Consider the following 446134-nt stretch of genomic DNA (forward strand, 5'->3'; position numbering starts at 1 on the left):
GCTCGCGCTGGACTACGGGCGCGTGGGCCTGTCGCTGCACGACCACCCGATGCGGCACCTGCGGCCGGCGCTGAAGCGGCGCCGCGGAGGCGCGCGCGTGCGGACCGCCGAGGAGATCAGGGCGGCGCGCAACGGAGAGAGCGTGCGCGTCGCCGGGATGGTCGTCGGTCGCCAGCGCCCGGCGACGGCGAGCGGCGTGACGTTCGTGACGCTCGAGGACGAGACCGGCGTGGTCAACGTCATCGTCCAGAAGCAGGTCTTCGCGGATCACTACCAGGTGGCGCGGCACGCCGCGCTCCTGCTCGTCGCCGGGCGGGTCGAGCGGCAGGGCGAGGTGATCCACGTGGTCGCGCGCGAGCTCGAGCGGCTGGAGCTGCCGAGCGGGCAGGACGTCGCGCTCCGATCGCGCGACTATCATTGATCGCGCCCGCCCTCGGCGGCGCAGGGCGCGGCGGACCTCGGCGGCCGAGGAGCGCGCGCGCCAGCGCGACGCGACGACCTGGCCGAGGAGCGCGCGCGCCAGCGCGACGCGACGACCTGGCCGAGGAGCGCGCGCGTCAGCGCGACGCGACGACCTCGTCGAGGAGCGCGCGCGTCAGCGCGACGCGACGACCTCGTCGAGGAGCGCGCGCGTCAGCGCGACGCGACGACCTCGTCGACAAGCGAGAGCAGCGTCGCCGCGTCGAACGGCTTCAGGAGCAGCCGGGCATCGACCTGCTGCAGGAACGCCTTGCTGCGCTCGGTGAAGGCGCCGCCGGTCAGGAACACGACCCGGCGCTGCTGCTCGGGCGCGAGCTCCGCGAGCGAGGCGTAAAAATCCATCCCTGTCATGTCGGGCATCATGAGATCGCACAGGATGGCGTCGTAGCGCTCGCCGGCGCGGATCCGGGCGAGCGCGTCGCGGGCGCTCGCGGTCGCGGTCGTCTGGTGCCGTGGCTCGAGCGTCCCAGCGATCGCCCGCGTGAGCAGCGGCTCGTCGTCGATGATGAGGATCCGCTGCCGCGGCGCCGCCTGCTGCTCGGTCGCGGCGAGCCCGCCGCCCTCGCGCGACCAGCGCGGCGCGCCGTCGCCGGGCGCCGCCGGGGCGCGCGCCTCGCCGGTCCTGGCGGCGGGGAGGACGGCGCGGAACGTGCTCCCCTCGCCGGGGCGGCTCTCCACCTCGATCTGCCCCCCGAGCGCCGTGACGATGGAGTGGCAGATCGCGAGCCCCAGCCCCAGCCCTTCGCCCTCTTCCTTGCTCGTGTAGAACGGGTCGAAGATGCGCCCGAGCGCCTCGGGCGCGATCCCGGCGCCCGTGTCGCGCACCCCGACGACGACCTGCCCCGCGGCGTCGCAGCGCGTCGAGAGCTCGATCTCGTTCTGCTCGGCGAGCCCCTCGGGGATGGCCTGCGCGGCGTTCACGATGAGGTTCAGGAAGACCTGCGCGAGCCGCGGCTCGTTCGCCTCGACCGGCGGCACCTCGTCGAAGCTCCGGACGACGCGGGCGCGGTGCCGGATCTCGTTCATCGCCATGTGGACGCAGGAGTCGAGCACCCGCCGGACATCGACAGGCCCGCGGCGGTCGTCCTCGGCGCGCGAGAAGGTGTGGAGGTCGCGCACGATGAGCCGCACGCGCTCCGCGCCCTCGCGCGCGTCCTCCAGGAGGCTCAGCACCTCGGAGAGCTCGCTCGACGGCGCGCGGCCGTCGCCGTGAGCGCGACCCCAGGGGCCGCTGCGCGAGGCGTTGCTCCGTCGATCGAGCGAGGCGATGCGCCGGATGGCCGCGTCGACGTTCGTGATGACGAAGGCGAGGGGGTTGTTGATCTCGTGGGCGACGCCTGCGGCCAGCGTGCCGACGCTCGCCATGCGGCCGGCGAGGACGAGGCGGGCCTGCGTCTGCGCGAGCGCGTGGCGCGCGGCGGCCTCGCGCGCGGCGCGCTCGCGCGCCACGCGGAGCCGCGCCCGGGCGCCGGCGCCGTCGCCCTCGCCGCCCACGAGCAGGACGTCGCTCGCGCCCGCCGCCAGGATGCCGTCGACGTCCGCGTCGCGCTCGGTGAGCGCGAGGACGATCACCGCCTCGCCGCCGGGCTGCGCCCGCACGCGGCCGCAGAGCGTCGCGGCGCCGGCCGGATCGATCCAGTCGACGGCGAGCACCGGCGGCGGCTCGCGCAGGCACTGCTCGAGCGCGCGCTCCGGGTCCGAGGTGACGCCCACGTCCGGCACATGGCGTCGGATGAGCGCCTCGAGTCGCTCGCTCGCCGCGGCGCGCCCGCGGAGGAGCAGGATAGCGGCCGATTCCGCGCAGCCCATCGACGTCCTCTCAACGTGGGTTCGCAGCCTCTTTACCGCATCTCCACCCCGGCGTGCAGGCAGGTGATCCGTTCCCCCGCGCCTCGCCGCGCCGCCGGCCTTTCCGAGCCGCTCGTCCGTCGCGCGGCTAGCGCGGGCTCGCCGTCGCGTCGTCGTCCGGATCGCCGTCGTCGGCGACCCTCGACGCGCCGTCCGTGAGCGGCGGGTACAGGCTCTCGACGAGCGCCGCGGAGACCCGCTCCTCGAGGCGCGCGTCCATCTGCGCCATCGCCTCGCGGAGCCGGTCGATCTCCGCCGACACGGCCTCCTTGAGCGGCCGGCGCTGCGTCTCCTCCATCCCGGCGAGCGCCGTCAGCGCCTCCCCGAGGCGTTCGCGCGCCGCCTCGGCCGCGCCGCCTGCGCCGTCCGCGTCGGCCTCCCGGACCAGGTGCTCCGCGACGCGCACGCGCCCGCGGTAGCGCACCCGCGTCCGCTCGAGGAAATCCCGGTACGGCTTCACCGCCCCGCTGAGCGCCTGCACGGACGCCGCGAGCGCGCCCGCCTCGCCCCGGAGCGCCTCGCGATCGGCGTCGGCGAGCGACGGGTTGTGCTCGACGTGCGCCTCGAGCGTGGCCAGCACCTCGCGGGCCCAGCGGAGGTGCCGCAACCCCGAGGCGCCGCGGGACAGACGCCGCCTGGCCGCCCGCTCCGCGCCCGATCCGGCGCTCACGCCACCGCCGCGGCCGGCGCCGCCTCGCGCTCCGGGCGCTTCGCCGTCTCGTTGATCCGCACGCTCACGAGCTTCGAGACGCCGGGCTCCTGCATCGTCACGCCGTAGAGCACGTCGACCGACTGCATCGTGCGCTTGATGTGCGTGATCAGGATGAACTGCGAGTGGCTCGTCATGCTCCGGATCGCCTCGTTGTAGCGGGCCACGTTCGCCTCATCGAGCGGCGCGTCGACCTCGTCGAGGATGCAGAACGGCGACGGCTTGAACTGGAAGATCGCGAAGATGAGCGACACGGCGGTGAGGGCCTTCTCGCCGCCGCTCATGAGCTCGATGTTCCCGAGCTTCTTGCCCGGCGGCTGCGCCAGGATCTCGATCCCCGTCTCCAGCATGTCGTCGGGGTTGGTCAGCCTGAGCTCCGCCTGACCGCCGCGGAACATCTTCGGGAAGAGCGTCTTGAAGCGCGCGTTGATGCCGTCGTACGTCGTCTTGAAGAGCCGCTTCGACTCGCGGTTCATCTGGGCGATCGCCTTCTCGAGGTCGTCGAGCGCCTTCTCGAGATCGGCCTTCTGGCTCGAGTAGTACGTGTACCGCTCCTCGGCCTCGGCGTGCTCGCGCACGGCGTCCAGGTTGACGGGGCCCATGCGGTCGAGCAGCTCCGTCAGCTCCTGGATGCGCGCGCGGTGCGAGGCGTCGACCGGCGGCCGCTTGTGGTAGTCGCCGACGACGCGGGCGAGCTCCAGCCCGCGGAAGCGCTCGCGCACCCCCTCGATGAGGTGGTTGTGCTCGACCCGCAGCCGCTCCAGCGCGAGCTCGTGCTTGCGGAGCTGCTCCGTCACCTCGCCGAGCTCCTGGCGCAGCCCGCGCAGATCGGCCTCGCGCCCCGCGTGCGCCTGCCGCGCCTCGTCCAGCGCGCGCCGCGCCTCGGTCAGCGTGGCCTGCGCCGCGTGCGCGTCGGCGACGGCGCGGACGAGCGCCTCGCGCGCGATCACGATCGTGGCCGCGGCCTTCCCGGCGCCGACCGCGCTCTCCGTCCGCTCCTGATCGAGCCGGGCGATGCGGCCGCGGAGCTCGTTGCACGACCGCGCGAGCCGCTCGACCGTGCCCCGCGCCGCCGCCGCGCGCTCGCGCACGCGCGCGAGCTTCACCTTGCGCTCGGTCACGACCGACTGCTGCCCGAGCACCCGCTCGCGCCACTCGGCCGCTACCTGCTCGGCGTGCTCGAGGCCCGCCGCCGCCGCCTCGCGCGCCGCGCGCCCGGCCGCGAGCTTGTCGCGCGCCGCCTGCTGCTCGCTCCCGCCGGCGTCGAGGTTGTCGGCGAGGTCCTCGAGCTCGGAGCGCACCACGCCCTCGCGCTTCTGCGCCGCGGCGAGCTGCTCCTCCGCGCGGCGCAGGTCCTTCTCGGCCGTCACGAGCGCGAGCTCCCCCTCGTGCGCCTCGCTGCGCGCCCGCTCCAGCGCCGTCCCCACCTCGGTGATCCGCAGGCGGAGCTTCTGCTGCGCGTCGAGCAGCGCCGTCACCTCCTCCGACTTGGCCGCGACGAACTCGTGCAGCGCGCGCATCTCGCGCTTCTGCTCGATCATGCCCGCCGCGACAGCGTCGCCCGAGCCGCCGCTCACCACGCCGTCCTCGCGGACGACGGTGCCGTCGAGCGCCACGAGCGTGCTCCCCGCGCCCTCCGCCGCGAGCCGCGCCGCGACCGCGGCCGACTCGACGACCACCGCGTCCCCCACGAGCGCCCGCGCCAGCGCCTCGTCCTCCGGCGCGAACACGAGCCGGTCGACGAGCGGCCCGAGCACGCCCTCGCCGCGCGGCGGCCGCCGCGCCGCGCCGGCCACGAACGCCGGCCGCGCCGCGATCACGCTGGCCCGCCCGCGGTTGTTCTTCGACAGATCCGCGAGCAGCGCGATCCCGCGCTCGGCGTCGCTCACCACCGCGCACTGCAGCCGATCCCCGAGCAGCCCCGCGAACGCCGCCGTCAGATCGGCCGGCGCCTCGATCCTGTCGGCCACGAGCCCGAGCAGCGCCGGGTCCTTCGTCTTGAGGAGGTTCTTCACCCCGGCGCCCACGCCCTCCAGCCGTGCGTGCAGCTCCTCGAGCGCGCGGAGCCGGTTGCGCCGCTGCCCGAGCTCGTTCTTCGCGTGCTCCACGGTGCGGTCGCTCGTGACCGCCTGCTCCCGCAGCGCCTTCATCTCGGCGTCGAGCCGCGACCGCTCCTCCGCGGAGATCCGCTTGCCGTCCGCGAGCTCCGCCACGTTCCGCGTCAGCGACGAGCGCCGCCGCTCGAGCTCCTCGGACTCGTACATGAGCCGCCCGACCTCGTCCTCCAGCTTCGCCCGCCGCTGGCTCATCTCGGTCATGCGCCGGTCGAACCCGGCGAGCGACGCCTCGGCGGCCGCGACCGCCGCGGTGGCCTCGCCGGCCCGCCGCCTCAGCGCCGCCACCTCGTGCTCGGCCGTGCGCTCGCCGTGGCGCAGCTCCTCGAGCCGCTCGTGCTGCTCGAGCGCGAGCTCGCTCTCCCGCGCCTCCTCTTCCTCGACGCCGGCGAGCTGCGCCTCGAGCTGCGCCTTCTCGGTCGTGAGCTCGTCGACCGTCTTCTCGAGCTCGCCCTGCTCCTTGGCCGCGGTGACGAGCCGCTCTTCCAGGTGCCGCAGGCGGTCGCGCGCCCGCGCGATCTCCGCCTCGTGGGTGCGCACCTGGTTGTCGGCAGCGAACGCCTCGTTCTGCGCCTTCTCGGCCCGCTCCTCGCAGGCGAGGGCCTCGAGCCGGGTGACCTCGATCTCGGCCTCGCGCGCGGCGAGCGCCGTCTGGGCCACCTGCGCGCGCTCGGCGTGCTCGGCCCTGCCGATCGACTCGCGCTGCGTGAGCACCGTGATCTCGAGGAGCTTGTGCGACGCCTCGTGGAGCACGAGGTCCTCCAGCTCCTTGCGGTAGTTCACGTACCGCTCGGCCTTCGCCGCCTGGCGCTTCAGGGACGCGAGGTTCCGCTGGATCTCGGAGACGATGTCCCCCACGCGGAGCAGGTTCTGCCGCGTCTGGTCCATCTTCTGCTCGGCCTGCTTCTTCCTGGCCTTGTACTTCGTGATGCCGGCGGCCTCCTCGATGAGCATCCGCCGGTCCTCCGGCCGCGCCGAGACGATGAGCCCGATCTTGCCCTGCTCGACGATCGAGTAGGCCTTCGTGCCGACGCCGGTGCCGAGGAACAGGTCGGTCACGTCCTTGAGCCGGACCTGGGTCTTGTTGATGAGGTACTCGCTCGTCCCGTCGCGGAAGAGCCGCCGCGTCACCGCGATCTCCGCGTAGTCCCGGTACTCGAGCGGGAGCTGCGACGCCGCCGTGGGCTCGCTGTTGTCGAAGGTGAGCGTCACCTCGGCCATCCCGTGCTGGGCGCGGGTGTCGGAGCCGTTGAAGATGACGTCCGACATCGACTTACCGCGGAGGTGCTTCGCGCTCTGCTCGCCGATGGCCCACCGGATCGCGTCGACGATGTTCGACTTGCCGCAGCCGTTCGGACCGACGATGCCCACCACGTCCGTGTCGAAATGGACCACCGTCCGGTCGACGAACGACTTGAACCCGCTGATCTCGAGCTTCCGAATGCGCATGACGTCCCCGGGACCGGCCAGGCGAGCTTAAACGTATCGTCACAGCACGCCACGTACCGTCACGACTGGCACCCCTGGGTTTACGTGCGCTGGCGTCGCGCGGCAAGACTGGAAACCCGTCTCCTCACGCGAGCATCGAGGACCAGGTCTTGCGTAGCGCGGCGGCGCGGTGGCGCGCCGCGATCGAGAACGAGCGATGTCCGTGGCCCAACGCGCGCTCCTGGCAGCCGTCTTGACAGGTGGCTAACGTGGCCATATCCCTCGCGTTGTTTCGAGGAGTAGAAACGCCATGCCCACTTACGAATACGCCTGCACATCCTGCGCGCATGAATGGGAGGCCGAGCAGTCCATCAAGGAGGCCCCGCTGACGGAGTGCCCGACGTGCCATAGCGCGACGGCCCGGCGGCAGATCTCCCGCGGAACGGGCTTCATCCTCAAGGGCGGCGGCTGGTACTCCGACCTCTACGCCTCCGGCTCGAACAAGCCGCCTGCGAAGTCGGACGGCGGGACGGGCAGCTCCTCCGGTTCGGAGGGGACGAGCTCCGACGCCGGCTCGAGCGGCTCCTCGTCCTCGAGCGGCTCCTCGTCGACGAGCAGCACCAAGAGCGACTCCGGCGGGTCGTCCGCCTCCGCGGCGGCCTGACGCCACGGAGGCGATCGGCGACGGCGGGTGTAGCCATCCCTGCGCGGCGCGGCGCCGTGCGGGGAGAGGCCTGCGCTCGCGCCGGGAGTGCTGCGTGTCCACCTGTGCCGGGGGCGGTGCTAGGGTGGCCGGGATGGATGAGAGAAAGCGACTTGAGGAGCTCCGCCGGCAGCTCACGGAGCTGGATCAAGAAATCCTGCGAAGCGTCGAGCGCCGCGCGCGCATCGCGCACGAGCTGGCCAAGCTGAGGACGGGCACGGCCCGGTTCGCCCCCACGGCCGACGCCGCCCACATGCAGGCGCTCGAGCGCGCCGTGACGCCGCCGTTCCCGCTCCGCGCCGTCCGGCCGATCTTCGTCGCCATCGACGCGGCCTCGCGCGCCTACGAGGTCGCTCCCCGGGTCGCGTACCTGGGCGCCGAGGGCGACTACGGCTGGACCGCGGCGCACGATCACTTCGGGGTCGGCGGCGAGTTCGTCCGCGCGGACAGCGCCGTCGCGGCCATCGAGGAGGTCGCGCGCTCGCGCGCGGACTTCGCCGTGGTCCCGTACGAGTCGTTCAAGGAAGGGCCGATCTTCCCGACGATCCAGGGGATCGGCGGCGCCGATCTCAAGGTGGTCGGCGAGCGCCAGCTCGCGCAGGCGCTCGACCTCGTGAACCGGAGCGGCAACCACGCCGACGTCGAGCGGGTCTACTGCTCGCCGCAGGACCACGTGGCCTGCGTGAACTACCTCGAGCTCCAGCACCCGCGCGCCCTGGTGCTCGACGTGCGGTGCCCGCAGGTCGCCTGGGATCTCGCGGCCGAGAACGAGGGCAGCGCCGCCATCGTCCCCCGCGGCTTCACCGGCGGGCAGGAGCTCCGCGTCGCCCGCGAGAACGTCGGCGACGAGGGGGAGCTCCGGATCCGCTACGCGGTGCTCTCGCGGCTCCCCGCGCCGCGCTCGGGCCACGACGTCACGGCGATCCTCTTCAGCGTCCACGACCGGCCCGGCGCGCTCCACGACATCCTCCAGCACTTCAAGGAGCGGAGCTGCAACCTCCGGCGCGTCCACTCCCGCCCTGTGCCCGGCGAGGGCTGGGACTACGTCTTCTACGTCGAGGTCAGCGGCCACACGACCGATCGCGCGCTCGTCGCCGCGCTCGAGGGCGTGAAGCGCGAGACCAAGATGCTGAAGATCATCGGCTCCTTCCCCCTGGAGCGCCCCGACCCGCCGCACGAGCGCGCTGGATGACGAGCGAGATGGTGCGGATGCTGCTTCATTCCCGGGGCGCTGTCGCCCTGCGCCGCGCGGCGGGCGCGATGGTGATCGCGGCGCTCGCTGGTACGTCGATGCTCGTCGGCTGCGGCGGCGCGGACGACAGCCTCGCGCTGGTGGGCGGAGAGAAGATCGACGCGACCGCGATCGATCGCGACCCGCTGGCTGTCCTGCCGAGCGGCGCGGTGATGCTCGGCTATCTCGACGCGGCGGCGCTGTTCGCCTCCGGCCTGGGGGCGGAGGTCAACCAGATCGTCGCGAGCCTGCTCCCGCTCGGTCCGGAGTCGAACTTTGTCCCCTCGCGCGACGTCGTGAAGGTCTACGGCGGCCTGTACGCGATGCAGGGCGCCGACTTCTGCGCGGTCATGCAGGGCAACTTCGACGTCGACGCGATCCGCCGCGCCGCCGATGCCCGGACCGTGACCGTCATCGGCGCGCCGCTCGTGAAGACGCGCTACGCCGACAACGACCTCTTCACGGCCGGCAACGTCGGCTTCGTCGTGCTCACGCCGCACACGATCCTCACGGGCAACGAGACCGGCATGCGCCGGGCCCTCGACCGGCTCCGCTTCAGCAAGCTGCAGCGCTCCGTGCCGTCGTGGATGGTCGAGCTCCTGAACACGAAGAACGCGTCGTTCGCCGTGGCCGGCGATCTCACGAGCCAGCCCGCTGTCGCGTCCGCGGCGGGGCAGCTCCCGTTCCTCTCGGGCCTCCAGTACGTGCGCGTCATCGGCAATTTCCAGCCGCCTGGCGTCAACTTCGCCGGCGCGCTCACGTACACGGACCCGCAGAGCGCCGCGAACGGCGCCGTCGCGCTCCGCAACCTCGAGCAGATCGCGCGGATCGCGACCCTGCTCTCGTCGTGGGGCTTCGGCTACGGCTCCGTCCCTCCGATGCAGGTCGCGCAGCGCGAGAGCGACGTCGCGTTCACGCTGCCGCTCGGCGAGGGGATCGTGCGCATGCTCCTCCGCACGGCCGCCGAGACGGCGAGGAGCGCGGCGCTCGTGCGCTGACTCAGCCCCTGCGGGGCGCCCCGCGCGTGGGCGGCGCGGCGCGGGCGGGATCGTCCGGCCACGCGTGCTTCGGGTAGCGGCGGCGGAGCTCCTTGGCGATCGCCGGGTAATGGCGCGCCCAGAACCCGGACAGGTCGGTCGTGACCTGCACGGGGCGCTGGTTCGGCGCGCACAGGTGCAGCACCACGGGCACCCGCCCGCCGGCGACGCGCGGCCCCTCCGCCATGCCGAAGAAGTCCTGCAGCCGGGACGCGAGCGACGGCGGCGCGTCCGCCGAGTACTCGAGGCGCGCCCGCCGGCCGCCGGGCAGGGCGATCGACTCGGGGGCGAGCTCGGCGAGCGCGCGCGCCTGCGCGGGGCTCAGCGAGCGATGCACGGCGCCCGCCAGGTCCGCGTCGCGGAGCTCGGCGAAGCTCTTCCGCCCGGCGCAGAGCGCATCGAGCGCGGAGAGCACCGCGTCCTCGCCGACGTCCGGCAGCCTGGCGTCCGGGCAGTGCGCGCGAACGAACGCGACCCGCAGGAGCCAGCTCTCGAGCGCGTCGCCCTTCACGAACGCCCGCCACCCCTTCGCCCTCGCCTGCGCGGCGAGCTCGCGCGCCGCCGCCTCCGACAGCGGACCGCCCGCGCCCGTGGTCGGCCGCGCCTCGTCGAGGACGAGGGCGTCGTACGAGAGCCGGCGCACGACATCGACGCGCTCCGCGGCGGCGTTCCACGTCGCCTCCGTCGTGTCGCGGATCGCGTCCGTGAAGAGGTCGAGCAGCCAGTCGGCCTCGATCGCGCTCGCCGCCCGGACGATCGCGCGCGCCGAGCGCCCCTCGCTGCGCTCCTCGATGTCGACGGCGACAACGAGGTCGACGTCCTCGATCACGCTCGCCTCGGAGAGCGCGGCCGTCCCGCCGGCGGCGAGCACGACCTCTCGCCCGCTCCGCCCCGAGGCGTTGGCCGGGCGGCGGAGGCGCCCCACCCGATCGGGGTAGCCGGCGAGGATCGCGATGCGCTGCGCGATCTCGCGCGCCTCCGCCGTCTCCGGAGCCGCCGCGCTCCGGTGGTCGGCGAGCCGCGAGAGCTGCTTGCGCGTCCGCTCCACCGCGAGCGCGCGCGCCGGGTCGATGCCGAGCCACCGCAGCCGGTCCGCCGCGAAGCGCGCGCGGTCCGCCTCGTCGAACGTCTGCAGCGCGGCGAGCAGATCGGAGCTGTGCCGCGCGTCGCGCCTCCGCCCGTGGCCGTCCCGCGGGCCCGCGGGCGCGCCGAGGTCGCGCTCCGCGACGAGCGCCGCGAGGGTGCACCCGTCCTCGGCGATGCCGCGCCGCTCGGCCTCGACGATCATCCGCGCCTGCCGCGGGTGCGCCGGGAAGCGCAGCATCCGTCGCCCCGTCGGCGTCACGCGCCGCCCCTCGTCGAGCGCGCCGAGCCGCACGAGCAGCGCCTCGGCCGCGGCGAGCGCAGCGGCGGGTGGCGCCTCCAGCCACCCGAAGCCCTCGAGGTCCGTGACGCCCGCGGCGCAGAGCTCGAGCGCCGTGTCCGCGAGGTCGAGCCGGCGGATCTCGGGCGCCTCGTGCTCCGGCCGCGCGGTGAGATCTCCGCGCGTGTAGAGCCGGAGGCAGCGGCCGGGTCGCGTGCGCCCGGCGCGCCCCGCGCGCTGCGCCGCGGCGGCGCGGGCGATCGGCGCGACGCGGAGCGTCGGCAAGCCCGACCAGGGCGCGTGCGCGGCCACGCGCGCGAGGCCGCTGTCGACGACCGCCACGACGCCGTCGATGGTGACGGAGGTCTCCGCCACGTTGGTCGAGAGGATGACCTTGCGCCGGTCGGCGGGGCGCACGGCGCGGTCCTGCTCCGCCGGCGACAGCGATCCGTGGAGCGGCAGGAGCAGCAGGCCCTCGCTCTTCGCGAGGGCCGCGCACGCCTCCATCGACCGCCGGATCTCCGCGGAGCCCGGCAGGAACACAAGCACGTCGCCGTCGAGCCCGTCCTCGATGAGCTGCCGCACCGACGAGGCGACGAGGCTCTCGAGCGTCCGGTCGCCCCAGTGCGCCGGCGCGCGGCGATCGCCGGCGGCGTGTGTCGACGCGCTCACCCGGGCCGGCGGCAGGTACTCGATCGCGACGTCGAACATCCGGCCCTCGGCGCGCAGGATCGGGGCCGGCGCGGCCTCGCTCGCCGGCTCGCCGTGCCCACCTCCGGCGGCCGCGGCGAGCTGCGCGGCCTGGCCGCCGAGGAACGCCGCGATCGGCCCGGCGTCGAGCGTGGCGGACATCACGACGAGGCGGAGATCGGGGCGCGCGCCGCGCTGCAGGCGCCGGAGCAGCGCGAGCGCGACGTCGCCCGCGAGGTGCCGCTCGTGGAACTCGTCGAGCACCACGGCGCTCACGCCCCGGAGCTCGCGATCGACCAGGAGCCGCCGCGTCAGGACGCCCTCGGTCACGAACCGGATCCGCGTGGCCGGGCCGGCGGCCTCCTCGAAGCGCATCGTGTAGCCCACGGTCTCGCCGACGCGCCCGCCGAGCTCTTCCGCCACGCGGCGCGCGGACAGGCGCGCCGCGAGCCGCCGCGGCTCGAGCACCAGGATCTCGCCGCGCTCGGCGAAGCCCGCGTCGAGCAGGGCGCGGGGTACGCGCGTCGTCTTGCCCGCGCCGGGCGGCGCCTCGAGCACAACGCTCGGGCGCGCGCGCAGGGTGGCGCAGAGATCGGGGAGGATCGGATCGATCGGCAGCGGCTGCATGGCTTCGGTGCTCTTCCGCGGAGGAGCGCGGCCCCGGAGCCTAGCAATCCTTCGCGCGCGCGGACCTGTGATACGCGTCGGATATCGTGAGCGCCTCCACCGATCCGACCCAGCTCTCCGCGACGGTGCTCTCCGCGCTCCTGGCCGCGCGCGCGATCAGCTCGGAGGAGCTGACGCGGGCGCACCTCGCGCGCATCGACGTGCTCGACCCGCGGCTCCACGCCTTCACCCAGGTGCTGCACGACGAGGCGCTCGCGGCTGCCCGCGGCCTCGACGACGAGCGCCGCCGCGGGGACGTCCGCGGGCCGCTCCACGGGCTCCCGGTCACCGTGAAGGAGTCGCTCGACATGGCCGGCATGGCCTCCACGCTGGGCGTCGCGTCCCGCAGGGACCATCGGGCGAAGGGCGACGCGGCCGTCACCGCGCTGCTCCGCCGCGCGGGGGCCGTGATCCTCGGGCGCACGAACGTCTCGCAGCTCCTCCTGTACAACGAGTCGCGCAATCCCCTGTTCGGCCAGACCGCGAACCCGTGGAGCCTCGACCATAGCCCGGGCGGCTCGTCCGGCGGCGAGGCCGCGGCCATCGCGGCGGGGATGTCGCCGCTCGGCATCGGCACGGACATCGGCGGCAGCATCCGCGTCCCCGCGCATTGCTGCGGGATCGCCGGCCTGAAGCCCACGCTCGACCGCTGGAGCAACCAGGGGAGCAACTCGGCGCTGCTCGGTCAGGAGGCGATCCGCGCGCAGGTCGGGCCGATGGCCAGGAGCGCCCGCGACCTCGCGCTCGTCGTCTCCGAGCTCGAGCCCGCGGCCATGGCCGAGCTCGACGTGCGCGTGCCGCCCTTCCCGATCGTCGAGCCCGCGAGCGTCGAGGTGGCCCGGCTGCGCGTCGGGTTCTACGGCGACGACGGCCTGGTCCCCTCATCGACGGCCGTCGTCCGCGCCGTCCTCAAGGCGGCGTCGGCGCTGCGCGCGCGGGGCGCGACCGTCGTGCCGTTCACGCCGCCTGGCATCGTCGACGCGGTCTACGGGTACTTCGCGGCGCTCTCGGCGGACGGCGGCGCGACGGCGCTTGCGCTCGCGGAGGGCGGCGAGGGGGCGGAGCTCGACGTCTCGCTCCGATCGCTCCGCACGATGGCCACGCTCCCGCCGTTCGCGCGGCGCGCGGCCGCGCGCGTCGCCGGGCTCGCGGGCGAGCGGCGGCTCCAGCGCCTGCTCGAGGTCACCGGGCCGAAGTCCGTCTCCGCGTTCTGGCGCGCCACGCACGCCCTGCGCGAGGCGCGCGCCGCGATCGCGTCGGCGATGCGCGCCGAGGCGCTCGACGTGCTGCTCTGCCCGCCGTACGCGACGCCGGCGCTGCCGCACACCGCGTCGCGCGACTTCGTGCTCGCGGGCAGCCCCGCGATGCTCTGGAACCTCACGCAGTTCCCGGCCGGCGTCGTCCCCGTGACCCGCGTGCGGGCCGAGGAGGCGCGCCGCGAGCGGCCGCGCGACCGGCTGGAGAAGCGGGCCGCCGAGGTCGATGCGAGGAGCGAGGGGCTGCCCGTCGGGGTGCAGGTCGTCGGCTTCCCTTACAGCGAGCACGTGGTGCTCGCCGCCATGATCGCCATCGAGGACGAGCTCGCCGGCGAGCCGGATCGGCCCACAACGCCGGTCGCACCGCCCTCGCTCGCCGGATGACGCGGTGATGGCCGGGCGCCGCGCGGCGTCCGGCGCGGGCAACACGGTGATGCCACGACACGGCCGCCGCGCCGTTTCCCGGCGCGACAACTGTCGACGACCACGGAAGCCCTACAAAGCCGAAAGGTCCGCCGGAGAATCTCTCCGCCGGACCAGTCGGGGCGAGTGGATTCGAACCACCGACCCCTTGACCCCCAGTCAAGTGCGCTAACCAGGCTGCGCTACGCCCCGAGCCACTCCGCCGCCTCGTTTCGGTGCGGAGCGAGGCGCACCGTAGTCGAAGCCCTGCCAATTGCAAGGGTTTCGCGTCGCGCATCGCAGACCCGCTCCGGACGGGGCGTTCCGCGTCGATCGGGGCACGCGAGCGCCGCGGATCGCTCCGCGAGGACGCGCCGTCCTCAGGGCAACGGCGCGGGCGCGCGATCCGAGCGGCGCGACGGGATGGCGCGGAGCGCGGCCGCGAGGCTCTCCGCGGTGCCCTCGGCGACGAGGATCCCGTCGTCGTCCCTGGCCCACGCGACCACATCGCCCGCGTCGCACGCGACGACGGGCACCCCGAGCGCGCGCGCCTCGCGGATCACCGTGGGGGCGGCCTCGTGCGACGAGGGGTGCAGCAGCACGTCCGCCGCGCCGATCCACGCGAGCGCCTCGCGCCGCGGCAGCGCGCCCGTGAAGCGCACCGCCGCGCCGCCCGCGCTGCTCACGCCGTCGGCGGGGCCGCCGCGCCCCGCGAGGCGCTCGAGCGCGGCGCGCTCCGGGCCGTCGCCGACAACGACGAGCCGCAACCCGGGGCCCGCCGCGCGCGCGGCCTCGATCGCGAGCTCGACCCGCTTCGTCGGGATCAGCCGGCATGCCACGACGGCGACGCGCTCGGCCGGGCCCTGCAAGATCTCGCGCCGGAGCGTGTCCGCGCGCTCGGCGACGGGCGGCAGGTCGAACGCGGGCGGCTCGACGCGCGAGGCGCCGAGCAGCGCGCGCGCCTGTTCCGACGCGAGCGCGCCCGCGAGCGCGTCGCGGAGCGCGCCCGCGGCGAAGACGAAGCGCGCTCCGCGACGGAGGAGCGCGCCGACGATCGACGACCGCGCCGCGCGCGGCGCGCGGAGGAGCAGCCGCACGTCGGCGCCGTGCGCGCGCACCTCGAGCGGCGCGCCGGGCGAGGCGAGCAGGAGCGGCCACGCGCAGGGGACGATCCAGTGCGCCACCGCGCGATCGACAGGCCCGATCTGGCGGAGCCGCGCGAGCACCGAGAGCGCGAACGGGCCCGCGGAGAGCAGCCGGAGCGGCGATTCGCGCGCGCGCGCCACAACGCCCGGCCACCCGAACAGCGCGCCGCCGCCCGCCCGATGGACGAACAGCTCGCCATCCCGCGATGGCGCGTCGAGGACCGAGCCCCCGGCGGCGATCACGTGGACCTCGGCCCCGCTCCGCGCGAGCTCCTGCGCGGAAGACCGCACGAAGTGGCCCGAAGGATCGTCGTCGCTGATCGGATAGGACGTCGTGACCACGACGGCGCGCATCGGGAACCTCGGAGGCCGGGGCGCATCGCGAGCGCCGCGCCCGCGTCGCTCGGACGCGCGGCCACGGACGCATCATGCCGCCGCGCGGCGGATCGAGCAGCTCGAACGGCGCGAACAAAATGACAAGACGCAGAGCACGCCGCGGACGCTTGATCCAGCGTCCGCGCGCGTCTTCTGCGTCTTGGCTGTCGCGCTCGGGAGAGGGACGTTCGTCCTAGGCGACCATGTCCATCTTGGACCGCTTCCGGCGGCGGCGCGCGGCCTCGGAGGCCTTCTTACGTCGCTTCACGGACGGCTTCATGTAATGCCGACGCCGCTTCAGCTCGCGGAGGATCCCCTCGGCAGCCATCTTCCTCTTGAGGTGTTTGATGGCGCGCTCGATGCCCTTGTCGCCCACGGCGACCTCGAGCGGTTTGCACTGAATGGCGTCTGTCGGCATGTCTCGAAACGTCCTCTTGCTCGGATAAAAACTTGCCCAGGTGGCGGGCGGAAATGCAAGCCGGCGGGGGGCCGGCAGCGCGGGGCGCGCACTATGGCAGAGGCCCCCCAGCCTCGCAAGAGTCATCCCCGCAGGAAGGAGCGGGGCGCCGCGGCCCGGGGCGCCGGTCGATCGGCCTGGTTTTGCCGGTCCGTCCGGTCTCAAGGCTCGATTATCAGGACTTGCAATTGAGAAACTTTCTAAGTATCTATCTCGCCGTGGCCGCCTCGCGAACACCTGCCGCGAAGGGTTCTGCGTCCCGTCATCCCCGGGGGCGTGCGGCCGGGCTCGGCGGCGAGGGGATGGCGGAGGACGCCAGGGTCGCGTCGATGCTCGCGTGCGTGAGGTCGTCGGGGCTCAAGCTGACGCCGCAGCGCCTGGCGATCGTGCGCGAGCTCGCGGCCGATCCGACCCATCCGACGGCGCAGGAGCTGTTCGAGCGGCTCCGGCCGGCGCTGCCGACGATGAGCTTCGCGACGGTCTACAACACGCTGGACGCGCTCGCGTCCGCGGGGCTCTGCGTCGCGCTGTCGCTGTCGCCCGGCGCGTCGCGCTTCGATCCGAACATGGCGGCGCACCACCACGCGGTCTGCGATCGCTGCGGGCTCGTCCGCGATGTGCCGTGCGAGCCGCGCGATACAGGCGCGCCGGGCGCGTCGTCGACCGAGCGCTCGGGAGAGAGCGTCCCCGCGCAGCTCGCGGCCGCGCCGGGCTTCGAGGTCCGCGCGGTCGAGCGGATCTACAGGGGAATCTGCGCTGCGTGCGCGAAGGGCAGCCAGGGAGACGCCGCCGCGCAGGCGAAGGCGCGAGACGCCGGGCGCGCCGACGCAACCAACCGACTCCGCCGTGCAGGGGCGCGCAGGGCGCGGCGCCCGGAACATGTCTAGCCGGACCGCCGCGCCGGCGCGCTGACAGGCGCGGGCATCAGGGATTCATCGTCCCAGTCGTTCAACCAAGGAGAGCGAACATCATGGCCAACAAGCAGCTCACGGGCACGAAGACTCACCAGAACCTGAAGGACGCGTTCGCCGGGGAGTCCCAGGCGAACCGCCGCTACCTGTACTTCGCAAAGGTCGCCGACGTGGAAGGTCGCCCCGACGTCGCGGGCCTCTTCAAGGACACGGCCGACGGCGAGACGGGCCACGCGCACGGCCACCTCGACTACCTGAAGCAGGCGGGCGACCCGGCGACCGGCCTGCCGATCGGCAACACGGAGAAGAACCTGAAGGCCGCCGTCGCCGGCGAGACCCACGAGTACGAGACGATGTACCCGGGGTTCGCCAAGGAGGCCCGCGAGGAGGGCTTCGAGGACATCGCCGAGTGGTTCGAGACGCTCGCCAAGGCCGAGAAGTCCCACGCGGGGCGCTTCCAGAAGGCGCTGCAGTCGCTCGATTTCTGATCTGGCCCGAGGAGATAGCGCGAGCGTCCCGGATCGCGCCGAGCCGCCGGCGGCTTGATCCGGGGCGCACGCGCCGTCGCCGTCAGGCGCCGGGCAGCGCGGTGAGCCGTCCGTTCGCCAACGAACCCCACGTGATGTTGAGAGGAACCGACCCGTGAGCGTCATCCGACGTGCACCAGACCGTCCACCGGCGACATCGCCGAACGACGAGCGATATCTCGACCCCCGCGACCTCGAGGCAGAGCTGCGGCGGACGTTCCAGATCTGCCACGAATGCCGCATGTGCGTCGGGTACTGCGGCTCGTTCCCCGAGCTCTTCGCCCGCGTCGACAGGGACATCGAGTCCGGCGTCGCCGAGGGGGCCGAGGCCCTCACCTACGAGGACTTCAAGGCGATCGGCGACGAGTGCTGGCAGTGCAAGATCTGTTACATCAAGTGCCCGTACACAGCGGACGAGCACGCTTACGAGCTCCTGGATTTCCCGCGCGTGCTCGCGCGCGAGCGCGCGGTGCGCGCCCAGCGGGAGGGCATCCCGCTGGTGGACAGGATCCTCGGCGAGCCGCAGCTCATCGGCGAGCTGGGCTCCGGCGCCGTCGCGCCGCTCTCGAACCTCGTGCAGGCGAGCCGCCTGCTGCGCAAGGTCCAGGAGAAGGTGACCGGGATCTCGTCGGAGTTCCCGCTGCCGGAGATGGCGCGCAAGCCGTTCTCGTCCTGGTTCGCCGAGCACAGCGCCGCGGCGGACGCCGGCAAGCAGGGTTCCGTGGTGCTCTTCGCGACCTGCTACGGCGAGTTCAACACGCCCGGCGTCCCCGAGGCGGCGGTCCGCGTGCTCGAGCACAACGGCTACGCGGTGCACGTGCCCGGCTGCCCCTCCGCAGAGGAGCCGGAGGACGCCCCCGACGGCGCGCTGACGTGCTGCGGGATGCCGAACCTCGACGGCGGCGATCTCGACGCCTTCATGGCCAAGGTGAAGCAGAACGTCGCGCTCCTGCACCCGCACGTGCGCATGGGGCGGAAGATCATCGTGATCGGCCCGACGTGCGGCTACACGATGAAGAAGGAGTGGCCCGAGTACCTGCAGACGACGGAGGCGCGCGAGGTCGCGGCCGCGACGCTCGACATGATGGAGTTCCTCGTCCTGCTCGGGCGCGAGAAGAAGCTGAACCGCGAGTTCAAGAAGGGCCTCGGCACGATCGCGTACCACGCCGCGTGCCACCTGCGCGCGCAGAAGATCGGCTTCCCCGGCGCCAGGGTGCTCGGCGTCGTCCCCGACACCGAGGTGCGCGTCGTCGAGCAGTGCTCGGCCGTGGACGGCACGTGGGGGATGAAGGCGGCCCACTACGAGACAGGCCGCAAGTACGCGTCGAAGCTCGTGCGCGGCGTCGCGGACGCGGACGTCATCGTCAGCGACTGCACCCTCGCGGGCCTCAGGATGGTGAAGGAGAACGGCGCCAAGGTGCTGCACCCGGTCGAGGCGCTCGCCCACGCGTACGGGCTCGGGCCGAACTCGACCATCGCGCCGAAGTCGTAACCGTCGCTGTCAAGGAGGAGAGCCGTCATGCGTCCCATCGATCGCAACGAGGTGCTCGGGATCGGCGAATACGAGGCGATCCGCGAGCGGTTCCGCAGCCGCATCATCGAGGAGAAGCGTCCACGCCGGGTGCGGATCGGCGACCACCTGACCGCCGTGTTCGAGAACCGGGACTCGGTGCTGTTCCAGATCCAGGAGATGCTCCGCACCGAGCGCATCACGAGCGAGAGCGGCATCCTCCACGAGATCGAGACGTACAACGATCTCATCCCGGCGCCGGGGCAGCTCAGCCTGACGCTCTTCGTCGAGATCCCCGAGCGGGCGCTGCGCGACAAGATGCTCGTCGATCTCGTCGGGCTCGAGGACACCGTGTCGCTCGAGGTCGACGGGGTGACCGCGCGGGCGACAGGCAAGCGCGACGGCTCGATGGAGGACCGCACGACGGCGGTGCACTACCTCAAGGTGGACCTCCCGGCCGAAGCGCAGGCCGCGATCAAGGCGCGGAAGGCGGCGTCGCTCGTCGTCGCGCACCCGCGCTACACGGTGAAGGCGCCGCTCGGGAGGGCGACCGTGGACAGGCTCGCCGAGGATCTCTCCTAGGCCGCAATGGTCTCCCTCGAGCGCCCGATCAAGTTCGAGGACGTCGACGCAGCGGGCATCGTCTTCTTCGCGCGATTCCTCAACTACGCGCACGAGGCGATGGAGCGGTTCTTCGCGCCGCTCGAGGGGGGCTACGCCGGGCTCATCCTCGGGCGGCGAATCGGGCTGCCCGCGGTGCGGGTCGAGGCTGACTACGCGGCGCCGGCGCGTTACGGCGAGGCGCTCCGGATCGAGACGTCGGTCGTCCACATCGGCCGGCGGAGCGCGACGCTCAGGTACCGCATGTTCCGCGCCCATGACGGCGTGCTGTCGGCCGAGCTACGCCACACCGTGGTGACCACCGATCTCGTGAAGATCGCGTCCGTCCCGATGCCGGAGGACGTCCGCGCCCTGCTCGGCGCCCACCTCGATCCCGAGCAGGCGCCTTCCAGCGCCGGTCGCCCGGTGTGAGCGCGCGGCCGCGGCCGCCGCCGCGCCAGCGCGCGCGTCCCACCGACGACCCAAAGCCGCGCTCCCAGCTCGCGCGGCGGGTCGATCTGACCCTCCTGCGCGACCGGGCGCACTACGACACGCTGGTGATGGGCGCCGTCGCGAACGCGCGCGTCTCCGTGTGGATCTCGACCGCCAACGTGAAGGAGCTGCGCGTCGAGGCGCCCGTCGGCTCGCGGGCGCGGGCGCGCGGCCGGTACATGTCGTTCCTCGATCTGCTCGACGCGCTCGCCGCCCGGGGGGTCGAGCTGCGCCTGCTGCACGCCGGCGTCCCGTCGCGCGCCTTCCGCGCCGAGCTCCGCCGCCGCCCCCGGCCGCCGATCGAGATGCGGCGCTGCCCGCGGGTCCACCTGAAGATGATCGCCGTCGACGGCGCGCTCCTGTACCTCGGCTCGGCGAACCTCACCGGCGCCGGGCTCGGGGCGAAGGGCGACGGGCGGCGCAACTTCGAGGCGGGCGTGCTCACCGACGACGACCTCCTGCTCGACGAGATGCAGGCGACGTTCGACGCCATCTGGACCGGCGCCGAATGCAAGGGCTGCCGGCTGCGGCCGCTTTGCCCGGGACCGCTCGATCAGATCGAAAAATCCCGTTGCGGTAGCGGCCGTGATGGCGGATGAGCTGCGCATGAGCACCGCGGCGCTGGACCCCGCTGATCTCGATCGTGTCGCCTTCGCTGCGCTCGCGCGCATCGACAACGGGATGTTGCTCGGGCTCGGCACCGGGCGCACGGCCGAGGCCTTCATCCGGCGGCTCGGGGAGCGCGTCCGCGGCGGGCTGCAGATCCGGGGCGTCGCCACGTCGGAGCGCTCCGCGGCGCTCGCCCGGCGCGAGAACATCCCGATCGTGCCGTTCGAGGAGGTCGAGCGCCTCGACGTCGCTGTCGACGGCGCCGACGAGGTGGCGCCTGATCTCGGCCTCATCAAGGGCCTCGGCGGCGCGCTCCTCCGCGAGCGCGTGGTGGCCTACGAGGCCGCGCGCTTCATCATCCTCGTGACCCCCGAGAAGCTCGTCGAGAAGCTCGGGTCGCGCGTGCCCATCCCGATCGAGGTGGTGCCGTTCGCGAGCTCGTCGGCCGCGCGTCACCTGGTCGCGCTCGGGGGCAAGCCGGAGATCCGCAAGAACGCGGACGGGTACCCGTTCCAGACCGACAACCACAACTGGATCCTTCACACCACGTTCGGCCCGCTCGACGCGCCGGCGGCGCTCGACGCGCGCATCCGCAAGATCCCCGGCGTGGTCGACACGGGTCTGTTCCTCGACATGGCGACCGACGTGCTGGTGGCCGAGGCGGGCGCGGTCCGCGAGCTCCGCCGGCAGCGCTAGCGCCCTGCGGGCCCCCTCGGTCGAGAGGGCAGGCCCGCGGCGCCAGCGCCCGCGCCGCGGCGTCAGCGCTCGTGCCGCTCCAGCCGACGGGCCAGGTCGTCCAGCGCGAGGTTGCCCGGCGCGCCGAGCGACACGCGGGCGCGGAGGCTCGCCGCGGCGTCGCCGGCGGGGAGCGCCGCGATCTCGGCCGCGACCTTGCGGTACGCCTCGCGGAACGGGAGGCCCTGCACGGCCAGCTCGACGGCGCGATCGGTCGCGAAGCACTCCGGCGTGATCGCCCGGGCCATGCGCTCGCGGTCGAACGCGAGCCCCTCGACGAGCCGCGGCAAGAGGCGCGACGTGGCGAGCGCCTCGTCGAGGCCGCGCATCGTGGGGCCCTTCGTGAGCTGGAGATCGCGGTGGTAGCCGGACGGGAGCGCCACGAGCGACTGCACCTCGGCGAGCGCCCCCTGGACGACGGAGCAGGCCGCGCGCATGAGCTCGACCACGTCGGGGTTGCGCTTCTGCGGCATGATCGAGGAGCCGGTGGTGAACGCCTCCGGGAGCCGGATGAACGCGAGCTCGCTCATCGCGAACAGGCTGAGATCCCACGCGAGCCGGCGGATCACCGCGACCACCTGCCACGCGGCCGCGAGGATCTGCGCCTCGATGATGCCGCGCGACGTCTGGGAGGCCAGCGGGTTCACGGCGACGCCGGCGAACCCGAGCTCGCGCGCGACGCCGACGCGATCGAGCGGCAGGTTCACGCCGAACCCGGCGGCGCCGCCGAGCGGGCACCGATCGACGAGCGCCCGCGTCGCCCGCACGACGTCGACCGCGTCGGTGAGCCCCTCGACGAACGACGCGGCCCAGTAGCCGACCGACGACGGAACCGCCCGCTGCAGGTGCGTGTAGCCGGGCATCGGCGTGTCCGCCTCGCGCCGGGCGAGCTCGAGCAACGCGCGGGCGCCGGCCGTCGCCTGCTCGGCGAGCTCGTCCAGGGCGTCGCGCTCGTAGAGGCGCATCGCGACGAGGACCTGGTCGTTGCGGCTCCGGCCCGTGTGCACCTTCTTGCCGGCGTCGCCGATGCGGGCGACCAGCGCTGCCTCGATCGCGCTGTGACCGTCCTCGTCGTCCTCGGTGAGCCGCAGCTCGCCGGCCTCGTTCTGCGCCGCGAGCACCTCGAGCTCGCGGACGAGCGCGTCGCGCTCCGCCTCGCTGAGCACGCCGATGCGCGCGAGCCCGCGGACGTGCGCGATCGTGGCCCGCAGGTCGTAGGCGAGCAGGCGCTGATCGAGCTGCCAGTCGTCGCGCGAGGTGTAACGGAGCATTTGGGCGTCGGTCGCGCCCCCTTTGTCCCAGAGTCGTACGCTCATTCAGTTCTCTCAGCTCTCTCAGCGCTCAAGGCTCTCGTCGACGAGAGCGCGGATCTCGGCAAGCTTCTTCGCCTTGCCCTCATCCAGGGATCGCGGCTTCGCCGCGTCGGCAGCGAGCGCTCGCTCGAGCTCTCGCAGTTCGTCCTCCGCCGTCCGCGCCGGCCGGCGCTTGCCGAGGCCGAGCGCGCGGGCCAGCCAGCTCCTCGACTCGCCGATCGCGTAGTCGTCCGCGGCGATCCGATCCGGCGCGGCCCGCAGCATGCGGACGAGCGCGATGTTGGAGCTGGCCCAGACGGCGGACTCGTCGAAGTGGGCGCGCGGCGTCACGTCGAGGTGCCGCGCGGCGGTCCGGTCCGGCACGTCGTGCAGCCGGCAGTAGACGGCGAGCGCGAGCGCGAGCTCGTCGACCGGCATCTTGGTCGCGGAGTGCACCTGCACGCCGCCGCACCCCTTCGCGTACAGGTACGAGCCGTTGGTCGTGAGGACGCCGAAGCCGAGCAGCACGGCGGTGAGGTCCACGGCGGGCTCGCGGTCCGGCGGCGCGAGCGCGTCGAAGACGTCCGCCTCGCTCAGGAACATGAACGACACAGCGCGCACGAACGCCGTCGTGAGCACCGTGGGGTTGCGGAGCTCGCCCGCGGAGACGGCGACCCGGTACCCGCCGTCGGGGCGCCGGGCGACCCGCTCGAGCTTCGTGTCCAGCGCCATCCCGCCGCACGCGCCGCTCGAGCAGCTCACGGTGCTGGCCTGCCCCTCCGGGGTGACCACCGCGAGCTCCACCGGAAGATCCTGGAGCCCGGCGTGCTCCTGCACCCGCACCATCAGGGCGGCCACCGTCTTCGGCGAGCCGTCGTACGGATCGGGGAAGAACTCGGCCGTCGGCTGCACCAGGCCGCGGACCGGCTCTGCGCCGTGCTGGAGGAGGGCGGCGGTCGTCCGAAGGATCCAGCGGATCTGGGGTTCGTCCGGGAGGTCCATGAGGCTACTTTATGCCACGGGCGCGGGCCGGTCGCGCAGTAGCTTCATCGGCGAGGGGCGCCTGGCGACGGGTTCCGCACCTCGTCGGCTCCTTACCAGCCCCTGGAGCGCACCTGGCCTCGACCTTTCGTTGCGTTTTTTCGTCCATGGCACTTCCTTTTCGACGGCGGTCAACGACCGCGTAAAGTTGTGCCCCCATGACGGAAGAGGCGAAGGACATCTCCGAGAGGAAAGCCGACCACATCGAGCTCTGCGCGACCGGTGACGTCGGATTCCGGGCCAAGACCACGCTTCTGGAGCAGGTCGAGCTGATCCACGACGCGCTGCCGGAGCTGTCCCTCGACGCCATCGACACCTCGGTGCTGCTGCTCGGCAAGCGGCTCCGCGCGCCGCTCCTGATCGCGGCCATGACCGGCGGGACAGAGCGCGCGCAGACGATCAACCGGGAGCTGTCGCAGATCGCCGAGGAGCGCGGGTACGGCTTCGGCCTGGGGAGCCAGCGGGCGATGCTGAACGGCGACGCCTCGGCCACGTACGAGGTCCGCGAGACCGCGCCGACCGCCCTGCTCCTCGGGAACATCGGCGCCGTGCAGGCGCGATCGCTCTCGACCGAGGCGGTCGCCGAGCTCGTCGCCCAGGTCGGCGCCGACGCGCTCTGCGTCCACCTGAACCCCGCGATGGAGCTGGTGCAACCAGGCGGCGATCGCGACTTCGCCGGCGCGCTGGAGGCGATCAGCCGGCTGGCGAACGGCCTCAGCGTGCCGGTCGTCGCGAAGGAGACCGGCTGCGGGATCGGTCCTGGGACGGCGTACCGGCTGGTCCGGGCGGGCGTCCGCAACCTCGACGTCTCCGGCGCCGGCGGCACGTCCTGGGTCGCGGTGGAGACGGCGCGCGCCGGCGGCGCCGCCCGCTCGCTCGGCGAGGCGCTGCGCGAGTGGGGGGTCCCGACAGCGGCCTCGGTGCTCATCGCCCGCACCATCCGTCCGCGCTTCAAGACCGTCATCGCGACAGGGGGGATCACGAGCGGCCTTGACATCGCCCGCGCGCTTGCGCTTGGCGCGCACGCGGCCGGGATCGCGCGGCCGGTGCTGCAGGCCTTCGTCTCGGGGGGGAGGGACGCCGCGGTGCGGTACCTCGAGAACATCGAGACGGAGCTCCGGGCGGTCATGCTCCTCGTCGGAGCGCGCGACGTCGCGTCGCTCCGGAAGACGCCGGTGCTGCTCGGCCGAGAGCTGCGCCAGTGGGCCAAGCTGCTGAAGCAGATGGAGAAGGCGTAAGCAGTGGAGAGGGGGGGAGGTGGGCCGGGGAGGCGGGGAGCCCGTCCCCGAGGTAGGGCCAGCGGGCCCAGCCCGACGTCTGTGACGGCCGCGGTGCGCCGGGCGCTCGCCCTTCCGGGCCCTTCCGGCGGGGAGTCCGGGCGCGGCTGGGGCCCGCGCTCGACGCTTCCGTCCGGTCAGCCCCGCATGATACGGTCCGAAGCTCTGGAGAACCCCGGGATAAAATGACGGAGAAAAAAGGGCGTCAGAGCGATCGTCCCCCCGAGGACCTGAAGAAGGAGCGCGATGCCTTCATTCAGCAGTTCTTCCGAAAGGGGGCGCAGCTGACCGAGGAGCTCCTCCGCGAGAACGAGCGCCTTCGCGACAAGATCACCGAGCTCGAGTCGGAGAACGGCAAGCTCCGCGCGCACCTCGCGAGCGACTCGGCCATCCGCGATCTGCTCCGCAAAATCGAGGAGCTCGAGCAGGAGAAGCGCGACCTCGTGACGCAGTCGGTGCGGATGGTGGCGGCTTCCGACCGCTTCAACAGCCGCTACTCGGAGGCGGAGGGGGAGCTCGCGAACCTCGCGAACCTGTACGTCGCGCTGTCGCAGCTCCACGCGGCACGCAACGTGCGCCACGTCCTGCGCAACCTGAAGGAGCTGCTCGCGCAGTTCCTCGGGGCGGGCGCCTTCTCCGTGTACCTGGCGTCTCCTGATGGTAAGGAGCTCGTCTCGATCGCGAGCGAAGGGGCCGCCGTGGACGAGATCGCGCGCATGCCGGTGACCGAAGGCGTGATCGGCCAGGCGTTCTCGAAGGGGGAGATCTTCTTCGACGAGGCCAAGGACGTCTCCAAGGGGAGCCTCGAGGACCCCGCTGCAGTGATCCCGCTCGACTTCAACGGGCGCACCGTGGGTGTCATCGCGATCTTCAGCACGCTCCCGCAAAAGACGGAGTTCGTGAACGTGGACACCGAGCTCTTCAAGCTCCTCGGGGCCCAGGCCGCCCCCGCCCTCATCAACGCGCGGCTCTTCACCGACGCCGGCCGGAAGGTGCCCGGCGTCCAGGCATTCCTGGACCTGGAGGACTGATCATGGCCGAGTACTCGTGTCTGATCGTTGAAGACTCGCCCATGATGCGGCAGCTCTTGGTCTTCGCGCTGGCGCGCGTGAAGAACCTCCGCGTCACCGAGGCGGATGATGGCGTCGACGGTCTCCGCAAGCTCGCCTCGACCAAGTACGACGTGATCATCACCGACATCAACATGCCGATCATGGACGGGCTCAAGCTCGTCAAGCGCGTGCGCACGGATCCGGTCCACAAGGACACCCCCATCATCATCATCACCACCGAGGGGTCTCAGGAGGATCGCCAGCGCGCGCTGCAGCTCGGCGCGAACGCGTACATCACGAAGCCCATCCAGGCGCCGCAGGTTATCGCCAAGGTGAAGGAGCTCCTCAAGATCGAGTGAGGCGCGCGCCGTCAGGCGCGCGCGCACCGGCCGCCCGAGCAGCGCCCGCGCGGCCTGCTCGGGTAGGCGTCGTGAGCGCGCCGTGGACGCGCGCCGCCCACCGTCGAGCTCCGCGCGATGCTCGCTGTGCTCCCGCGCGAGCCCCGGGCTCAGGTCTTCTGGCCGAACTTCAGGAGCACGCGGTTGCGGCCGGTGCGCTTCGCCTCGTAGAGCGCCTCGTCGGCCGCCGCGATGAGCTCCTGGCCGCTCTGCACCGGGATGTCGGGGTGCGCCGCGACGCCGACGCTGATCGTCGTCGGCACGCGGACGCCCTCGTGCTCGAAGACCGACCCCTCGACGAGGAGCCGCAGCCGCTCGGCGAGGATGCCCGCGTTCTCGAGCGCCACGCCGCGGCACAGGATGCCGAACTCCTCACCGCCGTAGCGCGCGAACACGTCCTCCGTCCGGACCGTGTTGCTCGCGATCTTGGCGATCCTCGCGAGGACGTAGTCGCCGGCGAGGTGCCCGAATGTGTCGTTGATCTTCTTGAAATGATCGACGTCGAACATGAGCAGCGACAGGTGCGCGCTGTGCCGCCGCGCATAGGAGACCTCGGTCTCGAGCCGATCCAGGAAGTACTTCTTGTTGAAGGCCTTCGTGAGGGCGTCGCGCAGCGCGGCATCGTACATCTGCTGCTGAAACGACTCGTCCAGGTAGTCGTGGTAGGTGAACTTGAGGACGGTCGTCGAACCCAGGCGGATCTTGTCGCCGTCTTGCAGGGCGGCGCGCGTCACGTGCTCGCCGTTCACCAGCGTCCCGTTGGAGCTGTTGAGATCCTCGATCAGCACCTGGCTGTCCTTCTGGAGGAGGCGGGCGTGGCGCCTCGAGATGCCGTCGTCGTTCAGCCGGATGGTCGCCCCGGACGCCCGGCCGATCACGATCTCGGCGCCCTCGACCCGGTACATCTCGCCGACGTTCGAGCCGGCGAGCACGATGAGGTAGGCGCGGTCCTTCGGCGAGCGCGCCGGGAGCTCCTTCTGGAGTTCCCCAACGTTGGCCACCCGCGTGGCCTCGAAGTCATCGTCGGGGTGGTAGCTGCCCATGCTCCCTGAGGATGATCCTCAATCCTTGAAACAGGTTCAAGCGCGAGGGCATGGCGCAGGCGATGTTCCGTGTCGGGTAGGATGCGCAACGTGCGTCTGCGCGCATCACGCGCGCCTCTCCCGCCCGCGCGCGCCTCCACGCGCAGGGGTGCCTTGCCGCGCACAGGGTGCCTTGCCGCGCACAGGGTGCCTTGCCGCGCGCAGGGTGCCTTGCCGCGCGCAGGGTGCCTTGCCGCGCGCAGGGTGCCTTGCCGCGCGCAGGCGCCTTCACGCCGCTCTGCCGAGCGGCACCACGACCTGCTCGACCCAGAGCTCGCCCGCCCGGATCTCGACGAACGTCGCGTCGGCGTGCCCCGTGCCAAAGGTGGAGACGGCCCCGCTGCGCACAAGCTCGCCCGAAGGGCGCGCGCCCACGCGCACGCGATCCACGTCCCGCACGTCGCCCCGCATCGAGCACGGCGCCTCGCCCACCGAGCCGACGTTGATGATGCGGACGCCGCCCACCATGCGGTCGAACGGGACATGCGAGCCGCCGCAGATCACGACGTCCGCCGGATCGTCGCCCAGCAGGGAGAGCACCTCCTCGTCCGTCATGTCATGGGAGATCGGCTCCAGCGGGTCCGCAGGGGAGCCGTGCACCAGGACGAGCTCGCCGCCGTCCTCGAGCGGCAGGCGGTACGTCGGGGCGAGCCGCGCCAGCCGGGCAAGGATCAGCTCGCCGAGCTCGGTGCGCGTCTGGGCCAGGCGATCGAGCCGCGCCCGTTCGTGCTCGCTCCGTGGCCTGACGTTGTGGATGTCCAGCGTCGCCAGGGCGCGATCGGATACGCCCTGTACGCACACCGCCTTGGCCTGGGTGAGCCGGCGCCATGTCTCGAGCGGCTTCGGGCCGGGAAAGCAGAGATCTCCGGCGACCAGGAGCTGGGTGTAGCCTCGGCGCTCGGCGGTGGCCAGGACCGCCGCGAGCGCGTCGGCGTGGCCGTGGATATCCGAGACGCAGAGCAATCGCACCCGGCGAGCATAGGATCCGGGAGCGGCTCCGCCAAGGCGCGAGGTGAGGTCGGGGCGCGATAAACTGGCGGTCGGGCGCTGCGGAACCGACGTTCGCGCCCCACGGTCTTGCTAGCCTCCGGCCATGCAACAGGTCTCGAGGCTCCTGGAGATCGCGAACGCGATCGATGAGCAACGCGTGAAGGAGCGCGCGGCGCGGCTGACGCCTCGCCTGCGCCCCGGGACGATGGCCTTCGCGATCGCGGCGCTCCTCACGGCCGCTTACCCCGCGATCGGCGCGGTCATCGAGGCAAATCCGGACATCGCGGAGCGGCTCGCGGCCGAGGGCCACCAGACCGCCCGCGACCGCGCCACGTACCTCGCGCGGCTCCGGGCCCGCGTCGGCGACGTCTCGGACGCCGACCGTGTCCGCCGCGAGCTCCGGCGCGGGGCGCGCGACGAGCGGATCCGCATCGCGCTGCGCGAGCTGCTCCCGCCCTCGGCGGGCGGCGCGGACGTCGACGACACCGCGCGCGAGCTCACCGCGCTCGCCGAGGCCACGATCGAGGTCGCGCTCGCGGAGGCCGTCTCGGCCGTGACCGCGCGGTTCGGGGAGCCGCGCACGGCGACGGGCGCGCGGTCGAAATTCGTCGTCCTCGGGATGGGCAAGCTCGGCGGCGACGAGCTCAACGCGGGGTCCGACGTGGACCTCATCTACCTCTACGACACCGACGAGGGGCAGGTCGGCCCCTCCGGCGATCGCGCCGTCTCGGTCACCCTGCACGACTTCTGGGCGCGCGTCGCGCGCCGCCTCACGTCGACGCTCGAGGAGGTCACGGAGGACGGCTTCGTCTGGCGCGTGGACCTCCGGCTGCGCCCCGAGGGCCGCAGCGGCCCGATCGTCAACTCGCTGGCCGCGGCCGAGCGCTACTACGAGTCGTTCGGCCGCCTCTGGGAGCGCGCCGCGCTGCTCCGCGCCCGCGAGATCGCGGGCGATCTCGACTTCGGCGCGGAGGCGCTCGGGGTGCTCGCCCCGTTCGTCTGGCGGCGCCGGGTCGACCCGCAGCTCGCGGTCGACATGATCGAGCTCGTCGAGCGCGCCCGCGTCGAGCTCTCGCACGACGCCTCGCGCGACCTGAAGCTCGGCCCGGGAGGCATCCGCGAGGCGGAGTTCTTCGTGCAGGCGCTGCAGCTCATCTGGGGAGGGCGCGAGCCACGGGCGCGCGCGCAGGGCATGCTCGACGGCCTGCGGCGCCTGCGCACGCTCGGGTACGTGACCGATCGCGAGGGGCGGGAGCTCGTGGAGGGCTACCTCGCGCTCCGCCGCGCGGAGCACGCCGTCCAGTCCGCGACCGGCGTGCAGACGCACCTGCTCCCCGACAGCGAGGCCGAGATGGAGCGCCTCGCCCGGACGTTGCGCTTCAAGGACGCCGCGGCGTTCCTCGCCGACACCGAGCAGCGCCGGAGCCGGATCAAGGCCCGGCTCCTGTCGCTCCTGCCGAAGGGGAGCTCCCGGCCGTCGCGGTGGATCGAGGCGATGGCCGCGCTCGACCGCGGCGATCGCGACGCCTTCGCCGAGGCGCTCGCGAAGCACGCGGTGCTCGTCCTCGGCGGCCCGGCGGGCGAGCCGGAGGCCGCCGTCAGCGCCGCGGCGGCCGAGGGCGCCGCGGCCGAGGGCGCCGCGCAGCCCGGCGCCGCGCCGCTCGAGCCGGGGGCGCACGCCTCGATGGTCGCGCGCTTCCGCGACGTCGCCGACGACCTCTTCGAGCTCTCGCGGCACCCGGACGGCCTGCTCGGCGCGCGCAGCCGCGAGGCGTCCTCGTCGCTCGCGGAGACGCTGCTCGCCGCGGTCGTGGACGCCGCCGATCCGGAGCAAGCGGCGCGCTTCCTCCGGCTGTGCTTCTCCCGCATCCGGCACTCGTCGGTCTACGCGCGCATGCTCGGCGACGAGCCGCGCGCGCTCCGCAGGCTCGTCGAGGCGCTCGGGTCGAGCGCGTTCATCGGCGACGCCATGGTCAGGTACCCCGAGCTCGTCGACGTCGTCCTGTTCGCGCGCGGCGCGCCGGGCGCCGACGTCATCAGACACACCATCGAGGAGAGCCTCAGCGAGGCCGCGCCGGACGACGATCCCGAGGAGGCGATCATCGCCGCGCTCCGGCGCGCCAAGGCGCGCGTCACGATCGAGGTCGGCCTCGCCGACCTCAGCGGCGAGGTCGGCACGCGCGAGGCGACGCTCGCGCTCTCGGATCTGGCCGACGCGTCGCTGGAGGCCGCGACGCGCTTCGCGCTGGGGACGCCGCCGGGGGAGCCGGTGCGGGGGCTCGCGGTGATCGCGATGGGCAAGCTCGGCGGCCGCGAGATCGGCTACGGGTCCGATCTGGACGTCTTCTTCCTGTTCGACCCGGCGCGCGCGTGGTCCGGCGATCACGGGCCCGGCTCGGATCCAGGCACGTACTACGCGCGGCGCGCCCGGCAGATCATCCGGCTCATCTCCATGTCGCACGCGGCCGGACCGGGCTACGAGCTCGACACGCGCCTGCGCCCGTCGGGCAGCCAGGGGCTGCTCGTCACGTCGATCGACTCGTTCGCGCGCTATCACGGCATCCGCCGCGCGGGCGCGGCGGCGTCGGCGTCCGCGGAGCCCGACTCGTCGCCCGGGGCGCGGCACATCGGCGCGGCGACCTGGGAGCGGCTCGCGTTGATCCGGGCGCGCGCGGCGGCGGGCGATCCCGAGCTCGGGGCGGAGGCGATCGCGATCGCGCACGAGGCCGCGTACCTCCAGGCGGGCGACTTCGATCGGATCGCCGAGGAGATCCACCGGCTGCGGCTCCGCATGGAGCGCGAGCTCTCGCACGAGCGCCGCGGCCGGCGCGACTTCAAGCTCGGGCGGGGCGGCCTCGCGGACATCGAGTTCTCGGTGCAGCTCCTGCAGATGCGCCACGGCGCCGACCCGCGCGTGAGGACCACCGAGACGCTCGCGGCGATCGACGCGCTCGCCTCGGCCGGGTACCTGTCGCCCAAGCACGCCGAGGTCTTCCGGGACGGCCACGCCTTCCTGCGCAAGCTGGAGCAGCGGATCCGCATCGTGCACGCGGACGCCTCGCAGCTCCTCGAGGAGAACGCGCCCGGGGTCCCGCTCCTCGCGCGGCGGACGGGCATCCGGGGCCGCACCGCGGCCGAGTCGGCGCGGGAGCTTCTCGCGCGCTATGGCGCCATCACCGGGCGCGTCCGCGCGGCGTACGAGGCCATCGTCGGGAGCGAGGCGGCGCCGGAGTCGAGCGCGTCCGGCGAGGCGCGCTGACGGTTGCCGTTGACCCTCGCGGGGCGCGGTGGAATGCCAGGCGCGAGACGATGACCACCCAGAGCGAGCATCACGCAGCGTCGGCGGTCGCGCGCCGTTGCAACATCCAGGCAACCTCCCTCGACAGCCTCGTCGGCGCGCACCCGGACGCGCTGCGGCAGCTCTACGAGGCGGGGAAGCCGGCCGATCCCGCGGAGCTCGGCGACGCGCCGCGAGGGCGCCTGCTCGCCCTGCACCCGACGGCCGGGGTTCACATGGCGACGCGCCCGCTGATCACGGCGCTCGCGTCGCGCTGGATGCCCTGGAAAGGCAATGAGTTCGACCACGGGGGCAACTCCGGCACGAACGTGGTCCTCGGGAGCAAGGTGTGGCGCTTCAAGGCGCAGCTCCTGCCCTCGGAGCTCGACGGCGCGCCGACGCTCGCGCTGACCTATGGCGAGAAGGCGTTCGGCAATCCATGGCCCGTGAGCGCCCTCAAGGACGAGCTGCGCGCCGCGGGGCCCGGGTTTGCGATCGGACCGATGCTGCTGAGATGGAACGAGAGCTGGCACGCCGTGCTCTGGTTCGGTCTGACGCGCGCGACCCCGCAGTAGTCAATCGCCCGGCGGCTCCGTTCCGGAAGGCCCAGGGCGCCGCCGCTCTCGCGCTCTCCCTCGCTCGCGACGTACGTGTGCGCTGCCGTCGCGTCCGCGCGCCGCGCGCCCGCGGCCCGTGCGCCGATCCCTCTGTCATCGTCGCTCACACCATGTCGCACGCGCGGAGATCCTCTATCCGACCGTCCGACCTTACGCTGCGCGCGTCCTGCGCGGAGGAGGTAGTTTGGGGTATCAGGGCTTACCCGAATCTACCATCGCTTCATTCCTGCTCCTCGCCGGACATACTTCCCGATTTCTAGGCAGTGGCCTACGATAGACACTGGGCGGCAGCAGGGCACGTTTGCCCGCAGCGCCCGGGAGGCTCGAAATGTTGACTTGGTCGGGCAAGGCGGGAGTCTTGATGGCTGCGATCGCTGTAGCGCCGGGCGTCATGGCTGGCTGCTCCTGCGGCGACACGGGGGGCACGGCGACCACGGCATCCGGCGGCGCGGGGCCTGGCGGCGGACATGGGGTTGGCGGCAACGACTTCGGTATCGGTGGTGGGGTCCTGGTGAACGTCGGGAGCAGCGGCACGGGCGGCGAAGGCCCGTGCGAGGGCCTCGAATGCCAGCAGGTCGACTGCGAGGGCGAGGCGAAGACCACCGTGAGCGGCACGGTCTACGATCCCTCGGGCAAATTGCCCCTTTATAACGTGATCGTCTACGTGCCCAATGCGCCGCTCGACCCGATCACCGACGGCGCGACCTGCGATCAGTGCAGCGCGACGCTCTCGGGCTCCCCGATCGTGACCGCGCTGACCGACACCAAGGGAAACTTCGTCCTGGAGGACGTGCCGGCCGGAGAGGACATCCCGCTCGTCGTCCAGGTGGGCAAGTGGCGGCGCGAGATCGTCCTCCCGGCGGTCGAGGGGTGCAAGGACACGCCGACCGACGCCGGGACCATCCGGCTGCCGCGCAATCAAGACGAGGGGCACATCCCGAAGATCGCCCTCACCACGGGCGGCGCCGATCCGCTCGAGTGCTTGCTGCGCAAGCTCGGGATCTCGGAGAGCGAGTTCACGCCCGAGACCGGGACCGGCCGGATCAACCTGTTTGCGGGCCGCGGCGACGCCGGGCACCCCGTGACCACGCGGTATGGGGACGGCCTGAATCAAGGCGTGGAGTTCACGCCGGCCACGAGCCTCTGGGGGACCGTGGACAGCCTGCGCCAGTACGACATGGTGATCCTCGCCTGCGAGGGCGATCCGTACGTCGCCGACAAGCCCGAGACCGCGCGCCAGGCCTTGTTTGATTACACGTCGCTCGGCGGGCGCGTGTTCGCGTCCCACTGGCACAACGTCTGGCTGAAGCGCGGGCCGGCGCCGTTCCCGGAGACGGCGGTCTGGGACAATTTCAACGAGGACCCGGAGAGCCCGCTCACGGCGCTCGTGGACACCACGCTCCCGAAGGGGCAAGCCCTGGCGGACTGGCTCGTCAACGTCGGGGCGTCGGACGTGCACGGCCAGATCGTGATCAACGGAGCTCAGCACACGGTGAACGACGTGAGCGACGACATCTCGACGCGGTGGATCTACTACGATCAGCCCGAGCCGGCGGGGGTCCAGTACTTCACGTTCAACACGCCCATCGGCGTCCCGGAAGACCAGCAGTGCGGTCGTCTCGTGTTCACCGACATCCACGTCTCCGCGGGCGACCTCACGGGCCCGCCCTTCCCGGAGGGCTGTTCCACGGAGGAGCTGACCCCGCAGGAGAAGGCGCTGCTCTTCATGCTGTTTGACCTGTCGGCGTGCATCGTGCCCGACGACGAGCCGCCGCCGGTCCCGGAGCCCATCCCGCGCTGACGCGCCCCGCGCGCGCCGTGAGCCCGGATCGCCGCCGCCGGTGCGCCAGCTCCGGCGCGGTGCCCCGCGGTTGCACGACGGCCGTCAGACCCCTTCTGATAACCATCGTCTCTTCCCGGAGTCCCCCTGGGAATGACGCTCGCGCGGCGGGCGGGAGCAGGCGCCGCCCCGCCGGCGCGGTGAGCGCCGGCCTCCATCAGGACATGCCTTAACATCGTTCCGGAAGATCCCGCCTCACGCGCGGCTCACGCGAGGCCAGCGCTCGCCATGATGCGCGCCGTGCTGTAGAACGACGCTGCCAGCGCAATTGACGCTCTGCTCCCGCGCACCTCGTTGCGATATCGATCGAGCAGAGGAAATGCACAAGATACACAGGGACACGACAGCTGAGACAAGAGGCTGTCGCGGTGGGAAGCACTACCCGGATACGGAATGTCATCCATGCGTGGCCGCGGGATCCTGCTAGGATGAATCTCGGCCGCAGTGCGGCGCCACATCTCGCGCCTGGGTCGTTGGCTCTCGGCTCGTCCGAAGGAGCATGCCTACGATGGTCCAGCATCCCCCTACGTCAGCGGCCGCATGTCGGGTCCTCGATGGCGGGACTGGCGAGGAGGGGCGTGCGCTCCGGTCGCGCGGAGCGTCGCAGGGCACCGGGCGCACGGAGGCGCTTCCGCTGCAGAGCAGGATGGGGGGGAAGCGCGGAGCGATGGAGGGCGATGAAGTTCAGGTCTTTCCTGCGTCACCGCCGCCGTCCTCGCGCCGGTACCTGATCGGTCGGCGCGGCGACGCGGGCTGCCCGCTCTGCGCGAGGCGCGCGCGAGCGAGATCGGCGACGGCGGGCCTCGGAGGGGCCTCGTATCACTTCCTCACCGCCACGTGGGTGATCCTCATGATCGACGAGCCATTGTCCTCGCCGGCGCCGTCGTGGCCCTGATCGAGCCCCGGCGCGGCGGCGCCCGCTGACGAGCGGCCGGATCGTCCTGGGATGAGAGATGGGAAAGGGGGCGGTGGGCGCTCCGCGACGCGCGGCGCGCCCGACGCTGCGGCTCAGCGGGCCGCCGACCGCCTTCCGGCGGTCGCGCGCTTCTGGCCCGCCCGCTGCGCGCCCGGCTGCGCTGCCCTCGTCCGCTGCGCCCCGCCGCGCCCGGCGGAGGTCCGCGGCTTCGTCGCGCCCGCGCGCTGCGCCGTCGCCCGCTTCGCGCCGGCCGCCTTGCGCGCCGTCTGCCGCGCGCCGCCGGCCGCCGGCCCCGCCGTGCTGCGCGCGCGCCCCGCCGCCCCGCCGGCGGCGTTCCGCTTCCTCGTCGCGGCCGCCTTCTTCGCGGCGGCGCTCCGCAGCCGGCCCGTCTGCCCGGCGCCCGCCTTCTTCGCCGTGCCCTCCGCCTTCTTCGCCGTCCCCGCGGCGCGCCGCGCCCCGCTCGGCCGCGCCCCGGCGCCTGCGCCGGCCTTGCGTGCTCCCTTCTTGGCCTGGGTTCCTCGCCGCGTCGGGCCCGCGGTCTTCCGCGTGCCCCCGGCAGCAGATCGCGTCCGCCGGCCCGACGCCGTCCGACCGGCCTCGCCCTCGGACGTCGCGGTCGAAGCCTGCTCCCGCTCGCCGCGCCCGACCCGCTTGCTCTGCTTGGACGTATCCTTCGCTGTCTCGCCTCTCGGCATTGAGCCCTCCCCCGAGCTCTCTCGACATGAGCTCGCTCGTGGACTCATGGTGCCACAGCGTTTCCTCTTTCCCGGTCGGAAAGTCGGCGGGAAGTACCGGAATCGAAATCAGGAGCCGCTGTAGCCCACCCGGGCGGAAGCGCCTATTGCGCGTCGGGCTCCCCGCACATCGCCTCTGAAGACCGCCGCGGCGCGCTCAGAAATCCCAGTCGAAGCCGACGCGAGCGCCTGTCTTGAGGTTCCACTGGGCGGGGCGCCGGTGGGTCCCCAGCACGTGCTCGACCGCGATCCCGAGGCCGGCCCACGGCATGATGCCGCGCACCCGCAGGGCCGAGACGCCGACCAGCGCGCCGAGCCGCATCCCCGGGCTCACGCGGAGGTCGTCCTGGGTGAAGTACGCGAGCGAGGCGAGCTCACCCTCGTAGTGCCACGTGCGGGCGTGATACCGCAGCACCATCGGCAGCGCGGCGGTGAAGCTGATGGGGAAGCGGGTCTTCGTCGCTGTCTGCTCGAACTGCGCCGTGCCGCCGAACTCGCCGCCGGCCAGGAACGTCCAGCGCTCGTCGAGCCCACGGCCGAGCAGCAGCCGCGCCGACCCGCCCGCGCCGAGCAGGACCCTGCCTTGCGCGGCCTCGAGCGCCCCGAGGCCGCCTCCCTCCAGGTTGAGCGTCGTCCGGTAGGCGTCGGTCTCGCGCCCCCGGAACGCCGGCGAGGGGCGGAGCCAGAACGGGCACTGGCTCGACGTCTCGCACGTCGCGCACGTCTCGCGCGCCTCGCGCGTGTCGCGGCCGTGACCCGCGCGGCGCATCGCCTCGTCGAGGAGCGCGCGCACCCGGGTCGCGAACAGGAGATCCGCGACCTCATCGAGGTCGCCCCCGCGGCGCCGGAACGCCTCCTCCACGGGCCCGCCGCGCTCGTGGATCTGCCGGTCGAGCGCGGCGAGCGCGGCGACGCGCGTCTCCGGGGTCGCCGAGCACACGCTCATCAGCGCGGGCGACATGATCTCGTCGAGCTCGTACCTGTCGATCGTCCAGCCGAGCGACTGCTGCACCTCGACCATCTTCTCGAGATCGACGAGCAGGCCGACCACCGCGAGATCGCGCGGCGGCGCCCCCTCGGCCGGCGTCCCCGGCGGCGCGGCCTGCGCGGACGGCGCCGCGGTCATCGCGACGAGCGCGGCGAGCGCGGCGCCCCGCGCCAGCGCGCAGCCGTATCCCATCGAGCCTCGCACGATCGCGCCTCGCATCGTCCGTCAGGAGCAGGTGCCGCCGCCGCCGTCGGCCGCGCCGCGCGCGTCCCCGTCCCGGCCGCTCCCGCCGCAGACCCGCCCGGCACACGGCCCGGCGCAGCGGTCGCCCGGGGCGGCGCACGGCGCCCCGTCCTGCGCGCGGCCGAGGAGCGGCGTCGCCGGGCTCACGGGTGTCTCGGGGGTGGGAGATCGACCGCTCGGAGAAGCACGTCCACGAGGCTACCACGGGCGCGGTCCGCGACGGGCGGGCGTGACGGTGGGACGGCGGACAGCGCGGGGACGCCGTGACCCGCCGAACGTGCGGACCGGAGACCGCTTCCGATGCTACACTCGCCAGCGTGTCGTTGAAGATCGACCAGGATCACGGGCGCTTCCGTCAGATCGTTCGCGGCCGCATCCGCGAGAACCTCCGCAAGTACATCTCGCAAGGCGAGCTCATCGGGCGGAAGGGGAAGGACCTCGTCTCGATTCCCATCCCCCAGATCGACATCCCGCGCTTCCGCTTCGGCGACAAGCAGCGCGGCGGCGTCGGGCAGGGCGACGGCAACCCCGGCGATCCCGTGGGGGGCTCGGACGACAAGCAGCCCGGGCAAGGGCAGGCGGGCAGCGGCGAGGGCGACCACCTCCTCGAGGTCGACGTCACGCTCGAGGAGCTCGCCAGCATCCTCGGCGAGGAGCTCGAGCTGCCCGACATCCAGGACAAGGGCAAGAGCAAGATCTCGAACGCCCACGACCGCTACTCGGGCATCCGCCGCGTCGGCCCGGAGTCGCTGCGCCACTTCAAGCGGACGTACCGCGAGGCGCTGAAGCGGATGATCTCGAGCGGGACGTTCCGCCCGACGGCGCCCGTCGTCGTCCCGATCCCGGACGACAAGCGGTACCGCTCGTGGAAGACGATCACCGAGCCCGTCGCGAACGCGGTCATCATCTACATGATGGACGTCTCCGGATCGATGGGCGACGAGCAGAAGGAGATCGTGCGCATCGAGTCGTTCTGGATCGACGCGTGGCTGACCCGCCAGTACAAGGGCCTCGAGTCGCGCTTCATCATCCACGACGCGATCGCCCGCGAGGTCGATCGGGACACGTTCTTCCACACGCGCGAGTCCGGCGGCACGATGATCTCGAGCGCCTACAAGCTCTGCTCGCAGATCATCGATAACGACTACCCGCCGGACGAGTGGAACATCTACCCGTTCCACTTCTCGGACGGCGACAACTGGTCGATGGACGACACGCTCTCCTGCGTGGACGTGCTGAAGACGCAGATCTTGCCGCGGGTCAACATGTTCGCCTACGGGCAGGTCGAGAGCCCTTACGGGTCGGGCCAGTTCATCAAGGACCTGAAAGAGCACTTCTCGCAGGACGACCGGGTCGTCGTGAGCGAGATCAGGGACAAGGACGCGATCGTGGGCAGCATCAAGGATTTCCTGGGGAAGGGGAAGTAGAGCGGTATGAGCAAGTTCGCGCTGAACACCGCGCTGCCCCGCTACCTGCGCACCGAAAAGGAGCGCATCGAGAAGATCGCCCGGGACTACGGGCTCGACTTCTTCCCGGTGATCTTCGAGATGCTGACGTACGACCAGATGAACGAGATCGCCGCGTACGGCGGCTTCCCGAGCCGCTACCCGCACTGGCGGTTCGGCATGGAGTACGAGCAGCTCTCGAAGAGCTACGAGTATGGCCTCTCCAAGATCTACGAGATGGTCATCAACAACAACCCCTCGTATGCCTACCTGCTCGAGGGCAACTCGCTCACCGATCAGAAGCTCGTGATGGCGCACGTGTACGCGCACGTCGACTTCTTCAAGAACAACTTCTGCTTCCGCTCCACCGATCTCGACCACCGCGGCCCGATCGTCGACCCCGTGCGGAAGACCGAGAACTACGATCCCGACCGCAAGTGGATCGACAAGATGGCGAACCACGGCGCGCGCGTGGCGCGCCACATCGAGCGCCACGGCATCAACAAGGTCGAGGCGTTCCTCGACCACTGCCTCTCGCTCGAGAACCTCATCGACCCGTGGGCCCCCTTCACCGGCCGCCCGGCGCCCAGGGAGGATGAGGAGCCCACCGAAGAGCCGATGGACACGTACAAGCTGCGGGCGAAGGAGTACATGGACTCCTTCATCAACCCGGAGGAGATCCTCGAGGCGCAGCGGAAGAAGCGGCAGGAGCAGAGGAAGCCCGAGCGCAGGGTCCCGGAGCGCCCCGAGCGGGACGTGCTCAAGTTCCTGCTCGACCACGCGCCGCTCGACCGGTGGGAGCGCGACGTGCTCGAGATCATCCGCGAGGAGACCTACTACTTCGTACCCCAGCGGCAGACGAAGATCATGAACGAGGGGTGGGCCTCGTACTGGCACTCGAAGATGATGACCGAGAAGGTCCTCGATGCCTCGGAGATCATCGATTACGCCGAGAACAACGCCGGCGTCATGGCGACGGCGCCGGGGCGCTTCAACCCGTACAAGGTCGGCGTGGAGCTCTATCGCTACATCGAGGACCGGTGGAACAAGGGCCGCTTCGGCCGCGAGTGGGAGGAGTGCACCGACCTCGACGCGAAGCGCACATGGGACATGCGCCTCGGGCTCGGCCGCGAGAAGATCTTCCAGGTGCGCGCGCTCTACAACGACGTGACCTTCATCGACGAGTTCCTGACGCCGGAGTTCGTGATCGACCAGAAGATGTACACGTTCGGCTTCTCCGGGCGGAACGACAGGTTCGAGATCGAGAGCCGCGAGTTCAAGGAGGTGAAGGAGAAGCTCCTCTTCCAGCTCACGAATTTCGGCGATCCCTACATCCGCGTGGTCGACGCCAACTACGGCAACCGCGGGGAGCTCCTGCTCGAGCACGTGCACGGCGGCTTCGATCTGCGCGCCGATTACGCGCGCGAGACGCTGGTCGCGCTGGTCCGGTGCTGGAAGCGGCCCGTCGGCGTCGCGACCAGGATGGATAACAAGCCTGTGCTGCTCCGGTACGATGGCAAGGAGCACGCGATGACGCCCTACAAATTGTGAGCTCCAACGGATCGATCGGCCGGCTCGCGGCGCTGCTCGCGCTCGCCGGCTGCGCCGCCGCGCCGCCGCCCGCGGAGGCGCCGGCGCGGTCCGCTCCGCTCGACCCGCCGCCGCCTGCGCTGGCGCCGGCGGCGCCCGTCGCGCCGGCGGGGAGCGCCGCCGCGCCGCCGGCGGGGAGCGGGGCGGCGGCGGGACCGCTGGCCGGCTCGGGCGTCCCGCTCGACGCGCCGTCGACCAGCGAGCCTGCCGCGGCGAGCCCGCCGCCGCGCGTCGCGCGCGGCACCGGGACGGCGGCGGACAGGAAGCTCGAGGAGGGCGACGCCGCCTACGCGACAGGCGATTTCGCCGCCGCGGAGAAGGCCTATCGCGCGGCGGCGCAGCTCGACAGGCGAGACGCTGCGGCGATCGTCGGCGCGCAGCGCGCGGCGATCGCCAGGGCGGGGGTGTCCGCGGAGTTCGGCGGCGCGCCGAACGACAGGACGCTGCTCGCCGCGGTTCCGGAGCTGAAGCGCGCGGTGAAGCTCGAGCCGGGCTACGCGCCGGCGCACCTCGAGCTCGGCCGCGCGTACCTCGTCCTCGGCCGCGCCGAGGCGGCGCTCGGCGCGCTCGCGCGGGCGGCGGAGCTCGCCCCGAGCGACGCCGAGGCGCGCTCGGCGCTCGGCGTCGCGCACCTCGCGCTCGGAAACCTGCAGGACGCCGTCCGCGAGCTCGCGCGCTCCGCCGAGCTCGCCCCCGGCGACGCCGAGCGGCAGGCGAACCTCGGGACAGCGCTGCTTGCCGCGGGCAAGACGGCCGACGCGATCCGCGCCTACGAGCGCGCAGCGCGGCTGTCGCCGGCGGACGCGCGCCTGCAAAACGATCTCGGGACGGCGCTCCTCGCCGCGAACGATCCCGCGCGCGCGATCCCGTACCTCGAGGCCGCCGTGGCGCGCGACCCGAGCCGCGCCACGTACCGATCGAACCTCGGGTATGCGCACCACCTCCGCGGCGACCTGCAGAAGGCGACGGCGCTCTACCGCGAGGCGCTGAAGCTGGATGACAAGCTCGGCAGCGCCTGGATCAACCTGGGCAACGCGCTGGCGCAGGCGGGGCAGCTCAGGGACGCGCGCGAAGCGTACGAGAAGGCGCGCGCCGCCGATCCCACGGATCCGCGGGTGAAGGCCGTGATGGAGGAGCTCGACGCGATCGAGCGGCGCGGCGCCGCGCCGCGGTGACGTGGAGGCGCCGGCTGCGCGAGCCGCCTCGGCGGCGCGTGCAGCGCGGGCGCGCGGTCAGGACACGAAGGGCGCTGCGCGCGGGCGGCCATGCGCAGACGCGCCCTGGCGCTGACTACACACGTGGTCTGCGTGGCTGATTGTCAAGCGCAATCGTCGCGGCGTCAGAGCTCGCGTACCACTTGGCCGCTCCCGCCGAAGGCGGGCTCGCCCCGCGATCGGGCGGCGACCAGCAGGAGGACGGTGGCTGCAGGACCATCGGTGTCGTGAGCGATCGCGGACGCGAGACGGCACCCGCCGCCCCAGCGGCGGGCGCTCGCGCGGCGCCGCGCTCGGCGCCGCGCCCCCGAGATGCCGACTCCCGCGCGGAAGGGCCGCATACCGAAACCCGCGTCCGAGAGACGCACTGGACTCCGGTGCGCGACCGGCAGGCGGGTAGGTCAGCGCACGCATCGCCCCGCACTCCCGCGGCGACGTTCGGTACCACACGATGCCTGAGCGCACCCTCGCCCCGCGGCCAGGGGTTGACAGCAGCGATGATCTTTCGATTACCTCTCTCCAGCCGTTCCAAACGACCTGAGGGTCAACCACCACGCGCTCGGCGAGAGTGAGTCGGGAGGATGTGTATTTCAAACCACAGATCGTCGCTGCTGCCGCCGGTGCTCTGTGGACAAAATGTCTGACCGTCGAGACGACTCATGGTGTCGCATCGAGGTAGAAGCTGAGCCCGTTTCGCCCGGATAAACGCGAAACGGTCGGGCGTCGCCGTTGGCTGGACGAGATCGCCTCACACCGGGATCGCTGATCATGCGACCAGTGTCCCCCGAGAAGTGCGATTCGTATTACAAAAATATCGAAGAAGGGTGGCATGCCTTGTGCAGCAGGCCGGGCGGTCGCTGACGTTTCTGCCGTCTGAACTCCCCGATGGCGCTCTCCGGAAACCGCGCGATGCACTCGACGTGGCACCCCGAACCCGGGTAACCTCGTTCGTGCCTCACTCGTCAACCAACCCCCGAGGCTTTGATGTCCGTTTCCAAGCAGGCCGACATAGCCCCGACGTTGCGACCGCCGCCGGCTCCACTGGTGGACGGTATGGTCATCTCTGCGAACTTCTCCGTGGGTGGTTTTAGCAAACGTTGGAACCACTGTCATCAGCTGGCCAACTTCCTTGCGCGATATGCCAGTGCAAACGAGGACGATCCCGAGCGCCATGCCACCCTGTTGTCAACGTTCTTCAATGAGCTGCTCGAAGCCGTCTATCGAAATCACGGGCCAAGCGGCGAAATACAGATACGGTTCCGGAAGAGTCAGAGTCATATCTTCGTCGAGGCCGAGGTTCCGGTAAACGAACAGAGCGCGCAGTTCTACAACCACGCCGTCCAGCTGGTGAATCAGCCCGATCCGATGTCCTGGTATCGAGAGCAGCTCGAAAACGATGTTCCGGACGACGATGCGCAGGCGCTTGGGCTGCTGGAACTCGCGGTTGTATACGGCTCCAAACTCAGCATCACCGAACCCGCGGGCGGGGGCCAGCTTCTGCTGGCCATTCAGTTCCCGTTCACTGAGGTAGACGAATTATGACTGCTTCGATCGGTCGCGAATCCGTCGTGCCGCCTTCCTCGTCGAGCGGCCTCCCATCGTGGCGCTCGCAGGTCACCTTCAGCATGCGCGTCGACCAGACGGATCAGGAGGTCGCGCTGTCAGGCATGCTGCGACCTTTTGGCGCCGATCAGATGAGGGCCATCCGCAGCACGCTGGAGACGGCAGCGAAGAGCGCGCGGGGCGAGCTGTGCTTGGACTTCAAGCGTCTCAAGTACATGAACAACGTCGCGTTCCTCGAGATCAACAGGTTCGTCCGCTGGGCGGTCGAGGCGCGGCCTAACCTCAAGATAAAGCTCATCATTTCGAGCGTCATCCCGTGGGCGATCCGCAAGTTTCAGGTGATCGCGGAGATCTACTCCAACGTCTCGGTTGAGATCTACGACATGGCGTTCTATCCGATCCAGCGGATGCTGGAGGACGCCGAGTTCATCGACGTGCTCCGGCTGCAGGAGCGGATCATCTGGGAGCACGAGCGGAAGATACTGCCGCACCACGGCCTCATGCCAGGGATGAGGATCGCGGACATCGCCTGCGGGCTAGGGTACTTCGCCGTGATGCTCCAGAAGGACTTCAAGCCGGAGTACCTGGTCGGCGTCGATCACTCCCGCCCATCGCTCCGCTACGCCCAGGAGATGGCGAAGCGTCTCGGGATGGAGGACGTGGAGTACCAGTACGGGGATGCCGCGACCCTCCTCCTGCCGGACAACTCGTTCGATTTCGTGGCCTGCCGCCTCGCGCTTCAGGTCTTTCACCAGCCCGAGATGATCATGCAGGAGCTCTATCGCATCTGCAAGCCGGGCGGTCGCATCTACATCACGAACGAGATGATGTCGTGCAACTACGGGTGGCCCGACCACGAGCTCATCCGCGCGACGTACCAGCGCATCCTCGAGCTCGGCAAGATGGTCGGCATGGATCTCGATATAGGGATGAAGACGCGGCAGGTGCTGACGGACGCCGGCCTTGAGGATCTCAAGATCAACCTCATCGACATCACCAACATGAACACCGACTGCTACGACTTCGCCCGGGTGGTGGAGAGCTGGATCAACGGGACGAGCCAGATGGCGGCTACGGCGGGCACCCTCCCGGAGTTTCATCAGGAGATCTCCGCTGGCCTCAAGGTCCACATGGCGACCATCACCAACCCGAAAGGACTGGCGTCGTGGCCCATCTACGCGGGCTCGGGGCGCAAGCCAGTGAAGATGATGTAGGGGGTTTCGTGAGAACCGCAGTCGTTTCGGTGGGAGATACTCATACGTGACCTCGCCTGCTCATGAGACAATGAAGGAGCCGCGGCGGCGTGGCTTCTTCATTGGGCTCAAAAAATTCAACACGAAGTTCATGTTGGTCACCGGGTTCAGCGTGCTGCTCGGTGCCCTCCTGAACGTCCTCGTCGCTCGGCAAGGTCTGCATGAGCTCAGCCAGAAGTCCGCCCGCGAGATAGAAGGCGGGCTGAACGAAGCGAACCGCGAGTACCTGACGAACCACCTCGGCGATACGGCGCAGCAGGTCAACCTGCGGCTGGGCCACGCCTACGCCGATCTCAGGATGCTGGCCGCCATCGTGCAGACGATGGTGGACCAGGGCGACCAGCTCGATGAGCTGCACGCGAAGGTCGCCAGCATGGAGCCGTTTCGCGACAAGCTCGTCCACAACGCGAAGAGCAACTGGTGGCAGAACGGCCCGGATGAGCCGACCGTGGTCGGCGTCTGGGGCTACCTCGGCAAGGACGGCAAGCTCCTTCCCGACGTGCAGCGAGCGGTGGACAGGACCGCGCTGTTCGACCTCTTCCTCCCGTCGTTCCAGAAGTACGGCGCCGACAAGCTCCAGGTCTATTACGCCGGCAGCGCGGAGCAGCCGTTTGTCCGGGTGGCGCCCTACCTCGATATGGGAGGCACGTTCGACAAGCTCTATCCGGGGCACAACGAGAAGAGGTGGTACGACTTCTTCTATCCCGGCCTCGTCGAGAGCTGGAGCGAGTGGCTGAAGGAGCCCAACGGGCTACAGAGCCGCCCCGTTCAGACGACGGTCACGGCGCCCTACGACGACGCGGGCGGCGGCGGCATGATCATGACCGCGTTCCATCCGATCTGGAGCAAGGAGCGCGACAAGTTCGCAGGCGCCCTCGGCCTGGACCTGACCCTCGCACAGCTCGTCGAGTCGATCAAGGACGTCCGGCTGGCGAGCGCCGGCTTCGCCTTCCTGACCCAGGCGGACGGCAACGTGCTCGCCGTGAACGATCTCGGCGTCGCGACGCTGCACCTCCGGGCCGAGGGCGGAGCGGGGCAGAGCGAGGGGGTGGGTGTCCTCCAGCGTCGTCTCAAGGACAGCAGCGACCCCGCCGTCGCGATGATCGCGCTGCCCAGCGACGACAACGTGGACTACCATGAACGGATGATCGCCGGCGAGGCGTACATCATCGCTCTCCAGCGGCTCGCCCCGGTGAACAGCTGGGCTGGTCCGGGCGCGCGGATCGAGTCGCAGCAGTGGACGCTCGGGTTCGTCGTGCCGAAGAAGGAGCTGTACGCCTCGCTCCTCGCCTCCCAGCGCGCCATCGAGGAGAGCCGGACCAGCATCGTCACGAAGCAGATCCTCGTCACGATAATTTCGATCCTCGTGCTGATGCTCGGCGTCTACCTCGTATCTCGCAAGATGACGGGCGCGCTCGTCGCGCTCTCGAGCGGCGCGACGCGGATGCGGGAGGGCGACTACGGCGTTCGCATCGACGTGAACTCGGCGGACGAGATCGGGCAGCTCGGCGTCGCCTTCAACGATATGGCGAGCGAGATCGAGGCCTACACGAACAACCTCGAGGAGCTCGTCGGCGAGCGGACGCGGGCGCTCGAGAAGGCGAACGCGGAGATCAGCGACCTGAACGCGAAGCTCGCGCAGGAGAACATCCGCCTCGGCGCCGAGCTGAACGTCGCGCGCCAGCTCCAGCTCATGGTGCTCCCGGCGCCGAGCGAGCTCCAGGAGATCCCGGGCCTCGACATCGCCGGCTACATGGCCCCGGCCGACGAGGTCGGCGGGGACTACTACGACGTGCTCCGGAGCGACGGGCTCGTCAAGATCGGCATCGGCGACGTCACCGGCCACGGCCTGGAGAGCGGCGTTCTGATGCTGATGGTCCAGACGGCCGTGCGGACCCTGCTCGCGGCCAACGAGCGGGATCCGAAGAAGTTCCTGAGCATCGTCAACAAGGTCATCTACCAGAACATCCAGCGCATCCGCTCGGACAAGAACCTGTCCCTTACCCTGCTCGACTACAGCGACGGCAAGCTCCAGCTCACGGGACAGCACGAGGATCTGATCATCGTCCGGAAGGACGGGACCCTCGATCGCGTCGAGACGATGGGGCTCGGGTTGCCGATCGGCATCGATCTGGATATCAGCGATTTCATCGGCAGCATCGAGGTGGCGCTGGAGGCTGGAGACGTCGTGACGCTCTTCAGCGACGGCATCACCGAGGCGGAGGACTCAGCAGAGGAGCAGTACGGCATCGACCGGCTGTGTCAGGTGATCTCGCGGAACCACGAGAGAAACTCCAAGGAGATCAAAGACGCTATCATCGAGGACGTCTTGGCGCACGTTGGCTACAACAAGATCCATGATGACATTACGGTACTTGTCATTAAGAGGGTATGAGCAAGGGGGAGACTGGGCATTACCATGAGCGAAATCATCGGCGTCTACTCTTTAGACGATTCGTTCAGCGAGCACATGTCGCTGACGTTGTACCCCGACTCGTTCGCGGTGAGATGGAGCCTCTGTAACCTGACGGCGAATTTCATGGCCGAGTACTTCGGCGAGCTCTTCCCGGAGATCGACGGGGAGGACAGGCTCATCAGCCGCGACGAAGTCTCAGGCGCCATAGGTTACGTCCTGAACGAGCTGGTCGAGAACGCCGTCAAGTTCAATCAGCACGGTGACATCACCGTGACGGTCGGCATCGGGCGTGAGGACCTGGTGTGCCTCGTCAGCAACCAGATCACGAACGCCGCTGTCCCCTCGTTGCGCGAGAAGCTCCTCGAGCTCACGCAGGAGGATCCCGGGGAGCTCCTGCGCAGGCAGGCCGAGGCGAACGCCGAGGACGCGGAGAACGCCGGATCGGGGCTCGGTTATCTCATCATCATGAATGATTACGGTGTCAGTCTTGGGTGGAAGCTGGACCCGATCTCAGTCAACAGCTTCAGCATCAAGACGATGGCCAGGATTCCTATTTTGAACGAAAGGTCGAGAATGGAAATCAAAGGTGGCAACTACCGGGTTTGGTACGATCCCTCTGAGGTGGTGGTGTACCTGGAAGGCATCCTTCGTCTTGGTGGCACCACGGAGTACGCCCCCATCGAGGAGCTGCTCGACAAGGTCCTGGCCACGAATCCGCCCACCATCACCCTCGACGTCAGGGCGCTGAACTTCCTGAACAGCTCGGGGATCAACGTCCTCTACAAGTTCGCGATCGCCACCCGGAAGAAGGGCGAGCTCCAGCTCATCGTCCGCGGGTCGAAGTCCATCCCGTGGCAGGGGAAGTCGCTGCCCAACCTCAAGAAGTTCAACCAGAACTTCGAGATGATACTCTGTGATTGAGATCGGATGGGATCTTCCGTCCAACCCGACTCGCGCCCAGGTCGATCCATGACTGCACCCAAGGACCTCAGCTCGATGCACTCCAGAGGCTTCATACAGAAGCAGAACAATCTGGATGCCATCAGGGCGATCGTGAAGGAGCGGCAAGCGTGGAACACACTGCTACGCGACGAGGGGAACTTCACAGACTTCATGGAGCGCTGCAGTGCACTCCTGGAGTACGTCGATAAGCTGAAGCTGGATTTCGACGACCTCTCCCTGGTGCACGAGGCGATCCTGGAGCACGCGACCAGCATCGAGAACGAGCTCGAAGGGTACAACCGGGCCATCGACGACGACCTCGCGGTGGCGCGGCAGGTACAGCGCGCGCTGCTGCCGGAGGCGAGCGGGGCCATCGCGTCGGCGTTCGACATGGCCATCTTCCACAAGCAGCTCGCGCAGGTGGGAGGGGACTACTACGACTTCTTCTATCTCCCCGGCGAGCGCCACGCGATCGGCGTTTACGATATATCAGGTCACGGAGTATCGTCGGCGCTCATCATGGCGTTTCTGAAGGCCCAGTTCGCACACGCCACCAAACGGCTCGACAGCCCGGGGGCGATCGTGGACTGGGTGAACCGGAGCGCCTACTCGTTCCTGCGGGAGGTTCGCCGGTACGCGACGGTGAACTTCGTCATGTTTACGGACCGATTCCTCCGCTACGTGTCGGGCGGAGGCTACGGACTCCTGGTTCGTCGAGGGACGCCTCGCTCGTTCAACCGGGTGAGCAACTTCATCGGTCTGCGCATCAAGCCGTTTCACGAGTTCGAGCTGCCGTTCGAGGAGGATGACGTCCTCGCCTTGTACACAGACGGGATGTTCGAGGCGCAGGACGCGAGCGGGGAGATATATTCCGTGCAACGTCTCAACGAAATCGTCGTCAAGCACAGCGAGGAGCCGGTGCAGGTGATCCTCGATCGGTGCATCGAGGACTACACGCGGTTCCGAGTGGCGGACGCCGACGACATCACACTGATCATCCTGCGAAGGTGCGCCTGATGAAGCCCGAGAAGAATCATTCGCAGACGTCGGTCGGTGCATCGATATACATATCTCCGATCGATCACATCACGGGCGACGTGGCCGGCCTGCTTGCGAACTTTTTGGACGCGCTTCTGGTGAGGTTCTATCCCAGACGGATATGCCAGAAGGTCAACGTGGTCGTCACCGAGCTGGTCACCAACGTGATCCAGCACGGGACCGAGCGCGAGAGCGAGGTGCGACTCGACCTGAGCATCGACCCGGACCGGCTGCTCATCAAGGTTTCCAACCGCGTCACGCCGGAGGAGTACCGAACCGTCAAGGCGGTATTCGACGAGATCTTCGCCGCGGAGGACCCGAGGGAGCTCTTCGCCAGGACGGTGCGCGAGCGGCGCAACGACCGGCGCAGGGGCGGCCTAGGCCTCATTCGGCTGACTGCTGAGAACAAATTCCATCTCTCGACGCAGTACGTCGATGGAATCCTCGTCGTCCAGGCTACTTTCCCTTGAAAAGGCTGCGTATGTTTTCCACGAAAGGTCGCGTATGAAGGCTCTCAGCTATGGAGAAATCACGGATGGCGGGCTGAGCGTCTTTCAGTCGGTCGCCCGGCTCGATGACGACAACCGCCTCGTCCTGACCTTCGAGGGCGCTATCCGGATCGACAACCCGTACCGGTACCTCTCCAGCTACCTCGACGAGCTGGCGCGGGTCCTCCCGCAGCATCCGATCACGTCCACGGTGATGGACTTCGTGAAGATGCGGTTCTGCAACTCGAACGGCTTCTACGTCATCATGGACATCGTGGACGCCGTGTACAACCTGGTGCCCGGGCGGGTGACCGTGCGTCGGATCCTCGACGACGACTGGCAGCACGAGACCCTGCCGATCCTGCTCAACCTGAACGAGGAGCACGTGGCCGCGCGGACGACGTTCGAGGACGTCAAAGAGCCGTGACGCCGTGACGGTGGCGTGGTGGCTGCATAAGGCGACCGGCGATGGAGGCACCTGCGAACCAAGCGGACGTGGAGAGGTTCTTCGCTGTCTGTCCCGATCCGCTCTGCGTTCTGCGGATCGACGGATCGTTCCTGCGCGTGAGCGGCGCCTGGGAGAGCACGCTCGGCCTGGGGGCCGAGGAGCTGATCGGCCGGAACCTCCTGGATCTCGTGCATCAGGACGACCTCACTGCGACCCGGGAGCAGCTGGATCGGCTCCGGCTGGGACCCGTGACGCTCGGGCTGGAGAACCGGTGCCGGAGCAGGAGCGGCATCTACGTCTGGCTATCGTGGTCGCTGCTCTCGGTGCCGGGCGAGGGGCTCATCTACGCCTGGGCGCGCAACGTGGGAAAGCAGAAGCGCCTCGAGCGGGCGCTGATGCAGCGGATCGAGACGAAGATGCTCGTCGCGTCGATCTCGGCCCACTTCATCAACGTGAAGCTCGCGGACATCGACCGCGGCTTCCAGTCGGCGCTCGCGGAGCTCGGCAGGACGCTGCGCGCCGACAGGACGAGCCTGTTCCTGCTCTCGGAGGACGGGCGGCGGTTCTTGAAGACGCACGAGTGGTGCGCTGACGGGGTGCCGTCGCTGCTCGCGGAGCGGGCCGCCGTCTCCAGGGACGAGTATCCGTGGCTGGTCGAGCGGCTGTTCCGCCTCGAGGTGTGCGACGTGCCGCGCGTGGCCGACCTGCCGAAGGAGGCCGCGAGCGAGAAGCGGGCGTTCACCGAGCTCGGGATCGCCTCGCTGGTGCGGATGCCGGCGGCGTACGCGGGCCGGCTCGTGGGCGTCGTGGGGATCGACGCGGTGCGGTCGATCCGGGCGTGGGACAAGGGCGTCCGGGCGCTGCTGCAGGTCGTCGGCGAGATGTTCGCGATCACGCTGGAGCGCATGCGCGCCGAGGAGTCGCTGCGCGACGTGGTCGAGCAGCAGGAGTCGCTGCGCGCGGTGATCGAGCGGCAGGAGTCCGCGATCGAGACGCTGTCGACCCCGATCATCCAGGTCTGGAACAGCGTGCTCGTGCTGCCGCTCGTGGGCAGCATCGATCGGCACCGGGCCTCCGAGATCACGGAGAAGCTGCTGCGCACGATCGTCGAGACGAAGTCGCGCTATGCCATCGTCGAGGTGACGGGGGTCGAGCAGGTCGACTCCACGACGGCGCAGCACCTCATCAGCATGCTGCAGACGATCGAGCTCCTGGGCGCGCAGGGGGTCGTGGCCGGAGTCCAGCCCCAGGTGGCGCAGACGGCGTCGTCGCTCGGGATCGATCTCTCGTCGGTCCAGGTGCACCGCGACCTCCAGGAGGCGCTGCGCTGGTGCATCCGGGAGATCCAGGCGGACGCGCGGCAGGGGAAGCGGCGGCGGCGGCGGTAAGGGCGCGGTCCCGAGGGGATCGGCCCCCGGGGGGAGGGGGCTCGCCGCGCGGCGCCGGGAGGGCTGAGCTCGCCTTGAACGATGTGTCTCCGGCGCGCGTGGTGCGCCGGAGACACATCGCTACTGGGGCTCAGACAACAGTCCTCCCGGCGCCGCGCGGCGAGCCCTCTCCCCGGGGGCTGCGGTCATGGGCGGTTGTGTCCGCTCGGTATGCCCGGGGGCGCTGGCGCTGGCGCTTGACGCGACCTTGCGGAGAGAATATTTCGTACACGAAGCATCGTGACAGCGACCCTGCCGACGCCGGAGAGGCCGGAGATCGACGCGATCGTGGAGATGATCATCTATCTCTACACGGAGTCGCGGCGGCTCACGAAAGGGATGGCGAGCGGATTCGGCCTCACCGGGCCGCAGCTCACCATCCTCAAGCTGCTCGAGTCGTTTCAGGATCTCTCGCTGTCGACGCTCTCGGAGCGGATCCGCGCGCAGAACAGCACGGTGACCGGGATCGTCGACCGGATGGAGCGGGAAGGGCTCGTCCGGCGCGAGCGCTCGAAGGCCGACCGGCGGGTCGTGCACATCCGGCTCAGCGACAAGGGGGCGCGGCTCGCCCGCGAGATCCAGGTCGAGCCGATGGAGATCTTCCGGAGCGCGCTGCTCAGCCTGAGCTCGACCGATCTGCGCGACCTGCTCCGGATCCTGACCAAGCTGCAGAAGCAGGTGGTCGCGCGGGTAGGGCAGGGCGGACAAAGGAAGAGCGACGGCGACGGGACGTGACAAGGGAGGCCGAGGCCATGAGAGAGAAGCCGACGTTCACCGGGGAACCGAGGAATCCGAACGAGCGAGACCCCGATATCTGCGTGGTGACCTGCGCGCTCTCAGGGGTGCTCGCCAGCCGCAAGCAGTGCCCCGCGATCCCGTACACGCCGGTCGAGATCGCCGAGGAGGCGCGGAGGGCCTACGAGGCAGGGGCGGCGGCGGTGCACATCCACGCGCGCAACGACGACGGCTCGCCGACGTTCTCGCCGGCCGTGTTCGCCAGCATCAAGGAAGAGGTGCGGCGGCGCTGTCCGGTCATCCTGAATTTTTCCACCGGCACCATCCTCGAGGACGTCAGCGAGCAGTGCGCGACCCTCCGCGAGAGCCGCCCGGAGATCGCGGCCCTCAACATGGGCACGATGAACTACTCGAAGTACTCGCGCGCCCGGAAGAGCTTCGACTTCGACATGGTGTTTCCCAACACGTACGCGAAGATCGGCAAGCTCCTGTCCGCGATGAACGAGGCCGGGGTGAAGCCGGAGCTCGAGTGCTTCGACACAGGGCACACGCAGGGCGTGTGGCCGCTCATCGACATGGGCCTCCTCAAGCCGCCGCTGCAGTTCTCGTTCATCGTCAACGTGCTGGGCGGCATCCCGGCGCACGTGGAGTCGCTCCAGCTCCAGACCAGGATCATGCCGGCCGGCTCGGAGTGGGAGGTGATCGGGATAAGCCACGGGCAGTGGCGGATGCTGGCGGCGGCGCTCGTGCTGGGCGGCAACGTGCGGTGCGGGCTCGAGGACCACCTCTACCTGCCGAGCGGCGAGATGGCGCGCAGCAACGGCGAGCTGTGCGAGGTCGCGGCGCGCATGGTGCGCGACGTGGGGCGCAGGCCGGCGACCGTCGAGGAAGCGCGGCAGATCCTGGGCCTGCGGGGGGACGACGCGCCGAGCGCGGCGGGAGGGACGGCGTCGTGACGGCGCGCGCGTACACGGTCGTCCAGGCGGCGTCCGCGGGGGGCGTCCTGCGGCTCACGCTGAACAACCCGTGGCGCAAGAACGCGATCGGGCCCGTGATGGTGAACGAGCTCCTCGACGCCCTCGAGGCCGGGATCGCGGACGAGGCGGTGCGCTGCGTGGTGCTGACCGGCGCGGGGGACGCGTTCTGCGCGGGCGGCGACTTCGCGCAGATGGCCGGCGCCGAGGGGGCGCCGCAGGTCGCGCCGAAGGGCGACTACGCGGATCTGCTGCTCGCCTTCGCGAACTCGAGCAAGCCGATCGTGGCGCGGGTGAACGGGCATGCGCTCGGCGGCGGGCTCGGGCTCGTCGCGGCGTCGCACTTCGCCATCGGGGCGCGCGGCGCGAAGCTCGGGACGCCCGAGATCAACGTCGGCCTGTTCCCGATGATGATCATGGCGGTGCTGCAGCGGCACGTGAGCCGCCGCAAGCTGCTGGAGATGATGCTCCTCGGGCAGCGCCTCGACGCCGACGAGGCCGCGGCGTGCGGCCTCCTCAACAGGGCGGTGGAGCCGGGCGCGCTCGACGCGGCGGTCGACGAGGTGACGTCCACGATCGCGGCGAAGAGCCCGATCGCTGTGCGGCTCGGCCTGGAGGCGTTCGCGGCGCAGGACGATCTCGATCTGGAGTCGGCGCTGCCGCTCCTGCGCGGGCGGCTCGCCGGGTGCCTGGCGACGGACGACGCGCGCGAGGGGCTGATGGCCTTCCTGGAGAAGCGGCAGCCCCGCTGGTCGGGCAAGTAGGCGCGCGCGGCGGCGAGGCGCGCAGGATGAGGTGGCCCGTGAACATGCGAGAGCTCGTGAAGGACCTCGAGGCCCGCCGGGAGCAGGTGCGGCGGATGGGCGGCGAGGAGCGGGTGGCGAGGCAGCACGCCCGCGGGAAGATGACGGCGCGGGAGCGGCTCGCGGCGTTCTTCGACGACGGCGTGCATTTCGAGGTCGGGATGCACGGCACGCAGATGGGGCTCGCGGCCGGGCCGGACGGGGGCGACCGGCCGCCGGCCGACGCGGTTGTGTGCGCGTTCGGCAAGGTCGACGGGCGGATGGTGTGCGCGGCGGCGTACGACTTCACCGTGAAGGGCGGCAGCATCGGGCAGACGGGCGAGGAGAAGGTGACCCGCCTGCGGCAGATGGCGCTGCGCGGCCGCTGGCCGATGGTGTGGTTCATCGACTCGGGCGGGGCGCGCATCGACCCCGGGTCGATGCACCCGGACAGCATCTCGCTGTTCGCGGGCTCGGGGCACCTGTTCCGCGAGCAGGTGCACATGAGCGGCGTGGTGCCGCAGGTCGCCGCGATGGTGGGGCCGGGCGCCGCGGGCACCGCGTACATCCCGGGGCTCGCGGACTTCGTGCCGATGGTCAAGGACGTGGGGTCGCTGGCGCTCGGCGGTCCCCCGCTCGTGCGCGCGATGACGGGCGAGGACATCTCCGAGCAGGAGCTCGGCGGCAGCAAGGTGCACACGACGAAGAGCGGCGTGGGCGACGCGGAGTACGCGACCGACGCGGAGTGCCTCGCGGCGGTGAAGCGGTACCTCTCGTTCTTCCCGTCGAGCTGCGACGAGGATCCGCCGCGCCTGGCGGTGACCGATCCGATCGAGCGGCGGGAGGAGTCGCTGCTCGATCTGCTGCCGGAGAACCCGCGGCGCGCCTACGACATGCTGAAGCTCATCGACGCCATCGTCGATCACGGCGAGCGGCTCGACATGAAGCCGCGGTGGGCGCGCTCGATCATCACCTGCCTCGCGCGGATCGGCGGCCAGCCGGTCGGCATCGTGGCGAACCAGCCGAGCCACATGGGCGGCATCCTCGACGTGGACGCGTCCGACAAGGCCGCGCGCTTCATGCAGATCTGCGACGCGTTCAACATCCCGCTCGTGTTCCTGCAGGACGTGCCGGGGTTCATGATCGGCTCGAAGGTCGAGCACGAGGGGATCATCCGCCACGGGGCGAAGATGCTGCACGTGATGGCCGCGGCCACGGTGCCCAAGATCACGGTGGTCGTGCGGAAGGCGTATGGCGCGGGGTATTACGTGATGTGCGGGCGCGCGTACGAGCCGGACCTCATCGTCGGCTGGCCGACCGCGGAGATCAGCGTGATGGGGCCGGAGGGGATGCTCGGGATCGCGGCGAAGAAGATGTTCGGGGATGCGCCGCCGCCCGCGGAGGTGAAGCAGGGCATCGTCGACATGATCCAGAAGAACATCGACGTGATGAAGGTCGCGGGGTGGGGGCTCATCGACGACGTGATCGATCCGCGGGACACACGCAGGGTCATCGCGTGGGGGCTCGAGCTCGCACGGAAGAAGCGCGTGGAGCGGCCGGAGAAGAAGCGGGGGATCCTCCCGGTGTAGGCGGTGCGCGGGGGCGGGCGGAGACGCGGAGAGGGAGAGAGGGAGCGCCGAGCCGCCCGGGCACCCTCCCCGGGGCCTGTCGTGCCGCCGCTGATGGACCAGAGCCGCTGTTTGCGACGGTCAGTCGGCGGCTGCGCCTTGCTCCGCGGGGTCGGGCCTGGGCGTCGGCACGGCACGCGGGGCGGCGGCGTAGAACGGCTCCGGCGCGCTCTTCACGCGGAGGAGCGTCGGAGACTCGGCGGCGACCGTGGCGGTGTAGGCGTCGATGCCGAGGCCCGTGCCAGGCTCGTTCGCGTGCAGCGTGGCCGTGACCTCGTAGAGGCCCTCGCGGGCGAACGTGTTGGCGGGGCAGACCTCCCGGAGGAGGAGCGAGACGTCGGCCGACGCGCCAGGCTTCAACGTCCTGTACAGGTCGCGCGGGATCGCTCCGGTCGGCGGGGACGCCCCGCACACGGTCGTGCCGTTCGGACCGGCGACGTGGAACTCGAGCATCCGCGGCCGGATGGCGACGGTCATGGGGCGCTTGCCGGCATTCCTCGCGCTCACCCGGACGACGATCGAACGAGGGCTCGCCGCGTCGGACCAGGGCTCGCTCTTGAGCTCCAGCCGAGGCGCGTTGGCGTCCACGATGGGCGCGGCCGACGAGCCGGCGCCGCCGGGGGGCTGAGCTGCCTTGTCTCCCGAGGGCTGAGCTGCCTTGTCTCCCGAGGGCTGAGCTGCCTTGTCTCCCGAGGGCTGAGCTGCCTTGTCTCCCGAGCTCGGGGGCGGCTCGGCGCCGTCCGGATGGTCTCCGGCGGCCTCTTTCTTCGCGGGATGGTCGTAGCTCAGCGCGATCGTCGGCGCGGCGAGCCCGGGCGCCGGGGCGAACGCCGGCGGAGCGTCCGTCGACTCCGCGGCGAACGGGGGCGCGGGCGCCTTTCTCGACCACTTAGGCGGCGGGCCCCAGCCGTACCAGGCCCTCACCACCGAGCCGCCGGCGAGCGCGGCTTCGTCCTTGCCGAAGCAGAGCAGGCGCGGATCGAAATGCTCGATGTACGACTGGCCGGGCGCCAGCAGGAGCGCGCGCCGCTCCGGGAAGCCGCTCGGCTTGAGCCCCGCGGGCGCAGCGCAGCGCACCGTCTTCTTCGTGCGCTTGTTCAGCGTGTCGATCTCCAGGCGGAGCAGACGGACGTCCGCCGGGATGCGCATCGGGCGCTCCCCTTCGTTGTCGATCCGCAGCGTCCACGGTCCCTGCGGCGACGGCGCGATGAGCCACACGCGCGCCGGCGCGGGCGGCAGGGGCGGCGGCTCGGGCGCCTTCTTCTTCGCGCCCGCCCTGGGCGCGCCCGCGCTCGGCCTGGGCGCAGCGACGCTGGCGCCCCCAGGCGGCGAAGCAGCGCCGGCCTTCGGCTTCCCCGGCGGCGCGGCGGTGCTCGGCTTCTCTGCCTGCTGCGCAGGGCCCGACCCCTGTTGCGCGAGCGCGGGGCGCGACGCGAGCCCCAGCGCGGCCGCTGCGATCGACGCGGTCGACGTGAACAGACTGGCGATCCGGACGAGACGTTTGCGCATGGAGGATCCGTTCGGGAGCGAACGCTTCCGCTTTCTTTCCGGGGGCGTCAACCTTAGCGTAGCCAGCGAGCCTGGCCCCCTCGGGGGCGCCCGGGCGCCCTCCCATCGCTCGAAGCGTGGTCATGCGCGGCCTGTACGCCATCGTCGACACCGACTCGCTCTCGCGCCGCGGGCTCGATCCGGCGGCGTTCGCCGAGGCCGTCCTCGACGCGCGGCCGGCGGCCATCCAGCTCCGCGACAAGCGGGGCGGGGCGGGGCGCACGCTCGCGCTCCTTCGCGCAATCCAGCCGCTCGCGGCGCGCGCGGGCGTGCCCCTGTTCGCGAACGACCGGGCCGATCTCGCGGTGCTCGCGCGCTGCGACGGCGTGCACGTCGGCCAGGACGATCTCCCCGTGCCGGCGGTGCGCAGGCTGGCGCAACGCGCCGGCGCGTCGCTCCGCGTCGGGCTCTCGACCCACACGCCCGCGCAGCTCGAGGCCGCGCTGCGGGGGCGGCGCGATGACCTCGACGACCTCGATTACGTCGCGGTCGGGCCGATCTTCGCGACCTCGAGCAAGGAGCGCCCGGACGCCGTTGTCGGCCTCGAGGGGCTCGCGTCGCTGCGCGACATGGTCGAGCGGACGCGGCCCGGGCTGCCGCTCGTGGCGATCGGCGGCATCTCGCTGGAGAGGGCGCGCGAGGTGGCCCCGCTCTGCTCCGCCGCGGCGATCATCGCCGCGCTGCTGCCCGAGGAAGGCGCGACAGCGTCGCGCGCCCTCGACGAGGTGAGCGCGCGGGCGCGGGCGCTCACGGAGGCCCTCGCGCAGGCCGGCGCGCCGGCGGCGCCGCCCGGAGAGGGCGCGCGATGAGCCTCACGCTGCTCGCGGCGGCCGCCGCGGCGGTGGCGGCGACGGTGGGCTACATGGCGGCGCGCCGCGAGCGCGAGGCGCAGGCAGGGAGGGGCGGCGAGGAGGAGCCCGGGGCGCCAGCGCGGTCGCCCGAGGACGCGCTCTGGGACGAGCTGCCGCTCGCGCTCGGCGACGTGGTGCTGGCCGGGAGCGAGGAGCGCTGGCTCTCGGGCGCGATCGTGGCGCGGGAGCGAGGCGAGCTCGTCGCCGTGGTGTTCCTCGCGCCCGAGGGGGCGGAGCAGCGGGCCGTGGCGGCGTTCCCCGCGCCGCGGCGCGAGATCCTGTGGCTCGCGCCCGCGGCGGTCGACTCGCCGGAGGAGCCGCCGGCGACGCTCGAGATCGCCGGCATGACCCTGCGGCGGCGGGCACGGCTGCCGGCGGCGCTCGCGCGGCTGGGGCGGGGCGCGCCTCGCGTGGGCGACGCAGGGATCATCGCGCTGTACGACGGGGGCGGGCACGACGCGGCCGTGGTGCTCGCGAGCGAGGGGCGCATCCACGCCTGGGCCGGGCGGCGCATCGAGGACGGCGGCTACGAGCGGCTGGGCGGCGGCGGCGACGGCTGACGCCGGCCCTCGCTGCCTCGCGGCGTGCGTCAGCCGATGACGCTGCGCAGCTCCGCGATCAGCGACGCCATCGCCAGGCTCGGGGAGGCGTTGCGCTCGAGGTGCGTCACGGCGCGGGAGACCGCGGCGTAGCGCTTGGCCGAGAGGCCCGCGCGGCGCGGATCGTCCGCGACAGCGGCGCGCGCCTCGCGCGCGAGCGCGGCGTTGAGCGCGCGCAGGTCGTCCTTGAGGGCGCCCTTGTCGCGATCCACCGACTCCGCGAACGCGACGGCGGGCCCGAGGTCCCGGGCGGCCGCGGCCGCGAGGACGCTCTTCACGAAGGCGTCGCGCGAGGCGGTCTGCTCCTCGTCCGCGAGCTCGAGCGCGGCGGAGGCGCTGCCCGCGGCGAGCTCCACCGCGAGGTCGTGCCGCTCCTCCGGAACGCCTTGAGCGCGGAGGATACCGCGCACGATCGGCTCGGAGAGCGGGGCGAAGCGAACGGGGAGGGTGCGCGAGCGGATCGTGTTGAGCAGCCGGTCGCCGCGCGAGGTGAGCAGGATGAAGTGGGTGCCGGGCCGCGGCTCCTCGAGCGTCTTGAGGAACGCGTTCGCGGCGCCGACGCTGAGGTCCTCGGCGTCGCGGACGATGAAGACACGCGCGCGCCCCTCGTGGGGCGGGTACGAGGCGTGGGCGAGCACGATCGATCGGACCTGGTCGACCGAGATCTCGGTCAGCTCGTCGCGGCTCCGGCCGATGACGGCCGCGGGGTAGAAGTTCTTCGCGACGATCTGCACGTCGGGGTGGAGCGGCGACGCGGGGCGCCCCGGGGAGCGCCCGGCCGCGCGCCGGCAGGCGTCGCACCGGCCGCAGCCGAGCGGGTCGCCCGCGGTGCACACGAGCGCCTGCGAGAGCGCGACGGCCGCGAGCTCCTTGCCGACGCCGGGCGGGCCCTCGAAGCGGTAGGCGTGGTGGACGCGGCCCGCCTGGAGCGCGCGTACGAGGGTGCCGACCGCTGTGTCCTGGCCGAGGATGTGGGAGAACGGCACGGCCCGCTATCTAGCACGACCGGGGCGCAACCTGGTCCCGGATCGCGCCGCGCGCGAGGCCGCTCGGCGCCGCGGGCGGCGCGATCCGCGCGCTCGCTGCGCTCATTGCGGGCGGCGGTGATAGGTTGCCGCGCATGCGCGTCCTCGTGCTCGGCGGCACCCGATTCATGGGTCATTTCCTGGTCTATCGCCTGCTCGCGGCGGGCCATCAGGTCACGCTCCTGAACCGCGGCGTGACGCCCGACGTGTTCGGCGATCGCGTCGCGCGGATCCGGTGCGACCGCACGACCGGCGGCGGCCTCGAGCAGGCGCTCGGGGGCCGCGAGTTCGACGCCGCGGTGGACTTCACCGCGTACACAGCCGCGGACGGCCGCGCGGCGGCGCTGGCGCTCGGCGGCGGGCGCGTCGGCCACTACGTCATGATCAGCACCGGCTCGGTGTACCTCGTCCGCGAGGGGTGCCCGCGGCCGTCGCGCGAGCGCGACGACGACGGCCCGCTGCTCCCGGAGCCCGCGGACGAGGAAGATCGCGCGGCGTGGGCTTACGGCATGAACAAGCGCGGCTGCGAGGAGGCGCTCGCGGCCGCGTGGCGGGGCGACGGCTTCCCCGCGACCGTGCTGCGCATCCCGATGGTGAACGGAGAGCGCGACCCCCACCGCCGCCTCGAGCGGTACATCGCGCGCGTGCTCGACGGCGGCCCGCTGCTCGTCCCGGACGGCGGCGAGCACCCCGTGCGGCACGTGTACAGCGGCGACGTCGTGAGGGCGATCGTGAAGCTCCTGCTCGTGCCCTCGACGTTCGGCCAGGCGTACAACCTCTGCATGGAGGAGACGCCGACGCTCGCGGAGCTGCTCGCGCTCGTCGCCGAGCTGCTCGGCGCGCCGGCGCGGCTCGCGCCGGTCGACCGGGCCGCGCTCCGGGCGCGCGGCATCGACCCGGTCGCGATGTCGCCGTTCAGCGACCCCTGGATGTCGATGCTGGATCCCGCGAAGGCGAGGGCGGAGCTCGGCTTCCAGCACACGCCGCTGCGGCGCTGGCTGGAGACGGTGATCACGTCGCTGCTCGCGAACCCGCCGTCCGATCCGCCGCCGGGCTACGAGCGGCGCGCCGAGGAGCGCGCGCTCGCGGCGGCGCTGCCAGGTGAGGCCAGGGCGGGGGACGCCGACCCGGCGTGAGGTAAGCTGGGCCCGCGGGAAGGCGGGAGGGCCGGGAGGTCGCGCGCCGTCTTCGCGCTTCGCCGTGAACGATCCGGAGGAGGGGAGATCTCGCGATGCAGGATGTAGAGCCCAGGCGGGTCCTGGCGGCCATCGACGCCTTCCTGAGCACGCCGCTCGACGCGGCGCTGTCGCGGCACCGCGAGGTGGATCCGGCGGCCGGCGCGCTCGCGCTGTTCCACGAGGTCGCGGCGACCGTCCCCGCGTACCGCCGCTTCCTCGACGAGCACGGCGTCGATCCGGCGGCTGTCAGGACCCCCGCGGACTTCGCGGCGCTCCCGGTGATCACGAAGCAGAACTACGTGCTCCGGCATCCGATCGCGGACCTGTGCCGCGGCGGGCGCGTCGAGTCCTGCGACATGGTCGCCGTCTCGTCGGGATCGACGGGCAAGCCGACGTTCTGGCCTCGCTCGGTCACGGACGAGCTCCCGGTCGCGCGGCGCTTCGAGCAGGTGTTCCACGACAGCTTCCAGGCCGACGCGCGCCGCACGCTCGCGGTCGTGTGCTTCGCGCTCGGCTCGTGGGTCGGCGGCATGTACACGGCCGCTTGCTGCCGTCACCTCGCGGCGAAGGGGTATCCGATCACGGTCGTCACGCCGGGCAACAACAAGGAGGAGATCTACCGTGTCGTCCTCGATCTGGGGCCGGCGTTCGATCAGGTCGTCCTGCTCGGCTATCCGCCCTTCCTGAAGGACGTGATCGACGCGGGCCGGGCGCGGGGGATCGACTGGGCGCCGCTGCGGATCAAGCTCGTGATGGCGGGGGAGGTGTTCAGCGAGGAGTGGCGGAGCCTGGTCGGCGAGCGCGTCGGGTCCACCTCGCCCTGCCACGACTCGGCATCTCTTTACGGGACGGCGGACGCCGGCGTGCTGGGCAACGAGACGCCGCTGAGCATCGCGATCCGCAGGTTCCTCGCGGGCAACCCGGATGCCGCGCGCGCCCTCTTCGGTCAGGACCGGCTGCCGACGCTTGTGCAGTACGACCCGGCGGTGCGGTTCTTCGAGCAGCGCGAGGGGATGCTCCTCTTCTCGGGCGAGAACGGCGTCCCGCTCATCCGCTATGCGATCCTCGACAGCGGGGGCGTCTACGCGCACGCGGACATGATGGCGGCGCTCGCGCGCTTCGGCTTCGACCCGCGGCGGGAGCTCGACGGGGAGCGCGGCGCCCGCGAGCTGCCGTTCGTCTATGTGTTCGGGCGCTCGGATTTCACTGTGTCGTATTTCGGCGCCAACATCTATCCGGAGAACGTTGTCGTGGGTATCGAGCAGCCCGGCGTGAAGGAGTGGGTGACCGGGAAGTTCGTGCTGGAGGTCCGCGAGGGGGCGGACAGGGATGCGTTCCTGTCGGTGGTGGTCGAGCTCGCGCCGGGAGAGGCGGAGAGCGAGGCGCGGCGCGAGGCGGCGGCGCTGTCGATCGAGGAGCACCTCGTCCGGCTGAACAGCGAGTTCAGGAGCTACGTGCCGGCGGGGAAGCGCGCGCCGCGGGTGACGCTGAGGGCGGCGGGGGATCCGGAGTACTTCCCGCTGGGGGTGAAGCACCGGTACACGCGCAAGCCGGGCGGGTGAGGGCGGCCGGGAGTCGACGAGCCTCGAGGGCGCCGTCATCAGCGAACAACCGGTCGGCCGGCGCATTCATCGACTCCGGGCGACCAGGCGCGCACGTCACGCGTGCGTACGACGCAAGTCATCTCGATACGCTCGCGGGCCTGACCGTGGTCAGTCGGCTTCGCTGAGGATTCACTGCAATGGTGACATCGATCCGCCCCCGCCCCCCGCCGCGCCCCCCAGCGCCTCGCAGAACGCCGCCACATCCGGGAACCGCTCCGACGCCTCGAACTCGATCGCCCGCTCCAGCACCTTCCGCACCGCGTCGCTGCACGGCAGCCGCTCGAGCACCCGCCCCGGATACCGCATCATGATCGGCGGCAGCTCCGCGCCGTGCAGGCAGAACACCGCCGTCATGCCGAGCCCGTACACGTCCGCGCGCGCGTCCGCGTCCTGCGGCCGGTGCATCAGCTCCGGCGCTGCGTACAGGAACGTCCCCAGCGCGCCGCTCCTCGTCCCTCCCGTCGTGTCGCGCGCCCAGACCAGGTCGAAATCCGTGATCCGCGGCAGCCCCTCGCCGTCGAGCAGGATGTTCGCCGGCTTCACGTCCCGGTGCACAAGCCCGCGCCCGTGCGCGAACGAGATCGCGTCGCCCGCGCGGAGGAGCATCGGAATCACCGCCTCCGCCGGCAGCCGCTTCCCGATGACCGCGCTGTACACGTCCTCGCCGTGGACGAGCTCCATCACGAAGTAGTGCCAGCCGCCGTCCTCGCCCTTCGGCTCCAGGATGCGCACCACGCCGGGATGGTCGAGCTCCGCCATCGCCCGCGCCCCCCGGAAGAACCGCTCTCGCCGGCCCTCGTCGCCCGCGAGGTTCGGGTGCAGCACCTTGAGCGCCACCGGCTGGTCGCCCCGCCCCGCGTCGAGCGCGCGCCACACGGTCGCGAACCCCCCGCGGCCGATCCGCTCCAGCAGCAGGTACCGGCCCTCGCTGAGCTCCTCGCCGACGTGGAGCTGGCCGCCTTCCCGGCGCTTGCGCCGGAGGTCGACGATCTCCTGGTCCACCTCCGCGGTGCCCGCGCCCGCGGCCTGCAGCCGCACCCGCCGCTTCTGCGCCGCGGCGATCTGCCTGTCGATCGCGCGGATCGCCTCCTCGGCCTCGCGCAGGGTCACCGCGAGCGCGCTCGCCGGCGCCGCCTTCGCGGGCCCCGCCTCCGGCCGCGCGCTCGCGGCGGCCTCCTCCACCACCGCGCGGATGCCCAGGACCACGTTCTTCCAGGCCTCATCCGGGTTGGCCCAGCTCGTCACCGCCCCGCCGCTCTGCGGCAGCGCCTGGAGCTCCGCCAGGGCGGTGCCCTCCCAGTCGCATGCGCGCACCAGGATCGGCACCACGCGCGCGGCGCCCCGGCGATGCCGCTCCAGCGCGGCGCCGAGCTCCCGCTCGTAGCAGCTGTCCGAGGCGAGGAACGCCTCGCTCACCAGCAGCACCACCACCTCGGCGGCGGAGAGCTCCGCCGCGATCGACCCGTCGCGCGCCGCGCCGGCGCCGACCCGGCCGCGGTGCCATGTGCTCACCAGGCCCTGCCGCTTGAGGGCGGCGAGGTGCGCCTCGAGCGCCTCGAGGTGCGCTCGGTCCACGGGGGCGTAGGAGATGAAGACGTTGACCGCCATGCGCTGAGGGCGTCGCTGCGGCGGCGAGCTCGCTGCGTCTCGGCCGCCCGCTCCGCGCCGACCAGGCTATCAGACGCGGCGCTCCTGCTGACCCTCCGCATGGTACAGAGGAGCCACCGCACGAGCGGAGCAGCGCGGTCGGCCTCGCTTGCCGCCCTCTCTTGCTGGCGCTTGCTGGTAGAAGAGCGCCAAGACCATGACCGATCGTCCTCCCCCGCTCGTCGTCCTCGGCTGCGGCTTCACCGGCGCGGTGGTCGCCGGCCTGCGGACGGCGTCCGGCGGCCGTGTCATCGCGACGACGCGCTCCTCCGAACGCGCGGCCGAGCTCGCGCAGGCGGGCATCGACGTGCGCGTCCTGCCGGAGCTCACGGCGGACGCCGTCGAACGGCTCGTGCCCGACGGCGCGGACGTGCTCGTCGCCTTCCCGCCCGACGGCGCCACGGACGCCGCGGTCGCGCCGTCGCTCGGCCGGGCGCGCGCCGTCGCGTACGTCTCGTCGACAGCCGTCTACGGCGGCGCGACCGGGCGCATCGACGAGGCGACGCCCACCTCGGCCGACGGTCCCCGCGCCGCGGCGCGCCTCGCGGCCGAGGCCGTGTACCGCGAGCGCGGGGCGGTGGTGCTGCGCGCGGCGGGCATCTATGGCCCCGGCCGCGGCCTGCACCAGCGGCTGCTGCGCGGCGACTTCCGCATGACGGGCGAGGGCGACCAGCAGGGAAGGAACGTCGTCTCGCGCATCCACGTCGAGGACCTCGCGCGCCTCGCGCTCGCGGCCCTGGAGCGCGCCGCTCCCGGCGAGGCCTTCCCGGTCGCGGACGACGCGCCCGTGCCGCAGATCGAGGTCGTCCGCTGGCTGTGCGCGCGGCTCGGCCTGGAGCTGCCGGCGGGCGCGCCGCGCGAGGACCTGCACGAGACGCTCCGCCACGACCGCGCCGTGGACAACGCGAAGATCAAGCGCGCCCTCGGCATGACGCTGCTCTATCCGAGCTACCGCGAGGGGTTCGAGGCGTGCCTGGCCGTCGAGGCCCAGGCGCCGTCCCCGGTCGAGGCGGCGCGCGCCCCGCGCGAGCGCGGCTGAGGCATGGGTGGGCTGCGCGCCGCCCGCGCAGCGCCCATCGCCGCCCTCGCTGCTACTCCCCGCGCTCGACGATGCCCTGCGGCGGCTCCTGCTCCTCGGTCGCGTCGAGCTGATCGATCTCGCGGAAGAGCGCGTCCAGATCGAGCGTCAGCCCGTCGCAGCCCGGCACCTCCCGGAGCAGACCCCCGTTCACGCCGAGGCGACGCGCGTAGACCCCGTCGCGCGTGAGCTCGAAGATCTCCAGGGTGCGGAGCTGCGGATCGAGCAGCCAGTACCAGCGCACCCCGAACGCCGCGTACTCTTCCAGCTTCTCGATGCGGTCGCGGCGGCCGTCCCGCGGCGAGGGCGAGACGATCTCGACCATGATGTCCGGCGGGATCGCCACGGCGCCGCGGGCCGGGGGCTTCCGGGAGGTCGGGAGGAACGCCGACACGTCGGATTTGCGCCCGCGCCGCGGCTTGAGCGCGTACTTCACCTCGGAGCCGAAGACGAAGCCGCCGCGCGGGAACAGCCATGCCCGCAGGGTGTGGATGAGCCAGGCGACGGCCAGCTCATGGACGCAATCGGGCATCTCTTCCTCGACGAGCCGGCCATCGATGAGCTCACCGGCCTCGTCTTCCGGCAGCGCTGCCCACTCCGCGACGGACAGGAGGCGGGCTGCCTGGGGCTCCGGGTACGGGCGCTGGCTCACGCCGGGAGGGTACCACCCCGGCGCGCGCTGCGCCTGCTCAGGAGAGAGGGCCCCGCGCTCCGGATGGATCGCGGCGGGGCGCATGCCTCCCGCCGCGCGCGACCCGGGCGACCGGCGCCCGGATGCCCGCCACGTCGCGCGCTACAGGACGCTGGCTCCACGTCGGGTGATCACGATGCCGACGTCCTCGCGTGTCGTGCCGCCGGCGGCGCGCGCGCCGTCCGCGTTGCCGTCGTCACCGACGCTGGACAGCGTGTAGCCCTCGCCGCTCGGGCTCCTGCGGTACACGAGAGGGCCTATCCCACAAATATCCTGCGCGAGCGACCGCAGCGCCTCCGGATAGACGCCGTCCGCATACGCCCGCTCTGCCTCGACGGTCGCGCGCGCCACGAGATACGACGTCCGCAAGGCGCAATCGCGCCCCGCGAGGTCCTGGAGAAGCTCGGCGCTCATCGTGGGGTTGAGCTCCGTGGCGTAAAAGGCGAGGGAGTCGAACGCGATCTCCTGAACCCGCGCGGACTGGGAGACATCACGCTGCGCCTGGCGCGCGATCTGCTCCGCGTCGCGCAGCCACGCGTCCATCCGGGGAAGGGCATGACCGACCAGAATGCTGTCCGAGAGCACCGTCCTGAGCGCAATCGCACCGATGGGTCGCCGCACCTCAGGAGGAAGCTGATCGGGGAGGGCGCCCGTGTCGATCAGGCTCATCACCGCTTTTCGGAGGCGCAGGCGCTCTTTCCGGAGCGCGTCGGCGAGGAGCGGCAGGTTGCGCCCTCGCTCCGCGAGCGCCTGATCCAGATCCGCGAGCTCCGCCGCGTGGAGCCGGGGCGCGCCGGCCACGAGCGCGGCGACGGCGCGGTAGGCGTGCGTCGCGTTTTGCATGCCGACCAGGCCAGCGATGAGCGACCCCGCGGACATGTCCGCGCCGACCTTGGCCACGGTGAGGTAGCGGTCCAGCGCGCCGCGCACATCCCCCCTGGCCGCGAGCTCGTGCCCCTCGATCAGGGCCAGTCGGCTCACGGACATGAACCGCCATTCCGGGCCGTACTCGACCCACGCGCTGTCCTCCGTCAGCTCGTAATGAGAGCACCTCGCCGCCTGCCGGAATGCGTCCATCTCCGGACGGTGCCGCTCGATGTCGGCGAGGAGATCGGGGGACAGCGGCGCGCCCGGTCCAGCCTCGATCGCCCGCTTTATCTTCTCGGGATGAGCCTGCATCTGGATACCCGACAGGCTCGCGTAGCTCGCCCCGCAATGCTGCTGCGCGCTGCCCTCGCCGGCGGGCCGCGAGCGCTCGCGGATCTGCGCGCGCTCCGCGTCCCATTCGGCCTGGGTGGCCTCCCGGTATTCCCGCAGCCGGGATTGACTCCATACCGACGCCCCGGTCCGGACGACCAGGATGAGCGCGGCTGTCGCCGCGAGCCCGACACTGAGACGTTTCAGCCTCCCGCGGAGGCGCCCCTCGCTGTCTGTCATCGAAAGCGAAATGCCCGAGCGCAACACGCCATTCCGCGCCGTTTTGTCAACCGGATCGCGCGGCGCTGCTGGGGCTTTCCTCCACGGCGCAGCGAGGGTGCGGGCCGCGCATCCCCGGGCCGATGTCACGGACGGCGCACGAAAGCGACGCTGCGGCGCCGGGTCGGCGCATGCGCGCGCGTCGGGCGTCGACGCGCGCAAGCGACACGACTACGGTCGCAGCTGGTAAAGGAGCATTGCATGAAGCTTGGTACTTGGACGTTGCTTGTGCTGGCGGCTGCCGCGGTGGGCGCGGGCTGCGGGGATGACGAGGGCGCCGGCGGCGGCGCTGGGACGGGCGGCTCGGGCGCTGCCGGCGCTGGCGGGCAAGGCGGCGGCGCGGGCGGAGGCGGGGCCGGGGCTGGCGGGGAAGGTGGCGCGGGCGAAGGCGGGGCCGGCGGGCAGGTCTCGACGCCGCCGTGCGAGCCGGCGGACCCCACGCTGGCCGACCGCGACGCGGACGAGCTGTACGCGGCGGACGAGATCCCGCGCTTCGACTTCCACCTTCCGGAAGAGCGCTGGGCGGAGCTCAAGGCGAACGCCCGCGACGAGGAGTACGTGGAGGCCGAGGCCTGCTACAAGGGCAAGAGCCTGGGCGTCGTGGGCCTGCGCTTCAAGGGCGGTTACGGCACCCTGGAGATGTGCTTCGACGAGCAGGGAAGGCTCACCTGCCCGAAGCTCAGCATGAAGGTGAAGTTCGACGAGTACGTCGACGGACAGCGCTTCTACGAGCAGAAGCGCCTGAACTTCCATTCCATGATCTGGGACCCCACCAGGCTCCACGAGCGGATCGCCTATGGCCTGTACCGGGAGATGGGCGTTCCGGCCCCGAGGAGCTCGTGGGCCACGTTGCACGTGAACGGCGAGTCGCAAGGGCTCTTCTCGATGGTCGAGGCCGTCGACGGCCCCTTCCTCAAGAGCAATTTCCCCGAGGGGTCGGAGGGCCAGCTCTACAAGGAAGCGTGGCCCGTCACGGACGACGCCAGCTACTACGCGGAGCGCCTCGAGACGAACAAGGACGAGGCGACGCACGAGCGCTTCGTGGCGTTCGCGAGCGACCTCGCGTCCGCCGAGGGCGCGGAGCGCCTCGACGCGCTGTCGCAGTGGGCGGACGTCGAGCAACTGCAGCGGTACATGGCCGTCGACGAGGCCATCATGAACTGGGATGGCGTCACGACCTTCTATGTCGACGACGCGGGCGCCGCGAACAACCACAACTTCTTCATCTACGACGATCCCTCCTCGGGCAAATTCCGCCTCATCCCGTGGGATCTCGACCAGACCCTCAGCCCCAGCACCTATTTCGGCCAGGTGCCGCGCTGGACGGCGGCGCCGTCGACCTGCCCCACGGACCTCCTTGTGTTCATGGGCACGGAGACGGTGCGTCAGCCGAGCTGCGACGGGCTGTTCAGCGCCCTGCTCCAGGACCCGGCGGGGTATCGGGCTGCGCTCCAGGAGCTGCTCGAGGGGCCGTTCAGCGAGGGGCGGATCGAGGAGCAGGTCGACAGGTACGCTGCGCTGATCCGCGCTGCCGTCGAGGAAGACCCGCTCGGGCCGGGCCTCGCCGCCTGGGAGCCGGCGGTCGAGCGGCTCAGGGCGGAGGTGCCGCTCCTGCGAGAGCGCCTGGCGCGCTTCGCCAGCGACACGCCTCTCGTGCCCTTCTCGTTCACCGCGACGGGGATCAACGACTTCGAGGCCGCGGACACGCTCGGGCTGTATGTCGGGACGCTGCTCGCCACCAACGAAGCGTCCGGCGCCGTGCAGTCGCTGACGCAGGAAGATCCGCTGAACGGCGCGCAGAGCCTGCTCCTCCGCTTCGACTTCCGCGACGAGGGGTACGCCTGGGGGCAGTACGTGTACTTCGCGGTGCCCCTCGTCGAGGGCCCCCTCGACGTGACGTCGCTCGAGGGCGTCCGCTTCCGGGCGCGCGCCGACGGGGCGCGCTGGCTGCGCTTCGACGTCGAGAGCCCCGCGCAGAGCGAGGGGATCTCCGGCGTCCGTCACGGGTGGGACGTGCTGCTCAGCGCCGAGCCCCAGCTCATCGAGCTGAAGTTCGCCGACATGGAGCTCCCCGGCTGGGCCATCGACGGCGGCCGCGACCCCGGCGACGACGTGAACGACGTGCTCAGGTCGATCATCGGCCTCTCCTTTGGCCCGGAGATGAACGGCGTCGGCGCGAACGGCTTCCTCGGCCGGGGCGAGGTCGACTCGGGCACCATCGAGATCGACGACGTCGAGCTCTTCGGCCCGACGTCCGTCGATCCGTGACCGGCTGACGCGAGCGCACGGGACGAGCGTCCCGAAGGACCGAGACGCTCAGCGCGTGAGCTTCTGCCTCCGCCCGGGCGACCTCACCGGCGCGCGCCCCCACGGCGGGTGTACAAGTACCGATACATCAAACCGCGCATCGAGCCCTCTCGATGTTCCACTCCTCGAACGCGGCCGTTCCAGAACGCCGCCTTGTGTCGCTCCAGGCATCGCGCACACTCCGGACGTCACGACGCGGAGATACGATGAACAAAAAAGCGCTTATCGATCATCAGTTGTGCCTCGCTGTCTGTGCCGGTGTTGCGTTCAGCCTCTCCACGGCCTGCTCGGGCGCCGACGAGCCGGACGAGCCGGTCGCATCGCACGCGTCCGAGATCGTCGGCGGCGAGCTCGCCGAGGCGAGCCCCTGGGCCGTCCAGGTCTTCGACGTGCGCGGGAGCACGGGCGACTTCTACCAGTGCACCGGCACCCTCGTCGCGGCGCGCTGGGTGCTCACGGCGCAGCACTGCATCGCGGACGAGGGCGAGACGTCGGCGGTTCGCTTCGGCAGCAACACGTACCTCGCGGGCCAGCGCGTCGCTGTCGACGCCGTCGAGGTGCCGTCGGCCGCAGCCGACATCGCGCTGCTCCACCTGACCGAGGACGCCGATGGCCCGTTCGTCCAGCTCGCCGCGGCGACGTCGACAGCGATCGGGAGCGACGCGACGGCCTACGGCTGGGGGAGCGAGGGCACGCCGCTCGTGATGGCGCCGTCGCTCAAGAAGGCGAGCCTCCACATCGACAGCCGGTACTCCGACGAGGAGCTCCTGGCGACCGGCGTGACGGGCTCGGGCTGGAGCGGCGACTCCGGCGGCCCGTGGTTCGTCGACGGGCTTCAGGTCGCCGTGTTCTCGGGCGTGAACGGGCAGGACGGCACGAACCTGCACGCGACGCACCTCGGCGTCGACGTCGCGCGCCACCGCGCGTGGATCGACGCGACGATCGCCGGCGGCCCCACCGTCCACCCGAGCAACCAGGTCGTGCTCCACGATCTCTCCAACTTCTCCGGCATCTCGCAGGGCTTCGGGCTCGGCCACCACAACCTCTGGAACTCGACGATCATCGGCGACAACCGCGCGAGCGCCATCAAGGTCCCCGCTGGGCTCCGGGTCACGGCCTTCATCCACCACGACTTCGGGGGTGAGGTGCGCATCTTCACCTCGGACACGGATCTCGTGGCCGCGGGCTTCAACGACGCGCTCTCGAGCATCGTCGTCTCGAACGCCTCCGACCCGCAGCTGGACGTCGTCACCTTCTACGAGCACGCCAACTTCTCGGGCGAATCGTTCCTGTACGGCGTCGGCTCCGCCGTCTTTCTCGGCGGCCCCTGGGCCAACTGGGACCAGAGAGTCAGCTCCGTCCGCGTCCCCCCCGGCTTCCAGGTGACGCTCTACGACTGGTTCTTGCAATACTCGACCGGGTCGCGCGTCCTCACGACAGACGCGAACCTCGCCGCCCAGAGCTTCGACGACAAGACCCGGAGCTTCCTGATCGAGCGCTTGTAGGGGCGAGCGCGCGCCGGCGCGCTCGCTCTCCCGCGCGCCCTGGCGGCTCCTCAGCGCATCTCACCACCGCCGGGCGCGCGGCGCTGCCCGCGAACCGGCCGGCGGCGCACCCCGCGGCGCAGCCCGAGGCCGGCGGCGAGGAGCAGCGCGGTGAGGCCGCCCGCGGAGGGCGTGTCGGCGCCGAGGCGGCAGCCGCAGCCCGACGACTCGCCGCTGCCCTCGCCACCGCCGCCCGCGCCGGACCCCGTGGCCGGCGCCCCGCCTGCGCCCGACGCGGAGCCCCCGCCCGACGCGGCGTTGCCCGCGCCGGACGACGTGACGGTGTCGAGCCCCGCTCCGACCGACGTGGCGGTGGTGGGCGGCGGCGGCTCGGCGACGCACGCGCCCGCCTCGCACCGCTCGCCCGCGGGGCACGCGACCCCATCGCAGGCGTCGACGCAGCTCCCGTCGCGGCAGTAGGTGCCCGCCTCGCACGCGACGCCCACGCACGCCGTCTCGACGCACCGGCCGGACTCCATGTCGCAGCCCTCGTTCGTGGGACACCCGCGGCAGTCGCACTGGATCACGCAGACGCCCCCCTCGCACACCTGGCCGTCGTTGCACTGGACGCCCTCGCACGGATCGAGGCAGCGCCCGCCGCGGCACACCTGATCGTGCGGGCACACAACGCCGTCGCACGCGCCGCGGCACTCGCCCTGATGGCACACCTCGCCCGCCTCGCACATCACGTCCACGCACGCCCTCTCGACGCACAGGCCCTCGACGCACACGAGCCCGTCCTCGCAGGGGAACTCCGCGGAGCCGCAGCGGTCCACGCAGCGGCCGCGGCTGCACACCTGGTTCTCCGGACAGGGCGCCTCCTCGTCGATCACGTCATCGCAGTCGTTGTCGAGGCCGTCGCACTGCTCTGCCTGGCTTCCGGGCTGCACGAACGGCGTGCAGATCACCGCGCCCTGCGCGTCGCAGTCGGAGATCCCGAGGCGGCAAGCGCCCACGTTCTCGTCGACCTCGCACGGCTGGCCGGCCTCGGGGCAGGTGATCCCCGAGAAGCGGAACAGGAAGTCCTCGTAGTCGAGATCGTTGCCGTTGACCCCCGCGGCGCCCGACGCGTTCCGGAAGTCGAGATCCTCGAACCCCAGGTAGAACGTGTTGAGCAGCTCATTCGACCGGTAGATGAGATCCGAGTACCAGGGTCCCGGGGTCGCGCACGCCGAGCACATCACGTTGAACCGGTGCTCGGTGTAGTGGTACTGCGTGGCATTCTCGTTGCCGGTGCCGTTCGGGTTGGGGATCAGCACGAAGCCGATCAGGCCGCCGGCGTATGCGGGGCTCTCCCGGATCGACACGGCCGTCAGCTCGCGCGTCTCGGCGGGCGGCAGAGCGGTTGAGAACGGAAAGAGGATCTGGATGTCGCTCCCCGGCGCCGCCGTGTTGATGTTGGCGCCGCTGTCCACGGAGATGTAGAGCGGCGGGTCGTCGCTGCTGCGGGTATCGTCGACGTTGTACCAGCCGACGGCGAAGTTGGCGCCGCCCCCCTTGGCGATGTACCTGCCGCTGAACTCGCAGAGCGGCGAGAACACCTGGGGCTCCACAGCGGCGTCGGCGACGACGTCGATCCCCTCGTCGATGTCGTCGTTGTTCTCCGATCCGTTGAGCAGGTCGCTCAACCGATCACGGACCACAGGGACGACGGTGCCGTTCGGTTGCACGACGTCGGCGCGCGCCGCCCCGCTGGCGCCGAGCACCGCCGAGAGGGCCAACGACCACGCAAGAGCAGACGGTTTGCTGAAGATCGACCAGCGCATCGGGGCTTCCTCTCCTGGCATGACGCGACAATCCGGAGTGAAAAGTGGACGCGAACTTCCCTCGCTTGTCCAGGCAGCGCGCGCGCTCGCTCGGCTGCAAAAGCAAAGGAGATGTGGGCGGTCAGCGTACGAGACAGGACTGTGTGTCCTGCCTCCACGTGGGGTGGGGAGGGGCCGATGTCGGATGGATATCTGGCCGATATCGTGGGGAATCGATGGACGAGGTCGATCGGTAGACCCGCGGCGAGGCCTTCAGGGACCTGGCGTCCCGGCGAGGCCTCCAGGCGCTCAGTCTTCGCGCTTGCGCACGATCGCCGCGAGCTCGTTGATCAGCTCGGTGACGCCCTCGCCCGTCGCGGCGCTGACCAGGTGGAGCTTCACCTTCGCCTTCGCGAACCGCGCCTTGAGCTTCGGGTAGGCCTCGCGCACGTCGGTCAGGTCGGCCTTCGTCAGCGCGACGATCTCGGGGCGCTCCGCGAGCGCCGGGCTGAACTTCTTGAGCTCCTTGCGGAGCGCCCGGTAGTCCGCGAGCGGCTCGCGGCCCTCGCCGGGATCGAGCGTCACGAGGTGGAGGAGCACGCGCGTCCGCTCCACGTGCCTCAGGAACTTCATGCCGAGCCCCACCCCCTCGCTCGCCCCCGGGATCAGCCCCGGGATGTCCGCGATCACGAAGCTCGACCCGCCCGACCGCACGCCGCCGCCGATCTCGACCATGCCCAGGATCGGGGTGAGGGTCGTGAACGGGTAGTCGCCGATCTTCGGCCGGGCCGCGGAGACGGCCGCGACGAACGTGCTCTTGCCGGCGTTGGGGAAGCCGAGCAGGCCGACGTCGGCGAGCACCTTCAGCTCGAGGCGCAGCTCGCGCGCCTCGCCGGGCTCCCCCGGCTCCGAGCGCCGGGGCGCCCGGTCGTGCGGCGACTTGAAGTGCAGGTTGCCCCGCCCCCCCTTGCCGCCGCGGGCGACAACGACCCGCTGGCCGTGCTCGGTCAGGTCGGCGAGCAGCTCGCCGCTCTCGGCGTCGAAGATCTGCGTCCCCACGGGGAGCTTCTCGACCCGGTCGCCGCCGGCGCGCCCGTGGCAGTCGCTCCCCATCCCGTGCTCGCCGCGCTCCGCCTCGAGCGTGCGCGCGTACGTGAAGTCGAGTAGCGTGGACAGGCCTTCGTCGCCCACGAAGACGACATCCCCGCCGCGGCCGCCGTCGCCGCCCGCGGGGCCGCCGAACGGGATGTACTTCTCGCGGCGGAATGCGATTGCTCCGTTGCCGCCATCCCCGGCAATGACCTTCAGACGGCACTGATCGACGAACCGCATGACGGCGGCTCATAGCATAAAATTCAGAAAAGACCCCACAGCGGAAGGCGACCCCTCGCGTCGGGTCGCCCGCTGGACCGCTCGACCAGGAGATCCCAGGTGCGCGCTCGAATCCTGATCGTGGACGACAACACGAGCCTGGCCGCAAATCTGCGCGAGGTCCTCGAGGGCGCGCGCGAGCTCGACGTCGAGGTCGCCCTCGCGCCCACGGGCAAGCAGGGGCTCGCGGCGGCCCGCCGCGACGGCTTCGACGTCGCTGTCGTCGACGTCAAGCTCCCGGACGCGAGCGGCCTCGAGCTGATCGCCCCCCTCCGCGCCGCCGCCCCCCACGGCGAGATCGTCCTCGTGACCGGCTTCGCCACGGTCGACACAGCGATGGCAGCGCTCCGCGCCGGCGCCTTCGCCTTCATCCTCAAGTCGTTCCGCCCGGAGGAGCTCATCTCCACGGTGGCCCAGGCGATCGAGAAGATCTCGCTGAAGCGGGAGCGCGAGGAGCTCGAGCGGCGCTACCGGGCGATCGTCGACGCGGCCGACGTGCTCATCCTCGGCCTGGACGCCGAGGGCCGCGTCGCCCTCTTCAACCCGCGCCTGTCCGCGCTGACAGGCGTGGGCGGCGACGCCGCGCTCGGCACGCCGTTCTGCGAGACGCTCGTCGACGAGTCCGAGCAGCGCCGGTTCAACCAGTCGTTCCTTGGCGTCGTCGAGGGCGACGCCGCCGCCGAGGTCGAGGTCGGCGTCCGGGACGCGGTGGGCGCGATCCGCCGGGTCCGCTGGCACCTCTCCGGCGTCCGCAGCGGCGGGCGCGGCGGCAAGACCGACCTCGTGTACGGCATCGGCATCGACGTGACCGAGCGCCGCGCGCTGGAGCGGCGCGCCGCCGACGCCGAGGCCCTCAACGCCATGGCCCCGCTCGCCCTGGGGCTCGCGCACGAGATCCGGAACCCCCTGAACGCCGCGGTCCTGGAGCTCCACCTGCTCAGCCGCGGCATCGACCGCCTCTCCGACGAGGCGATCCGCGAGCCCATGAAGCGGCGCGTCGGCATCGTCGAGGCCGAGATCGCCCGCCTGGGCCGCCTCCTCGGCGAGTTCCTCGAGCTCGCCCGGCCGCGCGCCCCCCACCGCGAGCCCGTCGACCTGGCGCGCGTCGTGCGCGACGTGCTCGACCTCGAGGAGGAGGCGTTCGCGAGCCGCCGCATCGAGGTCGTCCGCGACCTCGGGGACGACTGCTTCGCGCTCGGCGACGTGGAGAAGCTCAAGCAGGTGGTCCTGAACCTCGTCGTCAACGCGCTGGACGTCCTGCCCGACGGCGGGGTCCTGCGCGCGTGCGCGTCGGGGGACGCGACCGAGGTGTGGCTGTCGATCTCGGACACGGGCCCCGGGATCGATCCGACGATCCTCGCCGAGATCTTCGATCCGTTCTTCACCACGAAGGCGGCGGGCACCGGCCTCGGGCTCGCGATCGTCCGGAAGATCGTCGACCAGCACGCGGGCCGGGTGGAGGTGAGCACGCGCGCGGCCGAGGGCACCACGGTCCGCGTGCGGCTCCCCCGCTTCATCGCCGAGCCCGTCACCCGCCCCCCCACCGGCTCGGCCCCGCCCCGGGGCGCCGGCATCTGATGGGGCGGGTGAGCGCCGCTCAGCCGACGATGCGCATGGGGGGCTTGAGCGGCAGGGGGGGCTTGGAGCCGGGGGCGGAGGGGATGGCGGAGGGCGCGGGCTTCGGCGCCGCTTCGCCCTCGAGGGCGGCGAGCGCGACGAAGAGGCGGTCCATGCCGTAGTCGAGGGCCACCTCGCGCTGGAAGACGTGGGCGACCTTGATGAGGCGCAACGACGTCTGCTTGCCGAGATCGATCTCGCGCTCGAGGAACGCCTCGAACGAGCCGTACCCCTTCGCCTGATACAGCTCCTGCTGCTGGATCTCGGCGAGCACCACCCCGATATCGAAGAACCCCTTGTCGAGCCGCTTGCGCAGCGTGCGGATCTTCTGGGTCTGGTTGTGGAGCTCGGCGATCTTCGCCTTGATCTCCTCCGCGCCGCTCGGCACCCGGATGGTCGCGCGCGCGCTGCCGGGGGGCGCCGGCTCGGCGGCCCGAGCCCGCGCCTCGGCGGCGTGCTTCGCGGCGTGCCGGGCGGCCCACGGCGCGGCGCCGCGGAGGCCAAGCTTACGCTTGGAAGCACTTGACGAAGATTTCGAGTCTTCCTTAATTACCGGATTCACGGGTTTCGCAAGCTGAGCTTCTGCGCCCCCCTTGGCGCTCGAAGAGGACTTCTTCTTCGTGCCCGTCGCCTTGTCGGAGCTGCCCTGCTTTGTGATCTTCGGCATGTCGCTGCGTCCCCCGCTGGGTACGAGATCATCGCGGCCCTTCGCCACAAGCGCGCGCCGCCCGCGCGGGGGAAGACCCGCACGGCTGTCAAGTCCAATTGGATCGACAGGTCGTCGCCTTACCAAAAAATCGACCTCCCCGTCCACTAAGTTTCGGGGAGGCTTTTCGCTTTCCCGATGCCAGCATGACCCAAGATCGGCCCGAGAGCCAAAACCAGCGACCATCGCACGCTATGAGGTCTCTCGAAACGTGGGTCACCGGACGAGCGGTGCACGGAGCACGTTGGCCCACAGCACGGCCTCGGAGGGGCTGCCGCGGTGGGCCCGTGAGGGCCGCGTGCGACCCCGTCGGTCGCCGGGCAGTCGTCCCCGTCGTTCGCGACGTCCCATCGCCGGAGCCCCTCCCGCGCGGCCTCCAAGCGCAGGGGGCGGTCGTGGTAGATCGCGGTCCATGAGCTCTCCGCCCGCAGGTCGCGGCCCCGATGACGTCCCCCAGGCCGCGGCTGCTGATGCGCCGCGTCGTGCGAGCGAAGTCCCGCGGGGCCTCGCGAGCAGCCGGATTGCTGTGGTGGTGAACGGCAACGCCAAGAGCGTGACGGCGGAGGTGATCGAGACGCTCGACCAGATCCTCGACACGGGCGACCTGTTCGTGTCGCGGCGCGTGGAGGAGAGCGAGGGCATCGCGCGGATCCTTGTCGACAGGGGCTACGGCACGATCCTCACGGGCGGCGGCGACGGGACGTTCACGGTGGTGGTGACGGCGGTGGTGAACGAGGCGAAGCGGCGCGGGCTGCCGCTGCCGCGGTTCGGGCTGCTGCGCCTCGGGACGGGCAACTCGCTGGCGTGGGTGCTCGGCGCGTCGGGGGGCGCGGGCGCGAAGCCGGGGCTCGCGGTGGACCTCCAGCGGCTGCGCGCCGAGGCCGGCAGCCGGAACCTGCGGCTCGTGGAGGCCGAGGACATCCTGTCTCCGTTCTGCGGCTTCGGGATCGACGCGGTCATGCTGCGCGACTACAACGCGGTCAAGTCGGCGCTCGCGCGGGGCCCGCTGAAGCGGCTCGCGCCGGGGCCGGTGGCGTACGCTGTCGCGGCGACGACGCGGACGATCCCGAGCTACCTGGTGCGGCGCACGCCGCACTGCCGCATCATCAACGAGGGCAATGACGCGATCCGCGTCGGCGAGAAGGGGGCGATCCTCGGCGCGCCGATCAAGAAGGGCGGCGTCATCTACGAGGGGCCGGCGAAGATCGCGGCGCTGTCGACGATCCCCTATTACGGCTTCGGCTTCCGGATGTTCCCCTACGCGGACGACCGCCAGGACCGGATGCAGCTCCGCGTGTCGATGATCTCGCCGTTCACGTTCGTGCGGAACTTCTCGAGCATCTGGAACGGGGAGTTCGACGACCTGGAGACGGTGTTCGACTACTTCGTCGACGAGGTCACGATCGAGATGGACCCGGCGACGAGCTTCCAGATCGGCGGCGACGTCCGCGGGGAGCGCTCGCGCGTGCGGGTGCGGCTGACCGAGCCCATACGGATCGTGGATTTTTACGCGCCGCCGCGGGGGTAGCGGCGAGCTCGTCGCGGGGGGCGGCTCGCGGCGCCGATGGATGCCTGTTCGGGTGACGCCGGGTCATCGCGGTTGACGTGAGGGCGCGAGTCCAGGCTGGGCCAGGGGCCAGTGGCACGCTTTGGCGCTGATGAGACACGCTGGTCCGGGGGCTCGGTGCGATCGGCGCAGGGTGGCACGTTCTCCCGGGTGTGGGCGATCGGTGCACCTTGAAAACTGCTGTCTTTTCAATGACTTCGCAGCCGTCGAGAGGCTGGCGCGGGGCTTGCCAAAGTGATGTGCCATGAACACCGATTCCTTGATGGCTCATTCTGTTTCTGTGAGAGCTCTCTCCTTCTCGCTCCTCCTGGCGGCGGTGTCGTTCGGCGCCGGGTGCGTCGGAGAAGTGACCTCCGTGGAGGGCGAGGGGACCGATGGGAGCGCGCTCGAAGGCGAGGAGGGCGAGGGGAGCGAGGAGGGCGCGGTCGAAGGCGAGGAGGAGGCCGAGTCGGCGTGCAAGATCGGCGATAGCCGGGATTGCACCATGAACGGGGGGGGCGGCTTCGAGCTGTGCGAGGACGTCGAGGGGGTGCCGACCTGGACCGGGTGCCAGTCGAGCAGCAGCAGCACGCCGCTCGTTCTCTCGTTCGATCAGCGGCCGATCGAGTACCTGACAGCGATGACGGGCGCGTTCGATCTGACAGGGCTCGGGGCCACGATCGCCACCGACTGGCCCACCGCGGCGACGCCGTGGCTCGCGATCGATCGGGACGGCAATGGCGCGATCGACGGCGGTGAGGAGCTGTTCGGCTCGGCGACGGTGCTCTCGAGCGGCGCCCGCGCGGACAACGGGTTCACCGCGCTGCGCGAGCTCGACACCGACGGCGACGGCCGGATCACGGCGCGGGACGAGGCGTGGTCGCGGCTCGTGCTCTGGAGCGACAGCGACGCGAACCGCGCCTCGAGCGCGGGCGAGCTCGAGCCGATCGCGTCGCGCGGGCTCGTCGCCATCGAGCTCTCGTACGGGCGCGAGCGGCGCTGCGACGGGCGCGGCAACTGCGAGGTCGAGCGCGCCGCGTTCACATTCTCGGACGGCGCGGTGACGCGGACAGGCGCGGTCGTCGACGTGCACCTGCGGTGGCAGTGAGGCGGCCGCCCGGGGGAGGGCGCCGCCCCGCGATCAGTCGTAATACTCGTTGCCCAGGTGGGTGATGAGGTCCTCCCCCATGAGCCAGCGCATCGTGTTCTTGAGCTTCATCGACTGGATGAAGAGGTCGTGCTCCGGGTACAGCTCCGGCGCCGTCATCGGGCTCTTCCAGTAGAAGCTCAGCCACTCCTGCGTGCCGCGCAGCCCGGCGCGCTGCGCGAGATCCAGGAGGAGCGCCAGGTCGAGCACGATGGGCGCGGCGAGGATCGAGTCGCGGCAGAGGAAGTTGATCTTCATCTGCATCGGGTAGCCGAGCCAGCCGACGAGATCGATGTTGTCCCACCCCTCCTTGGCGTCGCCCCGAGGAGGGTAGTACTCGATACGCACCTTGTGAAAGAGCTTGCCATAGAGCTCGCCGTGCGCGTGCGGCTGGAGGATTTGCTCGAGCACCCCGAGCTTCGAGACCTCCTTGGACTTGAACGACTCGGGGTCGTCGAGCACCTCGCCGTCGCGGTTGCCGAGGATGTTCGTCGAGAACCACCCGGCGACGCCGAGCATCCTCGCCTTGAGCCCCGGGGCGATCACCGTCTTCATGAGCGTCTGGCCGGTCTTGAAGTCCTTGCCGGCGATCGGCACCTCCTGCTTCCGCGCGAGCTCCCAGGCGGCCGGGAAGTCGACCGTCAGGTTCGGGGCGCCGTTCGCGAACGGGATGCGCTCCTTGAGGCACGCCCAGGCGTAGATCTGGGAATTCGAGATCGCCGGGTGATCCTCGGCGAGGCCCGCCTCGAAGCGCGCGACCGAGGCGTGGACCTCGGCGGGCGCGATGTGCACCTCGGTCGAGCCGCACCAGACGGCGACGGCGCGCGCCGCGCCGCTGTCGCGGAGGAAGGCGCGGAGATCCTCCCGGACCTGCTCGACCATCTCGGCCTTGCTCGCGCCCTTCTTCACGTGGTTGCCGTGGAGCCGCCGCACGTAGTGCGGGTAGAACACCGCGGGCATCGGCCGGATCCGCTCGAGCTCGTCGCGGACGGCGTCGAGGTGGCGTCGCTCGAGCACGTCCGCGTGGCGCGCCGACTCGTAGGCGTTGTCGGGGAAGATGTCCCACGCGCCGAACACGAGCTGATCGAGCGTCGCGAGCGGCAGGAAATCCTTGATCCTGGGCGCGCGGTCGTCGGTCCGCCGGCCGAGCCGGATCGTGCCGAGCTGCGTGAGCGACCCGATCGGCGCCGCGAGGCCGCGACGCGCGAGCAGGGTGCCCGCGATTGTCGTCGTGGAGACGGCGCCCAGGCCCGGCAGCAGGACCCCGAGCTTGCCCTCCGCTTTCTTGATCTCTTTCGGCTGCTTCACGTGACGTGTTCCCCCCCGGTCGCGGTCGTGGGCGCTCCTCGGGCAAGGCGGCGCATCCGCCGGTGCCGTGCGCCCGGCGAGCGACGTCGGCCGCGGTCGCGCGGCGCTGCGACCGCCGGGAGCATGAGGCCAGGCGAGCGTGATCACCACGGCGCGACGAGCGCGCGAGGGCGTTTCCTGCGCGCGCCCTTCGCGCGCTTCCGGATTGCCCTTCAGCCCGGGCGCCTCGGACGGCGGCGGTAGGGCGCGAGGCGCGGCGCGCGGCAGGGTCGTCAGGGCGCGGCCGGCGGGTAGCCGGCGGCGGGGGTCATGGCCTCGATCCAGGCGCGGACAGCGGCGACGCCCGCCTCGTCGACGCGGCGGGTCGCGAGCGGCGGCATCTGCTCGGGCGGCGCGCCGGGCGCGTCGCGCCGGGCCATGGCGCGGAGCAAGGTGCTGCGATCCGGATCGAGGGGCCTTATCCGGTAATAGCGCGCCTCGGGCGGCGCCCCGGGCGGGCGGAGCTTCGATGGCTGGTTGATCGCCGTCTGGTAGACGCGCGCGCCGCGCACGTCGCCTACCCGGCCGGAAGCGTCGATGTTGAGGCGCATCTCGAAATGCGTCGCGACGCCGAGCGGGTGGTGGCACGACACGCCGCAGTTGGCGTGGAGCAGGCCGAGGGCGCGCCGCTCCGTCGCGCTCCCGGGCACGTCGAGCGCGCCCGGGCCGGGGAGCGCGCCGCCGGCGGCCGTCGAGAGCAGGCCGCGCTGGACGAGCTCGGCGTAGGTGAGGCCGGTGGCCTCCGGCGCGGCGAGCTGGATCGCCTCGAAGCCGACCGGGTTGTCGGTCTTGCCCGCGTGGCAGCGGATGCAGTCGACCTGCGCGGGGATCGCGTAGCCGTCGGTGCCGGGCACCTGAGGGACGCCGGCCTTCACCTGAAGCGCGCGCGCGCCGTCCTCCGACCAGGCGTAGGTGGCGCGCGTCCAGCGATCCTCCGCTGTCTTCCAGAGGAACCTCGTCTCGATCCGGCGGGGCGCGCCGGCGACGGGCAGCCGGAACTCCTTCCATAGCCGGGTGCCGACGGGGAAGCTCCAGTCGTTCATCCGGGAGACATCGATGGTCGAGCCGGGAGGGAGGTAGATCCAGCGCGTCTTCTCGGCGCCGTCGCTCCAGAGCTCGAAGGCTGGCTTGAACTCGCGGACGCCCGCCGCGATCGTGCGCGCGCCGAAGTCGCTGTACAGGCCGGTGCAGCGGAGATCGTGAGGATCTGTGTCGCCGTCCTTGCAGGGCGGCAGCGCCGGGGGGGCCTCGACCGGGCCGGCGCCGGGGTGATCGCCCGCGCGGGCGCCGCGCGCGGCCGCGGGCGCCTTCATGTCGAGCCTGTCGGGCGCGGGGAGGGGCTCGGTCCGGGGCGTCTCCTTCGCGCTGCAGCCGCCGCTCGCGAGGAGCAGCGACGCGATGGCGGCTTGCCAGAGCCGGCCGCTCATGATGAAGGAAGAGACGGAGGTGTCCGCTTGATCGAGAGACGGATCCCGCGGCGCGCCGTCGGGCGCGCTGCCTGCGTGACGAGAGCGTGCGCGTTCCATCGGACTGCCTGCTGCCTCCTGCTCGCGGGCAGTGTAGCCGCCTGCGAGCGGCGCGTGCAGGTCGCGGGGCCGCCCGACGCATCCCGCGAGGGCGTCGCCGGCCAGGTCGCGGCAGGGGGCGCGGCGGCGCCGGTCACGGCGGCGGGCGCCGGGACGACAGGCGCGGCGTCCGCGGCGCCGCCTGCTGCGCCGGAAGGCGATCCGGCGGCACCGGGCGGCGCGCCCGCGGCGCTGGCCGCGTCCGGCGCGGAGCTCGCTCGCCCGGCGAAGTGCGGCGGCGTTCCGCCGCTGAAGCTCACCCTTGTCGCGAGCGGGCTCGATCAGCCGACGTACGTGGCCGCGCCGCCCGGTGATCCGGCGCGCCTCCTGGTGCTCGAGAAGACGGGGATCATCCGGCTCCTCAAGGACGGCGCCGTCCAGCAGGCGCCGTTCCTCGACGCGCGATCGCGCGTGTTCTTCCCGGCGCCGAACGCCGAGGGCGGGCTGCTCGGGCTCGCGTTCCACCCGGATTACGCGAAGAACGGGCGCTTCTGGATCCACTACTCGTCGGCCCCTCGCGGCAACGTCGTGATCGAGGAGTGGAAGCGCGGGGCGCAGGGCGCCGACGCCGCCCATCCCGAGCCTGTCCGCTCCCTCGTCGACGTGAAGCACGGCGCCTGGAACCACGTCGGCGGCATGCTGGCCTTCGGCAAGGACGGCTTTCTCTACGCCGCGATCGGCGACTCCGCGCGATCGCCGAGCCCGGCGGCGGATCTCACCTCGAAGCTCGGCAAGATCCTCCGCATGGACGTCGATCAGCCCGGCAGGGCGCCGGCGGGCAACATGACGAGCGGCGATCCGATGATCTGGGATTACGGGCTCCGGAACCCGTGGCGCTTCAGCTTCGATCGGCTCACCGGGGACCTGTACATCGGTGATGTCGGCCAGAAGAGCTGGGAGGAGATCCTCGTGGAGCGCCCCGGCCAGGGGAGGAACGATTACGGCTGGGAGGCGATGGAGGGCAGCCATTGCTACCCTCCGGGCTCGGCGTGCAAGCCGCGCGGGGTCCCGCCCGCGGTCGAGCACCCGCGGAGCGAGGCGGGCTCGATCGTCGGCGGCTATGTCTATCGCGGCGCGAAGATCCCGTGCCTGCGCGGTCGCTATGTCTATGGCGATTACGTGACAGGCCGCTTCTTCTCCTTCGTATGGGACGGCAAGGCCGCGACCGATCGCGTCGAGCTCACCTCCGCCCTGAGCCCGAACGGACTCCCTTCCTCGTTCGGCGAGGACGCGGCCGGGGAGATCCATGTGGTGATGTTCAACTCGGGGCGGATCTACCGGATCGACCCGGGTTGAGGCCCCGCAGCGACGTATCGAGGAAATCGAGGACGTCTCGCTGGAGCTGGCGCTGAAACGCCTCGCGATCGAAGCCGGGAGGATCGGTGGCGGGCAGGAAGCCCGGGGTGCGCATGTGGGGAGGAAACGGGCTCAGGAAGGAGAAGTGTCCCGCGTTCTCGACGATCGTGTAGGTGACCTGAGCCCTGTCGGGGACGAGGTCGAGGACGAGCTGCCCTTGCCACCTCGGCGTGATGCGATCGTGCTCCGCCACGAGCAAGAGGATGGGCGCCCGGACGTCCTGCAAGGCGTCGTTGGGGATGAACCAGCTCGCCGCGGGGGTCATCAGGACCAGCGCCTTGACGCGCGGGTCCCTCGTGACCGCGACCCTCTGCCCTGGCCCTGTCCAGGGCTGCCCGCCCGCCACGGCGAGCGCTGTGTAGCCACCCATCGAGTGTCCGACGATCGCGACGTTGTCGCGCTCGAGGTGAGGCCCGATCTCCGCGTCGGAACAGAGGGCATCCATCGTCAGCCGGACGTGGCGAGGTCGATTCTCCAGGTTCTCGGCCGTCTCGGACAGGGATCGATCGTTGCGATTGTCCCCGGGGTGCTCCGGCATGGCGACGATGTACCCGCTCCGCGCGAGGTGGGACGCGAGCGTCCGGTAAGCGAGCGGCGTGCTCCCGCCGCCGTGCGAGATGACGACGAGGGGCGAAGGGCCACCGGGAAGGGGGGCGTCCGGAGCTACCTCGAGCGAGTAAGGCCCCATCGCGACGACCTCGGCGGGGACGTGCGTCGGGTACATCAGCAGGACAGGGAACGAGAGGTCCTTCGTCGCGTCTCGCACGACAAGGCTGCGGCTGCCCACGAATCGATTCATGCGCGTTTCTCCGGAGGTGACGGGGAGAGCAGGAAGATGGCTTCGAGCTCACTGGAGCGGGAGGAAGATGTCCGTGATGGCCTCGTGATCGGGCACCTCCGGGAAGAAGCGCACCCGCTGCAGAAAGAGCGGGAAATCCCGCAGCTCCTCGCCGCTCGCGGGGAGCCATGTCGCGTAGAGGTACTTCACCGCCGCGTAGAGCGCGTCTTCGCACCCGACGTGCCGCAGGACGGCGCAGCGGCCGCCGGGGATCGCCTTCTCGACGACGCCGAACGGGTTGCCTGACACGGGGCGCCGGATGCCCGCGCAGATGTCCGCGCGGTAGGCCTCCGGCGGGGTCTCGGCCGGGTCGTCGTACAGGACGTTGAACGTCGCGCTGGTCCGCGGCGGAAGCCCGTTGTCCTTGCGCCAGGCGATGAGCTGGCGCACCGATTCGAGGATCCGCTTCGGGTCGCCCCGGTGCTCGACGGCGGCGACGCGCGTCTCCTCGAACCGCAGGATCTTCACGTCCTCGGCGCGATGGACGGCCTGCAGGGGGAGGGTCCTTGTCTCTATCAGGCGCAGATGGGTCGCGTGCCAGGGATCCCACCGGGGCTGTTCCCGGAACTCGGAGGGCGTCTGACCGAAGGCCTTCTTGAAGGCGCGAGAGAACGCCTCGGGGCTCTCGTAACCGCTCGCCAGCGCGATGTCGATGATCCGGGCCTGTTCCCGCGCCGGTAAGGCGAGCCGGTACGACGCGCGTCGCAGGCGGACGAGCTTCACGTACTCGTGGACTCCGATCCCGAACAGATCGGAGAACTGCCGTTGAAAGTGGTACTTCGAGAACGCGGCGACGCCGCTCAGCCGCTCGAGCGTCAGGTCCTCGTCCAGGTGCGCGTCGATGTGCTCGAGCACCCTGCGGAACCTGACGATATAGGCGTTCTCGGCGGCTGCGATCAACGCGGGGTCCTCCTCGGCGACGGGCAAGGTAGCGAGGGGCTGTCCGTCATGCCTGACCGAAGTTGCTCAACTTCAGGGCAACGGGCCCGACGAACGCCAGAGGCGATCGAGCGCGGCGCGGGAGCGCGGCGGACCAGGCCGGCCGCGGTGAACCTCGCTTCGTGAAAAATTCGCACGGTACTGGAATCGGCGCCCGGACCGCCGGTGCAGGTCGCCACCGGCGAGACGCCTCAGCCGGCGCGCGCGAGGTCGTCGCGGGCCTGCGCCGTGAGCTCGAACGAGCGCACGCGCGCGGCGTGATCGAAGATCTGCGAGGTCACCATGAGCTCGTCGGCGCGGGTGCGGGCGATGAAGGCCTCCAGGCCGCGCCGCACCGTCTCCGGCGAGCCCACGACCGAGCAGGAGAGCGCCTGCTCGATGCCGGCGCGCTCCAGGGGGCTCAGCTCGCGCTCGAAGCCGTCGATCGGCGGCGGCAAGGGCCCCGGACGGCCGCGGCGCAGGTTGACGAAGGCCTGCAGAAGCGACGTCCACAAGAGGCGGGCCTCCTCGTCGGTGTCGGCCGCGAACACGTTGAACCCGAGCATGACGTACGGCTGCGCGAGCTGCTCCGACGGGCGGAACTCCCTGCGGTACAGCGCGATCGCCTGCATCATCTGGCCCGGCGCGAAGTGCGAGGCGAACGCGTAGGGGAGGCCCAGCGCCGCCGCGAGCTGCGCGCCGAAGAGGCTGGAGCCGAGGATCCAGATCGGCACGTCCAGGCCGGCCCCGGGCACGGCCCGCACGAGCTGATCCGGCTCCGCCGGGCGGAAGTAGCCCATCAGCTCGAGGACGTCCTGGGGGAAGCCGTCGACGTCGCCGGTCAGGGTGCGCCGCAGCGCGCGGGCGGTGACAGGATCGGAGCCTGGCGCGCGCCCGAGGCCGAGATCGATGCGCCCAGGGAAGAGCGACGCCAGCGTGCCAAATTGCTCGGCGATCACGAGCGGCGCGTGGTTCGGCAGCATGATGCCGCCCGCGCCGACGCGGATCGTCGAGGTGCCGCTGGCCACGTGCGCGATCACGATCGAGGTCGCCGCGCTGGCCACGCCGCCCATGTTGTGGTGCTCGGCCAGCCAGTAGCGGCGGTAGCCGAGCCGCTCGGCGCGCCGGGCAAGGTCGAGCGTGTTGCGGAAGGCCTGGGCGGCGTCTCCGCCCTGGACAATCGGAGAGAGGTCGAGAACGGAAAAGGGGATCATGTCGGGCACCTCGCTCGACTGTTGCACGACAAGGACGGTCGCGGGAGCGTCCGGCAACCGGCGCTTGTCGGGGCGTGGACGCCCCTCCGTCCAGCGCTCGCGTCCGTCCGGCGCCCCGCCCGCGGCGATCGAGCCGCCTGGAACGGTCATGACGCGGCCGCGCCCGCTGTACTACGCTCCTCGGGTGCGTCGTTCCGTCTCCTCGCTGCGCCGCCTCCCGCGGGTCCTCGTCGTCGTCGCCGCCTCGGCCGCCGCGCTCGCGCCGCCCGGCGACGCGGCCGCGTTCCTCTGGCCCAACGTGCCGGAGCAGATCGCGCGGGCGCTCACGTCCGGCGATGTGTCGGAGCGCCGGCTCGCCGCGACCCGCGTCGAGGAGCTCGCCCCGGAGACGGCGATCCGGCTCATCCAGAAGGGCATGAGCGACCCGGACGTCGAGGTGCGGCTGCACCTCGCCGGGGCGGCCGTTCGCTTCCGGATGCCCCGCGCGGGAGACCTCGTGATCGAGTGGCTCGGCGAGGGCGACGCGCGCCTGCGGCTCGCGGCCTGCGACGTGATCCGCGCGGCGCCCACGGACCGATCCGTCGTGGCGCTCGGGCGGGTGCTCGGCGATCCCGACCCGCACGTCCGCCTCGCCGCGGCGGCCGCGATGGGCGCAGCAGGGCTCCCGGACGCTGTCTCGCCGCTGCTCGGCCACCTCGACGACACAGCGCCGGAGGTGCGCGCGGAGGTCGTGCGCGCGCTCGGGCGCATCGGGGACACGCGCGCTGTCGTGCCGCTCATCGGCAAGGTGCAGGACTCGGTCCCGGAGGTCCGCCGGGCCACGGCGCGGGCGCTCGGGGAGCTCGGCGACGCGCGGGCCGTCAGCGCGCTGATCCTGGCGCTGCAGGACGCGTCCCAGGACGTCCGCGTCGAGGCGGTGACGGCGCTCGGCCGGCTGCGCTCGGACGACGCGACGTCCGCGATCGCCGATGTGGTCGCGGCGTCGCCGGGAACCCTGGGCGCGTTCGCCGGGTCGCGCCCGGCCGACAGCGGCACCTCGAGCAGCGACGTGCGGGAGGCGGCGCTCCGCGCGCTCGGCCGCATCGGCTCCGACGCCGCGGTGAGGGTGCTGCTCGCGGCGCTCGCGAAGGACGACCCCGCGGCGCCGCGATCGGCGGTCCGCGACGCGCTGGTCAGCGCCGGGAAGCAGAGCGCGACCGTCGCGGCGCTCATCGCCGTGCTCGCGGCAGCGCCGTCGGCGAACACAGCGGCGGGCGCCGCGCTCGTGCTCGGGGAGCTCAAGGCCACCGGAGGGCTCCCCGCGATCGTCCGCGGCATGCAGCGCGGCGTCGTCCCGCTCCGGCACGGGCTCCGCGCCCTGGGGGCGCTCGGCGACCCCGCGGCGCTGCCCAGCGTGCTCGAGCTGCTCGGCGACGCCGACCCCTCGGTCCGCCGCGAGGCGATCCGCGCCGCGACAGCGCTGCTCGATCCGGCGCGGCCCGACGGGCGCGCTGTCGACCCGGCGCGCGCCCTGCTGGTCGACCCGGCCACGCCGCCCGACGAGAAGCTCGCCCTCGTCCAGCTCCTCGGGCGGACCGGCTCGCCGCGCGCGCAGGAGGTGCTGCTGCCGCTCGCGAAGGCCCGCTCCTCGCCGCTCCGCCTCGCCGTCATCGAGGCGCTCGGGGCCGCGCGCGCCGCCGGCAAGCTCGGCGCGTCCGTCGACGCCGCGCTGCTCGAGGCGCTCGACGACGAGTCCGCCGACGTGCGCCTCCGGGCGGCGGTCTCGCTCTCCCGCGTCGCCGGCCCGGGGAGCGCGCGCGCGCTGCTCCAGCGCCTCACCGTCGCCGCCGAGCAGGACCGCGGCGCGCTCGGCATCGCCCTCTCGGGCGCGCTCTCCCGCGTCCCGGACGACGCGAAGGACGGGCGCGACAAGGGCCTCGCGCAGGACGTCGCGGCGGCGATCGCCAGCGCCCCGGACGCGGCGCGCGATGCGCTGATCGAGGGGCTCGGCCGCATGCCCGGGCAGGCCGCGGGCGCCGCGCTCGCCGGGATGGCCGCGGCCGCGCCCATCGACGACCGCCGCAAGATCGCCGAGTCGCTCGCGGGCCACGCCGCGCACGCCGGCGCCACCGCCGCCCTCCGCAAGCTCGCGGGCGACGCGGATCCGGGCGTCCGCGCCAACGCGATCTGGTCGCTGGGCGCCGTGGGCGACAAGGACGCGCTGCCGCTGCTCGCGCCGCTGCTGAAGGACCCCGACGCCGCCGTCGCGGGCAACGCGGCGGGCGCGATCGGCCGCATCGCCGCCCGCGCCGGCCAGCCCGCCCGCGCGGCGGCGGCGCTCTGCGGGGCGCTCTCCGACGCGCGCCCGTACGTGCGCGCCAACGCGCTCGCGGGCCTCACCGTCGCCAGGGCGCGCTGCGACGGCGCGGCGGCCCGCGACCTGCTCGCGCGCGACCCCGCCGAGGCGGCGCGCCTCGCCGCCGCCGACCACCTCGCGCAGGGCGGCGACGACGCCGACCGGCGCGCGCTCGCCCGCTGCGCCAGCGAGGACAGGAACGCCACCGTGGCCATGCGCTGCGCGCGCGCCGTCCCGCCCCGCGCGCCCCCCACGGGCGCCGAGGACGTCGTTGTCTTCGTCGTCCCCTTCGACGCCGGCCGCGACGGCGCGGCCCGCGACGCCCCGGCCCCGCGCGCTCCGTTCGCGCTCGTGCGCGCGGACGGCCTCATGCGCCTCGGCGTCGCCGACCGCCGCGGCGAGCTCTTCGAGCGCGGCGCGCCCCGCGGGCCGATCCGCCTCGCCGTCCCGGCGCCGCTCGTGAAGTGAGCCCGCGCCCGCCGCGCTGAGCCGTTCGCCATGCGCAGCCGACCCGACGTCGAGCTCCGGATGTCCAGGACCGTCCACCCGGGCGACGTCGTCCTGGTGGAGCTCGTGCTCCGCAGCCGCGGCAGGACGCCTGTCGACTCGATCGAGCTCCACCTGGAGGGCATGCAGGTCGCCCGCGTCGAGGAGCGCGTCCTCGTGCCCCCCCACTTCCTCTCGCTCGTCGCCCGCGTCTCCGGGGAGACGACGCTCCCGGACGGCGAGCAGCGCTACCGCGCGAGCTTCCCGCTCCCCGCCGACGCGCCCTGCTCGTACCTCGGCACGCGCGCCGAGATCCGCTACGGCGTCACGCTCACCATCGCGATCCCGTGGTGGCTCGACGTCCAGGAGTCGTACGAGGTGCTCGTCACGCCGCGCCCCGTGACGCGCCCGGCCCGGGCGCCGGCCGCGGGCACCACGGCGCGCGGCGACAGCCCCTTCGTCGAGGTCTCGCTCGACGATCAGGTCTTCGCGCCGGGCGACGAGATCTCCGGGGCGGTGGCGCTCGGCAACGTGCAGGGGCGCGGCGTGCGCGGGATCGAGATCTCGCTCGTCGGCGTCGAGCGCCTCCTCAGCGCCGACCCCGCCGCGACGAACCGCGCGACCGAGGCGCACCGCTTCACCGCCTTCCGCCGCGCCGACAGCCGCGACGAGGGGCGCGAGCTGCCGTTCCGGTTCCGGATCCCCCGCTCGGTCGCGCCCTCGTTCGACGCCGGATGGGTCGCGCTCGTGTGGGGGCTCGAGGTGCGCGTCGAGCTCGCGCGCGGGGACGGCATCGTCCACACGACCCCGCTCGTCCTCGGCGTCTTCGATCGGCCGGCCGGCCTCGGGGCGATGCGCCGGCAGATCGGCTCGGGGAGGTGGCGCGCGGTCTGGGGAGCGGTCGGCGCGCGCCACGGGCTCTCGCTCGACCCGCTGGAGCTGCGCCTCTCGGGCGCGCTCTCCGGCTGCTCCGCGTCCGTGTGGATCGACGCGGGCTCCTCGTCGAGCGGCGCGCTCGTGGGCGAGCTGCGCTGGCCGTCGTGGGGGCTCGACCTGGACGTCGGCGTGAAGCGGTTCCTGCTCGCGCTCTCGTCCGAGGACGAGGAGGGCTTCGGCCGCCGCTACCGCGTGCGCGGGCGCGACCCGGGCCAGGTCCGCGCCGTCATCGCGGGGCCGCTGCGCCGGGCGCTGCTCGCCTTCGACGACGTCCGGCTCGACGATGAGCGCGCGGCGGTCCGGTCCCGCACGCCGGGCCACGACCAGCCCTGGCTCGGCGCGTTCCTCGAGCACCTCGCCGCGCTGGCGGCCGAGATCACCGCCGCGGCCGGGCGCATCCCGCCGCCCACGCCGATGGCGGGGATGCGCCCGGCCTGGGAGCGGTTCGCCGCCGAGCTCCACGGCCGCTTCGAGGTGGGCCGCATGCGCATCCGCGACGCGCAGCTCGACGGCGCCACGTTCCACATCGACACGTGCTTTGAGCGCGGCCCGCACCCCGAGTGCTCCGAGGTCACGCTGGTGCTCGACCCGCCGCTCGACGCCGCGCTCGATCACGACGACCCCGAGCTGCTGCGCGCCGCCTCGCCCGCGGTGCGCGAGGTGGTCAAGCGCCTGCGGGCCCGCGCGCGCGCGCTGCGCATCGCCCCGCACGCGATCGTTGTCACGGTGCCGGCGCCGCTCGAGGACCCCGCGACGCTGCGCGACCTGCTCGGCGCGCAGCTCCACCTGGCGGCGCTCCTGCGCGGCCCACGCGTCGCCGGCCCGTACCGCTGAGCCGCGGTGGGCGGGCGCAGCGGCCAGGCCGCCGGAGCGACGGGGCCGCGCATCCAGGATGGCGCCGGGAATCTCCTTACGCCGCGCGGCGCGCTGGTTTCCTCGCAAATTTCCACACAAAACGCCGGCTGATCCGGGCTAGAGTCCCCTCCCATGCTCGACAAGCTCTCTCGCCAAGAACGCCTCCAGCTCATGCGGTTCATCTGTTCGTTCGCCTGGGCCGACCTCCAGGTGCGCGAGCAGGAGCGCGAGTTCGTGCGCAAGATGATCCTGCGGCTGCAGCTTGACGAGGAGGAGGCCAAGGAGGTGCGCGGCTGGCTCGAGGTGCCGCCGACGGCCGACGACCTGGACCCGATGAAGATCCCCCGCGCGCACCGGCAGCTCTTCCTGGCCGCCGCGCGCGAGATGATCTCGTCCGACGGCGAGATCGGCGAGGAGGAGCGCGAGAGCCTGAGCCTGCTCGAGCAGCTGACGCGCTGATCCGGGCGCGGTGCGCTCGACGGCTGGATGGATCAAGGCGCGACGCGGTGACGCGACGGATGACCGGGTGATGGGTAGAGGACGATGAGCACGATGGCGCAGGGAGGGGCCGGCGAGGGCCGGGCCCCGACGGACATGGGAGCGAGCTCGGCCGAGAGGCCCTGGGTGGGCGTGATCATGGGCGGCAAGAGCGATTACGAGCACCTCGCGGTGACGAGCGAGCTGCTCACGCAGCTCGGCATCCCGCACGAGGTGCGCGTCGTCTCGGCGCACCGCACGCCCGACCGGATGTTCGAGTACGCGACGACGGCCGAGGGCCGCGGGATCGAGGTGATCATCGCCGCCGCGGGCGGCGCCGCCCACCTGCCCGGCATGGTCGCCGCGAAGACGGTGCTGCCTGTCATCGGCGTGCCCATCCCCGCCACGGCGCTGAACGGGATGGACGCGCTGCTCTCGATCGTCCAGATGCCGAAGGGCGTCCCCGTCGCCACGATGGCGATAGGCAAGCCCGGCGCGGCGAACGCTGCCCTGTTCGCGGCGGCGGTTCTGTCCGGCAAGCACCCCGAGCTCCGCGAGCGCCTCGCCGCCTTCCGCAGCGCACAGGAAGCGGCGGTGCTCCGCGACGCGATCCTCGTATAGGTCCTCCAGCAATGCCCATCGCCCCCGGCTCCACCCTCGGTATTCTCGGCGGCGGCCAGCTCGGCCGCATGACGGCGCTCGCCGCCCGCACCCTCGGGTACAAGGTCCACGCCCTCGACCCCGACCCGGACTGCCCGGCCCGTTCGGTGCTCGATCGCTGCATCGTCGCGTCGTTCGACGACGTCGCGCAGGCGGCCGAGCTCGCGTCGCAGTGCGACGTCGTGACCCTCGAGATAGAGAAGATCGCCACGGACGGCCTCGCGGCGGCCGCGCGGTTCGCGCCGGTGCGCCCGTCGGCCGACGTGCTGGCCATGGTGCAGGACCGCGGCGTGCAGAAGAGCTGGCTGTCGCGCAACGGCTTCCCGGTGGGCCCGTTCCGCGAGGTCGCGACGAGCGAGCAGCTCCTCGACGCGACGCGCGCGATGGGCGGGGCGTGCTTCGTGAAGTCGTGCGTCGGCGGGTACGACGGCCGGGGGCAGCTCCGGCTCTCCGGGGGCGCGCGCGACATGGGGAAGGGCGAGGACGGCGCCGGCGACGCCGGGAGCGAGGCCGCGGCGCTCTTCGGGTCGCTGGGCGGCCAGCGCTGCGTGGTCGAGCAGGCGCTCGATCTCGAGGCCGAGCTGTCGGTCCTCGTTGCGCGGAGCCCGAGCGGCAAGCTGGCTGTCTACCCGCCGGCGTTGAACCACCACCGCGACCAGATCCTCGACTGGTCGCTGCTGCCGGGCCCGCTCTCGGCCGCGGTGACGGGGCAGGCGGTGCAGATCGCGCTCGATCTCGCGGTCGGCCTGCGCGTGGAGGGCCTGCTCGTCGTCGAGCTCTTCCTCCTCAAGGACGGCCGCCTGCTCATCAACGAGCTCGCCCCGCGCCCCCACAACAGCTACCACGCGTCCGAGGTCGCCTGCGTGACGAGCCAGTTCGAGCAGGCGGTGCGCGCCGTGTGCGACCTCCCGCTCGGCTCGGTCGAGATCGTCCGCCCGGCCGCGATCGTCAACCTGCTCGGCGACGCGTGGGAGGGCGGCGCGACGCCGGCCTTCGAGGCCGCGCTGGAGATCCCCGGCGTCCGGCTCCACCTCTACGGCAAGCGGGTCGCCCGCCCCGGCCGCAAGATGGGCCACCTCTCGGCCACGGGCCGCACGCCGGAGGAGGCGCTCGTCGCCGCGAAGCTCGCGATGGCCCGCCTCTCGGCGCAGGCCGGGCTGTCGCTCCCCGGTCGCTGAGGGCCGCGACGCGCGGTGGCTGGCGTTCTGCAGCGCATGAGCGGCCGTCCCACCGTCGTCGACGTGCCGCCTCGCTTTCGCGTGGTCACCGGCCCGTGGGACGCGGAGGCCGACGAGCGCACCATCGTCCTCGGTCCAGGGCACGCGTTCGGCGACGGCCGGCACGAGAGCACGCGGATGTGCCTCCAGGCGCTCGCGTCGTTCGCGCCGCGAGGCGGCTTCCGCCTCCTCGACGTCGGGAGCGGCACGGGGATCCTCTCGATCGGCGCCGCGAAGCTCGGCGGCGAGGCGATCGGGATCGACATCGACGCCGCCGCGATCGCGATCGCGGAGGACAACGCGCGGCGGAGCGCGGTGGAAGCTCACGTGAGCTTCGCGACGACGTGGCCGGGCGGGAGGTTCGACATCGTCGTGGCCAACATCCTTCGCGATGTGCTCACGGCGCTGGCCCCCCTGATCGTGGATCGGCTGGCCCCGCAGGGGATGTTGATCCTCTCGGGGCTCGTGTCCACCGACGTTCCGGAGATCGTCGCGCGCTATGCGCCGCTCCTCGCGGGGCGCAGGCCGGAGGTCTTCGAGCGCGACGCGTGGCGCGCGCTCGTGTGGCGCGCGGCCGCCCGACCCCGGAGCGCCGACCCGACACCCAGGAATGAAGAGATGTGAACCACAGAGGCACAGAGGGCACAGAGGAACCACAAAAAAACTCTCTCCCCTCTGTGCCCTCTGTGCCCTCTGTGCCTCTGTGGTTCGTCTTCTCTGGCTTTCAAAGCGGCGTATAAGGACCTGGGGCGTGTCAGGCCACTAGACAATCCCTTGCTCCACCTGAGGGCGTGTCAGGTGCAGCCGTATCGATTGTACTGGAAACAGGCGTAACCCCGGTGAGGGTGAAGCCTACGAGCGGCGCGCCACCGCGACTTCCGGCAGGAGCGCTCCGCGCGCGGCGCCGAGGCCTGTCGCGACGATTCATGGGCCGCCGTCGCGTGACGTTGCAACTGCACACCTGGGGTAACCCTGGTGAGCAAGGGTGTGTGTCCTCACGTGATCTGGCTCGACGTTGCGGCCAGCCTCGACCTTGCCGACAGCGAATCTGGTGCTTCGCTATCGTCTGCGCGCGACGGAGACGTCGCGGCCTCGCCACAAGCGAGCTCAACACAATCCATGTGTCTGCGATGACAGGGCGGTGACCACCGCCCGCGGAGAAGCAAGACGATGAAACGATCCTTCCTGGTGATGGTGGCGTGCGCGGCGGCTGCGCTGGGCAGCGCGTCGTGCGGGGGTTCGGACAAGGGCGGCGGCGCGAGCGACGGCGGCACGGGCGGCGGCGGTACGGGCGGCGGCGGTACGTCGGGGACCGGCTCGCAGCCGGAGTCCGGCCAGTTCTCGGTCGACGCGCAGGGCGGGACCTTCACCGCGGAGGACGGCTTCACCATCGAGGTGCCGCCGGGCGCGGTGAGCGAAACGACCGAGATCACCATCGAGCGCGTCGACGACGCCCCCGAGGGCGCGGTGGGGCCCATGTACATCCTCGGTCCGGAGGGCCTGACGTTCGCCAGCCCGATCACGCTCACGCTGCCGATCACCGTCCAGCTCAAGGCGGAGCTCGGCGAAGACACCGTCCTCGGCGCCCATGGGTTCACCGCACAGGAGGGCTCGGACGAGTTCGCGCGGCTCGCGCGACACGACGTCTCCAGGGAGAGCGTCGTCACGGAGACGGACCGTCTCTCCAGCGTCTACCCCGGGATGATCTTGCCGACCCTCCTGGCGAGCGAGCACCGCTACCCGAGCGCGCTGGCCGCCGACGGATCGTTCCTCTACTTCACCAGCGGCGGCACCGAGGAGGCCGCGACCGGGGACAACAACGACGGCTTCGTCTTCCGCGCGAAGCCGGGCACCGCCGAGGCGGAGGCGATCATCCCCGCCGATCCCGATCCCAAGGCGCTGTGGGTCAACGACGCTCACGTGTACTACGTGAGCGGCGGCGACGATGATCCGGTGATCCCCTCGGCGATCCGGCGCATCGACAAGGCGAGCCTGGAGGTCGAGACGCTGGTCGAGGTCGGCTACCCCTTGAGCCTCATCGGCGACGCGTCGGCCCTGTACTTCGGCGACGGCTTCGGAGAGAGCATCTACACGATGCCGCTCGACGGCGGCGAGCCGGTCGTCCTCGCGCCCGACGCCGGAAGGGCCGCGCACCTCGCGCAGGACGCAGAGAACATCTACTGGACCGGCGGCGCGGCGACCAACAAGGTCTACAGGGTGGCGAAGTCGGGCGGGGACGTGACGGTCATCGCCGAGGGCGAGGCCGAGCCGACCGGGATCGCGGTGGACACGGAGTTCGTCTACTGGGCCAACGCGGGCGACGGCGGCGTGTTCAAGGCCCCCATCGCCGGAGGGCAGAAGACCCTTGTCTATCAGGGGGTCAAGATGGCGGGGCTCTCCCTCCGGGGCTCGACGCTGTTCTCGGCGGACACAGGTGGGAACCGCAGCATCAACGCGCACGATCTCCAGAGCAACAGGACCGTCGTGCTCGCGTTCGACCAGCCCGTCGCCTGGCGCATCCTCGCGCCCGAAGGTGAGGGCGTGTTGTGGTCCAACGCCGGCGATTACCGCTACCAGGGCCAGGTCGCGTTCTACAAGGCTCCTTGATCGCGCGCGTCCCTGCAGCGGCCGCGAGCCCGCGGCCGCTGGGGTGATCGCGACGAACGGTGCCTGTTCGTTCTCACCGCATTCCGCCTCCGTGCGGCCCCGGAGACCGCATCGCGAGCTCTCCTGAGGCTGCTCGCCAGGGCGCTCCGCGCCGCGCGGCCCGGGGGCTCGGCGCATTGACGGCGTGAGACGTCCTCGCGTATCTGTTCGTGTTCGATGCAGATCACCCTCGCGAGAGCCAGGCTGCGCCGCGCGCTGTTCGCCGCGCTGGCGGCGGTCGCGGGCGCCGGGCTCGCCGTCGAGGTGCTCCAGCCCATCTTGCATCTGAACAACCGCAGCGGCGTCGTCCCGCTGCTCTCGCTGAGCTACGAGCAGAATGTGCCCACGTGGTACACATCGTCGCTGCTCCTCGCCTGTTCGCTCACCCTGGCGGTCATCGCCGCCGGTGCCCGCCGCGCGGGTGGGTTCGTGAAGCACTGGTGGGGTCTCTGTGCGGCGTTTCTCTACATCTCGCTCGACGAGGTCGTCGAGATCCACGAGGCGGCGAGCTCCTGGATCGAGCTGGGCGGGGTCCTGTACTTCAGCTGGGTGATCCCGGCGGCCGTGGTGGTGGCCGTGTTCGCGCTCGCGTACCTCCGGTTCCTCGCGCACCTCCCGCGGGACACCCGCAATCGCTTCCTCCTCGCGGGCGGCATCTATGTCACCGGCGCGCTCGTCCTCGAGCTGCCGCTCGGGTACTGGACCGAGCAGGCCGGGAGCGACAACCTCGTGTATGGTCTCATCGATTTCGTCGAGGAGTCGATGGAGATGCTCGGCGTGAATCTCTTCCTGCTCTCGCTCGTCGACCATCTCGGTGCGCAGGGGTGGACGATCGGCTTCTCGCAAGCAGCTCCGGAGCCGCGGCCCGCAGCGGTCGAGCGCTCCGCATGAGCGCGCGGGCCGAGACGGCGCCCCCTGGGCTCCTCGCCGCGGCGGGCAGGGCGGCGTACATCGTCAGCCCCTCGTACGACTGGGCCTTCTTCCTGCTTCCGCCGGTCGCCGCGCTCGCCCTCGGCGCCCTGATCGCCGGGACGCCGTTCACCGACTCGAGGTTCAGGCTCCACGGGGAGAAGGTCACGTGGGCGGGGCTCTTCATCGGCACGCTCATCCACGGCCACCTCGCCGCGGTGCTGCTCCGGAGCCACGGCAACGCCGACATCTTCCGGCAATACAGGCTCCGCTTCGTCGTGGCGCCGGTCGCCGTGTTCGCCGCGATGATGCTCTCCATGTGGGCCGTCGCCGTCGTGTCGGTCCTCGTCGTGTTCTGGGACGTCTACCACTCGGCGCTCCAGACGTTCGGGCTCGGTCGCATCTACGACGCGCGCGCGGGGAACGCGCCGGCGCTCGGCCGAAAGCTGGACCTCTGGCTCAACCTTCTCCTCTATGCCGGCCCGGTCGTGGCCGGCGCGACGATGCTCCTCCACTTCGAGAGCTTCGACGCCTTCGACGACGTGAACGCCGCCTTCTTCACCGCCGTCCCGGCGCTGATGGAGTCGAACCACCGCGCCATCGCCTGGGCCGTCATCGCGGCAGGCACCTTGTTCCTGCTCTATTACGCGCGCGCTTACCGCGCGATGCACCGGCAGGGCTACAGGGTGTCGTTCCCCAAGGTGTGGCTGTTCGTGAGCACGGGGCTCTGCTCGATCTACACGTGGGGGTTCAACCCCTGGGGACAGGCCTTCTTCATCATGAACCTGTTCCACGCCGTGCAGTACCTGGCGCTCGTCTGGTGGTCGGAGGGCGGCCGCCTCCGCCGCCGGCTGCGCCTCGACGCGCGCCGGGCCGGCAAGCCGCTCGCGGTGGCCGTGTTCCTCGTCGGCGTCCTCGCCTACGGCGTCTGGGCGGAGCTCGCGCCGGCGGACGACCGGGCGCTGTGGTCGATCACGCAGACCGTCGCCCTGATGCACTTCTGGTACGACGGGTTCATCTGGTCCGTGACCCGCAAGCAGGTATGAGGCGCACAGCATGTCGGTCGTGAACACATCAGGACGGGTCCACGGGCGCCGCGGCGCCTCGATCGCGCACGCGGCCGACCACGCGCCGCGGCCGCTCTGTTACGATGGCGGCCGGCTCGGACGCGGTGAGTTGACCCCGTGGCTCGAACGCTCGCGATGAGGCTTCAAGGCTCTTCCAAAGAGGGATGTATGCGAATTCAGGGATGTCTCCGATCCATGCTCGTCGCGCTCGCGGTCGCCTCCACCGCGCTCGTCTCGCCTGCCTGCAGCAAGTCGCCGGAGATCACGGCGGAGAGCATCGACGACAACTGGGCGCTGACGGAGCAGCACGAGCCCGGCTCGGTCGTCGTGACAGTGGCCCAGGACGGGCGGGTGACGGCGCTCGTGAAGGACCGCGACGGCAAGCCCATCGAGGACGGCGTGTCGGGCAACGTCACGGTCAAGGTGCCCGGCAAGGACGGAGCCCCCGTGACGGCGGAGCTCGTGCCCGAGCCGAAATCGGGCGGCGTCCTGCTCGCCAAGATCCCGCCGCTCGAGGACGACCTGACCGAGGTGAACTACGAGTTCAAGATCAAGGGCGAGCCGTTCAAGGGGGTGCTGCACGTGCCGCGCGGCGGGACCCGGGAGCTCCAGGAGAACGCCAAGGAGAACGAGGCGCGCAAGCTCGATGGGATGAAGGGCCCGAACGGGGGCGTGCTCCAGCCGGTCGGAGACGACATCGTCGAGATCGTCGCCGACAAGGACTCGGGCGAGATGCGCGTGTACGTGCTGGATCTCAACCTCAAGCCGGCGCCGATCGGCGATCGGGAGATCAAGCTGGCCGTCCACACGCCGTCGGGGCCGGACGTCATCGTGCTCGCGCCCGGGCCCGATCGGCTCTTCTTCACGGGCAAGCTGAGGGTGAAGGTCAACCCGACCAAGATCACGGTGGTGGTCAAGGAGGGCGGGCACACGCGCGTGGTCCTCTGCGGCTACCGGCCGGGCTCGGTGATCGTTGTCGGCCCGAGCGCGCCCGCGATCGCAATCCTGGTGGCCACCGGGTGGGCCGTGAAGGTCAACGTCAAGCCGACCGTGGTGGTGCACGACGACGATGACGACGACGGCCGGGTCATCATCATCCACAAGGGCAAGCACAAGCACAGGCACAAGGGCAAGCACAAGGGGCACTGGCACTGAAAGTGACGAGGGGCGCGCGCGCCGCTGTCTGACGTCGCGTCCGGGCGCGGTAAGGTAGCGGCGCTGCGCGCCCGCGCCTCACCCGACGGAAAGCCCTCACCTCATGACCGAAGCGCCCGAGCTCCCCGATCTCTCGCCCGACGACTGTCACCCCCGGGCGGCCGCTGCCCTGACCGATCCGTTCTTCTGGTCGCTCACCGACGAGACCGCCCCGTTCGGCAACGAGACAGCGCACGAGACCCTCACCGCGTTCCGCGACTTCCGCGACGAGCAGCCGAAGGGCAGCCCCCTCGAGCTCCTCGACGCGCTCCTCGCCCGCTGGGAGGTGGGCAATGACCACTGGGATGCCGTGGACGCGGCCGAGGTCCAGGGCCTCGGCGAGGAGGACGAGTACAGCCTGCTCACGCGCGACGAGGCGATCCTCGCGCTCGCCTTCAGCCAGATCGTCACCGAGGGCAGGCTCGACCCCGAGGTCCGCCGCCGCGCGCTGCTGGCGCTGGCGCGGCAGGCGCTGCCCGCGCTGCTCAGCGCCTTCGAGGGGCGCGCGCTCGATCGGGCGCTGCGGATCGACCGGATGAGGGCGGTCCTCTCCGGCCGGTGGGACTGACACCTCGTCGCCCACGGACGACCTGGGGCCGAGCCGCCGCGAGTTGGCCTTGCCCGGCACGAGCGGCGCGATGAGGCCGTGTCATGGCGCCCCCGCCTCCCGCCCCTGATCCTCCTCGAGGATCTCCACCACCCCGAGCTCCCCGTTGACCCGCACCCGCTGCCCGGTCCGGATCCGCTTCGTCGCCTCGGTCGCGCTCACCACCGCCGGTATCCCGTACTCGCGGGCCACGACCGACCCGTGCGTCATCATCCCGCCGACCTCCATGACGAGCCCCGCGGCGTTGATGAACAGCGGCGTCCACCCCGGATCCGTGAACGGCGCCACCAGGATCTCCCCGCGCAGGAGCGTCTCGCGCGTCGGGTCCAGCACCACGCGCGCGCGCCCCTCCACGACGCCCGCCGACGCCGCGGTCCCCACGATCGCGCCGGCCGGGAAGCCGGCCGCGTCGTGCGCTGCCGGCGGGCACTCGCCCTCGGACGTCATCACCTTGGGTGGGGCCATCCGCTCGAACCGCGCCAGCTCCGCGCGCGCCCTCGCGACAGGGCCTCTCAGGTCCATCGCGGGATCCTCCAGCCCCCGGACGAGCTCCTCGTCGCCGAGGAAGAACACGTCGTCCACGGCGTCGAGCCGCCCGGCCCGCACAAGCTCCTCGCCAGCGGCCATCACCTCGCGCCGGACCAGCTCGAAGAGCTGCATCATCAGGAACTTCGGGTGCTCCCGCAGGGCCATCTGGTGCCGCGCCACCCGGATCAGCCGCGCCGCCGCGAGCGCGCGGACGCCCCCGAAGCGCCCCCGCCGCGCCGCCGCGACGAGCCGCGCCGCCGCCGCCTCGGCCTGCTCGCCGAGCCGCGCGTGGCGCCGCCGCTCCTCGCCGACCTCGCCGTGCGCCAGGTTCCCGACCACGGCGTGCAGGATGAGGCGCGGATCGTCCCGGTAGCGCTTGCGGCGGATGTCGATCTCCCCGGGCCCGCGCATCCCGTAGCGCGCGAGGAAGCCCTCGAGCGCCCGGAGGAACTCCGGCCCCCCGTCCCGCGCGCGCAGCCCGTCGAGCGGCGCCCCTGCGGCCGCCGCGCGCAGCGCCTCGACAAGCGCCGGATGGGGCCGGGCCACGTCCGCGAGGTCCCCGACGGCGTGGTCCATCTCGGTCGTCACGTTGCCCACGAGGCCACGGCCGAGCGCCTCGAGGTCGCCGGGCTGGGCCTGCTCCCGGAGCAGCCGACCGAGCGCCAGGAAGGCCACGGCCCCCGCGCCGACCATCGGCACGGCCCGCCGGAAGCGCCGCGGCGGCACGACCCCGAGCACCTCGCCGAAGGCGCACCGCAGCCGCGCCGGCCCCGCGGGAGCCGCGGCGAGCCGGCTGGCCGCGTCCTGGACCGTGCTGTCGATCAGCGCCTCCATCCGGGGGCGCGCCGCCTCGGGGCGACCGAACAGCAGCCAGCCGGCCATCCTGCCGACGATGGGCGCCGCCCAGCGCAGCACGGCGCCGGTGCGGGCCGCGAGCCCGGGATCGCGGGCCTCTGCCCGGAGCTCGGGCCGCGCCGCCACCTCGCGGACGATGCGGGCGGCGAGGGCGTCGCCGGCCGACAGGAGCCGCGGCAGCACCTTGCCCGCCGCCGGGTGGAGCAGGAGCGGCGTCATGTCGACGTAGAGCCGCCCGCCCGCCTCGACCATGTGGGGGTTCGGGGCGGCGGGGTCGCCCTGCTTGCCGAAGGGGAACAGGCGCCGCCACACCGCCGCGGCCAGCGGGGGCATCGGGTCGGTCATGACCTGCAGGTGGCCGAAGCAGACGTAGACGCGCAGCCGGTCGCGGTCGTCACCGCGCCCCGGCCGCGGGAGCGGGTAGAGCGACGTGATGGGCCGCGACTGGACGACGCTGAACGCGCCGCCCTCGAGGCACCACTCGATGTCCTGGGGCGCGCCGTAGTGCCGCTCGATCGCCGCCCCGAGCCGCGCGAGCGCCTGGATCTGCGCGTCGCCGAGCGCGCGGGCGCGGCGCGCCGGCCCCTCGAGCGGCTCCTCGCGCGTGCCCCCCTCCGGGAGCGGCCGGATCGCGCGCTGCTTGTCCGCGACCACGATCTCGACCTCGCCCGGGCGCCGCTTGTCGAGCTGGTAGCGGTCGGGGGTGACCAGGCCGGAGACGAGCGCCTCGCCGAGCCCGAAGCTCGCCTCGATGGTCATCCGGTGGCGATGCCCGGTCACCGGGTCGGCGGTGAACAGGATGCCGGAGACGTCCGGCATCACCATGCGCTGGACCACGACCGAGAGCATCACCGCGCGGTGCGAGAAGCCGCCCTGGATCCGGTAGAGGATGGCGCGGTCGGTGAAGAGCGAGACCCAGCACGCCCGCACCGCCTGCAGGAGCGCGTCCCGGCCGCGGACGTTCAGGAAGGTGTCCTGCTGGCCGGCGAAGGAGGCTCCGGGCAGATCCTCGGCGGTCGCCGAGGAGCGCACCGCGTAGGCGTGCGCGGCGCCCGCCGCCTCCCAGGCGCGGAGGATCGCGGCCTCGATCTCGGCCGGGATCGCGACATCGAGCAGCCGCCCGCGCACGCGCGCGCCCGCCGCCTGGGCCCGTGGCAGATCGTGCGGATCGAGCCCATCGAGCTGCTCCCAGAGCCAGGCGGCGTCCCCGAAGGCCTCGAGGAAGCGGGCGTAGGCGCCGGTCGTGACGCAGAACCCGGCCGGCACGGGGAATCCGGCGCTCGCCAGCTCGCCGAGGTTGGCCCCCTTGCCGCCGACGCGCGGCAGGTCGCGCGCGCGTATCTCCTCGAAGGGCATCGTCCAGCCGGCATCCTGCTGGCCGGAGCGGGGCGTCGCGGGGGGTTCCATCGGCACCAAGCGCGCTGCATTCATGATCTCCTCCACCCTTCCTGACGCCGGTCACCGGCGCCGAGTTCACCGCGGACGCGTGCGCGACGACGCACGCAGACGACGAGACACGCAGACGACGAGACACGCAGACGACGAGACACGCGGACAACGAGACACGCGCACGACCACGGACTCGACATGAGTCCAGGATTCCTTCCCTGGAGCGCTGGGCCTCCTCTCAGCGCTGCTGCGCCAGGCTCGGCCGACCCGCCTGCATGAGCAGCTCCACGATCTCGTCGACGCGCTCGGGGGGCGGGGGGCGCGGCGGGCCGTCGCCGACGAGCAGCCCTTCCATCAGGACGTGCGTGAGCAGCCCGCCGATCGCCATGCGCGCCGCCGCGTCCAGGCTCGGGAACGACACGAGCCCGCGCGCCTGCCCGTGCTCGAGCAGCCGCCCGAGGCCTCCCAGGATCCGCTTCGGCACGGTCTCGCGGAGCATCTCCCCGAGCCCGGGCATCCGGGGGATCTCGGCGACGACCACCCGGACCAGGCCGATGTAATCGGGCTGCATCAGGGTGGCGAGCACCGCGCGCAGGAAGCCCGCGAGCGCGTCGCGGAACGCCGGCGCGTCCTCGGGCAACGGGGCGACCATGGTGAGCCCCCGCTGGCCGGGCCCGGCGAGGAGTTCCTCGATGACGCTCTGCAGGAGCAGCTCCTTGCTCGGGTAGTGGGCATAGAGCGTCCGCTTCGAGACGCCGGCCTCCGCGGCGATCGCATCGGTGCTCGTCGCGCCCAGGCCGTGCTCGAGGAACAACCGCCGCGCCGCCGCCCTGATCTGCGCCCGCTTCGCCGCCTTGCGCTGCTCGATGGTCGCCATGACGCACGCCCCTGAAGTAAACGAAACCGTACCGTTTACTTTGGGCCGGTGGCGAGGAACGTCAAGGGGACGCGTTCGAGCCGCCCGCGCGCCTCGGCGAGCGCGGGCGACGGGTCAGGGGCCGGCGCGCGCCGCCGCTGCGCCAGCCCTTCGTACGCTCGATCAGCAGAGCTCAGTGCGACCCTGGCGCCGCGGCTCATCCATGAACTCTGTACATCGGTTTGCTTCTTCTTCTCCCAGGCCGCCTTTCGGTGCAGACACCCGGAGAGGTGAGATCGGTTGAACAACAGCTAATCCGGGTCAACGCGCTCTCGCTCCTCGTCGAGCGGCGTTGACGCTCAACGGCGACCGGCCTTACGTGCTCGGTATACCCCCGCAGCGCTCGCGTGCGGAGAGGCCACCTCTTGCCTGAAAAGGTGGATCCATGACGAACCGTGACGTGTCGGACACCCTGGATGCTGTTTCGAGCCCGGCGCCGCCCGACGGGCATGCGGGTGCGAGAGGCCGGGTCCGGCGACGCCTGTTGAGCGCATCCGATGCCTGCGAGAACGAAGCTTCGCCCCACGATCGAGAGCACTTTGCTGCCTCGCCCAGGAGGTTGAACCTGGTCCTGGAGGGAGGCGGCGTCCGGGGCATCGGGCTGGCTGGCGCGGTGGCCGCGCTCGAAGAGGCCCTGGCCACCGAGCAGAAATTCAAGGACACCTACATTGCCTACCTGGCTGGAACCTCCGCGGGAGCCATCGTTGCTGCCCTTCTCGGGGCTGGTTACAGCTCTCACGAGATCGCAGACATCATCGCCGGGCCCGAGATCGCGCGGTTCGCCGATGTCAACGGGCTCAGCAAGGTCCCGGTCGTCGGGCGGCCGATCAGCATGATCTACGGCCTGTTCGCGCACCTGGGCATGTTCGCAGGCGACTACTTCCTGGAGTTCATCCGGAGCAAGTTGCGCGCCAAGGGTGTGAGGACGTTCGGAGATCTGATCATGCCCGGCTGCGAGCGGGAGACGGAGGCATCTCGCAAGTACAGGGTGCACCTGGTCGCCTCCGACATCACGCGCGGGCGCATGCTCGTCCTGCCCGATGACATCAACGTCGAAGAATACGGGGTGGATCCGGACGACCTTGACGTCGCTCTGGCGGTGAGGATGAGCATCAGCGTCCCCTTCGTCTTCCGTCCAGTGCGGCTCACGGGAGACAACGGGGTCGATAGCTATATCGTTGACGGAGGGCTGCTGAGCAACTTCCCTGTTCGCCTCTTTGACGCCGCCGGAACGTCACGCAGAGATACGCTGACCGTCGGGGTTCGCATCCTGCGTGATCGATACCACAGTATCGGTTTCCCGATGGTGACCCGCGCTGCCTATGCCCTCATCTCCACCGCCATCGAGGCGCACGACTTCAGCGACACGTCGAAGGCCGTGGATCTGCTCAAGTGGGCCAGGGTCATCGAGGTCAACACGGAGGCTGTGCCCATCTTCAAGTTCCGCCTGTCGCCGCTCGAGAAAGAGATCCTGTTCAAGGCCGGGTATCGGGTGATGTCTCGCTCGTTGCAGGCCAATTTCCTGGAGACGGCCATGCCGGTGCAGCTTGCCGCAGAGGAGGCCGCGGAGAGAGCGAGGGTTCCGCTGGCGAGGGTAGTCACAGTGCCTGTCTCTCCGCCGTTTCGATGAGGGGCAGCCAGGGACAGGGAAGGAGCATCAACATGAAACGCGCGAACATGCGACTCTCCGTACGGATATCTGCCGTCGCCGCGGTCGCGTGGGCCATGCTCACGTCGGGCCTTCTCGTGGAGGGAACGGCTCATGGCGCTGCCACGCCGGCGATGATGGAGCTGCGACCATGGTGGGATGCGCATCGCGAGGCGAACAACGCTTGCAAGGCACGCCGTGAACGGTTCGTTGGCGGGTTTTACGGTTACGCTTTCGGACAGCCCCAGGCGATCTGCATACCGAAGGGGGAGTCTACGACCGGGGGTGAAGAGCTGGCGCTGTTGTACGTCGCCAATCAAAGCGAGATCGATCGCCACGAGGGTGGGTTCAGAGACCTGACGCAAGTCGAGTGGGCGCGTGCGGCGCGGATAGCGCAGGCCGTTTGCTCGAGCGTGGGTCATACCGCCGGGCTTTTCACAGGCGAGCAAGAGCCCGGGAAGAGCTATTCTCTCGTATGCAAAAGTGGCAGAACGAGGAGGGTCACTGCCAGGAGGAGTGATCTCCGCCAGGATCTCGGTGACCTGAACACGGTGGACTGGTGGAAGCCCATGGTGGTCGCGGCCGGTTATTGCGGGGAAAGATGGATTGGATTCACCGGATTCTTCAACGGGATCCAGACGCAAGACAGCTACGAGATCATCTGCGTGCCTTACTTCAAGTGAAGACGACGAGCCGGCATCACCGCGGCGCGGGGTGCCTCCGCGAGGTCGCGGGAGCACCTTGTGAACAGCGGCGCGCCCCCCGCGTCTCGTCGTCCGCGGCGTACCCGCCGTCCGGGCGATCGATTACGCTGCGCTCATGAACGAATCCCCGGACCTCCTCGATCTCGTCGTCGGCCGCCGCAGCGTTGCGGCGCTCGCCGAGCCCGGTCCGTCCGCCGAGCAGCTCGAGCGGATCTTGCTGGCCGCCGGCGCGGTGCCCGACCACGGACTGCTCCGGCCGTTCCGCTTCGTCGTCGCCGAGGGGGACGGCCGCGCGCGCTTCGGCGACGCGCTCGCCGCGAGCGCGGCCGAGCACGCGCCGGGGATGCCGGAGAAGAAGCTCGACTCGGTCCGCGCGAAGGCGTTCCGGTCCCCGACGATCGTGGCGCTCATCGCGTCGCCGAAGCCCGGCAAGATCGCGCTCTGGGAGCAGAGCGCGACGGCGGCCTGCGCCGGGTACGCGATCGTCCTCGCGGCGCACGCGCTCGGCGTCGGCGCCGTGTGGAAGAGCGTGCCGTTCACGAAGGGGCGCGCGCTCGCGGAGGCGCTCGGCCTCCGCGACGACGAGGAGATGCTCGGCTGGATCCACCTCGGCACGCCCGCGCGGGACGAGCCGCCGGCACCGCGGCCGCCGCTCGCGACCGGGGACATCGCCTCCGTCCTCGAGCCGGGCGGCCTCCGCCCCTGGCGGTGACGGGCGCGTCGCTCCTCGGCTGGCCGTGGACCGCGGCGCGGCCTCTCCTCTTCCCCGGTGTTATCCGGAGAAATGGCTCGCGGCCGCGCCCCGTGCGATGGCGTGGACCAGGTCCTGTCCGGCCGACGTCCCCGGCCGAGATCGACGGAGGAGATCATGTTCCACAACGAAGGCTACGCTCTCTTCATCGGCGTCAACGACTACCGCGTCTTCGATCGATCGACGGGAAACGCCGCGGGGACCAGCGATCTCGAGGGCAGCGTCAACGACGTCGTCACCTTCTGGCACGCGTGCGTCCGGATGGGCATGCGGCCCGAGAACCTGCGCGTCGTCACGAGCCCGCGCGCCGACCTCGCCCGTCTTCCCGGCGCGACAGCGGCGAACCTCGGCGAGGCGACCGAGAAGGGCGTGCGCGAGGCCCTCGGCTGGCTCGCCGACAAGGTCGCGGGCGGCCGCGCGGGGCTCATGACCTACTCGGGACACGGCGCGCACACCCGGGAGAAGGGGCTTCTGCTCTGCCCGAGCGACGTGAGCGGCGCGGGCTTCGAGCGCGCCATCGCCTTCGCGGAGCTCCGCACGCTGCTGGGGAACGCCGAGAACCTCACCGTGGTGCTCGACTGCTGCCACGGGAACGGCGCGGCCGCGGACGCCCGCGGCCGCCGCCCGCTCACGCTGGTCGGGGCAGCGCCGCCCGGCGCGCTCCGCGACGACGACCTGCGCATCGGCGCGCGCGTGCTCGCGGCCTGCAAGCCCGGCGAGGTCACCCAGCAGGCCACCTTCGGCGGCCGCCCCCAGGGCGCGTTCACCTGGGCGATCGGCGCCGTCATCGAGCAGTGGACGGCGGTGGAAGACGGCGGCTGCGTGTACCTCACGCTGAGCTACGGCGAGCTCGTGAGGCGGACGCGGCTCGTGCTCGGCGCGCTCGATCTCGAGGGCACGCCGCAGGTCGTCGGGGAGCCGGGCGTCGAGCGCCTCGCCGTGCTCCAGACAGGGAGCCGGCCGGAGGAGACGAGCCATACGCCGGACGCCGAACGCCAGGTCGGGCAGCTCGACGGCGGCATGAAGAACTACCGTATCTACACGCTGAAGGCGATCCGTAGCCAGGATCCCACGAATCCCATCGTCCTCGCCCAGGTGCTCGTGACAGGGAATTACCCCCCCGCCAAATACAAGGCACAGACCGAGTATTACTGGGTATCGAACAGCGTCCCCAGCGACGCGCAGAGCATCCAGGTCACGGCGGTGGACGGTGGGTCGTTGCCATCAGGGTCCTACAACCTGAGCTGGGGACAGATCACCCCCTGGATCGGGGATCGCATGCCTCAGCAGGGGTCGACCAACTTCATCTACGCCGGCACGAGCGGCGCTCCCACGTTCGGGCTCAACTGGGGCCTCACGTACGACGCCTCGTCGAGCAAGTGGACAGGATCCATCCGCTGGTACGACACCACCGGCGCGAACCTGTTTGGTGGCATCAAGGCCAGCCACATCAACTACACGGCGACGAACAACACCGCACCGCCGGCGGGCCTCACCTACAAGGCCGAGAAGACCTGGACGTGACGGCGCGCTCCGCCGGCGCCCGGGAGCTACCCGAACGACCGCACCAGCCGGATCCCCATGGTGAGCCGCGGGACGTCCGGCCGGTTGCCGAAGCGCGCCGCCGACCGGCTCAGATCGAGCGGGCTGCTCCACGCCCCGCCGCGGACGGCCCTGTACTCGGGATCGCCCGCGGCCGCCGCCTCGATCCGCAGGCGGCCGCCGGCGATTGTCGGCCCCTCGCTCCGCCAGACGTTGATGCACCAGTCCCGCGAGTTGCCTGCCAGGCCGCGAACCCCATAGGGGCTCTCGTCGGCGGGATAGCTGTCCACCGGCACCCGCGCCGGCTGCCCCGCGTGGCTCTCGAGCGCGCAGGCGAAGGTCGCGTCGGCGTGGTCGCCCCAGGGGAAGAACCGGCCGTCCGCGCCCCGCGCCGCCTTCTCGCGCTCGACCTCGTCGGGCAGCCGCCACGGCTGGCCCCGGCGCGCGGCGTACCAGCGCGCGTACGCCATGGCCGCGGCCCAGTCGACAAGCACCACCGGCTGGTCCGGCTCGAGCGGGCACCCCCAGTCGTCCACCGCCAGCGCGAAGCGCCCGCCGTCGGTCCGGGTGAACGCGCGCCGATCGCCGGCCCGGTCCGCCATCCCGAGCTGGACCCCCGGGCAGGCCGCCATCGCCTCGGCCTCCCGGCCCGCGGCGACAAGCTCGTTCAGGAAGACGAGGTACTCGGTGTTCGTCACCGGAAACCGCCGGATCACGAACGCATCGACCCAGACCCGCCTCGCCGGCAGGCCGTCGGCAGCACCTGGATCACCGCCGATCCCGGTGAGGCCCGCGGGCACGTAGACGTCGCCGGGATCGAGCTCCTCCGCGGCTGGCAGCGCGATCGGGGTCGGAGCGCGCTCGCCCGGCGCGCAGCCGTCCCAGTGCGCGCCGCGCTCGATGAGCAGCGGGTAGATCACCTCGGCCCGGCCCGGGGCGCGGATGCGCAGGCGGTAGCGCCCTCGCAGGAGGGGCGCGGCGCGGAGCGGCGTCACGCCGAGCAGGCCCTGGTCCTCGGGCACGAGGCGGCGGCTCTTCAGGGCGAAGCGCTCGACCCGCACCTCGGCGCCGGGCGGATCGGTGACCAGCGAGAGCGCGCCCTCGCCGCGGAGCAGCGCCGCGTACCGGCCCCTGTCGTGGGCGCGGAGCTGCGCCTCGAAGCGCGCCGCGTCGGCGTCGCGGTGCGCGAGCTCGGCGGCGATGAGGTGCTCGCGGTAGCGATCGGCGAGCGCGGCGTGGGCCTCGGGCAGCTCGGGATCCACGGTGAGGGCGCCGTGCACCGCCTCCAGCCATTCGGCCTCGCGCAGCGCCGCGGTCACCTCGAGGTGCGCCGCCTCGTCCTCGCGCTCCCACGACGGCTGCTTCCGCTCCTCGGGGTCGAAGGGCCGGACGCCGGCGAGCAGCGCCTGCGCCTCGGCGCGCTTGTGCCCGGCGGCGGCGCGGAGAGCCTCGATGCCGGGCCCGATCGCGCGCGCCCGGTCGAGCACGGCGAGCGCCTGCTCGCGGCGGCGGGCGCCGTCGAGCCATGTCACGACGTCGCGGGTGAGCGCGCCGGCGTCCGGGTACCGATCGGCGATCGCGCGCCGCATCGCGCGCTCGCAGATCGCGGCGAGCTCGGCGGGGACGGGGACGCGCGCGACCTCGAGGACGGGCGGCGGGGGCCCGGCGAGGACCTGCCGCAGCACGGCGAGGGCGCTCTCCCCGTCGTAGGGCGTGCGGCCGGCGAGCAGCACGTAGAGGATCGCGCCGAGCGCGTAGACGTCGCTCTCGGGGCCGTGCAGGTCGCGCTCCCCGCGGGCCTGCTCGGGCGGCATGAACGAGGGCGTGCCGAGCACGTCGCCGTGCTGCGTGAGCTGCGGGGCCGCGTCGTGGAGCGCGCCGCCGCTGGAGGGCGCGCCGCCGCTGGAGGGCGCGACGCCGCTGGAGGGCGCGCCGCCGCTGGAGGGCGCGTCGCCGCTGGAGGGCGCGCCGCCGCTGGAGGGCGCGACGCCGCCGGGGGGCGCGCCGCCGTGGCTGGGGGGCGCGCTTCCGGCGCGGCGCCCGAGGCCCCAGTCCATCACCAGCACCTCGCCGAACTCGCCGACCATCACGTTCTCGGGCTTGAGGTCGCGGTGCACGACGCCGCGGCTGTGCGCATACGCGACCGCCTGGCCGAGGCGCGCGAAGGCGTCGATGAGGCGGCGGAAGGTCCAGCCCGAGGGGGTCTCCCGGAAGCCGTCCGGCCCAGCGGACGCGTGCAGCTCGTCGAGGACCTCGCCGAGCGTCCGGCCGCGCACCTCGCGCATCGTGAACCAGAGCCGCCCGTCCTCGAACTCGCCGAGATCGTGGACCGCGACGATGCCCGGGTGCTGGAGGTCGGCGGTGAGCTTCGCCTCGGCCAGGAAGCGGGCCCGGCTCTCCGGCGCCCGCGTGAACCGCGCCCGGAGGACCTTCATCGCGAGGACGCGATCGAGCATCGTGTCGCGCACGCGCCGCACCTCGCCGAACGACCCGCCCGCGATCAGCCCGAGGTCGCGGTAGCGCGCCGGGAGCGGCGGCTCCGGCGCGGCGGTCGGGCCCGCCTGGGCGCGCGGCGGCGCTGGATCGCCGTCGCGCCCGCCCCTGCGGCCCGCCTGGCCCGCGCGATCGCGCTCGATGAGCTCCGTCGCGGGCAGCTCGACGAACGTGCGCGTCGCGTCGGCGCGTGACGGGCGCTCCTCCTCGTCGCGCTCCTCCTCGTCGCGCTCGTCGCGCTCCTCGCTCGAGGGCTTGTCCGTGGGCTCGTTCGATGGGGTCAATGTCGTCCTCGCGGTCGTTGTCGCGCGGCCGGCGCCGATGGTAAATTACGAGGGCGCCATGGGGGCACTGAAGCGGGCCGGATTCGACGGCACGATCGCGCTGGGCTCCCGGTGCCTCGTCGGCCGGCACGCCGGGTGCGACCTGCGCCTCGACGATCCGCGGATCTCGGGCGAGCACGCGGGCTTGCGCTGGGTCGATCGCGCCTGGGAGCTCCGTGATCTCGGCAGCAAGAACGGCACGTTCGTGGGCGGCCGGCGGCTCGCTCCGGGCGAGCGCGCCCGGCTCGGCGAGGGGGACGGGTTCACGGTCGGCGGCCCGGAGCACGCCTTCACGCTGATCGACGGCGCCCCTCCGGCGGCGAGCGCGCGGAGCACCCCGGGCGGCCGGGTGCGCGTCGCCTCGGGCGGGCTGCTGGTGCTGCCCGACGAGGAGAACCCGCGGGCGAGCGTTGTCGAGTGCGGCGGCTGGCAGCTCGAGACCGAGGAGGGCGCGCGGCCCGTGCTCGATCGGGAGGTGGTGGTCGTCGACGGCGAGGGCTGGGTGCTGGATCTGCCGAGCGCCGCGGCCGCGACGATGGACGCGGAGGGCGCTGGCCCGCTGCTGGAGACGATCGCGCTGCGCTTCGGCGTGACGCGCGACGAGGAGCACGTCGAGGTGGCGGTCCTCCACCGCGGCGAGCTCACGAAGGTGCCGCCGCGCACGTACCATTACCTCCTGCTGACGCTGGCGAGGAGGCGGCTCGCCGACCGCGATGCGTCGTCGGCCGAGCAGGGCTGGGTCGAGAGCGAGGCGCTTTGTAAAATGCTGGCGACCGACGCGCCGAAGCTCAATGTCGATATCTTTCGGGCGCGCAAGCAGCTCGCGGCGCTGGGGATCCGCGGGGCCGCGGGGGTGATCGCGAGGCGGCCGGGGACCGGAATGATCCGTATCGGCGTGGAGCAGCTGGAGGTGGTGCAGATCTGAAGGGAGCCCCCGTCTCCCCTCTTCCGTCTTCCGTCTCCTGTCTGCGGCCTTCCGTCTTCCGTCTGGCCTCTTCGTGCGCGTGCGCGTGCACGTGCACGTGCACGCTCCGGCGTCTGGCTGGATTTCCCCGGTGGAAGACGCGAAGTGCTTGCTGACACGTATCCTCGCCATGCCCACTGTCGCGGGTGATCGCATGACGGGATAAGCGTGCACGCGCACGCGCACGCGCACGCGCACGCGGAGGCCAGACGCGGACGGGAGACGGCAGAGGGGAGCCGACAGTGAGGAGCCGGCAGACGGAAGAGGAGCTCTCAGAGCGGCTGATAGAGCTGGATCAGGTTCCCACAGGTATCCGAGAGCACCGCGATCATCACCGGACCCATCGGCGTGGGCTCCTTGGTGAACGCGACCTGATGCTCCTTGAGGCGCGCGAACTCGGCCTTGAGATCCTCCACCTCGAACGCCGCGAGCGGGATCCCCTGCGCGAACAACGCCTGCTGGTACGTCTTCGACGCCGGGTTGGCGTTCGGCTCCAGTACGAGCTCCACGTCGTCGGGGCCCTCCGGCGAGACGACAGTGATCCAGCGGTACTCTCCGAGCGGGATGTCGTGCTTCTTCTTGAAGCCGAGCACCTCCGTGTAGAACTTGAGCGCTCGGTCCTGGTCCTCGACCATGATGCTGTTGAGCTTGATCCTCATCGACGATCGCCTCGCTGCGTGGATGGTTCGAAGCCGACTCTGCCCGAACCGCCCGGATCACGCTTCTCGAAAACTGCGAAACGCACCGGCCGGCAGCCGGCCCATCAGGGTGAGACAACCGGGGACGAGCTCCCACGGGAGCCTCCCCGGCACCTGGACCATCGCGCGCACACGCCGCTGGTACGCCGACGGCGGCATGCCGATCCGCTGCGCGAACTGCGCGCTGAAGCTGCCGAGGCTCGAGAACCCGACCTCCATGCACACGTCGGTCACGGAGTGGTGCCCGGCCGCCAGGAGCTGCTTCGCCAGATCGAGGCGCCGCCGGATGCGGTACTGGTGCGGGGTCACGCCGAACACGGCCTCGAACTGCCGGATGAAGTGATAGGGCGAGATCGCCACCTCCCTCGCCACCTCCTCGATCGACAGCCTCGACCCGCGCACCTCGGAGAGCAGATCCCGCGCCCGGCAGAGGTTCCTCAGCGCCACGTGTCCCAGCAGCATCGCCTGGGACCACGATAGAGCCCCGCGGCGGCTGGCTCAAGCGACCCTGCCGGACGGGCGCGCGCGCAGCGAGGCTCGACCCAGGTCGGGCCAGCCGTCCTTCGCGGGCGGCGCGCGCGGCCCGCGCGCCGCTGGCGCGGTGCTCGCGCCTTGTGAGCCCCGCGCCTCCGGGGCGTTATGATCGCCGCCCATGGACACCGCTTCCTTCCTCGACCAGATCGAGCCGCTGACGCACCACGACCGCGTCCGCCGCGCCGTGGAGCTCGGCCGCGCCGCCGCGGGCGGCGACGCCGGCGCCGCGGCGCTCCTCGGCGCGCTCTCGCGCGGCGCTCCGCCCTACGAGCGCCTCCTCGCGCTCGTGGCCGTGTACGGGTCGGGGGACGGCGCGCGCGTCGTCGCCGCCCTGTCGGACCCGTCCCGCACTGTGCGGCAGCGCGCGAGCCGCATGGTCGCCCGCTTCTGCGACGACGCGCAGGCGCTGGAGGCGCTCGGCGTCCTCCTCTCGCGGCGCGCCCTCGTGCGCACCGTGGCCCAGCTCGCGCGGCGGAAGCGCCGCGGGGTCGTCGACGCCTTCCTCGCCGCGCGCATGCAGCAGGGGCGCGATCCGGCGATCGTGGATCTGCTCCCCTTCGGCTCCGAGCCGCTCGCGTCGGCGCACAGGCGCGACATCGACGAGGCGGGCGGCCCGCGCTGCCTCGCGCGGCTCGCCGCGATGCACCCCGCGGCCGCGGCGCGCTGGTTCGGGGAGGCGATCGAGCGCGCCCGAGCCCTCGACGTCCGGCAGCGCTACCGCCTCACCCCGCTGCTCGCCTCGCTGGCCCGGCGCGCCCCCGACGCGGCGATCGGGCTGATCCAGGCCCTCTTCGCGCTCGGCGAGGATCCCTCGTTCCTCGCCGGCCCCCTGCGCGTGCTGGCCCGCGCGCGCCCCGCCGCCACGTTCGACCTCCTCCGGGCCCGCCACGAGAGCGGCCGCCCCGCGCGGCCGCCCGGCGCCTTCGCGGTCGTGCGCTTCGACAGGGGCGCGCGCGACCTCGGCGCCGAGCGCCTCGACTACCTCATCCGCCACGCCTGGGGGGCGCTGAGCGACGGCAAGCGGGGCGCGCGGTGGTTCCTGCGGCTCGGCGCCGACGACAAGAAGGCCGTCCTGCGGGCCTTCCTCGACGGCGGGCGCGGGGGCTTCGGCGCGTTCCTGTTCCGCTACGTGAAGGCCGAGTCGCCCGGGGAGCACGCGATCCGCGAGCGGGCCTTCGCGCGCTGGTCGTGCGCCGCCCAGGCCCCCGACGGCACCATCGCGCCCGAGGTGCTCGAGCTCCTGCCCCGCGACCTGCGCGAGCGCGAGGCGCGGCGGCACCTCTCGGAGTGCTCCGCGCTCGCCGCCAGACCGGAGCGGCGGATGACCTACGCGCGCCTCCTCGGGTTCGCCGAGGCCAGGGCGGTGCTCGCGCCGTTCCTCGGGCACCCGGAGGGCGACGAGCGGGCGAGGGCGCAGGCGCTGCTCCTCGCGACCGTCGCGCACGACAGGGGGGCGCTCCCGGACGCCCTCGCGGCCGTGCGCGCCCGCAAGTTCGAGCAGGATCCGGTGCGGCGGGCGATGCTCGGCGCCCTCGCCGCGCTGCCCGTCGCGCGGTTCGGGCCGGAGCACCTCGAGGCCGCGGGCGCCGTCGTGCAGGACGCGCTCGACGCCGCGGACCTGTCCCAGGCCACGGCCTCGGCGGTGGAGCGGCTCGTGGTGAAGCTGTTCCGCGTCGACGGGCCCTGGGGGGCGCGCTGGCTCGCGAAGATCCTCGCCGCGCGCGGCGCCGTCTCGACGGCGGGGCTCGCGGACGGGCTGACGCGGGCGGAGGCCGAGCGGCTCACCCCGGCGCTCGCGCAGCTCGCCGATCTCTGGTGCACCCGCGAGCGCGCCGCCGCGGTGCTCCTGCTCGCGCAGAGCCTCGGCGCCCGGCTGAAGGTCGTGCCGCCGCTGCTCGAGGCGCTGGAGCGGCTCTCCCGCGAGCTCCCGTTCCTCGGCGTCGCGATCGCGGCGCTGGGCCTGCTGAGCCTCCACGATCGGCCGCGGTTCGCCCGGCTCGTGCCCGCGCTCCTGCGCGACGACAGGAGCTTCGTCCTTGTCGGCGTCGTCGCCCGGCACGTGAGCCGGAGGCGCCAGGACCTCCTGGATCCGCTCCTGGAGGCCCAGCCCATGACAGGCAGGTTCGCGACGGGCCGGACCCACTGGGTTGTCGATTTCGGCGCGGGCCACGGCCGCTGGACGGCGAGGCAGCAAGGGAGGTACGCGGCCAGCCTCCGCGCGCTGCTCGAGGAAGGGACGTGCGACGTCCCCACGCAGCGGTTCGCCGTCTCGACGCTGATCCGGCTCGCCTATGCCGACGCGTCCGCGTTCACCCCGTTCGCCTCGGATCCGCGGCAGCCCGTGCGCGAGATGGCCGTCCGCGGCCTGCCGTGGCTCGACGCCGGCCAGGGCGTGCCCGTGCTGATCGAGTGCCTGGGCGACGATCGCGCGCGCTGGGCCATCTACGCGCTCCGGAAGGCGTTCGCCGAGATGTCCCGGCAGCGGGTGCTCGCGGAGCTCCGGGCGGTGCCGACGACGAAGGTGACCGTGGCCAAGGAGGTCGTGCGCCTGCTCGGCGAGGTGGGCGGCGAGGACGCCTACAGGGACCTGCTCCGGCTCGACACCCCGAAGGCCCACCGCGACGTGCGGATTGCGCTGCTCCGCGCGCTCTGGGACCACCTCGACCGGCCCGAGACATGGGACGTCTTCGCGCGCGCCGTCCAGGATCCCGACTGGATCGTCGCCTCGAAGCTCGCGGACATCCCGCTCGGCAGGCTGTCGACCGACGCCGAGCAGCGCGTTGTCGGCCTGCTCGCCGCGATCCTCGGCCGGGCGGAGCCCGAGGCGCGGCTGGATCTCCTGCGGCGCGCCGCGCACCTGCCGCTCCGCGACGAGAAGCGCGCGCTCTTCGACCGGCTGCTCGGGCACATGGGCGCGGCCGCGCCGGAGGAGGCGGCCGAGGCGCTCGCCGCCGCGCTCGCCCGGATGCAGCCGGGCGAGGTGCGCCGCGTCGTCCAGCGCCTCGGGGAGCTCTCGCCGAGGCGCCGCCACCTCGTGGCGTTCCTTCCCGTGCTCTCGACGCGCCTCGGCGCCTATGCCCCGCCGCACCACCTGGCCGTCGGCGAGGGGCTGCTCGCCGCGCTGAAGCAGGACGCCCTGGCCGCGCCGCAGTACCTCGGGCTCGCGGCGCGCCTCCTCCCGTGGCGGGAGCTCGGGCAGGCGCTCACCGACCTCGGCCGGCAGGATCTGCTGCACCACGACGCGATGGTCGCGGCGATGGCCGCGGTGCACGCGTGCGTGCACCCGTCGCTGCTCGAGCAGGAGCTGCGGGGGAGCAAGGATCCGCGGCTGCGGCGGCTCGCGCTGGAGGCGCTGGTGCAGGCGGCGTCCCCGAAGAACGGCTGGACGGCGGAGCGCCGCGCGCTGCTGGTCGACCGCTATCAGAAGGACCCGTCCCCCGCCGTGGCGGGGCCGGCGGGGTTCGTCACACTGCCGTGACGCCGTTCGCCGCGGCACCATGCGGGCGTTCGCCTGTCCGGCTCCGGCCTCGTCGCGCGCCGAGAGCCGCGGATCGCAAGAGCAGCCGGCTTCTCCGCCTGCTGCCGGGTCTGTCTTCGGGCGCGAGCACGGCGAGCCGCTCATCGTGCAAGAGCACGAAGCGCTCGGCGTCCCTGCGGACACGAGCTTCAAGCAAAACCCCTTCGTCGACGGCGCCCTCGTCCGCTGCACGCCCGAGCCGAGCGCTGCGGAGGACAGCGGCGGGCCGGTGAAGATCGCCCCGCTGCCGGAGAGCCCAATCGACAGGGGCCTTGCCGATCCGAGCCTGCTCGCCCACCTGTTCGTCCACAAGCTCGATGACCACGCGCCCTACTACGGACAGGAGACAGAATCGGAGCTTCACGGCTTCCGCAGCGGCCGCGGCAACATGGCACGCTGGCAGTACGATTGCGGCGGCATCACGATGCGTATCGCCGACGCGATGTGGAGCGACGCGCTCTCTGATCCGGGGGAGAAATGACAATAAAAGTCCGATGATGTCCGAGGCTCGCGGAACGCAGGCCCGCGTGGACGCGCGTCACGTTGCGCGGCCATGGACGTATCGAGCGGACGCACGTCGGCGCTTTCGGCCATGGGCTCGGTGCCCGGAGGTCCGCGGAAGCGGGGCGCTACGCCACGTCGAAGCCGAAGTCCATCTGCCCCGTCGGGTCCCTCGCACGGGCCCGCGGGAGGCTAGCTGTGATAGCCTGACGGCGATGGCCGACGCCAAGGGCAAGTTGCTCGCCGTAGCGTACCGGGTGCTCGAGAGCGAAGGCCCGGCGGCGCTCACGACGCGGCGGGTGTGCGAGGAGGCCGGGGTGACGATGCCGACCCTCTACCACCACTTCGGCAACCGCGACGGGCTCGTGACTGCTGTCCACGCCGTCGCGTTCGAGAAGTTCATGGCGGAGAAACGGGCGCTCACGCCGACAAACGACCCCGTCGCAGATCTCCGCGCGAGCTGCGAGCACGTGCTCGAATTCGTGCAGGCCCACCCCTCCGTCACGGCCGCGGTGATGGCGCGCGGCATCGAGCATCCGTCGATGTTCGAGCCGAGCTACGCCCTGATGCGGCACCGCATCGAGCGTTGCGCCAAGGCGGGCGCCTTGCGCGTGCCGATGGAGCGCGCTGCCGAGCACGTCTGGGCCGTCGTCCAGGGCCTCGTGCTCTGCATCGTCGCGAGCCCTTCCGGCGCACCACCGAGCCGCGCCACCTCGGCGGGGGCGCTCGACGCGCTTTTCCAAGCGATCGCCGACAAACTATAGCATCGCTCTAGACAGTTAATGTAGCGATGCTATAGAGCCTCCTGGAGGGCGCGCGCCGGAGCGGGCCCGAACCGGAGGATTCGTCATGGCCGAGACCGTGTTTGTCACCGGAGGGAGCGGCTTCGTGGGCCGCGCCATCGTCCGCGCGCTCATCGCGCGTGAGTACCGCGTCCGTGCCCTCGCGCGAAGTGCCGCCAGCGCTGCCGAGCTCGCTGCTCTCGGCGCCGAGCCCGTCCGCGGCGACCTCCACGACGCCGCTGCACTCACCGAGGGCTGCGCGGGCGCCGCGATCGTGGCGCACGCGGCCGCGTCCCTCACCTCGGCCCTGCGCTGGGGCGAGCACGCCCGCACCAATGTCGAGGGGACCCGCGGCTTGCTCGCAGCGGCGCGCGCGGCCGGCGTCCGCCGCTTCGTCTACCTCGGGGCTGCGTCGGTCGTCATCGAGGGCTCTCGGCCGAGCGAAGGGGACGAGGACGCTCTGCCGCCCAGGGTCGACCGCTCCTTGCCCTACAGCGCGACGAAAGCGCTCGCCGAGGCGATGGTGCTCGCGGCAGACAGCCCCGCGATGCGCACCGTGAGCCTCCGCCCACCGATGATCTGGGGCCCGGGCGCGCACACCCTTGACCTCATCGCGGAGGCGTTCCGCGCCGGGCGCTTCGCCTACGTCGGCGGGGGCAAACACCTCTACAGCGTCGCCCACGTCGACAATGTCGCCGAAGCGGTGATCTGCGCAGTGCGCAATGACGTCGGCGGGCGCGCGTATTTCGTGACCGACGACGAGGTCACGCCGATGCGCACCTTCTTGACGGAGCTCATGGCGACGCGCGGCGTGGGCGCGAAGGCTTGGTCCGTACCCCTCCCCCTGGCGGTGCTGTTCGGGTGGCTCCTCACCAACCTGTTCGGGTGGTTCGCGCCGCGAAGGCGCCCACCGCTCACCCTCGAGGACGTGCGGCTCCTCGGGCAAACGCTTCACCTCTCGTCCGCTCGGGCGAAGAACGAGATCGGCTACCGCGCGGTACGGAGCCGCGCGGAAGGCCTCGCCGCGCTCCGGGCCCAAAGCAGCGCCGTTCCGTGAGGGCACGTCGCCGGGGGGCAAGTTCCTCTTCAACGGGGAGATCCCCACCCACGACAATGCCTCCGAGCGGGCTCTGCGCCGCGTCGCCAAGGGGCGGCGCAACTGGCTCTTCCACGGCAGCGACGAGCATGCGGTCCGGGCGTCTCGCGCGTCAGCCTTGCTGCCTCCAGCGTTCCTCATGGAGCATCCCTGCCCGTCGTCCAACGGCGGCGTTCCGCCACCGCACCGGACGTGGCGTGGCCGCCGACGTGGCGTGGTCAGCGTGGAGGGGATCGGCGAGCTCGGGGAGCGCGCCGCACCTCAGCGCGCACGCTCGCCGGCGCCGAGCCCTGGCGCACGGCCACTGCCGATGTCCTGAGCGCGACGCCGTCGTTCGTCACGCCGCCGTGAGGCGGCGCGCGGCGGGGGATCGGTCCTTCACTGGCAGGGGCTCTCGCCGATCGCGGCGAGGCACTCTTCCGGGTCGTTGAGCTCGAGCGCGCGGCTGACGTGGAGCAGCCGGCACGCGAGCGTGTCGCCCTCCGCCTCGGCGCTCGCGACGGAGTAGCCGGAGTCGCGGGCCGCTCCCGGCAGCAAGGTGCATTCGGACTCGCACGAGGCCGGGTCCGGGAACGACTCGCCGAGGTACTCGCTGCAGGCCGCGGTGAGCAGCATGCAGTACGACTCGCAGTTGCCCGTCAGGCCCGTCTCCGGGTCGTCGGCGGACCCGCAGTGGCCGTCGCCGCCTGGCCCCGTGTGTGGGCAGTGGGCCGTCGGCGCCAGCATCGCGCTGTAGGCGTGGTACTTGCGGCAGCCCACGGTGTTCTCTTCCCGGTCCTCCGCGCCGCCGGGGGGGAGCGCCCCGCAGACGGAGAGGCACTGCGCCTCGGACTCGTAGACGGCCAGCTCGCCCGTGCACGAGGTCATCACGACCTGGCAGAAGCCCTCGCAGTCCGGCGCGGTCCCTGCCGGCTCGACGCACGGCTCCACCGGCATCAGGCTCGAGTGGTCGCAGTGCTCCTCCGGGTCCACTGTCGCGGAGCTCACGTGCACGAGGCGGCACTGCAGCGTGTCGCCCTCGTGGTTCTCGATGACGTCGAACATGTCGGCGTCCGTGAGCCCCGCGCACATGGCGACGCATTGCTCGTGCGTGGCGAGCTCGGCCATGCACGCGCTGGCCCGCAGCGCGCAGTAGCTCTCGCAGTTGCTCCCGCAGACGCCGGCGCCGCCCGGGCCCGCCGGCGGGCAGTGCACAGCGACCTCGCCTGTGCGCCCCGCGAGCTCCGCCTGGTGGGCGCGGCAGGCGACCGTGTTGTCCACGGGCTCCAGCGGGTCGCCCGGCTCCAGCAGCGCGCACACGCCGTGGCAGGTGGCCACCGTCGAGTAGACCTGGTGCTCGGCGGTGCAGTTCTCCATCACGGTGGCGCAGTACGCCGCGCACTGCTCGCTCACCTCGGTGGGCTCCGGCTGCTCCCCTGGATCGACGTAGGTGCGGTCCTCGATGCCCGCGATCGCGTGGCAGCCGAGCCACGTCGCGGGCGCCAGCGGAGCGAGCAGGATCAGCGACAGGAGCCCTGTCATGCGCCTCATTCGAACGTCCCTCCCACGAGCAGCCCGACGTTGCGCCCGTCCACCATCGGCCCCACCTGGACGCGCGGGGTCTGCCTCGGCGCGACGACGAAAACCAGGACGGCGCCGCCGATCACGGCGGCCGTCCCGAGCCCGAACGCGATGTTCGAGGCGGTGGCGGCGCTGCTGGCCTCGTTGGTCAGCGTGACCCCGCGCGGGTCCTCGCACGTCGCGCCGCCCTTGCAGTAGCCCTTCGCCTCGTCGTTCTTCGAGATCGCCCTGACCCCGAAGAACGTCCCGACGCCGAGCCCCACCACGCCCGCGCCGCCCACGACGAGGCCGATCAGGCGCGTCGTGCCGCCGCCGGACTCCGCGGGCGCCGCGGCGCCGCGCGCGGGCGCGGGCGCCGGCGCGGGGCCCTCCGCGGCGCTGGGCGCCGGCGCGCCGGGCTCGCTCGACGCCGCGCTGAGCGGCTTGAGCGGCGGTATCTTGACGCTCTCCGCGGCGCTGGTGGCCCCGAGCTTCACGGTCGTCTTCCATGTCTCGTGGCCCGGGGCGCTCGCCTCGATCGCGATCTCGCCCGGATCCCGCGGGATCGCGATCCCGAACAGCGGCCGCTCGAGGGCCTTGCCGGCGACGCTCACCGAGAGCCCCTCGATGGCCAGCGCCTCCGGCGCGACGTCGATGGTCAGCTTCGACAGGCCCGGCTCCAGCCGTGCCGCGCGCGCCTGCGCCTTGCGGGCGCGGTCGGCCTGCCCGGCGGCCTGCGACTCCGACATCGCCTGCCGGAACGTCGCCCAGGCGCTCGCGGTGCGGCCGGTCTTCTCGTAACACTCGGCCAGGTAGAGGAGCGTGCCTATCCCCGGATCGATGCGGTGACTCTGCTCCAGCCTCGGGCACGCCTCCTCGTTGCGCCCTTTCTTCATCAGATCGAGCGCCGCGTCGAAGAGCGCCTCTGCCGCGGCCTTCTCGGCGGCGCTCGGCTCCGCCCACGCGGGGAGCGCCCCGGAGATCAACGCCGCGCACAGCCCCAGGCCGGCGCGGCGTGCGATGCATCGCTGATGACGTTTCATTCGTCCCGTACTCTCCTCCAGGCGGACCACGACAGGGCCCGCGGGCTGTTGATCGGCGTCGCGCGCGCCTCGCTCAGCGCCGCCCGCCGAAGTCGCTGATCTCGTTGTCTCGACGCGGCTCCGGGCGCGCTGCCGGGCCCGGCTGCGGGCGCTCGGCGGGCCGCGCCGCGGCGCTCGTGGGCGGAGCGCCCGGCTGGCCGGCGGGCGCCGCGCCCGGCGTCGCTGGCGCGGCCGGCGACCGCGCGCTCGCGCTGGAGGCCGCGGGCGGCGCCGTTGTCGCGCCGGCGGCCGGGTCGGGCGCGCTCGCCCCGGCGGCCGCGTCGGCCGTGGCCGCGCCGGCGGTCGCGTCGGCGGTCGCCTCGGGCGCTGTCGCCTCGGGCGCGGCGGGCTTCGCAGGCTCGGGAGCCGCCGCGCGCGCCGGGCCCTCCGCCGCGGTCCCGGGGGGCAGCTCCGCCGCGCGCGCCGCGGGCTGCTCGCCGCCGGCCGGCGGCCCGGAGCGCAGGAGCAGCACGGCGGCGATCGCGACGGCGGCGAGGGAGGCGCCGCCGGCGAGGGCGATCCCGATCGCCGCGCCCTTGCGTCCTGCGCGCGGGAGCTGGCCTGTGTTGCTCCACGAGTTCACCGTGGGGCCCGTCTCCGCGGCCGAGGCGGGCGACGGCCCGCCCTGCGGCACCGACAGGCGCGCTCCGGCGTCCTGGGCGCCGCCGGGCGCCATGGACACGGGCGCTCCGGCGGCGTGCGCGCCGCCGTGCGACTGGAGGTACGGCGCGGACAGGCGCGCTCCGGCGCCGGGCGCGCTCCCGTGCATCGCGCCGGGCGGCAGGCTGGGCTGGCTCTGAATGCTCGGACGCGACCCGCCGGTGTCCTGGAGCCCGAGCACGCGGCGCGCCCGATCGGCGTGCACGTGGCTCCCGGGGGGGCCGAACGCGAGCAGCGCGGCGGCGAGGTCTCCGACGTTCCTCCACCGCTGCTCGCGCTCCTTGGCGAGGCAGTGCATCACCGCCGCGTCGAGGTCGGGCGGGACGTCGGGGCGGATCTGGGCGACAGTGAAGGGCGACTCGTAGAGCAGGGCGGAGAAGAGCTGAGGAACGGAGTCGCCGTTGTACGGAGTCCGCCCTGTCAGCATCTCGTAGAGGATGACGCCGAGAGACCAGATGTCCGCGCGGGCGTCGACCTCCCTGGCAGAGCGCACCTGCTCGGGAGACATGTAGAGCGGCGAGCCGAGGAGGGTCGCTGTCTTCGTCAAGGACAGCTCGTCGCGCGTGATGCCGAGCAGCGCCTTGGAGATCCCGAAGTCGAGGACCTTCATGATCCGCCCCCCGTCGGGCCGGCGCGCGAGGAACAGGTTCGCCGGCTTGAGATCGCGGTGGACGATGCCGGCGGCGTGCGCCTCGGCCATCGCCTCGAGCACCTGGAGCATGTACCCGACGGACTCCATCACGGGCAGCGGGCCCCGCGCGCGGATCTCCTCCGAGAGGTTGTTCCCGTCCAGGAACTCCATCACCATGTAGGGCAGCCCGGCCTGCAGCGAGCCGACGTCGAGGACGCGCGCCACGTGCTCGCTCTTGATCCTGGCCAGCGCCCGCGCCTCGCGCCGGAACCGCTCTGCAGGGTCGCCGCCGCCGGTGTCGGTGCCGGGCGCGTGCAGGAACTTCATCGCGACGCGCTGATCGAGCTCCAGGTGCCACGCGGCGACGATCATGCCCATCGCACCTGCGCCCACGATCTGCTCCACGCGGTACTTGCCCGCCAGCACATCGCCCACAGCAACGGGAGCCGCCATGGGCCTAGGCTAGCCGAGATCCGGGGGCGCACCTACCTCGGAGAGCGGCATCCTGCGATCCAGACGGAAAGGCGCGTGGATTTTTCTGCCACGATCGAACTGTGTCGTCGGACACCTCGTGGTCGAGCCGGGCGCCGGTGCTGGCGGGGTGCTCACGGGCTCACGAGCGCGATGCCGTCGACGCAGCGCCAGCGCTCGGCCTCGCCCTCCACGGCCCACAGCTCCAGCCGCGCTGCCCACCACGCCTCGCGCGCGAGCGCCAGCACCCGCGGGTCGGCGGCGAGCGCCTCCCGGCGATCGGCCGGCAGGTCGCCGTACACGAGGCTCACGTGCGGGCGAAAGGGGGTCTCGCGCGCGGCGAGCGCGGCCTCGGCCGCGCCGCGCAGGGCCGCGAGCGGCTCGGTCGGCGCGACGTCGAGGAAGACGCACTGGTGGTAGGCGCTCCCTGTCGCGGGGCCCTGCGCCTCGAGCGCGATCGGGCCGCGCGGGCCGAGGCTGCGGAGCTTCGCGGCGAGGTCGCCGCCGTCGCCGCGCAGCCCGCCGAGCAGGGTGAGGTGCGGCGCGAACGCCTGCCCGCCGGTCTCCCGGGCGAGCGCCTCGATGAGCTCCTGCAGCCGCGCGCGCGGCGCCCCGCCGGGGACGAGCCAGAGAGCGAACGCCTTCTCCTGCGCCATCGTGCTCCGCTACCGCTTCACCGGGGCGGCGCGCGGGCTACGCGCGCGCCGCGAGGTGCGGCTCGATGGCGAGGACGGTGGTCTTCATGCGGGTCCTCGAGTCAGAGCGATTTCCAGGACGCCTCGCCCGACGCCAGCTTCGGCGGCTCGATCGACAGGATGTAGTCGACGCGGCGGTTGCGCGGCTCGTCCACCTGGTCGGCGGTCTTCACGATCGGCGACGACTCGCCGAGCCCCTCGTACGCGACGGGGAGCTTCAGGCCGCGGCCCTTGAACCACGCGGCGATGGAGCGGGCGCGCCGCCGCGAGAGCGCGAGGTTGTGCTCGACGCCGCCGACGGTGTCCGTGTGGCCGACGATGAACAGGGTGATCTTGCCGAGCTCCCGGGCCTTCGCCGCCACCTCGGAGATGCGCTGGAGGCTCGCCTCCAGCTTGGGCACCTCGGGGGCGCGGATGACATCGGAGTTGGTCTCGAACTGCACCTCCTCGTGGGGGATGCTCACGTTCCACGGGATGATCGCGATCCCGGCCCAGTAGCCCTCGGTGTCGTGGCCGTACACCTCGATGCGCCCGACGGCCTCGTCGCTCGACGGCGACCACGTCACGACGAGCGGCGTGCCGGCGGCGGCCCCGCTGAACGGCTTCTCCTCCTCGGCGAGGACGGCGCCCGACTGGCCGAGGACCTTGATGCGCACCTTGCTCGCGGCGCGCGACAGCTTGACCTCGATCTGGCGGGCCTTCAGGTCGACCCTGGAGCGATCGATGCTCACCTCCAGCGCGGGCCTGGCCTGGGCTCCCGGCGCGGGCGCGGGGCCGTCGCCCCGCGCGGCGGCGGGGGCGAGCAGGGAGGCGGCGAGGAGCAGGGCCGGGAGATGGCGCATGGAGGACCTCATCGCGGGAGGGTGAGGGAAGTGCGGGAAGACGGGGACGAGTATACCACCGGGCGACCGGCGTCACAGCGATGTGTGCTGCGGTGGCGGGCGCGCGCAGGATCCCGTAGTGTCCGCGGGCGTCGTGAGGTGATCCGGCGGGAATCACGCGGGATTCACGGCGCTCCAGGGCACATGGCGGTTACCATTTTCGACCTCTTCAAGATCGGCATCGGCCCGAGCAGCTCGCACACGGTCGGCCCGATGCGCGCGGCGCGCATGTTCGCTGTGGATCTCGACGAGGCGGGGCTGCTCGGCCGCGTCGCGGCGGTCCAGGTCGAGCTGTTCGGCTCGCTCGGCGCGACCGGACGCGGCCATGGCAGCGACAAGGCGGTGATCCTCGGGCTCCTGGGCGAGACGCCGGACGGCGTCGACGTCGAGCGCGCGGGCGAGATCGTCGACGGCGTGCGGCGGAGCGGCCGCCTGTCCCTGCTCTCGCGGCACGAGATCGGCTTCGAGGTGAAAGGGCATCTCGCGTTCCTGCACAGGAGTCTGCCGTTTCATCCGAACGGCATGCGCTTCACGGCGCTCGACAGGGAGGGCGCGCCGCTGCGGGTGCGCGTGTATTACTCGGTGGGCGGCGGCTTCGTGGTGAACGAGGCCGCGGCGAAGGGCGAGAGTCCGATCGAGGAGGACAGGACGCCGCTGCCGTATCCGTTCCACAGCGCGGCGGAGCTGCTCGCGGCGTGCGCGGCGAGCGGCCTGTCGATCAGCCAGGTCATGCTGGAGAACGAGAAGGTCTTCCGCCCCGAGGCGGAGATCCGGGCGGGGCTGCTGCGGATCTGGGAGGTGATGCAGGCGTGCGTGCAGCGCGGCTTCCGGACCGACGGCGTGCTGCCCGGCGGCCTGAAGGTGACGCGCCGCGCCCCGGCCCTGTACCGCAAGCTCATCGAGAGCCCCGAGGCGGGCCTGCGGGATCCGCTGACGGCGATCGACTGGGTGAGCCTCTACGCGCTCGCTGTGAGCGAGGAGAACGCCGCCGGGGGCCGCGTCGTGACGGCGCCGACCAACGGCGCGGCGGGCATCATCCCGGCGGTCCTGCACTATTACCGGCGCTTCGTGCCGACGTCGACGGACGAGGGCGTCATCCGGTTTCTGCTGACGGCGGGCGCGATCGGCATTCTTTACAAGGAGAACGCGTCGATCAGCGGCGCGGAGGTGGGGTGTCAGGGCGAGGTGGGCTCCGCGTGCTCGATGGCGGCGGGCGCGCTGGCCGAGGGGCTGGGCGGCACGCCGGCGCAGGCGGAGAACGCGGCCGAGATCGCGATGGAGCACAACCTCGGGCTCACGTGCGATCCGGTGGGCGGGCTCGTCCAGGTGCCGTGCATCGAGCGCAACGCAATGGCGGCGATCAAGGCGATCAGCGCGGCGCGCATGGCGCTGCACGGGGACGGCGCGCACTTCGTGAGCCTCGACAAGGTGATCAAGACGATGCGCGACACAGGGGCGGACATGGAGTCGAAGTACAAGGAGACGTCTCGCGGCGGCCTCGCTGTGAACGTCGTCGAGGTGCCGCTCGAGGTCGGGGTCCACCTGCCGGAGTGCTAGCCCCTGCGACGCGCTTCGATGCGCCAGGGAATCACCCGCCGCGAGCGCGCGCCGCGGCCGTGAACCGCGAGTCCATCGGAATCCCGACACACTTGTTACTCCCACGGCTCGACGCCCGGTCCTACATCTCTCACGACCACCAACTGGCACGTCCTGTCGAGGACGGCGCGAACGACGGTGGACATCCGAGGGAGAGAAGAGCGATGACGACGCACATCACCGGGACACGTGAAGAGTGGCTGGCCGCGCGGCGCGAGCTGCTCAAGGCGGAGAAGGAGCTCACGCGGCGCAGCGACGAGCTTTCGCGGCGACGTCAGGAGCTGCCGTGGGTCCGGGTCGACAAGGAGTACCGGTTCGATACGGAGGAAGGCGGCGCCTCGCTGGCAGACCTCTTCCGAGGGCGCTCGCAGCTCCTCGTCTACCATTTCATGTTCGGGCCCGACTACAAGGCGGGCTGTGTATCCTGCTCGGCGATCGCGGACGGGTTCAATGGAATCGCCGTCCACCTGGCGAACCACGACGTCACGCTCTCGGCGGTGTCGCGGGCGCCGCTCGCGAAGCTCCTGGCGTACAAGCGGCGGATGGGGTGGACGTTTCCCTGGGCGTCCTCGGGCGACAGCGGCTTCAACTTCGACTTCAACGTCGCGTTCACCGAGGAGCAACAGCGCGAGGGGACCGTCGACTACAACTTCCAGCGCGCGGGCCACGCGATGGACGCGACGCCGGTCCCGCTGCCGGTCGCCCAGTCCGCGGCCATGACCGGGACCGACGCGCCCACCTACTCGCTCGACAGGCCGGGTTTGAGCGCGTTCGTGCTCGAGGACGGCGTCCTCTACCACACCTATTCCGCCTATGCGCGCGGCATGGATGGTCTCTGGGGCATGTACCAGTGGCTCGACCGCGCACCCAGAGGGCGCAACGAGACGGGCATCTGGTTCCGCCGCCACGATGAGTACGACCAGCGCTGAGCCCGATGGGCGACCGCCTCCTCGGGTTCCTTGTGCGACGCGATGCCCAGGCCGGTGTGCAGCGCTGTCGCGTCCCACGATGTCAGGGCACGAGGAGGTAGCGAACGCCCGGGTCGCCGACGCGCTGGAGGATGATGCTGGCGGGAGAGAAGCTCCTCCACGGTCGTGACACGCTGGCGCGAATCGCGGGGTCGCTCGGCCATGAATCCCAGCACGCGTTCAACACGGCATTCAAGCGCGTCATGGGCATCTCCCCGAGGCGATACGCCCGAGCTGGATCCGAAGGGACGTGGCCTCCAGGCCGCGCTGTATGAGAAAATGGTCGCCACACCACCATCATGCGGCATGAGGTGGGCGTGCACGGGAGGCTCGGGCGGGCCTGCGCTGATTCGTGCGATAGTGTCCACCGCACGCTGGAGACAAGACCATGGACAACGACAAGGCCCAGAACCCCACCCCTTCTTTCACAGATCTGATGGGCGCGATGGCGGCTGTCCATGCCGCGCAGGAACCGTTCTTCCTCGGCCGGCTCGGCGCACACTTCGGCGCCGACGCCCGCGCCCTCCCTGTCGTCGCCGAGGAGTTCCCGCCCTCGGAGCACCCGAACTTCCAGCTCGCGATCGAGACGCACCTCCGTGACGGCGGGTTCACCTCCGAGCTGCTCGGGGTCTCCGGCGGCGACATGTTCCGCGGGGTGAGCCTCCCCGATCTCCTCTCGCCGCCCCCGGCGATGCCCGGGGTCGGCGGAGCGCCGCCCTCGCAGGGGCCCGTGCAGTACCGCAACGTCCGCCTCGACGAGGAGCGCGTCATCGCCTGCGTCGCCAGCGGCCTCTACCTCCTCGGCCGCGGGGACGACCGCTTCGCGCTGCTGGTGCGCGGCCCCAGCGACGGTGGGTTCCGGCGCAGCCAGCTCACCGTCGAGGTGATGGCGAGGGACAACGAGCGCGCCCAGCGCCTCCTCGCCGAGCTCCGCGTCCTGATGCGCCGGCTCAACGTCTACCGCAGCCGCGTCGTCATCCTGAGCGAGGCCACCGACGTCTTCCCGGCCGCGACAAAGATCGAGCTCCACAGCCTCCCGCAGATCGCGCGCGACGCGCTCATCCTGCCCCAGGCGCTGCTCGCGCGGCTCGAGCGGTCGACCATCGGCTTCTCCAGGCACAGGGAGTCCCTGCTCGCCTCGGGGCGACACCTGAAGCGCGGGCTGCTCCTCTACGGGCCCCCGGGCACCGGCAAGACCCTGACAGCGATGTACCTGGCGAGCCAGATGCGGGACCGTACAACCCTGCTCCTCACCGGGCTCGGGGTGAAGCTCCTCAAGGAGGCGTGCGCGATGGCGCGGTCGCTCCAGCCCTCGCTCGTGGTGCTCGAGGACGTCGACATCATCGCCCAGGACCGCGAGAGCCCGGACGCGAGCTGCCGCTCCCCGCTGCTCTTCGATCTCCTCAATCAGATGGACGGCCTCGCGGAGGACACCGACGTGATCTTCCTCTTGACCACCAACCGCCCGCAGGCCCTGGAGCCGGCGCTGGCGACGCGGCCGGGGCGCATCGATCTCGCCGTGGAGATCCCGCTGCCGGACGCCGACTGCCGGCGGCAACTGCTCGCGCTCTACGGGCGCGGCCTCTCGCTCCGGGGCGACGACCTCGCGCCGCTCATCGCGCGGACCGAGGGCGTGAGCGCGGCGTTCATCCGCGAGCTCCTGAGGCGGGCGGCGCTGTTCGCGGCCGACGCCGGGCGCGGCACGGCGGTCGGCGAGGAGCACCTCAAGGAGGCGCTGCACGAGCTCCTCGTCGACGGGGGGCCGCTCACCCGGAGCCTCCTCGGCGCGCAGGCCCACCGCCCCTCGTGATCGCGCGCCAGCCGCGCGCCGACGCGCCCATGACGAAGACGCTCACCTTCTTGCACACATCGCCCGTGCACATCGCCACCTTCGATCGGCTGCTGGCCGAGATGGCCCCGACGATCCCCACGAGGCACGTGGTGGACGAGGACCTCCTGCGCGACGCCCGCGCCTCGGGCCTCACCCCCGAGGTGGCCCGCCGCATCGACAAGGCGATCCTGAGCGCCATGGCCGGCGGCTCCGCCGTGGTCCTCTGCACCTGCTCGACGATCGGCGGGTGCGCCGAGCGCGCCGGCCGGTCGGCCGGCCATCCGGTCCTCCGCGTCGATCGCGCGATGGCGGAGCGCGCCGTCGCCGCAGGCGGGCGCATCCTCGTCGCCGCGACGCTGGCCAGCACCATCGCCCCGACGCGCGAGCTCCTCCTCGAGGTGGCCCACCAGGCCGGGAGGACCCTCGCGATCACCGAGGCGCTCATCGAGGACGCATGGCCGCACTTCGAGCGCGGCGACAACGCGGGCTATCGCCAGGCGATCGCCGCGAGGCTGCGCGACGCGGCGCCCACGGCCGACGCGATCGTCCTGGCGCAGGCATCCATGGCTGACGCCGCCGCCTCGTGCCCCGACCTGCCTGTCCCCGTCCTCAGCAGCCCACGTCCGGGACTCGAGGCCGCCATCCGGGCATACCGCGCTTCGGCGTAGCCTTCATGTCATGTGACGAGCGTTTGATGTGAGCGCTCACATCATCGATGCCAAATCCGCGTGCGGGCGCTCGTCCGGAGCGCCCGGCGGCTTCGCGCCCGGCACGGTGACGCAGCCCCTGCCGCAGCGCGGTATGCCGGCGAATGTGGGGTCATCGCAGGTACCTGTCGCGGCCAATCCCGTGGCGCAGGTGCTCGCACTTTTGGGGTTGACATCGGAAATGTGATCGTTCACAGTCGCCGCATCCTTCAGAGTCATCCTGGTAAGGACGTCATGCGTACCGGGACCCTCGTCATCGGGATCGATCTCGGCACCGACTCCATTCGTTCGGTCATCGACGACGGGCGCGACGGTTTGCTCGCCAGGGCAGCTGTCGCGCCCTAACGGCGCTGGTGCGCAATGTTGTTGCGGCCCGCGCGCGCACCGGCTCCGCCAGCATCCGGTACCTGCACCGGACAGAGGCGTCGATTCGAGCCGGTCGGCCACGGGCCAGGTGGGCAGCGACGTCGCCGCGCGCGCGCGCGGGATCGCGATCATGACAGACCGCTTCGATGCGACCCGGCCTTCTGCAAAAAGCGACGCTAGATCAACAGCTTACCCATGCATAGAAGGGGAATTTCAACATGAACCAGAACCGCTCTTCTCGATGGCTTCGCAGCACGGCTTGGATCGCGCTCGGAATGGCGACGGTCGTTGGCTGCGCTGACGGAGGCGAAGGGGGTGGCGAGGGCGGCGCGGGGGGAGCGGGCAGCACCGGCACCAGCGCCAGCGCAAGCACCAGCACCGGCATCAGCACGAGCGCCAGCACCGGCACGGTCGGCGCCGGCTCGACAAGCGCCAGCACGACAAGCGCCAGCACGACAAGCGCCAGCACCGGCGGATCGAACGAGGGCGGCGGCGGTTCGGACCCCACGAGCAGCGTGTCCACCGGAACCGGCACCCCCGACCCCACGCGGAAGTTCGTCGGCAACATCACGACGCGCGGCGCCGTGCGCGACGGCTTCGCGAAGTACTGGGACCAGATCACGCCCGAGAACGAGGGCAAGTGGGGCTCCGTCGAGAGCAGCCGCGGGAACAAGAACTGGTCCTCGCTCGACAGGATCTACAAGTACGCGCAGGACAACAACATCATCTTCAAGCACCACGTCTTCGTGTGGGGCGCCCAGCAACCCGACTGGGTCGGGCGTCTCTCCGGGACGGAGCAGCAGGCGGCCGTGCGCGACTGGATGAAGTCGTTCTGCGAGCGCTACCCCGCGACGAAGTACATCGACGTCGTCAACGAGCCGCCGCCCCACACGACGCCCTCCTACAAGAACGGCATCGGCGGCGACGGCGCCAGCGGGTGGGACTGGATCGTCAACTCCTTCAAGTGGGCTCGCGAGTTCTGCCCGAACGCGGTCTTGATCCTCAATGACTACAACAACATCGAGTACGAGAACGACCACAACAACTTCATGAGGATCGCGAAGGCGGTCATCGACGCAGGCGCCCCGGTCGACGCGCTCGGCGCGCAGGCGCACGACGCCTACAAGATCAACACCAACACGGTGAAGGGCTACCTCGACAAGATGGCCTCCCTGGGCAAGCCCGTGTACATCACCGAGTACGACATCGGCATCGCGGACGACAACCAGCAGAAGCGGGTGATGGAGGAACAGTTCACGATGTTCTGGAATCACCCCGCGGTCCCGGGCATCACCTTGTGGGGCTACATCGTCGGCACCACCTGGAGGGACAACACCGGCATCCAGCACCCCGACGAGAGGATGCGGCCGGCCATGCAGTGGCTGATGGACTTCCTGGGACGTTGAGACTCACGCCACGCTGATGCGGTGATCGCGGCGAGCTCCCCCGACCGGGGGAGCTCGGGCGCGCCGGGGGGCTGAAGCTCGAGCGCTCCGGATACGTCAAGCCCCGGTTGCGGAACCTGCCCTGGGTGGGCCCGGGTTGGGCCCCTGCCTCCCGAGGGGCTGCCATCCATCGTAGAGCCCCAGCCTCACGCCGGGGGCCGAGCGGCGACACCATCGCTGTTGCTGCAATTGTTCACGTCAAGCGCTGTTTTCTCGCGCACACCGGCACCGCGCACCCCCGTGCGCCGGAGTCCAGGTGTATGTTCCCCCCCATGAATGCGCTTTCCTTGACCGGGTCTCTGGCACGGCTCACGTTGATGGCGGCCCTCGCCGCCGGTTGCTCTGGATCTTCCGACGACGATGGCACCGGCGGCTCGGGGGGATCGGGCGGGCTGCCGGGCGCGAGCGGCTCGACGGGCGGCGGCGCGACAAGCAGCGGCGGTTCGACAACCGGCGGCACCGGCGCGACAGGTGGCAGCACCAGCGGCGCGAGCAGCAGCGGCGGCACCACGTCAGGAACGGGCGGCGGCGGCGCGAGCAGCAGCAGCAGCGGCACGGGCGGCGCCGCGAACCCGGGCTCCGGGCTCGGCAGCGGCACCATGGAGGGCTCCGGCAGATCGAGCGAGCGGTACGAGACGGGCCTCGTTTCGCGCGACGGCACGCCGTACGTGCTCATCACCAACGGCTGGGGCCCCGGCTTCGACAGCCACACCGTCTCCTGGGAAGGCACGTCGTTCACCGTGGAGAGCATGAGCGGCGCGGCCGGCTCGATGGGGCAGCCCGCCTCGTACCCGACCGTCTTTTGCGGCCGCTACTCGGTGATGGAGGTGCCAGACTGCGGCCTGCCGGCGCCGAGCGGCTCCATCACGAGCCTGCGCACCGGCTGGCGCTGGGCAAAGAACGGCAACGAGGGCGAGTACAACGCCGCGTACGACATCTGGATGGGCAACGGCAGGCAGCTCCAGGGCTACCTCATGGTGTGGCTGCGCGATCCGCCGAGCTATCAGCCCGCCGGGCAGCCGAACGCCGCGCACAAGGGCGTGACTGTCGCGAACGTCCCCGGCACGTGGAACATCTGGAACGGCATGGTGAACGGCCTGCCGATCGTGAACTGGGTGCGCGCCGAAGGGAACGACAGCTACGAGATCGAGTTCGACGTGATGGACTTCGTGCGTGACGCGCAGACGCGCGGCCTCAGCGTGCCCGGCGACCAGGTGAACGCGGTCGCCGTCGGCTTCGAGATCTGGGAAGGCCCGATCACGAACCTGCAGAGCGTCGACTTCTACGTTGACGTGGACTGACGTGGACTGACGTGGGCCGAGCTGCGGGTCCACGACTGGCTCGCTCCGGATCACCGAGGATCAAGGCGAGTCGTGGCAGGCGCTCTCCAGCCGTGTCCCGCCCATCCACTGCGTCCGTTTCACGGCCTGACAGCTTCATGGCCTGACAGCGCGTCCTCGCGCGGCGGTGGCCGTCGCGCCCGCAGCCGGCAACTTCTCGATTCTCCCGCCACGAATCCGTGCACGGGACGAAGCAGCTCTCCCAGCCCGCCTGATCGACGCTCCAGGCACGGTGGCGAGGCGACGGGGGCCGCGGCGGTGTCCGCTCGCGCGCGGCCGCCCGCCGGGGTGTCGCGCGCCGCGCTCGACGTGGGCGGGGGCACGCGCGGCGGCTCCGTGGCGTGTCTCGGCGCGCCCACATCCGCCGGTCTGCTGGTAGAGTGGTGAGCTCATGGCACGATCGCCGGCACGACGTAGCCCCTCCCCCGGGCGCCGGGCGAGCGCCCGGCCGACCCCGGCAGGCGCTGCGCCGAGGAGACCCACGTGAGCGCTCGCATCCCGCTTCCGCCGTTCCCCAGAGGCTGGTTCCAAGTCGCCTCCTCGGACGAGCTGTCCACGGGCGGACCGCTCCCGCTCCGGTGCTTCGGGCGGGATCTGGTGCTTTTCCGGACCCAGGACGGCGAGGCCCGCGTCCTCGACGCCCACTGCCCGCACCTGGGCGCCCACCTCGGGATCGGAGGCCGCGTCGAGCAGGGCGGCATCCGGTGTCCATTCCACGGGTGGGTGATCTCCGGCGAGGGCGCGTGCGTGCACATCCCGTACGCGGACACGATCCCTCCGAAGGCGAGGGTCCGCGCCTGGGAGACGCGGGAGCTCGACGGCGCGATCCTTGTCCACCACGCGATCGGCGGCGAGCCCCCTGCCTTCGAGATACCGCCGCTCGCCGAGGCGCGCTCGACGGCGTGGTCGATGGACACGACCCGGCGCTGGAGGATCCGGACGCACGTCCAGGAGACGCTCGAGAACATCGTGGATCCGGCCCATTTCGTCACCGTACACAGCATGCCGGAGGCGCCTCGCACGGAGGTCGAGGTCGAGGGCCATATCATTCGATCCCGGTCGGCGGTGAAGCAGCGAGGGCCGGGCGGGCAGGTGGTCGACGGCACGATCACCTGGGAAGGCCACGGCATGGGCTACGGGACGATCCGCTTCACAGGCATCGTCGAGCTCCTCTTCGTGAACACCGTCACCCCGGTGGACGACGAGCTCGTCGACGTGCGGGTCGCGTTCTGGCTGCGCAAGGACGGCGCGCAGCGCCTGGGCCAGGCCCTGGCCGCGGAGGTGTGCCGGCAGATCGAGGAGGATATCCCGATCTGGGAGAACAAGATCTATCGCCCTCAGCCCGTCCTGTGCGTCGGCGAAAAGACCATCATGACGTTCCGCAAGTGGAGCAGCCAGTTCCTCTGAGCCACGCGGGGCGAGGGCCCGACTCCGAGCCACGCTGACGGACGCGGCGGCGAGCTCGGCGCGCGCGGCGCGCGGCGAGCCGCGCGAAAGCCCGCGATAGATGGAACGAGCCGTCGCAGCGGTCATGTCCGCGCGACGGCGCTCGCGGGCATTGCCGCGCCGCGGCGGCGGGCTCAGCGCCCGAGCCGCCGTCGCGGCCTACATCATGGATGAAGCGAGCCATTGATCCGATATGCCCGCGCGCCGGCATGGACGGCGAGCCGACCTCGTTGTCGGCGCCTTGACCGCGCGTGAGCCAGAAATCATTCTATGGCCGTCGAGCGCTTCTGGCGTGACCGCCCCGCGCTTCGAGCGACGGTAGAGACGGTGGAGCGGTTGGGGGCCGCACCCTGGAAGCAACGGTTTCAGGGGCTCGATCCAGGCAAGCGCCCGCGGGCAGCCAGCGCGCGTGTCGGCGCACGCGCGCACGCGCGCATCGGGCGCGCCGACACGCGCGCTCGCGCCGGAGCCCCGCAAGCTCCGGCGGCGGCCGCAAGGGCGCCGCCGGATTCCCGGTCAACCATTCACGGAAGGTGAAAACAGATGGACATCAAACCCACACAGGCAGAGATCGACAAGCTCGCGACCAAGCTGGATGAGCTCTCGGAGGTGCTCACCGAGACCGAGCGAGGCCTCCTGCTCGCCATCATCAGCATCGCGGGCCAGTCGATCGCGGAGAAGGCGAAGGCGAAGCCGGCGGAGCCGACCGGCCCGACGAGCCTGCCCAGGCTGTCGGACGCCTTCAAGTCGGCGTTCAAGGCGGGCGTCGCGGCCAGGTACGAGTTCGAGGGCGAGGCCGCCGCAAGGGAGGTCTCCGTCGGCGGCGCGACAGTCACCTGGACTAACTAGCCCATGAGCTCGTCGCCCAGGAAACTCGCGAGCGAACCGGCGCCTGGCAACAGGCGACGTCTATCGCTGCTCGACGCGGCCGAGCCGGGGCAGGGAGAGGTCCGGCCCGGGTCACCGGGGGTCCGGGGCGACGTGACAAGGCTGGACGCAGAGACACGGAGATCGCGCGCGTCGTTTCGGGTCGCGCTCGTGACGATGCCGTTCGTGTCGATGACGAGGCCTTCCATCCAGATCGGGCTCCTCAAGGCCATCGGGGAGTCCCACGGGTTCCCGGTGACGACCCACCACCTGAACCTGGATTTCGCGGTCCAGGTAGGCCCGGCCGTGTACGAGCACCTCTGCCGGCATCGAGGGCGCCTGGTCGGCGAATGGCTGTTCTCCCTGGCGGCCTTCGGCGACCGGGCGCCCGATCTCGAGGATCGATTCCTCGAGGACCTCCTGCCCGGCGCCGATGGCCAGCCCGCGGGCTCGCCCGAGTCGCCCGAGCGGCTGCGGTCGATCCGCCATGAGGTGGTGCCCCGCTACCTCGATCACCTGGTCAACGCGGTCGCCTGGGGGGATTTCCGGGTGGTCGGATTCACGTCGACGTTCCAGCAGAACACGGCCTCGTTCGCCCTGGCGAGGCGCATCAAGGAGCGCCACCCGGGCGTCACGCTGATCTTCGGGGGCTCGAACTTCGAGGGCGACATGGGGGTCGAGCTCTGTCGGTCGATCGATTGCGTCGATTACGCCGTGTGCGGCGAGGGCGATCAGGCCTTCCCCGAGCTGCTCCTCGCGCTGCACGACGGGCGCGATCCGGCCGGGGTGCCGAGCGTCGCGTGCCGGCGGGGCGGCGAGGTGGCGAGCCCGCGGCCGCGCCCGCCGTTCGAGCGGCTCGACGAGCTGCCGGTGCCCGAGTACGGCGAGTATTTCGAGCGGGCCGAGGCGCTCGGGCTCCTGCCCCGCGCGGGCCGGCGGGTCGTCGATATCCCCTTCGAGAGCGCCAGGGGCTGCTGGTGGGGGGAGAAGCACCATTGCACGTTCTGCGGGCTGAACGGCTCGACCATGGCGTTCCGCGCCAAATCGCCCGAGCGCGTCGCGAAGGAGCTGGCCGAGCTCGCGCGCCGCCACAGGAGCTTCCAGTTCGAGGCGGTCGACAACATCGTCTCGAACGCGTACCTGAAGACGCTCTTCACCCGCCTCGCCGAGGAGCGGACCGATTACGAGTTCTTCTACGAGGTGAAGTCGAACCTCACCCGGGAGCAGCTCAAGACGCTCGGCGACGCCGGCGTGCGGCGCATCCAGCCGGGGATCGAGTCGCTGAGCAGCCACGTGCTCAAGCTGATGCGCAAGGGGGTGACAGGGATCCAGAACGTGAACACGATGCGCTGGTCCAGGTACTACGGCATCGGGGTCGGCTGGAACCTGATCTGGGGCTTCCCCGGCGAGACAGCGGAGGACTACCGGGAGCAGGCGGAGCTCATCGCGCAGCTCACGCACCTGGAGCCGCCGGGGGGCGCGGGCCCCATCTGGATGGAGCGGTTCAGCCCGATCTACGCGGATCGCGCGTCGTTCCCCGCCGCGTACGTGCGGCCGGAGAAGAGCTACGCGTATGTCTATCCGCAGCACCTCGCGCTCGACAAGGTGGCTTATTTCTTCGACTACCAGCTCGAGGACACGCTGGGCGCGTCCGTGTACGAGGGGCTGTCGAGGGCGGTGACAGCCTGGATCGAGGCGTGGAAGCGGGCGCCGCGGCCGTCGCTCACCTGCTGGTCCTCTCCGGAGCTGCTCCAGATCGAGGACCTGCGCGATCCGGCGCGCGCCGGCACGTACACGTTCGAGGAGCCGCTGGCCTCGCTGTACCTCGCGGCGAGCGATCGCCCGCTGACAGCCGAGAGCATCGCGGCGAAGGCCGGGATCGCCGCGCCGCCGGACGAGGTCGAGGCCGCGCTGGCCGAGTTCTGCGCGAGGGGGCTGATGATGCGAGAGGGCCGGAGCTTCCTGGCGCTCGCGCTGCCGGCGAGCCCGGGGAGATGAGGAGCCGACGATGAGCGTGCACGTGGAAGAATCGCTGCCGCCCGCGGCGCTCGGCCGCGCCCGCGACGCGCTCGCGCGCCTCGCCGAGGGGGAGGGCGGGCCCGGGGGCCCTGGCGACCTCCTGGAGCGGGCGGCGACGCCCGGGCTGCCCGAGGACGTCGCGGTGGCCGGCCGCCCGGTCGTGCTCCGGAGCCAGGCGAGCGCCGCGCTGGCGCTCGGCTCGGAGGCGCGCGCTGCCGCGCTGTGGGCGGCCGCCGAGGGCCTCGACGAGGCCGGGCGCGCGGCGCTCGACGTCCTGCTCCGGCGCGCCCTCGATCCGGTCGAGGCGCTGGCGACCTGGCCGCTGGAGACGCTGTTCACCCCCGACGAGGCGGCGTGGCTCAGGGCCGCCCGGCCGAGCCAGGCGCCGGCGGCGCCCACGCGGCTCCGCTGGGCGCCGGGGCAGGACATGGGCTACGCGGGCTATGCCTGCGCGATCGTCAAGATCACCCGGCTCTGCAACCTGCGCTGCACGTACTGCCACGATTGGCGGGCAGAGACGAACCAGATCATGACGTTCCCCGTGCAGGCCCGGCTCTTCCAGGAGCTCGTCGGGTCCGGGCAGCACGGCACGATCGAGGTCGTGTGGCACGGCGGGGAGCCGACGCTGCTCGGTCAGAGGGCCTTCCTGAGGACGCTCGCGCTGGAGCGCTGGTTCCAGCGCCCCGGACAGCAGATCTTCAATCGCATCCAGACGAACGCCACCACGATGGATGACGCCTGGGTGCAGCTCTTCCTCCGCTATGGAATGCACGTCGGGGTCAGCATCGACGGGCCGCCCGAGCTCCACGATCGCACGCGCCTGCACGTGAGCGGCCGGTCGACGTTCTCGGACGTGCGCCGCGGCCTGCGCCTGCTGCGCGACGCCGGCCTGCTCAAGCACGTCTACCTCGTGATCGGCGGCGCGACGCTCGCCGCGGGCGCGGCGCGGATCGTCCGGTTCCTGCAGGAAGAGGGGCTCACCCGGGTCGGCGTGCTCCCGACCCGCCCCGGCAACGGCGATGGCCATGACGCGGGGCGGCCCGGCGTGGCGTGGGTCGATCGGGCGACGTACGTGCGCTTCCTGCTGGAGCTCGACCGGGCGCGCAGGGCGCAGCCCGAGCCGTGGATCCACGTGCGCGAGCTCGACAGCGCCGCCCGCGCCGCGCGCGGGGAGGTGGCGGGCCATTGCGAGCTGCTCGGCAACTGCGTCGGGGCGTTCTTCTCGATAGAGCCCGACGGCAGCGTCGGCCATTGCGACAAGTTCGTCGGCGACCCCGATTACACGCTCGGCAACGTGCTCACCCAGAGCTTCGACGAGATGCGCGCCGGCCAGCGCGCGCAGGCGCTCGCGGCGGGCAACCGCGCCGCGCAGGAGCAGCAGCGGGGGTGCCGGTATTTCAAGTACTGCCGCGGCTGGTGCCCGCACGAGCGCTACGTCGCCGAGCGCCACGACCCGGGACACGACCCCTCGTGCTGCGGTCTCTCCGAGCTGTTTCAGGTGCTGGAGGAGGAGGCAATCCATGCGAACGGTCCACGTCAATGAGGCTTCCAGGGAGCAGCTCGCCGCGCTGCTCGATCTGAGGCCGGAGGAGGTCGAGGCGCTCGTGCGGGCGCGCCCGTTCCCGGGGCTCGCGGAGCTCCGCCGCGCCCTGCCGTTCCGGGTGGCGCGGGGCGTGCGCGCGCTCGAGATCCCGAAGCTCGACATCAACGCCGCGAGCGAGGAGGAGCTCGCGCGCAAGGCGGGGATCCCGGCGGCGGCCGCCCGCGCGATCCTCGCGGCGCGGCCGCTCTATTTCCTCTCCGAGCTGCGCGGCCTGCCGGAGATCGACGCCGCCGCGCTCGACGCTGTCGCGGCGATCTTCGACGTCCCCGAGCTGGCCTACCGCGACAAGCTCACCGGAAACCGCGTCGCGCTCGCGCCGGACGCGTCCGAGGTCGTGGTGACCTTCCGGGAGAGCGAGGCCGCCGCGCGCGCGCCGAGCCCCATGGCGCTGGGGCTCCGGGAGGACGCGCGCTCGGGGCCGCGCGCGAGCCACCGGCTCTTCCGCGTCCCCGAGACCGAGTCGGCGCCGCAGATCCTGGCGGATCTCAGGCGGGCGCCGGACGTGGAGAAGGTGACGCCCGCGTTCCGAGATCCGTCGGCGAGCCGCCGGTACATGGATCCCGAGCTGTGCGCCGTGCAGTTCGCGGACGGCGTCCCCGAGGCGCGGCAGGCGGAGATCATCGCCGCCGCGGGGTTCGAGATCGCGGAGCGCCACCGCACCCCGGGGCTTTTCACCCTGCGCGTCGTCGACGGAAAGAGGGAGCCGGCGCGGCTCACGCGCGCGATCGAGGGCCTGAACCGCCGGAGCGAGGTGAAGTTCGCCGAGCCCAACTTCATCGGCTTCGACGATCTCGAGGGCGGCGGGGCGGGCGCGCCGGCGAGCGGCGGGCCCGCGGCGGCCTGGAACCTCGCGCTGCTCCGCGCCCCGGACGCGTGGCGCTACGGCGAGGGCTCGCCGGACGTGATCGTCGCCGTGATCGACTCCGGGGTCGACACGTCGCACCCGGCGCTGAAGGACGCGATCCTGCCGCGCGGAGACGACGACGACTGGAACTTCGCGGGCGACGGGGTGCTCGTCCCCGACGACGAGGTCGGGCACGGGACGTTCATCGCCGGCATCCTGGTGGGCAGCGGCGCGCAGTCGATCCAGGGGGTCTGCCGCGGGTGCCGGCTGCTGCCGCTCAAGGTGCCGCTCTCGGGCGAGACGGCGAGCTATGCGCGGCGGCGCGACGCGATCCTCTATGCGCTGAGCCGCGTCCCGGCGGGGAAGCGGCTCGTGATCAGCCTGAGCTGGAAGACAAGCGGCGATGTCGGCCTGATCCGGGACGCCATCGCGACGGCGGTCGAGCGCGGCGCCGTCGTCGTCTGCTCCGCGGGCAACTGGCCCGATCAGGCCGATCAGCCGCATTACCCGTCCGATTACCCGTCGGTGATCTCGGTGGGCGCCGTCGGGCCCGACCTCGCCCGGTGCAGGTATTCGTTCTACGGCAAGGAGGTCGATTTCGGGGCGCCCGGGGGCTCGGGCTCGCACGATCCTGCCGAGAACATCCTCTCCGCGGCGATCGGCGGGGGCGCGCGGTCCGATTTCGGGACCTCCTTCGCGACGCCGCACGTCGCCGGCGTGGCGGCGCTGATCCTGTCCCAGGATCCCGCGCTGTCTCCCGCCGAGGTGCGCGCGATCATGGAGGATTCGGCGACACCCGCGCGCGACCCCGGGCTCGGCGCCGGGCTGATCGACGTCGGCGCCGCCGTGCGCGCCGCCGCCGCGCGCGGCGGGCGCCCGCAGCAGCCCGCGACGCCGGCCGCGCCGCGCCCCGCGCCGGATCGCGCCGAGCGGGATGGCGTGCTCGCCGCCCTGAACGAGAGCGATCCCGAGGAGCTGGCGGCGCGCTTCGGGATCCCGCGCATGACAGCGAGGATCCTCGTCGCGCACCGCCCTATCGAGGATGTCCGGCAGATCCGCGGGACGCTGGGTTTGCCCGACGAGACCTACGCGCAGATCGCGGCGCGCGCCGTGACGGGCCGGGGGCCTGCCGGAGGACATCCGTCGTCGAGCGCGGGGGGATGAGCCATGAAGAGAGAGATCCAGATCCTGGGCTACACCCCGTTCGCGAGGGCGCTCCGGGGCGCGCTCTCCGGGGAGGGCGCGCCGCGCGGCGCGGCGTCGTCCACCGTCGTCCTCGCGTGCCACTGGGAGGACCTCGCCGCGCTGCGGGCGTTCGACAGCCACGCGGAGTCGCCGTGGATCCTGATCGAGGCCGGCGACGAGGGGCAGGCGCTCGTCGGCCCGATGCTGGGCGCCGGCGGGTCGGGCTGCCTCGCGTGCTTCACCGCGCGCCGCCGATCGAACGGGGCGAGGGGGTGCCGGCCTGTCGAGGAGGCGCCCGACGCGCTGGTGGCGCGCGTCGCCGCGGCGGTGCGGCGCTGCCTCGACGGTGACGACGGCGGCGCGGCCGGCGCAGCCCAGATCGAGCTGCTCCCGGACGGCGGGACGCGCCTCCATGACTTCGTCCCGGTCCCCGGGTGCCCGCTGTGTCGAGAGGCGCGCCTGCCCGTGGAGGCGAGCGGCATCGACGCGCTCGTGGGCGAGCGGCTCGGCGTCGTGACGCGGGTCGACGAGATCGCCAGCGGTTTCCCGGGGATCGTGGCGGCCCTGGCGGTCGGGTGCTGCACCGAGCCGCTCGGGTGGAAGCTGGGCGTCCGGGGGCTCAACGACGGGATCGCGGCCGACACGACGATGGCGTCGGCCCGCGCCCGGGCGAGCGGGGAGAGCGTCGAGCGCTACTGCCCCGCGTTCGCGCCCGACGATCTCCCGCTGGCGCGCGCGCGCGATCTCGACGGCCGGTGGCTCGACCCGCGCCGCCTCGCCCCGGGGGAGCCCTTCGACGCCGACGCGCCGCTGCGCTGGGCGCGCGCCACGTCGCTCGCGGACGACGCGCCCGTCTGGGTGCCCGCGGCGTTCGTCTATTTCCCGTACCGCCGCGCGGAGGGCGAGCCCTCGCTCGGCGTGCAGACGACCTGCGGCCTCGCGCTCGGCCGCACGCTCGACGACGCGATCCAGCACGCGCTGGAGGAGCGCGTCGAGCGCGACAGCGTGATGCGCGCGTGGCGCCTCCACCTGCCTGTCGAGCGCGTCGACGTGCGCCCCGTCCCGATCGAGGGGCTCCACCTCTGCCGGCTGCCGTGCGAGAGCGGCCTCGAGGTCGTCGTCTCGCTCCTCGAGCGGCCCGAGCCGCCGTACGCCGCGACAGGCCTCGCGGCGCGCCGATCGCTCGAGGAGGCGGCGCGCGCCGCGTCGCTCGAGACGGTGGTGGTCGACCTCTGGCTGCGGGGGTGGCTCGCCCGCGGCGAGCCGCCGCCCGCGTACCCGCCCCGCACGCTGAGCGACCACCCGCGCGCGCACGCGATCCGGCGGGATCTGATCGCCAGCCGGCAGCGCTGGCTGCGCCCGGACGCCGTCGCGCGACCTCGCCCGCCGGCGCCTGGCTGGCGGCAGATCGCGGCGCGGCTCTCGGACGCGTGCTTCGTCGACCTCACGACGCCGGACGTCGCGCGGGCCGGGCTGCGGGTCGCGCGCGTGATCACGCCCGACCTCGCGCCGCTCGACTGCGACGCGCTGAGGCCGCGCCTCGACGGCGATCCGACCCCGCACCCGATCGGGTGAATGGAGCCGCCATGCAGCTTGTCTTCATCTGCGGCGGGCGGGGCACGCGGCTCGGCGAGCACAAGCCGGCCGGGGTGCCCAAGTCGATGATCGCGCTGGGCGCCGAGCCGCTCGTCGGCCGGCTCATGCGCCAGCTCCTGCCTTACCACGCCTCGAGCGCGCCCCCTGTCTTCGTTGTCGCGGGCGACGACGAGCACGTCGCGCGCTTCGCGCTGTCGCGGTGCCCCGGGGCGGCGATCGTGCGCCAGCCGGCGCCGGACGGCGTCGCCAGCGCGGCGCTCTGCGCGCGGCCCCTCGTGCGCGGGCCGGCGCTTGTCGTCCTCGGCGACCTGGTGCTCGACGGGCGCCTCGCGGAGCCGTGGCCGGCCGCGCCCGCGCTGGCGGTCTGGTCCGGCGGCGACGCCGCGAGCGTGCGGCGCAACTACGGCGTCCGGCTGCGCGGCGAGCTCGTGGAGGAGCTCGCCGAGAAGCCGCCGGACCCCGGCAATCGCGCCTGCGGCCTCGGCCTCTACCTGCTCACCCCCGAGGTCCTCGATCTGTTCGCGCTCGCGCCGATCAACCCGTCCCGGAACGAGCGGGAGATCACCGAGGCCCTCCGCTTCGCGATGCGCCGGGGCGTCCGCTTCTCGGCGCTGCGGTTCGAGGGCCGGTACATCAACATCAACACCCCGGCCGATCTCGCCGCCGCGCGCGCGCTCGACGCGTCCGCGTCGCTGCGCGCCTGACGTGACGCCGGCGCTGCGCGGCGGGCGCTCAGCCCGCCGCGCGCGCGGTCAGCGCGTATGCAGGCAGCCGCGCTGCCTCCTCGAAGACGGCCTCGTACCGCGCGGCCGCGCGCTCCTCGGTGAAGTCGCGGCGCGCCGTCTCCCACGCGGCGCGCCCGATCCGCGCCCGCAGCCCCGGGATCGTCAGCAGGGCGACGCTGCGCGCGGCGAAGTTCGCGACGTCGCGCACGTCGCAGAGCAGGCCGTTATGCCCGTCCCTGATGACCTCGGGGAAGAAGGCCCGGCGCGCCGCGACGGTGGGCGTGCCCTCGGCGAGGCTGTCGAAGAAGCTCCAGTGCCCCGCGCTCTCGAAGATCGGAAACACGGCGGCGTCCACGGCGGCGAGGAGCTCGCGGTAGACGGGGAACGGCTGGATCCTCCGGAACATCAGCTCGTGCTCGGCGACGCCGGCGGTCCGGAGGGCGAAGTCCTTGAAGCTCTCCCCGCCGAGCGCGGCCTGCTCGCTGCCGTAGTGCGTGACCGGCTCGCCGACGACGAGGAACGCCGCCCCGGGCAGCGCGCGGCGGACCTCGCGCGCCGCCTGGACGAAGACGTCGAAGCCGCGCATGGCCTCGAGCGTCCTCCCGAAATAGCCGAGCAGCGGCGCGTCGGCTGGCAGCCCGTGCCGCTGTCGCAGGGCCCTCCGCTCGGCGGCGTCCCTGAGCGGCCCGACGCGGAAGCCCTCCATGCCGACCCGCACGCGCGGCGCGACGTCGCGCGGGAGCAGCCCCGCGGCGTGGCGGGACGGCGTGATGATGAGATCGGAAGCGCGCAGGCTCTGGTCGACGAGGGCGCGGTGCGCCTCGCCGGCCTCGATGTCCTCGCGCGAGGGCGGGAACTCCGGGCGCGCCGTGGCCATCTCCCGGCCGGGCAGCTCGACATGGGAGACGACGGGCGCGCCGAGGACGCGCCGGATCTCGTGCGTGCAGCCGAAGCTCACCTGTCCGAACACAACGTCGAAGCGCTCGCCCCGGAGCGGCTCGATCGCGCTCGCGACCGCCCGCGCCGTGCCCAGGAAGGAGCCGACAGCGCGCTCGGACCGGCTGCCCGAGGTGACGCGGGCCGGCGTGAAGGGGATCGAGCGGAGCCCGGGCGCCTCGCCGGTGCCGTCCGGCGCGACGAGGGTGATCTCGTGTTTACGGCGGAGCACATCGAAGATGCCGGAGAACTGGCTATGACGCGCGAGCGCAATGGCGAGGATCTTCATTCGGCGCCGAGCCTCGCGCGCGGCGCGGAGGCGCGCAATGCCGAAGTCGGCTGCGCGGACATAGTGTGTCCGCGCCGCGCGAGCCGCCGTGAATGGCGAGGTGATGGCGTCTGGATCGATCGCTTTTCGATTGCAACGTCGTCTCGCTCTTCATTGCGATGCGCGACTCGCGATCTCCGCATCTGGCCGATGAGGTGAGCTCCTCCCCATGGCGTCCTGGCAGCGCAATCCGCTGCCTCTCCCCGCGGTCTCCCGCGGGCGCGAGCCGCTCGCCCCCTGTCGCGAACCCCAGCGTTGAGGCAAACTGAGCGAGGTCCCCGCGTGCTTGCTCGCCTCCCCAGCGCATCGCTCTCCGGCATCGGCGGCGTCGGCGGCGTCGGCGTAGGATTCCGCCCCGAGCTCGCCGCCGATCTGCTGTCCGCGCCGGGCGCCGTCGACTTCGTCGAGGTCGTGGCCGAGGCCTGCTTCGCGAGCCCTGCCGCGCGGCGCGAGGCGGCCGCGATCGCCCGCATCTGGCCGGTGGTGCCCCACGGCGTGAAGCTCTCGCTCGGCAGCGCCTCGGGCATCGACCTCGATCGCGCCCGCCGCCTCGGGGCGCTCTGCCGGGAGCTCGCCGCCCCCGTCGTGAGCGAGCACGTCGCCTTCGTGCGCGGCGGCGGCCGGGAGATCGGCCACCTCACCGCGCTGCCGTACACGGTCGAGGCGGCCCGCGTCGTCGCGCGGAACGTCGCCGCGGCCCGGCGGGCGCTCCCGGACATCCCGCTGCTGCTCGAGAACGCCGCGCGCACGCTGCGCTTCCCCGACGACGACCTCGACGAGGGGCGCTTCTACGCCGAGGTCGTCGCCCGCACCGGCTGCGACCTCCTCCTCGACGTCGGCAACGTCTACGCGAACGCCGTCAACGACGGCATCGATCCCACCGCGCTCGTCCGCTCCTACCCGCTCGATCGCGTCGCGATGATCCACATCGCCGGCGGCGCCCGCGAGCACGGCTTCTACTTCGACACGCACGCCCACCCCGTCCCCGAGCCGGTCTTCGCGCTCCTCGCCGCGGTCCTCGAGCGCACCGGGCCGGTCCCGATCCTCCTCGAGCGCGACGGCGACTTCCCCCCGTTCGCGGCGCTCGCGGCCGAGATCGCGACCCTCCGCGACCTCGTCCGGTCCGCGCCGCCCCGCCCCCCGCCGACGGCCGGTCACACAGCGGCATTGCAAATTTCCACCCCCGATCCGGATCCGCCCGCCGGGGCCCCGGCGCTCGCTGCGGCGCAGGCGCACGTGGCCGAGCTGCTCACCGCGCCGCTGGCTCCATCGGCGGACGGCGTGCGGCCGTTCGACGCCGCGGAGGTCGCACGCTCGCGCGGGATCCTGCAGCGCAAGCGCGTGGACGACGCGCTTCCGCTGCTGCCGCGGCTCGCGTCGCACCGCGAGGCCGCCGCGCGCCTCGCGGCCCGGTGCCTCGAGGCGTCGCCGCGGGCCCCGCGCCTCGCCGCGGTGGCCGACGCGCTCCGGATCGCCGCCGCCGCCGGGGCCGACGCGCGGCTCGCGCCCGAGGCGGCCGTGGATCGCCTGCTCCTCCGCGCCCGCTTCGTCGGGCCCGCGGGCGACGGGAGCGTGCGGCCCCGGCTCCTGCCGTTCATTCGGCGAGAACGCCTCCCCGGAGGTCGGGTAATCTGGGCGATCAAGGGGATTGGCTCGAGCGCCGACGTCCGGCTCTTCGGGTCGCGAGGGTAGCGCATGAAAGAAGGAACGATCGCCCAGGGGAGCGCCGTCTCCAGGCTGCCGGCGCCGGTGCAGGCGCGGCTCACTGAGCTCAAGGAGAGCCTCGAGCGGACGCTCGGCGACGAGCTCGCGTGCCTGCTCGTCTACGGCAGCGCGGCGCGCGGCGGTTACCGCGAGGGGCAGAGCGACGTCGATCTGATGGTGGTGCTCAACGAGGCTTCCCGCGAGGGCCTCGACGCGATCGCCAACGCGCTCAGGATCGCGCGCTACGCGGCCCGGATCGAGGCGATGATCCTCACCGTCGCCGAGATCCCGCGCGCCGCGGACGTGTTCCCGCTGCTCTACGACGACATCCGCCGGTGCCACGTGCTCCTCTCCGGGCGCGACCCGTTCTCGGCGCTGGTGATCGACGGCAAGAACCGCCGCCTGCGCGTCGAGCAGGAGCTCCGCGAGGCGCAGATCCGGCTCCGCCGTGCGGTGGTGGACGGGCTGGGCTCGGACGAGGCGCTGCGGGGCGCTGTCTTCCGCAAGGTGAAGCAGATCCGCGGCCCGCTGCACGCCCTGCTCGGCCTGCACGGAATCGATGGGGACGACGACCTCGCGACAGTGCTCGCCGGGGCGGGCAAGCACCTCGGCGTCGACGTGGCCCCGCTCCAGCGGGTCCACGAGGCGCCGGGCGCGGCCTACGAGGCGCTCGCCGCGCTGCTCGCGCGCGCGGTCGACGACGTCGATGGGCTCGAGCACGCGGGGGCGCCGTGATCCACGAGATCTTCGATTTCTTCCCGTTCAACATGGAGTCGGGGCCGGCGTTCCTGCTCTTCTACGGCGCGCTCGCGGCCTCCGGCCTCGTCTTCGCCGTGCTGCTGCGCAACGCGATCGGCGCCTCCCTCGACAGGTCGGCGCAGCCCGGCGGCGCGCCGGCGGCCGCCGCGGCCGCCGCGGGCACGCCGTACCGGTTCCATGCGCAGCCGCCGCAGAGGCAACGGCTCTCGGCGGGCTGGATCCCCCAGCCGGACGAGTACTGGGCGATCGCGTACCTCCGGAACCAGAGCAAGGGCGTCGCCGAGACGCTGATCGCCGTCGCGATGGCCGCGGGCTGGCTCGTCCCCGCGGGCGACGCGAAGGACGCGCCGCAGGCGTTCCAGGTCGCGGCCGGCGCCCCGCCGCGCGACCGGGTGCTCGCGGCGCTCCACAGCGCGCTCTCCTCGAGGGGGGCCGCGGGCGCGACGCTCTCGGTGGCGCAGCTGCGCGCCTCCGCCGACCAGATCGCGCAGCGGTTCGAGCCGGAGCTCCGCGGCGAGCTCGCGGCCGCCGGGATGCTCCGCACGCCCGGGACCGTGAAGACGCTCTCGGCCGTTGTCTGGGCTGTCGGCCTCGCGCTCCTCGGGGTCGGGTTGATCCGCGTCCTTCGCGCGGAGGAGCTCAACCGCCCCCACACGTTCCTCGTGATCGAGATGATCGCGCTCCTGTTCGCCACGTGGTTCGTGGCGATGGCCACGAGCAAGTACAGCAGCCTGAGGGCGAGCTACCTCGCGTGGCTCGACGACTCGACCGTCTCGCTGCGCTCGGACGTCGCCGGCGGTCGCCGCCGGGACGCGGTGGACATCGGCCTGACGGTGGCCGCGGGCGGCGCGGCGATGCTCGCGATGTCGCCGCTCTTCGCGCCGATGGTCTACGCGATGCGCCCGCCCGTGGCGGTCTCGACGGGCGGCGGCTCGTCGGGCGGCTCGAGCTGCAGCTCGTCGAGCTGCGGCGGCGGCGGCGGCTGCGGTGGCGGCGGCGGTTGCGGCGGTGGTGGTGGCTGCGGCGGGTGACGCCTGCTTCGAGGTGCTCGACGCCCTCGGCCTCTGCCGGCTCACCCGGCGCGCGGGCGACCTCGACGGCGCGGTGCCGCTCCGGGTGGCGAAGGCGTGCGTGCCGCTCCTCGAGGGCAACGCGTTCGGGCTCCAGATCACGCTGGCGCGTCCGATCGAGGTGCAGCGGCGGCTCGGCTCGCTGCGCGCCGAGCCCGCGGGGGAGCACCGCGAGGCGCTGCTCCGCGCGCACCGCGCCGCGCTGCCCCGGCTGGTCACGCAGGGCTTCCTGGCGCCCGAGGGGGCGTGGCACCGGGCGCTGCGCGGCGGCATCGCCTGGACGTGCCGGGCGGGGCTCGGCCCGCCGCGCCTGCGGCTGTGGACCGGGCTCCTGGTGCGCCCGGATCCGGGCCTCTGGTTGCGGGTCGCGGGCGCGGCGAACCGCCGGAACGTGCTGATCGACGTGAGCGAGGCGTATCTCGCCGACGACGGTGCCTTCGTGCCGCTTGTTGTCGAGCTGCGCGTCCGCGACGAGGCGCCGCGGGTGCTCCGGCTCGAGGGCGAGATCGGCTGCGTCGCGCCGGTGCTCCCCGACGTGCAGATCGAGGCCTGCGCGCTCGCGGACGCCCCCGAGGTGGGGCGGGCGCACGCGGCGTTCTACGACGCGAGGTACTTCGCGGTGAAGAAGGGCGAGGTGACGCGCAAGTACCGGCGCCTCGTGGGGGGAAAGGCGAGGGCGGGGGAGGGGCGCGCGGGCGCGGGGGGCGCGGAGGAAGGGAGCGTGGAGGAAGGGAGCGCGGGGCCGGCGCGCGCGCGGCTTGTCGTGGCCGGGCCGGGGGCGCCCGAGATCGCCGAGGTCACCGAGGTCACGACCGCGGCGGGGCCGGATCCGGTCCCCTGGCGCGGGGGGGCCCGGCGGCTCCAGTCCATCGTGGTGAGGAACGCTGTGCCGTTCCGCGCGACCTTCGACGGGCACACGCTCGCTGTCGCGCCGGAGGCGCCGCGCCTCGCCGAGGGGGCGGCCGCGGTGGAGCGCACCTTCGCCCGGGTCTTCGGGGAGGATTTCGTCGCCGCGAACCGCGGGGCGCTCTGGTACCTGACGAAGTACTTCACGCCCCACCCGCCGGGCGAGCCGCACTTCTTCGTGAAGCCGTGGGCCTTCACCACGACCCCGCCGGGCTGGTCGAGCCTGCTCGAAGGAATCCACGGCGAGGGCTACGACGTGATGCGCGGGGTGGTCGCGACCGACGTCTTCTTCGCGACCCCGGCGGTGTTCCACGTGCGGCGGATCGGCGCGGCGATCGAGGTGCCCGAGGGCGCGCCGCTGCTCCGCGTCCTGCCCATCCCGCGCGACCTGCTCCGCGCCGGGTTCCGGGAGGCCCGCTTCCTCGATGGATGAGCGGGGCGGGGTGGGAGAAGAGGATTTGAACCACAGAGGCACAGAGGGCACAGAGGAAGAGAGAGGAAGAGAGAGGAAGAGAGAAGAGGGGATGAGCGGGGTGGGGTTTTGATTCGGTGGTTTGTTGGTATGATGGGAATTGAACGTCTCGATATCTCGAGCGCCGCACGCCCATGATCGAGCGATGGATCTGGCCGGGGGCGGAGCGCGGTCCGGTGAGGCTCCATGACGAGCTCGCGGCGCGCGGCTTCGCGGTCCTGCGCGGGGACGAGGGGGCGCTGGCCCCGGAGGAGGCGGCGCGGGCGCCGTGGGGGTTCGCGGAGCGGCTCCTCGGGGCGAGGCCGCTCCTGGTCGAGCGGCAGCCGATCAAGGCGGTGCCAGGGGGCAGGTCGTTCGCCGCGAGCTCCGCGGCGGCGCCGCTCCACACGGACAGCCAGTGCTTCGCGGGCGCGCCGCCGGCGGTGCAGATCATGGCCTGCGTCAGGCCCGCGGAGCGCGGCGGGGGCTGCCTCCTGCTCGACGGCTGGGCGCTGCTCGCGACGATCGAGCGCGACGACCCCGAGCTCTTCCGCGCGCTCTTCACGGTGTACAGGCGCATCCCCTTCGTCTTCGGCGACGTCTTCGGGCCCACCGTGTCGCTCCGCGACGGCGCGCTGGCGCTCACGCACGCGCCGATCGTGCCGCCGGGGGACGCGATCGCGGCGCGCCTGGCGCGCTTCGTCGAGGCGTCGGGGCGCGAGGTGATCGAGCTCTCGCTCGGCGCGGGGGACATCCTGGTGGTCGACAACCGGCGCATGCTCCACGGGCGGCGGGCGTTCGAGGGCGGGGCGCGCGAGTTCGTGCGGCTGCTCGTCTGGACGGGGGCGAAGCTCCCGTCGCCGCGCGCGTACAACGCGCTCGCCGCCCAGGTCGCCGAGGACGCCGCGCGCCGCCTCGCGGCCGCGCCAGAGGCCACGCGCCGGCGGCTCGGCCTCGGCGCGCCGCCGCTGCCCGAGGCCCGCCGCCGCCTCGGGCTGGTCCTGGAGATGCTGCGCGGCGTCCCGCCGGGCGTCCTCGCCGCGCGCGAGCGCATCCCCGAGCCCGAGCTCTACCGCCTCCGCGACGCGGCGCTCGCCGCCGCCGAGGCGGCGCTCGCGGGCGCCGCGGAGGGCGCGGACGACGGCGCGCTGGCCGAGGCGATCGCGCGGACGAGCCGGGGGTGAGCGGCGCGTGAGCCACCCGAGCGGCGATGACGATCCGGAGCCGCGACGGGCGTAGACTTCCCGCGCCATGGAAGACGCGAGCCCCCTGCCGTCGCGCGACGTGTTCCGGCCCCACGCGCTCGACGGGGCGCTGCTCTGGTTCCATCCGCGAACGGGGACGAACGTGCGCTGGGACGGGGCCGCGACGCGCCGGTTGACGAGGCGGGCCCCGCGCGTCGCGCTGTTCGGCATCACCAACCGGTGCAACCTCGCGTGCTCGTTCTGCTCGCGGGACAGGGACGCAGGCAGCGCGTGGACGGTGGACGGGGCCTTCGACGTGCTCTCGGGCCTCGCGCGCCGCGGCCTCCTCGAGGTGGCTTTCGGCGGAGGAGAGCCGCTGGCGTTCGCCGGCTTCGACGAGCTCTTGACGCGCCTCGCCGAACGGACCGGGCTCGCGCTCCACCTCACCACCAACGGCACGTTGCTCACGGAGCGGAGGCTCCGTGCGCTCGCGCCGCACGTCGGAGAGATCCGGGTCTCCGTGTATCAAGACACGCCCTGGGAGGACCGGCTGGAGCTGCTCGCGGCCTCGGGCGTGACGTTCGGCGTGAACGTGCTCGCGACGCCCGCGCTGCTCCCGTCGCTGCCCGCGCTCCTCGCGCGGCTCGCCCGGCTCGGGTGCCGCGACGTGGCGCTGCTCCGGTATGTAGGGCTCGACCCGGACAACCACCTTGACCGGGACGGCGAGCGCCGCCTCGCCGAGATCATCGCCGACAGCCCTGTTCGAGCGCGGCTCTCGGTCTGCTTCGGGGACAGGCTGGAGCCCGTGCCGCGCCTCTTCGACGGGGTGGACGGCGACTGCGGGGCCGGCCTGGACTTCGTGACGATCACCTCGGATCGCACGCTCAAGGCCTGTTCGTTCCAGAAGCGGGGAGCGCCCGTCCGGTCGGCGGACGACGTGCTCGCCGCCTGGTCTGCCGAGCGAGAGCGGCTCCTCGGGCCCGCGCCGCTCCCGGGCTGCGCCAGGCCCGCGCGGCGCAAGGCACAGCTCTCCGACGGTATCCGTATCTGGCAGGGGTTCTCCGGCAACAACAGCGGCGACTGCGTGCTCGTCGGGCGCTTCGAGGAGCTGGAGGACGCCCGTCGCTATATCGACGATCTCTTGCCGGGATGGACTCCGGGCGAGCCGTACGGGGCAGCGTGGCGAACGCTCCTGGAGCGCGAGGGGATCCGCCTGGACGACGAAGAGGTGGCGCCGGGCTCGATCGCGCGCGTCGGGGCGAGCGTGATGCTGCACACCGACATGGCCGTGGGCGACGACTTCCCCTCGCTGCGAGCGCTCCTGTGGAAGCGGGGCGGACGAGCCGTCTATTCGGGCGTCCACGAGCACGATCCGGTGGAGCTCGTGGCGGGCCTGCGGTTCGAGGACGCGGCGTCGCTGGAGGCGGCGGACGTCGCGCTGGCGGTCGACGACATCGCCGTCCTCGAGAGGCGCGGCCTCGACCTGTACGGCCCCGTCCCGATCCGCGGCGCATCGCCCTCCGCCGGAACACCGGATCTGGGACCGCTCCAGGGCACCATCTCGCAGCTCGAGGCGATCGCGGAGAGGCACGGTGCCGTTCTGGCCGCCGAGCTGGCCCCGCTCCCCGGTGAGCCCCACTGGCCTGAGATGCTCGCTGCCCGCCCCCCGCGCGACGATCGCGCGCGACTCTGGGCCTCGTTCCCGGACGCCGGGACGGCCGCCACCATGGCCGATTCGCTCGACGGCAGGGCGGTGATCGCGGACCGCTACCTCATCGCCACGTCGTCGCGGATCCCGGCGCGCTACGGCTTCCGGATCCAGCGTGCCGGCGGGAACGCGGAGTGGATGGACGGCGGCCCGGTCCGGCTCTCCGCCACGTTCTGGCGGCGCTCCCAGGAGACCACGGCGTGCATGGCGCCCGAGGCGCTCAAGGTGGCGTTGCGGCCTTATCTGACAGCCGAGGACGAGCTCGCGACAGACCAGGAATGGATTCGCCCCCGCGCCACGGTGATCACCGGCGAGCCGGGTCGCGTGCTCCCCGCGCTCATCGGCTTTGCGCGCAGCCACGGGCTGGAGATGTGGCTCGACGCCGCGCCCCGTGACCGCATCGTCGCCGTGATCGCGCGCCTGAAGGACGACCTTGCGCGGGCGCAGAGGGCCGCGCGGGCGAAGTAGCGCGCTGTCGCCCGCTGTTCCGCGTTGGTGATCCGCGCCCGCCGGGATACGCTCTCGAGACATGGGGTCTCGTGCTCTCCTCGGAGCGGCCTCGCTGTGCGGGATCGCCCTCGCCTGCGCGTCGTGCCGGCCGGCGGCGGAGCCGCTGCCGGCCCGTGTCCGCATCTCGATCGACGGCGCCGTCATCAGCCCGGCCAAGGCGGACGGCCGTCAATGGGACGGCATGGGCGCTGTCGCGCCGGGGGCGCTCACCGCCATCGGCGGCCTCCTCCGCACGGAGCACCCGGCCGCGGCGGCCGCCAGCGTGGCCGGTTTCGCCGCGGAGGCGGCGGGATCCGGGACCGAGCCGCCGGAGCCCTTCGGCTCGGCGGAGCTGTTCGTGGGCGCGCGATCGCTCGGGAGGCGCACGCTCGATCGATCGGGGCAGCGCGACACGTGCACGCCGGGATGGGACGGCCCGCCGACGTGGCGTCGCGTGCCGCTCACGCCGGACGTCCACCTGAGCGGTGAGCTCATCGACAGGGACCTCATCCACGACGACTTCATCGGCAGGTTCGCGATCAACCACGGTCACCTCGTCGCGGCGCTGCGGGCGCGCACCGTCCATCCGGTCGCGGTCGACAACCAGGCCGCTGGACAGGTGCTGTTCGTCTGGATCGAGGTCTGGCCAGATTAGCCGGCCACCTCCGCCGGCCAGATCCGCCGGCTGAGCGCTGCCCGGACGGGAGAGCTGCGCGCACCTGCCACCCGGAGCACCGCATCGGTGATGCAAACCTGCTCGGCCGGTTCTCCGAAGCCCCCGTCCCGAGGTATGCTGTCGCTCGCCGCCCGTGGGACTCCGGGGCGATTCCCGAGCCCAGTCTGGTAACTGTTTAGGTAACTCGCCCCACCATTCCCCGGGCGGCGCTTCGTATGCCCCCCGCGCTCTCCGCCTGCTTCCACACCGAGCGTGTCGAGCGCGAGGACCTCGTCATGTTCATCAACGCCTGCTTCGCGTGCAGCGGGCAGGCGGAGTTCTACGGATCCTCCGGCGGACAGGTCGTCTCGGTCGAGTTCCTCCACGAGTACATCCTCGGCAACTACAGGCGCCTCTACGCGCGCACGCTCGCCGCCGGCATCAACCACTTCAACCAGGCCCTGATCGCCGTGAACCTCCTCGCGACAGGGGCCGAAACGCCGGCCGCCGATCGGCGCGAGGAGGGGCTGCTCATCGCGGCGGCGCTCCGGGAGCTCCCGCCGCAGCGCGCGCTCCGGGCGCTCCGCGCGCTCCGGGAGCGCCGCGTGAACAACCGCCGCGCGCGCTCCGTCATCCGCGACTACCTCGCTGGCCGGCCGGATCCGGCCTTCGACGCGGTCAAGTACCGCGCGCACGTCCGCGCGCTCGCCACGCACGCGCACCTCCGGCTCCCGGGCGAGCTCGGGCCGTTCCTGTTCGAGCCCGATCGTCGCGCGCCGTTCGAGGCGCCGCTCCTCGAGCGCGCGCGGCAGGCCCGTTACGCGAAGGAGGCGATCTTCGACCTGCCGCTGACCGTCGCCGAGGGGCTCGCCGCGGCCCGCGGCGTCTCGCGCGACGAGCTCCTGCGCCGCGCCGCCCCGCGCATGACCGAGGGCGAGCGCCTGCGGCTCCAGCGCGCCGCCGGGCGCGAGGACGTGGACCTCGCCGTCGACCTCGGCCGCGCCCCGCTCACCCGCGTGGCCCTGTACGCCCTCTCCCTGCCCGAGAAGGCGCGGCGCGACCGCCGCGACGAGCTCCACGCGGCGCTCGAGCGCGCCGCCGCCCGCGCGCTCCGCAAGAGCCCCGCCGCGCTCGGGCGCGTGGCCGCCGTGCTCGACCGGAGCTACTCGGCCTCCGGATCGAGCGAGAAGCGCCGCCGCCCGCTCGCTGTCGCGCTCGGCGTCAGCTACCTGCTCCGCGCTGCCGCCCGCGAGTACCACGCGTTCTGGACCGCGCCGACGCCCGACGAGATCCTCGTCGACGCGCGCGGCCAGACCGACCTCGCCACGCCGCTGCTCGACGCGCTCGCCTTCCAGCCCGACGTCGTTGTCGTCCTCTCGGACGGCTTCGAGAACGACCCGCCGGGCGCCGCCGCCGAGGTCGCGCGCTGCTTCCGCGCGCGGCTCGACCCGGGGCAGCGCACCTCCATCGTCCACATCAACCCCGTGTTCGACAGCGAGCGCTACGCGCCCCGCGGGCTCGGCCCGTCGATCCCGACCGTCGGCCTGCGCGACGCGGAGGACCTGCCCACGGTCCTCGGCTTCGCCCGCTTCGCCGAGGGCACGGCGCCGCTCGCGGAGCTCGAGCGCTACCTCGCGCAGCGCGCGGCCGCGTTGCTTTCGCGGCACGGCCGGCCCTCGGTCGCGGCCGAGCCGGCCGAGGCGCCCGCCGCGGCGCCTGGAGCGACCTGATGGCCAAGGCGCCGGCCCTGCTACGATCGCTCGCGCTCCGGGGTCTCACGGCCACGCACGCCCAGGTCTTCGCGGGCGTGCGCCTCGTCCCGCTCCTCCGGGCCGCGCCGCGGGGCGACCTGCGCATCTCCCGGCGCGGGTACGACGATCCCATGGCGCTCGTCGATCTGGGCGAAGGCGCGCTGTACTGCTCGAGCTACGTGCCGCACGGGCTCGTTGTCGGGTGGACCGAGGACGGCTCGCCCGTCGCGTCCTACGGCGCGGCGCTCGCGGGACCTGCCGAGCGCAACCCGCTCGCCAAGCTGGGCTGCGGCGTCAACCTGCTCCACCGCATGGTCCGGCGCGAGGCGCGCGGCGAGGACCCGGCCGAGCGGAACCGCCTGCGCCTCCTGCCGCAGCACCTCGCCATGGAGGGCTTCCTCGCCCTGCACTTCAACGCGCCCGAGATCGCCTGGTCCGAGTACTCGCGGCGGGCGATCTCGCGCGGACTCGACCCGCGCACGGAGGTGTCGCTCTCCGGCCGGGCGATCCCGAGCCTGGAGGACGCGCTGCGCGTGTTCGAGATCCACGAGGGCCAGAGCGGCCTCCTGCTCTTCGTCGGCGAGCTGCTCGCGTCGGTGTTCGTCGTGTCGCACCCCGACGACTACCGCGCGCTGCACCGCACGCTGATCGAGGACTTCTTCGAGCAGACGCTGCTCCACGCGGCCCGCCACAACGGCGACAGCCAGGCCTTCGCGCACACGTTCGACGCGGCGCAGGTCGGCTCGCTCGACGATCTGCGGGCCGCGCTCGACCGGGCGCGGGCGGAGACCGGCGCGCTGCACCTGGACACGGCCGCGGGCCTCATCGGCCGGCCGATCGCGGCGGAGCGCGTGTACAGGGCGGGGTCGTTCTCGCTGCAGCGGTTCATGACGGAGCTCGAGCCGGCGCTGGACAACCACATCGGCGAGGCGATCGTGCGCGACGACGGCACGCTGGAGTACGCGAAGACCTACCGGCTCTCCGCGGGGCAGGTGCGGCGCGCGCGGCTGCTCCAGCAGCTCGCCGCGCACGGGTGGAACCTGGACGCCACGGCGGCGGCGCTCCGGATCGCGCGCGACCAGCTCCTCCGGCGGATCGACGGGGAGGGGTTCGGGTACCTGATCGCGGAGCACGTCCTCAAGGCGGCGCTGAAGCGGACGCGCTGAGCGCGCTCGCCGAGGCGCTCCCGGCAGCGAGGGAGAAGGGCAGTTTGTTCTGCCGAACAAGCGCGTCTGTTCGCGTTCGACTTTCGACGCACGCTCAATTCAAAGGGCGCCTATCGCCTCTCTCTCCACCCTACCTTTCGGACCGCCACGCCGACCGAGCGCCTGCTCGAGACGAACATGCGGCCGCCGCGCCTGCCGCGTCACATCGGCTCTTGAAGGTCCTTGTAGCTCGGCAGCGCGCCGAAGTTGAACCCGATACCGAAGTTGTAGACGAGCCCCGGGCCCTCGAGGGACTTCATCATCGTGAGCTCGGGGTGGATCGCGAAGCTGTCGGAGGTCCGGAACTGGAAGCCGAGGCTGCCGCGGAGGAGGAGGCCGTCCGAGGCCGATGCCGCCTCGTCGTCGCCCGCGATGTCGCCCGAGGCGAGGCCGTACGTGACACCGGGGGTCACAACGATCGAGAACCAGTCCGCGGGGTTCACGCCGAGCATGACTGGCGCGTGCAGGTAAAGGACGTGCACGGAGACATCGTTGGAACCCACATAGAAGTACTGCAGCCCGGGATCGACGGCGAGGTCGAAGACGCCGCGGACCGGGTTCACCTTGAGATCGACGCCGAACGAGCTGAGGTTGTGGACGTGAGCGCCGATGTCGAGCATGTCCGTCAAGCCGGCCCGGAGCTGGTACGAGGGCAGCGTCGGCAGGAACCCGCTGGTCGTCCTCCGCGTCGACGTGGCCTCGCCGGTGTTCGGATCAACCTCGATGTCCTCGACCGGCGCGATGAACCCGTAGCTCTCGAGCGACACCGAGTGCGCGACCTTGCCGGGCGCCACGGTCCGCGGCGTCCCGTAGGAGTTCGGGTTGGGGCACCCGCAGAGCAGGGAGCCAGCGAGCAGGACGGCCGGAAGCGCGAGGAGACGAGCAGATGGCTTTTGCATAGCCGATCATCCTATCCAGGCAGCACTCCGGATGTCCAGACGTCGCTCGGTGTAGCAGCTTTACGGCACCAGGCCTTCATGCTGGCCCACGGACGCTGATGGCAAGAACACGAGATCGGCGCCGCCGCGCCGCGTTGACAGCGCTGTTGATGCGCGGTTAAGTTGAATCGAATGTTGACGCCTGGGTGCGCGATGCGCGATGCATCGGCGTCTGTCACGATTCCCGGGCGCGTCGCAGGCGCGGTGACGCAGGCGGTCGGACCGCGGAAGAGCCCATGGCTTCGCATCGCCGCCCCCTGCGAGCCGCGGCCGCTGGAGCTGGAGGTGTGCCATGAAGAAGACGATGAAAAGGATGGCTGTCGTTGGTCTGATGACGATCGCGTGCTTCATCGACGCCGATCGAGGCGGCGCCGGGATCGCTCATGCGGAGGGGGCCTCGGAGTCCGCGCGCAGGGGCCGAGACTTCCATGGACGGTACGGGTGGGACGCCTCCGGCTCGCTCGTGGGGCTCGGCAGCTTCGTGGCGAACGGCGTGATCGTGTTCCACCGCGATGGGACGCTGACCGCCACGGAGTCGGGGAGCCTCGAGGGCGAGTATTTCACGGACACCTTCACGGGCACGTGGTCGCTCGACGAGGGCGGCACGGGCACGTTCACCACGATCGACTCGGCCGGGGGCGTCAGCACCTTCGACTGGGTGCTCACCGCCAAGGAGCAGCGGGGTACGGCGATCAGCCGGGACCCGGGGGACGTCACGCTGCTCAGGATGGAACGACAGTAGTCCTGCGCCGGCGCGCGGCGCCCGGCGTCAACCCGCCTCGCCGGCCGACGCAGGCTGGTTTCGCTCGAGCGCCTCGATGCGCTCGATGAACGCGCGCCCCCTGGCCGGATCCGTCATGTACACGAAGGCGGCGAGCCCCTTGAGCTGCGCCAGCGTCTCGCCCTTCCCGGGCCGCCCGAGCTCCCGGTTGCGGATCGCCGCGCGCAGCGCCCGCACCCGCTCGCGCGGGACGCGCGCCGCCGGGGCGGCGTCGCCCGCGTGGTTGACGACGAGGCCCGTCACCTTCTGACGGCTGCCCTTGCGCATCACAACGGTCTTGCTCGGGTGAAGCCGGAACCCCTCCGAGCTCAGGATCTCTCGGATCCCCCGGAGCAGCGCGCCCACCGGCGCGCGCGGCGCGCTGGCTCGCGGCGCGCTGGCCGTCTCCGCCGTCCCCAGCGCGCCGCGCGCGTCGGGCGCGCGCCAGGAGAGCGTGAGATCGTCGGCATACCGCGTGTAGCGAAACCCCAGCTTGCGCGCGAGGCCGGACACGCGCCGGTCGAGGCGCAGGCAGATCGCGTTCGTGATCGCCGGGGAGGTCGGCGCGCCCTGCGGGAGCACGCGCGGGCCGGTGGCCACGTACAGCGTCTGCCCGCGGAACTGGACGACCTCGCGCGGCGCCTCGGTCGAGAGGAGCGCCACGAGCGTCGCCGGCCCCTCGGCCACGCCCGCCTTGCGGAGCAGCCCGCGCACGCGGCGCCACGTGATCGTCGGAAAGAAGTCCTTGATATCCACCTTGACGATCGTGTCCGCGCCCGCGTGCGCGGCGGCGTTCGTGACGATGGAGCGGCTCGCGAGGAAGCCGTGCGCCGCGGCGTGGACCGGGAGCTTCTCGAACAGGTTGCGGAGCGCCCAGCGCTGCGCGCGCTTGAGATCCCGCTTCGGGGACGCGATGGTGCGCGCGCTGCCGTCGCGCTTCGGGATGAGCCACCGCCGGTAATGCGTGCCCGTGTCGACCTCGCGGTGGTAGGCGAGCCAGCGGAGCCGCGGGATCGACAGCCCGAGCGCGGTCGCGAGCTCTCCGGCGCCGGGGAGCTCGGGGAGGCCGTGCGACCGCGCGCGCTCGCTCAGGCCGGGGACATCGAGCCTGTCCGGCTTCGGGCGATCGCCCCAGTGCACGCCCGCGCCTAGGTGGTTGATGTGCGTCGCGAGGTAGGCTTCCCAGGCGAGGCGGCGCAGCGCGCGGCGCTCCTTCGCCTCGACCTTCTTGCGCTCCTTCCACTGGGCGCGCTCCCGGTCCGACATCGCCTTCGGGTCGCCCGTCGCGAGGGCGCCGCGGGCGGTGAGCTCCGCGAGCACCCACGCGTCGATCCCGCCCGCCTCCGCGATCGACTTCCAGCGGGCGACGCGCGCCTCGTGGGCGAGCCGGCGCTCCTCGGCGCTGCCGCCGGCGGCCGCCGCGCCGCCGGCGGCGGGCGACGCCGTGAGGGGGAGGACGACGGGGGCTCGGGCCTGGACGGTCGCGTCGATCTTCGCGGTCATGTCTCGGTGGAGGCGTGGCTGTGCATCACGACGAGCGCGGCCGGTCCCCCGGCGCGGCCGGGATCCCTGTCGCTGCATGCGATCTCATGTCGCCAAGAGAGGCCCCGAGCGCATCACCTTCTTCTCATGGGGCACGGTAGCCTCACCGGTTCTCCGGCTAGACCAGCGCTACGGCGCGGGGAGAAACGGCGTTCGCGAGGTTGTCTCAGCTCTCCCCGCGCCGTAGCGCTGGTCTAGCCGAAGAGAACCAAGAACAGGCTACCTTGCGGAGAGTGACTGGCGGTTCCTCCAGAGCGGCGCGACGCCGCTCCTACGCTCAAGGCGCGGAGGCTGGTGCGCTCAGAACCTCTCCTGGCAACACGACGAGTATCTGACCCTTGACCTCCTCCCCCTGCTTCACGCAGACGACGCGTCGGCGTCGACGAATCCAGACGATGTTAACGCATCGAGGCGCTTGAAATACGCGTCGCGCGCTTCGCCGTCCGTGTCAAACCAAATGCGCTGGTGGCGGGGCGCCTCGGCGCGCGCCCCCCACGACAGGTGCACGACACGGTCGTCCAGCGAGACACGATAGACCACCTCGGCGCCCGAGGCCTCGCGGCGCACATAGGTGCGCGTCTCGGCGCGGATGAGCGATCGGCCCTCGGCCGTCTGGCGCAGGGCGTCCTTCTCGGCGCGCTCGCGGGCGTGGGCGACGCGGAGCGCGATCATGTGCTCGCACGGACCCTCCCGCAGGCCGCTGCGCCGGAACGTGGGGCAGCTGCACCACGCGTCGGAGACGCGGCCCTCGAGGTCCATCGTGAACCGCGGCGAGAAATCGCGGTGCGCCTCGCGGTCCGCGACCTGCCCGTGGATCTCGGTGCCCTCGCCGGCGATCTCGTGCACCTTGGTCGGCCTCACAGCGCCGGGCGCGCCGAGCAGGCGGTGCGCCGCGGCCTCGCGGGGCGAGCTGAAGCGGATCTCGCGCTCGTCGACCGGCTCGGGGAACAGCTCGCGCGGGCGGTAGACGCGGCGCGCGACGTCGTAGAGCACCCGGCCGCGCAGGCACTCGAGCTGGAGCGCCGCGCGGGCGTCCTCGGCGCTGCTGCCGGCCGCGAGCGCGGCGAGCGGGAGCGGACCGCGCTCGCGGAGCAGGGCGAGCTGCCGCCCGGCGAGCGCGTCGAGCGCCGCGCGGGCGCCGCCCTCGCGCGGCATCAGCGCGTCGAACGAGGCGGCGCTGGCCCAGCTGCTGTCGGTCCAGCCCGTGAGCGCGAGGGTCAGCGTCGCGCGGCCGAGATCGAGCACCCAGAAGACAGGCAGCCCCGGGCCGCGGAGCTCGGCGCGCGCGCCCCGCACGTGCGGCAGGAGGCGCGACAGCGCGAGCAGCCGCTGCCGGCCGAACGTCCGGACGACGCGCGGCGGGCCCTCGTACGGCGCGCCGTGGCCCTCGAGGAGGATCTCCCAGGGCTCCAGGATGAGGCGCGGCGGCTTGCCGGGGACGAGCTCGAAGCGCAGGCCGCGCGGGGGCTTCTTCGCCTTGCGGGTGCGGAGCACGAAGAGCGCGTTGTAGAGGTCGATCGGGGCGAGCTCGCAGGAGACCGCGGGGAGCGTGGCCGCCGACTGCACCTGGAGGAAGCCGCGGAGCCACGTCGCCGGGACCTCGAGCGAGCGCTCGATCGACGTTTCGCACGTCTCGCGCCCCCCGCGTGCCGCCGCCGCGCCGTGAGCGGTCGGGCCGGAGGCGCGCGACGCGCCGGCGTCGAGCTCCACCTTCGTGTAGACGCGCAGGCGGTCGATCTGCTCGACGATCCGCGGCGAGAGATCGACGAACGCGGTGCCGTGCGCCGCCTCGCGGCCCTCGAAGAGGTCGCTGGAGAAGGCGAGCCGGGCGTAGGCGCTCTCGTCGCGCGAGAAGACCTCGATCGAGACCTCGTCCGGGTGCACCGTGAGCACCGGATCGAGCGCGCCGGACGCCTTCGCCGGCGAGCCGTCGCCCTGCCCGGCGCTCGCGGCGTCGTCGGCGAAGGCGCTCTCCAGGAAGGCCTTCTGGGCCTCCCAGATCGCCGCGGTCGCCTTCTTGCCCTGCTTCATCAGGTAGGCGAGGTACGCGGCGCGGTCCCTGCCCTTGTACCGGAGGTCGCTCTCCAGGATGGTCGCCAGCGCGGCCATGGCGTCGCGGAAGAGCGCCGCGTCGCGCAGGACGCCGCGCACGCCGACAGGGCCGCGGGCGCTGTCGAGGGAGAGGCGCACGCTCGAGTGGAGCGGGGCAGCGGCGAGCTCGCTCGGCGCGGCGTACCGGAGGTGGATCGGGCGTGCGAGGGCCGCCGTCATGCGTTGGCTCCGTCGGGGGTCTCGGGTTCTGCGGGGGCGCGCGCGCTCGTCGTGCGGCGATCGACCGCCGCCCTGCGCTTCGCGCGGCGGTACGCGCGGTACGCGGCCTTCCGCGCCGCGACGTCGGCCGCCGCCTTGTCGAACGCGATCGCGGCCAGCGCCTCGATCGCGCGCTCGCCGCCGGCGCGGCCGAGCGCCGCGATCGCGTCGAGGCGCGCCGCGGCGTCGCCGCCCGCGCCCTGCGCGAGCGAGATCAGCGGGGCGAGCGCGCCGCGCGCGAGCATCGACGGCAGCGCGAGGCGCCTGCCCGGCTCGCTCGCGGCGAGCGCCGAGAGCGCCTCGGGCGAGGCCGCGCGCGCTGTCGCCTCGAAGGCGACGGGATCGAAGGGGCGCACCGACGCCGCGCGCGCGGCCGAGCCGCCCGGCGCCAGCGCGGCGAGCGCGGCCGCCGCCGCGGCCCGGACGCCGGCGTCCATGTCCGCGAGGGCGGCCGTGAGCGCCTCCGCTGTGTCCTGGGGCCGCGCGCCGCCTGCGGCCGCCTCGGCCGGCGCGAGCGCGCCGAGCGTGCCCAGCGCGCGCGCGGCCTCGCGGCGGACGACGCCCGGGGCGCCGCTGGAGACGAGCAGCGCGCGCAGCGCGGGCGCCATCGCTGTCGCGCCGGCGCGCGCCGCCGCCCAGAGGAGCTCGCGCCACGCCGCGGCCTCGGCGTCGCGCGCGTCGCCGTGCGCCGCCGACCAGCGCTCCGCGGTGCGCTGCGCCGCAGCGGCGAGCGCGCCGGCGAGGGCCCCGCGATCGCCGTCCACCGTCCCGGCGGCGATGAGCCGCGCGGCCTCCTGCCGCGCCGGGGCGCGCTCGTCCGCGAGCATGCGCTCGAGCGCGGCCGCCGGCAGGGGGCCACGGCGGAGCAGGCCCATGGCGAGGCGCTGCCGGAGATCCTCGTCCTTCAGCGACGGGAGCCGCGGCAGGAGCTCGGCCGGATCCGCCTCCGCGGCGAGGTAGCTCGCGGCCGGGCTGGCGATGTCGTCGTACTCGCTGCTGACGGCGAGGAGCTCGACGCGCGTGCGCTGGTCCGGGAAGAGCTTCTCGAGCGCCTTGCGCGCGCCCTTGCGGACCTCGGCGCTTCGCGCGTCGAGCGCGCGGGCGAGCGCGGGCTCGGCCGCGGTGTCGCCGAGGAGGCCGAGCTCGTTCACCGCGACGACGCGGAGCCGGTCGGGCGTGTCCCCGGCGCGCACGAGCTCCTCGAGCAGCACGCGGGCGCGCTCGCCGCCCATCCAGCGCGCGCCCCGCGCCGCCGACTCGCGGAGGTCGATGGCGTCCGCGTGGAGCGCCTGCTCGACGCGCTCCGACGCGCGCCGGCGGAGCTCGGCGCTCGCGAGCTTCGGGGCGATGCGGCCGAGCGCCTCGGTGGCGGCGGCCTGCATGCTGACTTCAACGGGGGCCTCCTTGGTCCCGCCGGCCGCGACCGTCTCGAGCTCGTCCAGCGCGCGGGCGTCGCCGAGCGTGCCGAGCGCGAGCAGCGCCCGCTCCCGCTCTCCGGGCTCGCCCGCGCGCACGACGAGCAGGAGCGGCCGGAGCGCCGCGGCGAGGCCCCGCGCGGCCACGCCCTCCGCGGCCGGCAGCACGAGCTCGCGCGCGCCAGCGCGCAGCACCGCCTCGAGCGGCCCCGAGGGCGCGCCCTTGTCCTTCACGCGCTTCGCGTACGACGTGACGGCCACGACGCGCGTGGGGAGATCGCGATCGGCGAAGAGCGAGGCGAGCAGGTCGTTCTGCGCGGGATCGTCGCCGAGATCGAGCTCGCGCGCCGCGCCGAGGCGGAGCGCCGGGTCCTTCGCGCGCGCGGCGGCGGCGAGGAAGCCGAGCGCGCGCGCCGCGTCGCGCTTCTCGCGCTCGCGCCCCCGGTCGACGATCTCGAGGCACGCCTTGAACGCCGCGCCCCGGACCTCGGCGGCGTCGTCGTCGAAGCGCGCCGCGAGCGCGCCCGTCGCCTCGTGGTTCCGCGTGCTCCCGAGGGCGCGCGCCAGCGCCGCGCGGTCCGCCGGCGCGGCCGCCTCGTCCATGTGCGCCGCGAGCGCCCGCACCGCCGCGTCGCTCGCGAGGGCGACGAGCGCCTCGCGGGCGCGCGCCGACGTCGCGGCCGCGGCGTCGCGCAGGAACGCCGCCAGCACGTCGACGGCGCGATCGTCGCGGCGGCGGGCGAGGAGCTCCGCCGCGCGCAGGCGGAGGTCGTCGTGGTCGCTCTCCATCGCGCGGCACAGGGCCGGCACGATGCGGGGATCGCTCGACGACGCGAGGCGCTCGAGCACGCCGAGGCGCAGGTCGGCGTGCTCGCTGCCGAGCGCCGCGAGGAGCGGATCGAGGCTCCCCTTCGGGCAGAGCCGCTCGAGGAGCTCGAAGGCGTAGCGGCGCACGTCGGGCAGCGGCGAGCTCAGCGCGCGGACGACCTCGGGGCGGGCGTCCGCGCCGCGCGCCGCGATCTCGTCGAGCGCCGCCCGCGCCACGTCGGCGGACGCCGACGCGAGCCCGAGCGCGAGCGGCTCGGGCGCCCCCGCCGGGAAGAGCGCCTTGAGCCCGGCGAAGGCCGCCTTGCGGACGAGGTGGTGCGGATCGTCGAGCGCCCGGACGAGCGGCGGCACCGCCGCCGTGCTGCTGACGTGCCCCCTCACGCAGACGTCGACGATCCTGTCGATGGCGTCCCGGCGGGTGCGGTGCGCCTCGTCGTCGCCCGGCGCGACCTGCCTGAGGAGCCCCATGTACGCGCCGAACGCGAGCCAGCGCAGCCGCTGCTGCTCGCCCTCCGGGACCGCGGCGATGTCCTGCTTGCTGCTCTGCTTCTGCCCGGGCTGCGCGAACGCGAAGAGGCGGCGGAGCCACCCCTTCCTGGGCGTCGTGTCGGTGTCGTCGGACGCGCGCGGCGTCGTGTCCGCCATGACGGGCGCGCCCGCGGGCCGCAGCGCGGCCACCCGCTTCGCCTCGCGGAAGTACTCGACGGGCTTGCGCCGGAGGCGGAGCACCTGCGCGGCCGCGTAGCGCTGCTCCGGGTTGTCGCTGGCGAGCGCCTCGGCGAGGCCGACGAGGATGCGGCCGCGCGCGACCTCGGGCGGCCACTCCTTCATGCCGGAGGGCTTCTCGCCGTCGGCCGCGCGGTCGCGGTCGGCCTGCGCGGCGGCGTCGGGGCGCGGGGGCATCAGCACCTCGATGAGGTGGGCGAGGTACGCCTCCGGGTCGGCGCGGAGCTCCAGCGCGCGCGCCGCGGCGAAGCGCACGTCGGAGCGCTGCGACGAGAGCGCGCTGGTCAGGAGATCCGGCGGATCGCCGCGGCGGAAGGCCCGGAGGTCGCGCGCCAGCACGATCGCGAAGACGATCTCCTGCACCTCGCGCGCGCTGTCCTCGAGGCCCTGCAGCATGCCCCCGTAGCCCTCGGGCCCGAGCGCCGCGAACGACATGATGGTCGCGACGCGGATGGGCGGGTGCTCGTGGCGCAGCGTGCCCGTGAGCACCGGCAGCGCGCGCACGTCGCCGAGGCGCGCGAGCCCGTCGGCGGCCCACGATCGCACAGCGACGTCGGCGTGGCCCATGGCGTCGAGCAGGTGGCCCTCCTCGCCGCGGCGGGCGGCCATCGCGAGCCCGCGCGCCGCCTGCTCGCGCACGTCGGGGTAGTCGTCCTTGAGCAGCTCGGTGGCGAAGTACTTGACGAGGCGCGGCGAGCCGAGCGTCGCCAGCGCTGTCGCGGCGCGGGCGCGCAGGGGGCCGAGGATCTGGATCGGCAGATCCCTGAAGAGGGATTTGTCGGCGAGGAGCGCCCGCATCGGGCTCACGAGCTGCTCGTCGCGCCGCGCGGCGCACAGCTCGGCCGCGCGCACCCGCAGATCGAGGTGGCTCGACTGGAGACCGATGTGGAGCGGCCCCGCCTCGCCGGGCAGGAGCTTGTCGAGCGCCTCGATCGCGGCGGTGCGCGGCCCCGCGTGGTCGTCCTCGAGCAGCCGGATGAGGGCGCTGCGCGAGGCCTCGCTCACCGGCGCGTGCGCGGCCCCGCGCGCGCCGCTCTCCCGGACCGAGGGGTGGATCGACGCCGTGGCGGCGAGGTGCGGCTCCACGGCGGCCTTGCCGCGCAGCTTCACGACAGCGTCGTACGCGGCCTGCGCGACGCCGGCGTCGCGGTCGCCGATCGCCGCGTGCAGCCGCTCCGCGGCCCACGGCGCGCCGCCGTGCGCCTTGAGCTCCTCGACGGCGCGCAGGCGCAGATCGGGGAAGCGCGCGAGCTGGGCGCGGTCGAGCGCCGTCTGCGGGTCCGCGGCGTGCCACGACCAGAGCGTCCGGAACGCCTCGCCGCGGACCTTGGGCGACTCGTCCTCGATCGCGTCGGCGAGCAGCGCCTCGGCCTCGGGGGGCCGCGGGCCCTTGCCCTCGCCGGCGAGCGCCACGAGCCGGTCGAGCCCGCGGACGCGGATGTCCTCCTGCGAGGAGCGGAGCGACGCCTCGGCCACGGCGAGCGGGGCCGACGGCTCGAGCCGCGCGTAGGCGTCGAGCGCGGCGGCGCGCACCGACCCGTCCGCGTCGTCGAGCATCCAGATGAGCCGCTTCTCGGCGCGCGTGTCCCTGAGCTCGGCGAGCGCGGTCGCCGCCTGCCGGCGCAGCGACGGATCCTGCTCGCGCGTGAGCTGCAGCAGCGCGCCGAGGGCGCGCGTGTCGCCGAGCTGCGCGAGCCCGCGGGCGCCGCGCACCGCCGTGTCCGGCGTGCGGCACGCCACGGCGGCGAGCAGCGGCTCGAGGTCGGCCTCGGCGGGCTCGGCCCCGGGGCTCCCCACCCCGGGGATCCGGGCGCGCGTGGCCTGGAGGAGCGCCTCGTCGGCCGCTTGCGCCTTGGTCTTCGCCTCGGGCGCGGGCTGCTCGTCGCCGCCGGCGCCGGCGCGCCGCAGCACCTCGGCCGCGCGCCGGGCGATGTCGAGCGCCGCGCGGCCGAGGTCCTCGTCGCGCGCCTCGAGCGCGTGGGCGAGCGCCCGCCGCTCCAGCACCTTCGCCGCGAAGGCGATGCGGCGCACCTCGGCGTCGTCGTCGTCGAGCGCGCGCGCCGCGATCGGCGCGAACGCCGGCACCGAGAGCCAGCCGCTGAGCGCGGCGCGGACGAGCGCCTCGACCCGGAGGTCGGCCGGGCCGCGCTCGAACGCGGCCCGGAGCGGCTCCGGTCCGTCCGGGTGGAGCTTCTGGAGCTGGTCGAGCGCCGTGAGCCGCACCGACGCGTCGCGGGCGGCGAGCTTGTCGGCGATGAGCCCCGGGATGAGCGGCGAGCTGCCGTGGAGCTTGCCGATCTCGACGAGCGCCCGGCGCTGCACGTCCGCGGCGCGGGCCTCGAGGCCTGCCCGGAGCGGGGTGAGCGGCGCGTCGCGCTCGATCGCGCGGAGCGCCTCGAGCGCGGCCAGGCGGACGGCCGCGTGCTCGTCGTCGAGCGCCTCGCGGAGCTTCACGCGCGCGCCGCGGCGCCCGTGCGCCCCGAGCTCGCGGGCGGCGAGCGCGCGCACCTCGGCGTCGGGGTCCGACCGGAGCGCGCGCAGCGCGGCCTCGAGCGCCTCGGGCTCGTCGAGCGCCGCGAGCGTCTTGACGGCGCTCTCGCGCGCAGGCCGCGCCCCGGAGAGCGCCTGGGCGAGGACGTCGAAGCCGTGCGCGAGCTCGACGGCGCCGTCCGTGGGCGCGCCGGTCGCGTCGATCGGGAAGCGCCACACGGTGCGCCGGTCTCCCGCGGCGAGGACGGCGCCGAGCCCGTCCTTCGCGTCCGCCGCGCCGCGCCCGGCGTGCCCTCGCGACGCCTTGCGCGCGCGGCCGCCCTCCGCGGGCGGCGCGAGCGCGAGCGCGTGGAGCGGCAGCGCGCTCGTCTCCAGCGTGCGCGGCTTGCGCCGGTCCTCGAGCCGGTGGATGCGGATCGCGCCGTCCACGCCCGCGGACACCAGGCGGTCGCCGGCCTCCTTGCCGTCCTCCTGCGGCGACGGGGTGGGGAGGCACAGCAGCGCGCGGACCCCGCCCGCGTGCCCGCTCCCGTCCGCGCCGCGGACCTCGCACTCGACGTCGCCGACGAGGTACCAGAGGCGCACGGTGCCGTCGTCGCCGCCCGACGCGAGCCGCCCGTCGCGCGGCGTGAACGCGAGCGCCGCGACAGGCCCCTCGTGGCCGGGCATGTCGCGCTGCGCGCCGGTCGACAGCGTGATCACGCGGACGATGCCGTCGTCGCCCGCGGCCGCGACAAGCTCGCCGGCGGGATCGAAGGCGACGGCGCGGAGCGGCGCTGTCGAGAGCGCGAAGGACGAGATCTCGGCGGCGGTCCCGGGCGGCGGGGCAGGGGACCCGGCGCCCCCGCCGACGCGCCAGACGCGCAGCGCGCCGTCGACGCCCACGGTCGCGAGGCGCGCGCCGTCCGGCGCCGCCGCGACCGCCGTGACGCCGCCCGGGTGCGCGTCGATCGCCCGCGCCTCGGCCCCGGCGCCCGCGACGAGCCGCAGCGCGCCGTCGGAGCAGGCCGCGGCGAGCAGGTCGCCCGCGAACGCGAGCCCCAGCACGTGCGCCGGCACGTCGATCGAGCGCACCGGCTTGTTCGCCGCGTGATCGAACAGCGTCACCTGGCTCGCGCCGGCGGGGGATCGCGCGGCCGACGTCCCGCGCGCGCCGCCTCCGCTCGCCGGCGCGCGCACCCCGCCCACGGCGAGGAGCCGCGGGCCGACCGCGAGCGCGCGGACCTTCTCGTAGTGGCCGATCGCGTGGCTCATGCGCGCTCCTGTCCGACGCTGGGCGCGGCGAGCCCCTCGATCTCGAGCCCCGGGTGCGCGCGCCGGAGATGCAGGAGCGCCGCCAGGCACGCCTGCCACTCGCCCTTCGCGATCGATCCGGTGAACTCGGCGATCACGGGGGCGACGAGCGCCGCGAACGCGGCGTCCTCGACCGCGAGGTCGCGCACGATCTCGATCACGCGCCGCTTGGCCTCGCTCGCGGAGAGGCGCCTCCGCGGGCCCGCGCCGTCGCCTGGCTCGGGCGACCGTCCCGCGGGGATGCCGGAGAGCACGTACCGCAGGAAGCGCCGGAGCGCCTCGACGTCCTCGAACCGCCCTGCGTCCTCCGGCGGCTCCGCCGTCGGGCCTGCCTCCCCGCGCGCCGCGCGCGGCCGCCAGCCCGGCGGCAGGTCGCGCGGCCGGTGCTTCTCCCAGAGCATCCGCACAGCGAAGAGGCGCACCTCGCGGTCGGCGCTCTGCATCAGCCAGCCGAGGCGCTCCGGGCCGCCGAGGCGCGCGTAGTGCTTCAGGATGAGCGACAGGCCGAGCTCGCGCGCGCTCTTCTTCAGGCTCTCCGTGAGCGCGAAGACCTGCGCGGGATCGAGCTCCTCGACCGTGAGCGTCATCGCCGGATCGGCCGAAGGATCGCCGGCCTTGCGGAGCGCGTCGAAGGCGATGTTGCGCACCTCCTTCGCGTCGCTGTGGGCGAGCTCGTAGACGCGCGTCTGGTAGCCCCACGCCCGGAGCTCCGCGCGCGTGATGAGCGCGGCGAAGCGCCGGACGTCCTCGCGCGGGTCGGAGAGCGCGGGCCAGATCCGCTCGGCGGTGAACGCCGCGCGCTTCAGCGCCTGCTTGAGCTCGAGCTCCTTGGCCTCGCCCTGCTCCGGCCCGAGGACCGGGTGGTGGCAGCGCAGGTACGTCTGCGCGAACGCGCGCATCGGCTCGGGCTCCTTCTCGCCGAGCGCGAGCGCGAACAGCTTCGCGGTGCCCGCCTCGCGGTCGCCGCGGCCGCTCGGGTCCTGCCCCGGGTCGAAGTCCTGCGGCTTCATGTGCGCGAGGAGGTACCGGCGCGCGAAGCCGTTCAGCGTGGGGTCGGCGCGCCGCGCGAGCGCCAGCAGCCAGGGGAGGGTGAGCTGCCGCGGCGTCACGATCTTCGGGTTGCCGAGCACCTCCAGCGCGACAGCGCGCGTCTCGGCGCTGAAGACGAGCCCCTTCAGGCGCTCGACGCTCTCGGCCGTCAGGTCGGGCAGGGCGTCGGCCTTCTGGAGCCATGTCGCGACGGTGCGCCCGATGCTCTTCCGCGTGAGCGCGTCGAGCAGCCACGGCGTCCCGATCGCCGCCACCGGGTACTTGCCGAGCGCGTCCAGCGCCGTCTCCGTCGCGCGGTCGTCGTCCTCGTGGCGCGGGTCGTCGAGCACGCGCACCCAGAACCCCGTCCCGAGCTCGCCGGGGCGGTACCTGGCCTTGAAGTGCGCGGCCGCCCACCGCTTCTGCGCGGGCTCGCCGTAGATCATGTCGATGAGGAAGGGCTCGGGCAGCTCCGCGCGGTCGAAGCTCTCGCCCAGCGCCTTGGCGGCCCAGGCCTCGGTCTCGCCGTGCGTGAGCAGCCGCCCCAGGAGCTCGTGGCCGAGCGCGCGCGGGCTCCTGCCCTGGAGCGCCGCCGCCGCGAACGCGCGCGTGTCCTTGTGCGCGGAGGCGAGCAGGCCGGCGAGGCGCTCCGCGTCGAGATCCGCCGCGTGCGCCCTGGCGTACTCGATCGCGAACGCGCGCGCCTTGGCGCTCGGCGAGTCGAGCAGCGCGAGCGCGGCGTCGTGCAGCCCGAGGCTCCGCAGCTTGCTCTGGTGGAGCTCCGGCGAGCCGAGCAGCGTCTCGATCAGGAAGTCGTGCGCGCTCGCGAGCGGCCGGAAGGCGAGGCGCGCGAGCCACGCGGGCGTCACGCTCCGCAGCGCCTCGGGGAAGTCCTTCCTGAGCCCCTGGATCGCGAACCTGGCGGGCGGATCGGCCTCGCACGTCGACAGGAGGAGCATCAGCGGGTCGGGCGATCGCCGCCACGCCTCGTCGAAGGCGCGGTGCTTCACCATGTCGCTCGGCGGGACGCCGCCGTGGAACGAGCGCCCGTCGTACTTGCCCGCGCGGTGCGCCCAGACGTGGTTCGCGACCCAGAGGTCGCCGAACCGCGTGTCCGGCGCGTAGTGGCGGAGCACCTCGACGGCGAACTGCGGGTAGAGCTCTGGCACGCTGCGGCCGAGCTCGCGCAGGAAGCGCCACGCGCGGCGCCGCATATAGATGAGCGTCCCGCGCGAGACCTCGCGCCGCCCGCCGCGCGCCACCTCGGTGTCGAAGCGGAACGCGAGCACACCGAAGAGCTCCGCGTCGAGGCGCGCCTCGGCGAGCTTGTAGATGCGCTTGAGCCCGCCCCACGCGCCGAAGACAAGGGGCGCGCTCCTGGCGACGTCGCGCAGCGCGCTGCGCCCTGCGTCCGTGCCCTCCTCGTAGATGCGCACGAGCAGGTCGGCGAGCTCGAGCCGCGGCGGCGGGGCGGGATCGAGCTGCGCGAGGAAGCGCTTCCACGCGTCGGTCGCCCGCTCGCGCCGCTGCTCGGGGGTGCGCAGGCCCTGCGCGCTCGCGAGCAGCCGCAGGAACGCCGGGAAGGTCAGCGCGCCCTCGCGGGGCGGCGCCTCCGGGGTGGGCTCCGGCTGATCGAGGTAAGCCTCGATGGTCTCGGCGAGGGAAGGTGAGCCGCTCGCGGCGAGCTGCTTGACGTTCGCGATGTCGATCGGGTTCGGTGAGCTCGCCAAGGCGCCTCCCGCAGCGGATGGCCTGAGAGAATCGCGATCCCGGCGGATCAGGTCAAGCAGAGTCGCTCCGGCGACGGCGGAAGCGTCGCCTCGCGCGACGGATCTCGGTGTCGCTCATTCGCCCACGTCCGCGCCGACGAGACGCCGCGCCGCGCGCTCGGCGCGCAGCTCACGCCGCGCGCATCCGCTGAACGCGCTGCGCGACGTGCGGGTCGCCGCCCGCGTCGAGGCTCGCGAGGTAGTCCTTCAGCGACCGCCCGCTGCGGGCGAGGTGCGCCTCGAGGTGCGGCGAGAGCGCCTTCCATCGCAGCGTCCATCCGGCCTCGGCGCTCATCGAGCCGTGGTGCGGTCGGTCCACGAGCAGCGCGCCGATCCGGAGCCCGAGCTCCGGGTCGCCGAGCTCCTCGAGCTGCCGCTCCAGGAGGGCGAGCGCTCCGGCTGCCGGTGAGGTCGCGGGCGGGGCCTTCCATGTGTCGCGCACCGCGCGCGCGAACGCCGCGGCGTCGAGCTCCGAGAGCAGCTCGATCGCGCGCACGAGCGGCAGCCGGTCGGGCGCGTTCGGCGCGACGACGCGGGCCATGAGCGCGTCCAGCGCGGCCGACAGCGCCGCGTCCGCCGCGGGGTCGAGCCCGCCGAGCGCCTCGAGCGCGCGCCGGGCGCGGCGGACAGCGCGACCGAGGGCCCAGCTCCGCCGGCCGCGCGCGGCCGCGAGCGCGGCGAGCGCGTGGACAGCGGCCTTTCGCTGCGCCTCCGTGGCCTCGCCGGGCCGCACGCGCGGCGGCAGATCGAGCTTCGGCGGCGGGGGCGCGGCCTGCGCGGCGCTGGCCGCTGGCGCGCTGGCGGCGGGCGCGCCGCCGGCGGCGGCGGCCACCTCCTGGTAGCCCTCCCTGAGCTTCTCGGCGATCTTCTTCTCGAGCTCGCGCGACGCGGCCTCCGCCGTGGGGAACGCCTTCTCCTTGCGCTGGCCGGCGGTGCCGAGCCGGCCGTAGACGACGATGAACGTCCTGTCGTCCGCGTCCGCCATCCAGAACTTGGCGCTCGTTCCCTGCACGAACTCGAACCGGCGCATGCCGGCGACGATATCACGACGCGGTGGCGGCGCGCTCGCGCTGCTGCGTGCGCGCGCCACCTCGGGGAGCTCGTCCTCGACGAGGACGCGGGCGAAGTCCTCCTCGCGCCTCAGGAGAGCGGCGGCGCGGGCGGCCGGCGCACCAGCACGAAGGGGGCGACAACGAGCGACAGGAAGCGCAGCTCGAGCTGGAGGGGCCAGCGCGCGAGGTCCTCGGCCGTGGGCTTGGTCAGCTTGCCGCTCGCGATCCAGGCCTGGACCGCGGCCGCGTCGTTCGAGGCCACGGCCTCGCCGACGTCCAGGAGATCGAGATCGGCGTCGACGAGGATGACCGCATCGCGCGCCGCGTGGGCGCGGAGGTCGGTCCAGAAGACCTCCCCGAGCGTGTTGGCGAGCCGTTCGCGCATGGGCGCAGCATAGACCTCGGGCAGCGGCCGCCAAGGTGGCGACGCGCCGCTCGGCGCAGGACGGGCCGGGTGAGCGGCGCGGGGCTCTACCAGCCCATGTTGTGGTGAATCCAGCAGTCGATCTGCTGCCAGCCGGCGGGCGAGCCGAAGTGGCCATTCAGGATATGGCCGGAGCGGGGGACGATCGCGGTCGTGACGCTCTCGGCGCTGGTGTAGAGGGCCGCGTCGGAGTTCACATACGACGCCGGCTGCAGCTCGTCCGTCTCCCCGAACTGGATGAGCACCGGGCTCGTCACGCCCTCGATCCCGGCCAGCGAGGGGTTCCCGGAGACCGCGAGCAGGCTCAGGAACTGACCCCGCGTGTACGTGTCGGCGATCGTGGCGTTGTCGAAGTCGATCACCGCACGATCCGCGTTCGCCGCGTCGTAGAAGATGTCGGTGCGGATCTCCGTCGGGATCGCGATATACGGGGTCTGCAGCAGCGCGGAGATCGCCTCGGGGGACACCGGGATCGGGTGCGGCGTGAAGGCGAATCCGGTGTTGACGAGGACATCCGCGTCATTGTAGGTGCTCTGAACGTACGTGCTGATGATGGCGCCGTTCGAGTGCCCGACGAGGGCGATCTTCCGGAAAGGCGTCTTGAAGACCCCTCCTTGGGTGCGCATCTCCGTGATGACCTGATGCACGCTCTCGGCCGTCTCGGCGAGGTCGAGGAAGTCGCCGTCCGGCCGGCTGCTCTCGCCGGCGCCGAGCACGTCGAGCGCCAGGACGGCATACCCCTCCTTGGCCATATGCTCGACATAGGAGTATTTGCGCCCGCGGAACGACGGGATGTCCCAGTACTCGTGGGTGTAGGTGAGGCCGTGGACAAGCACCTGGAGGGGGCGGTGCTTGTAGGTGCCGCGATAGTAGAGGTAGCCGACGACGTCGTACGTGTTGCCGTCGGAGAGGGTCACCGGGAAGACGAGGCGCTCGACCTTCGTGGGCTGGTGCTTCGACGAGGACGCCTCGGCCTGGCCTGCGGGGAGCGCGGTGGCCGCGAGCGTCGCCGAGAAGAGAACCGTGCTGAGTGTGCGAGTATACAGATTCATCACTTGACCCTCATGGTTGCGGTAGGTGATTGGAGGTGAGGCAACGGCTCTCGAGGTGCGATGCGCGTGGCCTCTTCGCCCCAGCACCGCTTCACGTATTCGCAAACGTTGGACCAGTAAGTATAAACATCGCTCGAGACAGCGCACGTGCGTCGCGCGAGGCCGAATCACAGCATCCGGGAATGCTCCTGGCGTTTGTGTGAACGGCCGGACCCGCGCGGACCGTTGCGCAGCGTGGACGCTCCGCGAATCGTTGCGTCGTGCCGCAATGATTTGCGTAGAACGATGGCCGTATGCCGGAGCCGCCCGCGCAGATCCCGGGGCAGACGCGCTCGCTGCATTGCTGTGGTGGTGTCAAATTGCCGCTGCGCTACACGGCGCCTTGCGATCCGTCAGGGCCAGGAGCCGTCGTCGCAGCCCGGACATGGGCCCGTGGTTCGGTGTGCGATTTTGACGGTCGTGCTGTATTCGTGGCCCCGAGCTTCCAGCCCCGGCCCAGGTCGGCCGCGGCGGCCATGTTGAGCACGTGGCGGCGACCGAAGGCGGAGTCGAACCTCTCCCGGCCGACGTGGCGGACCGCGCGCGAGAGGGTGTAGGAAACGAACCCGCCGAGCCGCCTGGACAGGCGCGGCGCGCGTAGATCTCCAGCCCGTGAGTGCCGCCGCGCTCCTCACGCGTGGCGCGCCGTATCGACGTCGCGCTGGACGTTCGTGCCGTCGCTGCCGTAGGTAGATGGCTGGATGCGCTGACGTGGGCTCGAAGAAGCGAAAACGCAGGTCCTTGGGCGCCCAGGCGCTCATCGCGCTCGCCGTGACCGGGCTCAGCGCTGCGGGGGTCAAGTGCGGCCTCGAGCGCGGGCTCAAGGAGCTCGGCCTGGACCACGGCGACGATCGCCCCTCCAGGCCGTCGCCCTCGCCCGGCCGGTCGTCCAGCAGCCCCCCGCCGGCGAACGGCGCCCCTCCGAAGGGCGCGCCCACCGCGCGGCCGCCCGCGCTGAGCGTCCACCTCGAGCTCGGCGTGCCGGCGCGCACGGGAGCCCAGGCCGCGCGGACCGGGGCAGCGGCGTCCGATGATCACCTGATGATCAAGCCCCAGTACGCCCTCTCCTACAACCGGTCGAGGAACGTGGCGAACTGGGTGAGCTGGCGGCTCGACGCGGCCTCGTTCGGCGACGCGCCCCGCTATCGGGGGAAGTTCCTCGCGGACAGCGCGCTGCCGGACGGATGGTACCGCGTGCAGCACGACGACTACACAGGCTCCGGCTTCGATCGCGGCCACATGGTCCGCTCCGAGGAGCGCACGCGGACCCCCGAGGACAACAAGGCGACGTTCCTCCTCACCAACATCCTGCCGCAGCGGCACGACCTCAACGCCGGTCCGTGGCTCCGGCTCGAGGAGGCGTGCCAGGCGCTCGCGCAGAAGGAGCGGCGCTTGCTGTTCGTGGTCGCCGGCGGCCTCTTCGACGAGCGCGGGCGCTCGACGACGATCGGCAAGGGCGTCGCCGTGCCGGACGCCTTCTTCAAGATCGCGGTTGTCCTCGAGCCGGGGCAGGGGCCGGAGGACATCGGGCCGTCGACCCGGGTCATCGCGGCGGTGATGCCGAACGCGACAGGGATCCTGGAGGAGGGCTGGGGGCAGTACCGGACGACGGTCGACGAGATCGAGCGGCGCGCGGGCTACGATGTCCTGACGGCCGTCCCCGAGGCGGTGCAGCGAGCGCTCGAGGCGCGCACCGACGACGGGCCCACAGGCGGCCGCTGAGCGGCGCGCCCTCCGTCGATCACGTCTCGACGACCTTCGTCTTCACGCCGATCCACGCGCCCGACGGGTGCCGGCCGAGGACGTGGACGTCGATCTCGACGCGCCCCACGCGGTAGACACGGAGATCGGTCAGCTCGCGCTCCAGCAGGTCCACGAGGCGCCTGTACCGCCCCGCCTCGGCCTGCGCCCCCTCGCCGGCCTCCTCGGGCGGCTCGAGCACGGGCGCGAAGAAATCGCCCACCGTGGTGACCTCGACAGCCGTGTCCGCGGCGAGCCCCTCGGCCGCGAGCAACGCGGCCGGCGAGGAAGCGTCGGCGTCCCACCGGGTCGGGTGGAGAGGATGATCGGACTCGCTGGGGAACAGCAGGCCCTGCGCGGCCTCCTGCAGGGAGGCGAGGAGCTCTTCAGGCGACGCGGATTGGGCCTGCATGCGGATCTCCGGGCGGGCTGCACGGGCGAGCCCGTGCTTGCGATGGGGCGGTCATTTTGCTGTGAAGCGGGACGATTGTTCCACCGCGACGCGGGTCATTCCACCGTGAACCCGAAGGTGTACGGCGCCTGCATGGGCACGCTGTCCGGGCCGAGGGCGCTCTTCACCTGGGAGACCATCACCTCGTAGGCGCCCGGCGCGAGCGGCTCCGCCGGCGTGAAGATCAGGCTGCCCGACGCGATCTCGGCCACGGCGCCGGCGACCGGCTCGCCGTCGCGCGCCACCTGCACCGCGGCGTCGTAGCCGCCCGCGTCCGGCGGATCGACGTCGCGCGAGAAGCCGATCTCGATCGCGGGCGCCCCGGCCACGATGCTCCCATCCTCCGGGGCGGTGCCGGCCACCAGCGGATCGCGCCAGTACCGGATCCCCTTCTGCGTGTCGGGGATCGAGCCGTCGTCCCACGCCGTGGAGGTGTTGTCGACGACCTGCCCGCCGCTGCCGATCGGGATCGAGACGGCGCGGTTGTTCGTGCCGGTGATGCTGCCCCACCACTCCACGCGCTCCCAGGTGCCGCGGGCGTACTTGTACTGGAGCTCCGTCCCCTCCGGGATGTCGACCGTCGTCTGCCAGAGCCCGCCGCCCGTGTGCGTCATCGCGACGAGGCCCGGGTTCCACGGGCCGAGCGCGTCGATGCTGCCGGGCACGTAGATCGCGGACATCGCCGGCGTCTCGAGCGGCGCCGAGACCCGGAACGTCACGGCCACCGTCCGGGGGGTCGCCGCCTGGACGATCTCGTTCGACGCCGGCGACTCGGTGCCGTCCGCGTAGACGGCCCGGACGATGTAGGAATAGGTCTGGTTGGCGGTGAGGCCCGTGTCCAGGAACGTCGTGAGGGCGCCGTCCAGCTCCGCGTGCGCCGTGTCGCCGTACAGCCCGCCCGGGAGGTGCCGGTACACGCGGTAGGCGACCGCCTCGGGCACGGGCTCCCACGCGAGCTCGATCGTGTCGGCGCTCGTGCCCGTGGCGCGAAGGTCGGCAGGCGCGTCGACCGGCGGGACGACGGTCACGAGCACCGGCGCCGCGTCGCCGACAGCCACGCTGACCTCGCCGAGCTGGGAGATCTGGATCTCGAAGGCCACCGTCACCGTCGCGTCGGCGTTGATCCGGACGAGGCGCGCGTCGACCGGGGTGCCCTCCACCGCGATGCCGATCGTCTCGCCGCCGACGAGGTTCCCTGTGTTGGTCACCTCGGCCGTCACAAGGACGAAGTCGCCCTGCACGACCTCGGCCGGCACCGTGACGCTCTCGACAGCGTAGCTCGGCGGCCGGTAGCCCTCGACGCTCGCCGTGTCCTCCGGCGTCGCCGGGCGGATGCGGACAGCCTGGCCGCCGCTCGCCTCCATGGCCGCGATCAGCGTGTCGCCGGACGTGACGAGGAACCGGCTGCGGGCGACCAGCTCGGGGCGCGCGTCGTAGTCGGCCTCGGCGTCGTCGGTGTACGTCTCGGCGACGAACGTCCCCTCGCCGAGGAAATCGAGCGGGATCGGGAGCGCGCGGGCGGTGCTGTCCGTGCCGCTCCCGAGGTACCACGCGCTGCCGCTCCGGCGCGCGATCGTCATGTGCTCGCCGATCGAGGCGTTCAGCACGCGCGTCTCGTCCCATGTCACAGGCACCTGCGAGAGGAAGGCGAACTCGGGGCGCCCCTCGTAGTGCTCGGGGATATCGGTCACCATCTGGAGCCCGCTCAGCAGGATGACGTAGAGCGCGAGCTGGTGCGCGCGCGTCGTGTGCACCCGGGCGGGCGGGTTCCCGGCAAACGGGCTCTCGGGGATCTTCTCCGGCGCCCAGAGGACCTCGAAGATCCCGGGGTTGTAGTCGACCGGGCCCCCGAGCATCCGGGTGAACGGCACCGTCAGCGTGTGCGAGGCGGGGTTGCCGTCGCTCCAGGCCTCGTACTCCATGCCGCGCACCCCCTCGCGGCTCATGAAGTTGGGATACGTGCGCTCCTCGCCCGTCGGCTTGATGGGCTCGTGCGCGTCGACCATGATCTGGTGCTCCGCGGCCCGCCTCGCCACCTCGGCGTAATGGTTCACCATGCGCTGGCTGTAATGGTGATAGCCCGGGATGTTCCCGACATACCCCGTCTTGATGGCGTGGATGCCGAGCGATTCGTAGAGCGAGAACGCCTCGTCGAGCTGGGCCTCGAAGCCGTCGACGTTGGCGCCTGTCTCGATGTGGGCGACGAAGCCGACCCCGCGCTCCGCCCCGTACGCGACGACCTCCTCGAGGTCGAAGCGGTCGTTCGACGCTGTGTAATCCATGTCGGTCCACGCGCCGTCCCAGCCCTGGTTCCATCCCTCGGCGAGAACGAACGGGATGCCGTGCTCGCCCGCGAAGTCCATGTAGCGTTGCGTGTTCTCGGTGGTGGCGCCGACGTGCTCGCCGGGCTCCCACGTCGACAGGCCCTTGTGGATCTCCCACCAGACGCCCATGTACTTGCCCGGCCGCAGCCACGACAGATCGCCGTCGCAGATGGCGCACGGATCGTTGAGGTTGAGGATCAGGTGCGACTCGATGAGGCGCCCGGCGCCGGTGCCGATGGTCAGCGTGCGCCACGGCGTCTCGAAGGGCAGCGCGACCCGCGCCTTGACGGCGGTGCTCTCCAGGCCGCTCCGCGCCGGCACGAGCGCGCTCCGGAACGCGTGGGGGACGCCCGGCAGCGCCTCCAGGGTCATGGCGGCGTAGTCGTCGAGATCGGCCTCGTGAAGCGCCACATAGAGGTCCTCCGCGAGCTGGACCGTCATGGGCGTATTCGCGTTGGCGACCGTGCTGAGCGCGCCCCGGTTGTACAGCGACTCGTCGCCCTCGAAATCGGCGCGCGTCCACCAGGCGGTGCCGTCCGAGGCGAAGCGAAACTCGGTGTCCTCGGAGGTGATCGTGAGCTCGCTCAGGCCGCCCTGCTCGGGGATGACGTAGCGGAGGCCCAGCCCGTCGTCGAAGACGCGGAAGACGACGTCGAGGCGCCTCGCCGGGGCGTCCGATTCGAGGTGGACCGTGAGCTCGTTGTAATGCTCACGAATCTCGGAGGCGGCGCCCCACACCGGGTTCCATGTCGAATCCTCGGTCCGACGGTCGGCGCCGGCGACGCGCACGCCGCGGCCGAGCGGCCCGAGATCGCCGAGGTCGAGGCCGAGCGCGGAGTCGGCGAGGATGGCCCTGCCCGCGCGCTCGACCGAATAGGAGGGCACACCGTCCTGCACGTCGAATGTCACGACGATCTCGCCGCCCGGAGACGTGACCCGCTGCTCCGCGCCCGGCTCCCCGCCGCCGCCGCCAAGGCCCCCTGCGCCGCCAAGGCCCCCTGCGCCGCCAAGGCCCCCTGCGCCGCCAAGGCCCCCTGCGCCGCCGCCGAAGCCACCTCCGCCGCCCGGGCCACCCAAACCACCTTCGCCGCCGAGGCCGCCAGCGCCGCCGAGGCCGCCGCCTCCGGCGTTCTGACCGCCCCCGGTGCCGGCGGGAGGACTGTGCTCGTCGTCACCGCAGCCGGCCGTCAGCGGGAGGAGCGACGCAACCAGGCCGAGCCAGGCGACCCGAGAGCGAACCCTTTTCGCGATCGTTGCGCATTCGATGGTCATGGGGCGTCCGTGCGACATGGCGTACCTCCCCGGCGGCGTCAATCGTGAGCCGCCCGCTTGAACGGTGGTAACTTGTTGAAACTACAATGGTTTTATGCTATCAGGGCCCCGCCGCGCAGGTCGCGCTTGACATCTCAGGAACGTTTCGGGGCTGCCTCTCCCCGCAGCCCATGATCGGCGGTGACGCGACGCTTCAATCTGCCTGCTTCCGAACGGGAGAATCCGCTTGCTCCCGGGGCTTTGGCGATGGTACCGGACGCGCCTGCCCCTCGGGTCCGATCCACCCTTCCGCTTTCCGTTGCCGCGTTGCATGCTCGGCGGAAACCCGAGCAAGGAACAAGGATTCAAACTGCCATGTCCAAGATGAAGCTCAAGCCCGGCGTGATCACTGGTTCCGCTCTTCAGGAACTGTTCGAGTACATGAAGAGCGTCGAGTGCGCGCTGCCGGCCGTGAACGTGATCGGCTCGCACAGCACGACCGCCGCCCTCCAGGCGGCGAGGGAGGCCAAGAGCCCCATCATCATCCAGTTCTCGAACGGCGGCGCCCACTTCTTCGCCGGCAAGTTCCTGGACAACAAGGGCGAGAAGGCCGCCGTCGCGGGCGCGATCGCGGGCGCGCACTACGTGCGGAACCTGGCCGAGGCCTACGGCGTGCCGGTCATCCTGCACACGGACCACGCCGCGAAGAAGCTGCTGCCGTGGGTCGACGGCATGCTGGAGTACGGCAAGAAGTTCTTCGAGAAGAACGGAGAGCCCCTGTTCTCCTCGCACATGCTCGACCTGTCCGAGGAGCCGCTCCACGAGAACCTCGAGATCTGCCAGAAGTACCTGCGGCAGATGGCGGCCCTCAAGATGACGCTCGAGATCGAGCTCGGCGTCACGGGCGGCGAGGAGGACGGCGTCGACAACAGCGGCATCGACAACTCCAAGCTGTACACCCAGCCGGCCGAGGTCCTCGCGGCCTACGACGCGCTGAAGCCGATCGGCAACTTCACGGTCGCCGCCTCGTTCGGCAACACGCACGGCGTCTACAAGCCGGGCAACGTGCAGCTCCGGCCGCCCATCCTCAAGAACTCCCAGGACGCGATCCAGAAGGAGCGCAAGACGGGCGCGAAGCCTGTCGACTTCGTGTTCCACGGCGGCTCCGGCTCGTCGCGCGAGGAGATCCGCGAGGCGGTGTCCTACGGCGTCATCAAGATGAACATCGACACGGACACGCAGTGGGCCTTCACGCAGCCCATCAAGAAGTACATGGACGACAAGGGCGCCTACCTGAAGTCGCAGCTCGGCAACCCCGAGGGCGATGACAAGCCCAACAAGAAGTACATCGACCCGCGCGGCTGGCTCCACCTCGGCGAGAAGGGCGTGGCAGCGCGCCTCGTCGAGGCCTGCAAGGACCTGAACTCGTTCGACAAGTTCGACTTCTGATCACGGCGGGGGCGCCGGCCCGCCCCTCCGGGCGGCGCCGGCGCGACCCGCTCCCCCGCGCGAGCCGCCTCGCCGCCCGCGGCGCTGGCTCACGAAGGCGACGGGGGCGCCGCGTGAAGCGAGCGGGTCGTCGCCGTCGCTGCGCGGCGGCGACGGGGTAGCCGGGAGAGCGGCAGTCCGAAGAGCCCGAAGGCGGTGAGCTCGATGCCGAGCACGGGCAGGAACGAGAACCCCGCCAGCTCGCTGGCGAGGAGCTGCACGAGGGCGATCGGGAGCGCGGCCGACAGGAGCGCTGTCCGGTAGGGAATGCCGTGCAGCAGCGCGAGCAGCACGCCGACGATCCCGGCGGTCAGGCAGCCGTCGGCGCCGGGGAGCAGCGCGAGCGCGCTCGGGGTGCGCTGCGCGGCGCGCAGCCACAGCAGGGCGCCGCCCACCAGCAGGACGAGCGCGATCGGCAGATTGCCAGAGGAGCGGAGCGTCATCTTCTGGGTTTGCAAAGCCATGATCCGGGCGCGAGAGCATGGCATGTGCCTGCGGCGGATCCCGGCGCCGAGGGCCGCCGGGCGCGCCGTGCGATGCAGGGGTTGCGCGGCGGCGCATGCGTTGCGCGCCCCGCGCAACGGGCGCCGTCAGGCCGCGGCAGGGCCGTCCGGCGGCTCGGTGGGGCGCTCGCCGGGGCGTCCCGGCTCGAAGGGCGCGAGCCTGATGCCGAGGTTCAGGAGCTTCACGCAATCCTGGTCGCACGTGGGCCGCCCGCCGGGGAGCCGCGAGCACCGCGCGACCTCGACGTGCTCCTCCGAGCGCCCGTCGGTGACCACCAGGCACCGCACCGGAGAACCGGTCCGCGGGCAGACAAGGGTGACGTCCGAGACGCGGTGATGCCGCCGGGCGAGCAGGCGTCTCGTGGAGACGACCAGCGCGAACACGCCCCCGCCGGCCGCCAGCAGCATGATGAGCCAGTCTGCCATGGTAAACCCCCTCCGAGGGGCGCGGCAAACGGCGCGCCATCGGGAACGCCGGGAGAGGGGCAGGCGCGCGGGAGACACGGCCCTGGAAGGTGCAGCGCGTGCGTCTCCGGCGCAGAGCATGCGCGGCTGGCGCTGGATCAGCCGCTGGCGCGGACGCTTCGCGCGGACACGCCATGAGAGAAGAACGGATGGAGGCGCATCGCACGGCGGGAAGTCCCAGGCCGTGTACGGCCCGGACGGGCTCGACAGGCGTCTGCTGCGGTTGGGTCTCTCCTGGCTTGGTGATTGCAGCCGCGCCTTGCATCGGCCGAGAGCCGGGGGAGGAGGGCGCGATGTTTTGTCATCTGGATGCACCGGAGCGGCTGGCGTGGCTGGAGGTCGAGGGCGATGGCGCCAGGCCGCGGCAGGTGCGCTGTCCGCGGAAGGAAGATGAGATGACGGACACCCGCGAGTGCTTCGCCTGCAAGCGCTTCGGGACGCTCGCGATCCACCCGACCGGGAAGAAGGTCTATGTCGTGTGCGAGCCGTTCGCCGAGACGACGGGCGAAGACGTGTAGCGACGCGGTCACGACACGATCGTGAGCCAGGTCCCGGGCCGGGTCCCCAGCGCGCGGCGTCGCCGCGGGCTATCTCCTGTCGTCGCGGTGGCTCACGAGCCGCCGCCACAGGGCGCCGAGGCCGTGGGCGAAGATCGTGCGGTCGTCCTCCTCGTCCTCGATGGCGTCCGGATCGAACGGCAGCGCCTGCGGATCGACGACCGCCAGGGCCGCGCGCTGCGTCTCGTCCGGGGACGGGTGGATCCGGAGCCGCCCGTCGCGCCGGGTCGCGCGGTCGTCGAGCTCGGCTACCAGGTCCGCTCCGCAGGAGAGCTCGTCGAGCCCGAGGTGCTCGGCCATCAGGCCGAGCCTTGCCGCGCAGATCGAGCGGCCGAGCGCGTCGCCTGGATCGTCCGTCTCGAAGGTCGCGTTGAGCTCGGTGTCCACAGCGCAGCTCCGGTTCGTGAGGTTGGCCGAGCCCACGGTGCAGAAGCGGTCGTCGACGATCATCACCTTGGAGTGGATGTAGGTGGCGCGCGGGGGCTCGCCCTCGCCCTCGTGCGCCGGCACCGTGTAATAGATGCCGAGCGCGTGGCCGGTGCCCTCCGCCGCCTTGCGGAGGTCGTCGATGACCTTGGCCTGCGCGAGCCCTACAGCGACCTCTTCTTTCAGCGTCTCGGCGCGCATGTTGAGCACGACGACGACCTGCAGCGGGGAGCCGCCGACCCGGCGCAGGCGCTGGATCAGGGCCTCGCTCACCTCGCGCGAGCTGAAGTACTGGGTCTCGATGTAGATCGACCGCTCGGCGCGGGCGATCGCGTCGAGGTACAGGTCGCATATCTCGCGGCAGCCCTCGGTTCCGGTGGGCGCGCCGCGCGGGTCGGTCCGGCTCAGCGCCACGCGCCCGGACGCGAGCGGGGCCGCGCTCTCCGGCGCGTAGTCGTCGCCGAACGTCGCGCCCTCGGCCGCGGGGAGCTCGATCGGCTCACCGCAGGCGGCGCTCCAGCGCGCCAGGAAGAGGTCCGCGAGGCTCTCGCTCACCTCGCGGCCGTGGAGGTAGGCCTGCACGTCGTGAAAGGGCTTGTGCGGCTCGCCGCGGCTGAGGCGGAGCGGGTTCTTCTCCAGGTGGCGCCGCGTGTCCCAGCGATCGTTGCAGAGGTCGAGCCCCCCGAGGAAGGAGAGCTCGCCGTCGATGACGGCGAACTTCTGGTGATGACAGCCCTTGTCGACATGGTTGCTGTCGAAGCGGAAGCGCAGCCGCTCGCTCGTCGTCCACTCGAAGACGATCTTCTGGAGCCACTCGCGCTCGATCGCGAAGACCACGTGGAAGTCCCATGCGAGGATGTAGATCTGGAGCTCGGGCGTGCGCGCGCACAGGCTGTCCAGGAACTTGAGCAGCGTGACCGGCGCGGGCGCGCCGTCCGCGTCCTCCCCGCGGAGCAGGCAGGCGTCGCTGTCGAACTGCCAGCCCGAGAGCAGGATGTAACGGCGCGCCCGTCGCGCCGCGTCGTAGAAGGCACGGTAGTAATCGGAGCCGTCGATGAGCAGCCCGGCGTTTCGCACCGGCCGCTCGCACCAGACGTTCCGCCCCGGGGAGAGGATGCGCGGCATGCGCCTTCCATACCCAGATCCCCGCGCGGACGCGAACGGGACAGGCCGCCGCGCCGGGATCAGCCCCACACGACGCGGTCGAAGTCCGGATCGATCACCGGTCGCACCGCGTCGGACCAGGCGCGACGCTCCTCGATCTCGTACGCGATGGACTCGTCGGCGCTGGCCTCCTGGACCTCCTCCCATCCGTAGCCGGGGCCCTCGGTCACCCGCAAGACGTGGGTCTGCGTCCAGCGCGCCACCGCCGCGCGCGCCTCGTCCGCGCCGAGCCACGAGAGCGCTGCCCGCACCGAGGCGGATTCCTCGAACGTGGCCGCGTCGTCGAGCGCGAGAAGGAGCTCTCGAAGGCACCACGGCTGGCCGAGCGCAGCGAGCGACGCGGCGACGAGCGTCCGGACCGCGGGGGTGTTCGATCGCAGCCCCCGGCGGAGCGCGGCGAGCGCGTGCGGAGGCGCGTGCTCGAGGAGCAGCAGCGCGAGCTCGCCGAGAAAGGGGTTTCCCCGGTAGCCCGCGACGACCTCGACGCGGGCGAACGCCAGCACCACCTCGACGGCGCGATCGCGCTCGATCCCGCGGCGCAGCAGGTACCGGGCGGCGGCGTGCACGGCGTAGGGATGGTGCTGGGCCGGATCCGCGCGGGCGAGCAGCCGGCCCACCGCCGGGCAGACAGGGTAGTCCGGGTGCGCGTCGAGCCGCTCGATCGCGTGCCCGGAGGTCACGCTCACCGAGGCGTCGATCAACCCCGCGCACGCGTCGACGAACTCCGCCGGCGTGAGGACCGCCTCGAGGGGATCGATGAACGCGCGCGCCGTCGAATCGCGCGCGATCCTCGCGAGCAAGTACCGCTTGTAGGCCGCGCGCTGCGCCGTGGCACGCGCCTCGGAGGCCGCCGACGGCCGCTCGCGGGCGAGCAGGTCGAGGTCGCCGAGGTGCTCCGCCCAGCGAACGCGGCGCTCCGCGTCGGAGAAGTCGATCGAGGCGAGCGCCGCGGCGAGCTCCTCGAGCTCCGGGAGGACGCGGAAGACGTACCCTTTCTCGTCGGGCACGAGCAGCGCCTCCTCCGCGAGCTCGCGGATCGCGGCGGCCATGGCGTCTGCGGTGGGGAGGAAGGCGAGCAGGCGCTTCTCGGGGAGCGCGGGGAGAGGGAGGCTCAGGATGCGCCGGGCGAAGAAGTAGGGATCGATCGTGCGGCCGCCGTCGCCGTGGTCGTCGACGTCGATCGTCTCGCCGTCGGGGGCGGTCAGGCAGAGGCCGATGCCGTGGAAGAAGAACCTCCAGCCCGGCATGCCCGGGACCTCTCCGCGGCCGGAGTCCTCGAGGAGGAGCGCGCGCTGGATCCGGACCAGCCAGCGCTGCCGATCGACTTGCCGCGCGAGCGCCACGAGGAGCCACGCGTGCCACGGGTCAGGGGGCGAGCCGGAGGCGACAGGGCCCCTGGCGAGGGCGGCGCGAACGGCGACGAGGACGGGGTGCACGGCAGCGTCGTGCCGCGGCTGGGCGTGCGCCGCAAGGCCGGGCCGCGCGGGCGTCCGGCGACCGACCTTCGACACGCCAGCGCATCGACGCTGTGCGCGAGGTGCCAGCGGATCGAGCTGCTCGGCGAGCGATCGAGCGGGCTGGTCACGGGCTGGGCGTGGCTCTGTCCCGCAGGTAGAGCGCCTCCACCCGCTGCCGGGCCCACGGGGTCCGTCGCAGGAATTGCAGGCTCGATTTGATGCTGGGATCGTACTTGAAGCAGCGGATGTCGATCATGCGCCCGAGCTGCTCCCAGCCGTGCTGCGCGACCAGGTGCTCGAGGATCATCTGGAGCGTGACGCCGTGGAGAGGATTGTTGGGCTGGGGCTGCGTCATCTCGATGCTCGGGGGGCGATCGCCCCGGAGGGCCGGCGTGAGCCCGCTGTGTAGCACGTCGCGCGGCGCAGCGACGGGATCCCCCCGGCCTCTGGCCGCACCTCAGGCAGGCCCCGCTCGGCGCGGGCGCCGCAGGTCGCGCATCTTCTCCAGCTCGAAGAACCCAGCGAAGGCGATGCCGAGCAGCGGGTAGGGGAACAGGATCGCCATCGTGAGGAGCACGCCGAGGTGGAAGAGCCAGGCGGCGCCGCAGAAGACGACGGCGATGCGCCGGCTGAACAGGGCGAGCGGCGCGCCGAGCTCCATGGCCAGGCTCGCGAGCGCGAGCGGCGGGAACAGGAACCCGTAGCGGACAAGCGCGCCGCCGAGCGGAGAGTGCGTGTCGCCGAGCGCGATCTTCCGCACGTTGTCGTAAGCGACGTAGTTGCGGAGGATGTCGCTGAACGCCCAGTCGAGGCCGCTGTTCCGGAGCTTGGTGACCCCGGCGATGAAGTACGAGGTCACCGTGATCGCGCAGAGCAGCCGGAGCGGCCAGCCATAGCGGCCGTGGGGCGCGGGCGCCGATGAACCGGACCGCGGGCCTGCGTCCGCGCGGCCCGCGGCGCGCGCGTCGAGCGAGTACGCGTCGGCCGCGGCCGCGAGGCCGAGCGCGATGACGTGGAGCACGAGCAGGTTCTCGGTGTGGAAGACCATGCCCCACGAGTTGCGGTAGCTCAGCACCCAGAGCAGCAGCGCGCCGAAGAGCGGACCGGCGACGCGGAACTTGAAGCCGGCCACGAAGGCGGCGCCGGCCGCGATCGCCGCGCCGATGAGGGCGCGCACGGCCCAGAGCGGGAGCGGCGCGGAGAGCACCGAGATCACGCCGATCGGCCTGAAGCCCTCCGGCGGCAGGTGGCCCACCCGCTGGAGGTGCACCGCGCGGACGCACAGGTACACGAGCGCGAAGCCGCCGACCAGGAGCCGCACGATCGCGAGCCGCTCGGCGGGCGCCTCGGCGAAGAAGGCGCGGTCGAGGCGATCGAGGAGCCGCCTCATCGCGCGCCCACCTTGCAGGTCGCGTGGAGCTTCGCGTCGAGCGGGGTCTCCTGCCCGTCGAAGAACGCGATCGCGTCGAAGGTGTCGGTCCGGATCTCGACGGAGACGATGTCGGCGTGGCCGTTCTGCTGGGCGACGCGCGCCGCGATGCCGCGGCAGAGCGCGCGCGCCGCCCGGGCGCCCTGACGGATGCTCTGCGCCAGGGTGGCCCTGGCCTGCAGGACCTCCTCGCTGCCCACGAGGCGCGGCGGGATCGGCCGCCGCCCGCCCCGGGAGTCCACGCCGACGGCGCGCTCGACCGTCGTGCGGGCGTCGTGACGACCCCACGAGAACATCGGGTAGGTCGACAGCGGGAAGCTGTCCACGGGCGGCCGGCGGAGCAGCGGGGCGAGCATGAGGAGCAAGAGCCCCGCGGTCACGGCGTACGCGTACGCCCTGCGGTCGACCCAGCGAGCGCCCGCGCCCGGGTCCGCGCCGCCGCTGGGGCCCGCGCCGCCGCGGGCGACCGAGGCGGGGCCCCTCCTGCCGCCCTCGCCGGCGCTCACAGCGGCCCCGCCACCGGGGCGCTCCGCCCGGGCAAGAGCCCCAGCATCCTGCCGCCGTGGCCGAGCGCGGCCCAGGCGTGCTGTACGTAGTCGATGCGGATCCGCGGCGACGCCATGCTCTCGCTGAAGCCGCCCTCGATGATCTCGTCGCGGCTGCAGGCGAAGCAGGTCGCGGGCGACCACTGCTGCCGCACCAGGAACCCGAGCACCCGCTCCATCAGCGCCCTGTCGCGCGCGAGATCCTCGCCGCGCGCCGCCTTGACCGCCATCGCGGCGGCCAGCGCCTCGCCGAACCCCGCCGTCGCCGTGTTGTGCGGGGGGAGGACGTTGCCGAACCCGTAGCCGCCGACGAGGTCGGGCGCGACATCGCTTTCCTCGTCGAGCACGAGCCGCGACTTGAACGCCACGTAGTCGAGGCAGAACCGCTCGTAGTCGTCGCGGCGGTGACGGCCGAGCGCCGCGCGCGCCGCGAGGCAGTGCCAGTTCTCTTCCATGTACACGAAATCACTGGCGAAATGGTCCCAGTAACGGTTCGCGTAGTAGTCCATCGCCCGGTCGACGGCGGCGCGCACCTCGGCGGCGGGCGGGAGCTCGGGCGCCGGCGCGCGGGCGGCGAGGTCCTCGAGCAGCGCCAGCGCGAGCACCGACTGGCCGCCCTCGTAGAGCTGCGTCGGGCCGAGGACGGGCGCGACGCGCGCGAGATCGAGCTGCGGCGCGAAGCCGCCGTCGTCCCGCTGCGTCGCGAGCACCATGCGGGCGAGCCGGCCGATGAGCGCGTCGTGCGCCCCGGGCGCGTCGGGCGTGTCGCGGACGACGTCGCGGCACGAGAGGAACGCGACGAGGCTCAGCGCCGTGGGGTTGAGGTTCGCGATCGTCCCGCGGGTGTCCGGCGGGTAGAAGAGCGCGCCGACGGGGCCGCCGTCGCCGGACCGGCGCTCCAGCTTCGCGAGCAGCGCGAGCGAGCGCTCCACGGTCGTCCTGAGCGCCGGCGGCGCCGGGGCGCCCTCGGCGCCGGCGCCGAGCTCGCAGAGCGCGAGCGTGGTGCCGGCCTGCCGCGCGATCGAGAAGCCGTCGAACGAGGCGCGCCCGGTGAACGGGTCGACGATGTAGCGGAACATGCCGTCCTTCCGCTGCGCGCCGAGGATGTAACGCTCGGCCGCGGCCGCCGCCTGCTGGACTGTCGCGTCGGTGAGCTCCACCCCGGGCTCGCCGATCCGGGACAGGAGGTGGAGCGCGCCGGCGCTGTCGACCGTGTAGCTCAGCGTCTCGATCCGGAGGAGGCCGCTCCTCAGGGCGCGCTCTTCGGCGCCCGCGCCGGCAGGGCCGCCGGGCGGCTCGGGCTCGCCGAGGGCGCGGCGCAGGACCGCGAGGTCCACGCCGAAGCGGAAGTCGGGGACGCCGGCGAGCGGCGCGTTCGTGTTGAACGCGTCGACCGCGATGAGCTGCCACGGCATGAGGCAGCGCTCGGCGAGGCAGAGGCCGTCGAGCCCGGGGCGCAGCGACAGGCCGACGAGGCCCGGCCCGGGAGAGCCGAGCGGCTGGACGGCCGAGACGACGTCGATCTTGAGGGGGCCGCGCAGCGCGCCGGCGAGCGCGCCGCGCAGCGCGGCCGCGGCGTCCTCGCCGGGCGGGAGCTGGAGGCAGCGGGTGGCGACGCCGGCGCGGCCGCGCTCCTTCGCGCGGGCGAGGTGCGTGACGACGAGGGTGGGGCGGCCGGGCGCCGGGGGCGCGGCGCACGCGGCCGGCGCCGTGGTCATGAGCGGCGGCGCCTTGGCCGGCGCCGCGGGGAGCTCGTCGAAGGACGAGAGCGCCTCGCGCAGCGCGGCCCCGGTGCCGGACGGCGCGCCGCCCGGCACGGGCAGGACGTCGGCCTTGGCGGTGCGGTGGCGGAAGAGCAGCGCGAGCGCGGCCAGCACGATGAGCGCGGAGAGCGCGGCGAGGGCGGCGCGCGCGGCGCGCGGGGGCGAGCGCCGCCGGGGGGGAGCGAGGCCGCCCGTCGAGGCGACGCCCCAGCACGCGAAGGGCAGGGTGAGGAGCGCGACGACCCCCCAGACAGCGAGCAGCGCGGCCGCGATGCCGGCGCCGAGGCCGCGGTTCAGGGAGGCGACGTAGACGGCCGAGGAGAGGAGGCCGTAGCTCAGGAGCGCGAGGTAGCCGAGCGAGAAGAGCGACGTCACCCGGAACGCGCGCGGCGCGAGCGGGTGGGGGAGCAGCGAGAGCACGGCGGTCGCGGCGTGGAGCAGCGCGAGCGCGGCGGTGACAACGGCGAAGAGCGTCCACGACCGGAAGGGGAGGGAGAGCGCGGCCCAAGCGAAGAGGGGGGCGTGGAGGGCGCTGAGCAGGCCGACGGCCCAGCGGCGGGGCGGCGGGGGCGGGGAGGCGGCGCCGGGGGCGGCGCGCGCGGGGGGGGCCGCGGTTTCCGCGGCGCTGTCGGGGAGCGGCCCCGAGGGCGCGGGGGGGTCGGTGGTGGGCGCCTGCATGCTGCGGCGACGCTTATCACGGAGCCGCGTCTGCGCGGCGCTGCGGTCGCTCGGAGGCGCGTGGCGTTGTCGAGGCGCTCGCGCGGGCTCTGCGTGTCAGAAGCCCCGCCAGAGAAACCGGTCGATAATGAGCGGTCCTGGACATCAGTAACAATTCCCATGGGTTTTGCCTGTTTCGCCGCCGAGGGCGGCTCCGATGTAGCCCAACGCGGCGCCTTCCGCCGTCGCGTCGTCGAAGGGGCCGCGTGCGCTCCACAGCCTGCGGCGGCGGTGTCAGCGGCCGGCCTACGCGGACTGGAGCAAGATCGTGCCGCCGATGTCGGGGGTCGACCATGGCGGTGCTCTATACCGACATGGAGAACCGGAGCCTGAAGCGGAACTACCTCTGCCAGGACGAGCCGCGGTAGACGCCGCGGGGGTAGCGGGGGCCGGAAGGTTCGCGGCGGGACGGCTTCGTGAGCGCGGAACCGTGACGGTTTCGGCTCGGCCGCCGCGAGCCGACCTGGGGTCACGGCGCTCCTGACGGGAGCCGCAGGGTCGCCCTATCGTTCTCGAAGGTGTTCCAGCTGAGCAGCCGTCCTTCGGCGGTGATCTGGTACTGCTCGATCCGTCGCGAGCCGCGCGCGCCGATAAGCCAGACGGTACCATCGTGGTGGTCGTCCTCGTCGCCGTAATCGAAACGGACAGCATCGAGGGCGGCGCTCCACGAGCCCGTAGGCGGGATGCTCGACTCCTCATTGGCGGACAGGCGAACCACCGTCGCCCCCATGCGGTGGACGCTCACGCGGGGCGATCCGACCACGTGGGCAGCCGACTCCAGGATCGCCGCGACTTGCTCGAGCGAGGGCGCGAGCACGAGGTCCACGCGCGCCTCGTACACCTCCGGCTGCCGGTAGTGGCGCAGGAGCACGCCGCCCGAAGCGAAGTAGGCCTGATACCCGTCGGTCGCTTCGGAGACGACGGTGAGACCGAGCGACGCCGCGAGGGCGTCGCCCGTCGCGGGGCGGACCTTGACCCGGTATGCGCGATGCGCTTCCGCGGCCGAGAGCAACGCGCGCTGCTCGATGTATTTCTCGATCGAGGCGCTCTTGACGTTAGGCTGGGTGATCACCTCTCCCGCCTCGTTCATGAACAGGCCACAGACCCCCTCGCTGCCGATCGGCACCATCGTGCCGTCGAGATCAAGCGGGTCGTTCTCGTCGCGCATCGGCTCGTCATAGTAGATCCCGAGGGTATCCTCGCCCCACGACAGCCCGCCGTAGACGTGCTCGAAGTCGATGGCCGCAGCGAACAGCGGTCGATGGCACTCGGCCAGTCGGCGGGCGACGCTCTCGCGATCGCGTCCGCTGTCGTCGCGCTCGGCGGAGAGGAGGAACTGCTGAGCGCGAGGGGAAAACAGGTGCAGAGGCAGGGGAGGTCGCATAGGCTGTCCGTCAGCGGAACACGGGCACGTTCTGGATTGTGAACACTTGGGCGATGTTGGGCATGGCCTGCGCGGCGGCCTGCGGCGTCATGACCCGGTTCGACAGTCCCATGTTGCTCAGGGTCGGACCGCAGAAGTCGCACGGTGCCTTGTAGCTCCCCGAGGTCGGGCCGCCCTTGTTCATGGGCACGACGGCGACGACCCCCTGTTGGATCCGGTTCAACATGGTCGCGTTGCCGGGGTTCGGTTGCTTCGCGAGCCAATTGCGATAATCGGTGAGGGCCGCCGGCTCCGCACATTTTCCTCGCTGATCAGGGCTCGCCGTGGAGCCCTGAGGCAGCTGGTCCGCGGGGGGAATGTGGTTCGAGACGTCCGGGTGCACGTTCTGTGGGCTGCCACCAGAGTTGCGCCTCCACGCGTACAGGTTATTGCCGTTGGGGTCCTGCCCCACGAGCCGCTCCGGAGGCCCGTTGTTGGTTATCATGACACACTGACAGGGGACAAGGCCATGCGGGTCCGTCATCGTGTTGGGATCTCGCACATAACGGTACAAGTTGTGTCCGCCACGCAGCGAGATGGGGTCGTGCGACAGGTACCGGCCCGTGTCTGGATCGTAATAGCGAAAGTGATTATAGTGGAGGCCCGTCTCCTCGTCCTCGTACTGACCCGCGAAGCGAACGGCTGTGCGTACCTCGGAACCAGGGGCGGGCAACGTCCTGCCCAGCCCGGATCGTGCGAGCTCGCCCACGACGGCGCCGCGAGCGTCCACGAGGTGCGTCGGCGCTCCGTTCGGATCGTTCACGTAGTGCACCCACTCGCCGGCGGTCGCGCCGCGGGCGTCCCAGCGCACATCGCGGTGAGCGAGCACGACGGGGCCATCTCCCGCTACCCAGTACCTCCGATCGTCGACGACGGGGTTGCCCAGCTCGTCGGCCGAGCGCTTGATTTCCTGTATGACCGCCGCGCCATCCCACAGGAACCTGGTGGTCGAGCGGAGCGCGCCCCGCGCTCCCGGCGCTGGTGCCTCGAACACGCGCTTCTCGAGGCGGCGGCCGAGGGGGTCATAATGGTACTGCACCACCACTCCATCCGGACAGGTGACGCTGCTCAGGCGACCGGCGGGGTTCCAGGTGTATCGGCAGGCCCGCTTCGCGCCGTTATCGCCGGCGACGGACTTCTCGATCAGCTGACCGAGGTCGTCGTACTGGTAGTGTGTCGTGCCGTGCTCGAGGAGGCGGTTGCCTTGCTCGAAAACCGAGCTCGTGCTCCCGACGCGGACGATGTTGCCAGTGGCGTCGTACGCGTAACGATCCTCTCGGCCTCGCTCGCGAACCGCGCAGAGGAGCTGTCCGAGCGCATCCACCTCGTACTGGGTCTGCCCGTGGCGCAGATCCCAGTCCGCCCCTATGTGGCCGTCCAGCGAGTAGTGGTGGACTCGGCGCACGGAGAGCCCTCCTTCCCGCGACCCGACCCACTCGGGGTGGCCTGGCTCGACGGCGGGGGTCGTGAAGGGGCCACGCGCTCGCCGCTCTGCGAGGCGGCCCATCGCGTCGAACACGCTCTCCAGCCGTCCCCCTCCGGGTAAAACCCGCTCGACCTCGCGCCCGTAGACGTCCGAGCGGCTCTCGACCTCGTGCGCCTCACCCAGGAGGTAGCGGCGCACAAAGGCATTGGGCCCCTCCGTCATCGCGATCGCGTGACCGAGCGACGTCATCGTTACGTGCGCGCGACCTTCTCGCCCGCGCGCAACCGAGAGCGCCTCTCCGCGCACGAGCTGCGTCTCGCGCAGGATCCTCCCCGCGGCGTCCCTCTGAAACTGCACCTCCACATCTGGGCCGACCGCCCGAACGAGATCTCCGCACTCATCGTACTCGAGCGCTTCTGTCGTACCGTCGGCGTAGCGTCGCTCAACGACCATGCCGGAGGCGTCGCGGACGAACTCCATGGTCTCCCCCGTCCCGCCGATGACGGCGACGAGCCGCCCCGCGAGATCGCGGCGGTACCTCCTCCGTACGCCGTCGAAGGTCACCTCCGCGACGAGCCGGCCGCTCGCGTCGTGCTCGTAGTGGTGCTTCTCTCCCTTCGGGTTGACGAGCGCCACCGGGAGCCCGTCGAGATCGTAGAGCATGCGCGTGACCCCGCCTGCCTCATCCACGATCTCGCAGAGCTTGTTGTACCCTCCCCACCGGAACGAGCGGACGCGCCCGCTGGGCCAGGTGACCTGCGTCATCTTAGCTTCACCATCGTAGGCGTATCGCGTCACACCGCCCAACTCGTCGTAGGTCGCGACGTGATCGCCCCGGCCTGAATAGGCGAAGCGGACAACCGCGCCGAGAGGATCGGTCACCGACGTCCTGCGCCCCAGCGCGTCGTAGCCGAACCGGGTGATCGCGCCGCTCGACTCGAAGGCCGCGGTCATATTGCCGTGCGCGTCGTAGTCGAAGCGCGTGGAGTGTCCGTGTGAATTGATGATCTCCTTGATAAGTCCACGCTCGTCATGACGATACGACGTAATCGCGCCCGTGGGATCTACGACGAGCTCAGGGTTGCCCCGCTGGTCCCGCTCAATCCGCGTGACGCCGCCCGCAGGATCAACGATCTCGACAGGCAGGCCGTAAGCGCCGCGCGCGATGAAGGTGCTGCGCCCCTTCGGATCGGTGAGCCGCGTGAGCTGACCGCGGTCGTCCAGCTCGTAGAGCGTCGTTCCTCCGAGCTCGTCCGTACGGCTGGTCAGGTGACCCGCGGCGTTGTACGTGCAGCTGATCACGCCTTGCCCCTCAACGCGTTTGTCGAGTAGGCCGTGCTCATTGCCGAAGAACCGTCGCACCCGCGCCGAGTCTGCGACCTCGCTGTACCCGTTGTCGAGGTACTCCATCTTGCAATGACTGATGCCCTTGACCCGTGTCCGGCCGTCCGCCAGCACCTGCGGCAGTCCCTCCGCCAGGCTCGGATCGCGCTCGCCGGGGTACTCGCCCCATGACTCGATGCAGCGCCGGTGCCTGTCGTACACGAAATAAAACGTGAGACCGGCGCGATCCGTGTCCTTCGTGAGCAGGTGTTCTTCATCGTATTCGTAATGTGAGGAGAATCCGTCCGTGTCCCTGCATTCCACGAGGTTCCCGTGACCGTCGTACCGGTACGTCGCGAAGGTGAGCCATGCGCCGCCGGCCACGGCGTTCTTCGTCTCGATCGAGGCGATGCGCCCTTCAGGGGTGGTGTGGACACGGAGGCTCCGCCCGGCGCTGTCCACAATCGATGCGATCTTGCCCTGTTGATATATGATCGTGATTCGATTCTTGTTCCGGTCCTCGATCGCGCTGAGGCGATACCGGAGACCAGGCTCGTCGCGCTCGCAGAAAGTGCGGTACACGTCGTCATTTGCATCGACCACGAACCCCCAGGCCTCTCGGCGGAGCGCCCAGCCAAAGGGGCCCACGACCTCGTCTCCCGGCCGGATCATGGGGAACTCGACGGGCATGCCTTGCTCGTTCCAAACCACGAGACTCCGCCGGCGCACCTCGACCTCCCAGCCGATGGTGTGACCCCAGCCGAAGCCAAGGCCCGTGTCCCGAGCCGCCATGGTCGTGGAGTACATCCGTCGGAAGAGAAGCGGCAGGGGCCCTGGTAGGTGCACGTCCACAGTCGGGTAGGTGAACGCTCGTCCGGTGACGACGTCGACTGGATGCGATGCGTACCCGCATTCGGGATGCTTCTCGTAGTCCGGGGCGCCCTTCCCGCCGCCGCCGGCGCCCTTGCCCCCATTGCTGCCGCCGGCGCTCTGATCGCCGCCCTTCCCGCCGCCGCCCGCGCCGCCGCTTCCTCCGCCGCCCGCGCCGCCGCCCATGACGAAGACGCCGGGGTTCATTCCTGGGATGGCGGGGATATTCGGTACAGGAGCCGTGCGCGCCATGGCGGAATGATCTCAACGGGAGCTGCAGGAGGCAAGCATCTCAGGCGACCACCGGACGGGGCGGGCCTCGGCCGCCTCTGTGCCAGCATGCAGGAGCCTCCTCGCGGCTCGTTTTCCCACCGCTCACCGTGGCGTCCGCGGTTCCGCCATGGCGTCGCTAGGCAGCATCGCGGCGAAAGGGTCGTCGACCGGGAACGCCCTCGCGCTTGCCTCCCCGGCACAGGCCTGCTGCTTGCCGGCGGCACTTTCCCGGATGCTTCCGCGGCGCTTCGGCACGCAACCGCCGCGCGCGGGCGATCTCAGCAGAGCTCGCGAGCGCTGGCGAGCGGCAGGGCTGCGGCAGCGAGTCGACCCGAGCGGCGGGCTCGATGTTCGGCCTAAGCTTGCTCACCCCTCCGGTGCCACCGGCAGCCCGAGCAGCCGACCGAGCGCCTCGTGAACGACCCGGGCCCCCACCTCATCCCCAAGGGCGACGGCGCGGCTCAGGGTGCAGGCGAGCGAGGCGACCACCGCAGCCCGACGCGACGGCTCGGTCACGGCGAGCTCCCCAAGCCGGGGGCTTGGCCCTTGGGCCCGGGTTGGGCCCATGCCTTCTGAGGGGGTGCGATCCGTCGTCATGCCCTCCCCCAATCCCCGGGGAAGTGACGGATCGCACCGGTTCGCCACCGCCGAACAGTCCCGCCAGGATTTTCGCTCGGAGTACGGACGGCATCCTCGACCCCGGGAAGGTGATCGGGCCGCCCGGAGGCTGGAGGGATGGACCTCGAGTGGACGGTGGACGGGGCATTCGAGGCGCTCTCGGGCCTCGCGCGCCGCGGCCTCCTGGAGGTGGCGTTCGGCGGAGGAGAGCCGCTGGCATTTGCCGGCTTCGACGAGCTCTTGACGCGCCTCGCCGAACGGACCGGGCTCGCTCTCTACTTCACCACGAACGTTCACCACGAACGGCACGTTGCTCACGGAGCGGAGGCTCCCTCACGACAACGGCTTCAGCGCGTGACGGGCCTCAATCGGCTCCGGCGAGCAGCCGCTCGATCTCGTGCATCGTCTCGACGTCATCGCCGACCATCGCCTTCATCGACTGGATCCTGCGGCACACGATCGCGGCGATCTTCTCTTCGACGGTACCGTCGGCATAGGCCCAGTAGACCTGCGCAAAACGTCCATCGCGGTGACAGCGGCCCTCGATCTGCGCCATCTGGATCGCCGACCACCGCAGATCGTGGATCACCTCCGAGCGCGGGACCTCGTTGTGCTCGCCCTGGTGGAGCGAGATCCCTTCTTCCACGGTGAAGAGCACGACGCGCGGCTCGCCGCGCTGGAAGCGGAGGCGCTCGGCCTCCTTCTCGCCGGCCGGCATGGCGCCGTGGATCAGCGCGCACGGGACGCGCTCGCTGGCCAGCGCGGCCTGCACGGCCTCGAGCGTCTCCAGGAAGGCGACGGAGACAGCGACCTGATGCCCGTTGTCGAGCAGCTCATTCACGAGCTCCACGGTGCCCGCCACGCGGATGAGCGAGCTCTTCTGCCGCAGGCGCAGCGTCGCGGCGAGCGCCGACCTCGGGTTCGCGCCCTTCGGCACGAGCTCCATCTCCCGGCGGAACGCGGTCCACGCCTGCGCGTAGAGCGCGCGCGCGGAGGCGTCGAGCTCGATGGGGGTGAGGATGCGGTTGATCTCGGGCCAGCCGGCCACGTCCTCCGGGCGGCGCCGCATCCCCACCGCGGGACGGCCGTCGAACAGGAGCGCGCGCACCTTCTCGCAGTCCGCCGGATCGCCGCGCCAGTCCCACCTGCCGAACGCGCCGCGTGTGACCCCGAGCCCCTGGCCTTCGCACCACTGCTCGAAGTCCTTGAGATCCGCGGAGCGGCTCCCTGTCGCGCTCGCCAGGAGCGGCGCGAGATACGATAGCTCCAGCGGGTTCTGCCCCGCGGTGGCCGAGAGCCACAGCACGAACCCTGCGCGTGCGTTGAGCTTCACCGCGAGCTTGGAGCGCGCCGCCGCCGGGTTCTTGCAGCGGTGGCTCTCGTCCCAGATCACCACGTCGAACTCCGCGGCGCTGCCGGCGCGCGCGAGGCCCTTCTTCGATCGGATCCTCCGCCGCGCCTCCGGGGTCACTTCGAAGAGCTTGCCGAGCCGATCATAATTGATGATCACGATCTCTTTGCCAGCGTCGCCCATCGCCTGGACCGTGCGGCGCCAGTGCGCGACGACGGCGAGCGGGCAAACGATCAGCACCGTCGCGACGTCCGGCATCCGGAGGACCGCGTCCCAGGCGGTGATCGTCTTGCCGAGGCCGACGTCGTCGGCGAGGAGGAACCCGGCGCGCCTCTCGGCCTTCGCGGCGGCGATGGCCCGCACGCCGTCCAACTGGTGCGGGCGGAGGACGATCGCCCCCGCGGGGGCGGCCGGCGCGGGCGCTGGGTCGTCGTTGAGCTCGCGCTCGATGCGTCGCTCCCACGAGTACGGCGCGGCGCGGAACGGCGCGAGGGCCGGCGGGAGCGTCTCTGCGCGAGCGACGAACACGCCGTGCTCCGCTTCCCAGCGCGCGCCGCTCGCGGACGCGACAGCGCGCATCGCGAACGGGACGTCGAGCACATGGGCACGCTCCGGCGCCGCACGCGGAGCAGCGACCGCTGGAGCGGTCGCGCCGGCGGCTCTACGGGGGGCCGAGACCGTTCGCTTGGCGCGCATCGTCGTCATGACGGCCCTGATACCAGCGCGGCCGCGCGCTTGCGCAGGAATCGTCCTTCATGGCGAGGGGTCGACCTCCGTCGCGACCGTGAAGTGCTCGCGCCAAGCGTGACGCCTGGGGTGATACAGCGCCACGAGGGGGCCAGTCTTCGGATCGATGGACGCGATGTCAGGCCCCTTCTTCAGATTGCAATGGATACAGCAGAGGCACAGAGTGGCAACATCGTCGGGTCCACGACGTTGCCTCCCGATGATGTGGTCGACTTGATGGGGGACGATTGAAGCTTCTTGAGGAAGCCGGCAGTACTCACACGCGCCCTGGGCGCGCCGTTGTACCGTCTCCCGCACATCGTTCGAGAGCTTCACGAAGCCGCGCGCATCGTCCAGAACTCCTCGGCCTCGAGCTTGAGGAGGCTGAGCCTGTCGTTCAAGCGGACGATCTCTGCGTATTCCCTTTGCTCCTCCGGGGTGAGCGCGCCTTCGGTGCTCTTCTGCGCGAGCTCCTCGACGCGCGGGGCCAGGTCTTTGCTGACGGCATCGAGCGCCGCCTCGAGCTGTTCGAGGGTTCGCCTTTCCATGAGGTTCTCCGTCCGACGTCGGCGCGGAGAGCATGCCGTCCCTCCGCCGTCGCCGTCCGTTGCAACCACGAAGCACCCGGCCCAGCGCTCGACGTCCTCTGTCCGGAAGAGACACTCGATGTAGGCCTTGAGTACCCGCCGGCCTGGATCAGCGAGGCGGACGAGCAGGAGCCCGTAGTGTGTTCCAGGGGCGAACTGCCGCAGATCCGAGAAGTCGAGATCCTGCGTAACCAGAAAACGCTTGTCCGCCTGAGCCGCCGCCCACACGCCGGCGTCTGGCGACCCCTGAAGCCCCTCTTGCTGCACCGAGTCCGCGTCGTGGCCGAGCTGCACAAGCGCCTCGACCAGGGATGTCGGCAGATTCTCGTCCAGTTTGATGCGCATCAGAATCCGACGACCTTGGGCGCCGGTAGGTCTTCCCGGACGGAATCCGCGGCGAACGCGATCACTGCGCGCACGTCGTCCGCGGTCAGGGTCGGGTAGTCGCTGAGGATGTCCTCGATCGCGTCGCCGTCCGACAGGCTGGCGAGCAGCGTGCGGAGCGTGACCCGCGTCCCCTTGATGACCGGCTCGCCCCCGCAGACGAGAGGATCTCGCACGATTCGGTCGCGATGGTTCATGACGTGAACTCTACGACAATTTCGGCTCGGCTTCAGCAGCCTCTGCTGCCGACGTGCGCGCCGACCGCGCATGCCCGCGCGTGACATTGTCCGCTTCTTCCAATTCCCAACCCGGGCGCGTCGCTAGCATCGCGGTCATGAAGATCCTCGTCACCGGAGCGACCGGAAAGGTCGGAAGCCGTCTCGCAAAGCGCCTCGCCCGCCGGGGCGATCATGTCCGCGCCCTCGTGCGCGATCCGGACCGCGCCGCCGAGCTGCGCGAGCACCAGGTCGAGATCGTGAAGGGCGATCTCCTCGACGAAGCCTCGCTCGCGCCCGCGGTGCGCGGCATCGACGCGGTCGTCCACTGCGCCGCCTTCTTCCGCGGCGCCACCCCGGAACAAGCGCACACCGTCAACGACCTCGGCACGCAACGACTCGCGGCCGCCGCCCGCGCCGCGAACGTGAAGCGCTTCGTCTTCACCAGCACCGGGTTGGTCTACGGACCGAGCGGCGGCCGCCTCGCCCGCGAGGGCGACGACTGCGCGCCGCTACCGGGCTACCCCGCGAGCAAGCTCGCCGCCGAACGCGCGCTCCTCGCCCTCGAGGGCCTCGATGTGCGCGTCCTCCGCCTCCCCTTCGTCTACGGCGACGGTGATCCGCACATCGAGGAAGCGATCCCGATGATGCGCGGCTGGGCGCCGTCGCAGCGCATGGCCGTGATTCATCACGCCGACGTCGCGCAGGCTGTCGCGCGCGTGCTCGACACCGCATCGCCTTCGCACCGCATCTACAACGTGGTCGACGACGAAGCCCCCGACGTCGCCACCCTCTTCGCGTCGGTCGGCGCCCCACCGCCCGACGGCTCGGCCGGCGAAGCGGCCCGAGCCTTCGAGGTACTCCTGGACGGCCGCCGCATCCGCGAAGATCTCGGCTTCAAGCCCGAGTTCCCGCGCCTCCAGGATGCGATTGCGGCGGGCGCGTGATGTTCTCCAGTCGTCCAGGTAGGCGGACGCGCATGCCTCGACACGCGCGCCATCGACCATAGTCGGTCAACGAGCGCCCCGGAGCCGGGGACCGGACGCCGGGGGCGCGGCACGACGTGGAGGCGGGCGGCGGGGAGGAGCGGTGAGCGAGACGAGCGGTCAGTTGATGTCGAAGAACTCCTGGCAACAGCCCTGCGTGAGGTGACACACCTCCCTGGGCGCGCCCTCACACGTCCCGACCTCGACTCCCTCGACGAGACACGAGCACATCGTCGTGCCGTCCTCGGACGGCCCGCACTTGACCTCGTGCTTCTTGCTGAGGCACGTGGACGAACACGCGCACTCGTTGCCCTCCAGGCCGTGCGGGTATTCGCACTTCAGGCCGCGGCAGCCGTGAGCGTCGAGGCACGCGGAGTACGCGTCCTTCTCGTCCTGGCAGTCGGCGGGCAACCCCTCCTTACAGGTGGAGGCTTCAGGCAGCCAGCACGAATAGTACGCGACGAGCTCGTCCTCGCACGCGGGGCGGGACAGCGGGATGACCACCAAGCCACAGCTGGCGCCGCAGTCCAGATCCGGCGGATCGCAGCCGTACAGCTTGTGCGACTCACAGATAGCCAAGCACGCCTGCATAGCGCTCGGGCCTTCCGCTTCGCCGCCGCCGCTGCCGCCGCTGCCGCCGTCGCCGACCATGGTGGTCCCGGTGCTGCCGCCGGTGCCGCCGCTGCCGCCGTCGCCGACCATGGTGGTCCCGGTGCTGCCGCCGGTGCCGCCGCTGCCGCCGTCGCCGACCATGGTGGTCCCGGTGCTGCCGCCGGTGCCGCCGCTGCCGCCGTCGCCGACCATGGTGGTCCCGGTGCTGCCGCCGCTGCCGCCGCTGCCGCCGCTGCCGCCACCGCTGCTGCTCGGCCCGCCGCCGCTGTCACTGCACGCCACCACCAGCGTGGACAGGGCCATCATCGACACGAGCCAACCGGTGCGAACTTCACGTTTCATTGCAATCTCCTTGGCTTGTCATCGGTGCATTCGCCGCCATCGGCCACCTTGCCCACGAAGACCGTGGAGCACTCAGGGTGCGAGTCGAACAGAGCGTCGATATCGAGGAAGTCCGCACAGGTGTTCTTCAGTACGGCAATGCAGCGCGCGGCTTTCTCGTACTCCTGGACGGAGGGGGCCGAGTGGCCGGGCAGCTTTCCCGGTCCCATGGGGCGTGCCGCCACCCGCCGCCTGCGACGCAGTTCCGGCGACGCTTGCGCGACGCGGAGCAGGTCGGATGTGGATGCGAGGCGAGCGGCCGATCCGTGATGGGAGCGGCGCCCTCACCTCGCTCGGCGTACACCCATCGACATCGCAACATCGCAACGAGCGTGCCACGGAGATCTGGCCTGTGACGCTCCGGCGCGACGAGGGGGCGCCCGTCCCGGCGGAGCGCGGGAGCGGTCGCCTCGTCGCGTCCGGGGCGCGGGCATCGGCGCGCGATGGCAGTCCTTGCCGCTTTTGCCTCCCGGGGGGCTGGCAAGCCTTGCCATGAAGGCAACGCTTGCCATGCGCACGCCGGTCCAGGGCGAGTCCCACGGCGTGCTCGATCCGGGGCGGCCGCGTCGGCCGTCCTGCGCAGCGCCGTCGGCCGTCCTGCGCAAGCCCCGGCGCCCTCCTGCGCGGCCCCGGCGCCCTCCTGTGCCGCCCGGCGCCCTCCTGCGCGGGCCCGGCGCCCTCCTGCGTGGCCCCCGGCGCCCTCCTGTGCGGTCCCGGCGCCCTCCTGCGCGGCCTCGGCGCCCTCCTGTGCACCGCCGTTGGTGTCCTATGCAACACTCGCCGCCGTCCTACGCGGCCCCGTGCCCCTCCTGCGCGGCCCCGGCGCCCTCCTGCGTGGCCCCCGGCGCCCTCCTGCGCGGCCCCCGGCGCCCTCCTGCGCGGCCTCGGCGCCCTCCTGTGCACCGCCGTTGGTGTCCTATGCAACACTCGCCGCCGTCCTACGCGGTCCCGTGCCCCTCCTGGGCGCCTCCATTGGTGTCCTTTGTTACAACCGTCCGGCTCCTGCGCAGCCCCGGTGGTCTCCCGCGCAGCCCCGGTGGTCTCCTGCGCAGCCCCGTCGCCGTCTCGGGTGCCTTTTGTGGTTGCTGCGCAACCCTTTCTCCCTTCCGGCTCGCCGTCTTCCGTTCCGTCGTCCTGCTACCCGAGCATCGGCCTCGTCGCGCTGCACGCCGGGATGACCGTGCGCGACAGCGAGATCGAGACGTCCGACGGTGGCCAGGGCGGCGACGGCGGCGAGCCGCAGCGAGGCGGACGGCGGGCTCTCGAGCGTCGGCGGCAAGGGGGCTGACGGATTGCCCGGCGGCGCGGAGGACGGGCGCGACGGCGGCCCGGCGCGGTCGGCCGGTGAGACCATCCGGTGCCGTAGTGAAATCTCCAGGGCCGTGCTCCAGGTCCACACGGCAGCATGTGGAGCGCACTCGCCAGGGACCGGCGGCAAAGAAACGAGGGCTGTCATGAGGTGCCGTGCACAGGTGCTGTTTCAGGTGGGCGCGTGGGCGTGGGTCGTCACCGGGATCGGGCACCTCGCGATCACCGCGCTGCTGCTCGGTCGCCCCGCGACGCCCGCCGCGGAGACCGCGGTCCTGGACGCGATGCGGGCGCACCGGATGTCCATGATGGGGCTGTCGCGCGACCTGCTCGGCCTCTTCAGGGAGTTCAGCGTGGTCATGGGCCTGGTGCTCGCGCTTCACGGCGCCGTCTGCGTGCTCGCCGCGCCGGCCCTCGCCGCGCTCGCTGCTGTGGTGGCGCTGAACGCGGCGGTGTCGCTGGCGCTGCTGGCTATCGCCGTCCGCGCGTTTTCGCCGCCGCCGATCGTGATCCTGCTGGTCGCGACGGCGTGCTTCGGCGCGGCGCTCGTGGTGCGCTGAGCGTGCGGGCGAAGATAGCCCATAGCCCAGCGCAGTCGCCACGAGCGGCCAACCGGGAGGGAGCCCTTGCTTTGGCCGGGCCCAGAACGACGACCACCTGTACAGAAGCGCGATCTTTTCGTTCCGGCTCAGGGATCCGAGGAACTCCCGCCGCTTGGACTCAGGAAGAGAGGCCAGCACCTCGGCGGGGGAACGTCCCTCCGGCATGTGGAGGCGCGCCCTCACAAGGGACCCGCGGCCTCCAGGTGCTCGATCCGCATCCTGAGGTCCCGGACCGCTGGCTCCATGTCCTCGACCCGATCCGCGAGCGAGAACTCGGAGCTCAGCAGCGACTGGATCGACTCCCGGGAGACGAACCAGCGGCGGCCGTTCCGGAAACGGAGGGGCGTCCCCCTCTGCCCGGACGCGGCCTCGCAGAGGCGGAGGGCTCGACGACCCCGCTGCCGGCCTCGGTAGCCCAGGAGGTCCGCCAGCTGGGCCATGGTGAGCAAGGGCGCGTCACCGGTCACGAGGCACCTCCTGGAAGGCCTGGAGGGCCGCCTTGAGCTCCTGCCGGGCCTTGTCGCGGAGCTCCAGGAGGGCGGGGTCACGGCGGGCCACGAGGCTGAGGAGCTGCTGCTGCTCGTGGTCCAGGAGCACAAGGCCGGTGACCTCGGAGAGGGCAGCGGCGAACTGCGCGTGGTGCCGGCGGTGGGTCAAGGCCGCCCGAAGGGCCCTGACCTGGCGGGTGGGCAGATGGGAGAGGCGCCGCTGGATGTCCCGGTGCCGGCGCAGGTCGTCGAGGAGCTCATCATCGATGAGGGCCTCGGGATCGTAAACCGCGCCGGAGGCCCCGGACATCATCAAGTTGATGAAGGACCTGAAGTTGGAGCGGGCGCCCGGCGTACTGTTGAATAACCAGTTTAGTTCCGAGCCCTCCGAGGGCGACGATGATGCGGGCCATCTCCGCGGCGGTCATGGGCGGGGTAGAAGGCGATACCATCGGGGATACTTTAGCATGGGATGGGTATAGATTGACCCATCCTGACCAGTGGGTGACGTGCTGACCGGAGCGTGACCTGATGGGAGATCGGTGATCTGACCGGTGGCGGGGATCAGGACCAAGCAGGCTCGTCCTTGACGTGGCGAGGGGGCGGGCTCGAGGTGCTCCTCAGGGGGGAGCACATGAGGCGGCTGCTATGCGTGTTGGGTCTGCTGGGACTCGCGGGGATGGCGACGACGATGGGATGTGGAGCAGCGCCGGAGGCGGACGAACGTGGAGAGCCCAGAGAGCCTATCGACGAGGTTGAGATGGCTGTCTCACTGGACGAGTGCAACCGAGCGTGTCGGAACGGTCAGCAAGCGATGGAGCAATTTTGCTCCCAGCTACCACCGGATCCTCGCTTGAGGGCCGGTTGTTGGGCGGCGGCGAAGGGTAGCTTGGTCGCGTGCCTCGGCTGGTGCTACTGGCACTACGGTACTTGAAGAGAACGTCCGCTTGACACCCTTCGGGAAGGGGCTGCAAGGTGCGTTCTATGCAGGACGACACCCCGCTCGAACCCATCGCAGAACGCCGCCTCTCGGTCGTAGGAGAGCCCGGCCGGATGGTGACCGTGACCATCGGCAAGCCCATGCTGAAGCCGTCCGGCGACTGGGCGTGTCCGGTAGATATTCAGGGACTTCACGAAGCGGTGCGAGATTCGGCCTACGGCGTAGACGCCGTGCAAGCTCTCCAGCTCGCCCTTGAGGGAGCTCGTCAGACCCTCAAGAAGTCTGGACTTGCCGTCACCTGGTGCGACGGAGAGCCCGGAGAGACGGGACTGCCCATCGTCGTGCCGTACATCTTCGGCCGCGCCTTCGACGAAAGGATGGAGCAGCTCATCGACGAGGAGATCCAGACGCTCGTGGACGAGAAGAAGGCGCGCGGGGGGCAGGGAGCGGTGGGGTGAGATCGTCGGCTGAATGATACCGCTGTCAGGGAGAACCGTCTCTTTTGTTCCTCAGCAAACCTGATGAACGAGAAAAGGGCGCGAGGCGCTGCCGGGGACGAGCACGTGACGCGTTATGCCTGGTCGGCGAGCGGCATGCTCACGAAGGTCGAGGGGCCGGGCGGGACGACGGTCGAGCTCACGTACGATGCGTTCGCGCGAAGGATGAAGAAGACCGTGTGGCAGCGGGGAGAGGGCGGTGAGGTGCGCCTCCTGCGCACGACGCGCTTCTGCTGGGACGCGATGACCCTCGCGCACGAGATCGCGTCGACCCCCGAGGGGAAGACCGAGGAGCGCACCTACTGCTTCGATGAGAGCGGGGCTCCGTGGGCTCACCGCGACACGATGCACACCGGGGAGGGGCCGGTCGTGGGGCCGTGGCTCTTTTATTTGAACGAAGCCATGACGGGCTTTCCGGAGCGCCTCGTGGATGCGCGTCCGATGTCTGGTCTCCATCTCGGGCGGAGAGGGCGAAGCGCACGCCTGGAGGGAGCGCCTCGGATGGGAGGACGCGGATGCGCTCCTCGTCGAGGTTGCACCACCTTCCCCCGCGGCGGCGGAGAGCCGAGGCATTCCGAGCTGGGCGGCGGCAGGGGGAGACGGCGGACCGGAGGCGCTCGCCGCGGAGGTCGAGCGTGAGCTCCGGCGCCTCGACGGAGGAGAGGTCGCGCTGGAGGTGCTCTCCCTGCTGGCGCGCGCGCTCTCGCCGCTCGATGCAGAGGATGTCGCGGAGCTCCTGGAGATTGACGACTTTACCGCGCGCGGTCTCCTGCACGTGGTCCTACCGTCCCTCGATCGGATCCTGCGCTGGGATGGGCCGGCGCGCGCGCTGAGGTTCCAGCATGAGGCGCTGCGGGTCGCGTGGGCGCAGCGGAGCGCCGGTCGCGACGAGGCGATCGAGGCGCGTTACCGGGACGCGATCGCGCGATGTACCGCGGAGACCTCCCGCCGCCGGCCGGCCTACTTCCGCCGTCATGCGAGCGCGCACCTCGCGCTCGGCGGCGCTCCCGTCGCCTCGATGCTCGCCTTTGCCGAGCCGGACTGGGTAGCGGCTGCCTCTGCCGAGGCGCTCGCCGATGCCCTCCTCGATCTCCGCCGCCTGCGCGATCGTATCGGAGAGGAGGTGGAGCGCTGCGGCTCCATGCCTCCCTCCCTCGCCGCAGCGCTCGTCCGCTGTGCGGCGGCGCAGGGCGCGGCGGCGACGCTGGGAGACGCGGAGCCCTGGGCGACCCCGGACGCAGACCTCGTGACTCCATGGCTTGAGGCGGACGCGGCGCGCGCGCTGTCCTTGCTCGCCCTCTCTGCGGAGGTCTCGCCGTCCGCCCGAGCCGGGGTCCTTAAGCGAGCGTTCGAGATCGCCGAGAACACGGGCGCGGGGTGGTCAAGCCCCTCGGCGCTGGTCGCCGTGGCGGAGGCGGCGGAGGGCGAGAGGCGCATCCGGGTTGCGCGCTTCGCGCTGGCAGCTGCGCGCCGGTCGGATGAGGGAGATGCGGTCTGGGGGCTCGTCGCGGCGGCGGGCCTGCTCCCCGAAGAGGAAGCCCAGGAGGTCGCGGCAGAGGCCATCGCGCGCGCGGGAGGGGCGCCGCCCGCGCTCGTGCCTGGGCCGAGGGTGAGCGAAGCTTCCGCCGTCGCGCTGGAGCGGGCTTCGCGTTCCCTGCCTGCGCCCCAGCGGATCCGCGTCCTCGCCCGGTTGCTCTCCGCGCTGCCGGCAGAGGCGAGAGTTCGTGCTGCCCAGGAGATCGAACGACGCTGGGCGCCCTGGTGCTTCGAGACCAGGGAGGAAGCCGAGGCCGTGACGCCTTACCTGTCCGAGCCTCTCCTGGAGAGGGCGCTCGAGGAGGTCCCGGTCTGGCCGGTGCATGCTCTCGGTGCACGCCTGGTCTCGGTCGGGCGAGAGGACGAGGCGCGCGCGCTCGTGCTGCGGTGGGCGGGGAGCAGCGCAGGCTACCGGGCGGACGCGTTGCTTCGTCTTGGTGAGGCGCTCCCTCCGGGCCGGCGGCCGGTGGAGGAGGTGCGGGCACTCTTCGAGGAGCTCGCCCCGGAGGAGCGGTGCCATCGGGTCAAGGAGCACCCTTCCGCTTCGGTCGCGCTCCTGGGGGACGAAGCGGCTTTACGAATCGCGGAGGGCTGCGTCGAGCCCTCCGGGAGCTATGCGCGGACTGGCGCGCTGGCGCGGCTTGCAGGGGCGCTCCCTGAATCGATGCGCGCCGAGGCGGCACGGCGTGCGGTGCTTGCCTTCGAGGCAGGAGGCCACGACGCCGACGCGCTCGGCGATCTCTGCGGGGCCGCCCCCTGGATAAGCCCCGCCGATGCGGCGCGGCTGCTTTCGGCGAGCCTGCTGGACGCCTCGGGGACTCCGTCGCTGGCCGGTGTCTTCCAGGGATGGGCGAGCGTGGCGCAGCTCGCCGGCCTCTTCCGTCGAGCCGGAGGGGAGGAGACCGTGCTTGCGGCCGCAGAGGAGGTGGCGCTCGCCGGAAGGTGGCTGCACGGCGCGGGGTGACCCCGTGCGCACACGCTTCGATACCCTGTGCGGCCCCGGTGGGCCTCCTGCGCAGCCCCCGGCGCCCTCCTGTGCGGTCCCGGCGCCCTCCTGCGCGGCCCCCGGCGCCCTCCTGTGCACCGCCGTTGGTGTGCTATGCAACAGTCGCCGCCGTCCTACGCGACCCCCGTGCCCCTCCTGGGCGCCTCCATTGGTGTCCTTTGTTACAACCGTCCGGCTCCTGCGCAGCCCCGGTGGTCTCCTGCGCAGCCCCGGTGGTCTCCCGCGCAGCCCCGTCGCCGTCTCGGGTGCCTTTCTCCCTTCCGGCTCGCCGTCTTCCGTTCCGTCGTCCTGCTACCCGAGCATCGGCCTCGTCGCGCTGCACGCCGGGGTGACCGTGCGCGACAGCGAGATCGAGACGTCCGACGGTGGCCAGGGCGGCGACGGCGGCGAGCCGCAGCGAGGCGGACGGCGGGCTCTCGAGCGTCGGCGGCAAGGGGGCTGACGGATTGCCCGGCGGCGCGGAGGACGGGCGCGACGGCGGCCCGGCGCGGTCGGCCGGTGAGTGCGTATTCCGACGGACGTGACGGCTCGTTCCGGAGCGACGTGACGGCCCAGTCCGGCGTGACGTGGACCGGAGCGTAGCGACGAGCGCGGTCAGGTCTTCGTCTCGGTCACCTCGGGAGCCACCGCCTTCTTCTTTCGCATCGACCCGCCGCGGAGTGTCACCACGTGCGCGTTGTGGACAACGCGGTCACAGATCGCGTCGGCGATACTCACCTCTCCGATGGCTTGGTGCCAACTTTTCGTCGGTATCTGCGAGGTGATCACCGTCGACGATGTATCGTATCTGTCCTCGAGGACCTCGAGCAGATCGCGCCTCTCGACATCGGTCATGGGCGCGAGCAGGAAGTCGTCGAGGACCAGCACCGCGACCTTGGCGAGGCGCGCGAGGGCGTTCGCGTAGGTCCCGTCGGCACGTGCGACCGCGAGCTGCTGGAGCAGGCGCGGCGTACGGATCACGAAGGCGCGAAAGCCCTGCCTGCAGGCGGCCTGCGCGAGCGCGCCGCCGAGAAAGCTCTTGCCGGCTCCGGTCGCTCCCAACACGATCACGTTCTGCTTCGCTCGGACCCACTGGCAGGAGCCCAGCGACCGAGCGAAGGACCTGTCCACGCCACGCCCTGCGTCGCAAGAGAAGTCCTCCATGCACGCGCCTCCCGGCACCCGCGCATCCTTCAGCAGGCGATGCAGCCGCTTGTTCTCGCGTGCGGTCCACTCGCGGTCGACGAGCAGCCCGATCATCTCCTCAGTGGACAGCGGCTCCGTCGGTGGCGCAGCCGCCCTCTCTCGCAGCATCGCCGCCATCGCATTCAGCCTCATCTCGACCAGCTTCTGTATCGTCTCTTCCAAGATCACTCCTCTGCTCCTTGTCGAAGTACTCGGCACCGCGGATGTTCTCGTGCGCCAGGGGCCCCCGGGGCGGCGGCTCGACCAGCGACGCGCGGTCGAGGCCGTTCTTCAGGATCGCGGTCACGCTCTTCGCGGTGGGGCTGCCGATGCGGAGCGCGCGGACGCATGCGGCGTCGACGCGCTCCCGCCCGTACTTGTCCGCGAGCCGGATCACGCCGAGGCACGTCCGGTACCCCGTCTCCGGGTGCGTGCGGCGGCTCATGATCGCTCGCGCGAGCTCGCCGACGTTCGGGCCGATCGTCTCGGCCCATGCGATCACGCGCTCCGGCGGCCACTTGCCGTAGTCGCGATGGGCTCGGGGACGATGCTCGTCGACGATTACCGCCATCCCCTTCCGCCCGTAGCTGCGCGCGTGCGACGCGACGCGCACGCCGCCGTGGAACAGCTCCACGACCGACGCCGTCGCTCGGATGTCCACGCGCTCGCCGACCAGCGTGTACGGTGCGCTGTAGAGGCGGTCGTCGTAGGCAACGCAGTAGTCGATATTCACCTTGGCGTGCTTCCACTCGGCGAGCTCATACCGCTGCGCCGGCAGCGGCCGCATCGCGGGCCTGTCGAGGCTCTCGAACGCCGTGCGCCGGCAGCCGTCGAGCCGCTGGAACGGCCGCGCGTTCAGCCGGTCGAGCAGCAACGCGATGGCGGTGTTGAGCTCGGCGAGGCTGAAGAAGCTCCGGTTTCGGAGCGAGGCGAGGATCCAGCGCTGCGCGATGAGCACGCCGCCCTCGACCTTCGCCTTGTCGCGTGGCTTCCGAGGCCGCGCCGGAATCACCGTCACGCCGTAGTGTTGCGCCATCTCGAGGTAGGTCGGATTGACGTCCGGCTCGTACCGATCCGGCCCGGAGACCGCGCTGCGGAGCTGGTCCGGGACGAGCACCTCGGGCACGCCGCCGAAGTACTCGAACATCCGCACCGTCGAGCCGACGAAGTCGGCGAGCTTCTGCGAGCGTGTCGCCTCGGCATAGGTGTAGTTGCTCGCGCCGAGCACCGCGACGAACAGCTCGATCTCGGTCACCTCGCCGGTCGTTCGCTCGACGAGGTGCGGCTTCCTACCCGAGTAGTCGATGAAGACCTTCTCGCCGGCGCGATGGACCTGGCGCATGACGACGCCGAGCTTCTTCTTCCAGCCCGCGTACAGGTCGCAGAACCGGCTGTACTCGTATGGCCTGAGCGGCGCCTGCGCCGCGCTTGCTTCCCGATACTCGAGCCAGAGCGTCTGCAGCGTGACGCACGGCTTCGACAGCTCGCGGTGAACCCACGGGAAGTCGATGGGTACGCGCGCGGGCGGCTCGTTGCGGCCCACATCGCGGAACAGCTGCGATTCGACCTCCGCGTCCGTCATCTCTCGGGCGACCTCCCACGTCAGCCCGGCCTTCGCCGCCCGCGCCAGGTAGCCGCTCACCGTGCTCTCGCCGATGCACGCCGCCGCCGCGATCTCCGTTCGACTGCGCCGGCACTCGAACTTGAGCCTCAAAATCTCTCGAACCTTCCGCATCGATAGCCGCTCCGACATCGCGCCCATGTACGCGATGAGGCTGCGACCGCGAGCGCCGCGTACGGGCCGTCACCCCCGCCGGAACGGCCCGTCACGCCCCTCGGAACGAGCCGTCACGTGCGTCGGAACGAGCCGTCACGCGCGTCGGAACGAGCCGTCAGGTGTGTCGGAACACCCCGTCGGGTGGCCCGGAACGCCCCGTCACGTCCCCGCGGAACGAGCCGTCACGTGCGCTCGGAATCGGTCGTCACGTCGGCCCGGAATACGCATGAGACCATCCGGTGCCGTAGTGAAATCTCCAGGGCCGTGCTCCAGGTCCACACGGCAGCATGTGGAGCGCACGCGCCAGGGACCGGCGGCAAAGAAACGAGGGCTGTCATGAGGTGCCGTGCACAGGTGCTGTTTCAGGTGGGCGCGTGGGCGTGGGTCGTCACCGGGATCGGGCACCTCGCGATCACCGCGCTGCTGCTCGGTCGCCCCGCGCCGCCCGCCGCGGAGACCGCGGTCCTCGGCGCGATGCGGGCGCACCGGATGACCATGATGGGGCTGTCGCGCGACCTGCTCGGCCTCTTCAGGGGGTTCAGCGTGGCCATGGGCCTGGTGGTCGCGCTGCACGGCGCCGTCTGCGTGCTCGCCGCGCCCGCCCTCGCCGCGCTCCCTGCTGTGGTGGCGCTGAACGCGGCGGTGTCGCTGGCGCTGCTGGCCATCGCCGTCCGCGCGTTTCCGCCGCCGCCCATCGTGACCATGCTGGTCGCGACGGCGTGCTTCGGCGCGGCGCTCGTGGTGCGCTGAGCGGGCGGGCGAAGAGAGCCCATAGCCCATCGCAGTCGCCACGAGCGGCCCGCCGGACGAACCGTTGCGGGATCGCTCGTTGAGGTTCTGGCGGACTGCGCCGCTGTCGCGACGCGGCGGCCCGCAGGCTGGGGCGTGAACGCGGTCCCTTCGGCGCGGCGCCTCCGGCTGCCCGTCCGCCCCATGTTCCGAACCTGCCCACAGAGGCGCATGCTCCTGGGCCATGAAGTCGGACACCGAGCAGAGCTGGAGGGAGCGAGTAGAGCAGTTTCGAGCGAGCGGTAAGACCAGCGGTGGCTTCGCGAAGCAGCAACGCTATCGCGGCGCTAAAACTCATTTCGGACGATCCCCGACAGCAATTCGACTTACAATCGCGCTCACACCAATCCGCGGCTTCATGGTCGCACGTGGTTCTGCAGGTCCCGCGTCGTGCCGTACGGTGTCAAGTTGTTTGAAGCCAACTCTCACATCGAATGCACCTGCCTTGTAACCTCCCAGCCTGGCCGAAATATCGGATTGGAGTTCGCAATCAAGCTGACGACACTTCAGCACCCCGAATTCGCCATCAGGTTGAGACCGCAAGAAAGGGCCGGTACTATTGTTTCGAGTACGGGTCTTGGAAATATCCAAAAAGAAGGCATCGATTTTACTTCTAATGCCGACAAGTGCAAAATAGCAGTCCACCTTCGGGTGGTGATATGAGATAGAGGCCAATCTCACAAGATCCCAAAGAACGAAAGAAGGAGAAGGCACAGAATCGCCGCACCATTTTAGTTCGAGAACTGCCAATGGCATGCCCTCCCACCTGCGGCGTCCCGGCGCCACTTCATCAAGGACAGCGACGTCCACGCGAGGATGATCACCTCTTCCACTGCGTAGAAGCGTCGGGTGCTTCATCTCCGTGAGGACAGTCTTCCCGGGGTATAATGCAGCCAGGATTTCGCTTGCAGGCTTCACCAGGTAGCTCTCGGAGAATGCATAGCCACGTCCGCAGGTAAAATCGTACTGCGCAAAAGAAGACAGACCGACAGCGAGATTTACGACCTTTCCTGCCACGTGCTACTCCACATCATAATGGGACAACTGGGCTGCCTGTGTTACCGCAAAGCCGAGCAGGGAGAGGCTCGGCCTATCGAACGAGAGGCGTACAGCCATTGACAATCGGTCGCTTTGGAAGCTCCACTGCACCTCCTTCCCCCTATCATCCGTTGCGCTGCGTGCCGGGCATGGCCTCGATCAGCGCACGAACGTAGGCGGCCGCCGCCATGGCTGCGTAGCGTTTCCAAGCGTCTGTCTGGAGGTGCTTGGTCCGAACATCGCAATAGTCACAGATCCCTCGAACCACCAGGTATCCCGCTTTTTCAAATTCCCATGTAGCATCCGCGACTCCGTATCCCTCCATCTCCACAGCCTTGACCTTGTGTTGATCCCGCAACTGATCTCGCTTTCTGAAATCTCCTTGCACGACGTTCGCAGAAGCGATGGGGCCAAGAAAGACGCGGGGTCTCGCCTCCGCGACAGCTGGGTGCTCCACGTGGCCGCTTTTCGCATCGAGGAGCACGTCGGTTGAGGGATTGGGGATGGTCAATGACCGCGCCGCGAGACCATTGCGGAGGTGCGCGTCCCACGGCCGCTGCCCGGACAGCTTATCCTGCTCGAGCATCTGCACGGCCTCGAGAAGTCTTGCGCTCGGCGGCCGCGGCGCGTGTCGCTCTTCGAATACCCGCCCCTTCTGTTTTCCGAAGTCATACTGGACCACGCCCTTTCGATTGGAGATGACTACATCGCCGAGTCGCACGTGCTCCTGCGGGTCGGCGGGGTTCGGTACGCCACCAGCGATCCCGCACATGATGATCGCGTCGAGTTCGTCGAAGTCCATGAGCATCTTCGATGCGCGGGAGGCCGCGGAGGTGTTCCCCATGTCCATTGTCTGAGCGATGACCACTTGATGGATGCCCTGACGGACCGACAGAATGTCTCCCAGCAGGTACTCGCGGCCGCCGCCGGACCCCGGGGCGCGGTAACGGTTCTCGTTAGAGATCATGGCCCTCATTGCGTCAAACTCTTCCGGAAGAGCAACGATGATCCCGATGGTCGGCAGTGGCATTTTCATACTCCTTTTGCCTGGCGGCGACGGCAGCAGCTTCGCGTAAGCTGCCAGCCTATCCTCGTCATTCTGTTCGATGGTTACGCTGAAGCGACGAATCATCTCCTCCGGCGTGCAGCCGGCTGCCGCCGCCAATGCCTTGATATTCCCGATGGCCTCCTCCGAGAGGCTGTGCGTCCCGCTTCTCTCGACCTCCAACGCAACCCGTTGTAGCTCCTGCAAACCGCTGAGCACCTCAGGCAGGCTTTCGCCTGCTTCGTAATGCCGAATGACCTCTTCAAAGCTCTCCCGACCTACCTTCCTGGCCAGCACGGGGCCAAGGCGTAGTTTGACTACTTGGTCGGCGACGCCGGCGATGGTTTGCCCCGTCCGCTCGTATCCGGGCAACGCTGCCGAGCGGTACCGGACCTCACTATAACACTCTGCTAGCCGGACGACCGACCGGTCGAAGTTCGTCCACCTCGCAGCGTTCGCCACTTCTTTCGCGGCGGCCTCGAGAGCCGAAGCGACAACCTCACACCGGTGCGCGATTTGAGACGCGGCCGGGCTACGGTCCATACGGAAAATTTGCTCGGCTCGCCGTCCGCCCATCTCGCGCAGTTCGCTGACAAGGTGACCGACTCGCACGGCGGCCGCTTCACGGTTGAACTCGATGCCATCGAATTGCAGGACTGCGTCGATCATGAGCCGGAACAGCGAGGCGTCCGGACGAACCTCCTCGGACTCCCCGGCCACCTCAAAGGCAGCCTTCGCCGAGGCCAGCGAGGCAATCAGACCCGCGTGACTGTCCGCGAGCAGAGCGTCGGCCAACTTCAGCATTGCGATCTGCTGCCGTGCCTCAGCCCGGACGGCGATGTCGTCGCTGCCAGCGAGCGCGAACAGCTTGATCCGCAGTGCCGGCTCATTCTCCCTGTCGCAGAGCAGGCCGATCGCTTTGAGACCCGCCATCAGCAGCGGGCGCGGGTCTTCGGTTCTCAACCGGAGCAGGTAGCGGGTCACTCCCACCCGCGCTGCAGCGTTCCGCAGGCCGAGCAGAGAAAGCGTCCCGAGCAGCGACGGGGCTAGGAAGGCGTGCCGCCGCCGCGCCTCGAAGGCCCGCTCAAGGGACTCCACCGCCTCTACATCGTCGGCCGAGGCGGTGTATGCCAGCGCGATTGCCGCGGAGTGGACGCTCAGGTCGGACTTGGCCGAGGCCAACGCTCTCATGGCCACGGCGGTCGCCGACGGATCGGGTGGCGACGCGAGTATTTGGGCGGCCAGTTCATCGATCACATCGTCAACGTCGGCGTCAGCGGCCGAGTCGAGTCTTGTCACCCAATCCTGCCACTCCGACATGCTGGGCCTTCGTTGACTTCGGGCTATTAAAAGGCGAACTTCTTCCCGGTCGTGCCGACAGTGCGGTGACCGTAAACCTTGTTGGCCAGGGTGGCTTGCCGAAACTCCGGCCTTGTGGTGAAGCAGAGGATCTGAACTCGGTCCGAGTATTCATCCTCGATTCGCTTCAGCGCGGTGGCAGAGGCCTGAAGGTCGGTCGGCACCATCTCAGCCGTTCCGAGCTGATCTAGCATCAGGAAGCCCGGGTGTCGCCCTACCCCGGCCTCACATCCGAGTCGCATCATGGCCAGAAACAGCGCAAGCTTCGCACGGTATCGCTCGCCCGGGTTCATGATCTTCGAGAATGCGATAGGTTCGCCGTTCTTGGTCAGCTTCACCACCCCAGTTGGGTAGCACTTTATCCCCGATATTTGGTCTGCGCGAAGAGCCTTGATGACTTCCTTTGCTAGGTCGTTCAGGCGGTCCTCGATTTCCTGGTTCCTCTTCTCGGCCTCCTCCTTCAATACGAGCAGAACCTTATCAATAATCTTCGCTTTTCGATCATGATCCTCCGAACTCCCGCCTCCGCCAAGGCTCCGTTCGACGTCCGCGATCTCCTGAGTGATCCCGCCAATCTCCTCGTGCAACCGTCCGCGGCGCTCGGCCTCCTCGGGCGTGGGTAGCCCCTTCGAGACGCCCTCTTTGATGGTGGTGCGGAGCGTGTCGCTCAATGATCGCAGCCCTTCGGCCTTTCTCCGAGCGGTGACGAGTTCGCGATTCACCTCCCCGATCCGCACTTTCAGGGCAGCGGCCTGCTGGTCGTAATCCCTCGCGGCCGCTTCAAGAGGGACCGCCACGTCTTCACCGGCCGATGGAACCGGCCGCACGCAGAGCCTGCACTGGTGGCTCTCCTTCTCCCGCTGCATTGCCTCTGGAGTGATACTCTGCACGCAGTTGGGGCAGATTTTTACATCCAGCCCGGTTAGCTCGCGGCTCAGGTCGATCTGTTCGCGAAGGCGGCGGGCGGTGGCCGTGCACTGCTGCATCTGGGAGGTGAGCGTTTTCAACTGCTCCTCGATCTCAGCAACCTCAGCACTGCCCTCAACGAACTTGCCCTGTGCCTCGACGAGCTGCGCCGCCAGGTTGCCCCCCGTGATTACCTCCAGCCGGCGGGCCTGCTCCGCGTCGAGCGCTGCCACCTGCTCACGGAGCGCCGTTCGCCGCTTGAGCAACTCCGCCTTCTTGACGGCCATCTGGCTGGCCTGCTCTTCGGTGAACTCTTTCCGCTTCCGGATGGCGGCGGACTCCATGCTGAGCTGGTTCAGAGGTTCACTCAGGTGCAGGCCCAGGAAGGCGGAGAAGAGAAGCTGGTCCTGGTTGGCGTACTCCGGTTTGCACAGCAGATAGGTATGGTTGTCGTCGGGGATGCGGAGGGCCTGAAAATAGGTCAACCAGCTCGCCCACACCTTGATGCTGCCCCCGTCCCTCGTAGGGAGGGCTTGGTTCCAACCGAGCGAAGCAAGACCAAACTCGCGCACGAAGAACGACTCAAGCGCCTGCTGCACCTCCGTATCGCCGCGGTGGTAGAACCCCTTCGCCGCGCCGGGCTTGGGCACCTTCTCTATTGGACAGTCGTGATCGCCCGGCGCGAGCCTCCCGTGTAGACCGTCCTCCCGCCTAGCGAGAAGAATGGTATAGGCTCGGTCATCCAGGCTGAATTGAAGCCAGATGTCCGTGATCCACCGTCGGACCTCCTGATCGTACTCTTCGTCATTACCGGTCAGGGCGAACTTGATCGTCTTCAGGACTGACGATTTTCCAACGAGATTGTCCTCGATGACAAGGACGTTCACCCCCGTCTGAAAGGGCTGCTCGTAATCAATGGGAGAGTTGACGCCGTCGAGAGTCTTCGTCCCTTTGAACTTCAGCCGACGGATCAACAACCGCGGCACCTTTCGGTTCGGCTGGATCTTGGCGAGGTCGAGCCCGGTGACGACCTTCCGCACCTCGTCGCGCTGGATCTCGTCCCGCGACCTCGCCGCGAAGCGGCCGAGCACTCGCTCCGTGATGTCGTCGATGTTGAGCGGCGCGTCGGACGGTACGGTGGAAGCCTCGTCCTTTTTCTTTGCGGTCTTAGCCAACGGGTGCCTCCAGCGGTTCATCGAATACATGCCGGAAGTTCTCTGCAATCTCCTCGGCAGTGAGATCAGGGATGTACTCGTTCAGGTTCGCTTCCCGATAGCGAGCGTGCCGGTATTGCCTGGCCTTGATGTCGGCGGCGCTGATGTGGCCCATGAACCGGTGGATCTGCTCGATCCGATCAGCGTACCACTTAGCGTGCGGCACATTCTCGATCAGCCGTGCGGCAACGGCTTGGCCGGCTTGTGTAAGGAAGTAGTGCTTCCACGGCGCGGCAGTGCCTCGCAGCTCGAATTTAACGAAGACGAGCTCCCTCGCCCACCACCAAGCCTCGACATCATCACGCCGTTCGTACGCACCCCGCCAGAACTTACGGAAGGGGATCGTCTGAAGTTCCGGCTCACGGTCGCCGTGGATTTTGCGGATGGTGGCGGTGATCAGCTCCCGATCCGAAGCGGCGGGGTCGCCAGCCTGATGAAGCTCCGTCAGCTCATAGATAAAGTAGGCGGGGTAGCGGAGGAGGAAGTCCAACTTCTGAAGGTAGTATTCCGAGGCGAAATGCGCGACGAACGGTTCGGTGGGTGCGCAGGCGGGCGGGAACGTCTGCTCGCTTGCCGGCCGGGCAAAGCGGGTAAGGATAAGAAGGAGGCGTGCCGCATCGACCTCCAGAAATCCTTCAGGTTGGATCCCATGCACGAACTGCGGGGCGATTGCCATCGGATCCTCTGCTGCTGCAAATCTTGGTCCGTGTCAAGTATTCCGTAAACGCCGACGCTATAGCAAGCCTACTGCGCGCGCCCTTCGAACTCAATCACATCCAGGAGATGAGGGACGGCCGGATCGCGTATCGGACGGAGACGCCGCGCCGGGAAGTTCGAAGGCGATCTGTTCGCGACCAGCCTCGAACTGCAGTCGGACCCATCGCTGAGTTAGCCAGCCTTCACGTCTCCTACATAGTATTCCAGTTGGCGCATGTACCGATCGAGCTTCTTGAGGACATAATCCGCTACGACGTAAGGCTCGCGTGCCGAAGTGTAACAGAGTTCCACGCAGATGAGCCGATTGTCCGGCGTGTCGACGCGAATGTCCGGCGTAATGTTCGGGATCCATGGATGCGCCTTTTCACTCTCAACAACATAGTCCTTCGGAAGAACGTCACGAAGCACGTTCGCCAATGCGTGGTTGATATGGCGATCATTCCCGGTACCCGAGGCATATTTGGAAATCTCGTTGAAGGCTTTCTCCGCAGTCTCAGCGGCTCGTGCTGCGGGACCACTCTTTCGCTTACCAGGTGGAGACTGCTGACCCATCAGGAGCCGGTGGAGCGGAGACGTCTTGATATGCTTTTGCGCCGAAGACTGCTTCGCCCATCGGTCCGGTACGCCGACGGTCGACAAATTGAGCGTCTTGGCCTTGTCCTGTGCGTATGCCGCGAAGGTAGACACGATTGCGTTCGTCGGCATGTACATTATTCGAGTCCTGAGTGCCCCGGAAATGGCAAGCTGAAGACGCTTAGGATTCCAATCGGCAGCGCGTTGACTGTTTGGAATGTACTCCCATAGCTTGCTGTGAAATGCCGTCCAGACTTCCTCGAGTTGCTCGCTCCGCCTCGAAAACTGCCCGATGACAGACTCGGCATCAGGATAGGCGAAAATCGTCCATACTTCGGTCGGTTTCGGGATTTTGGCCTGCAGATCCTCCAGATATCCGCTTTGGTTGCGCCATTGTTCCACGACTGCGTCCAGATATGAGCGAAGGGTGGGCGTTGGATGAACCGCTCTGGATGCGATCTCCTCCAGCCCTGCCTCAGTCAGACCGAACTCCTCAAGGGTTTGCCCATCATTGAGGACGGCAATGGTATTCTTTGCGATCGACACAAACGCGGTCTGTGCCGGCCCGTGGAAGGTAAGGATCTCTCTTCCGGGAAAGAACACGGTTCCGGAAACGGCAGACGCGTAATCAAGCATCTTTCGGGCGTCCTCAAGATCCGTTACTGGCCAGATGATGAAAAGTGGGCTCGTTCGGAGGAGGCCGTTCAGGGAGCGAAAGAAAGCTCGAACCTTCCCCTCATCCTGGCCTTCCAGATCTTCGAGGTAGTTGATCGCGACGGCGGTTACGCGCCCCGAGCCGCGAACGCGCTCTGCGAGCATCTGAAGCTGACGAATGAGCTCGTCAAGAAGCTGCTCCTGCTGCATTCGCGCGCAGTCAATCTGTTGGAGGTCGGAAACTCCGACATGGGTTCGCCAAGTTAGAGATTCAATGAAGGTCGACTTCCCGGTTCCAGGCGGCCCGTAGAGGAGTACTGCGCGTCCGGACGTTCCGCGCAGCTGCGTCGTCATTTGGGTTAGATCGCGTTCGGTGTCCTCAATGGGTCGAACGAACTCCATCAACTTTGCTGCATACACAGCGCCGGTAGACGCCAGATAACTCTTGATGTCCTCGTAGGTCGACGGCAGCACCAACGTCTTCATGTCTCTCCTTCGTATGCCGGCGAACGCAATGGCGCACTTCGATCGACGGCAAATCATGGTGCGCCGCGGAAAAGGACAGCACGACCGGCCGGTCTTGCTCCCCGCTCGGGCCGACACCGCGGCGCAACGGCACCAGAAGGAACTGGCGGCTGGCCGCGGCGAGGTTGACCTGCCCCACGCTCTGCGAGCGAAGATGCCAGGAGCAGCCACGAACCTCGCCTGGCAGTACCTCTTCCCCGCCTCTCGCCCTTGCACCGGTCCAGCGACTGGTCGATAGGTCCTCTACTACCTGCACGAATTGACAGTGCAAAGGCCCGTGCACGATGCCGGACGCGCGGTGGGGCTCACCAAGCGCGCGACATGCGATACCCTCCGCCACAGCTTCGCGACCCACCTGCTCGAGGCGGGCACCGACAACCGGACGGTTCAGACATTGCTCGGCCAGAAGGATTTGCGGACCACGATGATCTACACCCACATCCTCGACCGCGGCCCTCTCGGCGTGATCAGTCCTCTCGACCGCTGACCGCCGCTTCCGCGTGGAACGCCTTGAACTCCGACCCAACCCCCACGTGCCAACCCCACGCATCGTGGAAAGGGAGCGTAGCCGACGGCTGCCCCACCTTGTCAAGGAGGCCAGCGCAGGACCGTGCGGTCTCTACACCGGGCGAAGGCGCGAGCGGGTCCTTGATGCTCTACCCCCTGCGAAGCGAAGAAGTGGCCCAGCAACGGCCCGGCCAGTCATCGGCTGGGCCCTCAAGTTGCTGCGGCCTGTAGAGTTCGCCGCTACGCGGTGCAGCGTCTGCGCAAAGCACGCGCCAGTTCTGCGTCGTGGCGAGGAGCACCGGCGATAGCCGCGGGCGGTCGACTGCGGGCAGCGAGGCACGGCCGTCAAGCGCCGGCGGGACGCTTGCGCGGCCTCCCGCGTGTCGTCTCCGGCATCGCGGCCGGCCGGAACAGTGTTGCTGGCGCCACGCCGAGGGCGTTGGCGATCGCCACAAGAGCCGCGACGCTGACGTTGGTCTTGGCGCGTTCGAGGCGATGGAGGAGGCCAGGGCTCACGTCCGCCGCTGCCGCCAGCTCGTCTTGGGTGAGCCCTCGCTTGACCCGAAGCCGCTGCACGTTCGCCGCGATGTACCGAAAGACTGTTTCAGTTTCGATGGGTTCCATCGCCACGGGCTGAACCTGGGCAGGCGAAAAATAGACGTGGATGGCGACTTTCCTTGACTCGGATCGCGCCTCGTACGTACCCTGAACAAAACACAAAGTGCCCCCGCGACGGCTGGCACCGTCCGGAGGCGTGGCCGAACCCCGCGCAAACGAGGTCCGACATGGAAACCGTACGTCTACGCCCTGACCAGGGCCAAGAGATCGATCCGTCCTCCCGTCTCCGCCCCCGTCCCGCTCCCGCTGCTCGCAGCCGGCTCGCTCGCCCGTCCAAACCCCTTCATCCCCAGCCCCCGCACCCCGCCGTCTACCTCGACCCCACCGCGCTCCTCGAACAGCGCCCGCTCATCCGCAGCACCCTCCGCGCCCGCGGCGTCCTCCCTGCCGATCTCGACGACCTCACCCAGGACACCCTCCTCGGCGCCTGGCGCAGCCTGCGCGCCGGCCGCTTCCGCCCGTCCCCCGCTCTCGCTCCCGCCGACGCCCTCCGCCGCTGGCTCGCCGGCATCGCCTCCCGCCAGGCCTCGCACTACCGCGCCAAGGCCCACCGCCGCCACGAGCTCCCCGCGGTCGACCCGGACCGCCTCTCCGCCTTCGCCGTCCCCTCTCCCGAGGCCCGCCTCGTCGCCCGCGGCCTCCTCCGCGCCTTCCACCGTCTCCGCCCCGAGCTGCGCGAGATCCTGTCGCTCGCCGCCACCGGCCTTTCCTCGCTCGAGATCGCCGCCTCCCTCTCGCTCCCGCGCCCCACGGTCGCCACCCGCCTCCGCCTCGCGCGCCGCCTCTTCGCCCGCGCCCTCACCCGCTCTCGGAGGTGGCCCCGATGCGCCCGATGAGCCGCGCCCCCGTCGACGCCCCCGCCGAGACGGCGGCCGATCTCCCGACCGCGACCGAGGCCGCCCTCCTCGAGATGGTGCTCGGCCTGCCCGGCGTCGGCCCGCGCATCCTCGGCACGGCCGCTCTCCCCTCCCTCGGCCGCCTCTCGCCCGCGGCGCTCGCCGAGCGCACCCAGATCGCCCTCTTCGACGCGACCCGGCTCGCCGCCGCCTTCGAGCTCGGCCGCCGCTACCACGCCGCCCGCGCACGCCGGGGCGCGCTCCTCACCGACGCCGCCCGCGTGGCGCGGTACTTCGGCCCGAGGCTCGCCTCCCTGGTCCACGAGGAGCTCTGGATCGCCGCCCTCGACACCCACGGCCGCGTCCGCGAGACGCGCCTGCTCGCCCGCGGCTCCGACGACGCCCTCTACGTCGGCCGCTCCACCGTCCTGCGCGCGGCGCTGGACATGGCCGCCCACAGCTTCGTCCTGGCCCACAACCACCCCAGCGGCGACCCGACGCCGACCCACGAGGACGAAGCGATGACCCTGGAGCTGCGCCACCTCTCCGAGGAGCTGCACGTCCCGCTCAAGGCCCACGTCATCGTCACGCCCAGCGGCCGCTACGCCGCCGTCCACGAGTAGACCCTCGCCCACGTGCAGCACCCCTGCGCATCCGGCCCTCCAGCGCACCGTCCCAGCCGGGAGCTCCGCAAGCCTCCGGTGGCGACACGAGGATTGGGAGCGCGTAAGGCAACCGACCCAGGGCCTAGCCTGAGCTGGGTCGGGTCGCTCCAGCGCCGCCCTGAGCTGGGTCGGCTCGCTCCACCGCCGCCCTGCGGACCTATGCCCGTGCACGCCTGCACCCTCCTCAACGCGTTTCTGAGGAGACTCATCCGGACCCACCGCCTCCCCTCCGACTGCTGCCCGGCCCCGACGTAGCGCTGCCGCGCGCCGGCCCCACCAGCAAACCGGGACCTGGGTCATCAAACCGCGCTTGCAGCTGGCCACGCCCTCCGAGTACGAGGTAGTCTTCGCCGCGATGCGGCCCCTGGTCACAGTCCGCGCCAAGAACTTCCGCAGCCTCCGGGATGTGAAGGTGGAGCTACAGCCGTTGAACGTCCTCGTCGGACCCAACGCTAGCGGCAAGTCGAACTTCCTGGACCTTATCGCGTTCCTCGGCGATGCCGTTCGAGAGGATCTCCGTCCGGCCATCACGAAGCGTGGTGGCTTCGAGCAGGTCGCTTTCCGAGGCGGAGCGCGTCAGGCACAGGCGCGCACGGTCGAGATCACGGTCGAGGCGATTGTCACCCGATATGCGAGCGACAGGGCACGCGACGCGTACACGCTACGCTTCAGCCAAGGCAAGGCATGGAAACGGCCGGGTGGGAGAACCATGGCCACCCTCCGTCGCGACGAGGAGTTCCGATTCAAAAGGACCCAAGGCAGCGGCCGCCGGCTGACCATCAACGGGACCGAATTCACCATCTACGACACCTCGACGGACACTCCGCGGAAGGGCAAGCCAAGATCAGAGAACCTGCTCCAAAAGGAGTCGCTCGGCCTGTCCACACTGCCGCGTCTGGCGTCGGATCGGGGCGGCGAGCAGGTGGGCAAGATTGCCGACCTGTTCTCGACCTTTCGTGTCTTCGACATCAACGTGCCGGCTGCTCGGTTGCCTTCAGCGCTCGAACGCGGCGAGAAGCTCCAGCCCGACGCCGCGAACCTCGCAGCCTTCCTGCACAAGCTATCCGGCGACGCTGGCACCTTCCGCGATCTCGTGGACGACGCGCGCGCGATGATCCCCGGCCTCGAGCACATCCACTTCCGCCCTGTAGGCGGCCCCGAGGAGGCCATCGCCGTGGAGCTGGAAGAGCGCGCGCTGCGCGATCGCACCTCGCTGGCTGACGCGTCGTATGGATCGATCCGGGCGCTCGCGCTTCTGGCGATGCTCTACGACCCAGCCCCTCCGCGCCTCACCTGCATCGAGGAGATCGATCACGGGCTCCACCCCTACGTCTTCGACCGACTGGTTGAAAGGCTGCGTGACGCATCATCACGAACACAGTTCCTCGTGGTCACACACTCGCCGGCTCTCGTGAACCGGCTGCGCGCCTCCGAGCTCATCGTTTGCGAGCGACATCGGGAGAGCGGCGAGACGTTGATCCCTGCCGCGGATCCGGAGGAGGTCCGGAAGATTGAGAAAAAGCTAGCAGGGAAGATGGGGCTCGGCGAGCTCTGGTTCAGCGGAACGCTGGGGGGCACGCCTTGAGTCGGCGCCCCCGGGAGCAGCCCAGGCGCGGCGGCAAGAGGGCCCCGAAGCTGCCGTCGATTGTGCTGGTCTTCGGGGAAGACGAGAACGACCGAGAGAGCATCAAGATGCTGCTCGGAGCGCTCTCCCCGGATCTGGCGAGGCGCGTGCAGACGCGTCGACATCCGCTGGTGCTGATCAAGGGCGCACGGCCCGAGGAGGTGCCGGACCGAGCACAGCGCATCGCGGATGCCGTCGACGCCGAGCGAGTACGCGCCGAGGTGCGCTGCGTCTTCGCCCACGAGGACTGCGATGACGTCGAGCCTGCCCACGAGCACGTGGCCGCGCAGATCGAGTCGGCCCTGCGGGCGGTGGGCTGCGATGCCCACGCGGTCGCGCCCGCATGGGAGATGGAGGCGTGGTGGTTCTTGTGGCCCGACGCAGTGAAAGCCGCGAACCCGAGCTGGCGCAGCCCGAACGATTATGTCGGAAAGAACGTCGGGATGATCCGGGATGCCAAGGAGGAGCTCAAGCGGCGCGTGGTGCCGCGCGGCGTCAAGAGCGGCCAGCACGGGTTCCGTGGATATCGCGAGTCCGACGCACCCCGGATCGCCGCCGAAGTGGGCAAACTGGGTCTGGCCAACGCCCCGCAGGCCAGCAGTCGCTCGTACGATCGCTTTCGCCAGAGCGTGTGGACCTGCAGCGCGGGCGCTCTCCCAGCTGCCGTAGACGCTCATTCTTCGGACAGCAACCCTCATAGCGATCCCCAAAGAGCCCGTATGCGCGGCTCCGAGAAGCCCTCGGCGGATGAGTCTTCGATAAACACTCCAGCGACCACCCAACACCGACCCGCGAGGACGAGGCGATGACCCTGGAGCTGCGCCACCTCGGCTCGGAGCTGGAAGTCCCGCTCACCGCCCACGTCATCGTCACCCCCAGCGGCCGCTACGCCGCCGTCCACGAGTAGGTCTCCTCGCGGGGCGTCCCGCCCCTGCGCATCCAGCCGCCAGCCTCCCGCGCACCGCCCCAGCCGGCAGCCCCGCCGCGCGTTCGCTCTCGTCATCGCGGCTGGCCGGGGAGGGGAGGAGCCGGGGTGCTCCGCGTGTTAGGCTCGACGGCGAAGCGGGCTTGCCTCCCGCGTCCACCCCAGCGCGATGTCGACCGCCACCGTCACCCTCGCTCTCCCCGAAGCGCTCTACCAGCGCCTCCGGGGGACTGCGCTCGCGACCCGACAGCCGCTCGAAGCCGTGATGCTGCGGGCGCTGAGCCTCGGCAGCCCTCCCGCCTGGGACGACGCGCCCCCGGAGTTCCAGGTCGACCTCGCCTGCCTGGACAAGATGGACGACCAGGCGCTCTGGGAGATCGCAAACAGCCACAGGTCCGAAGCAGAGCTCGCGCGCTACGACGAGCTGCTCGACCGGAACACCCAGGGGCTCCTCACGCCGGCGGAGCGCATCGAGCTCGAGCGTCTTCGCCACGAGAGCGACCTGTTCATGCTCCGCAAGGCGCACGCTGCGGCGCTCCTGCGATGGCGCGGGCACGCCGTCGCTTCTCCGTAGCGCGCCCTCCACGCGATGGAAGACGGATTGCGGTGTCAACCTACGTCTCCGAGCTGCTCCGTTCTCGTATCGAGGAGGCCGATCGGCGCCGCTGTCAAACCTGCCTGACGAGCGAGGCCAATAGCGGAATTCCCCTGACCTGCGATCACATCACGCCGGTCTCGAAGGGCGGCCGACCTCGTTCGAGAACGTATGCCTCGCATGCCGCCCTTGTAACGAGTTCAAGGCAGGCGCCACGGAGTCGGCCGACCCGCTGACAGGAGAGGTCGTGCCGCTCTTCAACCCGCGCCTCCATCGCTGGAGCGATCACTTCACGTGGAGCGTCGACGCAACCAGGGTAGAGGGCGTGACTCGGAGCTGCACGTCCCGCTCACCGCCCACGTCATCGTCACCCCCAGCGGCCGCTACGCCGCCGTCCACGAGGTTGCCCTCGCGGCGCGCTGCGCCCCGCCGCCTGCGCGCTGCGCCCCATCCGCATCCAGCAGCCAGCCTTCAGCGGACCGCCTTGACCGGGAGCTCCGCGAGCTCCGGCAGACGCACGACGAGCTGGACCACGTGGAGCCACCGGCTGTGGCCTGGTCACCCCAACCTCGGTCGGTCACGGCGCCTCGGGCGTGACGTCCTTCAGGTGGAGCGTGCCGGCGTCCTCCGCGAGCAGCGCCGCCACGTCGTCCAGGATGCCCCAACCCCGGGCAGCGCCGTTTTGCGCATTCGCGCCGTCTGCTCGGGCCTCCGCGGCGGCGAGAGCATCACGCCCAGCATGTCGGCCACCTCGCGGGGGATCGGCGGCCTGGCCGGCCTGGTGCTGCTCGACCTCGTAGAGGACTCGAGTGCTTCTTCGTCGTCGTTCGGGGGGCCGCGGACTCCCCCTGGCGGCTTCAAGGTCGATGATGGCTTCGTCAGCATGGAAGGATGGGTCGGCCATCATTCCATGCTGAAACGGCCATCGTCGAAGCCCGCGGGGTCAACCCTGGAGCATCGCTCGGCCAGCTCTCAGCATGGGTTCAGCGACATCGCGAACGCCCTGACGGTGTGCTGCGGGCGCGAAGCGCCAACAGGCACCAGGGCCAGGTTAGCCCGCTGTACCTTCGCCTCGAACGCGTTTCTTCCAGACAGACGGGCTACGCCGCTGATGGAGTACGGCGAGGATGACCACCGCCCGCTCGTTTTCTTCACCACGGAGCAGGAAGTAGACCGCATAGGGGAACCGCTTGAGCAGCGCGCGCCGGACACCACCCCGCCCGACATCGGGGAACTGCGACGGGAGGTCGCTGATCCGGCGCACGATGTGCCGTAGCTCATCGACGAACTGTCCGCCCAGCCCGTCCTCCTCGCCCTCGTACCAGTCCGCTGCCTCCCGGATGTCCAGCTCGGCAGACGGGAGAACGAGGAGCCGGCTCATCGACGCGTTGCGAGGTGCGTACGGAGGTCGGCCTCGACCTGTTCCCAGGAGCGGCCGGCATCCGGTGCGGCCTCGTACTCGGCGAGCCGGCGATCGATCTCGGCCTTGTGCCACTCGGGTACCGGCACCTCGTCCTCCCTCGCCGCGATCCGCTCCCAGAGCGCCTGGACGTACTCGATCTGCTCGTGCACGGTGAGGTCGTCGAAGCCGGGCGGCGGGCCCTGGATGGCTCGTTGCATGAGACGCAAGATACCACGAGGTACCGCGACGACACAGCACACGGCCCTCGCGGTCGAGAACGAGCGGCGCGCCGTCCCTCTAGCCGAGCCGGGGCCGCGGTGACCGCAAGCGCCGCCTGCGACTACAGCGACGCTCTAGCTCGGCGGCTCCGGCTCGGTGGGGATCTCGCGTCGGAGTGCAGCGGCGCTCGACGCCCACGGCCGCCTCCGCGAGACGCGCCTGCTCGCCCGCGGCTCCGACGACGCGCTCTACGTCGGCCGCTCCACCGTTCTGCGCACGGCGCTGGACATGGCCGCCCACAGCTTGGCACAGCCCGCGGCGATGCGGGGGCTCGTCCGTCGCGTCCGTGCGTGATACGTTCGACCGAGGATGGTCGATCCCGAAGCGGCACCTCCGGTCTACAATGAGGACGGCGTCGACCTCACGCTCATCCGCTGGATGCTGAGCCTCACGCCGGCAGATCGGGTCGCCACCCTCCAGGCCCACATCGATTTCGTCACGCTCGCCCGTGAGAGCAGGCGCGCGCGAGAACCGCATGCATGCTCCGACGAAGATCGTTGAACTCCCCGGGGTGCTCCCAAGGACGGAACATGGCAACTCGACAGATTGTGGTTGATGTGCCCGAGAAGGTGCTCCTTGCCGAGAAGATGGACGAAGCTGAGTTCGCGCGAGAGCTCCGCACCCTCGCTGCGGTCAAGCTGTACGAGCTGGGACGGCTCTCGTCAGGCCGCGCTGCGGAGCTCGCCGGAATGGCGCGGGTCGAATTTCTGTTGAGCCTGGGCCGCTACAAGGTCTTCCCTCTCGACGCCGAGCTCCGCTCGCTGGAGGCAGCGGTTGGCTGAGGCGATCAGCAATACCTAGCCCCTGCTCTACCTTCACCGCATCGGTGCCATGGACTGGCTCGCCGAGATGTTCAAAGACGTCTGGGTCCCCAGCGCTGTGGATCGTGAGTTGAAGGAGGGGCGACGCGAGGGGTATGAGGTCCCCACGCTGAGCACCTATGGGTGGCTGAGCATCGTCGACCCCCGATCCATGCCATCGGAATGGCTCGCGCTCGACCTGGGGGCAGGAGAGCTTGCAGCCATGGCCCTGGCTCTGGAGAATCCATCCCGTGTTATTCTCCTAGACGACGCGCTGGCACGACGCACGGCTCAAGCGGCAGGTCTGGTCGTCTGGGGAACGCTCAAGATCGTGCTGGAGGCGAAGTCTCGATGGATAACACACAGCGTCGGGCCGTGGGTCGACAAGCTTGCCGATGCCGGCATGTGGCTATCTGGTGAGATCCGCCAGAGAATCCTGTCGCTGGCTGGGGAAAGGGATGAGCCGCCGCCTTGATGAATCCTCGATCGCCGAAGCGCTGACGAGCCCAAGGCCAACCTCCGCCTCACGCACCGCCTCTTCGCCCGCGCCGAGAGCTCCTTGCCACGGAGGCGGTCGAGCTTGCTCTGGTCATCCTGGGTCCAGCTCATGACAGCAGCGACGCGCTCACCCCGCGGGCCCTGCATCCGGGACCGGCACGCGGCCGATCGCGTAAGGCAGGATTCGCGCGATGTTGCGCGCATCGTCGATCCCGCGGTGGTGTGTCCCGTGGAGCGGGAGTCCGAGCCGCTCGAGCGCGCTCGCCATGCCGTAGCGCTGCGTCACCCCGAGCGTCGCGGAGAAGCGCTTCTTGATGTTCATGTGCCCCTGCAGCGGCAGGGGCACGCCCCAGCGGGCCGCGTCGAGCTCGAGCTGCTTGCGGTCGTAATCGCCCCACGAGCAGAAGAGCGCCTCCCGCTGGCCGACGAAGCGCCCGAGCGCCGCGATGGCCTCGGGGAACGTGGGCGCGGCGTCGACGTCTGCTTGCGTGATCGTGGTGAGCTTCGTGCAGAACTCCGTGAGCTTCGGCCGGATGACCGGGCGCACGAAGGTGGCAAAGTCGCTCACGGGCGCGAGCGTCGCACCGTCCACGAGGACCGCGCCGATCTCGATGATCTCCATGATGCGCTCGGGGATACGGCCCTCCTCGTCGCACGTCGCCTCCAGATCGATCACCAGGAAAAATGCAGGTTCCTTTCCCATGTCCGTCCTCCTTTCTGCTGGACCTTGATACGATCCGCGCGACGAACATGCCCGGACACGAAACCGGACAGGCCGCTCCCGCAGGCTTTTCCTGGGACGATTACGTCGCCTGGCTCGTCGCGCAGCACGGCTCCTTGACCGCTGTCGCCGAGCGGCTCTCCTCCCTGCGGGGCTACGAGGACGGCGTCACCTCGATCGAGCGCGCCCTGCGCCGGCTGCGGACGCGTGGCCAGCGGGACGGCGGGACCTGGGGGGCGCGCGCGCTCGCGGCCTTCGGCTTGCCGGACGCGCTCACCGAGCGCGCCCGCTGGATGGGCGCCTATCACTCGCGGTTCACCGACCTGCCCCTGCCCCTCGCCCAGGACCTCTTGCGCCTCTGGGATCGACCGCCGGTGAGCGAGGATCCGACATCCCACGTCTTCCTCGCCCTCGCCCACGCCACGTGCGTGCTGCGCGGCGACGACCGCGAGGCCGGAAAGACGCACCTCGCCCGCATCCGGCCGCTGCTCGGAAAGGCCCCGCCCGAGGCGCGGGTGGAGGCTCTGCTCACGGAGGCCTTCCTGGCGAGCCGTGATGACGTCGCGCGCGTGGCCGGCCTGCTCGACGAGATCGAGCCGCTCTTCGAGCTGCCGATACCCGCCCACGACCGAGCCTGCCTGTTCGCCCGGTGGATCGATCAACGCGCGTTCGAGCGGAACCGCTCCTGGGGCGGCAAGCAGCCGGATCCGGCGGCTGCGGAGGCGCTTTACCGGCGCATCCCGGAGGACGGTCCGGCCTTCGCGCGGGCGCGGCGGGCGAACGGGCTGGCGTATGCGCGGTGGAAGCAGGGTTTCCCCGAGGAAGGCGCGGCGCTCGCGCGGGAGGCGTGCCGGCACGCGGGGGACGGCGGGCACCTGCGGATGCGCGCGATGGGGCTGAACATGCTGGCGCGAATCGTGGGCGGCGAGGAGGGCGCGGAGGCGAGGCGGCGGGCGATGGCGATCGCGAACGAGCTCGAGGACGAGGTGCTCAGGCTGCGGTTCGAGCGGCGAGCGGGAAACAAGGGCCGAGGTGGGTAGGGGGCCAAACGCCTTGGCGAAGGCAAGTGCCCACTCGCCCAAAGAACAGGCGTTTGCGGGACCGCGCCGGGACCTCGCCGCCGCTGCGGCTCAGGGCGGCCCGCGCGGCGCCGTGCAGATCGGGCGGCCGATGAGGTCGAGCGCCTCGCCGGCGCGGGGACGCCTGGCGGAGCGGGACGCCGCGCCGGGAGGGCGACGCGCGGGGGCGCCGGGGCATCGGACGCTGCATGGCCACGCCCGATCCGAACGCGCGGCGAGCGGCGCCGGCCGGCTTCGGCCGCGCGCTCGCGGCGCTGCTCCTCGCCGCGCCGCTCCTCGGGGCGGGCTGCGGCCGGCCATCGACCCGCGTGCCCTCCGCGCGCCAGATAGAGCCGCGCGTGCGGGCCGTCCTGGAAGCGTACGTCGCCGCTGCGCGCCCGGCGCCGCCGGCCGCGGGATCGGTCCCGCTGCTGCTCGTCGCGGACGCGGGGGGTAGCGCGCCATCGCCGCCCGTCGCGCCCGCGAAGCGACCGCCGGGAGCGCCGCCGCCGCCGGAGATCGCCGTGTCGGCGGCCGTGCCGTTCGCGCCGGGCGCGCTGCGCGACGTCCAGCTCCTCCGCCTGCGCGACGGGCGCGGCGCGGCGGTCCCGCTCCGCGCGAGGCCGCTCGCGGTCTGGCCCGGGGGCCGCTCGATCCGCAGCGCGCTCATCGCCTTCCGCGCCGCGCTCTCGCCGGGCGAGCGCGCGATCTACACGCTGGAGTACGGCGCTCCAGCGCCTCTCTCACCGGGCGCGCCGGGGCAGCGCGCCGACGCGCCGGGGCAGCGCGCCGACGCGCCGGGGCAGCGCGCCGGGACGCCCGCCACCCAGGGCACGCCCGCCACGCCCGGCGCCGTGCTCGACGAGGCGCTCCTCCCCAACCCCGACGGCCCGATCGCCGCGGTGCTGCCGCCGTCGTGGTACGCGGCGAGCCTGGTGTGCGGGCCGCAGCTGCCCGCCATGGACGACCGCCGGTTCCCCGGGTTCGAGAGCGGCATCGAGCGCGGGCTCGCCCGCATGACGCCCGCGTACGACGCGTACGGCGTGAGCTGCTCGGGCGCGCACCGCACGTACTACGACGGCCCGCACGCGCTCTACCAGCGCTTCCTCCGGAACGGGGACGCCGCCCGCTACAGGCGCGCGCGCGCCGAGGCGATCTGGTACCGGCAGCACGAGCTCAGGTTCTCGCCCGACCGACGGCTCGCGATCCACGTGTGCGAGACGGAGGACTGGAGCCCGGCGAGGCCGCTGTCGTGGCACACCCTCCGGCGCATGCTCGGCCAGGGGATGCTCGACGACTACCTGCTCACCGGCGACCCGGCGGCGAAGGAGGCGGTCCTCGCCATGGGCGAGGCGCTCCGGCTGAACCTCTCCACGCTCACGGGCGGGAAGGGGGACGCGCTGCGCGCGACCGAGCGCAACATGGCCTGGGCCATGATGACCCTGGCGAGCACCTACGCGCTCGACCCCAGGCCGGACGTGCTCGCGGCGCTGCGCGGGCTCGCGGATCGCACCGTGGCATGGCAGCAGCAGGGCGCGTCGGGCGCGTTCGAGCACGACCTCCACCGCGCCGATCCGTCGGAGTGTGAGCGCGGGCCGCGCGGCGGCTCGCCGTTCATGACCGCGCTGCTCGTCGACGCGCTCATGGAGTACCACGCGCTCACCGGCGATCCGCGCGTCCGCCACGTGGTCGCGCGCGCGGCGGGCTGGCTGGAAGAGCGCGCGATCACCTCGGACAGGCGCGCCTTCCGCTACCTCTGGGGCTGCGAGACCGACGCGTACGACGACAGCGGCACCGCCGACCTCAACCTGCTGATCGTGCCCGCGTTCGGCGCCGCCTACGCGCTGACGCGCGATCCACGGTGGATCGACGTGGGCGACGCGCTCGCCGACGCCGGCGTGAAGGCGATGTGGGTGAAGCAGCCCAAGCACTGGAACCAGGCGATGCGCGGGTTCGGGCGCTACCTCGGGTACCGGGCGCTGCTCCCCGGTCCCCCCGCGGCCGCGCAGCGGTCCCTCGAGCGCTGAAGCGCGCTGAGGCGCGCCGAAGCGCGCCGAGGCGACCCGCGCAGCGTCAGAGGCGCGGCGCGCCGTCGCCGGCCTGCTTCAGCGCGTAGCCGATGCCGCTCTTGAGCGTCCCCTTCGTCACGACAGCGCCGAGATCGACGCCCAGGTCGATGAGCGTCTGCGCCAGCTCGGCGCGGATGCCGGTGATCACCGTCCTCGCCCCGAGCAGGCGCAGCGCCGCCGCCGTGCTCATCAGCGTGCTCGCGACCTCGGAGTCGAGCACCGTCACGCCGGTGACGTCGAGGATGACCACCTGCGCGCGGTTCGCCTGGACGCCGTTCAGCGCCGCCTCGAGCGCCTGCTGCGCCCTGGTGGAGTCGATCGTGCCGATGAGCGGCATCACCATGATGTGATCGGTGATCGGGATGAGCGGCGTAGAGAGCTCCGCCAGCCGGGCGTCCTGCGCCTGGATGATCTCCGCCTGGAGCGCCGCGCGCGCCTCCTCGGCCCGCGCCCGCTCCGCGAGCTCCATCTCCAGGCGCTCGTTCGTCCGGCGGAGCTCCTCGGTCTGGCGCGCGACCTCGGTCTCCAGGCGCTCGTTCGACCTGCGCAGCGCCGACGCCATCTCCGCCTGCTGCGCGTAGAGCAGGGCGTTCTTCACGGCGATCGCCGCCTGGGAGGCGAGCAGCCCGAGCGTCTCGAGCTGCGCCGGGAGCAGCGGCTCCGGCGTCGCGTCGCCCTCGATGTAGAGCACCCCGATGAGCTCGCCCTGGCACATCATGGCCAGGCCGAGGATCGACAGCGGCGCCTTCCCCTCGAGGTACCGCGCGCTCCCGAGGCGCGCCTCGCGGCTCGTGTCCCCGAGGAAGACGGGCCCCCGCGTCCTCGCGACCTCCTCGACGACCGACACAGCGAGGTCGGCGTCCGGGCGGACAGGCGTCGCGAGCCCCAGCCGGACGGCGTCCGGATCCCGCGTGATCGACGCCTCGACGACCAGCCCGGACGCGCGCGAGAGGACGAGGACGCACCGCTGCGCGCTGGCGTGCTCGAGCGTGATCCGCAGCAGCCGGTCGAGCACGCCGTCGAGGACGACCTCGCCCGAGACCGCCTGGGCCGCGCGGATCACCGTCGCCATCTGGGCCTGCGCCTGCGTGAGCCCCGCGAGCGCGCGCTCGAGCTGGGCCGTGCGGTCGGCGACGCGCCGCTCGAGGTCGTGCGTGAGCTGCTGCAGCGCCGACTCCGCGGCGAGGCGCTCCTCCACCTGCGCCGCGAGGCTCTTCGTGAGCTTCCTCAGCTTCGTGTGCACCCGGACGCGCGCGAGCAGCTCCTCGTCCAGGAACGGCTTGGCGAGGTAGTCGACCGCGCCCAGGTTCAGGCCCTTCACCCGATCCGAGGACAGATCGGTGCTCGCCGTCATGAAGATGACAGGGATCGCGCTCGTGGAAGGGTCGCCCTTCAGCCGGCGGCAGGTCTCGAATCCATCGATCCCATCCATCTTCACGTCGAGCAGGATGAGATCGGGCATCCCTTCCTTCGCGAGCCGGATCGCGCGCACGCCGTCCACCGCCACCGCGACCTCGAAGCCCGAGCCCGTCAGGGTGTCGGACAGGAGCCCGAGGTTCCTCGGGTTGTCATCCACGATCAATATCGTTCCGGCTTCACTGGCATCCATCATCCACCCTCCAGGACGCGCGTGCACGCACCTCCACCACAGCCGATGTCGTCATGGCGTCTCAGGGATCCCCGGCGCATCGCCGTCAGCGTGCGCCGCTGATCAGCGGCGCGGTGATGGCCCGACGGCGAGTCTCCTCCATGTTGGGCAACATACCATGAACCCCGCGCGCGCCGCGACGCCGTACGACCGGACCGCCGCATTTTGCGGGTAGACCGCTCCACGCCGCGGGCACCCGGCCGCCCGTGGAGATTTTGTGTAGGTGAACCGGTGCCGATGTAGGTCGCGCGGGGCGACGTGCGTAAGAGCTGGTGCGACTGTAATTCAACATTGTAATCTGGCCGGGTTGCGACTAGCTTCTATCCTCCGCGCCTCTCGCGCTCTCGTTCCTTTGAATCCTCTCGAGCAGACCCGGATGCGCCTGCGGGCGTCTCCACAGCATTCACCTCTCGACGCAATCTCAACAGCCCACCGGAGGAATCATGTTTGGCCTAGAAAGCGCCCCGCGGTCGCTCGAAGATTTTGCGGTGCCCACCGGCACGGCGGCGCCTATCACATCGGCTTCCGAACCGCTGGCGTCCCTCGCGATCGTCGTCCAGGCGCACCCCGAGAACACCGATCTCGTCAGGATCGGCGGCTCGGGGCTGACCCTGACGTCCGGCAACGTGCTTGCGCCGGGTCAGTCGATGACATTCCCGATCGGCCGCGCGCGCAACATCTACGCCCTCGCTGCGTCCAGCGGACAGCGCCTCTGCACCAACGTGATCTGAAAGGGGATATCGTGCAAAGCCTGATCTCCGAGCCGCCTATCCAGAACGCGCTTGCGCAGCTTGGCCCCGATCTGCCGGCCTATTCTGACCTCAATTCGCTGGTGTCGAGACGGCTCCACGCGACCGCGTGGAAGACGAGCGCATGGACTCGCGCTCCTCGCGTTCTCCAGCTCCACGAGCCGTCCGGACATTCCGGGCTCGGGCGTCGATTCTGGGTCAATTACGATGGCCTCGCGCCGGACGGCGGCTATCTGCAAAGACCCTGGACGTGTCCGCCTGGCGTGACAAGCGTGGCGCTCGAGCTCGACGGCGTACAGCTCCCAGGCGGCGCCCCGTCCTCGCCCGCCTTCGCGCTGCAGCTCCTGGATAGCCCGAGAGCGAACATACTTCACACAACGTCGTTTACGCCCGGCGCATCGTCTGTCAATCTGGCCACGCCTGCCATCGCGGTGACACCGGGGACGCAGTACTGGGTCCGCCTGGCGGTGTGCGTCGCCGGACAGGCCACCTTTCTCTGCGACGGGATCAGGGTGCGCCCGGTCGCAGCGACGGGCATCTTCGGCCGGCCGTTCGTCCGGATCGACGCCCATCCGAGCCTGATGCACGACTCGGCCGAGGTCCGCTACGAAGATCCAGCCTTGTGGCCGAATCCTCGTTTCGCGATGCACAGCAGCCATTCGAGCCTCCGATTGCGGACCTCGGCCAGCACGCTCGCGGTGGAGCTGTACGACACGGCAAACCGGGGTCTCGGCGATCGCGGTAGGCCCTCGGTGTTCGTGGACGGCGAGCCGCTCGACCCTCCGCTGCCCGTCACGCGCGATCGGGTGAGCTACCACGAGCTCGCCATCCCCCGCGGACGGCGTGCCGACCGCGAGGTCGTGGCGCACTCCGGCCCGCAGCTCTACACAGCCCTCCCCGCGCCCGCGCGAGAGCATCGGGGCACCTACCTCTCTGCGCTCTACCTGCCCGCCGATGCGCGGATTGACATCCAGCGCCCGCCCGCCCCGCGCCCGGACATCATCCTGGGAGACTCCAAGGGGACCGGCTATTACAGCTCCCATGTTGGCAGCAATTCACTGCATTACCAGCTCGAGGAGCGCGGGATGCGGGTCATCACCTACGCCGCGGGCGGCTGGTATCTGCGCTCCGAGACGGGCTCTGCTCTGACCGTCGCGGCGTGCATGCCGCTCGCGCGCGCCATCGTGCGCCACAGCCCGGCGCGGCTATGGCTCCAGATCGGCCGCAACGACCTTGCCGGCCAGTACTTCACAAATATTCAGAACCTCGCGACGCAGCTCGGCAATCTGTGCGACGCGTGCCACCAGCTCTTGCCCGACCTTCAGATCATCGTTCCGACCATCACCCGGGAAACCAATGAGCCGGACGTGACCGGCGGCACATGGCAGGACTTCCGCGCTTTGCAGCGCGCGCTCGCCACCGGGCGAGACTACGTGACCATCCAGGACTGGGCTACGGCCTGGACCAAGAGCGAGGCGCCGCAGTTCACGTCCGACGGCGTGCACCCGAACGATCGAGGATACGAGCACACGGTCGCGATGGCGATCGGGGAGCCGCACCCCTATTCTCCGAAGCGGATCGCCTCGCTCCGCGGATGGTGGGAGGCGGATACAGGGCTCGGCGGCGGCGCGATGTCGACGGTCACGGCGAGCGGCAACACGCCGCCTACCGTCAACGTCACAGGCACCGCGACGCGAGCGTTTCGGCTGCGCGTGGAGGTGACCACGGCGGGGACGCCGCCGAGCTCGCGGCTCCGCTGGACGATCGATGAGGGCCGCTACTGGGAGGAGATCGATGTTCCGCTCGGGGCGAGCGTGCCGCTCGGCGGAACGGGGCTTTCGCTCTCGATGGCCACCGGCGTCGGCTACGCCAATAACGTGGTCTATACCTGGGACGTCCGCCCGGCGAGCTGGCTCGACCTCTCCGGGAACGGCAATGATCTGTCGGTGGAGCACGCGGGCTTCGCTGGACAGTACAACCCGACGGCGCTCAACAACCAGCCTGGGATCCTCTGGACGCCGAACCAGGGGATGCGGCTGCTCGGGCTGAATATCACCGCGCCCTATGCGGTGGCCGTCGTCGCGACGCTCGGCACGATGACGCCGATTCGCTCGCTCATCGGGCGTCAGACGGCGGCCGAGGGGGTCATCCTGTATTCCTCGAGCGCCACGAGGATGTCTGTGGCCGATGGGCCCAGCCAGATCAACGCGGATGGCGTGGTGGCGAAGGTTCCCCACGTCTATGTCGCGATCGTCGACGGGGCGAACAGCAGGCTGTATGTGGACGGCGCGGTGGCCGCGAGCGGAACGCTCAGCAACTTCCCCCTCACGGGGCTGTGGTTCGGGCTTGACCGCGTGGCCGGTTGGGGATCGGACGGCCACCACCTCGCTGCGGCGCTCTTTGCTGCGCGACCGACAGACGACGAGATCGCCTGTCTCACGGCGCGGTGGCGGCAGAAGTATCGCTTTTGACGGCGGGCGCCGCCAACGTTGCCGCTGGGGAATCGAAAGGTACGGGCCGAGCCGCGCTGCTCCGGTGCATGACGCGCGGCGAGGCGAACGGGCTGCCGGCGCGGGGCCGGGGCGGGCCGACGGGACGGGGGGGCCGACGCGCGCGGCGTGAGCCGGCCCCCGAGCGGGGGACGCTACCCCGCCGGCCGGAGCCGGAACGCGCCGCACTCGGGGTGCTCGATGCGGCCGGCGAAGAGCGAGCCGTCGAGCGCGAGGTCGCCCTTCATGCTCACCGTGACGTAGTTGGGAGGCCGCTCGATCCAGGCGCCGGGCGAGAACGAGGCGGTGCGCGTCTCGGCGTCGTAGCGGCCGAGCATGAGGTATTTGCCGGAGACGCCGGACGCGGCGTGATGGAAGTCGAAGATGGCCTTGATCCTGTCGTCCTTGACCCGGAGGATCCGGAACGTCATCTGGGTCGTGCCCTGCGGACAGTCGTAATCGCCGATCCAGGTCCGCGTCCGCTCGAACGGGCTGTCGCCGCGGGGCTCGTCAGGCACCCAGCCGTCGGTCGCCACGGGGGCCGTCGGGGGCGGATCGTGGAGGACGATGTAGACCGTCTCGGCGGCGGCCGGCGGCTCCGGGGCGCGGGGCTCGCCGAGGCCGGGCGCGGGGCCGCAGGCGGCCAGCAGGAGGGCCGCGCAGGGGGCGCAGCGCAGGGCAGAGCGCCGTCGGAGGGAGGGGGCGTTCGCGGTACCCATGCGGGGGAGGGTACCACAGGGACCGCGCGGGGAGGCGGCGCGGGGGGACGACGTGGCGCTGGCCGGGCGGGGGAGGCCGCTCGGTCGCGGTGGGCCGCTCGGCGGCGCCGTGCGCGTGCGTCGACGCGCGGCCTGCACGCCTATCGCTGGTCTCGGGATGCTTGATACCTGGTGAGCCGCGTGACGGATCGATGCCAGATCGACATCGATGCTTGCAGTTCTATCCGAGCGCCGCCGCCGCGCGGGCCGCCCGGATCCACGGCCGTCTCATCGATCGTCACGCTACCGAGTCGGTAGGATATCACTTATCGATTCTGCCAATTTGCGCTTGTTCTGCTGCGCCTCCTCCACGGCCTTCCTCGCCCAGTCCGCCCGCGCGCGGGCGCGCTCGGCCTCGACCTTGACGCGCTGCAGGTCCTTCACCGCGTCCTCGTGCCTCCGCTCGGCCTCTATGCGCTGCTCCTCGCTGTCCTTCGGCGTCGGCCTCCTGGAAAGAGGAGAGGCCGGCGAACGGGCACTCGTCGGCGCCGAGGTGGATCTCCCGGCGTCCGGGCAGGAGGGGCAAGAGCTCGGCCAGGAGCTCCTCGGCGGAGGCGTAGCGCTCGGCTTTGCTCTTCCGCAGGCAGCGATCGATGAGCGCGCCGATCTCGGGGTGGCGCGCGCCGACCTCGGGCATGGGCTCGTCGAGCGCCGGCACGCCGAGGAGGTCCATCCTGCTGCACGGCGCGAGCGGGTGCGCGCCGAGCACGAGCTCGTGCAGCAGGATGCCCACCGCCCAGATATCGCTGGACGGGTCGATCTCCCTTCCTCGCCACTGCTCGGGGGACATGTACGGCAGCGTGCCGATCATCCCTCCGTCGCGGGTGAGGCGCGTGTCACCCGCGCCAGAGCCCTCGGCCGCGCGCCTCGCCTCGTCGTCGCGCAGCTTGGCGATGCCGAAATCGACCACCTTCATCGCGCCGGACGCCTCCAGCATGATGTTCTCGGGCTTGAGATCGCGATGGACGATGCCGGACGCGTGCGCTCTCGCGAGCGCGCGCACGACGGGGACGATCATGTCGACCGCCAGGCTGGGCGGGAGCGGCGCCGTCGACACCTCCGCGCCGGCGCCCACGGGCCTGCGCTGCTCCATCCAGGCGCGGAGGCTCTGACCCTCGATGTACTCGAGCACCATGTACGGGTATCCGTCGTGCTCGTTCACCTCGTAAATCGTCACGATGTGTTCGTGCTTGCAGCGCGCGGTTGTCTGCGCCTCGACAAGGAAGCGCTGGACCCCGAGGCTGCTCAGCCGGGTGAGGAGCTTGATCGCGACGAGGCGGGCGAGCCGCGTGTCGCGGGCGAGGAACACAACGCCCATTCCGCCCTGGCCGAGCTCGCGCAGGAGCTCGTAGTGGCCGATGCGGGTGCCGGCCGACGGCGCCGGCCTGGCCTGCGACTGCACGAGCGACGGCGGGGCGGCCGTCGCGGTTGTCGAGCGATCCGCCTCCTCGCGCGCGCCCGTGGCCACGCCGCCGGCCTTGACCATCACCCCATGGGGCAGCGTGGCGCCCGAGGGCGCTGCGGCCGCAGGCGCCTTGTTCGCGTAGGCAGCGTCCTTACCCAAGTCGCTGCTTATCGCTGGACGTCCCGCAAACGTGATGGACCGCGCAGGAATTCGACGGAGCGGCTCCCCGCTAGTGAATGTGGCGGACATCTCCCCTCCTTCTGTGCAAGACGACCGAAGATCAACGGCTGAGTCGCTCCTTCAATGCAGCCACATGGACGAAAGAGATTACTTTTGTCGGACAATGTGTGACACGTTTCCACGCAGGCCCGCGTCGAGGCGGCGCGCCCGGCCAGATCGTCGACCGCGAGCAGGGTTGCGACGTAGTCCGGAGTCTCTGGATGGCGCTCAGGGCCTTGCTTTCAGGGCTCTCCCGAGGCCGCGGGCGCCTGGCCGATGTGAGCGAGCGCTGGCATCGGGGCCGAGGCCGCTGTCTCGGAGCTCCTGGTGTCCGACGCGTGGTCGGCGCGCTGGGGGGTGGATTCAACCAGATGGTTGCGTTTCATCGTCCCAGACGGCCTCGATCGAGGACTCGTGGGTTGGTTGAGCTGTGGCAGATAGCATCGACTGGTCGTTGAATATCAGAAAGCGCGCCTCCACGTTTCCGATCCGCAGATGATCGCGATGTCTCAGGCCGTCTGCGAGCTTTACTTTGCGTCCGTTGATGGTCGTCCCGTGCCTCGAGCGCAGATCGTGCACAAAGAAGCCGCCCTCGTGGAGGAATATGATGCAATGAAGCCTGGACACGCTCGGGTGAATCAGCGTGATGTTGCTCCTGCTCGAGCGGCCGATGGTGTTGAACTCTCTCAGCTGGATGGTGCTCGGTCTTTTGTGGTTCGCTATCTCGAGAGCTGCACGTTCGTGAGGTCGACATCGCTCGGACCTGTTGTCGTACTTGTCGATGAACGGCGGGGTGAGGTCCGTGGTGTCCTCTTCGAGCGTACTGCGGATGATGGCCGCCAGCTTGGCCCATGCGTCGTCCGGGTTGGTCCAGGCGGAGATGGGGTTGTCAGATTCCTTGTGCAGGGCGTGAGGGAGATGCCCGAACGGGGCGTGTCGCCAGTCGCAGGAACGGACGACGGCTACAAGGATCTTTGTGTGGCTCGCCAGCGCGCCATAGATCTCGTTGCTGTAGCATTCGTTCGTGGAGATGTAGTCTGCGCTGACCAGTACGAGCAGTATATCGGCGCGGTGTATCGCCGCTCTGAGCTCTGCGCTGCGGTCGCTGCCGGGGGCGATCTGTCCCGCGTGCCATACGTCGACTCCATCCCGGATCAGCGGCGTAAGATGCTTGTGGAGCTGTAACATGTATGGCTCGTCAGCGGGCGCATACAAGATGCCAACGCGGTACATGGTCGAAATGTAGCATGGTTTGACGCGGCCGAACACAACGTGGCTGCTCGCCGACGTGAGTCACTCCGGAGATGACGTGCGGTCTCAGGAGAAGGGGAGCCTCCGGTTCCTCCGGCAGGCAGCGCGCCGGCCTCCGCGCACGCGGCGAGCAGTTGTTGGCTTGTTCCGCTCTGGACGTAGGTAGGTCGCCCGGATCCCGCCTGCCGCCAGGCTGCCTGCTGCGAGGCATACGAGCTCCACCACGAGGCGGTGGGCAAAGAGAGGGGCATGGGGGCTCAGCAAGAGCGGCGTTGTCCCCTCGCGCGGCGGTCGAGGTGCGTGCCCTCCGGAGCTGGTAACCGTTACATGAACCCCGTGTTCCGAGCGCGCGCCTCAGGGCGCATGCTCTGGGCCATGAAGACAGACCCAGGGCAGAGCTGGCGCGAGCGGGTGGAGCAACTCTGGGCATCGACCGCCTCGCGCTCGCCGCCTCCTCCCCACCTCCGCCGCTACGCCCCCAGGAGCAGCGCCCGCAGCGCCTCCGCTTCCCCCTTGGCCCGCGCGACGAACGGCACGAGCCCCACGATGCACCCGACCGGCACCTCCCGGACCAGGATCACCCCGTTCTGGCTGCGGAACACGCCGATCCCCTTTACCCTCAGCCGCGTCGGGCTGATCTCGAGCATCACGTCGACCTTCGCCCGCTTGCCCACCGCGCTGTCGAGCGCGTCGGTGCAGTGCACGTGCGTGCGCGCCGCCGGCCGGATCCCCTCGCGCGCGATGCCCCGGACCGCGCCCACGCTCGTGCCGTGCCAGATCGGCGCGTCGCCGAGGACCTCCTCCCACGACGCCTCGAGGCCGGCGAGCGTCACCGGCATCCCCTCGCGCGAGTGTCCCTGCGAGGCGCGCATCCTGTCGCCCCGGATCTCGAGGCGGTTCTTCGTGTTGTTCTCCACCGCCTCGTCCAGCCGCGAGCGCGGCATCCCGAGCGCCTTGAGCACGTCGTCCACGGCCACCCAGCCGGCGGCGTCCATGGCGATGCCCATCGAGGGCGCCCCGTGGCGGAGCAGCCAGGAGAGCTTCTTGCTCGTGTCGGTCATGTGATCGCGGCCCATCGTCAATCTCCGTCCTTTCCGCACGGAGAGCATAGACACCGCACTATCATCCGGAAGCGGTATTTCTGGATAGGCTATCGCGTTTCGCGATAGTCTGCCTCCCGCCATGCTCAACCTCGACTGGCTCGGCGCCTTCGTGGTCTTCACCGAGCACCTCAACTTCACGCGCGCGGCGCGGGCGCTCCACATCTCGCAGCCGGCGCTCCACGGCCAGATCGGCAAGCTCGGCGAGGCGCTCGGCGTCACGCTCTACCAGCGGCGCGGGCAGCGGCTCGAGCTCACGGCCGACGGCAAGCGCGTGGCCGCCTTCGGGCGCGAGGTGGGCGAGCGGACGCGGTCGTTCCTCGACGTGCTCCGCAACGGCGAGAGCCGCGAGCCGGTGGTGCTCTGCGCCGGCGAGGGCTCGTACCTCTACCTGCTCGGCGAGGGGATCCGCGCCTTCACCGCGCGCGCCGCCGCCCCGCTCCGGCTGCTCACGCGCGACCGCGACGCCACGCTCGACGCGGTGGCGACGGGCGAGGCGCACCTCGGCGTCGCGCCGCTCGAGGGCACCCCGGACGGGCTCGCCGCCGACCGCCTCACCGAGGTCGAGCAGGTCCTCGTCGTCCCCGACGCGCACCCGCTCGCCCGCAAGCGTCGAATCAAGCTGCGCGACCTCGAGGGCGCGCGCCTCGTCGTCCCAGGCCCCTCGCGGCCCCACCGGGCGCTGCTCGCGCAGGCGCTGCTCTCGGCGGGCGTCCGCTGGGAGCCGGCCGTCGAGGCGAACGGCTGGGAGCTGATGCTCCACTTCGTCCGGCTCGGCGTCGGCGTCGCGGTGGTCAACGCCTGCTGCCGCCTCCCGCGCGGCCTCGTCGCGCGCCCCATGCCCGAGCTGCCGCGCAAGGTCTTCCATGTCGTCCACCGCCGCGGGGGCGAGCTCCAGGGCGCGCCCGCGGAGCTCCGCGACACGCTGCTCGCGCACGGCGCGGCCTGGCAGCGGACCCGGCAGCGGCCTCGATAGCTCAAAGGAGAGCTCATAAAGAACGAAGGCGGGAAGGGGAGGCTCCTCGAGCCCCGCTCCCCGCCTCCTTCGTGGTCACATCCGACCACCGCCGCCGAGCCCCTGCACAGGGGCTTCAGGCGCTCAGGCCGCCTTCCTGGACTTCGACTTTCCCTGCTTCGCCTTGCTGCTTCCCATGTCGTCGGGGCGGCTCACCAGCTTGGAGAAGTAGCTCGGCTCGCCGCTCGCCTTGGCCTGCTGGTACACGAAGGCGAGGTTCGACTCCTCGAACTTGGTGAAGAAGTCGTCCCACGAGATCTCCTCGAGGGAATCCTCCCCGCTGAACCCCGGGAAGTCGATCCGGAGCACGCCGGGCTCTCCGCCCTTCTCGGTGCGCTTCACCGCCGCCGGGTGGCCGCCGCGCGCCTCCACCCATTCGCGGATCTCGTCGTGATCGATCGTCATGTGCGACGCGTGGTCGTCCCCGGCCCCCTTCGCGGCGGCCTGCTTCCCGCTGGACTTCTTCCGCTCGCCGCCGCCGGACTCGTCGTCGAGATCCATCTGGACCTCGACCTCGACGTCCAGCTCGCCGTCATCGCCCTTCGCCTTCGCGCCCTTGGCGCTGCTCGCCTTCGCCTTGCTGCCCTTCGCCGCGTCCGACCTGGGCCTGGCCTTCTGGACCATGTCGTCGGGGCGGCTCACCAGCTTGGAGAAGTTGCTCGGCTGCCCGTCCGCCGTCTTCTCCTGGTACACGAGGGCGAGGTTCGACTCCTCGAACTTGGCGAAGAAGTCGTCCCACGAGATCTCCTCGAGGCTGCCTTCCCCGCTGTACCCCGGGAAATCAATGCGCAGGATCCCGGGCTCCCCGTCCTTCTCGGTGCTCTTCACCGTCGCCGGGCGGCCTCCGCGCGACTCGGCCCACTGGCGGATCTCGTCGTGATCGATGGTCGTCTTCGATGAACTGGCCGACATGGTCACCCTCCTGTGCTCGTACGTCGATTTTCGCCGGGAGCGGCAACCCGCGTGCCAGAGGGCCATGCGATGATCCGGGCAGCAGATGGTCGAGCCCAGCCCTGAGGGGGTCTTTCACGGACAGCGACTACGGCGCCGGGGGAGCCCGTTCCGTCGCCATGCACCGCGGCCGCGCGCGATCTGCGCGCGTGAGCCACGGGGCGAGGCCATGACCCAGGTGGAGACAAGGGAGCTCTTCTGTGGTCGAGGACAGGCGCGCTGAGGCAATCTGCCTCGTCTGCGGCGAAATGCTGCCGGCCTGAGCCAGATCTCACCGGGGACGACCGCTGGCCCTCTCGTTGCCTGTCGCTCAAGGCCGACTCTTCGCCTGCGGGGCGCCTGCTGCCGTGCCCGCCGGCCGGGCCGCGTCGATGCCGTATCCCGGGATCCCCCCGGGTCCAGACATCCACGAGCGCCCTCCGGGATAACGTGAAGGAGGAATGAAGCGTCCGTCCTCTGTGGAGGGGCAAGACCGGTCGTGTCGAATCGCCACGGGGAGTTTGCTTGACCAGCTCGCCAGCCGAGCTTTAGCCATTTCCGCGGGAGGCTGCGCGATGCGCAGAGCGCGATGACCATGCAACCAGACAGACTACAGAGCACCCCCTCACGGAGGCACGCCCGATCGCTGCGCCGCGGGCGAGGAATCGTTGCGCTCGCCTCGAGCGCTTCGGTGCTCGCGCTCGGGTGCGTGCTGGAGCTCGGCGCCCCCGGGGCGACGGGGAGCGGCGGCGAAGCGGCGAGCGTCGGAGTCGGCGGCAGCGGACCCGCGAGCGTCGGAGTCGGGGGTAGCGATACGGCGACCGCCGGCGCCGGCGATGCCGGGGGCGGCGGCGCGGCGAGCGCCTCTTCCGCGGGCGGCGGCGGCTGCGCCGACGGGGCGACGGACCGCTCCGGCGCGCGCAGCGCCGCCGCGTGCCAGCCGGTCGTGCTGGCCGAGGCCGCCGGCAATCCGCTCGCCATCGCGGTGGACGCGACCCACGTCTACTGGACCCACGAGGACGCGGGCGCGATCATGAGAGCGCCCATCGCGGGAGGGGCGCCGGTCCTCGTCGCCGAGAGCTGCCCGACGTCCGGGCTCGCGGTGAGCGAGACGGGCGTTTACTGGACCTGCTCTCCCTATGCCGGCGTCGAGCACGACGTGCCCACCGGGGTCTACACCGCGCCCCTGGGCGGGGGGACGCCGGCGCTGCTCTCCACCGCAGGGCTGGAAGATCCGGTGGGCCTCGCGCTGGACGCGACAAGCATCTACGTGGGCGACAACTACGCGGTGATGAAGCTTCCGATCCTGGGAGGGGCCGCGGAAGAGCTCGCCCGGGGCAGCGGCTCCCGTCGCATCAAGGTCGACGAGACGCACGTCTACTGGACCAACGCGGACGCGAGCTCCCTCCGGAAGGCGCCGATCGCGGGGGGCGCGTCCGTGGCGCTCGCCACCGGATACTTCGAGTCCCACGAGGTAGCGCTCGACGCGACTTACGTGTACTGGACCACCCCCGGCGAGGGCCCGAGCGTGGGCTCCGTGAACAGCGTGCCGAAAGAGGGGGGCACCCCTGTGGCGCTCGCGACGGACCAGGCGTCGCCGTATTACATCGCGCTCGACGAGACGCATGTGTACTGGGTCAACGTGGGCGCAGGCGAGATCAGGAGAGTGCCTGTCGGCGGCGGTGAGTCGGCGGTGGTGATCTCGGGCGTCGCGCCGAACGATCTGGCCGTCGACAGCGCCAGCATCTACTGGACGGATCGGAGCGGCCTCGTGATGAAGCTCGCCAAGTAGGCGCGCCGCGAGCGCAGGAGAGGGCCGATGACCCGAGGGGCAGCACGGGTCCCTCTCTCGCGGCGCGGCGCCGCCGGGCGCAGCGGATGGCGGCGGCGCGGCGCGCCAGGGCGGCCATTCGCTGCGCGATCGCCGGGCGGGTGCTACCTAGAATCGAGCGCAGCGATGCCCGCTGCCGAGGCCGAGACGAGACCGTGGCGTACCCTCTGCTCCTCCGAGTTGCTGTGCTCGCCGCCGCCACGGCGACCACCACAGCGGCGGCCGCGCGCCCCCCCCGGCCCGCACCCGCCGCCTCGGAGGCGCTCGCGTCAGCGCCCGCGGTCCCTTCCGCGCGCTCGTCTCGCGCAGCGCCCGCGGTCCCTTCCGCGCGTTCGTCTCGCGCAGCGCCCGCCCCGCCGGCCGCGCGCTCGCGCCGGCCGGCGCGCCTCACCGCGCCCGCGCCCCCGCCGTTGCCCGCGCCGGGCGCCTCTGCCGCGCCGCTGCCCGCCCTGCCGGCCGCCCCGCCTCCCGCGGTCTTGCCCGAGCCCGCGTCCTGGCGTGCGCTCGTCGTCGGGGGCGGTCCGCGGCCGCCGATGAACCAGGTGGCCATCGAAGGACACATCCGGTACTTCCAGTCGCTGCTCCCGGCCGCGGTGGAGCGGCGGGTCCTCTTCGCCGACGGGCGCCGGGGCACGCGGAGCGTGCAGTTCCTCGACGGCCACCGCATGCGCTACCGCGCGCCCAGGCTGCCGCGCATCGACGGGGCGACAACCCGCGCCGGCCTCGATGCTGTGTGGCGAAAGTTCGCCGCCGCGCGCCCGGGCGACCCGCTGCTGCTGTACTTCGCCGGCCACGGGAGCCCGGCCCCGGGGCGCGACCTCGACAACAACGTGTTCGACCTCTGGGGCGGCGGCGCGCTGTCCGTGCGCGATCTCGCCGCGCGCATGGACGACCTGCCCGACGAGACGCCCGTCGTCCTCGTCATGGCCCAGTGCTTCTCCGGATCGTTCGCGAACCTCCTCTTCGAGGGCGGCAGACCCGACGGCGAGCTGGTGGATCGCGACGTCGTTGGGTTCTTCGCGGCGACAAGGGACCGCCCCGCCTCGGGCTGCACGCCCGAGATCAACGAGGCCGACTACACCGACTTCAGCAGCTTCTTCTTCGCCGCCCTCTCGGGCGTCGATCGCCTCGGCAAGCGCGTGGACGGCGCCGATTACGATCAGAACCGGTTCGTGGGCATGAACGAGGCGTACGCGTACGCCCTCCTCCACCAGGCGACGAGCGACGTGCCTGTGGCGACGTCCGATGTGTTCCTGCGGCGGTTCGTGAACAAGCCGGATCACGAGACCATGGCGACGCCCTATGCCAGGATCCTCTCCTGGGCGACCCCGGCGGAGCGGGCCGCCCTCGAGGGGCTCTCGGACGCGCTGGGCCTCCGCGGCGAGCACAGGCTGCGCGCGGCCTACGACCTCGAGTTCGGGCCCGGATCGGGCAGGCGGGACGTCGAGGACGTGACGTCGGCGCACCGCCTGCGGTTCATCCGGCTCGCGAAGAGCGTGGTGCTGGCGAGGACGCTGCGGCAGAGCGGAGACCGCGCGCGGATCGAGCGCTTCGAGCGGCTGCGCGCCGCGGAGGCGCGCAATCCGCTCGCCGAGGCCAGGGCGGCGAGCCAGGCGCGGCAGGACACCCGGCGGCGCGCCGCGCGCTGACGCCGGGTCTCCGTGCGGCGCCGCGCCCGCGCGGCGGCGCGCCCGCGGTCACGGCGATCGCCGGAGCCGCTGCGTGAGCGCCTCGACGACGAAGTCGCGAAACGCCGCGACGCGGTGGGGCAGGTAGCGCGCGGAGGGATACACCAGGTGCAGCGGCGCCCCCGAGGCCACGTGCGACGGCAACACGCGCACGAGGCGACCGCGCGCGACCTCGCGGGCGCACATGAAGCTCGGGAGGAGGCCGACGCCGACGCCCGCCAGCACAGCGCGCCGCGCGAAGCTCAGCTCGTCGACCGCGAGCGGGCCCTGGACCTCCACCGTCTCGTCCCCCGCGGGCCCTTGCAGCGTCCACGCGGCGCGGTCGGGCCTCTCGCGAAAGAGGACGCACCGGTGCGCCGCGAGATCTCCCAGGCGCGCGGGGACCCCGGCGCGCTCGAGGTAGCGGGGCGAGGCGTACAGCGCGTCCTCCACCTGCCCGATCTTCCGCGCGATGAGCGAGCCGTCGCGGATCGGCCCGGCCCGCAGCGCCAGATCGAAGCCCTCCTCCACGAGATCCACGACGCGCCCCGTGAGCGCGACGTCGACCCGGACGGCCGGGTGGCGCCGCACGAACCGCGCGACAGCCGGCTCGAGCATCGCGATCCCGACGTCGACGGGCGCCGTGACGCGGACGGTGCCGCGCACAACGGCCTCCAGATCGGCCACCATCGCGGCGGCCTCCTCGAGGCTCGCGACGCCGCGCGACGCCCGCTCGTAGAACGCCGCGCCCGCCTCGGTGAGCCGCACGCTGCGCGTCGAGCGGTGCAGCAGGCGCGCCCCGAGCGCCTCCTCGAGGAGCGCGACCGACCGGCTGACCGAGGACTTCGGCAGCCCGAGGACCCTCGCCGCCGCGGTGAAGCCCTGCTCGTCGACGACGCGCACGAAGACGGCGATCCGGTTGAGGTCCATTGTTCGTCTCAGGAGAACAGCCCGTTCTCGGACGGCTGTCTAGTGCGTCGAGGAGCAACGATGCATGCTCTCCGTGTGACACACGGCCGGCGCGCCCCGGAAGCCCGAGGCGCGGCGGTCCCCGACCCCCTTTCGAGAAAGGACGACCCGCCATGAACACAACGACCAGCACCACCACCCCGAGCGCGATCCCGTCCCAGGCCGCCCGGTGGACGATCGACGCGACGCACTCGAGCGTCTCGTTCTCCGTACGTCACATGATGATCTCGAACGTGCGCGGCGAGCTCGGCGGCGTCGCCGGCGAGGTCACCTACGATCCGCGGCGCCTCGAGGCGTCGAAGCTCTCCGCCACGATCGACGCGGCGTCGATCCACACGCGCGAAGAGAGCCGCGACGCGCACCTCCGGAGCGCCGACTTCCTCGACGTCGCGCGGTACCCGACGATCACCTTCGTCGCCACGAGCGTCCGCCGTGACGGCGACGGGCTCGATATCGTCGGTGACCTGACGATCCGCGGCGTCTCGCGCGAGGTGACGCTCGCTGTCAGCGAGCTGTCGGGCGAGCACACCGACCCTTACGGCAATCGCCGGCTCGGGGCGACCGCCACGACGAAGATCCGCCGCAGCGATTTCGGGATGAGCTTCAACGCCATCCTCGAGACGGGCGGCGTCCTCGTGGGCGACGAGATCGCGATCGCCCTCGATATCCAGCTCATCAGGCAGGGGTGAGCGCGCGGCCGAGAGCGGGGCGCCAGCGCGCCCCGGGGCTCACTGGCACAGGGCGGTGTCGACGAAGTCGAGGACGTCCATGTACGCCTTCTCGGCGGTCTCCTCGCCGTGGACGGCGCCCGGCAGGATCGTGATCGCGACGGTGACGGCGCGGCCGTCGTCGGAGACGCCGCCGCGGGTGTGGTAGCCGAAGATGTCGCCGCCGTGGCCCCAGACGAGGCCGCCGCAGCTCAGCGGGGTGGTGAACAGGCCGAGCCCATACCGGGCGCCGGGCCACATATCGGGGGCCTCGACGGTGGTGCGCATCTCCTCGAGCTGCGCCGGATCGAGGAGCTCGCCGCCGAACAGCGCGGTGAAGAACCGGTTGAGATCGCTCGGGGTCGCGATGATCTCGCCGGCGGCCCATCCCCAGGACGGGTCGAGCTCGGTGGCGTCGTACAGCGGCTGATCCGGCCCGTCCGCGTGATAGCCCCTGGGGTGGCACCCCCGGATGCCCTCCTCGCCGACGTCGGGGAGATAGGTGTTGCGCAGCCCGAGGCGGTCGATGATCCGGCGCTTGATCTCCTCGTTCAGGGGGCGTCCGGTGACCTTCTCGATGAGCATGCCGGCGAGCGTGTAGTTGGTGTTGCTGTAGTCCCACCGATCCCCGGGCGGGAACTGCGTCCCCTCGGCCAGCGCGAGGTCGAGCAGATCGCGGGGGCTGAAGTGCCTGTGCCGGACAGGGAGGAAGCCCTCCTGCAGGATCAACCCGTCGTAATCGGCGAGCCCGCTCATGTGCTGCAGGAGCTGCCGCACCGTGATGTCGTTGCCGTCGATGCCCTCGCCGCGGACCAGGTTCGGCAGGTACGTCTCGATGGGCGCGTCGAGATCGACCTTGCCCTCGCCGACGAGCTGCAGGACGACAACGGCGGTGTAGGCCTTGCTGTTGCTCCCGATGCGCACGAGGCCGTCGACAGGCACCTCCGCCTTGGCCTCGATGTCGCCGAAACCGGCGGTGTAGTGGCGCGTCTGCCCGTCGACCTCCTGGACGGCGGCGAGGACGGCGGGGAACCTGTCGTCGCGCACAAGGCTGTCCGCGGCCTGCTGGACGGGGTCGTCCGGATCGGTGTTGGCCGCCTCCGTGGAACCCGCGCACGCTCCCGGCGGCGTGCCGCCGCCGCCGCCGCCGCTCTCGTCCTTGCCGCCGCTGCCGCCCTCGCCGCCGCCGCTGTCGTCCTTGCCGCCGCTGCCTGCATCGGCGCCGCCGCCTCCGTCGCCGCTCTCGCCGCCGCCGCCGCCGCCGCCGCCGCTGCCGGCATCGGTGTTCGCCGGCGCCCCATCGTCGTCGGAGCAGCCTGCGAGCAGGGTCGAGGAGCCGAGCAGCGCGGAGACGAGGGCCATCGAGGCGATGTTGCGCAAGCCCGCGGCGGCCGCGCGGGCGACTCGTGTTCTCGGAGAGGTGAAACGGTGATGCAGAGAGGTCATGATCGGCTCCTGAGGTTGTGCGGGCGCCCTCGGCTCACCGCTTCGCGCCGGCGACGCGTGGCGCCAGGCATCGTCGCGCGGTCTGGAGGGCGCCGCTGGTTCGTGGCTCTGTTCCCGGACTCGTGAGGATCGTTCAACCCTTCAGACACTCTTCTCTTCGAACCGCTGTTGCGAACCACGCGAGCACCGCTGTCGCGATCAACGCCCGCGGGGACGCGCCCCGGGCTCACGGGCACAGGGCTGTATCGACGAGGGCGAGGACGCCGGCGTAGGCGTCATAGGCCTGCTCCCTGGTCTCAACGCTGGGCACGGCGGAGGGCAGCGCCGTGACGGCGACGGTGACGGCGCGGCCGTCCTCGGTGACGCCGCCGGCGGTCTCGTAGCCGAAGATGTCGCCGCCGTGGCCCCAGACGACGCCTCCGCAGCCCAGCGGGGTGCTGCTCAGGCCGAGCCCGTACGCGTAGCCGGGCCACATGCTCGAGGCGTCGACGGTCGTGCGCATCTCCTCGAGCTGCGCCGGCTCGAGGAGCTCGCCGCCGAGCAAGGCGGAGAAGAAGCGGTTGAGGTCGCCCGGGGTCGAGATCATGTCGCCGGAGGCGCCGGCGATGGACGGGTCGAGCTCGGTGACGTCGACCAGCGGAGCTCCGAAGCTGTCCGCGTGATAACCCCTGGGATGGCATTCCCGGATGCTCTGGTCGCCGACGCCGGGGACATAGGTGTGGCGAAGCCCGATGCGCTGGATGACCCGCTCGGTGATCTCCTCGGCCAGCGGGCGGCCGGTGACCTTCTCCACGAGCAAGCCGGCGACGATGTAATTGGTGTTGCTGTACGCCCACTGTTCGCCGGGGGGGAAGTCCTCCGCCTGCGTCAGCGCCAGATCGAGCAGCGTGCGGGGGTCGAAATAGGTGTGCTGGACCTTGGCGAGCCCGTCGCCCAGGAGCAAGCCAACGAAATCGGGCAGCCCGCTGGTGTGCTGCAGGATCTGCCGCACCGTGATGTCGTTGCCGTCGATGCCGTCGCCGCGGACCAGGTCCGGCAGGTACGTCTCGATGGACGCGTCGAGGTCGACCTTGCCCTCGCCGACGAGCTGCAGCACGACAACCGCGGTGAACGGCTTGGTGTTGCTCCCGATGCGCACCTGCCCGTCGACAGGCACCTTCTCCTGGGTCTCGAGATCCGCGACGCCGGCAATGTAGTGACGGTTGTTCCCGTCGAGATCCTGGACGGCGGCCAGGACCGCGGGGAACTTGAGGTCGCGCACCAGGTGGTCCGCGCCCTGCTGCACGGGGTCGTCGGGGTCGGTGTTGGCCTCCGCCGTGGAACCGACGCAATCGCCCGGCGGCGTGCCTGTGTCGCCGCCGCCGCTCTCGCCCTCACCGCCGCTGCCGCCCGCGCCGCCCGTGCTGCCGCCCTCACCGCCGCTGCCGCCCGTGCCGCCGCCCACGCCGCTGCTGGTGGCCGTGCTCGCCGGCGACCCGTCGTCGTCGGAGCAGCCCGCGAGCAGGGCAGAGGACCCGAGCAGCGCGGAGACGAGGACCAGCGAGAGGGCGCCTCGCCAGCGCGCCGGCGCTGCGCCGGAAGGCCGTGTTCTCGGAGACGTGAAGCGGTGGTGCAGAGAGTTCATGAACTGCTCCTGGTGGTGTGCGGGCGCCCTCGGATCATCCCCGGCCAGCCGGCGGCTCGCGCCGCCGAGCTTCGTCACGAGTCGTCGAGAGCGCTGTTCGTTGTCGGGCCTCTGTTCCCGGACTCATGAGGATCGTTCATGCTCCGAGGCGAATTCGCTCCGGAGCGCCGCCGCGGATCATGCGAGCACGGCCGCCGTTGCGGGCTCCGTGTCGTGATGGCGTCGAGCGAGCTTCCCTCCGCGGCGGCAACGCCATCACGGCCACGCCGACGCGCGGGCAAGGCGCCGCCAAGGCGCGCTCAGCCGCCGGCGCCCGCGCGCGATTCCACACCTCGACGCTGCGCTGCACGGAACCGTGCCGCTCACCGACTTGATGCCCGCCACCCGGGCGATCCTTCGAACTATTTTGCTGAGGCGTCGGCGAGCCGTTCGCTGGGTCGCCGGCGCCGATGCGTGAGGAGCTGTCTCGAGCGTTCCAGGGCGGCAAAAATACCGTCACGTTGAAGTCGTCGAGCGCGTCCTGCTGCTGGCACCACGTACCGCGCGCCGCGTGCTCGCCGCCGCCGCGCCGGTCCGCGATGGTACGCCCGCGGAGCCACCGCTCTCGCCGTGGATCGGTCGCCGCGTCGGCCCGGAGACGTACGCCGGGAACGACGGGGGCATGCGCGGGGGGCTCTGGTTGCTGCCCGGGGACCCGACGGGCGTCCACCTCCTGTCATGTATCGTCAACGCGTTCTCATCCGTGCCGGCCCGACGGAGCGCGACGATCGGCCGCCAGAACTCGTAATTGTATTTCGTGTCCCAGGTGGCGATGCCGGCGTCGGCCATCGCGATGTGGACCAGGGCGAAGTATCGGGCGTTCTCGATCTCCGAGTTGCTCTTCTGGACAGCGACGGCCCGCGCGATCTGGTTGTACAGCCGAGGCACATCCCCGATGCGCCGTGCGCCGTCATACGACCAGAAGATCCCGATGACGGTCTGTTCCGGAGTGCGCAGGGTCGGGGTGATCGCGCCGTCGCCACCCAGCGAGAAGACCTCGTAGAAGCTCAACGCGTACGCCGCGCTCCACCGCGGCGGCGGCGGAGACCGGAACTCGTCCCCGCCGGCCAGGGCGGTCGATCGATGAGTACCTTCTTGTGTTCAGATCTAGAGTATCAGACCGATCTGGCGAGCGCGACCGGAGCGACATGTTGGGTCATGAGCTCCTTTGGACATGTATGTGATGGGCGCAAGCTCGGAGCGTGGACGGTGTCCATCGGTGGCCGCCCAGCCCTCGGCATGAGCACGCCTTCCCGGTCCGCAGGCGTACTGTCCAGGCCCACGCGGAGGCCGATTCCGAGAGCACGCGACGGCTCGTTCCGAGAGGACGTGACGGGGCGTCCGGGCCACCCGACGGGGAAGCCGCTGATGGCGAACCGCGGGATCAGCGGCGGCCCTGGGAGCAAGTTCATCGAGGCGCCGCCGCGCATGTCGACCGGCGCCGCATCGCTGGTTGCGGCATCGCTTGTCGCGGGCCTCTCGTTGTCGCGTTGGTGCGGTGGTTTTGTGGCGCTACTTCCTCTCGAACGATTCCTCGTGGCTCATCGTCACATCGTCCCGCGTCAGCGACGACATGACGCTCTCGTAGCTCCTGAGCAGCATGCGCGCCGAGACAGCGTCTGCAGGATCTCCGACCAGGAGGTCCTTGCTGGCGTCGTCCCACACGTCAGGGCCTCGATCCGAGGCCACCGGGATGGTCCTCTCCCGCCGGTTGTACTTGACCCGTTCCAGCTTGGTGTTCGGCACCCTGACCCTCTCCAGATCGACCTTCAAGGTCGATATCGACCTGTAGAAGCGCTCCGAGAAGCACCGCTGGGTCTGGCACATGGTCCTGACCACCTCGTAGGCTCCCAGCGTCCACAGCCACATCAAGTCCGAGGCGCGCATCCTCGCCTCGTGGGAGAAGCCGCCTTCGCCGGAGGCGCACGCGTCGAGCTTCTCGTGGATCTCGTTCGCGATCGACAGCAAGACCTGGTGTCGACCGGACAGGTAGATCGAGAATGCCGCCAGGGGGTGCTGCGTGGACATCGCTTGCTCTTCGAGCGATCAGGAGGGGGCGTCGGGGGTAAGGAAATCGACGGGCGTTCAGAGGCAGCGGGGAGCGGGGAAGGTGATCCTCACATTCCGGATCTCCTGGCGCGCGAACGCCGCGCCCGTGGCGGCGCCGAATCCATAGAAGAACCTCGATCCGACGGGGAAGCCGCTGATGGCGAACGGCTGGATCTGGAGCTCGCCGTCGACGCTCACGCTCACCTCGCCCGCGTCGAACTCGATCCGGGCCGCATGGAACTCGCCGTCGCCGAGCGCGACGCTGCTCTCCGCCTGGCCCAGCGAGCTGAGGACGCCCTCCTCGCACGGCCGGGCGAGATCGTCCACGCCCACGTGGTTGTCGCTCGAATCTGCGCAATCGAAGTTGTTGTAGGTATCGAACTCGACGCCGTAGCCGTCGAGCCCGGCCATGCCGAGGCCGCCGCCGGGCTCGCCGACGACCGTCTCTCCCGACGTCTGGAGCATGAAGCCCACGCCGTCGCCGCTGCGGAGGCGGAACTCGAATGTGGCGACGAAGGAGTCGGCGGCGATGGGATTCCGGTAGACGAGGGTGCCGGCCTGCAGGCGCCTGGGCTCGGTGAGCACGCCGGTCAGCGTGTCCGGATCCCAGAAGGCAGTCCCGTTGAAGGACCATCCCTCCGGCGGCGAGGTCATGTCCGCGGTGAGGCTCGCCGCGCAGGTGGTCCCCTCCGGGCACGTGCTCTCGTCGATCTGCCCATTGCAGTCGTTGTCGACGAGGTCGCACGCCTCGGGCGCCGGTTTCCTGTCGCCGGCGCACGGACCCCAGACCCCCCGGGAGCAGACCTGCACGCCGGCCTGGCACGCGCCGACGTCCTCGGTGCCCGGGGGGCCCGAGTAGCAGCGCCGTTCCTGCCCCTCCACGCACGCGCAGCCTTCATCGACGACACGGTCGCAGTCGTTGTCGCGGCCGTCGCAGACCTCCGGCGCAGGCACGCAGCCGACGTCCACCTCCTCGGCGCCGGCCCCTTCGAGGATGTCGCTCCGGCCTCCGCACATCGACGCGCCGGCGGCGAGCGCCGGGAGAAGGAGGAGCGCCTTCAAGCGCGTCCGCCGGACTGCGTCCGCCGCTGCGTGTGAAGAGGAGATCGGCTGTGACGCTTGCATGAGCTCTCGATGCTGCGCGCGACAAGCGATCGCGCCGGTGATAGGGAGCACCCTCGCGCGCCAGTCCTTGCTGGGCCTCAGTGTACCCGATCCAGAGAAGCGCGTCTCCAGGCGTCCAGCGCGGGTGGAGGTCGAGCCGCCGGAGGCGATCGTTGGCATCGCGGCGGAAGGCGCCCACGGGAGCAAACTCTCGCAGTTGAGGCGTCTCAACCGGGCTATCCTGCGCGCCCGTCGCGGAACCACGCAGGAGTCATCCATGAAACGATCACGCTCAGAGAATCTTCGCAACCTCGGCATCTTCGTCGGCCTCGGCCTGTCGCTCGCCGTCGCCGGCTGCGGCGACGACGACACCGGCGGCAGCAGCGGCACGACCAGCAGCAGCTCCGTCACCACCAGCAGCGCCAGCAGCAGCAGCAGCAGCGCCGGCGGCGGCGGTACGGGGGGCAGCGACGGCGCCGGCGGCACCGGCGGCGCCGGCGGCACCGGCGGCGGTGGCAGCGGCGGAGGCGGCGGCGACAGCAGCGCGACGCCCTCGCTCAGCTTCTTCGTGTCGAGCACGGGGAGCACGACCGCGAACCTCGGCGGGCTCGAGGGCGCGGATCGCAGGTGCCAGGAGCTGGCCGCCGCGGTCGGCGCCGGCGCGCGGACATGGCGCGCCTACCTCAGCGTCGAGAAGGGCCCGGACGACCAGCCGGTGCACGCCAGAGACCGGATCGGCGCGGGCCCCTGGTACAACGCAAAGCTCGAGCTGGTGGCGGCGAACCTCGATGAGCTGCACACCAGGTTCGGCGATCACACGGCGTTCCTCGACGAGAAGGGCGCGATGGTGCCGGGCCAGTGGCCGGACTCCCCCACACCGAACCAGCACGATATCCTCACCGGCACCAACCGGGACGGCACCCTCAAGGTCGGTCAAACGTGCGGGGACTGGACGTCCGAGTCCACGAGCCTGACCGCCTGGGTCGGTCATTCCGACGGGATGGGCCCCATGCAAAGCACGGCCGACATGTACCGGCCGTGGAACTCGGTGCACGCCAATGGTAGCTGCGCCGACACGGCCCCGGCGGGCGGCAACGGCCGCGTCTACTGCTTCGCCGCGGATTGAGCGAGCGCGCGAGCACGCGGGCGCACGCCGCGCCCGCGCCCGCGCGCGTCACGCCGCGCTGGCCTCGTCCCGCAGCATCGCGAACAGGTCCGTCACGCCGGGGTCGATCCCCATCTGCGTGAGCAGCGTGGTCACCTGGCCGCGGTGGTGGGTCTGGTGGTTGAAGAAATGGCCCACGAGCTGCCAGAGCGGATACGTGAGGACCGCACCGTTCCGCATCTTGAAGGTCAGGTCGCTCGAGAGCGCGAGCTCATCGATCTTGTGTATCCACGCGAGGATGTCCGCGTCGGTCCCGGCGCGCTCGCGGGTGAGATCGGCGAAGTCCGCGTAGAGCTCCTGCGCGAGCGAGGTGATCTCGACGGCCTTGCCGCTCGCGCCCCGGGAGGTGAAGCGCGCGACGTCACCGGTGAAGCGCCCCATCCACGTCCGGTCGGCGAGCAGGATGTGGTTCAGCGTGCCGTGGATCGATCGGAAAAAGGCCCCCCGATCGCGCTTGCGCTCGACGTCGTCGAGCTTGCCGACGACATCGAAGATCTTGTCGTTCATCCACCGATTGTAGCGAGCCATTGCGCGGTATTGCTCGATCCAGCTCATGAGTCGATCCTCGTTTGAAGGTCGGCGCGCACCCTACCACGCGCGTGCGTGCCGGTCGATCGCGGCGGGCGGCCGGCGCGGCCGCGGCGCGCCACGCCGCCGACCGGCGCTCGAGCGACGCAGCGCGCCCCGGGCGACTCAGACGTACCGCCGAGATCGCGCGCAGCCGCCGAGATCGCGCTTGCTCCTGCCGCTATGGCGGACTATTGTCCTCGATAGCAGACGCGTGGTGCTCGGGGGGACCTCTCTTGCGGAGGCGTCCTGGCCGAGCTCCACCTCCTCTCATGGAAGGAGCCATGATGGTCAGCCTTGCGCTCGATTCAGCCGCTCTGGCGGAGACGTACGATCGCGTCAGCGATCGGCAGTTCAACCATGGAAAGCTGCTGATCGAAGATCTCCAGGTATCCCCGGGTGAGCGCGTCCTCGACGTCGGGTGCGGGACCGGTCGGCTCGGCGCCCATGTGGCCGAGCTGGTCGGCCCCTCGGGCGAGGTGGTCGGCGTCGATCCGCTGCCGCTCCGCGTCGCGCTGGCGAACAAGCGCGGGTCGAGCTTCCGCGCCGCCGTTGGCCGGGCCGAGGATCTTTCGCAGTTCGCCGACGGGAGCTTCGATGTCGTCTTCCTGAACAGCGTGCTCCACTGGCTACCCGAGAAGCTCGGCCCGCTCCGCGAGGCGCGCCGCGTGCTCCAGCGGGGAGGGCGCCTCGGCATCAGCTCGGCCGCCAGGGAGCGCCCGCACGAGGTCGAGCGGGTGCTCGAGCACGTGCTTTCCTCTCTTGGCCTGAGCGGCACCGCGGAGGCGTCCGGCAGCACGCCCCACAAGGTGACCTCCGATGAGCTGACGAGCCTCCTCGTGCAGGCCGGCTTTCCGCAGCCGAGGCTCCAGATCCGCACCTTCACGGATCACTTCACGGACACGGAGGACGTGCTCGCGTTCAACCTGGCCAGCTCGTTTGGCAACTTCCTGTCCAACTTCGCCCCTGCCGACGCCGAGCGGGTCAGGGCAGCGCTCGAGGCCGAGCTCGAGCGCCGCCGCACGCCGGAGGGGATCCGGCTCCAGCGGCACCTGATCTTCGCCGTGGCGCGCGCGGACGGCTGACCGGCCGCGGGATCGTCACGAGAGGAAGAGGGACGAACCACAGAGGCACAGAGGGCACAGAGGGGAGAAAGAGAGATGGAGAATGAGGCTCTGTCATCCCTCTCGTCCCTCTCTCCCTCTCGTCCCTCTCTCCCTCTCGTCCCTCTCTCCCTCTCTCCCTCTCGCCTCTGTGCCCTCTGTGCCTCTGTGGTTCATCTTCTCTTCTCATGAAGGCATGGGCTCCGCGTACGCGGCAACGCACCAGCCCGGATCACCCCGCCGGCAACCCGCGGTGTCGGAATCCTGCCGCCCCCCCCGGCGCGGCGAGGAAGATGCGCCGCCGCGCGTCCGTAGCAACAGGCAGAAGGTACTTGACATGAAAACCCCGATCTACCGCGCGTTTGCCCTGTTGCTCCTGTCCTCGTCGATCCTGCCCGCCTGCGCCGCCGTGGAGCTCAACCCCGGTGCAGAGAAGATCATCGTCACCAAGCAGCCTGCCCCCCAGGGGTGCCGGTTCCTCGGGACGGTGATCGGTGAGCAGGGCGGCTCGATCTCCGGCAAGTTCACCAGCAACGCCAACCTGCAGGAGGGCGCGGTGAACGACATGAAGAACAAGGCCCACGACCTCGGCGGCAACTATGTGGTGCTGGAGAACACGAACGCCGGAAACACCCTCTCCGGCGATCGAGACAGCATCTCCGGCCAGCAGACCGACGTCACCCACATGGGCAACACGTACAGCTGCCCTCCCCAGCTCGTCGGCCTGCTGTGAGGCGACTCGACCCCCGTTGAGCGGCGCGCGGCGATGTCCCGCAACGCGGCGCGCGGCGGCTCATCCAACGTCGACGAAGCGCAGGTGGAGCGTCGTCCGGCGGCCGTCCGCCGGGCGAACCCGGCCTGCCCGGGCCGTCGAGCGGACTCCACGGCCGGGCGCGGTCGCTGCCGCGCTTCGCGACGCGCGGAGGGAGCCGGCACAGGGGGAGAGACCATGGAGATGTCGTTGTCCAAGCGTACGGCCGCGGAGTTTCTCGGGACGTTCTGGCTCGTGCTCGGCGGCTGCGGCAGCGCCGTGCTGGCGGCCGCGTACCCCGGGCTGGGGATCGGCTTCCTGGGCGTGGCGCTCGCGTTCGGGCTCGCCATGCTGACGATGGGGTACGCGGTGGGCCACATCTCGGGCGCTCACTTCAACCCCGCCGTCACGATCGGCCAGCTCGCCGGCGGGCGCTTCCCCGCGAGAGACGTCCTGCCGTACCTCCTCGCCCAGGTCGGCGGCGCCATCGTCGCCGCGGGGATCCTCTACACCATCGCCAGCGGCGCCGCCGGGTTCACGCTGGCCGGCGGCTTCGCCTCGAACGGCTACGGCGCGCACTCGCCCGGCGGCTACTCGCTCTTCGCGAGCCTCGTGGCCGAGATCGTCCTGACGTTCGGCTTCGTGATGGTCGTCCTCGGCGCGACCGATCTCCGCGCCCCGATCGGGTTCGCGCCGATCGCCATCGGGCTCGCGTTCACGCTCGTTCACCTCATCGGGATCCCGGTCACGAACGTCTCGGTGAACCCGGCGCGCTCGACCGGTCCTGCCCTGTTCGTCGGCGGGTGGGCGCTGTCGCAGCTCTGGCTGTTCTGGCTCGCCCCGCTCCTCGGCGGCGCGCTCGCGGGGGTGCTCTACCCGCTCCTCGTGGGCGCGAGGCCGACCCGCGCCGTCGCCGTGCCGCGCTCCACTGTGTGAGGGCGGGGCGCAGGGCAGGCCGCGCCTGAGGGCTCGGCCTCCGGGCCGAGCCGGTCCCACGCGAGCTTGGCCGTGAGCACGAGCCCGAGCACGACAACGAACCAGCGCACCTTCTTCGGCGCGATGCGCCGGGCGACCACGGCGCCGGCGAACGAGCCGACCACCGCCGCCGCCATCATGATCGCCGTGGCGACCCCGTCGACGGCGCCGGCGAACACGAAGGCGATCGCGGCGACCCCGTTGATCAGGCTGGCGAGCACCGTCTTGATCGCGTTCATCCGGTGGATGTCCACGTTGCCCGCGAACGAGGACAGGAGCGCCAGCATCATGATGCCGATGCCCGCGCCGAAATAGCCGCCGTACACGCTCACGAGGAACTGGAGCAGGAACACGAGCCACGGCCGCGAGGGCAGGGCGAACTCCTCCATCACGCCCGCGTCGGCCACAACGCCCGCGTCGGCCCGCGCCGAGGGCTTCGCGGGGCGCAGGTTCTGCCAGAACAGGAGCAGCGTCGCCAGGAGCACGAGCCCGGGCACCGCGGCGTCGAACACGCGCTGCGGCGTCACGAGCAGGAGCGCCGAGCCGACCATGCCGCCGAGCAGCGACGGCAACAGCAGCACGCGGAGCACGCGGTAGTCCCGGGAGAGCTCGCGGCGGTACGCCCACGCCGACGCGAGCGACGCGGGCGTGAGCGCCACGGCGTTCGTCGCGTTCGCCGCGAGCGGGGCCAGCCCGGCCGCGATCGCCGCGGGGAACGACACGAGCGTCCCGCCCCCGGCCACCGCGTTGATGACGCCGGCCACGGCGGCGCCGCCGGCGAGGAGCGCTGCGCTCGTCAGATCCACGGCGCGCGACATGGCCCGAGCGCGGCCGCGCTGTCAACCGCGGGCCACGCCGCGCTTGAGGGCGGCGGCGCCGCGCTCCTACGATGGCCGCGCCGCCGATCTCGGCGGCCGCTTCTCCCCGGAAAGCCGAGCGCCATGCAGCGATCTCTCCCGCTCCTCCCCGCCGCGCTGCTCTCGGCGCTGTCGTTCGTCGCGGTCCCGGGGGCGGCCGCCGGCGAGGGGCCGCCGGCTCGCGCGCACGTCTGGGTGGCCGACGACGGCACGCGCGTGCGCAGGGAGGACGTCGGCCTGCCGCTCTCGCGCGGCGAGGGGAACGCGCTCTTCCGGCCCGGCGAGCCGATCCGGCTCGGCGCGCTGCGCGGGGAGGTCGTCGCGTTCCAGGTGATCGTCGAGGCCGGCGCGGAGCCCGTGCGCGGCGTCACGGTCGAGGTCTCCGGCCTCGGCCCCGCGGCCGGCGCCGGCACGCCCGCGAAGCCGGCGGCGCCCGCGAAGGAGCCCGCGGCGCCGGCGCAGCAGCCGCAGGCGCCGGGAGAGCCGCCCGCGCAGGCGATCCGGATCGACCGCTTCGTCGAGCACCACGTCGAGATCAAGCTGCGCTCGCGCAACGACCGCAGGCCCATGGAGTCGCTCGGGTGGAGTCCGGCGGCGCGGCCGCCCGACGACGGGCACCTCGGCTTCCTCCCCGACGCGCTCATCCCGATCGAGCTCGCGCCGCCGTGGGCGCCCTATCCGCTCGAGGTGGGCGCTCGCGAGACCCGGGCCGTCTGGATCGACATCCACGTCCCGGAGGGCTCCGCCCCCGGCGCCCACGAGGGCAAGGTGGTGGTCGGCTCGGCCTCGCACGGCGCGCTCGCGTCGCTCGATCTGCGGCTCGACGTCGCGCCGGCGACGCTGCCGTACGGCGCCGTCGACTTCATCGCGTTCTACGAGGCCAGCGAGGTCGCCGAGCGGGTCGGCGACGGCCCCGCCGTCGAGCAGCAGCTCTGGCAGCTCCTCCACGAGCACCACGTCGACGGCTTCGCGTCGGTCCGGAGCCCCGCCGAGGTGGAGCGGCTGCGCGCGGCCATCGACGGCTCGCTCTACACGGAGGCGCGCGGCTACCGCGGGCCCGGCGCGGGCGTCCCGCCGGCCGCGGTGGCGCTCGGCGCGTACGGCGGCTTCGGCGATCCCCGGGAGGAGACCCTCCGCCGCGTCGAGGCCGTCGCCGAGCTCCTCCCGCCGGCGGTGGACGACGTGATGCTGTACGCCGTCGACGAGCAGTGCGAGAGCCCTCGCGGGCCCGGGTGGCGCCGGCTCGTCCGCGGCTCGCGCCTGTCGTCGCGCATCCTCGTGGGGCACTCGTGCGGCGAGGTCGACCCCGTGAAGCAGGACGTCGATCTCGTGCTCACCCCGGCCAACCGCTTCGACTCCGTGTGGGCGCGGGCCGCGCGCGAGGCCGGCAAGCGGCTCTGGGTGTACAACGGCGCGCTGCCGCGGACAGGCACCTTCATGATCGACGCGCCGCTCACGGGGCTCATGGCCGACGGCTGGATCGCGGCCTCGCACGAGGTGGGCCGCTGGTTCCTCTGGGAGACGGCGTTCTGGCACGACGGCAACCGCGGCGGCAAAGGGCCGGTCGACCCGTTCACTGTCGCCGAGAACTTCCACAACCAGGACGGCGACGCCTGCCTCGGCGACGGCATGCTGCTCTATCCCGGGACGCAGCGCGGGAAGTTCGCGTCCCGCTCCCTCGGCTTCGCCGGCGTGCTCCCCTCGATGCGCCTGAAGAGCCTGCGCCGCGGCATCCAGGACGCCGGCTACATCGCCCTGGCGAGGTCGGCGTCGCCCGAGGCCGCGGACGCGATCGTGAAGGAGGTGATCCCGGCCGCGCTCGACGAGGCGCGCGACACCTCGCCCGCCGCCTGGAGCAGCGAGGGCGCCCCGTTCTTCCGGGGCCGGGCCGCGCTGCGCGCCCTGATCCCCGCGGGCGCGTCGCTCGACCCTGCCGCCGTCCGCCGCGTGCTCGCCGACGCGGCGGTGGCGCGGCGCGCGCTCGTCCCGCTCGCGGGCGCGCAGGGCGCATCGGGCGGGCGCGACGGGCCCGCCGAGCCCGGGCCGCTGGCCCGGTGGCGCCCGACGGGGCTGCTCCTCGCCGTGGCCGCGCTCGGCGCCGCGGCGGTCGCCCTCGCGCTCGCGCTCTACCGCCGAGGGAGGCGCCGGGGGAGGCCGGGGCGCGGCGCGCAGGGGCGATGAGCCGGGCGACCGCCCCGCCTCCGCGGCGCCTGCTACGCTCGCGCCCTTCATGCAGAGCCCAGCCGACGGCCAGCGCCCCCGCCGAGCGCACCTCAGACGCCTCCTCAGCCTCGCCCGCCCGGAGGTCGGCAAGCTCGCGCTCGGCACCCTGTTCCTGGCCATCGGCAGCGGCATCAGCCTCCTGGTCCCCCAGGCGATCCGGAAGATCATCGACGACGCCCTCGGCCCGGGCAGCAGCGTCGACGCGATCGACGGCGCGGCGCTCTGGCTGGCGCTGCTCATCGTGGTCCAGGCCGTGGCCGTCGCGCTCCGGTACGTCCTCTTCTCGACCGCCGGCGAGCGCGTCGTGGCGCGGCTGCGGGCGCAGCTCTTCGAGCACCTGATCCGGCAGGAGATCGCGTTCTTCGACGACCACAGGACCGGCGAGCTGACGAACCGCCTCGCGTCGGACACGACCGTCCTGCAGAGCGCCGTCAGCGTGAACGTCTCGATGGCCCTGCGCTACGCCGCGTCCGTGATCGGCGGCGTCGCCTTCCTCTTCTACACGTCGCCGCGGCTCACCCTGCTCATGCTCGCCGTTGTGCCCGTCGTGGCGATCGGCTCGGTCGCCTACGGCCGCAGGGTCCGCCGGCTCTCCCGGAGCGTGCAGGACGCGCTCGCCCGCGCCAGCGAGGTCGCCGAGGAGGCGCTCTCCGGCGTCCGCACAGTCCGCGCCTTCGCCGGCGAGAAGCGCGAGACCGAGCGCTACGCCGGCCGCGTCTCCGAGTCGTTCGAGCTCGCCCGGCGGCGCATCCGCGCGTCGGGGAGCTTCATGGGCATCGTGACCTTCGCGGGCTACAGCGCCGCCGCCCTCGTCCTCTGGTACGGCGGCCACCTCGTCGTCGCCGGCCGCATGACCCTCGGCGGGCTCACCTCGTTCCTCGTCTACACGATCGTCGTCGCCTTCGCGCTCGGCGGCCTCAGCGACCTCTGGGCCGACTTCATGAAGGCCACCGGCGCCGCCGAGCGCATCTTCGACCTCCTCGACCGCGAGCCCGCCATGGTCGACGCCGGCGGCGTCCAGCCCCACGCCGTCCAGGGGAGCCTCGATCTCCAGCGCGTGCGGTTCAGCTACCCGACCCGCCGGGACGTGCCCGTGCTCAAGGGCATCGACCTCTCCGTGCGCCCCGGAGAGGTGATTGCCCTGGTCGGCCCTTCCGGGGCCGGCAAATCGACGATCGCCTCGCTGCTCCTGCGGCTCTACGACCCCGACGACGGGCGCATTCTCCTCGACGGGCGCGATCTCCGCGAGCTGGCGCCGACATGGCTCCGCCGGCAGATTGGCATCGTCGCGCAAGAGCCTCTCCTCTTCGCCACGAGCGTGGCCGACAACATCCGTTACGGGCGGGAGAACGCGACCGACGAGGAGGTCGAGGCCGCCGCGCGCGCGGCCAACGCGCACGATTTCATCCTGAGGTTCCCCGCGGGGTATCAGACGCTCGTCGGCGAGCGCGGGGTGCAGCTCTCCGGCGGGCAGAAGCAGCGCGTGGCGATCGCCCGCGCGATGCTCAAGGACCCCAGGATCCTCGTGCTCGACGAGGCGACGAGCGCGCTCGACGCCGAGAGCGAGCACCTCGTGAAGGGGGCGCTCGACGCGCTGATGAAGGGGAGGACGACGTTGATCATCGCCCACCGGCTCTCGACGGTGATGGGCGCCGACCGCGTGCTCGTGATGGACGGGGGTACGATCGTGCAGAGCGGCGCGCACGCGGCGCTCATCGTCCAGGACGGTCTCTATCGCCGGCTGGTCGAGCGGCAGTTCGTGAGCGCGGACCTCAGGACGATTGCTGGATGATGAGCTGCTGCGTGGACCTGCGCTCGCCCACGATGGAGACCGCCGTCTCCGAGGCGAGCCCCGCCGCGCCCTGCGACGTGCGGCGGAGCGTGCCGAGCAGCGCAATCCAGCCGCGCTCGCTTGTCGTGAGGGCGCGCGCGCTGATGCCGTCCATGCGGGTCAGCGCCTTGCGGGCGACCCGGAACACGCTGCGATCGATGCCCTCGATCAGGTCGAGCGTGGCGCCGAGCCGCTCCTGCGTCTCGGTGCGCACGTCCTCAAGGAAGCCGAAGCTCGCGCGCACCACCTCCTCGACGACCCCGAGGCTGCCGTCTACCCAGGTGTAGATCAGGCCCTCTCGCGGGTCGCCGACCTGCCCGCGATCGGAACCGTTGCTGCCGGCCATGCCCTGGCCGGAGATGCTCTCGTCCATCTCGAACCCCCTCCTTCCATCGTTGTTGGCAGGCAACTCGCCTGCTGCGAGCTCACTATCAACAACCGACGTCTCGGATCGGTTATCACAGGGCAACAAGAGCGTGAACTCTTTCTTTTATGCGCGTCCTCCTTTTCTCCGGCTCTCCGGAGTCTCCCCATCCCGCGCGAGGGCCCTTGGGTCGATGCCCGCCCGGGGGTGCTGCTGAATCTGCCGGCTTCCAGTGAAAGCGCGCGATAAACGACCTTCGCGTCGGTAAAGTAAGCTAGATGCCGCAGGAAGAACCTTAGTCCTTGGCAGGCTCGTCCCGGCTCGCTACGGTCTCGCCGTGCCCGCGAGGCCCACGAAGCCCACGAGGGCCGCGCGATTCATGATGGGAACCACCTTGTCAACAATCCTGGCCGCGTCCTGCGCCTCCAGCGCGCCGCGCGACCAGCCGCCGCCCGCGTCGCGGGCTCATGAGCTCCTGGCCTTCTCGCTGCATGAAGGCGACATTCGCAATCACTTCTTCCGTCGTGGCCATATCGCCGCTCATCTCCTGGTGACCTCGGGGGCGTCGCCGCGGCTGATCGTCGCGTTTCCGGCGGGGAACATGGGGATCGCTGTGTGGTTCGACGCGCCGCCGGCGCCTGTCGATCTCTCGGTCGAGGGGGGCCTCTCGGGCGTGGAGCGGCCCGACGGGATGCGCGGGGTCTCGGCGCTCCTCGTCAGCGCGGCGCCGGCGCTGCGCGTGCACCAGCTGGTGCTCGGGAGCGTCCGCACGATCCGCGACGTCGGCCGCGACGCCGAGCTCCCGGCCTGGCTGCGCAGCGACGTCGAGGCCGGCGCCGGTCCGGGCGGCGGGTCGATCGCCGCGCGGCGCACCACGGTGGACGGCGAGCACCACCTCGAGCTGCTCGTCGAGGCCGAGGACGGCACGACGGCCACGCTCGGGGCCGACGGGCAGATCGAGCTCGCGGCGGGGCCGCGGGGCCTGCGCGTCCGGGTGACGGCGCTCTCGGACGAGGCGCCGCTCACGCCGGTGCCCCTCGACGCGATCGTGAACGAGCGCGCCGCCGACGAGCCGCGCCACCGGCAGGCGCTCGCCTTTCTCACCTACCGCGAGAAGCTGCTGGCCGGGTCGTGGCGCTTCCTCACGTACTTCGGCCGGGACACGCTGCTCGCTGTCCGGATGCTCCTGCCCGTGCTGGAGCCGGACGTCGTCGAGGCGGGGATCGGCTCGGTCCTCGATCGCCTGAGCCCGGCGGGGGAGGTCGCGCACGAGGAGGCGATCGGCGAGTACGCGGCGCTCCTGCGCCTGGCCGCGGGCGGCGGCGGGCAGGCGGCCCAGGGCAGCGGCGGGGCGCTGCGCGAGCCCATCCACGATTACAAGATGATCGACGACGACTTCCTCCTCGCGCCTGTCGCCGCCGAGTACCTGCTCGGCGCGCCCGGACGGGAGCGCGCGGCGGCGTTCATGGCGCGCCGCACGCCGGGCGGCGAGACGTACGCGCAGGCGCTCGCGCGGAACGTGTCGCTCGTGCTCCGCCTCGCCGCGCCGTTCGCCGAGACGGGGGATCCGAGGGCGCTGATCGCGCTCAAGCCCGGCGAATCGGTGGGCGAGTGGCGCGACAGCGAGGAGGGGCTCGCGTTCGGCCGGATCCCGTACAACGTGAACGTCGCGCTCGTGCCCGCCGCCCTGCGCGCGTCGGCGCGGCTGCTCGCGAGCCCGCTGCTCGGCGCGGACGACGAGGGCGCCCGCCGGGCGGAGCGGCTCGCGCGCGCGTGGAAGGACGTCGGCGTGTTCTTCCGGGTGGAGCTGCCGGAGGCCGAGGCGCGGCGGCGCGTCGCGGCCTATGCGGCGTCGCTGGGCGTCGACCCGGCGCCGGCGCTCGCGTCGCTCGCGGGGACGCTCTCGTTTCCGGCGCTCGCGCTCGACGGGGAGGGCAAGCCCATCCCGGTCATGCACTCCGACGACAGCTTCGTCCTGCTCTTCACGGATCCGTCGCCGGGCGCCCTCGAGGAGATCGCCGGCCGCCTGATCCGCCCGTTCCCGGCCGGCCTGCGGACGCCGGTGGGCATCCTTGTCGCGAACCCGGCGTTCGCGCCGGACCCGGCGGTCCAGGGGCTGTTCACCGCCAGCCATTACCACGGCACGGTCACCTGGTCGTGGCAGCAGGCGATGCTCGCCGCCGGCATCGACAGGCAGCTCGCGCGCGGCGATCTGTCGTCGACCCGCGCGCGCGGAGCGCTCGAGCAGGCGCGGAGCGCGCTCTGGGAGGTGATCCACGCCTCGCGGGAGGCGAGCACGTGGGAGCTCTGGAGCTGGGCCGTCGAGGGCGGGCGCTACAAGCTGGTGCCGTTCGGCGCCGCGAGGTCGCACCACGACGAGTCGAACGCGGTGCAGCTCTGGAGCACGGTGTACCTCGCGGTGCGGCCGTGAGCGGCGCGCGGGCGCGATGAGCGGGCGCGCCGCGGGGCGCCCGCGCGGCGCCGGCGGGCGCCCGCTCAGATCAGCGTCGTCAGCGCGCCGCGCAGGAAGTCGCGCGCGACGACGACGTCGTGGACCTCGTCCGGGCCGTCGGCGATGCGCGCGGCCCGGGCGAAGCGGTACCAGAGCGAGAACGGCAGATCCTCGCTGTACCCGAGCGCGCCGTGCATCTGGATCGCGTCGTCGAGCACCTGGCAGAGGAGCCGCGCGACGTGGTTCTTCGCCATCGAGGAGTAGGGGCGCGCCTCCTTCTCCTTGCCTTGCTCGAGCATCGCCGCGCAGTGCAGCGTCATCAGGTTGCCGGCGTGGAGGCCGGACGCCGCGTCGGCGATCTTCTTCTGGATCATCTGGTGGTGCGCGAGCGCCTTGCCGAAGCTCTCCCGCGTGAGGACGTAGTCGCGGCACATCGCGAGCGCGCGGTCGGCCCAGCCGAGCCAGCGCATGCAGTGCGTGAGGCGCGCCGGCACGAGGCGCCGCTGTGCGAGGAGGAACCCCTCGCCGACGCCGCCGAGCACCGCGTCGTCGCCGACGCGCACGGCGTGGAAGCGGAGCTCGGCCTCGCGGTGCGCGAGCATCGGCGGGCTCATCACGGGGACGTCGCGCACGTGCTCGACGCCCTCGGCGTGGCGATCGACGACGAACATCGTCGCGCCGGTGCGCGGATCGTCGGACGTCCGCGCCATCACGATGAGGAACGCCGCGTCGCCGCCGCCGGTCGTGTACCACTTGTGGCCGTCGATCACCCACCCGCCGTCGACCCGTGCCGCCTTCGTGCGCAGGTTCGACGGATCGGCGCCGGCGCCGGGGGCGGGCTCGGTCATCGAGAAGCCGCTCGTGATCTCGGCCCGGGCGAGCGGCGCGAGGTACCTCGCGCGGATCGCGGGCGATCCCGCCTTGAGCAGCAGATCCATGTTGCCCTGGTCCGGCGCGTCGCAGTTGAAGCAGGCCGCGCCGAGCGGGGAGCGGCCCATCTCGCGGAAGAGCGCGCACATGCCCATGATCCCGAGCCCCAGCCCGCCGTGCTCCACGGGCAGGTGCGGCACGAAGAGCCCCTCGGCCCGCGCGCGCTCGCGGAGCGCCGTCAACGTGTCCTTCCGTCGCCCGCGGTCCTCGTCGAGGATCGACGCCTCGCTCGGGATCACGTGCGCGTCGACGAACGCGCGCACGCGGCCGCGGAGATCGGCCAGATCGGGGGGCAGATCGAAGGAGATCGTCACCGCGGCAGTATAGGAGGCCCGAGGGGGCGCGTGATAGCGTCGGACGCGCGATGGCCCTCACCCCGCCGACCAACGCACGCGCGCCCCGCGAGGCGCACCGGATCGACGAGGCCGCCCTCGGGCGCTGGCTCGCCGAGCACGTCGAGGGCTGCGCGGGCGCCGCGCTGACCGTCGCCCAGTTCAGGGGTGGTCAGTCGAACCCGACGTACTGGCTGGGCGTCGAGGGCGGGGCGGGCGGAGATCTCGAGCTCGTCCTCCGAAAGAAGCCGCCCGGCCAGCTCCTTCCGTCCGCGCACGCCGTCGAGCGCGAGTACCGGATCCTGCGCGCCCTCCGCGCCACGGAGGTGCCCGTTCCGGAGGCGCTCGCCCTCTGCGAGGACGGCTCGGTGGTCGGCACGCCGTTCTTCATCATGCGGTATGCCGCCGGACGGATCTTCTGGGATCCGACCTTGCCCGAGCTCGGGGCTCCCGAGGAGCGCCGCGCGATCTACGCGGAGTACATCCGTGTCCTCGCGGCGCTCCATCGCGTCGATCACGCCGCGGTGGGGCTCGCGAACTACGGCAAGGCCGGCGCCTTCGTCGCGCGGCAGGTCGAGCGCTGGTCGAAGCAGTACGAGGCCTCGCGCACGGGCGAGGTGCCGGCGATGGAGGCGCTCATGCGCTGGCTTTCCGCGAACGTCCCGGCGCGCGACGAGACGACGCTCGTCCACGGCGACTACCGGATCGACAACCTCGTCTTCTCGTCCGGTCCTCGGCCCGAGGCGATCGCGACGCTCGACTGGGAGCTCTCGACGCTCGGGCATCCGTCGAGCGATCTCGCGTACGCCTGCATGGGCTACCACCTCGACCTCCCCGGCCGCGGCGGCCTCGCCGGGGTCGACGTCGCGTCGCTCGGGATCCCGACCGAGGACGAGATGGTCGCCGCCTACTGCGAGCTCACCGGCCGCGACGGCATCGAGGCGTGGCCGTACTTCATGGCCTTCGGCATCTTCCGCCTCGCCGCGATCGCCCAGGGCGTCTACAGGCGCAGCCTGCAGGGCAACGCGAGCTCGGACGACGCGGGCGGGTACGGCGCGGCCGTGACGGTGCTCTCCGAGCTCGCCTGCGGGATCGCGGGGATCTCTCCGCGCTAGCGCCTCGTCAGGCCGCGAGGGCCTCGGGGTGGCGCCTTCGCCACCAGGCGAGGCGAAGGCGCGTCACGGCCGCGAAGAGGCGCATGGCCAGGCTGCCGGACGGGGGCAGCGGCTGCACCCGGGTGTTCTGGAACGACGCCACCCGCCAGCGCCCGTCCTCGCCCCGCACCACCACCAGCGTTTGCCGCGACAGCCGACCCGCGGGCGCCTGCTGCTGCCAGGGCCACAGCACAGCGCCGGTGCTGACGACCACGGCCGTGTCGGGGCCGAGGAAGCGCACGCGCTCGATCTCGCCGGCCAGGCGGGTGCCGGCGAGCACGCCGGCGAAGAGCTCCTCGTGCACCCTGCGGTTCTCCTCGCGGCCGCGCAGCCACGAGCCGTCGAACGTCACGTAGTCCGAGTCGGGCGTGTAGAGCGCGTCGACGGCGCTCGCGCCCTCGCGCGCCCACGCCTCGCACAGGGCCTCGAACATGCGACGAATGGCCGCCTCGTCGGTCGAACGATCCATGGTAACCCTCCTGCCAAGTAACTCTGTTAGTAAGTAAGATAATTACTGCGGCTTGTCAACCCGGCGGCGGCCCGGCTAGAGTGCGGGCGGGTCGAGGCGAGCGGCGATGGCCGGGAAACGGGCGAGCGCGAAGGAGGTGAGCGAGCTGGTCGACAGCCTGGGCGACCGGCTGGGCCGCGAGCTGAGCACCCAGTCGGTGCTCTTTCACCAGGCGATCGCCGAGCGCCTTGGGCTGAAGGGCACCGACCACAAGTACCTCGACGTCCTGCGGCGGGCGGCCGAGGCGGGGCCGGTCACGCCGGGCGACCTGGTGCAGCTCACGGGGCTGACCTCGGGGGGGGTGACGGGGGTGCTCGACAGGCTGGAGGCGGCGGGGTTCGTGCGCCGCGTGAAGCACCCGAGCGATCGGCGGCAGCTCGTGATCGAGCCCGTCACCGAGCGCTACGCCGAGATCGGCGCGGTCTTCGCGCCGTTCCGCGAGCGCTGGGCGGTGCTCTGCGCGCGCTACTCGCTCGCCGAGCTGCGGCTCATCTGCGACTTCTTCGAGCAGGCGACCGCGCTGATGGCCGAGGAGATCGCCCGCATGCAGGCCCCGCCCGGGCCCGGAGCCGCCCCGGCGGGCGCCGCGCCGCGCGCCGGCGCGGGCGCCGCGCGCGCCGCCAGGGCCGCGAAGGCGCGCCCGCGCCGGGCCCTCTGAAGCGCTCGCGGGGGGCAGGCGCGTGGGGATACGCCGCCGCGCGCCCGCCGCTAGCTGTCAGTCCTCTGCGCCACCGCCGACCCCGGCGCCGCCCGCGCCACCGTCGCCCGGGGCTCCACCGCCCGCACCGGCGCCCCCGGCTCCGCCTTCGCCCGGGTCTCCGCCGGCGCCGCCGACACCGACGCCGCCCGGGTCTCGGCCGCCGGCACCGGCGCCGCCCGCGCCGACTCCGACCCAGCCGCAGTCCTGGGGATAGCCGCACCAGCCGCCGCAATCGACAAGGGGGGGCATGCAGAGCTGCGGCTGCTCGCGGTTCATCTCCAGCTCCACCGGCAGGACCTCGAGGTGCTCGGTGATCCAGGCGTCCAGCAGCTCGTAGCGGTCCTCATCGCCCGGGCGGAGCATGCCCTCGTCCGACAGCTGCTCGTAGATCTCCTTCAGCACCCCATTCGGGTCCACCGCGCCGAAGTCCTCGATCACGCCCTCGCACGCCGCGATCGTGTCGGCCCAGCAGGCCGGGTCGCTCTGGCATCCGCGCGCCAGCGAGTTCGAGCCGGGCAGCGGGACCTGCGGATACCAGCTCTGCCCCAGGCTGATGTCGACCGAGTACGGCAGGTACTGGAACAGGCCGTCGGCCCGCTCGACCAGCACGACGTTGTTGCTGTTGTGGAGCGCGTCGTCTCCGGTGCCGAGCGCCCACGACAGGCACTGAAAGCGGTGGAAGGCGGGCCAGTCGATCCAGTCCGCGAGCGCCGCCTTGAAGCCCTCGCCGTGCGGCGTCGCGATGATCGCCTCCTCGAGCTCCTTGGCGCGGGTGTTGTCGCACTCCTTGAGCTGGCAATTCCCTGGATCGTCGAAGACGCTGACGCCCATCGGGACCACGTCGATCGGGCGCGGGATCCCGCCCCCCGGCATGTTGCCGGCGAAATCTCCGACGAACTCCCACATGTTGGCGCAGCCGCCGCCGAGCTTGCTCTCGCTGCGCTGGCAGAACGCCTTCTTGTAACGCTCGACAACGATGTAGGGAATGGACACCTCCGCGCCCCAGACGTTGCTCGATACCCAGGCGTAGCTGGCCAGGGGGGCCGGATAACCGAGGCGAGCATAGAGCTCGAGCGTGAGGCGCTCGCGGAAGATGCTGCCGACCTGGCCGTTGTTGAAGCGCACGTGCTCGAAGCCGCCGAGCCGCTGCTTCTCGACGAACTCGTCCGCGTCGATGTTGAGGTTGGGGATGGAGCGCTTCGTCCACGGCCGATGCGTCGACTGCCCGACGACCCCCACCTGGACCTTGCCGTAGTCGGCCGTCTTGCCCTCGGGGCCGGCCGTCGTCACCCACAGATGATCCACGTAGGTGGCGTCCTCCCCGGTCGGTGAGTAGATGTCTCCGAAGTCTCGTATGGGGATCCCGACGCCGCCGTTCCCTTCGTTCATCATCTCGAGCTGCTCTTCCGAGACAGCGAACCAGTAGCGGTTCCCGACGGTGCCGAAGACGTCGAGCGCGAGCTCGGCCACCTCGGTGTCCGCAACGGGCGCTCCCGGGTACGCCTCTCCGGGCGCGCCGCCGTCCCCGCCGGCGCCGCCGTCTCCGCCGGTCCCTCCGGGCTCGCCGGCGCCGCCGGCGCCGCCGTCCCCGATCGTGTAATAGTAGTTATAGTGGTTGTCCGGCGCGTCGGCGCAGCCCGCCAGGAAGGCGGTAGACGGGACGGCGAGGAGGGCGAGCAGGGAGACCGCTCGCGTGCGGGACGACCAGGGACGAACAGAACGAGGAGACGGTAGCTGATTGGACATGCGCGTGACCTTTCCGCGACACGCCCATTGCAATAAGCGTACCGTCCACGTCAAAAATGTAAACCGCCCTGGCGCCGATGCCCTGGAGCCCGATCCGCCGTGCAGGCCCGGTGAGGTCGTGAGGAGCTCACCCCTTTCCCCCCGGAGGGTGGACTCGCGGTCGGCGCCCGTCATGACACGGGGATCAGAGCCTGGCACAGGCTCCTGGATCCGCGTCGTCTGTGCCAGCGTGGAGGCGGCGTCACCCTCCGCCGAGCCGCGGAGCGCGTGTTTGCGGCGTCCGGCGTCGCCGGCGGGACGCGGGCGGACTACATGTCCTGGACCACCGCTGCCGCCTGCTTCAGCGCGCGGGCGTCGCGCAGCGGCGAGTTGCCGAACATGCGGGAATACTCGCGGCTGAACTGCGAGGCGCTCGCGTAGCCGACGCGGAACGCCGAGGCCTCTGCGCCCACGCCCTCTTCGACCATCAGGCGGCGCGCCTCGAGCAGGCGCAGGCGCTTCTGGTACTGGAGCGGGCTCATCGCGGTGGCCTCCTTGAACCGCTTGAAGAACGCCGCCCGGCTCATCCCCGCGGCGCGCGCGAGCGCGGCGATATCGACGTCCTCGTCGAGCGATGTCTGCAGGTGATAGACCGCCTCGGCGATGCGGTGCGCCTGGCTGCCCGCGCGCACGAGCTGGCGGATCGCCGGGCCGTCGGGGCCTTTCAGCAGGTGAAAGATCAGCTCCTTCCTCACGAGCGGCGCGAGCACTGTCGCGTCGTCGGGCGTCACGAGCAGCGCGCCCAGCCGGATCGCGGCGTCGAGCATGCGGTCGCTCGCCTTGCCGATGAAGATCGCGCGCCCCGGGTGATCGATGTCGTCCGGCCGCGCGCTGTCGAGCTGCGCCGCGACCTCGCGCAGCGCGGCCGCATCGAAGTCCATCTTCAGGCACAGAAGCGGCTGCGCCGGCGACACGCCCGCGACCCGGCTCGTCACCGGCAGGTCGATCGGGCTGACGATGTAGTGCGGCTCGCGCTCGCGATAGACCTGCCCCTCGAGCAGGATCTCCTTCGTGCCCTGTACGACGATGCAGAACGAAGCGCGCCAGTGCCGCTTCGCGCGTTGCTGAGGGCGAGATACTTTGATGCAAGAAATTCCGGGCACCGGCGAGGCGTGCACGCCGTCGCTGGGGCACCATCGTTCGATGATTTCCTTCAATTTGTCGCGCCCGGGGATCACGGCGGCAGCCTAGCCCCGCGTAGACGATCGGGCAAGAACTGGAGACGGCCGTGTATTTCGCGCGCGCCGCGCCGGTGCCATGGTGGATCGCGAACCAGGGAGTGGATCGCGAACCAAGGAGAGGTTTTCCATGCGTATCTTCCTCACGGGAGCCAGCGGCTTCATCGGCTCCGCCGTCGTCCCCGAGCTCGTCCGCGCCGGCCATCGCGTGCTCGGCCTCGCGCGCTCGGACGCGTCCGCCGAGAAGCTCGCCGCCGCCGGCGTCGACGTGCACCGCGGCTCGCTCACGGATCACGACAGCCTGCGCCGCGGCGCCGCCGCCTGCGACGGGGTGATCCACTGCGCGTTCTCCCACGACGACTTCAACGATTACGCCGGTAACTGCGAGAAGGACCGGGGCGCGATCGAGGCGATCGGCAGCGCGCTCGCGGGCTCCGGGCGCCCGCTCGTCATCACCTGCGGCAGCGCGCGCTTCACGCCGGGCCGCGTCCTCACCGAGGACGAGACGCCCGACGCGTCGACAGGTGGCCTGCGGGCCGCCTCCGAGCAGCTCGCCTTCTCGTTCGCGAGCCGCGGCGTGCGCGTGTCCGCGCTGCGGCTGCCGCCATCGGTCCACGGCGACGGCGACCACGGGTTCGTCCCCATGCTGATCGAGATCGCGCGCAGGACAGGGCGCTCCGGGTACATCGGTGACGGCGAGAACCGGTGGCCCGCTGTGCACCGGCTCGACGCCGCGCGGCTGTTCGTCCTCGCGCTCGAGAAGGCACCTGCCGGCGCGCGACTCCACGCGGTCGCCGACGAGGGCATCCCGACCCGCGACATCGCCGGCGTGATCGGTCGCAAGCTCGGCCTGCCGGTCGCGCCGGTCCCGAAGGAGCACTTCGGCTGGCTCGGCGCGTTCTTCGCGCTCGACACCCCCGCGTCGAGCGCGCTGACGCAGGCGCGGTTCGGCTGGAAGCCCGAGCAGGCGGGCCTGCTCGCCGACCTCGAGCACGGCACGTACTTCGCGCGCGCCTAGGCCAGAGCGCCGATCACGTTGGAGCCCCGACGAAAATCAAGGCTCCGTTCCGATCGCGCTGCCGCTCACGCCGCTGCAGCTACCGTTCGTCGCGGCGATCGCCCCGCCCGGCCCATGGCGAGGGCGCGCGCCGCGCGCCGATGTCACGGGTTGGGCGTCGCCCCCCACGGCGGCGCGCACGGAGCGCCCGCGGCGAGGGGCATGGAGATGCACGTCGTGAAGAACAAGCAGAGGAGTCTCCGGTTCTGGACAGGGTGCTCGCGCGCTGCCGCGCTCGGCGCGCTCACCCTTCTCGGTTTGCAGCCCGCCTGCGGCGACGGCGGGGACGCGAGCGGCGCAGGCGCTGCGAGCGGCACCAGCGTCGGCACGGCGGGTGGCGGCGGAGGCGGCTCGGGCGGTTCAGGCGGGTCGGCGGGACAGGGAGGTGGCGCGCCCGCCTCAGCGCCGAACCCCCTGGCGGCGCCGCTTGTCGACGCGCTGACGCGAGCGCTGTCCGACGGCGACGAAGCGACGCTGGCGGCGCACCTCGGGCCGAAGGCGTTCTACGTCGACGCGCGGGGGCGGAGCGACGCGGCCGACGCGCCCCGGGCGCTGCTCGACGGCGGGCCCTGGATCCTCGAATCCGGGGTCGACTCACACAACGACGTGTTCCGCGTGCAGGTGCGGCGAAACGACGAGGTGAGCGTGCTGTTCGGCGCCGTCGGGGAAGAGGGGTTGGCCTCCTGGCTCGCGCTCGCCGCGCCGCCGCCCTCCGATCCGGCGTCGACATCGCCGGTGGTCCGTGCGTACCAGCAGGCGTGGATGGCAGGGGAGGAGGGGCGCGCGGCGCTCATCGAGCAGTGCTGGGCGGACGGCGCGCGCTACGTCGATCCGACAGCCGACGTCACGGGGCGGCCCGGCCTCGACGGAACCATCGCGGCGTTCCAGTCGGCTTTACCGGATGCGACCCTCGTACCGGCCAGCGGGGCGCTCGAGGCGCACGGCCTCGTGCACTTTCTCTGGCGCATCGAGGGCGCTGGCATGCCCCCGCTCGACGGGATGGATGTGGGCTTCGTCGACGAAGCGGGCGCTCTGACGTTGATTGCAGGGTTCTTCGGCCCTCTCTCGCCGCCTTGAGCGCTGCGCGCCATGGCCACGAGATCCGAGCTCTGCTGCCCGTCGAGCCAGCGGGTTGTCCTCGTCAGCGAGGGCTGCACTGCACGACGCAGATGGCCGAGGCGCCCTTCGCGCGCGCGCTCGCCTCGCACGAGCGCTTCGCTTGCTGCGACGCCATGAAGCGGTCTTTCCCGCCGCCGTTGCCGAACACCATCTGGTAGTTGCAGGCGCCCGCGAAGCCGCAGACGCGCACGGACGCGCTCGCCGTGCACCACCAGGACGCCCCGCCCGTCGCGCTTCCGCTGCTCGATCCCTCGGCCGCGGCGCCGTCGCCCGGGGAGGTCCGCCGCCCGCCCGTCGCGGCGGCGGGCGCCTCGCGGGCCTCGTCGTCGCTGTCGGGCGCCAGGGCAGCGCCCGCAGCGCGGTCGCCGCTGGACGGGTCAGCGGCCGCCACCTCGTCGCCCTCCAGGTCGGGGCGAAGCGGGGTGTTCGTCTGCAGGGGAGGGGGCGCGGGTGAGGCGCCGTTCACCGTCTTCACGCCGGAAGGCTCGCTCTCCTCGGCCTCGACGGCGGCGTGCTCCGGCGTCGCGCTCGTCATCATGTAGGCCACGCCGCCGAGCACGACGAGGGCGCCAACGCCGAGCGCGAACATCCCGCCCACGACGGCGAGCACGATCACGAGCGGCGACACGCCCGGCTTCGGGCGCTGCGGAGGGGGCGGCGGCGGAGGGTAGTAGTGAGGCGGCGGCTGCTGAGGAGTGTGAGGCGGTGGCTGGGGACGGTACTGAGGATGCCCGGGACCGAACATCCCGCAGTCGTAGCGCAGTTGCGCCTTCCGCGCTGCGTGAGACAATCGCCCACGCTGTCGGTGAATGCGTGATCCCGCAGCGAGCGAGATCGCCGGCTCACCGGGATGCCGCCAGCGCGCGGCGCCGCGCGCGCAGGGGAACCAGGGGGTCGGCGGAAGGCCTCTGTCGTGTAGCCCGTCTCCGCCGACGGCCATCAACCCTTCATCCGGGCGCCCCTGCCGACGCGCGGTGGCGCTCCGCGCTTCTCCTGGAGAAGAACGCCGCCAGCGACGGCTGCTCCCCGTCGGCAGCAAGCCCCTCGCTCTCCCCCAGCGCGACGTCCGGCCGCACCCCCGTCGCCTGGATCGACTCTCCGCCCGGCAGGAGCACCATGGCCGCCCCTGCGAGCACAGCGCGCCCGTCGTCGGGATCGGCCGCGACCTTCAGCGCCGTCCCCTTGCCGTAGGTGCGCTCCCCGGCGACGATCGCCCGCCCGTGCCACTGCAGGCAGCCGGCGAACAGCTCGGCCGCCGACGCCGTGCCGCGGTCCACCAGGATCCACAGCGGCGCGCGGCACGGATCCCGGTGGCTCGACCGGTACACTGTCTCGTCGCCGTCCGCGTCGATCGCCCGCCCGAGGACGCTCCCCGGCTCCAGGAAATCGCCAGCGAGCTCCAGGAACGCCGTGAGCTCCCCGCCGGGGTTGTCGCGCAGATCCAGGACGAGCGTCTCCAGCCCTTCCGCCTCGAGCGCCCTCACCGCCGTGTGGACCCGGGCCGGCACGTCCAGCGAGAAATGGCGAATGCGCACGTACCCGACCCCCGGCCCGATCCTGGCGCTATCGACGACGGGCGACGCGCTCCCGCACGGGTGGAGCGACGCGACGAGCGCGTCGAGATCGGCCAGGAGCGGCGCGCCGGCGGGCCGGGCGACCGCCTCGCTCCCCCCGTTGTAGGTGATGAAGACGTTGGTCACGCTCGGCAGCACCTGGATGCCGATGAAGCAGTTGAAGTTGTTGCCGACCCTCGGGCAGAGGAGCGATGTCGAGGGGAAGAAGTTGATGAAGACCCGCACGTTGCCGAAGACGTACCGCCCTTGCCCCATGAACGTCGGGTGCAGCGTGCCCAGCTGATCGCCCGCCGTCATGATCGCGAACGCGGCCATGTGCAGCGCGGCCATCATCGAGAACCACACGTTGAACGAGAAAGGGAAATTCATCCCGTTCGGGTGCATGTTCGGGAAGGGGAACAGCCCGAACACAGGAGACAGGCACACGTCCGGAAAACCGGCGCTCAGGCCGGCACCCTTGTTGTTCGCAGGGAGCATCGCGCTGGCCTCCTAGCCCAAGAGGATCTGCTTGCCGTTCACCGTGACCGTCTCCTCGGTCAGGATCGTGGCGTTCTTCGCCTTTGTGAACGACGTCTTCTCCACGACCGTGTGCGACTCGCTCGCCTGCACGCTCAGGAGCGCGCTCACCCGCTGGTACACCGACGTGAACTTCTGGACCACGGCGTCGGCCACCATCCGGATCTTGCCCGCCTGCACGTCGAGCTCCGGCCCCCGGATCTCGACCCCCCGGTCTCCGGACAGCGAGAGCGCGCCCTCCCTGGCGTGCACCGCCACATCGCCCTGGAGCGACAGGACCGTCCGCCCCCGCCCGTGCAGCACGCCGATCGCGTAGTAGCTCTCCCCGCGGCCGATCACGAGCAGCGTGTCGCCGAGCGCAGGCTCGTACGGCAGCGCGAGCGCCATCGCGACGGCGACCGGCTGGCCGCCCGGCAGCTCCACGGCGACGGCGCCCGCTTCCAGCGCGGTGACGCGGGCCGGGCCCAGGTACTCCCCCGGCAGCGCCGCGACGTCGCCGGCCTGGCCCGCGCCGCCCGGCGCGGCGGCCCTCGCCAGGCCGATCTTGGGCACGTCCGCGCCGCGCGCTCGCCTGTCGAGATCCTCGCCGCCCGGCGCGTCCACCCGCGCGGCGGCCCCGCCGTCGCTCTCCTTCATGGCTCCCATCGACATGGCTCCTCCTCTACGAGCGCCGCTCGGGCGGCATCCAGGCCTCGGCTTCCAGCCGATCGACGTCCGTGCGCCTCGCCGTGGCGAGGTTGGCGTCGAGATACAGTGTCTTCTCGTCGCGGACGTGGTGCAGGTTCGCCCAGTGCAGGTCCGCGCCGCTGAAGTCGGCGCCCGAGATGTCCGCGTGCGACAGATCGGCGTAGTGCGCCTTCACGCCCACGAACAGCGCGCCGGCCGCGCGGATCTCGTGCATCACCGTCTCCCGGATGTCGGCCCCCGCGAGGTTCGCGCCGGTGAGATCGGCCTTCATGAAGAGCGCGTTGCGGAGCATCGCCTTCGTCAGCCCGGCGCCGGCGAGCACGGCCTCGCCGAAGAAGGCGGTCTTCGCCATCGCGCCCGACAGCGAGGCCTGCCGCAGGTTCGCGCGCCTGAAGTTCGAGTTCGTCAGGATGGCGCCGTCGAGCCGCGTCCGCTCCAGGTTGCACTCGGTGAAGTCGCAGTTCGACAGGTTGCACCCCGACAGGTCCATCCCCGAGAGGTCCCCGAGCGCGAAGAAGCACCGGGAGATGGTCAGTCCAGCGAGCGACGTGCGGGTCAGGTCCACGCCGGAGAAGTCCACGCAATCGAAGATCGCCTTGTCGAAGCGGATGCCCTCCACGCGCGCGGACCTGAGCGTCGCCTGCGAGACGAGCGCGCGCGTCAGGTCGGCGCCCGTCAGGTTCGCCCCCTCCAGCACGCAGCGCACGATCCTCGACCCGGACAGGTTCGCGCCGGAGAGATCGGCCTCGGTGAAGACAACCATCTCGAGGTCCTTGCCCGACAGATCCGCGCCCGGCAGCCGCGCCCTGTACATCATGCACGACCTGAGCGTCGCGCCCCGGAAGTCCGCGCCGGTGAGATCGCAGTTCGCGAGCGTCGTCTGGTCGAGCGTCGCGCCCCGGAAGCTCGCGCCCCGGAGGTTCGCGCCCTGGAGCGACGACAGCGTGAGGTTCGCGTTCTCGAAGCTCACCCCCGCGAAGTCCATCTCCTCCAGCGCCGCGCCCGCGAGGTCCGCCCCGGAGAGGTCGAGCCGGCCGAGCCGCGCGCCGTCGAACACCGTCTTCGTCAGCTTCTTCGGGAGCACGGCGTCCCGGAGATCGGCCTTCAGGAACACCACCGTGTCGAGCTCGGCGCCCGAGAGATCGGCCCGCCGGAAGTCCGCTTCGGCGAACGACGAGCCCTCGATCCGCGCCCCCGAGAGCGACGCGTCCACGAGGCTCGCCCGCGTGAACGAGCTCTGCGACACCATCGCGCCGTCGAGCGCCGCGCCCGACAGGTCGGCGAGGTCGAGCCGCGCGCTGGCGATGACCGCCCCGGAGAGCTCCGCGCCGGCCAGCCGCGACTCCGCGAGGTTCGCCCCCTTGATCTGCGCGCCGGTCAGGTTCGCGCCGGCGAGCCGGCCCCGCACAAGGTTGGCGCCCGTGAGGTTCGCGCCGGACAGGTTCGCGCCCGAGAGATCGCTCTCGACGACGACGGCCCCCTCCAGGTCGGCGCCCGACAGGTCCGCGCCGCCGAGCGCGCACCAGGCGAGCTCCGCGCCGCGGAGATCGGCGCCCGACAGATCCGCGCCGTCCAGCCGCAGGCGGCCGAGCTTCGCGCCGCGCAGCCGGGCCTTGCGGAGGCCGGCGCCCCGCAGGTCCATCTCGCCGATCGTCCTGCCGTCGAGCGGCTCCCCCGCCTCGACCAGCGCCTTCAGCTCGTCCGGGGTCATCGATCCCGCTCCAGGGTCGACTTCTTCAGGTTCGCCCCCCGGAAATCACAGCCGGATCCCGAGGTCTGGTAGAGTTTTGCATCGTAGAGGTTCGCGTCGACGAACTTCGCCTCCGGGACCCGCGCCCTGAGCAGATCCGCGTCGAAGAGGTTCGCCCGCGTGAAGTCGGCGCGCGTGAGGTCGGCCCTGTCGAACCGGGCGCCCCGCATGTTGGCCCCGAAGAAGCTCGCGCCCTCGGCCGTGGCCTCCGTGAAGTGGGCGCTCGTCAGCACGGCGAGGCTGAGATCCGCGCCGGTGAGGGTCGCGCCCAGCCACACGCTCCCTTCGCCCCGCGCGCGCGCGAACACCGCCTGGGTCAGGTCGGAGCCGGCGAAGCTCGTGCCGTCGAGGGTGGCGCCCGCGAACGTCGCCGAGGTCGCCCTCACCTTCGAGATGAAGCACCGCGTGAGCGAGGCCTGCGACAGGTCCGCGCGCTCGAGCACCGTGCCCTCCAGGAAGGCGACCGTCCACGCCGCCCCGCGCGCGACGGCCCCCGTCATGTCCGCCCTCGAGAAGACGAGCTGCGACCCCTTTGTGCCCGAGAGATCGGCCTCCATGAGCCGCGCGCCGTCGAACGAGGTGCTCTCCAGCGTGGCGCCGCGGAAGACGGCGCGCTCTGCCCAGGCGCTCTGCAGGGTGGCGAGGCTCAGGTCCGCGTCCGTGAAGTCGGCCTCCCTCACGTCGGCGTCGAAAAGCACCGCCTGCTTCAGGATCGCGCGCGTGAGCTTGGCCCCCCGGAGGTTGGCGCCCGTGAGGATGGCGCCGGTCAGGTCCGCGCCGGTCAGGTCGCGGCCGCTCAGGTCCTGCTCGCTCAGGTCCTGGTCGCGCAGGTCGCTCCCCGGCCCGATCTCCCCGGGCGGCCGCGGCGGGGCCGTGGAGAGGCCCATCGAGGCGAGCTTCGGATCCCCGGCGAGCTTGTCCCACGCCGCGAGCCCCGGGACCGGCGTCCCGCGCGCGATAGCGAGCGCCTTCGCCTCCTCCACGGCCCGCGCGACGCGCCGGAAGGCCGTCCGGAGCGCCGCGTCCGTCACCATGGGCGACGCGCCGGCGTGCAGCGGCGGCAGGGCCTGCGATGCCTTCGGCAGGTGGCGCAGCGCCTCGGCGATCACGCCGCCGAGGACCTTCCCCCCCGGCACCGCGACGCCCGCGAGCGCCGCCATCGCCCGGCGGATCCTTTCCTGCTGCGGCTTCGCGACGTCACCGAGCCGCGCCTTGAGCAGCGACGACAGCGGGTCGAGCCCCGCCGCGTCCGCCGGCGGCGCCGCGTCGTCGCCCTTCTGTTGCAGCGCCTGCAGCGCCCGCCATTCCTCCTTGAGCTCCGGCGTGAGCTGCTCCTCGATCTCGAGCGGATCGGCCTCGAAGCGCGCGAGGATCTCCCGGTAGTGCGCCTCGGGCAGCGCCGGCCCGTCGAGCGGCTCGGAGGCGACGAGCGTCGTGACGCGCGAGAGGTCGTCGTCGGTCACCTCCGTGAGGCCGCGCCACGTGAGGAACAGGGACCCCTTGTCCAGGTCAGCGAGCAGCGTGTCGAGGTGCATCGGCACCTCCCGGAACCCGCGCTCCGCGTCGTTCGCGAACACGCGGATCCGGAGGCCCGGCAGCTTCGACCGGAAGACCTCCGCGTCGGGGTGGAGGTTCTGGAACAGGAGATCCTCGTCGCCGCGCAGGTACGGGAGCCACTGGTCGGGCCGGGCCGCGTTGAAGAACGTCCAGTCGAAGTCGTCGGCGTAGTACGGCGCTCGCTTCTCGCGGTACGCCTTGCCGTAGTTCTTCCCGACCTTCGCGCGCCGATCGGGCCGGTTCGGCGACAGGGGCCCGAACCCCGCGGGCGCCGGCCGATCCGAGCGCGACAGCAGCAGATCGTCCGCGCCCTCGACGTTGGGGAGCTCGCGCGTCCCGTGGCCCCTGCCCACCGGGTTCAGCGGGTGCCCGGGCCCCCCGAAGCTGCGCCGATCGCCGAGGGGCATCCGGTCGAACGGCACCGCGTCGCTCATGGCGGGCCCGAGCAGGCCATCCATCCACACGCGGTCGCCGACAACGCGCAGGATCTTCGACCAGGACCCGACGCCGAACCGCACCGGGCACTCGGTCATGCGCGCCTTGCCCGGCGTGTGGCACGTGCCCAGCAGCATCACGTCGGCGTGCGGCTTGAAGTCCACGAGATCGCTCGGATACAGGCACTCGCCGGTCTGGTCGTGATCGTCGTCGTGGAACACGTCGCCGCGCAGCGTCTCCTGCGCGAGCACCGGGTGGCCCTCGGGCAGGGAGAGCGGCGCTCCGGGCGTGAGGAGGAACTTCGCCCGGACGATCAGCGTCATCTCCGGCTGGGGCGGCCTCCGCGAGGTGACCTTGCTGCCGAAGAGGAACGGGGTGAGGTTCTTGTTTGCCATCCGTGGGGTTCGCCGCGCGTGCGCGTCACATGAGGTGGACTGCCGCGATGTTCGTGCGGACGGGCACGACCTTGCTCCGGTCCAGGGTGATCTTCACCTTCTCCGGGCCCATCGAGAGCTTGGGCCCCACGCTGGCCTCGAGCGTCGCGGCGACGGTGACGGACGCCTCCAGGCCGACAGTGGCGCTGACCGTGCCGCCGACCGTGCAGGTCACCTCCCCGCCGAGCGTCGCCTCGATCATCGCCCCCACGACGACCTCGTTGACCATGCCGAGGTTGATCGTCGTCTCGATCCCGTCGACAACGGTCTTGCTGTCGCCCTTCGTGTACGAGTCCGCGTCCCCGTACATCTCGCTCTTGGTGTCGGCGTGCGTCTCGGAGATGATCCTTGTCGCCTTCGTCTTGCTCTTGATGATGTCGGCCTCGGTGGTGTCCTCGATGGTCCCGGCGACCTGGGTCGACGTCGTGATCGACCCCGCCTTCATGGCCGACTTCGACTCCGCCTTGACCGTCGTCTCGTCGGTCATCGACGTGGCGTTCGTTTTCGACACCATCGTGTCCGCCCAGGTCTCGTTGGAGATCGAGGGCACCGGCAGCTTCGCCGATCCGGTATAGGACGAGATGCTCTTGGCCCACGTCCTGTCGACGATCGTGGGGTTCTCGCCGAGGACGCCCGACTGGGGCAGCCCCCAGGGGTCCGTGATCTCGTCCAGGTTGCGCGGCGGGCTGTCGTGTCCGGTGCGGCTCTCCAGCTTGCTGCCGTGATGCACCTCGAAGGCATCGCCGTGGTAGGTGGTGTGCACCTCGCCCTTCACTGTCTTCTCGCGCAGGCGCTTCTCGCCGCGGGGGCCCTGGATGAAGTCGAATTCGCCCGACCCCTGGAAGGTGATGCTCTTCTCGTTGATCTGCCCGTCCTCCGCCTTCCAGCCGCTCTCGAACTCGCGGCGTCCGAGCACGGTCATCTTGTAGGTGCCCCCGATGACCTCGATCTTGTCGCCCCGCGTGGTCGTGACCCGGTTGCCGTCGGTGTGGTCGCGCCAGGAATAGTCGTCGCCCTCGGCCGCGCCGACGCGCAGGAAGGACGACATGCCTTCGCCGAAATCAGGCACATGGAGGATACCGTACTTGCCATCGCCGGCCATGGGAGCTCCGTATCCGGTGGCGCGTGGAGCGTGGTGCTCGCGCCCTCACACGAAGAGGGTGAACGCCGAGATGTTCCTGCTCGCGAGCGCGATCTCCGTCTTGCTCCCGTGGAGCTCGACGCCCGCCGGGCTGATCTCGTGCTTGGGGCCGACGGAGACCTCGATGCTCGCTGTCATGCTGAGATCCACCTTGGCTCCGATGGTCACGTCCACCGTGCCGCCGATCGTGCAGGTCACCTCGCCGCCCAGCGTCGCCTCGACCATCGCCCCGAGGACGACCTCGTTGACCATGCCGAGGTTGATCGTCGTCTCGATCCCGTCGACAACGGTCTTGCTGTCGCCCTTGGTGTACGAGTCCGCGTCCCCGTACATCTCGTCCTTTGTGTCGGCGCGGGTCTCGGAGATGATCTTGGTCGCCTTCGTCTTGCTCTTGATGATGTCGGCCTCGGTCGTGTCCTCCATGGTCCCGACGACCTTGGTGGAGGACGTGATCGAGTCGGCTTTCATCGTCGATTTCGACTCCGCCTTGACCGTCGTCTCGTCGGTCATCGAGGTGGCGTTCGTCTTCGTCACCATCACTTCCGCCCAGGTCTCGTCCGTGATCGACGGCACCGGCAGCTTCTCCGAGCCGGTATAGGACGAGATGCTCTTGGCCCACGTCCTGTCGACGATCGTGGGGTTCTCCGTCGGGATCGCCTGGGGCGAGGGCGGGTTCTTGTCGTCGATGAAGTCGTCGGTGACATTCAGCGTGGGGAACGTGTCCGTGCCTGTCTGGCTCTCCTTGATCTTTCCGTAGTAATAGTCGTAGACGTCGCCGTGGTAGAGGGTGTGCACCTCGCCCTTGATGGTCGTCTCGACCACCTTCCACGTCCCGCCGTAGTTCTGCACCCACTCGATGGTGGTGCCGCCGCCGAACGTCTCGCTGACCTCGGTGACGTGCCCTCCCGACACGTCCCAGCCCGCCTGGTGCTCCCCGCGGCCGAGGATGAGCAGGCGGTAGTTCCCCCCGATCACCTCGACCTTGTCGCCGGCGGTCGTCGAGATGCGGTTGCCGTCCGTGTGATCGCGCCAGCCGCCCTTCGTGTGCAGCTTCGCTGTCTCGGCCTTTCGCTCGCCCACGGGCACGAAATTCGGCGAGCCGTCCCGCTTGCGGTCGTCGTCGGTGAAGGTCTGAATCCGCTCGGCGAGGTCGTCACCCGGGTTCTCGCCGAGGGGCGCCGCGGCCCCGAGGCGCAGGTAGGACGGTTCCCCACCGTTGAGATCCGGTACTTCGAGGAGCGCGAACTTGCCTCCGGACACAGTGCCTCCGTATCGAGCGAGGACAACGACGCACGGCGTCGCCCCGCGGCTGTTGCCCTATCCTAGGTCACCGAGAGCTGGCCGTCCAAGCACAAAACCGCGCGTCTTGCTCGCCTCGCGGGCATGCGCGATCGCGGGAGCGCGCCTCACGAGGCCGCGGCGGGGATCTGGGCGGTCGACTCGGCCGCCTGGTGCGCGACGGCCCACACGAACTCCGGCAGGAGCGCGAGGGAGTGCGGGTCCTGCGTGACGCCGATCAGGCCGCTGATGAACTCCATGGGGTGCTCGCGGCGGCTCCTGTCGATGAAGCGGAGCTGGGCGCTCGTCAGCCCGGGCGGGATCTCGGAGAGGCCGGGCCCCTGCGGGTTTCCGAGCCCTCCGAGCGCGTCGCTCCGGGCCTCCGCGGCCAGGTAGCGCTCGTGCCACGCCTCGATATAGGGGTTCGGCGCGAAGTAGTCGTTGGGCCAGGCGCGCAGGTAGGGAAACAGCACGTGGATCCACCCGGTGAGCTCATCGGCCGAGTTCTCGTACCGGAAAAAGGCGCGCCAGAACTTCGGGTCGGCGCGCCCCTCCGCCGACGCGGCGATCTGGTCGAGCACGGGCAGGAGCGCGCGCGTCCAGCGATCTTGCCCGAAGGAGCCGAGGGTCGCCGCGCGCTGGCGCACCCAGCGCCAGTCGTCGGACGTGCCGAGCAGGTAGACGCGCGGGATGCCGCGCAGCGGGTACACCATGTCGCCCGGGAACGGCGGCTCCCAGTCGTGGTGCGGCGCGAGCGGCGTTGTGACCGTGAGCTCCGACGCGACCCGCTCGACCGGCCCCGTGGTGGAGAAATTGGCTGTCACGAGCTCCCGCAGCCCGCCGATACGCGCCGAAACCTGCCTGGAAAAATCCGGAAACAATGCGGGCCACGGGTTCACGCCGCCGAGGGTGAAGTCGGGCCGATCGACGACGAGCTCGAACTCGTGATCCTCGGGGAGGAAGCGGCGCCGCTGCTCCTCGCTCGCGGCGAGGTGGAGCGTGAAGCCGCGCGCCAGGCAGAACCAGATCACGTCGGGCGAGAGGACGAGGGGATAGCGCAGGGTGAAGGCGGTATAGGCGGCCTGGACGAGCGGGTGCAGGTCGGTGCGCCCCACGAGCGGCAGGCGGTGGCGGTAGGTGGCCTCGATCGGCGCGACAAGCAGGCCCTGTATCGCGGCCTCGCTCTGGAATTCCGGCAACGGCGCCGTCGCGGGCTCGACATCAGCAACGACGATCGTCGTAACGTTCATGACCCCTCGTCCTCCTGGCGCGGCCCGGCGCCCTCGTGACAGGGCGCCGCCCTTCGTACACGAGCGTGCCGCGCGCGACAACCTGCGGCGCCGGGCCGCCGATCCCGGTGGCGTTGCGTCGAACGAAGCGTCCAGGGGCGTCGCTCTTCGACGCCCTCGCCGAGGCGGATGTGGCGCGATGGCCGCGCGGCTGCGGAGGGATCCGCGCGCCGGTCGTCTCCTCGGGGCCATGGTCCCGTGGTAGCGTGACTTTTCGAGAACAGAGGACGCCCGCGCGCCGCGCCGCGGCGGTGTTGCGCGGCGCTGGTGGATGATGCACGACTACGATGACGCCAGCTCGCGGCCGCAGCGGGTCGCCCCGGAGGAGGAGCGCAGCAGATGACTTCACGCCAGCCGAGTTCGTACGTGGCGAGCGCGCCGGCCAACCCGAAAGCGGCCCTGCGGATCGACTATCTCAAGAAGGTGTATGGGCTCTTCACGGCGAGCCTGGTCCTTTCCTCCATCGGCGCGATGTGCGCGCTCTACATCGGGGCGCCGGACGTGGAGGAGGGGGGCGCGATGCCGCCGCTGGTCGAGCTCTTCGCCGCGCACCCGATCCTCTCGATGGGGATCGTGTTCGGCGTGATGTTCGGCGCCCGCGCGGTGCGCCGCGTCCCCGGCGTCAACGTCGTCGCGCTCTTCGGGATGGCGGCCCTCCTCGGCGTCACCACGGCGCCGGCGCTCTACATGGCCCAGGTCGCCGCGGGCCTCGGCGGCACCCTGTCGTCGGCGCCGGTGCGGGACACCTTCATCCTGACGGTCCTCACGTTCGGCAGCCTCACGCTGGGCGTCCTGCTCACGAAGGAGGACCTGTCGTTCCTGGCCAGCGGGCTGGTGATGGGCGCCATGGTCGTCCTCGGCGCCATGCTGCTCAACGTCCTTCTCGGCAGCTCGCTCCTCGGACTGGCGATCGCCAGCGTCTCCGTGCTCGTGTTCGGCGGGTACGTCCTGTACAACACGTCGCGCCTCCTCCACTCGAACGAGGAGGACCCGGTGGGCGGCGCGCTCGACCTCTACCTCAACTTCATCAACCTCTTCTCGTCGATCCTGCAGATCCTCTCGGGCCGCCACTTCTGACGCGCGCGCGCTCGTGCACCCGGATCGCCCCCGGGCTCCTCTCGCGCCCGGGGCGGACGCTGGTGGACAGCTTGACGCCCCTTTTCCGGTGGGTAAGAACGGGCCGACCATGAGTCGCCCGCTCCGCGTCGCTGCGCTTGCCCTCTCCCTGTCGCCGCTCGTCACCGCTTCTTTCACCGTCTCTTGCAGCAAGCCCGCCGAGGGGACGCCCGCGGCTGCGGCGCCGCCCGTCGAGCTCGCCGCGCCGGCGAACGTCAAGCGGGTGGATATCGCCGTCAACGACAGCGGCTTCTCCCCGTCGACGATCGAGCTGAAGAAGGGAGAGCCGGTCGTGCTCCGCTTCACGCGGACGACGAAGAGCGAGTGTCTGAAGGCGATCGCGATTCCCGATCTGAAGATCGAGAAGGACCTGCCGCTGAACACGCAGGTCGAGGTGGCCGTCACCCCGGAGAAGGAGGGGAAGATGGTGCTTCAGTGCTGGATGGCGATGATCAAGGCGACCATCAACGTGGTCGGCTCGTGACGAGGGCGCGCCCTCGTCCGGGGCGCGCCGCTGTCAGAGGATGAGCCAGAGCTCGGCGTCGTAGCGCTTGGCGCCGGCCGCCGCGTCCCGCGTCCCGCGGCGCGTGCCCGAGGCGGGCACCTCCGCGCTGACCGGCTCGCCGGGCGGCCGCGTGGACGGCGCGCCGGCGTGGGGAACGTCGATGCCCGAGGCGGCGCAGCGGGCCACGGCGAAGCGAAGCATCTCGCGCACGTCGCTCGCGGTCAGCATGCCGCGCGTGCGGTGGCGCGCGATCGCGGCCGCGCGGTCGACGCACGCGACGCAGGGCGCCGCCTCGGACCTGAACCGGAAGAGCAGCGTCCCCTCGGGCCACCCGAGCGCCGTCGCCTCGACGCTCACCACGACGAACTCGCCGTCACGGACCACCTGCGTCGCGGCCGCGCTCGCGCTGTCCTCGCCGCCGCCCGCCGCCCCGCCCCGCAGCAGAAACCAGTAACGATCCATGAGGCGCTCGACGTCGCGCGGCTCACCGTGAGCGATGATGTCTGTCATCCATGACCTCCGACGTCTCAATGTGAGACCTTGTCCCGGGTCCGGCGACGCCAGGGAGAGTCAGGAAATGTCCCTTCAGACGGACAATGTCCGGGCGGCCTCTGCCGCGGCGCGGCGCTGTCTCGAGGCGGTCCGGGGGAGGCGCGCGACAGCCGTGGAAGTGTGAGGTGGATCACGAACGGAGCGGTAAGTTTCGCTTCCCTTTGGGGGCTCCGTGAGTAAGCTCTGCGCCCCCAACGCGCCCGGCGGAAAACCGCCCCGGTTCTTCGCTCCGAACCGGCTCTCAGCGAGGCGCGCCGAGGGGATCGTCCGCGCGGCGCGCCGCGCGGGGCCACGGTTCGAGCCACCCCAGACGGAGCGAGAAGGCAGTCGCATCATGAATCAGCATCCCGGCATCATCGGCAAGAAGATCGGCATGACGCAGATCTTCAGCGAGACGGGCGAGGTCCTGCGTTGCACGGTCGTGCAGGCGGGCTGCGTCGTCATCGGCAAGCGCACCCTCGAGAAGGACGGCTACAGCGCCCTCATCCTCGGCCTCGGCGAGCGCGCCGAGCGGCACACCAACAAGCCGCTCGCCGGCGCGTTCAAGAAGTCGGGGCAGACGCCGAAGCGCATCGTGCGCGAGCTGCGCTGCAGCCCCGAGCACGCGGCGAAGTACGAGCTCGGGCAGACGCTCAAGGTCGACGAGATCTTCGAGGTCGGCCAGCGCGTTGACGCGCAGGGCCGCTCGCGCGGCCGCGGCTTCAGCGGCGTCATCCGCCGGTGGAGCTTCGCCGGCGCGGTGAGCTCGCACGGCACCCACGAGTACTTCCGCCACGGCGGCTCGATCGGTACGAACATGACCCCCGGCCGCACGCTGCCCGGCCTGAAGATGCCCGGCCACTACGGCGACGAGACGGTGAGCGCGCTCAACCTCAAGATCGCGAAGCTCCTCCCCGAGGACAACCTGATCCTCATCGAGGGCCCGGTCCCCGGCCCGAAGAACCAGGTCGTCACGATCCGCGGCGCCGTGAAGAAGCGCGGCGGCAAGGGGCTCCCCACGCCGGTGCAGCCGACCAAGAAGAAGGGCGGCTGATCCGGGCCGCTCGGCGGAGAGCGCGCGCGCGCCTGTGAGGGCGAACGAGCGCGCGCCTCCCGCCGGCGGAGCCTTTCGGTGATCTCGTGCCGCAGAAGCCCAGGAACCCCTACAAGCGCCCGGACGCCTTCACGAAGGCGGCGAAGGCGCAGGGCTATCCGGCGCGCAGCGTCTTCAAGCTCGAGGAGATCGATCGCCGGGTGCGGCTGCTCCGCCCTGGCCAGCGCGTGCTCGATCTGGGCGCCGCGCCCGGCTCGTGGTCGATGTACGCCGCGCAGCGGATCGGCGCGTCGGGCAAGCTGCTCGCTGTCGATCTCTCGCCGATCTCGGCGGCGTTCGGCCCGCAGGCGACGGTGGTGCAGGGCGACGCGCTCTCGCTGACGAACGAGGCGCTCGCGCAGTTCGCCCCGTACGACGTCGTGCTGTCGGACATGGCGCCCGCGACGAGCGGCAGCAAGATCGCCGACCAGGCGCGGAGCTACGAGCTGTTCATGCGCGCCGTGGCCGTTGCCGAGGCGCTGCTCGCGCCGGGCGGCGCGTTCGTCGGCAAGATCTTCATGAGCGAGGACTTCGTGAAGGCCCGCGACGCGCTGCGGAACCTGTGTGAGGAGGTCCGGAGCATCCGGCCCGAGGGAACGCGCGCGAACAGCGTGGAGCTGTTCCTGGTGGGGCTGCGAAGGAAGGCGCCGGCGAAGGCGGGGTAGGGGAGCGGCTCCCTGGAGGCAGGATGATCCGAGCCGGCCAGGACGCGACGAAGAGAGAAGAACAAGAGAGCAGAAGAGAAGAGCCCTCTTCTGAGTCTCTCCTTCTCCTCCTCTGTTCTTCTGGCGCCCTGCCGGTGGACGCCCTCGGACCCCGGTAAACCCCTCAGAACGCGTTGTGCCCCGTGAGCGCGTTCCCGAGGATCAGGCAATGCACCTCGTCGGTGCCCTCGTACGTGTACACGCTCTCGAGGTTGAGCATGTGCCGGACGACCGGGTAATCGAGCAAGATCCCGTTCGCGCCGAGCACGCTGCGCGCGGTCCTCGCGATCTTGAGCGCCCAGCCGACGTTGTTCCGCTTGCACAGCGAGACCTGCACCGGGCTGATGCCGCCGGCGTCCTTCAGCCGCGCGAAGTGCAGCGCCATGATCTGCCCCTTCGCGATCTCGGTCGCCATCTCGACGAGCTCGGCCTGGATGAGCTGCCGCGACGCGATCGGCTGGCCGAACTGCGTGCGCTCGCGCGCATAGGAGACCGCTGTCTCGTAGCAGGCGCGCGCGGCGCCGAGCGCGCCCCACGCGATGCCGAAGCGCGCCTGGGTCAGGCAGCCGAGCGGGCCCTTCAGGCCCACCACCCCGGGCAGCATGTTCTCCTCGGGGACGCGCACCTCGTTCAGGACGATCTCGCCTGTCGGGCTCGCGCGCAGGCTCATCTTGCCGTGGATGAGCGGCGTCTCCAGCCCCTCCATCCCCCGCTCCACCACGAAGCCGCGGATCGACTCGGGCCCCCCGTCATCCACCTTGGCCCACACAACGCAGAGGTCCGCGATCGGCGCGCTCGTGATCCACATCTTCGTGCCCGTGAGCACGTACGAGCTCCCGTCCTTGCGGGCGCGCGTCTTCATCGAGCTCGGATCCGAGCCGCTGTCAGGCTCCGTCAGCCCGAAGCAGCCGATCAGCTCGGCCGCGGCCATCTTCGGCAGCCAGCGCTGCTTCTGCGCCTCGGAGCCGTACTTCCAGATCGGGAACATCGCCAGCGAGCCCTGCACGCTGACGAAGCTGCGCAGGCCGCTGTCGCCGTACTCGAGCTCCTGCAGCGCGAGGCCGTAAGCGACCGAGTTCATGCCGGCGCAGCCGTAGCCCGTCAGCGAGCCCCCGAGCAGGCCGAGCGCAGCGATCTCGGGGATCAGGTCGGTCGCGAACGCCTCGCGGGCGAACAGGTCCGCCGCGCGCGGCAGGTAGCGCTCGCGCACGAAGCGACGGACGGAGTCGCGGACCATGCGCTCCTCGTCGGAGAGCAGCGGGTCGATCGCCATGAGCTGATCGAGCGAGACGGGCTCCTGCGCAGCGGCCATGGGCACAGCCTGTAGCGTGCCTTCGCGCGGCGCGGAAGGGGCGGCGCCGGCGGGCGCGGCCGGCCCCACGGGCGGCCAGCTCACGGGCGGCCAGCTCACGGTCGGATCGAGACGAGGGTGCCCTTCCGTAGCGAGAGCGCGCCGTGCCAGGCGGCCGGCACCTCGGGCGTCGTCCACTCGAACAGCCAGGCGGCGTCGAGCGGCGCGAGGTTCACGCAGCCGTGGCTGCGCGGGGTGCCGAACTCGTCGTGCCAGTACGCGGCGTGGAACGCGAACCCCTCGGTGAAGTACTGGACGAACGGCACGTCGCGGAAGTCGAACGGATCCTCGTCCTCCTCGTCGCCGTCCATCGTGACCGTGACGTGCTTCGTGTGGATGCGGAACAGGCCCTGGATGGTCGAGCGCGTTGTCTTCGGGTCGCCGAGGCCGTCCGCGCCCGTCGAGACCAGGGTCACGTAGACAGGGCGCGAGCCCTCGTAGGCGACGAGGCTCTGCTGGTTGATCGAGACGTCGATCCACTTCCGCCCGCGCACCGCCCACGCGGGCGCCCTGGGGAGCGGATCGACGCGCACGACGTCGTCGGCGCGGACGAGCGAGCCGTCGCGCGCCTCGAGATGGTCGATGCCGCCGACACGGCGGGAGGCGCCGGACAGCGGGAGCGCCTCGCGGAAGCGGAGCGGGGCGCGGGTGAGGCCGCCGCGCTCGCCCGGGACGAGGCGCGTGGCGTGGCGGCGCTTCGCGAAGGCCACGGGGAGCGCGACGTCCTCGGCGAGCCGGAGCCCCGAGAACGCGCTCGGCCGGATGACGCGGGTGCGGTCGAGCGGCAGGACGGTGAGGTCGGTGGTCAGGCCGAAGCGGCGGCCGTCGTGATCGAAGGTCGAGAGCAGCGCGAAGCCGGAGCGCGTGCGGGCGCGGCCGAGGACGAGCGCGTCGGGCGAGCGGCGATCGCCGGCGAGCCCGGGCGCCGGCCGGCCATAGAGCAGGACCGAGGGGGTCGCGTCGGGGGGCGGCGGCGCGACGAAGTCGGGCGCGCGCGCGGCGGTGGCGGCGCGGAGCAGGTGCGCGCCGAGGTCGGGCTCCGCGGTGCGCTGCTCGTCCTCGCTGGGCAGGCGCGCGTAGAGCGGCGGGGTGGGGGAGCGCGACATCACGTACGTGTAGGGCAGGCCGTTGAGCCAGGCGGCGAGCTCTGCCTCCGGCGCGGCGGGGAGGGCAGCGGGCGCTGCGTCTGCCGCGGCGGGGAGGGCCGCGGGCGCCGCGTCTGTCGCGGTGGGGAGGGCTCCGAGGCGCGCGTGTGGGGCTGCGGGCGCGGCCTCGCCGCGGAGATCCAGCGAGGCGAGCTCGGCGCGCGGGGCTGCGGCCTCGCCGCGGGGGGCCGATGGCGCGGGCGAGGCGGCCTGGGCGAAGAACCGGCGGATGGCGCGGCGCGACGAGGCTTCCACCGCGAGGTCGTGGATGTTGAGCGTGGCGCTGGCGCCGATGCAGACGTAGCCGCTAGGCTCGATGCGGTACCAGCCCCCGGCGCACGACTCCCTGCCGGATGGCTCCGGCCGGCGCGCGACAACGGCGCCGGCGCGCAGGTAGCCGATGCGCCGGCTGGTCCAGCGCGGCTCGGCGAAGATCCAGGTCTCCCTGGCGATGCTCGCGAGCTCGTGCACCTCCTCTTTCGGCGTCAGCGGGGCGGCCGGCGGCGGATCGAGCCGGGGGAGCTCGTCGGAGCCGTCGTCGACGAGCTGCGGCGGCAGCACCGGCAAGGCGAGCGGGTCGACGCCTGGCGCCGCGAGATCCGCGGCTGGATCCGTCGTGGCGCTCGCCGTCGCATCCATCGCGGCGCTCACGCCGGGGGGCGCCGCAGGCCCTGCAGGATCCGCGGCGGTCGCCGGGCCTGCGAGCGAGGGAGCTGGGGCCGCGAGGGGGGGCTCCGCCGCGCTGGCCGGCGCGGTGACGGCCGAGGCAGGGGCGGGGGCGGGGGACGTCGCGGCCGGCTCGGAGGCAGGGCGCGGGCAGCTCACGTTGAGCGTGGAGAGCGCAATCGTCGGCAGCAGGAGAAAGCCTCGCACGCGCATACGGACGCGCGTAACAGGGGGCGCGGACGAGGGCCAAGTTCGAGGAGGCCTCCTGTTCGTTGTCCTGCTCTCAGCGCCGGTGTTCTCCGCCTTCAGCCGGCGACCGCCGCCCGCTCGCGCCCGCGCACAGCGGGCCCTGCTTCAGCTCAGAGGTCGCGCGCGCACATGGCGGTGACGTAGTAGCGCCGCGTGGTGTTCGCGTAGGCAACCTGGTAGTCCGTCGTCTGCTTGAACGCGGCGGCGAGGAAGCTGCCGCCGTGCATGAAGCGCATGCTGGAGCGGTTGTCGAGCCGCGAGCAGTCGTTGCAGGGCGTCAGAAGCTGGTAGATGTCGGCGCCGTCGCGGGTGGACTTGTACGCGTTGCCGGCGAGATCCAGGTGACCCCAGCGCCCGGCGCCGTGGGGGAAGCTGCCGACGTCCGTGATGTCCGTGTGCGCGCAGGGATACTGCCTCGAGTCCGTGGGGTAGTTCGTGATGCAGCTGTTCGCGGGGGTTCCGTCGCCCGCCGGGGTTCCGTCGCCCTGGCAGCACCAGGACCCGTCCTGGAGCGTGATGTCGGAGACGCTGGCGCCGCCCCACGGATAGATGCGCTGCTCGTCGCCGCCGGCGGAGGCGTAGTTCATCTCCGCCTGGGTGGGCAGCCGGCCGCCGTCCCACGCGCAGAACCCGAACAGCTCGAACCACGTCGCGCAGACGATGGGCTTCTTCTCCTTGGCTCCGGGGGTGTCGCTCCAGGTCGGCCAGCCGTACGGATCGCAGATGAGCGCAGTCCGGAGCGCGCTCGTGTCGGCGGCGAGCTGCGAGTTCCACGACGGGTCCCAGCCGCTGTTGGGGATCTTGGGGTGAGCGCCCGAGCCGGCCGCCGGCGGGTTCGCCTGCGTCGGGCCGCCGGTCTGCTCGATATACTGACGGAAGCGCCCGACCGTGATGGTGTACTTGTCGAGGTTAAAGTCGCTGATCGTCGCCGGAAGTGCCGGGTTGTTGAGCCGGTTGAACGTGCCGCCGGGCACCCGGAGCGTCGCACAGCACTCGTCGTTCCCGTCGACGCCGCAGTTGGCGCCGGCTCCCGGCGTGTTGCTGTTGCAGCTTATCGGCAGGCCAGACCCCCCGCCTCCACTTCCGCCGCCCTCGCCGCCAGCGCCCCCCTCGCCGCCGGCGCCGCCTGCGTCCCCCTCTCCGCCAGAGCTCGACGTCGTCGTTGTCGTGGAGCTTGTGCTGGAGGCGGTGGTGGAGCTTGTGCTGGAGGCGGTGGTGGAGCTTGTGCTGGAGGCGGTGGTGGAGCTTGTGCTGGAGGCGGTGGTGGAGCTTGTGCTGGAGGCGGTGGTGGAGCTGGTGCTGGAGGCGGTGGTGGAGCTTGTGCTGGAGGCGGTGGTGGAGCTTGTGCTGGAGTTGCTCGTCGTGCTGGTCGAGCCGGGCCCCGTGGCGCTGTCATAGCAAACGTGGAGGGACGGACGCCTCTCCTGCGCGTTCTCGCTCGTCCGGATGTGCGTGCGATTCGCGGTCTGCTCGAAGAGCACCCCGTTGTTCGGCGCGGCGCCGCTCACCCAGCTCTGCACGAGCGCCGTGAGGCTGAGCGTGTGCTCTCCGTAAATGTACCCCTCGCTCGCCTTCAGGGTCCCCACGACCTCGGGATCCCAGGCCGCTGAGTGCGAGTTCCACGTCACCGTGCTCTCATCCCACGCCGTCGTGACCCGGTGTGCGCGCATCACCTCGGGGACCGCGGCGCCCATGTGAAGGGAGAGGTCCGCGGAGACGACGATGGCGTCTCCGGGGATCGACGAGAGATCGAACGCGATCAGCGCGTGCATGCGCGCCCCGTTGCTCTCACCGGCGTACATGTCGCCTCCGATGAGCGTGGCGTCCGCATGGCTGGTATGGATGAGCGCGTCCCTGACCACGCCCGTATCCCCGGTGCGCTGTAGCGTCACGCAGACAGTCGCCGCCTGCTCCGCCTCGTTGATGAGCTCGCCACCGGCGTCCTGCGCGTCGACGCACCCTGCGAGCGCCGCGCCGGCGGAGGCGGCGAGCGAGGCGAGGAGCAGATGCCGAGACCCTCTCACGAACGTCCGATTGCTCATGACGCTCTTCGATCCGCGTCGCCGGCGAGCTCAGCCATCGCGGGCGCTCGTGATGCCGTCGCGCAGGAGCGCCATGATGCGCGCCTGCAAAGAGCCACACCTGCCTGCACGCCGTGAAGGATCATCCTCATCAGGTCAGCCGTCGGATCGTTCTACCGTCAGAGCCGCGCGGCAGCGCGCGAGCCAAACGATATCGTTCTACGGCTTCGAACGGAGTGCGTCAATCGATGATCGATGTTTGCTGTCGAAAACCTGTTGATTGATCGTGGTGCCGGTGCAAGTCGAGCGCCGTGGCGAGATGTCTGGCGATGTCGTTCACGTTTCCGCGCCCGCGTCCGCCGATGACGCGGAGCGCGCGGAGCGGTGGTGCATTTTGTCACTCAATCAAATCCTGGATGGATGGATGGCGCCCGAGCAGAGATGCCTGCTTTGGCCTACATGATTGTCTGCGCGTCTGGCTTCGCGTCGCCGGAGATCCAGCACCACCCCGCCGCCGCGCAGGAACGCTGCACAGTCGCCCCCGATCGTGCGCCTGGAGCAGCGGCTCGCGGCGGGCGGCGTCCTCGGCGCGGCGCTCAGGAAGCACGGCATCTCGGCTTGACCGTGATGCGGCCCGGCGATGGCCGGGGCCGGCGGCGCCGGACGCGAGCTGAAGAGCTCGGTCCAGCGCGCTTTCCCCGCTTCAGCTCACAGATCGCGCGCGCACATGGCGGTGACGTAGTAGCGGCGATCGTCGCCCTTATAGGAGGCCTGGAAGTCCGTCGTCTGCTTGTACCCGGCGGCCAGGAAGCTGCCGCCGTGCATGAAGCGCGCGTTGGAGTTGTTGTCGAGCCGCGAGCAGTCGTTGCAGGGCACCAGCAGCTGATAGATGTCCGAGCCGTCGCGGGTGGCCTTGTACGCGTTGCCGGCCAGGTCCATGTGGCCCCAGCGCCCGGCGCCGTTCGGGAATTTGCCGACCTCGGTCAGGTCCGACGGGCTGCACGGGTAGAGCGAGGGATACCCCGTCTTGCAGGCGCCCGCGACGGTGCCGTCGCCCTGGCAGCACCACGAGGCGTCATCGAGCTCGATGTCCTCGACGCTCGCGCCGCCCCAGGGGTAGATGCGCTGCTGGTTGCCGCCGGCAGACACGTAGTTGATCTCCGCCTGGGTCGGCAGCCGGCCGCCATCCCACGCGCAGAACGCGAACAGCTCGTACCACGTCGCGCAGACGATCGGCTTCTTCTCCTCGGCTCCCGGGGTGTTGCTCCACGACGGCCAGTCCCACTGCTCGCAGATGAGCGCTGTCTTGAGCGCGCTCGTGTCGGCCGTGAGCTTCGAGTTCCACGACGGGTCCCAGCCGCTGTTCGGGATCTTCGGGTGGGCGCCTCCGCCGACGGGCGGCGGGTTGGCCTGCGTCGGGCCGCCGGTCCGCTCGATGTACTGCCGGAAGCGCCCCACCGTGATCATGTACTTGTCGAGATAGAAGTCGCTGACAGTGGCCGGCAGGCTCGAGAGGTTGAGCCGGTTGAACGTGCCCCCGGGGACCGGGAGCGTCGAGCAGCAGTCATCGCTCCCGTTCACGCCGCAGTTGGCGCCTGCGCCCGGCGTGTTGGTGCTGCAGCTGATCGGCAGGCCAGGCACGCCGCCGCCACCGCCTCCGCCCGCGCCGCCCGCGCCGCCCGCGCCGCCCGCGCCGCCCGCGCCGCCCGCGCCGCCGGAGCCCGACGTCGAGGTGCTCGTCGTGGTGGCGCTCGAGCTCGAGGCTGCCGTGGTGGCGCTCGAGCTCGAGGCTGCCGTGGTGGCGCTCGAGGTGCTCGACGCCGACGTGGAGCTGGAGGTGCTCGACGTCGACGTGCTGCCGCTCGTCGAGGTGGCCGAACCGGAGCCCGTCGCGCTGTCGTAGCAGACGTAGAGATCCGGTCGCTTCTCCTTCGCGTCTTCCGGCATCTCGCTCGTCCTGATGTGGGTGCGGCCCGAGGACTGCACGAACATCATCCCGAGGTTCGGATGGACACCGCTCACCCAGTCCTGCACGAGCCCCGTGACGCTGAACGTGCGAGAGACGTTATAAACGCTGGTGGCGCCAGGCGTGAAGGAGGTCTCGACCGTGGGGCTGAACGCCGTCGAGAGAGCGCTCCACTGACCCGAGGCATCGGCCTCCTTCCACGTCCACGTGGAGCTGGCCCCGGCGGGCGGTTGTACCCGGTGTACGTTGACCGCCTCGGGGCCGCCGGAGCCGATGAAGACGGTGACGTCCGCCGACACGATGGTGGCGTCGTCGGGGATCGCGGAGAGGTCGAACTGCAGCAAGGAACGCTGCTTGTACAGGGTCCCGCTGACATCCTTCACGCCCGCATACGCGTCGGTGCCGTTGTGCGAAGTGTCGGTGTATTCGTAGATCAAGACGTCTTTGACGACGCTCGTCCCCACGCCGCGCTGGATATGAACACAGGTCGTCACCGCCTGCTGCGCATCACCGATCTGCTCGTCCCCCGCGTCGTACGCGTCGACGCACCCGGCGAGCGCCGCGCCGGAAGCGGCGACGAGGGAGGCCAGGAGAAGATGCCGAGACCCGCCAACGACAGTGCGATTCCTCATGATACTCTCCGATCCGCGTCGCCAGGCGAGCACCGCCCGCGAGGCCACATGTGATGCCCCTGTGCAGGAGCGCCAAAGCGCGCTCCTGCCAAACCCATCATCCACCTGCGCGCCGCCTCACCTCTCAACAGGTCAGCGGTCGGATCGTCTTGGCTTCGATCGGCACGCGAGGAAAACGATACCGTTTTACGTCTTCAAACGGAACGCGTCAATCGCGAACCGAAAATTGTTGTGAAAAGCCTCGTGGTGCTGAGTTGTGAGTCGGCGCAAACTGACCAGTGTTGCACGCTTCGCCGGCGGTTGTCTAGCCCCCTGCGCGCCCGTCCTGCGCTGTTCGCGATGTCGCGCTCTCGCGGCGCGGCGCGCTGGGCGGATATTTGCCGACTGGCTGCGCGTGAGCGGGGACGACGGAGCAGAATCGCTTGATTCCGCCTACCTGACTGCCTGCCCGACCACCAGGCCCACTCAGCTTCTCAGCCTGGCTCGGCCCGCTCTGCCTGCGCAGGCGCCATCGTCTGCGCAGCTTTCTGGCGTGCTCGGTCGGCTGGATTACCTGCCGGTGCCCTGTCCAGACGGGGAGTCCGGAACGACGGCTCGGGAGAGGCCCTCTTCGACCTCCGTGACGATCATCGTCGCGAGGAGGTCGAGCAGCGTGCGGCCCTCGTCCTCGGTGGCCTCGCGTGGAGCGCCGGTGTAGGCATCGGCCATGCCGAGGGCGCGGAAGCTCTTCGCCCCCGCCCGGATGCCCTCCGATAGGCTCACGCCGAGGTCCGGCAGGCCGAGGGCGATGTCCTTCCGGACGAGCGCGGAGGCCGCGGCGAGGACGAGGGAGGTCTCGTAACGTCCCGCGTGGCAGGCGCCGCTCCGGAACTCGGCGGAGAGGGTCCGCGCCCAGCGGCGCGCGAGCGGGCAGGCCACGGAGGCGCGGCCCGCGGGCAGGTCGCCGATGGCGGCGCGCACAGCGCGGTCGTGCTCCGGCTCGAGGTGGTTGTTGATGAAGCAGACGTGCGACAGGCCCGCCGACAGGTACGCCTCGGCGACGGCGCGCAGGAAGGCGGTGAGCGCGGGCGCCGGGATCGAGATCGCGCCCGCGAAGCCCGCGGCGAAGTCGGTCACGCCGTAGCCGACGGGCGGCGCGAGGAGCGCGGCGACGCCCCGCTCCCACAGCCGCCGGCCTGCCAGCTCGGCCGCGGCCTCGCCGATGAGCGTGTCCGTGCCGAGCGGCAGGTGCGGGCCGTGCGGCTCCACCGACCCGACCGGCACGAGCGCGACGCACGGCGCGCCGGCCGACAGGAGCGCGGCGAGCTCTGCCGTCGTGAGCTCGGCGAGGCGGGGCGCGGCCTGCACGTCCGCGTCCTCTAGAGCCCCGCCGGGTTCTCGCCGGCGGCCTCGCGCTGGCGGAGGACCCTGCGGTCGACCTTCCCGCGGTCGTTCCTGGGGACGTCGTCGACGAAGACGATCCACCGCGGGTACTTGTGCTTGCTCAGCCGGTCCTTCACGAAGGCCTTCAGCTCCGCGGCGAGCGTGGCCCGCCCCTCGTCGGTGGCGACGCGGCCGCGCGCGTCGTCGCGCACGGCGATGAACGCCTTCGGCTTCACGAGGCCCGCCTCCTCGGCGCCGATCACAGCGGCGAGGCCGACCGCCGGGTGCCCGGCCAGGCACTCCTCGACCTCGACGGGCGCGACCCAGACGCCGCCCACCTTGAGCAGCTCGTCGGCGCGCCCGCTGAACCAGAGGTAACCCTCGGCGTCCATGCGGAAGAGATCCCCGGTGCGGCACCAGTGGCCGTGGAACGTGCTCCAGCTCTTCTCGCGATCCTGGAAGTAGCCGATCGCGACCGAGTCGCCCTTCACCCACAGCACGCCTGTCTCGTCAGGGGCGAGCTCGGGCGCGCCCGCGCCTGCCGCGTCCGAGGGGAGGATCTTGAGCGTGTACCCCTCCACGGCGCGGCCGAGCGACCCGGGGCGCACGTCGCCGGGGCGGTTCGTGCAGTAGATGTGGAACATCTCGGCGGAGCCGATGCCGTCGTAGACGTCGGCGTGGAACCGCGCGCGGAAGCGCTCGAGGAGCGCAGACGGGAGCGCCTCGCCGGCGGAGAGGTGGAAGCGGACGCTGGAGAGGTCGAGGCGCGGCGCGCCGCGCGCCGCGAGGGCGTCGTCGTGGTCGAGCAGCTTGCCCATCATGGTCGGGACGTTCGTGACCACCGTGGGGCGGTAGCGCTCGATGAACTGCGCGAGCGACTCCGGCGTCGGCCTCTCGACGAAGAGGCCGGCCGTCGCGCCGACGGCGAAGGGGAACATCAGGTTGGTGCCGGTGGCGTAGCCGAAGAAGAGGCGCGGCACCGAGACGGTGATGTCGTCCCGGCGGTAGCCCACGGTCGCCTTGGCGTAACGCTCGGTGTTGAAGGCGAAGTCGCGGTGCGTGTGGATCGCCGCCTTGCTCCTGCCTGTCGAGCCGGACGTGAACAGCCAGATGGCGACGTCGTCGCGCCGCGTGGGGCGGGGGCCCTGCAGCGCGCTCTTCGGCGCGAGCGCGACGCGGCCCTGCGCGAGCGCGTCGCGGAGCGAGATGCCCCGCACCGGGTCGAGGGCCGGCGGGACGGGGAGCTCGGCCTCGAGGTCGCCGCCGGTCGGGACCTCCGGGACGAGGACGAGGGTCCGGAGATCCGCGGCGGCGAGCGCGTCCATGATCGACTCGGCCACGCGCGGGATGGTGACGACCGCCACGGCGCGCGTGTACTCGACGAGGTACGCGATGTCGGCCGCGGGCGCCTCGGGGTTGCCCATCGCCACGACGGCGCCGTGGCTCAGCGCCGCGAAGAACGCCCACACGAACGCGGGCGAGTCGTGCAGGACGATGAGCACCCGCTGCTCGGCCGCGACGTCCTCGAGCGCGAGGTGCGCGCGCAGCGTGCGGACCTTGTCGGCGACGTCGGCGTAGGTGTGCCGCTGATCGCCGAAGAGCAGGGCGACCTTGTCGCCGAGGCCCTCGCGCAGCCGGTCGAACAGGTAGTAGTCGGCGAGGTTGAAGTCCTCGGGGAATGTGGGTGGGTTCATTGTCACGCTTGCTCTCGCCTCCACGGCGGCGCCGTGAGCCGCCGCCTCCCTCCGTCGGTCGTCGCGACGCCCGGCGCGTCGAGGCCCTGGCGGTCCCAGAGCTGGCACGTCACGGGCCGGTGGCGCTGATCGAGCGCCTCGCAGTAGTTCGAGTAGATGCACCGGCGGACCTCGCCGCCGCGGCCGAGGCGCAGCTTCAGGAACCAGTCGGGATCGGCCAGCGTCTGCCGCGCGGCGCCGATCAGGTCGGCGTCGCCGCGCGCGAGGATCGCCTCGGCCTGCGCGAACGTGCAGATCCCGCCCGCCACCACGACCGGCGTCTCGAGGCCGGCCTCGCGCACGGCGCGCCGGATCTGCGCCTGCTTCGGGATCTGGCGCCCGAACGGCCCCGCCGCGTCCGAGAGCGCCGTCGGCATGCACTCGTACCCGCTCGGGCCCGTGTAGGGGTACGCCGCCTCGCCGACCTTGGGCTGCTTCGCGTCCTCGAACTTGCCGCCCGTCGAGAGCGAGAGGAAATCCATGCCGGCGCGCGCGAAGGCGAGCGCGAAGAACGCCGCGTCGTCGACCCGGTTGCCCCCCGCGATGACGTCGTCGCAGAGGAAGCGGCAGCCCACCGTGAAGCGGGGCGACACAGCGGCGCGCACGGCCGCGTAGACCTCGAGCGGCAGGCGCGCGCGGCGCTCGCGGTCGCCGCCGTAGCCGTCCGGCCGGGTGTTCAGCGCGGAGAGGAACGACGCCATGGTGTAGGCGTGCGCGTAGTGGAGCTCGACGCCGTCGAAGCCCGCCTCGCGCGCCCGCGCTGCGGCGGCGGCGAACAGGCCGGGCAGCGCGCGCGGCAGGTCGCGGATGTGGGGGAGCGCGACGTCGGTGACGCGCTCGCGCTCGCCGAAGCGCAGCGCCTCGAGCTCGCGCGGCGCGAGCACGGCCGACAGCCGCTCGTCGTCGAGCGCGACGAGCCGCTCGCGCACCTCGACCTCGGGCGCGCCGAGGAGCCCCGGCTCCCCGAGCGCCTCGGAGAGCGCGCGCCTGTGCGCGCCGGTGATCGCCAGAAACTCCCGGAGGAACCGGTCCCGCGGCGGGCGCCTGCGGATGCGCAGGAAGTCGATGAGCTGGAGGAACACGCGCGTCCGGCCGCCGCTCCGGGCGCGGACCGTCCGGACGAGCTCGCGGAGCCCCGGGATGAACCGGTCGTGGCCGGCGCGGAGCAGCGGCCCGCTCGGCACGTCGCGGATGCCGGTCGCCTCGACGACGAGCGCGCCGGGCTGGCCGTCGGCGAAGCGGCCGTACCAGTCGAGGACGTCCTGCGTGACGAGCCCGTCGTCCGTCGCGCGCCACGGGACCATCGCCGGCACCCACGAGCGCTCGGCGAGCTCGAGGCCGGAGGCGAGGCGGAGCGGCGAGAAGAGGCGCGCGCGCGCCGCCTCGCCCGCTGTCGGGGGCGCGTCGGGGGGCGGCGCGTGGCGGATCCGCTCCGGGGGCTTCCACATCGCTACCGGGCCTCACCCCGCGCGCGCTCGTCCGCCGGGGTCTCCGCGGCCGCGCGCTCGAGGATCCCCTTCGCGATGATGAGCTTCTGGATCTCCGTCGTGCCCTCGTAGATGCGCAGCGGCCGGATCTCGCGGTAGAGCCGCTCCACCTCGGTCCCCTCGATGACGCCCATGCCCCCGTGGAGCTGGACGGCGCGGTCGATGATCCGCTGCGCCGCCTCGGTGGCGAACATCTTCGCCATGGCCGCCTCGGTCGAGACGCGCGCCGCCGCGCCGGCCGCCGTGTCGCGCTTGTGGGCCGCGCGGGCGACGAGGAGGCGCGCCGCGTCGAGCTCGGTCGCCATCTCGGCGAGGTACGCGCGCACCATCTGCTGCTCGGACAGGGGCGCGCCGAACTGCCTGCGCCGCGTGACGTGCGCGATGGCCTCGCGGAGGGCGCGCGCGGCCATGCCGTTCGCCGCCGCGCCGACCGAGATCCGGAAGGCGTCGAGCGTCTGCATCGCGAGCTTGAAGCCGCCGCCCACCTCGCCGAGGCGCGCGCTGTCCGGCACGCGGCAGCCCTGGAAGCGGACCCGGCCGATCGGGTGCGGGACCGACATCGGCAGCGGCTCCGAGGAGACGCCGGGCGCGCCGCTGTCGACGAGGAACGCGGTGATCGCGGCGCGCCCCGCGCCCCGCGCCCCGCCGCCGCCCTCGGGGGCCCCGGTCGCGCGCGCGAAGACCACGAGGTGGTGCGCGAGCGGCACGTTCGAGATCAGCACCTTCTCGCCGTCGAGCACCCACCCGTCGCCGTCGCGGCGGGCCTCCGTCCTCAGCGAGGCGACGTCGCTGCCCGCCTCGGGCTCGGTCAGCGCGAAGGCCCCGACGCGCCGCCCCGACAGCACCTCGGGCAGGATCGCGCGGCGCTGCGCGTCGCTGCCGGCCAGCACGACCGGGTACGAGCCGAGCCCCTGCACCGCGAAGATCGCGTCGGCGAGCGGGGAGACCTGGCCGAGCGCCTCGCGGACGAGCACCAGGGCGCGCACGTCGATCGCGGTCGGATCCGCGGCGCGGCCGGGGCTCGTGGGCGCGCCGCCGAGCGCCTCGGGGACGAGGTGCGCGTAGAGCCCGAGCGGCTCGCCCAGGCAGCGCGCCACGGCGGCGGCGTCGCGCGCTCCGGCGAGCGGCGCGAGCGGCGCGAGCGCCTCGGGCGTCAGCCGCGCGGCGAGGGCCGCGTGGCGCTCCTCGAAGAAGACAGGGAGCTCGGCCGAGGAGAGCGCGAGCGTCGTCATGAGCGGGGCGTCAACGGGCCGGTGGACCGCGGGGTGGGGGGCGCGTCGGCCCCGGCGGCGGGCGGCGCCGCGGCGTCGCCCAGGTCGGCGCCCTCGAAGCGCGGCGGGCGCTTCGCCTTGCTCGCCTCGTAGGCCTCGCGGAAGTCGGGGTGCGCCATGCAGAGCGCCTGCGCCTGCGCCTCGGCCTCGATCGCGGCGGAGAGCGGCATCGTGCGCTCGCTCTCCAGCATCTGCTTGGTGATGGCGTGCGCGAACGCCGGCCCGCGCGCGAGGCGCGCGGCCCACCCGCGCGCGGCCTCCAGCGCCTCGCTGTCGGGCACGACGCGGTTCACGAGGCCGATGCGGAGCGCCTCGTCGGCGCCGACGAGATCGCCGAAGAAGAGCAGCTCGGCGGCGCGCCCGTGGCCGACGATGCGCGGCAGGAGGTACGACGCCCCCATGTCCGCGCCGGACAGGCCGACCTTCGGGAAGATGAATCCGAAGCGGGCGCTCGCCGCGGCGATGCGCAGGTCGCAGGCGGCGGCGATCACCGCGCCGGCGCCGACGGCGACGCCGTTGACGGCCGCGACGACCGGGCGCCGCAGCTCGCAGATGCTCTGGATCAGCGCGCCGGTGACGCGGGTGAACTCGAGCAGCCCCCGCGCGTCGCGCGAGAACAGCTCGGCGATGATCCCCTCGACGTCGCCCCCCGAGCAGAAGCCGCGCCCCTGGCCGGTGAGCACGACCGCGCGCGCGGCCGAGCGCTCGAGCGAGCGGAAGGTGGCGGTGAGCTCGCCGTAGACCTCGAAGGTGAGGGAGTTCAGCCGGTCGGGGCGGCTCAGCGTGATCTCCGCGACGCCGCGGCTTATCTCGAGCTGGAACGAGCGGGGGCTGAGGGTCATGGGGCCTCTCGGTTCGGTGCGGTGCTGGTTCGATCGACGCGCCTCGGGGGCGCGTCGCGCGCGGTCAGGGCTTGGTCCGCGTGCGCCGCGGCGGGCTCCGCGCGCCGCGCTCCGCGTGGGCGCGGGCGCTGCCGGGGCGGGACGGGGCCGGCATGTCCGGCTCGCGCAGCGTGGTGCGCAGCTTGTCGAGCAGCCGCGTCAGGGTGGAGATCTCGGCCTGGCTGAGCCCGGAGAACACCCTCGCGACGCGCGCGGCGTGGCGCCGCTCGGCGTCGCGGAACGCGCGCTGGCCCTTCGCGGTCAGGTGGACCCGCCACGCGCGGCGGTCGCTCGGGTCGGCGCGCCGCTCGACCATGCCGTCGCGCGCGGCGCGGTCGACGAGCCCGGTGAGGTTGCCCGCCGTGACGAGCATGCTGCGGGAGAGCGACGCGAGCGTCTGCCCGTCGCTGCGCACGAGGTTCGCCAGCAGGTCGAAGCGCGGGAGGGTCATCTCGTGCTCCAGGTCCTCGCGGATCGCGGCGAGCGCGCGCTTGTGGACCGCGAGGATGCGCACCCAGGCGCGGACGGCCGCCTGATCGCCGCGCGCGCTCTCGGGGGAGGGGGCCACGGCGAGCGGCCGCCGCGCCGGCGCCCCGCGCCTCACGGGGCGCCCTCGTCCACGCCGGGCGCCTGCGCGTCCCCGGGCGCCGCCGCGACCCCGCCGGCCGCGTCGAGCGCCGCGACGGCCTCGATCTCGACGAGCGCGCGCGGCTCGAGGAGCCCCGCGACGCCGACGAGGGCCATCGCCGGGAAGCGCTTGCCGAACCGCGCGCGCCACGCGGCGCCGATCGCGCGGCGCGCGCCCCGGTACGCCTCGAGGTCGGTCACGTAGACCGTCATCCGCGCGACGTCGCCCGGCCCGCCGCCCGCGGCCGCGACGACGGCGAGCACGTTGTCGAGCGCCTGCGCGAACTGCTCGACCAGATCGTCGCTCCGGATCTGCCCCGACGCGGCGTCCCACCCGATCTGCCCCGCGACGTGCAGCGTCCTGCCGCGCGTCACGACGCCGTTCGCGTAGCCGCTCGGCGCCGCCCACCCGGCGGGCTGGACGATCTCGAGGCCGCCGCTCACCGCATCACCGCCCCGCCGTCGACCGAGATGGCCTGGCCGTGGATGCTGCGCGCCTCGTCGCTGCAGAGCATCGACACGACGAGCGCGACCTCCTCGGGCTCGACCATGCGGCCCTGGGGCGACATCGCCTCGAGCGAGCGCCGCGCCGCGTCCTCGCCCCGCCCCGTCTTCTCGGCGATGCGCGCGATCGCCTCGTCGGCCATGCGCGTGTTCACCCACCCGGGGCAGACGCAGTTGATTGTCACCGGCGTCCGGGCGATCTCCAGCGCGATCGTCCGGGTCATCCCGATCATGGCGTGCTTCGACGCGCAGTACGCGATCGAGTAGGCGAACCCGATGAGCCCCGCGGTGGAGGCGACGTTGACAACGCGCCCGAACCCGCGCGCGATCATCTTCGGGACGAGGGCGCGGCACAGCACGAAGGGGCCGGTCGCGTTGACCGCGAACATGCGGTCCCACATCGCGTCCGTGGTCCTGTCGAACGGCGCGCTCTCGGCCGCGCCCGCGTTGTTGACGAGCACGTCGATGGGCCCGATCTGGCCCTCGAGCGCGGCGAGCGCCGCCAGCGCGCCCTCGCGATCGCCCACGTCGAGCCGGACGGCGACGCCGCCGACGGCCGCCGCGGTCTCGTCGATCTCGGCCTGCGTGCGGCCGGCGACGGCGACGCGCGCGCCGTCACGCGCGAGCCGCTCGGCGATCGCGCGGCCGACGCCGCGACCTCCGCCCGTGACGAGCGCGAGCTTTCCTTCCAGCGACATGCGGAGCACCTAAATCATATATATATGAAGCACACGCCGAAGTCACCCCTCGACGACGCCCGGCGCGGCGTCCGCCCGGCGACCGGACGCGCTCGGCCGTCCTGCGCGGAGCGCCGCGTCGCGTCTGTCCGGCCGCTCCGGCGCGCGCGTACCCTGTCGATCTCGGCGAGCGCGTGCGCCACCATCTCGCGATGCGTTCCTCCTTCGCCGCGCGGATGGCCGCGGCATCGTCGCTCGTCGCGGGGCTCGGCTGCGGCGACGCGGGGCCGGGCGTCGCGTCGATCTGGGTCTCGCCTGCGCAGGGCGAGCTCCGCGGAGAGCGGTTCTTCGACGCGCCGTGGCCGAGCGATCTGCGCCGCGAGGGCGGCGCGGTGCGGCTCGACGGCTACCACAACCCGCGGCGGCTCAGGATCCTCGACGAGTACGTCCGCGAGATGGACGCTGTCCTCGACGGCTTCTCCCCGTCGGCGGCGGGGTTCCTGCGCTTCGCGGGGCCGATCGACGTCGCCTCGCTCCCGTCGACGCCGGCGCTCGCCGTGAGCCCGCTCGGGGCGGTGCAGCTCATCGACGTCGACCCGGGCTCGCCGGCGCGCGGCGAGCGGCGCCCCATCTCGGTCCACTTCCGCCGCGAGCCGGGCGTGTACTGGCCCGCGAACACCCTCGCCTTCATGCCCGTGATGGGCTTCCCGCTGCGGCCGCGGACCCGGTACGCGCTCGTTGTCACGGACGCGCTGCGCGCCGAGGGCGGCGGCCCCGTCGAGGCGGGCCCGGCGCTGCGCCAGGCGCTCGGGATCGACCCGGCCGGCGCCGAGGTGGAGGTCGCCCGGGAGGCGCTCGCTCCGGCGGTGGACGAGATCGAGGCCGCGGGCGTGGACCGGGGGCGCATCGTCCACCTCGCGGTGTTCACCACGTCCGACCCGACAGCGGAGCTCTTCGCGCTGCGCGATCACCTGCGCGCGAACGTCCCGCCCCCCGAGGCGCGGCCGGCGCTCTGGCGGCTCGTGAACCACCAGCGGACGTGGGACGAGTACGCCGGCGTCTACGGGCCCTCGCCGAGCTACCAGGTGGGCCGGGCGCCGTACGCGAGCCACGCGGACGGCGGCGGCTTCGCGACCAAGAACGGCGAGCCGGTGATCTCCGGCTACTTCGACCTGCGCTTCTCGATCACGGTCCCGTCCGCGAGCCGCTGCCCCATGCCCGAGGCCGGCTACCCGGTCGTGCTCTACGCCCACGGGACCGGCGGCGATTACCGGTCCTACGTCCGCAGCCACACAGGCCTGCAGCTCGCGCAGCGGTGCCTCGCGGTCATGGGCGTCGATCAGATCTTCCACGGCGCGCGCCCGGAGGCGCCGCTGGATGCGGCGCAGACCGGGGTCCTGTTCTACAACGTGCAGAACGTGGTCGCGGCGCGGACGAACGCGCGCCAGTCGGCGCTCGACGAGGTGCAGCGGGCGCGCCTCTTCACCGAGTCGCGCATGACGGTGCCCGCCGGCGTCTCCAGCACCGGGGAGGAGATCCGGTTCGATCCGTCGAAGATCGTGTTCTTCGGGCACTCCCAGGGCGGGCTCAACGGCCCGCTCTACCTCGCGGCGGACGACTCGGCGAGGGGCGGCGTGCTCTCCGGGGCGTCGGCCGTCATGTCGGTCACGCTGCTCGAGAAGACGAACCCGCCGCCGAGCATCGCGGCGCTGGTCAAGTCGGTCTTCCTCGGGCTGATGGACGGGGAAGACGCCGAGGTGAACGAGTTCCACCCGGCGATCTCGCTCGCGCAGTCGATCGTCGACGTGGTCGATCCGATCCACTACGCTGCGCGCCTGTTCGTCGCGCCCCGCGACGGCTTTGCGCCGAAGAGCATCTACATGACCGAGGGAATCAACCCGGATGGCAGCGGCGACTCCTACGCGCCGCCGCGCGGCATCGAGATGCACGCGCTGGCGATGGGCTTGCCGCTTCAATCGCCCGCGCAGCGCCCGATCCGGGAGTACGGCTTCGGCGGCCCTCGGCCGGTCGAGGTGCCGCCCGGGGGGCTCGCGGGCAACCTCGCCGGCGGCCGCGCCTCCGGCGTGCTCGCGCAGTGGCCGATCGCCGAGGGGAGCGACGGTCACTTCGTTGTCTTCGACGTGCCCGCGGCGGCCGCCCAGGCCCACGGGTTCCTCGAGAGCCTCGCGGCCGCGCCCTGCGGGCGGGTGCCGGCGCCATGAGCGCGGGGGGCGATCTCGCGTCGCGCGTGGCGGCGCTGCTCGCGCGCGACGGCGTGGAGGCGCGGCCCGCGTCGACGGGCGCGGGCGCGTGGCCTCCGGGGCTCGTCGAGCCGCCGGACGTCGCGGCGCTCTACGCGGCGGCGGACGGCCTCGCGCTCCCGGACGGCACGCTGATCCTGCCGCGCGGCGACGTCGCGCGGGCGACGGCGTGGCTCGTGGAGGAGCGCTCGCTCGACTGGGCGCACGACCTCGTGATCGTCGGCGAGCGGGAGGATCTCGTGATCGTGCTCGATCTCGACGTCGCGGGCGAGCGCGCCGGGGGCGGCGTGCTGGAGGTGCCGACCGACGGGCTCGCCTCGTTCCAGCGCGTCGCGCGCACGGTGGTCGGCTACCTGGAGCGGCGCCTCGGCGTCGCGGGGGCCGAGCCCGCGTCGCCCGAGGTGCGGGCGCGCGAGGCGGCGGCGCGCCGCGATCTCCCGGCGCTCGCCGAGGCGCTCGCGGAGGCGATGTACCCGGGCGCGGAGCGGCAGACGGCGCACGCGGCGCTCACGCTGGGCGCGCTGCTGTCGGAGCGCGGGGACGAGGGGGCGATCGACGCCTTCGCGCGCTCGGTCGAGGCGCGGGTCGCTGCCGCGCCGCGGGGGGCGGCGGGGCCGGAGCGCCTCGCGGCGTGGCGCGCGTGCGAGATCGCGGCGCGGGAGGCGGGGGCGGAGGCGATCGCCGCGGCCTGCGCGGCGCGGGCGCGGGGCGGGGGGTAGGCGAGGCCCCTGTCCCGGGCGACAGCGCTCTCAGAACACGCGCCCCAGCCCGTCGAGCGCAGCGACGCGGTACGCCTCGGCCATGGTGGGGTAGTTGAAGGTCGTGTTCACGAAATAGCGAATCGTGTTGTTCGGCGCCGGCTGCGACATGATCGCCTGCCCGATGTGGATGATCTCCGCCGCGTTCTCGCCGAAGCAGTGGATGCCGAGCAGCGCGAGCGTCTCGCGGTGGAAGATCAGCTTCAGCATCCCGACCTGCTGGCCCGTGATCTGCGCGCGGGCGAGCGTCTTGAACGTCGACTTGCCCACTTCATAGGGCACCTTCTCCTCCGTGAGCTCCCGCTCGCTCTTGCCCAGCGACGAGATCTCCGGCGTCGTGTAGATGCCCGTGGGGATGTCCCGGACCAGCTTGTGCTCGGCCTGGCCGCAGATGTGGCTCGCCGCGAACCGGCCCTGGTCGTAGCTCGCGCTGGCGAGCGCCGGGAAGCCGACGACGTCGCCGACCGCGTAGATGTGCGGCTGGCTCGTCTGGAAGGTCTCGTTCACCTCGAGCTGGCCGCGCTTGTTCGCCGTGATGCCGACGTTCTCCAGGCCGAGATCGGCCGTGTTGCCCGTCCTGCCGTTCGCCCAGAGGAAGACCTCGCTCTTGAGCTTCTTCCCGCTCTTCAGCGACACCACGACCCCCTCCTTCGTGGCCTCGACCCGCTCGTGCTCCTCGCCGTTCAGCACGCGGATGCCGGTGTCGCAGAAGTGGTAGCCGAGCGCGTCGGTGATCTCGTCGTCGAGGAACTCCAGCAGCTTGGCGCGGGTGTTCACGAGGTTCACCGAGACCTGCATGTTGCGCAGCATCGACGCGTACTCGCAGCCGATGACGCCCGCCCCGTAGATCGTGATGCTCCGGGGGGTGTGATCCATGCGCAGCAGCGTGTCGCTGTCGAAGATGCGCGGGTGGTTGAAGTCCACGTCGTCCGGCCGGTACGGGCGGGAGCCGGTCGCGACGACGAAGCTGTCGGCCGTGAAGCGCCGGCGCTGGCTCCCGTCGGTCTCCACCTCGATCGTGCGCGGGTCGACGAACCTGGCCTGCCCCGGGATGAGCCGGACGTTGTTGTGATCGTAGAAGCCCTCGCGCAGATCGACCTGCTCGTCGATGACGTGGTTCGCGGTCGCGAGGAGCTCGGCGAACGGGTACTCCGGGACCACATCCATCCGCTTGTAGATGGGGCTCTGGTTGATCATGTTCATGTGGTAAATCGCGCGGCGGAGCGCCTTGCTCGGGATCGTGCCCCAGTGGGTGCAGCCCCCGCCGACCCGCGTGTAGCGCTCGATCGCCGCGACCGATTTGCCGCTCTTCGCGGCCGTCATGGCGGCGCCCTCGCCGCCCGGCCCCGTTCCGATGATGATGAGATCGAAGTGAGGGGTGGTCACCATCGCGTGTCTCTCCTCCGGCCAACGTCCAGCGAGCGCCGCGCGCGTCGCCCGCGCCGGCAGGAGGCTACTCGAACTGGAGCGGCTCGTCGTCGTCGCCGACGCCGAGCATCTCGAGGATCTGGCGTACCTCCATCGCCGTCTCGACCTCCGGGCCCGCGTCGAGGAAGCCCTGGAGGTGCTTGCGGGCGAGCGCGCGGTTCCCGCGGGCCGCGTAGGCGAGCCCCATCGCGTGCATCGCCTCGCCGTCCTTCGGGAAGCGGCGGAGCGCCTCCTTCGCCTGCGCGATCGCGCCCTCGGTGTCGCCGAGCCGCCGGAGCGTGTGCGACAGCGCCACCCGCGCGCCGAGGAAGCTCGGCGCGATCCGCACGGAGGCGCGGTAGGCGTCGCGCGCCGGCTCGAGCTCGCCGATCTCGTAGAGCGCGTGACCCAGCAGGTTGAACGCGTACGGGTTCGACGGCGAGGTCTTGATCACGTCGCGCAGCGCGATGAGCGCCGCCTGGAACTGCTCCTCCTGCAGGAGCTCGGCCGCCTCTTCGACGGCCTCCCAGTGGGCGGCGTCCACCGATTCGTCCACCACAGCTCTGAGCACCATGGCCCGCAGTCTAGTCAGAATCCGCGCGCCGTCCCGGCCCCCTTCGTGGTACCGCCCGGGCCGTGAGGCGCCCGCCGCGGACCAGGCTGCTCTTGTGGCACGCGAGCGCCGCGCTCCCCGTCCTCGGCGCCGCCGCGGCGTTCTACGGCCCCGCGCTGGCCAGGACGGGCGGCGTCTGGCCGGCGCCGCTCGATGACGTCTACATCCACTTCGGGTTCGCCCGCGCCGCGGCCCTGGGCCACCCGCTCTCGTGGATACCGGGCAACGGCTACTCGTCCGGCGGCACCAGCCTGACGTACCCGCTCGTCCTCGCGCCCGGGTACCTGCTCGGCTTCCGCGGCCCCTGGCTCGGCCTCTTCGCCGCGCTGCTCGCGTGCGCCGCGCTCCTCGACCTCTGCCGCTCGCTCCGGCGGCTCCTCGAGCCGCGCGGCCCTGGCGCCGCCTCGTCGCGCTGGGTCGCGTGGGTCGCGCCGCTCTTCGTCGTGGCGGTGCCGCTGCTCGACTGGAGCTGGTTCTCCGGCATGGAGGTCGCGCTGCTCGGCGCCGTGCTGGGCCGCGCGCTCGTCGCTGTGCGGCGCGCGGAGCTCGCCCCGCCGGCGCGGCGCCCGGCCGCGCAGCGCCGCGCGGGGCTCCTCGTCGCGCTGCTCGTCGCGACGCGCCCCGAGGCCGTCGCGCTCGCGGCGCCGCTCGCCGTCGCGGTAGCCCACGCGGCGGGCTCGCTCAGCGCGGCCGCGGCGCTCGCGCGCGCGTCCCTGCCCACGGCGCTGCTGCTCGGCGCGAACGCCGCTGCGAACCGCGCGTTCACGGGGGAGTGGGGCGCCGCGGGGGCCGTGCGCAAGCTCATCCTCTCGAACCCGTACCCCGCGCCGCTCGAGAAGGCGGTGGAGGTGATCAAGAACCTCGCCGCGCTGCGGGTGCAGGCGCTGGAAAGCGCGCTCGGCGGCCCGTCCTTCGCGCTCCTCCTGCCGCTGCTCGGCCTCGTCGCGGCGCTCGACAGGCGCTCGCGGCGCCTCGCCGTGCCGCTCCTGATCGGCGCCTACGGCTCGCTGCTGCTCGTCGCGCTCAACGCGACGGCGCGCTACCAGAACCTCCGCTACGCCGCCCCGGCGCTCGCGATGCTGCTCGTCGCCGCGGCCCTCGGGACCGAGGCGCTCGCGCGGCGGGGCCGGCTCGCGGCGGGGGTCGCCGCGGCCCTCGCGCTCGCGGCCCTCGCCGCGCCGTCCGCGTGGTTCGCGCGGCAGATCGACCATTTCGCCCGCGCCTCGGCGAACATCGCCGGGCAGCACGTCGAGGTCGCGCGGCGGCTGGCCGCGCGCGTGCCGCGGCCGCGGCGGGTGCTCCTCGGCGACGCGGGCGCGATCCCGTACCTCTCGGGGATCCCGGCCATCGACGGGCTCGGGCTCGGCGGCTACAGGGGGATGCCGTTCGCGCGGGCCTCGGTGCACGGGGTGCCCGCCGTGGTCGAGCTCATCGAGCGGCTCGACGCCGCCGATCGGCCTGACGTCTTCGCCCTGTACCCATCCTGGTGGGGCGGGCTCGCGGACGTCTTCGGCCGGCGCGTCGACGCGGTGAAGATCGACGACAACGTGATGTGCGCCGCGGACGAGAAGGTGATCTACGAGGCGGACTGGTCGGCGCTCGCGCCGCCCGGCGAGCGCCGCGACGGGGCCATCGACGAGGTGGACGTCGCGGACCTGATCGACGAGCGGGCGCACCGCTATGCCTTCTCGACGCCGCGCGGCGGCTGGGTCATCGGCGCCGTGCTGCGGGACGGCGAGGCCGACGCGGGCGGCGCGCCGCGGTTCGACGCGGGCAGGCTGATCCCGGAGGGGCGCGAGCAGTCGTTCGCGATCGGGCCGATCGCCCGCGGCCCTGCCGTGCTCGCGCTGCGCACCGACGGGGGCGGACCGATCGCGCTCGGCGTCGCTGTCGGGCGCGCGGCCGAGGGCGAGGTGCGCGTCGAGGTGCCCGAGCGCCCGGCGGACCGCTGGTCCGAGATCCGGGTGCCCCTGCGCGAGGTCGCGCCGGGAGAGCTCGTCCGGATCCGCTCGCTCCAGGGCACGTTCCGCAGCTTCCATGTCTGGCTGCTGAGGCCGTGATCGCCCGCGCTGCGCGGCGCCGCGCCACCGATGCAGCGCCCGGAGCCGCCGGACCTCCGTCCACGTCGTCGCCTCGGCCGCCCGCGACACAGCGCGTCGGGAGGGCGCGAGGACGTCGCGCGGCGGAACCATGGTAAGAGCCCCGCGTGGTGAAGTGGTTGCGTGCGGCGGCCATCGCGGCGACCGGCAGGGAGGTGGCCTCGTTTGCGAGGCAGGCGGTCCTCTTGCCGTACGACACCCTCGCGCCGGTGGTCCCCGCCGGCGCGCGCGACGGCGACGATGTCGTCATCATCCTGCACGGGCTCTTTGCGTCGGCCGGCGTCCTCCGGCCGTTGCGGACGGCGATCGAGCGTCACGCCTCCGTGTCGCGCGCGTCCCGGTCTCCTGGCCGGCCGGGCTCGTCGCGGGCCGAGCCTCCGGCGTCGTCGGTCCACACGGCGACGATGTCGTACGCGCCCGGGCCTGGCGTCGAGGTGCTGTCCGCGCGCCTCGCCGCCCTGGTCTCGACGCTCCCGGACGGCGCGCGCTTGCACCTCGTCGGCCACAGCATGGGCGGCATCGTGTGCCGCTTCTTCGCCCAGGAGGTCGGCGACCCGCGGGTCGTGCAGACCATCTCGATGGCGAGCCCGTTCGGCGGCATCCCGCGCGCTGCGCTGCTCGGCTTCGGCGGCGCGCGCGATCTCGACGCGTCGAGCCCGGTCCTCCGGCGCGTCCTCCTCGGGACGGCGCGGTCGAGCGTCCCGCACCTGTCGATCATCGCGGGCGCTGACACGCTGGTCCGCTCGCCCATCGCGCATGCGCTGCCTGGCGGCGAGGTCCGCGTGATGGAGGCGCGCGGGCACAACACGCTCCTCTTCGACCCCGAGGTGGCGACCCTCGTGGGGCGTCGGATCGTCGAGCGGCGGGGCATCGTACGCTGACGGCGCGCTGATCCCGCGCCGACCTATCCTCGCTCGGCGCTTCGTGGTAGCTCGCTCCGCGTGCGCTCGCCGATCGCCATTCTCGTCGCCCTCGCGGGTTTGCTCGCCCCGCTCGCCTGGTCATCGCCCTCGCGCGCGGACACCTCCGCGTGGTCCTTCTTCGGCGCCGGCGCTGTCGGCTGGAAGCAGGGGGACAGCGATCTCGTCTTCGACGGCGCGCTGTCGCTCGACGTCGGCGTCGGCACCACGCCCGACGCGCCCGTCATCTTCGGCGGCCTCGTGCGCGCGACCCCGCTCCTCGACAGCGGGATCGATCTCGCGTTGCTCGCCCGGGTCGCGACCCGCGGGTTCCAGGCCGGCCAGCTAGGTCTGGCCGTCGACGCCGGCGGTTACCATCGCTTCTGGGGCCCTGGTTCCACCGGCGTTGCCGGCGCGCTCACGCTGGGCGCTCCGCTCGGCATCAGCCTGTCGCTCCAGGGCAGCTACGGCACCGACAACGCCATGTCGTTCGGCGCCATCGCGGGCATCGACGTGCTGCGGCTCACCGTGTACCGCCAGTCGCTCCTGCAGCACTGGCCAAACCCGTTCCCCGCGCAAGGCCGCGACGTCGCCTCGCGCTGAGCCGTCCTCGGCCGCGCGACGAAGACGCTCGCCGGGGGCCGGGCAGCTCGGCACCACCCCTCGCCCCCAGCGACGCCCGCGTCAGCTCAGGGCGTGTACCCCGCCAGCGCCCCCACGAGCCGGTCGAGGTCCGCGCGGCCATGCCGCTCGGTCACCGCGACGAGGAGCTCGTCCCTCCGCCGCGGATCGATCCGCCCGAGATCCAGCCCCGCGATGATCCCCTGCTCGGCCAGCGCCCGCGTGAGCTTCCCCGCATCCCCCCCGCGGACCTTGACGACGAACTCGTGGAACGTCGGCGCCGCCATCGGCAGCGCGTACCCGTCGAGCCGCGCGATCTCCCGCTTGAGGTGCTCGGTCTTCGCGAGGCACTGCCTCGCCGCCTCCACGAACCCGCGCTTGCCCAGCATGCACATCCGCATCGTGACAGCCGTCGCGCACAGCCCGCTGTTCGTGCAGATGTTGCTCGTCGCGCGCTCGCGGCGGATGTGCTGCTCGCGCGTCGCGAGCGTCAGCACGTACCCGCGCGTCCCGTGCTTGTCGACCGTCTCGCCCACCAGCCTGCCCGGCACCTGCTGCAGGTACTTGCGGTCGTTCCGGCACGCGAACAGCCCGACGTTGGGCCCGCCGTACTGCGGCGGCAGCCCGAGCGGCTGGCCCTCCGCCACAGCGATGTCCGCGCCGAGCGCGCCCGGCGACTCGAGCAGCGCGAGCGCATACGGATCCAGCGTGACCGTGATCAGCAGCGCGCCCTTCTGGTGGCACGCCTCGGCCACCCGCCGGATGTCGCCCACCCCCCCGAAGAAATTCGGGTAGCCGACCACCACGCAGGCCGTCGTCTCGTCGATCGCCCGCGTCAGCGCGTCCACGTCCGCCGTGCCGTCGCCGCCGACGTCCACGCGGACCAGCGACGCCTTGCCGGTCCCGATGCCGTGCACGTACGTCTCGACCGTGCCGACGTAGTCCGGGTGCACGCCCCCGGACAGCACCGTGCGCTCGCGCCCCGTCAGGCGGCGCGCCATCAGCACCGCCTCCGCGAGCGCGCTCGCGCCGTCGTACATCGACGCGTTCGCGACCGGCAGCCCCAGGATCTCGCTCACGATCGTCTGGAACTCGAAGATCACCTGGAGCGTGCCCTGGGAGACCTCGGGCTGGTACGGCGTGTAGGCGGTGTAGAACTCGCTGCGGAGCAGGAGCTGATCGGCCGCCGGCGGGAAATGGTGCTCGTAGGCGCCGGCCCCCAGGAACGAGAGCATCCGCCCGGCGCGGTTCTTCTGCGCGAGCTCCTCGAGGTGCCTCATGAGCGAGGCCTCATCCAGGGGCGGATCCATCGAGAGCGGGCGGGTGAGGCGCGCCTCCTTCGGGATCGCGCTGTAGAGCTCCTCGAGCGACGACAGGCCGACGGCCTGCAGCATCTCGCTGATTTCCTCGGGCGTATGGGGCAGGTAACGCATGGTCTTGTGCAGCGGGAAGGGGGATGCGGGAAGTGTGGCGAAGGCGCGCGGCGCTCAGTGCGCCGCGGTCTTCAGGATCTCAGCGTACGCGGCGGGCTCCAGGAGCGCGCCGAGCTCGCCCTGGTCCGAGGGCGTGACCTCGATCATCCAGGCCTTGCCGTAGCAGTCCTCGTTCACGAGCTCCGGGCGGTTCTCGAGGTCGGAGTTCACGCGCGCGACCTTGCCGCTCACCGGCGCGAACAGGTCGCTCAGCGTCTTGACGCTCTCGATCGTGCCGAAGGCCGTGCCCGCGGTGATCGTGTCGCCGGGCTTCACGTCGAGGTTGACCAGCGTGATGTCGCCGAGCTGATCGACCGCGAAGGCGGTGATCCCGATCACGACCTGGTCGTTCTCCTGCTTGGCCCACTCGTGATCCTTCGTGTACCGCCGGTCCGTTCGGACATCATCGCTCGCCATGTGACTTCTTCTCCCTTTACCAACCTGGGTCTCTGGTCGCCTCGCCGCCGCTCGGCCGACCCGCGCGCGCCTGCGCGACCACGGCCGCGCGCGGGTCAGGCCCGCTTGTAAAATGGGGTCTTGACCACGACCGCCTCGACCGAGCGCCCGCGGCAGTCGACCTGGAACGTGGTCCCGACGGTGGCCATCGGCGCCGGCAGGTAGCCGAGCCCGAGGTTCTTGCCGACTGTCGGCCCGGGGCTGCCGCTCGTGCAGACGCCGACCTTCGCGCCGCTGGCGTCGAGCAGCGGGTAGCCGTGGCGCGCGATGCCGCGCCCCACCATCTCGAAGCCGATCAGCTTGCGCGAGGGCCCCTCCTCCTTGACGCGCTGGAGCGCGGCGCGCCCGACGAAGTCGCCCTTGTCGAGCTTCACCACCCAGCCGAGGCCCGCCTCGATCGGGTTCGTCGTCTCGTCGATGTCGTTGCCGTAGAGCGACAGGCGCGCCTCGAGGCGGAGCGTGTCGCGCGCGCCGAGGCCCGTCGCCTCGAGGCCGAGCGGGCCGCCGAGCTCGACCAGCGCGCGCCAGAGCCGCTGCGCGTCGGACGGGGAGCAGAAGATCTCGATCCCGTCCTCGCCGGTGTAGCCGGTGCGGGCCACGGTGCAGCGGACGCCCGCGATCGTCGCGTCGCGGAAGTGGAACGACGGCAGCTCGCGCAGCGCCGCGCCGTCGCCGCCCGCGAGCGCGGCGATGTCGAGCGCCTTCGGCCCCTGGAGCGCCATCATCGCGGTGCGGTCCGAGGCGTCCTCGAAGCTGCAGTGGTTCTGCGCCGCGCTCCGGAAGTGGGCGGCGATCTTGTCGCGGTTCGACGCGTTGCAGACGATGAGCCACTGCCGCGCTTCGATCCGGTAAACGATGAGATCATCGAGGATCGTGCCGGCCTCGTTGCACGCGCACGTGTAGAGCGCGTGACCGTCCTCCAGCTTCTTGACGTCGTTCGTGACGAGGTAATCGACCACCTGCCCGGCGTGCTCGCCGCTCAGGATTATCTCGCCCATGTGCGAGACGTCGAAGAGCCCGGCGGCGGTGCGCACGGCCCGGTGCTCCTCGGTCACGCCTTTGTACTGGACCGGCATCTCCCAGCCGGCGAACGGGACCATGCGGCCGCCGAGCTTGATGTGCTCGTCGTAGAGCGGGGTCCTTCGGAGCGGAGCGGTGGGGAGCGGCTTGGTCGACACGGGCGCGATCTACTTCGAAAGGTCGAGGATGTCGACTGGCGCGGGCCCGTCTCGCGACGCCGGACGTCGAGCCCGCCGCCCGCGCGGCGCGTCGCCGTCGCGCTCACTCGAGGCGGGTGGGATCGAGCACCTTGCCGTCCGGCGTGAGCCCGTTGCGGCGCCAGCGCTCCTCGACGGACAGGCCCCGCTCGGGGGGCGGCCGCGTCTCGTCGCGGACGACGAGCTCCGAGACGTGCGCGCGCGAGACCACCTCGATCCGGATCATCCGCTGAGGCGCGCTCTTCACTGTCGCGCGCGAGAAGATCGTCTTCGCCGGCCCGGTCTCGACGTTGCCCGCGAGCACGCGCGTGCGCACGTAGTTCGCCACCCGCTCGGCCGGGATTTCCCCGACCGCGAAGACAGCGTCGGGGAAGCGCGCGCGCACCTTCATGCGCCGCGGGATGGGCAACCCGAACGCCTGCTCGACGCCCTCGGCGAGCTCGCCCGGCAGCGCCTGGTCGACCGGCGGCCTCCGCGCCGAGGCCTCGCTCGACGGCGGCGCCGGCGCCGGCGCGCCCGCGTCGCTGCGGCAGGCGAGCGCGGCGCACGCGCACGCGACGCACGCGGCGAGCGCCGCGGCGCCGCGCGGCAGGCCGGCGCGCTTCATTCGATGATCGTCGCCCACGAGTCGATCTTAACGATCCTGCGCGGCGCCTGCAGCGACCTCGTGCTCGTGCGCGTCTCGGCCCCCTGGGCGTCCTGCTGGCCCGCGGCGCCGGTGTGGAACACGAGCTGGTACTCGGGCGGGCTCGACTGGCTGACGATGGTCTGCGTGCCGAAGTACGGATCGGAGTAGGTCTCCGTCTCGATGCACGTCGGCTTCTGGGTGACGGCCACGCCGAAGACGACCGTGCCCGGCGCCTGATCCTCGAAGTGCTGGGGCGGCGCCAGCGGATCGATCACGAGGCAAGCGTTCGGGTACGCGGCCGGGTTCCCCGCCTGGCCGCGCAGGTAGTCGACGCCCCAGATCGAGCCGAACCCGTCCGCGCACGCGTAGGTCCCGGGCGCGGCGGGCGTGAACGTCGCGAAGTACGCGCAGCCGTTGAAGAGCGAGATCGGCCCGGTCACGCGCTTGCCGTCCGTGAAGGGGACGACCCAGTTCTCGGTGAAGCGGACGCCGTTCGTGACCGGCCGCTCGGTGATCGACCAGGCCCGCGTCTCGACGGTGCCCGCGGTGAACGCCTCCTGATCGCCGGTGGAGAACAGGACGACCGTGTTGCCGAGCGGATCGGTGCTCACGACAGGCGTCGTCTGGATCGGCTGGCTGCTCGCCGCTGTGTCGCTCTCGAACGAGTACGCGTCCCAGGCGAGGCTCACGGTCCAGTTGTCCGGGTTGGGGCTCGCCAGGCGGACGTGCCAGAGCGTGCCATCGGCGTCGCCGACGTAGATGCGCTCCGCGACCTCGCCGACGCCCGACGGGAACGGCACGGGCACGCCGGTGATCGGCGAGTCGAAGTCGACAACCTCGGTCCGCGACGAGAGCCCGGCCGGCCCCTCGTCGGCGTGGCCCCGGAACGTGCGGAGCACCTCGCCGGTGTCGAGCCGGACGATCGTGAGCGAGCGCGCCGCGCCGACCTGGCCGTTGGTGCTCGCGGTGCCCCAGCACCGGACCGAGTCGCGGACCGACAGGTTGCCCGTCGGCTGGAAGTACGGGTGCGTCGCGCTCTTGCGGGGGCACGCGCTCTGGTTCGGGTCGAGCGGGGCCGAGCCGCCGGGCAGGATGGCGACAGCGACCTCGCGGAACCCGCTGCCGGCCTCGAGCGTCACTGTCGCGATCGCCGGCGTCGGCGTCGTCTCGCCGAACAGGTCGTTGCCGCTGTCGTCCGTGGAGAGCTGCCAGAGGAACCGCGGCTCCCGCGGGTCCGTGATGTCGAGCGCGTAGTAGAAGCCGCCGCCCGCGCCGCCGCCGGCGAGCAGCACGGTGTTCCAGGTCGACGAGCCGGCGGCCGCCTGCGCGCCCGTGCGCTCGAAGACGACGTTCTTCACGACGGGCGCGCCGTCGAGCAGGATGGATTGCTGGTTGAACGTCTGGAGGAGCCGCGGGAGCACGTGGGGCGGCAGGAACGACCAGAGCTCGTTGTTCTGGACGCGATCCACCTTGAGCGGGTCGGCCGCTGTCGCCGCCGTCACCTGGAAGGCGTGGAGCTGCCCGTCGGTCGTGGCGGCGTAGAGCATGAGCGGCCGGTTCGCGTGATCCGGGTCCTCCGCGAAGAGCCTGTAGGACTCGTCGGGGATGGTGTCGCGCGGCGGCCCCACGACGACCGGGGTCGAGTGGTAGATGCTGCCGAGCTCGTTGCCGTCTCGGGACGGGACGTCCGAGGGCATCGGCTCGCCGATCTCCCACGCGACGAGGCGCTCGGCGCACTGCGTGGCGGTGTTCACCCGCAGCCCGCCCGAGCACTGCGGGGGGACGGTGCCCGCGCTGGGATCGAGCTTGAGCGCGCGCGCCGCCTGGGAGAGCTCGTTCGCGAACAACGACGCCGGCGCCGGCGCGCCGCCGCCGGTCACCGTGCCCGTGTAGCTCCCGAGGCCGTCCGTGGCCACTGTCGCGGGGCGGATGCTCCGCTGCGACCAGATGTTCTGCGCGCCGTCGGCCTCGCCGATCACGGTGAAGAACCTCCGGGGCCGCGAGAGGTCGTTCGAGTTGACGTTGGCCGCGAAGTCGTCGCCCTTGCTGGGGTCGATGTCCTCGAGCTGCGTCGTCATCACGCCGTTCACCGCCTCGCACACGAAGCGCTTTCGCTCGAGGTTGCCGCTCCACATCGAGCCGTCCGGCGGCGGGCTGAACGACGAGCCGAACTGGTAGGCGACGCCCGCGGCGTCGCTGCCTGTGTCCGCGGTCGTGGCCGCGTTGGCGAAGACGGGGATGGTGCGGCTCGTCGAGTTCGAGGCGATGCGCGCGAAGATCTGCGACATCACCGCGGAGAGCTCGTTGGCGTCGTCCGGGAAGTAGCCGCGGTCGGTCCCGCCCTCGATCGCGATGCGCGACAGCGTGCAGCACGCCTTGAGCGCGTTCGAGGCGCTGTCGCAGCGCCCGCCGGGCAGGAAATCGCCGCTGGAGAGCGTCGCGCAGTTGAAGCTCGGATCGCTGAGCTCCTGCCGCGCCCGGGTGGTGAGGCCGAACCCGACGGTATAGGTCTGCACGCGCCGGTTCGGGTTCACGTGGGTGTTGAGCGCGTGGGCGACGACGTGCGGCTCCTCGTAGGGGCAGCCCGTCCCTTCCGGGCCGGGGCCTGGCCCCTGCGCGCAGGTAGGGCGCAGGTCGAGGTTCGGCTCGCCGTCGGAGATGAGCACGATCGAGGTCTTGCGGCAGCCGCCGCTGATGTACGGGTCGTCGCGCGGGCCGAGCGGCCGGCCTTGCCAGATCGAGGCCTCGTTGAGGATGTAGTCGCGCGCGTCGGTCAACATCCCGGCGAGCGGCGTCGCGCCGTAGGGGCGCGTCGCGATCAGCGCGTCCTGGATGCGCTGGTTCGTCGCGCGGACCTCGGTGATGTCCGCCGTGTAGGACGGGAAGGGGACGAGCGGCCCCTCCCAGAGCGGCGCGGCCGGGTTCTTGGCGCCGACCTCCATGTCCTCGACAGCGCAGTCGGGCGGGTTGCCCCGCGCCGGGTACCCTGCGCCGCTCTGGAACTCGAGGAAGTAGCTCCACATCCCCGCCATGCCGCCCACGGGATCGGGCGTGCCTCCGCTGAGCCCGGTCCTCGCGTCGGGGAGCGTGTCGAACGTCATGAGCGAGAACCGGATCCTGTCGCCGTAGACGTCGAGCAGGCCGGACGTGGCTTGATCCCACCCCATCCCCGCCGCGCAGGGCTGGGTCGCGTCGTCGAACGGGTGCTCTCGCAGCGTGTTGTAGTCCGCCCCGGGGCCCTTCGTGCAGCCGCGGGAGAGCAGGCGATGGAACGGAATGTAGTAGTTCCTGTCGTAGGGCGGCTCTGAATTGAGGCTGAACTCGTCGACGAACTCGGAGCTCGTGCGCGGCTGCGCGTAGCACGAGAAGTCCGTGATCGGCCCGGTGAGCGACTCGACGAGCTTCGCCCAGCGGCTCTTCAGGCCCTCGTTGGCAGGCGCGTTGAGCGGGTTGCAGTCCGGCTCGCCGCCCGCCACCGTCTTTTCCATCGATCCCGACGTGTCGACGAGCAGGAGGACGTTGGGGAGCGGCGGCTCGACATCCATGGCCTGCCCGCGCGCGCGGGGGGCGAGGAGGCCGACCGTCGCCGCGGAGCCCATCGTGACAAGCACCTTCGTCAGGTTTCGCATCGTGCGCTCCGGTTCGTCGCCTTCACTTGCAGAGGACATGGGCCACGAGGGACAGGGCTTCCTGGCTGCCTGCCGTGGCGATGACCTCGTCTTCACCGACCGGGTCGCCAGGATCCGGCCAGGCGATGAGCCGCCCGTTCATGGCGACCGTGCAATAGTCCACATCCACCTGGTTCTGATCGGTCCGGGAGGTGCCTTCGTGGTTCCCCAGCGCCGGCTGTATCTTGTCGGTCACCTCCACCTCGAAGCTCCATCGGACGTCCTTGCGACCGAGGCTTCCTGGCGCGTCGGGCGCGTCGAGCTCGAGGAGGCCTTCCGCCGCGTTGCGCTGGAGCTCGCGGGAGTTGATCGTCCAGCAGCTGGCGGGGGTGCCCAGGCAGTTCTCCCCCGTGGCGAGCCCGCCGTTCAGGCCGCCCTTCTGCTCGATCTCGGCGAGCGCGAGCTGCATTGCATACTCCGCGAGGTAGTGAGTCTGCGTCATCCGACGCGCATGGCCGCTGGCGATGGTCGACAGCGTGGCGGCGTGCGCCGCGAACAGGCCGATGGCGGTGAGCATCGTGATGACCAGCACGACGATGAACACGGCGGCGCCCCGCTCGCGGGATCGCCGAAGGGACCGGGCGATGCTTGCGTTCTTCATCTTGGTTCTGCCAGGTTCGGGAGCGCGACATCGGCGTAGAGCGTGCGCATCCGGGCGAACACCGGAGGGGCTCCCGCCGGCACCGTGTCTGCCAGGGTGTTGACCCCGGAGACGATGCCGGGGATCAGGAACCTGAGCCTGCGGCCGTCGGTGCCCACGGGGAAGCCGACGTCGCGGTCGGGCGCCCGGGTGCGGGTCGAGAGCCGGATCTGGACCGAGCGCACGTCCTCCGGCCTGGCGAGAGGCTGGTTGTTCGCGGCGGCGATGGTGTACACGTTCGCGTTGTCGGTCGCGGTGATCGGATACCGCGTGATCTGCGGGGTGATCTTCTGCTGGGCCGTGTCCGCCTGCAATGCGGAGATCCCGAACTTGAGATCGACGGCGTACTCCGCGATGACCTCGAGCGTCTCGGGCCTCTCTTGATCCTCGTCGTCGAGCTCGATCCGCACGAGCTCGGTGCGCCCGTTGTCGCCGGTGAGCGCCGGCGTGATGGGCGTCACGAGCGAGCTATAGGACGTCGCCTTTCCGACAAGGCTCCGGATGTCGTAGCGGACGCGGGAGATGACGCTCACCCACGCGTGCGCGCCGCTGAGGGGGAGGCCGCACTCTGGCTCGACATCCCGCGTCGTCACCCCGGGAGGGGACTTGAGGAAGACGAGGTTCCCGGGCTCCATGCGGTCGATGACGGCATACAGGTGCTTCTGATTCGGCCGGCTGATCCGCAGGAAGCGCCCTCCCTGGAAGATGTCCTCCAGCCCCTGTCCGCCGCCTTGCGCGCGCTGGATCGTGCGCCTCGTGGCGGCGCTGTCGAGGAGCCGGATGTACCAGGAGCCGTTGTCGTTGACGACGCGCGACTCGAACACCTCGGTGCTGTTCAGGCTGCCGCCGATGATGATCGCGTCCGGCCACATGCTGTTGACGATGCTCTGGCCGAGCTCCGAGGGGTGGAGGAACACCGACCCCTGGCGCTGTATCGTGACGCCCGCGAGCAGCCTCAGGCCGGTCGGCGTGATCGGCGGGGCGCCGCAGCGCTGGTTGTCGTTCGGCGACTGGATGTTGCCGGTCGACAGATAGGCGGCGCGCTGCAGATCCGTCGCGAGCCGGTTCAGCCCGATCGTCGCGGCGAGGTGCGAGGCGGAGGCCCTCGCCTCGTTCTGAAAGAAGCGGGTCGCGTTCTTCGAGAGCAGGAAGGCCGCCAGCGACACGACGAGGCCGGCGGCCATGGCGACGAGCAGCTCCACGAGCGTGAAGCCTCGCTGTCCTGAGGCGCGCGGGCGCGCGGGGGAAGTGTGTCGGTCTCGCATCGCTGTCACTGCTCGCTCGTGTTCCGACGGACGGCGGTCGTGACGTAGACCGCGCCGAAGCGCTCCGGCTCCGCGTCGACGATGACCGGGGCGACCCCGCAGTCGATCGGGTTGCCGTTGCGCTCCCAGACGACGCGGATCTCCGCCCGGATGAGGGTGGGCCAGCGCCGCGTGCCCGTCGTGGCGTCGGTGAACTGGGTGAAGCGGACATGCGTGCAGAACGCGGGCTGCGACGGGTCGCCCCCGTGGATGTCGGTCCCGAACACGTCCGCGACCGGCGCCCCGAGCGCGGGGATCGGCGTGGGCGCGACCTTGGCGGGGAACGGGGAGGTGGCCATGAGGCTGAGCCAGTCCGTGTCGCTGTCGCGGTCCGGGACCCCGCCGGGATCGTTCCACTGGAGCGCGTCCACCCGCAGCCGCTCCGCCCAGGTCATGGCGATGTTGTTGGCCATCGTGAGGTTGCGCGCGTTCGTGTTGCTGATGAGCGTCGCCTTCTGCAGCGCGAGCACCCCGGTGGCGCCGATCGAGAGCACGCCGAGCGCCGCCATGACCTCGATGAGCGTGTAGCCGCGGCTCGCCGGCCGCCTCGCGCGCGCCGCGCTCACAGGCCGAGCCTCGCGACGCCGTTCGGCGGGACGAAGACCGAGCGCGGGAGGCCGGTCCTCGTGTTGGTCACGTTGACGCGGAGCGCGCCGAGCAGCGGCCCGAACCCGGCGCCGAAGTTGTAGCGGACGAACGTCCTCCCCCGCGCCGTGAAGCACACGTCGGCGCTGTCTTGCACGGCGCCGTCGGGAGGGGTGGGATCGCGGAGCTCCACCGCGGCCAGCTCGGTGCCCGTGACGTTGAACCGCGTGACAAGCTCGGTCTCGGTCGGGTCCATCCAGTTGAGCACGCTGAGGCAGCTCTTCGAGATCAGCGAGCCCGCCACGATGCCCTCGATGCGCGCCTGCCTCACCTCGAACTCGCCCGTCGAGGCCGTCCACCGCACGAGGACCGCCGTCCCGCGCCCGATCGCCTGGTGGCGCGCGAGGCGGTAGATGCCGCTGATCTCCATGGCGGTGCGGTTCACGCGGCGATCGCGCATCGCGTTCACGAAGCTCGGCGACGCCGTGGCCGCGAGGATGCCGATCAGGACGACCACCGCGAGCAGCTCCGGGAGGGTGAAGCCGCGCGCGCCGCGCCGGCGCCGCGCGCGCCCTCCCCGAGCGCAGGCCCGCAGGCCGCCGGGATCACGAAGAGGCGAACAGGAAGAGGAACGCACCGAATGCCGGGCAAAGGCAAGCCGCGTGCCCTGTTCGATTCGCGCCAAGTTGTGGAATTTCATGGGGAATCTCTCAAAGAACCGCGCGGCGGGCGCTAACGATTGCGGCGCTATGAAAAAAGGTGCAAGGCGAACGGGCCATGCGATTCCCGCCGGAAAGGTGTTCATCGAGAGTCCTGTTGGCCCACAGCGCGTCTCCCGCGGGGCGCACGCTCGGCGTGCTGCTCGCGGGGGCGCTCACGGCCGCGCTGGCCGCGGGCTGCGGCAAGAAGGAGGAGGAGCGCATGGGCGCGCCGCCCCCGCCTGCGCCGGCCGCCAAGCCGGCGGCGTGCGCGGGCGGAGGGGGGACGATCGGCGACGCGGCGAGCGCGCCGTTCTTCCCGCGCACGATCGGCGGGTTCTGCCTCGACCCGAACGGCGCCGAGAAGACGTTCGGAGAATCGGCCTCCCTGCCGCTCGACAGCATCTGCGACATGTTCGACGGCGAGTGCGAGATCTACAAGGGATTCGGCGTGCGGCGGGTGGTCGAGGCGCGGTACGTGAGCGGCGCCGGTGGCTCCGCGACAGTCGACGTCCACCTCTCGAAGTTCGGGTCCACCGAGGGCGCCTACGGGATGTTCACGAAGCGCACCGTGGGCGACGGCGACCCCGCCGACGAGGCGACGCCGCGCCCCATCGAGGGCGGCGGCGCGGCCGCGATGGGGGTGGGCAACGCGTACCTCTGGCGCGGGCAGTACCTCGCCGAGATCACGTACAACGACGAGGCGCTGGCCGAGGCGGCGCTCAAATCGTTGAGCGAGAAGGTCCTGCCCGGGCTCGTGAAGGAGATGGGCGCGAAGCTGCCCGGCGAGCCGGCGCTGCCCCCGGCCGCGGCGACGCTGCCCAAGGACAACATGATCCCGCTCGGGGTCCGGTACGAGACGAAGGACGTGCTCGGCGTCGACGGCGCGGGGCCGGGCGCGTTCGGCTACTACAAGGAGGTCGACAAGCGCTACCGGGTGCTCGCGGTCGTGCGCGGCGACGTCGACCAGGCCAAGGACGTGCTGTCGACGCTGGCGAAGCTGCCGGGCGCGTCCCGGGAGAAGGGCATCGGCGACGGCGCGGTGCGCCTGATGCACAAGGAGGGCGACACCCCCGCCACCGAGTGGATCTTCGCCCGCGCGGACAAGACCGTCTACGGCGTCGGCGACGAGGCCCGCGTGCTCCGCAGCGGCATGACCGCCGACGAGCACGCCAAGGTGACGCTGACCAAGGAAGAGAAGTCGGCGCGGCTGAAGAAGCTCGTCACCGCGCCGGCGCCCTGAGCGCCGCGGTCGCTGTCCAGGGAGAGAGCGATCGGCGCGGCGGCACGTCGCCGCGCCGGCGCCTGCGCGCCGCGGGGGACGAGCGGGGCGCAGGGGGCGCTGCGAGGCGCCGCGCGGTCGCCTGGCGCCGCGAGGCGCCCGCGATCACTGCGTGCGGAGGATGACGTGGAAGCCGAACGGCGTCTCGACGAGGTCGCTCACCTCGCCGACCTTGATCTTCTCGAGGCCCACCTGGAACTCCGGGACCATCGCGCCCTTCGGGAACTTGCCGAGGTCGCCGCCCCGCTTGTCCGCGCCCGGCTCGTCCGAGTACTCCTTCACGATGTCCGCGAACTTGCTCGGGTCGGCCTTGGCCTTCTTCATGGCCTCGGTCGCGCGGGCCTGGGCCTCTTCCTTCGTGCGCTCGATGGTCGGGGGCGCGCGGCGGCTCCCCTTGTACATGACGAGCAGGTGCTTCGCGCCGAACATCTCCCGGGGCGCCTGCGCTGACTGCGCCGGGCGGGGCGTCGGCTTGGGCGCGGGCGCGGGCGACGCGGCGACGGCGTGCTCGTGCTCGTCCGGCGCCGGAGCGACAGGGGCCGCGAGGCGAGAGAGCGGCGTCTTGTTGAACATGCCGAAGAAGCCGAGGAGCCCGATCAGCACGAGCGCGCTGAGCACCGCGTGCGGCGTCCACCAGTACGGATCCTCCGGCTCGACGCCGTCGTCGTCGTCGTCATCGTCGCGGCCGTGGACCGCGGTGGCCTTCGCCTCCTCCTCCCCGTCGTCGTTGTCCTCGTCGGTCGACCCGTCCTCGTCCTCGAGGTCCTCGTCGTCCCTGGCCCTGTCCTTCTCGGTCTTCTTGCTCATATCGCTTCCCTGATCCGGGCCTCGGGCCTTAGCACGCGGCCGCGCCGGCCGTCAGCCGATCTCCGCCCAGGCGCTCGTGAGCACCGGGTCGGGTCGCCCCTTGACCGACGTGACCACCGCGACCTTGCCGCCCTCCAGCGCGTAGCCGCGCGTGACGAGCGTGTCACCGGGCCACACAGGCTTGCGGAACTGCGCGCCGTAGGCCCGCAGCTTGCTCGCGTCGCCGCCGGCCGCCTTCTGGATGATCGCGCGCGCCGCGAAGCCGTACGTGCAGAGGCCGTGCAGGATGGGCCCCTGGGTGAAGCTCGCCTTCGCCGCGACCTCGGGGTCGGCGTGGAGCGGGTTCTCGTCGCCCGAGAGCCGGTAGAGCAGCGCCTGCTCGGGCGAGGTCGCCTGCTCGACCTCCCAGTCGGGCTCGCGGTTCTTCGGCACGGGGGCCTCCGACTCGGCGTGCGGCGGGCGCGGCCCGCCGAAGCCGCCGACGCCGCGCACGATGATCGACCACACCGTGTCGAAGAGCGGCTCGCCCTCGAGCGTCGTCTTCGTCTCGATGATCACCTGCGCGAACTTCTTGAGGTCGTAGATGCCCGACAGGGTGGCGGTCGTGAACAGCGTCCCGCTCGCCGGGAGCGGGCGGTGCACCCGCAGCGTCTGCCCGCCGTGCACGATGAGCGGCAGCTCGGCGCCTGCCACCTCGAGCGCCTCGAACACAGTGCCCTGGGTCGGGATGACGCCGAACGTCGGGTAGACCTTCATGCCGCCCGGCGTGCCCTCGTAGAGGTACTCGAGCTCGTCGCGCCGGGCGCCGATGCCGAGCGCGTAGGTGGCCAGGGTCTTCCAGGTGAAGGTGAAGGCGCTGGGCTGGGTCGTGTGGCCGACCTTCGAGAGATTCAGCGGCATCGGGGGCTCCTCGCTGGGTGGGAACGGCCGAGGAGGCGTACAGACCTGGCGATGTCGCGTCAACTGCCGCGCTCTGGCGCCGCGCGCTGGCGGCGGCCGTTGCCTGCCCGCGCGATCCGCGCGCTCTGCGGCGGTCGCGTCGCGCGCGTCCGTCGCGGCGCGCGCGGCGTCAGAGCGCGACGCGGTAGGCGATCAGGACGCCGATGTTGAACATGTCGACGCGCTCGGAGAGGGAGGCGCGATCGCCGGTGGGCGAGACCTTGCGCTGCTCCGGGAGGAACCAGCTCGAGTAGCGGATGTGGCTCCCGAAGCTCCAGTTGTCGGCGAAGGTCCACTCGCCGCCGATCGCGAGGCCCACGGCGACGCCCTCGGTGCCGATCGTCGCGGCCCTGGGCCCGACGTAGGCGGTGTCCGAGTACGGGTCGCGGTCGGCCTCGACCGACCAGGAGTCGTTGACGACGACGCCGCCGAGCGTCGCGCCCCCCCACCACTCCCACGTCTCCGTGCGGATGCCGTAGTAGCGGAACACCCCGTCGAGCATGAAGTAGCGGCGCGCGTGATCGCGCTCGAGCTCGGGCGCGCCGCGCGCTGCCTCGGTGCTCAGCGTCGCGGCCCAGAAGATGCCCGCGCCGAAGCCGATGTCGCCCCAGCGGTAGAGGTTGTGGATGCCGAAGGAGACGCTCGTCTCGCCCTGCTCGCAGGTGTCAGGGGACAGCGAGACGGGGCAGACGTCGGCGCCGGGGAGCGTCATCACGCCGCCGCTCATCTCGACCATGGTGTAGGGGCGGTCCTGCTCGCGCGCGGCGGCGGCCCGGCGGGCGGCCCGGCTCTCGTCGGCGCGACCGGGCGCCGCGACGAGGAGCACCGCGACCGCAGCGCCGCACGCGGCGCCGCGCGTCGGTCGGGCTCTCTCGCGGCGCGGCGGTGACGCACGGTCGCCCTCCCCAGCGCGATCGTTGGTGGGCGCTCGCGACGTGGGGTACCAACCGCCTGGATTCACCTTCGATGGATTATAGCCACGGACCCGTCGAGGAGGGGAGCGGTGACAGGGACTCCGTGGGCAGGGGCGGCGGCGAGGGGGGCAAGGCGGGGGCGGGGGCGCTGGCCGGCGGCGAGGCGGCGCCGTCCCTTGGCGAGCCCGCGCCCCCGGGCGGCGCCGGCGCGTTCCTGAGGGCCGGCGCCGGCGGGGCAGGCGCGCCCCTGGGGGCGGCCGCGGGCGGCTGGCCCGCGGGGGCGCCGGGGGTCGCGCCGCGGGCCTCGGCCGGCGCGGGCCGGCGCGGCGGCCTGCGGTCGGGGGCCGCGGTCGGGGACGACGAGCCCTCGGGGGAGACCTGCGGGGGCGGCGCCGGGGCGGCGTCGGGAGGGCCGCTCGAGAGCTCGAGGACGAGGTGCTGGGCGGTGGTGAGCTCCGGGTGCAGCTCGACGGCGAGCTTCGCCAGCCGGATCGCGCCGGCCCTGTCGCCGGCATACTTGCGCCCGAGGGCGTCGGTGACGATGCGCTCGGACGACTCGCGCCGGAGCTCGGCGAGCCGCGGGTCCCTCGGCCACCGCGCGAGCGCCTGCGAGAGGAGGTCCTTCACGTTCTCGCCCGGGGGGGCGTCCCACGCGTGCCTCCCCATGCAGTCGCGCGCGCGCTCGATGTGCGCGTCCAGCGAGTCGCTCGCGGCCGGCCCGCCGAACGCGCCGAGGTGCCGCCCGCCGAGGAACACGACGAGACCCAGCGCACCGGCGCACGCGAGGAGGGCGGCGGCGCGGGCGATCACGGCGCGACGCGGGAGCGGCCGCGCCGCGGACTCGACGCCCTGCATTGTCGACGGCACCGGCGCGGAGTCGCGCGAGGGCTCGATGCCGAGGCCGATCGCCGTCCGCGCGGGATGTTCGGGCAAGGGGGTGGACCAGGAAGGCGCCGCGGCGCCGCCGGGCGCTGCGCCGCCGGGTCTCGACGAGCGCTCTGCGCTGCCGAAGGAGGAGCGCTCCACGCCGCTGGATCTCGACGAGCGCTCTGCGCCGCCGAAGGCCGAGTGATCTCCGCTGCCGAACGACGCGCGCTCTGCGGCGCCGAAGGCGGCGTGCTCTCCGCTGCGGAAGGCGGCGTGGTCTCCGCTGCCGAAGGAGGAGCGCTCCACGCCGCTCGATCTGGGCGAGGAGGAGCGCTCGGCGCCGCTGGAGGAGGAGCGCTCTTCCTCCGGGCCATGCGCCGCCAGGTCCCCGTAGCGGTCGATCTCGACGCGCGGGGGGAGCGACCCGAGATCGCTGATGTGCGCGCTCTCCAGCGTGGGCGCGGCGATGCCGCCGATCTGGGCGGCGAGCGCCGGGGAGAGGTCGAGCGACTTGGTGCGCGATTTCGAGGCGAGCTTCATGACCGCGCTGGCGCGCAGGAGCCCGGGCTGGGCGGCGATCTCGTCGGGATCGAGGCCGCTCGCGCGCACGGCGAGGGCGAGGTCGCGGCCGAGGGCGCGCGCGTCGGGGGCGCGCTCCGAGGGCCTCTTCGCGAGGTTGTGCATCACGACCTGCGCGATCGGCGCGGGCACGTAGCTCGAGCGCGCGATGCTGCGCAGGTCCGCCGGCGGGGCGTGCGTGTGCTGGACGAGCAGCGCGACGGGCGAGTCGCCCTCGAACGGCGCGCGCCCCGCGAGGCACTGGTAGAGCATCGTCGCGATGGAGTAGACGTCCGCCGGCGGCCCGACGCGCTGCCCCTCGGCGCCCTCGGGCGAGATGTACTTGGCGGTGCCGAAGATGAGCCCGGCCTGGGTGGTCATCGCCTTGTCGGCCCAGTCGAGGCGGGCGATGCCGAAGTCGAGCACTTTCACGTAGTCCGGGTCCTCGCCGCGGCGGACGAGCATGATGTTCTCGGGCTTGAGATCCCGGTGGACGATGCCCTGCGCGTGCGCCTCGCCGACCGCGTCGCAGATCTGGAGGATGATGTGGAGCGCCCTCGGGAGCGGGAGCGCCTCGCTCTCGCCCCCCGCGCCCGCCGCGGCGAGGGCAGAGAGGAGCGAGATGCCGTCGAGGTGCTCCATGACGAGGTAGAGCTCGCCGCCGATCCGGGGGTCGGCCGTGGCGGGGACGCTCCCGGTCATGAGCACCTGGACGACGTTCGGGTGGACGAGGCGGCTCGCGATCTTGGCCTCGCGGTGGAAGCGGCTCACGAGCTCGGCGTTGGTGCTCAGCTCGCGGTGGAGGATCTTGACGGCCACGTCGCGCTCGATCCCTGCCTGGAAGGCGCGGTAGACGCGGCCCATCGAGCCGATGCCGATGAGGTGGCGGAGCTCGATCTGCCCGCCGAGCGTGAGGCCGACGTAGGGATCGCGCTCGGCGGCGCCGAAGGCGGGGCTCTTGCGCGAGCTCGCGAGCGGGGTGCCGTCGCGGGGGCAATAGAGGACGCCCGCGTCGTAGCGCTCACCGCACGAGGGGCAGCTCTTCGCGGGGGACGGCTTCATCGACAGCGCTGATGCTAGCACCGCTCCCGCCATAAATTGTCGGACGGAGCGGCGTTTTGGCGCGTCGCGGCGCCGGGGCACGCTCCGGAATGGACCGACCGGCGCCTTGCGATTACGGTCGCCGCGTGAGCGGTTCCAAGGCGGGCGCGGCAAGGGCGCGCGGCGGCAAAGGGCGCGGCAACGCGGGCGCCGCTCCTGCGCCCGCTGGCCGCGGGGCGGCGGCGCCCCGGGCCCGCGAGGCGCCCACGCCGCCCCGCGAGGTGCGCGAGGCGTCGTCGGCGGCCGGCGAGGCGGCCGGCGACGACGCGGGGCCGCGCGAGGGCGAGTACGTCATCTCGCTCCCCACGTTCGAGGGGCCGCTCGACCTGCTGCTGCACCTCATCCAGCAGCACGAGCTGGACATCCTCGACATCCCCGTGAGCTTCGTCACGGAGAAGTACCTCGAGTACCTGAAGATCATGCGCTCGCTGTCGATCGACCTCGCGAGCGAGTACCTCGTGATGGCGGCGACGCTGGCGCACATCAAGTCGAAGATGCTGCTGCCGAGCGTGCCTGCGGGGCAGGACGACGACGGGATGCCCGGCGAGGAGGAGGATCCGCGCGCCGAGCTCGTCCGGCGGCTCCTGGAGTACCAGAAGTACAAGGTCGCCGCGGGCGAGCTGGCCGAGCGCGGCACGCTGGGGCGCGACGTGTTCACGCGCGGCATGAGCGAGAGCGAGGTGCCGAAGGGCCCGGCGCCGTTCGCGTCGTCGTCGATCTTCGGCCTGCTGGACGCCTTCGAGCGGGTGCTGAAGCGGACGAACGTCCAGATCGATCACGAGGTCGTCTTCGATCGCATCAGCATCACGGATCGCATCGTCGAGCTCACGGAGAAGCTCTCGGCGCGGCGGGCGATGCGCTTCGAGGATCTGCTGCTCGACAGCGTCTCGAAGGGGGGCGTCATCCCTCGCTTCGAGGTCGTGATCACGTTCCTTGCCGTGCTCGAGATGTGCAAGCTGAGGCTCATCCGGGTCCACCAGACGGACCCGCTGGCGCCGATCCACATCCTGCTCTCGGTGGCGGAGGGCGAGCCCCCGGTGGAGTTCGACCCAGAGGACGGCGCGCCCACGGCGGAGCGGCACGAGATGGCCGGGAGCGAGGGGGCGGGAGCGCCGCCTGCCGGCGCACCGGCGGAGCCTGAGGCTGCCGAGATCGCGGAAGCGGAGGCCGAGAGCGGCGAGCCGGCGGAGCCTGAGCTGGCCGAGAGCGCGGAGGCCGAGGAAGCGGAAGCCGAGAGCGGCGAGCCGGCGGAGCCTGAGCTGGCCGAGAGCGCGGAAGCTGCGGAAGCGGAAGCTGAGAGCGGCGAGCCGGCGGGGCCTGAGCTGGCCGAGAGCGCGGAAGCTGCAGAAGCAGAAAGCGGCGAGCCGGCGGGGCCCGAGGTCGCTGAAGCCACGGAAGCGGAAGCCGAGAGCGGCGCGCCGGCGGAGCCTGAGCTGGCCGAGCCATCTGTGGATCCGAGCGGCGAACCCGCGCCCCCGGAGCTCGCCGGGGCGGTGGAGGAGACGGACAGCGCGCACGACGTCGCAGGCGACGAGCCAGCGAGGGAAGCGGATGCCGGCGCCGCCGCTCTGGCCCCGCTGGAGGAGCCGAGCCGTGATGCGGTCGCGGAGACGAGCGACCTGTCGGCCCCGGAGGACGTCGCGGCGCCGCCGGACGCGGTGGATGAAGTAGACGCAGGGAGTGGCCGTGACGGTGGCTGATGCCGCGGCGAAGCGGCGGCGCGTTTCGAAGACGGCAGGACAGAGCGCATCGGCGCGGCTGAGGGCGGCGGCGCACGCGTGGCTGGGCGGGGCGAAGCGGCCGCGGGCGGCGAAGAAGGAGCCGCGCGCGCCCAAGGCGGCAGGGCAGGGCGCTCCGGCCAGGGCGAGCGCACAGCGCGCATCGGCGCGGCTGAGGGTGGCGGCGCACGCGTGGCTGGGCGGGGCGAAGCGGCCGCGGGCGGCGAAGAAGGAGCCGCGCGCGCCCAAGGCGGCAGGGCAGGGCGCTCCGGCCAGGGCGAGCGCACAGCGCGTATCGGCGCGGCTGAGGGCGGCGGCGCACGCGTGGCTGAGCGGGGCGAAGCGGCCGCGGGCGGCGAAGAAGGAGCCGCGCGCGCCGAAGCCTCCGGGGCAGGGCGCCCCGGCCAGGGCGAGCGGACGCGGCACGCCGGCGCGGCTGAGGGCGGCGGCGCACGCGTGGCTGAGCGGGGCGAAGCGGCCGCGGGCGGTGAAGAAGGAGCCGCGCGCGCCGAGGGGGGCACGGCAAGATCCGGTCGCTCGCTTCCGCGCCGTCGCGTGGGCCCAGCTCGGTGACCCGGCGCGGCGCGCCTCGGCTCCGGCCCGCAGCGCGACGGCGGCCGCGCAGGTGCCGGGGCTGTCCGCGGTCGCGCGCAAGCACCTGAAGGGGGTCCTGGAGGCGCTCATCTTCGTCGCGGAGCGACCGGTGCCGGCCCGCGAGCTCGCGCGCTCGGCGAACGCAGAGCACCGCGTCGTGCGAGAGCTGCTGGCCGAGCTCGTCGCGGAGTACGACGGGCGAGGGTTCCGGCTGGACGAGGTCGCCGGCGGGTACGTCTTTCGAACGAGCCCCGCGTTCGCGCCGTTCGTCCGCGAGGTGACCGAGCAGAAGCCGATCAAGATGTCCCGCGCCCAGACCGAGACGCTCGCGATCGTGGCGTACCGGCAGCCGATCACGCGGCCCGAGGTCGACGAGATCCGCGGCGTCGATTCCGGCGCCGCGCTGAAGTCGCTCCTGGAGCGCGATCTCGTGAGGATCCTGGGCAAGAAGGACGAGCCCGGGCGACCGATGCTCTACGGAACGACGGCGCAGTTCCTCGAGTTTTTCGGCCTGAAGGCGCTCGGCGAGCTGCCGACCTTGCGCGAGTTCACCGAGCTGACCGAGGAATCTCGTCGCGCCTACGAGCGTGAGCTCGGCGAAGAGCCGCCGGACGCTACGGTGATGACGTCGGAACAGGAGAGCTTCGCCGGCGCGGAAGGTACGATCCGGACGAGTGTCACCGGCGCAGGAGAGACGTCAGCGGAAGACGTCGGCGTGTCGCCTACAGCGCCGCGGGAGGGAGATGTGGCCATGGAAGCAATGGAGGACGAGGTGCGTGTGGAGAGTCCGATCCCTGGCGTGCATGCCGAGCCTGGCGCGCAGGACGCCGTCCGAGACGCGAACGCGCTCGAGGAGGACGAGGTGCGCAGCGCGGAGGACGAGGACGAAGAGGACGAGGACGACGAGGACGACGAGGACGACGAGGACGAGGACGAGGACGAAGAAGAGAGCGACGAGGACGAAGAAGAGAGCGACGAGGACGAAGAAGACGGCGACGAGGACGACGAGGACGAAGAGGAAGACGACGAAGAGGACGACGACGACGACGAGGATGAGGATGAGGACGACGACGAAGACGACGAGGAGGACGAAGACGACTGAGTCGTCGCCGCCCTCTGACCTTCGAGCGCGTCGGCCCGCCGCTCACGATGGCGGCGCGTCGGTCGGATCCGGATAGGCCTCCGCCAGCTTCAGCGCCGCGCTCCTCAGCTCCGGGTGGGAGAGGAGCTTGCGGAAGAGCCGCCAGAGCTCGGGGTCGGCGAGCACCTGGAGCGGCGAGGCGTTCGCCTGCTTCTTCTTCTTGCGCGGGATCGCCTCCGGACCCTTGCGCCGCAGCTCCTCCATCATCCCGACGAAGCGCTTCGTCGGAAAGAGATCGCCGTGCTCCCAGGCGAGCACCGTCTCCTGCTCGATGCCCAGCGCTCCGGCGAGCTCGCGGGCCGTGCAGCCAAGATCCTGCCGGAGCTTCTTGATGTCCTCGGGGGCCATGCGAGGCGAGGGTAGCGGCCTCCGAAAAAAAAGCGACGTCGAGGCAACCGGCGGCGAGCCCCCGCCGAACTCCGCGTCATGACCCATCGTCCCCTGACTCGCCCCTCGCGCGCGCCGCGCGCCGCCCACGTCCTGCCGCTCGCGCTCGCGCCGCTCGTGGCCTCCCCCCTGTCCTGCGCGCCGGAGCTCGCGGCTCCCCCTCGCCTCGATGGCGACGAGGTCACCGCCACCGCCGGCGACGCGGACATGATCCCCGAGCTCCAGATCGAGCCCGCTGCGCCGCTGGATGCAGCGCCCCCGGTGCTGCGGCTGCGGGTGCGCCTCCCGGTCGCCGCCGCCGGGAGCGTCGATCCCGGTCGGGCGCTGATCGTCCGGGGGAAGATCGGCGCCGCGCACATGCGGCAGATAGAGCAAGGCGACCTGTCGAACGCGCTCGCGGAGCGCGTGGTCCCGTCGATCGCGTGGCTGAACGAGGCGCCCGCGGGAGATCCCTTGCTCACCGTGGCGCCGCTCGCCCCGCTCGCGCCCGGAGAGACGTACGCCGTGGCCAGCGGCAGCCCCGCCTTCTCGCACCACATCCAGGTCGCTGCCGAGGGCTCACCCCCCGTGCTCCCACGCCTCTGGCCGCCGCCCGACGCCGGCGCGAGCCTCACCTTCGGCGTTTGGTGCGGCGATGCGCCCCTCCCCGAGATGGCCGCCGCAGCGGCGCTGGCCCCGGGCGGACCGGCCGGCGAGCTGCGCCGCGGCGCCGTCGACGGCATCGGCGCGCGCTGCGTGCGCTTCGAAGGGGGGCCGGCGCCCGCTGCGACCGGCCAGACGGACGAGCTGCGCCTCGTTGGCCCACCCATCGCTTTCGCCGGTGATCCAGGTGTGGTGAGCCTCGACCCGCGTCCGTTTTCGATGGAATCGGAGCCCTTCCCTGCCGCAGCGATCGCCTGCGCGCTCGACGAAGTCCCCATGGGGCCGGGCTGCGCTCACGTCGCCGACGATCGAATTCGCGTCCGTTCGGCGGACGCGCCGCTCCTCTGGGCGATCGCGGGCGAGGGGCTCGATGAAGTCCTCGCGGTGCTGCCGGGCGAGCTGTTCGTCCTCGCCCCCTTGCCGCCCCTCACGGCCGTCCAGCTCGCCGTGGCCACCATCGACAATGCTGGGCTGGTGGAGAGACGGGCGTTCTCAGCCATGACGCGTGCGCCCATGCCCCACGTGGTTATCAATGAGGTGCTGGCGAATCCTGTAGGGGCTGAGCCGTCTCAGGAGTGGGTAGAGCTCTACAACGATGGAGGCGTCCCAGCCGACCTCACAGGGTATGTGCTCGCCGATGTGGGCGGAGAGACCGAATTGCCCTCCATCTCCCTGAATCCAGGCGTGTACGCGCTGGTCGTCAACGAGGGCTATGTCGCTGAAGATGAGCTCGACCCTCCGGCTCCTCCCGAGACGCTGCTGCTCCGCGTTCCAAAACTTGGCAACCATGGGCTGTCGAACTCGGGAGAACCGCTCAAATTGAAGGATGGAGGAGGTGCAGTGACGTCCAGGTCGCCCGCTTTGCCGGAGCCGAAAGCGGGGATGAGCCTGGCGCGTGTGGGGCCGCGCGCCCCCGATGGTTCGGCCGGCTCGTTCGTGACCGGGTGGCCGACACCCGGTCGCGTGAACATAATGAACCAGGAGATCCCCTGAAGACGGGGGAGTCTGCCTCCGCGCGGGGCGTTCTCTCCAAGGGGCCGAGAAAATTCGAGCAAAGCGGGTGACGGACCCGTCCGTGAGAGCTAGGTTTCAATCGAGTAGACAGACGGGTGGGGGGGGCCGCCACCTGAGGAGACGCTGCCGCGCTGTGAACGCGAGCTGTGCGGCAGGTGCCTTTCGCGTGGAGTTCGGCGATGGCTGGTGTTCGTGAAAAGCTGTTGACGGCATCGGACCTCGCAGCCTTGTGCGAGGTCGACTTGAAGACAATCCATAACTGGGTAGATCGGGGGAGGATTGCCCATTTCCGTACGCCGGGGAGACACTTGCGCTTCAAGGCGGCGGATGTGGCCGAGTTCCTCCGCGCATGGGGCTATTCGGTGCCCCGGGAGCTCGCGAAGGCGACCTCCAAGTCGATGATGGTCATCGGCACGAAGGACACGATGACCCACGCGGCGCGTTCCCTCGGGGAAGGCGTGCCCATCCGGCACGCCAGCCACCCGTACGACGCGCTGATCTTCGCGGGGGCGGACCCCGCGGACGTGTACATCATCGACGTGCGGGCTGTGTCCAGCGACGTGGACGTCACCTCCCTCTTCGAGGCGCTCCACCGAGCGAACTCGCAGGGGACGTTCGTCGCGCTGTCGGACGAGCCCATCAGCCTGCCCACCTTCGTGGGCCGGATCGGGCGCAACGACGCGCAGCAGCTCAAGGCATTCCTGATGCCTGAAGCGGCCGCGCAGGCAGGGGCGCCCCTCCAGGCGGCAGCCGGCGCGGGCTCGGAAGAGCCGCCGCGCAGCCTGGCCGCTGGCGGGTCCTCGCGCTGAGCGAGGACCCGGCCGTCCACGCCCGGCAGATAGGTCGGGCGGGGGCGGTCGCGGGCGGCTGCGGGGCGATCCGCCACGAGCCGCAGCACTGCCGAGCGACCCGCTGCGGACGGAGTCCCCCCCTCCCGCAGCGCAACCCGGGGCCGGTTGACAAGGTCGCTCGCAGCCCTGCTGCAGAGCCCGTCCTCCCGCAGCCAACCCGTCTTTCGGATCCTGGAGAACACACGAGCCCGAGGAGCACACGCTCCTCGGACGGAAGCAGCTCAGCTTCCAGCGATGGTCATGGCGGAGACGCGGAAGGTCGGCGCCGCCGTTGCCGTCCGGAGATCCAGGTCGTCGCCGACGGCGTCGATCCGCTGCAGGAGCTCGTCGAGGTTCAGGGAGATCGTGACCTCGCTCACGGGGTGAGTGAGCTGGCCGTTCTCGATCCAGAAGCCGGACGCGCCCCGCGAGAAGTCGCCGGTCACGGCGTTGAAGCCGAAGCCCATCATCTCGGTGACGTACAGCCCGCGCGGCGTGGCGCGGACGATGTCCGCTGCCGGCGTGGCGGTGGGCTGCAGGATGAAGTTCGACGTCGACGGGCCCACACCGCCGCCCGCGCCACGCGCCGCGCTGCCGGTCGGCGCGCGCTTGAGCTTCCGGCCGCTGTAGCTGTCGCAGAGGTAGGTCTTCAGGATGCCCTGCTCGACAACGACGTTGCGCCGGGCCAGCAGCCCCTCGCCGTCGAACGGGCGCGAGCCGGGCGCGCGCGGGATCAGCGGGTCGTCGACCACAGTGATGAGATCGCTGGCGACGCGCGTCCCCTCGCGGCCGACGAGGTAGCTCGACTTGCGCCAGATCGAGCTGCCCATGAGGCAGGAGCCGAGCAGCCCCAGCATCGAGCGGGCGGCGTCCGGGTCGAAGACGACCGGCGCCTCGCAGGTCGGCACCTTGCGGGCGCCGAGCTTGCGCAGCGTCCGGCGGGTTGCCTCGCGGCCGACGGCGTCCGGGGCGTCGAGATCGGCGAGGTGGCGCCGCGCGCTGAAGTGGAAGCCGCGGCGCTTCTTGTCGCCGCTGTCGTCGGCGACCGGGGAGACAACGAGCGACGCGTACGAGCCCGCGTAGCCGCCGCGGAAGCCGCCGGACAGGACCAGGGCGAAGGCGCTCGCGGTCCGGGAGAACGTCGCGCCGTCGCTGTTCGTGATGCGGGGATCGGCGTCGCGCGCGGCCTGCTCGCCGCGGCGCGCGATGTCGATGGCCTGCGCGGCCGTGACCGAGCCGCCGGACGGATCGTAGAGCTCGAGCGCGGGGAAGGGGCCGCTGGAGATGAGCTCCGGAGCGGCAGGGCCGGCGAACTCGTCCTCCTGGGAGATGTCGGCGAGCTCGAGCGCGTCCGCCACGAACCGGTCGATGCCGCGCGGCGTGAGATCGGACGTCGAGGTCAGCGCGACGCGCTGCTTCTTGATGATCCGCATGCCGAGGCTCTTGTGGACGGCCTCCTCGACGAGCTCGGGCTCGCCGAGCCGCACCTTCGTGGAGAGCTCGGACCCGGAACGGGCGATCGCCTCCGCGACGTCGGCGCCGCCCTTCCTGGCGCGCGTCACGACCTGGTCGGCCAGCTCCATCAGTTCTTCGATCTGCTGATCCACGCGGGCTCGTTCGGACATGGGGCGACAGGGTGGTGGAGCGCGGTGGCTCCGTCAACGCGGCGGGAGACCCGCGGCGCCCGGCCGGACGCGTCTCAGCCCGGCCGGTTGGACCGCCCCCCCTTGCCGAGGCCGAGCCGGCGCTCGGGGCGCGTCGAGGCGGGCCGGGGCGGATCGACCACCCGCGCCGGCTCGCTCGGGACGGCGCGGGGGCGCGGCGGCCCGGCCTTCTCCGCGCCGCCCGGCGGCTCGCGCCGGAGGAGGGCGCTCACGGTGACCGCGAAGCCGGCGGCGAGCATGGTGTACATCCAGAGGAGCGCATAGCCGAGCGGACCGCCGGCGACCGGGTGGACGCCGAAGTCGCCCTCGACCTGCCGGTAGGTTCCGTCGAGCGCGAGGCGCCGCGAGAGGGCGAGGACCGCGACGAGCGCGATCGCGATCGGCGCGCCGCCGAACACGGCCAGCGCGCGCACGGCGCCCTGCGCTGTGGGCCTGCCGCCGGCGCTCGAGGCGAAGCGGTGGGCGGCGGCGAACCCGGCGGGCACGGAGGCGGCGTCGAGCAGGAGCAGCAGGAGGTCGACCGCGGACGGGATCCGGCGGGTGTCGACGAGGTACGCGAAGCTCCAGTCGGGCGCGAACACGAGGAAGTAGGCGCAGACAGGCGCGAAGACGAGGACGGCGAACAGAGAGACGAGGGCGAGCGGCCGATCGCGCGGGCCCGGCGAGAGCCGGGGCTCCGCCGCGCGCAGCGCGCCAGGGCGGTGAGGGGCTGCGGCGCTGAACCAGGCGAGCAGCGCGCCGAGGGCAAAGCCGACGAGGGGAGCGACGAAGGCGGGCACGCGGCGCGGAAAGTAGCCCCGTCGCCCCCTCCTGCGCAAAGAGCCTGGACCGGTTTGCGCGGCGCGCGCGATCCGCAGGCAAGGAGGAGCATGGGCAGAGACGCGCGCAGGGGGCGCCGGAGGCGCACGAGGGCGCCCTCACGACCATGGCGGCGGTGGCGGCGGGCGAGGCGGAACGTTTGCGGTGGGGGCGCTGCCGCGCTAAGCGGCTGCGCACATGGATCCGCGCCTCGTCCGAGAGCTGCTGGAGCGCGTCCGTAACGGAGAGGCCGGCATCGAGGAGGCGCTCGAGGCGCTCCGGGGGCTACCTTTCCGGGACCTGGGCGTCGCGACAGTCGACCACCACCGCGCGCTCCGGCAGGGCGTGCCCGAGGTGATCTTCGGCGAAGGGAAGACGCCCGAGCAGATCGCCCTGATCGCCCAGGAGATCTCGGGGGCCGGGCAGAATGTGCTCGTGACCCGGGTCGACGCCGCGAAGGGCGCGGCGGTCGCGTCGCTCTTGCCCGCGTTTCGTTATGTTCCCCTCGCGCGCACCGGGAGCGTCGAGGTCGCGCCGACGCCGAAGCGCGCCGCGGGGCCGGTCGCCGTCGTGACCGCGGGCACGAGCGATCTCCCGGTCGCCGAGGAGGCGATCGAGACGCTGCGGGCCGTGGGGCTCGAATCGATGCGGCTGTACGACGTGGGGGTCGCGGGGCTGCATCGCTTCCTCCATCGCGTCGAGGAGCTGCGCAAGGCGTCCGCCGTGATCGTCGTCGCGGGCATGGAGGGCGCGCTGCCGAGCGTGGTCGGCGGGCTCGTGGCGGCGCCCGTCGTGGCGGTCCCGACCTCGGTCGGCTACGGCACGGCGCTGGGCGGCTTCACCGCGCTCTTCTCGATGCTCACGTCGTGCGCCTCCGGCGTCGCCGTGGTCAACATCGACAGCGGCTTCGGCGCCGCGATGGTGGTCCATCGCATGCTGCCGAAGGCGTGAGCGCAGGACGAGCGCGACCGCGGGAGCGCCGCGACGGGTCGACGCCCGTTGAACGGAGCAGGCGAGACATGGGACACGATCACGACCACGAGCATGCGCACGGGCACGACCATGACGCGCACGGGCATGCGCACGAGCACGGGCATGCGCACGAGCACGGGCATGCGCACGAGCACGGGCATGCGCACGGGCACGGGCACGACCACGCACACGGGCATGACCACGCGCACGGGCATTCCCATGGGCACGATCACGCGCACGGGCACGATCACGCGCACGACCACCCGCAGGAGCACGACCACCCGCGCGCGCCGCTCCTCGAGGAGGGCGCGGGCGCCGGCATGGTCCTGTTCTTCGATGCGTTCAGCGGCATCGCGGGCGACATGACGATCGCCGCGCTGCTCGATCTCGGGGTGCCCCTCCTCGTCATCGAGCGCGCCGTCGCCGCGCTGCCCCTCGACGGCTTTCACCTCCACCGCGGGCACGCGCACAGGAGCGGCATCGTGGCGACGTCGTTCGACGTGCACGTCGAGGCGCCCCAGCCGGAGCGCACCTACGGATCGATCGACGCCATGCTCGCCGCGGCGCCGCTCGATCCGCCCGTCGCCGCGCTGGCGCGCCGGATCTTCCGGCGCCTCGGCGAAGCAGAGGCCGCCGTGCACCGGATCCGCCTGGAAGACGTGCACTTCCACGAGGTCGGCGCCGTCGACGCGATCGTCGACATCGTGGGCACCGCCGCGGCCATCGCGCACATCGGGGCGGAGGTCGTCGGATCGCCGCTGCCCATGGGGCGCGGGTTCGTGAAGGCGCGGCACGGGATCCTCCCGCTGCCGCCGCCCGCCGCTGTCGCGTGCCTGCGCGGCGTCCCTACCTACGGCGTCGAGATCGACGCCGAGCTGGTCACGCCCACGGGCGCGGCGATCATCGCCACGCTGGCGAGCCGGTTCGAGCGCTGGCCGACGTTCGCGCCCGAGCGGATCGGCTTCGGCGCCGGCACGCGGGAGCTGCCCGACCGCCCCAACCTGCTGCGGGTCGTGCTCGGGACGCGCTCGGGCGGGGAGGAGAGCCTCGGCAGCGCGTCGCACGTGATCGTGGAGGCGAACGTCGACGACCTCACGGGCGAGGTGGCAGGGCACGCGATCGAGGCGCTGCTCGCGGCAGGCGCGCTCGACGCGTGGGCGGCGCCGATCACGATGAAGAAGGGCCGCCCCGCGCTGACGATCGCGGCGCTCGCGGCGGCCCCCCAGGCCGACGCGGTCGCGACGGCGTTGCTCCGCGAGACGACGAGCATCGGGCTCCGGAAGATCCCGGTCGCGCGCACCGAGCGCCCGCGGCGGATCACGACGGTGAAGACCGCCTACGGCGCCATCCGGGTGAAGATCAGCGAGGGGCCGTTCGGGCCGCCGCAGATCAAGCCGGAGTTCGACGACTGCGCCGCGGCGGCGAGGACGCACGGCGTGCCCGTGCGCGAGGTCGTCTCGGCGGCGCTCGCGGCCGCCAAGGGGTGACGCCAGGCGCGCGCGCCGCTCGTGTCATGGCGCGGCGCGCGCCACCCGCGTGACGGCGCCGCGCGCCGCGCTCCACGCGCGGCGCCGAGCGCGCCGCAGGCTCAGTCCGGGCGCTCGATCGGCAGCGCCTCGGCCTCCCACGAGAGGAAGCCGCCCTCGAGGAACGCGACGGGGACGCCCTCCTCCGCGAGCTTCGAGGCCATCTCCTTCGACTTGTCGCCGGAGCGACAGTAGAGGACCGGCGCGCCCGGGAGCATGTGGAGCTCGGCGAGCCGCCCCTCGATCTCCTCGAGCGGGAGGTGCACTGCGCCGGGGATGCGAGCGCGGCCGTACGCGCTGGTCTCGCGCGTGTCGACGGCGATCACCTGGCCCTCGTTGACGAGCTGCGCCAGCTCGACCGCCCGGATGGCGCCCTCGGCGCGCGGGAGGAACGGCTCGAGCATCTCGCGGAACTGCTTGCGGTTGAGGACGCCCTGCTCCGCGGCCACCGGGCGGCCCCGGTGGAAGACCATGAACGTCGGGACGGCCTGGACGCGCAGGGTGGTGGCGATGCGCTTCGACCGATCGATGTCGACCTTGACCACCTTGGCCTTGCCTTCGAGCTCGCGCGCGATGGCCTCGACCTCGGGCGCGACCGTTTTGCACGGCCCGCACCAGGCGGCGGTGAAATCGATGAGCACGGGCAACTCGCTGCGGAGCACCTCGCGCTCGAACTCCTGCTCGCTGATCTCGGGAACAGCCATGGCGGGCGAATTCATAGCGGGCCTTCCCAGCGAGATCGAGTGGCGCGAGGCCCCCGCCGCCCAGATCGCGGAGACGAGGGCTGTTTCGGCGGATTTCCGGGGCGTCTCCGGGACGACCTCGGGCCGCCGGGGGCGACGAAGGCCGCGCCGGCCGCGGCCGGGCGGCGGGCGCCTCGCCCGCGCGCCCTCAGCGCGGCGTCCGCGTGCGCACGGTGCGCGCGTCGACGGCGTCGCGCAGCGCGTCGGCGATGAGGTACGAGCCGCCGACCGTCGCCAGGAGGAGGAGGCCCGGGAACACGAGCAGCCGGATCTCGCTCGGGTGCCGCGCCGCCTGGCCCAGCGTCTCGCCCCACGAGGCCACGCGGGTGGGCGCGCCCATCCCGAGGAACGAGATCGCCGCCTCGAGCAGCACCACGGACGCCACGCCGAGGACCGAGCTGACGATCGCCGGGCCGAGCGCGTTCGGGAGGATGTGGCGGTAGAAGACGCGCAGCCGGGTGCTGCCGAGCGCGCGCGCGGCCATCACGTACTCCTCGCTCGACGCGCGCAGCACCTCGGCGCGCACGAGGCGCGCGATCTCCGCCCAGCGGACGAAGGCGACAGCGAGCACCAGCGACAGCGCGGACGGCTCGCGCTCGATCGCGCGCACGATGGCCACGACGAGGATCGCCGGGAAAGTGTCGACCGTCTCGACGAGGCGGACGAGGGCGTCGTTCCAGGAGCCGCGCAGCGTGCCGGCGAGCCCGCCGAGCACGACGCCGAGGAACATGCCCACGAGGACCGCGCTCAGCGACAGGCCGAGCGCGGTGCGCGCGCCGTAGATCAGCCGCGCGGCGAGATCGCGGCTCTCGAAATCCGTGCCGAGCGGGTGGTCGGCCGAGGGCGACGCGTTCGGGCCGGCGTCGGTGCGCTGCTCCGGGCCGTAGCGGATGGGCGGCCAGATCACGAAGCCGCCGTCGAAGCGCGCCCTGAGCTCGCCCTCGGTGAGCGACTCGAGCGTCCCGGCCTCGGTGATCGCCGGGAGGATCTCGGCGCCCTCCGGCCCGAAGCGGGCGATCGGCGCGGGCGCGGCGATCAGCTCGGCGAAGATCGCGAGCAGCGCGAGCACGCCGAGCAGGACGGTGCCGGCGGCGACGCGCTTGCTGCCGACCATCCGGCGGAGGAACGCCGCTGCGTGCGTCACGCCTCGCCCCTCCGGGAGAGCACCGCCGGGCCGAGCCGCGGGTCGACGAGCACGTAGGCGAGATCGGTCGCGATCACGCCGAGCGCGGCGATGCCCGCGGCGCCGATCGAGATCGCCATGAGCCAGCTCACGTCGCGCGCCTGCACGGCGAGCAGGGTGAGCTCGCCGAGCCCGTGCAGCTCGAAGACGCGCTCCACGACGAACGCGCCGCCGAGCGCCATCGGCGGCTCCAGGACGGCGAGCGTCACGACAGGGAGCACGGCGTTGCGCAGCCCGTGCACGGCGATGGCGCGCGCCGGGCCGGCGCCGCGCGCCCGCGCCGCCCGGACGAAGTCCTGCGTGAGGACCGCGACGAGCGCGGCGCGCTGCTGCCGCGTCGGCGCGGCGATGAGCGACAGCGCGATGAGGCACGTCGGCAGGAGCAGCGACCGCGCGCCGCCCGAGAGCAGCGCGGCGGCCACGGCGACGACGGCGGTCGGCAGGACGGCGAGCGTGAGCACGGCGGCCGCGAGCGCGCTGTCGCCCCGCCGGCCGCCCGAGGCGGCGCTCAGCGCGCCGAGCGGGACGGCCACCGCGTAGGCGAGCGCGATCGCGCCGAACACGAGCGTGAGCGTGACCGGCGCGCGCCGCGCGAGCTCGTCGAGCACCGGCTCGCCTGTCGCCGCGACGCCGAGGCGGTGGGTGACAGCGCCGAGCGCCCACTTGCCGTAGCGGGTCTCGAGCACCGTGGCGGCGAGCCGCGTCGGGCCGGTGAACACCTCGAAATCGCTGCGGTACACGTTCCAGAAGGACTTCCACCGCGTGACGCACGCGCGCGCCTCCGCGAGGTCGTCGCCCGGGGCGATGCGGTCGTCGATCTCCGCGATGTGCGCCGCGACGTCGACGAGGGCGCGCGCCTGCTCCAGCGTCGCGGCGTCGCGCGGCGGCTGGAGCGCGGCGATCACCGGCTGCAGGGCGAACGTGTCGAGCTCGATCACCTCGGCGGCGCGCGACGAGGAGCCGTAGCGGACGAGCCGCCGCACCGCGCTCCGGACCGACGCGCTCCGGAACTCGATGCCGCGGTCGTCCCAGAAGCGCGTCCAGAAGGCGACCGCGTGCGCCGGATCGGCGGCCTCCTCGGCCCGCGGCAGGCCCATCCGCGCGGCGACGGGCGCGAGCGCGAGCGCGACGCGGGTGCGCGGCTCGGGCGCGAGCGCGTCGAGCGGCAGGATGTGCGGCAGCGCGGCGCCGCCGAGGCGCCGCAGCTCGTCGGCCGCGGCGCCCGCGCCCTCGCCGCCGGCCGCGATGGCCTGCGCGGCATCGAGGGCGCGCAGGCGCACGTCGCGCGGATCCAGGTTGATGAAGCGCGGGAGGTCGAGGAAGCGCTCGCGGCGGAGCCGCGCGAGCTCCGCGCTGGAGAGCGAGGTCGCGAGGAGCGGGTCGTCCGTGGGATCCGGGACGAACGAGAGGACGAAGAAGGTCAGCAGCGAGACGCCGACGAGGGTGGGCAGCGTCCAGAGGAGCCGGCGGAGCGCGTGGCGGAGCATCTCTAAGCTGGCCCGGGGTCAGCGCAGGATGGCGTCGAGCAGGTCGATGCGCATCCCGAACTTGTAGGGGGAGGCCTTCACCACCTCCGTCTTCTGGCCAGAGATCGTCTCGTCGTTGCCCTCGAGGTACCCGCCCGCGTTGATGCCGATGACCTTGCCCTGACCGTTGAAGATGGGGCTCCCGTTCATGCCGCTCGTGCTGCGGGCGTCGTGCTGGATCAGCCAGGCCTCGGCGAAGGCCGCGGGCCGCCCGTTCGCGCCGGTGATCCGGCCGATGTTGGCGGCCAGGAAGGTGGCGACGGGGTTCGCGGCGTCGGTGAGGCGCTCCGGGAAGCCGATCAGGTAGACGTCGTCGCCGGCGCCGGCGGCGGCGAGCTCCTCCCGGGTCGCGAGCTCCAGCACGGCGGCGGCGCGCCCGGCGATCGACACGACGCCGATGTCCGGGGTGAGCTGATCCGCGCTGTCGCGGTGCTGCGGGTGCGTCCGCATGCTGGTCACGGCGAAGCTTACCTGGCCCCGGCCCTCGTTCTCGAGCGCCACGATCGAGCCGCCGCGGCGCTTCGCCGCGGTGATGCAGTGCGCGTTCGTCGCGAGCACCGAGGGCCGCACCGCGAACGCCGTGCAGAACCCCTCGCGCCCGGACGCGAGCATGAAGATGCCCTTCCGGGACCGATCGTGGAGGTTGCGCCCGAAGTTGGCGTTGGACGGGTGGAGCGTCCCGAGGCGCCGCTCGATCTCCTTGCGCCGCGGATCCTCCGGCGGGAGGCGCGCGAGCTCGGCGCGGAGCTGGGCGATCTCGTCGTGGGAGGAGCGGTTGTAGACGATGAGCGCGGCGAGGCTCGCGAGCGCGACGACGAGGAGCAGGGCGAGGATGTACGTCGTGCGACGCTGGCCGGCGGTCGCGGCGTGCACCTCCTTGTGGAGCATGGCGTTGATCTCGACGGTGCCGCGCGGCTTCGCGCGCCCCGTGGCCGCCGAGACGGCCGAGGAGATCAGCATGGCGATCGTCCGCTCGCCGACCCGGCGCGCGCCGGCCGGCGGCGCCGCCGGCACGTGCCCGGGGTGCGCGACGGCGGGCGCGGCGTGGGCAGCGGCGGGCGCGGGGTGGCCCGCTGCGTGAGCGGCGGGCGCGGCGCCGTGCGCGGGGTAGCCCGCGGCAGGCGCGGCGTGCGCGGGGTAGCCCGCGGGCGCCGCATACGCTGCGGGCGCCGGATACGCTGCGGGCGCGGGGTAGCCGGGGGACGCCGGGTACGCCGCGGGCGGCGCGGGATGGGCGGCGGCGTGCGCGGAGTGCGCCGGCGACGCGTGCGTCTGCGGAGGGGCCGGCGCGCGGCGCTCGACCAGCTCGATCCGCACCCGCGGCCCCTTCGCGCCGAACGTGATCTCGTCGCCCGAGGCGATCGGGTGTCGCTTGATCCGCTGCCCGCCCGCGTAGGTCCCGTTGCGGCTGTCGAGGTCGTAGAGCACCCAGCCCGCCGCCTCGAGGCGCGCCTCCGCGTGGTGGCTGCTCGCGTCGCGATCGTGGTTCGGGTCGAACACGACGTCGTTGTCCGGCGCGCGACCGAAGCGCACCACGCGCCTGTCATGGAGCGCCACGGATCCGGCGTGGGTCCCGAATGTGTGCACGACGCGCAGCATCACGGCGCGGGGACCCCCTGGAGCAGATCGATGCGCATCCCGATCCGGAACGGTGAGCTCTGCGTCACCTTCGTCTTGCGCCCGTCGATCGTGACGTCGTCCTCGTCGTCGATGTGCGCGGCGTGGATGCCGATCACGTGCCCGTACTGGTTGAAGATGGGGCTCCCGCTGTTGCCCCCGCGCGTCACCGCGTCGTGCTGGATGAGCGCCGCGCGATCCGGCGTCGTCGCCTCGCCGTCGAGGCCGGTCACCCGCCCGATGCGGCCCTCCAGGAACGTCGCCGAGGGGCTCAGCGGATCCATCAGGCGGCCGGGGAAGCCGATGACGTACGCGTCGTCGCCCGGCCCGATCGCGCGCAGCTCGGCGTCGTTCGCGAGCGTCACCGCGCGCGGCGCCCTGCCGTCGATGCGCAGCAGGGCGACGTCCGGCGAGCCGGCGCCGCCCTCGCCGGACCTGTATGCCGGGTGGGCCGACATCGCGACGATGCGGAAGCGCGTCTTCCCCATGGAGTCGTTCTGCGTGGCGATCGAGGTGCCGCCGCGCGCGCGGCAGTCGCGGACGCAGTGGGCGTTCGTGGCGAGCAGATCGGGCGCGACGGCGAACGCCGAGCAGCAACCGCCGATGCGGTTGTCCACCATGTAGCCCATCACGTAGAGCGCGTTCCTGTTCTGCTCGAAGATGGCGCGGCCCGAGAGCACCTGCTCGGGGATCGCGCCCGACGGCCGCGCCGCGGGCGCGCGCCCGAGGCCGACCTCGGCCGCCAGCGCGTCCGCCGCCCGGCGCGACCGGTACGCGACCACGCCCGCCACCGCCACCGCCACGAGCGCCGCCGCGACGCCGAGCCCGAGGAGCAGGTTGTGGCGCGCCACCCGGCGCCGCGCCTCGTCCGCCTTGGCGCGCACGAGCGCGACCGCCTTCTCCTCGCGCTGCATCGCCTGCACCACCGCATCCCTGACGATGCGCTGCGCTGTCTCGACGTCGACGCGGCCGTGCGCGTCCGGGCGGCGCGGCGGCGCCCCTTCCTGCTCGACGGCCGGGATCTGCGGACCCCGCTTGTCGTTGCTGCGCGGCATGACGATGGAAGGCGCGCGTGTGCGCCGGGCGCGCCCTAGCGAAGCAGGTAGTAGCCGGCGATGGTAACGCACGCGACGGCGCTCACGATCATCAAGATCACGAGCCACTGCGGCGCGCCGTCGGTCGGGATCAGGATCGGCTCGTCGCCCTGGACGGGCGCGCGGGCGCTCCGCTCGTCCAGGCCGTCGTCCGGCGTCAGGACCGACACGACGCGGTCGTACTCGCCGCCGTCCTCGTCCATGTCGCTGTCCGCGTTGCTCATCCACGACTTCGGCGAGGGGGGGCGCTGCGAGATCTTCTTCTCGTCGAGCTCCTTCACCTTGCGCGCCGGCTCGGACGCGGTGGCGTTCTGCGCCAGGAGGTGCTCGGGCAGCTGGTACTTCTGGTAGCGGAGATCCTCGATGTCCTCGATCTCCGCCGCGGCGAGCCCGTCGCCGTCGAACTTCGCGACCACCACGGTGATGTTGTCGTGGCCGCCGGCCTGGTTGGCCCGGTCCGTCAGCACCTTGCAGGCCTCGATCGGATCGTCGACGGTCCGCAGCACCTCGCGGATCTCCTCGTTCCGCACCATGCCGGAGAGCCCGTCGGAGCAGAGCATCAGCGTGTCGCCGCGCTTGAGCTCCACGTACGTGAGGTCGACCTGCACCGAGTCCGCCGTGCCGAGCGCCTGGAGGATGATGTTGTTGTGCTCGAACGTCTCGGCCTCCTCCTCCGTGAGCTGGCCGGCCTCGATGAGCTGGTTCACGAGCGACTGGTCGCGCGTCACCTGCACGAGCCGATCGCCGCGCAGGATGTACGCGCGGCTGTCGCCGACCTGGCCGAGGAACAGGTGGTCGTCCATGAGCGCGGCGATCGTCGACGTGGTCCCCATCCCGCGCCGCGTCCGGTCGAGCTTCGCCTCGCTGAAGATCCTGAGCCCGGCGGCCTCGATCGACTGCACGAGCCGCGCCGCGAGCTCGTCGTGGTCCAGCGGGGGGCCGCCGGCGCTCATCCGCTGGTAGATGATGTCGACCGCGAGCTGGCTCGCGACCTCGCCGGCCGCGGCGCCGCCCATGCCGTCGCACACGCCGAGCAGCGCGCCCCGCTCGCCGACGACCTGGTAGCGGTCCATCTCCATCAGGCCGCGGCTCGCCTTCGTGAGGTCCGCGACGATGAAGTTGTCCTCGTTGTGCTCGCGGACCTGGCCCACGTCGGTGCGGCCGAACAGCTGCAGCACGACCTCGGCGCGACGCGGCTCATCCGGCGCTGCAGCCTCGCTGTCCATGTCCTCGGGGCGCAGCGCGCCCTCCGCTGGCTCGTCACCCGCGGCCGCGGCCGAGCCGCCGCTGCGGGCGGCCTTCGCGGCGGGCGTCTCGTCGAGCGCGCCGCCGTCGTGCGAGGACGCGGTCGCCGCCCTGGCGCCGCGCGCCGGCGCGAACGCGGCCGGCGCGTCGGGCGTCACGGCGTCCGCGAGGTCGTCCGACCTCGCCGCGATTCCGTCCGCGTCCTCACCGCGCATCCCGCCCGCGGTGAGCCGCACCTGCGGCGGCGGAGGGAGCTTCCTCCCGACCTTGTCGGGGCCCTGGGCGCTTGGCGCCTTCATGGATTTCACAGCGATGCCAGCCTTCTGCTCGCGCGCGGCGCTCGTGGCCGGACGCATCTTGGGCGGCGGGGGCGGCTTCCAGTTCACGGGCTTGCCTGCTTCCACAGACCCCGCCTTGCCGGACTCGAGCGACGCGGCGCCGAGCGGGGAGTCACCAAGGGCCTTGCCCGCGTTGCCGCTCGAGTCGGCCCCCACCGACGCCGCGCCGGGGAGCCCCTCGACTTCCAGCGCCTCGGTAGGCGTTTCGCGCGTTTCGCGGACGGTGTGGTCGCTCATCGGGTGAGATCCACGCGGAACAGGTGCTGCCCGATGCGCACGAAATCGCGATCCACGAGGCTGACTTCCTCCCGGATCGCGACGTAGGTCCCGTTCGACGACTCCAGGTCCGTGAGCGTGAACTCGCCGGTGGCCGGGTTCCTCCGGATGGCTGCGTGGCGTCGCGAGAGGAACGGATCGGCCGTGAACACGATGTCTCCCGTCTCCCGTCCGATCACCGTTTCATCCCGGTAGAGGTGGTACACGTCCCGCGTCACGCCCTCCACCGTCCGCTGGCAGAGTCGCGCCCGCCGGTGGATGGCGGGCGAGCCAAACAGCAACGTTCCATGCTGGATCGCATGGCCGAGGCCTCGCTCCCCGTCGTTCACGGTCTGAAACTGTAACACCTCGAGCCCCAGGAGAAGCAAGTCGCCATCTCGGAGGGGGTGCGTCTTCCTGATGCGCAGGTAAATGCGGTTGACGCTGCCCAGGTCACGGAGAACCCAGGAACCGCCCTGCGGAACGATCCGCGCGTGCCGCGGCGAGACGTACAGGTCGTCCTCGAGGAGGATGTCCCCCTCGTTGCGGCCGATGTCGATCTGCGGGCCCGCGAGCGGGAAGCTCTTCCCCTCGGTCCCGTCTTCGACGATCACGATGAGCTTGCCCTCGGGCGCCCGGGTCGGCCGGGTGTCGGCCGGGACCCACGCGGGCGGCCGGACCGAGTAGGATGCCCGCAGGGGCGCGAGCGGTATCTGGGAGGGCGGCGGCGTGCTGCCCGTCTCGGTCGAGCCCGGCCTCGGGCCGTCCGGCGGCATCCGCGGCGGCTCACGCCCCGCCTCCGGGACGCTCGACGGCGCGGACGGGCGGTCGACGAGGGCCCTTGCGGGGCGCTCCGAGGTCGACCGCTCGGCGTCGAGCGGCGCCCCGCAGTATTTGCAGAACCGCGTGCCCGCCAGGCACTGTCCGTGGCAGCGCGCGCACTCGACGGGCGGGGCGGGCGCCTGGCGCGACGAGGCGATGTCGACCACCGGCGAGCCGACGATCTTGTCGGGGGGTCCCCCGCCGGTCGCGAGAGGGGGCGGCCGCGGGGGAGGCAAGGCGACGGGCGGCAGCGGAGGAGGGGGCGGCTTGCCCGCCGGAGAGCCGCCGGCGCCCTGCCGCTGCGCATCCCCGGCGCCGGAGCGATCGTCGCGCGGCGGCGGCGCGGCGGCCGGCGAGGGCGCGAGTCGGGGCGCTGTGTCCTGGAGCTCTCGCGCTGTCGTCCCGGGCTGCTCGATCGGCGGGGGCGCGGGACGCAGCGCGGCGTCCGGCGGGGGCGCGGGCCGGGGCGCTGTGTCCTGGAGCCCTCGCGCTGTCGTCCCGAGCTGCTCGAGGGGCGGGGGCGCCACGTACGGCGCGCCGGCGGAGAGCGCGGCGTCCGGCTCGCTGCCCCTGGCCTTCCCGGGCGCCGGGTCGGTCGACTGCGGGGGGCCCGACGGGGCGGCGCCGTCCTTCTTGTGGAGCGGCGCGCCGCACGTCACGCAGAAGCGGTAGCCCGGCGGGTTGTCCGCCTCGCAGCTCGCGCAGGGCATTCCCACCAGCGCGTCGGTGATCGTCGGTGTGGCGGGGGGCACGGGCGCGGCGACCCGGTCCGTGACGACACGCGGATCTTGCAGGGCCGGCGCCATCTGGATGGCGCTGCCCAGCGCGCCCGTGGCCGAGCCGTCGCGCGCAGGGCGGGAGGTCACCTCCGCGCGGCCGTGCACCGCCTGCATCGCGGGCTCCGTCCTGGCCGAGCTGATCGGGCTGAACGAGAACACCGGCGCCTCCGGGCGCAGCCGCCCCGGGGCGTTGCGCGCGCCCGGCGCCCGGCTGGCCACGCGCGCGTCGTTCGCCGGCGGCTCCTCGGTTTGCGCACGCGCCGACACGGCCGGGAGCGACACCTGCGGCAAGCCGCTCGGGGGCGTCGGCGGGGCGACGCGCGCCTCGCGAGCCTTGAGCCTCCGGCCGCAATCCTGACAGAACGTCAGATCGCCAGCGTTGTCGCGACCGCACACATCGCAGATCACGCTGCCGAGGGGACCGCGGAGCGACGGTCGAGTCAAGTAGCCGGTGCGTTCTCTCGAGCAGGCGGGGGAGCCGCTCAGCGCCTTCCGAGCTCGGTCCGCACCTCGAGCAGGAGCTCGAACCCGACGAACTGCGCGATGGCGGTGGCCCGCTCGTAGTTGGCCGTGTCCTTCCAGCCCGCGAGCAGCACCGGCCGGTACACGCAGCTCACGCCGAGCACCGCGCGGCGCGACACCTCCAGCTCGACGCCGACGCCGCCGAAGATGAGCGCGCCCCCCGTCTCGGCGCCCCACTCGTTACCGTAGATGACGCCGCCGATCCCGGCGGAAAAGTACGGGGCCGCTCGGTAGCCGATGTCCGGCAGGTACCTCATCTCGGCCCGGAGCTGCTGGAAGATTCCAAGCCGGTAGAGGTTGCTCGAGTCCATCTTGGTGAACTGGTACGCCCCGCCGAAGTACCAGGGGCCCGGCGAGCGGTAGCCGCTGCGGATCGCGAGCCCGCCGCCGCTGCCCAGGATGCACGAGTACAGGGGGCCCGACCGCGGGCAGGCGGCGCCGGCGTCGAGGCTGATCTCCGCCGCGAGCGCAACGCCATACTGCGCGTACTCGACGTGCAGCGGCGGCGGCCGGGCGGCGAGCTCGACGCGCGGCCTGACAGGCGGCAGCGGCGGCGCGGAGACGGCCTCCTCGTCCTGCGCTTCCAGCGCGGCGCCCGGCGTGGTCGAGGCGGCCTCGCCGTCGGTCGCGCGAGCCGCGGCGGCGTCGGTGGAGGAGCCGTCGGGAGCGCGCGGCGCGGCGGAGCGGAGGGTGCCCTCGACCTTGTCATCGCCGTCGGGCGGCGCGGCCGCGGCTGTCGTCGAGGACAGCAGGGCGCCGGCCGCGATGGCCGCGACCGCGAGCGCGCCGGGCGGAGGTCGTAAACGCACGAGTTGCTTGAGATACGCGAGAGATCTGCCGCGGGCAACGCTCCTCGGCGGCGCGGGCGGCGGGCTCAGGGCGCGGCCGTCCGGGTCTCCTCGGCGCCGTCGGGAAGGCCCTTGGAAAAGAGGGGGTGAGGAGGGGGGCGTCGAGGGCGGCGAGCGATCTCTTGAAGCTCGACCCCATACGCCGCTTGACGGCAGATGCGAGGGTCGCCTAAACGAAGCCACCTTCATGGAGATTCACCTCGACAAGCGTGCCGTAAAGCAGATCCGCCTCTCTGCGGCGGATGCCGTTGAGGAAGGCGACACCGAAGCGCTGCGCGAGGACGTCCTCGAGGCGTTCTCGGAAGAGCAGGTCGAAGAGATCGAGCGTCGCCTGGACAGCGGTGATTTTTTTGAGTTCTTGACCGACGTGCTCGATGAGTGGGGGGGCGACGACGTGGACGAGCTCTTCGAGCTCCTCGAGACGCAGCTCGGCGACATCGGCATCGACCTCAAGTACGAGCCGCGCGAGGACGACGACGAGCTCGACGAGGCCGACGATGACGACCTCGCCGACGACGACGACGAGGAGGGCGACGACGACGACGCCGAGCTCGAGCCCGCGGCCGACGAGGACGACTGAGCGTGTGCGGTCCGCCGCGGCGGCGACGCGCCGCCACGGCGGCGCGTGCGCGACGCTCCGGCGTCAGGGATCCTTCCCGCCGTCGAGCTCGCGAAGGATGTAGTCGGCGCACGGGCGCTTCGCTTCCGGCTCGGGGAGCGACGGGCAGATGGCGCGCGCGCAGCGCGCGTAGCGCGAGTCGGGGAGCTCCCGGGTGATCAGGGCCGCGGTGGCGCACGCCTCCTCGGTCCGGCCGTCCTCGCGCCACAGCTTCGCCTCGGCCCAGAGCGCGTCGTCGCGCAGGATGGACGCGGGGTGGTCGGTGTAGAGCTTGCGCAGCTCGCGGCGCGCGGCCGCGCGATCGCCGAGCGCGTCGCGGTAGAGGCGCGCGATCTCGAGCTGCGCGTCGTCGAACTTGCCGCGGTCGTAGCTGCCGGTGACGGCGGACTCGCGCGCCGCGAGCATCTCCCGCAGGTAGCCGATCGCCTCCCCGGGGCGGCCGAGCGCGGCCGCGAGCTCCGCCGCGCGGAAGAGCGCGTCGTCCGTCAGGTTGCCCGCGGGGTACGGGTGCGCGCGCGCGGCGGCGACGAGCGCGCGCAGCGCGCCCTCGCGATCGCCGCTCCGCTCGAGCAGGAGCGCGGTGTGGTAGGCGACGTCCTGATCGAGCGCCGTGCCGCGGAGCGCAGGGCCGTGCTGCCGTAGCCACGCGAGCGCGCCGCCCGCGCCGGCGCGCTCCTCCTCGCGGCGGATGAGCCGCTTCAGCGCGTTGCGCGCGAGCCCGTGCGACGGGTGGCGCCGCGTCGCAGCGAGCAGCTTCGCGTGGCCCGCGTCCGGGTCCCCGTGCTCGATCTCGAGGTCGGCGAGCTCGAACTCCGCGCGCTCGGAGCGCGGCCCGGCCGGCGAGTCGGCGAGCAGCCGCTCGTACGACGCGCGCGCCTCGCTCCAGGCCTCCGCCCGCTCGAAGGAGCGCGCCTCCAGGAGCCGCGCCTCGTCGCGATCCTTCACGCGAGCGGCGCGCGACGCGGCGCCGTCGAACGAGCGGGCCGCCTCGCGGTAGCGCCCCGCGTGGTAGGCGCGCTCGCCCGCGGCCATCGCGGCGAGGTAGGCGTCGCCGCGCGCCGGCGCGCACGCGGGGCCGAGCAGCGCGGCGATCGCGAGGGCGAGCGCCGCCGCGGAGGCGTTCGCGGCGCGGCTCATGCGCGCGCGCCGGCGCCGTCGCGACAGCGCGGCTGCGAGAGGACCTCGGCGAGCGCCTCGGCGAGGGCGCTCGCCGCCGGCGCGACCTGCTCGGGCGCGACGTCGAGGTGGGTCACGGCGCGGACGGTGCTCCTGCCGGACGCGCTGACGAGCACGCCGCGGCGCCGCGCGGCGTCGACGAGCCGCTCGGCCGGGGCGCCGGGCGTGTCGATGTAGAGGATGTTGGTCTCGGGCTCCTCGATCGCCGCGGCCGCCGCGCCCTTCGCGTGCGCGACCGCGCGCAGGGCCCGCGCGATGGCGCGCGCGGCCTCGTGGTCCTCGGCGATGCGGCCCCGGTGGTGCGCGAGCGCGTGCAGCGCGGCGGCCGCGAGCACGCCGGCCTGCCGCATCCCGCCGCCGAGCATCTTCCGGAAGCGGAGCGCGGCGCGCACCGCGTCGGCGCCGCCGCACAGCGCGGAGCCGACCGGGGCGCCGAGCCCCTTCGAGAAGCAGACGCTCACCGTGTCGAACGGCGCCGCGAGCTCGGCGACGGTCCGGCCGGAGGCGACCGCCGCGTTCCAGATGCGCGCCCCGTCGAGGTGGAGCGCGAGCCCGTGCGCGCGCGCGACCTCGGCGATCGCGAGCACGTCGTCCTGCGGGAAGACCCGGCCGCCCGCGCGGTTGTGCGTGTTCTCGATCGCGACGACGCGCGTGCGCGGCAGGTAGTACTGCGGCGGCTTGATCGCGTCCTCCACGTCCGCCGCCGTGAACAGGCCGCCGCGGCCGGCGAAGACGAACTGCACGCCGCTCCACGCGGGCGCGGCGCCGCTCTCGTAGAACGCGCAGTGCGCGCCCTCGCCCGCGATCACCTCGTCGCCGCGCTGCGTGTGGCAGAGGAGCGCGATCTGGTTGCCCATCGTCCCGCTCGGCACGAACAGCGCGGCCTCCTTGCCCGTGAGCTCCGCGGCGCGCTCCTCGAGCCGGCGTACGGTCGGGTCCTCCCGGTACACGTCGTCGCCGACCTCGGCCGCCGCCATGGCCGCGCGCATGGCCGCGGTCGGTCGGGTCACGGTGTCGGAGCGGAGATCGATCATCGCTTGCATGCTGAAACCTCGGCTGTCGGCCCCGGCCGACACGTTAGCACCGCGCCCTCGCCCCTACGCGGGGCTCGCCGCCGCGAGCGCCGGGAAGCGCTCGGCCATCCGCCACGCGATGCGCGTCGCCATCGCCATGATCGGCACCTGCGAGTTCACGCCGATGCTCGTCGGGAGGATGGATCCGTCGGCCACGAACAGCCCCGGCAGCTCGAAGCACTCGCCGCTCTGGTCGACGATCCCGCGGCGCGGGTCGTTCGCCACGCGCGCGCTCCCGAGCGGGTGGAACGCCATGCACTCGATGCGGCGCGCGTCCACGGGGGCGCGCTCGGCCGCGCGCGCGGCGTCCATGGACGTGATCGGCGGCGCGCCGAGCAGCGCGGTGTAGACCTCGCGCGCGCCGGCGGCGAGCGCCATCTCGCTGAGGATCGTGATGGCGCGGCGGAGCCGCGCGAGGTCGCGCGGCGCCATCGCGTACGTGACGACCGGCTCCCGGCCGAGGCCGCGGCGAACGCGGCCGCCGCCCTCGTCGTGGATCATGGCGCCGAAGACGGCGCAGCGCGGGAGCGCGCGGACGCGCCGCCGCAGCGCGGGCCCGACGCCGGGGAGGCCCGCCGCGAGCACGTTGACCGCCGAGTACACGCCGACGAGCTTGATGCCCTCGGGGTCGAAGTGGTCGGAGTACACGCTCTGGAGCGCGCCGTCCCAGCCGTTCAGGGTGTCGTCGAACCGCGCGACGACGCGCACCGCCGGGTGCAGCGTCACGCCGTGGCCGAGCGCGCCGCTCGACCGGAACGCGCCCGCGGTGCCGAGGAGCAGCGGCGTGTGCAGCGTGCCGCACGCGGCGACCACGACCTTCGCGCGCACCCGGAACCGGCGCGGCGGCGCGCCCGGCTCGCCGCCGAGCAGCCGCCCCTCGACGCCGGCGGCGCGCCCGCGCTCCACGGTGATCCGCTCGACCAGCGCGTCGGCGACGACGCGCGCGCCGCGCGCGGTGGCGGACGGCAGGTAGGCGACGTCGACCGAGCGCTTGGCCCCGGCGGGGCAGGTGAAGTTGCACCGGCCGTTCCCCTCGCACGCGTCGCCTGTGTTGCGGCGGAGCGGGCGCATCGGGATGCCGAGCCGCGCCGCCCCCTCGACGAAGCGCGCCGTGGACGCCGAGCGCAGCGCCTCGGGGACCTCGCGCACGTGGAGCCGCTCCTCGACGCTCTCGTACGCCGCCTCGAGCGCGCGCTCCGACAGCTCGTCGAGGCCGAGCTCGCGCACCCACCGCGCGTGGACGCCGCCGGGGATGCGGAAGCAGACCCCGCCGGTCACGACCGACGAGCCGCCGACGGCGCGCCCCAGGGTGAGGGAGATGATCGGCGTCTGCCCCACGCCGAACGCGGTGAGCATGCCGCCGTCGCGGAACAGCCGCCGCAGCGACTCGCTGGGCTTCCAGCGCTGGTAGTCGTCGGGGCGGTGGTAGGGGCCCTCCTCCAGCACGATCACGCGGCGCCCGGCCTCGGCGAGCAGCGCCGCGACGACCGCGCCGCCGGCGCCGGAGCCGACCACGACGACGTCGCACGCCTCGTCGAACCCCGCCGGCAGGTCGCGCCCGCTGACGATCGGCTCGCCCGACGCGATCGCGCCGCTCACGCCGCCCCCTCCGCGCCCGGCGCGTCGGCGGGCTGCGCGCGCGCGCCGTCGCGCGGCGTCGCGAGCGGCGCGTCCGCGGCGGCGCGGAGCGCGGGCAGCCTGCGCCGCGCGGCGGTGCTCTCGCGGTCGAGGCCGGTGAGCGCGAGCTCCGTTCCCTCCTCGAACGCCGGGATGCACAGCGGCACCTTGAAGGCGACGAGCAGCATCGCGAGGAGCCCGAAGCGGCTCGACTCCAGCGCCTCGAGGTAGGCGAGCCGCCGGCCGAGCGGGAGCCGGCTCATCCGGCTGACGGCGCCGATCACGAAGAGCGGCAGGATCTCGAGGCAGACGGCCAGCAGCGCGAAGCCGCGCCGCGTCTCGGGGCTGCCCTGCCCGAGCGAGAGATCCAGCGCCGCGACAGCGCGCTCGCAGACGCCGGCGCCGGGCGGGACGAGCTCCCCGCGCTCGTCCTCGTCGCAGAGCATCGCCTCGGCCGCGGACCACACGACGCGGCGCGTCCACGGCGCGAGCCCTCGCCCGGGGCGCTCCAGCCGATCGAACCCTCGCGCGGCGGGCCCGCGCGCGCTCTCACCAGCGTCCTGCATGGCCACGAGATCGTAGCTCGAATCGACCCGGCGCCGAGCGCCAAGGGAGCGCGCGTGGCGGCCGGGTGACCCCTGGCGCTGGCCTCGGCCACGCGGCGGGGGACGCCTCGCGGATCGGCTCGCCAGCGCGCCGCTGCATTCCCGCGCGCCGCTCCGTGTCCCGGCGCGCCGTCGCCCTCGCTCGCCGGGCGCGCTCCGCGGCGGCCATGGTGACGGGCGCGCTCCGCGGAAGCCACGGCGAGACGTTCGCGCGTGGTTGCACAACGACACGCTGACGGTTCGCCGTGTTGCGTCGGAGCGCCCGCGTCGAGCAGCGCGGGAGCGCGCTGCGCGGCGGCGCGCGCGGGCTGTCCGTCGCGGATCCGGTTCTGGTATGCAGCAGAGCAGCCAGGGGGACAGGGAGGAACGATGGCGGAGCGATCGCTGCAGCACCGGGATCCTGACAGCAAAGACGACGAGACGCTGAGGAGAGAGGCGCGCGTGCACCTCGCGAGCGAGCCTGCGCTGCAGCTCGTCGCCGAGCTGGTGGCGCGGCTGCGGGAGCTCGACCTGCCCTGGTGGACGCCGGTCAAGCTGCGCGAGCGCTTCGGCGCTGTCGAGCGGATGGGCTGGTTCCGCGAGCGGAGCGACATCCGCCAGCAGATCACGACGTCCCTCACCGGCCTCTCGCCGCGGGCCGCGCGCCGCAAGACGCCGGACTTCCAGGGCGCGCTCATCGACTCCGTCATCGACGAGGGCGACATCACCCCGCGCGCGTTCGAGGCCGCCTTCGACCCGCGCGACCTCGCCGTCTACGGCCCGGCCGGCGGGTACTGGCAGTTCTTCCGGGAGTCGATGCCGTGGGACGAGGACACGCCGCAGCACCAGGAGATCGTCGCCTGGCTGCTCAAGGCGCTGCTCGCGGACCGGAGCCCGTTCGAGGGCATCGGGAGGACGCCGATCCTGACGCCGTGGGACGTGCGCACGGCGATCGACGGCCGGCTCTGGCAGACCCGGATCCCCCTCGAGGTCCGCGTCGCGATCGACAACGCGCGGCTCAAGCAGGAGCGCGAGCGCCCGGGCGTGCCGTTCCACGCCGACGGCGAGCTCGCGATCGCCGGGCCGGACGTCATCGCCGCGAACATCCCGCCGCGCGAGATCCTCCCCGTGGTGCAGCTCGCGCAGAAGGCGATGCGCTTCGACGTGTCGCGCGCAGCGCCGAAGGCGGACGCGCCCAAGGCGGCGCCCGCGGAGCTGTCCTCCGGCCGCAACGGCGCGACAGCGTCGACAGCGTCGACAGCGACGGCGGCCAGCGCGCCGGCGTCGGGCCCCGCGTCGTCCGGGGGCGCGACAGCGTCGAAGCCGGCGGCGTCGGCTCCCGCGGCGCCGGGCGGCGCGACAGCGTCGACGGCGACGGCGGCCGGCGCGTCGGTGTCGGGCCCCGCCTCCTCCGGCAGCACGCCCGCGTCGGCTCCCATCTCGATCTCGGCCGGCGGCGCGCCCGACCTCGGCTCGGCTGGCAAGCCCGCCGCTCCGGCCGGGGCTCCGTCCGGCGCCGCGAGCTCGCCGCCCGGGGGGCTCCCTTCCTCGGTGAGCAGCCCGCCGAGCGCCTCTGCCGCGACGCCGAGGGCCGCCGGGAACGTCACGCCGCCGAGCGCCATCGTCACGAGGCCGCCGTCCGCGGCGGGCGCCGCTGCGGCGGGCGCCTCACCGGGGGGCGAGCCCGCGCGCGGCAGGCTCCCGAGCGACCCGGGCGTGCTGTCGGCAACGCGCGCGTCGACGCCGCCCCCGCCGCCGGCAGCGCGCGCGTCGACGCCGCCCGCGCCCCCTGTCGTGGCGCGCGCGTCGACGCCGCCCCCGCCGCCGGCGGCGCGCGCGTCGACGCCGCCTGCATCAACGCCGTCCTCGCCGAGCGCCGCGCCGGCCGCGGCCGGGGTCGAGTCGCTCGACGACCTCGAAGAGGAGGACGGCGACGGCGACGAGGACACCGGAGCGGAGAGCGAGCGCACGAACCCGTGGGCTGTCGCGGGCGCCGAGAAGAAGCTCGACGCCGAGCTGGACGGCCTCGACGCGCTGGAGCTGCCCGAGAGCGGAAAGCCGTCCGACAGGACGTAGCGCGCCGCTCCGTCGCGGGCGCCCCTCCATCGCGGCGTCGCTCGCTCGCCGCGCCGCCTGGCTCGCTCGCGGCGCGTCGCTCCATCGCGGCGCCGCATCCGCCGCCTTCACTCTTCTTCACGCGCGCTCCCGCACATCCTTCACACGCCCTGCGCAGCTTCGTCGTGGCTCTGGGCCGCGCGTCTGCGGCCCGGGCCCTGGCAGTCCGGGGCCGCGCGTCTGCGGCGCCGGCGCTGCCGCCGGGGTCGCGCTCGCGTTCGGAGGAACCGAGGCCGCGCGCACTTGCCCCGTGCACGGATCGACAGCGGAGACGCTCACGGAGGGTATTCATCATGTTGGGATTCCTGGTTGGAACGGCCTGTCTGATCGGCCTGATCGCAGTGGTGCGGCGCGGTGGCCGTTACGATTGCGGCGGCGCTCCCTGGGGCGCCGGCCCCTGGGGCGCCGGGCCGCACGTCCACCGCCGGCGCGGCTTCGGCGGCTTCGGCCTCCGGCGGCGCTTCTTCCTGTCGTTCCTCTTCGACCGGCTCGGCACCACCCCGTCGCAGGAGAAGGTGATCGTCTCGGCCATCGACGAGCTCCGCGCCGCCGCCGACGCGCAGCGGGGCGAGATCCGCGGCACGCGCGTGGACGTCGCCGCCGCGGTGCGGAGCCCGAGCTTCGACGAGACCCGCCTCGGCGAGCTCTTCGCGCGGCACGACGCCGCGATCGAGTCGCTGCGCCGGGCCTCGGTCGGCGCGCTCGGGAAGATCCACGCCGTGCTCGACGACCGGCAGCGCGAGCAGCTCGCCGATCTCATCGAGATCGGGCCGCCCGCGTTCCGCGATCTGTGGTCGGGCAGGGCCGGGTGGCGCGGCCATCACGCCGATCCCTACAGGACCCACGGCGAGTGGGCGTGAAGGAGGCATCGAGACCATCATGAGACGCCAGATCACCATCACGCTGCTCGTGCTCGGCACCGTCCTCGGCTTCGCCTCCGGCTTCTCCTCGCTGCGTTGCCGGACCGAGGCCCGCCGCGACGCCTTCCAGCGGCACGTCGCGTCCCTCTGCGTGGACGCCGCGCGGCAGGCAGAGCGCTCCGAGCGCGCCGATCGCCGATCGCCGCGGGGCGACTCGCCCGCGCAATCCGGACCGTCAGAGGCCGACACCGGCGCGGGCCGCTGAGCTATAAACACGGGGAGCGGCGGCCGCGCGCTGCCGCCCCTGCACCCGGGTCCCCTCCATGGCGCTGCGGCTCCTGCTCATCGACGACGACACCAGGCTCCACGGCTTGCTCGCGAGCTACCTCGAGCAGAACGGCTTCACGGTGACCGTCGCGAGCGACGGCGCGCGCGGCCTCGCGGCCCTCGCCGCGGGCACCTTCGACGCCGTCCTGCTCGACGTGATGATGCCCGGCATGGACGGCATCGAGGTCGTGCGCCGCATCCGGCAGAAGAGCTCGATGCCGATCCTCATGCTCACCGCCCGGGGCGACGAGGCCGATCGCGTGGTCGGCCTCGAGATCGGCGCCGACGACTACATCGCGAAGCCGTTCAGCCCGCGCGAGCTGCTCGCGCGCCTCCGGGCCGTGCTCCGGCGCGCCACGCCCGACGCCGCCGGCGAGCGGATCGTGGCCGGCGACATCGCGATCGACGTGCCCGGCCGCGTGGTCACCGTGGCGGGCAAGCCCGCGGAGCTCACCGGCATCGAGTTCGACATCCTCGTCGCCCTCGCGCGGCGCGCCGGCCGCGTCGTCGCCCGCGAGGCGCTCCTCGAGGAGGCCGGCCGCGGCGACGTCAACGTCGGCGGGCGGACGGTCGACGTGCACATCTCGCACCTGCGGCAGAAGCTCGCCGACGACCCCAGGTCGCCGAAGCTCATCAAGACAGTGCGCGGGGTCGGCTACGTGCTCGCCAAGGACCGCGCGTGAAGGGCTACCGGTCCTGGCTCTGCGAGAACGGGCGGAAGGTCTCGATCGGCCGCTTCGTCAACGCGCGGCTGCACCGACGGATCTTCATGTGGTTCGGCGCGACAATCCTGATCACCGCGGTCGCCGCGATCGCGACGACCGGCGCCATCGATCGCGTCGGCAACTCCGGCTGGCGGCGCGAGCACGCCCGCGCCCAGTCGTTCGTGGGCCACCAGTTCCAGCGCGTCTGGGGCGATCCGGTGGCCCGCGACGCCCTCGCCCGCGTGATCGCCGAGGATTTCGACACCGATCTGGAGCTGTTCGACGCGACGGGGCGGAGGCTCGCGCGGTACGGCCAGCCCTGCCGGGTGCAGGCGCTGAGCGCGCAGGTCCGCGGCGATGCCGGTCCGCTCGGCACCGTGCTCCTCTGCCCCGGGCGCGGCCGCTCCGGCGCGTCGCTCCGCCTGGCGCTGCCTCTGCTCGCGGTGGCCATCGTCCTGTGGGCGGCCTCCGGTCTCATCTCGCGCCGCCTCGCCCGCCCCCTGGTCGATCTCGCCCACGTCGCCCACGAGATCGGCACCGGCAAGCTGTCGAGCCGCGTCCGGCTCGACCGCCACGGGCAGGGCGAGGTCAGCGTCGTCGCCGAGGCGGTCAACGACATGGCCGCGCGCATCGAGCGCCAGCTCGCCGACCAGCGCGAGCTCCTCGCCGCCGTGTCGCACGAGCTCCGCACGCCGCTCGCGCGGATCCGCCTGCTCACCGAGATGGCCCGCGGGGGCGGCGGGACGAGCGCGCCCGTGCTCGACGATCTCGACCGCGAGGTCATGGAGATCGACGCGCTCGTCGGCGATCTCCTGGCCAGCTCGCGCCTCGATTTCGCGGCCCTCACCCTGGCCCGCCTCGACCCGGCCGAGACAGCGGTCCGCGCGGTGGAGCGCGCCGGGCTGGATCCCACGCTGCTCGAGGTCGTCGAGGGGACGCCGGCGTTCCAGGCGGACGCGACGCTGCTCGCGCGCGCCCTCGCCAACCTGCTCGAGAACGCGCGCGCGCACGGGGGCGGGGCGGATCGGGTGCGGGTCCGTCCCGGCGGTCCGCGCAGCGTCGTCTTCGAGGTCGAGGACCGCGGGCCCGGGTTCGCGGAGGGCGAGGAGGCGCGCATCTTCGAGCCGTTCTTCCGGCGCGAGCGGGCGCAAGGCAGCGACGGCGGCGCCGAGCGCGGCTCGCTCGGCCTCGGCCTGACGCTGTGCAAGCGCATCGCCGAGGCGCACGGGGGCCGCGCGTTCGCCGAGCGCCGCGAGGGCGGCGGGGCGCGCGTGGGCATCGAGCTCGCCCTGCGTCCGCCCGCCGGCGACGCGCGATCGAGGAGCGCTCCTCGCCGCGCGTAGCCCGCGGCGGGGTCGCTCCCGCTCGACAGCGCGGCGGGGGCGTTCCCGCTTGACCGCGCGGCGGCGCGGGTGCGACCCTCCCTGGGCTCGCGACCATGCGAATCCTCCTCTGCGAAGATCAGGACGCGATCCGGCGCATGATCGAGGCGCTGGTCGCCGCGAGCGGCCATGAGGTCATCGGCGTCGGCACCGCCCGCGAGGCGGTGGAGCTCGCCTTGACCGAGCCGTTCGACGTGCTGCTGCTCGACCTGATGCTCCCCGGGAGCATGGACGGCTTCGAGGTCTGCGCCCGCCTCCGCGCGGATCCCGGCACCTCCAGCCTGCCGATCGTCGTGATCAGCGCCCTCGACGACGTCGCGTCGCGCGCCCGCGCCGAGACGCTCGGCGCGACCGCCTACTACGCGAAGCCGTTCCGGCCCCTCGAGCTCCTGGAGTACATCGGCGGGCTCAAGGCCGCGCGGCGGGGCTGAGGCGCCGCGATCGCCGGCCGGCCGGCCGGCGCAAGAGCGCGCTGGAACATGGCGCGGGATTTGGCTACACCCCGCCGTCATGCACACTCGGTGGCGCGGGATCACGGCTTCGACGTTCGCGGCGGTCGCTCTGGCGGGGCTCGTCGCGGGGTGCGAGGGGGACAAGAGCAAGGCGCAGGTCGCCGCCGACGCGAACGCGCTCGACGCAGGCCCGCCGCAGCCGGTGCTCGGCGGCAAGCTCGGCGCGGAGCTCGCGGCGGCGGCGTCGGGCGCGCCCGCCGAAGGGCGGCCCGCGCCGGGCGGCGGCCCGACGGACGGCCCGCCGGAGAACGGCGTGTTCTCGCCGCAGGCCGCGGCCGCCGCGCTCCCGAAGGACATGCCCTACAAGATCGAGGTCGTCGATGAGGGCAGCGAGCCAAGGGCCCGGCTCGCCCCGAAGATCGACCCGAAATCCGAGCAAAAGCTGAACATCACGCTGGGGCTGCGCATGGGCGGGCCGCAGGGGATGCCGAACCTCGACCTCGGCGTGAGCCTCAAGGCGGAGAAGCCGGCGGACAAACCCAAGGAGGGCGCGGGCGCGGCCGCTCCCGCGGCGAGCGCGGCGCCGACGAAGGTGATCGCGAAGGTCACGTCGGCGACGCTCGCGTCGATGTCGATCGGCGGCCCGCCGAAGGAGCTCGGGGACGCGCTCGCGAAGCTGAAGGGGAGCGCGCTGCACTACGACCTCTCGCCGGCGAACGTGGTCAGCAACCACAAGATCGAGCTGGCCAAGGGCGCCGATCCGGGGCTCCAGCCGCTCCTCGCCGCGCTCGGGGAGGCGATCACGCTCGTCACGCCGCCGCTCCCGGACAAGCCGGTCGGCGCGGGGGCCTACTGGATGGTCACCGACCGCGCCGTTGCGTCGGGCGCGCAGCTCCCGGTGCTGCGGTACCGGGTCTTCAAGGTCGAGAAGGTGGAGGGCGACGTCATCTCGCTCAGCGTCGACACGCGTCAGTACGCGGAAGGCGCAGATCTCAAGCTGCCGGGCCCGAACGGCGAGGTCACGCTGACCATCGACAGGCTCGAGTCCTCGGGCAAGGGCACGCTCGCCTGGTCGCCGTCGAGCTTCGCGCCGGGCACCGCCGACGCCTCGCAGCGGCTCCAGGCGCTGCTCGTGCCGCCCGGCGCCGGCGGCCAGCCGGGCGCCCAGCGCAGCGTGGCCCAGGTGGAGCTCACGGCGAAGTTCGCTGCGCCGGCGGCTCCGTAGCGCCGGCCGCCGCGACGGCGGCGACGGCGGCGACAGCGCCGCAGCGCCGGCCGCCCGGGGGTGCCTACGCCGGCGCCGCCCCCGGGCTCAGCCCGGCGGCCCGGCGCGTCGGGCTGTGTGAGCGCGCCGCGCTCGCCGCTGTGCACCCGGCGCGGGCGCTCGCTCCTCGATTTGAATCCCCTGCGCCTGCACCGCTGCCCGCGACGAGGGCGTGCGTCCTGGTCGCTGGTCGCCACGCTGGAAGATCCGGACAACCGCGGCGCGCCCCGGAGCGGCGCGGCCTCGCAGCGCGCGTTGGCTAATCCCGTGCATGAGCCCCCGTGCGGGGAGGCGTGACGGCCGTCCGACCCGGCTGACAGATCGGGCAAGCAGGCGGAGCCACGGTGCAGACGGAATGACCTACGGGTGCGCGCGAAACACGCACGGGTGCAGCCTCGAGGCCTACCTCGAGGAGCCAGGCCTCACCGAGGGGCAGCGGCGGCGGCTCCGGCTGTTCCAGACGGTGGAGACGGACGTGAGCGATCGCGTGGAGGAGCTGTGCACATGCAGCGCGCTCGACGTGACCGACGCGGCGATCCTCGTCGTGTCCCCGGCGGCGCGCCGGCTGTTCTTCCGCGGTGTCGCGTCGACCCGCGCGGATCCGCCGGGCGCGAGCATCGTCCTCGGCCATCGGGCGCGGCTGTACGCGTTCCTCCATGCCGTGCTGCCGCCGGCGGAGGAGGCGCCGTGCGATCCCTACGCCGACCTGCTCGATCCGTCTCCGCCCCAGTGCGTCCGCGTGCTGATCCTCGACGAGGACTCGCTCACGGTCCTCAACTACGGCGCGTTCGTCGTGGTGAGCCTCGACCGCAGCGAGATGCCGAACGCGTAGCGACTTCCCCGCGCGCTGCTGCTCGGAAGCTCAGAAGCGCACGGTGAGGCCGCGCGGGCCGAGCGCGGCGCGCGGCGGGGCCTTCCTGGCCGGCGCGCCGGCGGGGTCGCGATCGAGGAGCAGCACGAGCACGCCGGCGCTGGCCGCGAGGATGCCCGCGCCCGCGACGAGGTCGCCCGCGAGCGCCTGGGCGCGCGCGGCGTCGGCGGCGTCCCCGTCCCGCGTCGGCGCGTCCGACGCGCTCGCGACCCCGAGCAGCCCGATCGCCGCGCCGGCCGCGACGGTTGTCAGCCCGCCGGCGAGCAGCGCGATCGGCACGACGCGGCTCGTGGCGGCGTCGGGCGCCGCGCTCGCGGCGGCGCCGCCCAGCGGGGCGCTCGCCCTCGGGGCCCGCGGCCGCGCGGGCGCCGACGCGGCCTCGCGCACGAGGCTCAGCACGACGACGACGCGGCTCCCCGGCGCCGCGAAGAGGCTTCGCCGCGCCTCGCGGTAGCCCGGCGCGCTCGCGGCGACCGTGTGGCTCCCCGGGTTGAGCGGCCGCGGTCGATCGAGCGCCGCCGCGGGCACGACGCCGCCGTCGATCTTGACCTCGAGCCCGGCGACGTCGGCCGGGGACAGCCTGAGCTCCAGCGCCGCGACCTGGAGCTCGAGGTCGTGCACCGCCTGCCGCGCGAGCGGCTCGTACTCCTTCGTCGCGGGCGCGGACGGCTCGATCAGGAAGGCGCGGAAGCTCTCCAGCGCCTCGACGAGCTGCCCCGTCTGCTGCTGCGCCACCCCGAGGCTGTAGAGGGTGATCGGCGCGCGCTTGATCGCGAGGGAGCGCTCGTACCGCTCCCGCGCCTGCTCCCAGCGGCCCTGCCCCGCGAGCTCGGAGCCCTCGATGAAGATCTCGCGCGCGATCGCGACGTCGGCCGCGCTCTGCGCGGCGGCCGGCGCCGGCGCGCAGAGGACCCCCGCCGCCGCGACGAGGAGGGCGAGGGCGCCCGCGAGCGCGCGGCGATGTCGACGCGGCGTCACGGCCTGAACCGCTCCCCGTCGGGCGTGAGCGCGGGCCCGTTCAGCCCGGACCAGAGGATGAGCTCCGTCCCCGTCCAGACCCCCACGCCGTAGCTGTGCGTCCGAGCGGCGGCCGGCATGTCCGCGGCCCACCCGCCGCCCAGCGGGTCGTACAGCTTCCCGTCTCTCCTTGTCATCGCGCTGCTCCACCCGCCCGCGATGAGCGCGCGCGTCCCGGTCCAGCCCGTCCAGCCTGTGCGCCGCTCGATGCGGCTGCGCTCCGAGGGGGGCTTTGCGTTGGCGATCGGGCTCCACGCGCCGGTCGCCGGGTCGTAGCTCGCGCCGTCGTCGAGGGTGTCGCCGCGCTCGTTCAGGCCGCCCCAGACGAGGAGCTGGTTGCCCATCCACACAGCGAACGCGTCGCGCCGCGCGCTCGGCGCGCCCGCGCCGGGCAGCGTCCGCCACGCGTCGGTCGTGGGGTTGTAGGCGTGCCCCTCGCTCGTCGGAGCGCGGCCCGTCTGCCCGCCGAAGAGGTAGAGCTCCGTGCCCGACCAGGCCCACGCGACGCCGTCGCGCGCAGGGGCGGCGCCGGCGCTCGCGGTCGGCGTCCACGCGTCGGCGACCGGGTCGTAGAGCGCGCCGCCGGCCACGGGGACGCCGCCCGCGTGCCCTCCCCAGATCAGCAGGCGCGTCCCGGTCCACACGGCGATCGGCGCCCGCCGCGGGGTGGGGGCGTTCGCGGTGCTCATCGCGCGCCAGGCGCCCGACGCCGGGTCGTAGGCGCCGCCGGTGGACAGGCCGGACGCGCTCACGAACGAGCCGCCGCCCCACACGAGCACCCGGGAGCCTGTCCACGCAGCGGAGGCGAGCACGCGCGGCGTGGGGGCGCCGTCGCGGCCGAGCGACGACCACCTGTCGTGCGCCGGATCGTAGATCGCCCCGTCGTCCACGTCGCCGGTCGCCGTGCGGCCGCCCCACACGAAGAGCGCGCTCCCGACCCAGGTCGCGGCGGCCAGCTGTCGCGGCGCGGGCGCGCTGGTCTTCGTCATGGGCACCCACTGGGGCGTGCACGCGCCGTCCTTGCAGGTGCGCCCGCTCAGGCACGCGTTCCCGCACGCGCCGCAGTGGTCGGTCGAGCCCAGGCTGACGCACGCCCCGTCGCAGGCCACGAGGCCGGTGGCGCAGGGCGGGATGCACGCGCCGCCGGAGCAGATCTCGCCGTCGCCGCAGTCGGCGCTGGTGCAGCACTGGCGGCACGCGACCAGGCTGCAGCACTGCTCGCCGGCGGCGCAGCCCGCGCTCCGGCACGCCGCGCCGCCCTCGACGCACACGTCCGTCGTGCAGCCGTCGCCGTCCGAGCAGTCCGCGTCCGAGCAGCAGGCGCGGCAGGCGTCGCCGCAGTCGTGCGGCGTGAACCCCTCGCACGCGCACGCGCCCTCGACGCACGCGGCGCCCGGCTTGCAGGCGACGCCGCAGGCGCCGCAGTGCAGCGGATCGCGGGCGATCTCGGTCTCGCAACCCGGGGCGGCCGGGTCGCAGTCGGCGAAGCCCGCGTCGCAGGCCAGCGCGCCGCCCTCGCAGTGCTGGTGCGGCCCCGCCGCGACGCCGCACGCGCCGCAGTGGCTCGCGCTGCGCTGCGTGTCGACGCACGACAAGCCACACGTCGTGAGGTGCTCGGCGCACGCGACGGCGCACGTCGCCCCGTCGCAGTACGGCGTCGCCGGATCGCAAGGCGCTTCGCAGGCGCCGCAGGTCGCCGGGTCGGTGCCGCTGGACTCGCAGCCGGGCACGCCGTCGCAGTCGAGGAGCCCGTCCGCGCAGGCGCAGCCGCCGGGCAGATCGCAGGTCATACCGGTCGCGCAGGCGTCATCGCAGCCCTTGCAGTGCGCGCTCGTGCCGAGCGGGGCCTCGCAGCCGTCGTCGGGCGAGCCGTTGCAGTCGCCGTACCCCGGCTTGCACCCGCACGCGCCCGCCTGGCACTCCATGTTGGGCCCGCAGGTGACGCCGCAGGCGCCGCAGTGCGCCGCGTTCGAGGAGCCGTCGATCTCGCACCCCGTGTCGTCGCGGTCGTCGCAGTCGAGCAGCGGCGGCGCGCAGGCGCACTGGCCCGCGTCGCAGACGGCGCCCGAGGGGCACCGGAGGGAGCAGCCGCCGCAGCGCTCGGGATCGCTGGTGAGGTCGACCTCGCAGCCGTTCGTCACGATGTTCCCGTCGCAGTTGTCGAAGCCGAAGACGCACTCGGACGAGCAGTGGCCGCCAACGCAGAGCGTGTTCGGGCACGGCGCGCCGCACGCGCCGCAGTGCGACGGGTCGTTCAGCACGCTGGTGCACGACCCGCCGCAGCACGCCTCGCCGGCGCCGCAGGCGTTGCCGCAGGCGCCGCAGTGCGCCGCGTCGACGCTCGGGTCGACGCACGCGCCGCCGCAGCAGGCGCCCGCCGGGCAGTCCGGCGCGCAGCCGCCGCCGGGGCCGGCGGTCTCGGACGGCTTGTCGGAGAGGGCGCTGTCCGCGAGCAGCGAGCAGGCGCCGGTGAGCACGGCGAGCGCGAGCAGCAGCGGCCAGCGCGCGGCGAGCGAGGCCTCGCGATGTCGCTTCCCGCGCGTGGAGCTCTCCTGGGCGGGCATCGACTTCAGAAGTTGGGCCGGGCCGGGACCGGCAGGGCGGCGCCAGACGTCTTCGGGCTCGTCCGCGGGGTCGCGGCGCGCCGCGAGCCGGTGGGCCGCGGGGGCGTCGCGGCCTCCTTGTCGCCGGCGTCCGCGCCGCCGCCGACCGCCGGCTCGCTGCGCGGCTCGCTGGCGGCGCGCTGATGGCCGTCGGGCTGCCGCGCGGCGGCGCGCTGCGGGGCCGCGGCCGGGGTGACGACGGGCGGCGACGCCGCGGCCGAGGCGGGGGGCGTCGCGTCCCGCGGCGCTGCGGGCTGTGCCGCCGGCGGGGCCTCCGCGCCGCTGTCGCGCGCGGGCACGGCGCGCTGGGAGAAGAGCGCGAGGCCGAGCGCGCCGAGCACCGCGATCGCCGCCACCGCGAGCACCGCGACGAGCCACAGCCCGCCGGTAGGGCGCGCGATGTCCTGGCGCGCGATGTCCTGGCGCGCCGCGTCCAGGCGGGCCACGTCCTCGCTCGCGAGCGTCTCCTGGCCCGCGCTGCCCCTCGGCGCCCGCGTGGCCGGCCGCTCGGAGAGCGGCCGCTGCCCCCCCTCGCTCAGCCAGTGCACGGCGATCGAGGTGCCGGTCACGTCCTCCTCGACGCCTTGCTCGGTCGCCCACAGCGCGAGCGCCACGCCCATGTCGCGCATGGTCCGCCAGCGACCGGAGCGCTCCTTCGCGAGCCCGCGCGCGATGATGCTCCACAGCGTCGCGTCGCCGGCGCCGAGCTCGGTGATCGGCGTCGCGTCCTTGACGAGGATCGCGGCCACGAGATCGTGGTAGTTGCCGCCCTGGAACGGCTTCTGGCCCGTGATCGTCTCGTAGAGCACGACAGAGAAGGCCCAGACGTCGGTCTGCCCGTCGACGTCGGTGATGCCGCGCGCCTGCTCGGGAGACATGTAGTCGGGGCTGCCGAGCACCGTGCCCGCCATGGTCACGTCGCCGCCCGCTGTCTCGCTCCACACCTTCGCGATGCCGAAGTCGACGATCTTGGGGGTGATGTCGCCGCGGTCGTTCTTCACGAGGAAGATGTTCTCGGGCTTGAGATCGCGGTGGACGATCCTGCGGTCGTGCGCGGCGGCGAGGGCGCTCGCGATCGGCAGGAGGATGCGGAGCGCCGCCGTGGGCGCGAAGCGCTTCCGCCGCTCGATCGCCTCGACGAGCTGCTCTCCCCGGAGGACCTCCATCACGATGTACGGATCGCGGTGATCGGACTCCCCGAAGTCGAGCACCCGGACGATCGACGGGTGATCGATGCGCGCGGCCGCGCGCGCCTCCTGCGCGAGGCGCAGCGTCGCCTCGGTCGAGTTGACCTCGCGGCGGATGAACTTGATCGCCACGTCGATGTGCAGGACGTCGTTGTGGGCCAGCCACACCATGCCCATGCCGCCTTCACCGAGGACGTAGCGCAGCCGGTACTTGCCGCCGATCACGTCGCCCTCGCGGTAGATGCGCCGTGTCGACCGCGAGGGCGACGGGTGCGGCGGCTCGAACGACGCGAGCGGCGGCGACTGGGGGGACGGATCGAACGACTCCGTGTCGATCGCGTCGGGGGCGCTCGCGCGCGGGAACGCCGCGGAAGAAGGGGAGTAGCGGCTCCCGTCCTCAGCCCGCAGGGTCGAGCCCGTCGATGGGGCGGGCGCGGAGGTTGAGCGCGGCGGCATGGAGCGAGCGTATTCTATCCGTGCCCGCCCCCTACAGCCATGGTCTCGCGCGGTGGATCCGCGCGCGCTCTCAACGTATGTGGCCAGCGCAACGGCGCGCGCGGTCACCCCGACGGCGCGCGGCCTCCGCGAGCGGGCGCGTCGTCGCCCGGGGCACACACGTCGCGCAACGTGCGAGGGCCTCGCACGGGCCGGTGGCCGGACTTGTGCTCCACGAGGATCCTCACGCGGGGCCCGATGCGCACCGTGAGCGGACCCCTGTGCTCATGGACGTCACCGTCGCACACGTAGTGGACCACGCCTGACCGGGCCTCGAGCACCGCGCGCCGCGCGATCTTCTCGAAGGTGTGCTCCTCGCCCATCGGCCGCGCCCGCCAGACGTCGCGCAGCTTCCTGACGAAGCCGAGCGCGGTGGTGTGGATGCCTAGCATGTGGAAGCTCTCCGGGAGCTCGTCGTAGCGGTGAAACGGACGGAACCCGAGGCCGATCTGGTCCACGGTGCCGGCGGCGACGGAGAGGTAGTCGCGGTCGGGGAACGTCGAGCCGTCCTCGAAGTGCACGCGGCCCTGCCAGCGCGCGGCGACCTGGGTGTCGGTGTTGAGGAGCACGGCGGCGCTCGCGCGGGCCAGGACCTTCGCGGCCCAGGTCGCGCTCCGCTCCTCGCTGCGGTTGTACTCGGCGATGAACCCGTGGACGCAGCCGGTGCCGAAGATGAAGCCGTAGTGGGCGCCGATCTGCATCACGTGGCGCTCGACGCAGCGCAGCGGGTGGCGGCCGCGGTCGGTGTAGCGTGCGATGAGCCCGGCGAGCAGGCCGTCGGGGCGCCCGCGCGGGACGCCGACGGCGTTGGCCACTGTGTTCATCGTGCCGCCGCGCAGGAAGGCGATCGGCGGCAGCGGCTCGTCCTCGTAGACGCCGAGGAAGCCGGTGATGGCGACGTGGTTCGTGCCGTCGCCGCCCGAGATGCCGAGCACGTCGATGTCGAGCTTCCGGAAGTCCTCGGCGATGCGGGCGAGGTCCTCCCGGGTGCGCGCGGTGCGGACGACGCCGTGGTCGCCCAGCGTGCGCGCGAGCCGGAACGCGGCGCGGGGATCGCTCAGGTTCTGGCGCGAGCGGGGGTTGATGATGACGCCGATGCCGCCCATCTAGCGCCGTCCTTTCGGCGTCTTCCACCGCGGGTTGATGTGGACCCGCATGACGTCCGCCATCAGGCCGAGGTGGGCGCAGTGGTCGGGCTTGTCGTTGCCCGTGTACCCGCGGACGTGGAAGTCACCGCGGTCGTAGCGCTGGATCATGTCGAGGCCGAGCACGTCGCGCCGGGAGGCCCCCCTCGGCTTGCCCCGGAGCTGCTTCACGATGAAGTCCGCCGTCTCCGAGGTGGACGCGTAGCCGGGCGGCAGGATGGAGGAGTGGCTCATGAACATGAACGCCTCGCCCGCCGCGGCGCGCCGCGCGAACGCGATGAACGGCTCGATCTGCGCGACCTTGAGCTTGCGCTGCTGCTCGTCGGCGTACCCCGCGTGCAGCGAGTCGAGCAGCACCAGCGCGTCGACGCGCTTGCCGGCCGGCTGCCGCAGGATCTGCTCGACGGCGCCGTAGCCCGCGCTCCACGACGAGAGGCCGAGCTTCCGGACGTACGCCTTCTTCTTGCCGGTCTTCTTCGCCACGGCGCGCTCGATGCTGTCGAGCAGGTTCTCGAACACGTACGGCGCCGAGAACGCGCTCGTGTAGGCGCCGGAGCCGATCCCGAGATCGATGCCGACGAGGACGGCGCCCTCGGCCGTCTTGACGAACTCCTTCCGGAGCGCCTCGTGGCCGTGGAAGTGGATGATGAGGTCGAAGCCGCCGCGCTTGGTGACCCCGCCGCGGTGCGGCATGATCATCTGCCCGATCGAGGGCGCGCGGGACCACCGGTCGTAGACGCCCCAGCCCGGGTCGGGCGTCATGCACGGGTTGATGTCGCCGCGGCGCTTCTTCGAAGGGGCGGAGCGGCTGCTCGTCGCGCCGGGCCTCTCGCGCCGCGCCGGGCTTCGCTCGGCGCGATCGCCCCCGGCCCTGGAGGGCGATGCCTCTGCGCCGGCGGCGTCCGTCGCCGCCGCGTGGTCGACCTGCTGAGGGCTCTCGACCTGCTGAGGGCTCTCGGCCTGGGGCTGGTCGCCCTGCGGAGGGCCGTCGGTCTGCGGCGGGCTGGCCGGCGGGGCGGCCTGCGCTGCGGGCGGAGGCTCCGGCGGCGCGCTGGCCTGCGGGGCGGCCGTGTCCTGCGCCGCTGCAGGGGGCGTGGCGAGCCACCAGGTGGCGGCGAGCAGCGGGAGGAACGCCCAGCGCCCGAGGGCCTGCAGAGGATGTCTCATGTCGGGTTGGCCTCCATTCCATGGAACGGCGTGTGGATCGAGCGCTCGGTGCGAGGGCGCCGCCTCCGCCCCTCCGCCGCGGCGCTCCGCGCGAGCCGGGCGCGGCGCAGGGGGCCGGCGGCGCTCCCCGCGCTGGCCGGCGTCACCGCGGCGGCGGCTTGCCCTGGTGGAGGGCGGCGCCCGCGTCGGCGGCGGCGAGGATGCGCTCCTCGGCCTGCGAGGCGAGCTTCTCGACGGCCGCGGCGGCGTCGGTGGGGGGCAGCGAGCGGAGGAACTGGATGAACTCCGGCTCGAGGCCGGGCTTGACCCCGCTCAGGACGAGCACGATCGGGATGGCGGGCTTCTCGACGTCGGCGAGCTCGGTGGCGCGGGCGCGCCAGCGGCTCGCCCCGATCGCGAGGCGGAATGCCCACTGCGCGCCGAGGCCGATGAGGAGGCCGGTCATGACGCCGGCGACGAAGAGATCGGCGTCCTTGGGGGCGAGGAGGGCGGCGGAGAGCCCGCCGATGGCCGCGCCGATCACGATGCCGGGCTCACCGCTGTTGTGCGCGGCTGCGGTCTTCAGGATCTCCGCGGCTTGCATGCCCGGGCGCCCGCTGCGCACCGCGTCGCGCAGCGGCAGCAGGGTGGCGAGGCGGCGCATCGAGGCGGCCCGCACGCCCAGGTAGCTGATGAGCAGCGCGCAGACGGTCAGCCCGACGCCGACGCTCACGGCGACGCGCCGCGAGAAGACCCCTTGCGGCAGCGGCTCGCGGACCATCGCGGTGAGCGCGCGCTCCCGATCGCGCTCGGCGGTCGCCTTGTACGCGGCCTCGGCGTCCTTCGTGGCCTGCGCGACCTTGTCGGCGGGGATGTCGCCGAGCAGCGAGAGGAGCTGCTTCGCCGCCTCGAACTGCTCGGTCTCCGCGGCGCCGGGCGGCGTGATCGCGGCAGCCCTGGCGATGGCGTCCCAGGCGGGGATCGCGCTCACCCGCGCCCCCAGGAGCGCGTCGGTCGCCTCGCGGCAGCCCGCCAGGATCTTGGCCTGCTTGTAGACCGGCTGGGCGGAGGCCCACGCGAGCTGCTTGTCGGGCTCGTTGGGCTTCGGCGGCGGCGGGTTGCGCAGCGCGCGTGTCCTCGTTGTCGTCGTCGGCGCGCCGCCCCCGGCGCCGGCGCCGGGCTTCTCGGGGTCGGACATGCGCGCCGCGTCCGCGAGCTTCTTGAACACCTCGATCTCGGCGATGAGCTTCTCGCCCGCGAGGGCACAGGCGCGCGCGGGGGCGATGCGGGCCTCGGACTCCTCCGCCTGGCGCCGGGCGCCCGGGTCGGGGATGAGCCTGCCCTCCACGGTCACGAGCTGGAGGACCGCTGCGGCGATGCACAGGACGAGGATGGCCGACGCGATGAAGGTGGCGCGGACCTCCTCGCGCCGGGTGTACTCGTTCACGCTCGCTCCCTCGGAAAGACCGGAGATGGGCAGGCCGCCTGCCAGATCGGCGCGAGGGCGGCGCGGGCGAGCGCGGACGCACGGCCGGTCCGGCACGGAGCGCCGCGATCGGCGTCGCGGCCGTTACGGCAGGGGGACACCGAGAGAGCGCGAGCCCGTCGCATGCAGTTCACCGTTAAACCAGATGCCGGACCGATACCACAGCGTCGCTCGCGATGGAGCGCGCAGCGTCCTCGCGCCCACGTCCACGCTGCCCGGCGCGGCTGTCTGCGCGCTCGCTCCAACGCGCGCGCGTCCTGGAACTTGCTCCGCCCCGGGGCGCTTCGTGTAAGGGTGCGTGGACGCACGTAAAGGCACGTAATCGCGCGTAAAGGCGTGGAGAAGCGCGGAGAAGGCGTGGAGGCTGTCGTCACATCCCACAAGCCCGTCGAACCCGCTGTCCCGGCGCGCGCCGCGCTGCCCGAGCAGGCGGAGGCCGCGAGCGGCGGCGCTCCGGAGGCGACGCGCGGCGCGGCGGCGGCGCCCGGCGAGCCGTCGCGAGGAGCGAGCCGGGGCCTGTGGATCTCGTCGACCTACTTCGCCGAGGGGCTGCCCTACGCGATCGCGCACAAGGTGGCGGGGGAGTTCTTCACGGCCGCGGGGGCGAGCCTGGAGATCATCGGCCTCGTGTCGCTCTACGGGCTCCCATGGAACCTCAAGTTCCTCTGGAGCCCGCTCGTCGACCTCCACGGCAGCTCGCGGCGCTGGCTCGTGGGCGCCGAGATCGCGCTCGCTGTGATCCTCCTCGGGCTTGCCGCGGCGGCGGACAGCGGCGCGCTCGGTCTGGTCGCGGCGCTGTTCGGCCTGGTCGCCGTCGCGGCGGCGACGCACGACATCGCTGTCGACGGCTTCTATCTGCAGGCGCTCGACAAGGACGCGCAGGCTGCCTTCTCCGGGCTGCGGGTCGGGGCTTACCGGCTCGCGCTGCTCGCGGGCGCGCTGCTGGTCGCGTTCGCCGGGTGGGCGAGCTTCGGCGCGTCCTTCGCGGTGGCGGCGGTCGGGCTCGCGCTGCTCGCGGGCGCCCACGCGGTGCGGCTGCCGCGGCCGGCCGCCGCGGCGCCGGCGCGGACCGACGCGGGCGCTGCGCCGCCGGGCGCTGCTGCCGCGCCGGGCGCCGCTGCCGCGCCAGCGGCCGCCGCGGGCGGCGCGGTCGGTCTGCTGCGTTACGTCGAGCCGTTCCGGGTGTTCCTGCGCCAGCCGCGGATCGCGTCGAGCCTGGCGTTCATCCTCTGCTACAGGGCCGGCGACGCGCTCATGTTCGCCATGTCGTCGCCGCTGCTCAAGAGCCTCGGCCTCGACACGGCGGCGCGGGGCAACGTGGGCGGGGTCGGGACGGTCGCCTCGATCGCCGGCTCGACGCTCGGCGGCGTGCTCATCAAGCGGTGGGGGCTGGCGCGGACCATCTTCCCGATCGCGCTCGTGCAGAGCCTGGCGATCCTGCTCTACGTGGCGCTGGCGTGGTCGCGGCCGACGCTCCCGTGGATCGTCGCGCTCGTCACGCTCGAGCAGTTCGTCGCCGGCGTCGGCACGGCGGTGCTCGTTGTGTTCCTGATGCGGCGCTGCGTGGACGGATACAAGTCGTCGCATTTCGCGATCGGGTCGGCGCTCATGTCGGTGTCCGCGACGTTCGCCGGCAGCGTCAGCGGGTACCTGGCCTCCAGCGTGGGGTTCACCGCGTTCTTCGCGATCGCCTTCGCGGCGTCGATCCCGGGGGTCGTCCTGTCGCGCTGGGTGCCGCGGGACTAGCGCCCCCGGCTGGTCGAGCCCGCTTGCGTCCTGTGGGCCGTCGGCGCAACCCTCGCCTCCATGCAAACCCACGCGCGTCACGCGCCGCTCCCGCGCGCCGCCCGGCCGATCGTGGCGGCCGTAGCGGCGGCGCTCTCGCTCTCCGGGCCGGCCGCCACGCCCGCCGCCGCCCAGCCGCCCGCTGCTCAACCGAAGGCCGCGCCGGCGGCCGCTCCGCAGGCAGCGCCCGCCGCGGCGGCTCCCAAGGCCGCGCCCGCCACGCCCGCCGCCGCACCCCCGCCGCACCTCGACGTCCCCTTCACGAAGTACGCCCTCAAGAACGGCCTCACCGTGATCCTCCACGAGGACCACGCCCTGCCGATCGTCGCCCTGAACCTCATGGTCAAGGTCGGCTCGCGGTTCGAGGAGCCGGGCCGCACCGGGTTCGCGCACCTGTTCGAGCACCTCATGTTCATGGGCACGCGCCGCGTCCCCACGAAGCAGTTCGACGCGTGGATGGAGGCGGAGGGCGGCTCGAACAACGCGTGGACGAGCGAGGACCGGACCGCGTACCACGAGTCGGCGCCGGCCCACGCGCTGCGGCTCCTGCTCTGGCTCGAGGCCGACAGGTTCTCGTCGCTCGCGGACAGCATGGACCTCGCGAAGCTCAACACCCAGCGCGACGTCGTCCGGAACGAGCGCCGCCAGACGAGCGAGAACGAGCCCTACGGCAAGGTCGACCTCATCCTGCCCTCGCTGATGTACCCGAAAGGGCACCCCTACCATCACCCGGTGATCGGCTCGCACGAGGACCTCCAGGCCGCGACGGTCGACGACGTGAAGGCGTTCTTCCGGCGGTGGTACGTGCCGAACAACGTCTCCCTCGTGGTCGCCGGCGACTTCGATCCGCAGGAGGCGCGCGACGTCATCGAGCGGTACTTCGGCGGCATCCCGGGGCAGCCCGTCCCCGTGCCGACGACGCCCGCGCCGGTGAAGCTGAACGGCGTCGTGCGCGAGACGATCGAGGACGACGTGAACCTCCCCAAGGTGGTGATGGCCTGGCACAGCCCCGCGCGCTTCGCGCCCGGCGACGCCGAGCTCGACCTCCTCGCCACGACGCTCGAGCAGGGCAAGGCGAGCCGCCTGTACAAGGCGCTCGTCTACGACAAGGAGCTCGCCCAGGAGGTGAGCGCGCTCCAGAGCTCCGGCGACCTCGGCTCGACGTTCACCGTCGAGGCGATCGCGCGGCCGGGCGTGCCGCTCGAGAAGCTCGAGGCCGCCATCGACGCCGAGCTCGCCAGGGTGCGCGACGCCAAGCTGAGCCGCGAGGAGCTCGACCGGGCCAAGAACCAGTACGAGACCGCGTTCGTGACGGCGCTCGAGTCGGTCGCCGGGCGGGCCTCGCTGCTCAACCGGTACGAGACGTGGACGGGCCAGCCCGGGTTCGTGGAGCAGGACCTGAAGCGCTACCGCGACGCGACGGCCGAGTCGATCCAGGCCCAGGCGAAGAGCACGCTCGACCCGAACGCGCGGGTGATCCTCCGCGTCGTGCCGAAGGGCAGCGACCCGACGAAGAAGGCGGTGACGAAATGAGAGCGAGGCACGCAGGTGCGATCATCGCGCTGCTCGCCGCGGCCGCCGGCTGCGGGCCGAAGGCGCCGGCGCAGCCCACGGCCAGGACCGAGGCGCCGCGCCCCGAGGCCCCGGCGGCGGCCGCCCCGCAGGCGGACCCGCTCGGGCCGCGGCCGGAGCTGCCGAAGCCGAAGCCGTTCGCGCCGCCGGCGCCGGTGGTGATCGACGGGCCGAACGGCACGAAGGTGTGGCTGCTCGAGCGCCACACGCTCCCGATCGTGTCCGTGTCCGTCACCGTCGCGTCGGGATCGGCGGACGATCCGAAGGGGCAGGCGGGGCTCGCCCACATCACGGCGAGCATGCTCGACGAGGGCGCCGGGCAGCGGAGCGCGGTCGAGCTGTCGAGCGCGATCAACGATCTCGGCGCGACGCTCTCGGTCGGGGCGCGCGCCGACGGGAGCGTCGCGTCCCTCGCCGTGCTGAAGAAGAACTTCGCCAAGGCGTTCTCGATCCTCGCCGACGTCGTCGCGCGCCCGCGGTTCGAGGCGAAGGAGTGGCAGCGCGTCAGCGCGCTCTGGCAGAACGACCTCAGGAAGCGCGGCGACGACCCGACGCGCGTCTCGTCGCTGGTCTCGACGGCGGCGCTCTTCGGGCCGGGGACGCCGTACGGCCACCCCGTCGAGGGCCTGCTCGCGGACGCGAAGACGATCGGGCTCCCGGCCGTGAAGGCGTTCTACAAGGCGGCGTGGCGCCCGGATCGCGCGGTGATCTCCGTGGTCGGGGACATCACCCGGGACGAGGTGATGCAGGCGATCTCGCGCGACCTCGGCGCGTGGTCCGCCAAGGGCGCGCCGGCAGCCCCCGCGTCGGCGGCGAAGGGCGCCTCGCCCGGCGCGCAGCCGGGGAAGGGAGCGACCGACGGCGCGCCTGCCGCCGCGCCGTCGTGGAAGCCGCCGCGGCTGGTGCTCGTCGACCGGCCGGGCGCGCCGCAGTCGGTGATCGCCTTCGTGCGGGAGGGGGTCGCCGCGGGCGATGCGCGGCGGCCGTTGCTCCAGCTCGTCAACACAGCGCTCGGCGGCTCGTTCACGTCGCGCTTGAACCAGAACCTGCGCGAGGACCACGGCTGGTCCTACGGCGCGGCCTCGGCGTTCACCGAGACGCGGCGCCAGGGCGCCTTCGTCGCCCGGGCGTCCGTGGTCGCCGAGGCGACAGGGCCCGCGCTGAAGGAGATGCTCGGCGAGCTCGCCAGGATGGCAGACTCCGGGCTGACCCGGGACGAGCTCGCCAAGGTGCAGGCGCAGGACCGGGCCGACCTCGTCTCGGCCTACGAGACAGCGAACCGCACCGCCCTCCGTTACGCGACGCTGGCGCGGCTCGGGCTGCCGGAGACGTTCGATGCCGCGGCGAGCCAGTCGCGACAGCAGGCCACGCTCGCGGGGCTCGCGGAGCTCGCGCGGGCGGTGGACCCGAAGAGCGCGACAATCGTCGTGGTGGGTCCGCAGCAGGAGATCCTGCCGCAGCTCAAGGCGATCGGCCTCGGCGAGCCGGAGGCGTGGGACGTCGAGGGGCAGCCGATCCAGGCGAAGAAGGCGCCCTGAGCGGCGCGCGCCCGCGCCGCGCGCTCCTCCTGCTGCGCGGACAGCGGGAGGAGCGGCCGCCGGCGCCGCGCCTTCAGGGCACCGTCGGCTCGAAGTCGAGCGGGTTGGTGGGCGCGCCCTCGTGCAGGATGCCGTCGCCGAACCAGTACACGTAGCGAGGCTCCTGGGCCCCGTCGAGGTAGGCCTCCAGCCGGACGACGGCGCCCTCGGTCGTGGTGAACGCCATCGCGTCGATGTCCGAGCCGGTCTCGGCGTGGAAGTGCGCGACGCCCTCGTCGACGAGGCGCGTCGCGTCCGTCTTCTCGACGTCGATCCCCTCGATGTCGAAGAGCTCGGACGACGTGTCCACCGAGGCGTAGAGATCGAAGCTGCAGGCGACCTGGGACTGGTTTGTGTCGCAGGTCGTCCACAGCGTCCACGTCCCGCCGGCCGCGTACTCGACGAAGATGCCGACCCCTTCGCCCGGCGCGCTGCTCAGGAGGGCGTCCGTGTCGATGGCGACGCGCATCGGATCGTTCGTGGGAGGCGGCGGGGGGGTGCTGTCCCCGTCGTCGCCGTCGTCCCAGTCGTCGTCGTGGTCGTGGTCGTGGTGGTGGTCGCGGCCGTCCTCGTCGACGACGATGCAGCCGCTCAGCGCGAGGGACGCCGCGACGAGAAGGGACGACCACAGTCCCAGTGAACGAAGCTTCACAAAGTCAGCGGAGAACGTCATCGGATCTGCTCCTGCTCGTGAACGTCGCAAGACGTGGGCCAAGCGCTACCGCGATCGCGGCCGGCTCGGCGCCGGCGCCGCCCTCCCCGGCCCCGACGGGAGGTGGATCCTGGGACGAGACGGGACGGACGGCGCGCTCGGGGCCACGCGCGGCCTCGACGGCGGGCTGAGCTGCGGCGCCGGCGCGGCCCGCGGCAGCGACCGGGACTCCGGCGGCGAGACCGACGGCGGCCGCTGCGGCGCGGCGCGCGGCGCGGGCGGCGCAGTGACGACGCGCGGCGTCGGGGCCGTCCGCGGCTCCGGGGAAGCCGCAGGGGGTGCGGCGGCCCGCGAGGGGCGGTGCGGCTCGCGCGCGCCGGCGCGGGGCACGGCGCCCGCGCCGGACAGGCCCCGCTCCGGGAGAGCGGGCCTGGCGACCGGGGCCGGCGCCTCGCCGCCGGGCGACCTCGGGGTGCGCAGCGAGGGCCTCGCGCGCCTGTCGCCGGCCGCGGGGGCAGGGGGCGCCGTCAGGCGGCGCGCCGACGGGGGTCCGAGGCGCGCGCTCGACGCCGGGCTCTTGCCCGCGTAGGCGAGGGCGCGCGGGTCGGGCCGGGCGCGCTGCCTCGGCGCGGACGCCGAGGGAACGCCGGCCTCGGCGAGCGAGGGCGACGCGGGGCGGTAGCTGCCGGGGCGGATCCCGTGGGCCGAGCCCGAGCGACCCGCGCCGCCCGGGCGGGCCTCGCTGTGGCCCGGCCTGCCCGCGGTCGGCCGCGCCGGCCTGTACGTGTGCGAGTGCGCGGCGATGCGCCGGACGACGCCGCGGTCGCGGACGATGTGCGTGTGGACGTGGCGGTGGAACACGTGCGTCGTCGGGCAGAAGACGTACGCCGCCGGGGGAACGGTCCACAGCGAGACGGCGACGCCGCCGGTCCAGGTGTAGGTGGGCGGCATCGGGGCCCAGCCGACGTAGCCGTGGTCGCCGACGCGCCACACGACCCACGCCGGGGCGTACACCCGTCCCGGGATCCACGACCAGCCGTGCGCGGAGATCCAGACCCATCGGCCGTAGTGGAACGGGATGTGGCCCCACGCGTAGTCGCTGACCCACATCCACTCGCCGTCCTCGGTCAGCGACCAGCGCCCCGCGGTCTGGTACGGCGCGAAATCGGGGCCGACGACGACAGCGGAAGGCACCCAGACCCTGCCGTAGCTCGGGTCGTCGATCCAGGTGCCGTAGGGGGCGAGCGGCTCGTGGAACTCGACCAGGGCGCTCGGGTCGGTGTCCTCGTACGCGTCCACCTCGATCTCGGCGCTCACGCCGACCTCCACCTGGACCGGCTGGGTCTCGGTGGGCTGTGAAGGCGCGGTCTCACCGGCGCTGGCAGGGGCGTCGCTCGTGTAGCCCTGCGGCAGGCCCTGGGCCGCGGCGGTTGACGGCGCGGCGAGCAGCGCGGCGAGCAGCGGCAGCGCGCCTCCGAGCCGGCGGAGCCGGGCCCTGAACGGGCTCTGCGCCGCGGCGGGCGCGGGGGACAGCGGAGAAGAGGGCTGCGGAAGCGGCATCGGGAGCATGATGGGTCCTTCTCGAGGGGGATGCCAGGGAGAGGTCGGGCCGGCCTCGGGCGCCCTGGGACGGCTCTCGCACGTCCGTCAGACGTTGCCCCGCGGCGCGCAGTGCAGCCTGCGCGCACAACCAGCCTCCGCTGGAATGCAAACGACGTTCCGGTGCCCCGCTCCGGCGCCACGCGGCGCGGCGCGGCGCGCGCCGTCAGTCGAGATCGCTGTCGTCGAGCGCCGGCTTCGGCGCCGCGTCGCCCGCCGCGGGCAGCTCCCGGGGGCGCAGCGAGGGCGGCGCCTTCGGCAGGAGCGAGAGCCGCGCGTGCGCGTCGGCCAGCTTGCGATCGGCCTCGCGCAGGCGACGGTTCAGCACCCGGATCACCGCGTCGGCGATCTCGGTCGTCTCCCGCACCGCCTCGTGGAAGTCCTCGGCGGAGACCCGGAGCAGCTCCGCGTCCTCGGTGACCACGGCGGTCGAGGCCCGCGGCTCGCTGTCGAACAGCGACATCTCGCCGAAGACGTCGTGCGGGCCGAGGCGGGCGATCTCGCGGCCGTCGAGCGTGAGCCGCACCTCGCCCGAGATGATCGAGTAGAGCGCGCCGCCGGGCTCCCCCTGGCGGAAGATGACGTCGCCGCGGAGCAGCGAGACGACGAGCGAGCCGCGCGCCAGCGCCACGAGATCGTCGCCGGCGACGCGCGAGAAGAGCGGGACACGCTGGAGGAACAGGACCTTCTCGATCGTGGTGTACATCTCGTCCTCGGGGTCGATGCCGGTGCCGCCGGTGACCGCCCAGTATCGTGCGTAACGCGCCACCGCGGGATCGGCATCGGCGCGCAAGGCGGCCAGGCGCTCGCGGGCGCCTGGCGGGTGGGTCACGGCGATCGCGATCGCGGCCGCCTCGCGGACGAGCGGATCGGGAGCGTGGCTCGCGGCGAGCGCGTCCTCGGCGGCGCCGAGGATCGCGTGCTGCGCGACAGCGTTCAGCGCGAGCGCGGCGCTGTAGGGCTCGCCGCGAGCGATCTCGCGGCGGATCCAGGCCACGACGCTGGCCTCCGGCGGCATGGGCCTCGTCGGGAAGGCGACGGAGAGCTCGAGCAGGCGGTCGACCAGGGCGACGAGGCGCTCGCGGAGCGGGCGGTCGAGGAGCGACTCCAGCACCTCGAAGGCGTTGGCCCGCAGCGCGGGGTCCGGGCCGAAGACGTGGGTGCGCACGAGGGCGACGACCTCGCGCGGGTAGGCGAGCTCGCACAGGCGGAGCACCCGGATGAGCCCCTTGCGCAGCCGGCGGAGCAGGTGCTGATCGAGCAGCGGGCTCGCGACGCGGGGGCGCACGGCGATGTAGGCCTCGCGCATGCGGACGTGATCGACCGTCTCGTCGTCGATGCAGGCGCGGATGACCCGGAGGGGGGCCGGCGGCGCGCGCAGCGCGAGGCGCAGGCGCGAGGCGGACGCGAGCACCTTCTGGCGAAGGGCCTCGTCCGGGTGGGCGATGTGGGCGAGCAGCGCGTCGAGCGCGCCCTGGCTGGAGAGCCGCGCGAGCACCCGCGGGATCGCGAGGCGCGCGGCGCGCTGCGTGCCGTCGTCGTCGAGGCGCGCCGCGAGCTCGGGGATGGCGGCGTCGCCGAGCACCTCGATCGCCCGGGCCGCGGCCGACGCGAGGGGGCGCTCGGCGAGCGCGTCCGCGAGCATCGGGAGCAGGCGCGGATCGGCGACGCTCGAGGAGGCGCGCACGGCCGCGCGGCGGACGGCGGGGTCGGGATCGCCGAGGAGGCGCGCGAGCGCGCGCTGGAGAGACGCGCGGCCGGCGAGGCCGAGGACGCGGGCGGCAGCGACGCGATCGCGGGGGGACGGGCTCTCGAGGAGCGCGCGCAGCCGCGGCGCGCCCTCGAGCATGCCGTCGAGGCCGCAGTGGCGCAGGAGCGCGGCGATCGCGGCGAGCCGGAGCTCCTCGTCGCCGGAGACGCCCTTGTCGTCCGGGGCGTCGCTGTCGCTCGAGGCGCGGCTGTCGCCGGGGGCTTTCCTGGACGCGACCCGGGGCGCGGCGCCCTCCCGCGCGAGCGCGAGCAGCTCGTCGTGCGCGTCCTCCCGCAGCAGCGAGGCGAGGACGTCGACGGCGGCGACGCGGACGGCGGTGCTGTGGTCGTGGACCGCCGCGCGCGCGATCTCGGGGCCCTCGTCGTGCCCGAGCTCGGCCGCGAGGCGCACCGCCAGCGCGCGCACCCTGGCCGAGCCGTGGCGCGCGAGCGCGGGGACGGCCTCGCGCACGAGCGCGGGGTCGAGCTGCCGGAGCTGGTCGACCGCGAAGAGCACCTGCACCATGGCGCGGCTGTAGAGCGCCTCGCGGAGGATCGCGCGCGTCTGGGGGCCGTAGACGACGCTGTCCGGGTCGATCTGCCGGCGCATCAAGGTCCGGCGCATGGCCTCGAAGTAGCCGCGCCGCACGAGCGGGACGAGGGCGATGGTGACGGCGCAGAGCGGGAGGGAGTAGAGGCCGAGCCACGCGGCCTCGTCGACGAGCGCGGGGCCCGCCGCCGCGGCGGGCGGGAGGGTGAGCAGGATCAGCGCGCCGAGGCCGTAGCCGAGGGGCTTGGCGATCGCGGAGACGAGCGTCCTCACCCGCTCCCGGAGCGCCGGCGGGAACGGGTAGAAGAGGATCTGCATCGTCGCGTCGTGGAGGGTGAACTGGAGCGCGTTGTCGCTCAGCTTGAGGATGGAGGCGACGACGAGGGTCGGGCTCGCGAGCAGCGCGGCCGTGCTCGCGGTGAACGCGGCCGGCATGGCGAGCAGCCCGCCGAGCACGCCGTGGCGCCGCAGGATCCGGGGCGTCACGCCGAGCTGCAGGATGAGGCCGAGCACGCCGACCGCGCCGTAGAGGAAGCCCATGAAGCGGGCGAGATCGTCGCGGTCGGGGTAGGCGGTGAGGGCGATCGCCTTGAACTGGTAGTCGCCGACCGTGAGGACGCCGAAGAGGAGGAAGGTCAGGAGCGCGACCGTGAGGGCGTAGCGCGAGCGCCACACTTCCATGCGGGGGAGGCGGGCCTCGATGAGCTCCTCGGCGCCGGACGGGGGCCGATCCAGCGGGTGCCGGCGCGCGAGCTGCGTCGTGAGCGACGCCATGGCGAGCAGCGCGGCGATGAGCACGAAGAGCAGGTTCTCGGTGCCGATCCACGTGACGATGCCGCCGGTCGCGAAGCCGCAGGCGACGGTGCCGACGACGCGCCCGCTGCCGATCAGGCCGAAGAGGCGCTTGGCGCTGCGGGGGTCGTGCAGGTCCTGGGCGAGGGCCCAGACGAGGACGCCGGTGAAGTTCGCGATGATCTCGGACCAGATGTAGAAGACGAGGTAGGCGGCGCGGATCTCCTGGCCGATGAGGACGCGCAGCAGCGCGAAGGTGACCGCGCCGAAGAGGGCGAAGGCGACGCACAGGCGGGCGCGCGGCATGCGGCGGGCGATGCGGTCGTAGGCGAGCGCGGCGACGGCGGAGGCGGCGCCGTACACGATCCACATCGGCGCGATCCAGGTGACGGGGAACCTGGTGAGGAAGAGCGCGTCGCGCGCCGAGCGGCCGACGACGAAGATGAGGGCGGCGAGGAAGAGGAGGCAGAAGAGCAGCGCGGTCCGGTGCAGCTCGACGCGGGTGAGGGGGACGCCGAGGACGGCGGTGTCGGCCTCGGGGGCGGCGCTGCTCGGATGCACCCGGCTGGGCCGGATCGACGTCGGGCGCACCGACGGCGCGGACGCGGGCGCAGGCGCAGGAGCGCTGTCCTTGCGCGGATCGAGCTGCCCGGGGCGCACCGCCTCGGCGGCGGAGGCGCGCCCCTTCGCGCTCGGCTCCAGGGGAGCGGCGTCGGTTGGATCCACCTGTCTCAAGCTAGCCGAGCCCTCTCCTCTGGCGCGTGTCGAAGGCCACGCGACACGTCCGACGCCTGCACCTCGGTGCGCCGGTCCGCTCGCCTAGCGCTGCACGGCGCCGCTGACAACTTGTCAGGAACGGACACCGACGATGGCCAGCTCGTCACACCGCGCCGCTTCGAGGTGACCTCTACGGACTTCCGGCGCGGCCTCCGACGGGGACACCGCGCTGGTTTCCGTGCCGTTTGAAGGGCTGTGCGGGGCATTTGCGGCGTGGTACGAGCTGTGCTGAAAGGACGCGCACATGGACACGACAAGGTTTCTCGTGCGGCTCCGGCCGCGAGGGCGGCGGCTCCTCCCGCGGCTGTGCGCGGCGGCCTTCGCGGTGGCGGCGCTCGCCGGGGGCGCGCGCCAGGCCGCGGCGACGGTGACCATCAGCAAGGACGTGGAGCGCACCAAGACCGAGCGGCAGGACGCTGAGTTCCCGCTGTGGATCAGCCGCCAGGACTGCATCGAGGACAACGATCTGGCGTTCACGCTGACGCTGCAGGGCTTCTCGACCAACGACACGCTCGCCGTCTGGGTCAGCGAGTCGCTGGACTGCACCCTGTATTCGAACCGCGACACCGGCACGCGGTGCCGGGAGGTGCTGAGTGTATCCAACCTCGATGACACGATGCCCATCACGCTGCCCGTGAAGCAGATCGCGGCGGCGCTCGGCGCGGAGGGCTGCGACAGCACGAGGACCAGCACCGGCGCCGTCCCGGTGACCATCTACTTCATGCGGCTCCAATCGCTGGACGCGGACGCGACGGACGTCGCGAAGTGGGAGCAGACCAAGATGGATCTTCAGGGCCCGAAGCCGCCGACCGGGATCGAGGCGCGCGCCGGCGATGGGCGGCTCCTCGTCGATTTCACGCAGAACGAGGACGAGGACGTGCTCGGCTATTATTTCTACTGTGATGAGGGCGGGCAGTCCTCGGCCGGCGCGGGCGACGGCGGCGGGAGCGGTGGCCAGGGCACGGCGGGAGGACCAGGCAGCTCGGGGTGCCAGTCCTCGCTCCTGGTTCCGGGAGAGATCCCGGACGTCGGGGACCAGTGTGGCAAGGTGGGGAAGGCCAACCGTGGCGCGGCAGAGGGCCTCACGAATGGCAGCTCCTATGTCGTCGGCGTGGCGGCCTATGATGCCGTCGGGAACGCCGGGCCGCTCTCGGCGCTCGCCTGTGGGACGCCGATCGAGGTCGACGGCTTCTTCGAGAGGTACCGAGATGCCGGCGGGCAAGCTGGAGGGGGCTTCTGCAGCGTCGAGGGGCCGGTCGGGGCGGGCCGATGGGTCTCGTGGCCGCTCGGCGCCGTCGCGGCCGGCGCGGCGCTGGGGTTGTGGCGCAGGAGCCGTCGGCGCCGCGCGCGCCCCGTCACGCAGGAGAGCGCATGAACCGTCATCTCCGTCATCCGGCCGCGGCGTGCCTCGCCGGCAGCGCGGCGCTCCTCATCGCCTCCGTCGCGGGCGCGCAGTCCACCCGCTCGACGAGCGACTGGCGGCAGTCCGATCGCTCGAGCATCCAGCAGGAAGAGCGCTATGCCTCGCCGCAGAGCTTCGCGTTCGAGCTCCGCTTCGGCCCGTACTCTCCCGAGGTCGACGAGGATCCCGCCAGCGGGGGCTCCTTCGAGGAGACGTTCGGGGACGGCCAGCGGTTCTATTTCGGGATGGAGTTCGACTGGCTGCCGCTCCGGATCCCGTTCGTCGGCACGGTCGGTCCGGGGCTCGGCCTGGGGATCACGTCGGCGTCGGCGAACGCCTTCGAGGCGGGCAGCGACGTGAGGGCCGAGGCGGAGGAGACCTCGCTCACCATCATGCCCCTGCACCTGTCGGCCGTCGTCCGTGTCGATGAGCTGATGCGCCGGACGGGCATTCCGATCGTGCCTTACGCGAAGGCGGGTGTCGGCATGGGGCTATGGTACTCCGTGTCGGGCCCTCGGCTGGCGAGGCAGGACGGCGTTCGCGCGCAGGGGATCACCTGGGGCACGCACCTCGCCGCCGGCGGGATGCTCGCGCTCAACTGGCTGGATCGCCGCGCGTCTTCCCAGCTCGATGAGTCGACGGGCATCAACCATACGTACCTGTTCGGCGAGTGGATGTACGCGAACCTGGACGGGTTCGGCTCGCGCCCGCAGATGCACGTCGGGACGTCGACGTGGATCGCGGGGTTGGCGCTCGATATGTGAGATGGAGAGCGTCGTCGGCGCGGTGGAAGAGCGGCGCCGGCGCGGCGGAGGGCGGCGCCGGCGCGAGGAGCGATGGGGGCGGGGCGCCGGAGGCGGAGCTGGCGATGAAGGTGAAGGCCGGGCGGTGGGCGCTGGACGCGCCGCGCCCGGCTGGCTTCACATCTCGCCGCTCTCCAGCGAGGTGCCGCCGTCGTCCTCTTCGATGACGGTGGTCCCCCGCGGCCGTGCCGTTGTGGGGCGGCGCGGGGGGCTGTCGCTGTCGAAGGCCTTGACGGTCTCCTGGGAAGGCGGCCCGAAGATGGGCATGACGAGCTCGCGCGCGGTGCCCTCGCGCTCGTAGGCGATCTTGAGCTCGTTCGCGCTGGCCAGGGCGCGATAGGCCGCGAACAGGTCGTCGGGGCGCTCGAGCGGCGTGCCGTTCACCTGGGTGACGACGTCGCCGGGCTTGAGCTCGAGGGCGCTCCAGTCCGGGGGCAGCGCGAGGATCTTCCAGCCGATGAAGGCGCCTGCCCGGACGACCTCCTCGACCGGCACGCGCCGCAGGATCCACGGCGGCCCCTGCATCAGCACCCGCTCCACGTCGGCGCGGGCGAGCTGCCCAGCGGGCGCCGCCTGCCTGGCCGGGGCCGCGCTCTTTGCAGGCGGCGCGGGGGCCGCCGCCGGACCGGACGCCTGCTGACCGCCGCACCCTGCGAGGACGGCCAGGGAGAGGCATGCGCCGAGCATGAGCTTTCCGTGCGTCGACATCGGGGGGACTATGCGCGGCGGACCCGAGGGGGCCAAGTAAGATGCAGGTGAAGCGGGGGCGCTGAGACGCGCGCGGCAGGGCCGGTGAGCGGAGCGCGCAGAGCCCGGGTGAGGGGGCGGCAGGGCCGGTGAGCGAGCGGCCATGGCCGGTGAAGGGCGAGCCGGAACGCCCGTAGGGCTCGAGGGGTGACGGAGTTCGTCGGAAAAGGGTCGGGGAGGCGGGATTTGAACCCGCGACAACGAGCACCCAAAGCTCGTGCACTACCGGACTGTGCGACTCCCCGGGCTTGGCGTCCGCGAGCGGGACCATAGACGAGGTGTCCTGCCGGGGCAAGACGGGTCGCGGCGGCGGCCGAGCGCCCGGGGCCGGCGAGGCGCGTACAGGAGGCTTTTCAGGTGCGTCCTCGCGAGAAAGGCGCTGAGATGAGCGCGCTGTATGAGCGAGACGCTGCCGTCGCTGGCGGTCCATCACCTGGCCGTTGTCGTGCGCGATCTGGGGCGGGCCGAGGCCTTCTACGCGGGCGTCCTCGGGTTGCCGGTGGTGCGGCGCTGGACGGATGAGGCAGGAGCGCCGCGGTCGGTGTGGCTCGAGCTCGGGGGCGGGGCGTTTCTGGCCGTGGAACGGGCAGCGGCCGACGGGCCGACGCGCGCGGACGAGGCGCCAGGCTGGCACTGCGTCGCCCTCGGGATCGCCCCGGCCGAGCGGGAGGCGTGGCGCCGCCGGCTGGCAGCGCGGGGCGTGGCCATCGAGCGGGAGAGCGCTTATTCGATGTATGCGCGCGATCCCGAGGGCAACCTGGTGGCGCTGAGCCATTACCCGCACCTCGAGGCGGGGGCGGGCTGAGGGGTCCCGGTGCGGAGCCGGGGGCAGGCAGGGCGCCGGCGTGCGCGCGCGGGGAGGCCGGGGGGGCGCGGCCCGCATGTGCAGTGCGCGTGGAGCGCGGTGATGAGAAGATGGAAGGTCGGGCGGCGAGCCAGCGCGCTGGAAGCTGCCCGAGGTCCAGCGCGTCGAAAAGGGGAACGATCGAGCCGGAGGTTTCAAGATGCCGCGTTCAACGCCCGATTCCATGTCGCCTGATGGTCCTGTGCCGCTCGCGCTCCCGTTCGGGGCCATCGGGCTCGTGGGCGGCTGGCTCACGGCGGACAGCTTCCACCTCCAGCCGCCGTACGAGGCGCCGCGCTTCCTGCTCGCGGGCGTGACGCCCATCACGGCGGCGCTGCTGGGCAGCTACCTGACGAAGCGGATCGGAGGCGTCGGGAGCGGGGGAGCGGCGACCTCGAGCGCGGGGGCGGGAGCCGTCGAAGCCGCGCCGGCGGTGGGCGCGGGGTGGATGGAGGGGCCGGGACGGTGGACCCGACGGGGGCCGATCGTGGCGAGCCTGCTCGCTGTGTGGGCCATCGGCGTGGCCGGCGTCGTGAACGGCATGACCATCGGGCTCATGGTGGGGCCGGCAGGGATGATCATCGGCGCGGCGTTCGGCGCCGTCTTCTCGCTGCCGTTCATCCCGGCGCTCGCTGTCGTGCTGCTCGCAGCGAACCGCGTCGGGAGGGCGCGCGCGGGCTCGATCGTGGCGAGCGCCGACCGGCGCGCCGTGTGGGCCGCGACGGCGGCGGTGATCGCCGTGGCCGCGCTGGGCGCGCGGGCGCTCTTCGGGGCGCCGGCGGCGCCCGAGCTGGGGCGCGTCGTGGCAGGGATCGGGCTCGCGGCGGTGGGCGCGCTGCTCGTGGTCGACGCGGTGGCGATGGCGAGGGTGCTGGCGCTGCCGCGGAGGCCGATGGGGGCAGGAGCGGGGGGAGGGCGGGGCGGTTCCGGGGAGGTCGAGGTCGAGGTGGAAGCGACGGGGGAGGCGGGGGGAAAGCGGAGCGGGATGGGCGTGGGGATGGGGGAGAGGGTCGACCTCGGCCTGGGGGACGAGGTGCACGTCGAGGTGGTGCGGCCGACCCACGCCTACCGGGGGGCACGGCAGATCGCCCGGATCGTGCGGGGCGACCGCGAGCGCGCCGTGGCGGCGCTGCGGGCAGGGCTGGCGCGGGGCGGGATCGCGCTGGCGATCGGGGCGGCGCTCTGGGTGGAGCCGTGGAGGTGATCGGGGCGCGCGAGGCGGGCGGAGATGCCAGGGGGCTGGCGGAAGAGCGGGCTGGACGAGAAATGGCCGGGGATCTGTCTTGATGCGTGGAGCGAGGTGTGCCAGGGTCCGGCGCCCGTAGCGGCTGTACGCCCCTGCCCCCGTAGCTCAGTGGATAGAGCAGCGGTTTCCTAAACCGAAGGTCGCAAGTTCAATTCTTGCCGGGGGTGCTCGAAATCCTTCAGGATTTTGGCGCTGTACCAGAGGCGGGGTAGCCACCGGGCAGGTGGGACCGCGGCCTCGCGAATGCCTGATGCGTGGCGTGGACCGCAGCGCGCGGCGCCGACGCGACGAGGTGGTGGTCAGCGAGCGACGGGGGCTGCGCGGACTGCCGGAAGGACCGCAGGCCGATGCGCCAGCCGGCCGCGAGCGAAGAGGCGCGCGGGGGATGGAGGCCGCGCGTGCGCAGCGGGCGGGATCCGTGGCGCAGCCTGGGGAACGGGGCTCAGCGCATCAGGGATGATGTTGCCGTGATACTGGAATAATCTAGCTGGGCCGCTTGGGGAGGCGAGCGGGTTGAGATTCAATTCTGTCGACGGGTCTCGGCAGGCCCCGGGTTGAAATTCAATTCTGGCCGGAGGCTATCGAGAGGCTCCGATTTGAATTTTCAATTCTGCTGGTAGGTCTCGGCAGGCCCAGAGTTGAATTTCAATTCTGGCCTGGGGCTATCGCGCGAACCCCCTTTGCTCGATGAGCTCGACGGCAGATCGCGCCATCGCGATGTCCGTATCCCGTGCTGTCGTCAACAAGGTCCGGAACTCCACGAGATCCTGGGGAACGTCCACGGCGGTGGCCGGGCGGTTACGTCCGGTGCATTGAACCGCGCTTGAACCGGCGGCGCCGCTCCGCCTCGACCAGGCCCGCCGGCGTGATATTGTTGGCTGCGTCACATTTTATTCGCGCCGTCTTCCTCCAGGCTGCGTGAGCAGTCCACCGTCTCCCGGCGCCGCTGCCTCACTCCTCTCTCCGGTGGCGCCCCTCTCCGGCGACGATGGGCGCCTGGTGGGTCGATCGACGCGTCGCGCCTACAAGCGAAGCTCCATCGTGCCGGACGCTGGCCGTGGAGCTCCGGCCACGCGGCGCGCTGACCCCCGATGAGATCCTCTCGTATCGATACAGCCATGCTTCGCTCGACTTCGGTGCTTGCTCATCCCGTTTGACAGAAAGAACGCACGGCCCTCGCAAAGAAGGAGCAACGTATGCTGTCGACGCAGCGGCTTGTAAGAGCCTGGATCGGCGCCTCGCTCGCGCTCGCCGCCGCCCCGGCCTGGGCGGCCTTGCCCCCTGTCGGATTCGGCGGTTCCTGGTCTGCGTGGGGCTATCACCCTCCCCCAGGGGAGAGCGCCGCGTACCCGGATGCCTGCAGCCTCGATGCGCCGTACAACGAGCCGCCGTTCACGGCAGACGAGGATACCGGCAAGAGCTGCCCCAGCTACGCTACAGAGTCGCCGCGATGCACGGGTCCTTTCTGCCCCGCCCGCGGCGTGTGCGATGGGGCCGTCGTGCTGCACGAGGACATGAACTCCTGCCAGCGAGAGGGCTGCTGCCTGCCAGGGTCCGTCGGCGTCGGGGGCGTGGTCAATGTCGTACCCTACCTGGCACGGCCGGCGGAATGGCCGTTCTCCGCCGACGCTTCCGTGGACCACAGCGTCAACGTCGACGACAGCCCAGGCCTCGCGCAGGCCATCGAGTGTGCAGCGTCGCTGCCATACTACAGGCGTACAGTGCGCTTCCCTGCCGGGCGGTACGTGCTGCGCACACCGCTGAGACCCCAGCACGACGCGCTGACCCTGGAGGGGCCGGAGCTGTCTCCGGACACCCGCCCAGGCGATCCAGAGACAGCGACCCTGGTGGCGATCCCCTGCAACCCCGAGCAGCTCCCCGGGGCGATCCAGGTCCACAAGGCCGCCAGGATCGGTGACGGCATCGACGAGGTCTGGGGGCTCTGGATCCGCAATCTGCAGATCGAGCTCACCGAGGGGCCACGAAAGACGGCGAACAGCGGTATCCAGCTCAACAACTGCTCGGATTGCGAGGTGGAGAACGTCATCATGCGGTACGCCCCCCTCGCGCCTCAGCTGCCTTCTTGCAAGCCGGCCAACCTGGATGGGATCGCCTTCGCCCTCGGATCCGGGGGCGTCATCCGGAACGTGATCGTGGACGGCGTACCGAAGGGCGGCATTTACCTGTCCTCGATCGCCGGATACCACGACACGCCCCCGATCCTCGTGGAGAACTGCGAGGTCAAGAACATCGACGGGCCGATCGCGGCGGCCGCGATCAAGATCATCACCGCCAATGTGACCGTGCGGAACTGCGAGGTCCACCATAGCCTCTTGCATTCCGTGGACGGCTCCTCGGCGCTCCACAACGGGCACGGCCTGTGGATCGCCACCCAGGTCAGCTTCGCACCCGGCGTCCCGAGCGCCGTGCCCGCGAACGTCCTCGTCCAGGACAGCTACTTCCACCACAACGGCGGCGCCGGCGTCGTCATGGCCAGCGCCGTCGAGCAGGATCGCCCGACGGGGATCCGGCTCGAGAGGGTCAGGTCTGCCTACAACGGGAACTATGGCGTGCACATCCAGGCAGGCACCGGCGTGCAGCTCCGGGACCTCTGGTCCTGGGGCAACGGCCTCTACGGCATGTACCTGAGCTCGGGGACGTCGCTCCCCGCGAGCTCGGTCCGCGTCGGAAGCGTGATCCTGGAGAGGCCGGTCGTCTTCAACAACAGCCTACGCGCGACGTCGGGCTCCTACCCGGGTATCAAGATCGACGCGAGCGACGTCACGATCTACGGGGGCGAGGTCGCGCGCTGTGACGCCTCGCGCGGGAGGCAGTCGAGCTCCATCCAGCAGCAATGCTGGCTGTCGGGCCCGACAGGCGCGCAGGTCCTTTTTCACCCGGAGGGCAACGTCGTCTGGGGCGTGGGCAGGCACACAACGAGCGCGCCGGAGCTGCTGGCGTGCCCTCATGAATGAGCCGCGCCGGGCGGGCCGCTCGCGACCCGGCACGTAGCCCCGGGCCGCCGTCGCATCACCTCCCGCGGACGCTCTCCACCAGGTGGTCCACGAGGGCGCGGGCAGCGGCCGCCAGGCACCTTGCTCCGCGGCACGTCGAGCAGATCCACGTGCCGCACCTGCGGGGAGCTCCGCATGAAGCGCATCGGCGAGGGGGGAACTACGGAGCGGCCACGGCCACGTCGCACGTGAACGGCGAGAACGCGTCGTACGACCCGACGAGCACCGTGTAGACGCCGCTGTCCGGGCAGACGAAGGGAGCCTGCGGGCACCGGCCGCACGTGTCGTCGACCGTGGTGAGCGCCTCGGCCTGGGTGCAGCCCGACACGCCGTCGCACACCCGGATCATCGGATCGTCCCCGCAGGCGCCGGTCGCGCAGCCGCAGCCCACCGTGATCGGCGCGCCGGGCGTGCAGGGGACGCCGTCGAACCCGGGCGCGATCGACCAGCCGCAGTCGCGGTCCGGGCCCCCGGAAAACGACGGGCACGCCGCGAGCGGGTCCCCGGGGGTCGTCGGGACGTCCTCCGGGATGGTGACCGGGACCTCGACCGTGTTGTTGTCGTAATCGCTCTCCGGCAGCGTGCGATCATGGTTGATCGCGATGCGGAGCAGGTAGTCGCCCGCTGCCACGCCGGTGATGTCGACCCACTGGCAGTCGAGGCTGGCGTGGTACACGTCGCTCCAGCCGCGCTGGATGCCCTGGAAGCCGCAGTGGTAGCGCGGCGCGGTCGGCGCGCCCGGGACGCCCACGGGCGAGCTGTCGAGCAGGCAGAACGCCTGCTTGTGGCCGGTCGCGACGACCGAGCCGGTCGCGTCGAGGAGCTCGTACAGCGCGTAGCCATTGAAGTGATAGTGAGCGTGGCAGGCGGAGAACTCGAAGCCGGAGACGAGGGTCGGGTCGCCGAGGATCATGTCCGCGTCGCCGATGTTGGGGGTCTCCGTCGAGAAGCGCATCAGGCGGCGATCGCCCGCCGAGCCCACGCAGCCCTCCACGATCGCGCAGCTGTCCGCCGGGAAGACCTCGTGGCCGATGCTCAGGCTGAACTGCGCCGCGTCCGCGGAGACCGTCAGGTCGGGCAGCGGGCACGTCGCGCCCGGCTCGAGCCGGGCGCAGGTGCCCATGAAGCCGCCGAGGCAGCAGGTCTCGTCCGCCGCGCAGTCGCTGTCCGACGCGCACAGCGCCGACGCAGCCGGCTGCTCCTCGACCTCGATCACGATGTCGAACGAGCCTTGATCGAGGCTCACGTCGTCCGCCCCGGCGCGGAAGCGCAGCGCGACCGTGGTGCGCTGATCCGGGAACACGTCGAACCACTGGGGGTTCGGCGAGATGAGCTGCGCGTCCACCGGCTCCGCCGTGCTGTCCGGGTTCAGGCGCTCGAGGCGCCAGCCCTCCTGGAGCCATGTGTAATAGCTGCCGACCGGCACGTCCGCGCTCAGGCGGATCCGGTCCGGGTCATCCTCGGTGTTGAAGAAGATCGTGCTCTGGGGGCCCTGGACCGTCACGACCCCGTCGCGCAGCCGGTACATGGCCCCGGAGGCCGCCTGGCCGACCAGGCTCATCTCGACCTGTCCGGTCTCCTCCTTCGCCGCCTCCTCTCCCACACATCCCACGAGAGCGATCATCCCAAAGAGCGCAACCTGTGTAAGCTTCATGCGACCCGCAGTCCTCCTCGTCCTCCGCCTCAGGACACTTGATGCCGTCACGGCACCGGCTCCTTCACGGAAAGATCCCGGTACGCCTGAACTTCTCAGGACATCACATGTCCCCGGTACTGTCCATGGGGCCACGGCGCGCCGAGGGCGCTTGATCGGCGCGCCGCTGGCGTTCGCTCGACATGCCGCTGGCGATCCATCTACCTACCCACGTGCCGCTTACGTGCCGCGGGCGCTCGATCTGCGTGCCGTGGGCGCCCGTCGCGAGACGAGATCGTGCTTTCCGCCGCGAGACGAGATCGTGCTTTTGTGGTGTCTACTTGACAGTTGATGTGTCGCGATGCAGGATGCTCTTCGTGACGACGTACAAGCTCGACGAGCTCGCTGTCGAGGCGGGCGTGGCGCCGCGCACGGTGCGGTATTACGTGCAGCGCGGCCTCTTGCCGGCCCCGGAGTTCCGCGGGAAGGACACCGCCTACGGGCGCGAGCACCTCGCCCGGCTCCGCGCGATCAGGGTGCTCCAGCAGGCGCACCTGCCGCTCGAGGAGATCCAGGCGCGCCTCGCGGGCGCGGGCGTGGACGAGATCGAGCGCATCGCCAAGGCGGCGCCGCCCCGCGCGGCGGCGGCGCCCTGTCCCGGCCCGGACGCCGCGCCGCCGGCTCCGGGCGGCGGCGCGGCGCGCGGCGAGCGCTGGGAGCGGGTCGAGATCGCCGACGGGGTGGAGCTCCACGTGCGGAGCGACGCGCCGGAGCGCTCGCGGCGCATCGCCCTCGATATCGAGTCTCGTTACGCAACCCTTGCCCCGAAAGGCTCGCGATGAACCCGTCCACCGATGTGTCGCACCCGGCGCCGATGTCGTGTCTACGCTCCTCCGAGGGTCGCCCTGTCCCGCTGCTCGGCGTCTCGCTGTCGGGCGACGTCATGGGCGGCGCGGCGCGGCTTGTCGTGCGCCAGCGCTACAGGAACGAGGAGCGCCGGCCGATCGAGGCGATCTACACCTTCCCGCTGCCCAGCGAGGCGAGCATCGCCGGGTTCGCCATGGAGTGCGCCGGCCGCAGGCTCGAGGGGGAGGTCAAGGAGCGGGAAGAGGCGTTCCGGGCCTACGACGAGGCGATCTCCACGGGGCACGGCGCCGCGCTGCTCGACGAGGAGCGGCGCAACGTGTTCACGGCGAGCGTCGGCAACCTCCTGCCCGGGGAGGAGACGGTCGTGGAGGTCGCGTTCGTGCAGGCGCTGAAGGCCGACGAGGGGGCGCTGCGGCTCATGGTCCCGACCCTCGTCGCGCCCCGGTACATCCCGGGCGCGCCGCAGGGGGACAGGACGGGGCACGGCGTCCAGGAGCCGACGGACGCGGTGCCCGACGCGGACCGGATCTCCCCGGAGATCGCGCGGGTCGACTACGGCATCACCGTGGACATCGTCTTCGATCTGGGGCGCGAGGTCGCGATCGAGAGCCCGTCGCACGCCATCGAGGTGCGCCGGGAGGAGGGCCACCGACAGCGCGTCTCGCTGCGGAACGACAGGGCGGCGCTGGACCGGGACATCGTGCTGCTCGCCGCGGGCGCGCCGGGCGTGCAGGCAGGGCTTGTCTGCGACAGGCGCCCCGGCGAGGAGGGGACGTTCGCGCTCACCGTCGTGCCGGATCTGTTCGACGCGAAGCGGGCGGCAGCCCGGCGCGACGTCGTGTTCGTCGTCGACGTGTCGGGCTCGATGCAGGGCGAGAGCATCGACCAGGCGAAGCGCGCGCTGCGGCTGTGCCTCCGGCACCTCGCCGAGGGGGACCGGTTCGGGGTGATCGCTTTCTCCAACGATTTCCGCGCGATGGATCCGGCGCTCGCGCCGTTCACGCAGCGGACCCTCGAGCGCGCGGACGCGTTCGTCGCGGGCCTCGCGGCGCACGGGGGGACCGAGATGCTGGGGCCGCTGCTCGCGGCCGCGGGCATGCTCGGCGACGCGGAGCGGGACCGCTTGATCGTCCTGCTGACGGACGGTCAGGTGGGCAACGAGGCGGAGATCGTCGACAGCGTCGCCGAGGCGGGCAAGGGGGTGCGGGTCTACACGTTCGGCATCGGGACGAACGTGAGCGAGCTGCTCGTGAACGACCTCGCGCGGAGGACGCAGGGGGCCGCGGAGCTCATCCACCCCGGCGAGCGCATCGACGAGAAGGTGACGGCGCAGTTCGCGCGGGCGACGGCGGTCCGGGTCGCGGGCGTCACGGCGCGCTTCGAGGGCGTCGACGTGGGCGAGCTCGCGCCGGCAGAGCCGCCGGCGCTCGTGGACGGCGAGCCGTGGGTGCTCCACGGCCGCTACGGCGCGCCGGGGGTGGGGCGCCTCCAGCTCCGCGGGAGCCTGCGCGGGGAGAGCTTCTACCTCGAGGTGCCGGTCGAGCTCGCGGCGGAGGCGTCGCGGCCGGGGCTCGAGGCGCTGTGGGCGGGCGCGCGGGTCCGGGAGCTGGAGGAGTCGGAGCGAGGGCTGTCCGGCAAGCGCGCGGAGGCGATGCACAAGCGCATCGTGGAGCTCGCGGTGCGGCACCGGGTGGCGTCGAAGCACGCGTCGTTCGTGGTGATCGAGCGGCGCACGGGCGACCGGCGGGCGCACGGGCAGCCCGAGGCGAGGCCGGTGCCGGTGAGCGCCCCGGCGGGGTGGGGGATGTCCAGCCGGCCGGTGGCGCCGATGGCGGCGTTCGCCGCGATGGCGGCGCCGATGGCGGGCGGGCCGCCGGTTGCCGCGCGCGCGCGGGCTGCCTCGCCTGTGGTGAGGGCCTCGGCGCCTGCGGCCGCGCGCGGGCCGTCGTCGGCCGCCGGCGGTCTCTGGTCGCGCGCCAAGGAGCTCTTCCAGCCGAGCGCGGGGCCGGGGTCCGCGGAGGGCTCGGCCGGCGCGGCGCGCGCCCCGGCGCCGATGGGCGGCGCGGCGCCCGGAGGACCCGCGGGGCCGCAGCGCTGGCCCGCAGCGGCGCCCGCCGCTGCGCCGGCGCCCGCCGCTGCCCCGGCGCCGAGCGCCGCGCCTGCGGCGACCCAGGGCGCAGGGGTGCAGGTGGGCGGCCTCGGGCGCGTCTTCGAGGAGCAGCTCGCGTCCGGGCTCTGGGAGCGCGGGGAGCCCACCGATCTCGGGCGGCTCACCAGCACGGCGCTGTGCCTCGCGACGTGCCACGAGCAGGGCATCGACTCGGCCCACCCCATCTACGGCGCGCAGGTGGCCAAGGCGGTCGAGGCGCTCTGCGCGCTGGCCGCGTCGCTCCTCCAGGGCGGCGGCGCGGACCGCGAGGTGGCCGCGGCGCTCTCGGCGGCCTACCTGGTGGCGAGCGGGCGGCGGCTGCGGGCGCGGGTCCACGACATCGCGTCCGCCGCGGTGTCCGAGGCGGTGCGCGCGGTCGCGGGGGAGCTCGGGGACGCGGGGGCGCTCAGGAGAAGAGTCGAGGCGCTGCGCGGCGCCTGACGGGCGCGCCGCGGCGGGAAGGCCGCGGCGGCGCGCGGGTCACCCTCAGGGGTACGTGTCGTCCGCGCCCTTCGCGCCGGCCGCCGGGGGTGCCGCGCCAGCCGGGCGTGCCCCGCCGGCCGGGCGTGTCGCGCCGGTCGGGGGTGCCGCGCCGGCCGGGGGTGCCGCGCCGGCCGGACGGGCGTCGCCGGCCGGGCCTTCCACGAACTGCGCCGTCCCCTCGACAACGATCTCGAGGCGCGGATCCGCCGGCTGCGCGGGCGCACCGCCGCCCGCGTCGGCAGGCGGCAGGTCGGCGAAGGCCGCGAGGCTCAGGCGCGCGAGCGGCAGGCCAGCCTCCTTGGGCTGCGCCAGGAAGAGCAGGACGGCGCGCGCCTGGGCGACCGTCACGTCCCAGCCGTTGCGCCACGCCACGCTGGGCGCGCCGCTCGTCGTGTGGCCGACGACCTGATAGCCGAGGCCCTTGAGCGGCTCGTTGGCGCGGATGATCGCGGCGATGTCCCGCAGCGTCTTCTCACCCGCCGGGGAGAGCGCGTCGCGGTTGCCCTTGAACAGGACGCGGGTCGGGATCGAGATGACGACGCGGCCGTCGCGCGGCGCGACCGCGACCTCGCCGGCGGCCACCGGAAGGAACGCCCGCAGGACGCCGCTGTCGCGCTCGGGCGACGGGCGCGCCACGGCCGCGTCGCCGCGCGGAAGCCCCGTGCTGACGTCGAGGCCCTCCGCGCCCAGCGGATCCTCCCGCGGCGGCGCCGCGGCGCCCGCGCGCGCGACCTCCTCCTCGAGCTGACGGACGCGCTGCTGGGTCATCTGGAGGTCGCGCTGGAGGCGCTCGGACCTGTCGAGCTGGGCCTGCCACTCGAACTCGGTGTACCCGCACCCGACGAGGAGCGCGGGCGCGAGCAGCGCGGCCAGGCGGCGTCCGACGCCCGCGGCCCGGGGGAGGGAAGGGAGGGGGACAGGACGGTGGGGGAGCGAAGGAGCGACCTCGGCGCTTCCCTTCTCGCTCGCCGCCACACCCACAGCAGGCAATTGCACTTGGCAGGCTCCTTTTCGCCGGATCATCCGGATCCATCCTCCTCGCGCCGGTGCGCTGAGCGGCGGGAGCCTATCCGAGCGGTCCTGGTCCCACAAGGCGTGCGCTGGGGCCGAGGCAAGGCCCGGGACGCCCGCGAGCGCGGGCGGACGCGCTCGGCACAGCCCCGGTTCCTCTCAGGTTGCCCGCGCACCGCGATCACGGCGCGGGCAAGCTGACCGAACGGGTGCCCGGACCGGGGGACGCGCCCGCCGAGGCCCGCTCAAGGCGTCCCGCCGGCCTGCCACGCAGGTGAGGCCGCCTGCGACGGGGCGTCGTGACCGGCGCCGTCCGGCAGGGAGATCTGACACGCCTTGCGGTGGTGTTCCATCTCGGCGGAGATCAGCCGCACCAGCTCCGTTGAGAGGACGATGGCCTCCCGAGAGCCGTAGCCGTGCTTTCCCAGCTCCCGGACGATCGACTTGGCCATGATCCTCATCGCTGCGTCGACCTCTCCTGGGGGCCTCGACGTCGACGTCGAGAAGAAGACCGCGGTCGTATGGGCGACGGCGCGCGGTTCATGGCCGTTCTCTGGCCGGACGTGCAGTAGACGCGCGGGTTCCGGAGTCGCCTCGGTCGTGGTGAGTCGTCGATCGATGGCGTGGGTTCCCCGATCCTCGGCCGGCTCGGGGGCCGTCGTCCTCGTCATACTGTTCGAGTGCCACGACGCGGTGGATCTATCGCTCACGTGAGTCTCCATCCTTTTTCTACGGTTTGCCTCGCCTCCGTCCCTCGTCTCCGCCCGCAATCGCGGCTGTCGCCCTCGCCATCCATGACGGAGCTCGACTGCCCTGCGTCGCGTGACGAAGAGGACGGCCAGTGCAGGGACGTTCATGCCTGCCGCATAGACCAGGGTGGCAGGACGCCGCATTGGCTCAGGCGCGACGATAGCAGGCTCGGATAAAATGGCATTCATTCATCCATCCGTGTCCGCGCTCGATGCCAAAGGAGCCCCGCCGCCCAGGCCGCACAGGCCCTTCTGGGCCGCTGCCATGTTTCATCGAGTTTTCGCCGACGCAAGGGCTCCGGGGCCGCGATCGCGCCGGCGTCAGGCGTGAGGCGAGCGCGCGTTCAGGTCTCGAGTGGAAGGCAAGAGTCAATTCAAAGGCTGCTCGTCCAAGACTGCCTCCCAGCGGCGCGCCCTCGAACTGGCCGTGTGGGGCGGCTCGCCTGCGCCGTGGGAGACGGGCCCGCCCGAGTCAAACCAGCGTGTCCCGCGCGTTTACGTTGGACGATCCGCGGCCGCCCGCGCCGCAGATCCGGCGCTCGGGCCGAGCCGCGAGGAGCTCCGCCGTCGGGCACGGACAGGCGAGACAGGCTGTCCTCGTTCGAGCTCGAGTTTTGCCGATTTGTGCATCTTCCATTGACGTTGTTTATTTCCTGAGGTAGTCGATGGAATAACGGCGGGCCGACGCTGGAGCGCCGCGAGGGCTCAGGTGAGCTCTCGCGCCTCGTAGAGCGGGCAGCGCGAGATGTTGATGCCCTGCCTGCGCTCTGAGTTGCTCCATGATGCCATCCGCTACAGCTTGGCTGGCGCCATGTTGGGTATCTGAGTTCGTCATTAAATGGAGGGGGAGTATGGCCACCTTGTGCAGGCCGGAAGTCGCGGTTCCGGAGTACATTGTCACGAAGGAAGATACGCTGAAGCTCGCAGAGCGGCTGCACGCGGGAAACCCGCAGCTGAAGCTGGTCTTGCGGCTCATCACGAGCACCGGAGTTCAGAAGCGGCATATCGTACAGCCGCTCGAGCAGACGCTCGAGCATCCTGGCTTCGAGATCAGAAACAAGGTATTCGAGCGCGAGGCCAAGCGCCGGGTGCCTCCGGTGGTGCGGCGGGCGCTGGCCAATGCGGAGCTGACGGCGCAGGACATCGACGCCATCATCTTCGTCTCGTGCACCGGCTTCATGATGCCGTCTATGACGGCCTATCTGGTGAACACCATGGGCTTCCGCCACGACACGCGGCAGATCCCCATGGCGCAGCTCGGCTGCGCTGCCGGCGCCGCGGCCATCAGCCGCGCGCACGACTTCTGCGCGGCTCACCCCGGAGCCAACGTGCTCATCGTCGCCTGCGAGTTCTGCTCTCTGTGCTACCAGCCGACCGACGATGACGTCGGATCGCTCCTGTCCGACGGGCTGTTCGGGGACGCCGTGGGCGCCGCGGTCGTCCGGGGCAGCGGAGGCACCGGCGTCCGGCTAGAGCGGAACGCGGCGTATCTCATCCCGGATACCGAGGAGTGGATCTCATACGCTGTGAGGAGTACAGGATTTCATTTTCAGCTCGACAAACGAGTTCCCGGGACTATGAAGCCCCTTGCCCCCGTGCTGCGGGAGCTCGTCGCTCGTCACGGCTGGAACGTGGGCAGTCTTGACTTCTACATCATCCATGCCGGCGGGCCGCGCATTCTCAACGATCTCTGCAGGTATCTGGAGGTGCCCCCGGAGTCATTCCGGTACAGCAGGGCCACGCTGACGGAGTACGGCAACATCGCGAGCGCGGTGGTGCTCGACTCCCTCGGACGTATGTTCGCGGACAAGCCGATGCTCGAGGGCGCGAAGGGGGTCATCGCAGGTTTCGGGCCCGGGATCACGGCGGAGATGGCCGTCGGTTCCTGGGTGACTGATCGCAGTCAACGCAAGGACGGCGCGCGTCCCACCGCCGTCGCGTGACGCTCGTGAGAACAGGAGGGGATGCTTCAATGAGTGCACCGAAGAATGCTCCGTCGCTGACGTTCAATCTTGGCGGCGGTCTCCCGGTGAACCGGATGGGTTACGGCGCCATGTACCTGACCGGGCCCGGCTACTGGGGACCGCCGGCCGACCCGGAGGCCGCCATCCGGCTGCTGCGCCGCGCGGTCGACCTCGGCGTCAACTTCATCGACACCGCCGACGCCTACGGTCCGGACACCAACGAGCAGATCATCCGCCGCGCCCTCCACCCCTACCCCAAGGGGCTGGTGATCACCACGAAGGGCGGGCTGCTGCGGTCCGGGCCCCAGGACTGGACGCGCCGAGGCCAGGAGTACATCGTGCCCTGCGGGCGCCCGGCGTACCTGCGCCAGCAGGTGGAGATGAGCCTGCGCAACCTCGGGGTCGAGCGCATCGAGCTCTATCAGCTCCACCGCATCGATCCGGCAGTGCCGCTGGCCGAACAGCTCGGCGAGCTCGCCCGGCTCCGGGAGCAGGGCAAGATCCACCATATCGGCCTCTCCGGGCAGCCGGAGGTCACCGTGGAGCAGCTCTCCAAGGCGCGCGAGATCACCGAGATCGCCGCCGTGGAGAACCTCTACAACGTCGCGGACCGCACCGGCGAGCAGGCCCTGCGCTACGCCGAGGAGCACGGCATCGCCTTCATCCCGTGGTTCCCCATGGGACACGGCGACCTCGCCAAGCCCGGCAGCGTCCTCTCCGCGTTCGCCCAGAAGCGCGGCGTCACGCCCGCCCAGCTGGCCCTCGCCTGGCTGCTGCACAAGTCCCCGAATATCCTCGCGATCCCCGGCACCTCGTCCCTCAACCACCTGGAAGAGAACTGCCGCGCCGCCACCATCTCGCTCGACGAGCGCGAGATGGCCGCCCTCGCGGACGTCGCCGCGACCGTGAAGACATGGCGTCCCTCGGTCGACCGCCCCGAGGCCGCGCGCGCGAAGGAGATGCCATGAGCTTCGAGAGACACCCCGCCTGCACGCACGCGAACGCCCAGAAGCTGCGCGCCATCTATGCCGATCTGACGCGCATCGGAGAGTTCGCGGCCGACGACATGGTGCTCTACACCGCCTCGCGGGACCTCCGCGGCGATCGCGGGGCCGGCCGCGTCGTCGGCAAGCAGGCGGCCGTCGCCCACGAGCGCGAGCTCATCCGGTTGACTGGCGGTACCCTGGTGATGGACGTGCACGAGATCGTGGCCAACGACCAGTTCGGCGCCGTCCTCGGCGTGCTGCGGGCACACCTCCGCGGGGCGAGCCTCGCGATGCCGTTCTGCGGCATGTGGCGCTTCCGCGAGGGGCTGATCACCCACCACTGGGAGAACGCCCACGACCCGGCCGCCACGGAGGCCTTCCTCCTCGGCACGACCGGCGGCGCGGCCGCCTGAGCTCCCCCCGCCGCCCGGCCGGGCGACCCTGGTCCTGCGGCGAGGCGCGCCCGGCTCAGCGCGGGCGCAAGGCCGCGCCGACCCCCTGACGACGCGAACGACGCGAACGACGCGGCCACGCTGCCTCGGAGGCCATCGAGGCCATCCGCGAGGCGTACAAAGCTCGATACCAACCAGGAATCGGTGCTCCGGATCGACGAGGCGGTCTGCGGCGCCTCCCGACGGCGGACCGCCGCCTGCGGCGGTCGAGCGACAGGCGTGTCGCCGATGAGCTGGCCGTGACCGCCGGCGGCGAGGACTGACGGCTCTCTGCGTGTGTTCAGAACAGCGCAGGTCCTGGCGCCATGCGTTGCGCCGAATCGCGAAGATTCTTGACTTGAGGGGAATAGGGGTACAAACCCTATGGCGACGAGCCTCGGCCGACGGCTGCGCTGCGCCCGTGCACATCCGCCGGCTTGCGTTACGGACATGGCGCGCGAGCGACATGCGTTCGAAGCGAGCGCTCTTGTAGACCACACGGGGGTAGGGGGATTCCTGTGCTGATGAGGCATTTCTGGCGTCTCGGTTGGGCCGTGACGACGATGGCTGTTCTTGGGTGCGCCGACGCCGAAGCGCCTCCTGCGGAGGAGGAGAGCGTGGCGCAGAGCGAGGAGGCGTTGAGTGACGATATTCATGTTCCTGCCTCGGGGAGGACCGTATTCGCGGACGTCGTGGCGATAGATCAAGTGTTCGTCTATGACCGCCATGGCGCGTTCAACCCCTCGGGTATGCTGTACGCCCTCCGACGGGATGTCGTGGCCGCCGATCCGTCGAAGCCAGTCGGACCGGGCAACGCCGCGCTGCGGCCGGGCAAGCGCCCGAGGCCCCTCGTCCTGCGGGTCAACGCCGGCGACAATCTCTCCATCTCATTCACCAACTGGCTCACACCGGCGATCGGCTCCCTGCCGGCCTCCGCTCCCGCGACCCGGAGCGCCTCGATTCACGTGGTCGGGCTCCAGATCAGGAACATCGACGCGCTCGGAGGCAACGTCGGGCAGAACGCGAGCTCGCTGTGCGAGCCGGGCGAGACGCGCACCTACGAGCTCTTCGCCGGCCGCGAGGGCACGTTCCTCATGCATAGCGCGGGCGCCATGGCCGGCGCGGACGGCGGCGGCGGGCCGGCGCGGCAGATCGCCCATGGGCTGTACGGCGCCGTCCACGTCGAGCCGCCGGGCGCGGTCGCCTACCGCTCGCAGGTGACGGCCGAGGAGCTCGCGTCCGCGTCCATCCGGCCGGCGAACCCGAACGGCACGCCGCGTATCAACTACGAGGCTGTCGACACGTTCGGCGTCCCGATCCTGAAGATCATCAACGACGCCGACGAGATCGTTCACGGGGATCTCAACGCCATCATCGCGGGCTTCGACGAGACCGAGGCGGGGACGCCCATCTCCAAGGACGAGCACGCCTTCCGCGAGTTCACGGTGATGTTCCACGACATCCTGGGCGTCGTTCAGGCGTTCCCGGAGCTCGCGGATCCGCGCTACGGAGGCGCGCGCAGCGGCTTCGGCATCAACTACGGTTCGGCCGGCCTGGGCGCCGCCGTCATCGCGAACCGCAAGCGGATCGGCCCGAGCAGGGACTGCGCGGAGTGCAAGTTCGAGGAGTTCTTCCTGAGCTCGTGGGCGAACGGAGACCCGGCGCTGGTCGTCGAGCGCGACGAGGCCGGCAACGCCGTCCGGGCCCTCTATCCAGACGACCCCTCGAACGTGTCCCACAGCTACCTTGGAGATGCGGTCCGCATCCGGAACCTCCACGCCGGCCCCAGCGAGACGCACGTCTTCCACGCCCACGGCCACCAGTGGCTCCGGTCGCCGAGCAACGACAGGAGCGCATACCTCGACTCGCAGACGATCGGGCCGAAGGCGGCCTTCACCTACCACATCGCATACGGCGGAAGCGGCAACCGCAACCTCACCGCGGGAGACGCCATCTACCACTGCCACCTGTATCCCCACTTCGTGGCGGGCATGTGGGGACTCTGGCGCACCCATGACGTCTTCGAGGCGGGCACGCCGGACCGCGCGCTCCCGGACGGCGAGATCGCGGGCGGGACGTCCCAGCCTGCGGTCGTGCCCCTCCCCGGGGCCGCGCTGGCGCCGATGCCGACCTACGCGCCGACGTCGGTCACCTTGCCCGGCGGCCGGACCGAGGTGGTCCCGGCCACGCCGGGCTATCCGTTCTTCATCGCCGCGAAGCCCGGGCACCGGCCGTCGCAGCCGCCGCTCGACATGGAGCACGACGGCGGGCTGCCGCGCCACATCATCACGAGCGCCCCGCCGGAAGCCGTGGAGCGCGGCGCCGCCGGCCTCTTCGACGTGCAGATCCACGAGGCCGAAGTGAAGCTGCTGCCGCAGAGGGGCACCCCGGCGGAGATCGCGGCCAGCCGCTTCCACGCGGGCGAGCTCCCGGGCGCCGTGCGCGCGACGACGCGGTACGGCTTCCCCGCCAAGGGCTATCCGTCCTTCACCACGAGCGGCAAGCCGGCGCTCTTCCTCGTGAACGGCCAGCCGCCCGCCCCGGGCGCCCCCTTCGCGGACCCGTGCCCGAAGCACGCGCTGGTGCGCACCTACCGCGCGGCCTACGTCGAGATCGACGCCGCGGTGAACCGCGCCGGCTGGCACGACCCGCGGATGCGGACGACGGTCCTCGAGGAGGACGTCGCGGCCACGCTCGACGGCACGCGGGCGCCGGAGCCGATGTTCGTCCGCGCGAGGTCCGGCGAGTGCGTCGCCTTCCACGCGACGAACCTCATCCCGGAGGTGCTCCCGGCGGACGCCTTCCAGACGCGCACGCCGACGGACGTCATCGGCCAGCACATCCACCTCGTGAAGTTCGACATCACCTCGTCGGACGGCGGGGCGAACGGGTTCAACTACGAGGACGGGGCGCTCTCGCCGCACGAGGTGCTGGCGCGCATCGAGGCGGCCAACCGGCTCGGCGGCGCCCGCGCCGCCGACGGCACGCTCGACGAGGCGGGCGCCCGCGTGCGGCTCGAGGCGAGGAGGCACCCGCGCCTGCGCGACGCGCCGCTCGGGGCGCAGACCACGATCCAGCGCTGGTGGGCCGATCCGCTCGTGGACCGAGCCGGCCGGGACCGCGCGCTCAGCACGGCCTTCACCCACGATCACTTCTCGGCCTCGTCGCACCAGCAACACGGTCTCTACGGGGGCCTCGTCATCGAGCCGGCCGGATCGATCTGGCGCGACCCGGAGACGGGAGAGCTCTTCGGCGGGCGCGACGACGGCGGGCCGACGAGCTACCGCGCCGACATCCTGTTCCCGGCCGGCGACCGCAGGACGCCGTTCCGCGAGTTCAACCTGAGCATCGCCGATTACGCCACCATCTACGACGAGTGTGGCAAACCGGTGAACCCGCCGAACCAGGCGACGGCGGCGCTGCCTCTGGCGATCACCCACGCGGGCGTCGCCGTCGACGCGGTCTCCTGGCGCGACTCCGGGGTGGGGCTCATCAACTACCGAGTCGAACCGATGCCGCTGCGGCTCGCCGAGCGCAACTGCGCGACAGGCGAGGTCGTCCCGAAGAGCGGCCCCGCCGGCGACATGCACAACGTCTTCAGCTCGAGCGTGCACGGCGACCCCGCGACGCCGGTGCTCCGCGTTTACGAGGGGGATCGCGCGGTGATCCGCCTGAGCCAGGGCGCGCAGGCGGAGCAGCACGTGTTCTCCGTGCACGGGAAGAAGTGGCTGCAGGAGGCCTTCGACCCGGACAGCGGCTACTCGAGCGGGCAGGTCCTCGGCGTCTCGGAGCAGATGGACCTCGCGCTCGAGCCGGCGCCCATCTTCAAGAAGAACGAGTCCGGCGGCGCCGACTACCTGTACAACAGCGCGGCGACCGACGCCCTCTTCGCGGGCGCGTGGGGCATCCTGCGCGTCCACGGCGAGCGGACCGATCTCCTGCCGATCCCCGGCGCGTCGCTGCCGGCGATCGCGAGGGACCTCGAGGTGTGCCCGAAGGGCGCGCCGAAGCGGAAGTATGTCGTCCACGCGATCTCGGCGAGGGACCTGCTCGACGGTCGCCTCACCTACAACGCGGCGCACGGGCTCTACGACCCGGACGCCATCGTGTTCGTCGACGAGCGCGATCTGAGCGCGGTCCGGTCGGGCAAGGCCGCGGTCGAGCCGCTCATCCTGCGCGCGGCGGCCGGGGAGTGCGTCGAGGTCACGCTCGTCAACGATCTGCCCGAGGATCCGCCGAAGACGCCTCACTGGAACTACAACTCTCCCATCGTCGACGGGTTCAACGTCAACCAGGTGAGGACCTCGAACCGCGTCTCCGTGTACCCGCAGCTCGTGGCCTATGACGTCGTGGCGACCGACGGCGCGCACGTGGGCCAGAACCCCGACCGGACGGTCGCGCCAGGGGAGGAGCGGCAGTACACGTGGTATGCCGGCGACGTCTCGTTGACGGCCGCGGGCGAGGTCCGCTGGCGACCCATCGAGCTCGGCGCCGTGAACCTGAAGGACATGGCGGACGTGGTGAACCACCCGATGCACGGCGCGGTCGGCGCGCTCATCGTCGAGCCGGAGGGCGCCGAGTGGATCACGAGCCGGGGCACGCGCGCGCTCGCCCAGGTGAAGTACCGGGACGCGACCGGCGCCGAGAAGTGGTTCCGCGAGATCGTGCTCCTGCTCCACGACGAGGTGGCCCTGCACGCGGACGAGCCGGCATTCCAGTGCGCCGCGGCCCTGGGCTGCGGCACGGCCCTCGCGAACGTCGTGAGCGGCGTCGATCCGGACACCACCGGTCACAAGGCGTTCAACTACCGCACCGAGCCGCTCTGGGCGCGGCTCGGGGTGAAGCCGGAGACGCGGCTCGGTACCCTCTCGGACCTCGATCTCAGCGACATCTTCAGCTCGGCGGCCCATGGCGACCCGGAGACGCCGATCTTCAAGATGGGAGTCCATGAACACCTGCGCGTCCGCGTGCTGCAGCCCTCGGGGCACCGGCGCCAGCACTCCTTCGGCCTCTGGGGCATGGAGTGGGCGCAGAACGCGTGGGCAGAGGGCTCGGAGTCCCGGTACATGGGCCGGAACAGAAAGGCCTACGCCATCAGCGCGCAGAGCGGTATCGGCCCCATGACCGCGTGGAACATCAACCCCTACTTCAGGGCGGGCGGCAAGTACGCCGTCCCCGGGGATCGCCTCTACCTCGATCAGGCGAACGCCACGCTCGCCGACGGGCTCTGGGGGATCGTGCGGCTCACGCGGTGAGAGGAAGGGGGGAGCCTCCGATGAGACGGACCTGGACGGGCACACACGGACTCTGGCTCTCGCTGGCGTGGCTCGGCGCCTCTCCGGCGCTCGGCTGCGGCCGGGTCGAGGCGCTCCTCGCCTCGCGGAGCGAGGGCGCCGGGCCGCCGGCGCAGGCAGCGGCGCCGCCCGCGCCGGCGGAGCCCGCTCCAGGGCCGGCGCTGGCGGCGGCTCCCCTCCCGTCGAGCCGGATCGAGCGCGATGGGCTCTCCATCGCGTTCGCCCTGCGCTCGCTGGGGCGGGGCGAGGGCGCCGGCGGCGGCCCGGCGCCCGCGCCGGAGGCGGCCGGCGCCACGGCCGGCTCCGAGGTCCTGGCGGAGTTCACCATCACCGACGCCGCCACGGGCGCGCCGGTGACCGGGCTCTCGCCGCTCGGGTGGATGTCGCGCCGCGCCGGGACGGCCGGGGGCGCGGCTCCGGCCGGCGTCGACGGCGGCGCGGTGGACGCGGCGCCGGACGATGAGGACTGCCAGGGGAAGATCAAGAGCTTCATGGCAGGGCTCCTGGCGGTGCGCCCGGAGGTGGACATGAACGCCTACCTCCTCTGGACGCTCAACGAGGACAGCACCGTCTCGGCCATCAACCCGCAGATCGCCCTCGGCAGGACGAAGCTCCGGAGCGCCGTCAGCCTCGCGGGGCCCGGCGCCTCGTTCGCCCTGCACCCCGACCGGGAGAGCCTCTACGTCACCCTCCGGGGCGGGCGCGGCCTCGCCGTCATCGACACGCGGCAGGGGCTCGTTCGCTCGAACGTTCCGGTCGGCGACGACCCGTCATGCGTAGCGGTCGCACCGGACGGGCGTACCGTCTGGGTGGGCAACGACGGGGACGGGACCGTGAGCGTGATCGACGCGCGCTCGACGGACGTGCTGAAGACGCTCGCGGTGGGCCCGGGCCACCACGAGATCGCCTTCTCGGGCGGCGGCCGCGCCGCCTGGATCACGAGCCAGCGAGGGGAGTCGGTGGTCGTGGTGGACGGCGCCACGCTCGAGCCGCTCGGCGAGATCGCGGTGGGCGAGGGGGTCGTCGCCATCGCGGCGAGCGACGCCTCGGGTGTGGTCTATGCCGCGAACGCCGCGCGCGGCGAGGTGGTCGTCCTCGACGCCGCGCGGCGCGACGTCGCCGGGCGCATCGCCCTGAAGCCGGGGCTCGGCGCGCTCCAGTTCGAGCCGCGCGGGCGGTTCGCGTTCGCGCTGAACCCGGCCGCGAACGAGGTCGCTGTCCTCGACGGCGCGACGGGCGCGGTGGCGCACACGCTCACCGGGTTCGCGGCGCCGGACGCGGTGACGTTCACCGACGCCTTCGCCTACGTCCGCAACCGGGGGGCGGCGAAGATCTCGCTCATTGATCGGGCGGCCATCGGCGGCCCGAAGGCCCCGCCGCTCATCGACGTCGCGGTCGGCCAGGACGCGCCGTCCGCCGCGGGGGGGCGTCCCGGGCCGACCGCGCTCGCCATGCCCATCGCCCCGATGCCCGAGGGCAACGGCGCCGTGGTCGCGAGCCCGGCCGACAGGATGCTCTACGTGTACGTGGAGGGTATGATGGCCCCGATCGGCACCTTGCCGAGCTATGGCCGCGAGCCGCGATCGATCCTCGTCGAGGACCGATCGCTCAAGGAGGTGCGGCCCGGCGTGTACGCGACCCCGGTGCGCCTCGGCGCGGAGGGGCTCTACGACGTCGAGCTCCTCCTCGACCGCCCGCGGGCGGCGGTGTGCCTCGAGGCCGCCGTGGCGCCCGCGCGCTGCGCCCCGGGCGAGGGCTCTGGCTGCGGGGGCGACCCCGCGCCGGGCATCGAGCTCGCGCCGCTGTTCCAGCCGGATCTGCGGCTCGAGGCGGGCGAGCCCGCGACGCTCCGCTTCCGCGCGACCGCTGCGGGGGCGGCCCCTGCACTTGATGCCAAGGAGGTGGAGGTCATGATCATCCGGTTTCCGGCTGGGTATCGCTGGAGCGGCGCGCCGAAGGCGGAGGGCGACGGCATCTTTTCCGTCGCGTTCACGCCGCCCGTGGGGGGCCAGTACCGCTTCCTCGCCGCCGCGCCGGGGCGCGGCGCGCCCTTCGGCGCGCTCCCGTTCGTCCCGCTGCGGGTGTCGTCCCGGCGCGACGCGGGCGCGGCCGCGGGAGGTGCGCGGTGAGGCCCGGCGCGGCCCTCGCCGCGGCGGCCTTCTCGCTCGCGGTCGCCTCGTTCGCGCGCTTCACGCCCGCGGACGGCAAGGCGCCGCCGCGGGTCGAGCGGATGAAGGTCGGGGGCGCCTCTCGGGAGGACGACGCCGCGGCGGCGAAGTACTTCACCAACACCGAGCTCATCGATCAGCACGGCCGCGCGCACCGCTTCTACGACGGGCTCCTGCGGGGCCGGAAGGTGCTCATCAACTTCGCCTTCACCTCGTGCAAGGGCGCCTGCCCCACGATGACGGCGAACCTCGCGCGCGTGCAGGCGCTGCTCCGGGCGCGCGGCGAGCGCGTGACGATGCTGACGATCACGGTCGACCCCGAGAACGACACGCCGGACGCGCTGAAGCAGTACGCCGCGAAGTTCAAGGCGGGCGAGGGCTGGTACTTCCTGACCGGCGCGCCCGCGAACGTCGCCGAGGTGCTGCGGCGCCTGGGCGGCCAGGTGCGGCGGCCGGAGGACCACATGATGACGCTGCTCGTCGGCGACACGTCGACCGGCGTGTGGCTGAAGACGCTCGCCACCGAGCCGCCCGAGACCCTCGCGCACGTCGCGCAGCACCTCAACGACCCGCAGTGAGGCCGACATGAGCGCTCTCTCCCTGCCTGTGTGGAAAGCCCTGCTCCTCGCCGGAGCGCTCGCCGCCACCTCGTGCGACCGCGGGGGCGAGCGCCCCGGCGACGCCTCTCCTGGGCCAGGTGTGCCCCCCGGCCTCGACGGCGCGGCGGCGGTGCGCGTCGCGCCGTCGCCCGGCGTCGCGGTGCTGGACGAGGAGCTCGTGGATCAGGCGGGCCAGCCGGTCCGTCTCCGCGAGCTCGCGAAGGATCGCGTGCTCGTCGTCAACTTCATCTTCACGACGTGCACGACGATCTGCTCGCCCATGACGGCCATCTTCGGCCGGCTCCAGGCCGAGCTGGGCGACGCGCTGGAGCGGGACGTCCGGCTGGTCTCCATCTCGCTGGACCCTGCGATGGACACGCCGGAGCGGCTGAACCATTACGCGGAGAAGTTCGGCCGGCGGCCGGGCTGGTCGTTCCTGACGGGCGGCCGCGAGCGCGTGAACCGGGTGCTCGAGGCGCTCGGTGGACGCGCGCCGATCAAGGAGCGGCACACGCCGATCACGCTCATCGGGCGCGAGGCCGAGGGCCGCTGGGTGCGCGTCGAGGGCATCGCCTCGCCGGGGCGCCTCGCCGAGGAGGTCCGGGCGTTCCTCGCGCGGGGGCCTGCGGCGCGGAGGGCGGGCGGTGGCTAGCCCGCGGCGGCGCCTGGGCCCGCTGCTGGCTGCAGCGCCCGCGATCGGCCTCTGCGTGGTCGCGCTGCGGGCGCTGGGCGGGGGCGATGGCGCGCCCGCGGCGCGCGCTGGGGCGGGCGAGGCGGAATGCGCCGAGCTCACGCCGTCTGCCCAGCGCGGCAAGCGCATCTACCAGCGCGGCTCAACGTCGGACGGCCGGGCCGTCGAGGGGGCGATCGTCGGCGGCGCTGCGGCGCTCTCCGGCCGCGAGGCCGCCTGCGCCGGCTGCCACGGCGCGAGCGGGCAGGGGACATCCGAGGGGGGCGTCACGGCGCCGCCGCTCGCGGCCGATCGGCGCCTCGCGTCCAGCGGCGCGCAGGGGCGTGGCGCGACGACCTCCGCGGCGCTCGTCGCGGCGATCCGGGACGGGCAGGGGCCCGACGGGCGATGGCTGAGCCCGGTGATGCCGCGCTTCCACCTGGCCGATGCGGATCTGGTGGATCTCGTCGCGTACCTCGGCTGCGTCGGGCGCGATCTGGATCCGGGCGTCGCAGCGGGCTCGGTGGTGCTGGGCGCCGCGCTTCCGCTGACCGGGCCGGCCGCCGCTGTGGGCGTGGCCGTGCGCGACGTGCTGTCGGCGGCGTTCGCCGAGGTCAACGCCCAGGGAGGCATCTACCAGCGGAGACTCGAGCTGCGCGCGGAGGACAGCGGCGGGTCGGCGGGCGAGGCCGGGGCGACGGCGCGCCTCCTGGACGGGGGCGTGCTGGCGCTCGTGGGGAGCGTCTTTGGCGGTGATCCAGCGCTGCGAGCGCGCCTCGAGGAGGAGCGGGTGCCGCTCGTGGGGCCCGTGGCGGGCTCCGCCGGGTTGCCCGGCGGCGCGGGCGCGGGCGCACCCGGGTTGGCGGGCGGAGCTCCTGATCTTGCGCAGCGAGCCGTCGGAGCCGGCGCGGACGGCGGGGACGGCATGGTGTTCGAGGTGTGGCCGGGGCCGGACGTGCTGGCCCGGGTGGCGGTCAAGCACTTCGCCGGCGCTCCTGCGAACGCGGCTGCGGCGCCTCTGGTCGTGCACACGCGGGACCGCGCCGGCCAGGCCTGGCTGTCGGGCGCGCGCGCGGAGGCCTCTCGCCGCGACCTCCCTGCGCCGGCGGCGCTGTCCTTCGAGCCGGGTCGCCTCTCGTCGCGCGACCTCGTCGGCGCGGCGCAGGCGCACGGGGCGCGGGCGGTCCTCTTCTGGGGCCCTGCCGCGGACCTCGCGAGCGCCCGGGCGGCGCTGGACGACGCCGGCTCGGCCGCGCCGGTCTACGCCTCGCTGGCCTCGGTCGCCGAGGTCGCCGAGCACGCCGGGGGGCTCTCCCGCCGCCTCCCCGGCCGCGTGCTGTTCCTGTACGCCGGCCCCATGGGCGAGCGGGAGCGGGCGTCGGTCGACGCGCTGCGGGCGTTCCTGCGCCGTGCCGGCGTGGCGCCGGGACCGCTCGCGGTGCAGGCGAGCGCCTACGTCGCGGCGCAGGTCCTGATCGAGGCGCTGAAGCGCGCCGGCGCGCACGTCACGCGGGAGGGGCTGATCGCGGCGCTCGAGCAGCTACGAGGCTTCGACGCGGGCCCGGCCCCGCCCGTGACCTTCGCCCGGAACCGCCGGACCGGCGTCCTGGGGGCGAGCCTCGTGCGGATCGACCCGGCCTCGGACGCCCTCGTGCGCGCGTCGGCGTGGATCGAGGTGGTCCCTTAGACAGGCTCCGCCCGCGGAGCCGCTGGCCTCTTCGCCTCGCTCGGACCGGCGCGCGCGCTTCGATGGATGCGTAAGGAATGAAATATTCCGCCGTGTCTGTCGTGCTGGGGGGCGCTGAGGCCGGTCCGTGGGGCCCCGCAGGTGCTACCAGGCTCAGCGCGGGCGCAGGACCGCGCCGACCGCGTGACGGAACAGCCCCGGCGCGAGCGCGAGCGCGGACAGCACGCCGTCGCGGAGGCGCGGGCGCCGGGCCACGAAGAGCACCGCGCGCGTCGCGATCGCGTAGCGCAGGAACTCCCGCCGGAAGACGCGCGCGTACGCGGCGAGCGGGGCCGCGCCGCCGCCGCGCAGCGCCGCGTCGAGCGCGGTCGACAGCGCCGCGGCGCTGACGAGCGCGAGCGAGATCCCCTCGCCGGTGATCGCGTCGATGTAGCCGGCCGCGTCGCCGACAAGCGCGAAGCGGTCGTCGTGGAGCCGCGCCGACGCCCGCTCGAGCGGGCCGCTGCCCCGCGGCGTCGAGTCGGCAGGCACCCCCGCGACCCGCTCGGCCAGCGCCGGGAAGCGGCGCACGAGCCGCTCGGCCGACGCGCGGCCCTCGAGCCTGTCGCCGTCCCACAGGAACGCGACGCCGACGCGCTCGGGCCCCGCGGGCGTGACGTACGCCTCGACGCCGTCCGCGAGGTGCACCTCGACGAACGTCGACCACGGCGCGCACCGGAAGTGCTGGCGCAGCCCGAGCCGGCGCGGCCCCGAGGGCGGCGCGTCCCAGCCGAGCGCGCGGCGCACGCGGGAGCCGAGCCCGTCCGCGCCGACAACGTAGCGCGCCTCGACGACCCGCCGCCGCGTGACGAGCCGCGCGCCGCCGTCCGCCCGCTCGATCCGGAGCACAGGCTCGCCCGCGGAGAGCCGCGCGCCGGCGGCCCGCGCCCGCGCCGCGAGCGCCGCGGACAGCGCCGTACGGCGTACGCCGAGCCCCCCGGGCGCCGGCAGCGGCGCCTCGACGCGCAGGCCGTCCGCGCGGAGGTACCGGATGCCCTCGATCGGCGCCCGCTCGGCCGGATCGAGCTCGGACAGCGCGCCGAGCTCCGCGAGCGCGCGGCAGCCCTCGGGCATCACGCCCTCGCCGCACGCCTTGTCGATCGGCCACGCCGCCTGGTCGAGGACGATCACGTCGTGGCCCCGCCGCGCGCAGCCGATCGCGACAGCGAGGCCCGCCGGCCCGCCGCCGACAACGGCGATGTCGCACAGCGCGCTCACGGCGCCGCGGGCCGCTCGGGCGCGGCGCGGCGGCCCGGCACGAGCCGCGGCAGGCCGCCCATCTGCGCCGCGTACCCGGGCCCGAGCGCCTCCTCCTCAGCGCGGATGCGCACCTGAAGCACGGCGGCGTTGAGCGCGCTGAAGACGAGCGCTGTCAGCCAGGCGCCGTGGATGAGCGGGATGGCGACCATCTCGACGATCACGGCCGCGTAGTTCGGGTGGCGCAGGTAGCGGTACGGCCCGCCGGACACCGGCCGCGCGCCCGGCACGACGATGATCCGCACGTTCCACTGCTCCCCGAGCGTGGCGATGACCCAGTACCGCATCGCCTGCGCGAGCAGCGCGGCGGCGAGCGCGGCGAAGCCGAGCAGGCCGGGGAACGGCCGGTCGAGCGCGCCGACCTCGAGCGCGCACGCCGCGAGGAAGGCGGTGTGCATCAGCGCCATGACCCGGAAGTGCCGCTGGCCGACCTCGACGCCGCCCCTCTCGAAGGCGCGGCGCGCGTTGCGGCGCGAGATGACGAGCTCGGCCAGCCGCTCGAGCGCGACGGCGCCCAGGAAGGCGAGGTACAGGAGCTCCGAGGTCACCATCGGAGGAGCGCGATCTCCGAGCAGAAGCCCGGGCCGAACGCCATCATCACGCCGTGATCCCCGGGCCGGGCGTCCGCCGCGTCCAGGAAGTCGCGCAGCACGAACAGCACCGACGCAGACGACACGTTGCCGATCTCGCGCAGCGAGCGCCACGAGCGGGCGAGCGCATCCTCGGGCAGCTCGAGCGTCTCGGCGACCGCCTCGAGCACCTTCGGCCCGCCTGTGTGGACGATCCAGTGGCGGACGTCGCCCCGCGACAGGCGGTGGCGCGCGAGGAACGCGTCGACGTCGCGCCGCACGTGCTCCCGCACGAGCGCCGGCACGCCCGCGGAGAGGACGACGCGAAAGCCGGTGTCGACGACGTCCCAGCCCATGATGTGCTCGGTCTCGGGGTAGAAGACGGCCTGCGCGTCGAGCACCGCGGCGCCGCCCGTCCGGCCGCCCTTGCGGGCGACCTGCGCGCCGCGCGCCACGACGGCGGCGGCGCCGTCGGCGAAGAGCTGCGCGGCGATCACGTTCGCCGCCGAGGTGTCGTCGCGCTGCAGCGTGAGCGAGCAGAGCTCGACCGAGAGCAGGAGCGACGTGTGCTGCGGGAAGGCGCGCAGCGTGTCGGTGACGCGCCCCACCCCGGCCACGCCGGCCACGCACCCGAGGCCGAAGATCGGGGTGCGCTTGATGTCGGGCCGGAAGCCGAGCCGGTTGACGAGCCGCGCGTCGAGGCTGGGCGCCGAGATGCCGGTCACCGAGACGAAGACGATGTGGTCGACGTCCTCGGGCCCGAGGCCCGCCCGCTCGAGCGCGTCGCGGCAGGCGCGCTCGCCGAGCTCGATCGCGCACGCGTTCCAGCGGCGGTTCTGCTCGGCGAACGTCGAGGGCGCGTAGTAATCGTCGATCGGCAGCGCGAGGTGGCGCCCCCGCACCTCGATCGACCGCCGGACCCGCTCCACGAGCGCGAGCGCGTCGCCCTTGCCGGCCCAGAGCCGGCGCAGCCCCGCGCAGGTCTCCTCCTGCGTGGCGTAGTGCGGCGGCAGCGCCGTTCCCACCGCGGCGATCGTCGGGGCAAACGGCATCTCCGTGGGTGTTAGGCTCATAATGGACGGCAGTCTCGCACCGGGGCATGCGGCCGGCCATGGTGATCTCGCGCGCGCGCCGTCGACGCTTCACCGAACCTTGTGCGCGGGGCGCGCGATTCGCTGTTGATCCGTGCCGGCCGCTGCGCCAGAGGTCTCCCGGGAATGGCGGGCCCGGGCGCCGGCGCTCGCCGCACAGCAGACATGGCTCAAGGTTACCTCTTCCTGATCATCGCCCTCCTGTTCAACGCGACCGCGAACATCCTCATGAAGCTGGCGTCGCGGCGCGTCCCTGCGATGGAAGGGCTCTCGCTCGTCCAGAAGGGGCTCGCGCTCGCGACGAACTACCACCTCATGCTCGGGCTCGTGCTCTTCGCCTCGAACATACTGTTCTACGTGCTCGCCCTGAAGCGCATCAACCTGTCGGTCGCCTACCCGATCATGTCGTCGGGAGGATTCCTGATCATCTCCGTCTTTTCCGTCTACTACCTACGTGAAACCCTGACGACGCTGCAGATTGGCGGCATCGTGATGATCGCGGCGGGGATCGCGATGGTCGCGTACAACATGAGCTAGCGCCGGGGTGCCCGTGCCGGGCCGCGCGCGCGGAGCGCCGACGATGACGTAGACCTCGCCGTCGTGCGCCACGACGCCGTGCTCCCGGCGCGGGCCGACGAGGTAGCAGGAAAACGACGCCCTCCGGTGCGCTTTTGCGCGAAGGACGACGGAGCGGGCCGGCATCCACCCGGCGAGCGTCGAGCGGCGACGCAGGGGCCAGCCGAGCCTCGAAGGTCGAGGCTCGCCGGCGACGCCTCCTCGCGCCGCCTGTCTCCGGGCGCATTTGTAAATACTATTTACCTTGTGGATCGGCTCGCCGAGTGCGCGGAGGATCCGCGCGTCGTGGCCGGGCTCGTCTCCCAGGACATCTGCGCGGGCGCGGGCGTCTTCTTCCACGAGACGTTCGAGGGCAACGGCCGCACCTGCGGCTCCTGCCACCCCGTGGACAACAACACGACGCTCGACGTGCAGTTCGTCAGGGCCCTCGACCAGAATCGCCCCGATGACCCGCTCTTCGTCTTCCGGCAGGTGCCGGAGCTCGCCGAGCTCGAGACATCGGACCTCCTGGACGACGCGGCCATCCTCGAGAACGTGGACGGCTTCATCGATTCGAGCCACCGGTTCGTCTCGCGCGGGGTGAACCACATCCTCTCGTTGAGCACCAGCATCGGCGCCCTTCAACCTGTCTCCCGCCGCCCTGGAGCTCGAGCAGCGCTTCGGGACGCCGCTCGACCTCGCGCCGCTCGACTCCAACGCCATCTCCCGGTTCCTGCGCGCGCTGAACGCCGCCTTCAACGTCGACATCGCGAAGCAGCGGCTGGACGCGGCGCGGGTGCTCGTCGACCGCTTCGCGAACACGCGCGCCGACGTGCAGGCGCGGCTGATGGAGCTCGCCCGCGTCGAGATCGACGACGCCATCGACGTGATGGCGCCGATGACGCTGTACCCCGCCGCGTCACAGCAGCTCGACCTCGCGCGCGCCGAGATCGCCCAGGGCCTCACGGCAGGCTCGGCGAGCGAGCGCCGCGACCGCATCGCGAACGCCACCTCGCTCGTGACGACCGCCCGGGCCCAGTTCGGTCAGAACATCACGTTCGTGCTCGGCCAGGGCAACCTGATGTACTGAGCGCGACGGCGGCCGTGATAGGCTGCCGGGCGCGCTGCCCCGGCGCCCGACAGCCATCGTCTCGGAGGAAGCCTCCATGCCCAGCCGAACGCTCGCGTGTCCCCTCCTCGCCGTGATCCTCGCGACCGCCGGGTGCGACAGCGCCGCGGACGACGCGGGGCCCGCGCCCGGCGCCGGCGTCACCTGCGACAGCGGGGATAGGATGATCCGGACCGAGCTCTTCTTCGGCATGGATCGGTTCGAGGAGCCCTCGGTCACGCCGGAAGAGTGGCAGGCGTTCGTCGATACGGTCGTGACGCCGCGGTTCAAGGAGGGGCTGACGCAGTTCGACGTCGACGGCCAGTACCTCGCGTCGACCGATGAGCTGATCCGGGAGGACAGCCGGCTGATCATGCTCCTCCACGACGGCGGCCAGGCCGCCCACGACAGCATCGAGGCGATCCGCGAGGAGTACAAGATGCGCTTCGATCAGGAGTCCGTGCTGCGGATCGACGAGGCCGTCTGCATCGATTTCTGACGGGTGGCCGCCCGGGGCATCCGCTTGCCTCGACTCTGCATCTGCAACGCAGCGCAAAGATTCTTGACCTGACAGGACCGAGCAGACAAAGCTCCAGGCCTGCTGGCCAGTCCCGGCATGCGGCATCGCCGGCGCGCGGCGCGCGGCGCCCGCCCATAGCCCGGCTGGAGGGTGGCGCTCGGACGGCAGCCGTCCGATGCGGCCGGGCAGGGATCTGCGGTGAGGCCGATATGCGCTCTCTCTCGTCTTCCGTGTCGAATGCTTTGCTCCTCGCCGGCGCGCTCGCCGTCGCCTCGTGCGGCCGCGCGAGCGGGCCTCCGGGCGACGGCGACGCCAGCGGGACGCCCGCGCCCGAGGGGCCGGGCGGCGCTGCGGCGGTGCGCTCGGCGCCGGCGCCGGACGTCGCGGTGCCGGACGAGGAGCTCGTGGACCAGGACGGCGCGCCGGTCCGCCTGCGCGAGCTCGCGAAGGACCGCGTGCTCGTCGTCAACTTCATCTTCACCGCCTGCACGACGATCTGCTCGCCGATGACGGCGATCTTCGGCCGGCTCCAGGGCGAGCTCGGCGACGCGCTGGAGCGGGACGTGCGGCTCGTCTCCATCTCGCTCGACCCGGCGACGGACACGCCGGAGCGGCTGAAGCGTTATGCGGACAAGTTCGGCCGGCGGCCGGGCTGGGTGTTCCTGACGGGCAGCCGCGAGCGCGTCAGGCGGGTGCTCGACGCGCTGGGCGGGCGCGCGCCGATCAAGGAGCAGCACACCCCGGTGACGCTCATCGGCCGCGAGGCGGAGGGGCGCTGGACGCGCGTGGACGGCATCGCGCCGCCAGCGCGCCTCGCCGAGGAGGTCCGCGCCTTCCTGGCGCGAGGGCAGACGGCGCAGCGCGCCAGCGGCGGTTAGCCGCAACAGCGACGCTCCATCCAGCATTTACCCACGCGCGAAGAGACGCCTTCTCCGCAGCTTGCGGGCTCAACGTACATCGCCGCCACGACCAGGCGTGACACGGGGGCGCTCGAACCGCGCCGACGAGGTGACGAACATCGCCATCGACCACGTCGACGCCGAGGGAACGAGCTCCCACGGCGTCGAGACCTACGGCGTCGACGGCCTCCGCATCGGCACTGTGATCGCCCGCGGCACAGGGGAATGCGGCCTCCTCCTCAACGACGCGTCGCGGCGGCCCCCCTCCGCGCCGTCCGCGTACATCAGAACAGCACCGGCAGCTCGCGGAACCCGCGCATCCCGGCGGAGCCCGTCCAGCGCAGCCCTTCGGCCGGCGCCGCGAGGCGCAGCCCGGGGAAGCGCCGGAACAGGGTCTCGAAGGCGATCTCCCCCTCGAGGCGCGCCAGGGGTGCCCCGATGCACAGGTGAATCCCCCTGCCGAAGGCGATGTGGCGGTGGGCGTCGGCGCGCGAGATATCGTAGGTGTCGGGATCCTCGAAGCGCTCCGGATCCCGGTTGGCCGAGCCGAGGCCGATGACCACCTGCGCCCCCTTCGGGATCGTCGTCCCGCCGATCTCGGTGTCCTCCCTGGCCGTGCGCACGGTGCCCGGGTAATCGATAGGCCCCCAGTAGCGGAGCGTCTCCTCGACCACCCCTCGCGCCAGCCCGGGATCCGCCTTCAGGCGAGCGAGCTGCTCCGGGTGGGTCAGGAGCGCGGCGACGCCGTTGCCGATGAGGTTCACCGTCGTCACGTGCCCGGCGAAGTAGAGGACGAACACCATCGAGAGGAGCTCTTCCTCGCTGAGCGTATCGCCGTCCTCTTGCGCGTGGACCATCTGGCTTATCATGTCGTCCGCCGGCGCGAGCCGCTTCCGCTCGAACAGATCGCCGAGATAGCCGCTGAACGCCGCGATTTTCTTGCGGGTCTGCTCCATGACCTCGGGGTTGCGGAAGCCGTCGGCGCGGAGCTCCGCCCATTGCCGGACGACCGCGCGGTCCTCCTCCGGGATGCCGAGCATGTCGCTGATCACCGTCACCGGCAGCGGGTACGCGAACGCCTTGATTAGATCCATCCGCCGCTCCGGGGTCGCCTCGCCGCGCGCGGCCGCCTCCCGCTCGGCCTCGTCGAGCAGATCGTCGGCGATGCGCTGGATGCGCGGCCTGAGCGCCTCCAGCGCGCGGGCGTTGAAGCTCGGCTGGACGAGCTTGCGCAGCCGCGTGTGATCGGGCGGATCGCGCACGAGGAGCGAGTGCGCGATCGGCCGGAACTCCACCAGCATCGGCGGCAGCTTCTCGCGCTGCTCCGGCGTCAGCGTCACGTAGGGATCGGACGAGAGGCGATCGTCGACCAGCGCGGCCGCCGCGTCCTCGTAACGGTTCACGAAGAGCACCTCGCGAACGGAGCGATCGCCCTGGCGCGCGCTGTTCTCCTCGTCGTCGTGCCGGAGGGTGGGGTAATGGCGGGCGCGCACGATCGGCCCCTTGGCCCGCATCTCCGCGTAGACGTCGTAGGCCCTGACCAGAAACTCCGGATCGGACCTGTCCAGCACCACGGAGTCCAGCACGGGCACCTCGTTCGGGGCGCCCTCGGCGTCCTCCTTGTCCCCGCGCTGCGAGAGCGTTCCCGTCGTCTCCAGTCCATCCGCCGATCTCGCCGTCATGGTTCCTCCCTGTTCTCTCTCAGTCCGTGTCTTCCGCGCCCGATCCGCCGTCCGCGGACCCGGGCGTGCGCGTCTCCAGCGCGGCGAGCGCGCGCTCCAGCAGGTCCAGCGCGCGGCGCAGCCCTTCCAGCTCGGGCGCGCCGGCGGCCGCAAGCTCGACCGCGAGGCTCTCGGCCAGCGCCAGCTCGGCCGTGCGGCTCACGGCCAGACCGCTCTCCGTCAGCGCCAGCCACAGCCTCCGCCGACCGTCCGGGTCCGCCTCGCGCCACACGTGCCCCTGCCGCACGAGCCGGTCGACCATCCCCGCGACCACGGCCGGCGTGACCCGCAGCCGCCGCGCCAACGCCCCGGGCGACGTCCGCCCCTCCCGGATCCCGATCAGCGCCCCGAGCTGCCGCAGGCTCAGCTCCTGCCCCGGCCGGCTCGCCTGCACGCTCGCCGCCGCCCAGTGGTGCAGCCGGTGGCTGAGCCGCAGCGCCCGCTGGGCGTGGTCGACCGGCTGGCCCGCCGTGGTCACCCTGCTCCTCCATGCCGTGTATGGCAACTCACATCGCGAAGTGTACTTAGTAAAATAGTTGCCAAGCAAATGATTTGTGCCTCTCGAACGGGGGCGCGAGGTCGTGCTCGGCTGGGCTCCATCGGCATCTGACACACGGGGCCATGCGCGCTGTCCGGCGTAGTCCACACGAAGGGGGACCCAATGTCCGTGTGCATCACCGATGTCATCGCCCGCGACATCCGCTTTCCGACCTCGCGCTCTCTCGCCGGCTCGGACGCCATGAACCCGAGGCCGGACTACTCGGCGGCCTACGTCGTGCTCGAGACCGACGGCCCGGAGCGGCTCGAGGGGCATGGCCTGACCTTCACGATCGGCCGTGGAAACGAGCTCTGCGTGGCGGCGATCGACGCGCTCCGCCCCGTGCTCGTGGGCAGGCGCGTCGACGCCATGACGGCCGACATGGGCGCCTTCTGGGGCGAGATCACCGGCGACAGCCAGCTCCGCTGGGTCGGCCCGGAGAAGGGGATCATCCACCTGGCGACGGCCGCCGTCGTCAACGCCGCCTGGGATCTGTGGGCGAAGACCGCGGGCAAACCGCTCTGGAAGCTGCTCGTGGACATGACCCCGGAGGAGCTCGTCCGCTGCGTCAGCTTCCGCTACATCACGGATGTGCTGCGCCCCGAGGAGGCGCTCGAGATCCTCCGCCGGAACGCGCCCACCCGCGCAGCGCGGGAGGACGAGATGCGGCAGCGCGGCTTTCCGGCGTACACGACCTCGGCAGGGTGGATCGGCTATTCCGACGACAAGCTGCGCCAGCTCTGCCGCGAGGCGCTCGCGCGCGGCTTCTCGCATTTCAAGATCAAGGTCGGCGCGAGCATCGATGACGACGTCCGCCGGGCGCAGATCATCCGGGAGGAGATCGGGGCGCAGCGCCGGCTCATGATGGATGCCAACCAGGTGTGGGACGTGGGCCAGGCGATCGCCAGCATGCAGCGCCTCGCCGCGTTCGATCCGTGGTGGATCGAGGAGCCCACGAGCCCCGACGACATCCTCGGCCACGCCGCGATCGCCAGGGCGATCGCGCCGATCGGCGTGGCGACGGGGGAGCACACCCACAATCGCGTCATGTTCAAGCAGATGTTCCAGGCGGACGCGATCCGGTTCTGCCAGGTGGACGGCGCGCGGCTGGGCGGCGTCAACGAGGTGCTCGCCGTGCTGCTCATGGCGGCCAAGTTCGGCGTCCCGGTCTGCCCTCACACCGGGGGGGTCGGCCTCTCCGAGATCATGCAGCACATCTCGCTCTTCGACTACATCTGCGTGAGCGCGTCGCTCGAGGACCGCATCCTGGAGTATGTCGATCACCTCCACGAGCATTTCGTCGATCCGGTCGTCCTCCAGGCCGGCCGGTACATGCCGCCCACCGCGCCGGGATTCAGCATCACCCTGCGGCCCGAGTCGCTCCAGCGGTTCGAGTTTCCGACAGGCGCGGCGTGGGCGAAGTGAGGCAGGCTGACGAAGTGCCGTGTCCTCGGGCCGGCCTCAATGCGCCGTGGTCTCGACCGAGCAGGTGAGCACGAGGCCAAGGGAAGAATTTAACCACAGAGGGCACAGAGGGCACAGAGGAGAGAGATAGAGATTTTTTTCTCTCTCTCTTCCTCTGTGCCCTCTGTGCCTCTGTGGTTCCTTCTCTCATGAACCAGGGATCACCCGAGGCGACCCGGCGCTAGCCCTCTCCGCGCTCCCGCTCTTCCTCCGCTGCGCGCGCCTCGTTCAGCGCGAAGAGCCGGTCGATCACCTGGTCCTCGAACGCGCCCGCCGCCTGCCGCTCGCCCGGCGTGGCCGGCGCGGCGTACGGGGGGACCTCGATGTCGTCGAACCCGTACGCGGCGAGGACGGCGCTGTCGATCTCCTCGTGGAGGCGGCGGAGCTCGACGACGCCGGGGCGCGCGCAGGCAGGGTCCTTGAGGAGGTTGTACATCGCGGTCAGGCCCTCTCCGAGCTCGGTCATCAGCCGGGCGCGCGCCGCATAGAGGCGCTCGCCGGCGGCCTCGAGGGGGCCGCCCGGGCCGAGGTGCTCCGGGCGAGGGAAGGGGAACGTCTCCACGCAGTCCGACGGCGCGTACCGGAGGCCCTCTCCCATCGTCGAGGAGAGCAGGCGCGCCCACGCCTCGTGCGCGCGCGACTGGAGCACCGCGAAGCGCGCGTGATCCTCGATGGCGAAGACGCAGAGCTGGTCCGAGAACGTCCGATCCACGGGCTGGAACGCGAAGCAGAGGTGCTTCGTCACCCGCGCCGCGACAAGGCACCGCCGGAGCGGCGCCAGCCTGCGCCGGAGCTCCGGGCGCGGGTTCGCGAACTGCCACCAGCGCGCCTTGTGGCCCGCGTCCACCCCCGTGCTCCTCAGGCGATCGCGCTCCGGCTTCACCCGGCTCCGGACGATCGCCAGGAGCGCGGGCCACCGGCCGGACTCCTCGAGCCCGCGCTCGCCGAAGTCGATCACGCAGCGGTGCGGGCTGTGCGACGGGGAGGAGTTGACCTCCTCGCCGCCGAGGAACGGCCGGAGCACCTCGCCCGCCGCCGGATCGGCCGCGCGCAGCGCCCGCCCCTCGCCCTCGGCGAGGACGAAGCCCCCGCCGCGCAGGAAGCAGCCGATGAAGCACAGATCCTGGCTCGCCCGCAGCGGGCGCGGGTCGGGCCGCTCCGGCATGGCGCGCAGGTGGGAGTTGATGTGGCGCACAGGGCGGCCGTCGAGGCGGGGCGGCGGCACGCCGTCGCGCGGCGACATGCCCAGGGCGAGGTGGACGACGGCGACGTGGACCGCGGCGTCCCCGGGCCACGGGGCGCTGCGGACCGCGTTGTAGATGATCGCCCGCCCGCCCTCGACGAGCGGCTGGAGCCCCGATCGCCGGGTGTCGCCCTGCGCGATCGTGTTCGTGGCGATGAGCCCCACCGTCCCGCGGCGCCCGAGCAGCGCGGCCGCGCGGCGGAAGAAGTGGGCCGCCATGTCGGTGTTCCTCGTGGCGCCGTGCAGCGCCTCGAGCCACGCGGCGTAGACGTCGCCGTGATCCGTCGAGATCCGCTTGCCCCCGAGGAACGGCGGATTCCCGACGAACGCGTCGAGCCGCCCCGAGCGCGGCCCCGGAGCGCCGCCCGGCGGCTCGCCGCCCGCGCGCGGCTCCTCGAACACCTCCGGGAACTCCAGCGCCCAGTGGAACGCCGGCAGCGGCGGCGATCCCCCGGGCGCGCCCTCCCGGAGCGCCCGCTGCATCGCCAGGAGCTCCTCCGGCGGCGGCTCCCCGCCGCTGAGCCACGCGCTCGCGAGCCTCGCCCGGCGGTCGCGCTCCCGCTGACGGTCCCGGTCCCTCCCGTGCGCGAAGAACGCGCCCACAACGAGATCGCCGAGGAGCCGCGCCCGGCCGATCGCCTCCTCCGCCTCCTGCACCAGGCGCGCCGCGTCGCCCTCCGCGCCGCCGGCGCCGTCCGCGAGCTGCCGCCGCAGCCGGAGCGCCGCGTCGACCGCCGCGTCGACCGCCTCGCGGAACGGCGACGCCGGCGCGGCGGGCTCCCAGTGAAAGGCGCGGAGCTGGGCGAGATCGAGCCCCACCAGCGAGTCGCCGTGGCGGAGGGCGTGATCGACGAACGTGAACGGCTCGCCCGTGGCGCGCGTCACGAGCCAGAGCGACAGCGCCGCCAGGCTCACCGCGAACGGGTTCTTGTCGGCGCCGTACAGGCAGCGCTGCGCCACGAGCCGCCGCGCCTGGCTCACGACGTCCTCGCCGGCCGCGGCGCCGGCGAGCCGCCGCGCCGCCGCCGCGTCGCCGCGCGCGGCCTCGAGGGTCCAGGCGGCCACCACCCGGTCGGCCAGGTACCGGCACGCCTCCATGAGAAAGGCGCCGGACCCCATCGCGGGATCGCAGATGGCGAGCCCGAGGAGCCGCTCCGAGGGCGGCGCTTCCCCCATCTGCCGGACGAGGGGCTCGAGCGCGCGCGCGACGATCGGCGCCGACAGGCTCCTCGGGGTATAATGGGAGCTCGTCCGCCGCCGCTCGGCGCCCGGCTGGAGGTACAGCCGCCCCGCCTCGAGCACCTCGGCGTCCCGCGCGCGCAGCGGCCCGAGCGCCTCGAGGAGGTCGCCCGCTGTCGTCGCGGCGGCGAGCGCCTCGACGAGGGTCCGCGCCTCCCGCCGCGAGAGCCCCGCCCGCTCGGCGACCCACGCCGCCCGCCGCGTCCCCGGCTGCGCGAGCGCGTCGGCCGCGCTCACCCAGACCTTGTCCGGCCGGAGGCACACGGTCGTCCCGGCGGCGCGCTCGACCCGGTAGCCCATGAGCGCCTCGTAGAGCCCGCCGAGCTGCTCGACGTCAAGCGTCCGGTACGACAGCGGCCGCCCGTCGAGCACGAGGAGCTTCTCGAGCACCGCGTGGACCGTGCCGTCGTCCACCGACGGCGCCCGCTCCAGGAACGGGTAGCGCTCCGGGTCGAAGAGCTGCCCGCCCCGCGCCGGCAGGGTCAGCTCGGGGCCGCGCACCCCGCGGTGCACGGCGCGGAACAGCGCGAGCAGCCGCGCCCACGCGCCGAAGCGCCGCCGCAGCGCGGCAGGGCGCGCGGCGCGCTCCGCCTCGAGCTCGCGGAAGAGCGGGTGCACGCCGAGGACGGGCAGCAGCCCGCGATCCTCCGCGTGGAGCAGGAACACGATCCGGAGGAGCGCGGTGAGCAGCCCGCCGTGGAGGTGCTCCGGGCCGCGGGCGAAGGCGTCCTCGAGCGCGCCCGCCCCGTCGCGCCGGGCCGCGTCCTCGAAGCCGCGGAGCAGCGCGCCGAGCGCGTCGAAGGCCTGATCCGCGAGCGCGCCGGCGACGTCTGCCTGCCGCTCCCTGCTGTCGCGGAGGACGGGCTGATCCATGCCGAGCTCCGGAGTGTACCCGAGCCCCGCCCGGTCCGCGCCGGTGCTGTCCGAGGGAGGGGCGCGCCGCTGCTCGACGGTCAACGACGGATGTTGAGCGCGTAAGGACCGGCTTCGTGGTCGTAGCCGTCGACCTGGATGAGGATGCTCTGCCCCGCCTCGAGCGACACGGTGAGCTCCGACGTGACAGGGAACCATTCGCCCACCGGGAGCGCGTCGTCGCTGCACGCGATCTCCTCCTCCTCCTCGCCCGAGCAGCCCCGGTCGAAGACGGCGAGGACCGTGTCGTACGCGGAGTCGTGCGTGTCGAACGTGTAGGTCCCCGCCTCGGGCGCGGTGAACGAATAGAGGACCTCGGGCGCGTCGGCTCCGCCGCAGCTCGCGCTCCGCTTGTCCAGGCTCCCCCGGGTCGTCCCCGTCGCTGTCTGCGGGACGACGGACCCGAGCTCGATCGGCGCCTCGCACGTGCCGGAGCCGTCGAACTGGGCCACGTTGAGCATGTAGTCGCCCTCGTCGCCGTTGCTGTCGACGCTGAGCACGACGGTCTGCTCGGCCTCGAGCCAGACGATCATCCGCGAGGTTGTGCCGTCGTTGGCGCAGGCGAGCTCGGGGCCTCCGCAGCCGTCCTCGCGCACGGACAGCACCGTCTCGATGGTGGAGCCTGCTGTGTCGAAGACGTAGTATCCCTCCGCGGGGGCCGTGAATCGATAGGTCGCCTCACCGCCGACGCTCCAGCCGCACCCGGGGGTGAGCAGATCGGGATAGCCCTCGTTGCTGCCCGTCACCGTCTGCGGGACGGTGCTGCCGAGATCGATGAACGGGCACGGCGGCGCCTCCTGCTGGGCGACGTTCAGCGTGTACTCGCCGCTCGCGTAGGTGCTGTCCACGGAGACGATCACTGTCTGATCGGCGGAGAGGAGCAGGCTCACCTGCGAGTGGGTCAGCTCTCCCGTCGGGTCCACGTTGTCGTTGCACCGGAGCGAGCGGCCGGCGCACGAGCCGTCCCGCACGTCCACGATCGTGTCGAACGCCGAGCCCTCCGTGTCGAAGGTGTAGAGGCCGTCGGCCGGGGCGGTGAAGCGATAGGTCGCCTCGGGCCCCCCGGAGTAGCCGCAGCTCGGCGCGAGCACGTCGATGAACCCGGCGGTCGTGCCCGTGACCGTCTGCGGGGCCGTCGAGCCGAGGTCGATCAGGGGGCACGCTATCTCGCTGATCTCGAGCTGGTAATCCCCCGTGCTGCTGTATGTGTCCAGCACGACGACCACGGTCTCGCCGGCCGTGAGAGGGGTCGTGATCCGGGCAGGGGAGAGCTCGCTGTCGGCGCACGTGACGACCTCGCCGGCGCAGGAGCCGCGGCGCACCTCCAGCAGGACGGGGAAGGTCGACCCCTCGGTGTCGAACATGTACACGCCGTCGCGCGGCGCGGTGAAGCCGTAGGTCGCCTCGCCGCCGGTCGAGAAGGCGTAGCAGGCCGACAGCGCGTTGAGGAGACCCTCGTTGCTCCCCGTCACCGTCTGCGGGACCGTCGAGCCGAGATCTTCGCCCGGGCACGGAGGGGCCTTGAAGATGTCCAGCGTGAAGCGGGCCAGCGGGCTGCCCGGGCCCGACACGGCGACGAGCACCGTTTGCTCGGCCTCGAGGTCCACCCTCGTGTTCGACTGGCCGTAGCCGTGCTGGCAGCCGAGCGAATCGCCGTCGCAGGTGCCGCCCTTGAGGACATCGATGACGACCTCCTCCGGGACACGCGCGCTGAAGACGTAGGCGCCCGCCTCGGGGGCCGTGAACGTGTACGTGGCGTCCGGGCTCGAGCTGAAGTCGCAGTCGGAGTACACCGAGTCATCGAGCCCCACGGTCGAGCCCGTCGACGTCTGCGGGACGACGGGCTCGAGGGCGGTCGGCGCGCACTCGACCACACCTGGCTGGGTCACGCGGAGGGTGAAGTCGCCCTCCGCGCCGCTCGCGCCGCTCACCACGACGAGGATGGACTCCCCCTCGAGCAGATCGAGGGTGATCTGCGACTGGATGCCCTCGCCGTCGTCGTTGCAGGCCAGCTCGGCGCAGGTGCCCGCCGCGAGCGCCGCGAGCGTCGTGTCGAAGGGCGCCTCGAAGGTGTCGAAGAAGTACGTCCCCGTCGTGGGGGCGGTGAACAGGAACGTCTGATCGGCCGTGCCCGGCGCCGCGCAGCTCGGCAAACGGCTGTCGTCGGCGCCGCGCGTGGTGCCGCTCACCCGCTGGGGGACCGTGGATCCGATGTCCTCGGAGGGCTCCGTGCTGCACCCGCAGGAGCCGGCCTCGCACGGTTGCCCGGGATCGCAGGCGTGATCGCAGCGACCGCAGTGCTGCGGATCCGCGTCGAGGTCGACGCAGGCGTCGGCGCACTCGGTGAAGCCCTCCCGGCACATCGGCTGGCACCGCCCGCCGGCGCAAGCGCGGCCCGGGTCGCATGCCTCGCCGCACTTGCCGCAATGGTCCGGGTCGGTGCGCGTGTCGACGCAGGCGCCGTCGCACACTTTCACGTGGCGGGTCTCGTCGCACGCCGACGGATCGCCGCCCGCGCCGTCGTCGCCGCCCGGGCCGCCGCCGCCTTGCGGGACGCCATCGCTGCCGCCGACCCCGACTCCCTGCGACGGCCGCTCCTCGCAGGCGCCGGCGACGCACAGCTCGCCGGACGAACATTCATTGCCGCAGGAGCCGCAGTTGTCGCGATCGGAGCGCAGCGCCACGCAAACGCCGCCGCAGTTCGAGTAGGGAGCATCGCAGATCGGCTCCGGCGCCACGTCGCTGGAGCACGCGGACGTCACCGCCAGGACGGCGGCGGGCAGCCAGGAGACGGCCGGTGAGAGCGCGTACCTGAAGCGAAATCCGTCTCTGGTCATGGGCGTCCCTTTGCGGCATGCGCCGTGGAGACGCATGGGCGGGCGGAAAATGCAAGCGCCTCTCCGACGTTCAGCTCCCGAGTTCCGCGCTGGTGGTTGATGGGGAAGCTCGTCACGGCCGCTCATCCGACCCGGCCATCGAGGCCTCGCCGCGCCGGCGGGCGAGGGCCAGAGGGCGTTTCAGCCGGGTGGGCTGTTGCGGGATCGTGCCCCACCTCGGGAAGCCAGGTCAAGGCGCTCGGGCGCGCCGGAGCGAGCCCGACTGAGGCGCTTTCTTGCTCGTCCTGCGGGGACAACCGCTGCGCGCCTTGCTAGAACCGCGCGCCTATGATGCGGTCCGCGCGCCCTGAAGTCCTCGCCCCGGCCGGCGACCGCGCCGCCCTCGAAGCGGCCGTGCGCGGCGGCGCCGATGCCGTCTACTTCGGCCTCCGGGGCGGCGCCTCCGGCGCCTCGGCGGCGCCCTCGCCCTTCAACGCCCGCGCCCGGGCCGCGAACTTCGACGCGGCGGAGCTCGCGGAGACGATGCGCTTCCTCCACGCCCACGGCGTGAAGGGCTACGTCACCCTGAACACGCTCGTGTTCGACGACGAGCTCCCGGCCGTCCGCGCCGCGATCGAGGCCTGCGCCGCGGCCGGCGCCGACGCGATCATCGTCCAGGACCTCGGGGTGATGCGCATCGCGCGGGCGATCGCGCCCGGGCTCCCGATCCACGCCTCCACGCAGATGACCTGCACCGACGCGGCCGGCGTCGAGCTCGCGCGCTCGCTCGGCGCCGCGCGCGTCATCCTCGCCCGGGAGCTCTCGCTCGACGACATCGCGGCCATCCGCCGGGCGACGGACGTCGAGCTCGAGGTCTTCGTGCACGGGGCGCTCTGCATCGCCTACTCGGGGCAGTGCCTGACGAGCGAGGCCATCGGCGGCCGCAGCGCCAACCGCGGCGCGTGCGCCCAGGCCTGCCGCCTGCCGTACCGGCTCGTCGTGGACGGCGCGCTCCGCGACCTCGGCGACGCGGCCTACCTGCTCTCGCCGGAGGACCTCGACGCCACCGACGTCATCCCGGACCTCGTCGCCCTCGGCGTCGCCTCGGTGAAGATCGAGGGCCGCCTGAAGGGCCCCGAGTACGTCGGCGCCACAGCGCGGCTCTACCGGGCCGCGATCGACGCGGCGCTCGGCGAGGGGGCCGTTCCGGGGCCCGCGGATCGCGAGGCGGCGCTCCAGGCGTTCTCGCGCGGCTCGGGGCCCGGCTTCCTGCGCGGCGTCGACCACCAGCGCCTCGTCGACGGCCGCACCTGCGACCACCGCGGCCTCGAGGTGGGCGAGGCGCGCGGCGCCGGGCGCCGGCGCGGCCACGAGGTCGTGGTCGTGCGCGCCGCCCGGCCGCTCGCGCGCGGCGAGGGGATCCTCGTGGAGGGCAGCTTCGCCGGCGAGGGCGAGATCGGCGGTCGCATCTGGGGGCTGTGGATCGACGGCCGCGAGGTCGAGCGCGCGCCGGCGGGCGGCGACGTCGATGTGTGGCTCGGCCCTGACAGGCGCCTGCCGGACGACGTGCTGCGCGGGACCCGGTCGCTGCGCGGGCGCCGCGTCTTCCGCACGAGCGACCCCGCGGCGGCGCGCGAGGTCCGCGAGGCGCTCGATCGCGCCCCGCGCCGCGTGGCGATCGACGTCCGCCTGGAGGGCCGCCTCGGCGAGCGCCCGCGGCTCTCGGCGGTGGCCGACGGCGGCGCGGCGGCCGCTGTCGAGGTCGACGCCCCGCTCGGCCGCGCGGATCGGTCGCCGCTCGACGAGGCCACGCTGCGCAGGCAGCTCGACAGGCTCGGGGACACGCCGTTCGTGCTGCGCGGCGTCGGGCTGTCGCTCGACGGGCCGGCGCTCGTGCCGCCGTCGGCGCTGAACCGCGCCCGCCGGGCGCTCGTCGCGGCGCTCCTCGAGGCGTCGCACAGGGCGCACCCGTGCGCTGCCGCGCCGGCCGAGGACCTCGTCGCCGGGGCTGTCCCCCCGGCTGTCGAGCCCCCGCCGCCCGGCCTCTTCGTGCTGTGCCGCAACGTGGCCCAGGCGCGCGCGGCGCTCGGCGCGGGCGCGAGCGGCGTGTACCTCGATTTCCTGGAGATGGTCGGCCTCGGCGCCGCGGCGCGCGAGCTCATCGCGGCCGGCGCCTCGGTGGCTGTCGCGCCCCCGCGGATCCGCAAGCCGGGCGAGGAGAAGATCGACAGGTACCTGCTCTCGCTCGGGCCGGCCGCGATCCTGGTCCGCAGCCTCGGCGCGCTGCTCGACACAACGCCGGGCGTGCCCCGGATCGGCGATTTTTCGCTGAACGTCACGAACAAGCTGGCCGCGCGCGAGGTCCTCTCGCGGGGGCTCGCGGCGTTCACGCCGTCGTTCGACCTCGACGCCGCGCAGCTCGAGGCGCTGCTCGACTCGCCGTTCGCGCCGTTCGCCGAGGTGGTTGTGCACCACCCGATGCCGCTCTTCCACATGGAGCATTGCGTCATCGCGGCGGTGCTCTCGGAGGGCAAGGATCACCGCACCTGCGGCCGGCCGTGCGAGGAGCACGCGCTGTCGTTGCGGGATCGGGCGGGGATGGATCACCCGCTCGAGGCGGACGTGGGGTGTCGGAACACTGTGTTTCACGCGGCGCCGCAGAGCGCGGCGCACCTCGTGCCGAGGCTGGCGCAGGGCGGTGTGCGGCGGTTCCGGATCGAGCTCGTGCGCGAGGACGCCGAGGGGGCGCGGCGGGTGGTGGAGGCGTACAGGCGGCTGCTCGCCGGGGAGGTGGCGCCGGCGGAGGTCGCGCGCGGGCTGCGGGCCGAGGGGAGCTATGGAGTGGTGAGGGGGTCGCTGCGGGTGCTGCAGGCCTGAGCGGGGGAGGGATCAGGGCCGCTCGCAGAATCCTGAATGATAAGGAAAATTGTGAACCGCCATGCCTGAGGCTGGGATAAGATCCCCCGGGAGGCGATGAACGAGCAGCAGAAGACCGTGGCGCTCGAGGCGGAGGTGGTTGCGTTGCGGAAGGAAGTGCAGCGCCTGCGCTCCCGCAATGCCGAGCTGGAGGCCGACCGCGGCCTCCCGGGGCGCTTGCTCGACGCGCTGCCCAGCCTCGTTTACGTCCTCGATCTCGACGAGCGGCGGTACATCTACTGGAACCGGGAGTTCGGCGAGCTCGCCGGCGGGGGCGGCGGCGGGGCGGCGGGCCCGCTCCGCGGCGACGGCGCATCGTCGATGTTCCATCCGGACGATATCGATCGCATCGAGGAGTACCGGGCGCGCATGGCCGCCGGGGACAGCGGGCAGCAGGCGACGGTGGAGTACCGCGCGCGCGGCCGCGACGGCGGCTGGCGCTGGTTCCTCGAGCGAGGCGTCGCGCTCGACAGCGGACCGGAGGGGTCGGGGCGCCGGTTGCTGGGATCGGCGCACGACATCACGGCGCGCAAGCATACGGAGCAGATGCTCGAGAGGAGCGAGAGCCTGCTCCATGGATTCCTCGAATACACGCCGTCCATGATGGTCGCGGTGGACGTCGAGGGCCGGCTCCTGCTCGTGAACCGCGAAATCGAGTCCTATTACAGGATGAGCCGCGAGGAATTGCTCGGAAAGGTCGTCTATGACCTCCTCCCGCCGGCGGCGTCCGCCTCGATACGAAAGGCCAATGACGAGACCGCGGCCGCCGGGCGGCCCGCCGCGTCCGAGCACGTGCTCGTCTATCCCGACGGTCCGCGCACGTACCTGTCGACCAAGTTCCCCATCCGCGACGCCGAGGGGAAGCTCTACGCGGTCGGGACGGTCTCGGTGGACATCAGCCGGACCAAGCAGGCCGAGGCCGAGCGCGCGGAGATGCAGCGGCAGCTCATCGAGATGCAGCAGGCGACGATCCAGGAGCTCATCACGCCGCTCTTGCCCCTGGCGCGCGGCGTCGTCGCGATGCCGATCGTCGGGAGCGTCGACCCCGCGCGCGCCGAGCAGATCCTGACGACGCTGCTTGAAGGGGTCGCCTCCCAGAAAGCCAAGATCGCTATCCTCGACATCACCGGGGTGAAGGACGTGGACGCGCGGGTGGCGCGGTCGCTCGTCGACGCGGCGCGGGCCGCGGGGCTGCTCGGCACCCGGGTCGTGCTCACCGGGATCAAGCCGCAGATCGCGCAGACGCTCACGACGCTGGGCGCCGATCTGAGCGGCATCGTGACCAAAGGGACCCTGCAGAGCGGCATTGCCTATGCGCTCGGCGGCCGGCGCCGCTGGTAACCGCTGCTGACCGCGCGCGCCCACTGCAGAACCGGGTGTACGCGCGTGCGCACAAGGGCTCCGCGGAATCTGCGGAGATCGCGAGCATCGCGGTATAGCGGTGCTCCGGCGCCCAGTTCGGTGTACAATGGTAATGACATGCGTCCGCGCCCGTGACGGGCGCGCGCGGCGCTGTCGGTACAACGTGCGATGTAGCCCAGGAGGTTGTCGATGAAGCCTGGAGTGATGCCGTTACGGGGCGCGATCGTGGTGACCATGGCCGCCAGCCTGATCGGAGGCGCGGCGCTGGCCCGCGGCGTGCCGATGCTGGGGGCGTACGATCCGGTGCCCGATCCATCGCCGTGGGGCCCTGACGACGAGGCGGGCGCCTCCAACACGCAGACGCCCGACAAGGTCCTCGACGGCAAGCGCCTGATCAAGGAGGGCAAGGTCTATCGCCTGGGCCACGTCTACGAGCCAGGGATGTCGACGTTCCCCGGCAACCAGGGGCTCTCCGTGGAGGCCGGGCCGATGACGCTGCTGGGGCAGCAGGTCACGAACTCCGAGGTGATGCACGGGGAGTTCGGCCAGATGGGGACGCAGTTCGACGCGCTGGGGCATTTCGGCTACATCCCGCCCGGGAGCGTCGACCCCGCCGACGCGCTGTTCTACAACCAGTTCACGGGCGCCGAGGTCATGACGGAAGACGGGCTCGCGCACCTCGGCGTCGAGCACGTGAAGCCCCTCGTCACGCGCGGCGTGCTCCTCGACGTGAAGCGCCACGCGAACGGCGGGGAGACGCTCGCGTGGGGCCAGGAGATCACGCTGGCCATGGTGATGAAGACGCTGCGCGCGCAGAAGATGGACGCGCGCGACATCGGCGCGGGCGACGTCGTGCTGATCTTCACGGGCTGGGAGGAGAACTGGGAGCTCGGCAGCGAGGGGTATTACACGCAGCCGGGCGTGGGGTTGGCCCAGCCGGGGATCGGTCTCGAGGTCGCAAAGTGGCTCTCGTCCAGGGGAATCGCCTGCGTCGGGTCGGACAACTTCGGCATCGAGGTCACCCCGCCGAAGCCTCCGGTCGCGCCCGGCCTGATCTTCCCGGTCCACCATCACCTGCTCGTGAAGAGTGGAATCTTCATGCACGAGGCGATGGTGCTCTCGGAGCTGGCCGCGGATCTGGCCGCAGAGCTCGAGGAGCGGCCGCGCGGCCACAGGAGCCCTTACGAGTTCTTCTACGTCTACAGCCCGCTGCCCCTCCGGGGCGCGTCCGGATCGCCCGGGATCCCGCTCGCGATCCGGTGAGCGGAGCGGAACGCGAGGATGAGCGCGATCACCGCGCCCGCGACCTCGTGAAAGCCAACCGGCCTCGAGCGGCCCCGGGAGCTGGCGCGGACGCCCTGGACGCGGGAGACTCGACGTCCGACCGGGCAGCGCAGACCACGGTGGCTCTGTGCGCCTGAGTCGCCTGGAGCTGCAGCTTGACGTTCCCGTCCCCCATCGTCCTGTTCTGGGTGGCCTCGGTCCTCGCCTGGATCGTCGTCGTGGCGGCGGGCAGGCGCCGCCGCGGCCGGTTCTACGCGCGCTTCGTCGGCGTGCTGCTCGGCATCCACACCCTGATCGCGTGCGCGCTCTTCCGCCACGTCGGCCCGCTCGCGCCTGTGTTCGCGTACCTCCACGGCGCTGTGTACCTGCACTTCCTCCTGCTCTCGCACCCTCGCATGCGCCCGGTCGCCTACCGCGCGCTGGTGAGCATCCCCGCGTCCTACTTCGTGGCGGCGACCTTCCTGTCGTTCCCGTGGGCCATCGCGGTCGGGCTCGGGGCGACGCCGTACGGCCTCTGGGTGCCGTTCGCCCTGGCGGGGATCGGCATCCTCCAGTCGCTCACCGCGCGCCGCGAGGAGGTCGAGCTCGTCGTCGACCGCGCCCGCGTCGAGGGGCTGCGCCGCCACCCGCTGCCGCGCGAGCAGGTGCCCGGCGCGCGCCGCCCCCTCCGCATCGTCCAGATCACCGACCCCCACCTCGGTCCATTCATGTCCGTCGCGCGGCTCCGCGGCATCTGCGAGCGCGCTGTGGCGCGAGATCCCGATCTCGTGGTGCTCACCGGCGACTACCTGACCATGGAGTCGCAGGGCACAGCGGAGCACCTCGCCGAGGCGCTGTCGCCGCTCCGCGCCCTCGAGGGCCGGGTGTTCGCGTGTCACGGCAACCATGATCACGAGGCGCCCCGCCACGTCGCGACAGCGCTCGCCCGGGCGGGCGCGCGCCTGCTCGTGGACGACGCGGCGCTCGTCGAGACCGCCGCGGGGCCGGTGCAGATCCTCGGGATGGACTTCCACTACCGCGACCGCGCGCAGCGCATGGCCGATGTCTGCGCCCGGCACCCGCGCGTCCCCGGCGCGCTCCGGCTCATCCTGCTCCACGATCCAGGGGCGTTCCGCCACCTCGGCGAGGGGGAGGGAGACCTCGTGCTGGCGGGCCACACCCACGGCGGGCAGGTCGGCATCGTCAGCCTCGGCGGCACCTGGACCGCCATGCGGCTCTTCGTGACGATGCCCGATCACGGCCTGTGGGCCCGCGGCCCGGACAGGCTCTACGTGCACCGCGGGACTGGCCACTACGGCTTCCCCCTCCGGCTCGGCGTGCCCGCCGAGGAGAGCGTCCTCAAGGTCCACCTCGCCGCGGACGGCGCGTGAAGGCCGAGCGTCGTTATACTGGCCGCCCGGCTGCCGCCGGGAGGAGGTCTTGTTCATGCGCCGAGGGTTCGTTCTGCTGTGCGCTTCCGCGCTCATCGCGTGTGGTTCGGGGGGCGGTGATGACGGCCCCGGCGGAGGCGGAAGCGGCGCCGGCGCCGGCGCAGGCGGGAGCGGAAGCGGCACCGGCGCAGGCGGAAGCGGCACCGGCGCAGGCGGAAGCGGCGCAGGCGGGAGCGGCGCGGGGCTCGCTCGCGCGTTTCGCCACGGCGTGAACCTCGGCCACCGCAACGCGGCCTGGGGCGACGACAAGGAGGCGACCCTCGCGGCGCGCGCGGGCGCCCGCAGCCTCCGCGTCAAGCTCCCGGCGGCCCACCTCGCGACGTGGGGAGTCGACATCGAGCTCGGCGATATCCAGACGTACGCGTCCCTGGGGATGGCCGATCACATCGGGTTCCTCATCGGCTCCGAGTCGGTGGACATGACCGTGGCGCCGCCCGGCGCGGCCGACTGGGAGAGCGAGCATTACATCCCGAAGAGCCTCCACGAGCCGATCTTCTTGCCCGACGGCACGGTGAACCCGGGCAACACGTGGGCGTCGTACGTGTACCGGACCGTCGACACGTACAAGCCCTGGATCCACCTGTGGCACGTGTGGAACGAGCCCGACTGGGTGGCCGACTGGAGCGTCACCCGCACGTGGGAGACCGAGCCGCCCAGCGCCGCCGATCTCCCCCGGTTCAACGGCTCGATCTTCGACTACGTACGGATGCTGCGCGTCACGAAGGAGGCCGCGCGCCGGGCCGACCCGGACGCGCGGATCGCGACGGGGGGAATCGGCTATCCGTCGTTCCTCTCCGCGATCCTGCGTTACACCGACAACCCCGACGGCGGCGCCGTCACGCCGGAGTATCCGGAGAAGGGCGGCGCCTACATCGACGTCGTCGACTTCCACTATTATCCCATCTTCAGCCCGAAGAGCTCGGACGCGTCCGTCGACGAGCTCCTCGCCACGAAAGACGCCTTGGCCGAGGTGCTCGCCGGCGCCGGCGTCGAGGTGCAAGGGTGGAACGTCTCGGAGAGCGGCGCGCCGCTCGCGCCGACGCCTGATTACCCGGACGTGGGGAGCCCGGAGTATGCGCGCAACTACCTCCTCAAGGTGATGATCATGGCGCACGCGCACGGCATCGGCGGCGTCGACTGGTTCATCCTCTCGAACGGCGAGGAGGGGAGCGACGACGTGTTCGCGCACATGGGGCTCTACGACGACCTCGGCGCCCTCACCAGCGTGGATCAGGCGACCAAGACCGATCTCGGCGAGGCCTACACCACCCTCACCGAGGTGCTCTCCGGGGCGTCGTACGACGCCGGCGCGACGAGGGAGCTCGCGCTGCCTGCGGGCGCGCGGGGCGCCGTCTTCCGGAAGGGCGGCGAGCGCCGGATCGCCCTCTGGGCCGTGACGCCGGGCGACACGGAGGAGGCGCGCGCGAGCGTCGAGCTCGCGACAGCGACGGGGTTCGAGGTCCGCGCCTGGGACGGCGCGAAGGCACCCCTGGATGCGAGCGGCGGCAAGGTGACGCTCGACCTCTCGGGCAGCCCGGTGCTGCTGGTCGAGCGGTGACCGCCGGCGCGGCGCCGGTCGACCTGGCACTTCGCGCCGCGACGGCTGAGCGCGCCTCGCTCCCGCGACGCGCCGCGCGTGAGCCGAGTTGCCCCCTCAGGAATCGATAGCTGAGCTCGCCGCTCTCGCGGCGTGGCTCAGGGATCCCCTCATTGTGCAGCCCTTTTCAGCGGGGAAATTGAACAGGGCGGAGACAGGGAGTATCTGAAGATCTTCCTCCCCGCCTCCCCGCCTCCCTGTGAATTCTCCGAAGAATTCGAGGGGATGCCTCGGGTGTCGTGGAGCAGCGCTCTCTCGGCGTGAGCGCGGTCCATCGCGGCGAGGCGCGCCGCGGCCTCGTCACGACAGCGCAGGTCGCGAGGCCGCCGACCGTCGTGACAGGCTCGCTGAGCGAGCGCCGACCGCGGGATTCTGGGGGGGTCCTGCGCCGAGGGAGGCGCGCGAAGGGGCAGGCGCGGGCCGGCGTGCGGCCGCGGGAGCGGGCTCAGGCCTTCTCGAGGAACTTGCGGACCTGGGACTCGATCGCGCTTCCGGGGACGAGGAACGGCTTGTCCGTGATGTCCACCGAGAAGCTCTGCGCGGAGACGGCATAGGTCCCCTTCACGGTCCCCGCCGGCGTGGGCACCGTGAAGTCGCCCTTGCCCTCGTTACCGCTGAACTTCCCGCCGGCCTTCTCGATGGCATCCTTGGCTTTCGTGACGATATCTTGAGATGAACCGCTGAAGGGGACCGAGAAGCTGTGCTTGGCCATGTCGTCTCCTGGGGTGCTCGGCCGCGATCCTTGTGCGACGCGAGGCTGAGCAGAGCCTAATGCGACTCCGCCACGGGCACCAGCGCGAATCGACAGCGCCGGCGGCGGCGCGCTCGCGTGGTCCTCTGTGGAGACATCATGACGGCGCGCGGCGCGCCGGAGGGCACGTGAGGCGGACGGGCCAGGGGCCGCCCCGGCGCGCGCCAGCGGGGCATCGGCAGGGCCGCGCCCGACGCGCGGCCGCTCCGGCGACGGCAGGCGATTGACGTGACCGAGGCTCCCGCGCGGCGCGGGCGGCGCGCAACCGCCGGCGGCGCCCCGAAACCACCCGGATTCTGCGCGCCGGCGAGGATTGCGCTTGACAATCTCGACGGAGGTCCCGCTTTTATGCGTCGATTGCCCCCAGCCGTGAACCGAGGACTCATGAACGACCCCCTTCTCAAGCAGTCGATCCTCCGCCGGACGGGCCGCGTGTCCGCGCTCGCGCTCGGCGCGCTCGGCCTGCTCGCGCTGAGCGCCGGATGCGCGACGTCGCAGGGCCCCGGAGCGGAGGCCGCCCCTTCCGGCCCGAGCCCCGGCGCGGGCGCCGAGCCCGTGCAGACCAACCTGCTCAAGGCCTCCGACTTCGACGACAACAAGAGCCTGCCGTGGACCACGTCGTTCACGGCGCCGGGCGCCGGCAGCGCCGAGGTGAAGAACGGCGCCTATTGCGTGACGGTGACGAACAAGGGGTCCAACAACTGGGACGCCCAGTTCCGCCACCGGGAGATGGTGATCCAGAAGGGGCACAGCTACACCCTCCAGTACAAGGCCTGGGCGTCCTCGCCCACGAAGGCGCGCCCGAAGGTCGGCATGGCCGGGCCGCCTTACGAGGAATACTGGTCGGACACCGTGGTGCTCGAGACATCGCCGAAGACCTTCACCGGCAAGTTCTCGATGGCGAAGGCCGACGACCCCACGGCGGAGCTCGCCTTCCACATCGGCGGCGAGATGGCGTCGGCCAAGGAGCCGTTCGAGGTCTGCATCGACGACATCCGCCTCGATGATCCGGAGTTCCGCTCCAGCGCGCCCGCGGGCGACGCGGCGGCGGCGCCGAAGATCGCCGTGAATCAGGTCGGGTATCTGCCGGGCGCGACCAAGATCGCCAGCGTGAGCAACGCGGCGACGGCGCCGCTCGCGTGGGAGCTGCTCGACGCCTCCGGCCAGGCGGTCTCGCGCGGCCAGACCAGGGTGTTCGGCAAGGACGGCGCGTCCGGCGATCACGTCCACCTTGTCGATTTCACGGCCTTCAACGCGCCGGGCCAGGGCTACGTGCTCAAGGTGGGTGACGAGAAGAGCTTCCCGTTCGACATCGGGGCCGGCATCTACCAGACGCTCAAGTACGACGCGCTCGCGTACTTCTACCACAACCGGAGCGGCATCGAGATCAAGATGCCGTATGCGGGCAAGCCCGAGCTCGCGCGTCCGGCCGGGCACCTCCAGGACAAGAGCACGAAGTGCCTCCAGGGCAGCGGCTGCGACCATGCGCTCGACGCGTCCCGCGGCTGGTACGACGCCGGCGATCACGGCAAGTACGTGGTCAACGGCGGCATCTCGGTGTGGACGCTGCTCAACTGGTACGAGCGCACGAAGCACCTCGGCGCCTCGAGCGCCGATTTCGCGGACGGCAAGCTGAGCATCCCCGAGAGCAAGAACGGCGTGCCCGACCTCCTCGACGAGGCGCGCTGGGAGCTCGAGTTCCTGATGGGCATGCAGGTGCCGGAAGGCAAGCCGCTCGCCGGCATGGTCCACCACAAGATGCATGACGACGCGTGGACCGGCCTCGGCCTCGCGCCGCACGAGGACAAGATGACGCGCTCGCTGCACAAGCCGAGCACGGCGGCGACGCTCAACGTCGCTGCGGTGGGCGCGCAGTGCGCGCGCATCTGGAAGCCGGTGGACGCGGCGTTCTCGGCGAGGTGCCTGAAGTCCGCCGAGCGCGCCTGGGCCGCGGCGAAGCAGAACCCGGCCCTCTACGCGCCTCCCGGCGGCGACAAGGGCGGCGGGCCGTACGACGACACCGACGTCAAGGACGAGTTCTACTGGGCCGCGGCGGAGCTCTTCCTCACGACGGGCAAGCCGGAGTACAAGCAGTATGTCCAGTCGTCTCCGCTCAACGCGCGGTTCCCGACGGAGGTCGACGGGGTGGCCTCGTCGATGAACTGGAAGGTCACGGACGCGCTCGGCCAGATCTCGATGGCGATCGTGCCTGGCAACGTCGATGCGGCCTGGCAGCAGCAGCTCCGCGGCCGCATCGTCAAGGCCGCCGACCGGTACCTCGCCATCGCGGACAAGGAGGGCTACCGGACGCTTGTCGCGCCGACGCCGGCGGGCAAGTACGAGTGGGGCTCGAACTCCTTCGTGCTGAACAACATGCTCGTGGTCGCGCTCGCCCACGACGTCACGAAGCAGCAGAAGTACCTCGACGGCGTGGTGCTCGGCATGGACTACCTGCTCGGGCGCAACCCGCTCGGGCAATCGTACGTGACGGGGTACGGCGACAGGCCGCTCGAGAACCCGCACCACCGCTTCTGGGCCCACCAGGCGAACAGCAAGTACCCCAAGGCGCCGCCCGGCGCCGTATCCGGCGGCCCGAACTCGTCGCTCCAGGATCCCCATGTCCAGAGCGCCGGCCTGAAGGGGTGCGTCGCCCAGCGGTGCTTCGTGGATCACATCGAGGCCTGGAGCGTCAACGAGATCACGATCAACTGGAACGCGCCGCTCGCGTGGGTGACGGGCTTCCTGGACGAGAAGGCGAAGAAGTAAGGAGCAGGGGCGCGCGGCGGCGACCCGGCCGCCGCGCGCCCGAGCTCGCCCACCCGCACCCCAGCTCACGCCGCGCCGCATCGTCGACGTCGCTCGCGGCGAACCGCTCGAGCGCCCGCCGGCGACCCTTCCCGGTCGTTGACACGCCGGAGTCAAGCCTTAACAATCGATGAAGGCCGCTGGGACTGGCGCTGCGGCGCCGCCGCTGCGGCGAGGAGCGCCTGGAGAGGGCGGTGAACAGAACAAGCCGCCTCCTCTTCAGGTCGCTCGGTTGCCTCCGCGGCGCGCTCCCGGACGAGCGCGCCGAGCGCGTAGCCGGGTTGCGTGTCGGCTCCTCGAAAGAGAAGGTTGACAGTCTCGCGGCGGGATCCTATAGTAGATCCTCGCGAAATCGGCGGAGCCGGAGAGCGCCGAGAGCTTCCTGGTTCACGAAAAAACGTGAATGTGGACGCGTGAATGTGCGTGAACGCGACTGAGTGCGAAAGTACAAAGTCCGGAACCACGGAAGCTCGTAGCTCTCCAAACCGCCCGGTCGGTCTCTCGAAAGAGAAGGTTGACAGCTTCGTGACGGGACCCTAGAGTAGGTCCCCCCCCCCCGGATCGGCAGAGTCGGAGAGCGCATACGGTCCGAGCGGTCTGAGCAATCAGGCCTCTTCGGCGAGTCGGCGGCCAGGTGTCAACCACCGGGCGGCCACACATGACAGGCCTCTCCTAGCTGCGATCCACCGATGACCACCGATGGCGGTGGTCATCACAGTCGGTCTCCTCGAAAGAGGGGGTTGACACCTTCGCGAAGGTCTCCTACAAGAGGCCCTCGCGAATC

The 446134-nt window shown here is 72.2% G+C and carries 348 protein-coding genes, 3 tRNA genes and 4 pseudogenes (1 of these 355 cut by a window edge); 181 read left to right on the top strand and 174 right to left on the bottom strand.

Annotated features, from left to right (window positions below):
* A protein-coding gene (dnaE, locus tag WMF42_RS08375) for a DNA polymerase III subunit alpha (protein ID WP_437691326.1) crosses the window boundary here: on the top strand, positions 1–421 show its 3' portion. Its footprint begins 2927 nt before the window's first position; 421 of the gene's 3348 nt are visible here — the last part of the coding sequence; the start codon falls outside the window, past its left edge; its stop codon occupies positions 419–421.
* Positions 422–633: 212 nt separating this feature from the next.
* On the opposite strand, the gene WMF42_RS08380 is transcribed toward dnaE, so the two are convergent.
* The 3 genes from WMF42_RS08380 to smc all read right to left on the bottom strand — a co-directional run bounded on the left by WMF42_RS08380 (position 634) and on the right by smc (position 6600).
* Positions 634–2289, bottom strand: a complete 1656-nt coding sequence (locus WMF42_RS08380) for an ATP-binding protein (protein WP_437691328.1) — start codon at positions 2287–2289, stop codon at positions 634–636.
* Between the two features lie 127 nt (positions 2290–2416).
* Positions 2417–2998 (bottom strand): hypothetical protein, encoded by a 582-nt coding sequence (locus tag WMF42_RS08385; RefSeq protein WP_437691330.1) that lies wholly within the window; start codon positions 2996–2998, stop codon positions 2417–2419.
* Positions 2995–6600: a chromosome segregation protein SMC gene (gene smc, locus WMF42_RS08390; protein ID WP_437691332.1), complete on the bottom strand. Its 3606-nt coding sequence runs from the start codon at positions 6598–6600 to the stop codon at positions 2995–2997. Before smc ends, WMF42_RS08385 begins: the two co-directional genes overlap by 4 nt.
* 289 nt (positions 6601–6889) lie before the next feature.
* Here smc and WMF42_RS08395 point away from each other — a divergent pair, with 289 nt between their 5' ends.
* The 3 genes from WMF42_RS08395 to WMF42_RS08405 all read left to right on the top strand — a co-directional run bounded on the left by WMF42_RS08395 (position 6890) and on the right by WMF42_RS08405 (position 9511).
* On the top strand, positions 6890–7243 hold the full coding sequence (locus WMF42_RS08395; RefSeq protein WP_081426849.1) for an FmdB family zinc ribbon protein: 354 nt from the start codon (positions 6890–6892) through the stop codon (positions 7241–7243).
* A gap of 133 nt (positions 7244–7376) precedes the next feature.
* A complete protein-coding gene (locus WMF42_RS08400; RefSeq protein ID WP_061611174.1) occupies positions 7377–8474 on the top strand; it encodes a bifunctional chorismate mutase/prephenate dehydratase in 1098 nt (365 codons plus the stop codon).
* Between the two features lie 17 nt (positions 8475–8491).
* Positions 8492–9511 carry a hypothetical protein gene (locus WMF42_RS08405; RefSeq protein WP_233562273.1) on the top strand — a complete coding sequence of 340 codons (1020 nt, stop codon included), beginning with the start codon at positions 8492–8494 and terminating at the stop codon, positions 9509–9511.
* 1 nt (position 9512) lies between these two features.
* Here the strand turns inward: WMF42_RS08405 and hrpB are convergent, their stop codons facing one another.
* Positions 9513–12230 (bottom strand): ATP-dependent helicase HrpB, encoded by a 2718-nt coding sequence (gene hrpB / locus WMF42_RS08410; RefSeq protein WP_437691335.1) that lies wholly within the window; start codon positions 12228–12230, stop codon positions 9513–9515.
* 86 nt (positions 12231–12316) lie between these two features.
* Here hrpB and WMF42_RS08415 point away from each other — a divergent pair, with 86 nt between their 5' ends.
* Entirely contained in the window at positions 12317–13909 is a 1593-nt protein-coding gene (locus WMF42_RS08415) for an amidase (protein WP_437691337.1), read from the top strand.
* Between the two features lie 156 nt (positions 13910–14065).
* Here the strand turns inward: WMF42_RS08415 and WMF42_RS08420 are convergent.
* The 3 genes from WMF42_RS08420 to rpsU form a co-directional block, all read right to left on the bottom strand.
* Positions 14066–14140 (bottom strand) — tRNA-Pro (locus WMF42_RS08420).
* Between the two features lie 167 nt (positions 14141–14307).
* On the bottom strand, positions 14308–15426 hold the full coding sequence (locus WMF42_RS08425; protein WP_437691339.1) for a glycosyltransferase family 4 protein: 1119 nt from the start codon (positions 15424–15426) through the stop codon (positions 14308–14310).
* A gap of 214 nt (positions 15427–15640) precedes the next feature.
* The gene (gene rpsU / locus WMF42_RS08430) at positions 15641–15865 is read right to left on the bottom strand and encodes a 30S ribosomal protein S21 (RefSeq protein WP_012234386.1); all 225 of its coding nucleotides are present in this window, start codon (positions 15863–15865) and stop codon (positions 15641–15643) included.
* A 221-nt stretch (positions 15866–16086) separates the two neighbouring features.
* Here rpsU and WMF42_RS08435 point away from each other — a divergent pair, with 221 nt between their 5' ends.
* The 7 genes from WMF42_RS08435 to rpiA all read left to right on the top strand — a co-directional run bounded on the left by WMF42_RS08435 (position 16087) and on the right by rpiA (position 21249).
* A complete protein-coding gene (locus tag WMF42_RS08435) occupies positions 16087–16791 on the top strand; it encodes a Fur family transcriptional regulator (protein WP_437691341.1) in 705 nt (234 codons plus the stop codon).
* A gap of 83 nt (positions 16792–16874) precedes the next feature.
* The gene (locus WMF42_RS08440; protein ID WP_061611179.1) at positions 16875–17303 is read left to right on the top strand and encodes a rubrerythrin family protein; all 429 of its coding nucleotides are present in this window, start codon (positions 16875–16877) and stop codon (positions 17301–17303) included.
* Between the two features lie 154 nt (positions 17304–17457).
* Entirely contained in the window at positions 17458–18834 is a 1377-nt protein-coding gene (locus tag WMF42_RS08445) for a heterodisulfide reductase-related iron-sulfur binding cluster (RefSeq protein WP_437691343.1), read from the top strand.
* Positions 18835–18861: 27 nt separating this feature from the next.
* Positions 18862–19434 carry a DUF3501 family protein gene (locus tag WMF42_RS08450; RefSeq protein WP_437691345.1) on the top strand — a complete coding sequence of 191 codons (573 nt, stop codon included), beginning with the start codon at positions 18862–18864 and terminating at the stop codon, positions 19432–19434.
* 6 nt (positions 19435–19440) lie between these two features.
* Complete coding sequence (locus tag WMF42_RS08455) at positions 19441–19884, top strand: acyl-CoA thioesterase (protein ID WP_061611182.1); 444 nt, start codon at positions 19441–19443, stop codon at positions 19882–19884.
* Positions 19881–20543 carry a phospholipase D family protein gene (locus WMF42_RS08460; protein WP_061611183.1) on the top strand — a complete coding sequence of 221 codons (663 nt, stop codon included), beginning with the start codon at positions 19881–19883 and terminating at the stop codon, positions 20541–20543. Before WMF42_RS08455 ends, WMF42_RS08460 begins: the two co-directional genes overlap by 4 nt.
* 7 nt (positions 20544–20550) lie before the next feature.
* Positions 20551–21249, top strand: a complete 699-nt coding sequence (gene rpiA, locus WMF42_RS08465; RefSeq protein WP_233562277.1) for a ribose-5-phosphate isomerase RpiA — start codon at positions 20551–20553, stop codon at positions 21247–21249.
* Positions 21250–21311: 62 nt separating this feature from the next.
* Here the strand turns inward: rpiA and argH are convergent, their stop codons facing one another.
* Together argH and WMF42_RS08475 are read right to left on the bottom strand one after the other, a co-directional pair.
* On the bottom strand, positions 21312–22604 hold the full coding sequence (gene argH / locus WMF42_RS08470; protein WP_434046362.1) for an argininosuccinate lyase: 1293 nt from the start codon (positions 22602–22604) through the stop codon (positions 21312–21314).
* Positions 22605–22622: 18 nt separating this feature from the next.
* On the bottom strand, positions 22623–23582 hold the full coding sequence (locus WMF42_RS08475; RefSeq protein ID WP_061611186.1) for a hypothetical protein: 960 nt from the start codon (positions 23580–23582) through the stop codon (positions 22623–22625).
* 197 nt (positions 23583–23779) lie between these two features.
* On the opposite strand from WMF42_RS08475, the gene fni reads away from it, so the two are divergent.
* From fni to WMF42_RS08490, 3 genes are all read left to right on the top strand, one after another.
* Positions 23780–24859, top strand: a complete 1080-nt coding sequence (gene fni, locus WMF42_RS08480; protein WP_061611187.1) for a type 2 isopentenyl-diphosphate Delta-isomerase — start codon at positions 23780–23782, stop codon at positions 24857–24859.
* Between the two features lie 224 nt (positions 24860–25083).
* Complete coding sequence (locus WMF42_RS08485) at positions 25084–25929, top strand: GAF domain-containing protein (RefSeq protein WP_437691350.1); 846 nt, start codon at positions 25084–25086, stop codon at positions 25927–25929.
* A gap of 2 nt (positions 25930–25931) precedes the next feature.
* A complete protein-coding gene (locus WMF42_RS08490; protein ID WP_061611189.1) occupies positions 25932–26309 on the top strand; it encodes a response regulator in 378 nt (125 codons plus the stop codon).
* 149 nt (positions 26310–26458) lie between these two features.
* On the opposite strand, the gene WMF42_RS08495 is transcribed toward WMF42_RS08490, so the two are convergent.
* Both WMF42_RS08495 and WMF42_RS08500 read right to left on the bottom strand, forming a co-directional pair.
* Positions 26459–27391 carry a GGDEF domain-containing protein gene (locus WMF42_RS08495; protein ID WP_061611190.1) on the bottom strand — a complete coding sequence of 311 codons (933 nt, stop codon included), beginning with the start codon at positions 27389–27391 and terminating at the stop codon, positions 26459–26461.
* A 267-nt stretch (positions 27392–27658) separates the two neighbouring features.
* On the bottom strand, positions 27659–28399 hold the full coding sequence (locus tag WMF42_RS08500) for a metallophosphoesterase family protein (protein ID WP_061611191.1): 741 nt from the start codon (positions 28397–28399) through the stop codon (positions 27659–27661).
* A gap of 124 nt (positions 28400–28523) precedes the next feature.
* Between WMF42_RS08500 and glnE the strand changes: the two genes are divergently transcribed.
* From glnE to WMF42_RS08515, 3 genes are all read left to right on the top strand, one after another.
* Positions 28524–31679 carry a bifunctional [glutamate--ammonia ligase]-adenylyl-L-tyrosine phosphorylase/[glutamate--ammonia-ligase] adenylyltransferase gene (gene glnE, locus WMF42_RS08505; protein WP_437691353.1) on the top strand — a complete coding sequence of 1052 codons (3156 nt, stop codon included), beginning with the start codon at positions 28524–28526 and terminating at the stop codon, positions 31677–31679.
* Positions 31680–31729: 50 nt separating this feature from the next.
* Positions 31730–32272 (top strand): hypothetical protein, encoded by a 543-nt coding sequence (locus WMF42_RS08510; RefSeq protein WP_061613003.1) that lies wholly within the window; start codon positions 31730–31732, stop codon positions 32270–32272.
* 403 nt (positions 32273–32675) lie between these two features.
* Positions 32676–34115, top strand: a complete 1440-nt coding sequence (locus WMF42_RS08515) for a carboxypeptidase-like regulatory domain-containing protein (protein WP_233562649.1) — start codon at positions 32676–32678, stop codon at positions 34113–34115.
* Between the two features lie 1047 nt (positions 34116–35162).
* On the opposite strand, the gene WMF42_RS08520 is transcribed toward WMF42_RS08515, so the two are convergent.
* From WMF42_RS08520 to WMF42_RS08530, 3 genes are all read right to left on the bottom strand, one after another.
* A complete protein-coding gene (locus WMF42_RS08520; RefSeq protein ID WP_437691355.1) occupies positions 35163–35765 on the bottom strand; it encodes a hypothetical protein in 603 nt (200 codons plus the stop codon).
* Positions 35766–35961: 196 nt separating this feature from the next.
* The gene (locus WMF42_RS08525) at positions 35962–36984 is read right to left on the bottom strand and encodes a hypothetical protein (protein ID WP_437691357.1); all 1023 of its coding nucleotides are present in this window, start codon (positions 36982–36984) and stop codon (positions 35962–35964) included.
* Positions 36985–37017: 33 nt separating this feature from the next.
* Complete coding sequence (locus tag WMF42_RS08530) at positions 37018–37182, bottom strand: hypothetical protein (protein WP_437691359.1); 165 nt, start codon at positions 37180–37182, stop codon at positions 37018–37020.
* A gap of 170 nt (positions 37183–37352) precedes the next feature.
* Here WMF42_RS08530 and WMF42_RS08535 point away from each other — a divergent pair, with 170 nt between their 5' ends.
* The 15 genes from WMF42_RS08535 (at position 37353) to WMF42_RS08605 (ending at position 54939) form a co-directional block, all read left to right on the top strand.
* Complete coding sequence (locus tag WMF42_RS08535) at positions 37353–38462, top strand: DUF444 family protein (protein WP_061605397.1); 1110 nt, start codon at positions 37353–37355, stop codon at positions 38460–38462.
* A 6-nt stretch (positions 38463–38468) separates the two neighbouring features.
* On the top strand, positions 38469–40031 hold the full coding sequence (locus tag WMF42_RS08540) for a SpoVR family protein (protein ID WP_061605396.1): 1563 nt from the start codon (positions 38469–38471) through the stop codon (positions 40029–40031).
* Positions 40028–41245, top strand: a complete 1218-nt coding sequence (locus WMF42_RS08545; protein ID WP_437691362.1) for a tetratricopeptide repeat protein — start codon at positions 40028–40030, stop codon at positions 41243–41245. Before WMF42_RS08540 ends, WMF42_RS08545 begins: the two co-directional genes overlap by 4 nt.
* 1023 nt (positions 41246–42268) lie before the next feature.
* Positions 42269–42826, top strand: a complete 558-nt coding sequence (locus tag WMF42_RS08550; protein ID WP_061607198.1) for a hypothetical protein — start codon at positions 42269–42271, stop codon at positions 42824–42826.
* Positions 42823–44061 (top strand): class I SAM-dependent methyltransferase, encoded by a 1239-nt coding sequence (locus WMF42_RS08555; RefSeq protein ID WP_061607199.1) that lies wholly within the window; start codon positions 42823–42825, stop codon positions 44059–44061. Before WMF42_RS08550 ends, WMF42_RS08555 begins: the two co-directional genes overlap by 4 nt.
* A gap of 70 nt (positions 44062–44131) precedes the next feature.
* A complete protein-coding gene (locus WMF42_RS08560; protein ID WP_063815742.1) occupies positions 44132–46495 on the top strand; it encodes a SpoIIE family protein phosphatase in 2364 nt (787 codons plus the stop codon).
* Between the two features lie 24 nt (positions 46496–46519).
* Complete coding sequence (locus WMF42_RS08565) at positions 46520–47437, top strand: slr1658 superfamily regulator (protein WP_012234413.1); 918 nt, start codon at positions 46520–46522, stop codon at positions 47435–47437.
* Positions 47438–47485: 48 nt separating this feature from the next.
* On the top strand, positions 47486–48475 hold the full coding sequence (locus tag WMF42_RS08570; RefSeq protein WP_061607201.1) for a PP2C family protein-serine/threonine phosphatase: 990 nt from the start codon (positions 47486–47488) through the stop codon (positions 48473–48475).
* Positions 48475–48966 (top strand): ATP-binding protein, encoded by a 492-nt coding sequence (locus WMF42_RS08575; protein WP_233561296.1) that lies wholly within the window; start codon positions 48475–48477, stop codon positions 48964–48966. Before WMF42_RS08570 ends, WMF42_RS08575 begins: the two co-directional genes overlap by 1 nt.
* A 34-nt stretch (positions 48967–49000) precedes the next feature.
* A complete protein-coding gene (locus tag WMF42_RS08580; protein ID WP_020734190.1) occupies positions 49001–49411 on the top strand; it encodes a hypothetical protein in 411 nt (136 codons plus the stop codon).
* A 41-nt stretch (positions 49412–49452) separates the two neighbouring features.
* Positions 49453–50820, top strand: coding sequence for an STAS domain-containing protein (locus tag WMF42_RS08585; RefSeq protein ID WP_437691364.1), 1368 nt, complete (start codon positions 49453–49455; stop codon positions 50818–50820).
* 279 nt (positions 50821–51099) lie between these two features.
* Positions 51100–51594, top strand: a complete 495-nt coding sequence (locus WMF42_RS08590; RefSeq protein WP_061607204.1) for a MarR family winged helix-turn-helix transcriptional regulator — start codon at positions 51100–51102, stop codon at positions 51592–51594.
* Positions 51595–51611: 17 nt separating this feature from the next.
* Complete coding sequence (locus WMF42_RS08595) at positions 51612–52550, top strand: 3-keto-5-aminohexanoate cleavage protein (protein ID WP_437691367.1); 939 nt, start codon at positions 51612–51614, stop codon at positions 52548–52550.
* Positions 52547–53332: an enoyl-CoA hydratase/isomerase family protein gene (locus WMF42_RS08600; protein WP_063815743.1), complete on the top strand. Its 786-nt coding sequence runs from the start codon at positions 52547–52549 to the stop codon at positions 53330–53332. The genes WMF42_RS08595 and WMF42_RS08600 overlap by 4 nt, the downstream gene beginning before the upstream one ends.
* A 44-nt stretch (positions 53333–53376) precedes the next feature.
* The gene (locus tag WMF42_RS08605; protein ID WP_233561298.1) at positions 53377–54939 is read left to right on the top strand and encodes an acyl-CoA carboxylase subunit beta; all 1563 of its coding nucleotides are present in this window, start codon (positions 53377–53379) and stop codon (positions 54937–54939) included.
* 120 nt (positions 54940–55059) lie between these two features.
* Here WMF42_RS08605 and WMF42_RS08610 read toward each other — a convergent pair whose 3' ends face one another.
* Entirely contained in the window at positions 55060–56487 is a 1428-nt protein-coding gene (locus tag WMF42_RS08610) for a hypothetical protein (protein WP_437691369.1), read from the bottom strand.
* Between the two features lie 122 nt (positions 56488–56609).
* On the opposite strand from WMF42_RS08610, the gene WMF42_RS08615 reads away from it, so the two are divergent.
* Together WMF42_RS08615 and WMF42_RS08620 are read left to right on the top strand one after the other, a co-directional pair.
* Positions 56610–57335, top strand: coding sequence for a thiamine phosphate synthase (locus WMF42_RS08615; RefSeq protein WP_434046378.1), 726 nt, complete (start codon positions 56610–56612; stop codon positions 57333–57335).
* Positions 57332–57937: a hypothetical protein gene (locus tag WMF42_RS08620; protein ID WP_061607208.1), complete on the top strand. Its 606-nt coding sequence runs from the start codon at positions 57332–57334 to the stop codon at positions 57935–57937. Before WMF42_RS08615 ends, WMF42_RS08620 begins: the two co-directional genes overlap by 4 nt.
* A 29-nt stretch (positions 57938–57966) precedes the next feature.
* Here WMF42_RS08620 and WMF42_RS08625 read toward each other — a convergent pair whose 3' ends face one another.
* Complete coding sequence (locus WMF42_RS08625) at positions 57967–58962, bottom strand: ATP-binding protein (protein ID WP_061607209.1); 996 nt, start codon at positions 58960–58962, stop codon at positions 57967–57969.
* Between the two features lie 134 nt (positions 58963–59096).
* Here WMF42_RS08625 and WMF42_RS08630 point away from each other — a divergent pair, with 134 nt between their 5' ends.
* On the top strand, positions 59097–60137 hold the full coding sequence (locus tag WMF42_RS08630; RefSeq protein ID WP_437691371.1) for an NAD-dependent epimerase/dehydratase family protein: 1041 nt from the start codon (positions 59097–59099) through the stop codon (positions 60135–60137).
* Between the two features lie 95 nt (positions 60138–60232).
* Positions 60233–61741 (top strand): phenylacetate--CoA ligase family protein, encoded by a 1509-nt coding sequence (locus WMF42_RS08635; RefSeq protein ID WP_061607211.1) that lies wholly within the window; start codon positions 60233–60235, stop codon positions 61739–61741.
* 171 nt (positions 61742–61912) lie between these two features.
* Here the strand turns inward: WMF42_RS08635 and WMF42_RS08640 are convergent, their stop codons facing one another.
* Positions 61913–63391, bottom strand: coding sequence for a protein kinase domain-containing protein (locus WMF42_RS08640; protein ID WP_061607212.1), 1479 nt, complete (start codon positions 63389–63391; stop codon positions 61913–61915).
* A gap of 196 nt (positions 63392–63587) precedes the next feature.
* Between WMF42_RS08640 and WMF42_RS08645 the strand changes: the two genes are divergently transcribed.
* Positions 63588–64469: an NAD-dependent epimerase/dehydratase family protein gene (locus WMF42_RS08645; protein WP_437691374.1), complete on the top strand. Its 882-nt coding sequence runs from the start codon at positions 63588–63590 to the stop codon at positions 64467–64469.
* A gap of 52 nt (positions 64470–64521) precedes the next feature.
* Here the strand turns inward: WMF42_RS08645 and WMF42_RS08650 are convergent, their stop codons facing one another.
* Positions 64522–65160 carry a Uma2 family endonuclease gene (locus tag WMF42_RS08650; protein ID WP_434046385.1) on the bottom strand — a complete coding sequence of 213 codons (639 nt, stop codon included), beginning with the start codon at positions 65158–65160 and terminating at the stop codon, positions 64522–64524.
* A gap of 141 nt (positions 65161–65301) precedes the next feature.
* Entirely contained in the window at positions 65302–66636 is a 1335-nt protein-coding gene (locus WMF42_RS08655) for a hypothetical protein (protein WP_437691376.1), read from the bottom strand.
* 240 nt (positions 66637–66876) lie between these two features.
* Between WMF42_RS08655 and WMF42_RS08660 the strand changes: the two genes are divergently transcribed.
* Together WMF42_RS08660 and WMF42_RS08665 are read left to right on the top strand one after the other, a co-directional pair.
* Positions 66877–68943 (top strand): CotH kinase family protein, encoded by a 2067-nt coding sequence (locus WMF42_RS08660; protein ID WP_437691378.1) that lies wholly within the window; start codon positions 66877–66879, stop codon positions 68941–68943.
* Positions 68944–69188: 245 nt separating this feature from the next.
* A complete protein-coding gene (locus WMF42_RS08665; protein ID WP_434046388.1) occupies positions 69189–70487 on the top strand; it encodes a trypsin-like serine protease in 1299 nt (432 codons plus the stop codon).
* 50 nt (positions 70488–70537) lie between these two features.
* Here the strand turns inward: WMF42_RS08665 and WMF42_RS08670 are convergent, their stop codons facing one another.
* Both WMF42_RS08670 and obgE read right to left on the bottom strand, forming a co-directional pair.
* A complete protein-coding gene (locus WMF42_RS08670) occupies positions 70538–72292 on the bottom strand; it encodes a hypothetical protein (protein WP_437691380.1) in 1755 nt (584 codons plus the stop codon).
* Positions 72293–72580: 288 nt separating this feature from the next.
* A complete protein-coding gene (obgE, locus tag WMF42_RS08675; RefSeq protein WP_061610552.1) occupies positions 72581–73603 on the bottom strand; it encodes a GTPase ObgE in 1023 nt (340 codons plus the stop codon).
* Positions 73604–73702: 99 nt separating this feature from the next.
* Here obgE and WMF42_RS08680 point away from each other — a divergent pair, with 99 nt between their 5' ends.
* Positions 73703–75220 carry an ATP-binding protein gene (locus WMF42_RS08680; protein WP_437691382.1) on the top strand — a complete coding sequence of 506 codons (1518 nt, stop codon included), beginning with the start codon at positions 73703–73705 and terminating at the stop codon, positions 75218–75220.
* Between the two features lie 19 nt (positions 75221–75239).
* On the opposite strand, the gene WMF42_RS08685 is transcribed toward WMF42_RS08680, so the two are convergent.
* Entirely contained in the window at positions 75240–75926 is a 687-nt protein-coding gene (locus WMF42_RS08685; RefSeq protein WP_061610554.1) for a hypothetical protein, read from the bottom strand.
* A 571-nt stretch (positions 75927–76497) separates the two neighbouring features.
* Between WMF42_RS08685 and WMF42_RS08690 the strand changes: the two genes are divergently transcribed.
* Both WMF42_RS08690 and WMF42_RS08695 read left to right on the top strand, forming a co-directional pair.
* The gene (locus tag WMF42_RS08690; RefSeq protein WP_434046393.1) at positions 76498–77493 is read left to right on the top strand and encodes a diacylglycerol/lipid kinase family protein; all 996 of its coding nucleotides are present in this window, start codon (positions 76498–76500) and stop codon (positions 77491–77493) included.
* Positions 77494–77812: 319 nt separating this feature from the next.
* Positions 77813–78619, top strand: a complete 807-nt coding sequence (locus WMF42_RS08695) for a calcium-binding protein (protein ID WP_437691385.1) — start codon at positions 77813–77815, stop codon at positions 78617–78619.
* A gap of 33 nt (positions 78620–78652) precedes the next feature.
* On the opposite strand, the gene WMF42_RS08700 is transcribed toward WMF42_RS08695, so the two are convergent.
* Together WMF42_RS08700 and WMF42_RS08705 are read right to left on the bottom strand one after the other, a co-directional pair.
* The gene (locus WMF42_RS08700; RefSeq protein ID WP_061610557.1) at positions 78653–79966 is read right to left on the bottom strand and encodes an inositol-3-phosphate synthase; all 1314 of its coding nucleotides are present in this window, start codon (positions 79964–79966) and stop codon (positions 78653–78655) included.
* Positions 79967–80238: 272 nt separating this feature from the next.
* Complete coding sequence (locus tag WMF42_RS08705) at positions 80239–81432, bottom strand: hypothetical protein (protein ID WP_437691387.1); 1194 nt, start codon at positions 81430–81432, stop codon at positions 80239–80241.
* Positions 81433–81459: 27 nt separating this feature from the next.
* Between WMF42_RS08705 and WMF42_RS08710 the strand changes: the two genes are divergently transcribed.
* Positions 81460–82866 carry a PQQ-dependent sugar dehydrogenase gene (locus WMF42_RS08710; protein ID WP_437691389.1) on the top strand — a complete coding sequence of 469 codons (1407 nt, stop codon included), beginning with the start codon at positions 81460–81462 and terminating at the stop codon, positions 82864–82866.
* Here the strand turns inward: WMF42_RS08710 and WMF42_RS08715 are convergent.
* From WMF42_RS08715 to WMF42_RS08725, 3 genes are all read right to left on the bottom strand, one after another.
* Positions 82829–83725: an alpha/beta hydrolase family protein gene (locus tag WMF42_RS08715; RefSeq protein WP_061610170.1), complete on the bottom strand. Its 897-nt coding sequence runs from the start codon at positions 83723–83725 to the stop codon at positions 82829–82831. The two genes, WMF42_RS08710 and WMF42_RS08715, sit on opposite strands and share 38 nt — an antisense overlap.
* Before the next feature lie 48 nt (positions 83726–83773).
* Positions 83774–84661, bottom strand: coding sequence for an AraC family transcriptional regulator (locus tag WMF42_RS08720; RefSeq protein ID WP_155798665.1), 888 nt, complete (start codon positions 84659–84661; stop codon positions 83774–83776).
* 233 nt (positions 84662–84894) lie between these two features.
* Entirely contained in the window at positions 84895–85896 is a 1002-nt protein-coding gene (locus WMF42_RS08725; RefSeq protein ID WP_437691391.1) for an LLM class flavin-dependent oxidoreductase, read from the bottom strand.
* Positions 85897–86080: 184 nt separating this feature from the next.
* Between WMF42_RS08725 and WMF42_RS08730 the strand changes: the two genes are divergently transcribed.
* The 11 genes from WMF42_RS08730 (at position 86081) to WMF42_RS08780 (ending at position 99246) form a co-directional block, all read left to right on the top strand.
* Positions 86081–88699: a HEAT repeat domain-containing protein gene (locus WMF42_RS08730; RefSeq protein ID WP_437691392.1), complete on the top strand. Its 2619-nt coding sequence runs from the start codon at positions 86081–86083 to the stop codon at positions 88697–88699.
* 30 nt (positions 88700–88729) lie between these two features.
* Complete coding sequence (locus WMF42_RS08735; RefSeq protein WP_061607625.1) at positions 88730–90487, top strand: hypothetical protein; 1758 nt, start codon at positions 88730–88732, stop codon at positions 90485–90487.
* Between the two features lie 153 nt (positions 90488–90640).
* The gene (locus WMF42_RS08740; RefSeq protein ID WP_061607624.1) at positions 90641–90967 is read left to right on the top strand and encodes a TerB family tellurite resistance protein; all 327 of its coding nucleotides are present in this window, start codon (positions 90641–90643) and stop codon (positions 90965–90967) included.
* Between the two features lie 135 nt (positions 90968–91102).
* Entirely contained in the window at positions 91103–91606 is a 504-nt protein-coding gene (gene purE, locus WMF42_RS08745; protein WP_199693624.1) for a 5-(carboxyamino)imidazole ribonucleotide mutase, read from the top strand.
* Between the two features lie 11 nt (positions 91607–91617).
* A complete protein-coding gene (gene purK / locus WMF42_RS08750; RefSeq protein ID WP_061607623.1) occupies positions 91618–92823 on the top strand; it encodes a 5-(carboxyamino)imidazole ribonucleotide synthase in 1206 nt (401 codons plus the stop codon).
* Positions 92824–92859: 36 nt separating this feature from the next.
* Positions 92860–93486 (top strand): 50S ribosomal protein L11 methyltransferase, encoded by a 627-nt coding sequence (locus WMF42_RS08755; RefSeq protein WP_437691394.1) that lies wholly within the window; start codon positions 92860–92862, stop codon positions 93484–93486.
* A 546-nt stretch (positions 93487–94032) separates the two neighbouring features.
* Positions 94033–95469: a DUF5050 domain-containing protein gene (locus WMF42_RS08760; RefSeq protein WP_437691396.1), complete on the top strand. Its 1437-nt coding sequence runs from the start codon at positions 94033–94035 to the stop codon at positions 95467–95469.
* Positions 95470–95685: 216 nt separating this feature from the next.
* On the top strand, positions 95686–96399 hold the full coding sequence (locus WMF42_RS08765; protein WP_437691398.1) for a hypothetical protein: 714 nt from the start codon (positions 95686–95688) through the stop codon (positions 96397–96399).
* Positions 96396–97463, top strand: coding sequence for a hypothetical protein (locus WMF42_RS08770; RefSeq protein ID WP_061607619.1), 1068 nt, complete (start codon positions 96396–96398; stop codon positions 97461–97463). Before WMF42_RS08765 ends, WMF42_RS08770 begins: the two co-directional genes overlap by 4 nt.
* Before the next feature lie 216 nt (positions 97464–97679).
* Positions 97680–98639 (top strand): hypothetical protein, encoded by a 960-nt coding sequence (locus WMF42_RS08775; protein ID WP_081426393.1) that lies wholly within the window; start codon positions 97680–97682, stop codon positions 98637–98639.
* A 103-nt stretch (positions 98640–98742) separates the two neighbouring features.
* Positions 98743–99246 carry a hypothetical protein gene (locus WMF42_RS08780; RefSeq protein ID WP_437691401.1) on the top strand — a complete coding sequence of 168 codons (504 nt, stop codon included), beginning with the start codon at positions 98743–98745 and terminating at the stop codon, positions 99244–99246.
* 81 nt (positions 99247–99327) lie between these two features.
* Here WMF42_RS08780 and WMF42_RS08785 read toward each other — a convergent pair whose 3' ends face one another.
* Both WMF42_RS08785 and WMF42_RS08790 read right to left on the bottom strand, forming a co-directional pair.
* Positions 99328–102075 carry a phosphoenolpyruvate synthase gene (locus WMF42_RS08785; RefSeq protein WP_437691403.1) on the bottom strand — a complete coding sequence of 916 codons (2748 nt, stop codon included), beginning with the start codon at positions 102073–102075 and terminating at the stop codon, positions 99328–99330.
* Between the two features lie 220 nt (positions 102076–102295).
* Positions 102296–102934 carry a TetR/AcrR family transcriptional regulator gene (locus WMF42_RS08790; protein WP_061607615.1) on the bottom strand — a complete coding sequence of 213 codons (639 nt, stop codon included), beginning with the start codon at positions 102932–102934 and terminating at the stop codon, positions 102296–102298.
* 424 nt (positions 102935–103358) lie between these two features.
* On the opposite strand from WMF42_RS08790, the gene WMF42_RS08795 reads away from it, so the two are divergent.
* From WMF42_RS08795 to WMF42_RS08810, 4 genes are all read left to right on the top strand, one after another.
* A complete protein-coding gene (locus WMF42_RS08795) occupies positions 103359–104603 on the top strand; it encodes a patatin-like phospholipase family protein (RefSeq protein ID WP_081426391.1) in 1245 nt (414 codons plus the stop codon).
* A gap of 32 nt (positions 104604–104635) precedes the next feature.
* Positions 104636–105304, top strand: coding sequence for a hypothetical protein (locus WMF42_RS08800; RefSeq protein WP_061607613.1), 669 nt, complete (start codon positions 104636–104638; stop codon positions 105302–105304).
* A 136-nt stretch (positions 105305–105440) separates the two neighbouring features.
* On the top strand, positions 105441–106037 hold the full coding sequence (locus tag WMF42_RS08805) for a nitroreductase family protein (protein WP_437691406.1): 597 nt from the start codon (positions 105441–105443) through the stop codon (positions 106035–106037).
* A 156-nt stretch (positions 106038–106193) separates the two neighbouring features.
* On the top strand, positions 106194–107600 hold the full coding sequence (locus WMF42_RS08810) for a caspase family protein (protein ID WP_437691408.1): 1407 nt from the start codon (positions 106194–106196) through the stop codon (positions 107598–107600).
* Between the two features lie 26 nt (positions 107601–107626).
* Here the strand turns inward: WMF42_RS08810 and WMF42_RS08815 are convergent, their stop codons facing one another.
* The gene (locus WMF42_RS08815) at positions 107627–110395 is read right to left on the bottom strand and encodes an SUMF1/EgtB/PvdO family nonheme iron enzyme (protein ID WP_437691409.1); all 2769 of its coding nucleotides are present in this window, start codon (positions 110393–110395) and stop codon (positions 107627–107629) included.
* Here WMF42_RS08815 and WMF42_RS08820 point away from each other — a divergent pair.
* Positions 110373–111359 (top strand): FHA domain-containing protein, encoded by a 987-nt coding sequence (locus WMF42_RS08820; protein ID WP_437691411.1) that lies wholly within the window; start codon positions 110373–110375, stop codon positions 111357–111359. The genes WMF42_RS08815 and WMF42_RS08820 overlap by 23 nt on opposite strands.
* Before the next feature lie 311 nt (positions 111360–111670).
* Here the strand turns inward: WMF42_RS08820 and WMF42_RS08825 are convergent, their stop codons facing one another.
* Positions 111671–112057, bottom strand: coding sequence for a VOC family protein (locus WMF42_RS08825; protein ID WP_061610443.1), 387 nt, complete (start codon positions 112055–112057; stop codon positions 111671–111673).
* 57 nt (positions 112058–112114) lie between these two features.
* Positions 112115–112558: a helix-turn-helix transcriptional regulator gene (locus WMF42_RS08830; RefSeq protein ID WP_061610442.1), complete on the bottom strand. Its 444-nt coding sequence runs from the start codon at positions 112556–112558 to the stop codon at positions 112115–112117.
* Positions 112559–112748: 190 nt separating this feature from the next.
* On the opposite strand from WMF42_RS08830, the gene WMF42_RS08835 reads away from it, so the two are divergent.
* The 5 genes and pseudogenes from WMF42_RS08835 to WMF42_RS08855 form a co-directional block, all read left to right on the top strand.
* Positions 112749–116108 (top strand): hypothetical protein, encoded by a 3360-nt coding sequence (locus tag WMF42_RS08835; protein WP_437691414.1) that lies wholly within the window; start codon positions 112749–112751, stop codon positions 116106–116108.
* Positions 116109–116253: 145 nt separating this feature from the next.
* Complete coding sequence (locus WMF42_RS08840) at positions 116254–116628, top strand: IS66 family transposase (protein WP_199693890.1); 375 nt, start codon at positions 116254–116256, stop codon at positions 116626–116628.
* Positions 116629–116863: 235 nt separating this feature from the next.
* Complete coding sequence (locus tag WMF42_RS08845; RefSeq protein WP_061610439.1) at positions 116864–117412, top strand: TetR/AcrR family transcriptional regulator; 549 nt, start codon at positions 116864–116866, stop codon at positions 117410–117412.
* A gap of 85 nt (positions 117413–117497) precedes the next feature.
* Positions 117498–118487, top strand: coding sequence for an NAD-dependent epimerase/dehydratase family protein (locus WMF42_RS08850; RefSeq protein ID WP_061610438.1), 990 nt, complete (start codon positions 117498–117500; stop codon positions 118485–118487).
* Between the two features lie 34 nt (positions 118488–118521).
* A pseudogene (locus WMF42_RS08855) lies at positions 118522–118845 on the top strand (IS66 family transposase); the annotation flags it as partial.
* A gap of 59 nt (positions 118846–118904) precedes the next feature.
* Here WMF42_RS08855 and WMF42_RS08860 read toward each other — a convergent pair.
* The 5 genes from WMF42_RS08860 to WMF42_RS08880 form a co-directional block, all read right to left on the bottom strand.
* Entirely contained in the window at positions 118905–120056 is a 1152-nt protein-coding gene (locus WMF42_RS08860) for a hypothetical protein (RefSeq protein WP_061610437.1), read from the bottom strand.
* The gene (locus WMF42_RS08865; RefSeq protein ID WP_437691417.1) at positions 120053–121108 is read right to left on the bottom strand and encodes a tetratricopeptide repeat protein; all 1056 of its coding nucleotides are present in this window, start codon (positions 121106–121108) and stop codon (positions 120053–120055) included. Before WMF42_RS08865 ends, WMF42_RS08860 begins: the two co-directional genes overlap by 4 nt.
* Positions 121109–121181: 73 nt before the next feature.
* Positions 121182–122891, bottom strand: a complete 1710-nt coding sequence (locus WMF42_RS08870; RefSeq protein WP_437691419.1) for a serine/threonine-protein kinase — start codon at positions 122889–122891, stop codon at positions 121182–121184.
* A 152-nt stretch (positions 122892–123043) separates the two neighbouring features.
* The gene (locus tag WMF42_RS08875; RefSeq protein WP_437691421.1) at positions 123044–123565 is read right to left on the bottom strand and encodes a 2'-5' RNA ligase family protein; all 522 of its coding nucleotides are present in this window, start codon (positions 123563–123565) and stop codon (positions 123044–123046) included.
* Between the two features lie 101 nt (positions 123566–123666).
* Positions 123667–124446 carry an OmpA family protein gene (locus tag WMF42_RS08880; RefSeq protein WP_081426623.1) on the bottom strand — a complete coding sequence of 260 codons (780 nt, stop codon included), beginning with the start codon at positions 124444–124446 and terminating at the stop codon, positions 123667–123669.
* A 183-nt stretch (positions 124447–124629) separates the two neighbouring features.
* Between WMF42_RS08880 and WMF42_RS08885 the strand changes: the two genes are divergently transcribed.
* The 5 genes and pseudogenes from WMF42_RS08885 (at position 124630) to WMF42_RS08905 (ending at position 129548) form a co-directional block, all read left to right on the top strand.
* Positions 124630–126042, top strand: a complete 1413-nt coding sequence (locus WMF42_RS08885) for an L-serine ammonia-lyase (protein WP_437691423.1) — start codon at positions 124630–124632, stop codon at positions 126040–126042.
* A gap of 203 nt (positions 126043–126245) precedes the next feature.
* A complete protein-coding gene (locus tag WMF42_RS08890; protein ID WP_061609297.1) occupies positions 126246–127010 on the top strand; it encodes a DUF899 domain-containing protein in 765 nt (254 codons plus the stop codon).
* A 119-nt stretch (positions 127011–127129) separates the two neighbouring features.
* Positions 127130–127324 (top strand): annotated as a pseudogene (locus WMF42_RS08895) (helix-turn-helix domain-containing protein); the annotation flags it as partial.
* A 113-nt stretch (positions 127325–127437) separates the two neighbouring features.
* Entirely contained in the window at positions 127438–128859 is a 1422-nt protein-coding gene (locus WMF42_RS08900; RefSeq protein ID WP_437691426.1) for an AAA family ATPase, read from the top strand.
* A 29-nt stretch (positions 128860–128888) separates the two neighbouring features.
* Positions 128889–129548, top strand: coding sequence for an aspartate/glutamate racemase family protein (locus tag WMF42_RS08905; RefSeq protein WP_437691428.1), 660 nt, complete (start codon positions 128889–128891; stop codon positions 129546–129548).
* Positions 129549–129584: 36 nt separating this feature from the next.
* Here WMF42_RS08905 and WMF42_RS08910 read toward each other — a convergent pair whose 3' ends face one another.
* Both WMF42_RS08910 and WMF42_RS08915 read right to left on the bottom strand, forming a co-directional pair.
* A complete protein-coding gene (locus WMF42_RS08910) occupies positions 129585–130085 on the bottom strand; it encodes a hypothetical protein (RefSeq protein ID WP_437691430.1) in 501 nt (166 codons plus the stop codon).
* A 49-nt stretch (positions 130086–130134) separates the two neighbouring features.
* Positions 130135–130476, bottom strand: a complete 342-nt coding sequence (locus WMF42_RS08915; RefSeq protein ID WP_437691431.1) for a hypothetical protein — start codon at positions 130474–130476, stop codon at positions 130135–130137.
* Here WMF42_RS08915 and WMF42_RS08920 point away from each other — a divergent pair.
* The 9 genes from WMF42_RS08920 to WMF42_RS08960 all read left to right on the top strand — a co-directional run bounded on the left by WMF42_RS08920 (position 130469) and on the right by WMF42_RS08960 (position 143002).
* Positions 130469–131359, top strand: coding sequence for an endo-1,4-beta-xylanase (locus WMF42_RS08920; protein ID WP_437691433.1), 891 nt, complete (start codon positions 130469–130471; stop codon positions 131357–131359). The two genes, WMF42_RS08915 and WMF42_RS08920, sit on opposite strands and share 8 nt — an antisense overlap.
* Positions 131360–131670: 311 nt before the next feature.
* Positions 131671–132699 carry a GH12 family glycosyl hydrolase domain-containing protein gene (locus tag WMF42_RS08925; RefSeq protein WP_437691435.1) on the top strand — a complete coding sequence of 343 codons (1029 nt, stop codon included), beginning with the start codon at positions 131671–131673 and terminating at the stop codon, positions 132697–132699.
* 522 nt (positions 132700–133221) lie between these two features.
* Entirely contained in the window at positions 133222–134145 is a 924-nt protein-coding gene (locus WMF42_RS08930) for a Rieske 2Fe-2S domain-containing protein (protein ID WP_061609301.1), read from the top strand.
* Positions 134146–134727: 582 nt separating this feature from the next.
* Positions 134728–135033 (top strand): hypothetical protein, encoded by a 306-nt coding sequence (locus tag WMF42_RS08935; protein ID WP_061609302.1) that lies wholly within the window; start codon positions 134728–134730, stop codon positions 135031–135033.
* Positions 135034–135222: 189 nt separating this feature from the next.
* On the top strand, positions 135223–137049 hold the full coding sequence (locus WMF42_RS08940; RefSeq protein WP_437691438.1) for a RiPP maturation radical SAM C-methyltransferase: 1827 nt from the start codon (positions 135223–135225) through the stop codon (positions 137047–137049).
* Between the two features lie 10 nt (positions 137050–137059).
* Complete coding sequence (locus WMF42_RS08945) at positions 137060–138613, top strand: radical SAM protein (RefSeq protein ID WP_437691440.1); 1554 nt, start codon at positions 137060–137062, stop codon at positions 138611–138613.
* Positions 138591–140681 (top strand): S8 family peptidase, encoded by a 2091-nt coding sequence (locus tag WMF42_RS08950; RefSeq protein WP_437691442.1) that lies wholly within the window; start codon positions 138591–138593, stop codon positions 140679–140681. The genes WMF42_RS08945 and WMF42_RS08950 overlap by 23 nt, the downstream gene beginning before the upstream one ends.
* A 3-nt stretch (positions 140682–140684) precedes the next feature.
* Complete coding sequence (locus WMF42_RS08955) at positions 140685–142277, top strand: YcaO-like family protein (RefSeq protein ID WP_437691444.1); 1593 nt, start codon at positions 140685–140687, stop codon at positions 142275–142277.
* A gap of 11 nt (positions 142278–142288) precedes the next feature.
* Positions 142289–143002 carry a sugar phosphate nucleotidyltransferase gene (locus WMF42_RS08960; protein WP_437691446.1) on the top strand — a complete coding sequence of 238 codons (714 nt, stop codon included), beginning with the start codon at positions 142289–142291 and terminating at the stop codon, positions 143000–143002.
* A gap of 28 nt (positions 143003–143030) precedes the next feature.
* Here WMF42_RS08960 and WMF42_RS08965 read toward each other — a convergent pair whose 3' ends face one another.
* On the bottom strand, positions 143031–144248 hold the full coding sequence (locus WMF42_RS08965; RefSeq protein ID WP_437691448.1) for a glycosyltransferase: 1218 nt from the start codon (positions 144246–144248) through the stop codon (positions 143031–143033).
* A gap of 321 nt (positions 144249–144569) precedes the next feature.
* Here WMF42_RS08965 and WMF42_RS08970 point away from each other — a divergent pair, with 321 nt between their 5' ends.
* The 9 genes from WMF42_RS08970 to WMF42_RS09010 all read left to right on the top strand — a co-directional run bounded on the left by WMF42_RS08970 (position 144570) and on the right by WMF42_RS09010 (position 156130).
* Positions 144570–145979: a DUF692 domain-containing protein gene (locus WMF42_RS08970; RefSeq protein WP_437691450.1), complete on the top strand. Its 1410-nt coding sequence runs from the start codon at positions 144570–144572 to the stop codon at positions 145977–145979.
* A 3-nt stretch (positions 145980–145982) separates the two neighbouring features.
* Positions 145983–146726, top strand: a complete 744-nt coding sequence (locus WMF42_RS08975; RefSeq protein ID WP_061612932.1) for a nucleotidyltransferase domain-containing protein — start codon at positions 145983–145985, stop codon at positions 146724–146726.
* On the top strand, positions 146723–147781 hold the full coding sequence (locus WMF42_RS08980; protein ID WP_061612931.1) for a hypothetical protein: 1059 nt from the start codon (positions 146723–146725) through the stop codon (positions 147779–147781). Before WMF42_RS08975 ends, WMF42_RS08980 begins: the two co-directional genes overlap by 4 nt.
* On the top strand, positions 147765–149159 hold the full coding sequence (locus WMF42_RS08985; protein ID WP_437691453.1) for a hypothetical protein: 1395 nt from the start codon (positions 147765–147767) through the stop codon (positions 149157–149159). The genes WMF42_RS08980 and WMF42_RS08985 overlap by 17 nt, the downstream gene beginning before the upstream one ends.
* Before the next feature lie 173 nt (positions 149160–149332).
* Complete coding sequence (locus tag WMF42_RS08990; protein ID WP_437691455.1) at positions 149333–150361, top strand: TauD/TfdA family dioxygenase; 1029 nt, start codon at positions 149333–149335, stop codon at positions 150359–150361.
* Between the two features lie 67 nt (positions 150362–150428).
* Entirely contained in the window at positions 150429–152537 is a 2109-nt protein-coding gene (locus WMF42_RS08995; protein ID WP_437691457.1) for a radical SAM protein, read from the top strand.
* 61 nt (positions 152538–152598) lie between these two features.
* Positions 152599–153213 carry a hypothetical protein gene (locus WMF42_RS09000; RefSeq protein ID WP_061611560.1) on the top strand — a complete coding sequence of 205 codons (615 nt, stop codon included), beginning with the start codon at positions 152599–152601 and terminating at the stop codon, positions 153211–153213.
* A 236-nt stretch (positions 153214–153449) separates the two neighbouring features.
* Positions 153450–154943 (top strand): hypothetical protein, encoded by a 1494-nt coding sequence (locus tag WMF42_RS09005; protein WP_437691459.1) that lies wholly within the window; start codon positions 153450–153452, stop codon positions 154941–154943.
* Positions 154943–156130 carry an ARPP-2 domain-containing protein gene (locus WMF42_RS09010; protein ID WP_437691461.1) on the top strand — a complete coding sequence of 396 codons (1188 nt, stop codon included), beginning with the start codon at positions 154943–154945 and terminating at the stop codon, positions 156128–156130. Before WMF42_RS09005 ends, WMF42_RS09010 begins: the two co-directional genes overlap by 1 nt.
* Positions 156131–156330: 200 nt before the next feature.
* Here the strand turns inward: WMF42_RS09010 and WMF42_RS09015 are convergent, their stop codons facing one another.
* Positions 156331–157068 carry a hypothetical protein gene (locus WMF42_RS09015; protein WP_061611563.1) on the bottom strand — a complete coding sequence of 246 codons (738 nt, stop codon included), beginning with the start codon at positions 157066–157068 and terminating at the stop codon, positions 156331–156333.
* Between the two features lie 331 nt (positions 157069–157399).
* Between WMF42_RS09015 and WMF42_RS09020 the strand changes: the two genes are divergently transcribed.
* Positions 157400–157849, top strand: coding sequence for a hypothetical protein (locus tag WMF42_RS09020; protein WP_437691463.1), 450 nt, complete (start codon positions 157400–157402; stop codon positions 157847–157849).
* 27 nt (positions 157850–157876) lie between these two features.
* Here the strand turns inward: WMF42_RS09020 and WMF42_RS09025 are convergent, their stop codons facing one another.
* The 7 genes from WMF42_RS09025 to WMF42_RS09055 form a co-directional block, all read right to left on the bottom strand.
* Positions 157877–159370, bottom strand: coding sequence for a reverse transcriptase family protein (locus tag WMF42_RS09025; RefSeq protein ID WP_437691465.1), 1494 nt, complete (start codon positions 159368–159370; stop codon positions 157877–157879).
* A 396-nt stretch (positions 159371–159766) separates the two neighbouring features.
* Positions 159767–161680 carry an SWIM zinc finger family protein gene (locus WMF42_RS09030; protein WP_437691467.1) on the bottom strand — a complete coding sequence of 638 codons (1914 nt, stop codon included), beginning with the start codon at positions 161678–161680 and terminating at the stop codon, positions 159767–159769.
* Positions 161677–168432 carry a HEAT repeat domain-containing protein gene (locus WMF42_RS09035; RefSeq protein WP_437691469.1) on the bottom strand — a complete coding sequence of 2252 codons (6756 nt, stop codon included), beginning with the start codon at positions 168430–168432 and terminating at the stop codon, positions 161677–161679. Before WMF42_RS09035 ends, WMF42_RS09030 begins: the two co-directional genes overlap by 4 nt.
* A complete protein-coding gene (locus tag WMF42_RS09040) occupies positions 168429–171230 on the bottom strand; it encodes a hypothetical protein (RefSeq protein WP_437691470.1) in 2802 nt (933 codons plus the stop codon). Before WMF42_RS09040 ends, WMF42_RS09035 begins: the two co-directional genes overlap by 4 nt.
* Positions 171231–171399: 169 nt before the next feature.
* The gene (locus tag WMF42_RS09045; protein ID WP_437691472.1) at positions 171400–172299 is read right to left on the bottom strand and encodes a WGR domain-containing protein; all 900 of its coding nucleotides are present in this window, start codon (positions 172297–172299) and stop codon (positions 171400–171402) included.
* 110 nt (positions 172300–172409) lie between these two features.
* Positions 172410–172706, bottom strand: a complete 297-nt coding sequence (locus WMF42_RS09050) for a DUF2288 family protein (RefSeq protein ID WP_061608209.1) — start codon at positions 172704–172706, stop codon at positions 172410–172412.
* A gap of 86 nt (positions 172707–172792) precedes the next feature.
* Complete coding sequence (locus WMF42_RS09055; protein ID WP_437691474.1) at positions 172793–173797, bottom strand: alpha/beta hydrolase; 1005 nt, start codon at positions 173795–173797, stop codon at positions 172793–172795.
* 780 nt (positions 173798–174577) lie between these two features.
* On the opposite strand from WMF42_RS09055, the gene WMF42_RS09060 reads away from it, so the two are divergent.
* Positions 174578–175558, top strand: coding sequence for a DNA/RNA non-specific endonuclease (locus WMF42_RS09060; RefSeq protein ID WP_437691476.1), 981 nt, complete (start codon positions 174578–174580; stop codon positions 175556–175558).
* A 19-nt stretch (positions 175559–175577) separates the two neighbouring features.
* Here WMF42_RS09060 and WMF42_RS09065 read toward each other — a convergent pair whose 3' ends face one another.
* Together WMF42_RS09065 and WMF42_RS09070 are read right to left on the bottom strand one after the other, a co-directional pair.
* The gene (locus tag WMF42_RS09065) at positions 175578–175988 is read right to left on the bottom strand and encodes a nuclease A inhibitor family protein (protein ID WP_437691478.1); all 411 of its coding nucleotides are present in this window, start codon (positions 175986–175988) and stop codon (positions 175578–175580) included.
* A gap of 95 nt (positions 175989–176083) precedes the next feature.
* Entirely contained in the window at positions 176084–179623 is a 3540-nt protein-coding gene (locus tag WMF42_RS09070; protein WP_437691480.1) for a glycoside hydrolase family 97 catalytic domain-containing protein, read from the bottom strand.
* A gap of 354 nt (positions 179624–179977) precedes the next feature.
* Here WMF42_RS09070 and fbaA point away from each other — a divergent pair, with 354 nt between their 5' ends.
* The gene (gene fbaA, locus WMF42_RS09075; RefSeq protein ID WP_061608203.1) at positions 179978–181051 is read left to right on the top strand and encodes a class II fructose-bisphosphate aldolase; all 1074 of its coding nucleotides are present in this window, start codon (positions 179978–179980) and stop codon (positions 181049–181051) included.
* 89 nt (positions 181052–181140) lie between these two features.
* Here the strand turns inward: fbaA and WMF42_RS09080 are convergent, their stop codons facing one another.
* Positions 181141–181554, bottom strand: a complete 414-nt coding sequence (locus tag WMF42_RS09080) for a hypothetical protein (RefSeq protein WP_437691482.1) — start codon at positions 181552–181554, stop codon at positions 181141–181143.
* A gap of 126 nt (positions 181555–181680) precedes the next feature.
* A complete protein-coding gene (locus tag WMF42_RS09085; RefSeq protein WP_061608201.1) occupies positions 181681–182019 on the bottom strand; it encodes a hypothetical protein in 339 nt (112 codons plus the stop codon).
* Between the two features lie 332 nt (positions 182020–182351).
* Here WMF42_RS09085 and WMF42_RS09090 point away from each other — a divergent pair, with 332 nt between their 5' ends.
* Positions 182352–182576 carry a hypothetical protein gene (locus tag WMF42_RS09090; RefSeq protein ID WP_061608200.1) on the top strand — a complete coding sequence of 75 codons (225 nt, stop codon included), beginning with the start codon at positions 182352–182354 and terminating at the stop codon, positions 182574–182576.
* A 69-nt stretch (positions 182577–182645) separates the two neighbouring features.
* Here WMF42_RS09090 and WMF42_RS09095 read toward each other — a convergent pair whose 3' ends face one another.
* From WMF42_RS09095 to WMF42_RS09150, 12 genes are all read right to left on the bottom strand, one after another.
* Positions 182646–184166, bottom strand: a complete 1521-nt coding sequence (locus WMF42_RS09095) for a phospholipase D-like domain-containing protein (protein ID WP_437691485.1) — start codon at positions 184164–184166, stop codon at positions 182646–182648.
* A gap of 59 nt (positions 184167–184225) precedes the next feature.
* The gene (locus tag WMF42_RS09100; protein WP_437691487.1) at positions 184226–185716 is read right to left on the bottom strand and encodes a DUF6896 domain-containing protein; all 1491 of its coding nucleotides are present in this window, start codon (positions 185714–185716) and stop codon (positions 184226–184228) included.
* Positions 185717–185786: 70 nt separating this feature from the next.
* On the bottom strand, positions 185787–186017 hold the full coding sequence (locus WMF42_RS09105; protein ID WP_437691489.1) for a VF530 family DNA-binding protein: 231 nt from the start codon (positions 186015–186017) through the stop codon (positions 185787–185789).
* Positions 186018–186119: 102 nt separating this feature from the next.
* Positions 186120–187052 (bottom strand): HTTM domain-containing protein, encoded by a 933-nt coding sequence (locus tag WMF42_RS09110; RefSeq protein ID WP_437691491.1) that lies wholly within the window; start codon positions 187050–187052, stop codon positions 186120–186122.
* Positions 187049–187597, bottom strand: a complete 549-nt coding sequence (locus WMF42_RS09115) for a hypothetical protein (protein WP_437691492.1) — start codon at positions 187595–187597, stop codon at positions 187049–187051. Before WMF42_RS09115 ends, WMF42_RS09110 begins: the two co-directional genes overlap by 4 nt.
* Positions 187594–190077: a hypothetical protein gene (locus WMF42_RS09120; RefSeq protein ID WP_437691494.1), complete on the bottom strand. Its 2484-nt coding sequence runs from the start codon at positions 190075–190077 to the stop codon at positions 187594–187596. The genes WMF42_RS09115 and WMF42_RS09120 overlap by 4 nt, the downstream gene beginning before the upstream one ends.
* Before the next feature lie 508 nt (positions 190078–190585).
* Positions 190586–191500, bottom strand: a complete 915-nt coding sequence (locus tag WMF42_RS09125; RefSeq protein ID WP_437691495.1) for a hypothetical protein — start codon at positions 191498–191500, stop codon at positions 190586–190588.
* Positions 191501–191510: 10 nt separating this feature from the next.
* Positions 191511–195410: an RHS repeat-associated core domain-containing protein gene (locus WMF42_RS09130; RefSeq protein ID WP_437691497.1), complete on the bottom strand. Its 3900-nt coding sequence runs from the start codon at positions 195408–195410 to the stop codon at positions 191511–191513.
* Positions 195411–196413: 1003 nt separating this feature from the next.
* Entirely contained in the window at positions 196414–198000 is a 1587-nt protein-coding gene (locus tag WMF42_RS09135) for an SNF2-related protein (protein ID WP_437691499.1), read from the bottom strand.
* Positions 198001–198153: 153 nt separating this feature from the next.
* Entirely contained in the window at positions 198154–198462 is a 309-nt protein-coding gene (locus WMF42_RS09140) for an HNH endonuclease (protein WP_199693671.1), read from the bottom strand.
* Entirely contained in the window at positions 198459–199058 is a 600-nt protein-coding gene (locus WMF42_RS09145) for a DUF5615 family PIN-like protein (protein ID WP_437691501.1), read from the bottom strand. Before WMF42_RS09145 ends, WMF42_RS09140 begins: the two co-directional genes overlap by 4 nt.
* Positions 199058–199294: a DUF433 domain-containing protein gene (locus WMF42_RS09150; RefSeq protein WP_061608191.1), complete on the bottom strand. Its 237-nt coding sequence runs from the start codon at positions 199292–199294 to the stop codon at positions 199058–199060. Before WMF42_RS09150 ends, WMF42_RS09145 begins: the two co-directional genes overlap by 1 nt.
* 53 nt (positions 199295–199347) lie before the next feature.
* Here WMF42_RS09150 and WMF42_RS09155 point away from each other — a divergent pair, with 53 nt between their 5' ends.
* Positions 199348–200259 carry an NAD-dependent epimerase/dehydratase family protein gene (locus WMF42_RS09155; protein ID WP_233561463.1) on the top strand — a complete coding sequence of 304 codons (912 nt, stop codon included), beginning with the start codon at positions 199348–199350 and terminating at the stop codon, positions 200257–200259.
* Between the two features lie 159 nt (positions 200260–200418).
* Here WMF42_RS09155 and WMF42_RS09160 read toward each other — a convergent pair whose 3' ends face one another.
* The gene (locus WMF42_RS09160) at positions 200419–201252 is read right to left on the bottom strand and encodes a hypothetical protein (protein WP_437691504.1); all 834 of its coding nucleotides are present in this window, start codon (positions 201250–201252) and stop codon (positions 200419–200421) included.
* Positions 201249–201461, bottom strand: a complete 213-nt coding sequence (locus WMF42_RS09165) for a hypothetical protein (protein WP_437691506.1) — start codon at positions 201459–201461, stop codon at positions 201249–201251. The genes WMF42_RS09160 and WMF42_RS09165 overlap by 4 nt, the downstream gene beginning before the upstream one ends.
* 1284 nt (positions 201462–202745) lie before the next feature.
* On the opposite strand from WMF42_RS09165, the gene WMF42_RS09170 reads away from it, so the two are divergent.
* Positions 202746–203159 (top strand): LIC_13387 family protein, encoded by a 414-nt coding sequence (locus WMF42_RS09170; RefSeq protein WP_437691508.1) that lies wholly within the window; start codon positions 202746–202748, stop codon positions 203157–203159.
* A gap of 221 nt (positions 203160–203380) precedes the next feature.
* On the opposite strand, the gene WMF42_RS09175 is transcribed toward WMF42_RS09170, so the two are convergent.
* Together WMF42_RS09175 and WMF42_RS09180 are read right to left on the bottom strand one after the other, a co-directional pair.
* Positions 203381–203641: a hypothetical protein gene (locus tag WMF42_RS09175; RefSeq protein WP_437691510.1), complete on the bottom strand. Its 261-nt coding sequence runs from the start codon at positions 203639–203641 to the stop codon at positions 203381–203383.
* Between the two features lie 16 nt (positions 203642–203657).
* Positions 203658–204002, bottom strand: a complete 345-nt coding sequence (locus WMF42_RS09180) for a hypothetical protein (protein ID WP_437691512.1) — start codon at positions 204000–204002, stop codon at positions 203658–203660.
* Positions 204003–204673: 671 nt separating this feature from the next.
* On the opposite strand from WMF42_RS09180, the gene WMF42_RS09185 reads away from it, so the two are divergent.
* Complete coding sequence (locus WMF42_RS09185) at positions 204674–205087, top strand: DUF6968 family protein (RefSeq protein ID WP_437691514.1); 414 nt, start codon at positions 204674–204676, stop codon at positions 205085–205087.
* 113 nt (positions 205088–205200) lie between these two features.
* Here the strand turns inward: WMF42_RS09185 and WMF42_RS09190 are convergent, their stop codons facing one another.
* Positions 205201–205425: a hypothetical protein gene (locus WMF42_RS09190; protein WP_061610354.1), complete on the bottom strand. Its 225-nt coding sequence runs from the start codon at positions 205423–205425 to the stop codon at positions 205201–205203.
* A gap of 131 nt (positions 205426–205556) precedes the next feature.
* On the opposite strand from WMF42_RS09190, the gene WMF42_RS09195 reads away from it, so the two are divergent.
* Positions 205557–207626 carry a hypothetical protein gene (locus WMF42_RS09195; protein WP_437691516.1) on the top strand — a complete coding sequence of 690 codons (2070 nt, stop codon included), beginning with the start codon at positions 205557–205559 and terminating at the stop codon, positions 207624–207626.
* A 636-nt stretch (positions 207627–208262) separates the two neighbouring features.
* Here the strand turns inward: WMF42_RS09195 and istB are convergent.
* Positions 208263–208985, bottom strand: coding sequence for an IS21-like element helper ATPase IstB (istB, locus tag WMF42_RS09200; protein WP_437694233.1), 723 nt, complete (start codon positions 208983–208985; stop codon positions 208263–208265).
* A 49-nt stretch (positions 208986–209034) separates the two neighbouring features.
* A pseudogene (gene istA / locus WMF42_RS09205) lies at positions 209035–210567 on the bottom strand (IS21 family transposase); the annotation flags it as partial.
* Between the two features lie 378 nt (positions 210568–210945).
* Between istA and WMF42_RS09210 the strand changes: the two are divergent.
* Complete coding sequence (locus WMF42_RS09210; protein WP_437691518.1) at positions 210946–211359, top strand: LIC_13387 family protein; 414 nt, start codon at positions 210946–210948, stop codon at positions 211357–211359.
* Between the two features lie 333 nt (positions 211360–211692).
* Here WMF42_RS09210 and WMF42_RS09215 read toward each other — a convergent pair whose 3' ends face one another.
* The 5 genes from WMF42_RS09215 to WMF42_RS09235 form a co-directional block, all read right to left on the bottom strand.
* Positions 211693–212415, bottom strand: coding sequence for a hypothetical protein (locus tag WMF42_RS09215; RefSeq protein WP_437691520.1), 723 nt, complete (start codon positions 212413–212415; stop codon positions 211693–211695).
* Between the two features lie 145 nt (positions 212416–212560).
* Complete coding sequence (locus WMF42_RS09220; protein WP_437691522.1) at positions 212561–214801, bottom strand: 5'-methylthioadenosine/S-adenosylhomocysteine nucleosidase; 2241 nt, start codon at positions 214799–214801, stop codon at positions 212561–212563.
* Between the two features lie 26 nt (positions 214802–214827).
* Positions 214828–216951 carry a hypothetical protein gene (locus tag WMF42_RS09225; RefSeq protein WP_437691524.1) on the bottom strand — a complete coding sequence of 708 codons (2124 nt, stop codon included), beginning with the start codon at positions 216949–216951 and terminating at the stop codon, positions 214828–214830.
* Positions 216914–217636 (bottom strand): hypothetical protein, encoded by a 723-nt coding sequence (locus tag WMF42_RS09230; protein ID WP_437691526.1) that lies wholly within the window; start codon positions 217634–217636, stop codon positions 216914–216916. The genes WMF42_RS09225 and WMF42_RS09230 overlap by 38 nt, the downstream gene beginning before the upstream one ends.
* Positions 217637–217848: 212 nt before the next feature.
* Positions 217849–219390, bottom strand: coding sequence for an AAA family ATPase (locus tag WMF42_RS09235; protein WP_437691528.1), 1542 nt, complete (start codon positions 219388–219390; stop codon positions 217849–217851).
* A 304-nt stretch (positions 219391–219694) separates the two neighbouring features.
* Between WMF42_RS09235 and WMF42_RS09240 the strand changes: the two genes are divergently transcribed.
* On the top strand, positions 219695–219916 hold the full coding sequence (locus tag WMF42_RS09240) for a tyrosine-type recombinase/integrase (RefSeq protein WP_437691531.1): 222 nt from the start codon (positions 219695–219697) through the stop codon (positions 219914–219916).
* Positions 219917–220281: 365 nt separating this feature from the next.
* On the opposite strand, the gene WMF42_RS09245 is transcribed toward WMF42_RS09240, so the two are convergent.
* Positions 220282–220560, bottom strand: coding sequence for a helix-turn-helix domain-containing protein (locus WMF42_RS09245; RefSeq protein ID WP_437694235.1), 279 nt, complete (start codon positions 220558–220560; stop codon positions 220282–220284).
* Positions 220561–220721: 161 nt separating this feature from the next.
* On the opposite strand from WMF42_RS09245, the gene WMF42_RS09250 reads away from it, so the two are divergent.
* The 6 genes and pseudogenes from WMF42_RS09250 to WMF42_RS09275 all read left to right on the top strand — a co-directional run bounded on the left by WMF42_RS09250 (position 220722) and on the right by WMF42_RS09275 (position 225178).
* A complete protein-coding gene (locus tag WMF42_RS09250; RefSeq protein WP_437691533.1) occupies positions 220722–221390 on the top strand; it encodes an RNA polymerase sigma factor in 669 nt (222 codons plus the stop codon).
* Complete coding sequence (locus WMF42_RS09255; RefSeq protein WP_437694237.1) at positions 221387–222013, top strand: JAB domain-containing protein; 627 nt, start codon at positions 221387–221389, stop codon at positions 222011–222013. The genes WMF42_RS09250 and WMF42_RS09255 overlap by 4 nt, the downstream gene beginning before the upstream one ends.
* Positions 222014–222410: 397 nt before the next feature.
* Positions 222411–223640 carry an AAA family ATPase gene (locus tag WMF42_RS09260; RefSeq protein ID WP_437694239.1) on the top strand — a complete coding sequence of 410 codons (1230 nt, stop codon included), beginning with the start codon at positions 222411–222413 and terminating at the stop codon, positions 223638–223640.
* Positions 223641–223702: 62 nt separating this feature from the next.
* Positions 223703–224488 carry a hypothetical protein gene (locus tag WMF42_RS09265; RefSeq protein WP_437691535.1) on the top strand — a complete coding sequence of 262 codons (786 nt, stop codon included), beginning with the start codon at positions 223703–223705 and terminating at the stop codon, positions 224486–224488.
* A pseudogene (locus WMF42_RS09270) lies at positions 224443–224586 on the top strand (JAB domain-containing protein); the annotation flags it as partial. The gene WMF42_RS09265 and the pseudogene WMF42_RS09270, both read left to right, overlap by 46 nt.
* Before the next feature lie 187 nt (positions 224587–224773).
* The gene (locus WMF42_RS09275) at positions 224774–225178 is read left to right on the top strand and encodes a hypothetical protein (protein WP_437691537.1); all 405 of its coding nucleotides are present in this window, start codon (positions 224774–224776) and stop codon (positions 225176–225178) included.
* A gap of 598 nt (positions 225179–225776) precedes the next feature.
* On the opposite strand, the gene WMF42_RS09280 is transcribed toward WMF42_RS09275, so the two are convergent.
* The 3 genes from WMF42_RS09280 to WMF42_RS09290 all read right to left on the bottom strand — a co-directional run bounded on the left by WMF42_RS09280 (position 225777) and on the right by WMF42_RS09290 (position 226819).
* Positions 225777–226106: a hypothetical protein gene (locus WMF42_RS09280; protein ID WP_437691539.1), complete on the bottom strand. Its 330-nt coding sequence runs from the start codon at positions 226104–226106 to the stop codon at positions 225777–225779.
* Positions 226107–226250: 144 nt separating this feature from the next.
* A complete protein-coding gene (locus WMF42_RS09285) occupies positions 226251–226580 on the bottom strand; it encodes a type II toxin-antitoxin system RelE/ParE family toxin (RefSeq protein ID WP_437691541.1) in 330 nt (109 codons plus the stop codon).
* Positions 226577–226819, bottom strand: coding sequence for an addiction module protein (locus WMF42_RS09290; protein WP_437691543.1), 243 nt, complete (start codon positions 226817–226819; stop codon positions 226577–226579). The genes WMF42_RS09285 and WMF42_RS09290 overlap by 4 nt, the downstream gene beginning before the upstream one ends.
* 370 nt (positions 226820–227189) lie before the next feature.
* Between WMF42_RS09290 and WMF42_RS09295 the strand changes: the two genes are divergently transcribed.
* Genes WMF42_RS09295 through WMF42_RS09305 form a run of 3 tightly spaced genes read left to right on the top strand, consistent with a single transcriptional unit; the run spans position 227190 to position 228155 of the window.
* A complete protein-coding gene (locus WMF42_RS09295) occupies positions 227190–227381 on the top strand; it encodes a hypothetical protein (RefSeq protein WP_437691545.1) in 192 nt (63 codons plus the stop codon).
* Positions 227382–227410: 29 nt separating this feature from the next.
* A complete protein-coding gene (locus WMF42_RS09300) occupies positions 227411–227662 on the top strand; it encodes a UPF0175 family protein (protein WP_044985778.1) in 252 nt (83 codons plus the stop codon).
* Between the two features lie 49 nt (positions 227663–227711).
* Positions 227712–228155, top strand: a complete 444-nt coding sequence (locus WMF42_RS09305) for a DUF3368 domain-containing protein (RefSeq protein WP_437691547.1) — start codon at positions 227712–227714, stop codon at positions 228153–228155.
* A gap of 150 nt (positions 228156–228305) precedes the next feature.
* Here WMF42_RS09305 and WMF42_RS09310 read toward each other — a convergent pair whose 3' ends face one another.
* Positions 228306–228881, bottom strand: a complete 576-nt coding sequence (locus tag WMF42_RS09310; protein WP_437691548.1) for an exonuclease domain-containing protein — start codon at positions 228879–228881, stop codon at positions 228306–228308.
* Between the two features lie 47 nt (positions 228882–228928).
* On the opposite strand from WMF42_RS09310, the gene WMF42_RS09315 reads away from it, so the two are divergent.
* Complete coding sequence (locus tag WMF42_RS09315) at positions 228929–229939, top strand: hypothetical protein (RefSeq protein ID WP_437691550.1); 1011 nt, start codon at positions 228929–228931, stop codon at positions 229937–229939.
* A gap of 227 nt (positions 229940–230166) precedes the next feature.
* Positions 230167–231984: a hypothetical protein gene (locus tag WMF42_RS09320; RefSeq protein WP_437691551.1), complete on the top strand. Its 1818-nt coding sequence runs from the start codon at positions 230167–230169 to the stop codon at positions 231982–231984.
* A gap of 46 nt (positions 231985–232030) precedes the next feature.
* Here the strand turns inward: WMF42_RS09320 and WMF42_RS09325 are convergent, their stop codons facing one another.
* Positions 232031–233602, bottom strand: a complete 1572-nt coding sequence (locus WMF42_RS09325) for a response regulator (protein WP_199693632.1) — start codon at positions 233600–233602, stop codon at positions 232031–232033.
* 560 nt (positions 233603–234162) lie between these two features.
* Between WMF42_RS09325 and WMF42_RS09330 the strand changes: the two genes are divergently transcribed.
* Positions 234163–234405, top strand: a complete 243-nt coding sequence (locus tag WMF42_RS09330) for a hypothetical protein (protein WP_061607699.1) — start codon at positions 234163–234165, stop codon at positions 234403–234405.
* An 11-nt stretch (positions 234406–234416) separates the two neighbouring features.
* The gene (locus WMF42_RS09335; RefSeq protein WP_437691553.1) at positions 234417–236894 is read left to right on the top strand and encodes an SGNH/GDSL hydrolase family protein; all 2478 of its coding nucleotides are present in this window, start codon (positions 234417–234419) and stop codon (positions 236892–236894) included.
* Positions 236895–237067: 173 nt separating this feature from the next.
* Here the strand turns inward: WMF42_RS09335 and WMF42_RS09340 are convergent, their stop codons facing one another.
* The 4 genes from WMF42_RS09340 to WMF42_RS09355 all read right to left on the bottom strand — a co-directional run bounded on the left by WMF42_RS09340 (position 237068) and on the right by WMF42_RS09355 (position 241621).
* A complete protein-coding gene (locus WMF42_RS09340; protein ID WP_233561376.1) occupies positions 237068–237631 on the bottom strand; it encodes a hypothetical protein in 564 nt (187 codons plus the stop codon).
* Positions 237632–237932: 301 nt separating this feature from the next.
* Positions 237933–239234, bottom strand: coding sequence for a serine/threonine-protein kinase (locus tag WMF42_RS09345; protein WP_437691556.1), 1302 nt, complete (start codon positions 239232–239234; stop codon positions 237933–237935).
* Positions 239235–239657: 423 nt separating this feature from the next.
* Positions 239658–240527, bottom strand: coding sequence for an FHA domain-containing protein (locus WMF42_RS09350; RefSeq protein WP_437691558.1), 870 nt, complete (start codon positions 240525–240527; stop codon positions 239658–239660).
* A gap of 488 nt (positions 240528–241015) precedes the next feature.
* Entirely contained in the window at positions 241016–241621 is a 606-nt protein-coding gene (locus WMF42_RS09355) for an RNA 2'-phosphotransferase (protein WP_437691559.1), read from the bottom strand.
* Between the two features lie 106 nt (positions 241622–241727).
* On the opposite strand from WMF42_RS09355, the gene WMF42_RS09360 reads away from it, so the two are divergent.
* A complete protein-coding gene (locus tag WMF42_RS09360) occupies positions 241728–242621 on the top strand; it encodes a LysR family transcriptional regulator (protein WP_437691561.1) in 894 nt (297 codons plus the stop codon).
* Positions 242622–242744: 123 nt separating this feature from the next.
* Here WMF42_RS09360 and WMF42_RS09365 read toward each other — a convergent pair whose 3' ends face one another.
* Positions 242745–243572, bottom strand: a complete 828-nt coding sequence (locus WMF42_RS09365) for a lipocalin/fatty-acid binding family protein (RefSeq protein WP_437691563.1) — start codon at positions 243570–243572, stop codon at positions 242745–242747.
* A gap of 709 nt (positions 243573–244281) precedes the next feature.
* Between WMF42_RS09365 and WMF42_RS09370 the strand changes: the two genes are divergently transcribed.
* Positions 244282–245382: a hypothetical protein gene (locus WMF42_RS09370; protein ID WP_437691565.1), complete on the top strand. Its 1101-nt coding sequence runs from the start codon at positions 244282–244284 to the stop codon at positions 245380–245382.
* Positions 245383–245963: 581 nt separating this feature from the next.
* Positions 245964–247070 carry a hypothetical protein gene (locus WMF42_RS09375; RefSeq protein WP_061608577.1) on the top strand — a complete coding sequence of 369 codons (1107 nt, stop codon included), beginning with the start codon at positions 245964–245966 and terminating at the stop codon, positions 247068–247070.
* 48 nt (positions 247071–247118) lie between these two features.
* Here the strand turns inward: WMF42_RS09375 and WMF42_RS09380 are convergent, their stop codons facing one another.
* Complete coding sequence (locus WMF42_RS09380; RefSeq protein ID WP_437691567.1) at positions 247119–248018, bottom strand: LysR family transcriptional regulator; 900 nt, start codon at positions 248016–248018, stop codon at positions 247119–247121.
* A gap of 152 nt (positions 248019–248170) precedes the next feature.
* On the opposite strand from WMF42_RS09380, the gene WMF42_RS09385 reads away from it, so the two are divergent.
* Positions 248171–248746, top strand: a complete 576-nt coding sequence (locus WMF42_RS09385; protein ID WP_437691569.1) for a YceI family protein — start codon at positions 248171–248173, stop codon at positions 248744–248746.
* 39 nt (positions 248747–248785) lie between these two features.
* On the opposite strand, the gene WMF42_RS09390 is transcribed toward WMF42_RS09385, so the two are convergent.
* The 5 genes from WMF42_RS09390 to WMF42_RS09410 all read right to left on the bottom strand — a co-directional run bounded on the left by WMF42_RS09390 (position 248786) and on the right by WMF42_RS09410 (position 254984).
* On the bottom strand, positions 248786–250210 hold the full coding sequence (locus tag WMF42_RS09390; protein WP_437691571.1) for a serine hydrolase domain-containing protein: 1425 nt from the start codon (positions 250208–250210) through the stop codon (positions 248786–248788).
* A gap of 226 nt (positions 250211–250436) precedes the next feature.
* On the bottom strand, positions 250437–251834 hold the full coding sequence (locus tag WMF42_RS09395) for a serine hydrolase domain-containing protein (protein WP_437691573.1): 1398 nt from the start codon (positions 251832–251834) through the stop codon (positions 250437–250439).
* Between the two features lie 495 nt (positions 251835–252329).
* A complete protein-coding gene (locus tag WMF42_RS09400) occupies positions 252330–252884 on the bottom strand; it encodes a vanadium-dependent haloperoxidase (RefSeq protein WP_437691574.1) in 555 nt (184 codons plus the stop codon).
* A 501-nt stretch (positions 252885–253385) separates the two neighbouring features.
* Entirely contained in the window at positions 253386–253901 is a 516-nt protein-coding gene (locus WMF42_RS09405; protein WP_061608581.1) for a hypothetical protein, read from the bottom strand.
* 57 nt (positions 253902–253958) lie between these two features.
* Positions 253959–254984: an L-type lectin-domain containing protein gene (locus WMF42_RS09410; protein WP_437691576.1), complete on the bottom strand. Its 1026-nt coding sequence runs from the start codon at positions 254982–254984 to the stop codon at positions 253959–253961.
* 319 nt (positions 254985–255303) lie between these two features.
* Between WMF42_RS09410 and WMF42_RS09415 the strand changes: the two genes are divergently transcribed.
* Positions 255304–256152 carry a hypothetical protein gene (locus WMF42_RS09415; protein WP_437691578.1) on the top strand — a complete coding sequence of 283 codons (849 nt, stop codon included), beginning with the start codon at positions 255304–255306 and terminating at the stop codon, positions 256150–256152.
* Positions 256153–256200: 48 nt separating this feature from the next.
* Here the strand turns inward: WMF42_RS09415 and WMF42_RS09420 are convergent, their stop codons facing one another.
* Entirely contained in the window at positions 256201–256746 is a 546-nt protein-coding gene (locus tag WMF42_RS09420) for a DinB family protein (RefSeq protein WP_437691580.1), read from the bottom strand.
* 296 nt (positions 256747–257042) lie between these two features.
* Between WMF42_RS09420 and WMF42_RS09425 the strand changes: the two genes are divergently transcribed.
* From WMF42_RS09425 to aqpZ, 3 genes are all read left to right on the top strand, one after another.
* Positions 257043–257843, top strand: coding sequence for a class I SAM-dependent methyltransferase (locus WMF42_RS09425; RefSeq protein ID WP_233561530.1), 801 nt, complete (start codon positions 257043–257045; stop codon positions 257841–257843).
* A gap of 355 nt (positions 257844–258198) precedes the next feature.
* Entirely contained in the window at positions 258199–258594 is a 396-nt protein-coding gene (locus WMF42_RS09430) for a DUF4156 domain-containing protein (RefSeq protein WP_061608584.1), read from the top strand.
* Positions 258595–258816: 222 nt separating this feature from the next.
* Positions 258817–259548, top strand: a complete 732-nt coding sequence (aqpZ, locus tag WMF42_RS09435) for an aquaporin Z (protein ID WP_437694241.1) — start codon at positions 258817–258819, stop codon at positions 259546–259548.
* On the opposite strand, the gene WMF42_RS09440 is transcribed toward aqpZ, so the two are convergent.
* A complete protein-coding gene (locus tag WMF42_RS09440; protein ID WP_437691583.1) occupies positions 259485–260405 on the bottom strand; it encodes a sulfite exporter TauE/SafE family protein in 921 nt (306 codons plus the stop codon). The two genes, aqpZ and WMF42_RS09440, sit on opposite strands and share 64 nt — an antisense overlap.
* Before the next feature lie 123 nt (positions 260406–260528).
* Between WMF42_RS09440 and WMF42_RS09445 the strand changes: the two genes are divergently transcribed.
* Positions 260529–262625 (top strand): hypothetical protein, encoded by a 2097-nt coding sequence (locus WMF42_RS09445; protein ID WP_437691585.1) that lies wholly within the window; start codon positions 260529–260531, stop codon positions 262623–262625.
* A gap of 49 nt (positions 262626–262674) precedes the next feature.
* Positions 262675–264459: an ABC transporter ATP-binding protein gene (locus WMF42_RS09450; protein ID WP_437691587.1), complete on the top strand. Its 1785-nt coding sequence runs from the start codon at positions 262675–262677 to the stop codon at positions 264457–264459.
* On the opposite strand, the gene WMF42_RS09455 is transcribed toward WMF42_RS09450, so the two are convergent.
* Positions 264440–264871, bottom strand: a complete 432-nt coding sequence (locus WMF42_RS09455; protein ID WP_061611979.1) for a hypothetical protein — start codon at positions 264869–264871, stop codon at positions 264440–264442. The two genes, WMF42_RS09450 and WMF42_RS09455, sit on opposite strands and share 20 nt — an antisense overlap.
* A gap of 385 nt (positions 264872–265256) precedes the next feature.
* Between WMF42_RS09455 and WMF42_RS09460 the strand changes: the two genes are divergently transcribed.
* A complete protein-coding gene (locus WMF42_RS09460) occupies positions 265257–267293 on the top strand; it encodes a hypothetical protein (RefSeq protein ID WP_437691589.1) in 2037 nt (678 codons plus the stop codon).
* A 65-nt stretch (positions 267294–267358) separates the two neighbouring features.
* Here WMF42_RS09460 and WMF42_RS09465 read toward each other — a convergent pair whose 3' ends face one another.
* Entirely contained in the window at positions 267359–268558 is a 1200-nt protein-coding gene (locus WMF42_RS09465; RefSeq protein ID WP_061611978.1) for an acyl-CoA dehydrogenase family protein, read from the bottom strand.
* Positions 268559–268608: 50 nt separating this feature from the next.
* Here WMF42_RS09465 and WMF42_RS09470 point away from each other — a divergent pair, with 50 nt between their 5' ends.
* Positions 268609–269691: a phosphotransferase gene (locus tag WMF42_RS09470; protein WP_437691591.1), complete on the top strand. Its 1083-nt coding sequence runs from the start codon at positions 268609–268611 to the stop codon at positions 269689–269691.
* Positions 269692–269698: 7 nt separating this feature from the next.
* On the opposite strand, the gene WMF42_RS09475 is transcribed toward WMF42_RS09470, so the two are convergent.
* The gene (locus WMF42_RS09475) at positions 269699–270199 is read right to left on the bottom strand and encodes an SgcJ/EcaC family oxidoreductase (protein WP_063815949.1); all 501 of its coding nucleotides are present in this window, start codon (positions 270197–270199) and stop codon (positions 269699–269701) included.
* Positions 270200–270305: 106 nt separating this feature from the next.
* Between WMF42_RS09475 and WMF42_RS09480 the strand changes: the two genes are divergently transcribed.
* The gene (locus WMF42_RS09480; RefSeq protein ID WP_437691593.1) at positions 270306–270896 is read left to right on the top strand and encodes a MarR family winged helix-turn-helix transcriptional regulator; all 591 of its coding nucleotides are present in this window, start codon (positions 270306–270308) and stop codon (positions 270894–270896) included.
* Positions 270897–270953: 57 nt separating this feature from the next.
* On the opposite strand, the gene WMF42_RS09485 is transcribed toward WMF42_RS09480, so the two are convergent.
* Together WMF42_RS09485 and WMF42_RS09490 are read right to left on the bottom strand one after the other, a co-directional pair.
* Positions 270954–272684 (bottom strand): CotH kinase family protein, encoded by a 1731-nt coding sequence (locus tag WMF42_RS09485; protein ID WP_437691595.1) that lies wholly within the window; start codon positions 272682–272684, stop codon positions 270954–270956.
* 308 nt (positions 272685–272992) lie between these two features.
* Entirely contained in the window at positions 272993–273901 is a 909-nt protein-coding gene (locus WMF42_RS09490) for an AraC family transcriptional regulator (protein ID WP_437691597.1), read from the bottom strand.
* A 130-nt stretch (positions 273902–274031) separates the two neighbouring features.
* Here WMF42_RS09490 and WMF42_RS09495 point away from each other — a divergent pair, with 130 nt between their 5' ends.
* A complete protein-coding gene (locus WMF42_RS09495) occupies positions 274032–274919 on the top strand; it encodes an SDR family oxidoreductase (protein ID WP_437691599.1) in 888 nt (295 codons plus the stop codon).
* Between the two features lie 216 nt (positions 274920–275135).
* Positions 275136–276035, top strand: coding sequence for a nuclear transport factor 2 family protein (locus WMF42_RS09500; protein ID WP_437691601.1), 900 nt, complete (start codon positions 275136–275138; stop codon positions 276033–276035).
* Between the two features lie 64 nt (positions 276036–276099).
* Here WMF42_RS09500 and WMF42_RS09505 read toward each other — a convergent pair whose 3' ends face one another.
* From WMF42_RS09505 to WMF42_RS09540, 8 genes are all read right to left on the bottom strand, one after another.
* Positions 276100–276705, bottom strand: a complete 606-nt coding sequence (locus WMF42_RS09505; protein WP_061607493.1) for a hypothetical protein — start codon at positions 276703–276705, stop codon at positions 276100–276102.
* A gap of 319 nt (positions 276706–277024) precedes the next feature.
* On the bottom strand, positions 277025–278128 hold the full coding sequence (locus WMF42_RS09510) for a S41 family peptidase (RefSeq protein WP_437691603.1): 1104 nt from the start codon (positions 278126–278128) through the stop codon (positions 277025–277027).
* A 12-nt stretch (positions 278129–278140) separates the two neighbouring features.
* Positions 278141–278818, bottom strand: coding sequence for a DUF3540 domain-containing protein (locus WMF42_RS09515; protein ID WP_434046517.1), 678 nt, complete (start codon positions 278816–278818; stop codon positions 278141–278143).
* 10 nt (positions 278819–278828) lie between these two features.
* Positions 278829–280565: a pentapeptide repeat-containing protein gene (locus WMF42_RS09520; RefSeq protein ID WP_061607496.1), complete on the bottom strand. Its 1737-nt coding sequence runs from the start codon at positions 280563–280565 to the stop codon at positions 278829–278831.
* Complete coding sequence (locus WMF42_RS09525) at positions 280562–282991, bottom strand: DUF2169 domain-containing protein (RefSeq protein WP_437691606.1); 2430 nt, start codon at positions 282989–282991, stop codon at positions 280562–280564. Before WMF42_RS09525 ends, WMF42_RS09520 begins: the two co-directional genes overlap by 4 nt.
* A gap of 25 nt (positions 282992–283016) precedes the next feature.
* On the bottom strand, positions 283017–284132 hold the full coding sequence (locus WMF42_RS09530) for a hypothetical protein (RefSeq protein WP_061607498.1): 1116 nt from the start codon (positions 284130–284132) through the stop codon (positions 283017–283019).
* A gap of 45 nt (positions 284133–284177) precedes the next feature.
* Positions 284178–285431 (bottom strand): hypothetical protein, encoded by a 1254-nt coding sequence (locus WMF42_RS09535; protein WP_437691607.1) that lies wholly within the window; start codon positions 285429–285431, stop codon positions 284178–284180.
* A 146-nt stretch (positions 285432–285577) separates the two neighbouring features.
* Positions 285578–286699: a DUF4419 domain-containing protein gene (locus tag WMF42_RS09540; RefSeq protein ID WP_437691609.1), complete on the bottom strand. Its 1122-nt coding sequence runs from the start codon at positions 286697–286699 to the stop codon at positions 285578–285580.
* 378 nt (positions 286700–287077) lie between these two features.
* Between WMF42_RS09540 and WMF42_RS09545 the strand changes: the two genes are divergently transcribed.
* Both WMF42_RS09545 and WMF42_RS09550 read left to right on the top strand, forming a co-directional pair.
* Positions 287078–287815 carry a Bax inhibitor-1/YccA family protein gene (locus WMF42_RS09545; RefSeq protein ID WP_061607501.1) on the top strand — a complete coding sequence of 246 codons (738 nt, stop codon included), beginning with the start codon at positions 287078–287080 and terminating at the stop codon, positions 287813–287815.
* 109 nt (positions 287816–287924) lie between these two features.
* The gene (locus WMF42_RS09550) at positions 287925–288338 is read left to right on the top strand and encodes a cupredoxin domain-containing protein (RefSeq protein ID WP_061607502.1); all 414 of its coding nucleotides are present in this window, start codon (positions 287925–287927) and stop codon (positions 288336–288338) included.
* A gap of 33 nt (positions 288339–288371) precedes the next feature.
* Here the strand turns inward: WMF42_RS09550 and WMF42_RS09555 are convergent, their stop codons facing one another.
* Positions 288372–288869 carry a hypothetical protein gene (locus WMF42_RS09555; protein WP_061607503.1) on the bottom strand — a complete coding sequence of 166 codons (498 nt, stop codon included), beginning with the start codon at positions 288867–288869 and terminating at the stop codon, positions 288372–288374.
* A gap of 376 nt (positions 288870–289245) precedes the next feature.
* Between WMF42_RS09555 and rplC the strand changes: the two genes are divergently transcribed.
* The gene (rplC, locus tag WMF42_RS09560; RefSeq protein WP_437691612.1) at positions 289246–289944 is read left to right on the top strand and encodes a 50S ribosomal protein L3; all 699 of its coding nucleotides are present in this window, start codon (positions 289246–289248) and stop codon (positions 289942–289944) included.
* A gap of 86 nt (positions 289945–290030) precedes the next feature.
* The gene (locus tag WMF42_RS09565; RefSeq protein WP_061607505.1) at positions 290031–290648 is read left to right on the top strand and encodes an SAM-dependent methyltransferase; all 618 of its coding nucleotides are present in this window, start codon (positions 290031–290033) and stop codon (positions 290646–290648) included.
* A gap of 163 nt (positions 290649–290811) precedes the next feature.
* On the opposite strand, the gene WMF42_RS09570 is transcribed toward WMF42_RS09565, so the two are convergent.
* The 12 genes from WMF42_RS09570 to WMF42_RS09625 form a co-directional block, all read right to left on the bottom strand.
* Positions 290812–291999 carry an acyl-CoA dehydrogenase family protein gene (locus WMF42_RS09570; protein ID WP_437691615.1) on the bottom strand — a complete coding sequence of 396 codons (1188 nt, stop codon included), beginning with the start codon at positions 291997–291999 and terminating at the stop codon, positions 290812–290814.
* Positions 292000–292094: 95 nt separating this feature from the next.
* Positions 292095–293822 (bottom strand): L,D-transpeptidase, encoded by a 1728-nt coding sequence (locus tag WMF42_RS09575; RefSeq protein ID WP_437691617.1) that lies wholly within the window; start codon positions 293820–293822, stop codon positions 292095–292097.
* A 386-nt stretch (positions 293823–294208) separates the two neighbouring features.
* Positions 294209–296140 carry an SUMF1/EgtB/PvdO family nonheme iron enzyme gene (locus WMF42_RS09580; protein ID WP_437691619.1) on the bottom strand — a complete coding sequence of 644 codons (1932 nt, stop codon included), beginning with the start codon at positions 296138–296140 and terminating at the stop codon, positions 294209–294211.
* Between the two features lie 687 nt (positions 296141–296827).
* Complete coding sequence (locus WMF42_RS09585; protein WP_437691621.1) at positions 296828–298717, bottom strand: SUMF1/EgtB/PvdO family nonheme iron enzyme; 1890 nt, start codon at positions 298715–298717, stop codon at positions 296828–296830.
* A gap of 549 nt (positions 298718–299266) precedes the next feature.
* Positions 299267–300064, bottom strand: coding sequence for a creatininase family protein (locus WMF42_RS09590; RefSeq protein WP_061607507.1), 798 nt, complete (start codon positions 300062–300064; stop codon positions 299267–299269).
* 11 nt (positions 300065–300075) lie between these two features.
* A complete protein-coding gene (locus WMF42_RS09595; protein ID WP_437691623.1) occupies positions 300076–301773 on the bottom strand; it encodes an AMP-binding protein in 1698 nt (565 codons plus the stop codon).
* A 2-nt stretch (positions 301774–301775) separates the two neighbouring features.
* Positions 301776–303260 carry an NADH oxidase gene (locus WMF42_RS09600; protein WP_061607509.1) on the bottom strand — a complete coding sequence of 495 codons (1485 nt, stop codon included), beginning with the start codon at positions 303258–303260 and terminating at the stop codon, positions 301776–301778.
* 2 nt (positions 303261–303262) lie between these two features.
* Positions 303263–304531 (bottom strand): acyl-CoA dehydrogenase family protein, encoded by a 1269-nt coding sequence (locus WMF42_RS09605; RefSeq protein ID WP_437691625.1) that lies wholly within the window; start codon positions 304529–304531, stop codon positions 303263–303265.
* Positions 304528–305412 (bottom strand): enoyl-CoA hydratase family protein, encoded by an 885-nt coding sequence (locus WMF42_RS09610; protein ID WP_437691627.1) that lies wholly within the window; start codon positions 305410–305412, stop codon positions 304528–304530. The genes WMF42_RS09605 and WMF42_RS09610 overlap by 4 nt, the downstream gene beginning before the upstream one ends.
* Positions 305413–305476: 64 nt before the next feature.
* Positions 305477–306055 (bottom strand): MarR family winged helix-turn-helix transcriptional regulator, encoded by a 579-nt coding sequence (locus WMF42_RS09615; protein WP_061607512.1) that lies wholly within the window; start codon positions 306053–306055, stop codon positions 305477–305479.
* Positions 306052–306522, bottom strand: a complete 471-nt coding sequence (locus tag WMF42_RS09620) for a RidA family protein (protein WP_061607513.1) — start codon at positions 306520–306522, stop codon at positions 306052–306054. The genes WMF42_RS09615 and WMF42_RS09620 overlap by 4 nt, the downstream gene beginning before the upstream one ends.
* The gene (locus tag WMF42_RS09625) at positions 306519–307280 is read right to left on the bottom strand and encodes an SDR family NAD(P)-dependent oxidoreductase (protein ID WP_061607514.1); all 762 of its coding nucleotides are present in this window, start codon (positions 307278–307280) and stop codon (positions 306519–306521) included. The genes WMF42_RS09620 and WMF42_RS09625 overlap by 4 nt, the downstream gene beginning before the upstream one ends.
* A gap of 191 nt (positions 307281–307471) precedes the next feature.
* Between WMF42_RS09625 and WMF42_RS09630 the strand changes: the two genes are divergently transcribed.
* Complete coding sequence (locus WMF42_RS09630) at positions 307472–309481, top strand: hypothetical protein (RefSeq protein WP_155798275.1); 2010 nt, start codon at positions 307472–307474, stop codon at positions 309479–309481.
* Positions 309478–310239 carry a hypothetical protein gene (locus tag WMF42_RS09635; protein WP_437691630.1) on the top strand — a complete coding sequence of 254 codons (762 nt, stop codon included), beginning with the start codon at positions 309478–309480 and terminating at the stop codon, positions 310237–310239. Before WMF42_RS09630 ends, WMF42_RS09635 begins: the two co-directional genes overlap by 4 nt.
* Positions 310240–310269: 30 nt before the next feature.
* Here WMF42_RS09635 and sthA read toward each other — a convergent pair whose 3' ends face one another.
* Positions 310270–311667, bottom strand: coding sequence for a Si-specific NAD(P)(+) transhydrogenase (gene sthA / locus WMF42_RS09640; protein WP_061607516.1), 1398 nt, complete (start codon positions 311665–311667; stop codon positions 310270–310272).
* Positions 311668–311731: 64 nt separating this feature from the next.
* Complete coding sequence (locus WMF42_RS09645) at positions 311732–312259, bottom strand: tetratricopeptide repeat protein (RefSeq protein ID WP_437691632.1); 528 nt, start codon at positions 312257–312259, stop codon at positions 311732–311734.
* 62 nt (positions 312260–312321) lie between these two features.
* Between WMF42_RS09645 and WMF42_RS09650 the strand changes: the two genes are divergently transcribed.
* The 3 genes from WMF42_RS09650 to WMF42_RS09660 all read left to right on the top strand — a co-directional run bounded on the left by WMF42_RS09650 (position 312322) and on the right by WMF42_RS09660 (position 315899).
* Entirely contained in the window at positions 312322–314358 is a 2037-nt protein-coding gene (locus WMF42_RS09650; RefSeq protein ID WP_437691634.1) for a hypothetical protein, read from the top strand.
* Between the two features lie 149 nt (positions 314359–314507).
* Positions 314508–315278, top strand: coding sequence for an esterase/lipase family protein (locus tag WMF42_RS09655; RefSeq protein ID WP_437691636.1), 771 nt, complete (start codon positions 314508–314510; stop codon positions 315276–315278).
* 60 nt (positions 315279–315338) lie between these two features.
* Positions 315339–315899 carry a hypothetical protein gene (locus WMF42_RS09660; RefSeq protein ID WP_061609408.1) on the top strand — a complete coding sequence of 187 codons (561 nt, stop codon included), beginning with the start codon at positions 315339–315341 and terminating at the stop codon, positions 315897–315899.
* An 86-nt stretch (positions 315900–315985) separates the two neighbouring features.
* Here WMF42_RS09660 and gcvPA read toward each other — a convergent pair whose 3' ends face one another.
* The 9 genes from gcvPA to WMF42_RS09705 all read right to left on the bottom strand — a co-directional run bounded on the left by gcvPA (position 315986) and on the right by WMF42_RS09705 (position 326692).
* Positions 315986–317350: an aminomethyl-transferring glycine dehydrogenase subunit GcvPA gene (gcvPA, locus tag WMF42_RS09665; RefSeq protein WP_437691638.1), complete on the bottom strand. Its 1365-nt coding sequence runs from the start codon at positions 317348–317350 to the stop codon at positions 315986–315988.
* A gap of 54 nt (positions 317351–317404) precedes the next feature.
* Complete coding sequence (gcvH, locus tag WMF42_RS09670; RefSeq protein WP_437691640.1) at positions 317405–317806, bottom strand: glycine cleavage system protein GcvH; 402 nt, start codon at positions 317804–317806, stop codon at positions 317405–317407.
* Positions 317807–317901: 95 nt separating this feature from the next.
* The gene (gcvT, locus tag WMF42_RS09675) at positions 317902–319023 is read right to left on the bottom strand and encodes a glycine cleavage system aminomethyltransferase GcvT (RefSeq protein WP_061609411.1); all 1122 of its coding nucleotides are present in this window, start codon (positions 319021–319023) and stop codon (positions 317902–317904) included.
* 103 nt (positions 319024–319126) lie between these two features.
* On the bottom strand, positions 319127–319669 hold the full coding sequence (locus WMF42_RS09680) for a hypothetical protein (RefSeq protein ID WP_437691642.1): 543 nt from the start codon (positions 319667–319669) through the stop codon (positions 319127–319129).
* Positions 319666–323319 (bottom strand): hypothetical protein, encoded by a 3654-nt coding sequence (locus WMF42_RS09685; RefSeq protein ID WP_437691644.1) that lies wholly within the window; start codon positions 323317–323319, stop codon positions 319666–319668. The genes WMF42_RS09680 and WMF42_RS09685 overlap by 4 nt, the downstream gene beginning before the upstream one ends.
* Before the next feature lie 22 nt (positions 323320–323341).
* Positions 323342–323959: a pilus assembly PilX N-terminal domain-containing protein gene (locus WMF42_RS09690; RefSeq protein ID WP_061611995.1), complete on the bottom strand. Its 618-nt coding sequence runs from the start codon at positions 323957–323959 to the stop codon at positions 323342–323344.
* Positions 323956–325263, bottom strand: a complete 1308-nt coding sequence (locus WMF42_RS09695; RefSeq protein ID WP_061611999.1) for a PilW family protein — start codon at positions 325261–325263, stop codon at positions 323956–323958. Before WMF42_RS09695 ends, WMF42_RS09690 begins: the two co-directional genes overlap by 4 nt.
* Before the next feature lie 5 nt (positions 325264–325268).
* Positions 325269–325868 carry a type IV pilus modification PilV family protein gene (locus WMF42_RS09700; protein WP_061611994.1) on the bottom strand — a complete coding sequence of 200 codons (600 nt, stop codon included), beginning with the start codon at positions 325866–325868 and terminating at the stop codon, positions 325269–325271.
* A complete protein-coding gene (locus tag WMF42_RS09705; protein WP_434046554.1) occupies positions 325865–326692 on the bottom strand; it encodes a pilus assembly FimT family protein in 828 nt (275 codons plus the stop codon). Before WMF42_RS09705 ends, WMF42_RS09700 begins: the two co-directional genes overlap by 4 nt.
* An 11-nt stretch (positions 326693–326703) precedes the next feature.
* On the opposite strand from WMF42_RS09705, the gene WMF42_RS09710 reads away from it, so the two are divergent.
* The gene (locus tag WMF42_RS09710; protein ID WP_233562446.1) at positions 326704–327828 is read left to right on the top strand and encodes a DUF6599 family protein; all 1125 of its coding nucleotides are present in this window, start codon (positions 326704–326706) and stop codon (positions 327826–327828) included.
* A 144-nt stretch (positions 327829–327972) separates the two neighbouring features.
* Here the strand turns inward: WMF42_RS09710 and WMF42_RS09715 are convergent, their stop codons facing one another.
* The 4 genes from WMF42_RS09715 to WMF42_RS09730 form a co-directional block, all read right to left on the bottom strand.
* On the bottom strand, positions 327973–328674 hold the full coding sequence (locus tag WMF42_RS09715) for a peptidylprolyl isomerase (RefSeq protein ID WP_081426958.1): 702 nt from the start codon (positions 328672–328674) through the stop codon (positions 327973–327975).
* Positions 328675–328725: 51 nt separating this feature from the next.
* Positions 328726–329574: a MaoC/PaaZ C-terminal domain-containing protein gene (locus WMF42_RS09720; RefSeq protein ID WP_437691648.1), complete on the bottom strand. Its 849-nt coding sequence runs from the start codon at positions 329572–329574 to the stop codon at positions 328726–328728.
* Between the two features lie 169 nt (positions 329575–329743).
* The gene (locus WMF42_RS09725) at positions 329744–330439 is read right to left on the bottom strand and encodes a hypothetical protein (RefSeq protein WP_233562445.1); all 696 of its coding nucleotides are present in this window, start codon (positions 330437–330439) and stop codon (positions 329744–329746) included.
* Between the two features lie 145 nt (positions 330440–330584).
* A complete protein-coding gene (locus WMF42_RS09730; RefSeq protein WP_437691650.1) occupies positions 330585–333014 on the bottom strand; it encodes a serine/threonine-protein kinase in 2430 nt (809 codons plus the stop codon).
* Between the two features lie 125 nt (positions 333015–333139).
* Here WMF42_RS09730 and WMF42_RS09735 point away from each other — a divergent pair, with 125 nt between their 5' ends.
* Together WMF42_RS09735 and scpB are read left to right on the top strand one after the other, a co-directional pair.
* Positions 333140–334753, top strand: coding sequence for a segregation and condensation protein A (locus WMF42_RS09735; protein ID WP_437691652.1), 1614 nt, complete (start codon positions 333140–333142; stop codon positions 334751–334753).
* Positions 334740–336467 carry an SMC-Scp complex subunit ScpB gene (gene scpB / locus WMF42_RS09740; RefSeq protein ID WP_437691654.1) on the top strand — a complete coding sequence of 576 codons (1728 nt, stop codon included), beginning with the start codon at positions 334740–334742 and terminating at the stop codon, positions 336465–336467. The genes WMF42_RS09735 and scpB overlap by 14 nt, the downstream gene beginning before the upstream one ends.
* Positions 336468–336509: 42 nt before the next feature.
* On the opposite strand, the gene WMF42_RS09745 is transcribed toward scpB, so the two are convergent.
* Positions 336510–336854, bottom strand: coding sequence for a helix-turn-helix domain-containing protein (locus WMF42_RS09745; protein ID WP_437691656.1), 345 nt, complete (start codon positions 336852–336854; stop codon positions 336510–336512).
* Between the two features lie 78 nt (positions 336855–336932).
* Between WMF42_RS09745 and WMF42_RS09750 the strand changes: the two genes are divergently transcribed.
* Both WMF42_RS09750 and WMF42_RS09755 read left to right on the top strand, forming a co-directional pair.
* The gene (locus WMF42_RS09750) at positions 336933–338528 is read left to right on the top strand and encodes a lamin tail domain-containing protein (protein ID WP_437691658.1); all 1596 of its coding nucleotides are present in this window, start codon (positions 336933–336935) and stop codon (positions 338526–338528) included.
* A gap of 200 nt (positions 338529–338728) precedes the next feature.
* Positions 338729–339358, top strand: coding sequence for a helix-turn-helix domain-containing protein (locus WMF42_RS09755; protein WP_081426970.1), 630 nt, complete (start codon positions 338729–338731; stop codon positions 339356–339358).
* 263 nt (positions 339359–339621) lie between these two features.
* Here WMF42_RS09755 and WMF42_RS09760 read toward each other — a convergent pair whose 3' ends face one another.
* Complete coding sequence (locus WMF42_RS09760; RefSeq protein ID WP_437691661.1) at positions 339622–341004, bottom strand: TldD/PmbA family protein; 1383 nt, start codon at positions 341002–341004, stop codon at positions 339622–339624.
* 74 nt (positions 341005–341078) lie between these two features.
* Positions 341079–341822 carry a hypothetical protein gene (locus WMF42_RS09765; RefSeq protein WP_061612151.1) on the bottom strand — a complete coding sequence of 248 codons (744 nt, stop codon included), beginning with the start codon at positions 341820–341822 and terminating at the stop codon, positions 341079–341081.
* A gap of 217 nt (positions 341823–342039) precedes the next feature.
* On the opposite strand from WMF42_RS09765, the gene larB reads away from it, so the two are divergent.
* Positions 342040–342792 carry a nickel pincer cofactor biosynthesis protein LarB gene (gene larB / locus WMF42_RS09770; RefSeq protein WP_437691663.1) on the top strand — a complete coding sequence of 251 codons (753 nt, stop codon included), beginning with the start codon at positions 342040–342042 and terminating at the stop codon, positions 342790–342792.
* Between the two features lie 341 nt (positions 342793–343133).
* Complete coding sequence (larC, locus tag WMF42_RS09775) at positions 343134–344300, top strand: nickel pincer cofactor biosynthesis protein LarC (RefSeq protein WP_063815959.1); 1167 nt, start codon at positions 343134–343136, stop codon at positions 344298–344300.
* Between the two features lie 101 nt (positions 344301–344401).
* On the opposite strand, the gene trxA is transcribed toward larC, so the two are convergent.
* The 8 genes from trxA to WMF42_RS09815 form a co-directional block, all read right to left on the bottom strand.
* Entirely contained in the window at positions 344402–345043 is a 642-nt protein-coding gene (trxA, locus tag WMF42_RS09780) for a thioredoxin (RefSeq protein WP_437691665.1), read from the bottom strand.
* 187 nt (positions 345044–345230) lie between these two features.
* Complete coding sequence (locus WMF42_RS09785) at positions 345231–346226, bottom strand: ABC transporter permease (RefSeq protein WP_437691667.1); 996 nt, start codon at positions 346224–346226, stop codon at positions 345231–345233.
* The gene (locus WMF42_RS09790) at positions 346223–347752 is read right to left on the bottom strand and encodes an ABC transporter permease (RefSeq protein ID WP_437691668.1); all 1530 of its coding nucleotides are present in this window, start codon (positions 347750–347752) and stop codon (positions 346223–346225) included. Before WMF42_RS09790 ends, WMF42_RS09785 begins: the two co-directional genes overlap by 4 nt.
* Before the next feature lie 18 nt (positions 347753–347770).
* Positions 347771–349378 (bottom strand): trypsin-like peptidase domain-containing protein, encoded by a 1608-nt coding sequence (locus WMF42_RS09795; protein ID WP_437691670.1) that lies wholly within the window; start codon positions 349376–349378, stop codon positions 347771–347773.
* A gap of 11 nt (positions 349379–349389) precedes the next feature.
* Positions 349390–350463: a S1 family peptidase gene (locus WMF42_RS09800; protein ID WP_437691672.1), complete on the bottom strand. Its 1074-nt coding sequence runs from the start codon at positions 350461–350463 to the stop codon at positions 349390–349392.
* A 35-nt stretch (positions 350464–350498) separates the two neighbouring features.
* The gene (locus tag WMF42_RS09805) at positions 350499–352322 is read right to left on the bottom strand and encodes a Stp1/IreP family PP2C-type Ser/Thr phosphatase (protein ID WP_437691674.1); all 1824 of its coding nucleotides are present in this window, start codon (positions 352320–352322) and stop codon (positions 350499–350501) included.
* Positions 352319–354208, bottom strand: coding sequence for an FHA domain-containing protein (locus tag WMF42_RS09810; protein WP_437691676.1), 1890 nt, complete (start codon positions 354206–354208; stop codon positions 352319–352321). Before WMF42_RS09810 ends, WMF42_RS09805 begins: the two co-directional genes overlap by 4 nt.
* A gap of 215 nt (positions 354209–354423) precedes the next feature.
* Entirely contained in the window at positions 354424–355272 is an 849-nt protein-coding gene (locus WMF42_RS09815; protein ID WP_061612096.1) for a hypothetical protein, read from the bottom strand.
* 7 nt (positions 355273–355279) lie between these two features.
* Between WMF42_RS09815 and WMF42_RS09820 the strand changes: the two genes are divergently transcribed.
* Entirely contained in the window at positions 355280–355891 is a 612-nt protein-coding gene (locus WMF42_RS09820; protein ID WP_434046572.1) for a hypothetical protein, read from the top strand.
* Positions 355892–355954: 63 nt separating this feature from the next.
* On the opposite strand, the gene WMF42_RS09825 is transcribed toward WMF42_RS09820, so the two are convergent.
* Genes WMF42_RS09825 through WMF42_RS09840 form a run of 4 tightly spaced genes read right to left on the bottom strand, consistent with a single transcriptional unit; the run spans position 355955 to position 360362 of the window.
* A complete protein-coding gene (locus WMF42_RS09825) occupies positions 355955–357067 on the bottom strand; it encodes a tetratricopeptide repeat protein (RefSeq protein ID WP_437691678.1) in 1113 nt (370 codons plus the stop codon).
* A complete protein-coding gene (ltaE, locus tag WMF42_RS09830; RefSeq protein ID WP_061606533.1) occupies positions 357064–358149 on the bottom strand; it encodes a low-specificity L-threonine aldolase in 1086 nt (361 codons plus the stop codon). The genes WMF42_RS09825 and ltaE overlap by 4 nt, the downstream gene beginning before the upstream one ends.
* Before the next feature lie 54 nt (positions 358150–358203).
* A complete protein-coding gene (locus WMF42_RS09835) occupies positions 358204–359778 on the bottom strand; it encodes a GMC family oxidoreductase N-terminal domain-containing protein (RefSeq protein ID WP_437691680.1) in 1575 nt (524 codons plus the stop codon).
* Entirely contained in the window at positions 359775–360362 is a 588-nt protein-coding gene (locus tag WMF42_RS09840) for a hypothetical protein (protein ID WP_437691682.1), read from the bottom strand. Before WMF42_RS09840 ends, WMF42_RS09835 begins: the two co-directional genes overlap by 4 nt.
* A gap of 408 nt (positions 360363–360770) precedes the next feature.
* Here WMF42_RS09840 and WMF42_RS09845 point away from each other — a divergent pair, with 408 nt between their 5' ends.
* The 8 genes from WMF42_RS09845 to WMF42_RS09880 all read left to right on the top strand — a co-directional run bounded on the left by WMF42_RS09845 (position 360771) and on the right by WMF42_RS09880 (position 368316).
* Positions 360771–362456, top strand: a complete 1686-nt coding sequence (locus WMF42_RS09845) for a hypothetical protein (protein ID WP_437691684.1) — start codon at positions 360771–360773, stop codon at positions 362454–362456.
* A 332-nt stretch (positions 362457–362788) separates the two neighbouring features.
* Entirely contained in the window at positions 362789–363355 is a 567-nt protein-coding gene (locus WMF42_RS09850) for a Spy/CpxP family protein refolding chaperone (RefSeq protein WP_061613165.1), read from the top strand.
* A 19-nt stretch (positions 363356–363374) separates the two neighbouring features.
* A complete protein-coding gene (locus WMF42_RS09855; RefSeq protein ID WP_155799103.1) occupies positions 363375–363620 on the top strand; it encodes a hypothetical protein in 246 nt (81 codons plus the stop codon).
* Between the two features lie 58 nt (positions 363621–363678).
* Positions 363679–364365: a response regulator transcription factor gene (locus tag WMF42_RS09860; protein ID WP_061613167.1), complete on the top strand. Its 687-nt coding sequence runs from the start codon at positions 363679–363681 to the stop codon at positions 364363–364365.
* Complete coding sequence (locus WMF42_RS09865) at positions 364362–365729, top strand: ATP-binding protein (protein WP_437691687.1); 1368 nt, start codon at positions 364362–364364, stop codon at positions 365727–365729. Before WMF42_RS09860 ends, WMF42_RS09865 begins: the two co-directional genes overlap by 4 nt.
* A gap of 95 nt (positions 365730–365824) precedes the next feature.
* Entirely contained in the window at positions 365825–366199 is a 375-nt protein-coding gene (locus tag WMF42_RS09870) for a response regulator transcription factor (protein ID WP_061613169.1), read from the top strand.
* A gap of 79 nt (positions 366200–366278) precedes the next feature.
* Positions 366279–367445, top strand: coding sequence for a hypothetical protein (locus WMF42_RS09875; protein WP_437691689.1), 1167 nt, complete (start codon positions 366279–366281; stop codon positions 367443–367445).
* Between the two features lie 394 nt (positions 367446–367839).
* Positions 367840–368316 carry a hypothetical protein gene (locus WMF42_RS09880; RefSeq protein ID WP_061605301.1) on the top strand — a complete coding sequence of 159 codons (477 nt, stop codon included), beginning with the start codon at positions 367840–367842 and terminating at the stop codon, positions 368314–368316.
* A gap of 30 nt (positions 368317–368346) precedes the next feature.
* Here WMF42_RS09880 and WMF42_RS09885 read toward each other — a convergent pair whose 3' ends face one another.
* The 6 genes from WMF42_RS09885 to WMF42_RS09910 all read right to left on the bottom strand — a co-directional run bounded on the left by WMF42_RS09885 (position 368347) and on the right by WMF42_RS09910 (position 377395).
* The gene (locus WMF42_RS09885; RefSeq protein WP_437691692.1) at positions 368347–369333 is read right to left on the bottom strand and encodes a hypothetical protein; all 987 of its coding nucleotides are present in this window, start codon (positions 369331–369333) and stop codon (positions 368347–368349) included.
* Positions 369330–371936 (bottom strand): Kelch repeat-containing protein, encoded by a 2607-nt coding sequence (locus tag WMF42_RS09890; protein ID WP_437691694.1) that lies wholly within the window; start codon positions 371934–371936, stop codon positions 369330–369332. Before WMF42_RS09890 ends, WMF42_RS09885 begins: the two co-directional genes overlap by 4 nt.
* A 5-nt stretch (positions 371937–371941) precedes the next feature.
* Entirely contained in the window at positions 371942–373618 is a 1677-nt protein-coding gene (locus WMF42_RS09895; protein ID WP_437691696.1) for a serine/threonine-protein kinase, read from the bottom strand.
* 104 nt (positions 373619–373722) lie between these two features.
* Positions 373723–374763: a diacylglycerol/lipid kinase family protein gene (locus WMF42_RS09900; RefSeq protein WP_061611552.1), complete on the bottom strand. Its 1041-nt coding sequence runs from the start codon at positions 374761–374763 to the stop codon at positions 373723–373725.
* Positions 374764–375969 carry a hypothetical protein gene (locus WMF42_RS09905; RefSeq protein WP_437691699.1) on the bottom strand — a complete coding sequence of 402 codons (1206 nt, stop codon included), beginning with the start codon at positions 375967–375969 and terminating at the stop codon, positions 374764–374766.
* Positions 375970–376111: 142 nt separating this feature from the next.
* Entirely contained in the window at positions 376112–377395 is a 1284-nt protein-coding gene (locus WMF42_RS09910; protein WP_437691700.1) for a hypothetical protein, read from the bottom strand.
* Between the two features lie 396 nt (positions 377396–377791).
* On the opposite strand from WMF42_RS09910, the gene WMF42_RS09915 reads away from it, so the two are divergent.
* Genes WMF42_RS09915 through WMF42_RS09925 form a run of 3 tightly spaced genes read left to right on the top strand, consistent with a single transcriptional unit; the run spans position 377792 to position 382329 of the window.
* Positions 377792–379180 (top strand): MFS transporter, encoded by a 1389-nt coding sequence (locus WMF42_RS09915; RefSeq protein WP_437691702.1) that lies wholly within the window; start codon positions 377792–377794, stop codon positions 379178–379180.
* Positions 379181–379240: 60 nt separating this feature from the next.
* Entirely contained in the window at positions 379241–380752 is a 1512-nt protein-coding gene (locus WMF42_RS09920) for a M16 family metallopeptidase (RefSeq protein WP_437691704.1), read from the top strand.
* A complete protein-coding gene (locus WMF42_RS09925; RefSeq protein WP_437691706.1) occupies positions 380749–382329 on the top strand; it encodes a M16 family metallopeptidase in 1581 nt (526 codons plus the stop codon). The genes WMF42_RS09920 and WMF42_RS09925 overlap by 4 nt, the downstream gene beginning before the upstream one ends.
* A 73-nt stretch (positions 382330–382402) precedes the next feature.
* Here WMF42_RS09925 and WMF42_RS09930 read toward each other — a convergent pair whose 3' ends face one another.
* The 3 genes from WMF42_RS09930 to WMF42_RS09940 form a co-directional block, all read right to left on the bottom strand.
* Positions 382403–383041: a hypothetical protein gene (locus WMF42_RS09930; protein ID WP_437691708.1), complete on the bottom strand. Its 639-nt coding sequence runs from the start codon at positions 383039–383041 to the stop codon at positions 382403–382405.
* Between the two features lie 45 nt (positions 383042–383086).
* Positions 383087–384589, bottom strand: a complete 1503-nt coding sequence (locus WMF42_RS09935) for a DUF6600 domain-containing protein (RefSeq protein ID WP_437691710.1) — start codon at positions 384587–384589, stop codon at positions 383087–383089.
* Positions 384590–384785: 196 nt separating this feature from the next.
* Positions 384786–388436 (bottom strand): MFS transporter, encoded by a 3651-nt coding sequence (locus tag WMF42_RS09940; protein ID WP_437691712.1) that lies wholly within the window; start codon positions 388434–388436, stop codon positions 384786–384788.
* Positions 388437–388731: 295 nt separating this feature from the next.
* On the opposite strand from WMF42_RS09940, the gene WMF42_RS09945 reads away from it, so the two are divergent.
* The gene (locus WMF42_RS09945) at positions 388732–389862 is read left to right on the top strand and encodes a hypothetical protein (RefSeq protein WP_061612946.1); all 1131 of its coding nucleotides are present in this window, start codon (positions 388732–388734) and stop codon (positions 389860–389862) included.
* Entirely contained in the window at positions 389859–390653 is a 795-nt protein-coding gene (locus WMF42_RS09950) for an MXAN_2562 family outer membrane beta-barrel protein (protein WP_434046596.1), read from the top strand. Before WMF42_RS09945 ends, WMF42_RS09950 begins: the two co-directional genes overlap by 4 nt.
* Before the next feature lie 156 nt (positions 390654–390809).
* Here WMF42_RS09950 and WMF42_RS09955 read toward each other — a convergent pair whose 3' ends face one another.
* Together WMF42_RS09955 and WMF42_RS09960 are read right to left on the bottom strand one after the other, a co-directional pair.
* Positions 390810–391400: a hypothetical protein gene (locus WMF42_RS09955; protein ID WP_061612947.1), complete on the bottom strand. Its 591-nt coding sequence runs from the start codon at positions 391398–391400 to the stop codon at positions 390810–390812.
* 210 nt (positions 391401–391610) lie between these two features.
* A tRNA-Pro gene (locus tag WMF42_RS09960) sits at positions 391611–391684 on the bottom strand.
* A gap of 152 nt (positions 391685–391836) precedes the next feature.
* On the opposite strand from WMF42_RS09960, the gene WMF42_RS09965 reads away from it, so the two are divergent.
* From WMF42_RS09965 to WMF42_RS09980, 4 genes are all read left to right on the top strand, one after another.
* Positions 391837–392244 carry a VOC family protein gene (locus WMF42_RS09965; protein ID WP_437691715.1) on the top strand — a complete coding sequence of 136 codons (408 nt, stop codon included), beginning with the start codon at positions 391837–391839 and terminating at the stop codon, positions 392242–392244.
* A 223-nt stretch (positions 392245–392467) separates the two neighbouring features.
* Positions 392468–393487, top strand: coding sequence for a hypothetical protein (locus tag WMF42_RS09970; RefSeq protein ID WP_437691717.1), 1020 nt, complete (start codon positions 392468–392470; stop codon positions 393485–393487).
* A gap of 136 nt (positions 393488–393623) precedes the next feature.
* A tRNA-Arg gene (locus tag WMF42_RS09975) sits at positions 393624–393696 on the top strand.
* 1029 nt (positions 393697–394725) lie between these two features.
* Positions 394726–396504, top strand: coding sequence for a right-handed parallel beta-helix repeat-containing protein (locus tag WMF42_RS09980; RefSeq protein ID WP_061612950.1), 1779 nt, complete (start codon positions 394726–394728; stop codon positions 396502–396504).
* Positions 396505–396703: 199 nt separating this feature from the next.
* On the opposite strand, the gene WMF42_RS09985 is transcribed toward WMF42_RS09980, so the two are convergent.
* Entirely contained in the window at positions 396704–398155 is a 1452-nt protein-coding gene (locus tag WMF42_RS09985) for a lysyl oxidase family protein (RefSeq protein ID WP_437691719.1), read from the bottom strand.
* A gap of 389 nt (positions 398156–398544) precedes the next feature.
* Between WMF42_RS09985 and WMF42_RS09990 the strand changes: the two genes are divergently transcribed.
* Both WMF42_RS09990 and WMF42_RS09995 read left to right on the top strand, forming a co-directional pair.
* Positions 398545–399018 carry a helix-turn-helix domain-containing protein gene (locus WMF42_RS09990; RefSeq protein WP_437691721.1) on the top strand — a complete coding sequence of 158 codons (474 nt, stop codon included), beginning with the start codon at positions 398545–398547 and terminating at the stop codon, positions 399016–399018.
* A complete protein-coding gene (locus tag WMF42_RS09995; protein ID WP_437691723.1) occupies positions 399015–401633 on the top strand; it encodes a VIT domain-containing protein in 2619 nt (872 codons plus the stop codon). Before WMF42_RS09990 ends, WMF42_RS09995 begins: the two co-directional genes overlap by 4 nt.
* Before the next feature lie 45 nt (positions 401634–401678).
* Here the strand turns inward: WMF42_RS09995 and WMF42_RS10000 are convergent, their stop codons facing one another.
* Together WMF42_RS10000 and WMF42_RS10005 are read right to left on the bottom strand one after the other, a co-directional pair.
* Positions 401679–402671 carry an OmpA/MotB family protein gene (locus WMF42_RS10000; RefSeq protein ID WP_437691725.1) on the bottom strand — a complete coding sequence of 331 codons (993 nt, stop codon included), beginning with the start codon at positions 402669–402671 and terminating at the stop codon, positions 401679–401681.
* Between the two features lie 260 nt (positions 402672–402931).
* Entirely contained in the window at positions 402932–403138 is a 207-nt protein-coding gene (locus tag WMF42_RS10005) for a hypothetical protein (protein WP_437691727.1), read from the bottom strand.
* Between the two features lie 1148 nt (positions 403139–404286).
* Here WMF42_RS10005 and WMF42_RS10010 point away from each other — a divergent pair.
* The 8 genes from WMF42_RS10010 to WMF42_RS10045 all read left to right on the top strand — a co-directional run bounded on the left by WMF42_RS10010 (position 404287) and on the right by WMF42_RS10045 (position 417234).
* The gene (locus WMF42_RS10010) at positions 404287–405378 is read left to right on the top strand and encodes a type III polyketide synthase (RefSeq protein WP_437691729.1); all 1092 of its coding nucleotides are present in this window, start codon (positions 404287–404289) and stop codon (positions 405376–405378) included.
* Positions 405379–405407: 29 nt separating this feature from the next.
* Positions 405408–406367, top strand: a complete 960-nt coding sequence (locus tag WMF42_RS10015; RefSeq protein WP_437691730.1) for an aldo/keto reductase — start codon at positions 405408–405410, stop codon at positions 406365–406367.
* Positions 406364–406798, top strand: a complete 435-nt coding sequence (locus WMF42_RS10020) for a nuclear transport factor 2 family protein (protein WP_437691731.1) — start codon at positions 406364–406366, stop codon at positions 406796–406798. The genes WMF42_RS10015 and WMF42_RS10020 overlap by 4 nt, the downstream gene beginning before the upstream one ends.
* A gap of 710 nt (positions 406799–407508) precedes the next feature.
* Positions 407509–412071, top strand: a complete 4563-nt coding sequence (locus tag WMF42_RS10025; RefSeq protein ID WP_437691732.1) for a copper oxidase — start codon at positions 407509–407511, stop codon at positions 412069–412071.
* Positions 412072–412091: 20 nt separating this feature from the next.
* Complete coding sequence (locus tag WMF42_RS10030; protein WP_437691733.1) at positions 412092–414239, top strand: YncE family protein; 2148 nt, start codon at positions 412092–412094, stop codon at positions 414237–414239.
* Complete coding sequence (locus WMF42_RS10035; RefSeq protein WP_437691734.1) at positions 414236–414856, top strand: SCO family protein; 621 nt, start codon at positions 414236–414238, stop codon at positions 414854–414856. The genes WMF42_RS10030 and WMF42_RS10035 overlap by 4 nt, the downstream gene beginning before the upstream one ends.
* Before the next feature lie 7 nt (positions 414857–414863).
* Positions 414864–415529, top strand: coding sequence for an SCO family protein (locus WMF42_RS10040; RefSeq protein ID WP_437691735.1), 666 nt, complete (start codon positions 414864–414866; stop codon positions 415527–415529).
* The gene (locus tag WMF42_RS10045; RefSeq protein ID WP_437691736.1) at positions 415522–417234 is read left to right on the top strand and encodes a cytochrome c/ABC transporter substrate-binding protein; all 1713 of its coding nucleotides are present in this window, start codon (positions 415522–415524) and stop codon (positions 417232–417234) included. Before WMF42_RS10040 ends, WMF42_RS10045 begins: the two co-directional genes overlap by 8 nt.
* Positions 417235–417387: 153 nt before the next feature.
* On the opposite strand, the gene WMF42_RS10050 is transcribed toward WMF42_RS10045, so the two are convergent.
* Genes WMF42_RS10050 through WMF42_RS10060 form a run of 3 tightly spaced genes read right to left on the bottom strand, consistent with a single transcriptional unit; the run spans position 417388 to position 420172 of the window.
* Complete coding sequence (locus WMF42_RS10050; RefSeq protein WP_437691737.1) at positions 417388–418491, bottom strand: NAD(P)/FAD-dependent oxidoreductase; 1104 nt, start codon at positions 418489–418491, stop codon at positions 417388–417390.
* Entirely contained in the window at positions 418488–419081 is a 594-nt protein-coding gene (locus tag WMF42_RS10055) for an isoprenylcysteine carboxyl methyltransferase family protein (RefSeq protein ID WP_437691738.1), read from the bottom strand. Before WMF42_RS10055 ends, WMF42_RS10050 begins: the two co-directional genes overlap by 4 nt.
* Positions 419075–420172 carry a type III polyketide synthase gene (locus tag WMF42_RS10060; protein ID WP_437691739.1) on the bottom strand — a complete coding sequence of 366 codons (1098 nt, stop codon included), beginning with the start codon at positions 420170–420172 and terminating at the stop codon, positions 419075–419077. The genes WMF42_RS10055 and WMF42_RS10060 overlap by 7 nt, the downstream gene beginning before the upstream one ends.
* 183 nt (positions 420173–420355) lie before the next feature.
* On the opposite strand from WMF42_RS10060, the gene WMF42_RS10065 reads away from it, so the two are divergent.
* The gene (locus WMF42_RS10065) at positions 420356–420727 is read left to right on the top strand and encodes a DMT family transporter (protein WP_061608906.1); all 372 of its coding nucleotides are present in this window, start codon (positions 420356–420358) and stop codon (positions 420725–420727) included.
* On the opposite strand, the gene WMF42_RS10070 is transcribed toward WMF42_RS10065, so the two are convergent.
* A complete protein-coding gene (locus tag WMF42_RS10070) occupies positions 420641–421513 on the bottom strand; it encodes a hypothetical protein (protein ID WP_437691740.1) in 873 nt (290 codons plus the stop codon). The genes WMF42_RS10065 and WMF42_RS10070 overlap by 87 nt on opposite strands.
* A 28-nt stretch (positions 421514–421541) precedes the next feature.
* Between WMF42_RS10070 and WMF42_RS10075 the strand changes: the two genes are divergently transcribed.
* From WMF42_RS10075 to WMF42_RS10085, 3 genes are all read left to right on the top strand, one after another.
* Complete coding sequence (locus WMF42_RS10075) at positions 421542–421835, top strand: hypothetical protein (protein WP_437691741.1); 294 nt, start codon at positions 421542–421544, stop codon at positions 421833–421835.
* 76 nt (positions 421836–421911) lie between these two features.
* Entirely contained in the window at positions 421912–422352 is a 441-nt protein-coding gene (locus WMF42_RS10080; RefSeq protein WP_437691742.1) for a DUF3574 domain-containing protein, read from the top strand.
* Positions 422353–422603: 251 nt separating this feature from the next.
* Positions 422604–423251, top strand: a complete 648-nt coding sequence (locus tag WMF42_RS10085; protein WP_233561604.1) for an SCO family protein — start codon at positions 422604–422606, stop codon at positions 423249–423251.
* A gap of 305 nt (positions 423252–423556) precedes the next feature.
* On the opposite strand, the gene WMF42_RS10090 is transcribed toward WMF42_RS10085, so the two are convergent.
* Both WMF42_RS10090 and WMF42_RS10095 read right to left on the bottom strand, forming a co-directional pair.
* Positions 423557–424954, bottom strand: a complete 1398-nt coding sequence (locus WMF42_RS10090; RefSeq protein ID WP_081426557.1) for a cytochrome P450 family protein — start codon at positions 424952–424954, stop codon at positions 423557–423559.
* Between the two features lie 19 nt (positions 424955–424973).
* Entirely contained in the window at positions 424974–425471 is a 498-nt protein-coding gene (locus tag WMF42_RS10095) for a MarR family winged helix-turn-helix transcriptional regulator (RefSeq protein WP_061608893.1), read from the bottom strand.
* 183 nt (positions 425472–425654) lie between these two features.
* Between WMF42_RS10095 and WMF42_RS10100 the strand changes: the two genes are divergently transcribed.
* Positions 425655–426956, top strand: a complete 1302-nt coding sequence (locus WMF42_RS10100) for an L-fuconate dehydratase (protein ID WP_437691743.1) — start codon at positions 425655–425657, stop codon at positions 426954–426956.
* Between the two features lie 220 nt (positions 426957–427176).
* On the opposite strand, the gene WMF42_RS10105 is transcribed toward WMF42_RS10100, so the two are convergent.
* Together WMF42_RS10105 and WMF42_RS10110 are read right to left on the bottom strand one after the other, a co-directional pair.
* The gene (locus WMF42_RS10105) at positions 427177–430350 is read right to left on the bottom strand and encodes a DNA methyltransferase (protein ID WP_437691744.1); all 3174 of its coding nucleotides are present in this window, start codon (positions 430348–430350) and stop codon (positions 427177–427179) included.
* A gap of 80 nt (positions 430351–430430) precedes the next feature.
* Positions 430431–433226: an MXAN_6577-like cysteine-rich protein gene (locus tag WMF42_RS10110; RefSeq protein WP_061608896.1), complete on the bottom strand. Its 2796-nt coding sequence runs from the start codon at positions 433224–433226 to the stop codon at positions 430431–430433.
* Between the two features lie 327 nt (positions 433227–433553).
* On the opposite strand from WMF42_RS10110, the gene WMF42_RS10115 reads away from it, so the two are divergent.
* From WMF42_RS10115 to WMF42_RS10135, 5 genes are all read left to right on the top strand, one after another.
* On the top strand, positions 433554–436082 hold the full coding sequence (locus WMF42_RS10115) for a DUF3656 domain-containing U32 family peptidase (protein ID WP_437691745.1): 2529 nt from the start codon (positions 433554–433556) through the stop codon (positions 436080–436082).
* Positions 436083–436178: 96 nt separating this feature from the next.
* Complete coding sequence (locus WMF42_RS10120) at positions 436179–437462, top strand: PAS domain-containing protein (RefSeq protein ID WP_437691746.1); 1284 nt, start codon at positions 436179–436181, stop codon at positions 437460–437462.
* 210 nt (positions 437463–437672) lie between these two features.
* The gene (locus WMF42_RS10125; RefSeq protein ID WP_061608899.1) at positions 437673–438746 is read left to right on the top strand and encodes a cyclase family protein; all 1074 of its coding nucleotides are present in this window, start codon (positions 437673–437675) and stop codon (positions 438744–438746) included.
* Positions 438747–438922: 176 nt separating this feature from the next.
* Positions 438923–440137 carry a metallophosphoesterase gene (locus WMF42_RS10130; RefSeq protein ID WP_061608900.1) on the top strand — a complete coding sequence of 405 codons (1215 nt, stop codon included), beginning with the start codon at positions 438923–438925 and terminating at the stop codon, positions 440135–440137.
* Positions 440138–440192: 55 nt separating this feature from the next.
* Positions 440193–441755: a hypothetical protein gene (locus tag WMF42_RS10135; protein WP_437691747.1), complete on the top strand. Its 1563-nt coding sequence runs from the start codon at positions 440193–440195 to the stop codon at positions 441753–441755.
* A 484-nt stretch (positions 441756–442239) separates the two neighbouring features.
* Here WMF42_RS10135 and WMF42_RS10140 read toward each other — a convergent pair whose 3' ends face one another.
* A complete protein-coding gene (locus WMF42_RS10140) occupies positions 442240–442506 on the bottom strand; it encodes a hypothetical protein (protein WP_061608902.1) in 267 nt (88 codons plus the stop codon).
* Positions 442507–442929: 423 nt separating this feature from the next.
* Between WMF42_RS10140 and WMF42_RS10145 the strand changes: the two genes are divergently transcribed.
* Complete coding sequence (locus tag WMF42_RS10145; protein ID WP_437691748.1) at positions 442930–445311, top strand: glycoside hydrolase family 9 protein; 2382 nt, start codon at positions 442930–442932, stop codon at positions 445309–445311.
* The last annotated feature ends 823 nt before the right edge of the window (positions 445312–446134 follow it).

This window comes from Sorangium sp. So ce176 (assembly GCF_051519835.1).
GTDB lineage: Bacteria > Myxococcota_A > Polyangia > Polyangiales > Polyangiaceae > Sorangium > Sorangium cellulosum_G.

Bases quoted from the DNA above. Each gene is read 5' to 3' on its own strand.
- WMF42_RS08380 (WP_437691328.1), bottom strand. From the start codon at position 2,289: ATGGGCTGCGCGGAATCGGCCGCTATCCTGCTCCTCCGCGGGCGCGCC.
- smc (WP_437691332.1), bottom strand. From the start codon at position 6,600: ATGCGCATTCGGAAGCTCGAGATCAGCGGGTTCAAGTCGTTCGTCGAC.
- WMF42_RS08395 (WP_081426849.1), top strand. From the start codon at position 6,890: ATGCCCACTTACGAATACGCCTGCACATCCTGCGCGCATGAATGGGAG.
- WMF42_RS08400 (WP_061611174.1), top strand. From the start codon at position 7,377: ATGGATGAGAGAAAGCGACTTGAGGAGCTCCGCCGGCAGCTCACGGAG.
- WMF42_RS08405 (WP_233562273.1), top strand. From the start codon at position 8,492: ATGCTGCTTCATTCCCGGGGCGCTGTCGCCCTGCGCCGCGCGGCGGGC.
- hrpB (WP_437691335.1), bottom strand. From the start codon at position 12,230: ATGCAGCCGCTGCCGATCGATCCGATCCTCCCCGATCTCTGCGCCACC.
- WMF42_RS08425 (WP_437691339.1), bottom strand. From the start codon at position 15,426: ATGCGCGCCGTCGTGGTCACGACGTCCTATCCGATCAGCGACGACGAT.
- rpsU (WP_012234386.1), bottom strand. From the start codon at position 15,865: ATGCCGACAGACGCCATTCAGTGCAAACCGCTCGAGGTCGCCGTGGGC.
- WMF42_RS08440 (WP_061611179.1), top strand. From the start codon at position 16,875: ATGGCCAACAAGCAGCTCACGGGCACGAAGACTCACCAGAACCTGAAG.
- WMF42_RS08450 (WP_437691345.1), top strand. From the start codon at position 18,862: ATGCGTCCCATCGATCGCAACGAGGTGCTCGGGATCGGCGAATACGAG.
- WMF42_RS08455 (WP_061611182.1), top strand. From the start codon at position 19,441: ATGGTCTCCCTCGAGCGCCCGATCAAGTTCGAGGACGTCGACGCAGCG.
- rpiA (WP_233562277.1), top strand. From the start codon at position 20,551: ATGAGCACCGCGGCGCTGGACCCCGCTGATCTCGATCGTGTCGCCTTC.
- argH (WP_434046362.1), bottom strand. From the start codon at position 22,604: ATGAGCGTACGACTCTGGGACAAAGGGGGCGCGACCGACGCCCAAATG.
- WMF42_RS08475 (WP_061611186.1), bottom strand. From the start codon at position 23,582: ATGGACCTCCCGGACGAACCCCAGATCCGCTGGATCCTTCGGACGACC.
- fni (WP_061611187.1), top strand. From the start codon at position 23,780: ATGACGGAAGAGGCGAAGGACATCTCCGAGAGGAAAGCCGACCACATC.
- WMF42_RS08485 (WP_437691350.1), top strand. From the start codon at position 25,084: ATGACGGAGAAAAAAGGGCGTCAGAGCGATCGTCCCCCCGAGGACCTG.
- WMF42_RS08490 (WP_061611189.1), top strand. From the start codon at position 25,932: ATGGCCGAGTACTCGTGTCTGATCGTTGAAGACTCGCCCATGATGCGG.
- WMF42_RS08495 (WP_061611190.1), bottom strand. From the start codon at position 27,391: ATGGGCAGCTACCACCCCGACGATGACTTCGAGGCCACGCGGGTGGCC.
- glnE (WP_437691353.1), top strand. From the start codon at position 28,524: ATGCAACAGGTCTCGAGGCTCCTGGAGATCGCGAACGCGATCGATGAG.
- WMF42_RS08510 (WP_061613003.1), top strand. From the start codon at position 31,730: ATGACCACCCAGAGCGAGCATCACGCAGCGTCGGCGGTCGCGCGCCGT.
- WMF42_RS08515 (WP_233562649.1), top strand. From the start codon at position 32,676: ATGGCTGCGATCGCTGTAGCGCCGGGCGTCATGGCTGGCTGCTCCTGC.
- WMF42_RS08520 (WP_437691355.1), bottom strand. From the start codon at position 35,765: ATGCCGAGAGGCGAGACAGCGAAGGATACGTCCAAGCAGAGCAAGCGG.
- WMF42_RS08525 (WP_437691357.1), bottom strand. From the start codon at position 36,984: ATGGGATACGGCTGCGCGCTGGCGCGGGGCGCCGCGCTCGCCGCGCTC.
- WMF42_RS08540 (WP_061605396.1), top strand. From the start codon at position 38,469: ATGAGCAAGTTCGCGCTGAACACCGCGCTGCCCCGCTACCTGCGCACC.
- WMF42_RS08550 (WP_061607198.1), top strand. From the start codon at position 42,269: ATGTCCGTTTCCAAGCAGGCCGACATAGCCCCGACGTTGCGACCGCCG.
- WMF42_RS08555 (WP_061607199.1), top strand. From the start codon at position 42,823: ATGACTGCTTCGATCGGTCGCGAATCCGTCGTGCCGCCTTCCTCGTCG.
- WMF42_RS08560 (WP_063815742.1), top strand. From the start codon at position 44,132: ATGAAGGAGCCGCGGCGGCGTGGCTTCTTCATTGGGCTCAAAAAATTC.
- WMF42_RS08565 (WP_012234413.1), top strand. From the start codon at position 46,520: ATGAGCGAAATCATCGGCGTCTACTCTTTAGACGATTCGTTCAGCGAG.
- WMF42_RS08570 (WP_061607201.1), top strand. From the start codon at position 47,486: ATGACTGCACCCAAGGACCTCAGCTCGATGCACTCCAGAGGCTTCATA.
- WMF42_RS08575 (WP_233561296.1), top strand. From the start codon at position 48,475: ATGAAGCCCGAGAAGAATCATTCGCAGACGTCGGTCGGTGCATCGATA.
- WMF42_RS08580 (WP_020734190.1), top strand. From the start codon at position 49,001: ATGAAGGCTCTCAGCTATGGAGAAATCACGGATGGCGGGCTGAGCGTC.
- WMF42_RS08585 (WP_437691364.1), top strand. From the start codon at position 49,453: ATGGAGGCACCTGCGAACCAAGCGGACGTGGAGAGGTTCTTCGCTGTC.
- WMF42_RS08595 (WP_437691367.1), top strand. From the start codon at position 51,612: ATGAGAGAGAAGCCGACGTTCACCGGGGAACCGAGGAATCCGAACGAG.
- WMF42_RS08605 (WP_233561298.1), top strand. From the start codon at position 53,377: ATGCGAGAGCTCGTGAAGGACCTCGAGGCCCGCCGGGAGCAGGTGCGG.
- WMF42_RS08610 (WP_437691369.1), bottom strand. From the start codon at position 56,487: ATGCGCAAACGTCTCGTCCGGATCGCCAGTCTGTTCACGTCGACCGCG.
- WMF42_RS08615 (WP_434046378.1), top strand. From the start codon at position 56,610: ATGCGCGGCCTGTACGCCATCGTCGACACCGACTCGCTCTCGCGCCGC.
- WMF42_RS08620 (WP_061607208.1), top strand. From the start codon at position 57,332: ATGAGCCTCACGCTGCTCGCGGCGGCCGCCGCGGCGGTGGCGGCGACG.
- WMF42_RS08630 (WP_437691371.1), top strand. From the start codon at position 59,097: ATGCGCGTCCTCGTGCTCGGCGGCACCCGATTCATGGGTCATTTCCTG.
- WMF42_RS08635 (WP_061607211.1), top strand. From the start codon at position 60,233: ATGCAGGATGTAGAGCCCAGGCGGGTCCTGGCGGCCATCGACGCCTTC.
- WMF42_RS08640 (WP_061607212.1), bottom strand. From the start codon at position 63,391: ATGGCGGTCAACGTCTTCATCTCCTACGCCCCCGTGGACCGAGCGCAC.
- WMF42_RS08645 (WP_437691374.1), top strand. From the start codon at position 63,588: ATGACCGATCGTCCTCCCCCGCTCGTCGTCCTCGGCTGCGGCTTCACC.
- WMF42_RS08655 (WP_437691376.1), bottom strand. From the start codon at position 66,636: ATGACAGACAGCGAGGGGCGCCTCCGCGGGAGGCTGAAACGTCTCAGT.
- WMF42_RS08660 (WP_437691378.1), top strand. From the start codon at position 66,877: ATGAAGCTTGGTACTTGGACGTTGCTTGTGCTGGCGGCTGCCGCGGTG.
- WMF42_RS08665 (WP_434046388.1), top strand. From the start codon at position 69,189: ATGAACAAAAAAGCGCTTATCGATCATCAGTTGTGCCTCGCTGTCTGT.
- WMF42_RS08670 (WP_437691380.1), bottom strand. From the start codon at position 72,292: ATGCGCTGGTCGATCTTCAGCAAACCGTCTGCTCTTGCGTGGTCGTTG.
- obgE (WP_061610552.1), bottom strand. From the start codon at position 73,603: ATGCGGTTCGTCGATCAGTGCCGTCTGAAGGTCATTGCCGGGGATGGC.
- WMF42_RS08685 (WP_061610554.1), bottom strand. From the start codon at position 75,926: ATGCCGAAGATCACAAAGCAGGGCAGCTCCGACAAGGCGACGGGCACG.
- WMF42_RS08705 (WP_437691387.1), bottom strand. From the start codon at position 81,432: ATGAGCGGCCGGCTCTGGCAAGCCGCCATCGCGTCGCTGCTCCTCGCG.
- WMF42_RS08715 (WP_061610170.1), bottom strand. From the start codon at position 83,725: ATGAATCGATTCGTGGGCAGCCGCAGCCTTGTCGTGCGAGACGCGACG.
- WMF42_RS08725 (WP_437691391.1), bottom strand. From the start codon at position 85,896: ATGATCCCCTTTTCCGTTCTCGACCTCTCTCCGATTGTCCAGGGCGGA.
- WMF42_RS08735 (WP_061607625.1), top strand. From the start codon at position 88,730: ATGCGCAGCCGACCCGACGTCGAGCTCCGGATGTCCAGGACCGTCCAC.
- WMF42_RS08740 (WP_061607624.1), top strand. From the start codon at position 90,641: ATGCTCGACAAGCTCTCTCGCCAAGAACGCCTCCAGCTCATGCGGTTC.
- purE (WP_199693624.1), top strand. From the start codon at position 91,103: ATGGGAGCGAGCTCGGCCGAGAGGCCCTGGGTGGGCGTGATCATGGGC.
- purK (WP_061607623.1), top strand. From the start codon at position 91,618: ATGCCCATCGCCCCCGGCTCCACCCTCGGTATTCTCGGCGGCGGCCAG.
- WMF42_RS08755 (WP_437691394.1), top strand. From the start codon at position 92,860: ATGAGCGGCCGTCCCACCGTCGTCGACGTGCCGCCTCGCTTTCGCGTG.
- WMF42_RS08760 (WP_437691396.1), top strand. From the start codon at position 94,033: ATGAAACGATCCTTCCTGGTGATGGTGGCGTGCGCGGCGGCTGCGCTG.
- WMF42_RS08765 (WP_437691398.1), top strand. From the start codon at position 95,686: ATGCAGATCACCCTCGCGAGAGCCAGGCTGCGCCGCGCGCTGTTCGCC.
- WMF42_RS08770 (WP_061607619.1), top strand. From the start codon at position 96,396: ATGAGCGCGCGGGCCGAGACGGCGCCCCCTGGGCTCCTCGCCGCGGCG.
- WMF42_RS08775 (WP_081426393.1), top strand. From the start codon at position 97,680: ATGCTCGTCGCGCTCGCGGTCGCCTCCACCGCGCTCGTCTCGCCTGCC.
- WMF42_RS08780 (WP_437691401.1), top strand. From the start codon at position 98,743: ATGACCGAAGCGCCCGAGCTCCCCGATCTCTCGCCCGACGACTGTCAC.
- WMF42_RS08785 (WP_437691403.1), bottom strand. From the start codon at position 102,075: ATGGAACCCCCCGCGACGCCCCGCTCCGGCCAGCAGGATGCCGGCTGG.
- WMF42_RS08790 (WP_061607615.1), bottom strand. From the start codon at position 102,934: ATGGCGACCATCGAGCAGCGCAAGGCGGCGAAGCGGGCGCAGATCAGG.
- WMF42_RS08795 (WP_081426391.1), top strand. From the start codon at position 103,359: ATGACGAACCGTGACGTGTCGGACACCCTGGATGCTGTTTCGAGCCCG.
- WMF42_RS08800 (WP_061607613.1), top strand. From the start codon at position 104,636: ATGAAACGCGCGAACATGCGACTCTCCGTACGGATATCTGCCGTCGCC.
- WMF42_RS08805 (WP_437691406.1), top strand. From the start codon at position 105,441: ATGAACGAATCCCCGGACCTCCTCGATCTCGTCGTCGGCCGCCGCAGC.
- WMF42_RS08810 (WP_437691408.1), top strand. From the start codon at position 106,194: ATGTTCCACAACGAAGGCTACGCTCTCTTCATCGGCGTCAACGACTAC.
- WMF42_RS08825 (WP_061610443.1), bottom strand. From the start codon at position 112,057: ATGAGGATCAAGCTCAACAGCATCATGGTCGAGGACCAGGACCGAGCG.
- WMF42_RS08830 (WP_061610442.1), bottom strand. From the start codon at position 112,558: ATGCTGCTGGGACACGTGGCGCTGAGGAACCTCTGCCGGGCGCGGGAT.
- WMF42_RS08835 (WP_437691414.1), top strand. From the start codon at position 112,749: ATGGACACCGCTTCCTTCCTCGACCAGATCGAGCCGCTGACGCACCAC.
- WMF42_RS08845 (WP_061610439.1), top strand. From the start codon at position 116,864: ATGGCCGACGCCAAGGGCAAGTTGCTCGCCGTAGCGTACCGGGTGCTC.
- WMF42_RS08850 (WP_061610438.1), top strand. From the start codon at position 117,498: ATGGCCGAGACCGTGTTTGTCACCGGAGGGAGCGGCTTCGTGGGCCGC.
- WMF42_RS08860 (WP_061610437.1), bottom strand. From the start codon at position 120,056: ATGAGGCGCATGACAGGGCTCCTGTCGCTGATCCTGCTCGCTCCGCTG.
- WMF42_RS08865 (WP_437691417.1), bottom strand. From the start codon at position 121,108: ATGAAACGTCATCAGCGATGCATCGCACGCCGCGCCGGCCTGGGGCTG.
- WMF42_RS08870 (WP_437691419.1), bottom strand. From the start codon at position 122,891: ATGGCGGCTCCCGTTGCTGTGGGCGATGTGCTGGCGGGCAAGTACCGC.
- WMF42_RS08875 (WP_437691421.1), bottom strand. From the start codon at position 123,565: ATGGCGCAGGAGAAGGCGTTCGCTCTCTGGCTCGTCCCCGGCGGGGCG.
- WMF42_RS08880 (WP_081426623.1), bottom strand. From the start codon at position 124,446: ATGCGCCATCTCCCGGCCCTGCTCCTCGCCGCCTCCCTGCTCGCCCCC.
- WMF42_RS08885 (WP_437691423.1), top strand. From the start codon at position 124,630: ATGGCGGTTACCATTTTCGACCTCTTCAAGATCGGCATCGGCCCGAGC.
- WMF42_RS08890 (WP_061609297.1), top strand. From the start codon at position 126,246: ATGACGACGCACATCACCGGGACACGTGAAGAGTGGCTGGCCGCGCGG.
- WMF42_RS08900 (WP_437691426.1), top strand. From the start codon at position 127,438: ATGGACAACGACAAGGCCCAGAACCCCACCCCTTCTTTCACAGATCTG.
- WMF42_RS08905 (WP_437691428.1), top strand. From the start codon at position 128,889: ATGACGAAGACGCTCACCTTCTTGCACACATCGCCCGTGCACATCGCC.
- WMF42_RS08910 (WP_437691430.1), bottom strand. From the start codon at position 130,085: ATGATCGCGATCCCGCGCGCGCGCGCGGCGACGTCGCTGCCCACCTGG.
- WMF42_RS08925 (WP_437691435.1), top strand. From the start codon at position 131,671: ATGAATGCGCTTTCCTTGACCGGGTCTCTGGCACGGCTCACGTTGATG.
- WMF42_RS08935 (WP_061609302.1), top strand. From the start codon at position 134,728: ATGGACATCAAACCCACACAGGCAGAGATCGACAAGCTCGCGACCAAG.
- WMF42_RS08945 (WP_437691440.1), top strand. From the start codon at position 137,060: ATGAGCGTGCACGTGGAAGAATCGCTGCCGCCCGCGGCGCTCGGCCGC.
- WMF42_RS08950 (WP_437691442.1), top strand. From the start codon at position 138,591: ATGCGAACGGTCCACGTCAATGAGGCTTCCAGGGAGCAGCTCGCCGCG.
- WMF42_RS08955 (WP_437691444.1), top strand. From the start codon at position 140,685: ATGAAGAGAGAGATCCAGATCCTGGGCTACACCCCGTTCGCGAGGGCG.
- WMF42_RS08960 (WP_437691446.1), top strand. From the start codon at position 142,289: ATGCAGCTTGTCTTCATCTGCGGCGGGCGGGGCACGCGGCTCGGCGAG.
- WMF42_RS08965 (WP_437691448.1), bottom strand. From the start codon at position 144,248: ATGAAGATCCTCGCCATTGCGCTCGCGCGTCATAGCCAGTTCTCCGGC.
- WMF42_RS08975 (WP_061612932.1), top strand. From the start codon at position 145,983: ATGAAAGAAGGAACGATCGCCCAGGGGAGCGCCGTCTCCAGGCTGCCG.
- WMF42_RS08990 (WP_437691455.1), top strand. From the start codon at position 149,333: ATGATCGAGCGATGGATCTGGCCGGGGGCGGAGCGCGGTCCGGTGAGG.
- WMF42_RS08995 (WP_437691457.1), top strand. From the start codon at position 150,429: ATGGAAGACGCGAGCCCCCTGCCGTCGCGCGACGTGTTCCGGCCCCAC.
- WMF42_RS09000 (WP_061611560.1), top strand. From the start codon at position 152,599: ATGGGGTCTCGTGCTCTCCTCGGAGCGGCCTCGCTGTGCGGGATCGCC.
- WMF42_RS09005 (WP_437691459.1), top strand. From the start codon at position 153,450: ATGCCCCCCGCGCTCTCCGCCTGCTTCCACACCGAGCGTGTCGAGCGC.
- WMF42_RS09010 (WP_437691461.1), top strand. From the start codon at position 154,943: ATGGCCAAGGCGCCGGCCCTGCTACGATCGCTCGCGCTCCGGGGTCTC.
- WMF42_RS09015 (WP_061611563.1), bottom strand. From the start codon at position 157,068: ATGCAAAAGCCATCTGCTCGTCTCCTCGCGCTTCCGGCCGTCCTGCTC.
- WMF42_RS09020 (WP_437691463.1), top strand. From the start codon at position 157,400: ATGAAGAAGACGATGAAAAGGATGGCTGTCGTTGGTCTGATGACGATC.
- WMF42_RS09025 (WP_437691465.1), bottom strand. From the start codon at position 159,370: ATGACCGCGAAGATCGACGCGACCGTCCAGGCCCGAGCCCCCGTCGTC.
- WMF42_RS09030 (WP_437691467.1), bottom strand. From the start codon at position 161,680: ATGACGGCGGCCCTCGCACGCCCGATCCACCTCCGGTACGCCGCGCCG.
- WMF42_RS09035 (WP_437691469.1), bottom strand. From the start codon at position 168,432: ATGAGCCACGCGATCGGCCACTACGAGAAGGTCCGCGCGCTCGCGGTC.
- WMF42_RS09045 (WP_437691472.1), bottom strand. From the start codon at position 172,299: ATGCGCCGGTTCGAGTTCGTGCAGGGAACGAGCGCCAAGTTCTGGATG.
- WMF42_RS09050 (WP_061608209.1), bottom strand. From the start codon at position 172,706: ATGCGCGAACGGCTCGCCAACACGCTCGGGGAGGTCTTCTGGACCGAC.
- WMF42_RS09055 (WP_437691474.1), bottom strand. From the start codon at position 173,797: ATGAATCTGTATACTCGCACACTCAGCACGGTTCTCTTCTCGGCGACG.
- WMF42_RS09065 (WP_437691478.1), bottom strand. From the start codon at position 175,988: ATGCAGGCCCAATCCGCGTCGCCTGAAGAGCTCCTCGCCTCCCTGCAG.
- WMF42_RS09070 (WP_437691480.1), bottom strand. From the start codon at position 179,623: ATGACCATCGAATGCGCAACGATCGCGAAAAGGGTTCGCTCTCGGGTC.
- fbaA (WP_061608203.1), top strand. From the start codon at position 179,978: ATGTCCAAGATGAAGCTCAAGCCCGGCGTGATCACTGGTTCCGCTCTT.
- WMF42_RS09080 (WP_437691482.1), bottom strand. From the start codon at position 181,554: ATGGCTTTGCAAACCCAGAAGATGACGCTCCGCTCCTCTGGCAATCTG.
- WMF42_RS09085 (WP_061608201.1), bottom strand. From the start codon at position 182,019: ATGGCAGACTGGCTCATCATGCTGCTGGCGGCCGGCGGGGGCGTGTTC.
- WMF42_RS09090 (WP_061608200.1), top strand. From the start codon at position 182,352: ATGTTTTGTCATCTGGATGCACCGGAGCGGCTGGCGTGGCTGGAGGTC.
- WMF42_RS09095 (WP_437691485.1), bottom strand. From the start codon at position 184,166: ATGCCGCGCATCCTCTCCCCGGGGCGGAACGTCTGGTGCGAGCGGCCG.
- WMF42_RS09105 (WP_437691489.1), bottom strand. From the start codon at position 186,017: ATGACGCAGCCCCAGCCCAACAATCCTCTCCACGGCGTCACGCTCCAG.
- WMF42_RS09110 (WP_437691491.1), bottom strand. From the start codon at position 187,052: ATGAGGCGGCTCCTCGATCGCCTCGACCGCGCCTTCTTCGCCGAGGCG.
- WMF42_RS09120 (WP_437691494.1), bottom strand. From the start codon at position 190,077: ATGCAGGCGCCCACCACCGACCCCCCCGCGCCCTCGGGGCCGCTCCCC.
- WMF42_RS09125 (WP_437691495.1), bottom strand. From the start codon at position 191,500: ATGCGACCTCCCCTGCCTCTGCACCTGTTTTCCCCTCGCGCTCAGCAG.
- WMF42_RS09130 (WP_437691497.1), bottom strand. From the start codon at position 195,410: ATGGCGCGCACGGCTCCTGTACCGAATATCCCCGCCATCCCAGGAATG.
- WMF42_RS09145 (WP_437691501.1), bottom strand. From the start codon at position 199,058: ATGCGCATCAAACTGGACGAGAATCTGCCGACATCCCTGGTCGAGGCG.
- WMF42_RS09150 (WP_061608191.1), bottom strand. From the start codon at position 199,294: ATGAACCATCGCGACCGAATCGTGCGAGATCCTCTCGTCTGCGGGGGC.
- WMF42_RS09160 (WP_437691504.1), bottom strand. From the start codon at position 201,252: ATGAAACGTGAAGTTCGCACCGGTTGGCTCGTGTCGATGATGGCCCTG.
- WMF42_RS09165 (WP_437691506.1), bottom strand. From the start codon at position 201,461: ATGGGACCGGGAAAGCTGCCCGGCCACTCGGCCCCCTCCGTCCAGGAG.
- WMF42_RS09170 (WP_437691508.1), top strand. From the start codon at position 202,746: ATGAGGTGCCGTGCACAGGTGCTGTTTCAGGTGGGCGCGTGGGCGTGG.
- WMF42_RS09175 (WP_437691510.1), bottom strand. From the start codon at position 203,641: ATGGCCCAGCTGGCGGACCTCCTGGGCTACCGAGGCCGGCAGCGGGGT.
- WMF42_RS09180 (WP_437691512.1), bottom strand. From the start codon at position 204,002: ATGATGTCCGGGGCCTCCGGCGCGGTTTACGATCCCGAGGCCCTCATC.
- WMF42_RS09185 (WP_437691514.1), top strand. From the start codon at position 204,674: ATGCAGGACGACACCCCGCTCGAACCCATCGCAGAACGCCGCCTCTCG.
- WMF42_RS09195 (WP_437691516.1), top strand. From the start codon at position 205,557: ATGCGCGTCCGATGTCTGGTCTCCATCTCGGGCGGAGAGGGCGAAGCG.
- istB (WP_437694233.1), bottom strand. From the start codon at position 208,985: ATGAGGCTGAATGCGATGGCGGCGATGCTGCGAGAGAGGGCGGCTGCG.
- WMF42_RS09210 (WP_437691518.1), top strand. From the start codon at position 210,946: ATGAGGTGCCGTGCACAGGTGCTGTTTCAGGTGGGCGCGTGGGCGTGG.
- WMF42_RS09220 (WP_437691522.1), bottom strand. From the start codon at position 214,801: ATGTCGGAGTGGCAGGATTGGGTGACAAGACTCGACTCGGCCGCTGAC.
- WMF42_RS09225 (WP_437691524.1), bottom strand. From the start codon at position 216,951: ATGTATTCGATGAACCGCTGGAGGCACCCGTTGGCTAAGACCGCAAAG.
- WMF42_RS09230 (WP_437691526.1), bottom strand. From the start codon at position 217,636: ATGGCAATCGCCCCGCAGTTCGTGCATGGGATCCAACCTGAAGGATTT.
- WMF42_RS09235 (WP_437691528.1), bottom strand. From the start codon at position 219,390: ATGAAGACGTTGGTGCTGCCGTCGACCTACGAGGACATCAAGAGTTAT.
- WMF42_RS09245 (WP_437694235.1), bottom strand. From the start codon at position 220,560: ATGGAACCCATCGAAACTGAAACAGTCTTTCGGTACATCGCGGCGAAC.
- WMF42_RS09250 (WP_437691533.1), top strand. From the start codon at position 220,722: ATGGAAACCGTACGTCTACGCCCTGACCAGGGCCAAGAGATCGATCCG.
- WMF42_RS09255 (WP_437694237.1), top strand. From the start codon at position 221,387: ATGAGCCGCGCCCCCGTCGACGCCCCCGCCGAGACGGCGGCCGATCTC.
- WMF42_RS09260 (WP_437694239.1), top strand. From the start codon at position 222,411: ATGCGGCCCCTGGTCACAGTCCGCGCCAAGAACTTCCGCAGCCTCCGG.
- WMF42_RS09275 (WP_437691537.1), top strand. From the start codon at position 224,774: ATGTCGACCGCCACCGTCACCCTCGCTCTCCCCGAAGCGCTCTACCAG.
- WMF42_RS09280 (WP_437691539.1), bottom strand. From the start codon at position 226,106: ATGATGGCCGACCCATCCTTCCATGCTGACGAAGCCATCATCGACCTT.
- WMF42_RS09285 (WP_437691541.1), bottom strand. From the start codon at position 226,580: ATGAGCCGGCTCCTCGTTCTCCCGTCTGCCGAGCTGGACATCCGGGAG.
- WMF42_RS09290 (WP_437691543.1), bottom strand. From the start codon at position 226,819: ATGCAACGAGCCATCCAGGGCCCGCCGCCCGGCTTCGACGACCTCACC.
- WMF42_RS09295 (WP_437691545.1), top strand. From the start codon at position 227,190: ATGGTCGATCCCGAAGCGGCACCTCCGGTCTACAATGAGGACGGCGTC.
- WMF42_RS09300 (WP_044985778.1), top strand. From the start codon at position 227,411: ATGGCAACTCGACAGATTGTGGTTGATGTGCCCGAGAAGGTGCTCCTT.
- WMF42_RS09305 (WP_437691547.1), top strand. From the start codon at position 227,712: ATGGACTGGCTCGCCGAGATGTTCAAAGACGTCTGGGTCCCCAGCGCT.
- WMF42_RS09310 (WP_437691548.1), bottom strand. From the start codon at position 228,881: ATGGGAAAGGAACCTGCATTTTTCCTGGTGATCGATCTGGAGGCGACG.
- WMF42_RS09315 (WP_437691550.1), top strand. From the start codon at position 228,929: ATGCCCGGACACGAAACCGGACAGGCCGCTCCCGCAGGCTTTTCCTGG.
- WMF42_RS09320 (WP_437691551.1), top strand. From the start codon at position 230,167: ATGGCCACGCCCGATCCGAACGCGCGGCGAGCGGCGCCGGCCGGCTTC.
- WMF42_RS09340 (WP_233561376.1), bottom strand. From the start codon at position 237,631: ATGGGTACCGCGAACGCCCCCTCCCTCCGACGGCGCTCTGCCCTGCGC.
- WMF42_RS09350 (WP_437691558.1), bottom strand. From the start codon at position 240,527: ATGTACCGCGTTGGCATCTTGTATGCGCCCGCTGACGAGCCATACATG.
- WMF42_RS09355 (WP_437691559.1), bottom strand. From the start codon at position 241,621: ATGGGCCGCGATCACATGACCGACACGAGCAAGAAGCTCTCCTGGCTG.
- WMF42_RS09360 (WP_437691561.1), top strand. From the start codon at position 241,728: ATGCTCAACCTCGACTGGCTCGGCGCCTTCGTGGTCTTCACCGAGCAC.
- WMF42_RS09365 (WP_437691563.1), bottom strand. From the start codon at position 243,572: ATGTCGGCCAGTTCATCGAAGACGACCATCGATCACGACGAGATCCGC.
- WMF42_RS09380 (WP_437691567.1), bottom strand. From the start codon at position 248,018: ATGGACCTCAACCGGATCGCCGTCTTCGTGCGCGTCGTCGACGAGCAG.
- WMF42_RS09385 (WP_437691569.1), top strand. From the start codon at position 248,171: ATGAACACAACGACCAGCACCACCACCCCGAGCGCGATCCCGTCCCAG.
- WMF42_RS09390 (WP_437691571.1), bottom strand. From the start codon at position 250,210: ATGACCTCTCTGCATCACCGTTTCACCTCTCCGAGAACACGAGTCGCC.
- WMF42_RS09395 (WP_437691573.1), bottom strand. From the start codon at position 251,834: ATGAACTCTCTGCACCACCGCTTCACGTCTCCGAGAACACGGCCTTCC.
- WMF42_RS09405 (WP_061608581.1), bottom strand. From the start codon at position 253,901: ATGTCCACGCAGCACCCCCTGGCGGCATTCTCGATCTACCTGTCCGGT.
- WMF42_RS09415 (WP_437691578.1), top strand. From the start codon at position 255,304: ATGAAACGATCACGCTCAGAGAATCTTCGCAACCTCGGCATCTTCGTC.
- WMF42_RS09420 (WP_437691580.1), bottom strand. From the start codon at position 256,746: ATGAGCTGGATCGAGCAATACCGCGCAATGGCTCGCTACAATCGGTGG.
- WMF42_RS09425 (WP_233561530.1), top strand. From the start codon at position 257,043: ATGATGGTCAGCCTTGCGCTCGATTCAGCCGCTCTGGCGGAGACGTAC.
- WMF42_RS09430 (WP_061608584.1), top strand. From the start codon at position 258,199: ATGAAAACCCCGATCTACCGCGCGTTTGCCCTGTTGCTCCTGTCCTCG.
- aqpZ (WP_437694241.1), top strand. From the start codon at position 258,817: ATGTCGTTGTCCAAGCGTACGGCCGCGGAGTTTCTCGGGACGTTCTGG.
- WMF42_RS09440 (WP_437691583.1), bottom strand. From the start codon at position 260,405: ATGTCGCGCGCCGTGGATCTGACGAGCGCAGCGCTCCTCGCCGGCGGC.
- WMF42_RS09445 (WP_437691585.1), top strand. From the start codon at position 260,529: ATGCAGCGATCTCTCCCGCTCCTCCCCGCCGCGCTGCTCTCGGCGCTG.
- WMF42_RS09450 (WP_437691587.1), top strand. From the start codon at position 262,675: ATGCAGAGCCCAGCCGACGGCCAGCGCCCCCGCCGAGCGCACCTCAGA.
- WMF42_RS09455 (WP_061611979.1), bottom strand. From the start codon at position 264,871: ATGGACGAGAGCATCTCCGGCCAGGGCATGGCCGGCAGCAACGGTTCC.
- WMF42_RS09470 (WP_437691591.1), top strand. From the start codon at position 268,609: ATGGCCCTCACCCCGCCGACCAACGCACGCGCGCCCCGCGAGGCGCAC.
- WMF42_RS09475 (WP_063815949.1), bottom strand. From the start codon at position 270,199: ATGGATCGTTCGACCGACGAGGCGGCCATTCGTCGCATGTTCGAGGCC.
- WMF42_RS09480 (WP_437691593.1), top strand. From the start codon at position 270,306: ATGGCCGGGAAACGGGCGAGCGCGAAGGAGGTGAGCGAGCTGGTCGAC.
- WMF42_RS09485 (WP_437691595.1), bottom strand. From the start codon at position 272,684: ATGTCCAATCAGCTACCGTCTCCTCGTTCTGTTCGTCCCTGGTCGTCC.
- WMF42_RS09495 (WP_437691599.1), top strand. From the start codon at position 274,032: ATGCGTATCTTCCTCACGGGAGCCAGCGGCTTCATCGGCTCCGCCGTC.
- WMF42_RS09510 (WP_437691603.1), bottom strand. From the start codon at position 278,128: ATGCTCCCTGCGAACAACAAGGGTGCCGGCCTGAGCGCCGGTTTTCCG.
- WMF42_RS09515 (WP_434046517.1), bottom strand. From the start codon at position 278,818: ATGTCGATGGGAGCCATGAAGGAGAGCGACGGCGGGGCCGCCGCGCGG.
- WMF42_RS09520 (WP_061607496.1), bottom strand. From the start codon at position 280,565: ATGACCCCGGACGAGCTGAAGGCGCTGGTCGAGGCGGGGGAGCCGCTC.
- WMF42_RS09525 (WP_437691606.1), bottom strand. From the start codon at position 282,991: ATGGCAAACAAGAACCTCACCCCGTTCCTCTTCGGCAGCAAGGTCACC.
- WMF42_RS09530 (WP_061607498.1), bottom strand. From the start codon at position 284,132: ATGGCCGGCGATGGCAAGTACGGTATCCTCCATGTGCCTGATTTCGGC.
- WMF42_RS09540 (WP_437691609.1), bottom strand. From the start codon at position 286,699: ATGAACGTTACGACGATCGTCGTTGCTGATGTCGAGCCCGCGACGGCG.
- WMF42_RS09545 (WP_061607501.1), top strand. From the start codon at position 287,078: ATGACTTCACGCCAGCCGAGTTCGTACGTGGCGAGCGCGCCGGCCAAC.
- WMF42_RS09550 (WP_061607502.1), top strand. From the start codon at position 287,925: ATGAGTCGCCCGCTCCGCGTCGCTGCGCTTGCCCTCTCCCTGTCGCCG.
- WMF42_RS09555 (WP_061607503.1), bottom strand. From the start codon at position 288,869: ATGACAGACATCATCGCTCACGGTGAGCCGCGCGACGTCGAGCGCCTC.
- rplC (WP_437691612.1), top strand. From the start codon at position 289,246: ATGAATCAGCATCCCGGCATCATCGGCAAGAAGATCGGCATGACGCAG.
- WMF42_RS09570 (WP_437691615.1), bottom strand. From the start codon at position 291,999: ATGGCCGCTGCGCAGGAGCCCGTCTCGCTCGATCAGCTCATGGCGATC.
- WMF42_RS09575 (WP_437691617.1), bottom strand. From the start codon at position 293,822: ATGGATGCGACGGCGAGCGCCACGACGGATCCAGCCGCGGATCTCGCG.
- WMF42_RS09580 (WP_437691619.1), bottom strand. From the start codon at position 296,140: ATGAGCAATCGGACGTTCGTGAGAGGGTCTCGGCATCTGCTCCTCGCC.
- WMF42_RS09585 (WP_437691621.1), bottom strand. From the start codon at position 298,717: ATGAGGAATCGCACTGTCGTTGGCGGGTCTCGGCATCTTCTCCTGGCC.
- WMF42_RS09595 (WP_437691623.1), bottom strand. From the start codon at position 301,773: ATGAACCCACCCACATTCCCCGAGGACTTCAACCTCGCCGACTACTAC.
- WMF42_RS09600 (WP_061607509.1), bottom strand. From the start codon at position 303,260: ATGTGGAAGCCCCCGGAGCGGATCCGCCACGCGCCGCCCCCCGACGCG.
- WMF42_RS09605 (WP_437691625.1), bottom strand. From the start codon at position 304,531: ATGACGACGCTCGCGCTCTCCTCGGCCGAGCTCCCTGTCTTCTTCGAG.
- WMF42_RS09610 (WP_437691627.1), bottom strand. From the start codon at position 305,412: ATGACCCTCAGCCCCCGCTCGTTCCAGCTCGAGATAAGCCGCGGCGTC.
- WMF42_RS09625 (WP_061607514.1), bottom strand. From the start codon at position 307,280: ATGTCGCTGGAAGGAAAGCTCGCGCTCGTCACGGGCGGAGGTCGCGGC.
- WMF42_RS09630 (WP_155798275.1), top strand. From the start codon at position 307,472: ATGCGTTCCTCCTTCGCCGCGCGGATGGCCGCGGCATCGTCGCTCGTC.
- WMF42_RS09635 (WP_437691630.1), top strand. From the start codon at position 309,478: ATGAGCGCGGGGGGCGATCTCGCGTCGCGCGTGGCGGCGCTGCTCGCG.
- sthA (WP_061607516.1), bottom strand. From the start codon at position 311,667: ATGGTGACCACCCCTCACTTCGATCTCATCATCATCGGAACGGGGCCG.
- WMF42_RS09645 (WP_437691632.1), bottom strand. From the start codon at position 312,259: ATGGTGCTCAGAGCTGTGGTGGACGAATCGGTGGACGCCGCCCACTGG.
- gcvPA (WP_437691638.1), bottom strand. From the start codon at position 317,350: ATGCGTTACCTGCCCCATACGCCCGAGGAAATCAGCGAGATGCTGCAG.
- gcvH (WP_437691640.1), bottom strand. From the start codon at position 317,806: ATGGCGAGCGATGATGTCCGAACGGACCGGCGGTACACGAAGGATCAC.
- WMF42_RS09680 (WP_437691642.1), bottom strand. From the start codon at position 319,669: ATGAAGCGCGCCGGCCTGCCGCGCGGCGCCGCGGCGCTCGCCGCGTGC.
- WMF42_RS09685 (WP_437691644.1), bottom strand. From the start codon at position 323,319: ATGCGAAACCTGACGAAGGTGCTTGTCACGATGGGCTCCGCGGCGACG.
- WMF42_RS09690 (WP_061611995.1), bottom strand. From the start codon at position 323,959: ATGAAGAACGCAAGCATCGCCCGGTCCCTTCGGCGATCCCGCGAGCGG.
- WMF42_RS09695 (WP_061611999.1), bottom strand. From the start codon at position 325,263: ATGCGAGACCGACACACTTCCCCCGCGCGCCCGCGCGCCTCAGGACAG.
- WMF42_RS09705 (WP_434046554.1), bottom strand. From the start codon at position 326,692: ATGAACACCTTTCCGGCGGGAATCGCATGGCCCGTTCGCCTTGCACCT.
- WMF42_RS09715 (WP_081426958.1), bottom strand. From the start codon at position 328,674: ATGAGCAAGAAGACCGAGAAGGACAGGGCCAGGGACGACGAGGACCTC.
- WMF42_RS09720 (WP_437691648.1), bottom strand. From the start codon at position 329,574: ATGCCGCTGAATCTCTCGAAGGTCGGCCACACGACCCAGCCCAGCGCC.
- WMF42_RS09730 (WP_437691650.1), bottom strand. From the start codon at position 333,014: ATGAAGCCGTCCCCCGCGAAGAGCTGCCCCTCGTGCGGTGAGCGCTAC.
- WMF42_RS09745 (WP_437691656.1), bottom strand. From the start codon at position 336,854: ATGGCCCCCGAGGACATCAAGAAGCTCCGGCAGGATCTTGGCTGCACG.
- WMF42_RS09750 (WP_437691658.1), top strand. From the start codon at position 336,933: ATGACCCATCGTCCCCTGACTCGCCCCTCGCGCGCGCCGCGCGCCGCC.
- WMF42_RS09755 (WP_081426970.1), top strand. From the start codon at position 338,729: ATGGCTGGTGTTCGTGAAAAGCTGTTGACGGCATCGGACCTCGCAGCC.
- WMF42_RS09760 (WP_437691661.1), bottom strand. From the start codon at position 341,004: ATGTCCGAACGAGCCCGCGTGGATCAGCAGATCGAAGAACTGATGGAG.
- larB (WP_437691663.1), top strand. From the start codon at position 342,040: ATGGATCCGCGCCTCGTCCGAGAGCTGCTGGAGCGCGTCCGTAACGGA.
- larC (WP_063815959.1), top strand. From the start codon at position 343,134: ATGGTCCTGTTCTTCGATGCGTTCAGCGGCATCGCGGGCGACATGACG.
- trxA (WP_437691665.1), bottom strand. From the start codon at position 345,043: ATGGCTGTTCCCGAGATCAGCGAGCAGGAGTTCGAGCGCGAGGTGCTC.
- WMF42_RS09790 (WP_437691668.1), bottom strand. From the start codon at position 347,752: ATGCTCCGCCACGCGCTCCGCCGGCTCCTCTGGACGCTGCCCACCCTC.
- WMF42_RS09800 (WP_437691672.1), bottom strand. From the start codon at position 350,463: ATGCCGCGCAGCAACGACAAGCGGGGTCCGCAGATCCCGGCCGTCGAG.
- WMF42_RS09805 (WP_437691674.1), bottom strand. From the start codon at position 352,322: ATGAGCGACCACACCGTCCGCGAAACGCGCGAAACGCCTACCGAGGCG.
- WMF42_RS09825 (WP_437691678.1), bottom strand. From the start codon at position 357,067: ATGAGCCGCGCCGCGAACGCCTCCGCGGCGGCGCTCGCCCTCGCGATC.
- ltaE (WP_061606533.1), bottom strand. From the start codon at position 358,149: ATGCAAGCGATGATCGATCTCCGCTCCGACACCGTGACCCGACCGACC.
- WMF42_RS09840 (WP_437691682.1), bottom strand. From the start codon at position 360,362: ATGCAGGACGCTGGTGAGAGCGCGCGCGGGCCCGCCGCGCGAGGGTTC.
- WMF42_RS09845 (WP_437691684.1), top strand. From the start codon at position 360,771: ATGGCGGAGCGATCGCTGCAGCACCGGGATCCTGACAGCAAAGACGAC.
- WMF42_RS09850 (WP_061613165.1), top strand. From the start codon at position 362,789: ATGTTGGGATTCCTGGTTGGAACGGCCTGTCTGATCGGCCTGATCGCA.
- WMF42_RS09855 (WP_155799103.1), top strand. From the start codon at position 363,375: ATGAGACGCCAGATCACCATCACGCTGCTCGTGCTCGGCACCGTCCTC.
- WMF42_RS09860 (WP_061613167.1), top strand. From the start codon at position 363,679: ATGGCGCTGCGGCTCCTGCTCATCGACGACGACACCAGGCTCCACGGC.
- WMF42_RS09870 (WP_061613169.1), top strand. From the start codon at position 365,825: ATGCGAATCCTCCTCTGCGAAGATCAGGACGCGATCCGGCGCATGATC.
- WMF42_RS09875 (WP_437691689.1), top strand. From the start codon at position 366,279: ATGCACACTCGGTGGCGCGGGATCACGGCTTCGACGTTCGCGGCGGTC.
- WMF42_RS09880 (WP_061605301.1), top strand. From the start codon at position 367,840: ATGACCTACGGGTGCGCGCGAAACACGCACGGGTGCAGCCTCGAGGCC.
- WMF42_RS09890 (WP_437691694.1), bottom strand. From the start codon at position 371,936: ATGCCCGCCCAGGAGAGCTCCACGCGCGGGAAGCGACATCGCGAGGCC.
- WMF42_RS09895 (WP_437691696.1), bottom strand. From the start codon at position 373,618: ATGCCGCCGCGCTCAACCTCCGCGCCCGCCCCATCGACGGGCTCGACC.
- WMF42_RS09900 (WP_061611552.1), bottom strand. From the start codon at position 374,763: ATGGGCGGCATCGGCGTCATCATCAACCCCCGCTCGCGCCAGAACCTG.
- WMF42_RS09905 (WP_437691699.1), bottom strand. From the start codon at position 375,969: ATGAGACATCCTCTGCAGGCCCTCGGGCGCTGGGCGTTCCTCCCGCTG.
- WMF42_RS09920 (WP_437691704.1), top strand. From the start codon at position 379,241: ATGCAAACCCACGCGCGTCACGCGCCGCTCCCGCGCGCCGCCCGGCCG.
- WMF42_RS09925 (WP_437691706.1), top strand. From the start codon at position 380,749: ATGAGAGCGAGGCACGCAGGTGCGATCATCGCGCTGCTCGCCGCGGCC.
- WMF42_RS09930 (WP_437691708.1), bottom strand. From the start codon at position 383,041: ATGACGTTCTCCGCTGACTTTGTGAAGCTTCGTTCACTGGGACTGTGG.
- WMF42_RS09935 (WP_437691710.1), bottom strand. From the start codon at position 384,589: ATGCTCCCGATGCCGCTTCCGCAGCCCTCTTCTCCGCTGTCCCCCGCG.
- WMF42_RS09945 (WP_061612946.1), top strand. From the start codon at position 388,732: ATGGACACGACAAGGTTTCTCGTGCGGCTCCGGCCGCGAGGGCGGCGG.
- WMF42_RS09950 (WP_434046596.1), top strand. From the start codon at position 389,859: ATGAACCGTCATCTCCGTCATCCGGCCGCGGCGTGCCTCGCCGGCAGC.
- WMF42_RS09955 (WP_061612947.1), bottom strand. From the start codon at position 391,400: ATGTCGACGCACGGAAAGCTCATGCTCGGCGCATGCCTCTCCCTGGCC.
- WMF42_RS09965 (WP_437691715.1), top strand. From the start codon at position 391,837: ATGAGCGAGACGCTGCCGTCGCTGGCGGTCCATCACCTGGCCGTTGTC.
- WMF42_RS09970 (WP_437691717.1), top strand. From the start codon at position 392,468: ATGTCGCCTGATGGTCCTGTGCCGCTCGCGCTCCCGTTCGGGGCCATC.
- WMF42_RS09980 (WP_061612950.1), top strand. From the start codon at position 394,726: ATGCTGTCGACGCAGCGGCTTGTAAGAGCCTGGATCGGCGCCTCGCTC.
- WMF42_RS09990 (WP_437691721.1), top strand. From the start codon at position 398,545: ATGCTCTTCGTGACGACGTACAAGCTCGACGAGCTCGCTGTCGAGGCG.
- WMF42_RS09995 (WP_437691723.1), top strand. From the start codon at position 399,015: ATGAACCCGTCCACCGATGTGTCGCACCCGGCGCCGATGTCGTGTCTA.
- WMF42_RS10005 (WP_437691727.1), bottom strand. From the start codon at position 403,138: ATGGCCAAGTCGATCGTCCGGGAGCTGGGAAAGCACGGCTACGGCTCT.
- WMF42_RS10010 (WP_437691729.1), top strand. From the start codon at position 404,287: ATGGCCACCTTGTGCAGGCCGGAAGTCGCGGTTCCGGAGTACATTGTC.
- WMF42_RS10015 (WP_437691730.1), top strand. From the start codon at position 405,408: ATGAGTGCACCGAAGAATGCTCCGTCGCTGACGTTCAATCTTGGCGGC.
- WMF42_RS10020 (WP_437691731.1), top strand. From the start codon at position 406,364: ATGAGCTTCGAGAGACACCCCGCCTGCACGCACGCGAACGCCCAGAAG.
- WMF42_RS10030 (WP_437691733.1), top strand. From the start codon at position 412,092: ATGAGACGGACCTGGACGGGCACACACGGACTCTGGCTCTCGCTGGCG.
- WMF42_RS10040 (WP_437691735.1), top strand. From the start codon at position 414,864: ATGAGCGCTCTCTCCCTGCCTGTGTGGAAAGCCCTGCTCCTCGCCGGA.
- WMF42_RS10055 (WP_437691738.1), bottom strand. From the start codon at position 419,081: ATGGTGACCTCGGAGCTCCTGTACCTCGCCTTCCTGGGCGCCGTCGCG.
- WMF42_RS10060 (WP_437691739.1), bottom strand. From the start codon at position 420,172: ATGAGCCTAACACCCACGGAGATGCCGTTTGCCCCGACGATCGCCGCG.
- WMF42_RS10065 (WP_061608906.1), top strand. From the start codon at position 420,356: ATGGCTCAAGGTTACCTCTTCCTGATCATCGCCCTCCTGTTCAACGCG.
- WMF42_RS10070 (WP_437691740.1), bottom strand. From the start codon at position 421,513: ATGTCGACGTTGAAGGCGGCGTTCAGCGCGCGCAGGAACCGGGAGATG.
- WMF42_RS10080 (WP_437691742.1), top strand. From the start codon at position 421,912: ATGCCCAGCCGAACGCTCGCGTGTCCCCTCCTCGCCGTGATCCTCGCG.
- WMF42_RS10090 (WP_081426557.1), bottom strand. From the start codon at position 424,954: ATGACGGCGAGATCGGCGGATGGACTGGAGACGACGGGAACGCTCTCG.
- WMF42_RS10100 (WP_437691743.1), top strand. From the start codon at position 425,655: ATGTCCGTGTGCATCACCGATGTCATCGCCCGCGACATCCGCTTTCCG.
- WMF42_RS10105 (WP_437691744.1), bottom strand. From the start codon at position 430,350: ATGGATCAGCCCGTCCTCCGCGACAGCAGGGAGCGGCAGGCAGACGTC.
- WMF42_RS10110 (WP_061608896.1), bottom strand. From the start codon at position 433,226: ATGACCAGAGACGGATTTCGCTTCAGGTACGCGCTCTCACCGGCCGTC.
- WMF42_RS10115 (WP_437691745.1), top strand. From the start codon at position 433,554: ATGATGCGGTCCGCGCGCCCTGAAGTCCTCGCCCCGGCCGGCGACCGC.
- WMF42_RS10120 (WP_437691746.1), top strand. From the start codon at position 436,179: ATGAACGAGCAGCAGAAGACCGTGGCGCTCGAGGCGGAGGTGGTTGCG.
- WMF42_RS10125 (WP_061608899.1), top strand. From the start codon at position 437,673: ATGAAGCCTGGAGTGATGCCGTTACGGGGCGCGATCGTGGTGACCATG.
- WMF42_RS10135 (WP_437691747.1), top strand. From the start codon at position 440,193: ATGCGCCGAGGGTTCGTTCTGCTGTGCGCTTCCGCGCTCATCGCGTGT.
- WMF42_RS10140 (WP_061608902.1), bottom strand. From the start codon at position 442,506: ATGGCCAAGCACAGCTTCTCGGTCCCCTTCAGCGGTTCATCTCAAGAT.
- WMF42_RS10145 (WP_437691748.1), top strand. From the start codon at position 442,930: ATGAACGACCCCCTTCTCAAGCAGTCGATCCTCCGCCGGACGGGCCGC.